The sequence below is a fragment of the Beggiatoa leptomitoformis genome, assembly GCF_001305575.3.
Lineage (GTDB): Bacteria > Pseudomonadota > Gammaproteobacteria > Beggiatoales > Beggiatoaceae > Beggiatoa > Beggiatoa leptomitoformis.
This window is the reverse complement of sequence record NZ_CP012373.2, coordinates 2537547-2998919: the sequence shown is the minus strand read 5'-3', so window position 1 is coordinate 2998919 and position 461373 is coordinate 2537547. Positions and strand designations below refer to the sequence as shown.

At 40.3% G+C, this 461373-nt stretch carries 399 protein-coding genes, 8 tRNA genes and 1 pseudogene (1 of these 408 cut by a window edge); 227 read left to right on the top strand and 181 right to left on the bottom strand.

Going from position 1 to position 461373, the window contains the following annotated elements; all coding sequences use genetic code 11:
- Positions 1–86: 86 nt before the first annotated feature.
- The 11 genes from AL038_RS12605 to AL038_RS12555 all read left to right on the top strand — a co-directional run bounded on the left by AL038_RS12605 (position 87) and on the right by AL038_RS12555 (position 12926).
- Positions 87–863 (top strand): enoyl-CoA hydratase, encoded by a 777-nt coding sequence (locus tag AL038_RS12605; RefSeq protein WP_062153332.1) that lies wholly within the window; start codon positions 87–89, stop codon positions 861–863.
- Between the two features lie 108 nt (positions 864–971).
- Positions 972–2009 carry a tRNA preQ1(34) S-adenosylmethionine ribosyltransferase-isomerase QueA gene (gene queA / locus AL038_RS12600; protein WP_062155522.1) on the top strand — a complete coding sequence of 346 codons (1038 nt, stop codon included), beginning with the start codon at positions 972–974 and terminating at the stop codon, positions 2007–2009.
- A 188-nt stretch (positions 2010–2197) separates the two neighbouring features.
- A complete protein-coding gene (locus tag AL038_RS12595) occupies positions 2198–3289 on the top strand; it encodes a globin domain-containing protein (RefSeq protein WP_062153330.1) in 1092 nt (363 codons plus the stop codon).
- Positions 3290–3572: 283 nt separating this feature from the next.
- Complete coding sequence (locus AL038_RS12590) at positions 3573–5522, top strand: AMP-dependent synthetase/ligase (protein WP_062153328.1); 1950 nt, start codon at positions 3573–3575, stop codon at positions 5520–5522.
- A 14-nt stretch (positions 5523–5536) separates the two neighbouring features.
- On the top strand, positions 5537–6328 hold the full coding sequence (locus AL038_RS12585; RefSeq protein ID WP_062153326.1) for an ABC transporter ATP-binding protein: 792 nt from the start codon (positions 5537–5539) through the stop codon (positions 6326–6328).
- An 84-nt stretch (positions 6329–6412) separates the two neighbouring features.
- Positions 6413–7327 (top strand): branched-chain amino acid ABC transporter permease, encoded by a 915-nt coding sequence (locus tag AL038_RS12580; RefSeq protein ID WP_236839387.1) that lies wholly within the window; start codon positions 6413–6415, stop codon positions 7325–7327.
- A 12-nt stretch (positions 7328–7339) separates the two neighbouring features.
- On the top strand, positions 7340–8410 hold the full coding sequence (locus tag AL038_RS12575; protein WP_062153325.1) for a branched-chain amino acid ABC transporter permease: 1071 nt from the start codon (positions 7340–7342) through the stop codon (positions 8408–8410).
- An 86-nt stretch (positions 8411–8496) separates the two neighbouring features.
- On the top strand, positions 8497–9834 hold the full coding sequence (locus AL038_RS12570) for an ABC transporter substrate-binding protein (RefSeq protein WP_062153323.1): 1338 nt from the start codon (positions 8497–8499) through the stop codon (positions 9832–9834).
- Positions 9835–9894: 60 nt separating this feature from the next.
- Positions 9895–10713 (top strand): ABC transporter ATP-binding protein, encoded by an 819-nt coding sequence (locus AL038_RS12565; RefSeq protein WP_062153321.1) that lies wholly within the window; start codon positions 9895–9897, stop codon positions 10711–10713.
- A gap of 31 nt (positions 10714–10744) precedes the next feature.
- Entirely contained in the window at positions 10745–11998 is a 1254-nt protein-coding gene (locus AL038_RS12560) for a phenylacetate--CoA ligase family protein (RefSeq protein WP_062153319.1), read from the top strand.
- Between the two features lie 179 nt (positions 11999–12177).
- Positions 12178–12926, top strand: a protein-coding gene (locus AL038_RS12555) for an IS5 family transposase (RefSeq protein WP_201800085.1) whose coding sequence is annotated in 2 segments (ribosomal slippage) — positions 12178–12592 and positions 12592–12926 — 750 coding nt in all. Because the reading frame shifts where the segments join, the coding sequence is not laid out codon by codon here.
- Positions 12927–12997: 71 nt separating this feature from the next.
- Here AL038_RS12555 and AL038_RS12550 read toward each other — a convergent pair.
- Positions 12998–14143 (bottom strand): MORN repeat-containing protein, encoded by a 1146-nt coding sequence (locus tag AL038_RS12550; protein ID WP_062153317.1) that lies wholly within the window; start codon positions 14141–14143, stop codon positions 12998–13000.
- Between the two features lie 364 nt (positions 14144–14507).
- Between AL038_RS12550 and AL038_RS12545 the strand changes: the two genes are divergently transcribed.
- Both AL038_RS12545 and AL038_RS12540 read left to right on the top strand, forming a co-directional pair.
- The gene (locus AL038_RS12545) at positions 14508–15044 is read left to right on the top strand and encodes a carboxymuconolactone decarboxylase family protein (protein ID WP_062153315.1); all 537 of its coding nucleotides are present in this window, start codon (positions 14508–14510) and stop codon (positions 15042–15044) included.
- Between the two features lie 243 nt (positions 15045–15287).
- Positions 15288–19751: a WD40 domain-containing protein gene (locus tag AL038_RS12540; RefSeq protein WP_062153313.1), complete on the top strand. Its 4464-nt coding sequence runs from the start codon at positions 15288–15290 to the stop codon at positions 19749–19751.
- Positions 19752–19891: 140 nt separating this feature from the next.
- On the opposite strand, the gene AL038_RS12535 is transcribed toward AL038_RS12540, so the two are convergent.
- A complete protein-coding gene (locus AL038_RS12535) occupies positions 19892–20683 on the bottom strand; it encodes an SDR family NAD(P)-dependent oxidoreductase (protein ID WP_062153311.1) in 792 nt (263 codons plus the stop codon).
- 200 nt (positions 20684–20883) lie between these two features.
- Here AL038_RS12535 and uvrB point away from each other — a divergent pair, with 200 nt between their 5' ends.
- From uvrB to AL038_RS12515, 4 genes are all read left to right on the top strand, one after another.
- A complete protein-coding gene (uvrB, locus tag AL038_RS12530) occupies positions 20884–22896 on the top strand; it encodes an excinuclease ABC subunit UvrB (RefSeq protein WP_062153309.1) in 2013 nt (670 codons plus the stop codon).
- A 204-nt stretch (positions 22897–23100) separates the two neighbouring features.
- The gene (locus AL038_RS12525) at positions 23101–23895 is read left to right on the top strand and encodes a hypothetical protein (protein WP_062153307.1); all 795 of its coding nucleotides are present in this window, start codon (positions 23101–23103) and stop codon (positions 23893–23895) included.
- A 318-nt stretch (positions 23896–24213) separates the two neighbouring features.
- A complete protein-coding gene (locus AL038_RS12520; RefSeq protein WP_062153305.1) occupies positions 24214–32247 on the top strand; it encodes a choice-of-anchor D domain-containing protein in 8034 nt (2677 codons plus the stop codon).
- A 198-nt stretch (positions 32248–32445) separates the two neighbouring features.
- Entirely contained in the window at positions 32446–33432 is a 987-nt protein-coding gene (locus tag AL038_RS12515) for a DNA-methyltransferase (protein WP_236839385.1), read from the top strand.
- A 90-nt stretch (positions 33433–33522) separates the two neighbouring features.
- Here AL038_RS12515 and AL038_RS12510 read toward each other — a convergent pair whose 3' ends face one another.
- The gene (locus AL038_RS12510; RefSeq protein WP_062153303.1) at positions 33523–34875 is read right to left on the bottom strand and encodes a GGDEF domain-containing response regulator; all 1353 of its coding nucleotides are present in this window, start codon (positions 34873–34875) and stop codon (positions 33523–33525) included.
- A 345-nt stretch (positions 34876–35220) separates the two neighbouring features.
- Between AL038_RS12510 and AL038_RS12505 the strand changes: the two genes are divergently transcribed.
- Positions 35221–36243: an amino acid ABC transporter substrate-binding protein gene (locus tag AL038_RS12505; protein ID WP_062153301.1), complete on the top strand. Its 1023-nt coding sequence runs from the start codon at positions 35221–35223 to the stop codon at positions 36241–36243.
- Positions 36244–36435: 192 nt separating this feature from the next.
- Here AL038_RS12505 and AL038_RS12500 read toward each other — a convergent pair whose 3' ends face one another.
- Entirely contained in the window at positions 36436–37446 is a 1011-nt protein-coding gene (locus AL038_RS12500) for a DUF6352 family protein (RefSeq protein ID WP_062153298.1), read from the bottom strand.
- Between the two features lie 174 nt (positions 37447–37620).
- On the opposite strand from AL038_RS12500, the gene AL038_RS12495 reads away from it, so the two are divergent.
- The 9 genes from AL038_RS12495 (at position 37621) to AL038_RS12455 (ending at position 46701) form a co-directional block, all read left to right on the top strand.
- Complete coding sequence (locus tag AL038_RS12495; protein WP_062153296.1) at positions 37621–37905, top strand: accessory factor UbiK family protein; 285 nt, start codon at positions 37621–37623, stop codon at positions 37903–37905.
- Between the two features lie 6 nt (positions 37906–37911).
- Positions 37912–39417 carry a YifB family Mg chelatase-like AAA ATPase gene (locus tag AL038_RS12490; protein WP_062153294.1) on the top strand — a complete coding sequence of 502 codons (1506 nt, stop codon included), beginning with the start codon at positions 37912–37914 and terminating at the stop codon, positions 39415–39417.
- A gap of 26 nt (positions 39418–39443) precedes the next feature.
- Positions 39444–40226, top strand: coding sequence for an ADP-ribosylglycohydrolase family protein (locus AL038_RS12485; protein ID WP_062153292.1), 783 nt, complete (start codon positions 39444–39446; stop codon positions 40224–40226).
- Between the two features lie 292 nt (positions 40227–40518).
- Positions 40519–40944: a YjfI family protein gene (locus AL038_RS12480; protein ID WP_062153290.1), complete on the top strand. Its 426-nt coding sequence runs from the start codon at positions 40519–40521 to the stop codon at positions 40942–40944.
- Positions 40945–40955: 11 nt separating this feature from the next.
- The gene (locus tag AL038_RS12475; protein WP_062153288.1) at positions 40956–41720 is read left to right on the top strand and encodes a PspA/IM30 family protein; all 765 of its coding nucleotides are present in this window, start codon (positions 40956–40958) and stop codon (positions 41718–41720) included.
- A 135-nt stretch (positions 41721–41855) separates the two neighbouring features.
- The gene (locus AL038_RS12470; protein WP_062153286.1) at positions 41856–42188 is read left to right on the top strand and encodes a hypothetical protein; all 333 of its coding nucleotides are present in this window, start codon (positions 41856–41858) and stop codon (positions 42186–42188) included.
- A 184-nt stretch (positions 42189–42372) separates the two neighbouring features.
- Entirely contained in the window at positions 42373–43542 is a 1170-nt protein-coding gene (locus AL038_RS12465; protein ID WP_062153284.1) for a GTPase family protein, read from the top strand.
- A gap of 422 nt (positions 43543–43964) precedes the next feature.
- Positions 43965–44468: a YfiR family protein gene (locus AL038_RS12460; RefSeq protein WP_062153282.1), complete on the top strand. Its 504-nt coding sequence runs from the start codon at positions 43965–43967 to the stop codon at positions 44466–44468.
- A gap of 112 nt (positions 44469–44580) precedes the next feature.
- The gene (locus tag AL038_RS12455; protein WP_062153280.1) at positions 44581–46701 is read left to right on the top strand and encodes an EAL domain-containing protein; all 2121 of its coding nucleotides are present in this window, start codon (positions 44581–44583) and stop codon (positions 46699–46701) included.
- 352 nt (positions 46702–47053) lie between these two features.
- Here AL038_RS12455 and AL038_RS18815 read toward each other — a convergent pair whose 3' ends face one another.
- Genes AL038_RS18815 through AL038_RS12445 form a run of 3 tightly spaced genes read right to left on the bottom strand, consistent with a single transcriptional unit; the run spans position 47054 to position 47809 of the window.
- Positions 47054–47245 (bottom strand): transposase, encoded by a 192-nt coding sequence (locus AL038_RS18815; protein WP_272898052.1) that lies wholly within the window; start codon positions 47243–47245, stop codon positions 47054–47056.
- On the bottom strand, positions 47238–47462 hold the full coding sequence (locus AL038_RS18810; RefSeq protein ID WP_201800083.1) for a transposase: 225 nt from the start codon (positions 47460–47462) through the stop codon (positions 47238–47240). Before AL038_RS18810 ends, AL038_RS18815 begins: the two co-directional genes overlap by 8 nt.
- Positions 47459–47809, bottom strand: a complete 351-nt coding sequence (locus tag AL038_RS12445; RefSeq protein ID WP_062153278.1) for an IS630 transposase-related protein — start codon at positions 47807–47809, stop codon at positions 47459–47461. Before AL038_RS12445 ends, AL038_RS18810 begins: the two co-directional genes overlap by 4 nt.
- A 258-nt stretch (positions 47810–48067) precedes the next feature.
- On the opposite strand from AL038_RS12445, the gene AL038_RS12440 reads away from it, so the two are divergent.
- The gene (locus AL038_RS12440) at positions 48068–48709 is read left to right on the top strand and encodes a TetR/AcrR family transcriptional regulator (RefSeq protein WP_062153276.1); all 642 of its coding nucleotides are present in this window, start codon (positions 48068–48070) and stop codon (positions 48707–48709) included.
- 83 nt (positions 48710–48792) lie between these two features.
- On the opposite strand, the gene clpX is transcribed toward AL038_RS12440, so the two are convergent.
- From clpX to nifV, 8 genes are all read right to left on the bottom strand, one after another.
- Positions 48793–50073: an ATP-dependent Clp protease ATP-binding subunit ClpX gene (gene clpX, locus AL038_RS12435; protein ID WP_083991518.1), complete on the bottom strand. Its 1281-nt coding sequence runs from the start codon at positions 50071–50073 to the stop codon at positions 48793–48795.
- Positions 50070–50963: a nitrogen fixation protein NifM gene (gene nifM / locus AL038_RS12430; protein ID WP_062153272.1), complete on the bottom strand. Its 894-nt coding sequence runs from the start codon at positions 50961–50963 to the stop codon at positions 50070–50072. Before nifM ends, clpX begins: the two co-directional genes overlap by 4 nt.
- 120 nt (positions 50964–51083) lie before the next feature.
- Entirely contained in the window at positions 51084–51575 is a 492-nt protein-coding gene (locus AL038_RS12425) for a nitrogen fixation protein NifZ (protein WP_062153270.1), read from the bottom strand.
- 67 nt (positions 51576–51642) lie between these two features.
- Positions 51643–51963 (bottom strand): nitrogenase-stabilizing/protective protein NifW, encoded by a 321-nt coding sequence (nifW, locus tag AL038_RS12420; RefSeq protein ID WP_062153269.1) that lies wholly within the window; start codon positions 51961–51963, stop codon positions 51643–51645.
- Positions 51964–52027: 64 nt separating this feature from the next.
- Positions 52028–52219: a hypothetical protein gene (locus tag AL038_RS12415; RefSeq protein ID WP_062153268.1), complete on the bottom strand. Its 192-nt coding sequence runs from the start codon at positions 52217–52219 to the stop codon at positions 52028–52030.
- A gap of 164 nt (positions 52220–52383) precedes the next feature.
- Positions 52384–52887, bottom strand: coding sequence for a hypothetical protein (locus AL038_RS12410; protein ID WP_062153267.1), 504 nt, complete (start codon positions 52885–52887; stop codon positions 52384–52386).
- 102 nt (positions 52888–52989) lie between these two features.
- Positions 52990–53859: a serine O-acetyltransferase gene (cysE, locus tag AL038_RS12405; RefSeq protein WP_083991517.1), complete on the bottom strand. Its 870-nt coding sequence runs from the start codon at positions 53857–53859 to the stop codon at positions 52990–52992.
- Between the two features lie 78 nt (positions 53860–53937).
- Complete coding sequence (nifV, locus tag AL038_RS12400; protein WP_062153266.1) at positions 53938–55095, bottom strand: homocitrate synthase; 1158 nt, start codon at positions 55093–55095, stop codon at positions 53938–53940.
- A gap of 214 nt (positions 55096–55309) precedes the next feature.
- Between nifV and AL038_RS12395 the strand changes: the two genes are divergently transcribed.
- Positions 55310–56476: a glycosyltransferase gene (locus AL038_RS12395; RefSeq protein ID WP_062153265.1), complete on the top strand. Its 1167-nt coding sequence runs from the start codon at positions 55310–55312 to the stop codon at positions 56474–56476.
- 445 nt (positions 56477–56921) lie between these two features.
- On the opposite strand, the gene AL038_RS12390 is transcribed toward AL038_RS12395, so the two are convergent.
- The 3 genes from AL038_RS12390 to AL038_RS12380 all read right to left on the bottom strand — a co-directional run bounded on the left by AL038_RS12390 (position 56922) and on the right by AL038_RS12380 (position 59894).
- Positions 56922–57437, bottom strand: a complete 516-nt coding sequence (locus AL038_RS12390; RefSeq protein ID WP_062153264.1) for a c-type cytochrome — start codon at positions 57435–57437, stop codon at positions 56922–56924.
- A 211-nt stretch (positions 57438–57648) separates the two neighbouring features.
- Positions 57649–59085: a glutamate-cysteine ligase family protein gene (locus tag AL038_RS12385; RefSeq protein WP_062153262.1), complete on the bottom strand. Its 1437-nt coding sequence runs from the start codon at positions 59083–59085 to the stop codon at positions 57649–57651.
- The gene (locus tag AL038_RS12380) at positions 59082–59894 is read right to left on the bottom strand and encodes a lysophospholipid acyltransferase family protein (RefSeq protein ID WP_066246137.1); all 813 of its coding nucleotides are present in this window, start codon (positions 59892–59894) and stop codon (positions 59082–59084) included. The genes AL038_RS12385 and AL038_RS12380 overlap by 4 nt, the downstream gene beginning before the upstream one ends.
- Positions 59895–60550: 656 nt before the next feature.
- On the opposite strand from AL038_RS12380, the gene nikB reads away from it, so the two are divergent.
- The 4 genes from nikB to AL038_RS12360 are packed head-to-tail and all read left to right on the top strand — an operon-like array spanning position 60551 to position 63045.
- Positions 60551–61477: a nickel ABC transporter permease gene (gene nikB / locus AL038_RS12375; protein WP_062155514.1), complete on the top strand. Its 927-nt coding sequence runs from the start codon at positions 60551–60553 to the stop codon at positions 61475–61477.
- The gene (locus AL038_RS12370) at positions 61467–62285 is read left to right on the top strand and encodes an ABC transporter permease (RefSeq protein WP_336603599.1); all 819 of its coding nucleotides are present in this window, start codon (positions 61467–61469) and stop codon (positions 62283–62285) included. Before nikB ends, AL038_RS12370 begins: the two co-directional genes overlap by 11 nt.
- 5 nt (positions 62286–62290) lie before the next feature.
- The gene (crcB, locus tag AL038_RS12365) at positions 62291–62677 is read left to right on the top strand and encodes a fluoride efflux transporter CrcB (RefSeq protein WP_062153258.1); all 387 of its coding nucleotides are present in this window, start codon (positions 62291–62293) and stop codon (positions 62675–62677) included.
- Between the two features lie 14 nt (positions 62678–62691).
- A complete protein-coding gene (locus AL038_RS12360) occupies positions 62692–63045 on the top strand; it encodes a DUF190 domain-containing protein (protein ID WP_062153256.1) in 354 nt (117 codons plus the stop codon).
- Positions 63046–63116: 71 nt separating this feature from the next.
- Here AL038_RS12360 and AL038_RS12355 read toward each other — a convergent pair whose 3' ends face one another.
- Positions 63117–64061, bottom strand: a complete 945-nt coding sequence (locus tag AL038_RS12355) for a hypothetical protein (protein ID WP_062153254.1) — start codon at positions 64059–64061, stop codon at positions 63117–63119.
- A gap of 61 nt (positions 64062–64122) precedes the next feature.
- Positions 64123–64332: a DUF2788 domain-containing protein gene (locus tag AL038_RS12350; RefSeq protein ID WP_062153252.1), complete on the bottom strand. Its 210-nt coding sequence runs from the start codon at positions 64330–64332 to the stop codon at positions 64123–64125.
- Positions 64333–64613: 281 nt separating this feature from the next.
- Between AL038_RS12350 and AL038_RS12345 the strand changes: the two genes are divergently transcribed.
- The 4 genes from AL038_RS12345 (at position 64614) to AL038_RS12330 (ending at position 67663) form a co-directional block, all read left to right on the top strand.
- Positions 64614–65864, top strand: coding sequence for a SpoIIE family protein phosphatase (locus tag AL038_RS12345; protein ID WP_062153250.1), 1251 nt, complete (start codon positions 64614–64616; stop codon positions 65862–65864).
- 237 nt (positions 65865–66101) lie between these two features.
- Positions 66102–67022 carry a slr1658 family protein gene (locus AL038_RS12340; protein ID WP_236839381.1) on the top strand — a complete coding sequence of 307 codons (921 nt, stop codon included), beginning with the start codon at positions 66102–66104 and terminating at the stop codon, positions 67020–67022.
- Between the two features lie 28 nt (positions 67023–67050).
- Complete coding sequence (locus AL038_RS12335; protein WP_062153248.1) at positions 67051–67395, top strand: slr1659 superfamily regulator; 345 nt, start codon at positions 67051–67053, stop codon at positions 67393–67395.
- Positions 67396–67588: 193 nt separating this feature from the next.
- Positions 67589–67663 (top strand) — tRNA-Val (locus AL038_RS12330).
- 137 nt (positions 67664–67800) lie between these two features.
- On the opposite strand, the gene AL038_RS12325 is transcribed toward AL038_RS12330, so the two are convergent.
- From AL038_RS12325 to AL038_RS12305, 5 genes are all read right to left on the bottom strand, one after another.
- Positions 67801–68136, bottom strand: a complete 336-nt coding sequence (locus AL038_RS12325) for a type II toxin-antitoxin system PemK/MazF family toxin (RefSeq protein ID WP_062153247.1) — start codon at positions 68134–68136, stop codon at positions 67801–67803.
- Positions 68124–68387 (bottom strand): AbrB/MazE/SpoVT family DNA-binding domain-containing protein, encoded by a 264-nt coding sequence (locus AL038_RS12320; RefSeq protein WP_062153245.1) that lies wholly within the window; start codon positions 68385–68387, stop codon positions 68124–68126. The genes AL038_RS12325 and AL038_RS12320 overlap by 13 nt, the downstream gene beginning before the upstream one ends.
- Before the next feature lie 255 nt (positions 68388–68642).
- The gene (locus AL038_RS12315) at positions 68643–68924 is read right to left on the bottom strand and encodes a site-specific integrase (RefSeq protein ID WP_083991516.1); all 282 of its coding nucleotides are present in this window, start codon (positions 68922–68924) and stop codon (positions 68643–68645) included.
- Positions 68925–69011: 87 nt separating this feature from the next.
- Positions 69012–69176: a hypothetical protein gene (locus AL038_RS12310; RefSeq protein WP_161575465.1), complete on the bottom strand. Its 165-nt coding sequence runs from the start codon at positions 69174–69176 to the stop codon at positions 69012–69014.
- On the bottom strand, positions 69173–69316 hold the full coding sequence (locus tag AL038_RS12305) for a hypothetical protein (RefSeq protein WP_161575464.1): 144 nt from the start codon (positions 69314–69316) through the stop codon (positions 69173–69175). Before AL038_RS12305 ends, AL038_RS12310 begins: the two co-directional genes overlap by 4 nt.
- Positions 69317–69423: 107 nt before the next feature.
- Here AL038_RS12305 and AL038_RS12300 point away from each other — a divergent pair, with 107 nt between their 5' ends.
- From AL038_RS12300 to AL038_RS12285, 4 genes are all read left to right on the top strand, one after another.
- The gene (locus AL038_RS12300) at positions 69424–69801 is read left to right on the top strand and encodes a helix-turn-helix domain-containing protein (RefSeq protein WP_062153243.1); all 378 of its coding nucleotides are present in this window, start codon (positions 69424–69426) and stop codon (positions 69799–69801) included.
- Positions 69798–70124 carry a hypothetical protein gene (locus AL038_RS12295; RefSeq protein ID WP_101539184.1) on the top strand — a complete coding sequence of 109 codons (327 nt, stop codon included), beginning with the start codon at positions 69798–69800 and terminating at the stop codon, positions 70122–70124. Before AL038_RS12300 ends, AL038_RS12295 begins: the two co-directional genes overlap by 4 nt.
- A 180-nt stretch (positions 70125–70304) precedes the next feature.
- Positions 70305–71045, top strand: coding sequence for a hypothetical protein (locus tag AL038_RS12290; RefSeq protein ID WP_062153239.1), 741 nt, complete (start codon positions 70305–70307; stop codon positions 71043–71045).
- Between the two features lie 597 nt (positions 71046–71642).
- Positions 71643–77039 carry a DNA repair ATPase gene (locus AL038_RS12285; protein WP_062153238.1) on the top strand — a complete coding sequence of 1799 codons (5397 nt, stop codon included), beginning with the start codon at positions 71643–71645 and terminating at the stop codon, positions 77037–77039.
- A gap of 127 nt (positions 77040–77166) precedes the next feature.
- On the opposite strand, the gene AL038_RS12280 is transcribed toward AL038_RS12285, so the two are convergent.
- The 4 genes from AL038_RS12280 to dksA form a co-directional block, all read right to left on the bottom strand.
- On the bottom strand, positions 77167–77700 hold the full coding sequence (locus AL038_RS12280; protein ID WP_062153235.1) for an RNA pyrophosphohydrolase: 534 nt from the start codon (positions 77698–77700) through the stop codon (positions 77167–77169).
- A 159-nt stretch (positions 77701–77859) separates the two neighbouring features.
- Positions 77860–78372 carry a type 3 dihydrofolate reductase gene (gene folA, locus AL038_RS12275; RefSeq protein ID WP_062153233.1) on the bottom strand — a complete coding sequence of 171 codons (513 nt, stop codon included), beginning with the start codon at positions 78370–78372 and terminating at the stop codon, positions 77860–77862.
- Complete coding sequence (gene gluQRS, locus AL038_RS12270) at positions 78369–79253, bottom strand: tRNA glutamyl-Q(34) synthetase GluQRS (RefSeq protein ID WP_336603597.1); 885 nt, start codon at positions 79251–79253, stop codon at positions 78369–78371. Before gluQRS ends, folA begins: the two co-directional genes overlap by 4 nt.
- 45 nt (positions 79254–79298) lie before the next feature.
- Positions 79299–79721, bottom strand: a complete 423-nt coding sequence (gene dksA, locus AL038_RS12265) for an RNA polymerase-binding protein DksA (protein WP_062153231.1) — start codon at positions 79719–79721, stop codon at positions 79299–79301.
- A gap of 249 nt (positions 79722–79970) precedes the next feature.
- Here dksA and galE point away from each other — a divergent pair, with 249 nt between their 5' ends.
- From galE to AL038_RS12225, 8 genes are all read left to right on the top strand, one after another.
- Positions 79971–80963: a UDP-glucose 4-epimerase GalE gene (gene galE / locus AL038_RS12260; RefSeq protein WP_062153229.1), complete on the top strand. Its 993-nt coding sequence runs from the start codon at positions 79971–79973 to the stop codon at positions 80961–80963.
- Entirely contained in the window at positions 80960–81553 is a 594-nt protein-coding gene (locus tag AL038_RS12255; protein WP_474117478.1) for a phosphoheptose isomerase, read from the top strand. Before galE ends, AL038_RS12255 begins: the two co-directional genes overlap by 4 nt.
- Before the next feature lie 335 nt (positions 81554–81888).
- Complete coding sequence (locus AL038_RS12250; protein ID WP_062153226.1) at positions 81889–82848, top strand: coiled-coil domain-containing protein; 960 nt, start codon at positions 81889–81891, stop codon at positions 82846–82848.
- Between the two features lie 30 nt (positions 82849–82878).
- Positions 82879–83094: a hypothetical protein gene (locus AL038_RS12245; protein WP_062153224.1), complete on the top strand. Its 216-nt coding sequence runs from the start codon at positions 82879–82881 to the stop codon at positions 83092–83094.
- Positions 83095–83547: 453 nt separating this feature from the next.
- Entirely contained in the window at positions 83548–84633 is a 1086-nt protein-coding gene (gene cgtA / locus AL038_RS12240; protein ID WP_062153222.1) for an Obg family GTPase CgtA, read from the top strand.
- Positions 84634–84869: 236 nt separating this feature from the next.
- A complete protein-coding gene (locus AL038_RS12235) occupies positions 84870–85946 on the top strand; it encodes an adenylate/guanylate cyclase domain-containing protein (protein WP_062153220.1) in 1077 nt (358 codons plus the stop codon).
- Positions 85943–86932: a glycosyltransferase family 2 protein gene (locus tag AL038_RS12230; protein ID WP_062153218.1), complete on the top strand. Its 990-nt coding sequence runs from the start codon at positions 85943–85945 to the stop codon at positions 86930–86932. The genes AL038_RS12235 and AL038_RS12230 overlap by 4 nt, the downstream gene beginning before the upstream one ends.
- Positions 86933–87074: 142 nt before the next feature.
- Entirely contained in the window at positions 87075–88883 is a 1809-nt protein-coding gene (locus AL038_RS12225; RefSeq protein ID WP_062153217.1) for an AMP-dependent synthetase/ligase, read from the top strand.
- A 77-nt stretch (positions 88884–88960) separates the two neighbouring features.
- Here AL038_RS12225 and AL038_RS12220 read toward each other — a convergent pair whose 3' ends face one another.
- Positions 88961–89809, bottom strand: coding sequence for an SDR family oxidoreductase (locus AL038_RS12220; protein ID WP_062153215.1), 849 nt, complete (start codon positions 89807–89809; stop codon positions 88961–88963).
- A 92-nt stretch (positions 89810–89901) separates the two neighbouring features.
- Here AL038_RS12220 and AL038_RS12215 point away from each other — a divergent pair, with 92 nt between their 5' ends.
- Positions 89902–90276: a winged helix-turn-helix transcriptional regulator gene (locus tag AL038_RS12215; protein ID WP_062153213.1), complete on the top strand. Its 375-nt coding sequence runs from the start codon at positions 89902–89904 to the stop codon at positions 90274–90276.
- A gap of 44 nt (positions 90277–90320) precedes the next feature.
- On the opposite strand, the gene AL038_RS12210 is transcribed toward AL038_RS12215, so the two are convergent.
- The 6 genes from AL038_RS12210 to mepA form a co-directional block, all read right to left on the bottom strand.
- Positions 90321–93497, bottom strand: coding sequence for an ATP-binding protein (locus tag AL038_RS12210; RefSeq protein WP_145917104.1), 3177 nt, complete (start codon positions 93495–93497; stop codon positions 90321–90323).
- 148 nt (positions 93498–93645) lie between these two features.
- Positions 93646–95262: an AAA family ATPase gene (locus AL038_RS12205; RefSeq protein WP_062153209.1), complete on the bottom strand. Its 1617-nt coding sequence runs from the start codon at positions 95260–95262 to the stop codon at positions 93646–93648.
- A 403-nt stretch (positions 95263–95665) separates the two neighbouring features.
- Positions 95666–96196: a thermonuclease family protein gene (locus AL038_RS12200; RefSeq protein ID WP_062153207.1), complete on the bottom strand. Its 531-nt coding sequence runs from the start codon at positions 96194–96196 to the stop codon at positions 95666–95668.
- Entirely contained in the window at positions 96168–96692 is a 525-nt protein-coding gene (gene thpR / locus AL038_RS12195) for an RNA 2',3'-cyclic phosphodiesterase (protein ID WP_062153205.1), read from the bottom strand. The genes AL038_RS12200 and thpR overlap by 29 nt, the downstream gene beginning before the upstream one ends.
- 77 nt (positions 96693–96769) lie before the next feature.
- Positions 96770–98413 (bottom strand): Na+/H+ antiporter, encoded by a 1644-nt coding sequence (locus AL038_RS12190; RefSeq protein ID WP_062153204.1) that lies wholly within the window; start codon positions 98411–98413, stop codon positions 96770–96772.
- Between the two features lie 93 nt (positions 98414–98506).
- The gene (gene mepA / locus AL038_RS12185; RefSeq protein WP_062153201.1) at positions 98507–99310 is read right to left on the bottom strand and encodes a penicillin-insensitive murein endopeptidase; all 804 of its coding nucleotides are present in this window, start codon (positions 99308–99310) and stop codon (positions 98507–98509) included.
- 185 nt (positions 99311–99495) lie between these two features.
- On the opposite strand from mepA, the gene AL038_RS12180 reads away from it, so the two are divergent.
- The 4 genes from AL038_RS12180 (at position 99496) to AL038_RS12165 (ending at position 105059) form a co-directional block, all read left to right on the top strand.
- On the top strand, positions 99496–100155 hold the full coding sequence (locus tag AL038_RS12180; RefSeq protein WP_062153199.1) for a DUF302 domain-containing protein: 660 nt from the start codon (positions 99496–99498) through the stop codon (positions 100153–100155).
- Between the two features lie 40 nt (positions 100156–100195).
- Positions 100196–102055: a DUF6311 domain-containing protein gene (locus AL038_RS12175; protein ID WP_062153197.1), complete on the top strand. Its 1860-nt coding sequence runs from the start codon at positions 100196–100198 to the stop codon at positions 102053–102055.
- 209 nt (positions 102056–102264) lie between these two features.
- Positions 102265–103269 (top strand): extracellular solute-binding protein, encoded by a 1005-nt coding sequence (locus AL038_RS12170; protein ID WP_083991515.1) that lies wholly within the window; start codon positions 102265–102267, stop codon positions 103267–103269.
- A gap of 119 nt (positions 103270–103388) precedes the next feature.
- Entirely contained in the window at positions 103389–105059 is a 1671-nt protein-coding gene (locus AL038_RS12165) for an ABC transporter permease (protein ID WP_083991514.1), read from the top strand.
- A 3-nt stretch (positions 105060–105062) separates the two neighbouring features.
- Here the strand turns inward: AL038_RS12165 and AL038_RS12160 are convergent, their stop codons facing one another.
- Positions 105063–105881, bottom strand: coding sequence for an ABC transporter permease (locus AL038_RS12160; RefSeq protein WP_236839379.1), 819 nt, complete (start codon positions 105879–105881; stop codon positions 105063–105065).
- Positions 105882–105885: 4 nt separating this feature from the next.
- Between AL038_RS12160 and AL038_RS12155 the strand changes: the two genes are divergently transcribed.
- Positions 105886–107499: a S8 family serine peptidase gene (locus AL038_RS12155; protein ID WP_161575463.1), complete on the top strand. Its 1614-nt coding sequence runs from the start codon at positions 105886–105888 to the stop codon at positions 107497–107499.
- A gap of 306 nt (positions 107500–107805) precedes the next feature.
- Entirely contained in the window at positions 107806–110673 is a 2868-nt protein-coding gene (locus AL038_RS12150) for a hypothetical protein (RefSeq protein ID WP_062153191.1), read from the top strand.
- A 260-nt stretch (positions 110674–110933) separates the two neighbouring features.
- Here AL038_RS12150 and dacB read toward each other — a convergent pair whose 3' ends face one another.
- Positions 110934–112439, bottom strand: a complete 1506-nt coding sequence (dacB, locus tag AL038_RS12145) for a D-alanyl-D-alanine carboxypeptidase/D-alanyl-D-alanine endopeptidase (RefSeq protein ID WP_062153189.1) — start codon at positions 112437–112439, stop codon at positions 110934–110936.
- Positions 112440–112859: 420 nt separating this feature from the next.
- Here dacB and AL038_RS12140 point away from each other — a divergent pair, with 420 nt between their 5' ends.
- Complete coding sequence (locus AL038_RS12140) at positions 112860–113618, top strand: oxygen-binding di-iron domain-containing protein (protein WP_062153187.1); 759 nt, start codon at positions 112860–112862, stop codon at positions 113616–113618.
- A gap of 210 nt (positions 113619–113828) precedes the next feature.
- On the opposite strand, the gene AL038_RS12135 is transcribed toward AL038_RS12140, so the two are convergent.
- A complete protein-coding gene (locus AL038_RS12135) occupies positions 113829–114884 on the bottom strand; it encodes an NAD(P)-dependent alcohol dehydrogenase (RefSeq protein ID WP_062153185.1) in 1056 nt (351 codons plus the stop codon).
- Positions 114885–114936: 52 nt separating this feature from the next.
- On the bottom strand, positions 114937–115878 hold the full coding sequence (locus AL038_RS12130; RefSeq protein WP_083991513.1) for a DMT family transporter: 942 nt from the start codon (positions 115876–115878) through the stop codon (positions 114937–114939).
- Between the two features lie 102 nt (positions 115879–115980).
- Between AL038_RS12130 and AL038_RS12125 the strand changes: the two genes are divergently transcribed.
- Positions 115981–116874, top strand: coding sequence for a LysR family transcriptional regulator (locus tag AL038_RS12125; RefSeq protein WP_062153183.1), 894 nt, complete (start codon positions 115981–115983; stop codon positions 116872–116874).
- Between the two features lie 291 nt (positions 116875–117165).
- On the opposite strand, the gene AL038_RS12120 is transcribed toward AL038_RS12125, so the two are convergent.
- The 5 genes from AL038_RS12120 to AL038_RS12100 form a co-directional block, all read right to left on the bottom strand.
- A complete protein-coding gene (locus AL038_RS12120) occupies positions 117166–117474 on the bottom strand; it encodes an ArsR/SmtB family transcription factor (RefSeq protein WP_062153181.1) in 309 nt (102 codons plus the stop codon).
- Between the two features lie 220 nt (positions 117475–117694).
- Entirely contained in the window at positions 117695–118825 is a 1131-nt protein-coding gene (locus tag AL038_RS12115) for an NADH:flavin oxidoreductase (RefSeq protein WP_062153179.1), read from the bottom strand.
- Positions 118826–118998: 173 nt separating this feature from the next.
- The gene (locus tag AL038_RS12110) at positions 118999–119187 is read right to left on the bottom strand and encodes a PLDc N-terminal domain-containing protein (protein ID WP_062153177.1); all 189 of its coding nucleotides are present in this window, start codon (positions 119185–119187) and stop codon (positions 118999–119001) included.
- A 28-nt stretch (positions 119188–119215) separates the two neighbouring features.
- Positions 119216–119752, bottom strand: coding sequence for a hypothetical protein (locus tag AL038_RS12105; protein WP_062153175.1), 537 nt, complete (start codon positions 119750–119752; stop codon positions 119216–119218).
- Between the two features lie 34 nt (positions 119753–119786).
- Complete coding sequence (locus AL038_RS12100) at positions 119787–120848, bottom strand: extracellular catalytic domain type 2 short-chain-length polyhydroxyalkanoate depolymerase (protein WP_062153173.1); 1062 nt, start codon at positions 120846–120848, stop codon at positions 119787–119789.
- A 136-nt stretch (positions 120849–120984) separates the two neighbouring features.
- Between AL038_RS12100 and AL038_RS12095 the strand changes: the two genes are divergently transcribed.
- The 5 genes from AL038_RS12095 (at position 120985) to AL038_RS12075 (ending at position 126540) form a co-directional block, all read left to right on the top strand.
- Entirely contained in the window at positions 120985–121980 is a 996-nt protein-coding gene (locus AL038_RS12095; protein ID WP_062153171.1) for an ABC transporter ATP-binding protein, read from the top strand.
- Positions 121973–122410, top strand: coding sequence for a S26 family signal peptidase (locus AL038_RS12090; RefSeq protein WP_062153169.1), 438 nt, complete (start codon positions 121973–121975; stop codon positions 122408–122410). The genes AL038_RS12095 and AL038_RS12090 overlap by 8 nt, the downstream gene beginning before the upstream one ends.
- An 87-nt stretch (positions 122411–122497) precedes the next feature.
- Entirely contained in the window at positions 122498–125230 is a 2733-nt protein-coding gene (locus tag AL038_RS12085) for a C25 family cysteine peptidase (protein ID WP_062153167.1), read from the top strand.
- A 20-nt stretch (positions 125231–125250) separates the two neighbouring features.
- On the top strand, positions 125251–126381 hold the full coding sequence (locus tag AL038_RS12080) for a fibronectin type III domain-containing protein (protein ID WP_062153165.1): 1131 nt from the start codon (positions 125251–125253) through the stop codon (positions 126379–126381).
- A 9-nt stretch (positions 126382–126390) separates the two neighbouring features.
- A complete protein-coding gene (locus AL038_RS12075) occupies positions 126391–126540 on the top strand; it encodes a hypothetical protein (protein ID WP_161575462.1) in 150 nt (49 codons plus the stop codon).
- A 143-nt stretch (positions 126541–126683) separates the two neighbouring features.
- On the opposite strand, the gene AL038_RS12070 is transcribed toward AL038_RS12075, so the two are convergent.
- Both AL038_RS12070 and AL038_RS12065 read right to left on the bottom strand, forming a co-directional pair.
- Positions 126684–127238, bottom strand: coding sequence for an OmpA family protein (locus AL038_RS12070; RefSeq protein ID WP_062153163.1), 555 nt, complete (start codon positions 127236–127238; stop codon positions 126684–126686).
- 55 nt (positions 127239–127293) lie between these two features.
- Complete coding sequence (locus AL038_RS12065) at positions 127294–127815, bottom strand: hypothetical protein (RefSeq protein WP_062153160.1); 522 nt, start codon at positions 127813–127815, stop codon at positions 127294–127296.
- 232 nt (positions 127816–128047) lie between these two features.
- Between AL038_RS12065 and AL038_RS12060 the strand changes: the two genes are divergently transcribed.
- A complete protein-coding gene (locus tag AL038_RS12060) occupies positions 128048–130342 on the top strand; it encodes a penicillin acylase family protein (protein WP_062153158.1) in 2295 nt (764 codons plus the stop codon).
- Positions 130343–130524: 182 nt separating this feature from the next.
- Here AL038_RS12060 and queD read toward each other — a convergent pair whose 3' ends face one another.
- Together queD and AL038_RS12050 are read right to left on the bottom strand one after the other, a co-directional pair.
- A complete protein-coding gene (gene queD / locus AL038_RS12055) occupies positions 130525–130881 on the bottom strand; it encodes a 6-carboxytetrahydropterin synthase QueD (RefSeq protein WP_062153156.1) in 357 nt (118 codons plus the stop codon).
- A gap of 62 nt (positions 130882–130943) precedes the next feature.
- Positions 130944–131396: a YiiD C-terminal domain-containing protein gene (locus AL038_RS12050; protein ID WP_066246136.1), complete on the bottom strand. Its 453-nt coding sequence runs from the start codon at positions 131394–131396 to the stop codon at positions 130944–130946.
- 229 nt (positions 131397–131625) lie between these two features.
- On the opposite strand from AL038_RS12050, the gene AL038_RS12045 reads away from it, so the two are divergent.
- From AL038_RS12045 to AL038_RS12005, 9 genes are all read left to right on the top strand, one after another.
- Positions 131626–133701: a GGDEF/EAL domain-containing response regulator gene (locus tag AL038_RS12045; RefSeq protein WP_062153153.1), complete on the top strand. Its 2076-nt coding sequence runs from the start codon at positions 131626–131628 to the stop codon at positions 133699–133701.
- 260 nt (positions 133702–133961) lie between these two features.
- Complete coding sequence (locus tag AL038_RS12040; protein WP_062153150.1) at positions 133962–136358, top strand: Tex family protein; 2397 nt, start codon at positions 133962–133964, stop codon at positions 136356–136358.
- A 105-nt stretch (positions 136359–136463) separates the two neighbouring features.
- Positions 136464–136949, top strand: coding sequence for a YybH family protein (locus AL038_RS12035; protein ID WP_062153148.1), 486 nt, complete (start codon positions 136464–136466; stop codon positions 136947–136949).
- A 28-nt stretch (positions 136950–136977) separates the two neighbouring features.
- Positions 136978–137931, top strand: a complete 954-nt coding sequence (locus tag AL038_RS12030; RefSeq protein ID WP_062153146.1) for a biotin--[acetyl-CoA-carboxylase] ligase — start codon at positions 136978–136980, stop codon at positions 137929–137931.
- Positions 137928–138680, top strand: coding sequence for a type III pantothenate kinase (locus tag AL038_RS12025; protein WP_062153144.1), 753 nt, complete (start codon positions 137928–137930; stop codon positions 138678–138680). Before AL038_RS12030 ends, AL038_RS12025 begins: the two co-directional genes overlap by 4 nt.
- Positions 138677–139939, top strand: a complete 1263-nt coding sequence (locus AL038_RS12020; RefSeq protein WP_062153142.1) for a hypothetical protein — start codon at positions 138677–138679, stop codon at positions 139937–139939. Before AL038_RS12025 ends, AL038_RS12020 begins: the two co-directional genes overlap by 4 nt.
- Positions 139940–140215: 276 nt before the next feature.
- A complete protein-coding gene (locus AL038_RS12015; RefSeq protein ID WP_062153141.1) occupies positions 140216–140626 on the top strand; it encodes a response regulator in 411 nt (136 codons plus the stop codon).
- Complete coding sequence (locus AL038_RS12010; protein WP_062153139.1) at positions 140623–141546, top strand: MBL fold metallo-hydrolase; 924 nt, start codon at positions 140623–140625, stop codon at positions 141544–141546. Before AL038_RS12015 ends, AL038_RS12010 begins: the two co-directional genes overlap by 4 nt.
- 34 nt (positions 141547–141580) lie before the next feature.
- Entirely contained in the window at positions 141581–142639 is a 1059-nt protein-coding gene (locus AL038_RS12005) for an AbrB family transcriptional regulator (RefSeq protein ID WP_062153137.1), read from the top strand.
- A gap of 69 nt (positions 142640–142708) precedes the next feature.
- Here the strand turns inward: AL038_RS12005 and AL038_RS12000 are convergent, their stop codons facing one another.
- From AL038_RS12000 to AL038_RS11985, 4 genes are all read right to left on the bottom strand, one after another.
- Positions 142709–143395, bottom strand: coding sequence for a GltB/FmdC/FwdC-like GXGXG domain-containing protein (locus AL038_RS12000; RefSeq protein WP_062153135.1), 687 nt, complete (start codon positions 143393–143395; stop codon positions 142709–142711).
- 14 nt (positions 143396–143409) lie between these two features.
- On the bottom strand, positions 143410–144309 hold the full coding sequence (locus tag AL038_RS11995) for a class II glutamine amidotransferase (RefSeq protein ID WP_062153133.1): 900 nt from the start codon (positions 144307–144309) through the stop codon (positions 143410–143412).
- A 175-nt stretch (positions 144310–144484) separates the two neighbouring features.
- Complete coding sequence (locus AL038_RS11990; protein ID WP_066246135.1) at positions 144485–145594, bottom strand: histidine decarboxylase; 1110 nt, start codon at positions 145592–145594, stop codon at positions 144485–144487.
- A gap of 5 nt (positions 145595–145599) precedes the next feature.
- Positions 145600–146100 (bottom strand): hypothetical protein, encoded by a 501-nt coding sequence (locus AL038_RS11985; protein ID WP_062153129.1) that lies wholly within the window; start codon positions 146098–146100, stop codon positions 145600–145602.
- 168 nt (positions 146101–146268) lie between these two features.
- Here AL038_RS11985 and AL038_RS11980 point away from each other — a divergent pair, with 168 nt between their 5' ends.
- Positions 146269–146898 (top strand): NAD(P)-dependent oxidoreductase, encoded by a 630-nt coding sequence (locus AL038_RS11980; RefSeq protein ID WP_062153127.1) that lies wholly within the window; start codon positions 146269–146271, stop codon positions 146896–146898.
- Positions 146899–147154: 256 nt separating this feature from the next.
- Here AL038_RS11980 and AL038_RS11975 read toward each other — a convergent pair whose 3' ends face one another.
- A complete protein-coding gene (locus tag AL038_RS11975) occupies positions 147155–148033 on the bottom strand; it encodes an SDR family oxidoreductase (RefSeq protein ID WP_062153125.1) in 879 nt (292 codons plus the stop codon).
- Between the two features lie 71 nt (positions 148034–148104).
- Between AL038_RS11975 and AL038_RS11970 the strand changes: the two genes are divergently transcribed.
- Positions 148105–148725, top strand: a complete 621-nt coding sequence (locus tag AL038_RS11970; protein ID WP_062153123.1) for a LysE family transporter — start codon at positions 148105–148107, stop codon at positions 148723–148725.
- A gap of 254 nt (positions 148726–148979) precedes the next feature.
- Here AL038_RS11970 and AL038_RS11965 read toward each other — a convergent pair whose 3' ends face one another.
- Genes AL038_RS11965 through AL038_RS11955 form a run of 3 tightly spaced genes read right to left on the bottom strand, consistent with a single transcriptional unit; the run spans position 148980 to position 153076 of the window.
- Entirely contained in the window at positions 148980–149714 is a 735-nt protein-coding gene (locus tag AL038_RS11965) for a ProQ/FINO family protein (RefSeq protein WP_062153121.1), read from the bottom strand.
- A 2-nt stretch (positions 149715–149716) separates the two neighbouring features.
- Positions 149717–150715 (bottom strand): tRNA dihydrouridine(20/20a) synthase DusA, encoded by a 999-nt coding sequence (gene dusA / locus AL038_RS11960; RefSeq protein ID WP_062153119.1) that lies wholly within the window; start codon positions 150713–150715, stop codon positions 149717–149719.
- 45 nt (positions 150716–150760) lie between these two features.
- On the bottom strand, positions 150761–153076 hold the full coding sequence (locus AL038_RS11955) for a hypothetical protein (RefSeq protein ID WP_062153117.1): 2316 nt from the start codon (positions 153074–153076) through the stop codon (positions 150761–150763).
- 474 nt (positions 153077–153550) lie between these two features.
- Between AL038_RS11955 and AL038_RS19010 the strand changes: the two genes are divergently transcribed.
- The gene (locus AL038_RS19010) at positions 153551–156238 is read left to right on the top strand and encodes a dipeptide ABC transporter ATP-binding protein (protein WP_236839377.1); all 2688 of its coding nucleotides are present in this window, start codon (positions 153551–153553) and stop codon (positions 156236–156238) included.
- A 212-nt stretch (positions 156239–156450) separates the two neighbouring features.
- On the opposite strand, the gene AL038_RS11945 is transcribed toward AL038_RS19010, so the two are convergent.
- The 4 genes from AL038_RS11945 to gshB form a co-directional block, all read right to left on the bottom strand.
- Entirely contained in the window at positions 156451–159540 is a 3090-nt protein-coding gene (locus AL038_RS11945) for an efflux RND transporter permease subunit (RefSeq protein ID WP_062153115.1), read from the bottom strand.
- A gap of 8 nt (positions 159541–159548) precedes the next feature.
- Entirely contained in the window at positions 159549–160670 is a 1122-nt protein-coding gene (locus tag AL038_RS11940) for an efflux RND transporter periplasmic adaptor subunit (RefSeq protein WP_062153113.1), read from the bottom strand.
- Between the two features lie 17 nt (positions 160671–160687).
- A complete protein-coding gene (locus AL038_RS11935) occupies positions 160688–161260 on the bottom strand; it encodes a TetR/AcrR family transcriptional regulator (RefSeq protein ID WP_062153111.1) in 573 nt (190 codons plus the stop codon).
- Between the two features lie 176 nt (positions 161261–161436).
- Positions 161437–162387 carry a glutathione synthase gene (gshB, locus tag AL038_RS11930; RefSeq protein WP_062155496.1) on the bottom strand — a complete coding sequence of 317 codons (951 nt, stop codon included), beginning with the start codon at positions 162385–162387 and terminating at the stop codon, positions 161437–161439.
- Between the two features lie 218 nt (positions 162388–162605).
- On the opposite strand from gshB, the gene aptA reads away from it, so the two are divergent.
- The 3 genes from aptA to rfbD all read left to right on the top strand — a co-directional run bounded on the left by aptA (position 162606) and on the right by rfbD (position 166166).
- Positions 162606–163940, top strand: a complete 1335-nt coding sequence (gene aptA / locus AL038_RS11925; protein WP_062153109.1) for an omega-aminotransferase AptA — start codon at positions 162606–162608, stop codon at positions 163938–163940.
- 126 nt (positions 163941–164066) lie between these two features.
- Positions 164067–165179 carry an AmmeMemoRadiSam system radical SAM enzyme gene (amrS, locus tag AL038_RS11920; RefSeq protein ID WP_062153107.1) on the top strand — a complete coding sequence of 371 codons (1113 nt, stop codon included), beginning with the start codon at positions 164067–164069 and terminating at the stop codon, positions 165177–165179.
- Positions 165180–165263: 84 nt separating this feature from the next.
- A complete protein-coding gene (gene rfbD, locus AL038_RS11915; protein ID WP_062153105.1) occupies positions 165264–166166 on the top strand; it encodes a dTDP-4-dehydrorhamnose reductase in 903 nt (300 codons plus the stop codon).
- A gap of 587 nt (positions 166167–166753) precedes the next feature.
- Here rfbD and AL038_RS11910 read toward each other — a convergent pair.
- Positions 166754–166828, bottom strand: a tRNA-Asn gene (locus AL038_RS11910).
- A gap of 250 nt (positions 166829–167078) precedes the next feature.
- On the opposite strand from AL038_RS11910, the gene AL038_RS11905 reads away from it, so the two are divergent.
- The 4 genes from AL038_RS11905 to ccoG all read left to right on the top strand — a co-directional run bounded on the left by AL038_RS11905 (position 167079) and on the right by ccoG (position 172747).
- The gene (locus AL038_RS11905; RefSeq protein ID WP_062153103.1) at positions 167079–169544 is read left to right on the top strand and encodes a LamG-like jellyroll fold domain-containing protein; all 2466 of its coding nucleotides are present in this window, start codon (positions 167079–167081) and stop codon (positions 169542–169544) included.
- Between the two features lie 222 nt (positions 169545–169766).
- Positions 169767–170123: a slr1659 superfamily regulator gene (locus AL038_RS11900; RefSeq protein ID WP_062153098.1), complete on the top strand. Its 357-nt coding sequence runs from the start codon at positions 169767–169769 to the stop codon at positions 170121–170123.
- 83 nt (positions 170124–170206) lie between these two features.
- Positions 170207–171160: a respiratory chain complex I subunit 1 family protein gene (locus tag AL038_RS11895; RefSeq protein WP_062153096.1), complete on the top strand. Its 954-nt coding sequence runs from the start codon at positions 170207–170209 to the stop codon at positions 171158–171160.
- 162 nt (positions 171161–171322) lie between these two features.
- Positions 171323–172747 carry a cytochrome c oxidase accessory protein CcoG gene (gene ccoG, locus AL038_RS11890; protein WP_062153094.1) on the top strand — a complete coding sequence of 475 codons (1425 nt, stop codon included), beginning with the start codon at positions 171323–171325 and terminating at the stop codon, positions 172745–172747.
- A 160-nt stretch (positions 172748–172907) separates the two neighbouring features.
- Here the strand turns inward: ccoG and AL038_RS11885 are convergent, their stop codons facing one another.
- Positions 172908–173141: a hypothetical protein gene (locus AL038_RS11885; protein WP_062153092.1), complete on the bottom strand. Its 234-nt coding sequence runs from the start codon at positions 173139–173141 to the stop codon at positions 172908–172910.
- Positions 173142–173549: 408 nt separating this feature from the next.
- Here AL038_RS11885 and grxC point away from each other — a divergent pair, with 408 nt between their 5' ends.
- The 5 genes from grxC (at position 173550) to rfbC (ending at position 177831) form a co-directional block, all read left to right on the top strand.
- Positions 173550–173807 carry a glutaredoxin 3 gene (gene grxC, locus AL038_RS11880; RefSeq protein ID WP_062153090.1) on the top strand — a complete coding sequence of 86 codons (258 nt, stop codon included), beginning with the start codon at positions 173550–173552 and terminating at the stop codon, positions 173805–173807.
- A 459-nt stretch (positions 173808–174266) separates the two neighbouring features.
- The gene (locus AL038_RS11875; RefSeq protein WP_062153088.1) at positions 174267–175196 is read left to right on the top strand and encodes an OmpA family protein; all 930 of its coding nucleotides are present in this window, start codon (positions 174267–174269) and stop codon (positions 175194–175196) included.
- A gap of 122 nt (positions 175197–175318) precedes the next feature.
- Positions 175319–176371: a dTDP-glucose 4,6-dehydratase gene (gene rfbB, locus AL038_RS11870; RefSeq protein ID WP_062153086.1), complete on the top strand. Its 1053-nt coding sequence runs from the start codon at positions 175319–175321 to the stop codon at positions 176369–176371.
- Positions 176372–176425: 54 nt separating this feature from the next.
- Positions 176426–177301 (top strand): glucose-1-phosphate thymidylyltransferase RfbA, encoded by an 876-nt coding sequence (gene rfbA / locus AL038_RS11865; protein ID WP_062155494.1) that lies wholly within the window; start codon positions 176426–176428, stop codon positions 177299–177301.
- 2 nt (positions 177302–177303) lie between these two features.
- Positions 177304–177831, top strand: coding sequence for a dTDP-4-dehydrorhamnose 3,5-epimerase (gene rfbC / locus AL038_RS11860; RefSeq protein WP_062153084.1), 528 nt, complete (start codon positions 177304–177306; stop codon positions 177829–177831).
- A gap of 247 nt (positions 177832–178078) precedes the next feature.
- Here the strand turns inward: rfbC and AL038_RS11855 are convergent, their stop codons facing one another.
- Positions 178079–178405 (bottom strand): EF-hand domain-containing protein, encoded by a 327-nt coding sequence (locus tag AL038_RS11855; RefSeq protein ID WP_062153083.1) that lies wholly within the window; start codon positions 178403–178405, stop codon positions 178079–178081.
- Between the two features lie 397 nt (positions 178406–178802).
- Between AL038_RS11855 and AL038_RS11850 the strand changes: the two genes are divergently transcribed.
- The 5 genes from AL038_RS11850 (at position 178803) to AL038_RS11830 (ending at position 187962) form a co-directional block, all read left to right on the top strand.
- On the top strand, positions 178803–179693 hold the full coding sequence (locus AL038_RS11850; protein ID WP_062153081.1) for a transglutaminase family protein: 891 nt from the start codon (positions 178803–178805) through the stop codon (positions 179691–179693).
- A gap of 77 nt (positions 179694–179770) precedes the next feature.
- Positions 179771–181225, top strand: a complete 1455-nt coding sequence (locus tag AL038_RS11845; RefSeq protein ID WP_062153078.1) for a circularly permuted type 2 ATP-grasp protein — start codon at positions 179771–179773, stop codon at positions 181223–181225.
- Between the two features lie 2 nt (positions 181226–181227).
- Positions 181228–182208, top strand: coding sequence for an alpha-E domain-containing protein (locus AL038_RS11840; protein ID WP_062153076.1), 981 nt, complete (start codon positions 181228–181230; stop codon positions 182206–182208).
- A gap of 241 nt (positions 182209–182449) precedes the next feature.
- The gene (locus AL038_RS11835; protein WP_062153074.1) at positions 182450–184366 is read left to right on the top strand and encodes a two-partner secretion domain-containing protein; all 1917 of its coding nucleotides are present in this window, start codon (positions 182450–182452) and stop codon (positions 184364–184366) included.
- Positions 184367–185157: 791 nt separating this feature from the next.
- The gene (locus tag AL038_RS11830) at positions 185158–187962 is read left to right on the top strand and encodes a caspase family protein (RefSeq protein ID WP_062153072.1); all 2805 of its coding nucleotides are present in this window, start codon (positions 185158–185160) and stop codon (positions 187960–187962) included.
- Positions 187963–188086: 124 nt separating this feature from the next.
- On the opposite strand, the pseudogene AL038_RS11825 reads toward AL038_RS11830, so the two are convergent.
- Positions 188087–188993, bottom strand: a pseudogene (locus AL038_RS11825) (IS982 family transposase).
- A 348-nt stretch (positions 188994–189341) separates the two neighbouring features.
- Here AL038_RS11825 and AL038_RS11820 point away from each other — a divergent pair.
- The 9 genes from AL038_RS11820 to AL038_RS11780 all read left to right on the top strand — a co-directional run bounded on the left by AL038_RS11820 (position 189342) and on the right by AL038_RS11780 (position 206404).
- Complete coding sequence (locus AL038_RS11820) at positions 189342–191963, top strand: PP2C family protein-serine/threonine phosphatase (RefSeq protein ID WP_062153070.1); 2622 nt, start codon at positions 189342–189344, stop codon at positions 191961–191963.
- 238 nt (positions 191964–192201) lie between these two features.
- On the top strand, positions 192202–193071 hold the full coding sequence (locus tag AL038_RS11815; protein WP_062153068.1) for an NAD(+) kinase: 870 nt from the start codon (positions 192202–192204) through the stop codon (positions 193069–193071).
- A gap of 69 nt (positions 193072–193140) precedes the next feature.
- On the top strand, positions 193141–194628 hold the full coding sequence (locus AL038_RS11810; RefSeq protein ID WP_062153066.1) for a nicotinate phosphoribosyltransferase: 1488 nt from the start codon (positions 193141–193143) through the stop codon (positions 194626–194628).
- Positions 194629–194686: 58 nt separating this feature from the next.
- The gene (locus AL038_RS11805; protein ID WP_062153064.1) at positions 194687–195208 is read left to right on the top strand and encodes a glycine cleavage system transcriptional repressor; all 522 of its coding nucleotides are present in this window, start codon (positions 194687–194689) and stop codon (positions 195206–195208) included.
- 14 nt (positions 195209–195222) lie between these two features.
- Positions 195223–195690: a peroxiredoxin gene (locus AL038_RS11800; protein WP_062153062.1), complete on the top strand. Its 468-nt coding sequence runs from the start codon at positions 195223–195225 to the stop codon at positions 195688–195690.
- Between the two features lie 153 nt (positions 195691–195843).
- Positions 195844–199683, top strand: coding sequence for a phosphoribosylformylglycinamidine synthase (gene purL / locus AL038_RS11795; RefSeq protein ID WP_062153060.1), 3840 nt, complete (start codon positions 195844–195846; stop codon positions 199681–199683).
- A 592-nt stretch (positions 199684–200275) separates the two neighbouring features.
- A complete protein-coding gene (locus AL038_RS11790) occupies positions 200276–204481 on the top strand; it encodes a hypothetical protein (protein WP_062153058.1) in 4206 nt (1401 codons plus the stop codon).
- A 146-nt stretch (positions 204482–204627) separates the two neighbouring features.
- The gene (locus tag AL038_RS11785) at positions 204628–205446 is read left to right on the top strand and encodes a UDP-2,3-diacylglucosamine diphosphatase (RefSeq protein WP_062153056.1); all 819 of its coding nucleotides are present in this window, start codon (positions 204628–204630) and stop codon (positions 205444–205446) included.
- Entirely contained in the window at positions 205403–206404 is a 1002-nt protein-coding gene (locus tag AL038_RS11780) for a glycosyltransferase family 4 protein (protein ID WP_062153055.1), read from the top strand. Before AL038_RS11785 ends, AL038_RS11780 begins: the two co-directional genes overlap by 44 nt.
- 9 nt (positions 206405–206413) lie before the next feature.
- Here the strand turns inward: AL038_RS11780 and AL038_RS11775 are convergent, their stop codons facing one another.
- Complete coding sequence (locus AL038_RS11775) at positions 206414–207529, bottom strand: sensor histidine kinase (RefSeq protein ID WP_236839376.1); 1116 nt, start codon at positions 207527–207529, stop codon at positions 206414–206416.
- A 116-nt stretch (positions 207530–207645) separates the two neighbouring features.
- On the opposite strand from AL038_RS11775, the gene AL038_RS11770 reads away from it, so the two are divergent.
- Positions 207646–207921 carry a hypothetical protein gene (locus AL038_RS11770; protein ID WP_062153051.1) on the top strand — a complete coding sequence of 92 codons (276 nt, stop codon included), beginning with the start codon at positions 207646–207648 and terminating at the stop codon, positions 207919–207921.
- Positions 207922–208806: a lysophospholipid acyltransferase family protein gene (locus tag AL038_RS11765; RefSeq protein WP_062153049.1), complete on the top strand. Its 885-nt coding sequence runs from the start codon at positions 207922–207924 to the stop codon at positions 208804–208806.
- Between the two features lie 64 nt (positions 208807–208870).
- On the opposite strand, the gene AL038_RS11760 is transcribed toward AL038_RS11765, so the two are convergent.
- The gene (locus AL038_RS11760) at positions 208871–210232 is read right to left on the bottom strand and encodes an adenosylmethionine--8-amino-7-oxononanoate transaminase (RefSeq protein ID WP_062153047.1); all 1362 of its coding nucleotides are present in this window, start codon (positions 210230–210232) and stop codon (positions 208871–208873) included.
- Positions 210233–210732: 500 nt separating this feature from the next.
- Here AL038_RS11760 and AL038_RS11755 point away from each other — a divergent pair, with 500 nt between their 5' ends.
- From AL038_RS11755 to AL038_RS11725, 7 genes are all read left to right on the top strand, one after another.
- Positions 210733–211137 (top strand): response regulator, encoded by a 405-nt coding sequence (locus tag AL038_RS11755; RefSeq protein ID WP_062153045.1) that lies wholly within the window; start codon positions 210733–210735, stop codon positions 211135–211137.
- Positions 211138–211178: 41 nt separating this feature from the next.
- On the top strand, positions 211179–211541 hold the full coding sequence (locus AL038_RS11750; RefSeq protein ID WP_062153043.1) for a response regulator: 363 nt from the start codon (positions 211179–211181) through the stop codon (positions 211539–211541).
- 30 nt (positions 211542–211571) lie between these two features.
- Positions 211572–212222, top strand: coding sequence for a chemotaxis protein CheW (locus AL038_RS11745; protein ID WP_062153041.1), 651 nt, complete (start codon positions 211572–211574; stop codon positions 212220–212222).
- 124 nt (positions 212223–212346) lie between these two features.
- The gene (locus AL038_RS18570; protein ID WP_062153039.1) at positions 212347–214428 is read left to right on the top strand and encodes a methyl-accepting chemotaxis protein; all 2082 of its coding nucleotides are present in this window, start codon (positions 212347–212349) and stop codon (positions 214426–214428) included.
- A gap of 84 nt (positions 214429–214512) precedes the next feature.
- A complete protein-coding gene (locus tag AL038_RS11735) occupies positions 214513–216192 on the top strand; it encodes a FimL-related protein (protein WP_062153037.1) in 1680 nt (559 codons plus the stop codon).
- A 28-nt stretch (positions 216193–216220) separates the two neighbouring features.
- Positions 216221–220552 carry an Hpt domain-containing protein gene (locus tag AL038_RS11730; RefSeq protein ID WP_145917103.1) on the top strand — a complete coding sequence of 1444 codons (4332 nt, stop codon included), beginning with the start codon at positions 216221–216223 and terminating at the stop codon, positions 220550–220552.
- Between the two features lie 23 nt (positions 220553–220575).
- Positions 220576–221067, top strand: coding sequence for a chemotaxis protein CheW (locus AL038_RS11725; protein WP_062153034.1), 492 nt, complete (start codon positions 220576–220578; stop codon positions 221065–221067).
- Between the two features lie 25 nt (positions 221068–221092).
- Here the strand turns inward: AL038_RS11725 and AL038_RS18290 are convergent, their stop codons facing one another.
- Positions 221093–221659 carry a 7(1) septoil knot domain-containing protein gene (locus AL038_RS18290; RefSeq protein ID WP_201800081.1) on the bottom strand — a complete coding sequence of 189 codons (567 nt, stop codon included), beginning with the start codon at positions 221657–221659 and terminating at the stop codon, positions 221093–221095.
- Between the two features lie 154 nt (positions 221660–221813).
- Between AL038_RS18290 and AL038_RS11715 the strand changes: the two genes are divergently transcribed.
- The 6 genes from AL038_RS11715 to AL038_RS11690 all read left to right on the top strand — a co-directional run bounded on the left by AL038_RS11715 (position 221814) and on the right by AL038_RS11690 (position 226151).
- Complete coding sequence (locus tag AL038_RS11715) at positions 221814–223100, top strand: hypothetical protein (RefSeq protein ID WP_062153032.1); 1287 nt, start codon at positions 221814–221816, stop codon at positions 223098–223100.
- 17 nt (positions 223101–223117) lie between these two features.
- Positions 223118–223828 (top strand): AIM24 family protein, encoded by a 711-nt coding sequence (locus tag AL038_RS11710; protein WP_062153030.1) that lies wholly within the window; start codon positions 223118–223120, stop codon positions 223826–223828.
- A 145-nt stretch (positions 223829–223973) separates the two neighbouring features.
- Positions 223974–224351: a hypothetical protein gene (locus AL038_RS11705; protein WP_062153028.1), complete on the top strand. Its 378-nt coding sequence runs from the start codon at positions 223974–223976 to the stop codon at positions 224349–224351.
- A gap of 13 nt (positions 224352–224364) precedes the next feature.
- Complete coding sequence (locus AL038_RS11700; protein WP_062153026.1) at positions 224365–225162, top strand: hypothetical protein; 798 nt, start codon at positions 224365–224367, stop codon at positions 225160–225162.
- Between the two features lie 70 nt (positions 225163–225232).
- The gene (locus AL038_RS18955; protein ID WP_083991507.1) at positions 225233–225370 is read left to right on the top strand and encodes an IS1 family transposase; all 138 of its coding nucleotides are present in this window, start codon (positions 225233–225235) and stop codon (positions 225368–225370) included.
- Between the two features lie 32 nt (positions 225371–225402).
- Positions 225403–226151 (top strand): IS5 family transposase gene (locus tag AL038_RS11690; RefSeq protein WP_101539186.1). Its coding sequence is split into 2 segments (ribosomal slippage): positions 225403–225817 and positions 225817–226151, totalling 750 coding nucleotides; the frame shifts between segments, so codons are not numbered across the junction.
- Positions 226152–226255: 104 nt separating this feature from the next.
- Here AL038_RS11690 and AL038_RS11685 read toward each other — a convergent pair.
- A complete protein-coding gene (locus tag AL038_RS11685) occupies positions 226256–226795 on the bottom strand; it encodes an LPS-assembly lipoprotein LptE (RefSeq protein WP_062153024.1) in 540 nt (179 codons plus the stop codon).
- 36 nt (positions 226796–226831) lie between these two features.
- On the opposite strand from AL038_RS11685, the gene prmC reads away from it, so the two are divergent.
- Positions 226832–227677: a peptide chain release factor N(5)-glutamine methyltransferase gene (gene prmC / locus AL038_RS11680; RefSeq protein ID WP_062153022.1), complete on the top strand. Its 846-nt coding sequence runs from the start codon at positions 226832–226834 to the stop codon at positions 227675–227677.
- On the opposite strand, the gene AL038_RS11675 is transcribed toward prmC, so the two are convergent.
- The 5 genes from AL038_RS11675 to AL038_RS11655 form a co-directional block, all read right to left on the bottom strand.
- Positions 227678–228142, bottom strand: coding sequence for an LEA/WHy family protein (locus AL038_RS11675; RefSeq protein ID WP_062153020.1), 465 nt, complete (start codon positions 228140–228142; stop codon positions 227678–227680).
- Entirely contained in the window at positions 228142–228510 is a 369-nt protein-coding gene (locus AL038_RS11670; RefSeq protein ID WP_062153018.1) for a metalloregulator ArsR/SmtB family transcription factor, read from the bottom strand. Before AL038_RS11670 ends, AL038_RS11675 begins: the two co-directional genes overlap by 1 nt.
- Positions 228511–228546: 36 nt before the next feature.
- Positions 228547–229155 carry a DUF4389 domain-containing protein gene (locus tag AL038_RS11665; RefSeq protein ID WP_062153016.1) on the bottom strand — a complete coding sequence of 203 codons (609 nt, stop codon included), beginning with the start codon at positions 229153–229155 and terminating at the stop codon, positions 228547–228549.
- A gap of 67 nt (positions 229156–229222) precedes the next feature.
- Positions 229223–229645 (bottom strand): tellurite resistance TerB family protein, encoded by a 423-nt coding sequence (locus AL038_RS11660; RefSeq protein WP_145917102.1) that lies wholly within the window; start codon positions 229643–229645, stop codon positions 229223–229225.
- 136 nt (positions 229646–229781) lie between these two features.
- A complete protein-coding gene (locus AL038_RS11655) occupies positions 229782–230408 on the bottom strand; it encodes a protein rep (RefSeq protein ID WP_062153012.1) in 627 nt (208 codons plus the stop codon).
- Positions 230409–230530: 122 nt separating this feature from the next.
- Between AL038_RS11655 and AL038_RS11650 the strand changes: the two genes are divergently transcribed.
- Positions 230531–230713 (top strand): helix-turn-helix domain-containing protein, encoded by a 183-nt coding sequence (locus AL038_RS11650; protein WP_062153010.1) that lies wholly within the window; start codon positions 230531–230533, stop codon positions 230711–230713.
- A gap of 459 nt (positions 230714–231172) precedes the next feature.
- Here the strand turns inward: AL038_RS11650 and AL038_RS11645 are convergent, their stop codons facing one another.
- A complete protein-coding gene (locus AL038_RS11645; protein ID WP_145917101.1) occupies positions 231173–231808 on the bottom strand; it encodes a hypothetical protein in 636 nt (211 codons plus the stop codon).
- A gap of 570 nt (positions 231809–232378) precedes the next feature.
- Positions 232379–232777: a helix-turn-helix transcriptional regulator gene (locus AL038_RS11640; RefSeq protein WP_062153006.1), complete on the bottom strand. Its 399-nt coding sequence runs from the start codon at positions 232775–232777 to the stop codon at positions 232379–232381.
- Positions 232778–232869: 92 nt separating this feature from the next.
- Here AL038_RS11640 and AL038_RS11635 point away from each other — a divergent pair, with 92 nt between their 5' ends.
- The 8 genes from AL038_RS11635 (at position 232870) to AL038_RS11600 (ending at position 238109) form a co-directional block, all read left to right on the top strand.
- A complete protein-coding gene (locus AL038_RS11635; protein ID WP_062153005.1) occupies positions 232870–233091 on the top strand; it encodes a hypothetical protein in 222 nt (73 codons plus the stop codon).
- On the top strand, positions 233078–234052 hold the full coding sequence (locus AL038_RS11630) for a hypothetical protein (RefSeq protein WP_062153001.1): 975 nt from the start codon (positions 233078–233080) through the stop codon (positions 234050–234052). Before AL038_RS11635 ends, AL038_RS11630 begins: the two co-directional genes overlap by 14 nt.
- The gene (locus AL038_RS11625; RefSeq protein WP_062153000.1) at positions 234049–234258 is read left to right on the top strand and encodes a hypothetical protein; all 210 of its coding nucleotides are present in this window, start codon (positions 234049–234051) and stop codon (positions 234256–234258) included. Before AL038_RS11630 ends, AL038_RS11625 begins: the two co-directional genes overlap by 4 nt.
- A gap of 110 nt (positions 234259–234368) precedes the next feature.
- Positions 234369–234506 (top strand): hypothetical protein, encoded by a 138-nt coding sequence (locus tag AL038_RS11620; RefSeq protein ID WP_161575461.1) that lies wholly within the window; start codon positions 234369–234371, stop codon positions 234504–234506.
- Between the two features lie 148 nt (positions 234507–234654).
- Positions 234655–235956, top strand: a complete 1302-nt coding sequence (locus tag AL038_RS11615; RefSeq protein WP_062152998.1) for a hypothetical protein — start codon at positions 234655–234657, stop codon at positions 235954–235956.
- A gap of 41 nt (positions 235957–235997) precedes the next feature.
- Positions 235998–236270 (top strand): hypothetical protein, encoded by a 273-nt coding sequence (locus AL038_RS11610; RefSeq protein ID WP_062152996.1) that lies wholly within the window; start codon positions 235998–236000, stop codon positions 236268–236270.
- Positions 236254–237078, top strand: coding sequence for a hypothetical protein (locus AL038_RS18565; RefSeq protein WP_062152994.1), 825 nt, complete (start codon positions 236254–236256; stop codon positions 237076–237078). Before AL038_RS11610 ends, AL038_RS18565 begins: the two co-directional genes overlap by 17 nt.
- Positions 237078–238109 carry a tyrosine-type recombinase/integrase gene (locus tag AL038_RS11600; RefSeq protein ID WP_066246134.1) on the top strand — a complete coding sequence of 344 codons (1032 nt, stop codon included), beginning with the start codon at positions 237078–237080 and terminating at the stop codon, positions 238107–238109. The genes AL038_RS18565 and AL038_RS11600 overlap by 1 nt, the downstream gene beginning before the upstream one ends.
- A 19-nt stretch (positions 238110–238128) precedes the next feature.
- Here the strand turns inward: AL038_RS11600 and AL038_RS11595 are convergent.
- The 5 genes from AL038_RS11595 to pheA all read right to left on the bottom strand — a co-directional run bounded on the left by AL038_RS11595 (position 238129) and on the right by pheA (position 240681).
- Positions 238129–238204: transfer RNA gene (locus AL038_RS11595), tRNA-His, on the bottom strand.
- 28 nt (positions 238205–238232) lie between these two features.
- A tRNA-Arg gene (locus AL038_RS11590) sits at positions 238233–238309 on the bottom strand.
- Positions 238310–238322: 13 nt separating this feature from the next.
- Positions 238323–238399: transfer RNA gene (locus AL038_RS11585), tRNA-Pro, on the bottom strand.
- A gap of 41 nt (positions 238400–238440) precedes the next feature.
- On the bottom strand, positions 238441–239547 hold the full coding sequence (hisC, locus tag AL038_RS11580; protein WP_062152992.1) for a histidinol-phosphate transaminase: 1107 nt from the start codon (positions 239545–239547) through the stop codon (positions 238441–238443).
- Positions 239548–239598: 51 nt separating this feature from the next.
- Positions 239599–240681, bottom strand: coding sequence for a prephenate dehydratase (pheA, locus tag AL038_RS11575; protein ID WP_062152990.1), 1083 nt, complete (start codon positions 240679–240681; stop codon positions 239599–239601).
- A gap of 539 nt (positions 240682–241220) precedes the next feature.
- Here pheA and AL038_RS11570 point away from each other — a divergent pair.
- A complete protein-coding gene (locus tag AL038_RS11570) occupies positions 241221–241376 on the top strand; it encodes a hypothetical protein (protein ID WP_161575460.1) in 156 nt (51 codons plus the stop codon).
- 286 nt (positions 241377–241662) lie between these two features.
- Positions 241663–242187, top strand: a complete 525-nt coding sequence (locus AL038_RS11565) for a hypothetical protein (protein WP_062152988.1) — start codon at positions 241663–241665, stop codon at positions 242185–242187.
- A 365-nt stretch (positions 242188–242552) separates the two neighbouring features.
- Here the strand turns inward: AL038_RS11565 and galU are convergent, their stop codons facing one another.
- From galU to AL038_RS11535, 6 genes are all read right to left on the bottom strand, one after another.
- The gene (gene galU, locus AL038_RS11560; RefSeq protein WP_062152986.1) at positions 242553–243449 is read right to left on the bottom strand and encodes a UTP--glucose-1-phosphate uridylyltransferase GalU; all 897 of its coding nucleotides are present in this window, start codon (positions 243447–243449) and stop codon (positions 242553–242555) included.
- A gap of 103 nt (positions 243450–243552) precedes the next feature.
- On the bottom strand, positions 243553–244215 hold the full coding sequence (locus AL038_RS11555) for an alpha/beta hydrolase (RefSeq protein ID WP_062155490.1): 663 nt from the start codon (positions 244213–244215) through the stop codon (positions 243553–243555).
- 99 nt (positions 244216–244314) lie between these two features.
- Positions 244315–244962 carry a YqiA/YcfP family alpha/beta fold hydrolase gene (locus AL038_RS11550; RefSeq protein ID WP_062152984.1) on the bottom strand — a complete coding sequence of 216 codons (648 nt, stop codon included), beginning with the start codon at positions 244960–244962 and terminating at the stop codon, positions 244315–244317.
- Positions 244963–244972: 10 nt separating this feature from the next.
- Complete coding sequence (locus tag AL038_RS11545; protein ID WP_062152982.1) at positions 244973–245350, bottom strand: hypothetical protein; 378 nt, start codon at positions 245348–245350, stop codon at positions 244973–244975.
- Between the two features lie 24 nt (positions 245351–245374).
- Entirely contained in the window at positions 245375–245743 is a 369-nt protein-coding gene (locus tag AL038_RS11540) for a hypothetical protein (RefSeq protein WP_062152980.1), read from the bottom strand.
- 12 nt (positions 245744–245755) lie between these two features.
- The gene (locus AL038_RS11535) at positions 245756–246631 is read right to left on the bottom strand and encodes a hypothetical protein (RefSeq protein ID WP_062152978.1); all 876 of its coding nucleotides are present in this window, start codon (positions 246629–246631) and stop codon (positions 245756–245758) included.
- Between the two features lie 518 nt (positions 246632–247149).
- Between AL038_RS11535 and exaC the strand changes: the two genes are divergently transcribed.
- Both exaC and AL038_RS11525 read left to right on the top strand, forming a co-directional pair.
- Complete coding sequence (gene exaC / locus AL038_RS11530; protein ID WP_062152976.1) at positions 247150–248670, top strand: acetaldehyde dehydrogenase ExaC; 1521 nt, start codon at positions 247150–247152, stop codon at positions 248668–248670.
- Positions 248671–248895: 225 nt separating this feature from the next.
- Entirely contained in the window at positions 248896–249285 is a 390-nt protein-coding gene (locus tag AL038_RS11525) for a DUF779 domain-containing protein (RefSeq protein ID WP_062152974.1), read from the top strand.
- Positions 249286–249460: 175 nt separating this feature from the next.
- Here the strand turns inward: AL038_RS11525 and AL038_RS11520 are convergent, their stop codons facing one another.
- On the bottom strand, positions 249461–250045 hold the full coding sequence (locus AL038_RS11520) for a hypothetical protein (protein ID WP_062152972.1): 585 nt from the start codon (positions 250043–250045) through the stop codon (positions 249461–249463).
- Positions 250046–250259: 214 nt separating this feature from the next.
- On the bottom strand, positions 250260–254597 hold the full coding sequence (locus AL038_RS11515; RefSeq protein WP_062152970.1) for an nSTAND1 domain-containing NTPase: 4338 nt from the start codon (positions 254595–254597) through the stop codon (positions 250260–250262).
- Between the two features lie 651 nt (positions 254598–255248).
- Between AL038_RS11515 and AL038_RS11510 the strand changes: the two genes are divergently transcribed.
- The 11 genes from AL038_RS11510 to rpmG all read left to right on the top strand — a co-directional run bounded on the left by AL038_RS11510 (position 255249) and on the right by rpmG (position 262129).
- Positions 255249–255770, top strand: a complete 522-nt coding sequence (locus AL038_RS11510; protein ID WP_145917100.1) for a hypothetical protein — start codon at positions 255249–255251, stop codon at positions 255768–255770.
- A 251-nt stretch (positions 255771–256021) separates the two neighbouring features.
- Positions 256022–256246: a hypothetical protein gene (locus AL038_RS11505; protein ID WP_062152964.1), complete on the top strand. Its 225-nt coding sequence runs from the start codon at positions 256022–256024 to the stop codon at positions 256244–256246.
- Positions 256247–256389: 143 nt separating this feature from the next.
- Complete coding sequence (locus AL038_RS11500) at positions 256390–256614, top strand: hypothetical protein (RefSeq protein ID WP_062152962.1); 225 nt, start codon at positions 256390–256392, stop codon at positions 256612–256614.
- A 544-nt stretch (positions 256615–257158) separates the two neighbouring features.
- On the top strand, positions 257159–257440 hold the full coding sequence (locus AL038_RS11495) for a hypothetical protein (protein ID WP_066246133.1): 282 nt from the start codon (positions 257159–257161) through the stop codon (positions 257438–257440).
- Positions 257441–257498: 58 nt separating this feature from the next.
- Positions 257499–258202 (top strand): IS1 family transposase gene (locus tag AL038_RS11490; protein WP_414635091.1). Its coding sequence is split into 2 segments (ribosomal slippage): positions 257499–257778 and positions 257778–258202, totalling 705 coding nucleotides; the frame shifts between segments, so codons are not numbered across the junction.
- A gap of 351 nt (positions 258203–258553) precedes the next feature.
- Positions 258554–259081 carry a hypothetical protein gene (locus tag AL038_RS11485; protein ID WP_062152958.1) on the top strand — a complete coding sequence of 176 codons (528 nt, stop codon included), beginning with the start codon at positions 258554–258556 and terminating at the stop codon, positions 259079–259081.
- 223 nt (positions 259082–259304) lie between these two features.
- Positions 259305–259709 (top strand): hypothetical protein, encoded by a 405-nt coding sequence (locus tag AL038_RS11480; protein ID WP_062152955.1) that lies wholly within the window; start codon positions 259305–259307, stop codon positions 259707–259709.
- A 263-nt stretch (positions 259710–259972) separates the two neighbouring features.
- Positions 259973–260245 (top strand): hypothetical protein, encoded by a 273-nt coding sequence (locus AL038_RS11475; RefSeq protein ID WP_062152954.1) that lies wholly within the window; start codon positions 259973–259975, stop codon positions 260243–260245.
- A gap of 189 nt (positions 260246–260434) precedes the next feature.
- Complete coding sequence (locus AL038_RS11470) at positions 260435–261523, top strand: DUF4279 domain-containing protein (RefSeq protein ID WP_062152951.1); 1089 nt, start codon at positions 260435–260437, stop codon at positions 261521–261523.
- 186 nt (positions 261524–261709) lie between these two features.
- On the top strand, positions 261710–261946 hold the full coding sequence (gene rpmB, locus AL038_RS11465; protein ID WP_062152949.1) for a 50S ribosomal protein L28: 237 nt from the start codon (positions 261710–261712) through the stop codon (positions 261944–261946).
- Between the two features lie 27 nt (positions 261947–261973).
- The gene (gene rpmG, locus AL038_RS11460) at positions 261974–262129 is read left to right on the top strand and encodes a 50S ribosomal protein L33 (RefSeq protein WP_062152947.1); all 156 of its coding nucleotides are present in this window, start codon (positions 261974–261976) and stop codon (positions 262127–262129) included.
- Between the two features lie 60 nt (positions 262130–262189).
- Here the strand turns inward: rpmG and AL038_RS11455 are convergent, their stop codons facing one another.
- Entirely contained in the window at positions 262190–262792 is a 603-nt protein-coding gene (locus AL038_RS11455; protein ID WP_062152945.1) for a nitroreductase family protein, read from the bottom strand.
- A 37-nt stretch (positions 262793–262829) separates the two neighbouring features.
- Positions 262830–263528: a pirin family protein gene (locus AL038_RS11450; protein WP_062152943.1), complete on the bottom strand. Its 699-nt coding sequence runs from the start codon at positions 263526–263528 to the stop codon at positions 262830–262832.
- Positions 263529–263801: 273 nt separating this feature from the next.
- On the opposite strand from AL038_RS11450, the gene ygiD reads away from it, so the two are divergent.
- A complete protein-coding gene (gene ygiD / locus AL038_RS11445; protein ID WP_062152941.1) occupies positions 263802–264575 on the top strand; it encodes a 4,5-DOPA-extradiol-dioxygenase in 774 nt (257 codons plus the stop codon).
- Here the strand turns inward: ygiD and recJ are convergent.
- The gene (gene recJ, locus AL038_RS11440) at positions 264564–266300 is read right to left on the bottom strand and encodes a single-stranded-DNA-specific exonuclease RecJ (RefSeq protein ID WP_062152939.1); all 1737 of its coding nucleotides are present in this window, start codon (positions 266298–266300) and stop codon (positions 264564–264566) included. The two genes, ygiD and recJ, sit on opposite strands and share 12 nt — an antisense overlap.
- A 173-nt stretch (positions 266301–266473) precedes the next feature.
- Positions 266474–267274, bottom strand: a complete 801-nt coding sequence (locus AL038_RS11435; RefSeq protein ID WP_062152937.1) for a hypothetical protein — start codon at positions 267272–267274, stop codon at positions 266474–266476.
- A 76-nt stretch (positions 267275–267350) separates the two neighbouring features.
- Here AL038_RS11435 and AL038_RS11430 point away from each other — a divergent pair, with 76 nt between their 5' ends.
- Positions 267351–268256, top strand: a complete 906-nt coding sequence (locus AL038_RS11430; protein ID WP_062152935.1) for a DUF72 domain-containing protein — start codon at positions 267351–267353, stop codon at positions 268254–268256.
- Between the two features lie 249 nt (positions 268257–268505).
- Here the strand turns inward: AL038_RS11430 and gspM are convergent, their stop codons facing one another.
- The 4 genes from gspM to AL038_RS11410 all read right to left on the bottom strand — a co-directional run bounded on the left by gspM (position 268506) and on the right by AL038_RS11410 (position 273520).
- Positions 268506–268985 carry a type II secretion system protein GspM gene (gspM, locus tag AL038_RS11425; RefSeq protein WP_062152933.1) on the bottom strand — a complete coding sequence of 160 codons (480 nt, stop codon included), beginning with the start codon at positions 268983–268985 and terminating at the stop codon, positions 268506–268508.
- A gap of 4 nt (positions 268986–268989) precedes the next feature.
- A complete protein-coding gene (locus tag AL038_RS11420; protein ID WP_062152931.1) occupies positions 268990–270090 on the bottom strand; it encodes an endonuclease/exonuclease/phosphatase family protein in 1101 nt (366 codons plus the stop codon).
- A 4-nt stretch (positions 270091–270094) separates the two neighbouring features.
- The gene (locus AL038_RS11415) at positions 270095–271888 is read right to left on the bottom strand and encodes an extracellular solute-binding protein (RefSeq protein WP_062152929.1); all 1794 of its coding nucleotides are present in this window, start codon (positions 271886–271888) and stop codon (positions 270095–270097) included.
- A gap of 108 nt (positions 271889–271996) precedes the next feature.
- Positions 271997–273520, bottom strand: a complete 1524-nt coding sequence (locus tag AL038_RS11410; protein ID WP_062152927.1) for a DUF2357 domain-containing protein — start codon at positions 273518–273520, stop codon at positions 271997–271999.
- Positions 273521–273599: 79 nt separating this feature from the next.
- Between AL038_RS11410 and AL038_RS11405 the strand changes: the two genes are divergently transcribed.
- Together AL038_RS11405 and AL038_RS11400 are read left to right on the top strand one after the other, a co-directional pair.
- Positions 273600–275627, top strand: a complete 2028-nt coding sequence (locus AL038_RS11405) for a hypothetical protein (protein WP_062152925.1) — start codon at positions 273600–273602, stop codon at positions 275625–275627.
- Between the two features lie 53 nt (positions 275628–275680).
- Positions 275681–277702, top strand: coding sequence for a hypothetical protein (locus AL038_RS11400; protein WP_062152923.1), 2022 nt, complete (start codon positions 275681–275683; stop codon positions 277700–277702).
- A gap of 205 nt (positions 277703–277907) precedes the next feature.
- On the opposite strand, the gene nudB is transcribed toward AL038_RS11400, so the two are convergent.
- Positions 277908–278345, bottom strand: a complete 438-nt coding sequence (gene nudB, locus AL038_RS11395; RefSeq protein ID WP_062152921.1) for a dihydroneopterin triphosphate diphosphatase — start codon at positions 278343–278345, stop codon at positions 277908–277910.
- A gap of 37 nt (positions 278346–278382) precedes the next feature.
- Here nudB and AL038_RS11390 point away from each other — a divergent pair, with 37 nt between their 5' ends.
- The 6 genes from AL038_RS11390 to cutA all read left to right on the top strand — a co-directional run bounded on the left by AL038_RS11390 (position 278383) and on the right by cutA (position 283529).
- Positions 278383–279363, top strand: coding sequence for a stage II sporulation protein M (locus AL038_RS11390; protein ID WP_062152919.1), 981 nt, complete (start codon positions 278383–278385; stop codon positions 279361–279363).
- Complete coding sequence (locus AL038_RS11385) at positions 279353–280918, top strand: DUF4129 domain-containing protein (protein WP_062152917.1); 1566 nt, start codon at positions 279353–279355, stop codon at positions 280916–280918. Before AL038_RS11390 ends, AL038_RS11385 begins: the two co-directional genes overlap by 11 nt.
- A gap of 123 nt (positions 280919–281041) precedes the next feature.
- Complete coding sequence (minC, locus tag AL038_RS11380) at positions 281042–281803, top strand: septum site-determining protein MinC (RefSeq protein WP_062152915.1); 762 nt, start codon at positions 281042–281044, stop codon at positions 281801–281803.
- A gap of 128 nt (positions 281804–281931) precedes the next feature.
- Positions 281932–282741 carry a septum site-determining protein MinD gene (minD, locus tag AL038_RS11375; RefSeq protein ID WP_062152913.1) on the top strand — a complete coding sequence of 270 codons (810 nt, stop codon included), beginning with the start codon at positions 281932–281934 and terminating at the stop codon, positions 282739–282741.
- Between the two features lie 2 nt (positions 282742–282743).
- Positions 282744–283019 (top strand): cell division topological specificity factor MinE, encoded by a 276-nt coding sequence (minE, locus tag AL038_RS11370; RefSeq protein WP_201800080.1) that lies wholly within the window; start codon positions 282744–282746, stop codon positions 283017–283019.
- A gap of 165 nt (positions 283020–283184) precedes the next feature.
- Positions 283185–283529: a divalent-cation tolerance protein CutA gene (gene cutA / locus AL038_RS11365; RefSeq protein ID WP_062152909.1), complete on the top strand. Its 345-nt coding sequence runs from the start codon at positions 283185–283187 to the stop codon at positions 283527–283529.
- Here cutA and AL038_RS11360 read toward each other — a convergent pair.
- Positions 283512–284471 carry a PDC sensor domain-containing protein gene (locus tag AL038_RS11360; protein ID WP_062152907.1) on the bottom strand — a complete coding sequence of 320 codons (960 nt, stop codon included), beginning with the start codon at positions 284469–284471 and terminating at the stop codon, positions 283512–283514. The genes cutA and AL038_RS11360 overlap by 18 nt on opposite strands.
- Before the next feature lie 359 nt (positions 284472–284830).
- Complete coding sequence (locus AL038_RS11355; RefSeq protein WP_062152905.1) at positions 284831–287038, bottom strand: RelA/SpoT family protein; 2208 nt, start codon at positions 287036–287038, stop codon at positions 284831–284833.
- Positions 287039–287706: 668 nt separating this feature from the next.
- Between AL038_RS11355 and AL038_RS11350 the strand changes: the two genes are divergently transcribed.
- From AL038_RS11350 to AL038_RS11335, 4 genes are all read left to right on the top strand, one after another.
- Positions 287707–289401, top strand: a complete 1695-nt coding sequence (locus AL038_RS11350) for an NB-ARC domain-containing protein (protein WP_062152903.1) — start codon at positions 287707–287709, stop codon at positions 289399–289401.
- A gap of 98 nt (positions 289402–289499) precedes the next feature.
- Positions 289500–290642: a hypothetical protein gene (locus AL038_RS11345; protein ID WP_062152902.1), complete on the top strand. Its 1143-nt coding sequence runs from the start codon at positions 289500–289502 to the stop codon at positions 290640–290642.
- Positions 290643–290669: 27 nt separating this feature from the next.
- Positions 290670–291227: a flavodoxin domain-containing protein gene (locus AL038_RS11340; protein ID WP_062152900.1), complete on the top strand. Its 558-nt coding sequence runs from the start codon at positions 290670–290672 to the stop codon at positions 291225–291227.
- A 365-nt stretch (positions 291228–291592) separates the two neighbouring features.
- Positions 291593–292372 (top strand): BamJ family beta-barrel-assembly machinery protein, encoded by a 780-nt coding sequence (locus AL038_RS11335; protein ID WP_062152898.1) that lies wholly within the window; start codon positions 291593–291595, stop codon positions 292370–292372.
- Between the two features lie 113 nt (positions 292373–292485).
- On the opposite strand, the gene AL038_RS11330 is transcribed toward AL038_RS11335, so the two are convergent.
- Both AL038_RS11330 and dapF read right to left on the bottom strand, forming a co-directional pair.
- Entirely contained in the window at positions 292486–293178 is a 693-nt protein-coding gene (locus AL038_RS11330; protein WP_062152896.1) for a DUF484 family protein, read from the bottom strand.
- Complete coding sequence (gene dapF / locus AL038_RS11325; RefSeq protein ID WP_062152894.1) at positions 293175–294014, bottom strand: diaminopimelate epimerase; 840 nt, start codon at positions 294012–294014, stop codon at positions 293175–293177. Before dapF ends, AL038_RS11330 begins: the two co-directional genes overlap by 4 nt.
- Before the next feature lie 278 nt (positions 294015–294292).
- On the opposite strand from dapF, the gene AL038_RS11320 reads away from it, so the two are divergent.
- Genes AL038_RS11320 through lptG form a run of 3 tightly spaced genes read left to right on the top strand, consistent with a single transcriptional unit; the run spans position 294293 to position 296004 of the window.
- Positions 294293–294505: a DUF465 domain-containing protein gene (locus AL038_RS11320; protein WP_083991505.1), complete on the top strand. Its 213-nt coding sequence runs from the start codon at positions 294293–294295 to the stop codon at positions 294503–294505.
- Positions 294506–294534: 29 nt separating this feature from the next.
- Positions 294535–294912 (top strand): PilZ domain-containing protein, encoded by a 378-nt coding sequence (locus tag AL038_RS11315; RefSeq protein WP_062152892.1) that lies wholly within the window; start codon positions 294535–294537, stop codon positions 294910–294912.
- Between the two features lie 21 nt (positions 294913–294933).
- Positions 294934–296004: an LPS export ABC transporter permease LptG gene (gene lptG, locus AL038_RS11310; RefSeq protein ID WP_062152890.1), complete on the top strand. Its 1071-nt coding sequence runs from the start codon at positions 294934–294936 to the stop codon at positions 296002–296004.
- Here lptG and AL038_RS11305 read toward each other — a convergent pair.
- From AL038_RS11305 to hemW, 3 genes are all read right to left on the bottom strand, one after another.
- Positions 295997–297070 (bottom strand): type II secretion system minor pseudopilin, encoded by a 1074-nt coding sequence (locus AL038_RS11305; protein ID WP_062152887.1) that lies wholly within the window; start codon positions 297068–297070, stop codon positions 295997–295999. The two genes, lptG and AL038_RS11305, sit on opposite strands and share 8 nt — an antisense overlap.
- A gap of 69 nt (positions 297071–297139) precedes the next feature.
- Positions 297140–298354, bottom strand: a complete 1215-nt coding sequence (locus tag AL038_RS11300; protein ID WP_062152885.1) for an SPFH domain-containing protein — start codon at positions 298352–298354, stop codon at positions 297140–297142.
- Between the two features lie 179 nt (positions 298355–298533).
- Positions 298534–299691 (bottom strand): radical SAM family heme chaperone HemW, encoded by a 1158-nt coding sequence (hemW, locus tag AL038_RS11295; protein ID WP_062152884.1) that lies wholly within the window; start codon positions 299689–299691, stop codon positions 298534–298536.
- A gap of 107 nt (positions 299692–299798) precedes the next feature.
- Between hemW and AL038_RS11290 the strand changes: the two genes are divergently transcribed.
- Positions 299799–300002, top strand: coding sequence for a hypothetical protein (locus AL038_RS11290; RefSeq protein WP_145917099.1), 204 nt, complete (start codon positions 299799–299801; stop codon positions 300000–300002).
- 201 nt (positions 300003–300203) lie between these two features.
- Here AL038_RS11290 and AL038_RS11285 read toward each other — a convergent pair whose 3' ends face one another.
- From AL038_RS11285 to AL038_RS11270, 4 genes are all read right to left on the bottom strand, one after another.
- Positions 300204–301988, bottom strand: coding sequence for an InlB B-repeat-containing protein (locus AL038_RS11285; RefSeq protein WP_145917098.1), 1785 nt, complete (start codon positions 301986–301988; stop codon positions 300204–300206).
- Between the two features lie 546 nt (positions 301989–302534).
- On the bottom strand, positions 302535–304337 hold the full coding sequence (locus AL038_RS11280; RefSeq protein WP_062152878.1) for a hypothetical protein: 1803 nt from the start codon (positions 304335–304337) through the stop codon (positions 302535–302537).
- Between the two features lie 343 nt (positions 304338–304680).
- Complete coding sequence (locus tag AL038_RS11275) at positions 304681–305661, bottom strand: Rpn family recombination-promoting nuclease/putative transposase (protein ID WP_062152876.1); 981 nt, start codon at positions 305659–305661, stop codon at positions 304681–304683.
- Positions 305662–307746: a glycosyltransferase gene (locus AL038_RS11270; protein ID WP_062152874.1), complete on the bottom strand. Its 2085-nt coding sequence runs from the start codon at positions 307744–307746 to the stop codon at positions 305662–305664.
- Positions 307747–307893: 147 nt separating this feature from the next.
- Between AL038_RS11270 and AL038_RS11265 the strand changes: the two genes are divergently transcribed.
- Positions 307894–308481, top strand: a complete 588-nt coding sequence (locus AL038_RS11265; RefSeq protein WP_062152872.1) for a thermonuclease family protein — start codon at positions 307894–307896, stop codon at positions 308479–308481.
- 94 nt (positions 308482–308575) lie between these two features.
- Here the strand turns inward: AL038_RS11265 and AL038_RS11260 are convergent, their stop codons facing one another.
- Entirely contained in the window at positions 308576–309928 is a 1353-nt protein-coding gene (locus AL038_RS11260; protein ID WP_062152870.1) for an NfeD family protein, read from the bottom strand.
- Positions 309929–310220: 292 nt separating this feature from the next.
- Here AL038_RS11260 and AL038_RS11255 point away from each other — a divergent pair, with 292 nt between their 5' ends.
- The 5 genes from AL038_RS11255 (at position 310221) to AL038_RS11235 (ending at position 317920) form a co-directional block, all read left to right on the top strand.
- Positions 310221–312422 carry a sensor histidine kinase, YfiR-like protein-associated gene (locus AL038_RS11255; RefSeq protein WP_062152868.1) on the top strand — a complete coding sequence of 734 codons (2202 nt, stop codon included), beginning with the start codon at positions 310221–310223 and terminating at the stop codon, positions 312420–312422.
- Positions 312415–313965: a response regulator gene (locus AL038_RS11250; RefSeq protein ID WP_062152866.1), complete on the top strand. Its 1551-nt coding sequence runs from the start codon at positions 312415–312417 to the stop codon at positions 313963–313965. Before AL038_RS11255 ends, AL038_RS11250 begins: the two co-directional genes overlap by 8 nt.
- Before the next feature lie 335 nt (positions 313966–314300).
- Positions 314301–314792: a CvpA family protein gene (locus tag AL038_RS11245; RefSeq protein WP_062152864.1), complete on the top strand. Its 492-nt coding sequence runs from the start codon at positions 314301–314303 to the stop codon at positions 314790–314792.
- A gap of 109 nt (positions 314793–314901) precedes the next feature.
- Complete coding sequence (gene purF / locus AL038_RS11240) at positions 314902–316416, top strand: amidophosphoribosyltransferase (RefSeq protein ID WP_062152862.1); 1515 nt, start codon at positions 314902–314904, stop codon at positions 316414–316416.
- 160 nt (positions 316417–316576) lie between these two features.
- Positions 316577–317920: a YdgA family protein gene (locus AL038_RS11235; protein ID WP_062152860.1), complete on the top strand. Its 1344-nt coding sequence runs from the start codon at positions 316577–316579 to the stop codon at positions 317918–317920.
- A 100-nt stretch (positions 317921–318020) separates the two neighbouring features.
- Here the strand turns inward: AL038_RS11235 and AL038_RS11230 are convergent, their stop codons facing one another.
- Positions 318021–318893 carry a c-type cytochrome gene (locus AL038_RS11230; RefSeq protein ID WP_062152858.1) on the bottom strand — a complete coding sequence of 291 codons (873 nt, stop codon included), beginning with the start codon at positions 318891–318893 and terminating at the stop codon, positions 318021–318023.
- Positions 318894–319033: 140 nt separating this feature from the next.
- Here AL038_RS11230 and AL038_RS11225 point away from each other — a divergent pair.
- Positions 319034–319111 (top strand) — tRNA-Arg (locus tag AL038_RS11225).
- A 29-nt stretch (positions 319112–319140) separates the two neighbouring features.
- On the opposite strand, the gene dnaQ is transcribed toward AL038_RS11225, so the two are convergent.
- The 6 genes from dnaQ to AL038_RS11195 form a co-directional block, all read right to left on the bottom strand.
- Entirely contained in the window at positions 319141–319890 is a 750-nt protein-coding gene (dnaQ, locus tag AL038_RS11220) for a DNA polymerase III subunit epsilon (RefSeq protein ID WP_062152857.1), read from the bottom strand.
- 39 nt (positions 319891–319929) lie between these two features.
- Complete coding sequence (mpl, locus tag AL038_RS11215) at positions 319930–321288, bottom strand: UDP-N-acetylmuramate:L-alanyl-gamma-D-glutamyl-meso-diaminopimelate ligase (protein ID WP_062152855.1); 1359 nt, start codon at positions 321286–321288, stop codon at positions 319930–319932.
- Between the two features lie 3 nt (positions 321289–321291).
- Positions 321292–321816 (bottom strand): hypothetical protein, encoded by a 525-nt coding sequence (locus tag AL038_RS11210; protein WP_145917097.1) that lies wholly within the window; start codon positions 321814–321816, stop codon positions 321292–321294.
- Positions 321817–321866: 50 nt separating this feature from the next.
- Positions 321867–322615, bottom strand: a protein-coding gene (locus tag AL038_RS11205; RefSeq protein ID WP_201800079.1) for an IS5 family transposase whose coding sequence is annotated in 2 segments (ribosomal slippage) — positions 321867–322201 and positions 322201–322615 — 750 coding nt in all. Because the reading frame shifts where the segments join, the coding sequence is not laid out codon by codon here.
- Between the two features lie 153 nt (positions 322616–322768).
- Positions 322769–323302: a hypothetical protein gene (locus tag AL038_RS11200; protein ID WP_062152851.1), complete on the bottom strand. Its 534-nt coding sequence runs from the start codon at positions 323300–323302 to the stop codon at positions 322769–322771.
- Positions 323281–324852, bottom strand: coding sequence for an OpgD/OpgG family glucan biosynthesis protein (locus AL038_RS11195; RefSeq protein ID WP_062152849.1), 1572 nt, complete (start codon positions 324850–324852; stop codon positions 323281–323283). Before AL038_RS11195 ends, AL038_RS11200 begins: the two co-directional genes overlap by 22 nt.
- 443 nt (positions 324853–325295) lie before the next feature.
- On the opposite strand from AL038_RS11195, the gene AL038_RS11190 reads away from it, so the two are divergent.
- Positions 325296–326822, top strand: coding sequence for a DUF5691 domain-containing protein (locus AL038_RS11190; RefSeq protein ID WP_145917096.1), 1527 nt, complete (start codon positions 325296–325298; stop codon positions 326820–326822).
- Positions 326819–327895 carry an ATP-binding protein gene (locus tag AL038_RS11185; protein WP_062152845.1) on the top strand — a complete coding sequence of 359 codons (1077 nt, stop codon included), beginning with the start codon at positions 326819–326821 and terminating at the stop codon, positions 327893–327895. The genes AL038_RS11190 and AL038_RS11185 overlap by 4 nt, the downstream gene beginning before the upstream one ends.
- A gap of 203 nt (positions 327896–328098) precedes the next feature.
- Here the strand turns inward: AL038_RS11185 and AL038_RS11180 are convergent, their stop codons facing one another.
- Complete coding sequence (locus tag AL038_RS11180; RefSeq protein ID WP_062152843.1) at positions 328099–329199, bottom strand: efflux RND transporter periplasmic adaptor subunit; 1101 nt, start codon at positions 329197–329199, stop codon at positions 328099–328101.
- Between the two features lie 369 nt (positions 329200–329568).
- On the opposite strand from AL038_RS11180, the gene soxA reads away from it, so the two are divergent.
- The 5 genes from soxA (at position 329569) to AL038_RS11155 (ending at position 334969) form a co-directional block, all read left to right on the top strand.
- Positions 329569–330792, top strand: coding sequence for a sulfur oxidation c-type cytochrome SoxA (soxA, locus tag AL038_RS11175; RefSeq protein WP_062152841.1), 1224 nt, complete (start codon positions 329569–329571; stop codon positions 330790–330792).
- A gap of 432 nt (positions 330793–331224) precedes the next feature.
- Entirely contained in the window at positions 331225–332139 is a 915-nt protein-coding gene (locus AL038_RS11170) for an ABC transporter permease subunit (protein WP_062152839.1), read from the top strand.
- Complete coding sequence (livM, locus tag AL038_RS11165; RefSeq protein ID WP_062152836.1) at positions 332139–333452, top strand: high-affinity branched-chain amino acid ABC transporter permease LivM; 1314 nt, start codon at positions 332139–332141, stop codon at positions 333450–333452. Before AL038_RS11170 ends, livM begins: the two co-directional genes overlap by 1 nt.
- A 3-nt stretch (positions 333453–333455) precedes the next feature.
- Positions 333456–334265: an ABC transporter ATP-binding protein gene (locus AL038_RS11160; protein WP_145917095.1), complete on the top strand. Its 810-nt coding sequence runs from the start codon at positions 333456–333458 to the stop codon at positions 334263–334265.
- Positions 334262–334969 (top strand): ABC transporter ATP-binding protein, encoded by a 708-nt coding sequence (locus tag AL038_RS11155; RefSeq protein WP_062152834.1) that lies wholly within the window; start codon positions 334262–334264, stop codon positions 334967–334969. The genes AL038_RS11160 and AL038_RS11155 overlap by 4 nt, the downstream gene beginning before the upstream one ends.
- A 42-nt stretch (positions 334970–335011) precedes the next feature.
- On the opposite strand, the gene queF is transcribed toward AL038_RS11155, so the two are convergent.
- Both queF and AL038_RS11145 read right to left on the bottom strand, forming a co-directional pair.
- Positions 335012–335401, bottom strand: coding sequence for a preQ(1) synthase (queF, locus tag AL038_RS11150; RefSeq protein ID WP_062152833.1), 390 nt, complete (start codon positions 335399–335401; stop codon positions 335012–335014).
- An 84-nt stretch (positions 335402–335485) separates the two neighbouring features.
- Positions 335486–336667 carry an ATP-binding response regulator gene (locus tag AL038_RS11145; RefSeq protein ID WP_062152831.1) on the bottom strand — a complete coding sequence of 394 codons (1182 nt, stop codon included), beginning with the start codon at positions 336665–336667 and terminating at the stop codon, positions 335486–335488.
- A gap of 684 nt (positions 336668–337351) precedes the next feature.
- Between AL038_RS11145 and AL038_RS11140 the strand changes: the two genes are divergently transcribed.
- From AL038_RS11140 to AL038_RS11100, 9 genes are all read left to right on the top strand, one after another.
- Entirely contained in the window at positions 337352–338320 is a 969-nt protein-coding gene (locus AL038_RS11140) for a LysR family transcriptional regulator (RefSeq protein WP_062152829.1), read from the top strand.
- A gap of 119 nt (positions 338321–338439) precedes the next feature.
- Positions 338440–341073: a sialidase family protein gene (locus tag AL038_RS11135; protein WP_062152821.1), complete on the top strand. Its 2634-nt coding sequence runs from the start codon at positions 338440–338442 to the stop codon at positions 341071–341073.
- Between the two features lie 267 nt (positions 341074–341340).
- Positions 341341–341796 carry a transcription antitermination factor NusB gene (gene nusB / locus AL038_RS11130; RefSeq protein ID WP_062152819.1) on the top strand — a complete coding sequence of 152 codons (456 nt, stop codon included), beginning with the start codon at positions 341341–341343 and terminating at the stop codon, positions 341794–341796.
- A 10-nt stretch (positions 341797–341806) separates the two neighbouring features.
- The gene (locus tag AL038_RS11125) at positions 341807–342082 is read left to right on the top strand and encodes a hypothetical protein (RefSeq protein WP_062152817.1); all 276 of its coding nucleotides are present in this window, start codon (positions 341807–341809) and stop codon (positions 342080–342082) included.
- Positions 342083–342155: 73 nt separating this feature from the next.
- Entirely contained in the window at positions 342156–343949 is a 1794-nt protein-coding gene (locus AL038_RS11120) for a cytochrome c peroxidase (RefSeq protein WP_062152814.1), read from the top strand.
- A 41-nt stretch (positions 343950–343990) separates the two neighbouring features.
- Positions 343991–344248, top strand: coding sequence for a heavy-metal-associated domain-containing protein (locus tag AL038_RS11115; RefSeq protein WP_062152812.1), 258 nt, complete (start codon positions 343991–343993; stop codon positions 344246–344248).
- Between the two features lie 321 nt (positions 344249–344569).
- Positions 344570–348508, top strand: a complete 3939-nt coding sequence (hrpA, locus tag AL038_RS11110) for an ATP-dependent RNA helicase HrpA (RefSeq protein ID WP_201800078.1) — start codon at positions 344570–344572, stop codon at positions 348506–348508.
- 144 nt (positions 348509–348652) lie between these two features.
- The gene (locus AL038_RS11105) at positions 348653–349798 is read left to right on the top strand and encodes a response regulator (RefSeq protein ID WP_336603593.1); all 1146 of its coding nucleotides are present in this window, start codon (positions 348653–348655) and stop codon (positions 349796–349798) included.
- Positions 349799–349811: 13 nt separating this feature from the next.
- A complete protein-coding gene (locus tag AL038_RS11100) occupies positions 349812–350852 on the top strand; it encodes a quinone-dependent dihydroorotate dehydrogenase (protein ID WP_062155480.1) in 1041 nt (346 codons plus the stop codon).
- 158 nt (positions 350853–351010) lie between these two features.
- On the opposite strand, the gene AL038_RS11095 is transcribed toward AL038_RS11100, so the two are convergent.
- Positions 351011–352078 carry an ADP-ribosylglycohydrolase family protein gene (locus AL038_RS11095; protein ID WP_062152810.1) on the bottom strand — a complete coding sequence of 356 codons (1068 nt, stop codon included), beginning with the start codon at positions 352076–352078 and terminating at the stop codon, positions 351011–351013.
- Here AL038_RS11095 and trmL point away from each other — a divergent pair.
- Positions 352070–352525, top strand: a complete 456-nt coding sequence (gene trmL, locus AL038_RS11090) for a tRNA (uridine(34)/cytosine(34)/5-carboxymethylaminomethyluridine(34)-2'-O)-methyltransferase TrmL (RefSeq protein WP_062152808.1) — start codon at positions 352070–352072, stop codon at positions 352523–352525. The genes AL038_RS11095 and trmL overlap by 9 nt on opposite strands.
- 19 nt (positions 352526–352544) lie before the next feature.
- On the opposite strand, the gene AL038_RS11085 is transcribed toward trmL, so the two are convergent.
- From AL038_RS11085 to AL038_RS11070, 4 genes are all read right to left on the bottom strand, one after another.
- Complete coding sequence (locus AL038_RS11085) at positions 352545–352913, bottom strand: hypothetical protein (protein ID WP_062152806.1); 369 nt, start codon at positions 352911–352913, stop codon at positions 352545–352547.
- Positions 352903–353301, bottom strand: coding sequence for a P-II family nitrogen regulator (locus AL038_RS11080; protein WP_062152804.1), 399 nt, complete (start codon positions 353299–353301; stop codon positions 352903–352905). Before AL038_RS11080 ends, AL038_RS11085 begins: the two co-directional genes overlap by 11 nt.
- 3 nt (positions 353302–353304) lie before the next feature.
- Positions 353305–355101: a DUF1538 domain-containing protein gene (locus tag AL038_RS11075; protein WP_062152802.1), complete on the bottom strand. Its 1797-nt coding sequence runs from the start codon at positions 355099–355101 to the stop codon at positions 353305–353307.
- A 217-nt stretch (positions 355102–355318) separates the two neighbouring features.
- Positions 355319–355753 (bottom strand): hypothetical protein, encoded by a 435-nt coding sequence (locus tag AL038_RS11070; protein ID WP_062152800.1) that lies wholly within the window; start codon positions 355751–355753, stop codon positions 355319–355321.
- A gap of 110 nt (positions 355754–355863) precedes the next feature.
- On the opposite strand from AL038_RS11070, the gene AL038_RS11065 reads away from it, so the two are divergent.
- Both AL038_RS11065 and AL038_RS11060 read left to right on the top strand, forming a co-directional pair.
- On the top strand, positions 355864–357258 hold the full coding sequence (locus AL038_RS11065; RefSeq protein ID WP_062152798.1) for a radical SAM/SPASM domain-containing protein: 1395 nt from the start codon (positions 355864–355866) through the stop codon (positions 357256–357258).
- Between the two features lie 513 nt (positions 357259–357771).
- Entirely contained in the window at positions 357772–358551 is a 780-nt protein-coding gene (locus AL038_RS11060) for a tetratricopeptide repeat protein (protein ID WP_062152796.1), read from the top strand.
- A 57-nt stretch (positions 358552–358608) separates the two neighbouring features.
- Here the strand turns inward: AL038_RS11060 and AL038_RS11055 are convergent, their stop codons facing one another.
- The 4 genes from AL038_RS11055 to AL038_RS11040 all read right to left on the bottom strand — a co-directional run bounded on the left by AL038_RS11055 (position 358609) and on the right by AL038_RS11040 (position 362879).
- The gene (locus AL038_RS11055) at positions 358609–358971 is read right to left on the bottom strand and encodes a Rieske (2Fe-2S) protein (protein WP_062152794.1); all 363 of its coding nucleotides are present in this window, start codon (positions 358969–358971) and stop codon (positions 358609–358611) included.
- Positions 358972–359167: 196 nt separating this feature from the next.
- The gene (locus tag AL038_RS11050; RefSeq protein ID WP_062152791.1) at positions 359168–360022 is read right to left on the bottom strand and encodes a class I SAM-dependent methyltransferase; all 855 of its coding nucleotides are present in this window, start codon (positions 360020–360022) and stop codon (positions 359168–359170) included.
- Positions 360023–360109: 87 nt separating this feature from the next.
- On the bottom strand, positions 360110–361963 hold the full coding sequence (locus AL038_RS11045; protein WP_062152789.1) for a hypothetical protein: 1854 nt from the start codon (positions 361961–361963) through the stop codon (positions 360110–360112).
- Between the two features lie 121 nt (positions 361964–362084).
- Positions 362085–362879, bottom strand: a complete 795-nt coding sequence (locus AL038_RS11040; protein ID WP_062152787.1) for a M48 family metallopeptidase — start codon at positions 362877–362879, stop codon at positions 362085–362087.
- A 345-nt stretch (positions 362880–363224) separates the two neighbouring features.
- On the opposite strand from AL038_RS11040, the gene AL038_RS11035 reads away from it, so the two are divergent.
- Positions 363225–364547, top strand: coding sequence for a porin (locus tag AL038_RS11035; RefSeq protein ID WP_062152784.1), 1323 nt, complete (start codon positions 363225–363227; stop codon positions 364545–364547).
- Between the two features lie 110 nt (positions 364548–364657).
- On the opposite strand, the gene AL038_RS11030 is transcribed toward AL038_RS11035, so the two are convergent.
- From AL038_RS11030 to AL038_RS11000, 7 genes are all read right to left on the bottom strand, one after another.
- Entirely contained in the window at positions 364658–365386 is a 729-nt protein-coding gene (locus tag AL038_RS11030) for an RDD family protein (RefSeq protein ID WP_066246131.1), read from the bottom strand.
- Positions 365383–366669: a nucleotide sugar dehydrogenase gene (locus AL038_RS11025; RefSeq protein ID WP_062152780.1), complete on the bottom strand. Its 1287-nt coding sequence runs from the start codon at positions 366667–366669 to the stop codon at positions 365383–365385. The genes AL038_RS11030 and AL038_RS11025 overlap by 4 nt, the downstream gene beginning before the upstream one ends.
- Positions 366670–366698: 29 nt before the next feature.
- Positions 366699–367688, bottom strand: a complete 990-nt coding sequence (gene pip, locus AL038_RS11020) for a prolyl aminopeptidase (protein WP_062152778.1) — start codon at positions 367686–367688, stop codon at positions 366699–366701.
- Between the two features lie 37 nt (positions 367689–367725).
- Entirely contained in the window at positions 367726–368448 is a 723-nt protein-coding gene (locus AL038_RS11015; RefSeq protein ID WP_145917094.1) for a hypothetical protein, read from the bottom strand.
- An 85-nt stretch (positions 368449–368533) separates the two neighbouring features.
- Complete coding sequence (locus AL038_RS11010; protein ID WP_062152775.1) at positions 368534–369514, bottom strand: S49 family peptidase; 981 nt, start codon at positions 369512–369514, stop codon at positions 368534–368536.
- A gap of 40 nt (positions 369515–369554) precedes the next feature.
- Positions 369555–369968, bottom strand: coding sequence for a cyclic nucleotide-binding domain-containing protein (locus tag AL038_RS11005; RefSeq protein ID WP_062152773.1), 414 nt, complete (start codon positions 369966–369968; stop codon positions 369555–369557).
- Positions 369969–369986: 18 nt separating this feature from the next.
- Positions 369987–370721 carry a nuclease-related domain-containing protein gene (locus AL038_RS11000; RefSeq protein ID WP_101539242.1) on the bottom strand — a complete coding sequence of 245 codons (735 nt, stop codon included), beginning with the start codon at positions 370719–370721 and terminating at the stop codon, positions 369987–369989.
- 264 nt (positions 370722–370985) lie between these two features.
- Between AL038_RS11000 and AL038_RS10995 the strand changes: the two genes are divergently transcribed.
- Both AL038_RS10995 and AL038_RS10990 read left to right on the top strand, forming a co-directional pair.
- Complete coding sequence (locus AL038_RS10995; protein WP_062152769.1) at positions 370986–371342, top strand: response regulator transcription factor; 357 nt, start codon at positions 370986–370988, stop codon at positions 371340–371342.
- Positions 371343–371344: 2 nt separating this feature from the next.
- Entirely contained in the window at positions 371345–371959 is a 615-nt protein-coding gene (locus AL038_RS10990) for a chemotaxis protein CheC (protein ID WP_062152767.1), read from the top strand.
- Positions 371960–372251: 292 nt separating this feature from the next.
- On the opposite strand, the gene rplT is transcribed toward AL038_RS10990, so the two are convergent.
- The 7 genes from rplT to AL038_RS10955 all read right to left on the bottom strand — a co-directional run bounded on the left by rplT (position 372252) and on the right by AL038_RS10955 (position 378753).
- Positions 372252–372611, bottom strand: a complete 360-nt coding sequence (gene rplT / locus AL038_RS10985; protein WP_062152765.1) for a 50S ribosomal protein L20 — start codon at positions 372609–372611, stop codon at positions 372252–372254.
- 13 nt (positions 372612–372624) lie between these two features.
- A complete protein-coding gene (rpmI, locus tag AL038_RS10980) occupies positions 372625–372822 on the bottom strand; it encodes a 50S ribosomal protein L35 (protein WP_062152762.1) in 198 nt (65 codons plus the stop codon).
- A 17-nt stretch (positions 372823–372839) separates the two neighbouring features.
- The gene (infC, locus tag AL038_RS10975) at positions 372840–373400 is read right to left on the bottom strand and encodes a translation initiation factor IF-3 (RefSeq protein ID WP_062152760.1); all 561 of its coding nucleotides are present in this window, start codon (positions 373398–373400) and stop codon (positions 372840–372842) included.
- Between the two features lie 144 nt (positions 373401–373544).
- A complete protein-coding gene (gene thrS / locus AL038_RS10970; RefSeq protein ID WP_062152758.1) occupies positions 373545–375452 on the bottom strand; it encodes a threonine--tRNA ligase in 1908 nt (635 codons plus the stop codon).
- Between the two features lie 154 nt (positions 375453–375606).
- A tRNA-Val gene (locus AL038_RS10965) sits at positions 375607–375681 on the bottom strand.
- Positions 375682–375810: 129 nt separating this feature from the next.
- The gene (locus AL038_RS10960; protein WP_062152756.1) at positions 375811–378060 is read right to left on the bottom strand and encodes a CHAT domain-containing protein; all 2250 of its coding nucleotides are present in this window, start codon (positions 378058–378060) and stop codon (positions 375811–375813) included.
- Between the two features lie 30 nt (positions 378061–378090).
- The gene (locus AL038_RS10955; protein ID WP_062152754.1) at positions 378091–378753 is read right to left on the bottom strand and encodes an energy-coupling factor ABC transporter permease; all 663 of its coding nucleotides are present in this window, start codon (positions 378751–378753) and stop codon (positions 378091–378093) included.
- 374 nt (positions 378754–379127) lie between these two features.
- On the opposite strand from AL038_RS10955, the gene AL038_RS10950 reads away from it, so the two are divergent.
- The 4 genes from AL038_RS10950 (at position 379128) to ftsX (ending at position 382474) form a co-directional block, all read left to right on the top strand.
- Entirely contained in the window at positions 379128–380009 is an 882-nt protein-coding gene (locus tag AL038_RS10950; RefSeq protein WP_062152752.1) for an HpcH/HpaI aldolase/citrate lyase family protein, read from the top strand.
- A gap of 248 nt (positions 380010–380257) precedes the next feature.
- Complete coding sequence (gene radC, locus AL038_RS10945; RefSeq protein WP_062152750.1) at positions 380258–380932, top strand: RadC family protein; 675 nt, start codon at positions 380258–380260, stop codon at positions 380930–380932.
- Positions 380932–381360 carry a hypothetical protein gene (locus tag AL038_RS10940; protein WP_062152748.1) on the top strand — a complete coding sequence of 143 codons (429 nt, stop codon included), beginning with the start codon at positions 380932–380934 and terminating at the stop codon, positions 381358–381360. Before radC ends, AL038_RS10940 begins: the two co-directional genes overlap by 1 nt.
- Positions 381361–381451: 91 nt before the next feature.
- Positions 381452–382474, top strand: a complete 1023-nt coding sequence (gene ftsX / locus AL038_RS10935) for a permease-like cell division protein FtsX (RefSeq protein ID WP_083991502.1) — start codon at positions 381452–381454, stop codon at positions 382472–382474.
- A gap of 111 nt (positions 382475–382585) precedes the next feature.
- Here ftsX and AL038_RS10930 read toward each other — a convergent pair.
- Positions 382586–382661, bottom strand: a tRNA-Lys gene (locus AL038_RS10930).
- 416 nt (positions 382662–383077) lie between these two features.
- Between AL038_RS10930 and AL038_RS10925 the strand changes: the two genes are divergently transcribed.
- Positions 383078–383590, top strand: coding sequence for a cache domain-containing protein (locus tag AL038_RS10925; protein WP_062152747.1), 513 nt, complete (start codon positions 383078–383080; stop codon positions 383588–383590).
- Positions 383591–384016: 426 nt separating this feature from the next.
- On the opposite strand, the gene AL038_RS10920 is transcribed toward AL038_RS10925, so the two are convergent.
- Positions 384017–385225: an ABC transporter ATP-binding protein gene (locus AL038_RS10920; RefSeq protein ID WP_062152744.1), complete on the bottom strand. Its 1209-nt coding sequence runs from the start codon at positions 385223–385225 to the stop codon at positions 384017–384019.
- A gap of 268 nt (positions 385226–385493) precedes the next feature.
- Between AL038_RS10920 and AL038_RS10915 the strand changes: the two genes are divergently transcribed.
- The 3 genes from AL038_RS10915 (at position 385494) to AL038_RS10905 (ending at position 387923) form a co-directional block, all read left to right on the top strand.
- Positions 385494–386960, top strand: coding sequence for a hypothetical protein (locus tag AL038_RS10915; RefSeq protein ID WP_062152740.1), 1467 nt, complete (start codon positions 385494–385496; stop codon positions 386958–386960).
- Between the two features lie 71 nt (positions 386961–387031).
- Complete coding sequence (locus AL038_RS10910; RefSeq protein ID WP_062152738.1) at positions 387032–387424, top strand: hypothetical protein; 393 nt, start codon at positions 387032–387034, stop codon at positions 387422–387424.
- A 166-nt stretch (positions 387425–387590) separates the two neighbouring features.
- Complete coding sequence (locus AL038_RS10905) at positions 387591–387923, top strand: low molecular weight protein tyrosine phosphatase family protein (RefSeq protein ID WP_062152736.1); 333 nt, start codon at positions 387591–387593, stop codon at positions 387921–387923.
- Positions 387924–388003: 80 nt separating this feature from the next.
- On the opposite strand, the gene AL038_RS10900 is transcribed toward AL038_RS10905, so the two are convergent.
- Together AL038_RS10900 and AL038_RS10895 are read right to left on the bottom strand one after the other, a co-directional pair.
- The gene (locus AL038_RS10900; protein WP_062152734.1) at positions 388004–388801 is read right to left on the bottom strand and encodes an enoyl-CoA hydratase; all 798 of its coding nucleotides are present in this window, start codon (positions 388799–388801) and stop codon (positions 388004–388006) included.
- 110 nt (positions 388802–388911) lie between these two features.
- The gene (locus AL038_RS10895; protein ID WP_062152732.1) at positions 388912–390540 is read right to left on the bottom strand and encodes an acyl-CoA synthetase; all 1629 of its coding nucleotides are present in this window, start codon (positions 390538–390540) and stop codon (positions 388912–388914) included.
- 643 nt (positions 390541–391183) lie between these two features.
- Here AL038_RS10895 and AL038_RS10890 point away from each other — a divergent pair.
- From AL038_RS10890 to secF, 5 genes are all read left to right on the top strand, one after another.
- Entirely contained in the window at positions 391184–392383 is a 1200-nt protein-coding gene (locus AL038_RS10890; protein WP_062152731.1) for a porin, read from the top strand.
- 125 nt (positions 392384–392508) lie between these two features.
- The gene (locus tag AL038_RS10885; protein WP_062152729.1) at positions 392509–393501 is read left to right on the top strand and encodes an SHOCT domain-containing protein; all 993 of its coding nucleotides are present in this window, start codon (positions 392509–392511) and stop codon (positions 393499–393501) included.
- 177 nt (positions 393502–393678) lie between these two features.
- Positions 393679–394008 (top strand): preprotein translocase subunit YajC, encoded by a 330-nt coding sequence (yajC, locus tag AL038_RS10880; protein WP_062152727.1) that lies wholly within the window; start codon positions 393679–393681, stop codon positions 394006–394008.
- Positions 394009–394040: 32 nt separating this feature from the next.
- Positions 394041–395906 (top strand): protein translocase subunit SecD, encoded by a 1866-nt coding sequence (gene secD / locus AL038_RS10875; RefSeq protein WP_062152725.1) that lies wholly within the window; start codon positions 394041–394043, stop codon positions 395904–395906.
- 22 nt (positions 395907–395928) lie between these two features.
- Complete coding sequence (gene secF / locus AL038_RS10870) at positions 395929–396873, top strand: protein translocase subunit SecF (RefSeq protein WP_062152723.1); 945 nt, start codon at positions 395929–395931, stop codon at positions 396871–396873.
- Between the two features lie 131 nt (positions 396874–397004).
- Here the strand turns inward: secF and AL038_RS10865 are convergent, their stop codons facing one another.
- The 5 genes from AL038_RS10865 to AL038_RS10845 all read right to left on the bottom strand — a co-directional run bounded on the left by AL038_RS10865 (position 397005) and on the right by AL038_RS10845 (position 400393).
- On the bottom strand, positions 397005–397763 hold the full coding sequence (locus AL038_RS10865) for an ABC transporter permease (protein WP_062152721.1): 759 nt from the start codon (positions 397761–397763) through the stop codon (positions 397005–397007).
- Positions 397760–398686 (bottom strand): ABC transporter ATP-binding protein, encoded by a 927-nt coding sequence (locus AL038_RS10860; protein ID WP_062152719.1) that lies wholly within the window; start codon positions 398684–398686, stop codon positions 397760–397762. Before AL038_RS10860 ends, AL038_RS10865 begins: the two co-directional genes overlap by 4 nt.
- Before the next feature lie 22 nt (positions 398687–398708).
- Positions 398709–399008: an STAS domain-containing protein gene (locus AL038_RS10855; RefSeq protein ID WP_062152717.1), complete on the bottom strand. Its 300-nt coding sequence runs from the start codon at positions 399006–399008 to the stop codon at positions 398709–398711.
- Positions 399009–399110: 102 nt separating this feature from the next.
- Positions 399111–399743, bottom strand: a complete 633-nt coding sequence (locus tag AL038_RS10850) for an MlaC/ttg2D family ABC transporter substrate-binding protein (RefSeq protein ID WP_062152715.1) — start codon at positions 399741–399743, stop codon at positions 399111–399113.
- A 107-nt stretch (positions 399744–399850) separates the two neighbouring features.
- The gene (locus AL038_RS10845) at positions 399851–400393 is read right to left on the bottom strand and encodes a gamma carbonic anhydrase family protein (protein ID WP_062152713.1); all 543 of its coding nucleotides are present in this window, start codon (positions 400391–400393) and stop codon (positions 399851–399853) included.
- 150 nt (positions 400394–400543) lie between these two features.
- Here AL038_RS10845 and AL038_RS10840 point away from each other — a divergent pair, with 150 nt between their 5' ends.
- Complete coding sequence (locus AL038_RS10840) at positions 400544–401794, top strand: lipoprotein-releasing ABC transporter permease subunit (RefSeq protein ID WP_062152711.1); 1251 nt, start codon at positions 400544–400546, stop codon at positions 401792–401794.
- Positions 401787–402482 carry a lipoprotein-releasing ABC transporter ATP-binding protein LolD gene (gene lolD, locus AL038_RS10835; protein WP_062152708.1) on the top strand — a complete coding sequence of 232 codons (696 nt, stop codon included), beginning with the start codon at positions 401787–401789 and terminating at the stop codon, positions 402480–402482. The genes AL038_RS10840 and lolD overlap by 8 nt, the downstream gene beginning before the upstream one ends.
- A 656-nt stretch (positions 402483–403138) precedes the next feature.
- Here lolD and AL038_RS10830 read toward each other — a convergent pair.
- From AL038_RS10830 to AL038_RS18185, 3 genes are all read right to left on the bottom strand, one after another.
- Positions 403139–403657 carry a BLUF domain-containing protein gene (locus AL038_RS10830; RefSeq protein WP_062152706.1) on the bottom strand — a complete coding sequence of 173 codons (519 nt, stop codon included), beginning with the start codon at positions 403655–403657 and terminating at the stop codon, positions 403139–403141.
- Positions 403658–403757: 100 nt separating this feature from the next.
- Entirely contained in the window at positions 403758–404258 is a 501-nt protein-coding gene (locus AL038_RS10825; RefSeq protein WP_062152704.1) for a BLUF domain-containing protein, read from the bottom strand.
- 92 nt (positions 404259–404350) lie between these two features.
- On the bottom strand, positions 404351–405004 hold the full coding sequence (locus AL038_RS18185; RefSeq protein ID WP_062152702.1) for an FmdB family zinc ribbon protein: 654 nt from the start codon (positions 405002–405004) through the stop codon (positions 404351–404353).
- 369 nt (positions 405005–405373) lie between these two features.
- Between AL038_RS18185 and AL038_RS18805 the strand changes: the two genes are divergently transcribed.
- Both AL038_RS18805 and AL038_RS10820 read left to right on the top strand, forming a co-directional pair.
- Positions 405374–405505, top strand: coding sequence for a hypothetical protein (locus tag AL038_RS18805; RefSeq protein WP_272898023.1), 132 nt, complete (start codon positions 405374–405376; stop codon positions 405503–405505).
- A 436-nt stretch (positions 405506–405941) separates the two neighbouring features.
- The gene (locus AL038_RS10820; protein ID WP_062152701.1) at positions 405942–407492 is read left to right on the top strand and encodes a 2-isopropylmalate synthase; all 1551 of its coding nucleotides are present in this window, start codon (positions 405942–405944) and stop codon (positions 407490–407492) included.
- A gap of 82 nt (positions 407493–407574) precedes the next feature.
- Here AL038_RS10820 and AL038_RS10815 read toward each other — a convergent pair whose 3' ends face one another.
- Positions 407575–408708, bottom strand: a complete 1134-nt coding sequence (locus AL038_RS10815; protein WP_062152699.1) for a serine hydrolase domain-containing protein — start codon at positions 408706–408708, stop codon at positions 407575–407577.
- A gap of 434 nt (positions 408709–409142) precedes the next feature.
- On the opposite strand from AL038_RS10815, the gene AL038_RS10810 reads away from it, so the two are divergent.
- Positions 409143–411059, top strand: a complete 1917-nt coding sequence (locus tag AL038_RS10810) for a DEAD/DEAH box helicase (RefSeq protein WP_062155476.1) — start codon at positions 409143–409145, stop codon at positions 411057–411059.
- A gap of 543 nt (positions 411060–411602) precedes the next feature.
- Here AL038_RS10810 and AL038_RS10805 read toward each other — a convergent pair.
- The 4 genes from AL038_RS10805 to AL038_RS10790 all read right to left on the bottom strand — a co-directional run bounded on the left by AL038_RS10805 (position 411603) and on the right by AL038_RS10790 (position 417096).
- Positions 411603–411854, bottom strand: a complete 252-nt coding sequence (locus AL038_RS10805) for a hypothetical protein (RefSeq protein ID WP_062152697.1) — start codon at positions 411852–411854, stop codon at positions 411603–411605.
- Complete coding sequence (locus tag AL038_RS10800) at positions 411851–412396, bottom strand: nucleotidyl transferase AbiEii/AbiGii toxin family protein (protein WP_062152695.1); 546 nt, start codon at positions 412394–412396, stop codon at positions 411851–411853. The genes AL038_RS10805 and AL038_RS10800 overlap by 4 nt, the downstream gene beginning before the upstream one ends.
- A gap of 27 nt (positions 412397–412423) precedes the next feature.
- Positions 412424–412627 carry a hypothetical protein gene (locus AL038_RS10795; protein ID WP_062152693.1) on the bottom strand — a complete coding sequence of 68 codons (204 nt, stop codon included), beginning with the start codon at positions 412625–412627 and terminating at the stop codon, positions 412424–412426.
- Between the two features lie 221 nt (positions 412628–412848).
- Positions 412849–417096, bottom strand: coding sequence for a leucine-rich repeat domain-containing protein (locus AL038_RS10790; protein ID WP_161575459.1), 4248 nt, complete (start codon positions 417094–417096; stop codon positions 412849–412851).
- Between the two features lie 303 nt (positions 417097–417399).
- On the opposite strand from AL038_RS10790, the gene AL038_RS10785 reads away from it, so the two are divergent.
- Positions 417400–418353: a hypothetical protein gene (locus AL038_RS10785; RefSeq protein ID WP_145917093.1), complete on the top strand. Its 954-nt coding sequence runs from the start codon at positions 417400–417402 to the stop codon at positions 418351–418353.
- 1 nt (position 418354) lies between these two features.
- Here AL038_RS10785 and AL038_RS18950 read toward each other — a convergent pair whose 3' ends face one another.
- From AL038_RS18950 to AL038_RS10770, 3 genes are read right to left on the bottom strand one after another with little or no spacing between them, the layout of a single operon-like run.
- Entirely contained in the window at positions 418355–418459 is a 105-nt protein-coding gene (locus tag AL038_RS18950; protein ID WP_414635090.1) for a transposase, read from the bottom strand.
- 60 nt (positions 418460–418519) lie between these two features.
- Positions 418520–419179: a PulJ/GspJ family protein gene (locus tag AL038_RS10775; protein WP_062152687.1), complete on the bottom strand. Its 660-nt coding sequence runs from the start codon at positions 419177–419179 to the stop codon at positions 418520–418522.
- 9 nt (positions 419180–419188) lie between these two features.
- Positions 419189–419563 carry a prepilin-type N-terminal cleavage/methylation domain-containing protein gene (locus AL038_RS10770; RefSeq protein WP_062152685.1) on the bottom strand — a complete coding sequence of 125 codons (375 nt, stop codon included), beginning with the start codon at positions 419561–419563 and terminating at the stop codon, positions 419189–419191.
- A 145-nt stretch (positions 419564–419708) separates the two neighbouring features.
- Here AL038_RS10770 and AL038_RS10765 point away from each other — a divergent pair, with 145 nt between their 5' ends.
- The gene (locus AL038_RS10765; RefSeq protein WP_236839374.1) at positions 419709–420974 is read left to right on the top strand and encodes a vWA domain-containing protein; all 1266 of its coding nucleotides are present in this window, start codon (positions 419709–419711) and stop codon (positions 420972–420974) included.
- A 98-nt stretch (positions 420975–421072) separates the two neighbouring features.
- A complete protein-coding gene (locus tag AL038_RS10760; protein WP_062152681.1) occupies positions 421073–421543 on the top strand; it encodes a hypothetical protein in 471 nt (156 codons plus the stop codon).
- A gap of 330 nt (positions 421544–421873) precedes the next feature.
- Here the strand turns inward: AL038_RS10760 and AL038_RS10755 are convergent, their stop codons facing one another.
- The 5 genes from AL038_RS10755 to AL038_RS10735 all read right to left on the bottom strand — a co-directional run bounded on the left by AL038_RS10755 (position 421874) and on the right by AL038_RS10735 (position 425421).
- Entirely contained in the window at positions 421874–422686 is an 813-nt protein-coding gene (locus AL038_RS10755) for a formylmethanofuran dehydrogenase subunit C (protein WP_062152679.1), read from the bottom strand.
- Entirely contained in the window at positions 422683–423579 is an 897-nt protein-coding gene (gene fhcD, locus AL038_RS10750; protein ID WP_062152677.1) for a formylmethanofuran--tetrahydromethanopterin N-formyltransferase, read from the bottom strand. Before fhcD ends, AL038_RS10755 begins: the two co-directional genes overlap by 4 nt.
- A 104-nt stretch (positions 423580–423683) precedes the next feature.
- The gene (locus AL038_RS10745; protein ID WP_062152675.1) at positions 423684–424550 is read right to left on the bottom strand and encodes a DNA adenine methylase; all 867 of its coding nucleotides are present in this window, start codon (positions 424548–424550) and stop codon (positions 423684–423686) included.
- A gap of 65 nt (positions 424551–424615) precedes the next feature.
- Complete coding sequence (locus AL038_RS10740) at positions 424616–424828, bottom strand: hypothetical protein (protein WP_062152665.1); 213 nt, start codon at positions 424826–424828, stop codon at positions 424616–424618.
- 269 nt (positions 424829–425097) lie between these two features.
- Complete coding sequence (locus AL038_RS10735; RefSeq protein ID WP_062152663.1) at positions 425098–425421, bottom strand: (2Fe-2S) ferredoxin domain-containing protein; 324 nt, start codon at positions 425419–425421, stop codon at positions 425098–425100.
- A gap of 215 nt (positions 425422–425636) precedes the next feature.
- Between AL038_RS10735 and AL038_RS10730 the strand changes: the two genes are divergently transcribed.
- Positions 425637–426929, top strand: a complete 1293-nt coding sequence (locus AL038_RS10730; protein ID WP_062152661.1) for an MFS transporter — start codon at positions 425637–425639, stop codon at positions 426927–426929.
- Positions 426930–427066: 137 nt separating this feature from the next.
- On the top strand, positions 427067–427927 hold the full coding sequence (locus tag AL038_RS10725) for a hypothetical protein (protein WP_062152659.1): 861 nt from the start codon (positions 427067–427069) through the stop codon (positions 427925–427927).
- Between the two features lie 117 nt (positions 427928–428044).
- Here AL038_RS10725 and AL038_RS10720 read toward each other — a convergent pair whose 3' ends face one another.
- A complete protein-coding gene (locus AL038_RS10720; protein ID WP_062152657.1) occupies positions 428045–429157 on the bottom strand; it encodes a dioxygenase family protein in 1113 nt (370 codons plus the stop codon).
- Between the two features lie 304 nt (positions 429158–429461).
- Between AL038_RS10720 and AL038_RS10715 the strand changes: the two genes are divergently transcribed.
- Entirely contained in the window at positions 429462–432089 is a 2628-nt protein-coding gene (locus AL038_RS10715; protein ID WP_062152656.1) for an AAA family ATPase, read from the top strand.
- 111 nt (positions 432090–432200) lie between these two features.
- Here the strand turns inward: AL038_RS10715 and folD are convergent, their stop codons facing one another.
- Positions 432201–433055, bottom strand: a complete 855-nt coding sequence (folD, locus tag AL038_RS10710) for a bifunctional methylenetetrahydrofolate dehydrogenase/methenyltetrahydrofolate cyclohydrolase FolD (RefSeq protein WP_062152654.1) — start codon at positions 433053–433055, stop codon at positions 432201–432203.
- A 357-nt stretch (positions 433056–433412) separates the two neighbouring features.
- Here folD and AL038_RS10705 point away from each other — a divergent pair, with 357 nt between their 5' ends.
- Complete coding sequence (locus AL038_RS10705; protein WP_083991499.1) at positions 433413–434075, top strand: response regulator; 663 nt, start codon at positions 433413–433415, stop codon at positions 434073–434075.
- 72 nt (positions 434076–434147) lie between these two features.
- Here AL038_RS10705 and rlmH read toward each other — a convergent pair whose 3' ends face one another.
- Genes rlmH through AL038_RS10685 form a run of 4 tightly spaced genes read right to left on the bottom strand, consistent with a single transcriptional unit; the run spans position 434148 to position 437192 of the window.
- The gene (gene rlmH, locus AL038_RS10700; protein ID WP_062152650.1) at positions 434148–434618 is read right to left on the bottom strand and encodes a 23S rRNA (pseudouridine(1915)-N(3))-methyltransferase RlmH; all 471 of its coding nucleotides are present in this window, start codon (positions 434616–434618) and stop codon (positions 434148–434150) included.
- A gap of 6 nt (positions 434619–434624) precedes the next feature.
- Positions 434625–435395 carry a TatD family hydrolase gene (locus AL038_RS10695; RefSeq protein WP_062152648.1) on the bottom strand — a complete coding sequence of 257 codons (771 nt, stop codon included), beginning with the start codon at positions 435393–435395 and terminating at the stop codon, positions 434625–434627.
- 6 nt (positions 435396–435401) lie between these two features.
- A complete protein-coding gene (locus tag AL038_RS10690) occupies positions 435402–435755 on the bottom strand; it encodes a PilZ domain-containing protein (protein ID WP_062152646.1) in 354 nt (117 codons plus the stop codon).
- Positions 435756–435767: 12 nt separating this feature from the next.
- Positions 435768–437192, bottom strand: coding sequence for a hypothetical protein (locus tag AL038_RS10685; protein WP_062152644.1), 1425 nt, complete (start codon positions 437190–437192; stop codon positions 435768–435770).
- 206 nt (positions 437193–437398) lie between these two features.
- Between AL038_RS10685 and AL038_RS10680 the strand changes: the two genes are divergently transcribed.
- A complete protein-coding gene (locus AL038_RS10680; RefSeq protein WP_201800077.1) occupies positions 437399–439363 on the top strand; it encodes a potassium transporter Kup in 1965 nt (654 codons plus the stop codon).
- Positions 439364–439384: 21 nt separating this feature from the next.
- Here AL038_RS10680 and AL038_RS10675 read toward each other — a convergent pair whose 3' ends face one another.
- Positions 439385–439855, bottom strand: a complete 471-nt coding sequence (locus AL038_RS10675) for a DUF302 domain-containing protein (RefSeq protein WP_062152642.1) — start codon at positions 439853–439855, stop codon at positions 439385–439387.
- 168 nt (positions 439856–440023) lie between these two features.
- Positions 440024–440608, bottom strand: a complete 585-nt coding sequence (locus AL038_RS10670) for an SRPBCC family protein (RefSeq protein WP_062152640.1) — start codon at positions 440606–440608, stop codon at positions 440024–440026.
- A 659-nt stretch (positions 440609–441267) separates the two neighbouring features.
- Here AL038_RS10670 and AL038_RS10665 point away from each other — a divergent pair.
- From AL038_RS10665 to AL038_RS10645, 5 genes are all read left to right on the top strand, one after another.
- Entirely contained in the window at positions 441268–441750 is a 483-nt protein-coding gene (locus tag AL038_RS10665; protein ID WP_236839373.1) for a formate dehydrogenase subunit gamma, read from the top strand.
- Positions 441751–441759: 9 nt separating this feature from the next.
- Positions 441760–443316 carry a formate dehydrogenase beta subunit gene (locus AL038_RS10660; protein WP_062152636.1) on the top strand — a complete coding sequence of 519 codons (1557 nt, stop codon included), beginning with the start codon at positions 441760–441762 and terminating at the stop codon, positions 443314–443316.
- Between the two features lie 12 nt (positions 443317–443328).
- Positions 443329–446178, top strand: a complete 2850-nt coding sequence (gene fdhF / locus AL038_RS10655) for a formate dehydrogenase subunit alpha (protein WP_062152634.1) — start codon at positions 443329–443331, stop codon at positions 446176–446178.
- 293 nt (positions 446179–446471) lie between these two features.
- A complete protein-coding gene (gene fdhD / locus AL038_RS10650) occupies positions 446472–447296 on the top strand; it encodes a formate dehydrogenase accessory sulfurtransferase FdhD (RefSeq protein ID WP_066246129.1) in 825 nt (274 codons plus the stop codon).
- Entirely contained in the window at positions 447283–447489 is a 207-nt protein-coding gene (locus AL038_RS10645) for a formate dehydrogenase subunit delta (protein WP_062152631.1), read from the top strand. The genes fdhD and AL038_RS10645 overlap by 14 nt, the downstream gene beginning before the upstream one ends.
- Before the next feature lie 101 nt (positions 447490–447590).
- Here the strand turns inward: AL038_RS10645 and ppsA are convergent, their stop codons facing one another.
- Positions 447591–449963: a phosphoenolpyruvate synthase gene (gene ppsA / locus AL038_RS10640; protein WP_062155472.1), complete on the bottom strand. Its 2373-nt coding sequence runs from the start codon at positions 449961–449963 to the stop codon at positions 447591–447593.
- A gap of 247 nt (positions 449964–450210) precedes the next feature.
- Here ppsA and ppsR point away from each other — a divergent pair, with 247 nt between their 5' ends.
- From ppsR to AL038_RS10620, 5 genes are all read left to right on the top strand, one after another.
- Positions 450211–451041: a posphoenolpyruvate synthetase regulatory kinase/phosphorylase PpsR gene (ppsR, locus tag AL038_RS10635; protein WP_062152629.1), complete on the top strand. Its 831-nt coding sequence runs from the start codon at positions 450211–450213 to the stop codon at positions 451039–451041.
- Positions 451042–451539: 498 nt separating this feature from the next.
- Positions 451540–451755: a type II toxin-antitoxin system HicB family antitoxin gene (locus AL038_RS10630; protein ID WP_002685204.1), complete on the top strand. Its 216-nt coding sequence runs from the start codon at positions 451540–451542 to the stop codon at positions 451753–451755.
- Positions 451756–451908 (top strand): type II toxin-antitoxin system HicA family toxin, encoded by a 153-nt coding sequence (locus tag AL038_RS18945; RefSeq protein WP_201800076.1) that lies wholly within the window; start codon positions 451756–451758, stop codon positions 451906–451908. It begins immediately after the preceding gene.
- Positions 451847–451981 (top strand): type II toxin-antitoxin system HicA family toxin, encoded by a 135-nt coding sequence (locus tag AL038_RS18285; RefSeq protein WP_201800186.1) that lies wholly within the window; start codon positions 451847–451849, stop codon positions 451979–451981. The genes AL038_RS18945 and AL038_RS18285 overlap by 62 nt, the downstream gene beginning before the upstream one ends.
- 130 nt (positions 451982–452111) lie before the next feature.
- Positions 452112–453014, top strand: a complete 903-nt coding sequence (locus AL038_RS10620; protein WP_062152624.1) for a hypothetical protein — start codon at positions 452112–452114, stop codon at positions 453012–453014.
- A gap of 438 nt (positions 453015–453452) precedes the next feature.
- Here AL038_RS10620 and AL038_RS10615 read toward each other — a convergent pair whose 3' ends face one another.
- The 4 genes from AL038_RS10615 to AL038_RS10600 all read right to left on the bottom strand — a co-directional run bounded on the left by AL038_RS10615 (position 453453) and on the right by AL038_RS10600 (position 458771).
- Entirely contained in the window at positions 453453–453770 is a 318-nt protein-coding gene (locus AL038_RS10615) for a hypothetical protein (protein ID WP_062152622.1), read from the bottom strand.
- The gene (locus tag AL038_RS10610; protein ID WP_062152621.1) at positions 453745–456864 is read right to left on the bottom strand and encodes a type ISP restriction/modification enzyme; all 3120 of its coding nucleotides are present in this window, start codon (positions 456862–456864) and stop codon (positions 453745–453747) included. The genes AL038_RS10615 and AL038_RS10610 overlap by 26 nt, the downstream gene beginning before the upstream one ends.
- Before the next feature lie 103 nt (positions 456865–456967).
- Positions 456968–458341, bottom strand: coding sequence for a bifunctional UDP-N-acetylglucosamine diphosphorylase/glucosamine-1-phosphate N-acetyltransferase GlmU (gene glmU / locus AL038_RS10605; RefSeq protein WP_062155470.1), 1374 nt, complete (start codon positions 458339–458341; stop codon positions 456968–456970).
- A gap of 49 nt (positions 458342–458390) precedes the next feature.
- On the bottom strand, positions 458391–458771 hold the full coding sequence (locus AL038_RS10600) for a hypothetical protein (RefSeq protein ID WP_062152619.1): 381 nt from the start codon (positions 458769–458771) through the stop codon (positions 458391–458393).
- An 88-nt stretch (positions 458772–458859) separates the two neighbouring features.
- Here AL038_RS10600 and AL038_RS10595 point away from each other — a divergent pair, with 88 nt between their 5' ends.
- Positions 458860–459513, top strand: a complete 654-nt coding sequence (locus AL038_RS10595) for a glutathione S-transferase family protein (protein WP_062152616.1) — start codon at positions 458860–458862, stop codon at positions 459511–459513.
- A 311-nt stretch (positions 459514–459824) separates the two neighbouring features.
- On the top strand, positions 459825–461373 hold the 5' portion of the coding sequence (locus AL038_RS10590) for a peptide chain release factor 3 (RefSeq protein ID WP_062152614.1). Its footprint extends 35 nt past the window's final position; the window shows 1549 of its 1584 coding nt (coding positions 1–1549); the start codon lies at positions 459825–459827; its stop codon lies off the right edge, out of view.

Here is a 461373-nt window from a genome sequence, read left to right as displayed (position 1 = left end):
TCTTATCCCGAACTCAGGTTATTACTAACAAAAGGCTAATCCTAAAAATCGCCTTCAGACAAACAATAACCACCAAAGGAAACCCAATGGACTACAACAATATTTTATTGGAAATTCATGATAATATCGCACTTATCAAACTAAATCGTCCTAAAGCCTTAAATGCACTCTCGCCTGAGCTAATGCAAGAACTCACGGATGTATTGGATAGATGTGAAGCAGACCCTGCGATTCATGTGATGGTATTAACAGGAAACGAAAAAGCCTTTGCCGCAGGTGCTGATATTAAGGCAATGAAAGACTTCAGCTATATGGATGCCTACAAACAAAACTTTATTACCCGTGATTGGGAACGTTTGACACGCTGCCGTAAACCTGTGATTGCTGCAGTTGCAGGTTACGCGCTAGGCGGTGGTTGTGAAGTAGCAATGATGTGCGATTTTATTATCGCCGCAGAAAATGCAAAATTCGGACAACCCGAAATTAATTTAGGTATTATCCCCGGTGCAGGCGGAACACAACGGCTCACGCGTTTGATTGGTAAATCTAAAGCCATGGAAATGTGCTTAACAGGACGCTTAATGGATGCACAAGAAGCCGAGCGGGCGGGTTTAGTCAGTCGGATTGTTCCCACTGATAAATTATTAGCCGAAGTCATGAACACCGCCGCCCAAATGGCGAAACTGTCACAACCGGTGGTCATGATGGCGAAAGAATGCGTTAATCGAGCGTATGAAAGCAGTTTAACAGAAGGATTATTATTTGAACGGCGTGTATTTCATGCAACATTTGCCCTAGAAGACCAAAAAGAAGGGATGTCCGCCTTTATAGAAAAACGCACTCCAAACTTTAATCATCAATAATTTCAAGATGATTTACGCTTAAAATGTCAGGATTGGTAATCCTCAACAGATTACCCGTCCTGATTTATTTGGCTCTATGCCACAATCCAACCACTTATATTTAATATGATGCGCCGTTCCGATTTCTACTACGATTTACCCCCACATCTTATCGCTCAAAAACCCAGCCTCACACGCACAAGTAGCCGTTTGCTCCATATAGATACACAGACGCAACGCCTAACAAACCATATTTTCAAAGATTTTCCCCACTGTTTAGAACCCAATGACCTATTGGTTTTTAACAATACTAAAGTTATTCCCGCCCGCTTATTTGGACAAAAAGCCACAGGCGGACGGGTAGAAATCTTAGTAGAACGAATTTTAGATGACCATCGGATTTTAGGACAAATGCGGGCAAGTAAACCGCCAAAACCAAACACCCCCATCTTATTAGAAGGCGGTATTACCGTTGTTGTATTGGGAAAAATTGATAACTTTTTTGAATTACGTTTTGCAGATGAACGCTCGGTTTACGACATTTTACAAGCCATAGGACACATTCCACTACCGCCCTATATAGTCCGTGACGATGACAACATAGACCAAGAACGCTATCAAACCGTTTATGCCCAAAATTTAGGCGCAGTCGCTGCACCAACAGCAGGACTACATTTTGATAAACAACTGCTTGCTGAAATCAGTGCCAAAGGAATTCAACAAACATTTGTTACACTACACGTTGGTGCTGGCACATTTTCCCCCATTAGAGAAGAAGATTTGAGCCTACATGTCATGCACAGCGAATGGGTATCCGTTTCAACAGAGGTTTGCGAACAAATACGTGCAACACGCGCACGGGGGGGACGTGTTATTGCAATAGGCACAACAGCCGTCCGTGCCTTAGAAACGGCTTCACAATCAGGTGAAATTCAACCTTATCAGGGTGAAACACGTTTATTTATCACACCGGGTTATGTGTTTAAAAGCGTTGATGCCTTACTAACCAATTTTCATTTACCCGAATCAACCCTACTCATGTTAGTGTCTGCCTTTGCAGGCACAGACCTGACATTACAAGCCTATCGCTATGCAGTACAACAACAATATCGTTTTTTCAGTTATGGCGATGCCATGTGGATTAATCATAAAGTCACTACAATTTAAATAAATCATTATCATCGCACGTACAGATTTTTCAGCATTGTAGCGTTATATACAAAACTATATAACGCCAATATAATTAACCGACAAAAAACAAGTACCACAAGTTTTTTTATATATATTTCAAACCAATAAATAAAGGCATTATTTTTGCCTATGGTTAAGATGGCTCATTCCGCTGAGGTTTTAACATGTCATCTGAACCAATGTTATCTACACTTGAAATAGATTCAACGCCTGATATTACCCGCTGTCCTTTACATGGAATTGATGGGTCTGCACTGCCTGAAGTTGTACCACCTTCTGAACACATCCTAAAAACCGTTGGGGAAGCAAGATTACGGGCATTAGTGTTTCATCATCACGCGCTTTTACTAAAAAGTCCGATTGCCTACTTATTTACACAAGAAGATGAACATTTTTGGACAGTTGTGACAAAAATTGCCGATTTTTTTGTTGAAGCCTGTGGCGGCAAAAATTACTATTCTGGCGTTTATGGTCGTCCACAACTACGCCGTCGACATATTCCTTTCATGATTGACGAAGCAGGGCGAGAGATTTGGTTAACGCTATACAAACAAGCCCTACGTGATGTAGATTTTCCAAGCTCGGTATTAGAAGCCTATTGGACATGGATAGAAGCACTTTCCATTCGCTTGGTTAATCAACGCAATAACAATATTCCAATCAAACGAGTCAGTTTTGAAAGCATTAAATCTTTTTTTGTCAGCCCCTATGCCGTACAACAAACAGATTTATCCCAAGAATTACAACTATTACCGACAGAAACCACCTTTGAAAGCATCACCACTACCGACGTGTTAAGCCAACAAGAACGAACCACATTAAGTATTTTTGGAGAAGTAAAAAAACCTTCAACTTTACACTTGATTGATTTATTTGACTTACCCACCGCAAGCATTCTTGTCCCTCCTGTTATCTGTGCTATGACCTATAAACAACTCGACACAGAACATCTGTATAAAGGCGTGTTATTAAAAAACTTATTAAACCTAGCCATTATTAAAAGTGACAAACCGTTATACCGTACACCCTTATATATTGTTGTAACGGCTTATGATGGCTATCAAAGTATTTTTTCATGGCACGAAGTTTTTAACGCAATTGCAGGCGATTCTATTCTACTGGCCTATAGCAAAAATAATCGTTTACTAGAAGACAAAGCAGGCTCTATGTGTTTACTAACAACATCAGATATTTATATTGCACCACGATTAGTTAAAGGTGTAAAAAGCATAGAAGTACGACGGATTTATGATTAAACCCCAAATTGTGCAAAATTTATCAATTTTGCACAGCTTGTAATGTAATTATAACCAGATGAAACCCATGATAAATTATCAACACAATTTCTACCCACTTCCCAATAAATCACCAACCATCGCTTAAAAATTCTCCTATTTTTTGTTGCTATGCAACGTAAATTATTCATAAATAGATGCTTGCATTGTTAGATGATATTGATAACATAATAAAGAGAAAATCACACCTATAAATAAAACTAATAAATTGCTGTACCACCATTGAAGGAGAAAAAGATCAGCTATGTCTGAGTTAGACACCTTCCCCAAACTATTAGTCAACCACGCAAAACAGCGTCCTCATAAAGTTGCAATTCGTGAAAAAGATTTTGGCATTTGGCAATCATGGACTTGGTCACAAGTTTATGAACAAGTGCGCGAATTGGTTTGTGGTTTGTCTGCTATGGGTCTGCAACAAGGCGATAAAGTTGCAATCATTGGCGATAATCGCCCGCGTTTATACTGGGCAATGATAGCGACCCAAACACTAGGCGCAATACCTGTTCCCCTCTATCAAGACGCAGCAGCCGAGGAAATGCAATATGTGCTAGAACATGCTGAAGCCCGTTTTGCTTTTGCTGAAGACCAAGAACAAGTTGACAAATTACTGGATATTAAAGACCGTTGTCCGCATTTAGAACAAATCATTTATGATGAACCACGCGGAATGCGATTTCATGAAATGTATGAAAAAGCTTTTTTACACAGCTACACACATATTCAAGAACGCGGCAAACACTATCAATTTGATAATACGGGGTTATTTTCTACTGCCGTTGAAGAAACCCAAGCCAGCAATACAGCTATTATCGTCTATACCTCAGGTACAACGGGTCGTCCTAAAGGGGTCATGTTATCGCATGACAATCTCATTATTACGGCACGTAATGCCATTGAACGTGATGGTTTAAGCGACAAAGAAGAAGTATTAGCGTACTTACCGATGGCATGGGTAGGCGATAATTTATTTTCTTATGCGCAATACTATACGGCTGGTTTTTGCGTCAACTGTCCTGAAAGTAGCGATACAGTACTCACTGATTTACGCGAATTAGGACCAACCTATTTTTTTGCTCCCCCCCGTATTTATGAAAGCCTGCTTACCCAAGTAATGATACGCATGGAAGATGCAAGTTACTTAAAACGTCAGCTCTTTCATTATTTTATGGCGTTTGCTAAACAAGTTGGTATTAACGTACTAGATGGGCAAGAAATCTCCTTAGCTGACCAACTCCGCTATAAATTGGGTAATTTCTTACTCTATGAACCGCTTAAAAACGTTTTAGGATTAAGCCGCATTCGGCTTGCCTATACGGCAGGGGAAGCAATAGGACCTGAAATTTTTCAGTTCTATCGCTCCTTAGGCATTAATGTAAAACAATTATATGGCATGACAGAAGGGTCAGTTTTTGTATGTACACAACTGAATGGACAAGTCAAACCCGATACCGTTGGCGTGCCATCGCCCCAAGTAGAAATGAAAATTTCAGACACAGGAGAAGTCGTTTTCCGTAGTCCCGGTGTTTTTCAAGGATATTTTAAAAATCCACAAGCGACAGCCGAAACTAAAGATGCAGAAGGTTGGTTTCATACAGGTGATGCAGGCTTTTTTGACGAGTCGGGACAACTCAAAATCATCGACCGCGCTAAAGATGTTGGTAAACTCACTGATGGCGCAATGTTCGCCCCTAAGTATATTGAAAACAAGCTAAAGTTTTTTCCGCATATCAAAGAAGCCGTTGCCTTTGGCGATGAGCGTGACTATGCTACCGCCTTTATTAACATTGATTTAGGCTCGGTCGGTAACTGGGCGGAACGTCGCAACCTCGCCTATACCGGTTATAACGACTTAGCAGGACAATCGGCTGTTTATGACTTGATTGAAAAATGTATCGAACAAGTTAATTTTGACCTCTCTAAAGAACCACATCTAGCGGGTTCGCAAATTAAACGCTTTTTAATCCTACACAAAGAGTTGGATGCCGATGATGGGGAGCTAACCCGCACAGGCAAAGTACGCCGTCGTCCCTTAGCAGAAAAATACGCGACCCTCATCAACGCGCTGTATTCTGAACAAGACACCATCAATGTCGAGGCGGCGGTTAAATTTGAAGACGGACGGGAAGGGATGATTCGCGCAACCGTAAAAATTCGTCACACCAAAACCTTTACCCCCGTTGCGAAAGCCAGTTAAGAGGATGCGACACTATGGCAGTTACAGGCAGAAGAGTTGGCGAAACAATTTTAAGTGTTGAAAATATTAGCTTAAGTTTTGGTGGTGTTAACGCATTAACTAATATTAGTTTTTCAGTAAAAGAACACGAGATTCTGGCTATCATTGGGCCTAATGGGGCGGGCAAAAGCTCCATGCTCAATGTTATTAACGGTGTTTATCATCCACAACAGGGCAAAATTACCTACAAAGGGCAAACACGCGCAAAAATGAAAGCACATGAAGCTGCTCAACAAGGTATCGCCCGCACCTTTCAAAATATTGCCTTATTCAAAGGGATGACGGTTCTCGACAATATTATGACGGGACGCTGTTTGAAAATGAAAAGCAATTTTCTTTGGCAAGCCCTGTATTTAGGCCCTGCCCGCCGTGAAGAAGTAGAACACCGTCGCAAAGTAGAAGAAATCATTGATTTTTTACGCATTGAATCAATTCGTAAAACCCCCGTTGGTCGCCTACCCTATGGCTTACAAAAACGGGTAGAACTCGCCCGCGCATTGGCCGCAGAACCAGAGTTATTATTACTAGATGAACCCATGGCGGGCATGAATGTAGAGGAAAAAGAAGATATGTGCCGTTTTATTCTCGATTTAAACGATGAATTCGGCACAACCGTTGTGCTTATCGAGCATGACATGGGCGTAGTTATGGATATTTCCGACAGAATCGTAGTGCTAGATTACGGGCGTAAAATTGGTGATGGCACACCCGAAGAAGTACGGACAAATCCTGAAGTCATTGAAGCCTATCTAGGTAATTCACATTGACAATAACATCAAAAATATAAAGATAAATATCGCGCAATACATAACATAATCATCTAAAAAGCGCGTATCCACCCAATAAGGAGAATGTCGATTGTGGCAGGCGAAATAGCGTTTTTCTTTGAAGTCCTCATTTCAGGTTTACTCTCGGGTGTTATGTACGCCCTCGTTGCGCTAGGATTTGTCTTAATTTACAAAGCCTCTGGTGTTCTCAATTTTGCACAAGGTGCAATGGTCTTTTTTGCAGCCTTAACTTATGTCGGCTTGCTAGAAAAAGGGTTTAGCGCGTGGTCAGCAATCGCATTAACCTTAGTTGTTATGCTCTTAGTCGCTGTTTTAACCGAGCGTCTGGTCTTACGTCCTTTAGTCAATCAACCGCCGATTACCCTTTTTATGGCAACCATTGGACTTGCCTTCTTTCTTGACGGCTTTGCCCAATTACTTTGGGGGTCTGAAGTGCGTGGGTTAGATTTAGGTATTTCCGAATCACCCGTTGAAACATTGGTAAATTACACAGGCATATACATTAGTATTTTTGACTTAGTAGCGGCGGCTATTGCAGGCACATTAGTGATTTTACTGGTTTTATTTTTTAATAAAACCCGTATTGGTCGTGCTTTGCGCGCAGTTGCGGACGACCATCAAGCAGCTTTATCGGTTGGGATTCCCCTACAACATATTTGGGTTATTGTCTGGTCAGTAGCGGGTCTTGTTGCACTGGTCACGGGATTATTATGGGGTTCTCGATTGGGCGTGCAATACAGCCTGACACAAGTCGCATTAAAAGCCCTACCTGTGCTGATTTTGGGCGGATTTACCTCTATACCCGGTGCAATTGTTGGCGGTTTAATTATTGGTGCAACTGAAAAACTTGCCGAAGTTTATCTTGGTTCTTATGTGGGTGGCGGTATTCAAGAATGGTTTCCCTACATGTTGGCCATGCTCTTCTTACTCATCCGTCCTGAAGGCTTGTTTGGTGAACGACACATAGACCGCGTATAGGAGAATTTGAAAATGTTGTACCGTGAAACAGGACAATTTAAATCCAGTTATGAACAAGATGCTGCCATTTTTCCTATTCAACAAGACCGCATCGCCCTCTATATCCTACTGGCAGTTGCATTTATCGCCGTACCTTTATTAGCAACAGAGTATTGGATGGGGTCAATTCTCACCCCCTTTTTAATTCTTGCCCTTGCCGCCATTGGGTTAAATATATTAACAGGTTATGCAGGACAACTATCGTTGGGCAGTGCTGCATTTATGGCAGTGGGCGCATTTGCCGCTTACAACTTCGCATTACGCATTCCCTCTTTACCCCTCATTGTTGATTTTATGCTAGCGGGTTTAGTCGCCGCACTGGTTGGCGTGTTATTTGGGTTGCCTAGTTTACGAATTAAAGGCTTTTATCTTGCGGTTGCAACACTTGCTGCGCAATTTTTTATCATTTGGCTATTAAATCGGGTGAGCTGGTTTTCTAACAATGATGCATCAGGGGTGATTAATGCACCTGAAATTATTATGTTTGGACATGTTTTTAGCAGCGTAACCGAACGGTATTTACTCACCTTAATCATTGTGGTTGTCATGGCATTACTCGCTAAAAACATGGTGCGGTGTAATATTGGGCGAGCATGGATGGCGATTCGAGATATGGACGTTGCCGCCGAAGTTATTGGCATTAAAATGTTACAAACCAAACTATTAGCCTTCGCCGTGAGTTCTTTTTATTGTGGTGTCGCGGGTGCATTATGGGCATTTTTATACTTACGCACATTAGATGCACAATCAGATGCGTTTTCACTGGCGGGTTCGTTTCAAATTCTTTTCATGATTATTATTGGCGGAGTAGGTAGCATTTTAGGCGCATTTTTAGGCGCAGGTTTCATTGTGCTACTCCCCATTTTCCTTAATATTCTAGCGGGCTTATTTGGGAGTAGTTTACATGCAGATATGGTGGCTCATTTAGAAGTGATGATTTTCGGCATTCTAATCATTTTTTTCTTAATTGTAGAACCACATGGTTTAGCGCGTTTATGGGTCATTGGTAAAGAAAAACTGCGTTTATGGCCGTTTCCACATTAATACCCTAGACGATTTAAAGCTGTTTTTTACACAATAACAAGGGGAATTATCCCCGCTTTTTATACCTATTGGAGGATTCACACGTTATGCGTATGCACAAAAAAATAATTGCAGGTTTATTAGCCAGCATCGTCATGAGTAGTTTCAGTCATCTTGCTTTTACCGCTGACGAACAATTTATGCCGATTCCTATTTATCGTACAGGTCCTTATGCTGCTGGCGGAATTGCCGTTTTTGGTGGTTTTATGGACTACATGGAAATGCTAAACGACCGTGATGGTGGCGTTAATGGCGTAAAACTGGTGTGGGAGGAATGCGAAACCGCATATAAAGCCGACCGTGCAATTGAATGTTATGAACGCTTGAAAAAACAAGGGTCAACTGGTGCAGCGGCTTTTAACTTTTTAGGCACACCCCAAATTTACGCCGTCATGGACAGAGCAGCCGTTGATAAAATACCTTTAGTCTCTATTGGTTATGGTCGTGCTGATACATTGGATGGCAGCGTGTTTGAATACGTATTCCCGCTAACCACCACTTATTGGAATCAATCCACCGCAAAAATCAAATTTATCGGACAACAAGAAGGCGGCATGGATAAACTAAAGGGCAAGAAAATTGCCAATGTTTATCATGACTCTGGTTATGGTAAAGAAACCATTCCCGTCCTTGAAGCGCAAGCTAAAAAATATGGTTTTATCTTAGAAAACTTCCCTGTTGCACATCCGGGATTAGAACAAAAAGCCACATGGTTACAAGTCCGTCGTATGGCACCCGATTGGGTTATTTTGCGGGGTTGGGGGGTGATGAATCCAACGGCATTAAAAGAAGCCAAACAAATTGGTTTCCCACGAGAAAAAATGGTTGGCGTATGGTGGAGCGGTTCAGAAGAAGATGTGATTCCTGCAGGTGATGCAGCAAAAGGCTTTATTGCCGCAGGCTTTCATCCAGCAGGCACTGACTACCCTGTGATTCAAGATGTTATTAAACATGTTTATGACAAGGGTAAAGGCATGGTTGATAAAAATCGGGTGGGTTCAATTTACTACAATCGCGGCATTATTCATGGCATCCTCAATGTTGAAGCCATCCGCGTTGCACAAGGCAAATTTGGCAACAAACCATTGACGGGCGAACAAATTCGTTGGGGCTTGGAAAATCTTAATTTAACAGAAGCACGGGTTAAAGAACTCGGTGCAGAAGGGTTTTTATCCCCTATGAAAACCTCATGCGCAAACCACGAAGGTGGCGGAAAAGTGCGCTTTATGCAATGGGATGGTACGAAATGGGTTAATGTTGGCGACTGGATTGAACCCGATTATGAATTAACCAACCAATTGGTGAAAGAGTCAGCGGCAAAATATGCAGCCGAAAAGGGCATTAAACCGCGTGATTGTAAAGCGGAAGATGGTAGCTCTTTATAATTTTCATACTCTGCCTGTAGATGCGAATTTATTCGCATCTACTCTATAAGCAAGCAAATCATGAACGATACCAATTCCTCTCTTTTTCTTTCGGTGAATAATATTGAAGTCATTTATGACCACGTCATTCTTGTCCTCAAAGGTGTATCACTAGATGTGCCTGAAGGCAGTATTGTTGCCTTATTAGGTGCAAACGGTGCGGGAAAAAGCACGACATTAAAAGCCATTTCTAATTTACTCGGTGTGGAACGAGGCGAAGTAACAAAAGGCTCTATTTCTTTTCATCACGAGCAAGTGGATAAACTCAACCCTGCTGAATTAGTCAAACGTGGCGTGATTCAAGTAATGGAAGGTCGTCGCTGTTTTGCACATCTAACGGTTGAAGAAAATCTGCTCACAGGTGCTTATATTCGTAACGATGGTCGCACGGCTATTCGAGACAGTTTAGAAAAAGTTTATCATTATTTTCCACGCCTTAAAGTACGCCGTCTCAGTCAAGCAGGATATACCTCTGGCGGAGAACAACAAATGGTCGCCATTGGTCGAGCATTAATGTCAAACCCCAAAATGATTTTGCTTGATGAGCCATCAATGGGGCTTGCACCACAACTGGTAGAAGAAATTTTTACGATTGTTAAAAACCTAAATCAACAAGAAAAAGTCAGCTTCTTACTGGCAGAACAAAATACAATCATTGCCCTGCGTTATGCCGATTATGGCTACATTTTAGAAAATGGGCGCGTTGTGATGGATGGTGATGCAAAAACACTGAGTGAAAATGAAGATGTCAAAGAATTCTACTTAGGCTTAAGTACCAGTGGACGCAAGAGTTTTCGTGATGTAAAACATTATCGTCGCCGTAAACGTTGGTTAGCCTAACCGCCCTCACCACTACGGAGCAAGGAATGCCATGCAACAACATCATTCCGTTTTTTATGATGATTTAGAAACCTTAGACCCGCATGTCCGCGAGTTGACATTATTTGCGAGCCTGCCACGTCAAATCCATCATGCCCAACAAAATTCTGCCAGTTTTGCCAAAATTCTTGCGGGCGTGAACAGTGCGGAAATTACCAACCGTCAAGCCCTTGCCCAACTGCCGATTACCCGCAAAAGTCATCTTATTGGCCTACAAGGAAAAAACCCACCATTTGGTGGATTAGCTGCATTATTTCCACGCCAAATGCGCCGTATTTTCGCCTCACCTGGTCCTATATATGAACCAGAAGCCCGTCGTACAGATTTCTGGCGAATGGCGCGGGCATTATACGCCGCAGGATTTCGCGGTGGGGATATTGTACATAATTGTTTATCCTACCACTTTACACCGGGAGGATGGATGTTTGACGATGGTGCGCAAGCACTAGATTGTGCTGTTTTTCCCGCAGGGACAGGACAAACGGAACAACAAGTACAAAGCATCATCGATATTCGCCCTAATGCTTATACGGGAACACCCTCGTTTTTAAAAATTATTTTAGAAAAAGCAAAAGAGATGAATGCCGATGTTTCTTGCCTACGTAAAGCCCTCGTTTCTGGTGAAGCATTGCCCAATAGTTTACGCAAAGAAATTAATGCCGTTGGCATTGATATTCACCAATGTTACGCAACGGCTGATTTAGGCATGATTGCTTATGAATCATCAGCAAGAGAAGGATTAATTTTAGACGAGGCCCTTATCTTAGAAATCGTCCGACCCGGTACGGGCGAACCAGTTGCTGAAGGCGAAATTGGCGAAGTTATTATTACCAGCCTCTGCCCAGAATACCCATTAATTCGTTTTGCAACAGGGGATTTATCAGCGGTATTGCTTGGACAAAGTCCCTGTGGGCGCACCAATGTACGGATTAAAGGTTGGTTAGGACGAGCTGACCAAACAACAAAAGTAAAAGGCATGTTTGTTCATCCTGAACAAGTAGATGCTGTTATTAAACGTCACCCCGAAGTCAACTATGCACGACTAGTGGTTGCACGCAATACCGTCAACGATATGATGACATTACAATGTGAAGTTGCAGAAAGTGCGCACAGTCCAGAACTCATTACTGCACTAGAAAACAGCTTACAAACCGTTTGTAAATTAAAGGGTAACGTTCAACTCGTTGCTGTGAATAGTTTAGCTCGGGATGGCAAAATCATTGAAGATATACGGACATATAATTAATTTTGAATAACAACAACATCACGGATAACGCCCTAAACAGGGTTATCCGTAATGTTCTTAAATATACTATTAAGAAATAAAATTTTAAAAATATCTTTTTGATTGATTAGAGCGTGTCATCAAATAGTAAAAAGTGTTATATTATAGGTATATACCCAGATATCGCCAAGGATAAAACAATGAGTCGTCGCTATGCCTTAACCGATGAACAATGGTCAAAACTAGAACCGCTACTCCCTGGGCGTAAAGGACATGTCGGGATGACGGCTAAAGATAACCGCTTGTTTATTGATGCTGTTCTATTCCGTTATCGCAGTGGCATTCCTTGGCGCGACCTCCCCGAACGCTTTGGTGATTTCCGTGTCGTCCATACCCGCTTCAGTCGTTGGTCTAAGAAAGGTGTCTGGGAACGTGTTTTCAAGATACTAAGTGCCGATGCCGATAATGAATATGCCATGATAGACAGCACAATAGTTAGAGCGCATCAACATAGTAGTGGTGGTGGCGCAGATGAAGCCATTGGACGTAGCGCAGGGGGTTTAAGTACCAAGATTAACTCCGTTGTTGACGCACTGGGCAATCCGACCCTTTTTTTTTGACTGCGGGACAGGCAAGCGACCTTGAAGGGGCTGATGCTCTTATTCCTCAGATAAAGGCAAACGCTTTATTGGCTGATAAGGCTTATGATGCTGATGAACGGGTTAGAGATGTTTTAAAACAGAAAAGCATAGAACCTGTGATTCCGTACAGGAAAAATCGTTTAAATCCACCTGATTATGATAAAGCTCTTTATAAGGCACGTTATTTAATCGAGCATTTCTTTGGTAAATTAAAGCAATATCGTGCAATAGCTACACGATATGATAAACGCGCTAGGAATTTCTTAAGTGGGGTTTATTTGGCTTCTACCTTGATTCTTTTAGCTTGAACCTTTAACCCTTCTTATTTGATGACAGGCTCTAACAATTTAATTAACACTGGCTCAGATAACGATACACCTTACGACTCTTCCCCAATAAATTGATTATGCTGCCAAACGCCCGCTTGTTGCTTACCATTCGTATAAATTAACACCCCACGCCCATCAAATTTTCCTTCTTTAAACTCACCTTCATAACGACTGCCATTCGCAAAATACAAGACACCTTTACCATTATATTTTCCCTGACGAAAACCGCCTTGATAACGGCTACCACTGGCATAAATTAACGTACCCCGCCCATGTTGTTTATCATGACGAAAATCCCCCTCATAATAGTAACCATTATCACGCTGTAAAATTCCCCGTCCATTATATTTCCCCTCCCAAAACTCACCCTCATAATGCTCACCATTAGGAAAGTGCATCACACCATAACCATGCGGTTGATTATTATATATTTCACCCTCATAGCGTTTACCATCCAAAAACAGCAAAACAGCTTTTCCTGTAGTTTCATCAAAAACACCCCGCACAAATTCACCTTCATAACAATCGCCATTAGGAAAACTTAATACCCCATTACCATGTCGTTGGTCAAGATGAAATTCCCCCTTATAACACTCACCATTTTGTTTGATTTCTATACCATTTCCCTGTCGTTGTCCCTGATAAAATTCGCCTTCATAACGGTCACCGTTAGCAAGTAACAAGATGCCATAGCCATCGGGTTGTCCGTCATACATCTCTCCCTGATAACGACTATTATTTTCTAACATCTTAAATATAAAATTATTATCTTCAGTCTGTGGGATTTTTTCTGGCTGTAGGCTTATACCGTCTCTAGTTAATATACTGTCTCTGAGCGCGTGACGAATTACTTTTTTAGGGGAGGGAATAATACGCTGATTTTCATCAAAAAGAAGACTAACCTTTATCCAACTTTGTACTGCCCAAAGGGCTAAATTTTTATCAAAACCCAAATTATCAAACAATTTTTGTGTTAAGCGTGCGACTAAAACCGTTGAAGGCGTACTCAAATTTGAATGAAAGACTTCTCGGGCAATTCCTTGTTTTAACGCATGAATCAGCACGAATATTTCACGTTGATATTCACCAACACAAGCATCACGCAACAAAGATTCTAACTGTTTAGCATTATTGCAGAGGTTTGTACCGTATTGCTGTAATAATTCACCAAGTTTTTGGCGGGGTAAGTCGTGCATGAATGGCGGGGTAATAACCTATATTGACTTATAAAACGGTTTAGCGATGCTAAATGAGAGTTTATTGTTTAGTGTGGCTTCTGTATTAGTTATCTTTAAAATTCTACACAAGATTTCAAATGGGTTCTATAGAAATCACAGCCGTCATGTAGGGTAAAAAATCAATCTTATTATAATCGTCAAAATGATGTAATTTTATTTTGCGGGGGTCTAATATCGTCCGAATCAACATTACAGAATATCCAATTCAAACAACCCATTTATTTATCGAGTTATATTTTTTGCACTATCACTTGACTGTTTAGTCAAATTTTAGGTAAACTTTTTCTTGACTACTTGGTCAATACCTAAAAGGACAGCTAACATGCCACTCATCAGAACCATCAGCCCAGAAGAAGCTACGGGTGAAATTGCTGAATTATACAAACAGATTATTGCTTTAAGAGGCAGAGTGCCCAATTCCTCCCAAGTGTGGAGTATCAGCCCAGAGCTTTATAAACAACAGCTTAGTTTTATTGATTACTACATCACGCACAAAACGCTGTCCGCCCCCTTACTGGCTAGTCTGCGTTTACTGGTTTCTAACGCAACTAACTGTCAATATTGCATCGACTTTAACACTTCGTTGTTGGTCAATATGATGGGCTGGCAAATGGATGATATTGTTGCGCTTAAACAAGCAAAGCAAAGTACGAAATTGAGCGAAAAAGAAAATAAAATGCTCGCTTTTGTTCTAAAATCAGTCAAGAATTGTAAAAAAGCAGATACCAGCGATTTAAACGAGTTAAGAGCATTAGGCTGGGATGATGCGGACATATTGGACGCGGTGCAACACGGCGCGAGAATGTCGGCTATTGATGTGATTTTGAATACGTTTGATGTGGAAAGCGATAGTTTGTAAACCGTCTGAACCGCAATTTACATGATTAAAATAGTGTTTGAATTCAGTAAATTGTGGTTCGGATTTATTTTCTTAATTCTTTATTTCTAATTCTACCAAAAGCTAATCAAGTGTAACCCCTTCTCCTTGTTGATAACCGCTTATTTCTATCAATTAATACACTCTCTTTTTTATAGGTTTCATATAGTTCATAATACCCAATAAAATAACCTGTTAGCGTTTTATTTTGTATTGGGGGGATTTATGAGTGGTAGGGATGAAATTATCAAACTACAAGAAGAAAAGTTAGTTGCTTTAGAAAAGGCGTTATTTTTAGAAACGGATGCCAGCCGAAAATTTGCATTAAAAAAACAGATTGAAGAATTAAAAAACCCTTTTGATGATAGTCACCAACATGATGACTTTCTCGCCCGTGTTGCGCAGGCTTGTAAAATGCGGGAAGGTGAGCAGGTAAAAATTAAACGGATTAATAAAGACTTTCCTTATCTTGATGTTGTAACTGAAAAAGAAGGCTTGCCATACCACTATCCCATTGGGGTTTGTGAACAATCAATAACGATTGAAGTCGTAAAAGCTTTTGAAACGCAGGTATTAGCCGAATATCGTGCAGAAAATCCCTATGTTGATTCGTATTTAATTTATCGCGGTGATTTTGCAGATAATTCATTAATCGAATATGCAAAAAAACAACGCATCCGTTTATGGCATTTTGCTGAATATCAAAATTTACTCCTCAACCTTGTGCCTTATGTGCAACGGCAAACCTTAGAATTAGCAAATAATCGTATTTATCCCCCTGCTTTATATATAGAACAGCGTGTTCAGCAGGAAAAAAACGAGACTCAAAATAAATTAGATGCCTTGTCCACCTTGCAACAATGGGTAGCCGAGCCTAATCCACGCTTTATTGTGGTATTGGGTGAGTTTGGTACAGGAAAAACATTTTTATTACGTGAGTTAGCGCGACGGATGGGGGAAACTCTAAATGCAGAAAAAAATGCACAGACGGCGTTATTACCTTTATTGCTGGAAATGCGCCAATTAGAGAAAACTAACGATTTAGATAAATTAGTCGCGCAACAGTTGGCAAAAGAAGCGGGCTATGATGCGAAAAAATTCCGCTATATGTTGGCACAAGGCAAAATTGTGCTGTTGTTTGATGGGTTTGATGAATTAGCTTTGCGGGTTTCTTATGACCGTGTGTTAGAACATTTTGAGACTTTATTAGAAGCTGCGCGGGGAGATTATGCAAAAGTAATTGTTAGCTCGCGCAAAGAGCATTTTATCAATGAAAAGCAAATAAAATTGAAATTGCTAGAAGCCGTTGAACGGGTGAGAGGACAGGAAATTTTATATTTGCAGAAGTTTGATAATGCGCAAATTGATAAATTTTTGCATAGAAAATTTGAAGATGTACAAAAAGCCCGCAGTTTTTACAGATTATTAAATGATATAAAAGATTTAATGGGCTTATCCGAAAATCCTCGAATGTTAAGTTTTATTGTGGAATTGCCTGAAGCTGATTTGCGTCAAGCTCAACAACAAGATGGCGAAATTACCGCTGCAAAAGTGTACGAAATGATATTAACCCGTTGGCTAGAAGGAGAACAAAAACGGGTTAAAACAGGTTATCACGATGATTTAAAAATTGAGCAACGTTGGCAGGCAGTAGAAAAATTAGCCTTGCATTTGTGGGAACGTACCGCTAAAACCGTAGATATCCATGAACTTGACGGTGTTACGCAACAAATCCATGAGGAACTGGGTTTGTTATTAGAGTTTGGGATTGCTAAACAACAATTGTGTTCAGGCACTTTGTTAATTCGAGACAATGAAGGGCAATTCGGTTTTATTCATCAGTCAGTCATGGAGTGGCTGGTGGCTAAAATAGCAGTGAGACAATTAAGCGAGCAAACACAAGAAACCGTTTCTCTATGGCAAAAAATTTTAACTTTAGGGAACCCCACCGTTAAAGCAATTCCTTTGTTAGAAAAACGGCAAATGTCGGCATTGATGAGCCAGTTTTTTGTAGATTTAGCAGGACATGACCAAGCCAGAAAGTGGGCAAGCAGAATCATCAAACAGCGCGGAGTTGCGTCAATAATACAAAATAATGCCGATAGCACTCTAAAACAATTAAAGAATAATCAACGTAATAGCCTTGACCGTCGCGGGCAAAATTTACGCGGACAAGATTTTTCAGGGCAAGATTTACGTTATGCTGATTTTAGTGGCGCGGATTTAACTGATGCTTTGTTTAAAAATGCAATTTTGTATCACGTTAATTTCAGCAATGCCACGCTAAAAAACGCCGATTTCACTAAAACCGATTTAAGCAACGCCAATTTTAGTGATGCGGATTTAACCGATGCCTTGTTTAAAAATGCCATTCTTCAACATGCTAATTTTAGCGATGCTACGTTAAAAAACGCCGATTTCACTAAAACCGATTTAAGCAACGCCAATTTTAGTGATGCGGATTTAACCGATGCCTTGTTTAAAAATGCCATTCTTCAACATGCTAATTTTAGCGATGCTACGTTAAAAAACGCCGATTTCACCAAAACCGATTTAAGCAACGCCAATTTTACCAATGCAATATGCGATGAGGTCAGCTTATTAGGCGCGACGGTGCATCAAGTCAATTTCTCTGCTAAATCATGGCGACGGGCAAAACTGCTATTTGTTAACCCGCCAGAATTACCCCCCTTAAATTCTCCCTTTGGTGTTGCTCTACCCTCGCCTCATCCCGATGAACTAAAACCCGAACCCATGTTTGTGACGGGTGGTATGTATCAATCTGTTTGCTTTAGTCCTGATGACTCCCTCATTGCTGTTGCTGTCAACAATGTCATTCAAATCTGGGCGGCAGACAGTGGGCAGTGTCTGCGCATCCTTGAAGGACATAAAGAAGCTGTATGGAGTGTGGCGTGGCGAGGAGACGGAGCGCAGGTGCTCAGTGGCTCGGAAGACAAAAGCGTGCGGGTGTGGGACGTGGGCAGTGGGCAGTGTCTGCGTATCCTTGCGGGGCATGAAAGTTGGGTAACGAGTGTGGCGTGGCGAGGAGACGGAGCGCAGGTGCTCAGTGGCTCGGAAGACAAAAGCGTGCGGGTGTGGGACGTGGGCAGTGGGCAGTGTCTGCGCATCCTTGCGGGGCATACGGATAGAGTATGGAGTGTGGCGTGGCGAGGAGACGGAGCGCAGGTGCTCAGTGGCTCGTCTGACTACAGCGTGCGGGTGTGGGACGTGGGCAGTGGGCAGTGTCTGCGCATCCTTGCGGGGCATGAAAGTTGGGTAACGAGTGTGGCGTGGCGAGGAGACGGAGCGCAGGTGCTCAGTGGCTCGGAAGACAAAAGCGTGCGGGTGTGGGACGTGGGCAGTGGGCAGTGTCTGCGCATCCTTGCGGGGCATGAAAGTTGGGTAACGAGTGTGGCGTGGCGAGGAGACGGAGCGCAGGTGCTCAGTGGCTCGGAAGACAAAAGCGTGCGGGTGTGGGACGTGGGCAGTGGGCAGTGTCTGCGCATCCTTGTGGGGCATACGGATAGAGTATGGAGTGTGGCGTGGCGAGGAGACGGAGCGCAGGTGCTCAGTGGCTCGTCTGACTACAGCGTGCGGGTGTGGGACGTGGGCAGTGGGCAGTTTCTGCGCATCCTGAAGGGGCATGAAAAAGCTGTAACCAGTGTGGCGTGGCGAGGAGACGGAGCGCAGGTGCTCAGTGGCTCGTCTGACAAAAGCGTGCGGGTGTGGGACGTGGGCAGTGGGCAGTTTCTGCGCATCCTGAAGGGGCATGAAAAAGCTGTAACCAGTGTGGCGTGGCGAGGAGGCGGAGCGCAGGTGCTCAGTGGCTCTTGGGACAACAGCGTGCGGGTGTGGGACGTGGGCAGTGGGCAGTGTCTGCACATCCTTGCGGGGCATACAAGAGAAGTAATGAGTGTGGCGTGGCGAGGAGACGGAGCGCAGGTGCTCAGTGGCTCGTCTGACAAAAGCGTGCGGGTGTGGGACGTGGGCAGTGGACAGTGTCTGCGCATCCTTGCGGGGCATGAAAGCAGTGTAAATAATGTGGCGTGGCGAGGAGACGGAGCGCAGGTGCTCAGTGGCTCGTCTGACAAAAGCGTGCGGGTGTGGGACGTGGGCAGTGGGCAGTGTCTGCGCATCCTGAAGGGGCATACGGATACTGTATGGAGTGTGGCGTGGCGAGGAGACGGTGCGCAGGTGCTCAGTGGCTCAGAAGACAACAGCGTGCGGGTATGGGACGTGAGCAGTGGGCGGTGTCTGCGCATCCTTGCGGGGCATGAAAGTTGGGTAACGAGTGTGGCGTGGCGAGGAGACGGAGCGCAGGTGCTCAGTGGCTCGTCTGACAAAAGCGTGCGGGTGTGGGACGTAGGCAGTGGGCAGTGTCTGCGCATCCTTTGGCATGAAAGAGAAATAACCAGTGTGGCATGGCGCAATGATGATAAGCAGATTATCAGTGGTTCAGAAGACGGCACAATTCGCTTGTGGGATGCGGAAACAGGGGAGTGTTTAGCGGTGTTTATTGGTTTGCCTGATGGGTGGGTAAGTTATTCGCCGAAAACAGGGCGTTATAATTACAGTGGCAATGTACAAGGTTTATTTTGGTATGCTGTGGGCTTATGCCGTTTTGAATTAAGTGAATTAGACGAGTTTATGCCTGAGTTGCGACTTAAAGCGGGGGAAAAGTTATTTTAATTATCGGACACCAAAACGCTCAAAATTAACGAACAAGCAGAATTTAAAACCCTGCTATCCAGTGTAAGGTGCGTCAGCATTACGTAACGCACCGCTAATTTAAATCATTTTTTAAAAAATAACCCTTTGTATTACAACTATTAAAATGCGCTTTTCACTATTCCACCCTCTACTCGCAACGCCGCGCCCGTGGTGGCAGAAGCCAATGGGCTAACAACATAAGCGACTAAGGATGCAACTTCTTCAGGTGTTGCAAATCGTTTGATTAATGAGGTAGGGCGCATTTTTTGGAAAAATACCTGTTCAAACTCAGAAAAAGACATGTTTTCTTGTTCTGCTAACTTGCCTATAAAATCGTCAACCCCGCGTGATTTTGTCGGACCGGGTAAAATACTATTAACGGTAATTTGAGTGCCTGCCAATGATTCTGCTAAACCGCGTGCGACGGCTATTTGTGCGGTTTTGCTCATGCCGTAATGCACCATTTCTGCGGGAATTTGAAGCGCGCTTTCGCTAGAAATAAAGACAATTCTGCCCCAATTTTGTTGTTTCATCCCAGAGAGATATAAACGACTTAAGCGGACACCACTTAATACATTCACGTCAAAAAAACGTTGCCAATCGGCATCGCTAATCTCTTCAAATGGTACGGCTTCAAAAATACCTAAATTATTGACTAGTATGTCAACTTTTGGATATTGTTGTAGCAGTTGTTGTGCAACTTCCGCGCTAGAAAGGTCGCCCGCAAAACCCAATAATTTGCCTGACACAGTGGGGGCAATTTCGGCAATTGCTTTTTCTACTGCCGCTTGGGTACGTCCATTGAGGATAACCGTTGCACCCTCAGCCGCAATTGTCGCCGCAATGGCGCGACCAATGCCCGCCGTGCTACCTGTTACTAGGGCGATTTTGTCTTTTAGTTGTAAATCCATGTTTGTTTCCTGTTAGGTATTTATTCAACCATCGGTTGGTATTTAATTGATGCATAGAAATTATTTATCAATTGGGATGGATTAAAGAAGTGTGATTTCTTTTTTTGGGGAATGTTATTTAAACAAGACTGGTAACTCGGGCGTTCTATGTTTATATTTACAGTATCCAATTGATGATTTATCTTGCTTGTTAGAAAACTATGTCTAATCCCTTTAAATTACAAACAACTTATACCCCTAGCGGTGACCAGCCAACGGCAATTCGCCAGTTAATTGCAGGATTGCAACAGGCGCATCGACATCAGGTGTTACTCGGTGTGACGGGGTCGGGTAAGACGTTTACGGTTGCTAATGTTATTCAATCTTTACAGCGTCCTACTTTGATTCTTGCTCCTAATAAAACGCTTGCTGCTCAGTTGTATAGCGAAATGCGCGATTTTTTTCCGCATAACGCGGTTGAGTATTTTGTGTCTTATTATGATTATTATCAGCCTGAGGCTTATGTGCCGTCTTCTGATACTTATATTGAGAAAGATGCGTCTATTAATGAACACATTGAGCAAATGCGTTTATCCGCAACTAAGGCGATGTTAGAGCGACCTGATGCGATTATCGTTGCGTCTGTATCGGCTATTTATGGGTTAGGTGACCCAGAATGGTATATGCAGATGGTTTTACATTTGATTCAGGGAGAAAAAGCTGAACAGCGGTTTATTTTGCGACGTTTGACGGAATTGCAATATACGCGTAATGACATGGTGTTAGAGCGGGGAATGTATCGTGTGCGTGGGGATATTATTGATATTTATCCTGCGGAATCGGAGCGCGATGCTATCCGTGTAGAGTTGTTTGATGATGAAGTAGAACGTTTAAGTTATTTTGACCCATTGACGGGTAAAGTTTCGCGGCTAGTCTCACGGTTGACGATTTATCCTAAAACGCATTATGTGACACCGCGCCACGTGTTGCTTGAGGCGATTGATAAGATAAAAGCGGAGTTAAAAGAACGCTTAATATTTTTACGGGATAAGGGAAAATTAGTAGAGGCGCAACGTTTAGAACAGCGAACAATTTATGATTTAGAAATGATTATTGAGCTAGGTTATTGTTCGGGTATAGAAAATTATTCGCGCTATTTGTCGCAGCGTGATATCGGCGAACCGCCACCCACTTTGTTTGATTATTTGCCAGAAAATGGTTTGTTAATCATTGATGAAAGTCATGTGACTGTGCCACAAATTGGTGGTATGTATCGGGGCGACCGCGCACGAAAAGAAACTTTAGTTGAATATGGTTTTCGCTTGCCTTCAGCGTTAGATAATCGCCCTTTAAGATTTGAGGAATTTGAGAAACTTGCACCACAGACTATTTATGTGTCCGCTACGCCTAGCCAATATGAGCTAGAACATGCGCAACAAGTGGTTGAGCAAGTGGTGCGTCCAACGGGGTTGATTGACCCATTGGTTGAGGTGCGTCCTGTTGCGATTCAGGTGGATGATATTTTATCCGAGATTAAACAGCGGGTTGTTGTGCAAGAACGGGTGTTGATTACGACGTTAACCAAGCGGATGGCGGAGGATTTAACGGATTATTTAGCCGATAATGGCGTGAAAGTACGGTATTTACATTCGGATATAGAAACCGTAGAGCGGGTTGAAATTATTCGTGATTTGCGTTTAGGAGTGTTTGATGTTTTAGTGGGTATCAATTTATTGCGCGAAGGCTTGGATATGCCCGAAGTGTCTTTAGTCGCTATTTTTGACGCGGATAAAGAGGGATTTTTACGTTCAGATAAGTCATTAATTCAAACTGTTGGACGTGCCGCACGGCATTTGAATGGGAAAGCCATTTTATACGCGGATAAAATCACAGGTTCTATGCAGCGCGCAATGGCAGAAATGGACAGACGACGTGCGAAGCAGCTTGAACATAATCAGGAAAATGGCATAACACCCCGTCAGGTAGATAAGGCGATTCGAGATATTATCGATGGTGTACATGCCGCAATACCAACGGCAGATAATAACGCACGGGGATATTCTATTGCTGAAGAAACCAGTGCTTATTTACGCCTAACACCCGCACAGATTACCAAGCAGATTAAGCAGTTACAAAAGGAAATGTATAAACAGGCGGAAAATCTGGCCTTCGAACAGGCTGCAGCAATTCGTGACCAGATTAAACAGTTACAACGCAGTCAGATTGAATTGTAACCGCAGTGCTTGTCTATCTTTCATGCTGCTTTAAGATAGCTATCATCGCTTAAAGCAGTATCATCCGTGTTTTTCTTATTTATATTCTGATAATTACAACAGATTTAACAAAATCGTCATTTTCACTCGCTAGAATAGTTGCACGTCAAATTAAAAGAAGTAATTAGTTGATAAAAAACATCTTCTTTCTCTGGAATCTGTGCAATGTTATATTTACTCGGTTTTATCATGGTGACTGTAGCGGGTTTTTACGGATTTTTGTTTTTCAATCAACAATCTCGCTATCAGAAAATCAGCATTCTGCAAAAAGATATTATTAAGCAATATCAGCCAACTTTTTCTTATCCTACTGAAGCCTTACCTTCTTTTGAACAACGTGTTGCGCAAATTCCTTGTTTTTTACCCGATTCGTTGTTTAATCAATTGCGTGATGTAGCTATTCGTTCACTTTATACCGAGCGTTCTTATTTACCGACGCATAAAAAAGGTGGCACGGTCTCGTATGAAGCCTTACACCAGTTAGCCCCTGAATTAGTTGCTTTTTATCATTCCCCGCTGTTGCAACATATTTGTTCGGCATTAGTGGGTGATTTTGTCGTTCCTACGCCTTTAAATGACCAGAGTTCTTGCTCTTTATTGGTTTATGAGCAGGTTGGCGACCATATTAATTGGCACTATGACCATAATTTTTATACGGGTAAACATTTTACGGTTTTACTGTCTTTGGTAAATGAAAATTATATAAAAAAGGAGTTATCTTCCGCGCAATTATGGATTAAACAGCAGGAGCAGGCGATAATGATTCCAACGCCGCCTAATACTTTGGTGATTTTTGAGGGGGCGACGGTATTACACAAAGCAACAAAATTGGCTGAAAATGAACGGCGCGTTTTGTTAAGCATGACGTTTTGTACAAATCCTCACGCGCCGGTGTTAAAAAGCGTTGTGCGACGGATAAAGGACACGGCATTTTTTGGTATTCGCGCTTTGTGGACGTAATTTATTGTATTGGTAGGGTAAAATTGTTAGTGCCGCGTAGGTAATTATCGTAAGGTGATGATTGCTTGAAAAAACGCTACCATTGAGACAGTTAATAGTAGCGTTGTAATAGCTGTTTGCAGTCGGCGGATGTTCGTGGCTGATTGTATAACAAGGTTTTTACGGGGCAATGACAATTTTATGAAGCAAGAATGACGATTGCATTCTGTTTTAATAATCAGGTTGTTGACCACATGCTATTTTTGTTTCTTTCTTGCAGTGCGTTAAACTTGCAACATCGCCACTATTTTTTGTTTCTTCCTGCTCGGACACAGAATTATGTTATTGCACCATTTATTACGCTTGAGTGTTTTAGTATTTCTACTTTTTTCCACCGTTGTTTATGCTCAATATAATGAGCATCGTTTCCCCAGCCCCTTCCTGATTGACACACCAATACAAGATAATGATAAACCTATAGAAATTAAGGCAGATATTATCATTGTCAATGCTGCATTAAGCTCTACGCAAGCCATCCATTTATTAGCAAAACAAAAATTAGTGATTAATGCACCTTTACGTAGTCCTGCTATTTATTTGCAATCGGAACAAATTTTAGAAATTAATAGCGAAATTAATGCAACGACTTCTGTCGCATTGGGCGGAACAATTCAAGTTTTATCGCAATATATTGATGTTTCTGAATTTGCCTTGTTGGATGCGTCGGGATTTATGCAGGGTGGAAGTATTTTGATTGGCGGTGATTTTAAGGGTTTGGGCAAATTAAACACGGCACAGCAAACCCATGTTCATCCCGCCGCTAGAATTCGGAATAATGGTGCAGAACAAGGGGGAAAGGTCATTATTTGGTCGGATAATATCACGCAGTTTGCGGGCAGTATTCAGGCAATTGGTGATAAACAAGGCGGGTTTGTTGAAGTCTCTAGTCAGGATAAATTGACCTTTCAAGGAAATATTGATGTTAGTGCGTTATCTGCGACAGGTCAGCAAGGAACACTTTTATTAGACCCCACTGATTTAACGATTGGTTCTGTTGATTCGCCAGCGGGAACACTGGCAGATAATAAAATCCTATTCGCGGATACGCCAACTACGATGACTATCAGCGCGACAACACTGGGTAGTTTATCTGGCACAATTATTTTACAAGCATCAAATAATATTATTTTTAATCAGGCAGTTAATTTTACTAATCCCAATACTGTTTTGCAGGTTGAAGCGGGTAATGAAATTCGTCTCAATAATCCCATTAGCACGAGTAGCAGTGTTGCTGTTACGTTTACGGCGGGTATGGGGATTCTTGGGGATAGTCACATTACCACGAAAGGCGGCGCGATTAAGCTCACTAGTGAAAATGGCAATATTTCATTAGGCAATTTAGATAGTTCTACCGATAGTTCGACGGTTTTAGCAAACGCAGGTGATATTAGTATTCTTGCAAGTAATGGCAGTGTTACGTTGGCTAATCTATTTGCGGATAGCTCTTTTAGCAGTGGTGTTGCTGGAAATGGGGGGAACATTACGCTAGAAGCGAATAATGATGTTACGGTTGACATACTAAGCGGACAAATAAATAGCGCATCGGTTTGCAATACGTCTTGTTCAACAGTGGGTATGGGGGGAAATGTTCGCATTGTTACGACGGCAGGAAATTTAAGTTTACCTGATGTTGTTAGTCGTTCTTTTGTCGTGGGTTCAACTATAAGCGTAAATAAAGCGGGCGATATTACCTTAGAGGCTTTTAGTCATAACATAAGCGCGGGCAATATTGATGCGACTTCGCGAACAACCTCGACTGGGTCTGCGAATGAGGGAGGTAACGTTGTTATCAATGTCGGTGGAAATGTATTAGCGGGGTATATTACAACCTCTTCTCTTTCATCCACAAATACCCAGCAAGCGGGGAATGTCACGATAAATGCGCTCAGTGGCGCGGTGTCGCTGTCTAGTATTGAAGCACAAAGTGCTATGGGTACAGGCATTGGGGGTGAAATTCAAGTTATTGTAAAAAGCTTAGCTATTTCAGGTTCTACTACAAATCCTGTATTGAGTATTGATGCAACGGGTGGGGCAAGTTCTGGGGTTGTACAAATTACGCTTAAAGATAAACCGTTTATTGTGGGTGATGGCAGTGTCAATGGTACTTATCGAGATATTAAATCAGGGCTTGATTTGATTGATAATTCAGTCCCTCCTAATAATTTTTCTGTGTCTTATAACATCGGCAATATTTTTATTAATTTTGAGTCCATTGTAACGACTGCGGCGGATAGTGGTGTGGGGTCTTTACGCCAAGCCATTTTGGATACGAATGCAACTGCTGGTAAAGATTTAATTTCTTTTAATATTTCTCCAACCACGAATTGTCCTCATACCATTGCGCTAACGGCTTCGTTACCCGCGATTTCAGACCCTCTTATCATTGATGGCTACGCGCAACCAAGTGCAACGGAAAATACGCTTACCACAGGGAATAACGCGAATTTATGCGTGGTATTAGAGGGGTCGGGGATTGTTGGCCCGAGTGATGGACTGAGTTTTTCACCCAGTGCAACGGGAAGTCTGGTTCAAGGCTTGGTGATTAATAATTTTAATACGGCAGGCATTAGTAGCCTTGCTGACTATCTTGATATACAAGGTAATTTTATCGGGATTAATCAAGCAGGCACGGCGGCTGCACCAAATGGTAAGGGTATTTCTCTGGATGCTAATTATATCGACATCGGGGGCGCATATCCTGCCTCAAGCAATATTATTTCTGGCAATACAAACGATGGTATTTATTTAATTAGCCGAAAATTTTTTAATATTCAAGGTAATTATATTGGCACAGATAGAAGTGTTACCAATGCTGTTGCAAATGGCGGAAATGGCATTGTTTTATCTAGTGTTAAAAACTTTTTAATTGGTGGTAATTATCCTTCCGCAGGCAATGTCATTGCGGGTAATGGTGGATTGGCGATTCTGTCAGAAGTGACGACCAATACGGGTATAATTCAATATAATCAAATTGGTACTAGCACTATTGCGAATGGTGCAGCGATTCAGTTAAATGCTCAAGGGTTTGTCACGGTCACAGATAACATTATCCAAAACAATAATAGTGATGGAATTAATATTGCCGATAGTGACAATAATATTGTTTATAATGATATTTTTAATAATGCCGATTTTGGGATTGTTCTGCAAACCAGTGCGAATAATAACTTACTATCGGAAAATCAAATTTATGCGAATGGCGGATTAGGGATTGATTTATCGAGTGATGGCGTAAGTCCAAACGATAGCCCTGAAATACCTGTTGTCGGTGGAAATCAACTCCAAAACTATCCTGTTTTAACCCTCGCAGATGGGTCTAATATCAGTGGAACATTAACTAGTTATGCAAGCGAAAGTTTTACCTTGGAATTTTTTGCCAGTAGCACCGCCGATGGAACAGGCTATGGTGAAGGTGAAGTTTTTTTAGGTTCAACGACCGCCACGACAGATGCCAGTGGTAATGCAAGTTTTAGCTTTCCTTATACATCACAAGGGAGTAAGCCATTTATTACCGCGACAGCAACCCGTAGCAATAATAATACGTCGGAATTTTCTCAGGCAATTTCCGAATGTAGCTTTAGCGATATTAATCTAACCAGTGCTGCTGACAGTGGCGCAGGTTCATTACGCAATGCAGTCAGCACGATTTGTCCTAATTACACCATCTTTTTAAATGGTAATAATCCTGTCTTAAGCAGCGAGATAGTGATTGATAAGGTCTTAAAAATTCAAGGGGCTGGCATAATTAGCGGTGGCAATATAACCCGACTTTTTCAGGTCACAACAAACGGGGAATTAACTTTAGAAAATCTTAAATTAATTCAAGGTTCTGTTGCTGGTGATGGCGGGGCAATTAATAATGCAAATCTTACAAATTTAAAAGGCGTAACGCTCAGTAATAACACCAGCATATCAGGCTTAGGGGGAGCAGTTTGGACTTGTTCTACTTGCACGTTAAACGTGTTAGACAGTGTTTTTAATAATAATAATGCGACAGGTGTTTTTTATGGTGGGGCGATTTATGCGGATGGATTAAGTAACATCGCTAACAGTACCTTTGCACAAAATAGTGCAGAAAAAGGCGGGGCGATTTATGTACCTGCCAGTGCGACATTGAACGCCAGTAATAACACCATCAGCACAAACACAACGACTGTTAATGGTGGGGGAATTTATAACAGTGGGGGAAATGTGAATTTACGTAATACCCTCATCGCAGATAACAGTAGTAGCGGTACAAGCCCTGATGTATTTGGCGTATTCAATAGCAGTGATAACAATTTAATTCAAACGATTACAGGTAGTAGTGGGTGGATAGCCAATGATATAACCGGCAATGCGGCTACGCTGGGTACACTTTCAGGTTCACCGTTACGTCTGCCTTTATTAGCAGGTAGCCTCGCGATTAATGCAGGAAATCCTAGCAGTTGTACGTTTATCAGTACAGGAACTAATCCGCTTTTTACCAACAGCGCAACGATTAATACAGACCAAGTTGGCACAACGCGCCCACAAGTATCAACGCCCGCACTTGCTGCTCGGTGTGACATTGGTTCGTTTGAATTTAATGGCACATTCTGCCAAGCACAATCCCAGATTTCTGAAACAGAATGTTTAGTGCTTTTAGATATTTATGCCAATAATAACGGTGCAGGTTGGATAGATAGCGCGACAAATAACTGGGGAGCAACACTAACCCCTTGCACAACATGGACGGGGGTAACGTGTAGTGCTGGCAAAGTTATTAGTATTATTCGTAATGCACAGAATTTAACAGGGACAATTCCAACGCTTAGTAGTTTAACAGCCTTAACCAAATTAGATTTGGGTAGCAATACGTTAACTGGCAGTATCCCAACAACCTTACCGAATACATTACAAGATTTGTTGCTATCGCATAATAGCTTATCGGGGACAATTCCAAGTTTACCTACAGGCTTGATAAGTTTAAATGTGAGTGATAATCAGCTAATTGGTACAGTCCCTGCTTTACCCAGTGGCTTGCTCACGCTTAATCTGGGTGTCAATCAACTCACCGCGTTGACACTACCCTTGCCAAGCCTTACTACTTTGATTATCAATGATAATAAGTTTTCAGGCACCGTCCCGACGCTACCTAACAGTTTGGTTACTTTTTATGCACAAGGGAATGCTTTTGCTGGTATATTTCCAAGCATTGCGGGATTAACTGCCTTAACAGCATTGGATATTGGTTATAACGCGATTGTGGCAACCCAAGCGGGTGAACAAGCGTTAGTGGAAAGTAAACAAACAGGCTGGGGAAATACGCAAACAGTTCCGCCGCAAAATCTAACCGCAACCGCGTTATCAAGCACAGAAATCAAGCTGACATGGACAGCAATCCCCTACATAGCAGATGGCGGTGGTTATAAAATTTACTACTCGACATTGCCCATCGCAGGCGGTGGCAGTTATATACAAATTGCGACAACCGCAGATAAAACCACAAATAGTTTTATCGTTACAGGGTTAACGCCTGCAACCAGTTATTACTTCGCCTTAGTAACAGCAACGCCAATACATGCCAATAATATTAATAGCTTACTTAGTGGGTATAGTACAGAAGCGTCCGCAACTACCCTCTCGGTTGCTGTTACAAATGCACGTTATGCTTCTATGCCGATTGTGAACAGTTTGATTGATTTCGGCACGGTTGATATTGGTGGCACGCTGACAACGGATATTGTGATTAGTGAAGTTGGTGATGCTATGTTATCTGTTGATTTTTCAGGGCTTACGGGTGCGAATGCAAGTGATTTTAGTCTTGTTTCTCCCGTTTTTCCGTTTACTATTGCTGACGGTGCTGCTCCGCAAACTGTCACGATAAAATGTACGCCTAGCACGGCGGGAATAAAAAACGCAACGTTGACCTTAATCAGCAATGATACTTCTCTGCCTAGCCCTGTTTATACCTTGCAATGTGTGGGAAATGCACCTGTTGTGAGTACGCCTGTTTATAGCAGTACACCGCTCCCAAATAGCGTTATTCAATTTGGTACACAATTAATTGGTACAACGGCTGTGCAAACATTCAGCATTGCTGAAGCAGGTAATGCGGATTTAGTTTTAAATAGCTATACGTTGACGGGTGTAAATGCCAGCGATTTTAGCCTAGTCAATCCAACTTTTCCGCTAACGCTGATTGATGGCAGCCCTACACAAAACGTAACGTTACACTGTCAGCCGTCTGCTGATGGTCTGCGTGAAGCCGTTTTAACATTCTTAACCAATGACCTAACCCAACCAACACCCAGCTACACATTACATTGCACTGGTTCAACAACCCCTGTTGCAGGCTATAGCTCGTTGCCGTTAGTGGGGAATGTTATTAATGTTGGAAGCGTCCTGCTTGGAAAAACAACCAGTAGTCATTTAACTATTAGCGAAATAGGGACAGCAACCTTAACAGTCAGCACTGCCACAATAACCGGTGTGGATAGCAATGTTTTTTCCATAGAGACCCTAAATTTACCGTTAAATATTGCAGATGGTGCATCTGCACAATCGTTGATGATGAGTTGCACGCCTGAAAGTATTGGCGAAAAAACAGCAACGTTAAGTCTTAATACAAATGACCCAACCCAAACAACGGTTAGTTACCCCTTAACTTGCACAGGGCTTGCGCCTACGCAGACGAATCAAGCCCCTAGCGATATTTTCTTATCCTCAAATAGCGTTATGGAATCGCAACCCGCAAGCACAGCCGTTGGTAATCTCAGCACGCTTGATGCGGATAGTGACGATACGCATAGCTATCGCTTATTAGACAATGCGAATGGTTTATTTACCCTGATAGGCAATACGCTATATACCACTACCGTTTTAAGCGCGAGCAATACGCCCAGTCTTACCATCCGCGTAATCAGCACAGACAGTGGGGGTTTATCTGTTACGAAAACCTTTGTTATCAGTGTAACCGCTAAAGTTATTGTTGATGATACACCGACAATGCAAGGCGAAATCGTTACGGGGAGCGGCGCACGTGGTAACAATCTGATTGTTGATGCCCCTGAAAATCTTGTTCTCACAGGACGTTTACTTGTTCCACCAGCCCTTATTGGGCAATTAGCTGATATTTTAGTCGTCTATAGTTGGCATGACATCACGAATACCTTGCAACACAGTGTAAGCATTAATCTTGCGCAAAATACGCCTTTACAAGCAGATACTCAGTGGCAATTATTTGCAGGAAATCTGGCTTTTTTAACAGGTTACTACGATGTTGAATTTGGTTATCGTCTGAACAATCAAGCAGTTAAAACGCGGATTATTCAACTACAAGTAAATACCAATCGCGCCCCTACTGCAATTCAACTGAGTAATACACAAGTAGAAGAGTTTAGCGTTCCAAATCAAGTGATTGGTGTATTAAGTAGTCATGACCTTGATAAAGAAGACCATTTTCATTACAGCTTGTTAGATACAGTAGATGGACGCTTTGCAATTGAGGGAAATCAATTGGTTGTGAAAAATGGGGCATTAATTAATTATAGCCAACAACAAACCCATCAAATTACGATACGCAGTACGGATGTAGCAGGAGCGTCCTACGAACAAAGCTTCATTTTATCCGTAGAAGATTTACAGTTACCTGCTGATGCGGTGGTGATTACCCATAATAATGTGTTAGAAAACAGTGTTAATGGCGTACCTGTTGGTCGTCTGCTCACCCATCAGCATGAAGGAGAACAGTATCGTTATACCTTGCTAAATGATGCAAATGGCGTATTTATGCTGGTGAATGATGTACTCTATGTTGCCGATAGCGAAGCCCTAGATTATGAAAGTACGGTACGAGAATTCACGCTTAAAGTACGCAGTGAGTCTTTAAAAACCGACGAAACCTTAGAAGCCAATATAACGCTTTATGTGCAAAATATGATTGATGCACAAACGATTGGACAACTATGGGCGGGTGTAGAAACAACAACCGCTATCGCCTCACCGATTAAAAATACGGATGTGATAAGCGTTACCCTGCAAACCGTGATAGACCGCACGCATAGAGGACAAGCAGGTGATTACTTTATTGCCGCCTTCCTCATTCATCCTGATGGTATCGTGACAACCGATTACTTACTCACACCAACAGGATGGAAAGGATGGGATGGACGATTGAGCAACCTAGAAGGAACACCAAAAGCAAACTTTGCGACTTACTACAAAGATATTATTTGGCAAGGCGCGTTAACAGGCTTTGTTGGTTACGTTGCAATTTATTCAGGTTATCGCGTGGCGAATAGTGACGCATTAGTCGTCGGTAAACCCATGGTTTTCAAGGTAGAAAACTAAGAGGTAAATTAAGCATAAAGACCTAGTCCGTTTTAAAAATTGACTAGGTCTGCGTTTTATTGTTCAGACAATAAGGGATAACATCACGTCAAGCCGTGATATCCGCGTTATGTGCCACCGTTGCAAACGCTCTAATCCATGAGCTTTGAGTTTAACAAAAATGTGCATTTTTAACTGATTACCCTAGAAAGCAACTGCATGATGTTTACGTTGACCCATTCCAAACCCTATAAAATATTTAATCAATCGTGTTATGGCTTATCTGTGTTAGACGACAACACCATAGACGCGCTTATTACCGACCCACCGTATGGTATTTCATACCAAAATCATTATTGGGACAAGGATTTACCTGATAAACAAATTTGGGCAGATACTTTAAGGGTGTTAAAACAGGGGGCATTTGGTTTGGTGTTTTCTTCCGTTCGGCTGATGCACCGTTTAATGGTGGATTTAGAAGATAATGGCTTTATTATCAAAGATGTGATTTTTTGGGGTTATTTGAATGGTATGCCCAAAAGTCGGGATGTTGCGTTAGATATTGATAAAGAATTGGGGGTAGAAAGCCATGTCGTGGGGGAGTATGACTATGTACAAGGCTATAAAAAAGGGGGCGCGGAGAATTATTATGCAACCAAGAAAAAACTAAAACGCACGCCTTGCTCTACCTTAGGGATGAAATATAAAGGGGCGGGCTTGGGTATAAAACCTGCCTATGAACCCATTATTTTGGTACAAAAACCCTTAGAAATAGGCTTAACGGTTGCAAAAAATGTCGTTAAGTATGGGACGGGCGTATTAAATTTGGAGCAAACCCGAATTCCTTATGCGCAAGGGGAAGGCAAAGTAGGACACAATCCTCATCCACAAGGGCGCGTAACGGCTAATATTTTACGGGTTGAAGAATGGGGCGATGGTTATGATAAGTTTTTTGTCGTGCCAAAAGTCCGTCAATCCGTGGACACGTTTAATAAACACCCAACCGTAAAACCCATAGAATTGATGCACCATCTAGTTAATTTAGTCAGTTTTGACGGGCAACTTATCTTAGACCCTTTTATGGGCAGTGGTAGCACAGGCGTTGCGAGTGTGCAGTTAAAACGTCGCTTTGTGGGATTTGAACTAGACAATGACTATTTTAAAATATGTCAAAAACGGTTGCGCGTTTCAAAGCCGTCGCTTTGAAGACGCATTGTCTAAATCAGCACCTTTTCTCAGGAGGGCGTTATTATTGATAAATTCTGATTCAGACAATTCACTGGGTATGAATAAGCGTTATGCTGCCGTAATATTTTTATGGGTGACACACAAGCAAGTGCGATTATAGCCCTGAATTTGGGCGGTATGTAACGCGCTGTCGGCATCAGAAATTAAGGTTGCTAACGTGGTTTCTGCAACGCCTTCAGAAGACGTTAAACCCACGCTAACGGTAATATCAATACTTTCTGGCTTTAATTCCAGCATTTTTAAGCGCAAATTTTCCGCAATAACTTTTCCTTTATCCAGCCCCGCATTTGGAATAAGTGCGGTAAATTTTTTACCCGCAAAGCGCACAAGCATCACGTCATCAGCGAAATAACTTAGTAAAAACCGTCCAATAACGTGCAAAATATGGTCGCCAATAATATGACCTTGTACGTCGTTAATGATTTCAAAATGGTCTATATCTATCATCATTAAACATATTTGCTTATGTTGATGAATAAACGCAGGCCCCTCATCCATCAAAAAACGTTTATTGCGTACCCCCGTTAAACTATCGGTCGTTGCCAATTGATACATGTCTTTAGAATACCGTTTAAGCACATTGTATTGATGTTTAACCAACAGCAGGGATTTTAAACGGGCAATTAAAACCTCTTCAATCACAGGTTTGGTAATAAAATCATTTGCGCCTGCATGAAAGATTTCCGCCTGACATTTTTGATTATCTTCAATCGTAATAACTAATAAAGGCATTTCTTGGCGGGAATAGTGCAGTTGTGTACGTATTGCGTAGAGTAAATCCCCCCCCGTCATTTGCCCTTCTAAAAAGAAGTCGGTAAAGACGATATCGTATTGTTCAACATCGGGTGAATCGGGTGAATTTTGTGCCTTTTTTAACAGGCGTAAGGCATCTTCACCACTGGTGACATGGGTAATGTATAAGCCATGTTTTTCCATGAGGGTAATGGTACTTTGCGCAGTACTGGGGCTGTCTTCTATGTACAACACGCGCCCAACTAACCCCGCATGACGTTGACAAACATCTTTAATAAATTCTACTAATCTTTTATAACCTAATGATTTATTAAAGTAGTCTGTTACCCCTGCTGAAAATCCTTCGCGCAATAAACGTGTATCCGCATCACTAGAGACCACAATGACAGGGGTTAAGTGTTGCTTATCACTTTTGCGGACTTCATGACATAAATCTAAACCGTCTAATCCGGGTAAGAGCAAAGCTGTCGTGATTAAATCAAATTTCTCACGATGCAAATATTCTAGGGCTTCTTCAGCACTGCCAGAAGTAACAATATACGCATCGGGCATTTCTTTTTGTAAAATATGAGAAATAATTGACCGCGCCACTTCTGAACGGTCAACAATCATGATGCGACTGGTTCTTTCAGGGTATAAAATGGTCATTAGAGGATGCCGTGAGTCATAGAAATTAAAAGGAAAATATTATTATACGTTTTAGTTGGTAACCATTTTCTTAAATCTGTACTAATCACTTAGTCGCATAATTATTATGAGGGGGTAAATTATGATATTCCATTGAGTATGTCAAAATAAATTCTAATATTTTGATTTAAATAAGATAAAAATGTGTGTGTAAACTGGATAAATATAGATATTTAGTTGTATTCATAAAATAAATGGTTGAAATATGCGTAAAGAATACGCAGTATAAAAGTGTTGCGTTTTAGTAACAGCCGTAACAGAACTGTTTTTTCACCTGTACCGTTCAGTTAATCACAAGGAATTTTCATGAAAGTACGACAATTATTAGCAGTTGGGGCGGCGTTTGCTTTGCTAATATCAGGCAGTATTGCTCATGCAGGCACAACGTTTGACGCGGTTAAAAAGAAAGGTTTTGTGCAATGTGGTGTTAATACAGGACTACCGGGGTTTTCTAGCCCTGATGATAAAGGGAATTGGACAGGTTTAGATGTCGATTTTTGTCGGGCTGTCGCGGCGACGGTGTTTGGTGACGCGAGCAAAGTAAAATTTACCCCGTTGAATGCTAAAGAACGGTTTACTGCATTGCAATCGGGTGAAGTTGATATTTTGTCCCGTAATACGACTTGGATTTTAACCCGCGACACCTCTTTAGGCTTAAATTTTGTGGGAACGATTTATTATGATGGTCAAGGGTTTTTAGTGAGTAAAAAATTAGAGGTGAAAAGTGCCTTAGAGTTAGACGGCGCAACGGTTTGCATTCAAGCAGGGACAACAACGGAATTAAATCTAGCGGATTATTTTCGTGAGAAAGGCATGAAATACACGCCGATTACTTTTGATAATTCTGACCAAACCGCACAAGGTTTTGAAACAGGACGTTGTGATGTGTTGACAAGTGACCAATCGCAATTATATGCCTTGCGTATAAAACTCAAGGACCCTAGTGCTGCAGTTGTTTTACCTGAAGTTATTTCTAAAGAACCTTTAGGCCCTTCAGTGCGTCAAGGGGATAGTGAATGGTTTAATGTGGTGAAATGGACATTGTTTGGGTTAATTAATGCAGAAGAAGCAGGCATCAGTAGCACTAATATTGATGTGCTAAAGAAAAATGCTAATCCCGCCCTTGCGCGTTTGTTAGGGATGGAAGGCAATATGGGTGAATTATTAGGTGTGCCAAATGATTGGGTTTATAAAATGGTTAAACAAGTCGGTAACTATGGAGAAATCTTTGAACGCAATGTTGGTCAAGGCTCACCATTAAAAATCGCGCGTGGTTTAAATTCATTATGGACAACAGGCGGTATTCAATACGCGCCACCCATTCGTTAGCCACACCTGTTCAGGGGTGGATCTATTCGCCCCTGATTGTTGATTTCATGCGCTAAATTTTCTTTCCGATATAAAATATATAACCGTAATATGCTTTGTATTTGTAATATAACGCTGCTTCATACCGCTGGTAGCCTATAAATTCTTCTAATGCTAGGGATGAATATCTTGATTTTAAATGATATTTCATTATCAACTTGCAGCGGCTAATGGCAAATTAACCAGTAAATTTTGGGGCTTGATTTGCACACATTGTTCTTTATCCATTGCGATGGCTAAATAAATAGGACGATCAGCAATCTTTGGGTCAACCATAGAGACATCTAAAAATTCTAATTTAAACAAGGCTAACAATTGTTGAATCCGTCGGTCAGAAACCGTTTTTTGTTGATACAAATCATTTAACAACTGCATACTGTCTATATCTAATCCAATATGCCATGCCCATTGTTCCTCTTTAATGGCTTTAAGCGGTGTGATGCGAGTGACTATCCCGTAAAAGTGATTAATCCATTTTTCCAATACACGGCATAACGCAGTTAACCCACTAGATTCGGCACTAATATTTAACACCGTGTCATATTGCTCATCACGTTCCCAATAAATACTGGCATTTTCCGTTGTTAATACTGCTAATTCGATAGAACTCGCCATCGCTTTTGCGCCAACAACAAGATGGCTGACTGAACCATAACCGTCTAATGTCGCACGCATCTCTACAATTTCTTCATCTGCGAGCAAGATATTCTGTTCAGTGCTTACTTTTTGTGTCCGAAAAAATAACTCTGCCGCCCGTATTTCCAATGGATTTTGTGTATTTGCTAAAATATGGCGCAAAATAACATGCACCAGTTGGTCAACAAAAAGCGGCGGAACTTGACTGTCTGGTTGACGAAATAAACTCAAATAACACGCTTCAATACTATTGTATTGCAATAATAAATCCCGAAAATATAAGACATAACCATAATTTTCCCGCGCAACAGCATCCACAATCGTAGCGATTTGCACAGGGTCTATGATTAAACGCGGATTATCTAACAGCCGTTGATGTAAGGTTTTTTCTGCCTCACAGGCCTCTGCTAAAGGACGCATTTCAGGACGCAACAAATAGGCACGTAAAAAATCATCCGTCACCACTAACTGTCCGTCTGAATTGACCGTTAATAAATGAATCCCTGAAGATTGCCAAAAATCGGGCATAATGGTTTCCTATGACAAGTCAGCGATATATACATAAAATAGCAAAATAATAATCCGCCTTTCAAACAACAAAATATTCGTTACAATGGGTTGATTCTATCGCATGTTTTGTGAATAACCCATGAAAATGGCAAAAATTCTTTTGTTCCACTTGACGTATGAGGAGTTTTAAAAATGTTAAACCCCAATCATTTTGAAGCCTTATTTAAAGAGTTTGTCACAGCATTGCCCAAAGGGGCCATTCAACTGCAACAAGACGCAGAAAAAAATTTACGGTTAGCGATGGAAGCAACTTTTCGTCGGATGAATCTGGTGACACGTGAAGAGTTTGACGTACAAACCGCTGTGTTAGCCCGCACACGCGCCAAACTAGAAGCCTTAGAAGCAACTGTCGCCCAGCTAGAAGCACGACAAGCGAGCGAAACACATACGCCCTTTCCACCTGCTGCAATGGAGTAACCAACCCTGTACGCTCTATCCGTTGTTCATAGTCGCGCACAAGTCGGCATACAAGCAATTCCTGTGACGATTGAAGTCCATTTAACAGGTGGTTTACCCAGTTTATCGATTGTGGGCTTGCCCGAAGCCGCCGTAAAGGAAAGCAAAGACAGAGTCAGGAGCGCGTTGTTAAATACCCAGTTTGATTTTCCATTACAGCGCGTTACCATCAATCTTGCCCCTGCCGATTTACCCAAAGAAGGCGGGCGTTTTGATTTAGCAATTGCTATCGGTATTCTTGCTGCTTCGGGACAAATTCCCAGCCAACAACTGAGTGAATATGAATTTATTGGTGAACTTGCCCTCAGTGGTGAATTACGTCCTATACGTGGAGTGCTTCCTGTCGCAATGGCTGTGCGTGATAAACAACGCAAATTAGTTGTCCCCGCAGACAACGCACATGAAGCTTCAATGGTTAGAAATACGCCCATTCTCCCTATCAAACATTTGTTGGATATCTGCGCCCATTTACACGGTACAACCCCCATTACACCCCACTGTATGGATAACGTTCCACACCCCACTTATACCCATCATCCAATTGATTTAAATGAAGTCCGTGGACAACATCACGCAAAGCGGGCGTTAGAAGTTGCCGCTGCTGGGGGACATAATCTTTTAATGCTCGGTCCACCCGGAACAGGTAAAACCATGTTAGCCAGCCGTATGGCAACCATTTTACCGCCAATGACCGAAGAAGAAGCCTTAGAAACCGCTGCAATTGCCTCCATTGCCAATCAAGGATTTAATCCGCAAACATGGGGACATAGACCGTTTCGCGCGCCACACCATACCGCCTCTGCTATTGCGCTCGTCGGTGGCGGCAGTCAACCACGACCCGGTGAAATTTCTCTAGCACATCATGGCATTTTATTTCTGGATGAATTACCCGAGTTTGATAAAAAAGTCTTAGAAGTGCTACGTGAACCGCTAGAATCTGGGCGTATTGTCATTTCACGCGCTGCCAGACAAGCAGAATTTCCTGCCCATTTTCAACTAATTGCTGCCATGAATCCCTGTCCTTGCGGTTATTTAGGCGACCCCCGCTGTCATTGCTCAGTAGAACAAATTCGTCGTTATCGCGGTCGCTTGTCAGGCCCTTTACTAGACCGTATAGACCTACATATTGAAGTGCCAAATTTACCCCGCACCGAATTACGCACCGAAACCATACGCGAAAGCAGTACAGAGGTTCAACAACGAGTGGTTACTGCACGTCAACGTCAACTACAACGCTGTAGCAGACCCAATAGCTATATGAATAATCGTGAGATTGAACAATATTGTCGTCTTACTGAAAACGATGAACGACTGCTTGATGCGGCCATTGCACAATTAGGCTTATCCGCGCGAGCATGGCATCGGATTTTAAAAGTTGCGCGCACCATTGCAGATTTAGGCGATAGTGAACAGATTCGTACACAACATTTAACCGAAGCGATTACGTATCGACGTATGGAACGGATGAAATAAACAACCATAGTCAGTCGGAGGATAGGATGTTAGGTGCAATCACAGGCGATATTGTTGGCTCAATTTATGAGTGGAACAATATTAAAACCACCACATTTCCGCTTTTTCAACGACACTGCCATTTCACTGATGACAGCGTATTAACGATTGCTTTAGCCGACGCGATTTTACAACAAAAAGACGCGGCAGAAACGCTAAAGGATTACTATCATCGTTACCCTAATGCGGGCTATGGGGCAAGATTTTGTGCTTGGGCGGAAAAGGCTGAAAGCAATCCCTATAATAGCTGGGGAAATGGGGCAGCAATGCGTATCAGTGCCGTTGCTTATGCGTTTGATACCTTAGATACCGTATTAGCAAAAGCGACGGAATACACCGCAATAACACATAATCACCCTGAAGGCATTCGTGGTGCGTTAGCGACCGCAACCGCAATTTACCTTGCACGGACAGGACATAGCAAAGCTGAGATTAAAGCACATATAACACAAGAATTTGGCTATGATTTACAACGAACTTGTGACGAAATCCGTCCTCACTACTGTTTTGATGTTTCCTGTGGCGGTACAGTACCCGAAGCAATCATTGCTTTTTTAGAATCGACAGACTTTGAAAATGCCCTGCGTCTCGCCGTTTCTCTAGGGGGAGATTGCGATACGCTAACATCTATTACGGGTGGCATTGCTCAAGCATTTTATGGCGGTGTACCTGACGATATTGCCAAAACAACGCTCGCTTTTTTAGATGAACCTTTACAGACAGTAACACTAACCTTCATGAATCAATATAGAATGCCTGTGAATAGGTAAAGAAGAGAATATCGTCAGTCACAAAAGCACTTTACAATAATATTTATTACCCATCCTGTAATTTACTTGATTTTTCTGTTTAACAGGATTATCTCTGTTGGCAAATCTTAACCGTGATTTTACCGTAATAAAATCTTGATTCAGGTTGCGTGATGTCATTGCTTTTGCCTATTCCAATACAAAAAGTGCTAGATTTGACAGCCTTTTTTATAAAAAGATTTTTATACTCACTTGACATATTATGTCTTAAGACATATTATGTCACTAATCCAATCGTAATTCAGGAGGAAACATGACCCCCCAAGAAAAACTGAATCAACTGGCAGTCGCTCTTAATGGCGCGACGGGATTTAGCGGTTTAGTTTTCAGTACGGAATTAATGCCCGGTGAAGTGGATGTATTGATTGTATCGTTAGAACACAGAGAAGAACTCCCTGTTTATATTACGGTAGATGAAAGCCAAATTCTGTGTATTACCCATTTATGGACAGAGGCAGAAGTTGAGCCAACCAAAAAAATGGACTTATTGGATGCACTGCTCACGCTCAATATTCCAATACCACTTTCATCTTTTTCAAAGATAGGGCAACAATATGTTATTTTTGGGGCGTTATCTGTCAACTCTTCATCAGACCAACTCATTGAGGAAATTGACACATTGAGTGATAACACGCTCACCGCGATTGAAGAACTCAGTGCCTATTTGATTAAAAAGTAAGGAGAAGTATCATGGGTGTATTTGGCAAATTATTTACCGCCTTCCGTGGCGCAGCAACCGAAACAGGCGAAGCCATTGTCGACACGCAGGCACTACGAATTCTGGATCAAGAAATGCGTGATGCAAAGGTTAATTTAGACGAAGCCAAAGAAAATCTGGCGAAAGTCATCGCTGAACAAATGAGTGTAGAACGCTCCGTCAAAAAATATTCCGATCGCGTCAAGGAATATGAAGGCTACGCCATGCAAGCAATGGATAAAGGCGACGAAAAACTTGCGGGTGAATTAGCCGATGAAGTGGCAAGAGCCGAGAATGAATTGACTGCACAACAAGCCGTGTTAGATGGTTATAATAACAATATTAATAACCTGAAAACTATCATTCGGAATACCGAGCGCAATATCACCTCAATGGAACGTGAAATCAGCGTGATTAAAACCACAGAAAGCGTGCAAAAAGCCAGCGCGGCTGCTTCAACTAAGTTTTCTGGGATAAATTCTTCCATGAGTTCTGCAACAGAATCACTAGAACGCATCAAGCAGAAACAGCAACAACGCACTGACCAAATGAATGCAGCCATTCAACTGCAACAAGACGAATCAGGCGATAATTTGCAAAGTAAACTGGCACAAGCTGGCATTATTCCTGAAAAAGGTACAAACAGTAATGCCGTATTAGAACGCTTGAAAGCGAAACGGGCAGGCGTTAGCAGCAGCCCAAGCACGCCGCCTACGCATATTTCTGCGGGTAGTGTTGAGATTAAAATCAATTCATAACCAATGGTTTTATCCTTGTTGTAACAACCATTAGTAACAAACATAAGGGGCAAACATGGCAGGAATGTTGTGTTTGTCCTTTGTTTTTTATAATCTAACACTTTATTTACGTTTCGTGGGATTGTGATAGGAATTATGGCTGATTTACCTAATAAGTGGACAAAATCTGAACAAAGTGTGCGGGCTGTGCAGTTAGCATTTGAATTTAGCAAGACTGTTTCCGATGTTATTCGACAAGAAGCCAGTAAACAAGGTGTCAGCCCGTCGGACCAAATCCGCATGGTTATCGGCTTAGAGTCTAAAAAACCAAAACGTCCACGCTTAACCGTTTCCCTATCAGAAGTAGATTACGACAAACTTGCACAGCGTTATGGCCTATCTGCGGACAATAAAGTAGGCATTCGAGATGCTATAGCGAGTGAACTTGTTGAATATTCTTTGCTTATCGCGAAAAAAGAAACAGAGTAAGTTATTATGCAATATGTTATCTATTCGATTCTAGGGGTTTTTGGGTTGTACCTTATTTACCTAATATCCACCAGTATCATTTGGTTTTTTATGCAAGTGATTATTTATGGTGTACTGTTATTAGCGGTTATTTGGTTGCTGTACAAATTGGGGTTTTTTAAACTACTAAAAAAAGGCTAAGTTTATGAGTATCTGGAATACGATTCTGTCGCCGAAAATAGATGAACAAACCATAAAAGAAGAAATAGAAAAGCTCAAGAAAACCCTACCTACCCCTGTTTTTTGGCTGTTGGGTAAAACGCAATCAGGTAAAACATCGATTGTGCAAGCATTAACCGAAAGAACCGATACAGAAATTGGTAACGGGTTTCAAGCCTGCACAAAAACAGCGCATTTCTATGATTTTCCAAATAATGAAATGCCCTTAATTCGTTTTTTAGATACCCGTGGGTTAGGTGAGACCAATTATGACCCAACGGAAGACATGAACCAGTTTCAGCAACAAGCGCATGTGCTGATAGTGGTGATGAAAGCGATGGATCAAGCGCAAACAGCTATTCTCCAAGCAGTACAAACGATTTTAGCGCAACAACCCGATTGGCATATTATTGTTGTACAAACGCATTTACATGAAGGCTATCCAAACGCGCAATTTTCTCATATTCAACCTTATCCCTATCACGAAGTACCTTTTCCTGCTCACATTCCGCACGAATTAAGTCGCGCATTACGCTATCAACGCAATTTATTTGCAGGATTACCCGCACAGTTTGTTCCCCTAGATTTTACACAAGCTGATGAAGGATATGAGGATATTCATTATGGATTGGACGCATTATGGCAAGCATTAGAAAAGGCGCTATGTATTAGCCTACGGGAACTAATCACCCACTACGACAGCGATATTACCAACATTCACGCACAAGCAGCACACCAACATATTATTGCTTATTCCTTACTAGCAGGCAGTGCAGGCGCGATTCCCGTTCCACTATTAGGTACACCGTTAGTCTTAGCAATTCAAGTAAAAATGGCGCAAGCCATTGCCTCACTTTACAACCAACCCATGAATGCAGCCTTGCTTGCGGAATTATCCAGCACCTTAGGGCTTAGTTATTTACTCCGCATGGGAGGACGCGAGCTACTTAAAATAATACCTGTTTACGGTTCGGCTGTAGGGGCAGTTTATACCAGTGCGACAACTTACGCGCTAGGACAAACATTAGCTTTATATTTTAGTCGTTTAAAAGAAGGACATATTCCAGATGTATCGATTTTTGCTGAATTATTCACACAAGAATTTGAACGTGGTAAAGTTATTTTAAAATCAATGCTAGAAAAAAAGACAGCGTGACAAAAGACAGACAGCACCACCGCTTAACGCGGTGGTATCTGCGCTATCACTGCTCCACTTATCCACTTAATTTTTACCAATCGCATTTAACCCACCCCTCATTCAGACCTAATTAACCCACGCCCAAAAATAAACGCAAAGTTTTTTAACACTTCTTTCTTCCTTACAAATACAATAACAATCATCATCCCAAGAGAAAGATGGAAAAGCATGTTAGTATGCTGTCAATTACCATGCTTACAATCTGTATTTAAACGAATTGACATAAAACCACACAACATTTTTACACTATTCATATCTATATGTATTACAAATATCTTATACCTTTATAACGACTGTTAACGCAGTTGGTAGGATGTTGTCATCAGACTCTGACAACCTGATCACGGATTCATAGACCCAATTAAGTGACCATTAATTTCATGATACGTGTTTCTGCTGTGATAATTCGTAAGGTGCAATCCTTACTGCTAGCATCATTACTAATACTAGCGTTTTCCGTTCATTGTTATGCGGACGACTACGCCTCTCAGGCAAAAAATTTGTCGAGAGCGGTAGAATACGTCACATGGGCAGGTGAAGGAGAACTCTTGTTTTGCGTAGTAGGACGCAATCCATTCGGCGAAACACTCGACAAAATATTAGCAGGCAAAAAACTTAAAGCGCGTCCCATCAAGTTACGATATGAGGGAGGAACTAGCGGCTGTGATTTAATCTATAGCACCAGCAATGCAAAAGGGATTATCACAAAGGCTAAAAATGTATTAACCGTCAGTGATGCAGAAGGGTTTGCTGACGAGGGTGGAATCATCCAATTAACAAACAATGGCGATATCCATTCTATTAACGAGAAAGCAGCAAAAGCCGCAGGCTTAAAAATCAGTGCCGATTTGCTGGAAACTGCTAAAAAAAAGGTTATTAGATAAACCATAACCCTTTCTCGCCTAATACACGTTCCCTTTATATTTATTGCGTTAACATTAAGTGCCTGCTGATAAGAGGACACACGAGATTGGGTTTATCATAGGAATTGACAACATGCTTAAATTCAAAGAATTATCTATCCGCTATAAACTCACACTGATTATGTTACTCAGTAGTAGTATTGTTTTATTGTTTTCTAGTACCGCTTTTATGATTAACGACTTAATCTCTATCCAACGGGCAATGGAAAACGATATAGAAGTTCAAACCAACATGACCGCAGTGAGTATTTCCTTTCGCGTTCATTTTGATGATGTAGAACAAACAACCAACTTACTCAATGCCCTATCAGAACATAATAGTATTGTTCTTGCTCAAGTTTATAAATACCCAGAAACCACTGTTTTTGCGAGCTATCAACGACCCTCTGCAACCACCTTACAACTCATAGCCCCCCACCAAGAACATAACCTAGTTAGCTCTGTTAAATATTTACAATTCTCCAAACCGCTTTACTCCCCAAATCAAGACTACCTAGGCGATTTAGTTCTACTTGCTGACCGACAACCGTTTTATGACCGCATAAAAATTTATACCAGCATAGCACTCATCATCATCATCATCTCTGCCTTTATGGCTTTTTTACTTTCTTCGCGTTTACAACATATTATCACCGCGCCAATTCTCAAACTAGCAAAAATGGCACAACGTGTTTCCATAGAAAAAAACTACGCCTTACGAATAGACCCCTCACCCAGTAAAGACGAAATTACCTTTCTTTTTAATGGGTTTAATGACATGTTAAGCGCGATTCAAGAACGTGACAAAAAACTGGCACAACACAACGAACATTTAGAAAGAACCGTTACCAACCGCACAGCCGAATTAAAAAAACTCAATCTCAAACTGACTTATCAAGCCTACCATGATGCACTGACTAATCTGCCTAATCGCGCGCTATTTATCAAACGAGCCGAACAAGCAATTAATCATGCCGAACAAAATAACGAAATTCTTGCCATGTTATTCATTGACTTAGACCGTTTTAAATTCATCAATGATACATTAGGACATGCCGCAGGAGACCGATTACTACAAGAAGTTTCTAAACGCCTGCTTGCCTGCACTCGTCTGCCCGAAGACACAGTTGCACGTCTTGGCGGTGATGAGTTCACCCTACTACTTCGTGATATAAAAGAACCCAGCAATGCGGCTATTGTTGCAGAATACATTATAAAATCATTAACTAATCCCCTATGCTTCCATGACCAAGAGCTATACATCACCCCCAGCATCGGCATTAGCATTTTTCCTAAAGACGGGCGCGACGTAGGCACCCTGATGAAAAACGCTGATGCAGGCATGTACATGGCAAAACGCCAAGGGCGCAATAACTACCGCTTTTATGTTCACAGTGCTAATGCCGCCTCTGCTGCACGCCTGAATATGGAAAATAAACTCCGTCAAGCCTTAGAATTTGAAGAATTTGAAGTATGGTATCAACCCCGTTTTGACATTCGTAAAGGCATTGTTGTCGGTGCAGAAGCCCTTGTCCGTTGGCGCAGTCCTGAATTTAGTCTTGTACCACCTGCCCAATTTATCCCACTTGCAGAAGACACCGGTTTAATCATTCCAATCGGGGAATGGGTATTACGCACAGCCTGCCAAGAAAATCAACGCTGGCAACGCGCAGGCGAACCACCATTACATGTTTCAGTGAATTTATCCGCCCGACAATTTATTCAAGAAGACTTATTAATTACGATTGAACAAATAGTGAGTGATTTAAACATGGACCCGCACCGCCTAGAGCTAGAATTAACGGAAAGTTTAATCATGCCCAATGCGGAAGATACCTTAGAAACCTTAAAAGCCTTAAAACGCTTAGGAATGCAACTATCAGTGGACGATTTTGGAACGGGTTACTCTTCCCTGAGCTATTTAAAACGATTTCCAATTGATACATTAAAAATTGACCAATCGTTTATCCGTGATTTAAATCATGATAGTGATGACAGTACCTTAGTAACGGCAATTATTGCAATGGCGCAAAAACTCCGCTTAACCGTTGTTGCAGAAGGTGTAGAAACTCGAGAACAATTATCCTTACTAAGCCGTTATGAATGTGATTATGCGCAAGGTTATTTATGTGGCAAACCTATGCCTGCAACAGAGTTTCGTCAATTTTTAGAAAAACCATTAAATTTAAAAAGTTTAATGGAGGATGTCCGTTGAAATGGGAGCGGTTTTTAGCGGTGAGTGTAAGGTATATTCCCGCTGAAAATAATGGTAGTGATATTAAAACAAGAAAACTGAAGAAATAGAAGGACTAATAAGATGCTAAATTGTCATAACTGCAAAATTACACACATCACGAAATACGGAAAAACCTGCACAGGGACACAAAACTATAAATGTCGCGAACACAGATGACGATTTGTAGAACAGCCCACCAAGAAATATATAAGCTAAGAGACTTGGGCGCAGGTAGATAAGCTGTTAAAAGAAAAACTATTGCTGAAAAATAGCCTGTGTCACAGGAATCTCAGGCACATGGCTACAATATAGTAACCGTACTATAAAAAGATTAAATATAATGGTATGAAAAAAGCGCATCGATAGAACAATGTTGTCGTTTACGAAAAGCTTTCACCTGAACCCATTTATGTTCAATGGGATTCAAATCGGGCGAATAAAGGGGTAAATACTCCAAAATATGCTCAGTCGCGCTAATCGCCTGTTGAATGTCGCTTCGTTTATGAAAAGTTGCATTATCCATCACAATGACAGAATTCTGGAGAAACTAAAGAGACGGTTAATAAACAAAAGTTGAGCAAAGCCCCGATGACATTAGTACGGCCCTTTGCATTCCAGTCTTGCGTGCCAAAGCAACGTTTGCCGATAGGGGCATAACCAAAACGGCGTGGCATATCATGAGCAAAACCACTTTCATCGATGAAAACAATTTGCCTATCAAATTGTTTATAACGGTTCATTTTGTCTTGGAAGACTTGCTTCGGGGTTGGCTTTGGGATGTTTGAGGGGTTTTTTTACGGCTAATCCCTAGACGTTTTAATGCATGGCGAATCCCGCCTTCCGTAATCCCAAAACGGGCTGCGCGTTCATAATGGTAAGCATCAGGATATAATGCAACATCTTGTTTTAGGGCTTCCATGTCTATTTTAGTTGGTCTGTTACGTGTCCCTTTGGCTTCCAATACTTTGCTCCACCTGACGACGCTTGCGATGGCTATTTGAAAGCGTTTCGCTACCGCTGCTAGGGTCAGATTTTCTTCTTGTTTCACTTTTAATACTTTTCTACGGAAATCTATTGAATAGGTCATTTCTTATCCTCTTTTTAAAATACGGTTACTATATATGTCTTTTAAGCGTTAAGTAGTCCTAGCCCTGATGAGCTTAACAGGGAGAGTAAAAGATGGGAAAATGTGATTTGGTGTAAAACAACGTACTTTATGTGGAATTTTGAAAAAAAGAGGGGTTTTAAGAGAGCAGCCCTTTTAGGGTCAAGCCTCAAGAATTCTCAATAATGCACGTGCTGAGTCTGTGGGATATTTATGACCCTATTCTCAGTGGTCTAAAGTATGTTTGCTTACATCTATAATTTTAATGGCAAAATTTGTGAGGGTTATGTGGAAGCAACGCTAACACAGAAAAAGAAACAAGCGATAGTGGACGCGGCAGCGGCGTTGTTTTTAAATAAAGGCTATGGCAATGTGAGTATGGACGAAATTGCCGCGCAGGCGGGCGTATCAAAACGGACGGTGTATAACCATTTTCCGTCTAAAGAAGTGCTGTTTTCCGAAATTGTTAGAACAACATGGTCGTTGTTTGATATTCCTGTTATGGTCTATCATGAAGGTTCTGATATTAGGCAAGATTTAATTGTTTTTTCGAATAAGTTTTTAATCATGTTACGTTCAGAACAGTTTTCGAAATTATTACGCTTAGTTATGGGAGAATCGGGGCGTTTTCCTGAATTAACCGCGCTTTATTCTGAAAGTGGTATCCGTTCATTAGTGCGAACATTAGCCGATTATTTGCAATCGACGGGAAAAGATATTGATGATATTCAACTGGCTTCTATGCACTATTTGGGCATGGTAAAAGAAGCCTTGTTCTGGCCTGTGATGCTTGGCATTGTTCCTATGCCATCCCCTGAGCGGGATAAGGAGATTATTGAAAAATCTACGGATATGTTTATCAAACTGTATCAATTAGCTTGAGTTATGTAACCTATCACGGATAACACCGTTGAACGTGGCATTATCCGTGTGTCAAAACAGGGGGGGCAATGACAATAACCAATTTAAGCCCCTGCACTGGCTACTTTTTTCTCGGCTTCTTCTTCGATAATATTAATCTCGCCTGTTCCATTAACTGCATCTTCGTCCACAACACAACGCAAAACTTCTTTACGGGAAGGTAATTCGAACATGCAACGGCGTAAAACGTGTTCCATGATACTACGCAACCCTCGCGCCCCTGTGCCGCGTGCTAAGGCTTTTTGGGCTAGTGCGGTTAGTGCTGCTGGGGTAAATTCTAGGGTGACGTTTTCGTAAGTAAACAGTTTTTTGTACTGTTTTGTCAGTGCATTACGTGGCTCGGTTAGGATGCGGATTAATGCGGCTTCGTCTAAGTCTTCTAACACGGCAATGATGGGCAAACGTCCGATAAATTCGGGAATCATACCAAACCGTTTTAAATCAGCGGGCTGAATTTCTGCCAGTAATCGATTGGTAGATAATTTTTGCTCAGTTTCAACTTGTACATGAAAGCCAATATCTTTACGGTTGGGTTTTACCCGTTTTGCAACATGCTCTTCTAAGCCTGCGAATGCACCGCCTGCGATGAATAGAATATTGCGAGTATCCATCGTAATATCTTCATTATTTTCACGTCTCCGTCCTTTTTGTGGGACTTTGACTTGTGTACCTTCTATCAGCTTTAACAAGGCTTGTTGTACGCCTTCGCCTGACACATCGCGCACAATGGTGGCACTTTCAGAAGCTCGTGCGAGTTTATCTACTTCATCTAAATAGACAATCCCCCATTCAGCACGTTTCACATTGCCTTCAGCGACATCGAGTAAACGGGTTAAAATCGTTTCTACATCATCTCCCACATAGCCCGCTTGGGTGAGTGTGGTTGCATCTGCGACCGCAAAAGGAACGCCAACGATTTTTGCTAAGGTACTGGCAATAAGCGTTTTACCAGTACCCGAAGGGCCTAACAGTAGAACATTGGATTTTTCAATGTCAATCGCGTCGCTTTTATCACTAATATTGGCTTGTTCACTTTCATGTTTTAAGCGTTTGTAATGATTGTAAACGGCAACGGAGAGAATTTCTTTAGCGGAGTCTTGCCCGATAACATATTCATCTAAACGGGTTTTAATGGCGGCAGGTGTGGGTAAAGGACCATGTAAATCCGCTAAAGAGCGTTTATGTCCCCAGCTAGTGACAACTTGATTCGCCAAACGAACACAGGCTTCACAAATATAGCCTTCAGCACCTGCAATCAGGGGGGTAGTAGGCGTTTTTTCTGTACCACAAAAGGAACAGTGCGCAATAGGGGTTGTTGTCATCATGCGTTCTCCAAGTTTGCTGTCGCTTGTTGTTGAAGTTGTCTAATCCAACTTTTTTGACAAATTTGTCGACGGCGTTTTTGTAACAGGTCTAAAATTTTCGGGCGGGCTTCAACTAAAGGTACAGCTCCTGCGGGATGAATTTTTTCACAGTAAAGCAGGTGAAAACCTAGTTCAGATTCAACAGGCGCACTCAGTTGGCTTTCTTTCATGGAAAACAGGGTTTCATCTAAACTGGAATAAAGTTGTCCTCTGGGTAATTTACCAAGTAACCCACCTTGTAAGGCTGAGGGACATTCTGAGTATTTTTGTGCTAATTCCCCAAAGCGTTTTAAATTGCGATGTAAGCGGGTTGCAAGGTTGAGCAGGCGTTCACGCGCCGCGCTGTATGTATTTTCTGGGTAATCTGGGTTAACGGTGATAAGAATATGGCGCACGGTGCGGGTTTCAGGCACATTAAACTTCTCGGGGTGCATGTAGTAGTAGATGTCGACATCAATTTCGTTAATGTTCGCTGCGCGCGCCCCGACTCTTTCTAAAACAGTATCGATGTAAAGTTCGCGTTGTAAAGCACGTTGAAAGTCTTGGATATTCATTCCATTACGGGCAATATCTTCTTGAAAGGTGCTTTCGTCTTCGTAGCGGGTTTGTACTTCTTGTAACGCGGCTTCTAAGCGGTTTCCCGGTACAATCACACCATGTGCTTCGGGGGCATTAAGAATGAGGTTTTCTAGGCGGTATTGTCGCCGTGCTTCATTGAGTATAACTTTCAATTCTTCGGCACTCAGCTCTGCCGTTGATTTTTGATAACGGTTGAGTGCGCTCCGTAGGCTTAGGTAAGCCAGTTCGTTAGGTACGCTTGACAGATTGTTGTCTGGAATAACGGCATTCATTGTAAGTTATACTCCTACTGCTTAATTTTCTTTAGAATTTACACAACATAAAGACGTTGTAGGCGGTCTTTTCTCGCCTGCGCACTCTGTACTAATAATGTGTTGTGTTTTCTATCAGTTCTATTCTTCTGAAGTGGATTCATCGTTGGTATATTTGAGTTTACGCTCGACAACGGGGGCAAAATCTAAGGCGGTTTCGGGAATCATGAATAAACGACCATCGCCAAAGTGAACGTGATACATCACGCCGCCGGGCATATCCCGAATAATTTTAAGCACTTGTCCTTCAGAGCCTTTTTCTGCAATTATTTCACCTTTTGCAGATAATGGAATGAGGGTAATAACCTTGTCGCGAAATTCATATTTGCTAGGAACCCAAGGGTCATCACCGCTAATCAATTCTTCTTCTCGACAACCAACAACGATGTTTTCATCTAAGAAATGAACAGAATAAATAATTTCATCTTGGAGAAAAGAACCCACGTTTTGCACATAACCAATACTGCCACGACGGACTAAAAAGTCTCCCATTACTTTGCCAGGAAAAGTGCCATCATCACGCACATTGCGGATAACCCGCACTCGGTCGCCATAATCATATTTTGGTAGCATGAATTAACCTCATCGGTTATTGAACATCTATGCGTGAGTTTAGTTGTCTCACGCATGTTGATGAGGATTATTTAAACACGTCGTTTAAGGGAACGAAGGTTTCTTGTGGTTCGTGCATGTGAAAGACTTTAAAAACTTTTTCTGTCAATGCATCGGATTCTACAAAGTCGTTATAAGCCCGCGTTAGCAGACGGAAGTAAACTTCACGTTTGGCTTCGTCAGTGTTGGGCATGGATTCTTGGGCTTGACTTAAATAGTCATGAAAGCGTTGTAGAATATGTAAGCGGTTGACCTGAACGGTTTTTGCGTCATAGTCAACCTTGAAATATTCTAAAAAATCTTCAGCGGAACTGAGTTCTTCTAAATCGTCTTCAAATAGCGTTGTCATGGTTAAAACACCTTTATGTTAGATAGTTTGCTTAGTCGTATGAAAGGTAGGTTGAAGCCTACTTCTAATTAGAAACAATCAAACGCATTACATCGTCAGTTGTTGTTTCATTCTCTGTGTTTATGGGCGTTAAATAGGCAATGCCTTGCATAGCGAGTGAGTAAATATCTGTCGTTGAATGGTGTGGCTCAAGCGTTGCAGCAAAAAACTCATCAATACTTACTTCGCTTAATTCATCTAGCAGGGCAGAACACATGTTTAATACTCCAAAATTTAATAAACACCTTAAGTTGTATAAAGGGCAACTTTTTTCATATCGCAACGAAAAAAGCATTTATCCTTAATTCTATTTAGCACTACCACATTTAAAGAGCCAGATTAGTAAGGATTTACTGATAGCTTACTTTCTTTAATTAAAGACTATTTTACAATCCGAAACCGTGTTGCCGTATCCAATACATCTTTTAAAACCTTAGCTCCTAATCTATCTGCTGGGTCTAACGCTAGTATTTTTTTAAGAATATCCCCGCCTTCTTCCAAATTACCAAGCCGTAAATTGACATACGCCGCCCCTTTAAGGGCAAAAAGGTAAAATCGTACTGAACTAATCGACATATCAGGGGTGATATGTGCGGGGGTTAATGCACGCCAATCATCAGGAAAATTCAGCCGTGTTCCTAACAATTTCATTGCGCGCTGAGCAATAACGAGGGTTTCGGGTAATCGATGTTGATAATAAAAAAAACGATATAACGCGACTAACACACTTAAATTTTCAGGTTCGAATAAATAGGCTTGTAATAAAGGTAGTTCGGCTGTTCCTTCACCATAATTCTGTGCCGCCTTGTCTAATAAGGCTTGTACCGCTTCGCCTACGGGTTCATCAAAATAGAGTTCTTGTGTCTCAAATGCTAACAAATCCATGTTTTCCCCTTTAGTGAAATCGATTTTGTGTCAGTTAAGAAGCACAAATCCTTTTTATGCTTCCTCAATCAAGCGTTATGTTGCTGCTTGTATTATTTTTAGTTAATGCGCAGCGGATTTATCCTTTTTATCCATTTCGCACACGCAAACATCTAGGGCTTCACAGGCAGGACAGGGGTCATCACTGGCTTTAAGCGTTTTTAGCGATTTGCCGCCATTTGCTTGTTTTTCCAGCTCAGCAATTCGCTCTAACATACATGCCATTGCTCGCCCGATGGGGTCTGGAATTAAATGATGGTCTAAATCAATGCCTTGATTAGGTTTATCACAGGATTTGGTTTTATCTTTGACAATCCGTCCGGGAATCCCGACCACACTACAATTTGCAGGGGTATTTTTTACTACCACAGAATTTGCGCCGATACGCACGTTATCGCCGATGCTAATTGCCCCCAATACTTTCGCGCCCGCACCAACTAATACGTTATTACCCAGTTGAGGATGGCGACGACCTTTATTCCACGACGTACCCCCTAAAGTAACACCGTGATAGAGCGTTACATCATTCCCCACAACGGCGGTTTCACCAATCACAACGCCAATACCGTGGTCAATAAAAAAACGTCTCCCAATTTTTGCACCGGGATGAATATCAATATTTGTAAATACCCGACTGAGAAAAGAGAGAAAACGCGCAGCATAACGCCAGTTTTTATGCCATAGTTTGTGAGAAATCCGATGTAAAATAATGGCGTGTACACCAGGATAAGTGGTTAAGACTTCAATGGTTGTCCGTGCAGCGGGGTCACGGTCAAACACACAGGCGACATCTTCGCGCAATTGCGCAAAAAACCCTAATGGCTTGTTATTTTCTGTAATAACAACCGTTTCATCCGCTGATTCCACGGGTGTTGGAACAGACTTTGTGTAAAGCACCATAAATTCATTCCCCTTTTTAGCATGGTCTGGCATGATTAATTTTCCTTGATTATGCGCCACACACTGCTTGAGTTAGTAATCAATAATTGATAAACATCAACAGTTAATTATTTAATGTGTTGTGACATTACTATTGGGTGACTGATTTTGTAAACAGAGATATAACGACTCTAAATAATGGGGGCTAGGTTGTTGTTTTGTAGTTGTGACGTAAGAACGAATTTGCGCCAAAATTAAATGGGCTTGTTCTGTGTTTAGGAGGAAACCTAATCGCTGATAAATCTCTATAACAGCTTGTGTTCCTGAATGTTTACCTAAAACCAGCTCGTGTTGTCTGCCAATTTCCGCAGGGTCTATCCCCTGATAATTCAAGGGGTCTTTTAACAAGCCATCAACATGAATGCCTGCTTCATGCGTGAATACACCGGGGCCAACTAAACTCTTTTGCCATGCTAAGGGTCTGCCAGAGGCTTTTGCAACCCGTTGAGAAACGGTAGTAAAACGAGGCATATCAATTTCAATTTCATAGCCATACAAGCGTTTTAGCCCTAGAACCACTTCTTCTAATGCCGCATTACCTGCCCGCTCACCTAAGCCATTAACCGTCGTATTAACATGCGTTGCTCCACCCAAGACAGCCGCTAATGTATTTGCTGTTGCCAATCCTAAATCGTCATGAGCGTGCATTTCAATTTCAATGTCAATATGCGCCCGCAATTGGCGGATTCGCTCTAGCACACCAAAAGGTTCCATAATGCCAACGGTATCAGCGAAACGAATACGACGCGCCCCAGCCGCTTGTGCAGTTTCTGCAACTAATAGCAAGAAATCAGTATCCGCACGTGAGGCATCTTCCCCACCGATACCAACATCTAAGCCCATATCTAATGCTCGTTGCGTGTATTCTGCTATTGTTTGTAACACCCATGCTCTATCACGGTGCAATTTTCTTTCAATTTGTTGGTCAGATACACCAATCGACAAATCAACCATATTAATGCCTAAGTGCCGACAGGCTTCTAAGTCGGCTTTATTCATCCGACTCCATACTAACAAACGCGATTTTAATCCTAGATTTGCAACAGCCCGAATGCTTGCACATTCTTCTGCACCCATTGCAGGAATACCAATTTCTAATTCAGGCACACCGAGCGCGTCTAAATCTCGCGCAATGGCAAGTTTCTCTTCTAAAGAGAAAGCAACACCCGCAGACTGTTCACCGTCACGTAGCGTTGTATCATCAATTACAACCGTTTTCTTGTTTGTCATTATCGACACCCTTGCAATAAAGTGCTTTTCGCAACTTTTTTCAAAATTTGTGCAAGGGGTATGCCATTTAATTTTTTTAAATATAAACAGTATATTATATAGAGTTAATACTCACAAAAATGGGGCAAGTCTGCTGTTTGTAGGGGTCTGTGTAGTAAAAATTACATTAAAATGCTAGGGTATTTGCTGATTTTCACCCCTTTTTCGCTACGCTATGCCCAGAATTCTCCATATTGGAAAGTATTTTCCCCCTTTTCACGGTGGAATTGAGAACTTTCTTGCTGATTTAATGCCTGCTCAAGCCCAATTAGGTGATACGGTTGCCGCACTTGTGCATGACCATCAAGCCTTATTTACTCGTTTTTTTGCGCCTGTCACCGCAGAAAAAACGCAACATCATCAATGTCTTTATCGCGTTCCTTGTTATGGACGTTTACTTTATGCACCTATCAGCCCACAATTTCCGCTGTGGTTAGATAAAGTTATTAATATATATCAACCTGATATATTGCATTTTCATCTACCCAATACCTCTGTATTTTGGGCATTATGCTCAAAACGTGCTTGTCAATTGCCTTGGGTTGTTCATTGGCATTCCGATGTTATTTCTAACTTTCATCCTCTATTAAGTACGGCGTACCGCTTTTATCGTCCTTTAGAACAACGTTTCTTACGTCATGCACAAGCGATTATTGTGACCTCTCCGCCCTATTTGAGTGCAAGCCCCGCACTGAGTGCGTGGCAAAAAAAATGTCATGTTATTCCATTGGGTATCGCGCCTTATCGTCTGCCATTAGCGAATGACGAAGCTTTAGCTTTGGCAAATCAACACTGGCAAATAGGGAAAACGCGGTTATTGAGTGTAGGGAGATTAACTTATTATAAAGGCTATGAAATTTTAATTCGTGCTATGCAATCGCTTCCTCAAGCACAATTATGTATTGTGGGTGAGGGAGAATTAAAACCACGTTTAGCCGCTTTAATTACTGCGTTAAATTTGCATGAGCGCGTCAAATTATTGGGACGTTGTGATGCAAACCAATTAGCAGGTTTATTCAGCAGTTGCGATATTTATTGCCTGTCTTCATTAGAGCGTACAGAAGCCTTTGGAATGGTGTTGTTAGAAGCGATGTATTATCGCAAGCCCATTGTTGCTAGCCGTATTCAAGGCGCGGGTGTCGTTTGGGTGGTAGAAGAGGGGGAAACAGGATTGTTAGTTGAGCCGAATCATCCAATGGCATTAGCTAATGGTTTGCAAGAATTGATAAATAACAAAAGTTACTGCCAACAATTTGCAGAAAAAGGTTATCAACGCTTTCAGGATTTATTTACAATTGAAGCAGTTGCAAAAAAAATACAGTCGGTATATTCATTCATCTAGTGGTCTGGCAGAATCTTCAAGAATTGACGGGATTAAAAAATGAATTAACACGTTAATTTTAATTTAGTTATAGTAACCGTATTTTAAAAAGAGAATAAGAAATGACCTATTCAACAGATTTCCGTAAAAAAGTATTGCTCGTTACCAAGTTTCACTTGGTAATGCCTATTCGCCAAGCTCTGCTTGGCTAATACTTGAACGCCCCACGCTTAAGTCTGCTTGTACTCGGCAAGCGGAGCTTGCAAGGCAGGCATTACCAAGCAGAGCTTGGTAACGAGCAATTGATGGGATTAAAAAATGAATTAACACGTTAATTTAGTTAATTATAGAAGCCTTGTGAACGCTGATTTAAACAGGTATTCAATATCTGAATTTAAGCCCATAAAAAAAGCCTGTCCGTAACAAATGACAGGCTTTTAGTATTAAAAACTAACACAAATTATGTTTAATCTTTGTGTTTGTAGTCATCATGGCAGCTTTTACAGGTTTTGCCTGTTTCAGCAAACACGGGTTTAATGGCTGCTAAATCACCTTGTTTAGAGACTTCTGCCAATTTTACAGAAGCATCTTCTAATGCTTTCATTTTACTTGTAAAGTCGTCAAATTTTGTCCAAATTTCGGTTTTAGCAGCGGTGTCCATTTTCGTCTTGCCAGAAGCAGATTCAGGCATATCTTTAAAGCCTTCAATGGGAAGGTGGCTTACTAACTGAATGGTGTTGGCGCGTTGGGTAAATTCTTCAGCATTGTAAGGGGTTTCACCTTTAACCATTGCCGCCATCCGTCCAAAGTTCCAGCCCATGATGATGAAAGCACCTTGACGATATTCCACCGCATCATGTAACCGCTCGCTCATCGCATGGTCACTCGCGTGGTCATGTGCGTCAGCGGCTAAAACGTTTACGCTGATACCTAATCCAACAGCAAACAATCCTGCAATACCCATTTTGACTAATTTCAACATTGATATCTCCTTATAAAACAAGTTTATATTACTTTCCGCGAATAATTGGGCTTAACCTATTATTCATAAAAAGTGAAGTAACAACCCGTTACTATGGGCAATCTTTGGCTTTTAAAGTGTCATTTTAGGCTAAAACAATTAGGAAAGCCTTAAAAAATGGCTAACTTTAATACTTAATTAGAGGCGTTAAGCCCGCAATCATGCAAGCGTTTTATGTTATTTGCCATTGATGAACAGCTAATCCTGTTGCTTGTTGGGATAAATAGGCTTGGGTGAGGGCGTGCATGTCGTGTCCATATTTTGCGACAAATGCGCGTTGCCAGCCTGCGCCATTTTGTCGCGTGCTGACACGTTCAGCAATAATTCGCAAATAGGCCTCGCTGTCAGATTTATCAATGCCTAATGCGTTTAATCCTTGTTGAGCGACAGGTAAGAATTGTTCTAAAATCAAACGATGTAGCGCGATGCGTTTGCCATTTAGCCAAGTTACTTGGGTATTTAGCCCATAACGGGCGGCAGAGTAAAAATTGTTTCGGGCAATATTAAACGATAATTGTTCTTCTAGTGCGTCTGGTGCGTGTAGCCACGCATGAACCAAGCCGACAAAAAAGGCAACATTTGCAATAACATCTAAAACGCTTGTTCCGCTTGCCATCGTGCGATGTTCTAAACGTAAATGTGGTTTTCCATCAGCAAAGCCAATGAGAGGACGATTCCATCGCCAGATTGTGCCGTTATGTAGTCGCAAATGGGGGAATTCACCCGTTATATTTGTCGCACCGAGTGGCAATAAAACAGGGTAGTTTTCCGCATTTTCTATAAATAGTTCTTCAATAGACTGTTGAATATAGCCCGAACCAAAGGTGACGCGTTTTAGACTGCCCTCAGCAAGTCCTGAGACACCGCCTAATTCAACCGATTTTTCAAATAAGGGTATCCGTGTTTCATCCCATAAATCTTTCCCTAAAAAATAGGGGGAGTTAGCCGCAACGGCAACCATCGGGGCAGATGCTATCATCGCCGCATTAAATAAACGTCGGCTATGTGCGGGAGCAACTTGTAAATGCACTTGTAACGCCATGGTCGCCGCTTCTAATAATACATCATAATGCTTTAGCTGTAGGTATTCATGTCCTTGAATATCCACTGATAAAGGTCTTTCACGCCTGACTTGTAAAACTTGTGCATTCAGTGGGTAGTAGCGGTGTGTTGGTGTCATGTTCGCTAAACTTAACGCACTTTCTGGCAGGGTTGGCAGAATACCAATGAGTAATAAATGGCTGTTTAAGGCTCGCGCGGCTGTTTGGCAAATCGTCCATGTTGCTTGTAGCTCTCTGTGCATGGTTCGTAGTGCTGAACCTGTGAGTAAGCGTGGCGTGTTGTTGAGTTCGACATTAAATGTCGCAACTTCAGGGACAACTTGTGGATTATTTAAATGGGTTAAAAAGGTTTGATTAATACAAGCAGGTTCGAGTGTTGGACGGACTAAACAGGCTTCTAATTCTAAACCGCCAATATTTTCCACATCATCAAATGCACCTGCCCGCAATCGCTCGACTAAAACAGCCGTTTCTTCTCGCAAATGGGATTGAAAATCGATGTAATCTTGCCCTGTTACTACAGGCACAGCGGACGACTGAGCGGTCATTGCAATTTGACACCTTCAACAGAATGAGTAGATAAGGCTTTTTCTAAACCTTGTGCGACTTGTAACTGGCAATATTCAGCTAATGCTTTACGGCTGGCAAAGTTGCTTCCTTTTACCGCAGGATGGAGCATGATTTGTATGCTGACACTGCGCATTCCTGCCATGCGGAAAAAATGGGTTAATAATGGAGTATCGTCATACCATGCGTAATAGTCGCGTAAGGCTTGCGTCATCACGATATTATCGCAATGGGTGTAAGCAACAGTAACGGGTTGCACTAGCGGCGCATTATCGCTCTCAGTTTCTACAACTCGAAATAAAGCACTTTTGAAAGGTAAAACATGGTTGCCATTACCACTCGTGCCTTCAGGAAATAATATTAAATTGCGTTGTGTATTGAGTGCATTTTGCATCAGTGAGAGGTGATTTTTAACTTGTAAACTCACGCGCTCAATGAATAAGGTATCTTGTAATTTGGCTAATCCACCGAGTAAAGGCCATTTTGCAACTTCTGCCTTTGCGACAAATGAACCCGATAAAACCCCACCCAGTATAATAACATCTACGTAAGAAATATGATTAGAAACAAATAGTACAGTTTTTTGTTCGGTTAGTTCGCCAGTCACTTGAATATGGAAACCTAAAATTCGACAGCAACCCCGATGAAAAATCATTGGTAACCACAGTTTATTTTTAAAGCGAAAAAATAAGAATAGCGTTTGTAAACTAGCAAGCAATATGCACCAAGCTATAAAGAGGAATATGCGAATGCTGGCGCGAATAGTGGACGACTGAGGTTGTTGAGACAAGGGCGTTTCCTTATAAAAAGTAAAAAATGAGAGAATTGGTTGTTAATTTAACCTGAGTTCGGGATAAGAAATAGGGAAAAATTAATAAATTTAATTGGTTTATCTCGTTCCCACGCTCCAGCGTGGGAATGCCTACCGCGTCGCTCTAGCGGCGCGTTTGCTTAGGCTGGTTAAACATTGAGGCGGATTTAACTCAATGGTTTTTATCTTAAATAAGTGATTAAAGTCCTCGCCGCTGGAGCGACGCGGTAGGCATTCCCACGCTGGAGCGTGGGAACGAGAATTTCTTATCCCGAACTCAGGTTAATTTAATAGAATAGTGTTTTTTCTATGCACTTTATCCGCATAAAAACGCTTAGAACAGCATATATTTTTCAATGTCACCTAGATTAACCTGTTAAATCCTGAGTCGAACAAGGTTTTATATTTGTATAATGCGTAGGTTCTGCCTAAACCGCTTTGCAAACGTAGCTTAAATATTACTGTTGCAGGTCGTGTTATTTGTTTAAAAATGGTCTGAATCAAGATTTTCAGAATTACGCCTGTATTCAGAATGTAATGACAGAAAAAATAGCCTTTTTATGTCTGAACATTTGATAATTACTGATTCAGATAATTTGTTAATCACCCTTTTTATATTACCTATCTGTGATGTTATGCTCACATTACTTTTTTCTCGTTTATTCAGTGCATTAGTTGTTATGTTTGGTGTGGTAACCTTAGTTTTTTTACTGATTCATCTTGTCCCCGGTGACCCTGTGCAGGTAATGTTGGGCGAATCGGCAACGACCACCGACCAAGAAGCTTTACGCCAAGCATTAGGGTTAGACCAGCCGTTATTAACGCAATGGTTTAATTATATGACGCGTTTGGCTCATGGGGATTTAGGTACTTCTTTAACCACTAAAACCCCCGTTAATCAGTTATTGTGGCAACGGCTACCGATAACTATTTTATTAGCTATTAGTGGGTTAAGTGTTGCCATTTTAATTGCATTTCCGTTAGGCAGTATTGCTGCCTTATATCCCAATACCATGATTGACCATAGTGCAATGGTGTTTTCCCTGTTGGGTGTTTCTGTACCGAATTTTTTAGCAGGACCATTGTTAATTTTGTTGTTTTCGCTAACGTTAGAGTGGTTACCTGTCAGCGGATTTGAAAGTGCGTCATCTCTCGTATTGCCTGCATTGACGATGGGAACAGCACTGGCGGCGATTTTAGCACGGATGGTAAGAGCGACTTTATTAGAAGTATTAAATGAAGATTATATTCGCACAGCAAAAGCTAAAGGCTTGAATAAGTATAATATTATTGTTCATCACGCGCTACGAAATGCAGCATTACCACTATTGACCATTTTGGGTTTACAACTGGGCGCACTATTGGGGGGGGCTGTGATTACAGAAACCATTTTTGCGTTACCGGGCATTGGGTTATTAACCATAGAGGCCATTCAACAGCGGGATTATCCTGTGGTACAAGCTTGTGTGTTGCTCATCAGTTTAACCTATGTATTTGTCAATATGGCTACTGATGTTATTTATGCGTGGCTAGACCCTCGGGTGCATTATCGTGCGATTTAATCAATGGTCTGTTTTTCTACCCGCTAGTTTTTTAATGATATGGTTTAGCCTTGCATTGTTGAGTGATTGGCTACCGCTTGTACCAAATCATATTCAACTTGAACATATTTTACAGCCGCCTTCTGCGCAAGCGTGGTTAGGCTATGACGATTTAGGCAGACCTTTATTAGATAGATTATTGAAAGGTGCGCAAACATCGCTATTAGTTGCCTTATTGGTGGTTATTATCTCGCTATCGATAGGCACAGCTATTGGCATGATAAGCGCGTGGGTTGGGGGGTGGGTGGATTTATTCATCGTGCGGGTTATTGATATTTTTCTCGCCTTTCCCGGTATTTTATTGGCTATTGCTTTATCTGGATTATTAGCCCCCGGTATTAACAATGTTGTTTTAGCATTATCTATTGTTGGCTGGGTTGGTTTTGCCCGTTTAGCCCGTGCGCAAACACTTTCGTTAAAACACCGTGAGCATGTGTTAGCCGCCCAAGCATTAGGCGCGACCCATCCGCGTATTTTATTGCATCATATTCTTCCCTTATTAACCGCACCGCTGATTATTGAAGCAACGTTTGGCATTGCTTCAGTGGTCATTGCAGAAGCGGGTTTATCTTTTTTAGGCTTGGGTGTGCAACCACCTACCGCATCGTGGGGGAGCATGATACGCGATGGCACAAACTATATGTTAGTCGCCCCGCATACGGTGCTAGTTCCTGGTATCGCCTTATTATTAATCGTTTTATCTGTCAATCTATTGGGGGATAGAGTACGCGATTATTTGGACGTAAAAAGCCATTATCGACAGGAATAAATAGGATGCACGTACCTCTTAGCTTTTATTTATGGGTTGGATTGGGGGGATTTGTTGGTTCTGTCGCGCGATATGCCGTAGCGTTATGGATGGCGCGTTTTACCACAGGTTTTCCACTAGGCACGTTGTTGGTAAATATTACAGGTTGTTTTCTTATCGCGTTAATTGCAGGATTAGCAAGTAAAACTCACTTGATTTCGCCAGAAATGCGCTTGTTGTTGGCAACGGGTTTTTGTGGGGGGTTTACGACGTTTTCTTCATTGATGTATGAGGTGATGACGTTACTTGAAGAGGGACAATGGTTTTATGTGAGTATTTATGTGGGCGGTAGTGTTATTGGCGGGTTTCTCGCGGTGTATATGGGATTGTGGCTGGTTGAGAAATGGGTGTAACAGGAGAAATTGGGATGGAACTGATAGGTGAGTCGACGTTGTTACGGATTTTTATCGGCGAAATGGACAAGTTAAAACATCGCCCTTTGTATGAAGTTATTACCGAAATGGCAAAAACACAGGGATTAGCAGGCGCAACGGTTTTACGCGGTTTGTTGGGGTATGGCGCGTCGAGTCAAGTGCATACGTTTAAATTATTGGAATTGTCGACCGATTTACCAATAATCATTGAAATAATTGATAAAACAGAAAAAATAAATCAATTTTTACCCTCATTAAAGGCATTATTTACAACAGCGAATGTTGGCGGATTGGTGACATTGGAAAAGGTGAACGTCATTCATTATATTGCCGTGCAAAAAGAATGATGATTTTTATTTTATGGCTAGGCTGAAGTAAGATTTCAAAATATATAGAATTTTTATCATTAAAACCGTCTTTAATATTGCGATGGTGCAATCATATCACCCGTAAAGGGGTTATAACTGGGGACAACATTACTGTTGGGAATAACGACTAACCGCGTATTCGGCAAGGAAAATTGTTCTTGTTGATTGTCATAAAACGGGGGTAGCGGATAAGTGGGGGTTAATGTGCCTTGATAGGGTGAAGGCTGATAAAGTGGGTTATCAAGCGGTGTTTGAGCAGGATTATAGCCTGATGATTCTAGCGATTGCCCATAAAATGGGCTGGTCATGTAAGCGGGCAATGCGGGCATATAATAAGTGCTTGCCGAAGATTGCGGGTAAGTTGTTGGGTAATTGTAAGCTGTTGGATTATAGCGATTGTTATTTGTTGAATATAAATAGGGATTATCTGCTTGTTTGTCAGTGATAAACGGATAGCCATTAGTTGGATACGATGCGAGGTATGTATCATCATTTACAGTGGGGTTATAACCGCTGTTACTGGCTGAATTCAATACCGTATTGTCTAATTGTCTGTTATTAGCAGGTGGATATCCATTGCCTGCCATTGAAGGATAGTAATCGTTCACTGCTGAGGTGTCTGATGTGCTGGGAATGGGTTGATAAGTACGATAATCAGATGTAGCAATAGCCGTATTTGCAGGTGTTCGATAGCGATTTTCTTCTGTTGGATTGACGCTTGCAATCTCTTCTTGCGTTTGTAAGGGACGATAACGCGGTTCTTCTGTCCGTTGTGCTTGCCAAGGATTATAAAGCGGTGGCGGATTGTTGTTTGTAACGACAGGCGTTTGCCAAGTGGTTGGCTTGGATTCGTTGAGATAGTGAGTATTAGATGCGTTTTGCCAAACACTGGGTGGTACGGCGTGATTGTCCGCGAACAACAATCCACCCCAGAAAGCAAGTGATAAGCTGATGACACAACGAAGATGTAATTTTAACCAAGCCAAGGGTTTCATAAGCGTCAGTTCACGGTTATTTTATAGGTAAATAATAGAAATATTATAGGGAAAGTAAGCCTTATTGTTTCATTAATTCGACTATAACCGCTTTGGCAATAAACCCGACCATCCCTAAACCCAATGCCAAAAATAAGGTGATATATCCCCATTTTCCTGCATTAGAATCTTTTGCAAGGCGATAAATGATAAACATCATATACGCCATTAGCCCCCCCACACAGGCGGTTAAAATAACGTCTTCATACTGCATCCAAAGTTGTGAATCCATACAAAAAAACCTTAGTGAAAAATGAAATGAATGCTAACCAACTGAACCATTGTTAGCTAGAAAAAAGTCAATTTTGTGAAACTTTTGTTATTTTTTTGAAAATAGCACTTATTTAATCTAGTTATTCAGGGCTAAAGCCATGTTACATACGGTTAGAGGTGAATAACAAAACACTATTCTATACATCTGACATTATTCTGTCACATCGCTAGTGCTAAAATTAGCCCAAATAAGCAATAACTTATAAAGTGTTAGCAGTACTTTTAATGAGGGTAATTTTTATGTTGGAATATGCGGTAACTGATGATTTATCACACATTGATGCGCCATTTATAATGCTGGAAAATACGGTTGCGAGCATTGTTAAAGCACGTGTTTATCTTGAACCCGATTCAACAATTGAGCAAGCAGGGAATATTTTTGCATCCAATAAAGATTTACATGCAATTGCCGTAGTTGATGCGACAAAACCCATTGGTATTATTCATCGCCATCAAATTATGGATATTTTTGTTCAACCCTTTGGACGCGATTTGTATGGAAAAAAAAACGTGTCACGCTTTATGGACACACAACCCCTCGTTGTTGAACACACCACCTCGTTTAAAGAAGCAAGCCAGTATATTACTAAAAATAGTGGTACAACATTTATTCAAGATTTTATTATCGCCAAACAAGGGCGATATAGTGGAATGGGCAATATATTGTCTTTGTTAGAAAGTATTACAACCTTACAAATTAACCAACTCAAAGCAGAAAACACCCGATTATCTACCGAACTAGATGTTACACGACGCTTGCAACAAATGTTGCTCCCTAAAGAATGCGAATTAAGCCAAATTAGTGGGCTAGAAATTGCGGGATTTATGGAGCCTGCGGATGAAGTTGGTGGTGATTATTACGATGTTTTAAAACACGGTGGGCGCGTTAAAATCGGCATTGGCGATGTAACAGGACATGGCTTAGAAAGCGGTGTGCTAATGCTCATGGTGCAAACAGCCGTCAGAACGCTTCTTGCGGTCAACGAAACTGACCCCGTTAAATTCCTCAATGCAGTCAACAGCACGATTTACAGTAACACACAACGCATGGATGCTGATAAAACCATGAGTTTGATTTTATTAGACTACGTGCCAGATGACAAAAGCATTGGTGATGGTGGAACTGTTTTACTCAGTGGACAACATGAAGAAGTATTAGTTGTGCGCGTAGGGGGAGAAGTTGAACGGGTACGTACAGATATGCTCGGTTTTCCCATTGGTTTAGAAGAAAATATTAGCGAATTCGTCGCCCAAGTAAAAATTCATTTAAACACAGGCGATAGCATTGTGTTATATACAGATGGAATTACAGAAGCCCAAAATGATGCAAAAATCCTGTATGGTGTAAAACGTCTCTGTGAAGTATTAGAAAAAAATTGGCACAAATCCGCCAACGAAATTCGTGAAATCCTCATTGAAGACTTACGGAGTCATATAGGCAAGAAAAAATTGCAAGATGACATTACCTTATTAGTCCTGCAACAAACCTAACCGCACCATACGACAATCATCCAATTCACAAATAAATGCACAGACATATTGTAATTGGCATTTTATTTGAATACGCTTCTCAAGGAATAGCATGTTTGCTATCAGGTAGTGCCCGTATGGACAGAAGGTGCTGTTTCCTCTTTGCGCATATAGATAACAATCGTTACCGATGCCCGTCACTTTTCAGCATACAAACCGATTGAGACTATAATTGCATACCCTAATGTATAACATACCATGCCATTCACCATAAAATATCCAACATTGGTTATCCGTCAGTTGTATCACCAAATGATGATAGATAGCGCAACACAGCGAGGAGGCAAGGGTAAACTCGTGAAGAATAAAAATGATGATTTAACAGAACGACTCAATAAACACCCTGAGCTTAAAACGCAATTCCTTGATATTTTGAATTTGATAGAAAATAAGATGTCGAGTGATACATTACTCGACGACGCAATACATAGCGCATTAACCCTAATGCAACACACCCTAAGGGAGGAATATTCCCTACGCATGGTTGACAGTATGACGAGTGATGAACAACTACCTATTCTACATGCCCCCAGCAAAGCCTACCGAATATTTGGCGACTTCACCTTTGAACCGACGGCTGACCGCGAATATTTAGAACTGGGTTTCTCTCCTAGCTCCGTTCCCCTACGTCAACGCTGGCGCAACAACGGCTTATCCGCAAGCTTTCTAGGTGACTACCTCACCACCTTTTTCCCCATTGATGATGCAAACCCAAGCAGCATAAAACGGCGAAAAAAAATTAAAGGCGCAGTAACCTACATTGCCAACGAACTGCTAGAAAATGCGATGAAATTTAGCATTGAAGGCTCACATCTTCCTGTTAGCATTCATCTCCAGTTGCATTCAGACCGCATAATCTTTTATGTTACAAACAGCGTAGTACCGGGAACAACCGACAAATTCTATCGTTTTATTGAAGAACTCAGAAACAGCGATCCTCAAGAACTCTATATTCAACAAGTAGAAAAAAATATGGAAGACGAAGAAGGAAGCTCCTCAGGTTTAGGATTACTCACCATGATGAATGACTACGGCGCAAGTGTCGCATGGCGATTCGATACAATACAGATAGAACCTGAAGAAACGATGGTAACAACAATGGTTCAATTAATTGTTTAGTTGCATTTTGTGTAGGAGCTTAGGAACAGTGAACATAGAAACAGAAGATTACAAAGTCATGTATGATGAAAGTTTATCAACTGTTACCTTTCAGGGATTTTTGCAACTGAATGGCATGACAGAATACGCGCCCATCACAGACTTATTAAATGGTATCGCCGACAAAAACCCGCCTCATATTAAATTAGACCTCCGTCAATTAGAACTGCTAAACAGCTCAGGCATCAATATGATTTCTAAATTTGTACTAAAAATTCGTAAAATAGAAACTATTAACATGAGCGTGTTAGGGTCTGAAGATGTTGAATGGCAAGATAAATCGCTGAATAACTTAAAAAGGCTAATGCCCAGTTTACAACTAGAATGGGAATAATCCCCAAACGGATTAATCCGTAACCATCTTAAACAACACAAATATTACCTATTCCCGTGTCCCAACATGGGAATATTTTAATAATACAAGCGCGCAATAAGAGACACTTCCGCGTTTTAAAATACCAAAAGTCCACCGACAACTACTTGACGCAATCTAAATTTAACTATAATATCTCCCACTCTTTCTAAAAGGGCGATTAGCTCAGCGGTAGAGCACTGCCTTCACACGGCAGGGGTCACTGGTTCAATCCCAGTATCGCCCACCACTTACAAACATCTATCTCTAAAAACGTACTTTTGTCCAAAATAGATGTAGGTGGCTTTTTTTTATCTATTTGCAAATGCATATTTTGTGGGACGGGAAAATAAAAATTATCTTAGGTTTCCAAAAAAGCACTTGGACTTATAACGCAAAAAGCGATTGCAAAACATCAATGACTACTTGCTGTTCTGCTTTTTGAATACATCCCAACTGTTTAACCAACCGTTTTTTATCGACTGTGCGTATTTGGTCCAACACTATCTGCCCACTTTTTCCATTAAAAGAACAATCAACACGGGTAGGATAACCAACTCGAGTAACTGTAGTCATGGGAGCGATAATAACAGTTGAAATAGATTGATTCATCTCATCAGGAGAAATAATCAAACAAGGACGCGTTTTTTGAATTTCTGCCCCCACAGTTGGATCAAGATTCACTAAAAAAATATCAAACCGCTTAACATTTACCACTGCCATTCGCTATCCCATTCAGTTGTTAATCCTGATTCATCTAATAATGTATCATCGCCATTGTTTGCCATCTTTTGAAACTGCACATCCCAACCTTGCCGTGCTACACGTAATGGACGGATAATCAATTCATTATCAGTGAGTTCCATTTCAATTTTACCATCAATAATTCCCAATTGTTGCAATGAGGACTTAGGAATGCGCACCCCACGGGAATTACCTATTTTAACCAAGCTAGTTTGTAAAATAGTTGCCATTTATATCACCAATACGGTAAGATAAGTACATTGTAATTACATTATATATCTATTTAAAGAAGTATCAAAGAAGAACTTGAAGATTTCACACGGCAGGGGTCACTGGTTCAATCCCAGTATCGCCCACCACTTACAACCCCCCTATCTAAAAACGTGTCAAAAACGTGATGAATCGGTAATTCTTAATATTCATTTTATTTATTATTTTACATATAGATATATACGTCTTGACCGTGTTAAAAACGTGCTAATTGTCTAATGTAAGCGTCGGTATATTATTTGTAAATGCACATATCTTTTATGTGTTAATTTTATATCCGAATGCCCTAAAAGATGTGCAATTTCTACCATTGATACGCCACGTTGTGCCAACCAGCTCGCACATGTATGACGTAAATCATGGATGTGAAAATCTTCAATGCCCGCTTTTTTTGTTGCTGTGTTAAAAGCGCGGTCTATGTCGCCAAATCGTTCCCCCGTATTCTTTGTAAACACATGTATTGCCTTAATACCCTGTGTGTGTTGCCATGTTTGCATAGCATTGATAGCAAGTAATGCTGTGTTATTTAGATATAGCAACAGTACTATAAAAAGATTAAACAGAATATCCGTAAAAAGAGCGCATCAATAGAACAATTTGCTCGTTACCAAGCTCCGCTTGCCGAGTACAAGCGGACTTAAGCGTGTGGCGTTCAAGTACCCGCCAAGCAGCGCTTGGCAAATAGGCATTACCAAGTGAAACTTGGTAACGAGCAATACTTTTTTACGGCAATCTGTTGAATAGGTCATTTCTTATCCGATTCTTGAATATCTTCCTGTTCCTGTTCTCTAATACATTGCAGTGCTATATCGACACGCGCGCGTCGAATCTCGCTATTTCTAACAATTTCTTCCCAAGAATAGGGTGTGGTTTGTGCAGTGTTATTCATTTCTGTATCCTATAGTTTTGTGTGTAATCGTGATTGATTACAGTTACAGAATACTCGCATTTTGCGAATATGTAAACGCAATTTGCAAATATTTTTTAGGTGAAAATATGAGCGAAGCCATAGATGTATTAAACCGATTAGCAACTGTATTACAGGCTAAACATGACGCTGACCTAGCACGAAAATTAGAAGTAAGTACAAGTACAATAGCAACATGGAAAGCAAGAGACACAATTCCTTACAAGATTTGTGTTGATATTGCTAGACGTGAAAAAGTCTCGCTTGACTGGTTATTGAACGGGGAAGAATTCGCAATTGCGAATACATCACCAAAAATGCAGGCAATCATGAAACTGATTGCTGATTTAGATGAAGGGCAACAAGGGAAAATTTTTTCACTCATTCAAGATGAGAAACGTTACACAGAGATGAGAGAACAAATAAACCAACTCAATCAACTGATAAAAGAGAGTAAAACTGCATGAAAAAAATAACCCTACTGTTAATCATGCTGTCTCAAGCCGTATTTGCCGCTGATGAATTTTGTTGTCGTTATTGCACACCTGAGAGCAAGCCTTGTGGAGCCGCTTGTATTCCGTTGAATTACGAGTGCAAAAAAGGTGAAGGATGTGCTTGCTCATCAGCTAATAAACGCTCAGGACAAGGCTCTATTTATCAGAACGGCTTTAATATGGGACGTGATATTGGCTTAAGAGAATGTAAACAAGTAATAGAAAAATGCGCGGATAAAAATGATTGTTTAACCTTATTAGATGCCTTAGCAACACCAAAAACAGCACAAAACTAGCTATTAATTTTTATGTTATTCACATTGATTACACCTTGTCGTAATTTAAATTATTTTTAACGTTTAAAATCAAACAGATAACGGGAAGCTACCAATATAACCCACTGATTTTGATTACAGATTTTTATATAAAAAAAATGTTAAAAAATACCCTTTCAAACACATAATGAAGGGTAAAAAATGAACTTAATTACGCCATTTAACGGCATTAATATTGTCGCGCTACGCAATAACGCGCAAGGTACAGGTACATTAAGATATACGCCTGAAGTTGGAACGAAACAGATTACTACCGTTGCGGTTATTGGCGGGCGTAATGGCGGTGTTAATTCTGACTATTTTTTAATGAAATTAAACGGTGTACCTGTATCAATTCCTAATGTTTTTAGTATTCAGACATTACGCACTAGTATGTTGTCCACAACGGCAATTACTGACGCTTTTGATATTGGTGGATTGAATGGCTCAAGTTTCACACTAACCACTAAAAACGGTTATCCGATTACAATCACACCCGATTATGATGATGGAACTGGAAATTTAACCTATACCGCATTACAAAACGCCAACATCTTAGATATTGGATTTACCGTTACACAAGCGGGCATTCCCCCCACTGGTTATAAAGGCGTGCTTACTTGGCAATCGCCCAATGATACCGTTGGCGCAAGCGTTAGCGTAAAAACTGGTATTCAAACAGTAATCAGTGGCAATGGCACAAGTGAAATTGTTGTTAATATCACCCCTCAATTACTACCTGATACACCCACAATAGCCGATATTAATATCCCAACAAGCCAAATTATTACCGCTTCACGTTGGGCGTTTAAGCACTCGGTTAATGCCTCAACTAATCCCAATTTTGACGCTTTAAAAGTTGGTTTCGACACGACTATTGTCGTTACTTTCACAAATACATAAGCTAATTTGTAGAAAAAACGCACGCGGTGAAATAGACAAAACGGCTTTATTTAATGCACTGATAGCACGCTCGCCTTATAAAAACAAGCCTGTAACCCGTATTATTAATTTCCGTCTGATTTTTACGACACCCCTTTACGTTTCGCTCCAAAATCACCTAATACACTCCAAACCATACTAATACTTAGAATAATAAGTAAATTATTGTCTAGCACCCTCTATAGAACCCACTTAGAATCTTGTGTAAAATGTAATAAATAAACAATATTATTATCCAATTAATTGCATATATTACAAATTATCACGGGCTACGAGTATCATCAATAAACTAATAACCCAGTTACAAATTATTAAATACCCGCGTTCACCCTAAACTGCTCAGGAACAAACCAAAAAAACGTTACCCTAAAATCAGAGATGAAACCCAGCTTACGCTTTCTCCTCAAAAATACTAAACATCATTTTGAAAATGCTAACTAAAAAAACGTAATCTGTGTTTTATTAGACAAATAACTATACCGACGGCTTCTTTTTAAAAGATTTAAAATAAGTTCTACAAGCCACTATTGTCGATAAACAGCACGGAAGGGGGTTCTGATGACAAATAACACCATAACAGATAACACAAACCTTGAAACAGGCGGCGCGTATGAAATTATCCGTCAACGCTTAAACCAACAAGGCGAATTACTAGGGACAAAATTAAACGCACTCAATCAACGGCGTATCGACGTTTTCGGCAGTACCCAAATGAGCATCATCGGTCAAACACGAGTGCGCACCGAGAATAACTGCGTCCCGCGCGATATTCTCAACATGGGCAACCACTTATTGTTTGGTTACAATGTTTTCATGGGATTAAAATCAGAAACCAAAGTAAGCGACGTTTTCAGCCTGCACAGCATAGAAGAAACCGCTGACGGTTACGAATTCGCTCCCCTCCCGCTTGAAAACTGCCTTTTATCGGATAACCGTTTTACCAACGATTTTCAAGAACTCTATCGCTATTACAAAGAAGCCAAACTCAGCCAATTACGCAATGCACAAGGCAAAAAACTCGCTGTTTTTCAAGTAGGTAAAACCTTGCAAGATGCAAAAGTTTTTCGCTGGTCAGTCGATGCTGATGGCAATGTTAGCTATATCGACAATCGTGGCGAACGCGATAATATCTATCCTGCTTCCCATGATTTCGATTGGCGCATGACCAGCCGCGAAAGTCATATCATGGGACGACACCCACATGTTTCTATTTTAGATGAAATTTTTGTTGAAACGGTTGGAGGAACACTCACCGTTAAAGTAGAAAACAACACCGAAGATGGCTTAGGGATTTACAACGAGCCTGTTGATGATGTCAATCAATCACTCGCTGATGCACAAATTTATTTTGCTAAACTAGGCGAACTCATTTTATTAAAAATGCGCCCTTATCGAGAAGAAAAGTTCCGTTACTTGGTTTTTAACAAATTAACACAAAAAGTAATGCGAATTGACGCGATAGGACAAGCCTGTGTACAGCTACCTGAAGACCACGGCATTATTTTTCCGGGCGGATATTATTTAAAAAATGGGGAAAGTAAGTTGTTTGAAGGGGATGATTTAAGCAATATGCGCTATAAGCGTATGATTCGCTCCCCAAATGGAGAAGATGTATTATTTATCTTTCATCAAGCAGAAATTGGTAAATTAGTCCTATTTTCCTATAACTTAATTCGTAAAGAAGTACAAAATCCAATTATTTGTCATGGCTATTCTATTTTTAAAGATGGTCGAATGGTCGTGTTCCGCGCGGATGATAATACCCCTGTGCGCGTGCATCCCATGCAAATCTGGCAAACACCCTATATGAGCGATGAATATGCTGCTCAAGTGCCGAAAGATGGCTCATTTATTGGTAAAATTGGTAATCCTGAATTAGTTCGTGGTATTTCTGATAGTTATAGCATTAAACGCATGATTGATGAGCAAAGCCCCAATATGGCAATTTATGAACAACTGCTCACGAATGTGCAAAAAGCCATTGATGCTTATCATTGGTTAGGACATGCAGATGTAGGCAATTTATTGGCTATTTTAAAAGAAATTCAAACAAATACAAATCTTATTCGTGCAGAATTTGAAAAAGTTCAAACGCTACAACGCGAAGCAGAAAAGTCTATTAATGATGCGGAAAATTTACAAAATTCATTAATCAATGCTATTCAACAAGCCAGTCGCTGGCAAACAATTGAAGAATACGTAAAATATCTAACAGAATTACGCACACAACGTGGACGCTTGATTAGCTTGCGGGATGTACGTTATGTTGATGTAGAACGGCTAAATCACTTAGAAGCAAGCGTTATTGAAGGATTTAATCAGTTAAGTCAAAAAACGGTTACTTTTTTATTACAAGACAGTGCGTTACAACCTTATCATCAAACATTAGAAAGCTATTTAACCACAATTCCCACCTTAAAAAACACCTTAGAAATAAAACCATTACAAGAATCTTTAGATAACACGGCGGTTGGTTTAGCGTTATTGAATACGGTTTTAAATGATTTAAGTATTGAAGACCCCAATGTTCGCACAAAGATTATTGAAGAAATTTCTGATGTTTACGCTAAATTAAATCGTGTGCGGGCTGAACTGACGTTACACCGTAAAAGTTTGTCTTCAACAGAAGCCGTTGCTGCTTTTGCCGCGCAGTTTAAACTTTTTTCGCAAAACGTCGCGGGGGCAATGGCGCAAGCAGACACGCCCGACAAAGCGGATGAACAATTAACCCGTTTATTAGTGCAGTTAGAGGATTTAGATAGCCGTTTTAGTGATTTTGAGGAATTTTTAAGTCAAATTGCAGACAAGCGCGATGAAGTTTATGCCAGTTTTGAAGCCCGTAAACAAGCCTTAGTTGAAGAACGTCAACGCCGTGCTTTACATCTTAGTCAAACCGCAGAACGGATTTTACAAGGCGTTATTCGCCGTGCGGCTAGTTTTCAAACAGCCGATGAACAAAATGCCTATTTTGTAGCAGATGCAATGGTTTTAAAAATCCGTGAGTTAATAAAGCAGTTATATGATTTAGGCGATAGCGTAAAAGCAGGGGATGTTGAATCGCGTTTAAAATCCGCCCGTGACCAAGCTGTCCGAGAATTACGCGATAAACAAGATATTTTTGTTGATAATGGCGCGGTTATTTTACTGGGAAAACATCGTTTTAGTGTTAATACCCAAGTTTTAGATTTAACCCTTGTCCCCCATGAAAAAGATGGGGAAAAGCGTTTAGTCGTCCATTTAACAGGAACAGATTATTTTCAGCCCTTAGAAGATGCAACGTTAAATGCAAGTCAAGCCTATTGGGAGCGGGCGTTAATCTCTGAATCAGAAAGTGTTTATCGGGGGGAATATTTGGCGTATCAATTATTAAGAGAAAACCAACTATCATCCTCTTTTGAACCTGATAATTTATTGACGTCTATTCGCCGTTATGCGACAGACCATTATGAAGAGGGCTATGAACGCGGTGTGCATGATGTTGATGCCAGTCTTATTTTAGCGAAGTTGTATGATTTGCAGAAAAATGTCGGTTTACTGCGTTTTAGCCCTACTTGTCGCGCATTAGCACAGTTATTCTGGAGTTTTTATCCACATCGTGAACAGTGTGTGTTATGGGAACGAAGCGCGAAAAGTTTACAGCAATTGCAAACTTTATTCGGCACAGGCTGGGAAACTTTTACGAATACGTTAGCCGCCGAGTTGCATCAGGCTATTCATCATTTTTTATCGCAACAAGATATTGTTTTTGAAGAAAAAGATATTGCGCTGGCAGGGCAGTATTTAATTGCAGAATTAAAACAAGAAACTTTGCGTTTTACCGTAACAGGTGCAGCATTACAACAAGCAGCCACATTTTTAAAAGTCTTGGATACACGTCAACAGCGGGTTGAATTTGAAGCTGATGTAAAATCTTTACGTGGTTATTTGGTTAAACAGTGTGCTTTATTAAATGCTTGGATAGTAGGTGTTTTTCAGCCAACCGTTATGCCTACAGAACAGGTGTTAGAAATCACGGCTATTTTATTAGCGCAAGCAGAAGGATTAAGTCAGCAGGCAAATACGGCGCAAACACAGGTTATTTTAACAGGTTTATTGGGACAACATCCCCGTATTCGGGAGAGAAATCTTGTTGTACAACTGGATGATTTTTTAGAGCGATTACAACAGCATTGCACTGTTGAAATACCTGCATATAAAACTTTTCGACGCTTACGCCAACAAGTGATTGAACGTGAACGGAAAAATTTACGCTTGCATGAGTTAAAGCCACAACCTTTAACTTCATTTGTGCGCAATCGTTTGATTAATGAGGTTTATTTACCATTGATTGGCGATAATTTTGCCAAACAATTGGGTACGGTTGGTGAGCAAAAGCGCACGGATTTGATGGGGTTACTGTTGTTAATTTCCCCACCCGGTTATGGCAAAACAACGTTATTGGAATATATTGCCCAACGCTTGGGCTTGATTTTTGTGAAAATTAATTGTCCAACCATTGGACATCAGGTCGTTTCTGTTGACCCGACAGAAGCACGCAGTGCAACCGCGCGACAGGAGTTGTTAAAGTTAAATCTGGCGTTAGAAATGGGCAATAATATCATGTTGTATTTAGATGATATTCAGCATAGTAACCCTGAGTTTTTACAAAAATTTATTTCTTTAGCGGATGGGCAGCGAAAAATTGAAGGGGTATGGCAAGGTGTGTCGAAAACCTATGATTTTCGGGGGAAACGTTTTTGTATTGCGATGGCGGGCAATCCTTATACAGAATCGGGGGAAACATTTAAAATTCCTGATATGTTGGCAAATCGGGCAGATATTTACAATTTAGGCGATGTTTTGGGTGGAAAAGAAGCTTTATTTGCGTTGAGTTATTTAGAAAATTGTTTAACCTCTAATGCCGTATTAGCCCCTTTGGCAAATCGGGAGCGTGAAGACTTGTATCGTTTGGTTCGTTTAGCGCAAGGGGAAACGGTCAACGCGAGTGAGTTTATTCATGCCTATTCAGCAACAGAGTTGCGTGAAATGACGGATATTTTCCATAAATTATTCCAAGTGCAAACGGTTTTATTAAAGGTTAATCAACAGTATATTGCTTCTGCCGCACAACAAGAGGCGTACAGAACCGAACCACCCTTTAAGCTACAGGGTAGTTACCGCAACATGAATAAGTTAGCAGAAAAAGTGGTTGCGGTGATGAATGCGACGGAGTTGCAAAATTTAATAACTGACCATTATCAAGGAGAAGCACAAACGCTGACGACAGGAGCGGAAGAAAATTTATTAAAACTTGCTGAGTTACGGGATTGTTTAAGTCCTGAGCAACAGGCACGTTGGGAACAAATTAAAAGCACTTATCATCGTTTAAAAACCAGTAGTGACCCTGATGCTGACCCTGCGATACAAGTTGTCAGTCAATTGGCGAATTTAGCCACACAGTTAGAGAATATTCGTTTAACTATGTTGAAGGCGGTACAAACACAAGCGGTTCAGCAAGACCGTTTGACAAAAATAATCCCACCCGCTGCCTCACCGTTCGCGCCTGAGCAGGTAATACAAGTGCTTAATTATTTGTCAGCATTACCCAAATTGTTGCAGGCGTTAAATACGGAAAAACCCGTTAGCCCTGTTGTACCGACGGCGCAAATTGAGCAATTGGTTAAACATTTATCGGTTTTGCCCGCTTTGAGTAAAGCCTTAGGGGATGCGAAAGTTGATGTTAATGTTGTGAATCAGTTACCACAAGGGATGGAAGTCGTTTTACAACAATTAGTTGATATGGTTGAGGCAACATTAATGCCGTTAGTACGTGGCTTTGAGCGGAAATCGCGGTTAGATTTGGTTATTTGGAATCGTTTAAAAGATGTTTCTGAAACCTTGCGCGAAATTTATCCTGAGGCATTTAAAAAAGCGCGCGCGCAAAAACATACGCCTTTTTTGGGCAATGAGGAATAATATTTAGTTATGTTTTTGATTGGCTATTAGATGCGTTATAAGACTTTCAAAAGTCTTAATATTGCGTATAAGAAAAGTATATTTGTCTGTAGGCGAGCTGTTAGAGATTGCCAGCGGATTATGCGGTTTATCTGACGATGACGGCAGATTGTCCAACGGTTGTTAAAGAGACTTTAACCACTTTTTTACTAACAGGGAGAAAACGTTGTAGTTCTTCCAACGCATTTTCATAGACATTGCGTTTAAAATAGACAACTTCTTCAAGTGGATACCAGTAATCAACCCATTTCCATCTGTCAAACTCTGGGGCGTTGGTACTGGTTAGGGAAACATGACTATCATCACAAGCCAGTTGTAGCATAAACCACATTTGCTTTTGCCCAATACACAGGGGTTTTTGGTGATAGCGGATAAGATTTTTTGGGAGGTTGTAGCGTAGCCATTGTTTGGTACAGCCAACGACTTTTACGTGTTTACTGGTTAAACCGACTTCTTCATATAGTTCACGATAAACCGCTTGTTCGGGTTTTTCGTGGGCTTTAATGCCACCTTGTGGAAACTGCCACGCATTTTGTCCTACTCTTTTTGCCCAGAAAACGCGCCCTTCCCGATTAACGAGAATGATACCGACATTTAATCTGTAACCGTCTGTATCTATCATGGTTGTCACCGTTAGTGCGTCATTTAAGAGAAAGTTGAAAAGTCAATGGGTTGTGTATCCATCATCGGTCGTTCACGTTCACGCCAACGCTTACCACTATTATCCAAACAAGTGCCAGATTCGTAAATGTGATTGTTTTTAACTATAGCAAAGAGACAGTCAATTTACACGCTCTAAAACCAAAAATGTATAATTAAATGGATTTTTTGCATCTGCAGCATGTGTTTCGCGTTGCGTTACTTGCCAATTTTCGGGTTTGTAGTCGGGGAAATAAGTATCTCCTACAAACTCGCCTTCGATAATGGTAAGGTAAAGTCGTTGCGCATAAGGCAGTAATGTTGCGTAAACACTGCCCCCACCAATTACCATAAGCTCTGGATAGTCGTGAAGAACATGCAATACTTCTGCCAAGCTGTGTATTACTTGACAGCCTTCAACGTGCAAATCAAGTTGATGAGAGAGAATAATTGTCTGTCGTCCCGGTAGGGGTTTACCAATGGATTCATAGGTTTTACGTCCCATAACCATGGGTTTTCCCATAGTGATACGTCGAAAATAACTTAAATCAGCGGGTAAGTGCCAAGGCATTTTGTTATTAAATCCAATTATCCGTTGGGGATTCATGGCAACAATAACGCTAATTATGCCCTGTTTTGTAGCAGGTGTTTTCATACGGTCATCGGGTTTAAGGTTTGAGTGGGTGGGATTTTTCGCGTATCCCAATGGGCAATTGCCCATTCCCAAAAAGTGGGTAACGTGCTGTTATATAAAAAAAGCGGCGGTTGTTGACCTAACAATTTGAGTACCTGATATAACAGGGGGATGGGGTGCGTAGGATTAATGGGGGGTGCGTGGTTTTGTTTGCTCAGTTTGCGCCCTGTTGTGTCCACAATTAGGGGTAAGTGGGCGTAGTATGGGGTTGGGTATTGTAGCAGGGTTTGTAAGTAGCATTGGCGGGGGGTGTTATCGAGCAAATCAACGCCGCGCACAATGTGTGTAATACCTTGCGCGGCATCATCAACAACAACCGCGAGTTGATATGCAAAAATGCCATCACGTCGTTTTAAAACAAAATCGCCTACACTGTCGGCAAGATTTTGGCGGATTTCCCCTTGAATCTCATCGTTAATGCGGATGATGTCTGTATTAGTTTTTAACCGAATAGCATGTGCTAGAAACGACGCAGGGGGATGTGTACGACAGTATCCTGAATAAATCATGCCCGTTGTTAAACGGCGAGGACAAATACAAGGATAGGTTAGTTGACGGGTGTTAAGACATGCTAGCGCGGTTTGATAATGCGTAAGCCGTTGGCTTTGATACCATACTTCTCCATCCCAATACATTCCCAGTTGTATTAGGGTATCTAGTATGGCAGCACTCGCCCCTTGCACATTACGCGGGATGTCTAAATCTTCAATCCGAACTAGCCACTCACCTTGATGATGGCGGGCATGTAAAAAACTACCAACTGCTGTCAGCAAAGAGCCAAAATGTAAATAGCCCGTTGGTGAAGGCGCGAAACGCCCTCGATAAAGAGGTGTTGTAATCAATGGCTGTTAATAACCCTGCCCGCTTTTTAATTTATCGGCTAGGCATTAGGCGTGTTGTTTTTCACGAAATTCATCTAACGTTTTGCAATCAATACATTTTGTTGCAGTAGGTCGCGCTTCTAAACGGCGCACACCAACTTCTACGCCGCAGGCTTCGCAATAACCATAATCACCTGTTTTAATCAGTTGTAAAGATTCGTCAATCTTCTTAATTAATTTACGTTCTCTGTCACGAGTGCGTAATTCCAGCGTGAATTCTTCCTCTTGCGTTGCGCGGTCATTCGGGTCAGGAAAGTTCGCTGCATCATCTTGCATGTGATGTACGGTGCGATCAACTTCTTCCATCAAACTCTTTTTCCATTCGAGTAAGATTTCTTCGAAGTGTTTCAACTGATTATCATTCATGTATTCTTCGCCTTCTACTAACTCGTAGGGCTTAAATACGGGGTCTTTGCTTTTATCTAACATGGGGATTGCCTCCTCATTATTTTTAAAAAAAGTGTTGCCTTATACCAAAAAAAAGAGCAGAACACAAGAAAAATAACTTAGTAGTATAGTCTATGTGCAGATAGATTGATAAAACATCAGTCATTCTATTTATCCGCAGTCTGTTTGGTTTTACGTAAAATCAATTAGCCAACGGATTTAATTTTTGAGAGAACATCCCGCTTCGGTTAAAATGTTTCATCTATTTACCCTTATAAATTATGAAGTCTTATGAAAACAATTTTGGTCGTGGGTGGTGCGGGTTATATTGGTTCACATATCGTTAAGCTATTGTTAAAAGAAAAATATCGTGTTATTACTTTTGATAATTTATCCACAGGTTATCGCCATGCGGTTTTAGGCGGCGAGTTTTTTCTTGGCGACTTAGCCAATCGTGATGATTTACGACGTGTTTTTCAACATTATCCGATTGATGGGGTTATGCACTTCGCATCATTTATTCAAGTTGGCGAATCCGTTACCCATCCTGACAAATACTATCAAAATAATTTTGTTAATACGCTAAATTTATTAGATATTATGCTAGAGCAAGGGGTGAAAGCCTGCCTTTTTTCCTCAACAGCCGCTATTTTTGGCGAACCGCTCTACGTACCGATTGATGAAAAACATCCAAAAAACCCTGCAAATCCTTATGGACGCACCAAATGGATGGTTGAACAACTCTTGAATGACTATGATAGGGCATACGGGTTGCGCGCTATTTGTTTACGTTATTTCAATGCGGCAGGGGCTGACCCAGAATGTCAGCTAGGGGAATGTCATGAACCTGAAACACATTTAATTCCGCTAGTATTACAGACAGCTTCTGGGCGACGCAAAAGTATCACGGTTTTTGGTCAAGAATATGACACCCCTGATGGCACTTGCATTCGGGATTATGTCCATATACAAGACTTATGCCAAGCGCATTTACTCGCCTTAGAACAGCTATTACACGGCGCGCCTAGCGATGTTTACAACTTAGGCAATGGTGCAGGGTTTTCAGTTCGTGAAGTGATTACAAGTGCGCAACAAGTCACACAGCGAAATATTACGGTTATTTATGGTGCAAGCCGTGCGGGCGATACCGCGCGATTAGTCGCTGATGCAACCAAAGCCCGCCAACAATTGGGTTGGAATCCACAATTTGCTGATTTATCAACTATTATTCAACATGCGTGGCAATGGGAATTGCAACAATTACAACAAAAGGGAAGAGGATGATGGACTTATTAGCACGAGTACAGCACTTATTTATGGCTAGCATCACATTGAAAACCCAAGCGTTGCCACTCCTTGCGCCTGTTATTGTTCGCGCCGCAGAAATGCTTGTTATGGGCTTTCATCAACAAAAGAAAGTTCTCAGTTGTGGCAATGGCGGTTCAGCAGGTGATGCGCAACATTTTTCCTCAGAAATGTTAAATCGCTTTGAACGGGAGCGTGTAGGCTTGCCCGCCGTTGCCTTGACAACCGATAGCTCGACTATTACCTCTATTGCTAATGATTATGCTTACGAACAAGTTTTTGCTAAACAGATTTATGCACTTGGACAAGATGGGGATATTCTCCTTGCCATCAGCACCAGTGGTAATTCTGCCAATGTGATTCAAGCCATTCATGCTGCACATGAAAAACAAATGCGTGTCATCTGCTTAACGGGAAAAGACGGGGGCAAAATGGCCGAATTATTGTCTCCTGAAGATATAGAAATTCGTGTATCCAGCATGTCAACGGCGCGTATTCAAGAAGTTCATTTATTAATTATCCATTGTTTATGTGATTTAATTGACAGACAGTTATTAGGAGCAGAATAGTTTTTAGTTAGGCTAATTAACTTAAATAAATTATTGATTAATAATGAAATAGCTATTCTAAAAACCCCGTGTACCTGACAATTTTGATGCAGACAAGCGGTTAATTTATTTTAATCCTGAAAGACTTGATTAAATATATCTGCTTTAATTTACTGTATTTTTAATAATTAGCTAACATAACAAAAGCGAGACGCGGTTATTCTTTAACGAAAATATCGAGTATTATGATGATGACGATTCCAAACATCTTTATTGGTCTTTAACCCTTTAAAGATACTGCTAAACTCAATGGTAAATCCTTTATTCTCCCCTCATACTGTGTAAAGTAATACTTTATGTCTGATAAAAAAATTAGCTTATCCTTAATCGAAGAAACGCCTATAAAAGTGCCTGATGAGATTCAACGCATTGGCAGTGAAGCCGTGCAAGCAGTCTGGCAAGTGGCACAATCTATTGCATATACCGAAATTTGCAAAATTCGCGATGCCTCAGCATTGGTTGAAAAAGAGGTTTTAGCGCAAAAACAAGATGCCTTGCAACAAGTAGAGAAGATTAATATAGAATTGCAACAAGCATTGTCACGGATAGACAATATCACTAAAGAAAATAAGTCATTACAAATTGACTTGGATCGTGAAATTGGTGAACTGAATACAGCACACAGTCAACTTGCTATTTTACAAGAAAAAGTAGATAAGCAAGAACATGAGATTAAAAACTTATGTGAAGAGCTAGGCCGAGCGCGCGAAACTATCGAAGTCTCGCAAAAACGTCTGCATGAGGTTGTTTATCAAAGTCAACAAGACCAAACAGATTTACGTAATCTGCGCGAGGAAGTGACCGTACAACAACGTAATCGGGAACGGTTAGAAAAAACGTTAAATACCGCTACGTTAGAAGCTGAACAAAGTTGGAAACAACTGAAACTTGAGCAAACTAAATCCGCTGTTGCAGAGGCATTAACGCAAGAATTACGTGAAACCACACGCAAATTAGAAAGCGATGTTAAAGTCTTGAAAGAAGACAAACAAGAGTTTCGTGAAGCACGCAATACTGAAGAAAAAGCACGCATTGAAACAGAAAAGAAACTCATTGCAGTGACAACACGCGCCGAAACACAAGAAAAAGTTTACAGAGAAACGATTGCAAAATTAGAACAAGAGAATACCTTTATTAAAGGTGAAGCAAATACCTTACGTACACGTATTATCAAGGCGGAGGGAGCATTGGAACGGGAGAAAAAAGCAATCGAGCGGTTGGAAACAAAATTGGTAGCAACCTCTGGAAATAAATGAATTTCATTCCACAATTATCGGGAATAAAATATGTATCGTTCATTCGTGATGTTAGCGTTACTAAGCGGTTTATTGGCCGCTTGTTCAGACTCTTCCACCAATAACAACGCAACGAGTAGCAAAGAAAAATCGTCTTCTTTGCCTGCTACGATAACAGAAGATGTCAAACGTCCCATAGACAAAGCCAAAGCCGTAGAAGGGATTATACAAGAACATAGCAAACAGCAAGAACAGGAAAATCAATAAAATAACCTGTTTATTTTTCCACATCTCATTATAAATACTTGCGCCCTTCTGTTAAAATGGGAAAAGTTCGACAGGTGTTTACGCCTGTTTGCGTTTAAATTCTGTTGAGGTTTTCTCGTCTTTTGTCACTAACTCTCCTAAGAAGACATTATGTCAGCCGTATTTTAATGCTTCTTTAGGAGGGCTTTAGCTATGATAAACATCAAATGAATCTATTTAATGCAAGGTTTTTATAGCGAACTCGCGTTAAAATAGTCAAGACAATAATACATCAGCCTATCTATTAGACATTTGGAAAGTGGAATGAATACTTATACTCTCCATTAAATAATAACTGATGTGTAACTAATGACTTTACTCTTAACGATATACCTTCCTTTTTTATTAATAACTGTTGTCATATCAAGTTATTTCTCATGCGATGTGAATCGCACTTATTTGGTTTAAAGTATTATGAAATTTGTTGATGAAGCCACAATTGAAGTACTCGCTGGTAAAGGGGGCGATGGTTGTCTTAGTTTTCGCCGTGAAAAATTTATTCCCAAAGGGGGGCCTGATGGCGGAGATGGCGGACAAGGGGGAAGCGTCTATCTTATTGCGTCTATTGAGTTTAATACCTTAGTTGATTTTCGTTATAGACGACATTTTCGGGCTAAAAATGGTCAGCCGGGAATGGGTAGCCAGTGTTATGGCAAAGGTGGGGAGGATTTATATATCACCGTCCCTATTGGAACTACCGTTTATGATTGTGATACCGATGAGTTATTGGGCGACTTAGTCCGTGCTGACCAAACCTTGTTAGTTGCAAAAGGGGGGTTGGGCGGTTTAGGCAATATTCATTTTAAAAGTAGCGTTAATCGCGCGCCACGCAAAACCACCGATGGCACGATTGGTGAGGAACGTACACTGCGTTTAGAACTGCAAGTATTAGCTGATGTAGGATTGTTAGGAATGCCTAACGCGGGTAAATCCACCTTTATTCGGGCGGTTTCCGCAGCACGTCCTAAAGTTGCAGATTATCCATTTACAACCTTGCATCCCCATTTAGGGGTTGTCAAAATTGAAGAACATCGCAGTTTTGTAATGGCAGACATCCCCGGTTTAATTGAAGGGGCGGCAGAAGGAATTGGTTTAGGTATCAAGTTTTTAAAACATTTATCGCGTACAGGCTTACTGTTGCATGTTGTTGATGTCGCACCGCTAGAAGAAGACCCTGTTGATGCGGTACATATTATCGAACAAGAGTTGGGAAAATACAGCGACGCATTAGCAGAAAAAAAACGCTGGTTAGTGTTGAATAAAGTTGATTTATTAGCCCCTGAGGTGCAAGCACAACACTGTCAAGCGATTATTGACCGTTTGCAGTGGCAAGAGCCTGTCTTTCAAGTTTCAGCAGTGACAGGACAAGGTTGTCAAGAATTGTGCTATCAAATCATGCAATACCTAGAAGCGGCTAAAGCTGAATATGCAGAGCGTGAAAAAAATAATCTGCTGATAGACCCTCTCTTGATGGATGACGAAATATCATCCCCTGAATAAATCGTTGCACAAACGACACCCCAGTGAATGGCGAATGTACGCATTCGCCAACTGTACAACATCAGGATTACTTCGGTAATATCCTAGAAACTGAATGATGTTTCCATGCTTTCTTTAGATTAAAAAATGGCTGGAAACAACGGGTAATATTTATCGTATCGATAATCGTACTACAGCGATAATAAATCCCTATTCATCTCTTTCCCATTATAAACGACTGAGACAAAGGACAAGAAATGCTGGTTGAGTTCTGTCGAAAAATTGAACGTACTAAAGAATTTCAAAACTTTATTATTGGTACTATCTTTTTTTCCGTTTTTCTTGTCTGCTTAGAAGGTTATCCCGAGCTGCTTAACAGTTACGGGCATCTTTTTTATTGGTTAGACCATATTATTTTTATCATTTTTTTAATAGAAATTATCATTCGTATCGGGACGTATGGACGACAATTTGGACAGTTTTTTCTAGACAAATGGAATGTTTTTGATTTTTTACTCGTTGCCGTTTACCTATTACCCAGTACCCATTTTGCTATTTTTCTTCGTTTTGTCCGTATATTACGACTATTTCGGCTACTGGCTATTGTGCAACAACGAGAAATAGAACATTTACAAAATATTCAATTATCAGAAAAAAATCATGAATTAGTCGCTGCTTATCGTGCTTTAGCGGCGGAAAAAGCCAAGTCAGAACGATTATTGCTTAATATTTTGCCCCATCTTGTGGCGCAACGCCTAAAAGAAGGCACGAATATCATTGCCGATAGTTATCCCAATGCAACCGTATTATTTGCTGATTTAGTTGGTTTTACCAAACTTTCCGCCAGCATCTCACCTGAAGGATTAGTTGGCTTATTAGATAATATTTTCTGTCGTTTTGACCGTTTAGTAGAAAAATATGATTTAGAAAAAATTAAAACGATTGGTGATGCCTATATGGTTGTGGGAGGAATTCCTCATGCGTTGCCACATCATTCTGTGAATATGGCAGAAATGGCATTGGAAATGTTGCATGAAATTCATTTATTTAACCAAGAAACAGGACGCAGTTTACAGTTACGTATAGGCTTCCATTCGGGAGCGGTTGTTGCGGGCGTGATTGGACAGAAAAAATTTATCTACGATTTATGGGGCGATACCGTTAATACCGCCAGTCGCATGGAATCGCACAGTTTGCCAGATAAAATCCACGTATCCGATGCAATTTATCAAGAACTGCACACCCAATTTACATTTGAATCACGTGGAACATTAGACATAAAAGGCAAAGGAGAAATGCAAACCTATTTTTTACTCGGACGGCAAACAACATGAAAACCGTTAGCCTTTTAATCCCTGTCTATAACGAAGCATCGTTTCTTCCCCTGCTTTTTCAATCTATTCAACAACAAGATTATCCACAAGCGGCAATAGATATTATCGCGGTGGATGGGCATTCCACCGATACTTCTTTCAGCCTACTAAAAGCGTATCAACAACAAATACCTAAATTAACCGTTTTGAGCAATCCACGCCGCAGCGCGCCTAGCAGTTTGAACATGGCGATTCAAATAGCACAAGGGGATTACTTAATTCGTATGGATAGTCATACAGAATATGCGCCTGATTATATAAGACAATGTGTTGCTGCCTTAGACAAAACAGGGGCAGACAATGTTGGTGGTCATATTCGTATTAAAGCGACAAACCGCGTTGCACAAGCCATTGCACTTGCGACAACATCCCTATTTGGCGTGGGAAATTCACAATTTCATTACACCGACCAAGAAGGCTATGTCGACACCGTTTATTTAGGTGCATATCGTCGCCAAGTATTTACTACGATTGGTTATTATGATGAAAATTTGATTGGTGCAGAAGATGATGAATTAAATTATCGCCTTATAAAACAAGGAGGGAAAATTTATCTAACGGCTGCAATTCAATCTTATTACTATCCACGAGATTCTTTAAAAAAACTGTGGCGACAATACTTTCAATACGGCTATGGGAAATTTGGCGTGATTCGCAAACACACCCTACCAACATCGATTCGTCACCTGATTCCCGCATTATTCGTTCTCAGTTTATTAATAGGCATACTAAGCAGCTTTTATCATGGCTTGGGGTTATACCTATTATTACCTGTTATTGTTAGCTATCTATTCGCGCTCACTATTTTTACCCTGCAAACAACGTATAAAACAACCCTATCATTGTTTGGCTTAGTCGCCTTGGTTTTTATCACATTGCACCTGAGTTATGGCATTGGATTTTTAACAGCAAGTGCTACACAATTATCAAAACACTTAAGACATTAGACGTGCATAAGCGTAGCAAACGCGACTACACTTATTTTTCGTAATATCAAAATACCAGCAACCTGCTCTTAAACAGGTCACTTACGTTATAATTCCATTCCCCGCACTGATATCGCCATTTTTCCCCATAGTGAGTATCCGCATGACACAGGTAATAACTATTCCCGCGCTTTTTCGTCAACGGGTTAGCCAAAACCCGCGCCAAGTTGCCTATCAGGCTTTTGATAAAGAAAGAAAAGTTTGGCATATTTACACGTGGGCTGCGATTGCGGAACAAGTTGCTCGTTGGCAAGTTGCTTTTGCACAAACAGGATTACAGGCAGGCGACAGAGTTGCGATTTTGCTACATAACTGCCCAGAATGGGTCATATTTGACCAAGCGGCACTGGGATTAGGCTTGATTGTTGTCCCCCTACACCTAGATGACCGCCCAGAAAATATTTCACATATTATTGAAGAAGTAGGCGCGAAATTTTTACTCTTAGAAGGCTCTTTACAATGGAAACGCTTATATCCACTGCGTCAACATTTCCGCACAGTACAACAAATCGTAACCACACAAGCCCTGACAACATCCGCCTTTAGTGATGCCCGTTTAGTAACGCTAACCAACTGGTTACCCTTAGAAAAAAATAATGCCTTGTATTCATTACAAGCCTCAGAATCCGCACCAGACCAATTAGCGACCATTGTCTATACCGCAGGCACAACAGGCAAACCCAAAGGGGTTATGTTGAGCCATCAAAATTTATTAACCAATGTTCGCCTGCTGGTAGAAACGGCAACACAAAGCCACGTCGGTTTTACAACAGATGATTTATTCTTATCTTTCCTACCATTATCTAATTTATTGGAACGTAACGCGGGTTACTATTTACCCTTATATACCGCAACACCTGTTGCTTTTGCGCGTTCAATTCCACAACTAGGGATTGATTTAGCTGTTTTACGTCCTACCGTATTAATTTCTGTACCACGTATTTACGAACAAATTTATCAACGTATTTACAACAATTTAGATAAATGTAATTGGTTTCAACGCCGACTATTTGACCTCACATTAAATATAGGGTGGCGACAATTTTGTTATGAACAAAAACGCACCGCATGGCATCCTAGCCTATTACTAGGCGGTTTTTTACGTAAATACATTGCAATGCCCATTTTGCGGAGTTTGGGGGGACGTTTACGCCTTGCCGTTTGTGGGGGGACAGCATTACCGTTGCCCGTTTCACGCTTTTTTATTGGTTTAGGACTAAATTTATTACAAGGCTATGGATTAATTGAAAATAGTACGGTTGTAACTGTCAATCGTCCTGAAAACAATGTTCCCGAAAGTGTCGGAATACCATTGCCTACCATAGAAATGAAACTCGCTGAAAATGGAGAATTATTAACCCGCAGTGCCTGTGTAATGCTGGGTTATTGGAATAATCCGAGTTTAACGGAAAATACCATTGATGCAGACGGATGGTTACACACAGGAGATTTAGCGCGGCAAGATGCGCTAGGGCATTGGTATATTACAGGCTATTTAAAAGAAGTCATCGTATTACAACATGGACACAGCGTATCACCAACCGATATAGAAAATCTTATTTTACATGACGCGCTTTTTCAACAAGTGTTAGTGATTGGTGATGGACAACCTTGCTTAAGTGCATTAGTTGTTTTAAATCAAAGTCTTTGGCAAACCATTGCACCAACATTAGGCATTACAACAGATGACACAACCCACCTACAAAACCCCCTTGTTAAAAATCGGATATTACACCGTATAAATAGCTACTTATATCAATTACCAGCGCATCACCATATTCATCATGTCGCCCTATTTTTAGATGCTTGGTGTATTGAAGATGATTTACTCACGGCAACACTCAGGGTAAAACGACGCAATATTATGCAACACCACGCGGCAGAAATAGCCCTGTTATATCAAGAAAAATAAATAGCTTTAGACAACACAACTCACTTATTGTAGGGCAGGCATCCTGCCCACCCCACTATTCAGCCTCACCTGCAACACTATAAAACGGTCGCGACCGCCACACTTAATGGCGTTGTAACGCTACCAATTAACTGACTTAACTGATGCCCCTCATCAAACAATGCCCCTTGCGATGCACCCGTATCTGAATCCGCTAACAAATGTGCAAACCCCTCGGGCAAGCCCGCCTTGACTAACACCGCTTGATAATCACCCTGCGACAAATTCACATAATTAATAGATTTCCCTGTTTGCCGTGACACCTCAGCAGCCAAAGCTGACAACGTATAAGCACTATCGCCCGCTAACTCGTACACCTTCCCCGCCTGATTCGCACTTGTCAACACTACCGCATCCGCTTTGGCATAATCCGCCCGTGTTGCCGACGCAATCAACCCCTCGCCTGCACATCCATAAATAGCCCCATGCGCAATAGCACTGCCTAGCGATACGGTATAGTTTTCTGTGTACCAACCATGACGCAAAATCACAAAAGGCACACCAGAAGCACGCAAATATTTTTCCGTTTCCTGATGCTCGGTTGCTAAACCCAACGGCGACGTATCTGCATGTAATAAGCTGGTATAAGCCAACAACTTAACACCTGCCTGCTTTGCCGCATCGATAACGGTACGATGTTGCTGAGTCCGCTGACCCACTTCACTAGAAGAAATTAACAACAGTTTCTCCGCCCCCACTAATGCACTTTTCCACGTTGCGGGCTGATTATAATCGGCATAGCGCACGGCTATCCCCAGCGCGACCAAATCCTGTGCTTTCTCCACATTACGTACAACCGCCACAATACTGCTTGCAGGTACTTTTTGCAGTAATGAAGCAATGACTAAACGACCTAATTGACCTGTTGCCCCTGTCACGATAATCATAAACAACCCTCTTTGTATGATTTAAAAATGGTAGGAACAGATAATAATTGCTATGCTTACTTTTTGTAAGTACGTACTAAAAGGTAAGTGTCATGAATACAGTTGATGCCAGCACCCTATCCACCCGTATGATGCGCGGAGAAGTTTTTTCAAAAGACTGTCCTTCTCGTGAAATTTTAAAACACGTTACCAACCGCTGGGGCTGTTTAACGCTAGTTGCGTTATTACAAGGCACGCATCGCTTTAGTGATTTACGTCGCAAATTAAATGGCGTAAGCGAAAAAATGCTTGCTCAAACCCTGCAAACCTTAGAAGCCGACGGCTTCATTTTGCGTACTGCCTACCCTGTTATTCCACCCCATGTAGAATATTCCCTAACAGAATTAGGCGTAGAATTAGCCAAACAGGTAGAATTACTGGTTGATTGGATTGAGATTAATTTATCAAGGATTTTGAGGGAGAAATAAAATGATAGGGTGGGCAACACGGTAAAAAACATCATTAAATCAGATTATTGTGGATAGCGTTCTCTAACCTGTTGGGGTGGATGTCGCCATTTTATCCAACGGCGATAAAGCGGGACGACAAAACCATAGGTTAATTCTGTTCGTTGCAAAATTTCTTCATTCGTTAAATCATCCAAAATATCTGCTAATTCATGGCGTTGTAAGGAGAGTTTATGAGCTTTAATGGCTCTGTCTAACACCTCAATATCTAAAAAAGGGTGGTTTTCCTCATCACTTTCTACAGCAAACACAGCTAAAACAGATTGTGTTACAAGGCTGATTTTGTCCCAATGTTCGGTAAATGCCTTGTTTTCTTTTGCGTTAGCAACTTTATCCGCAGCTTGTTGAATGTCGTTGTAATCTACGTAAATGCTACGAGTTTGGTTGGATTCAAGACAATCGTTGAATTGCTCAATAATTTGATTACCAAGCATTTGTAATAACAAAGGTTGCCCATGTGTCAATTGATAGGCAACTTCTAAGCTAAGTTGACTGAATTCTAAATAATTTTGTGCGTTTTTAGTCAGTAGCTCGCTGGTTTCATGGGAATTCATATAACTAATAGTAAATTCTTGTGTGGTATTAAAAAACACAGAATCTTTTTGTTTAGCAATGGCTTTTAGTTTATGCGCACCGGAGAAAAGTAATAAAAGCGGATATTCATGACCTTGCATCATACTTCGTAAATAGCCAACTAATGAACCGTAGTATTTTTGCGCAGAAAATAAATCTTCTGTTTCATCAACCATGAGTAAAATCCGTTGATGTGCTAAGGGGATATGAATGGTATGCGTAATAAAATAAGAGAAGGTAGCGCGATAGTCATTGTCAGGTAAAGTAATACATGGAATTTTAAGTTTTTTTGCAAGACGATCTATAACAGCCATTAAAAACTCGCGTTCAGTTTGCCATGCTTGTGCATCAATTTTAATAGGCAGTAACTGGCATTCTTCTAAACTCATACGTTCTAATTGATTCAACAATGAAGTTTTACCAATACGGCGTTGTCCTAATAATAAAATAGCAGGTTTATCATCTGTTTGTTGCCACGCCTCTTTTAGGGTTTGAATCAGCTTTTTACGTCCGATAAAGCGTTCGCTTGAACCAATGCTCGAACCGATGATATAGAGCGCGTGAGTTGGTCTTATATAAGGTTTGCCAAATACACCAACATGTAAACGGGTATTAAATCGGATTCGATACAACGTATTATCCAAGGCTTCGGCGATAACTTCACCCTGTAATTCATAATCGCCCGATTGATGACAGATAAAAGTAAATGTAAGCGTTTGGGTAGCTTGGCGTTCTAAGATAAGTGGAAAGGTTTGATGTTCAGTTGTACAGTGAATACCATCACTACAAGTTAAAATATTTAAAATTAATCGTTTAGCAATAACGTTGCTAGTATTACTAATACGCAGTTGTAGCGTTTGTTGTTGTCCATTAGCGAGAAAAGTTTGTTCTGGAATGGTCACGTTAATACTGAGATAATCGCGGTCTTCCTCTATAGCTGTTTCTAAAATTTCCATCCATTGTTCATAGATTTCCCTGCCTATATCTGCCCAATAAGAGGCAATATCTGATAGTCGTGGTGTGTTTCTGTTTTTTATTTTTTTAATTAAATGTCTCAGTAAATCCCGACGCGATTTTGCGTTATTAAATTGGCGATAAGGCGTAAGTTCATTAATAGTATTTTGAAATATCGGGAAAAGTTGCCAGCCTTGATTCAACCAGTCTGTTGTTGTTTGGCTGTTTTGTGGGTGATAACGTAACTCATCAAATTCTATGATGTTTTTAATATTTGCGTAGTGGTGCAGGGCTGAAAGTAATGCTTTAAATTCTTTTGCTTGCTCATAATGTAAGCAGGATTCTAGTTGTTCTAGTGCGTAAGTAAGGCGATGAGATATTGAGGTTTTACTCACCTGTTCAAATGAATTTATAACAAGTTTATTATCATTTGGCTGTTTCAAAAAAGTAGATAAAAAATTATTTTTCTGCCATGGTTTTGCAAGAAATAGTGTGTATTTATCGGGTTGTGAATTTTCATGATGAGTTTCCCCATCCTCTTTTTTTGGGATTAATACGGCAATAGCTTGCCCCAATGGATTAATAAACGCTAATTGTAAAATGGTATCAGAATTGGTTTTTGTTGTTATTTTTGCACAAATCGCAATAGCTAACTCTGGGCTATTAATCAATTTTCGCATAGCACGCGCCATTGTTGACTGTTGCAAGCACTTTTGCTGTGCATTAGCCATAAATTTTAATAAGGTTTCTATATCATAGAGCTGAATAATATGGCGAAATAACTGCTCAAAAGCGGGCAAGGGATAGGCAAAAGATTGCCATTGAAACATCAATAAATTATCTAGTTGAGATAATTTAAAAATGTGTAATTGTGTTTGATATCGATGCCAAAAGGCTACTAGGGGGTAGAATGGTAACCCACTGAGAATAAATGGAGTTACTGTTAGGTAATAAACTAAAATGATAATTTTTTCTTTTAGTTGATAAGTGGCTACTGTAAAAGTAATCACCCATAAAAAAGAAGCTAATATGGCAAAAAATATGCTTAATTTAGTTAAAAATTCAGATTGTTTATAACAGTGTTCTATTCCTGCTAAAAAACCAACTCCCACTGAAATAGTTAATATATTTATAAAGTTAGTTGCTTCTGCTAACGGGTAATGCACAAAAGATGCAAAAGTAACTATCTGAAGTCCTATTAACCAAGTAGTTACGAAAAAAATAACTACCCATTTCGGATAATCTTTAATATGTATCCTAAACAATATCCACGAACCAAATATTAGAATAATACTACCTGTCAGGATGCTAATTGTTTGAATCCAAACTAAGGGAAATAATAAACCTGCAAAAATGCCAATTATCCATATACCTATAGATGCACCAGCTCCTAAGCTTATACTCGCAAAAATCCCTACGAAAACACCAGTGAATGCACTCATAAATACTCCTGTAAATACTCCTATGAATGCACTTATTCCTGCACCTACGACCATGAAGGCAAATGTACCTTTAGTTACAAATGTGAACATAAATGTAAATGCAGTTGCCACTGTAATTGCAGTAATCCAAATAGAGTGTAAATTATCCGTTTGTAACCAGAAAATACTCCCTAAAACTCCCCCCCATAACAAACCACTTAAAAGTGCAGTCAAGAATGTAACCCACCCGTTTTGTCTCATCTGCCCCTGTATTTCCAATGGACGCAACCAAAATCGTATCCACCATAATGGCGCGTTTTTTAAAATTAATAATATTGACTGAACAGGAGACATTTTTAACATTATCCAAATAAAATAGATTTTAAAGGGGTTTTAGCATTAATGTTTTTAAAGGCATTGGTATATCAAAAAATACGGAAGTGGTTAAAAAAACACAACTTGTTATAAATAAAAGTAAAATAAACCAAATAAAAACGTTTTTAGCCTTTGCTGGAATTGTATCGCCTAACTTGGCAAATAAAAACAAAAAACCCATAAAAATCAACATTAGCATAACGCTTATTAAAGCAATACGTAAATCTTTTAGAAACAATTGAATAATTGCAACTGCTGCGGCAATGCCTACAATCCCTAATGCATACTTAACAGCAGGTACTTGAGTAATAGCTTCATGTAATACAGTAAGTGCCGTTTTCATGGTTTTCTCCTTCTCCTTGCTTATCTCAACTTCAGTTTCTTTTTGCATTGTTTGTGTCGCTTCAGGCTGTTCTAAGATGAATATACTAAATTGGCTACTAAATAATTGATTGTTTAGTAATAATAAGCCACGCTGTTGAAGTTCTCCTATTAAATAAGAATTTCCCGATTTTTCTCTCCGTGCAATTAAAATCAGTAAGTTTTTTTCTGCTTCTGTCCGTCGCTCCCATAAGCCTTTAAAAATCTCATTACATTGTATTTTTAATTGATTCTCGTTAGTTGCACTCTCCGCATCAGCATCTTGCCATAATTGCCGTAAAATTAATTGCAATAATAAGGGGTGTTCTCCTGCATATTGTTGGATGTTTACTTCATTAGGCAATGGCTTATCCGTGCTATGTTGCCAAATTGTTTGTGTGAGAATTTGCACATTTTGTGTTTTTAATAGACTAATAACTTGAGAATAAAAAACATTATGAAAAGAAGAAGATTCTGTTTTATGCTGTGTTGCTAAATCACTTAGACTGACTTTACTACTTAATAAATAGCCTAGTTTGTAATCATCATTTTCTGATAATGCACGTAATTTCCCTAAAAACTGCGCATTGACAAAAGTGTTTTCACAAAATGCTTCAAATTCATCAATAACTAATAAAAATTGATAGCCATGTTTTGCTTTTTCGTTTAAGAAATTGCTAAAACATGGTTGGGAATTGTTTTCTTTAAAATTAGAGTATAAACAGCGTTGTAATCCTGCAAAGAAATCGTTTTCTGTGTTAGGTTTCCATGCTTGGGCTGAAAAAGAGATTAAGACTAATTTTTCTAATCGGCTTAAATAATGAATAATTTGATTGAGTAAGGAGGTTTTACCAATTCGTCTTTCTCCAATGATACTAATACAAGCGGGTTTATCTGCCTTGTTATATCGGGCGTAAATATTGGTAATTTCCTCATCTCGTCCTACAAAAACAGGGGATTGTACGGGCAAGGCGTTATAAGAAGAAGGGTAAGGATTTTGTCCTTTTCTAAGAGTGTCTAAGCGTGCTTTTTTATCTGCTTCAATCTGTTGCTTTATAGGGCGGGTATCTGCTGTGCCAATGGTGATTTTTATATCAATTGAAGGGTTGTCGTCGATAGCAGAATTTAATTCTAAAAGCTGTTGTTTACACCCTTTAATTTGATGGTTTAATTTAAATCGCTCAGCAGGGTCTGTTTCTAGAATAAGTGCTTTTTCTAACGAGACAATTTTTTCCAATAGCAGACGTTTATTATCCTCGTTCATCGCATTCCCCCAATTTTTTTAAGTTTTTGTATTATAAGCGACCGTTGTCAATGGGGAAATGGGCTATACGTGCTATTTTCTTTCTAATAACCTTGTTGTAGTAAATCTAGGAAGTAATAGATATTTTCTCTATTCAATAAATGCTTAAAGAATTCATTTGAGAAATTTGAATGATTGGGTTGTTACATCACTCCTCACAGCAAGGAAGCCAAACAACTGTTCTTACTGTTATTGATGGGATACGTAAACCTGAATCAGTTCACGCATTTATTCTAATCAATCTATAAGGTTGCTTATTTAAAGTTAAAGTAAGCATGGGGTGTTAGGTGCATTCTTTCGTGTCATAACGCATTCTGTACTGGCTACATAGACTAAAACCTCTGAAAATTCAGATTCTAACAAACTAACGTTTTTTCCCCGCTCGATATTCCCACGGTGGAATGGGGTTTGCGGCTGCCCATAATCCCAGTTTTTTTGAACGCGCGGTTTTTTCTAACGTTTGTAGGTTTTTATCGGTTGATGTGGTGAGAACCCATGCTAATCCTTTTTTAACCTGTTCTGTACTCAGGTCTGTTTTGTTGACGTAAATTCTTGCAATGACTTGGCGAGCTTCGGTTTTTTCAATAATCACTTGTACTGTTTTGTCAAAGGTGAGATTGAATAGGTTTTGTTTTGCTGCCATGCCTAATGCTTGTGCGTTTTCTGGTGCGTCTATTTCGGCTAAACGAGCGGTTAGTAGTTTGTTTTTGCTGTCTAGTAGTGTGAGTGTGTCACCGCTTTCTATGGTAAAAACCCGCGCGCTAATCCCTGTTGCTGTGCCGCTGCTTTTAACCGCGCTGCTTTGGCAGGCAGAGAAAACTAGACAACTGGTTAAAAGTGTTAGTTTTAGTAGGATGTTTTGTTGATTAAAATAGCCAACGTTGAATAATTTCATAACGATTTTCTTGTGAGTGTGGTATTGACCGCGCTAGACAAAATGCGTCAACTGTCCATGCGAGCGGGGGAATTGGCGGGTAGGTTGTGAGTGGGGAGGCTTTACGTAATAGGCTAATGTGTGCTTGATAAGGGCGTAATTCCGCTTGATAACCGCAAGTGCTTAGTTGTTGTGTGAGTTGGTTTACTAGTTGGTGTAAGTCGGGTGAGGGTTGCGGTGCAAGCCAGAGTATGCGGGGCTTTTCCCAGTAGCCAAGGGTTTCTAGTGTTAAGGTGAACGGGGTTGCACGAATGCCATCGGCTATTTGTGTTATACAGGATTTGTGTTGGGTTTCTGTTTCGCCAATAAAAATCAGGGTGATATGTAAATCAGTGGCTTGCAGTTCTATGCCTGTGTTGGGTTGGATAAGGGGGCGCGTTAGTTTAACAATTTGGTCACGGATTTCAGGCGGTGGAAATAGGGCAAAAAATAGGCGTTCTTTTGGTGTGTCAGGCATAAGGTGTTTTCTCGGGTAGAAAAAACGTAGGGGCTTGTCTTAGCAGTTAAGCGGGTAGAATCGCCCCTACAAACGCATCAAGATTCTTTCAGTTGTAAAGAGTGTTCTAACGCGACAATATCATGGTGAATATGTGATTCTACAAGGTCTAATTGGTGTTGAATCTTGCGTAGTCCTTCGTCACTTAGTTTGTCTTGATTCCGTAATTCAATAATGGTACGTCGTGTTGATTTTAAAGCCTCTTGTTGTAGGGTGGCAACGGCTTTATCTATTTGACTTTGCTTTTCATTATGGTTGCCTTCTAGGTGTGCTGTGTAGCGGTTAATGCGGTCTTCATACCAGTGGCGAACATAGGCAATTTTTTCATAGGGTACATGTGTCATTTCCATGGCAACGAGTTCGTCAATGCGTGCAATCCCTGCTTGTAAGCCTTTGATACGTGCGTGCATTTCTTCTTTTGTTGCTTCTCCATCATCGGTTACACCTAGCCAGCGGATTAAAGCGGGTAGGGTTAGCCCTTGTAGTACGAGGGTTGAGAAAATAACGCAAAAGGTGAGAAAAATAATTAAATCGCGGGCAGGAAAAAGTTGGTTATCTATTGTGTAGAGGGGAATAGCCAGTGCCGCACCTAGCGATACAATGCCACGCATCCCTGACCAGCCAACCATGAGGACGGCTTCCCAAGGCGGTGGTGGGGTATCTTTACGTAGGCAGGGGATAAAATGACCTAGTAGTTGTGGGAAGTAGGCGGAGGGGAAAACCCAAAGTAGGCGTATGGCGATAACGGCAATGCTAATTAAACTTGCTTGCCATAGTAGGGTGCTGAGGGATTTTTCTTTGAGGATGTTTTCTAAAATAAAGGGGAGTTGTAAGCCAATAATAATAAAAACAAATCCATTTAAAACAAAAATAACAGTTTGCCAGACGGCAACCAGTTGTAAGCGGGTGACGGGCGAGAGAAATTCTGAGGAGTGTCTGCCTATGTACATACCTGTCGCAACGGTCGCTAACACGCCTGAGAGGTGTAGTTCTTCCGCGCCTAAGTAAACAATAAAGGGGGTGAGCAGGGAGAGTGTGATTTGTACAGGGGGGTCGTTTAGACGTTTTTGAATATTTGCTAATATCCAACCCATGCCTAACCCGAGTAGGATGCCACCAACACTGACGGTTATAAATTGTAAACTGGCTGACCAAAAGGAAAATGTTCCTGTAACAACGGCTGCAACAGCAAAGCGATAGGCAATTAAACCGCTTGCATCATTGATTAGGCTTTCTCCTTCTAAAATAGCGACTAAACGTGGGTGGACATTAAGCCGTTGTGTAATGCTGGTAGCGGCAACTGCATCGGGTGGGGAAACAATGGCCCCAAGTACTAGCGCGGCTGTCCATGTTAATTCGGGTATGGTGTAGTGTGCGATAAAGGCAACGCCAAAGGTGGTCGCAAAGACTAATCCGAATGCAAGTGAGCTGATGTGGTGAATATCGGCTTTAAATTCACGCCATGAGGTGAATAAGGCGGCTGAATATAGTAGGGGGGGGAGGAAGCAGAGAAAAACAAAGTGTGGGTCTAGTTCTAGTTTTGGTAAAACGGGGACTAATCCAAGCACTAAGCCACCAATGACGAGTAGGATAGGGTAGGGTGTCGTTAGGTATTTGCCAAATATCGCGATGAGTATCACGATGGCTAAAAGCAGGAGAATAATAACTTCGATGAGGAGCATACAAGTTAATTAAGTTAGGTAAAACATGAGCATTATAGTAAATACTATTCGCTCGTTGGATTTTGCGTATTATATCGGAATTATGGGCAGTTTTTACTGCACACTACATTCCGTAGGTAAAACGCGGGGTTTTTTGGGTTTGGATTTATCATATTTTTGTTGGGCGGATTTGTTAGCATCCGCACTAAACCACCAGTCTAGTTCTGTTCCACATCCATTATTGGCGGGCAACGGGGTTGCCATAACGCAGTGCGGACTATCAGACGGACAGCGAAGGCGGACGTGAAAATGTCCATCATGTCCCCACCAAGGGCGAATTTTTGCTTGCCATGCGGCTTGTGGGTATTGTGTGCATAGGTATTTTTTAATCACGGGATTAACAAAAATCCGTTCTACAGGCGAATTTTCTGCGGCAAGTTGTAACATGCTGTCATGCACAGGTCGCCAACGTTTTGTGTCTATTTCTGTTTGATTATTGGTGAGCATAGAAATGGGGTTGATTTTTTCTCTTTCAGCAACGCTTAGCAGGTGTGAATTGGCGGGTTGTAAAAAGAGGATATCGACATCTAAACCAATTTGATGGCTTCCATGTCCAGACATTGCCCCGCCTCCTTCTTGTCCAATATCGCCAATGAATAAGGTGCTATTTTGTTGTCGTGCCATTTGCTTTCCCAGTGTTTGAATGAAATAAATTAAGCTTGGGTGTGCATAATTGCGCTGGCGACTTAAGCGAATGGCTTGATAACCTTCGCCTTCTGGCGGGAGAATACGGGCGTTTTTAATACATCCTGCGGCATGTGTTCCATAAATTTGTGTAGGGGCTGTATTGTCCGCCCAAAGGTTTGGGTGATAACACAAAAAACTGAGGCATAAACTATGGAGTATGATGCGTATCATTGAAAAGTATCCTATTTGAAACTTGTGTCGTTATCTTTATGATTAAACGATAATTTATGGATAAATAAAATCGAATAACTGTGCGCTGTTTAATGTGTCCTGATTTATACTATGTCGCCGTCAAATGGCAGTTAATTTAAAAATAATAAATGTCACTTTTCACCACCTTCTGCTTATAAGTCATCATGACCCAAGAAAAAATAATTTACCCACAACAACCTGTTATAAATAAAAATTTTAGTATTATTCGCCCTTTTCGTTTTGTCTTTAATCTGTTTAGAAATTTCTTAACCTTTGTTGGATTAGTGGTTGTCAGTATGAGCCTGTTTTTTTATATTCAAGGACAATATATTACAGGGCATTTTGATGAGCGGTTTATTACCTTTTTTAGTCAATTTGTCGAGCAGTTATTCGTTTCGGACATGGTGAGTGCCATTCTTGTTAAAACACCTGTTGAACAAGGGGTTAAAATTCAGGAAGCCATTCGTGCAATTCAATCTGCAGCCGAACAAAATCATATCAAACTGGTTGCACGGTATGCGTTGCATAAAGAGCTTAGTGAATTATTGGGGAAAGAATCTCGTTTTTTAGAGGTGTTTGAGCTGGGGGATTTAAAAAATACGTTGAATTTGGTTGATTATAATCCTGATTATGCAGTGCTAATTCCTTATCGAATTATTTTATATGAGGACCAAAATAATCAGTTATGGCTCGCAACGGTTAATTTAGATTTATTTATTCATAGTGCGCACAATCTTGACGAAACCACCCGTTTACAAATCAGTAGTACGCAAGAAAGTTTATTAAAAATAATTGGTGCGGGTGCAAGTGGTACATTACGTTAATTATCAGTAGTGTGATTTAACCATATTAGGGAAAATTATAATGGTTTTAAGCATGTTAGGGCAACAGCGGCAAGTGTTACAACAAGGATTTATCTTATTGGTTGCTTATCTTCTAAGCCTCATTTGGCTGACTGTTACACCCTATCAGCAAATATCTCCCAATGTTTATTTTATTTTGAGTCATCAGCTTAATTATGTATTGATAAGCTTATTATTTTTGATTTTAAGTATTGCCCTTATCCGTCCATTGTCTCATCCGCTGTTAAGTTCATTATTAGGTGCGATGATTGGTTTTATTTTGTTTAATCATACCTTGGGCTTAGCGTATTTAGACCCGCGCCAAATTGGTTGGGTGATGCACAACGATTGGCAGTTTAATTTTTTGGCGTGGCAGTTTTTTCGGGCGGAAGAGTGGCAATTTCCGATAGGTAAAATCAGTCATTATATTTATCCAACGGGTTCATCCATTGGTTACGCGGATACCGTGCCACTGATGGCGTTATTATTTAAGCCTTTTAATCATTGGTTGCCTTATCATTTTCAGTATTTGGGTTTTTGGTTATGTCTTTGTTTTTGCTTGCAGGGTGTTTTGGGTACATTGTTAATTCGTCGTTTTACCCAGAATATTTTTTTGCAAGTTCTTGGCGCAACACTGTTTGTATTGAGTCCTGTGCTACTCATGCGTATGGGACACGTTGCCCTTTGTGCGCATTGGTTATTACTCGCGGGTATTTATTTTTATATTCAGCCGACAAATAGTTATTCAAACAATGCTTGGTTAGGTTGGTGGTTATTATTAGCGGTCATCAGTGCCTTAATTCATCCGTATTTAGCGGTAATGGTGCTTGGAATGATGGTTGCGTTTTATGCGCGTTTATTACTTGAGCGTTATCAGTCTATATTACAAGTCATTATGCAATTAGGCTTTATTGGGGGGGTTGTATTATTAACATGGTGGCAAGCGGGGTTTTTCTTAATCCATAATACGCAAAGCGTTGTTACTCAAGTTGCTTTAGGCTATTTCTCTATGAATCTGCTTGCACCATTAGATTCAATGGGCTTATTTTTAATATTACCTGCCATCAAACAGGCAACAACGGGACAATACGAAGGTTTTAATTATTTTGGAGTAGGCGGAATATTATTGAGTGTTTGGGCAATTTATGCCCTTATTCGTTTTCCTATAAAATCTGTTACTAGACGCTTTTTCCTGCCTTTTTTCCTCTTAAGCATTGGTTTTACACTGTTTGCACTGAGTAATAAAGCAACCATGAGCGATGTGGTGTTATGGGAATGGAATAATCAATTCCTTTTTTTGTTAAACGTGTTTCAATCGTCAGGACGGTTTTTCTGGGTTGTTAATTACTTTATTTTATTGTCCTCTATTGGTTTACTCCTCCGTCGTTATTCCACTACAAAAGCAGGTGTGTTGCTGGGTTTTATCGTAGTCATTCAACTAGTTGACTTTTTGCCTTTTCATGAAAAATATATTATACGCCAAGCAGATAATGCAACATTTGTGTGGGAAAATCCGCTGAGTAATCCAATATGGGAAAAAGCGGCACCCTATTATCAACATATTGTTATGGTTGGTGCGCCTGATGTTTGTGGCGAATCCGCTGGTGATTACGCACCATTTGCTTATTTAGCGGCTAAAAATGGTTTAACGCTCAATGCAGGGCGTGCCGCTCGTGTTGATATTAAAAATACATTGCTAGCTTGTGAGCAGCAACGTCTTGAAATTGAACAAGGACATGTGGAAAACGATAGTATTTATATCCTCCACCCCACGTATGCTGGCATATTACAAGCCAACACAACAACGCCTTTACTGTGTAAAACAATTGATACGATGTACGCTTGCGTGACCCAACAAAGCAGTCAAGCATGGCTTAATTAGTCATTATCCATAAATCTATCATGCCATTGGTGCAAATAAATTTGCACCAGCGACACATTCATCTTATGTAAATCGGGCTACTTTCCGCTAAAACACCTTCAAATTAAATGAAAATTCATGGTTTAGGTTGTCTTTACAAATAATAACGATTATCATTTACACAGAAACCTGTTGGATGTTCAACCCTTTCAAAAGGAGTTACTTTGATAATGTTATTGAAAAAAATTAAAAAACTCAGCATGGTGTTCACTGTTGCCTGTTTGGGTTTAAGCCCTGTTGTTTGGTCAGCAGATGAAATTATTGTGTATTCTGCACGTAACGATAGTTTAATCAAACCGTTATTTGACCTTTATACCAAAGAAACAGGGGTTACAATTAAGTTTACAACCGCTGAAGAAGCTGCATTATTAGAGCGATTACAAGCAGAAGGGGAAAATACGCCTGCGGATATGCTTATCACGGTGGATGCTGGCAATTTGTGGCAAGCAACAGAACGTGATGTTTTAGCCTCTGTGGATTCAAGCATTATCCAGAAAAATATTCCTGCCTATTTACGCGACCCGAAAAACCGCTGGACGGGGTTATCTATCCGTTCCCGCACTATTATGTATAGTACACAGCGGGTTAAGCCTGAAGAACTCAGCACTTATGCTGCGTTAGCAGATAAACAATGGAAAGGACGTTTATGTTTACGGACATCAAAGAAAGTTTATAACCAATCAATGGTTGGCATGATGATTAGCCAATTGGGCGAAGAAAAAACGGAAATCATTGTCAACGGTTGGGTGGCTAATTTAGCCACAGATGTATTTTCTAACGATACCAAATTAATTGAGGCGATTGCTGCGGGACAATGTGATGTTGGTATTGCTAACACTTATTATCTAGGCAGATTACAAGCAGAAAAACCTGATTTGCCTGTGGCTATTTTTTGGAGTCAAGATGGCGCGCATGTGAATATTTCGGGCGCGGGTATCACCAAATATGCGAAACACCGCGAGGCGGCAATTAAACTTTTAGAATGGTTGACTACGCCCGACGCACAAAAAGTGTTTGCCGAATTAAATTATGAATATCCTGCAAATCCTAGCGTTTCTGCCAGCGAATTGGTAAAAAAATGGGGTGAATTTAAGCCAAATACCATTGATGTTGTTGAAGCAGGACGTTTACAGGTTGAAGCGGTCAAACTGATGGATAGAGCGGGTTATAAATAAGATAAACGAATAGGGCTTAGAGCATCCCTAGCGTTAGCCTTTACTCAGTGCAACATAGTGCATTTATCTGCCGTGTTGCATTATATTTTATTGGATGAAGTCGTTAGCTGTCTCGTGCTATGAACACACTCACTGAAGCATTTCCCCCCATGTTACCCATACAAACATCTGCATTGAATAATTTTTTTGCGCGGGGCGGTGGTTGGAAATTGATTAGTTTAGGTCTCGCCGCTTTGGTGTTAATGCCATTGCTTGTCCTCGGTTCTACTTGGCTATCGAGTGAAACAGAAATTTGGCAACACTTATTACAAACAGTCCTCCCCGAATTACTGAGAAATACCGTTGTGTTACTGGTTGGAGTTGGGATTGGGGTTAGCGTGATTGGGGTGGGGTTGGCATGGTTAACCGCGATGTGCGAATTTCCGGGCAGACGCTTTTTTGATTGGGGATTGATGCTTCCCTTAGCCATTCCTGCTTATGTGTTGGCTTTTGTGGTGGTTGGTTTATTTGATTATAGCGGTATTGTACAAACTTTATTGCGTCAATGGTTTGGTTCAAGCCTGTGGTTTCCTGCCGTGCGTTCAGAAAAGGGGGTGATTCTCGTGATGGTTCTCGCCTTATACCCCTATATTTACATGCTCACCCGTGTTGCTTTTCTAGGACAAGGACAACGGATGATGGAAGCCGCCCGTTCATTGGGAGCAAGTCCATTACAAGCGTTTTATCATGTCGCTTTGCCAATGGCGCGTCCAGCTATCGCGGCGGGGGTTTCGCTGGCACTGATGGAAACCTTGGCAGATTTTGGCACAGTTACGGTTTTTAATTACAATACATTTACAACGGCTATTTATAAGGCATGGATTAGCCTATTTAATCTTCATGCCGCCGCTCAATTAGCAACATTACTGTTACTGTTTGTTATTATTGCATTATTAATGGAGCGGTATTTTCGGGGGCGCGCCCGTTATCATACTGATTCCCGTCGTCAACATCGTTATCAATTGCGCGGTTGGAAAGCCTTTGGTGCAACAGCCTTTGCAAGTGTTATTTTTGCTTGCGCATTTTTAATTCCCATGTTGCAACTAATTGTATGGGTTTGGAAAACAGCCGCCCGCGATTTAGATTATCGTTATGTTGATTTGTTGATAAATACCATCTCATTGGGAGGAATAGCCGCATTTCTAACAGTGTTGGGTGCATTATTATTAGGATTTAGCCAACGAATTCAACGTAAAAGTCGGAGTATTCGTTTTGCCGTCTCTGTTGCAACGATGGGTTATGCATTACCCGGCTCTGTTTTAGCCGTGGGAGTGATGTTAAGTTTTGTTTGGATAGATAACCAATTACAAACATTTTTCATCAGCATTGGTTTGGGGTCTTATCGCTTGTTAACGGGGGGAATTATTGCCCTAGTATTGGCATATATAGTGCGGTTTATGGCCGTTGCCTTTGGCTCAGTTGATAGTGGATTGCATCAAATTCGTCCCTCTTTACAAGATGCTGCGCGTAGTTTGGGCGCGACACATCGGGATATTTTGCAACACTTATATTTTCCGCTCTTGCGTCCCGGTTTATTTGCAGGGTTTTTATTGGTATTAGTTGATGTAATGAAGGAAATGCCTGCAACTTTACTGTTACGTCCGTTTGGTTGGGATACGTTAGCTGTGCGTATTTATGAGATGACGGCTGAAGGTGAATGGGAACGGGCAGCATTGCCAGCATTAACGCTAGTGCTAGTAGGGTTACTACCCGTTATTTTTTTGGTAAAACGTTCAGCACGGCTGTGTTAAACGTTACAACATTTCACGCACATGCGGTTCTGCCCGATGAAATAACACCCATGCAGGTCCTAATAGTAATAACCATAAACAAACAGGGCGAATAATGTTGAAATAATCCCATGATAGACCTTGAATACTGGCGTGTATCAGTCTCATTACATCGGCAACTGGGTTTATCACTAATATCCATTGTAATGGTTCAGGCATTAAATCAGGCATGTACATAATGGGGGTTAAATACATTGTAATTGTAATAAGAAAAGGAAAAAACTGACTAATATCTTTTAAAAACAATCCAATTATCGCCAATAAATAGCACATAGGCATTAGCCAAATAGCTAATATAAAAATACTGAATATACCTGTTGGGATTGCGCTCCATCCTTGCATTAGTCCTGCAATAATTGCCATAACAATCGCATACAGAACGGAGGATAAAATTAAAGGCAGTAAAGGCAAAATAATAATAGGAAAAACAGCCCGCCGATATAACCCTCCAAATTCGCTTAAGACATTTAAGCTACGATTCAACACCTCCGCAATAAATAGCCAAGGTAACATGCTTAATAAAAAGTAAGTTACAAACGCAACGCCACTCGGAAATTTGACTTTTAGAACCACGTCTAATAAAAACCAAAAGCCCACAATTTGCAATGCAGGTTGTAATAACAGCCACGCATCACCTAACCAAGTGCCTGATGTGCGCGTAATAACATCCCGTTTTAATAGCAAAAAAACTAAATGCTTATGTTGATAAACGGCTTGAAAGGGGGATAACAACCCTTTTTTTGTGGTAAAAATGTAACGCTTCAGAAAGTTAAGTATTACCATGCTCATGAATCTAGTTTGTGACAAAAAAGTAACAGTGCGTCGAAAGATTACTACAATTGTGCAAATTAATCCGCTACAATACAAAATCCATTGCGTTCATCCCCTAATTCAAATGCCTTATTTTTCTTATAAAGTCATTGTTATTGCCATCTTGCTGTCGGTATTTATCTTACCTGTACAAGCAAGACAGGTATTAATCCATTTAGATACGCAAACAAATTCCGCAGAATTAGCCACACTCTATCAACAAGGACGTGTGGTAAAAGATTTATCCCCACTGCCTTGGTTGGTTGTGGACATCGCTGAAACAAACGCCCGTCTAAGACAAGCAAACAATCTCGCTATTTATGAAGACATACGCGGTCATTTTGCCAGTACTCCCACCGACCCGCTGTATGCTCAACAATGGCATCTCGATGAAATAGGGGTCCCTGACTACTGGAATATAACGCGAGGTGAAGGTGTCACGATTGCATTATTAGACTCAGGGGTTGACCCAAATCATCCTGATTTAAAAGATAATATTTTGTTTACACAAGGATATGATTTTGGAGATGCCGACGCAGATGCCTACGATGCGAACGGACATGGCACCGCAATGGCAGGCTTAATGGTAGCACAGTGTGATAATGCGATTGGTGGTTGTGGTGTTGCACCACAGGCAAAAATAATTCCCTACAAGTTAAATCAGACAGATAGTGGTAGCTTTAGCTCAGCAACATTGGCAACAGCCATTTTAGCTGCCGCCGATAGTGATGCACAAATTATCTCAATGAGTCTTGTATTAGATGAGTCAGCACCTTGGGTAGAGGACGCATTGCGTTATGCACAAGGTAAAAACAAACTATTGGTTGCCGCAGCAGGTAACGATAATTTACCAACGGTTGCTTTTCCTGCTAATTTGCCGTTTGTTGTGGGTGTTGGCGCGTTTACTAAAGATCATGAACGATTTGGCAACTATGGTGAGGGGCTCAAAATTATCGCCCCCGGTGTAAGCCTATGGACCACACAACCGGGTAAAGAATACGTTAATTTTTACACAGGAACATCCCCAGCAACCGCATTAGTTAGTGCAACACTAGCCTTATTAATCGCAAGCCATCCCACTTATACTGCGCCAGAATTAATTGTAAGCCTTATTACCGCCAGCCAAGACCCCGCTCCCGCAGGATGGGATGAACAATCTGGATTTGGTCAACTCCATTTGTCATCCGTACAAACAACAGACCCTCATCTGCAATTCTCAGCCTTCGGCAAAATGGTTTATCATCCTAACGAACAATTAAATTTAGACCTTTTTTTGACTGACTTAAGGGGGCAATCGGCAGATTTATATTTACGCATTAATTTACCCATAGACACTCAAAGAATAAGCCTCTACCAGCTTTTTAATGCTGAGCCAACACTAGATTCAATTCCATTTAATCAAACAATTATTAGCCCATTTCCTTTCACGGATGACCTGCAACTATCCCTTTTTGGAGAAAATGGCTTACTGATACGTGGTGCGCTAATCGCTGGATTAACCGAAGGAATTTACGAAGTAGATGCAACCCTAATAACAGATGCAAAACAACTCGCGTATCAGCGACAAATTTTATGGATTAGTGCTGACTAAATGAATAGATAGTTTATTAACCTGTTGAAATTCTAAATATAAAAAAGACATTTTATACATAAACATATTGAGAAACCAAATAAAACAAAGCTATTCGTGATGATGGAATGACAGATTAAAGTCGTAAAATAACTTGAAAATTGTTTGTTTTATGTGCAATATAAGTAGTAACCTGATGTATAAGTTGGGTGTGCGTGGTCGTGTAGAATCTATACAAAATAGTGTTAAAATATTGACACCTCAGGCTGTATATATTCCGAATCACAGCCCTACCCATCTCAAGATTAACCACGGAGATTAGTGAACATGAACTTAAAGAAAACAGCTTTAGCCTCAGCTATCGCGCTGACTTTGGCAACGGGTTCTGTAATGGCAGTTACCACCACAGTTGGTGGTGAATTTATCCTTGATAAATCAACTGTCACAGCAGGCGGTGTCGTTAATTTAGCTTTACTTGGCTTAGACAAGTCTGGTGCGGTTGACCGTTTTGGTGAACAACAAGGCTCTGTTATTATTGCTGTTGTAAACACGATCAAGGGCGAAATTATTGGTGGTTCCACTTATCCCGGTGCAACTCCTGATGATGCAAGACCTTTATCTGGTCAATTCAGCTCTCAAGTCAGATATTTCAGATTGAATCAAGGTAATGGTCAGGTTAGCATCAACTACCCAGCCAATGTAACAGGCACTGACACCATTACCATTACTCTGCAAGAAAGAGTCCCAACCACAGGTGGTGGTGTAGAATTCCACACAATTGCCACTGCTGACCGTGTTGTAACTGTCAATCCTCCCTCATCCGATCCTAAAGCATTAGGCATTACTGGATTCAAGGCTTCTGATCTTGACCCAGAAAAACCATTAGGCACAACAGATGATGTGAACGATGTTGATGGCATCACTGGGAAAATGACAGCGGGTGTTGCTGGCGCGCAAATCTTCATTGAAGCTGAAAATGCTTCAGCCGCTGGGGAAGTAACCGTTACCCTGAGAAAGAAAGGTAGCACCACAGGTACTGCTTATACGGCTCAAATGCAAAAGGGTGAAGCCATTGTTACTATTGATGATAAAGTAACAAGTGCTGGTTCATACTACATTGAAGCAACCTTTAAAGGGTTTACAGGCAATAGCGTTGATTTACTCTATGCCGATACCGTTGAGGTATTATCCACAGGTGTACCCCATAGCGTTACTTTAACAGCTAATAAACAACGTATTAATGTCGGTGCAGGACAAGGCGCGACAATTAAAGCAACCCTGAAAGATGCGTTTGGTAACACAACAACCAGCAGAGCAGGTACTGCGATTACTGTGGAAGTGAAAGATGCTAACACAGTCACAACCAGCGTTGGTACGTTTGATATTCCTATCGTAGTTGGTGCTTCATCAAATAGCTACATGTTAGGTGTTGCGGGTAATTCTGCTTTTGCTAAGGCAAGTACAGCCGCTTTAACAGGAACACCCTTAGGTGCGAATAGAACCGTTATTTCTGGTATTGCATCATCTCAATCACTCGCAATTAGTGCCGTTGATAAAAGTCTGATTGTGACACCGCTGTTTGTGGGTATGCCTCAAATGGCAGGTACAGAGTTTAATGCTTTCACCGTTAATACCAGTGACAGCAACATCAATTTAGGTTCTGTCAACATTCTCAATGTCACCTCTGGTGAGTCCTTAACTGTCAATCGTGATCCTAACACGAATATAGCACAAGGATTTTTCAAAACAGCAACCGACGGTGCAATGTACTTACTGTCTGATAGCACAGGGGTTTATGCGCAAGAGTTAGTCACTGCCGCTGGAATCACTCGTGCAGCAGCAACCAGTGTTCAATTGCGTAATGCCCATAACCAAGTCGTGACATCTGTCAATACCGAAGTCGTGAGCAGCACATCAACAGATCGCGTTGCAAAAATCCCTGAATATTCACTGAAGATGTTTGACACTTTCGGTAACTCCGTAACACCTGGCTCTCCTGGTGGTACAGGCACATTTACTGCTAGCAGCAGTAACGCAGTCAGTGTGCAATATGTCAATACAACCACAGCCTCTTCAGGTATTCCTAGCTTACCTTCTAGTGGTATGGTCGAAGTTACCTATGCAACGGCGGGTGCTAAGGCATTTAATGGTACAGATAATATCGCATTAGCGTTTGACAAACCTGGTTTAGGTACAAACACGCTTACGGTAACCACTAATGTTAGCGCACCATCTACATTAGCGACTATCAATGCCTACATCACTCAAGAGAAGATTCCTACCAATAGTGAAGTTGCATTAACCGTTGAAATTGTTGACCAATATGGCAATCCTTTCCCAACAACAGATGTTATCGTTTTATTCAATGATGGGTTAGCCGTCAGTGATAGCCTGATTCAAACACCTGATGTGAGAGACTTAAGTGGTAATGTTATTGCTACAGGTCAAAAACTCTTCACAACCGCAGGTTCTAGAAAAGTATTAGTGGTTGGCGCAGGTCCTGTTGAAGGCACATTCAAATTAACCTTCAAAAATCCTGATGGAACTATCAAAACAGAACGTACCTTTACCGTTGCTTCTGCCTTTGAAGGTCAATGCTCATCTTCTAACTTGTCTGCCTGCACCACTGAAGCGACTTGTGTGGAATCACTCGGTTTCTATGCGGGTGATAAATGTTCTGTCCGTCCTGAATTGACCAGCACAGGTTCTGTGTTTGATCCGATAACAGGCGAAGTTGTTGAAGGCACATTAAACTTCTTTGGTGGTATTTACCAAGCACAAAAACCCGAAGATGGCTTCAATAAAACAGCCGTTATTCCTTGCTTCGGTCCTAATAACCCAGTTAGTATTCAAGTTGCCTTCCAAGTTGATTCTGCTGACGTAGGCAAGGCTGGTGAAGTTCTCTTCATTGGTTTATTGACGATTGGTGAGTTTAACTTCAGCGGTTGGTACATGATGGATGCGTCCAATATTGTGACATGGGACGGCATGAGCTTAGCGGGTTTAACTGCTGCAAAAAATGTTGGTGAATTACCTGCACTGTACTCCAGCACCTTATACCAAGATCAGTTCTACAGCAGTGGTTTATTGAACCTTTATGTTGGCTACCGTAATACAGCTGGCAAGGTTGTGTTCTCTAGCTCTGCAATTCAAGCAAATATTGTTAATAGCGATACTTGCCCCACAACACCCTAAATAAAAAATAGACATGTTTCTGATTGAGACATGTCTTTAACTTAGGGTTTTTGGTAAGAATAAAAACGGTGATTATGAAAATAATCACCGTTTTTTATTTGGAGTCTGTCTGAATCAGTATTTACCGAGTTATCCGCATTGAAAAGTATTCAGCAAATCACTTTCCATTCCCAATCGTGTAATAAACCGTTATCTCGGGCAGTTGCTAATCGTCTTTTCAGTGAACAGTGAGGATTCATAACATACTCTGATAGAAATAACTATTGTGTAACAGGTAGTTGGGAACTGCTTACTAAGGGTAATTCGTCCCCTTGTAGAAATAACGCATTTACAATTTGGTCTTCCACATCATCTGCTCCCTTATAACCACATCCATTATTGTTGAGTAATAAGCTAAAAGCATACAATTGTCGTCCCGTATTGCTAGGAACATAACCTGTGAGAGTACTTACACCATTTAGTGTGCCTGTTTTTGCGCGCACATGTGCATGTGCTGGGGAGTTTTTAAACCGATTAGAATGCAAACCAAATGCGCCCATCACCCGCATAGAAGTCATAAAATCAGGACCTATATCAAAACGATTGTGCATCATGACTAATAAATCCGTCATCATTTTCGCAGTAATTTGATTTTGTTTAGATAAACCTGAGCCATCAGCTAACATCACCCCTTGCGTACTAACGCCACTGGTTTGAAGAAAATCAGCAACTTGTTTTAGCCCATTTAAATGTGTTGCAGGCTTGCCCACTTTTTCAACCGCAATGGTTTTAACCAGTTGTTCTGCCATAAAATTGCTAGAATAAGTATTCATTTCTTTGATAATTAATGAAAGGGGCGGGGATTCATGTTCTAACACTTCACGTGCATTATTGGGAGAAATATTAACAATTTCTGTCGCGCCACGAACTGTAATACCTGCTTTACCCAAATAATCACGAAATGATTCAATGGTATAGCGACTAGGATTGTCAACATTAACCAATACTGTTCGGTCGTAATCCCCCTGTGGTAAATTACCTGTCACCACAATTCTCACTCCACCTTGCGCATCATCCACGCGTCGCACACCTGCGGTGCCATTTCCTTTAGCTGCCGTTGTGCTTTGATTATCAATGCGCATGTAAGCGGGTGAAGGTTCTAACCAAATAACTAATGGGTCACCCACGTTTGCACCGGGACGTAAATTAACCGCAACAGTGTTCAAATTGAGTGACAATGCACCAATTTTCGCGTCAAAAGGACGCTGACTGCGGTCAACATCCCATGTTGGGGCGCGGTCATAATTGTCAAATAATGAAACATCTGCAATTAACTTACCCTCAATAAAATTCAATCCACTGGCTTTAAGTTGTTGAGCCATTTGCCATAAATCGGTATGAACCAATTTCGCATCGCCACTTCCCATCAGAATTAAATCACCTTGTAGGGTGTCACCAATTCGTCTGCCTGTTTGTAACAGTTTGGTTTTATAACGATACTCAGGACCTAAATAATGCAATGCTGCGGCTGTCGTGACTAACTTCATAATAGAGGCAGGCAACAACGGCGTTTGTGGGTTACGACTATAAATCGTGCGCCCTGTGGATAAAGAAACAATATTTACTGCCGTACGTTCTTTATTTAAACATCGCGCGGTTAATGCGTTATCAATTGTTTGTGTGAGTGTCGGGGCAGCAAAAGCAGTGTTTGAAATTAATAAACAAACTGCACCGAAATGTGCATACCAATTGCTGAGAGTACGAATAGAATTGACTGAAATGAACATAAGCGTACCAACTATAAACAAATGAAAAGAAAATCACCATTGACTAATAAAAAATAGATTTAAATAGCATATTCAAACCCATATTTTACGCTTTCTACGCAGATTTATCTGCTTAAGCCCTGTAAAAATGGCTGTTTTTTGCCGTGATAACTAAACACAAGATAGACAAAATAACCTGTTGCAGTACATCATGCCTGTTATCTATCATACAGGTTTAAGCGTAGGGTATATCACAGCAGTTAATTTATACACGCTTGCTAACTATTGTTATAAAGCACTTACTGATACACTGTTTAACTTGATTTTTAACTAAACAACGTATTTTCAAATTGAATTTTAGTGAGTTCAGGTTAAAATTGCAGATTTTTATGGTAAAAGGATGCGGAAAGCCTGATGGGTTGTGTGAGGAGAATGAAGTAAATGCCTGTCGAATTGTACAATGATGGTACACATAAATGCATTGCTTTTTATGACTTAGTGTCAGGCGAAGGCGTGCAAGCAAATCAATTTTTAATCGTGAATGGCAGTCATTCTGCACTCATCGATCCGGGAGGAGATTTAATTTATAACGATTTATTTATGAAGTCGTATAAGTATGTTTTTACTAAAAATTTAGAGTATGTTATCGGTTCACATCAAGACCCCGATATTATTTCTTCTTTGAATAAATGGTTAGTTGGGAGTGAATGTAAAGTTATTGTCCCCGGTATATGGGAACGATTTATTCCGCATTTTGCCCCTCCAGGAAAGTCAAAAGATCGAATTATTGGCATTCCTGATAAAGGTATGGATATTTACTTAGGTAATACCATTCTAAAAGCAATTCCCGCACATTTCTTACACTCAGAAGGTAATTTTCAATTTTACGACCCACTGAGTAAGATATTATTTTCTGGTGACTTAGGCGCGTCAATGGTGCATTCAAAAGAAGACCAGCCAGTTGACGACTTTGAGGCGCACATTAAATACATGAAACCGTTTCATCAACGGTATATGTCAAGCAACAAAGTTTGTCGCTATTGGGTTAACATGATCAAAGAATTAGATATTGAATGGATTGTTCCACAACATGGGCGGTCTTTTAAAGGAAAAGAAATGATTGCACAATTTTTAGCGTGGATTGAAACGCTAGAATGTGGGGTTGACCTAGTAACACAGGATTTTTATAAAATCCCGTGATACCTATATGATATAACAGCAGATTACCGCTTTATTTGACCGCTAAAATAAATATAATCCGTTTTTTGCAAACCTTCCTAGATTTCAGCGGCACATTCATTGCCACTAAATTCGCTGAGGGAGACTTTAAGATAAATTGCTTCTTGAGTCTCCTTTAGGGGATTCATATTTTATTTAACCAATAAATCGGCAAATAAATTACTTATCATCTTATGCCTTCAACGATTTCATATCGATCACAAAGCGGTATTTGACATCACTTTTTAACATGCGTTGATAAGCGGTATTAATCTCTTGAATCTTAATCACTTCAACGTCTGACGTAATATTGTGTTCAGCACAAAAGTCTAATAATTCTTGTGTTTCAGCAATACCACCAATGAGTGAACCTGCAATCGATTTACGACCTAATACCATCGGTGCAGTATTTAACATTGGCTCTAAAGGTCCTAAGTAGCCAACCAGCACTAATGTACCACTAATAGCTAATGTTGGGATATATTGATTTAAATCATGTATATATGGCACAGTATCAAGAATGAAATCAAAATGGCCTTGTACTGCTGCCATTTGTGTTTCATCGCTAGATAAGACTATATTATCTGCACCTAAGCGACGTGCATCTGCTTCTTTACCCTCAGAACGGGTAAATAAAGTTACTTCTGCTCCTAACGCTTTGGCTAATTTCAACGCCATATGCCCTAAGCCGCCCAAACCAACCACCGCCACACGGCTGCCTTTGCCTACCTTCCAGTGTCGCAACGGCGACCAAGTAGTAATGCCTGCGCACAGCAGTGGTGCTGTACCTGCTAACTCAAGGTTTTCTGGCACTTTTAATGTGAATTTTTCAGTAACAACGATTTTTTCTGAATAGCCGCCATAGGTTGGCATCTGATCATGACGGTTAACTGAGTTGTAGGTGAGGGTTGGAAACTCAACGCAATACTGTTCTTCACCATGTTCACAAGGTTCACAGTGTTGGCAGGAATCAACCATGCAGCCAACAGCGGCTAAATCACCGACTTTAAAACGGGTCACAGCCGCGCCAACTTCCGTCACACGCCCTACAATTTCATGTCCCGGCACTAAGGGATAATTGCTGTTATGCCAGTCGTTGTGGGCTTGATGTAAATCTGAGTGACATACGCCACAATATAAAATTTCAATTACCACATCGTCTGCACGTGGTTCACGCCGTTCAAAATGGTAAGGGGCTAAGTTATCCGTTGGTGAATGGGTTGCATAACCAAGTATATTCATAGTCATAAGAGGTTTTCCAGTGATTGATTTTGATAGGAAGCCGTTTTGCTTATGTTCATTACGCCAGATCAGTTGACGCAGTTTGTAAGCGGGGTAAGCGAGATTTCAGCACGACCAATACGCCAGAAGCTGCCACAACTGTCATACCCAACAGACTGAGTTGATCTGGTATATGTTGAAACACTAACCAGCCAAGTAACCCTGCCCACAAAAGTTGTACATAATTCATGGGTGCGAGTACCGAGGCAGGCGCGTGCTGGTATGCGGCGGTAAACAAAAAATGTCCTAAACCACCATAAATACCAATGCTGATAAACAGCAGGTAATCTTGCCAACTTGGTTGAATGCCCTGCCAAAACCACGGCAATGATAAGCCAAAGCTAAACGCGCCAATTAACGCCGCGTAAAATAACAAGCTGATGGTATGCTCACTGCTAGCAAGCATCCGCGATAATAGTTGGTACACAACGGTTGCCACAGCTGCGCCCAGTGCATAGATGACACCTAATGTGTCTAAACCACTGGTAGGGCGCACAATCAGTAATGTGCCGATTAATCCCATAATGACAGCTACCCAACCTAATGCACCAATATGTTCACCCAATAGTGGGCGGGCAAGTAACACGACTATCAATGGTGATAAAAAGATAATGCTTGTAGTTTCTGCAATCGGCATCCGTTGTAGGGCAAGCCCGATAAAGAGCGTAGCGATTACTAAGGAAGCACCGCGTACTATAACCCAGCCTGTACGTTGGGTTTTTATCAAGCGTTTGCCTTGACTGGGGGCTAGTATGATAATCATGAGTGAACAATGTACGATATAGCGCATGGCAGCAATCATTGGGACATCATACTGAGTGGTAAGAAACTTAGTTGTCGCATCCATGCAAGCCAACAACAAAACGGCCGCTAACAGCAGAGAGATACCACGCCATGGCTGCTGTGTCTCTGCTAAATGAGGTGCAGTGGTAGGCAACGGTTTGCCTATGGGGTTACGCATGGGTTTCATCTCCTCAGTAATCATAACGAGATTATTCTAATGCTTGAGTGTGTTAATGATAAGATAGGATAATCTGCATAGACTTATGAGAATAATTCATAAATGTCACGAGAGCGTTTTGACGATTTGATTGCCTTTTTAACCATTGCTCGTGCAGGCAGTTTTACCCGTGCCGCTGCACAATTGGGCGTGTCACAGTCGGCATTAAGCCATACCTTACGTAATTTAGAAAACCGTTTAGGTGTGCGTTTGCTGACACGCACTACTCGTAGTGTTTCGCCAACTAGAGCAGGCGAACATTTGTTACAAACGGTGGCACCGCGAATGAAGGAAATTGAAGCGGAATTAGCTGCGTTGAGTGCCTATCGGGATAAACCCGCAGGCAATATTTGCATTAATACGGCAGGTCATGCCGCTGATACAATACTTTGGCCTAAGTTAGAGCCGTTATTGCATGAGTATCCTGATATCAAGGTCGAAGTCATTATTGATTATGGCATGATTGATATTGTTGCTCAGCGTTGTGATGCTGGGATACGAATTGGTGATCAAGTAGAAAAAGATATGATTGCGGTGCGTATTGGACCAGATTGGCGCATGAGCGTGGTCGGTTCGCCCCATTATTTTGCCTCACATAGTTTGCCCCAAGTACCACAGGATTTAACCGAGCATATTGGTATTAATTTGCGCTTACCCACTTACGGCGAATTGTTGACATGGGAATTTTCACAAGATGGGCATGAGGTAAAGGTGCATGTGGAGGGGCAATTAATTTTTAACAGCGGTCTGCCCATTTTGCGAGCAGCATTAGCTGGTTTTGGCTTGGCGTACTTGCCAGAAGATATGGTTAAAGAACATATCACGGCAGGTCATTTGGTGTCAGTGCTTGAAAATTGGTGTCAGCCATTTTCTGGCTATCATTTATATTATCCCAGCCGTCAACAATCGTTACCCGTATTTAAATTGGTAGTGGAGGCGTTGCGATATCGGGGGTAAATCACTGTATTAAACCTTATAGCCGAGTACATAACGGGTTCGGTGGAATTATAATGAAAAATGACATAAAAACAGGGTAATGACGTGACTTTCTATCTTCTTGAAGAAAAGTAAGGTTTTCCTTATTAAACAACAGACACACTGTTTTAAAATTAGCCAGTTCCATAAATCCTTGTCCACATTCGCGACAGTTATAGCTTTTCGTATTTCATGATGTATGTAGCTTCACAGTGAGGACAACTCAGTGCCTCTCTTCAGTTTGTGAAGAAGGGTAGAAATGAATAAATCTATTTACAATTCATTTTTCAGATATTCTAAAAAAGCTAATATCACCGATTCATTACGTTTATAAAAAACCCATTGTCCAACCCGTTGAGAAGTCACTAAACCCGCACGTTGTAAAATGGCAAGATAAGCAGAAATGGTAGATTGCGATAATCCTGCACGTTCATAAATACGTCCAACACATACGCCATTTTCTAATGTATGCTCTTGTGATTGAAAGTGTTTTTCAGGTTCTTTTAACCATGTCAATATCTCACGGCGCACAGGGTTAGACAGTGCTTTGATAATGCCATCAATATCCAATTCATTACTCACGTGCTACATACCTCAGTTTTGCACAACTACCGCAATTTATAAGCCATTTCTTTATACTTCAGCCATTATGCTGAAAACGTTAGATTTAATAATTAAAATTAAATAGCAACCAACATCAATTACGCCAAACAAAGCAGGGCGCAAAAATATCCCTTCCTTGTTTAGCGCGACAGCATCAAGTTCACGGGGGGTTCATCACCGCCATTTTACCGTGTTATGTCTAAACCACCAGTGTTGTAAGGGCTTCATGACTGAAATTTTTAATCGTTTCATAATGCCCTGAGCGTACTTTATTCGCCCATTCTGGTTCTGAAAGTAATGCCCGTCCGACAGCGACTAAATCAAATTTATTTTGTTCTAGCTGGTCTGCCAAAGTTCTAAGTTGTTCAAATTGAATACTTGGGTAATCCCGACCTTGAAATTGTTCTAATGAAAAGGCTTTATCTAAACCGACACTACCAACGGTAATCACGGGTTTATTCGTTAATCGATGTGTCCATGTAGCAAGATTGTCAGGAGAATCGGCAAATTCTGCTTCCCAAAAACGGCGCGTGCTGGCATGAAACACATCAACACCCGCATCCGCTAGCGGTTGTAAAATTCGTTTTAATTCATCTGGTGTATTGGCTAAGCGAGCAGCATAGTCGCGTTGTTTCCACTGGGAGAAACGGAAGACAATAGGAAAGTCTTTGCTGACAACCGCGCGCACCGCTTTGACAATTTCAACAGGAAAACGAACACGGTTTTCAATTGAACCGCCATATTTATCTTCGCGCTGGTTTGTACCTTCCCAAAGAAAGTTATCTAATAAGTATTCATGCGCACCGTGTAGTTCTATGCCGTCAAAACCAATCCGTTCAGCATCTTTTGCAGCTTGGGCAAAGGCTTCAATAATAGCGTTTATATCCGCTTGAGTCATGGCACGAACAACGACTTTACCCTCTTCTTGAATTTCCATAGGACCTACCCCAGGAATACTGGGGTCTGGTTCTGTACCGGGGCGACGAATTAATCCAACATGCCAAAGTTGAGGAATAATTTTTCCGCCTGCCGCATGAACTTCATCAACAACGTGTTTCCAACCTGCAAGGGCTTTTTCACCATAAAAAGCGGGTACATTGGGATAACCATTGGCAGAAGGATGATTAATATAAGTACCTTCGGTAATAATTAAACCAATACCGCCTTCTGCGCGTCGCCGATAGTAGGTCGCAACTTCTTCTGTCGGAATACCATCAGGTGAATGATTGCGAGTCATGGGTGCCATGACCAGACGATTAGGTAACTGTTGACCACCAAAAGAAAAAGGTTGGAAAAGGGTTGCGGTAAGACGTTCAGTAAGTGCTTGCATGAGCTGTTCCTTGTAATGGTTTATCTGTAAATTTGCTTACGTATATATTTATATATCTATAATAACAAATATTCAAGTGCCAGCTCATAAAATAATTAAGGGTGAATAAATTCACCCTTAATTTTTAGCAAATATTGGAACAATGATTATAAAAATAAATTAATCAGGAATGGCTAATTCCCCAGTCGTAAAGTTTTATCACCAGGTCCTGCTACGTACCACGCAATCACACCAATCAATGGTAAAAGCAGAACGATGACGACCCAAACAACTTTTTGTTCAACAGGAACAGAGGTTTGGATAATTTTTAAAATCGCAAAAACATCTGCAATCAGTATAAATACACTTAAAATAAGTTGCATAAAAATTACCCTCAACGCTAGAAAGCGTTTATTTCTTCGATACACTGTTTAATGTGGTTTCTGCCCACGCATTCAAGCCTGTTTTTACAGAACCCAATAATTCTAGGGTTTGTTCTGTGTTGGTTTTTAACTTGTCTTGTAACTCGGCAAATAACGCAGTTTGTGCCGCAATAACATCTTCTGCGGTTTTTGCTTTTTTCAGCTCTTCTAAATAATGTGCGGTACTTTCCATATAAATAACCAGCGTTGCGGTTTGGCTTTGTACGAAACCACTGACGGCTGCTTGGCTAATTTCGCCTAAACTTTTCACGGCAGTTGCCGAGCTTTGTAGATCAACAATGCTGAGTTGCTTTTGTAGCAGGGTGTTAAACGCATTACTATTGAATTCACGCAAATCACGTGTGCTGGCAAGTGCCATTTTCATAAATTCGGCAAAATTAGCGGGAACTGCTTGCGCGTTAAAAAGACCATTGCTCGCCTCAGTATTACCACTGGCGAGTTTTTTAAATGCGTCTAAAGAGGCTTGATTCATGTCTTGCCATTGTTTAATAAAAGTATTTTCCATGCTAATGTCTCCTAATTGATACTTGTGTAAAAGATTAATGTTGTGCGCGTGAACTGGCTAAGCGTTCAACCATTTTCATAACGGCTGAAATTTGTGGGGCTGTGTGACTGTAAAAATTGGGGTTTTGAGCATTGGTACTGGTATATCCCCAAAAATCCCAACAACCTTTTGGGTTATAGGGAATATTTGAGGGTTCTACCTGTGGGTAAAGAACAATAATGTTATTGGTATCCGCTAATTCGTTGTAGCCTGTACCTGAATAGTAATCGTTGCCGATTTTCTTCGCGCCTTGTTCGCAACCATGAAAAACAACATGAACGCGACAATGCTCTGTATTACAACTATTTGGAATATAAGCAAATCCTGTTTGACTCATGCTAGAGCGATTACTATCAATAAATTCAAACTGATTAAAACTGACAAAATCACCGCTTAAGTGATAAGGCTTCGCAGGTGGGTTTAAATCATTGCCATAAATATGCCGAAGGATGTCATGTGATTGCATAAAGTTACAATCATTAATGTAAGGGGGCGCGGTTAAAGAGCAGGTAACATCATTATCATTATTAGTAATAATGGCATGTCCTGCATTAACGGTAGTTACATATTTAATATTCTCTTCAGGTACATTGAGTTGTTTGTAAAATTGATACGTTGTATCCACAACTAGCGGAATAACGGTTCTATCTGCTTGTCCAGAGAAAATATAAATCTTCTCTTTTTGTAAGTTATCTAAAGCATCCACTTCATTGTTGCTGGCGAATTCTTGCGCTTTTTTTATTAATACATCAGGTTGTGGCGCGACACTGGCTGTCAGTGGGTGCATACAAGTGTTCATTGCATTTTCTAAAAATGTGTTAAATGAATAGCTTCCCGCACAATAAAAAGGCCCACCCGCGATAATACCAGCACCGATTATCTTGCTAGAATTAGCGACCTGAAATTGTGCCGCCATAAATGCGCCCGATGACAATCCAGAAACTGAGGTTTGCGTAATATCTGCATCGTAAGCGGGCAAACTAACCGTTTCTGCCACACTGACAATGGGTAACGACAGTAGTGTTATGCTTGCGAGAATATTCAATGAATATGACATATAGCAAAATCCTTTCATAAGCAGTGTATTATTTTCTGTTTTAACCCCGTTGTTAAAACTAAGTTAGTTTAACTCAATAACACTATAAAATAGTAAGTATTTTTGCATAATTCTCTCTAAATTGACGATATAGTTAATGAATCAAGCTGTTGAAGTAATAGATGTTTGTAAAAAATTCCCCATGGTTTCGGGCTATAGCGATTTTTTTTTACAACCGTTACAAAAAAAATACATGATGGCACTTCAAGATGTCAATTTAGTTATCCCAAACAATGAACTATTTTGTATATTAGGCGCAAATGGAGCGGGAAAAACAACATTATTAAAAATTTTATGCACACTGATGTTACCCAATAGCGGCACTGTGTTAATTCAAGGTTTAGATGTTGTACAACACGCATCCCAAATTAAACGCTTAATTGGGTATGTATTAAGTGATGAACGCAGTTTTTACTGGCGATTGACAGGACGACAGAACTTGCAATTTTTCGCTCGTTTGCAAAACCTTTCCCCCACAAAAACACAGCAAAAAATTCAAGCATTAAGCCAAAGTTTTGAATTAAGCCGTCAATTAGATGCCCCTTTTCAAACGTATTCTACGGGGATGCGACGTAAATTATCGTTTATACGTGGTTTATTGACTGACCCGCCATTAATTCTGATGGATGAACCTAGCAATGCACTAGACAGTTTGTCAGCAGAGCAGGTGTGGCAATATATTCGTGAAGTCTTGATTAATCAGCAAGGAAAAACCGTTATTATCACAGAGCATAATTTGAGCAAAGTCGAACGCTTTGCAGATAGATTTGCTATTTTGAAAAATGGGGAAATTAAAGCAGTAGCAACCCCACACGAACTACGCCAGCAATTAACCCCTAAAAATTGTTATCAATTAGTACTTCAACAGCCAACAATGGGGTTATTGCACTGGCTAGCAACAAGCTGTGAGATTCAGCAACAAACCGTGCAAAATGATGGTAATCTATTGTTAGAAATCGTATTTACTTCTCCACAAATTAATTATTCTGCATGGTTAGCCGATTTATTAGCGGTAGGGGGGCGTGTGTTAAGTTTTAGCCCTGTATCGCATTCATTAGAAAATATTTTTTCAGCTTATTATCAAGATGTTTGAACCCGTCGCCCGTCCTTTTTGGTTGACTACTACGTCTCATAGCATGATGCCGTTAATGCCACCAAATTCACGAATATTTATTCAACCTATCGCCCCTGCATTGCTTCGTGTTGGGGATATAGCAGTTTTTATTGCGGATAATAAACTCATTGCACATCGGGTATTAATCATAAAAACAGATGTCTTTTTGCAAAGCGGCGATGCGATGTTATCCGCGCATACAATTTCATTTTCCCAGTTGCTTGGAAAAGTGCTTCAGATTGAAACGACAGATAAAATCTTTGTATTATCGCGTAAAAATTGGTTACAAAAAATAATTGCCCGTAGTAGCCATTTTATTATTCGCCTACATCCGCAATACCCGCGTTTAAGTCATTATTTACATCGTTTTAAATTCCACTGTATTAGGCTAATAATTAAAATTGCCTGAATCAGGGTTCGGATAATCTTTACGTCCTAATTTGTTTAACACTATTCTTGTATTCAAATACACAATTTAATTAAGTGAGATATTCGTTTGAAAACTATTTATCTTCTTGCCAGTTTTTGGCTGTGTTTTGCCATCAATTCGCCGCTGTTTGCCAGTGTTGAAATACAAATAACAGAGAATAATGAACAATCTGTTACGCTAACGTTGATAAGTGACGGGCTACAATTAACGCCACAACTGAGTGAAAACGGGCAACTTATCCAAACGGTACAATTAGCAGGTGCAAGCTATCGTCACGACGCACCGTTACCGTTACGTGGCACGTTGTTGGCTGTGCCACAAGGGGCGCGACCAACCGTAGAAATTGTCGATAGTGTTGTGCAAACCATGTCCGCACAATTGATAACTGTTGATAAATCAAGTTTACCGCTGAGTCCTGTCACCTTGGGATTAACAGGGAAAATCCGTGAGCAATCCGTCGCACAACTGATTTTTTACCCTGTGTTATACGATGCAGATAAACAGCTAATCTCTTTTTATCAAAAACTAACAGTCCGTGTAAATTTTAACGCGCCAACAACACGCAGCGCGCAAAATCGTACAGAAACACAGCCTGTTTTTAATCAACTATTTCAACAGTTACTCCCCAATTACAGCCCTACAAACTATCCGACAACTCGCGCACTAACGACAACCACCACTTGTCCAACAGGCAATATTCGTTTGCAACTGATGCTGGATACGGATGGTATTTATTTCTTAACTAAACAAGACTTTCTGAATATTGGGCTAGATATTAGTCAATTTGACCCCCGTTGGATAGAAATGAGCCGTCAAGGGCAAGCAATTCCCTTATATGTTTTGGGGGAAGAGGATGGTGTATTTGATGAGAGTGATGCGATTTTTTTCTACGCACAAGCCATGACTGGCGATTATACCCGCACAAATGTTTATGATTTAACGCTCAAATTTGACGGCTCAACCCGTATGAACATTGCAGATGGGAAACCTCATGCAGACCTAAGCCCTTTAACCCAATTTCGCGCCAGTAAGCATGTAGAAGTCGATAAGGAATATTGGGGCGGTGTCCCGACAGCGGGGAGTGATGGTTGGTTTTGGGCAAGATTAACGGCAGGTGGGTCGCAGGCAATGCCTGTCAGTTTGCTCAATGTTATTAATGATGTAACAGAAACAGCAACGTTACGGGTAACATTACAAGGGCGTGCGGGTGATGTGTATTACACGCCAGACCATCACACCTTAGTATTTCTTAATCAAGACAATATACAAGATGCTTATTGGGATGAACAAGATGTGTTTGTTCATACGGTAAATGTGACGCAAGATAAGCTAATTCGTGGAACGAATACGATTACGCTGTCTTCCTTAGGTAAAACGGGCGCAAGTGTGGATGAATTGTATGTCGACGCGCTAGAAGTCGACTACACCGCAAGTTATACCGCAGAAAATAATCAATTAACCTTCACCACAGCAGAAACAGGTGATATTAATATTCAACTAGATGGATTCACGTCTGATTTTATTGTGTTAGTGGATATTACTGACCCTAAAAATGTTATTCCTTACATCAACACGGTTATTACTCAACAAGCCAATGGACGCTATAGCCTCTTATTTGGTGATACGCTCAGCACACCAAAAAAATGGCTCGCATTAGGATTGGATGTGGCTTTATTACACAAACCCAGCGCAATGACGTTAGAAATTCCACCAGAAACGCCATTACAATCTAGTTGCCAACAAGCGGATTATATTCTGATTTATCATGAAAGTTTTGATGTGAGTCGTTTGGTGAAACACCTAGAATCAACAGGATTCAATGTATTAAGCGTTACAACGCAAGATATTTATGATGAGTTCAACAATGGTGTAATGAGTCCGCAAGCCATTAAAGATTTTCTCACCTATGCCTATAACAATTATCAAACGCCAAGCCCTGCGTATGTATTGTTTATGGGCGACGCGAATCAGGATTATTTAAACCGTTTGCAAGGGGGAATTAATTATGTGCCAACTTACATTTTAAAAACCCCGCGTTTAGGTGATACCGCCTCAGATAATTGGTTTGTTAGCATCAGCGGTGATGACCAACTTCCTGATTTAATAGCTGGTAGAATGCCTGTGCGGACACAAGCACAAGTGGATGCAGTCACTGATAAAATTATCAACTATCTTCAACCCAGCACAAGCACAGACGGTTGGCAAAAATATGTTTTATTTGCCGCTGATAATGAAGAAGAATTTCAAGCGATTTCTGATTATTTAATTGGTTATAGAATTCCTAACCAAATAGCACATGCGGTTTATTTGAGTGGATATGATAACAGTGGCGTGTTAGCAAAAGCGGATATTATCAAGTATTTAAATGAAGGCGCGTTAGTCACCACTTACAATGGACATGGTGGGGTAGAAAATTGGGCGGGCGAGTTTATGTTTGAATCTAGTGATGTTGCTGCCTTAACCAATCAAGACCGTTTAACATTTGCTGTTATACTAAGTTGTATTAATGGACGATTTGCAAATTATCGTGAGGAAAATCCATTAGCGGAAGCATTATTAAATACGGCAGACAAGGGGGCAATTGCTGTATTTGCACCAACAGGCTTAGGTGCAAGTATTGAACATGCAGCAATCTCTGAAGAGTTATTTAAATCTTTATTTATCAATCGACAAACAGAGGTTGGCGCGTTAGTCACCAGTGCAAAAATCAAAGCGGTTACGGATTATGGCATTTCCACTGATAATTTAGAGATTTATACTTTATTTGGCGAACCGAGTTTACGGTTACAGTTACAATGAATTTTTAGGGAGTTTATAAGATGCAACATCGTTTAAAACAGAGTTTACCGCTATTTTTCACGCTGGGATTAACAGCGGGAGCGCAGTTTGATGTGTGGGCAGCAACAAACACCACTTTAATAGGGTGTAATGTTGTTAATCCTAATGGCGTAACGGGAATTTCTGGCTCATCGACAGCCGTATTTCATACAAACTTACCCTCTTCTCCAGCAGGTTTAGTAGCATGTACTAGGAAATACTGGCAGTTCGCATCTACTGGTTGCACTAATCAAAATATCACCATTGATTTAGGCTCTGGTGGTATTCCAACCCCCAACTTTTTTGTTCCTAATACCTATAAGTTGGTGTGCAGTACGAACGAGCCTGCTGGAACAACATCAGCCGATTATTTTACCTCTGGTGGAGTAAACTCTTTTAGCGCAGGTTTAACTACTGGTGCAGCCGCCAATTTTGTCGGTGGAGCAGCAGGTTTTGCAAAAATTATTTTTAATAGTGTCACTTTTAGCGCGACAACTCGTTACTGCGTTTTATGTACAACTCAAAGTGACCAAAATGGCGGTAATGACCTTCTTGTCACGCTGTCTAGTTTCAACGCCATCAGTTTACCAAACAGCGTCAAACTCACTTGGAAAACAGCGTTTGAATTGGACAATGCAGGCTTTCATATTTGGCGCAGTGAAACCCGTGATGGAACATATCAACGCTTAACAACGGAATTGATTCTTGCTGATGGCGTTGGTAGCTCTTATGGATTTATGGACAATAGCGCGGTTGCTGGTCAACGTTATTATTATAAATTAGAAGATATTGATTTACATGGAGTTAGTACCTTTCATGACCCAATTACCGCTGAACCCAATGCGATTACGCTACTCAGTCCTGCTGATAATGTAACGTTGGATAAAAACCATACGCCTGCGTTAGCTTGGTCTGCGGATGCTTACACCAGTTTCAAATTGCAATACTCGCTAGATGACGGGCAAACTGTTTATGAAATCCCGACAAGCAATGTTTTTACGCCATCAATGCCTGATTGGCAATTATTGGTAGAACAATTACCCAAACCGACAACGCTCATCTGGCGGGTTATTGGACAAGATGAACAGGGTAATCAAGCCTATAGCACCATACAACACATTATTATTCAGTAGAGGTTATTTATGAACGATACACAAGACAATCTCCCCAATGAGCGCGTTGCAGCGCATGAAGAACGTCCTGAATATGAACCGCCTATGATTAAAGTTTTTCAACAAGATGAGTTGTTAAAAAACGTTGCTGTTCACGGATGTAGCCCGTTTGATGAATAGGCTCATGGCAAAAATAGCACGGATGCCACTGTTTTAAATGATGTTATCCATGCCTGTTTAGCATTACTCGATTTTAATGAATAAAAAAGGGATAACACGGTTTTATAGTGTGTTATCCCTTTTAAATTGTCTGTATAAACAAATTAGCGCACCGCTAAACCTTCGTTTAAAACCGTAATTTCAATCCGTCGATTTTGCCGACGACCGCTTTGAGTTTTATTATCTGTGATAGGACGTACTTCGCCAATTCCTTTCGCAACAATCCGTTTGGATGCAATCCCTCGTGAAATCAACGCATATTTTACAGCATCGGCTCGGCGTTGTGACAATCCTAAATTGTAATCATGACTGCCTGTATTATCCGTATGTCCTTCAATTAACACATTACGGCTTGGGTTTTGATGTAAATAACTGGCGATTTTATCAATACTGATTGCTGAGGTACTGAGCAGTTCCGCTTTACCTGTTTCAAATAAACCATCACTGAGTGTTAGCAATAACCCTTTTGCCGTTTGTTGCGAGCGAACACTATCAAGTGCTGCACTGGCGGTTTCATCCGTTGTGTTGCTTGTATTATCAGGGGATACTTCAGGTTGTTGCGCATCTTGTTCGGATACAGTAGAACAAGCATTGAGTAAGCTACAAACCATTACGCATAATGCCATTTTTTTTAATAAGGCATGGGTATTTATTAACATATCTCTTAATCAACCTATTCTAATTTGTTTATTTGAGAGGATAATGGCTCGCCGATTAAGGCATTTTAACCACCAGTTTTTTATCCAAAAATTGATAAAAAATTTGTTTGGTTACGCCTACAGGTTCGATGGGAAATGTACGAACAATTTGTCCGTCTTCAACCGTAAAATTATCATGTCCTTGATAGTGAGCTTTTTCTTCTTCGGTTAATATCGGCACGGTTTGAGATGGGGAAAAAGTTGTGCCTGATAATTCGGTTAAGCTGATATTTTCTTCAGCCGTTTTGCTCACGGTGATTGTTTGTAAAATGATTTCTGGATTACCATCGCCATCCATATCTGTTACCCACGCATTATTTAAGCGATTACCTTCCCCTTTTAGTTGTGTAAATGGTTTTCCTTCATTTGTTACTTGAATTTCCCATTGATGGACATCACAACCCGTTCCTTGAATAACAAATTCAAGTGATTCATAACTATGTGTTTGTTCAAATGTACAATTTTCCGCTGCGCTACTAACGACAGGAAGCATTAATGCTGATAAAATACAAGGAATACAAATGATTAACTTACGCATAATCTTCTCCAGTTGATGAATGATAATGAAATGGAAACAGATATTCTAAACCAGCTAATAGGATTGGTGTTAATCTACGCCATCCGATTTGAAGCTCAAAACCGATTAGATTTTTCTATCTAGCTAGTGTCAATAGATTTTTTTGATGCCCAACTGTGAGAGAAAATCTTTATAATAGGTATTAAGAATGAACAGCTTCACTCTCTATCTAATTAATTTTTGAGGTTTTATTGTGTTAAAGTGGATAAAACGTCTTGTGCTTGGGTTTTTTAGTATAACGCTATTGGTTGTTATAGGTAGTTATTGGTTTTTGCAAACAACATTACCAACAGTAACGGGAGAATTGCATTTTAAAGGCTTGCTTGCACCTGTCACTATTAGTCGTGAACCGTCTGGTGTTGTACATATTCAAGCAGAGAATGAAACAGATTTATTTTATGCCCAAGGGGTTGCACATGCACAAGACCGTTTATGGCAAATGGAGTTCCAACGACGAATCGGTGCGGGACGCTTGGCTGAAATCTTGGGCAATAAAGCGATAGACCAAGATAAATTTTTACGGACATGGGGATTTTATCGCGCGGCAGAACAAGCCTATCTTGCTTTAGATAGTGAAGGTAAAGCGGTGATTAATGCGTATGTTGCAGGTATTAATGGTTATTTAGAAAGTGACCCAACATTACCTATAGAGTTTTATTTATTGGGGGTTAAACCCGCTAAATGGACACCTGCAGATGTATTAGTTTGGTCAAAAATGATGAGTTTTAATTTGGCGGGTAATCGTCGGACAGAATTGCGCCGTTATGCGTTATTAGCCAAAGGGTTAACGGAAGAGCGTATTGCAGAATTGATGCCTTTGTATGCTAATCAGGTACAACCAGCAGATGCAGCCCCCATTCATCCGACTACCCGCGATTATCAGTTAATAGAAGCCTTGTTTAAAGCGGATAAATTTACGCCCGTAACCAGTGAAGTATCAAATAATTGGGTGATTAGTGGGCAACATACAGCAAGCGGTCAGCCTTTATTAGCAAATGACCCGCATTTAGCCATTAGTAATCCTTCCTTATGGTATTTAGTACATTTGTCAGCACCTCATTACAATGCTATTGGCGCGTCTTTACCGGGCTTGCCTTGCGTTGTCATTGGTCATAATCAAGATATTGCGTGGGGTGTAACCAATGTTGAGGCTGATGTTGAGGATATTTACGTTTTAGATGAAACCGCTGATGGTAAGGGTTATCTTTATCAAAATGTGGTAACGCCTTACACAATTCGCACAGAAACGATTAAAGTGAAAGGAGAAGCTGACCAATCTATCACGATTAAAGAAAGTCTTTATGGTGTTGTCATTAGTGATTTAGTCGCAGACGTGCCACACACCAAACCACTCGCCCTGCGTTGGACAGGGCATGACGCTGATGATACGACATTCAGCACCTATTACTGGATTAATAAAGCGCGGGATTGGACAGATTTTAATGCTGCAATGCGTTTTTATATCGCGCCAAGTCAAAACTTTATTTATGCGGATAAAGTAGGCAATATCGGTCATATTGTTCCCGGTCGCTTACCCATTCGCAAAACAGGGCATTCAGGTTTATATCCTGTTGCAGGGAATGGTGATTGGGATTGGCAAGGTTTTATCCCCTTTGAAGCATTACCGCGTACATATAATCCACCCGCTGGCTATATCGCAACGGCAAATAATGATATTAGCCCACCAAATTATCCCTACCATATTTCTTTAGAATGGGGTGGTGAACCCTATCGTTTTCAACGTATTAATCAACTTATTACAGCAACAGATAAGCATGATTTAGCCAGTGTGCGAGCGATTCAGCAAGACCAACATAGTTTGTTATATGATGATTTTCGTCCTTATCTACAAAATTTACCCGTTACCTCACCGACAGCCCAAGCCGCATTAAAACGGTTATTAGTTTGGCGTGGTGATATGTCACGTCATTCATCAGAAGCGACATTATTTATGGCGTGGTATATGGGATTTGCACGATTACCCAATGCAGAAACGGGAGAATCTTGGTATTTTTACCCCCGTTATTTATTAAATGCCCTAAAATCGGGCGACAGTGCTTGCGCGACGCAAAAACGTAGTTGCTTAGAAATTGCCGCTCAAGTATTTGAAACTGTTGTTGAACAATGGAAAACAGACATTCCACAATGGGGATTTATTCATCAAGCTGAATTTAATCACGCCATTTTAACGCATACGCCTCTCGCGCCCTTATTTGATCGACGGGTTGATTTTGGTGGCGAGCGGTTCACTATTAACACAGGCTGGGTTGATCCTGATACGTTTAAAACAACTCATCTACCCAGTTATCGCCAATTAATTGATTTTAGCCAGCTAGATAATTCTGAATACATCCATACCGTTGGACAATCTGGTAATGTAATGTCTGCACATTTTGATGATTTATTACCCTTATGGCAGAAAGGTGAATATTTATCTATGAAAACGACGGGATATGTAGAGGCGGAAAAGCTGGTGTTAAAACCTTAAAGGGTTAATAAAAATTATCGGTAGTGCTAAATATAAAAGGATAAATGCCATCATTGTTTAAGTCAGTGTTTTCAACATTGACGGTGATAAAAATGATTGCATTGATAATCTCAGACAGTCGCTACGGGGCAAATGACTTATCCTTACTGCTTTAGCACTACCAAAACTGCGTGGATTCTGACTTAATCCCCTGTATAAACACAGCCACTCGTGCATGTTTCTTCAATAACAATTTTTGATAACGCGGGTAAAACGGGTTTTAAATGCAGCCAAATCCAACGGGCAATATTTTCACTGGTTGGGTTATCTAACCCCTCAATTTCATTTAAATAATAATGGTCTAAACGCGCATAAATCGGTTGAAACGCGCTTTTAATATCGCCAAAATCCATTATCCATCCTGTGTGTGGCGCGACTGTACCACTCACATAAATCGTTATCTGAAATGAATGCCCATGTAATCGCGCGCATTTATGCCCTTCTGGCACGTTTGGCAAGCGGTGAGCGGCTTCAATACTAAATTTTTTGTAAATTTCCATACAATCATCATCTCGACTAAAGAAAACATTTGCACCAGTTTATGGCACTTAATACACGATTCCTAGTTTGTTTTTAGGGCGACATAGCCACCCGTCAATTGCACAGCAACCGTATTTTCTACAGTCAATACTTGAACTTGTAATTCCCAACGGGCTTTTCCCCGTTGAAAGAAATGGTCTAAAAAGAGGTCAACAATAGCCTTGTCAGGTAATTGGCACCATGCATAAATATCCTGTGTTACAGGATTTAAATAAGTTATTTGTGTTTGATAAACCAGTGTGTTAGCTGTTGCACCTGCTTGTTGAATGAGCGCGTGGGTTAGCCCCCAACCCGTAACGGTCATAATAGCGGCTAAACTTCCGCCAAATGCCGTATATTTATCGTTAATATTGAGAGCGAGTGGCGCGCTTATTCCTAACCCTTGTGCATCTAAGCGAGTGACTTGAATGCCCATTGCTTGCGTAATGGGTATCTTTATATGGAGATACTGCTGTAGGTCTTTAGGGAGATACATAATGTCTATGGTCTAAAATATGCAATTGCCGTTTAAACAAGCGTCTTCAGGGCAATTTTAACAGGTTTATTTCTTAAATATCGTCAAAAACATCATTCTATTGAAGTAATATATTGTAAAAATTTGCTAAACGCTATAATTGCTCACAGTAAACTTTTCGTGCTAGTCACGTGAGAACGCTGTTTATCTCATGTAAAATAAACAAGAAGTATATAGGGAGATATGAACAGTGATACCGATTGATATTATCCGGTTAATTGTTGTGGAAGAATCAGCAAACGATGCTGAAATGATTTTAAATAGTTTACGTAAAGCACGTTTTCCTATTCGTCCACGTCATGTAGAAGATGATGAGGATTTGCAAAATGCGTTAACCGAACAAGAATGGGATTTATTAATTTCTGTTCCACAAGTAGGTGATTTTACCGTTGCACAAGCCTGTGAAATGGTTGCTTCTTCACGCCAAGATATTCCAATTATTGTCTTGATGGAAAAATTAGAAGGGCAAGCAATGGGGGCATTATTAAGTGCAGGCGCGCGGCATGTTATTCCCAGAGATAATGAAAATTGTTTACAAATCATCGTTGGACGCGAGCTACAAGAATTAGCCAGCCGTCGCCAACATAAACATTTAGACCAGTTATATCGTGAAAGCCAGCGACAAAATAGTATTTTGCTAGAAACCTCAAGAGATGCCATTGCCTATGTGCATGATGGAATGCATGTTCATGCAAATCCAAGCTACTTAGAAATGTTTGGGTATAAGAGCATGGAAGTGCTAGAAGGCTTACCCGTCATGGACTTAGTGTCACTAGAGGACCAGTCAAAATTTAAAGATTTTATGCGCGATTTTATGACACATGAAGCGGAAGGGGATAGAAATATTCAATTACGCGGTATTCGTGCAGATAGAAAAGCCTTTAAAGTAGAAATGGAAGTAAGTCAGGCTATTTATTCTAGTGAACGTTGCATTCAAGTGATTGTCCGTGATCAATCTCAGGATGAGGAAAAAGAAAAATTACAACGACAATTAAAAGAAGCAAATATTCGTGACCATGTAACAGGATTATATAATCGTACACATTTTATTGCCTTATTAGAAAAAGCCTTAGCAAAAGCAATGGAAAGTACGGTACGTAGCACCGTCTTATATATCACGTTAGATAATGTCAGTGTTGGCAGTATCGATTTGGTTATTAAGAATATTGGTAAAGTGATTGGTGGACTGACTGAAACAGGGGTTTTAGCGCGATTTGGTGACAATATCTTTACTATCCTAATGATAGATAAAGACATTACTTATGCCAGTGAATTAGCTGGCAAACTTTGTAAAGCAGTAGAGGCAACCGTCACGGATTTAGGGATTGGTGAATCGATTATTACGACTTGCAGTATTGGTATTGCGCTAGTACTTGCCTCAGCAGCAACCCCGCAAAATGTGTTAAGCGATGCACACGCTGCTTGTTTAGAAGCCCATAAACGCGGGGGAAATACCTTTGAAGTGTATAAAGCGGTTATTAAAACCCCTGAACAAGGTGGTTTAAAAAACAGCGATATTGCAAAAATGATAGAAACTGCGATAGAAGAATCCCGTTTATCTTTGCGTTATCAACCTATTGTTAGTTTACATGGTGAATCGCAAGAGATTTATGAAGTCTTTTTACGCATGGTTGATTCTGAAGGAAAGCCCATTCCCTCAGGCAGTTTATTCAGTGCCGCAGAACAAGCCAACTTAAGCATTAAGTTAGATAAATGGGTTTTACAAGAATCATTTAAGGTACTGATGAAGCAAGAAAAATCTGGGCATCAAACCTTCTTTTTTATCAAACTGGCTGACCAAGCCATTAAAGATGAAAACATCCCCCTATTCATCCGTAAATTATTAAAAGCCACTGGATTACCGGGAGAACGTTTAATCTTTGAAATTAATGAAACCATTGCAATTAGCCAAGTTAATTTAGCAAAAGCGTTCATTAGTACTTTAAACAAAATGGGCTGCAAAACAGCCTTAGAACATTTTGGGACAGGATTAAACTCAGCAACAACGTTAAAACATATACCCGTTGATTACGTCAAAATCCACTACTCCTATGCAAAAGGGCTATCAACCAACACAGAAAACCAAAAAGCGGTACAAGACATTGTGAAACTAGCGCATGAGCAAGGCAAAATTACCATTGCAGAAGCCGTTGAAGATGCCAACAGCCTAACCGTTTTGTGGCAATGTGAAGTCGATTTTGCACAAGGACATTATGTACAAGAACCCAGTGATGATTTGTCTTATGAGTTTACTGAAGAAGAATAACTCGATATAGATAGCGGGCTTGTTTTCCAGCAGGACGGACATTTTACAGTCATGGAAATAACTGTTAAAACGTGCGTCCTTTTCCATTTCTACGCTTTACAGTTTGCGAACTTGCAAATATAGTGAGAATTATTGGATTTCTCCCCAGTATGCTTTGATTATTGTATAATCCGCCCTTTCTACATTTCCCCATTCACAGCTAACCTTAAAACCATTGGGGAAATTAATTTGCTTGTCCGTATAGAGGTTACTCTCCGTTTATGAAGACTATTGCCGAACGTATTGCCGAAGAACTCGGTGTGCAAGAACGTCAAGTACAAGCGGCTATCGCTTTATTAGATGACGGCGCGACCGTGCCGTTTATCTCCCGTTACCGTAAAGAATTAACGGGTGGCTTGGATGATACTCAATTACGCACCCTAGAGGAACGGTTACGGTATCTGCGTGAAATGGATGAACGCCGTACTGCGATACTCAATAGTATTCGTGAACAAGACAAGCTCACACCTGAATTAGAACAAGCCATTTTAGAAGCTGATACCAAAACCCGTTTAGAAGACTTGTATTTACCTTACAAGCCCAAACGTCGCACCAAAGCCCAAATTGCTAAAGAAGCAGGACTTGAACCCCTCGCGCATACGCTTTGGCAAAATCCAACGCAAGACCCCGAAATCATCGCCGCAACTTTTATCAATGCTGAAAAAGGTATTAACGATACCAAACAAGCCCTAGATGGCGCGCGACAAATCTTGATGGAACAATTTTCCGAAGATGCCGAATTATTGGGTAAACTGCGGATATTCATGTGGGAAAATATCAAGCTAACCTCCAAAGTTATAGAAGGCAAGCAGACGGAAGGGGCAAAATTTTCTGATTATTTTGATTATCGTGAACCCCTCAAAGAAATCCCCTCTCACCGTGCCTTAGCCCTATTTCGTGGACGCAACGAAGGCTTTTTACAACTAACCCTCCCCTTAACTGAAGAGGAAGAAGCGACCACGCCCGCTAGTCGTCAATTAAATGCGTGTGAAGCGATGATTGCCCAACATTACCAAATTGCTGACCAAAGCCGTATGGCAGACAAATGGTTACAAGAAACTGTACGTTGGACATGGCGATTTAAAGTTCGTTTAAGTTTAGATGTCGAGCTGTTGATGCGGCTACGTGAAACGGCTGAAACAGAAGCGATTAAGGTTTTTTCACAAAATTTAAATGACCTATTACTTGCTGCACCCGCAGGACAACGCGCAACAATGGGGCTAGACCCCGGATTACGGACAGGGGTAAAAGTTGCCATTGTTGATAACACAGGTAAATTAGTTGACCACACAGCAATTTATCCCCATCCGCCAAAAAATCAATGGACGGAATCACTGGCAATTCTTGCTAAACTAGCAGAAAAATATAATGTTGAATTAATCAGCATCGGCAATGGTACTGCCTCACGTGAAACTGACCGTTTAGCGATGGATTTAATCAAAGCACATCCTGAATTGCGCTTGACTAAAATTGTTGTGTCTGAAGCGGGTGCTTCCGTTTATTCCGCGTCCGAATTAGCGGCTAATGAATTTCCTGATTTAGATGTCACCATTCGCGGTGCAGTTTCTATTGCGCGTCGCTTACAAGACCCATTAGCCGAATTGGTAAAAATTGAGCCGAAATCCATCGGCGTTGGTCAATACCAACATGATGTTAATCAAACACAACTTGCCCGCACCCTAGATGCAGTGGTCGAGGATTGCGTAAATGCTGTAGGCGTTGATGTGAATACCGCATCCGTGCCGTTACTCAGTCGGGTATCTGGCTTAAACGCAGGTTTAGCAAAAAATATTGTGGCGTTCCGTGATGAACACGGTTCATTCACCAATCGGGACATGTTACGCAAAATTCCCCGTTTTGGTGAAAAAACATTTGAACAAGCTGCAGGCTTTTTGCGGGTGATGAATGGTGAAAATCCTTTAGATGCATCCACTGTTCACCCTGAAGCCTATCCTGTAATTGAACGCATTGTGGCAAAAACGAGTCGTCCCGTTAAAAATTTAATCGGTGATGTGCCGTTTATTCGTCATCTAAAACCACAGGACTTCACAGATGATAAATTTGGTATTCCAACAATTACCGATATATTACACGAGCTAGAAAAACCGGGACGTGACCCACGTCCAGAATTTAAAACCGCTGAATTTAAAGAAGGTGTGGAAACTCTTGCCGATTTAAAAGTTGATATGGTACTAGAAGGCGTGGTAACAAATGTAACGAATTTTGGTGCATTTGTTGACATTGGCGTGCATCAAGATGGATTAGTGCATATTTCAGCACTGTCTAATAACTTTATCAAAGACCCGCGCGAAGTGGTTAAAGCGGGTGATGTGGTTAAAGTGAAAGTCTTAGAAATTGATTTAGCACGTAAACGGGTGGCTTTAACCATGCGTTTGAATGATTCAGGACGAGATTCCGCTATTAGTGCATCCTTACCCAAGGATGAAAAACCCAAAAGTGCGAACAGCGATTCGCGGACTAAGCCTACAGCACCCGCTCATAAACCTGTTCAAAAAGACAGTAAACCCGCAAAACCTGCTAAACAAGCCGTTGCACAGCCACCCACTGCGTTGGGTACTGCCTTAGCAGAGGCAATGGCAAACGCTCGAAAACGTTAAAGCCATTGATTGGGGGGTAAAACCTGTTTGTTTATATACAGCAATTTTTATGTACCGCCGTCTATAATACATTTAAAGCCTTTAAAGAACGTTTAGGAATTTGTTATGCCCGTTTATACAACCCCTGAAGAAGCAGAATTAGCCTTTTATGAGGCTTTTGAAACCGCTAACCTTGCAGACATGGCACGGGTTTGGGCAGAGTCTGACGATATTACTTGCGTCCATCCTATGGGTAATTGTCTAAAAGGGCGTGCATTAGTCATGAGTGGTTGGCGTGAGGTTTTTAGCAGTGGTACACGTTTAGCCTTTGAATTAACGCCTATTCAGCAAAATATTAATCGGGATATTGCCATCCATACCTTGTATGAAAATATCTCTTTAGTGGGGAGTAATCGCCCTTCTACTTCTATGATTGCCACTAATATTTATCAATTAATTAACGGCAGTTGGCAAATTATTCTGCATCATTCTTCACTCATGTCGGTTGAAAATGATATAGACCTCGATATGTATGATGAGGACGATGATGAAGACACTGATTTTATAGAAGATACAGGGTTATCTGCCTTGCCGAAGCGGGTTGTTCATTAATACAACGGATGAATTAATTAGGTGAACTATGCTTAATTCGCTATTACAACAACTTGCTGATGGAAAAATCCATTCGTTGCAACAACTAGCCCTGTTTTTACAAAAAACACCTAGTCAAGTCCAAGAGATGTTGAATGCGCTACAAACGTATGGTTTACCATTGCAACAATCGGCAGATGATTATCAATGGCTTGTACCTACCGTTCTATTAGAGCGGGCGCAATTATGGACGGCGTTATCCCCAATGATTCGCCAACATATTCAACTGTTACAAGTTTTTGCTGTGATTGATTCGACCAGTCGTCATTTACATGCCCAAACTGGCGACCCACACAAAATTGCTATCTGTTTGGCAGACTATCAAACTGATGGCTATGGGCGACAAGGGAAATCATGGATTTCGCCGTTTGGAAGTGGTATTTGTTTGTCATTTAAACAGCGTTATCCAAGCGTAAGTCATTTGATTGGCTTAAACCTTGCGGTAGCGGTTGTCATAGTCCGCGCACTACAACAACAAGGCGCGACAGGACTGCGGATTAAATGGCCTAATGATATTCTGTGGGGCGGGCGTAAATTAGCAGGCATTCTATTAGAAAGCCGTCCCTTACCAACAGGACACTGTGAAATGGTATTAGGTATAGGACTGAATGTATGCTTGCCCTCATCCTTACCAATTATTGACCAGTCCCCAGTTGATTTACAAACTATCATGGGACACGCTGTTGACCGACAGCATTTAGCAATTACCCTGATTGAAACGATTACCCCACTTTTGTTAGGGTATGCACAGACAGGTTTATCGCCCCTGTTAGCCGATTGGCAAACCTTTGATTTACTGGCGGGACAACAAGTTACCCTCACCACACCACAAACACAGATACAAGGGTTAGCCTGTGGTATAGATGCCCAAGGCGCGTTATTACTAGAAATCAACCATCAGCGACAACGCTATGTATATGGAGATGTTAGCGTTAGATTATGAACTTGCTTATAGATATTGGAAATAGCTGTATAAAGTGGGCAAGTTTAGAGCATCACCAGCTAATGACTCAACAACGTTGTGTTTATCATAAACAAAATATTACAACTGCCTTCTACCAAGCATGGCATACGCTTAATCCGCCTACGGCTGTTTGGGTGTCAAACGTTGCGGGTGAAGAAATGGCTGAAGCATTGCAACAGTGGACACAACACGAATGGGGACTCATTCCACATTTTGTTAAAAGCACTGCTATGGCACAAGGTGTGAAAAATGCCTATCAACATCCTGAGAAATTAGGTGTTGACCGATGGTTAGGACTAATAGGTGCGCACCATCTTATTATGGGCAATTTATGCGTGGTTGATTGTGGAACTGCCATCACGGTGGACATGATAAATCATGAAGGACAACATCTAGGTGGCATTATTGTTCCCGGTGTTACAACCATGCACCAAGCCCTTGCCAAAAATGCCAACGCACTTGCACCTTATATTTCCCTGTCATCACAGTTGCAAAGTGATAAATTAGCAACAGATACACACGAGGGAATTACACTCGGAACGCTTTATGCTGTATTGGGCTTGATTGACTATGTTATGAATCGCTTTGAACCTACACTAGGCACATTAAGCCTTGTGCTAACAGGTGGTAGTTTACCCAGTTTACTCCCCTTGCTTCAGCGACCTTATCAACATATCCCTGATTTGGTCTTACAAGGGCTAACCATGATGGTCATGCAAAACAAATGAGAGTCTTCGCCTTATTACTCCTGCTGTTAAATCTCGCCTTTTTTGTTTGGCTACAAGAATATGATTGGATGACTTGGTTGCCTTGGCAACCACAACAATTCAAGACTGATGCTACACCGCCAGAAAATAATAGCTTACCTAAATTGGTATTACTGAGTGAGTATCAGGCAGGAACAGCGAATATTAAAGGGAAAACCAAACCAACTATTGTTGCTACCGTCACGGACGCCCCCCCCGCGATGACAACCAATATGCCACCAACCCCTGTAACGCCCCCATCCGAAAAACCGTTACAACAAGCAACCGCAACCCCAATATTAGACAATGCAGTAAAAACAAATCCACAACCCACAGAAACAAAACCCGACGATAAAGCGACAAGCGTTGTTGATGCAAGTCAACCCAATTTACCCGCCGTGCCTTTGCCACCAACACCGCAAGCAAACAATGTAGCTACCGCAGAAACGACACCTACAACGGTTGTCGCATTAAGCCATACAGCCCCAACATTACTGGCTGAAACCGTAACACCACCTGATACAGCGAAAACCTCGCCTGCTGTACCCGTTGTTGCAGAAAAAACAACCGTAGAAAAAAATACAGCCGTTGCACCTGTTTCCCCAACACCAGACACATCCAAAATAGCCAAACCAAATAAGCCTGTTAATACCGAACAACCACCCATGCCTGAAAAAAACCCCGAAAAATTGCCTGAAAAAACGCCTGAGAAAACAATAAAACCAATTGTTGCAGACACCAAGAAAAATATCCCTGTAGAAAATGCATCATTAAATAGTCAGCATTGCTATCAAGTCGGACCCGACACGGATGGAAATAAACTAAGAATGGCAGCAAGCTGGTTTAACCAACAAGAAAAAAACAGTGCGCGGATAACCCGACAAGCGGATAACAAAGCGGTGTCGACGTGGGTTTTTCTCCCACCGCAAAAAAATCGCCAAATGGCACTTGATGAACTGAAACGCTTAGAACAACGCGGTATCATTGATTTTTCTCTCATGACCGAAGGAAAATATAATAACGCGATTTCATTTGGAATTTTTCGAGAAGAAAACAGCGCAAAACAACGGCTTAGTGAATTGAAAAACAAAGGTTATACAAGTGCAAAACTAGAAAAGCGTTATGAAACAGATACACGTTATTGGTTAAATGTTAGAATACCGCAAGGACATAGTGATTTAACTAAAGAATTTAATCTTGCCTTCAAAGGGATTAAGCTAAACACCATTCCGTGTCAATAACGGGTTACATCATAAATGCCGTAAAGATTTACCCCTAAATAAATAACAGCTCAACATAACAGGGTTAAACAATGGTGAGTGAAGAAATATATACATTAACCAATGGGTAACATTGTATAAACGATAGAGTAGAATTCTCCACAATTGACGATATTCAAATGCAACCAACACCTTATTTATAAGAGATTGCGTTAATGATGCGTACTGATTGCCAGCTAATTCGATTCATCTGTGATAACTGACGCACCAAAATTAATAGTTGATAGGTTTAACTTCATGACAGAAAAAAGACCAACTATTGTGGTAGTGGACGATAGCGCAACCTCCATTTCCCTTTACCAATTCAGCATTGACCCTCTTGCGATAAATTTTATGGGGTTCAAATCGCCTGATGAAGCAATGCCTTATTTACAAGAGCATACACCTGATTTATTGTTTTTAGATATTATTATGCCTGGTATGGATGGGCTGACTTTTCTCCGTCGTTTACGTACCCAAGAAAATCAAAAAAATACCCTTGTTATCATGGTAACTTCCAAAGATTATGCGCAAGACCGCTATATCGCTAAACAATTGGGTGCATTAGATTTTGTGATTAAACCCTTACGGTTTAAGGAAATTCGTGATTTGGTTTGTAAATATGTTGACATTACCCCCCCGACAAAAACGGAAGCTACTAATAAATGAGTAACTCACTCAACTACATTCGCTTTTGGGGCGTGAGGGGTTCATACCCCGCACCTTTTGGCAGTCATTTGCGGGTTGGTGGCAATACATCCTGTGTAGAATTGCGCGTTGACAATCACTTACTCATTTGTGATGGGGGTACAGGCATTATACCGCTGGGTAATGCCCTGATGGGACAGCAAGATATTCGTGAAGTAACGATTATTTTAACCCACTACCACTGGGACCATATTTCTGGATTACCGTTTTTTGTACCCGCATTTGTACCTGGCTGGAAAGTGAACTTTTTTGGACCGGGAGATAATCGTAAAGAAATTGAAAAACGGATTTCAGGGCAAATGGTTGACCCCTATTTTCCTGTAGAAGTAGAAATGTGGTTAGCCAATATTAACTATATTGATATGGAAAATAATGAATTAAATTATGGTCCTTATAAAATCACTAGCTTTAACGTACATCATCCCGGTAGTACATTTGGTTATCGCATTGAAGTGAAAGGTAAAACCATTATTTATGCTTCAGACAACGAACTGTCTTTTATTGACCAAAATATAGAAACACGCAAAGAAGAAATGAATGAGCAAGAACACGCGCTCATTATGGCGATGCAAGCCGAAGAACGGGCAAAGGCACAAGAATATATTCGTGAGGCAAATATTTTTATTCACGACGCACAATATACCCCTGAAGATTATAATAAAAAACGCGGTTGGGGACATTCTTGCTATATTGATACTGTCAATTTTGCAGCGGATGCCGATGTGAAACAACTTTATCTTTTCCACGTTGACCCAAACTATAACGATGACAAAATAGAAACCCTACACCGTTCAGCCGTTAAGATTTTACATGAACGTCAATCGCTTATGAACTGTCATATCGCCCGTGAAGGATTAATTGTTGATTTTGACAGCCTTTAAAATAATTGTTTCATAAAAAGTAGTTGTATTTTCCTTGATAGCACAATTTTCGCGGTTATTTCTCACCTTAACGCTGGGTTTAGCGGGCGGTTTACTCTTTAACCATTTCACGATTCCAGCCCCTTGGTTGCTTGGCTCGCTTACACTTACCTTACTGCTTAGCATGGCAGGATTGCCACTGCTCATATTCAGAAGATTAAACAGCATAACCTTTGCAGTTATAGGCGTTATGCTGGGTAGTAGTTTTTCACTACAACTATTACAACAAGCCGAACAATGGTTATTAACCTTAAGTTGTATCGTGCTTTACCTCATTGTTATCATTTTTTCCGCGATGTATTACTGTCAACGTATCGCAAAACTGGATACGCTTTCTGCATGGTTTGCGAGTGTCCCCGGTGGACTGAGCGAAATGGTTTTACTCAGTGACCAACTTCGTGCCGATGTAAGAGCCGTCGCATTGTTCCATGCACTGAGGGTGATTGTTATCCTCCTAAGCCTACCGCTACTACTCTGGTTTACACAGACTGATTTTGTACCCACACAATACCTTTCCGTAAAAACCAACATAATGGGGTTGTATGACGCATTTCTATTGGTTTCTTGTGGGGTATTAGGTTTTTTATTGGCTCTGCGCTTTCAAGCCCCTGCGGCAATGCTCTTTTATCCGCTTGTTCTCAGCGCGCTTGTTCACATCAGTTTATTAACAACCGCAAAACCGCCCAGTGGTTTAATGATTATTACCCAACTGGTTATCGGCTCATCTATCGGTTGTCGTTTTGCAGGGTTTGCGTGGCTAAAGGCATTACATTTATTAAAAATGGGATTAGGGATGGTGTTTATTTCTATGGGGATTACGTTAATTTTTGCGGGGGTTTTACACCTGATAACAGGAATTGCATTTATTAGCCTCGTCTTTGCTTTTGCACCGGGAGGTGGTACTGAATTAATGCTGATTGCATTATGGTTACAATTAGACCCTGCTTTTGTCTCTGTACATCAACTGCTTCGTTTAATGCTGGTGATGATGATTATCCCTTTAATAATTGCTGTCTGGCGACGTAAAAACCCAGTGATTATTGATAAATCATAAATTATGGTGCTAATCGTCGCGTAGCAAATATTATCGATAACAACTTAACACCTGAAGTATATTAATAATTTAACCTGATACCGTTTCTTTAAGGTGCATACTATGAAAGTAATAATGTTCACGTGTAGAACCATAACGGCGAAAGGTCATTGGGTCAGCACTGATGCCTGCTTGTTTTAGTAACGTATCTACTTGTGTAATATGCTGAGTTTTCATTTCTTTTTCCACACACCCTGCACCTAAACTACTCACTGTACCACGCACGTAAATAACCGCTTCGTATAAAGAATCACCTAAATTATCACCCGCATCTCCGCAAATGACTAAACAGCCTTTCTGCGCTAAAAAGGCACTCATGTGTCCTACAGAGCCACCCACAACAATATTAACCCCTTTCATAGAGATACCACAGCGTGAACTAGCATCGCCTTCAATCACGACCAAGCCACCCTGTCCAGATGCGGCCGCATATTGAGAAGCACTGCCTTTAACCTGTATCCGTCCCGACATAATATTTTCTGCAACACCAGAACCCGCATTTCCATTAATTTGTAATGTCGCTAATTGATTCATTCCCCCGCAATAATAGCCCACATGCCCATCAATCTGAATAGTCGCAGGGGTCATCATACCAACCGCAATATTATGTTTACCGCGTGGATTTTTAATTTGCCAAGACTCATTAGCGGCGGTTGGCTGATGTAATTGTTGGTTCAATTGACGAATGCTACTTTCATCTAAATCAATCAATAACATAATTATTTTTCTCTTTAGGTTCTATGCCAACTATAAATAGTTGCGGGAGCAGGTTCCCAAATGCGCGCATTTTCTGCATTGGGTAAATGGGCGATTGTTCGAAATTCTGAGGCGACAGCAACCCAATCATCGGTTTCCGCCATCACCGCAGGTTTACACGCAATCGGGTCACGCAATACCGCAAAGCCATCTCGAGTACCAATTGCAAACGTATAAAAACCATCAATATCTTTTAAAGCAGATTCTAAGGCTTGGTCTAAGGTTGCACCTTGTGACAATTGCCACGTTAAATAGCCTGCGGCAACTTCGCTATCATTATCTGTTTCAAACTCAATCCCTTTACGCTGTAATTGTTGGCGCAACCGATTATGATTAGATAATGAACCATTATGTACCAGACACAAATCCAATCCCGTAGAAAACGGATGTGCATGTTCTGTGGTGACAGCACTTTCAGTTGCCATCCGTGTGTGTCCCAGTGCATGAGTGCCATGTAATTCATGTAGATTAAAATGTTCCACAAAATCAGCGGCAGTACCAATTTCTTTATAAATTTCTATCGTATCGCCCGCACTCATCAAACGGACATCAGGAAATTGTTGATGCATCCACCGCTTTATCACATCTAATTGTTCCATCACAGTAATAATCGCATGGTTAGTACGGATAGACAGATTTACTTTACCGCCAAAATTTTTGGTAACAATTTCGCCTAATCGAGTCCAATCATAATTTGTTGCAGGATGAAAGAGGGTTAATTTCATCGCAGGTTGTGAAACTTGGTCTTTATAAATAGCCACTCCCGTACTATCCGAACCACGCTCACCCATATCGACGAGCATCGCAGAGAGTAAAGCACCAAGTTGTGGTTCAAGCCGTGCATTTTTCGTAAATAAGCCAACAATGCCACACATGCGTTTTAGATGCTCCCATAGCGTTAAACTGTCATCATATTAAGACATGATGTCACACAATTACGTTGATATAACCTTAATAAGCAAGAGTTACACCGTTTATGCACGAGATAAGCTATTTGAATAATAATTAAGCGTATTTCTAACGGGTTAATGAATACTGACAATTTGGATGTTATCCCGCACCCAATAAATCTTGTAAAAAAGCATCAATGACGGTACTTGTCACTTGTTGCATTACCACTACATGCGCCCAGTCGCCCTCAACAGCAAGTTGCCATTTATCAATAATTGCTTTTGCAGGTTTTTTAAATAACACAATAATAGAATGGGGATTACGTAAAAAAGGATAGGAAAAGGCTTGCAACTGTCGTTCTAAATAAAGGGCGTTTGCTAAACACTGTTGAACCTCTGCTTGTAAACCCGCATGACCTTTTGTATGCAAGGCATACCATAAAATCAAAGGCGTATGTCCATTACGACAACCTGATAATGTACTATCTAACGTGTCTATATAAGCAATTGGTTGTGCTATTCTCGCAGTCGCCTTTGCCCGACATAATACAATCCCACAGGGCATGGGCGACCCTAAAAATTTATGTCCAGAAATAGATAAGCTATCAATTGGCTGTGTGAATAAGGGGTAAGTCGCGTGTGGAATAAAGGGCAATATCATGCCAAATAAAGCAGCATCACAATGTATATAAAAATGTTGAATCTTTTTTTCCTGTAAAACGACCAACACTTTTTCTATATCATCAATTGCCCCCTTCATCGTTGTACCAATATTAAGCACGATAATGGCAGGATGTTCAGCGGATAAACACGCCGCCAACGCTTTATAGTCCAATTCACCCTGTGCTTGAGAGGGAACAACACAAGACGGTAATTTTAACAAGCGCGCGCTTTTGCTGATGGAATAATGACTGTCAGCAGAATAATACAAAATGCCATCAGGATAAGCCTCTCGCCCCATGTACAACCCATATAAATTTCCCTCTGTTCCCCCCGATGTCACATAACCTGATAAGGTCTCTGTGGTAGGAAACTGATAAATATCCGCAATAAAACGCAATACTTCCCGCTCAAACTCATGACTAGGATGCCTACGACTGTGGTCTGACCACGGGTCACCAACATTATGTAAAGGCAAGGTCAACAAGGCTTGTAACGGGGTAATATCCAATTGCGAATTTAATGGATAACCCAATGGGGTTGGTGACGCTATCACTTGCTCAACAAATGCTTGTAAACGACGTGTCACCATTAAATCAGAGAAAGACATACAAATTAATCAGTTGTCGTAAAACTGGCGGCGACATCCCGCAATACAGAACTCCCTACTTGGTCTAAGGGGTCTAATTCTTGCAACTTGGTTAATACCTGCTCTGCACCCTCAAGATTAAGCTGACGTAAACGGATAAAACTCAAGGCTTTTAACGTATATAAATAAATACGTTCCGCGCCCTCTGGATTAGACCAATCGGCTGAATTAATAGTTAATTGCGTCCAATCGGCTTCAAATCCACCTACTTTTGCGCACATCTCAAGGGATAATTCTGCAACGCGCTGTGCATCAGCCAGACGGTATTTATAAAAATAGAATTTATACAGGGCGATATATACTTCAAGCTGTTCAGGGTCTAGGGCTTGTGCTTGCCACAATAATTTCTCAGATTCCTCTGTATTATCATAGGCTTTAACGGCTTGTTGTAATAATAAATCGATTTCAGGGGGAATGTTCTGACCGAATAAAACCGTGTCGTCAGGAAAAAGGTAAGAAACGCTCATGATGATGGATAATTAGATAGAAAAGAGAGATATAACCTTGAAACAAGAAGGATTCGTTATATTATACCTTAGTCCTTCACAAAATTGACTTTTTTCAGGTTAGTTAAATAATTTATCTTCGGTTTAGTTAGTTGAAAAGCGATTAGACCAATCGTAAAGGAAATAGTGATGAATATTGTAATTTTTGGGGCAAGTGGTGGAACAGGAAGATGTTTGGTTGCCCAAGCAGTAACAGCAGGGCATCATGTCACGGTGCTACAACACCATGCAAAAATCCATAAGTCAAACAGTAATATCCGCATTTTAGAAGGTGACGTGCTGAACTATTTTGATGTTGAAAATGCAGTGCGCGGACAAGATGCTGTTTTATGCACTTTAGGGACAAAAAACATAAAGGGAACAAGCGTTTTATCCAGAGGCACACACAATATTTGCGCGGCAATGAAACGCTTTGCACTAAGCCGTCTTATTTGTGAATCATCATTAGGGGTTGGCGATAGCCTGCCACAAACAGGTTTTTTCTTTCGCAACCTTATATTGCCATTATTCATCCGCCATGCTTATGCCGATAAAGTGCTACAAGAACAAGAAATTAAAGACAGTGGATTAAAAAAATGGGTGATTATTCGCCCTGCCAGATTAACCAATGGTAAACAAACAGGACAATATCATATTGGTTTTAGCGAAGATAAAAACTTTTCAGGCAAGGCTATTGCCCGCGCAGATGTCGCTGCCTTTATGTTACAACAACTGAAGGAAGATACTTATATACAAAAGGTTATCGGATTATCTGCTTAAGTAAATAAGGTGTCAGAAAATAGACTGATTTGTAAAATTATAGTAAGGACAGTCTGGGTCGGGACTCTTGGCGTATAAAGACAGGAAAAACAACACTTGCATGAGTCGCACGGATACCACCATGTCAACCAGTGTTATCCGTTTAAAGACTGTCTGAATCAATATTTTCAGAATGACCAGAATGTAACGGCAGAAAAATAAATGCTTTTATGTCCCGCTATCTGTAAGTTTTGACGCGACTAAATCGAATAGTTACTTACATTTCTTCCAGACATTGTTGTAAACCGCTCTTTAAATCAGGATAAAACAACTCAACTTCTAAAACAGTCCGCATTTTCTCATTACTAATCCGTTTAGATTCGGCTAAATAACTCAACATTTCTGTGCTGAGTTCAGTTTGTGCCGCTGCTTTATCTACAACAGGAGGACGCGGTAATTTCAACGCATCAGCAACATGATTAAAATAATCGGTCATTGTGGTTGGATTTCCGTCAGTCACGTTAAAAATCCCTGTTACATCACTATCCCCCGCTATCAAACAGACTTCTACTAAATCATCAACATGTATTCGATTGCTAAATGGGGATAACGCCTCCGCTAATACAGGCGTTTTTTGTTTTAAACGTTCAATGGGCAACCGTCCTGCGCCATAAATACCCGCAACCCGCAAAATAACCAGCGGTATTTTTTGCTTATCACACCACTGTGTTAATGTATTTTCTGCATCTACTCGACGACGAGCGCGGTCGGTTTGTGGATTGGTTGGACGTGCTTCAGTAACCCAATCCCCCCCACAATCTCCATAAACCCCTGTTGTGCTGATATAAACAATTTTTGCAGGTAATTCAGTGGGACTAAAGGCATTTAATAAATGCGTAATACGCGGGTCAGTTATTCCTGTCGCAGGGGGCGGGGCGAAATAATACAGAATGGTTTGTTCAGTGGGTAATTCCGTTAAAAAGCTAGGACGGTCTAAATCACCGGGAACTGTCATAATATCCGCTTCTTGCAAACGTCGATTGCTCTCCGTTGAACGGACTAACGCCATTACCGCACATTCCTCATCTTCCGCTAATACCGTTTGTGCGAGACGTAATCCGACATAGCCACAACCCACAATAAATATATCTTGCATTTATAAATCCCTTGTTGTTTACATAATGTCCCATATTACAGAGTTTTTTTCGCACTGATGGAGTCAATAATATGGCGTTAGAAATATGGGTAGCATACTTTCTTGCGTGTTTGGTGTTAAGTCTATCACCCGGTGCAGGTGTCGTCTTTGTGATGAGTAGTGCTATGAGTTACGGTGTTCGTAATACGCTTTATGGTATTGTGGGTATGGAGTTAAGTCTATTGATTTATTTGCTATTAGTTGCCTTTGGTATTGGCGCAATTATGGCAGCCTCAGCAAATATGTTTAGCGTTATTAAATGGAGCGGGGTTATTTATCTACTTTATTTAGGAATACAAAAATGGTGTGAACCCGTACATATTCAAATGGATACAGTGCTAACTGCGAATAGTCGGCCCCTAAAGATTTTTTTACAAGGATTGTTTGTAAATTTGACCAATCCGAAATCAATCGTTTTTTTAGCCGCATTATTACCACAATTTGTCGATTTACACCGCTCACAACTATTACAATTCAGTATATTAGGTATCACAATGGTTGTATTAGATAGCATTATTATGTTTGCTTACGTTTTGATGGCAAACACCTTGCGCCATTTATTACATGACCCACGTTTTATAAAACTACAAAATCGTTTATTTGGTGGCGTATTAATCGGTGCGGGTTTATTAATGACACAAATCAATCGTTAATAACTTTTTTAAAATGGCTTCATGTCGCGCACAAATTGCGAATTGAGATGAAATAGCGTAGCGGGTACAGTAAATTATTGGATAGCTCTAAAGAAGTACAGATAAATAATGATAGGCTTTATCTTTTTTTTGTTTGACACTACCCATTATTTTTTAAAAATTAAAATGGTAGCGGTTTCAGCGAAGCGGTGCATCATCGTGCGAAAGATGCACCGAATTCCCCTACGATGGCTGAACAAAATATTCCTCTTAAATTAACCTGTTTGTCCTTTCTCTTTTTTCTCCACAACTAATAACTGGGGTGCTTTAAGCACGTGATTACTCAGTAAGGTAGCCTGCAACAATATCCAAGCTTCTTTCCCACTGGTTTCGTAATCTTGTACGGTTTTTAACATACGCTGATGCGCTTTACTGGTGGTTTGTGCCGTAATGGTCAACGGCGCGCCCTTTGGATTGGCTAATTCAATTTTCCAGTTTGTTTCTGGCGTTTTACTGGGTAAACGTAAATTATGCGGTAAATTGGACGATAAAATGGGAATTGTCACTTTCACACTACGCACAGGAATAACTGCCATGTACTTTTTTGCATTGAGAGGTTCATTAAGCAGATTAGCGTGTGTCGTTTGCGGTTTTGCGTTGCGACGGTCTTTAAACGATTGAGCCTGCTCTTCAGTCACTTCCCCGATGATATTTCCATTTAAATCAACTCGCTTTACCCCTGCTGTTTTAATCAAGATTTGGTAATCAGGATGATGACAATACAAACAAATGGCCGCACTGATGCGTTTAAAACTGAGGTTTTCGGGCAAATCATTAGTACCATCAGGATGTTTTAAACAAGCATTAATCTCTTGACGAATGCCAACGGCAAGGGCGTATTTTATTTGTCCTATGGGAAAAAAAGTATTAGGGAAACGGTTTCGTAAAAAATCTAAGGCTGCTAGGGTTTTATCTTTGGTTAATAAACTTGATTGTGTTGATTCTTCCATTTTCAGCAACCTGCCTCTTGTAAAGTTGTACGAATTTTTTCCACAGCGATAAGGGCTTGACGCACAACATGGGCATCCGCTGGTCGTTTGGGGGCGTGTTCGCTTAAATAACGTCGCCACTGTTTTGCGCCACATTCACCTTGAAATAAGCCAAATAGATGACGTGTAATATTTGATAAATATGCCCGCCCGCTGTCTAATTCATCTGTAATATAAGGAATCATTTGTTCCACAATGGTGTAGCGCGTGGGTTTACGATAAGCGGAATTAAAAAAGCGTTGTTCTATCTCGGCTAATAAATAAGGATTTTGATAGGCTTCACGTCCTATCATGACCCCATTAACAACTTGCAATTGTTGTTCAATATCTGCAATAGTTTTTAGTCCACCATTGATAATAATCGTCAAATGGGGAAAATCAGCTTTTAAGCGGTGGACAATATCGTAACGTAAAGGGGGAATATCCCGATTTTCTTTAGGGCTTAAACCCGTCAGCCATGCTTTACGAGCATGAACAATAAAGGTGTCACAACCTGCTTTTGCAACGACTTGAATAAAATTGGTTAAGTGTTCATAACTGTCTAAGTCGTCAATACCTATACGCGATTTAACCGTAACAGGAATTTTAACCGCTGAGCGCATACTAGCAACGCAATCGGCAACCAATGCGGGCGTAGCCATTAAACACGCGCCAAATTGTCCTGATTGTACACGGTCACTAGGACAGCCAACATTTAAATTAATTTCTGCATAACCATAGGCTTCAGCAATTTTTGCACATTCCGCCAGTGCATGAGGGTCGCTCCCACCCAGTTGTAATGCAACGGGATATTCTGCGGGATGAAAGCGAAGAAAGCGGTCACGGTCGCCATATAGAATCGCGCCAGTTGTTACCATTTCGCTGTATAACAAGACAGAGGGAGAAATCAGACGTAAAAAGTAGCGGTCATGCCTGTCTGTCCAATCTAACATTGGGGCAACGGCAACAAGACGATTTAGCATAGCGATTTTTTAATGAGGTCAAAGAGTATGGGGATAAATTTGCACTTACGTAGGCGATTTTTGTAACGCATTTTGTATGGTTTGTAAAATTTTTTTATGTGTCAAAACTTCATAATAACGTTGTTTGGTGAGTGGATAATCCGTATTTTCTTCTTGCCATAATCGCACCCAGCCTTCTCTGACAACCACATCTAAGGTTTGTCCTTGCATATTTTTGTAATATCCCGCATAAAACGTGGTTTTATAATTATCGCCCGGTAATTGAATATTAAACTTACGTAATGCAATTTCTGTTTGTAATTTTTTAAAGCCTTCGATATCCAATTCAATCCCATTTAAATTATAGCGAAAGGTGGTCATGCCTTTTTCGCCTTTAAACTTATCAGTTTCAGGTTGTTGAAAGACCAAGACCCGCGTTAATAAATTGAGTCGTCCGTAACGTTGGCGTAATTTCCACGAGCAAGAAGAGAGTCTATCTGCATCTCCAATAGCGGGGGAAATCATAATTCGTTGTTCACCATCGTATAAAAAATCGGGTGCGTCTTCTGCGTAACAAATCCCAATACCCAGTTCTAAAATAGGTAGCCCGTGTTGTCGACAAAATTGGTTTTGTTCATCAACCACAGCCAACATACTGCGCGCTAACCCACAAGCACGTGCGACAGAGAACCAACTGGCTGGTTTATTGTGATAATCAAATAAACTGAGAATAATCGCATCGCCTTCGATAAAAACCTTTTCCGCACCGTATTCTTCTAATAATTGCCGAATTGGATTAAAAAAAGTTCGACTAAAATGCGTAGCAGGATTTAAACCGCGCTTGCGTAATTCGCTGGTAATCGTGGTTGAACCGCGCAAATCGGCTTTAAGGATAACATGACATTTAATAACATCTTCTTCATCAGTTAGTTCAGCTTGTTCAAAAAATGAATGTAAAATACCATTGGTCTTTGATAAGTGTAAGTCATTAGGGTTACTAATAAAATTAACTTGTTCCATTGCTTGTTGCAATAGATGACGATACTTTAAGTCGCGTCGATAAGTGCAAAAATCTTTAACAAAGCGGTATAAAACGGCAGGGGGTGGGTTTTTTGCCATTTTACGAATATTTTTCTGGGTTTCTACCAGCGCATTAACTGATAATGGTTTATCACCCAGACGACGTAAAGGACGTACTTTTTCACTGAGTTTGAGTTTATACCAAACCTCGTCAATAGACGCATCGCCACAAATTGCTTGGTAGAGCAAATAAGGCTTAATCAGGTGTGCATAATGTTCATATAACCGTAGGGTTTCATAAGCCGCTAAAATATGTGGAATAATATGATACTGATTCAGTATATCGATTAATAATTGCAAGGATTTTTCTTGTAATCGTAAACAATTTTTTAAATAAAGTTTTTCTGCGGGTTCTAGCTGACTATCGGTTAAACTTTGGTGAGTATGCTCGCTATCAAATAATAAACGAATATTATCAGGTACATCACGCCATGAAAAAGTTAAGGTAAGGTCATTATCTAAGTGGGAGGGAATCGCAGAACCCGTTACATGGTCATTGGTGCTGACTTCATCAAAGCGGAATAATTGTGCAATTTTATCGAGGGTTGTATCTAATATTTCACTTAATCGATTAAATCCATAAATACTATCTGTATCTTGCGAGAGTAAAACGTAATAATCCATTAACATTTCTAAATCATGTGCATCAGGACTTTGTAGTAAAGGATTCGACAACATATCAGGTGGAATTGACCACGTAATACCAAGTAACGAAATTTTTAATTGTTGTCCGTTTCCTGTTTCAGCGCGTTGAATTTGTTCTATAACTTCTGATGTTACTTTTTGTAATAAGCGATTATAGTTTTTTGACATCCATACGGTTCTATCATACGTATCGGTTGCACTACTTTGTCCGTTGCTGCTGAGTAATACATTTTTCATTTCTTGCATGACTTGTTCAGCTTTATCCGCAACTTGTTTTATAATGAATTTAATAACGGCAACTTCAAATAATTGTAATAAATCTAATTGTTTATGCTGTTTACAACGATGGATAGTGATTTGCAAAATATCGGCATAACTATCATGCAAAGCAGATAATTTACGGCGGGCAGTTTCAGAAGGTTTGTCAGTAAAACGACGTTTTGTATTGGTACGTTCTAATAACAGGGTGTAAATAGAATCTTGACAAATAGCAACAAAATTTGCGCCTAGTTGCACATCAATATGAACGTTATCAATACCTTTTGGCAGGCGAGCAAAACTAATCGGCGAAAAACGCAACGGTTGCAGCGAGAACTGCGCGGTTGACGCGCTCGACGAGGTGAAATATTTATTAAAAAAACGAGTGGAATTGAGCATTCCTGAATGGTGGCGGACAGGCAATTATTTGTCGCTCATTCTAAAGCAAATTTAATACCACTTGGTAGGGTTATTTTGTTAGGGTAAGGTCTATTTAAACTGATAAAAATGGTTAGAATAAGACAGATGGCGGTGCTAAACAGGAAAGAATAAACATAATTGTTATGTAAATCGGGCGTTTCAGTGTTAGTTGGTATAAAAGTGATGACCTTGATAATTCTGAAAATCCTGATTCAGGCAGTCTCTCATCAGAAAAATGACTTATTCTGACTCATTTAGCACTAAGATAATGGTTAGTACCGTCCTTAACGCACTGATAAACGGCATTACCGTTGCATCAATTAGCCAGTTATTTGATGTGTTTTAAAACAATGGGACTACTTAAAAAGCGATTGAATTAAAACATCTTTTTTATTGAGTTATCCCCTCAGAAAAATAAACCAAATCTTATAGACCAAAGCAACTATGGCACTTATGCAACTATCTCCGCTAAATCAACGTCGTTTACGTAATTTTTTCGCAAATCGTCGCGGAGTGTGGTCATTATGGCTGTTCCTGCTCCTATTTTTTGTTACCCTATTTGCTGAATTAATCGCTAACGATAAACCACTGATTATAAAATATAACGAGGCTTGGTATTTTCCACAACTATATGATTATACTGAAGAACAATTCGGTGGTGATTTACCCCTGCCTGCAAATTATCGCGACCCTACAGTGCAAGCCCTTATTAATGCACATGGCTGGATGCTAAATACTTTAATTCCTTATAGTTACGATACCATCAATTATAATTTACCCACCCCCGCCCCTTCCGCGCCTAGCCAAGAAAATTGGTTAGGCACAGACGACCAAGGACGCGATGTTTTAGCGCGCTTAATTTATGGATTTCGGATTTCCGTTTTATTTGGCTTAATTTTAACGGTTCTTAGCTCGGTTATAGGAATTGCAGCAGGCGCAGTGCAAGGCTATTTCGGTGGTTGGATAGATTTATTGTCACAACGATTTATCGAAATTTGGTCGAGTATGCCAACTTTATACATTTTAATTATTCTCGCTAGCGTGATAGAGCCTAATTTCTGGTGGCTATTAATTATTATGTTATTATTCAGTTGGATGTCTTTAGTGGGTGTGGTACGGGCAGAATTTTTACGGGCGCGAAATTTTGATTATATTCGAGCAGCAAAAGCATTAGGGGTAGGCAATACCACGATTATGCTTCGTCATACCCTGCCTAATGCGATGGTTGCAACGTTGACGATGCTTCCATTTATTATGAGCGGTTCAGTAACAACCTTAACCGCATTAGATTTTTTGGGCTTTGGCTTACCTGTTGGCTCACCTTCTTTAGGGGAGCTTTTGTTGCAAGGACGGAATAATTTACAAGCACCATGGTTGGGAATTACTGCGTTTGTTGTTTTAGCCCTCATGTTGAGCTTGTTAATTTTTGTAGGGGAAGCCGTGCGTGATGCCTTTGACCCTCGTAAAAACACCACCAAACTGCCTTCCCTTCCTAACGGTGAACAAGCGCATCTGCATCAAGATAGCTTGATTAATAATGATAACTTATTAGCGGTCCATGATTTATCCGTTGCATTTCATCAATCGGGTGTAGCTCATCTTGCCGTAAAGGGGGTAAGTTTTCACTTGAATAAAGGCGAAACATTGGCGATTGTTGGTGAAAGTGGTTCGGGGAAATCTGTCACTGCATTATCGATTTTGCAACTGCTTCCCTATCCGCTCGCCTCGCATCCAACGGGCAATATTTACTTTCGGCAACAAGCACTATTAGGTGCATCTCCTGCCATGATTCGGAATATTCGTGGTAATCGTATCAGTATTATTTTTCAAGAACCGATGACTTCATTAAATCCCCTGCATACCATTCGCCAGCAAATTGGGGAAGTGTTGTTTTTACACAAAAAAATGAGTGTGGCTCAGGCACATACCCGCATTTTAGAGTTGCTCGCGTTGGTTGGTTTGCCTGATGCTGAAAAACGGTTAAATGCTTATCCGCATCAATTATCGGGTGGACAACGGCAACGGGTGATGATTGCGATGGCCTTAGCGAATGAACCCGATATTTTAATCGCGGATGAACCAACGACTGCGCTAGATGTGACGATTCAAGCACAAATTCTTCAGTTACTTAAGCAGTTACAGCAGAATTTGCAGATGGCAATGCTGTTTATCACCCATGATTTGAGCATTGTGCGCAAATTTGCCGACCGCGTCTGTGTGATGCAACAGGGTGAATTAGTAGAAGCCGCTGAAACAGAAAATTTTTTTGCTAATCCCCAACATCCTTATTCACAACGCTTGTTGAATGCAAAACCCAGTGGCAAAGCCATTGCGATGTTACCTAATGCACCAGAAATTCTGAGTGCAGAACAAATAAAAGTCTGGTTTCCGCTCAAACAAGGCATCTTACAACGCACAACTGATTATATTAAAGCGGTGGATGGTGTTTCGCTACGGGTTAAAGCAGGGCAAACGTTGGGCATTGTTGGCGAAAGTGGTTCGGGTAAAACAACGTTAGGGTTGGCATTATTACGCTTAGAAAAAAGTCAGGGCATTATCCGCTTTCAAAATAATGAAATTCAAGGATTATCTACCGCTGAGTTGCGTCCCTTACGCTGTGCCATGCAAATTGTTTTTCAAGACCCCTTTAGTAGTTTAAGCCCGCGTTTATCCATAGGACAAATCATTGGCGAGGGGTTGGAAGTTCACCAAATTGGTGGCAATGTCGCAGAACGTGAGCAGTTGATTATTAAAGTATTACAAGAGGTTGGTTTAGACCCTGATACACGTCACCGTTATCCGCATGAGTTTTCGGGTGGCCAACGTCAACGGGTTGCAATTGCGCGGGCAATGGTTTTAAAACCCAAATTAGTGATTTTAGACGAGCCGACTTCAGCATTAGACCGCTCGGTGCAAGCACAGATTATTGATTTGTTGCGTGATTTACAGGCGCGTTATCAATTGGCTTATATTTTTATCAGCCATGATTTAGCGGTGATTCGAGCGTTAAGTGATGAAATTATGGTTATGAAAGCAGGGCAAGTCGTTGAACAAGGTGCGACAAATACTATTTTTACCCATCCACAACAACCTTACACCAAGGCTCTGATTGCTGCTGCTTTTGATTTGGAAGCCGTTTGAGATTGATGGTCTGCATTAAGATTGGAAAAATTGACAGCAATGGCGTAGCGGGGAAAAATTCCCCCGCTTTAGGAATAGGGGGAAGTTTGCTGTTTAGTCGTGGATATTTAAAAGAATAAATACTTAGTTTTTAGCACTATGGTTACTATATATCTGACTAGCGTATTTAAGACTTGCTAGACTCTTGAAATCTAACAAGTCTGATGTGGATGTTATATTGTCGAAACGGTTACTTCTTCTTTATCTAAGCTAACAGGTTCTTTATAAATGGGTAATGGTTTATGCGTTTCACCCAAAAAGCTATAAACGGTGGGTAATACGAATAAAGTAAATAATGTTCCTATTGATAAACCAGAGAAAATGACAATCCCAATGCTAAAACGTGCTGCTGCACCGGGACCTGCTGCATAAAGTAAGGGAATAACGCCAGAAACCATCGCAATAACAGTCATTAAAATAGGACGTAAGCGAATTCGGGCGGCGTGTTGAATCGCATCCATTTTGCTTTCTTGTAAATATAGTTGTCTTTCTTTCGCCACTTCACACATTAAAATCCCATGTTTGGTAATTAAGCCAATCAGGGTAATTAAACCAATCTGGGTGTAGATATTTAAACTTGCAACACCCCAAGCCATCACCAATAACGCGCCACATAAAGCCAGTGGCACAGAAACCATAATGACTAAAGGGTCGCGCCAGCTTTCAAATTGTATGGCTAAGACAAGGAAAATAATCGCTAATGCAAGGATAAACGTGATATACAGGGATGAACCCTCTTGCATGTATTGGCGGGAAGGGCCTTTAAAATCATAGCTAAAACCGGATGGTAAAATTTTATCGGCTTCGGTGGTTAAAAAGGTGAGTACATTGCCAACGGTGGTTGTGGGCATGGGAACACCCCCTAAAGTAATGGCGTTGGCTTGGTCCATTTGAATCAGTGATGAGGGTTCACCCCGTACTTTCAGGCTAACCAGTTCTGATAATGGAATTTGTTGTCCTGATGCTGTGCGTAGGTAATATGAGCCTAATGCTTCAGGGGTTAGGCGGTCGGTGCGTATGACTTGGGGAACTACTTCATAACTGCGTCCATCCCGATTGATGTAATTAACACGCCCATCGCCTACAAGGGTGGATAAGGTGTTGGCGATTTCTGCCATCGTAATACCATAACTACCTGCTTTGTCACGATTAATGTGCATTTTAATCGTCGCGGTATCAAATTTAATATCCAAGTCGTTAAAAATGAATAAATGGCTGGCATTGGCTTTTTCTTGCAGTTCTAGCGCGACTTTCATCATCGTTTCATAATCAGCAGTGCTTTTAATCACCATTTGAATAGGCAATCCACTACCACCACCGGGTAAGGCGGGCAGGGGAAATGCTGCCATATTCACGCCTGCAATATCTTTAACCTTATCAGTGAGTAACGCTATCATTTGTTTTTCACTGTTTTCCCGTTGTTCCCATGGCGCGCTGAGCATAACGGCTAATCCATTATTAGTACTCGGCATACCTGATAGACTTAAGGTATTACGAATACCATTGATTTGATTGGCGCGTTTGCCAATTTCGGTTAAATTCGCATCGATAAAGTCTAAATTTGCACTACTAGGTGCTGTTGCAATCCCTAAAAATGCACCTTTTTCCTCGTTGGGTGCAAGCTCTGAGGGAATAATGGGAAAGAGGAAGATTAACGAACCCATCACGATGAAGGCAAAGAGCAGAATGGCTGAACGATGCGCGAGTGTTCTGTCCAATAGGTATCCGTAACCGCGTTCAACACGCCCCATTGTGGATTGCACGCCCAGTTCAAAACGACTGGCATGTTCGCTATGTTTTAAAATCAGTGAACACATTGCAGGCGATAAGGTGAGCGCGACCATGCCAGACACAACCACCGCACCCGCTAGGGTTAAGGCAAATTCTTTGAAGAGTGTGCCAGTTACCCCGTCGAGTAAGGCGATGGGTGAATAAACTGCGGCGAGCGCAATTGTCATACTGATAACAGGAACTGCAATTTCACGTGTGCCAACGATTGCAGCAGCAAAAGGGGTTTTGCCCATTTGTAAATGACGTTCTACGTTTTCCACCACTACAATAGCATCATCAACAACTAATCCAATGGCTAAGACCATTGCTAGTAATGTGAGTAGGTTAATGGAAAAACCCAGCATTTGCATGGCAAGACAAACGCCAATCAAGGAAAAGGGGATGGTAACGATGGGAATTAACATCGCACGGAATGACCCCATGAATAAGAAAATTACCAAAATAACAATCAGACCTGCTTCGCCAATCGTGCGCAAGACTTCATAAATCGAGGCTTCAATATATTCCGTTGCATCGTAGCTGATTTCCATCTTGATGCCCGCTGCTAAATTGCGTTCAATTTCTGCGAGTTTTTTGGTCACTCGTTTGGCAACATCTAATGGATTGGCGGTTGGCGTGGATTCAATCGCAATCACGACGGCATTAATGCCACCTATCCGTGATTTAACCGCCTCGCGGACAGAAGATAATTCAACCTTTGCAATATCACGTAGCCGAATAACCCCTTCTGTCCGTTGTGCAACAATCATCTGTTTAAAGGCTTCAATATCATTTAAATCGGTATCAACTTGAATAGTATATTGAAAATAACGACTTTTGACTTGACCCGGTGCAGAACGGTAATTATTGTTAGCGAGGATAGTATTAATTTCATTGGTCGTTAAATTGTGCGTTGCCATTGCTTTAGGGTCTAACCAAATACGAATAGACAGCGCGGGGGCGAGAACATTAGCCGTTGAAACCCCTTCTACAGAGAGCAGTTGGTTTTGCACATTCCGTTTTAAATAATCCCCAATGTGCGCGGTGGATAGGCGTTCACTAAAAAAACTAAGGTACATCAAAGCCGTATTTGACCCTGTTTTGCTAGAAATCGAGGGGTTTTCTGCTTCTTGAGGCAATTGTGAATTAACACTATTCACCTTCGCCATGATTTCTGCTAAGGCTGCATTCGGGTCAGTTCCCACTTTCATGTGGGCAGTAATTGTACTGCTTCCCAGTCGACTGCTAGATTCTAAAAAGTCGATTTTGTCCGCTTCAGCAACCGCTTGTTGCAATGGTTGGGTGATAAAACCTTGAATTACCTCTGCAGGCGCACCGTAATAGCTCGTAGAAACGATAATGTCGGTATTCGTCATTTCAGGATATTCGCGAACTTGTAATTTAAAAACCGCTTGTAATCCTAAAATTAAGACTAAAAAACTCAAGGCTATCGCCATGATAGGACGTTGAATAAAAGGGTCTGTAAAAGTCATGACATCACTCACTCAACAGGAATAGGCTGATTTTTTTTAACAAAATCATTGGTTACGATTTTAACCTTTGCGCCATTATCCAAACGCACTTGTCCAGAGGTAACGAGTAAATCCCCCGTTTGTAACCCTGTTAAAATCACGGCATCGTCACCGCGCCGTTCTCCGACAGTCACCTCTTTCTGATTAACACGTAAAACGGTTTTATTGTCCGCTTCTTGTTTTTTAGTCACCACATAGACCATTTCGCCATATAAGGTAAAATTAATTGCTTGCTGGGGGACAACGATGCTATTCGCTTGTGTTGTTTGCCAAATGGTAATGGTGGCATACATCCCACTGCGTAATTTTTGCTCAGGATTGGGGAGTTTAGCTTGTAATTGAATGATGCCGCTTTCTTTATCTACAGAGGGTTCAATGGCGTTTAATGTGCCACTAAAAGCTTGTTCTGGATAAACATCGGTGCGTAATTCAATCAGCATATTAAGGCGGATTTCTGGTAGATATTTTTGTGGAATAATAAACCGCACCCGCATTTCATCATTGCTTTCTAAATTGGCGATAACATTTCCCGGTTGTAAATATTGCCCTAATTGCACTTGGCGAATGCCCATTTGTCCTGAAAAGGGTGCTTTAACTTCTAAGCGTTCAATGGTCGCTTGTAAACTGGCAACCTCAGCCACGGCAACTTTATAAGCAGATTCAACTTCTTCCACCGCTTCAGAGGAAATCAATTTGCGTTCATAAACTTTCTGATTTCGTGACCATGTATTTTTAGCAGCGGACAAGCGTGCTTCTGCCGCGTTTAAATTTGCCCGTTCAACGCTAGAATCCAGTGAAACCAGTAATTGACCTTTTTTTACCTTATCCCCTGATTCAAAATGGATTTCTTTAACCATTCCTGCGACTGAGGTGGTAACATTAACCCCTTCATAAGGTTCTATATAACCAATGGATTGAATAGCAGGTTGCCATGTTTGAGAACTCACTTCTAACACTTCAACGGGCAATTCGGGTTCGGGCATGTTCGCCATAAATTCGGCAATTTTTTGATTCTTAAACGTATTGAAACCAAAAATTGAACCAAATAGTAAAATTGATAAAATAATTACCGCAAAAAACCAACGTATCATATTAATAATCCTTAGTTTTAACGTTTATCTTCTAAAGTCATTGCGTCCCAACAGGCTTGAATAAACAGGGCGCGTTGTTTTGGGGTTAATCCGTGCAAATTACGTTTATGTACATGAAAATGCCACTCAACAGGACCTAATCCTAAACTCAATAACACATCTACAGGCAAAGGCTTAAATACACCTTGTTCGATACCGCGTAATGCAAAGCTCAAAACGGGCTGAAAAATTTTCTCAAGTAGGGCTTTTTCCTCATCTTCAGGTCTAGGCACCATGTCTAAGATGGCTTTAGTCAAAAAACGGTCGGGATAAACTTCATTACAATCAATAATGTTATTAATTAACTGCTCTAATTGTTGACGGAGCGATTCCGTCTCATTTAGCCCTTTACAAATCACTTTAGCGATATGACCAATTAATTCTCGGTGCAATTCATTAATTAACGTCTCTTTATCTTTAAAGTAACGATAAATTGTTCCCATGGGTACACCAGAGGCTTTTACTATCATATTCATGCTAGTCCCATGTAACCCATGATTAACAATCAATTGACGGGTAGCATCTAAAATTAAACAGCGTTTATCATCCATGTGATTCCTTGTAAAACAGAGTGAGCGTTCACTCTAGTTTATGCGTTTTAAAAAAAATTACCAATTTAAATTACTAATAGTGACTATCATGATTCAAATAATATTGAAACGAACAAAAGTTTTTTACGGATACCACCGATTCACAGGGTTGTATCCGCTATATATTTGTAATAATACTATCCAAGCTGTGTCATTATTGCGTCCATTAGCTGCCCTGCTATATCTAATCCATAGGCATTATTTAATTCACGTATCCCTGTCGGACTTGTCACATTAATCTCGGTTAAATAATCGCCAATAACATCTAACCCCACAAATAAAAACCCTTTTTCTCGTAGTGTTGAACCTACTTGCTGACAAATCCAACGGTCGCGTGCGGTTAGCGGTTGTGCAACCCCTGTTGCGCCTGCGGCTAAATTACCACGGCTTTCCCCTTGTGCAGGAATGCGTGCTAGGGCATACGGCACGGGTTCACCATTAATTAATAAAATGCGTTTATCTCCTTGTGTAATCTCAGGGATAAATCGTTGCACCATGCAATAACGGCTTTCACGCGCGGTTAATGTCTCAATAATGACCGATAAATTCATATCACCTTGTGCAACCCGAAAAATAGACATTCCCCCCATACCATCTAACGGTTTTAAAATAATTTCGCCATGTTCTTGCAAAAACTCGCGAATTTTCGCTGCACTGCGTGTCATTAAAGTGGGTGGACAACAGTGTGGAAACCATGCGGTATAAGCCTTCTCATTCGCATCGCGCAGCCCTTGTGGACGATTGACAATTAGCGTACCACGTTGTTCTGCTTGTTCTAAAATGTACGTTGCAACGATATATTCCAAATCAAATGGCGGGTCTTTTCGCATTAAGATTGCAGATAAGCTGTGCAACGGGCGGGTTTCAGCCGTTTCTAAGCTGAACCAATCGGTTTTATTGTCGCGGACTTGCACACGACGCATGGTTGCGTAAGCAATACCATCACGTAACCATAAATCCTGCATTTCCATGTACCAAAGTGTCCAACCCCGTTGTTGGGCAGCGAGTAACATGGCAAAACTACTGTCTTTATACGTTTTAATACTGGCAATCGGGTCCATCACAATGCCAAGATTGAATGCGGACATGGTTTGTTTTCCTTTTGTTGTGTAAACGATTAACTGGTTTTTCATTAAATTTTTCAGCTAGTTAAGCTATGCTATTGTTAATGTATTGATTTGAATTCTATCCATCGTCAACCGTGGGTAAATACAGGCAAGTACGGTGTTATCCCAAACACCAGCTACACTGTAAACAAGCCTTATAGTTATGGTTGACGTTTACTATTCACAACAGGAATAACTGAATGAAACAAGAGATACCACCCACAAATAAACCTATCACCCTTGATAATCATTGGATGCCCTTTACGCCTAATCGGGATTTTAAAGCGAACCCGCGTTTAATGGTTAAAGCCTCGGGAATGTATTATTGGAGTCAAGCAGGACAACCGATTTTAGATGCTTCTGCGGGCTTGTTTTGTTGTGCTGCGGGGCATTGTCGTCCAGAGATTGCTGCGGCAATTAGCCAACAGGCGCAAACCCTAGATTATGTGCCACATTTTCAGTCAGCACACCCCACATCGTTTACGCTAGCGGAAAAGTTAGCCACGATTTTACCCAGTGGATTGGATAGAATTTTTTTTACTAATTCGGGGTCAGAATCTATAGATACCGCGATTAAAATAGCCATCGCCTATTTTCAGGCTAAAGGACAAGGCACACGTCAACGGTTTATTAGTCGGGAACGGGCTTATCATGGCGTGAATATTGGGGGAACCGCATTAGGTGGAATGACAAACAATCGGCGAATTTATGGCGGGGTTGGTTTAGCACAAGTTGCCCACTTACGACATACTTGGTTAGCCGACAATAAATTTACGCTAGGACAACCCGAACAGGGCAAAGAACTGGCTGAAGACTTGCAACGCTTTGTAACGTTATACGGTGCAGAAAATATTGCCGCTTGCGTGGTTGAACCGATTGCAGGTTCTACAGGCACATTAGTGCCACCCAAAGGATATTTGGAACGGTTGCGCGAAATTTGCGACCAACACAGCATTTTATTAATTTTTGATGAAGTGATTACAGGATTTGGACGCACAGGCAACGCTTTTGGCACGGATAGCTTTGGGGTAAAACCCGATATGATGACCTTAGCTAAAGCCCTGACAAATGGCGCAGTGCCAATGGGGGCGGTTGCGGTGAAGCGAGAGATTCACGACACGATTATTAATCATGCGCCTGCAGGGGCAATGGAGTTTTTTCATGGCTACACCTATTCAGGACATCCCTTAGCCTGTGCTGCTGCTCATGCAGCCCTAGATATTTATCAACAAGAAAATTTATTTGAACGGGCGGGCAATCTATCAGCCTATTTTTTAACAACTGTCTTTAATAGTTTGCGAGACTTACCCATTATTACGGATATTCGCGGGTATGGCATGATGGCGAGTTTTGACCTTGCACCTGCGGAAAGTGTGGGTCTGCGTGGAGCAGAATTACAAAAACGCCTATTTTGGGCAGGTATGCACCTCAAAACTACAGGTGATGCGGGTATTATCGCCCCTGCTTTAATTGCGGAAAAATCGCATATTGATGAAATATGTCAACGACTACGCGACGTTATTCAACAGTTTTAATCATACATTAAGTATTTTTTAGGAAAGTATTAAATCTGTGTTATCACAACATAAAAAGCTAACTATGATGATAAACAAAAGCTAAATGTTGTCCCTAAATGAGGAAGACTGTGAGGAGTCCCTATAATGAATACGATGAATATTCCAAGCATCGTTCCTACAAGATACTGGCATACGCTAGAAGATGGGCGCGTACAATGTGATGTGTGTCCACGCGCCTGTAAACTAAAAGCGGGACAACAAGGATTATGTTTTGTCAGAGCAAATAAAGACCATCAAATTGTCCTGACAACCTATGGACGCTCTAGCGGTTATTGCATAGACCCCATAGAAAAAAAACCGCTAAATCACTTTTTACCCGGTACGCCAATTTTATCTTTTGGGACAGCAGGTTGTAATCTTGCCTGCAAATTTTGCCAAAACTGGGATATTACCAAATCCAGAGAAGTTGACACCCTTGCAGATTATGCCTCTCCAACCACGATTGCCCAAGTTGCCAAACAACTGGGCTGTAGTAGTGTTGCGTTTACGTATAATGACCCCGTGATTTTTATGGAATATGCCATAGACGTGGCACAAGCGTGTCATGCAGAGGGTTTAAAAACGGTTGCTGTTACTGCGGGTTATATGAATGATGAACCTCGTCGCGAATTTTACCGTTACATTGACGCGGCCAATATAGACTTAAAAGCCTTTAGTGAAGATTTTTACCACAAAATTGTAGGCGGACATTTACAACCAGTACTTGATACCTTGTGCTATCTCAAACACGAAACCCAAGTATGGTTTGAAATAACCAATTTACTCATTCCTGAAGAAAATGATTCACCTGCCGAAATTGCCGCAATGTGCCATTGGATTGTGGATAATTTAGGGGTGGATGTTCCCTTACATTTCACTGCATTTCATCCTAGCTGGAAAATGTTAGATAAACCCTATACACCCAGTAGCACCCTAACCACTGCTAGACAAATTGCAAAAGAAGCGGGTATTCGCCACGTTTACACAGGTAACGTGCATGACCACACAGGCGGGAGTACTTACTGTCATCATTGCGGACAAGAATTAATTGGACGCGATTGGTTTGTCCTGACTGCATGGGGACTGACTGCAGATGGACACTGTGCGACTTGCGGAACACGCTGTGCGGGTGTATTCACAGACAAAATGGGTAAATGGGGTGCGAAACGAGTACCTGTTCACCTACACGATTTTACTGCCTGTAAAAATGCATCCTAGAAAATTCGCTGTCTGAATGTTCCAAGCTATAAATAAGTTTTACAATGAAACACTACCGTATTACTTACTATAAAGGATGGTTTCATGTCAGACACTCGTCGGATTTTACTCATTGCACCAGAAGGACAAGTCGGTTGGGAATTATTACGTTGCGCCCAATCACTGGGCAAAGTCACAACAGCAAAACGTGTACACGAAAATCCCCAATTGTGCATAGACTTAGCCAATACGGATTCAATTCGTCGTGTTGTAGAAACGGTTAAACCCCACATCATTCTTAATGCTGCCGCCTACACGGCTGTTGATAAAGCGGAATCAGAACCAGAACTCGCCGAACAAATCAACAGCACGGCCCCCGCAGTATTAGCAGAAACGGCCAAACGTTTAAATGCCCTATTTGTACATTACTCTACAGACTACGTTTTTGATGGTACAAATAAATATCCTTATAAAGAAACAGATACCACCAATCCCGTCAGTGTTTACGGTGCAACCAAACTAAAAGGTGAACAAGCCATTCAAGCCATAGGCGGACACTATTTTATTTTTCGGACAGCATGGGTTTATGGAATGCGGGGCAAAAATTTTTTATTAACCATGCAACGCCTTGCTGGTGAAAGAGATTTACTGCGTGTTGTTGATGACCAACGTGGCGCGCCAACATGGAGCCGTTCTATTGCCGAAGCAAGCACCCAAATATTAGCCCAAAGCCTATCCCCTCGCTTACAACTAGATTTAACCGAATTAGCGGGTATTTATCACATGACATGTGGTGGAAATACAACATGGTACCGCTTCGCCCAAGCCATTTTAGCCCATGCAGAAAAACAACCCACGCTAGAACCCATACCGACCAGTGCCTACCCTACGCCCGCCAAACGTCCTACCTACTCAACCTTATGTAATTCCAAACTTGCACAAACGTTTGGCATTCGCTTACCCGATTGGGAAAACGCGCTAACCTTATGCTTAGATGCAGGGAAATAATCGGTAATAACATGGCGATACAATTCGCCATTTTTTTATTAACATCGTTTCAGCCATGACGAGCTTAGAAATAAGATAATGCGCAACTGTCTGAATCAGAAGCATCACTACAAAGACCGTTACCCGCAAAAACGCATATCTACTGCGAGCTTAAATGAACATCTCGTCTTTTCACGGACAGTAATTTATCAATGCTTAGATAAAATTAACGCGTCTATCAAAATATGGGGATATATATGCAGAACAAAGAGTAAGAGCTATTGCAAAGAATTAGCATGGGCGAAAAACAGTATATTAAATACAATCACCCAATTTGTGAAAGACAGCCCAGAGTTGCGGTATATTAGAAATTTACGTTAAACGTTTATTGCAACAGGTGGAAACGTCAGACATGACAAAGTCATCAGCGATTCATCCTAAAAATTAAGGAATAAAGGACGAAAACCTTACTTGAGCAAATACAGTTTTATTGATGTTTCTGACAGGAATTGAAATTGAAAATAACTACAGGCTTCAAACTAAAACCGCTTTTTAATACAAGCGATTACAAATTGTTTTGTAGTCTATCTGAGGTACTTAAGGAGAATTGGCTCCCCGGGACGGGTTCGAACCGCCGACCCAGTGGTTAACAGCCACTTGCTCTGCCGCTGAGCTACCGGGGAATTTTTTAAACTGTGAACTAAATCGACATTAATCAACTGCTATAAAGCACGCTATTCTATAGACACAAATTAACCCTGTCAATATTTTTTTCTAAAATAGAAAAACCACATTAAAGTAACATTCTTTCTGCTAAGAGACCTGCTGTTATTGCTGAATTTGCAGTATTATTAACCCGTCTTTACCTACAATGATACTGATATAACATTAAGTTAGTAAGTTTTTTATTTTCTTTTGAGTTAGGAGGTTGCTATGTTTTACAAAGCAGCAGTATTAAGTTTCTTGATGCTTTCAAATATGGTGCAAGCAATTTGTCCAGAATTAGATAATTTGCCACGTCCTGATAACAACTTAGTGCCAAAATTGGCGTGGGGTTCGGATGTGGATCGTAATACATTAAAACAAGTTGCGTGTTTGAACACAACCGAGAATTTTATTGGAACAAGCACAGCAACTATTAATAGTCGGGTGATTTCTAGCTTTAATGATATTTTTGAGCAATTTGTCGTGAAAGGAGAAGCAAATGCTTCTTATTTTGTCTTCACCGCAAAAGCCAATGCGTCGTATGAAAAGGTGTTTAGAGAAACCCAATTTTCACAATCGTTTGTTTTAGAATACGACGTTTCTTTTGGTACAGCCGATGCGACTTTAGATTCAGTGAATCCTTTGAATGCAACAGGGTTAAGATACCGTAATGATGCTTGTGGTTTCAAACGTTATTGTGGAAACCAGTATGTTTGCCAAACAACTAAAGGAGCAAATATCTCAGTTAAAATGGATTTTGACTTTACTTCTGAATACCATAAGAACGAGTTCAAAGCGGGTGCATCGTTGGGGATTGCCAATTTGAAGATTTGTTGCAAACCGTTCTCGGGTGGTTTTAGTGCGGAAGTGAGCAAACTCTCTGAAACAACCCGTAAGAATGGAACATTACGCATTGAAGCCATTCAAAAGGGAGGAAATGTCGAGCAACTGGGTCGAATTTTAGGCGGAACGGTCTTTAGTTGTTCTTTAGATAATTTAGCGGCGTGCACAGCGGCGTTAGATGGTGTGGCGAATTATGTGGCGAGTGATGATTTCATTACAGGCGTTAGGGAAAACCCCACCGTTACTGATTATAAAAATTGTCCGTATGAATACATTCCTGATGTACCGAGTTTGCCAAATGAAGTCACGCCTGAAATAGAAGCCTTGCGTGTGAAATTATCTAACACATACAAAGAATTATTAGCTGATAGGCAAAACGCCTTAAATTTGTTGAATTTATCGTTATCAACGGCTCGACAACAGCAAATAAAAGATTTGTCTGTGGCATTAGAAATGGAGGCTGAAAGTATTCGTCAAATCGGTGAATTGTGTTGGAATGATTTGAGCAATTGTTCTCAAAAAGCTCATCAAGCACTCCTTAATTTACAGGCTTACGATAAAAACGTTTTGTTACCTAATCCCGCCGATGGGTTAGTCGCGTATTATCCATTTAATGCAAATGCGTTAGATGAAAGTGGAAAAGGGAATGATGGAGTAATGTATGGGGTAACACCAATTGAAGATAGATTTAATAATAAAAATTCTGCATTTTCATTTGATGGTTCTACAAGTTATATTCGAGTAAATAGCAAACCTGAGTTGAGTGGATTTAACGATATGAGTATATCTGTTTGGATATATAAAGATAGTCTTAAACCCATTTCTTCAAATTTAGAAAATATAGAAAGTATTGTAACAAAATGGTTTTTTAATTGTCCAAATAGCACTAATCCAATAAATCAAGACACTTATGCACTTGCTTTAGGTAGTAATAATACCATTGCTGGAGCAACGAATCGATATTGTAATACCGACGTTCCAAATACACCAACAGTATTAACAACAAATAAGTGGGTTAATACAATATTTAGTCATTCCTCAAATGGAGGAGGAAAATTATATATTAATGGAAAATTAGTTAGTTATGATTCTAGGGGAGGGAGTATTGTACAATCTACTAATCCACTAATTATTGGTGCAGATAATAAACAAGGTAATTTATGGAGATTTTTTAACGGTTCAATAGATGACATTCGCATTTACAATCGAGCATTAACCGATGCAGAAATAAAGCAACTTTACGAAACCACAGAAACTAAAATAAACCAACCGCCCGTTGCAATCTTTAGCAGTTCAAATTCAAACCCATCAACGGTGAATGTTGATGCGAGTTCTTCTAATGATCCAGATGGAACAATCCAACGTTATGAATGGCTAAGTTCAGATGGACAAATGAAGAGTGGAAAAACCGCGACTTTTACCTTTGAAAAAGCGGGCGATTATGCGATTACCTTAACCGTCACCGACGACAAAGGTGCAACTTCTCAATCCGTAAAAAACATTTATATTCAAGGAAATAACGCGCTAGCAAGTTGTACTAATTCAACCATCACAAATTGCCAAGCCAGTTTCTCACTTGAAACAGGTCAATTATGCGTTCCCTGCGTGAGCGTTCCAACCCCCTTAGGTTCTCAAATTTACGCGGTAGAATTGACACAATTAAACCCCTTACAATTAGGTTTTGAACTCAATCCGTTAACCTTGAAACCGCATAATTTCAAAGACAGTTGTTTAGCAACTTACACTGGCATATTAAATGTCCCGTGTACCAAAGTCGGAACAACCACTTACAACGTTGACTTCACCCAACGTTCAAATTCTTTAATCTTTGACGTGTACGACGCACGTTAAAACAACAAACTGCTAAGTTTTCAAAACCTAGCAGGTTGTTGTTATAGAAAATGATTTATCCACTCTCGCTGTTCTGTAGAACACAAATTAACTCTGTCAATATTTTTTTCTAAAATAGAAAAACCACATTAAAGTAACATTCTTTCTGCTAAGAGACCTGCTGTTATTGCTGAATTTGCAGTATTATTAACCCGTCTTTACCTACAATGATACTGATATAACATGGAAATTAAAGCAAAAGACTATTGCATTCGCTACGAGGTAGATAGCGCGACCATTGTATTTCAAGGTATTTTGATGCTGGGTGGCTCAAAAGAATATGAAGGCGTTTTGCATCTATTAAGGGCAGTTGCGGATAATACAGAACAGTTGACGTTAGATTTACGCGAGCTGAAAATGCTAAATAGCTCTGGTATTAATACGTTAACCCGTTTCATCATAGAAACCCGTGATAAAAAAACCCCGCGCTTATGTATGTTAGGTTATGAGGATGTGACGTGGCATGAAATGTTATTTAATAACTTACAACGCTTAATGCCTAATTTAGAGGGGCAACTTGTGCCTGCCGTTTCCAGTTGAAGTTCCTCCTTTTTTAAATACGAATCATCATTTTTGTTGGTAGCGTGCTACTCGCTTGTCTATTTAACCATTACAGGAAATATATGTTTGATGTCCTCACTTGGTTTATTGCAGGTTTACAAACCCTTTTGTTTATTGCGTTTGCTCCTTTATTATTAGGCTGGATTAAGGCAAATAAGTGTTTGTTACAAAACCGTAAACCACCTGTTTTATGGCAACCTTATCGTGATTTATATAAATTGTTTCGCAAAGAATCGATTGTTGCTGAACAAGCCTCATGGATATTTCGTGCCGCACCTTATATTGTGTTTGGAACGACGGTTTTAGCCGCAGGCGTTGTTCCCTTGTTGGCAACGGATTTACCTACAGCAGCACTGGCTGATGTTATTGTTCTAGTTGGTTTTTTTGCGCTGGCCCGTTTTTTTATGGCATTGGCCGCGATGGATATTGGCACCGCTTTTGGCGGCATGGGCGCGTCACGGGAAATGACATTATCTTCACTCACAGAACCTGCAATGCTGATGGCTGTCTTTACCTTAGCAATGACAGCTTCTACAACAAATATTTCTACAACCATAGATTTTATTCTGTCCGATGGGTTAGTGTTGCGTCCATCTTTCTTTTTTGTATTATTGGGTTTGATGATGGTCGCCATTGCAGAAACGGGGAGAATTCCAATTGATAATCCTGCAACACACTTGGAATTAACAATGGTGCATGAAGCCATGATTTTAGAATACAGTGGTCGACATTTAGCCTTGATTGAATGGGCGCATCAAACAAAACTAATGATTTATATGGTATTAATTGCTAACCTGTTTTTCCCTTGGGGAATTGCACGTGAATTTAGTTTGCAGGCATTTTTGTGGAGTGGATTAACCATCACCTTAAAACTTGCCACATTAGGTGCAGTACTCGCTATTTCTGAAACGTTATTGGCCAAATTACGCTTATTTCGCGCGCCTGATTATCTCAGTTTTGCCTTCCTCCTTTGTCTGCTTGGTATGTTAAGTCACGTTATTGTCGAAGTGGGCTAAACTACTCACGAAATATCATAACTATCACGATATTTCGTGACTTGAAAAAGTAAATAACGCATTTTTAATGCCTAACCTATTGTTTATTTTTTATAAAATTGATTGGTATTGTATTTGCTTGACTGGTATTGTTACGACTTTTGGCAATAAGCAGGAATAACCATGAATGCAGAAAACAAGATTAAAAACACCCAAGCTATCCCCCTTGATGAAGTACAGCAAGGCTTATATGCCAAACGGCAGAAGATTTATCCTCGTCAAGTGCATGGCTTATTTGCGAGTCTTCGCATCACCAGTGTTTTAGCATTATTAGGAATTTATTACATATTTCCTTGGCTACAGTGGGATGGACGGCAAGCAGTTCTTTTTGACTTACCCGCACGTCAATTTTATATTTTTGGTTGGGTTTTTTGGCCACAAGATTTTATTTATCTTGCCTTTCTTCTTATTATTGCTGGCTTTAGTTTATTTTTCTTTACCACATTAGCAGGACGGCTTTGGTGTGGATATGCTTGTCCGCAAACGGTTTGGACAGAAACTTTTTTGTGGATAGAACATCTCGTTGAAGGCGACCGTGCAAAACAAATGAAGTTGGATAAAGAGCCTTTTTCTCTGCATAAATTACGGGTAAAAGCGAGCAAACACGGATTATGGATAGTCTTTTCTTTAATAACGGGTTTCACCTTTGTTGGTTATTTTACCCCTATTCGAGAACTTACCAACAATATGATTCCATTTAACTTATCAGGATGGGAAACATTTTGGTTTTTCTTTTATAGCTTTGCAACTTATGGTAATGCAGGGTTTATGCGTGAGCAGGTCTGTATTTACATGTGTCCCTATGCACGGTTTCAAAGTGCTATGTTTGACAAAGATACATTGATTATTGCTTATGATAACCAACGCGGCGAACCACGTGGCGCGCGGAGAAAAGGTGAGGATTATCAAACAAAGAATTTAGGTGAATGTATTAATTGCACTATGTGCGTGCAGGTCTGTCCGACAGGAATAGATATTCGGGATGGGTTGCAATATCAATGTATTGGCTGTTCGGCCTGTATAGACGTTTGTGATGATGTAATGGAAAAAATGGATTATCCCAAAGGGTTAATCCGTTACACGACCGACAACGCAATTAACGGAAAACCTTCGCGTATTCTCAGACCACGTATCTTTGTATATGGCACGCTGTTAATGATTTTATTTGGGTTATTGATTTACTCGATTTCTATCCGTCAACCCTTACAATTAGATGTGTTGCGTGACCGTAATGTTCTGTATCGAGAAAATAATGAAGGGCTCATACAAAACGTTTATATGCTGAAACTCATCAATAAAGATGTACATCCGCATATTTATACAATTACTGTCAGTGGGTTAGAAGGTGCGCAATTTGAGACCGACAAGAAAGTGATTGAAGTAGAAAGTGGTTCGGTTTTAGATTTACCTGTACGGGTGAATGTCGCTCGAGAAAATATTCCCTTACAAAGTAATACAATAGAGTTTACTATGACAACTCAAGACCATGCAGATTGGACTGTAACAGAAGATGCACGGTTTTTAGGTCCATTGGTTGTAAAACACTAGTCTATAAAGCTTGCAAAGACTGTGTGTAAAGTAGCGTAGGTGTGAACACATTCACACCTACGCGCTTGTGAAGGGAATAAATTGAAATATCTTTAATTTATCTGAGGAGGTCAATTTCAAAAACTGACAATCTCTTTAAAAGATATTCAACAAGAATGTGTTAGTGCAAGCGTTCTATCACTTGTGGTGTCCAAAAAACTTCACCATTCACCAGCATTCCAAATTGTCGTCCCTTATCGGTGACGATTTCCCGTGGTTTTCCTGATTCATCTCGACAACTGTGCAAAAAGCCTTCAACTTTTAAAACAGCGCGCATTGTGATATGCGGCTTACCTGCTCTTTGTGCCAATTCCGATAAACTTAACAGGGGTTTGTTGCGTTTTGTTTGTATCATAACAAGCCTCCATAATAGCTTGATTAATTCTTGACTAACTCTCTATTAGAAAATAGTATAGCGTATTTTTGTTGCAGCGCAACATTTATAAGTGTAAATACTTATAGCAGTTAGTCATGAATAAATTTAATGGATAACATTGTTCTTGATAATCTTGGTAAGCCGTTTTATCGTCTTTTTGTAAGAGGTTCAAAAAATATTGCATTGCAATGTAAGGATTAAGAATTATAAAAAGCTATTTATGTAACAAATGTTTCTTACACGTTAGACTCCCATAAAAACGCTTGCAATCTGATGAATACCTGTCTAACCTTGAACGCAAAAGCACTTTAGAACACGCGCTTTTATTGTTTTTGCAGAAAAATATTGTCATTATTTATCGTTGTTTAATAGGTTTGGAGTTATAAAATGCCCGCGGTTCGTATGTATAGTACCCGTATTTGTCCTTATTGCATGATGGCAGAGCGTTTATTAAATCAAAAAGGGGTGCAAGTAGAAAAAATCCTGATTGATCATGATCGCGAGCAAATGCAAAAAATGATAGAACTCACGCAACGGCGTACTGTGCCACAAATTTTTATTGGTGAATATCATGTGGGTGGCTACGATGACCTCGTCGCATTAGAAGTTGCTGGTAAACTAGACGAATTATTAAAAGCAGATTAAAACTTTATTATATACCTACCGTTACCAAATTTTTCACGCAAAATAATGTACCTATTACTCACCTTGTCTATTCTCGTGGTGAGAATAATAGCTTTTGTTAATGCTAGACTCTATACTGGCTTGTTGTTAGAATTCCACATGTTGTAATATCTACTGCTAGTGTAGCGAAAAGTCATACTAAAGTGCGCAAAATTACAACAACTCTCTGCCTAAACAGTTGTTTTTAGCAAAGGCTAAATTAACTGTAGAAAGCATTACACACAAAATCACGGGCGCGCCGTCTTGTTGTGTTGTTTAATTGCTACAACAAACTGTAGTGTAAAGTTGCTATCTTTAGTAGGCTTACTTCGCATGACAGTGAGAAATACTGGCTGATTAAATGAAATAGTCTGGTGGTGTTTGGTTGCTCAACGTTTTTTTATATTTTTTGTTATCTCGTAACAGTAAGGGAAATTATCCATGGTAGATATCTCTGCTCGTAAAGTCTTAGTCGGAATGGTGGCAGGGGCGTTGTTGTCCTCCGCATTTTCCACTCAAGCCGCTGAAGATGAAAGAACTTATCGTTTGATGAGTGGTCAAGGTACACCCGTTATGTCAGGGACAGGGGATTGTGTGATTACACCCAATTCACCCAATGTGCCTAACCTCAACGCCAAAGAATGCGGTGACAAACTGCAATCTACACAATGTCCTCACCTTTATATTTATCCAGGTAATGTGACATTAGTGGTTGAAAGCCTGACCCCTGAGCAAAAAGCTAAGGGTGTGGATGCAAAAGGATGTCCTTTAGATACAGACCGCGACACTGTGCCTGACTTTATGGACTTATGCCCCACTAACACCTCAGCAGAAATTGCCGAAGGTGTCTGGGGTGATGCGAAGAATCCTCCTCAAGAACAAGGGGATAGAATCGGGTGTCCGATTGATTCCGACCATGACGGCGTGCCAGATTATCGTGACAAATGTCCCGGTACTCCACGCGGTACTTCTGTTGACGCAGACGGATGTCCCGCTGTTTCTGGCAGAACGGTTGAAATCTTAGGTGGTGATGTTACCTTCGCGTTCAATAAAGCCGACTTAACCCCTCAAGGTAAAGCAACCTTAGACAAGATTGCTGCCAATATCGTCAAAGACATTACTTATGTCTATGATATCGGTGTCACAGGTCATACTGACAGCGTTGGTTCTGACAAGTACAACCAAACCTTATCTGAACGTCGTGCCAAGTCTGCGGCAGACTACTTAGTGAGCAAAGGCGTACCTGCTGCTAAAGTGAAGATGAAGGGTGAAGGCGAGCTCAAGCCAATTGCTGACAATAAGACAGCAGAAGGTCGTGCGAAGAACCGTCGTGTGGAAATCGAAATTAGAACCACACACTCAACAAACTAAGTTAGTTTGATGATGGTTTACCAGTAACTAACTGGTTATATGCGGTGTTTCCTTTGGGAAACATCGCATTTTTCGTTTTTAGTGGGCGTAATTTTTCTAACCGAAATCAGTGAGGCAGGCGCATGAAACTCATCATCACTGGCGGTGCGGGCTTTATCGGCTCTGCGGTTATCCGCCACCTTATTCATAACACCCAACACCATGTTTTAAACTTAGATAAACTGACTTATGCAGGCAATTTAGACTCCCTCGTGAGCATTGCTGACAATCCACGTTATCAATTTGTGCAACTGGATATTTGTGACCATGCAGGTCTGCAAACCCTCTTAGCACAATATCAACCTGATGCCATCATGCACTTAGCGGCAGAATCGCATGTTGACCGCTCTATTGATGGTCCTGCTGATTTTATTCAAACAAATATTGTTGGCACTTACACTTTATTAGAAGCGACACGACAATATTGGAACAGTTTAGAAAGTGATAAAAAAGCGCGTTTTCGCTTCCATCATGTATCCACCGATGAAGTCTATGGTAGCTTAGGAGAAGCGGGATTATTTACTGAAACCACTGCCTACCAGCCTAATTCCCCCTACTCTGCCAGTAAAGCCTCTTCCGACCATTTGGTGCGTGCATGGCATCATACTTTTGGCTTACCTGTTGTGACCACGAATTGTTCAAACAACTACGGGGGTTATCAATTCCCTGAAAAACTTATCCCGTTAATGATACTCAATGGATTGGAAGGTAAACCCCTACCCGTTTATGGTAAGGGCGAGAATATTCGCGATTGGCTTTATGTTGATGACCACGCTCGCGCGCTCTGCTTGGTTCTAACCGATGGCAAAATTGGTGAAACCTATAATATTGGGGGGCATAATGAGCAAAAAAATATCGATGTTGTTCTCCTCATTTGTGCCTTACTCGACGAATTATGCCCTAACTCCCCTCATAAACCCCACAAACAACTGATTAAATACGTTACTGACCGCCCGGGTCATGATTTACGTTACGCCATTGATGCCAATAAAATTAAAGAGACACTGGGCTGGATACCAGCAGAAACCTTCGCAACAGGGCTACGCAAAACCGTTCAATGGTATTTAGACAATCCAGACTGGTGGCAACGGGTGCGCGATGGTAGCTATCGCGGAGAACGTCTAGGACTTGGCTAAATCTGCTAAAATAGAGGCAATTCTATCCTTCAATAAAAGATATAAATAACCATGATGAAAGGTATCATTCTCGCGGGTGGGTCTGGCACACGCTTACATCCCATTACCCAAGCTGTTTCAAAACAATTGTTACCAATTTATGATAAACCAATGGTTTATTACCCACTAACAACCTTGATGTTAGCGGGCGTTCGCGACATATTATTAATTTCTACCCCGCAAGACACACCCCGTTTTGAACAACTGTTAGGTGACGGCTCACAATGGGGCATACATATCAACTATGCAGTGCAACCTTCGCCTGACGGACTCGCCCAAGCTTTTATCATTGGTAAATCTTTTATTGGACAAGATAATTGCGCATTAGTATTAGGCGATAATATTTTTTACGGACACGATTTTCAAAAACAAATCACCAACGCAGCCCAACAAACACAGGGCGCAACCGTATTTGCTTATCCCGTACATGACCCTGAACGTTATGGTGTGGTTGAATTTGACAAACATGGCAACGCCATTAGCTTGGAAGAAAAACCCAAACAGCCTAAATCCCGCTACGCTGTCACAGGTTTATATTTTTATGACAACCAAGTTGTCGATATTGCTGCCACATTAAAACCTTCGCCACGTGGTGAGTTAGAAATTACCGATGTCAACAATATCTATTTACAACGTAATACGCTAAAAGTAGAACGATTTGGACGTGGTATGGCTTGGCTGGACACGGGAACACATGAATCTTTATTAGAAGCAGCAACGTTTGTACAAACCTTAGAAAAACGTCAAGGGTTAAAAATCGCTTGTCCTGAAGAAATTGCGTGGCGTAAAGGATACATTACCGCAGAACAATTGGCGGAATTGGCAAAACCACTGAGCAAAAGCAGTTACGGACAATATTTAAACTTTATTCTTCAACATGAAATTGCTTAATTATGAAAGTGATAAAAACCGCTATTCCTGAAGTGTTATTAATAGAACCGCGCGTATTTGGCGATGAACGGGGCTTTTTTTTAGAAAGCTACAATCAACAACGTTACATAGACGCAGGCGTAACAGAACGTTTTGTGCAAGATAATCACTCGCATTCTGCAAAAAACGTTTTACGTGGGCTACATTTTCAACGTGAACATCCACAAGGAAAATTAGTTTATGTTACAAAAGGTATTGTGTTTGATGTAGCCGTTGATATCCGCAAAGACTCACCGACATATAAAAAATGGGTTGGGGCAATTTTAACCGCAGATAATCACCATCAATTTTATGTTCCCGCAGGCTTTGCGCATGGGTTTTGTGTGTTGTCAGACACTGCAGATTTTCATTATAAATGCACGGAATACTATCATCCTAAAGATGAAGCTAGCTTACGTTGGGATGACCCAGACATTGGGATTACATGGCCTATTTCCAAACCAATATTATCTCAAAAAGATGCGGACGCGCCGTATTTAAACGGGTTATAACGTGCTTTGGTGCGAAGTCATTTGCACCAATTAGCATATAAAGCTTTGTTAAGTACCCTCTTCGTTTTTAATAAAAAGGGGTTTGGCTTATCTTTCTGTTTGGTCTCTTTGCGTTATTTTTGCTCATAATCTGTTTTTTAGCATTTACGCCGTTAAGGAAAAAGCAATAGAAATAGGTGTGGATAAATCCACACCTATCGTTTTACACCAAGTTTGTCATCCATGACATAATACGGGTAAATGTTCCTTACATGGGTTTTTTGGGGTGTTCTGCCGCCAAAAATTCTTCTAAAGAAATGGAACCGTCACTGTTGGTATCCAATTTTTCAAACGCCATTTCGCGGCGTTTTTCCACCTTCTGTTCATCTGCATGTTTAGGTATAGGTGCGGCTTCTAATTCCTCTTTAGAAATAGAGCCATCACTATTGCTGTCTATCTTTTTGAACATAGCCGTCTTCATCTCTTTTATTTTTTCAGGAGAAGGGGGGGTACGTTCAGGACGGTCACCTGCAAAAGCGACATTGGCGGTTAAGACAGTCATAACAGCAACAGCGGATAAAATGGTGCGTTTCATGGAAACTCCTTATTCAAAGTGAATGTATGAGAATACATAACAGGGTATTCTCTAGCTTATACGTCACGCCATTTAAAAAACCGTTGCATTAAATTTTTTTGATACGATTAAAACGAAAAAGACCAGTAAACAGTAAAGATTTGTTGTGAGGAACATGATTAAATAGGGGGAATCTTTTCTATTCTTACGGTTTTATCACTATCTCCCATTTAATTTAAGAGTAAATCCAGTCGCCTCTTAGAGATTCTGAGCAAGTTTCATGTTTTAAGAATATTGTTACTTAGCATTCAAATTATTTACTTTAATGTTTTATTCAAAAAAGTACATTCAAACTTAGCAAGGCTTAAGGTAATATTCTCTCATCTACACGCTTTCGCTGTTTTGCAAGGAATCGCCAATGAAGTATCGCGTCACGCATAAAACACTTTATAGTTACAACGCGCCTGTGTCTTTATGCCACAACGAAGCCCATCTTGCCCCGCGTAGCTCGCTTTATCAAACCTGCTCTAAAAGTAAGCTGTCAGTAAAACCAACGCCTGCTGTTCAGTATGAGCATGTTGATTACTTTGGAAATTCTGTTAGCTACTTTGCGATTCAATCACCTCATAAAGTCTTAACTGTAACGGCGGTGAGTGAAATAGACATTAATCAACAGCCTTTTGAACTTGAAACCGCACGCAACTCGCCACCATGGGAAACAGTGCGTGATTTATTACAAGACCGCCAAATATTACAAGCCGCTACCATTGAAGCACGTGAGTATTTATTAGATTCCCCTTTTGTAACTGTACACCACTTGTTAAAAGCGTTTGCTGAGGTGTCTTTTTTCCCCAATCGCCCCATTTTAGAAGCCTGTTTAGATTTAATGCATCGCGTTTTTACCGAATTCAAATATGACCCCAATTTTACAACCATTGTGACACCTATTTTAGAGGTGTTAGAGCATAAACGTGGTGTTTGTCAGGATTTTGCACATCTGATGATTGGTTGTTTACGCTCATTAGGACTGGCTGCCCGTTATGTCAGTGGCTACCTAGAAACCCTTCCTCCCCCCGGACAAGTAAAGTTACAAGGGAGTGATGCGTCTCATGCGTGGTTAGCTGTTTATGTGCCTGAATTAGGTTGGATTGATTTTGATCCAACCAATGATCAAATCCCAATCAATCAACATATCACCACAGCTTGGGGACGTGATTATAGTGATGTTACACCCTTAAAGGGGGTTATTTTTGGGGGAGGGGATCACATGCTAACGGTTGCTGTAGATGTGGAAAAAATAGAAGCGTAGTGTTTAAACAAATCGCTTAAAGCACATGGAATGGTTGAGTTGGGCAATACTACGCAACATGACAGGAGATAAATACAATGTCTATTAATTGGGACACTTATCAAACTCAGCACTTTTATGATGAGTTAATTGACAATCAAGGCGTGCCTCGTTCTGCAGCAGCAGAGCTATGTAAATATTTAAGTAGCTTGACAGAAGACGACATTAAGGAACGTAAAAATGCCGCAGAGTTGGCAATTGTCGTGATGGGCATTACATTTACGGTGTATTTTGAAGGCACGACAATAGATCGTGCATGGCCATTTGATTTAATCCCCCGTATTATTCCTAAACAAGAGTGGGATAAAACAGAAGCAGGTTTAAAACAACGGGTTACTGCGTTAAATATGTTTATTGATGATTTATATCATGAACAAAAAATTATCAAAGACAAACGTTTTCCTGCCGAATTATTAAAAAACTCAAAGAATTTTCGGGAACAATGCGTCGGTGTATCGCCCCCTTTAAACGTGTGGGCGCACATCTGTGGGAGCGATTTAGTCCGCGATAAAGATGGCACTATGTATGTGTTAGAAGACAATTTGCGCGTTCCATCTGGTGTGTCTTATATGCTAGAAAATCGCTCTGTTATGAAGCGCATCCTGCCAGAGTTATTTGAAAATCAAACAATTCTGCCCGTAGATGACTACCCGTCAAAACTTTATGACATGCTTGCATCGATTTCTCCACGCCCCTTAGATTATCCACAAGTTGTCGTGTTAACCCCCGGTATGTATAACTCCGCCTACTTTGAACATGCCTATCTCGCGCAAAACATGGGGGCTGAATTAGTCGAGGGTACGGATTTAGTGGTCGGTGATGATGACTGTGTTTACATGCGCAACATTGAAGGTTTAAAACGTGTTGATGTCATTTATCGTCGGATTGATGACCTATTTTTAGACCCAGAAGCCTTTAGCCCTGACTCTATTCTTGGTGTAAAAGGACTGTTACGTGCTTGGAAAAAAGGCAATGTCGCACTGGCAAATGCACCCGGTGCAGGGGTTGCGGATGATAAAGTGGTGTATTCCTACGTTCCAGACATTATTAAATACTACTTGGATGAAGAGGCCATTATTCCCAACGTAGAAACTTATCGTTGTATGGAAACCAAACAACTGAGTTATGTTCTAGCGAACTTAGAAAAACTAGTTGTCAAACCTGCAAATGAATCAGGTGGTTATGGAATGTTAGTAGGGCCACATTCTACCGCCAAAGAACGTAAACAATTTGCTGAATACGTTAAAAAAGACCCCCGCAACTACATTGCCCAGCCCGCCCTTAGTTTATCCACCACACCAACATTATGTGGTGATAACCAAGTTGAACCCCGTCATGTGGACTTGCGCCCTTTTATTCTTTCCAGCACTTCAACCTACGTCACAACGGGCGGATTAACACGGGTTGCCCTGCGTAAAGGTTCGCTAGTTGTCAACTCCTCCCAAGGGGGTGGCAGTAAAGATACTTGGATTGTTGATATGGAGGGTAAATAAACATGTTATCCAGAGTCGCAAATACCGTATATTGGTCAGGGCGTTATATTGAACGGGTTGAAGACACGGCTCGCCTTGTCATTGTCACCAGTAATTTATTACTCGATTTACCTAAAAATATGACCACTGGCTGGCATCCTTTATTGACCATTACAGGCAGTGAAAGCCTGTTTTATGAACAATATAAAGAAGCCAACGAGCGTAATGTCAGCAAGTTTTTAATCAGTGATACCCATAACCCTAGCTCCATTCTCAGCAGTCTTAACTCCGCGCGTGAAAATATGCGTACAACCCGCGATGTCGTACCAAACGACTTATGGGAACATCTCAATAATCTGTACTTGTCTATAAAAATGCGGGTAGAAAAAGGGGTTACAAAAAATAATCGTTTTGAAGTACTAAAAGAAGTAATTACAGGTTGTCAACTGCTAACAGGACTTTCCACAGGGACGATGAGTCGTGGCGAAGCCTACAGTTTTTTACGCACAGGCTTATATTTAGAACGTGCCGACATGACCACACGCATTTTAGATGTGCGCGCCGCCAATCTACTGCCTAAACAAGGCGATGATTCTAATCTCAACCTAACCCCTTTTCAAAATATCCAGTGGGTCAGTGTGTTAAAATCCTTAACCGCTTACCAAATGTATCGCCAACATGTCCGTTTAGGTGTAAAAGGCTCAGATGTGTTGAAATTCCTCTTACAAGATGAAGAATTTCCTCGTGCAGTGCGTTACTGCTTGCGCATGGTAGAAGGCTATCTCAACAATTTACCCAAAAATGACATGCCCTTACGCACACTCGCACGCATTCAACGTCAAATACAATCCGCTGATGTTTACACGCTTGCCCATTCAGGCTTACACGAATTTATTGATGAACTACAAATTGGTTTAGCAGGCGTTCACGACCAAATTTCAGCCACTTATTTCGGTCTTAATGCGAGCGCAACACAAAGCCAAAGCCAAACCCAAGTTGCTTAGTTCGCCTTCATAAACCTATCAGGTTTTTAATACCTGATGGGTTTTACCGCAATAATCATGGAATCATTTTTGCGTATGATTCCCCCTAATCATCTCGTTCACTTGACGACAGACTAAAACACTCACTAACATGACAAGCCTTTTTTAACCAACAGAATCTTTACAAGCTCCACAACTTTCTGGCAGTAGTCTGTAATAGCCAAGCATAAAATAATAACGCCTATCAACGATAACCTGCCTCATGACAATTCATTATTTTTTCAATGGCCTGTCTTTTAGCCTATTCCTTTTACTAAAAACGGTCGTTCATGCTGAAGTGATTTTAGACGGCTCTTTAGGACGTAACGATACCCTTACAGGCACAAATATAGAAATCTCTGCTGATATGGGGCAACAAGTAGGACACAACCTTTTTCACAGCTTTGATACATTTAATTTAAATAAAGAAGAAAGCGTACATTTCACAGGCAATGCGTCTATTGAAAACGTCATTACCCGCATCACAGGTGGCGAACGCTCCTCTATTGACGGCACAATTTACAACAATATCCCCAATGCCAATTTATTTCTCCTCAACGATAGCGGGTTTATCTTTGGTCCTAATGCAGTTTTAAATACCACGGGCGATGTCGTTATCAGCACAGCCAGTGAACTATATCTTGGGGAAAATGGCGTATTTTATAGTAGCCTACAATATGACAGCATTCTTTCTAGTGCAAACCCTAGCGCGTTTGGTTTTCTCAATACCCGCCAACCCGCAGTGATTGATTTACAAAATAGCCTATTAGATACCGCTGATGGTAAAACCCTTTACCTATCCGCACACGCCATTAACCTCAATGCTACACAACTATCTGCACCTTCTGGAACACTTATATTACAATCCGTTGCATTCAATAACCAACTCATTCCCACCGCCGATGAATTAATCGCCGCAGGCACTATCCGCTTGCTCAACAACTCTACCCTTGACGTTGGCACAGAAGGCGGGGGCAGTATTTACATTCGCAGTGAACAATTTGAATTAACAGACAGCGATATTATTGCCAACGTCTCTAAACAAGATGGCGGTGTCGTTTCGATAGAAACAAATACCTTAACCATGACCAATGCCAACATAGACAGTCGCACCTTAGACACCGCCCAAGGTGGCAACGTCAACATACAAGTTAAACAACAAGCCACACTTTCTAACAGCAATATATTCACCACCTCTCGCAGCACCAATGCACAAGCAGGCGATGCAGGCAATATCAGCCTATGGGCAGACTGTTTAGACATGAGTAACAGCACTATCAGCACCACCACCTATGGTGCGGGACAAGGCGGCGATATTACCCTAACCATTGCAAAAAACTTTAATCTCACCAGCGTAGCGGGATTACTCTCACCAACCAGCAGTATTCAAGCACGCTCGGAACAAGCCGATGGATTAGCGGGAGATGCAGGACGGGTTATTGTCAACGCCCGTAATTTAACCTTAACAGGACGCAACACACGGATTGATAACAGTACCCTAGGGACAGGACAAGGCGGCAATATTACACTCAATGTCACAGACCGACTGCAATTAGACAGTGATACTTCCATCTTGGCGGACAGTCGTGGCACAGGCAATGCGGGTTCGATAAACATCAATACCAACCAACTGAGCTTACAAAACAGCACCATTTCCAGTAAAGCCGAACAAGCAAATGGTGGCAATATTATTCTTAATGTTCGTCAAACAGTAACCATGAATACCAGCGAAATCAGCGCGACGGTGAGCGGGGGAACGGGCAATGGCGGAAATTTAGCCATCAGCAACCCACATTTATTCTATCTTACAGACAGTAAAATCATCGCAAACGCCAAAGCGGGGAATGGAGGATCAATCCTCATTATCACTGATTTACCCTTAGAATCATTAGGAAGTGAAATTACAGCCAGCTCAGAAGCGGGTACAAATGGGCGCGTACAAATTGACATCCCGACAGTCACTATCACAACATTACCAGTTACTTTTTTAGATGCCGTTGACCTTATTCAACAACGTTGTGCTGCCCGCTCAGATGACCAAGTAAGCAGTTTTGTCTTAGTTGGACGGGGTGGTTTACCCAACTCCCCTGAAGACTTACAAAGTTACTTACCCGTATTACTACAATCACCCAAGTACTGAAGAGTGAATTGCTTGTAACAATGGGTTAAGAGAAAAATGGTTTTTGCAATAAATTGATTATATCGCCTTTAAATTCCAGTAATTATCCTGATTCAGATAATTTTTAAAAACGGATAACATCGCTTAAAAATAGGGTAGTGCTAAATATTAGCCACCGTGTTGGGCATGATTTCCACAGAAGTTGTCATGACTTTGGTTATTTCTATGATAACCATTTTATAAATTACATTTACGCGAGTACGACGAAAAAGGGCTTAAATAAAAACAGGTTGAGAAGGATTTAACAAATGAAAGCTCTCATCAAGTTTAGGATTGAGCAGAACAGGATTGTTATCATATCCATGGTTGTACCTTTGGAAAGGGGGGTGGACGTTTGGTGATGTTCCATTATTCCTTCTTTTCCTTTAGGTACAACTTTTTATTTCTTCCATTCCGCTTTTATTCAACTTTTATCATTAATCCTCTGTTTTATACCAGTTATCTCGCCGTACTCGCGTTAGTAGGTCTTTTTTTGTCTGAATCAGAATTCACAGAATTTTCAGAATTAGCAGAATTAAAAAGCGTGATTTGCATTAGTTTCTTGGTTTAAGGGTTTTAAATCCTGTTAATTCTGAAAATTCTGATTCAAACAAGCTGTTGTCTTTTTTAAAAGAAACTCGCCGAACGAACTCAGATTAGTAGGTCTCTGCTCTAATCAACCCTTTTGCAATATCCCCATTAATCTTTTAATGCTTTTAAATTATGATAATCCCGTCAACTATATAACTTAAAATCAGACAAGGAATTTTCCTATGCGCTTATTTGCCTTTCTCTTACTGTTATTCAGCATTGCCAGCCATGCCGCACCACCCAGCGAGCCAATACTCCGCCCCAATCTCACCCTACACAGCGCGCCGATAATACGCATCGACATCGATGCACAAGAACGCTTTGCAGTTACGGCTTCTGATGATAAAACCGTGCGGGTGTGGCAATTACCCGCTTTAACCCTAGAGCGGGTTTTACGTCCCCCGATAGGTGAGGGCAATGAAGGGAAATTATATGCAGTGGCGATTTCCCCCGATGGGCAACAAGTGGCAACAGGGGGATGGAGTAAAGATAATGATATCTACCTCTTCAACCGCGCAACAGGCAAATTATTAACCCGCCTCACAGGGTTACCCAATGTGATTGCTCATCTGGCTTTTTCCGCTGATGGGCAATATTTAGCGGTTGCTTTAGTGGCTGGAGGCATACGGGTGTATCAACTCACCACACCCAGCCCGCAATTGATAGCCGAAGATAATGATTATGGGGCAAATAGCTACTGGGTAGAATTTGACCCTACAGGACGGTTACTGAGTAGTTGTTGGGATGGCTACCTCCGCTTATACGATACTGATTATCACTTGCGACACAAGCAAGCCATCACAGGCGGAAAAGAACCTATTAGCGCACGTTTCAGCCCTGATGGACAACGGATTGCGGTGGGGTTTAATGATTCCACCGCCGTCACTGTGGTGTCAGGACGGGATTTAAGTCTTATACATTCAGTGGATACTGCGGGGATTTATAACGGGGATTTAAATAAAACTGCATGGTCAAGCGATGGACAAACGCTGTATGCAGGGGGGCTTTATCAGTCTCAAGGGCAATACCCCTTCATCCAGTGGCAACAAGGCGGAACAGGCAAACGGCAAATCGTCTCAATAGATGTATTTGATACCCTCACGGATTTACGCAGTTTATCCGATAACCGCTTGCTGGTGGGGTCAGCAGACCCTGCTTTAGTGCTCTTAGATAAAAAAGGCAAATCCCTCGCCCGCCAAGACAACGAGCTGGCAGATTTTCGGGATATAGGAACACAATTCCGTGTCGCGCCTGATGGTTTACAAGTGGGTTTTGCTTATAAATATGGTGGCGTATCCCCCTCAGCATTTTCCCTCCGTGATTTCACCTTAAGCGAAACTGTCAGCAAGACGCTTAAAGCACCAAATACGGACAGCAAAAGCCTAAACATTGAAAACTGGTTCAATCAAACCAATCCCACCCTCAATGGTAAAGCCTTGTCTTTAAGAGAATATGAAAGGTCTCGCAGTCTTGCCATTGCACCCAATGCGCAACATTTTTTATTAGGGACAAGTTGGTACTTGCGGTATTTTGACGCACAAGGCGAGCAAATTTGGGCAAAATCTGCCCCCAGCATAACATGGGGCGTTAACATAACCGACAATGGTTTAGCGGTTGCGGCGTTTGCTGATGGAACAATACGCTGGTATCGTCTCAGCGATGGTAAGGAATTACTGGCTTTTTTTCCTCATGCAGATAAAAAACGCTGGGTTGTTTGGACACCACAAGGCTATTATGCCGCTTCCGCAGGCGGAGAAAGTTTAGTCGGTTGGCATGTAAATAAAGGCGCAGACCAAGAAGCTGATTTTTTTGAGATGGGACAGTTTAGAGAGAAGTATTATCGACCTGAACTCATTACAACGTTATCCAAAACCTTAGATATTGAAAAAGCCTTAGCCCAAACCCCTGAAAAACAGAAACCTATTGAAAAAACACTGGAGCAAAGCCTTCCACCTGTTGTCGAGTTACTCTACCCCAATACTGGCGATAGTTTTCGTGAAACAGACTTAGAAATTCATTACCGTATTCGTTCAACAACAGCCGATACACCGACAGCTGTTATTGCTTATATAGATGGCATCAAAACAGATACCAGTCTCGCTAATGAGCTTAATAGTGAACATCAACAAACTATAAAATTACCACCTCACGACGTGACTTTATCTCTTTTAGCAAGTAATAAAAATGGTAAATCTCTGCCTGCATCAGTCTCCTTAAAATGGTCAGGAGAAACAAGACAAGATTTATTAAAACCAGATTTATATGTGCTAGTTGTAGGGGTTAATCAATACCAAGATACAAATCTCACCTCATTAAGATTTGCAGATAATGATGCTAACGCATTTGCACAAGCAATACAGGCACAAGAAGGAAAGTTATATAAAAAGGTCAATGTTAAGTTACTAATAAATCCATTACGGGATGAGATTACACAGGGTTTAACATGGATTGAAACCCAAACGACCTCGCGCGATACAGCAATCATATTCTTGTCAGGACATGGGATTAAAGATACAAACGGACGTTATTACTTCCTTCCTCAAAATGCACAACTAACGGATTTAAAAACAACAGGTATCACAAGAAATGATATCCGCGACACACTGTCCACAACAGCAGGTAAACGTATTTTATTCTTAGATTCTTGTCATGCAGGACAGGTCATGAGTAATAAGGGAATAAAGGCTGGAGATGTTAATCAGTTAAGTAATGAACTTGCTGATGCAGAAAATGGTATCGTCGTTTTTACCGCATCTACAGGCAGACAAACTTCTGTAGAAATTGAAGAGTTAGGACATGGTGTTTTTACAAAAGCGATATTAGACGGTTTGCAAGGACTAGCTGATTATGATGGCGACAGAAAAATATCCCTCAGTGAACTAGATATGTATATTACACAACGGGTTAAAAAACTGAGTGACGGAACACAAACGCCTATTATGGTAAAACCTGAAGCAGTACCAAACTTTTTTATTGCTCAACCTTAAAGGATTAAACCTAAGCTCGGTAATACCTTATAAATAAAGTAAAAACCTGCTGGATTTTTAAAATCTAGCAGGTTTTTTTGTCTAAATCCTAATTTAAACTAACGCGAGTACGACGAAAAAGGGCTTAAATAAAAAGAGGTTGAGAAGGGTTTAGCAAAGGGAAGCTCTCATCAAGTTTAGGATTGATACGAAACATCAAAGAAGGCTTATGGAGCTTCCAAGTATAGGCAATAAGCCCCGCAACGACATTAACCATAAACCCCAAAACACTGCGATGTTGGGTATGTTCAATCTGAGTGAATGATTTAAGCTGACCGATGACGGTTTCTATCAAGGAACGTTTTTTTAGCATTATCGTATCAAATTCACTGAGCGGCTCTTTCTTCATGTTTTTGCGGACACCTGTGATTAATTCAATGCCTTGCGTTTTCAAAGTAGCCTTTAATGCCTTAGAAATATAGCCCTTGTCGCCATATAACTTACCTTGAATAAATTGCGTCATCGCCCTTAAGCCCTTGCGGTCATCAAAATTCGCGGCGGTGAGAAAAAATAGATTAATTCCCCTTTATCATCAATGACTAAATGCAATTTAAACCCAAAATACCAGCCAATGGAGTTCTTCCCCCGTTGTGCGAGGTTTGCAAAGGTTTTATGTTGTGAAATTCGCCGATTGTGGCAAACTTTCAAGGGTGTAGAGTCAATGAAGGCAATCCCGCGAGCGTTTACCCGCCGACTGTGCAAGTAAGCACTGAGCGTGACTGGGCTAACTCAACAAATCGTTGATAACTGACCCGTTTCGGAAACGCTCCCCCGAGAACATGCGGAACATAGTGGGTATAAAATCCTTTGAAATGACGTTGATTAGATTGATGAAACAACACGAGTAAGGTCATCACTTCCGACGCTGACATTGTCCCATCTCGCTGACTTTTCTTGGGGTTTCCTTCTTCTAACAACTGTTGTTCCCATAACGGCATAAACCATTTACAAAAGTCGTCGATTGAGCAGAACAGGATTGTTATCATATACATGGTTGTACCTTTGGAAAGGGGTGGTAGGCGTTTGGTGATGTTCCATTATTCCTACTTTTCCTTTAGGTACAACTTTTTATTTCTTCCATTCCGCTTTTATTCAACTTTTATCATTAATCCTCTGTTTTATACCAGTTATCTCGCCGTACTCGCGTTAGCACTACCAAAAATAGGTTAAGAAAAAAATGACACCTAATCCCTGTCTATAAATCAGTTTAAAAAAATATATTGTATTTAAGTTTTTGATAAAATAGTTTTTATTGCTGATAGTTTATCAATCCTGTACACTGCACTGCAATAAAACCGACTAATTTACTAACCTATTAAAATAACGTTGTCATGTTCAACATGAAAATTAAAAAGAAACTGATTTTAACGTTTATTGTTTTAAAGGTCGTTCCTTTAATTATCATTGCGTTTATTGCAACCTACTCCACGTATCAACTGGGTGAGACATTTAAACAAAATGGACAAGCCTTATTAACTAAAACAGAATCCATTATTAAAGAAACGGCCAATATTGCCGTTGAAGATAGCATTATCGCTTTAGACCATAAATCACAAGTCGCACTTGAACAAATGACGGTTAAAATAGCCCAAGAAGTTGCACAATTTCTTTATGAACGCGACAATGACTTATTAACCCTCGCAAGCCTACCCCTTAATCAAACTGTCCTAGAACAATTTCAACAGCTTAATACCCGCAATATCACCACGCATGAATCCTACCATTTTGATACAACGACTAAAAAATGGGTAAGTGACGCACCTGTTGAAACCAGTGTTAGCCCCCCCACCACCATTTTAGACGAAAATAAACGCGAATTTAGCAAAAAAACTATTCCACCCTATAAAAAACAACGAATTCCATTGTATAAAGAAATTACTTTCTATGATTTACAAGGGCAAGAACAGTACAAAGTTTCTACCATAGACAAGACATTAAAAAATATTGCCCATTCTGAACAAACCTACTGTAAAGCAGAAACCTATTTCAACGACGCACAAGCCTTAAAACAGGGTGAAATTTACGTATCTGATGTTATTGGTGAATACCGTCCGTCACCCGTTATCGGTACATTCAGCCCAGAAGCGGCACAAAAAGCGGGTATTCCGTTTGAACCTGAAAAATTTGCTTATGCAGGAATAGAAAACCCTGTTGGTAAACCTTTTGAAGGCATTATTCGCTTTGTTACCCCTGTTTATCATGCAACTGAAAAAATAGGCTATATAACCTTAGCCTTAGACCATCGTCATTTAAGTGAATTTACCGATTACATCATGCCAGATGAGCATTTTATGCGTAATATTTCAGATGCGAGTACTGGTAACTATGCGTTTATGTGGGACTATTTAGGGCGGTGTATCTCTCATGCACGTGATTATTTTATTGTCGGCTTTAACCCGCAAACAGGCAAACGTGTACCACCATGGATAACGCAAGAAACAATGCTGGAGTGGCAACACTCAGGAATTACCTCGCTTGATGATTTTTTAGCCCACTATCCCACGTTTAATAATCAGCATACGCACAATGAACTGAGCATTGAACAACGACAACGGGGGGAAGTTGCCTTAGATTGTCGCTACTTGAATAAAGCACCACAATGTCATGGCTGGTTTCAAAGTATTAACGAAGGCGGATATGGGTCTTTTGTGATTTTTTGGGCGGGTGTTTGGAAATTAACCACAGCAGCAGCAATTCCTTATTTTACAGGACAATATGGTAAAACAAAGCGCGGCTTTGGTCTTGTGTCGTTTGGAGCTAATTGGGATGAGTTTCATGATGCAACATATCAAACGAAACACAGCATTGATACCATGTTAGCGCAACAGAATCAGACCATGCACGAATTTATCGAAACACGCGAAGAACAAGCGTTAGCACAAGTGCATCGAACCGCTATTGAGGTTGGGCTAATTGCCGTAATTTTGTTAGGAATGGTCATTATTGTTGCGGTGTTGATTGCAAATAATTTCACTCGCAAAATCTACGCGCTTATTGGTGGGACACAAGCCTTTACTAACAACCATTTAGGCTATCGAATTTATATTGAAGAAGATGATGAATTTGGGCAGTTAGCCTTTGCCTTTAATAATATGTCGGAACAAATACAAGACTTAGTGCTTGAACTAGAAACAAAAATTGAAGAGCGTACTATTGCACTAACCGCTGCAAATGCAGAAATCACTACCTTAAATAAACAATTACAAAGTGAAAATACACGTATGGGTGCAGAACTTGCCGTTACACAAAAATTGCAAGCGATGCTCACGCCAAAACTACTTGAATTAGCACAGATTCCTGATTTAGACGTTGCAGGATTTATGGAACCTTGTCAAGAAGTTGGCGGGGATTACTACGATGTGTTGCTCCATAAAGAGGGTTTAAAAATTGGGGTGGGTGATGTAACGGGGCATGGTTTAGAAAGCGGTGTCGTCATGTTAATGTTACAAACCGCCATCCGAACATTAGTGGAACATCAAGAATTAGACCCCATCAAATTTTTAAATACCATTAATCGCACGATTTATCATAATGTAAAACGCATGGGGTCAGAACAAATGTCGACCCTCTTATTAGCGGATTATAAACAAGGGGTTTTAACTATTTCTGGGCAACATGAAGAAGTAATTATTGTTCGTGCGGATGGTACGTTAGAAACAATAGATACATTAGATTTAGGCTTTCCCATTGGATTAGAAGAGAATATTGAATCTTTTGTAGAAAAACATCCTGTTACATTATTTAAAGATGATATTGTTGTTTTTTATACGGATGGTGTTACAGAAGCAGAAAATGTTGCAGGCGAACTTTACGGTACGGCTCGCTTAGCAATGTTAATCAAAAACATTAGACAATTAAACGCGACAGAAATCTGTCAACAGATTGTTGCTGATGTAAAACAACACATAGCAACACATCGTGTATTTGACGATATTACGCTACTCGTTATGAAGCATAAATAACTATATTTAATAAGATATTCATGGTGCAATCAATAAATACCATCCCTAGAAATTGCATGAATACCCTATAATTGTACGGAAAACCATGATGTACATTCCAAGAAATGGCTATGCCAGATTGAATATATTATTTATTACATAAACCTTAGCCCCTAAACCTCTGTTTTAACACTGGGATTTAGGGGCTAAGGTTTGATTAATAAATGATATGCCTAAGCACTTAAACAACAGGATACTTATGTTTAACAGTATAGGACTTATCGCCAAACGGGGTGATACGCGAGTTAAAGATACACTTGAAAGATTAATAAGTTATCTCACCGCTCGTTCATTAGAAATCGTTATCGACGCACCTAGCGCGCGTTTATTATCCAGTGGTGACTTTAGCATTGCCGCCAATACAGAAGCACTAGGAATTCGTTGTGATTTGATTATTGTCATCGGTGGTGATGGCACACTACTACAAGCGGCGCGATTACTAGCCAAACATGATGTGTCTATTCTTGGGATTAATTTAGGCCGTTTAGGCTTTCTTACAGATATATCACCCGACCAGATGGAACACTATTTGGATGAAATTCTAGGCGGTGCGTTTTTAGAAGAAGATCGCTTCTTAATTTATGCAGAAGTTTATCGAGAAGGACGCTGTCTGTCACACTCTAATGCACTGAATGACATGGTTATTCACCGCTGGAATATGACCCACATGCTGACCTTTGAAACCACCATCAATGGGCATTTTATGAGTCGACAACGCTCTGACGGCCTAGTCGTTTCCACCCCAACAGGCTCAACGGCTTATGCACTATCGGGCGGAGGACCTATTGTTCATCCTTCTTTAAACGCACTACTACTCGTGTCTATTTGCCCGCATACCCTGAGCAATCGCCCCCTAGTAATTGATGGCGATAGTTGTATCGCGATTACCATTGCAGACAATCAAACAGGACAAGCCCAACTTTCTTGCGACGGCGTATTATGTCAACAAGTTATTCCTGGTGATTTAATTGTCATTGAAAAACGCCAATCAATCCGCCTGATTCACCCACAAGGGCATGACCACTATTCAACATTACGTGAGAAACTGGATTGGGGAAAAGCCGTATAGTACTCATCGCCTTTACTAAAGATAGGAACTATCAACATTGTGTAAGTTCTAATCACCACAGGTAATACTATGAATCATCTGCAACAACTCTATGGACACTCGCTAGCCTTACTCACAGACTTATACCAATTAACCATGGCGTATGGCTATTGGAAAACGGGGCGACAAGACCAAGAAGTTGTTTTTAGCCTATTCTTTCGTAAACCACCCTATCAAGGGGGCTACACCGTTAGTGCAGGCTTAAACAACGCGCTAGAATTGATTGAACAACTACACTTTACCGCAGATGATATTACCTACCTTGCAAGCATTACAGGTAATGACGGCAAACCCCTATTTGAAAAAGATTTTTTAGACTACTTACACCAACTACGTTTTACCTGCAACATTGATGCAATTCCTGAAGGGACACTCGTTTTTCCCCATCAACCCCTATTGCGCGTACAAGGTTCACTGATTCAATGCCAACTGCTAGAAACAGCACTACTAACCATTGTCAACTATCAAACACTGATTGCAACCAAAGCCGCGCGGGTCTGCCAAGCAGCAGCAGGCGATATAGTGCTAGAATTCGGTTTACGTCGCGCACAAGGCATTGACGGCGGTATCAGTGCCAGCCGTGCTGCCTATATTGGCGGATGTGTTGGCACATCCAACGTATTAGCAGGAAAACTCTACAATATTCCCGTTAAAGGCACACATGCCCACAGTTGGGTAATGGTATTTCCTGAAGAACTAGAAGCCTTTCAAACCTACGCCGATGTGTTACCTAACAACTGCATTTTTCTCGTCGACACCTACGACACCCTACAAGGAGTACAAAATGCCATCCAAATTGGCATAAAATTACGCCAACAAGGACATGAAATGGCAGGTATTCGCCTTGATTCAGGTGATTTACTCAGCCTAAGCCAACATGCCCGCCGTTTACTTGACCAAGCAGGCTTTCCCGATGCACTCATTGTGGCAAGCAACGACCTAGACGAATACACCATTCAAGACCTAAAAAATCGCGGCGCGGCAATCAACGCATGGGGAGTTGGTACAAAACTAGTGACCAGCTACGACGAACCCGCACTCGGTGGCGTTTACAAACTCACCGCCATCAAAACCCCGCAAGGAATCTGGGATTATCGAATTAAAGTTTCCGAACAAACGATAAAAACCACCAATCCCGCCATTCTACAAGTACGACGGTTTTACAATGACCAAGGTTTTTTTCTAGGCGATATGCTGTACGATATCCTACAACCACCCACCCAAACCCCCGTTCTTGTCAACATCAATGATACCCAAAAATTACTAAAAATCAGTCCAGAAGTCGCTTATGAAGACCTACTCGTACCCGTCATGCGTCACGGGAAAGCAACCATAACGGATAACACCCTTGAGCAAATTCGCCAACATTTACAACAACAATTGCAACGCTATCCTGAAAACTTTAAACGCCTAAACAACCCAGACAGCTACCCCGTCAGCCTAGAAGGGGGCGTATTTCTACTCAAGGAACATTTGATTAACCAAATCAAACAATCCAAAACCCGTTATCAAATGTAATTTTGCCAGTAGATACTAAGCAACACTTTTTTCTAACCTAACCAAAAAATAGACCTTCATGCAACTTGTGATTTGTGCCATCGCGCCACATAAACCCCAGATTGTTAAGCAACTCACTCGAGCCCTTGTCGACAGTGGTGGCGGTATTGAAGAAGTACGCCTATCTGCACTTGGCGATAAAATCAGCCTACTACTCTCTATTTCAGGCACATGGAATGCCATTGCAAAAATAGAAAACCAACTCCCTCGCCTACAAGAACAACTTGGATTTACTTTTCTAGTTCAACGCTCAGAAACACTTCCAAAATCAACCAACCACCTCCCCTACATGATTGAAGTTATTTCAATTTATAACCCAGAAATTTTGCCCAATATAGTGCGCTTCTTTTCTGATGCAGAGGTGAGTATTGAAGACATCAACAGCCACACCTACACCATCGCCCAACTAGATACACTCATGTTATCTCTCACACTACGTATTCACGTACCGAATACAATTATTATCAGTAATCTACGCGGTGATTTTTTTGATTTAGCGGATGAAATGAACCTAGACGCTGTAATGGAACCTATTAAATAACATAAGGAAATACCATGCCACTCGTGATTGGAGAGAGCCTACCCCCTGTAAGCCTACCTGCGACAGGTGATAAAACTATTCATTTACCCGACTGTCGCGGACAAGTGCTGGTTTTATATTTTTATCCCCGTGATGACACACCCGGTTGCACACAAGAAGGGCAAGATTTCCGCGACCATTTTGCCGCGTTTCAAGCCAAAAACGCATTAATTTTGGGTGTTTCCCGCGACAGTGTTAAAAAACACGAGAAATTCAAATCAAAGTACGAATTCCCATTTGATTTACTGGCGGATGAAGAAGAAACTTTATGTAATGTCTTTGATATTGTAAAACCCAAAAACATGTATGGAAAACAAGTGCGTGGTATTGAGCGTAGCACCTTTATCTTTGATAAAGAAGGTATTTTACGTTACGAATGGCGCAAAGTAAAAGTACCCGACCATGTACAAACCGTACTAGCCGCTTTAGATAAACTCGCTTAAAAAAAACCTACTAGGTTTTCAAAGCCTAGTAGGTTCATCTCCTACTACATTCTCCACAACCCCTAATCCACACAACGCGCGATTCAAACCCAAGAAACCGCCTAGCCAATTCTGCTAAAATACCCTATTTACACGCTAAACCAAGAGGCGACCATGTTTTATACGGGTGATTCCGCGCTTTCTCCTTTCCGCTGCGAAAAATTACGGCATACCGCACGTGCTTTTCTCCCCACGTTACAAACCATTCAAGCAAATTACCTGTACTTGCTCGACTGCTCTCGTTCCTTAACCAACGATGAAACCCAGCATTTACAACAACTGTTACACGGACAACCTAAAACACGGCCCATATTGCCAACAGGTCAACAACTTATTGTTATTCCTCGTTTAGGCACTATTTCACCTTGGTCTAGTAAAGCCACTGAAATCATGGCTATTTGTGGTTTATCGTGTATTAAACGCATTGAGCGCGGGTTAGTTTGGACAGTCAACGCAAGCGATGCGCTAACGCATGAACAGCTTGAACAACTCATGCCTTTACTACATGACCGCATGACAGAAACCGTTATATTTACACTGAATGAGGCAGAACAACTGTTTAAAACTGCTGAACCGCGTCATTTGCGCGTCATTCCCCTACTAACCGAAGGGCGGAGCGCGTTAGCGACAGCAAATAAAACGCAAGGTTTAGCCCTGTCCGAAGACGAAATAGATTATTTATACACCAGTTTTAATAGTTTAAAGCGCAATCCTACCGATGTTGAATTGATGATGTTCGCACAAGCGAATTCAGAACACTGTCGCCACAAAATTTTTAATGCTGACTGGGTTATCGACGGACAAACTCAAACCCAGACACTATTCAAGATGATACGCTACACACATCAACAACATCCCGGAAAAGTATTATCCGCATACAGTGATAACGCTGCGGTGTTAGCAGGGTTTACGATACCGCGTTTTTTTAGCAATGCACAAACACATGAGTATGGCTATACAACTGAAGAAACAGGGATTTTAATGAAGGTGGAAACCCATAACCACCCAACAGCAATCTCTCCTTTTCCCGGTGCTGCGACAGGGTCGGGCGGAGAAATTCGTGATGAAGGCGCAACAGGGCGTGGTTCAAAACCAAAAGCAGGACTTACAGGTTTTTCTGTTTCACACCTACATATTCCCGATGCGCCACAAATTTACGAAACCGAATACGGCACACCGCAACGACTCGCTACCGCGTTGCAAATCATGCTAGAAGCCCCATTAGGGGCGAGTGCGTTTAATAACGAATTCGGCAGACCTGCTATTTGCGGCTATTTCCGCAGTTTTGAACAAACCGTCAACGGTAAACGACGCGGTTATCACAAACCAATTATGATAGCGGGTGGAGTGGGTAGTATTCGTGCGGAACACGTGCAAAAACATGAAATTCCTGCGGATAGCTTACTGATTGCGCTCGGCGGTGCTGCCATGCTCATCGGTTTAGGCGGGGGCGCGGCTTCTTCCGTGTCGTCAGGACACAGCAGCGCGGATTTAGATTTTGCCTCCGTACAACGGGGTAATCCTGAAATGCAACGCCGCTGTCAAGAAGTGATTGATGCCTGTTGGAGTTTAGGCGCGCAAAATCCCATTATTTCCATTCACGATGTTGGCGCGGGTGGTCTCTCAAATGCCTTTCCTGAGCTAGTCAATGACAGCGAAAAAGGGGCAATTTTTGATTTAAATGCCATACCTACTGCCGACCCGTCATTATCACCCATGGAATTATGGAGTAATGAAGCACAAGAACGCTATGTGTTAGCCATCGCCCCCGAACAACTAGCCCTATTTACACAGTTTTGCGAGCGGGAACGTTGTCCTTTTGCCGTATTAGGCAAGGCAACGACACAACGACAATTACAATTGTTAAAAGCGCAAGAAGCCATTATCGACATGCCTTTATCCGTTTTACTGGGTAAACCGCCAAAAATGCGTCGGGATGTCCAGCGTGTGCAACCTGTGGGTAGCCCTTTTAAAATTGATGACCCTTATTTTACCTTAGAAACAGCCGCATTGCGGGTGCTACGTCATCCTACCGTAGCCAATAAAAACTTTTTAATTACCATTGGTGACCGCTCGGTTGGCGGATTGGTCACCCGTGACCAAATGGTTGGCGCGTGGCAAGTCCCTGTTGCTGACTGCGCAGTGACTGCCAGCAGTTTTCAAGGGATTACAGGCGAAGCGATGGCAATGGGCGAGCGCACACCATTAGCGGTATTAGACGCGCCCGCATCAGGACGCATGGCCGTGGGCGAAGCTATCACCAATCTTGCCGCTGCTGCAATTGCCGATTTTAGCGATATTGTCTTATCCGCCAACTGGATGGCTGCTTGTGGACAAGCGGGGGAAGATGCCGCATTGTTCGACACAGTACAATCCGTTGCCTTAGATTTATGTCCCGCTTTAGGGCTAGCAATCCCTGTAGGCAAAGATTCATTGTCTATGCACACCGTGTGGGATGACAAAGCAGTTACCGCTCCCTTGTCCCTTATCGTTTCTGCATTTGCCCGCGTGAATAATATTCACAAAACCCTCACGCCTGTTTTACGTGCTGAAAATAGTTTTTTGCTATACATAGACTTAGGTCAAGGAAAAAACCGTTTAGGCGGTTCTATCTTAACTCAAGTTTACCAACAACTTGGCGATGTCGTGCCAACGCTAGATAACCCCAAAGATTTAAAAGATTTTTTCTATGCTATTCAAATATTAAACCAACAAAATAAATTACTGGCTTATCACGACCGCTCTGATGGTGGCCTGCTAACAACCTTGTGCGAAATGATGTTTGCTAGCCATAAAGGGATTGATATTCAACTAGATGGATTAAGTCCTGATGTTTTAGCCGTTTTATTTAGCGAGGAATTAGGCGCGGTAATAGAAGTTGCACAAAACTATATTGACGAAGTACAACACTGGTTTGCTCAATATACGCAATTGCCTGTACACATTATAGGCACAGTCAACCACAGCGATTGTTTAAATATTTATCAACAAGATACATTGCTGTTAAGCCTGCCTCGCACCACGTTACAACACGCATGGAACGAAACCACGTATCAATTGCAAAAACGCCGTGATAATCCTGACTGTGTCGAGGAAGAATTTGCAGAAAATCCACAAGATTCAGGTTTATTCTTAACGACAACCTTTACATTACAAGCACCTGCAATTTTATCACAACGTCCACGTATAGCGATTTTACGCGAGCAAGGCGTAAATGGTCAGCTAGAAATGGCGGCAGCCTTTGATAAAGCAGGTTTTACCAGTGTTGACGTACACTTAAGCGATATTCTGGCAGGGCGGATGCGGTTGAAAGATTTTCAAGGTTTTGCCGCATGTGGTGGATTTTCTTATGGGGACGTGTTGGGTGCAGGCGGTGGTTGGGCAAAATCGATACTTTTCAATTCACAGGCTTATGATGAGTTTTCTGCTTTTTTCCAACGCACGGATAGCTTCGCGCTAGGGATTTGTAACGGTTGCCAAATGATGGCGCAGTTGCGCGGTATGATAGACGGTGCAGAACACTGGGCGCAGTTTGTGCGGAATAAATCGGAACAATTTGAAGCCCGTTTTGTCATGACGGAAGTGTTAGATTCGCCGTCTTTATTTTTGCAAGGCATGGCGGGGTCTTACATTCCTGTTGTTGTCTCTCATGGTGAAGGACGCGCCCAATTTGATGAACCTGCACATGTCAACCGTGCCTTACGCGATGGTTTGATTGCCTTACGTTACGTGGACAATCGTGGACAAGTCAGTGAACATTACCCTGCTAATCCTAACGGCTCGCCTCAAGGAATCACAGGGTTAACGACACCTGATGGACGTTTCACCATTATGATGCCGCATCCTGAACGGGTCTTTTTAACCAGTCGTTGGTCATGGAAGCCCGACAACTGGCAAACTGAAGAAAGCCCATGGATGCAGATGTTTTATAATGCAAGACGGTGGGTAGGATAAGGAAATATTTAATATTGTCTGTGTGTTAGAAATCTAGTTTACAGTGTGCGTTATGGTGCGGAAAAATGCACCTGACGCATTTTGTGTTTATACGGTGTATGGATACTAGCTCATCAAACCGACGACAAGGCGTAAATAGTAACGGATAAAAAACTAGCATAATGTCAGTAGTACCGTAAAAAAGTAGTGATAGTAACGCATAATATTCCTCTTAGTCCTTGATTGTTGAGGGTAGTCATAACGCGCATAACATTTTTATTTTTATAGCTATAATAGTAACGCATTATTTTTTAATGTAAAGATTTTTACAATTGTTTTTATTAATGTTTCTCTCACTACCACCGTCTTGGTGAGAATAAAAGCAATTTTTGCAAGCCGTCTATTGTGTAAGCGCAATACATTTACATCTACCATCTATAGGTGTTTTAAATTATGGAAAAAATATATTTCATATTACATAGTTAGTTTTAAAATTAAATTAACCTTAAATATTTAATCCTTGTATTGTTAAAGGGTTGTTGTGTGGGTCTTAAACACTATATAGTATTGAAATAATACACCTTCTTTTTTCCTTCATGCGAGAAACCGTTATATGGATAAACGCATTTTTCATCTATTCCTCCTTTATTGTCTCAGTATTTATTGCACGGTTGTCAGTGCGGTAGTGCCTTTAAATCCTGATGCTGTTCCTAAACCGTTACAATCTTGGGTTAATTGGGTATTGCATGATAATCCTGAAAAAACATGCCCTTATTTTTATAATACAGAAGAAAAGTTGTGTCGTTGGTCGACTCAATTGGTTATTAGTGTTGAAGGACAAACGGCTCGTTTTAAACAATCGTGGCAAGCCTTTGCTGCGGGGGATGTAGCATTACCGGGTGATGCAACTTTATGGGCGCAAGCGGTACAGCTAAATGGGCAACCCGCTACGGTAATGGATATAAATGGCGTACCAATGATTTACTTGCCCGCTGGGGAATCAACCATCACGGGTATGTTGCAATGGCAACGAATGCCCGAGTCGATACCTGTTCCTGCTAACACAGGCTTAGTTAGTTTATTTATTGAAGGTAAACAGGTCGCTATTCCTGAATTAGATGGTGAAGGGCATTTGTGGTTGCGTCAGGGAACGCATACGGACGAAGTTGTTGAAGAAAATCGCTTAGATATTCGTGTGTATCGGCATATTATTGATGATATTCCTTTGCAGATGATAACCCAGATAGAAATTGATGTGGCGGGACAAACACGAGAGGCTTTGTTAGGTAATTTATTGTTAGCTGGGCAGATGCCTATGTCATTGACCAGTCCGTTGCCTGCCCGTTTAGAAACCGATGGACGGTTACGTTTACAGGTTCGCCCGGGGTCTTATACGGTGATTTTGCAAACGCGACAGATGGGAGATGTGAAGTCGTTGACTTTGCCCGTTATTGATGGCTTACCTGAAGAAGAAATTTGGGTATTTGAAGCACGTAATGCGTTGCGTTTAGTTGATATTACTGACGTAACCGCGATTGACCCGCAACAAACGACATTACCGAGCGAATGGCGACAATTTCCTGCTTATCATGTTAAGGCAGGTGATACGTTGCAGTTAGTTGAAAAGCGACGCGGTGACCCTGAATCTGCACCTGCACAGTTGTCGTTACAACGGCAGTTTTGGCTAGATTTTGATGGTCGCGGATACAGTGTGCAAGACCATATTGGTGGCACAATGACGCGCGGTTGGCGGTTGGAAATGTTGGATTCTGCACCACAAACCGATAAGGCTCAACAAGCGCAGTTAGGACGTTTAAGTGTTAATGGACAAGACCAATTTATTACGCGGTTAAGTGCGGATGCAAATACTGGGGTAGAAATACGACAGGGACAAATTAATGTTGTTGCCGATAGTCGTTTAGAAAATGCAGTGGATACATTGCCCGCTGTTGGATGGGTAACAGGGGATAAAACGGCTAATAATCCTAGTTTTCAAGAAGTCAGTGCTATTTTGCATTTACCACCGGGATGGAGTGTATTTCATGTAGAGGGTGTTGATAAGGTGCAGACTACATGGTTACAACAGTGGACTTTATTAGATTTGTTTGTTGTGTTGGTGTTGTCTTTGGCGGTGGGTAAATTGTGGCGGTGGTATTGGGGAGTAATGATGTTATTTACGCTTGTTTTAACATGGCAACAGGCGGATGCACCGCTGTTTGTTTGGTTAAGTATTCTTGTTAGTATGGCATTATTGAAGGTATTGCCGACTTTGAATTTATTCACTAAAACCATTCAGTTGTACCGTAATTTAAGTTTATTAACTTTATTGATTATTGCAATTCCCTTTATGGTGCAAGAAGCACGACAAGCCATTTTTCCGCAGTTGGAATATCAATGGAATACGTTGGGAACGACTTCACCAAGCAGTAGTTATTATCCTCAAACGAGCAATGCTATTGAGGTACAACAACAGCCTATGGCAGAAGAAGCCGCGCCAAGTACTGAAAATGATTACCTCCAATCACAGCAACAGATGCGCAATGTTCGGGATTACCCGCTGAAATCCAAAGCGTCAACTAAAAAACAACTTGCCCAAATAGACCCAAATGCGCAAGTACAAACGGGGCAGGGCTTGCCTGCGTGGCAATGGCAACAAATTATGCTCACTTGGTCAGGCCCTGTGGCGGCAAATCAGACTATTCATTTACAACTTATTTCACCATCATTAAATTTTGCTCTTGGTTTTGCACGGGTTTTTTTGTTAAGTATCATGCTTAGCTTTTTCTTATGGGCGGCATGGCAAGCTAACGCACGGCGATTATTTAGCACTTTGCCAAGTACGGCGACAGTGAGTAGTTTTATTGCATTGTTGTTTTTAGCGGGATTATTGAGCAGTGTCTCTAATACGGTTTACGCAACCGAAGAACCTGCACCCGACACAGCGAGCAAAACGGCTGAACTTGTTTATCCACCACAATATTTGCTTGAGCAGTTGCAAACCCGTTTACTTGCGCCACCTGTTTGTTTACCTAATTGTGCAAGTAGTCCCCGTATGTTGGTTGAAATTGAACAGAATATTTTGTCGATACGGGTAGAAATTCATGCTCAAACGGCGGTTATCGTACCACTGCCCGGTACTACGCAAGAATGGTTACCGCAACAAGTCTGGGTGGATGAAAAACCTGCAATGGTTGTACAACGTGATGAAAATGGACAGTTATGGCTGTTCTTAAGTGCAGGAATTCATCAGATACAATTGCAGGGAATATTACCCAATCGACAAGCAGTACAACTTCCGCTCCCGCTAAAACCCCATTTTGTTTCGGTTGCGATACAGGGATGGCGTGTAGATGGTGTGCATGAAAATGGTTTGGCCGATGACCGTTTGCAATTTACCCGTGAGGCTCAAGCAACGGATGAAAGTGGCAGTACACGTCCTTTAGAAATGGGAAATTTACCGCCGTTTGTGCAAATTGAACGAACACTATTGTTGGGCTTGGATTGGCAAGTAGAAACGAAAGTAACTCGTTTAACGCCAACAGGGTCGGCAATTGTGTTAGAAGTTCCCTTGTTAGCGGGTGAATCGGTCACGAGTGAGGCAATTCGCGTTAATGCAGGTAAGGCATTAATTAATCTTGCACCAGACCAAACCGATATTACTTGGCTGTCAGTTTTTGATAAAAGCGAGAGTATTCAGCTAATTGCTAATAGTAGTTTACATTATAGCGAGGTGTGGCGACTCAACGCCAGTGCCATTTGGCATGTGGAAACAACAGGTATTCCTACGATTTATCAGCAAAGTAGCGGGCAGTGGCTACCTGAATGGCGACCTTATCCATTGGAAACCGTTACGCTTGCGATTACCCGTCCAAGTGGGGTGGGTGGGCAGGTGATGACGATAGACCGTAGCGTATTATTGGTAAAACCGGGACAACGGGCAACGGATACGACATTAACTTTTACGTTGCGTAGCAGTCGTGGTGGGCAACATACTATTACATTGCCTGAAAACGCACAGTTACAATCGGTTACGATTAATGGAATATCTCAACCCATTCGTCAGGAAGGGCAACAGGTCATTTTGCCAATTATTCCCGGTACACAAAGTGTTGAACTGCATTTATTGGAAAATACAGGGATTTTTGATAGTTATCAAACGGTACCGTTGGACATAGGCATTAGCAGTGTTAATCATCAAATTCAATTAATTATGCCTGAAAAACGCTGGATTTTATTGGTGGGTGGAGAGGCGATTGGTGCGGCGGTATTGATTTGGGGATTATTATTTGTCTTTATTTTATTATCCATAGGCTTAGGGCGAACAAATTTAACACCTGTAAAAACCTATCAGTGGATATTGTTAAGCCTTGTGTTAAGTCAAATTCCTGTGGAGATGGCACTGTGTGTGATTGGTTGGTTATTTGCGTTGGGTTGGCGTGCAACAATTAGCGTGGATACTTATCGTCCTTGGCAATTTGCACTGATTCAGATTGGCTTGGTTTTATTGAGTATTGCGGCTTTTAGTTCTTTATTGTTTGCGATTCAAAAAGGGTTATTAGGTGACCCTGATATGCACATTATGGGTAATGGTTCTTACGGACATCATTTAAATTGGTATCAAGACCAAGTCAATGCCTTATTACCCAGTGTTTGGGTTTGGTCGCTTCCCATGTGGATTTATCAGGTTTTGATGTTAATGTGGGCATTATGGTTGGCTGCTGTCCTTTTAAACTGGTTACGTTGGGCTTGGATGTGCTTTAGCCACGAAGGTTTGTGGCGTAAGGTATGGCAACGTAAAACATCTGTGCAAAAAACGTAGTCAGGTCTTTACTTCATTCCTCTCCTCTGAATCGGGATTTACGCCCGATTCAGTCAATAATACATGTCATACTGTTGAAATACATGACTGTCATGATACTCGCCCGATAAGACTGTTAAGGTTTCTCGCCAAAAAGGGTCAGTGCTGTGACACCGCCAATTAAACATTATCGTACAATTTGGTTATCAGATATTCATCTGGGAACACGCGGGTGTAAGGCTGATTTTCTCTTAGATTTCTTAAAGAATCATGAATCTGAATATCTTTATTTGGTCGGCGATATTATTGATGGCTGGCGATTAAAGAAATCATGGTATTGGTCGCAATCGCATAACGATGTGATACAGAAAGTCTTACGGAAGGCACGCAAAGGGACGAAGGTCTTTTTTATTCCAGGGAATCATGATGAAGCCGCACGACATTTTTTAAATATTACTTTTGGCGATATTCATGTGGTTGATGAAATGGTGCATACCACGGCAGATGGTCGCCGTTTGTTGGTTATTCATGGTGATCAGTTTGATGGGGTCATTCAATATGCACGCTGGTTGGCATTGTTAGGCGATTGGGCATACGAAATGGTCTTGAGTTTGAACCATTTTTATAATATTTGCCGTCGTAAACTGGGTTATCCTTATTGGTCGTTATCCGCTTATTTAAAACATAAAGTTAAAAATGCCGTGAATTTTATTACTGCATTTGAACAGGTGTTGGCGGAAGAAGCCCGTCGGCGGGAGTTGGATGGTGTTGTGTGTGGACATATTCATAAAGCCGAAATTCGGATGATTGATGATGTTTTATATTGTAATGATGGCGATTGGGTAGAGAGTTGTACCGCCTTAATAGAAGATTGGGATGGTGATTTGTTTATTGTTGAATGGACAGATGATAATCAGCATCCACACCGCGAGAAGCAAACGCATGAAAATTCTGATTGTGTCAGACGCATGGTTACCCCAGATTAATGGGGTTGTGCGGACGCTTCTTACTACTAAACAAATTTTAGAGTCGATGGGACATCAGGTTTTAATGGTAACACCTGATTTATTCAAAACTATTCCGTGTCCGACTTATCCTGAAATCCGTTTAGCCTTACGTCCGACTCCTAGGGTTGCAGAGCTGATACGTGTGTTTGATCCTGACACGATTCATATAGCAACGGAAGGTCCATTAGGGTTGTCCGCCCGCTCGTTTTGTTACAAACAGCAAAAACGGTTTACAACGTCTTTTCACACCAAGTTCCCTGAATATGTCAATGCACGTTTTGGTATCCCCATTCGTTGGAGCTATCATTTATTACGTTGGTTTCATGGCTTATCGAGCCGCGTTATGGTAGCAACACAAAGTTTGCGGCAGGAATTGGAAGTGCAAGGGTTTAAAAATTTGGCCTTTTGGTCGCGTGGTGTAGATATTGAGTTGTTTCGCCCGCAAGCTAAGCGTTTTTTGTTGGATGCGCGCCCTATTTCGTTGTATGTAGGACGTGTTGCAGTAGAGAAAAATATTGAGGCTTTTTTGAAGTTAAACTTGGCAGGCACAAAATATGTGGTTGGACAAGGTCCGCAATTAGAGTCTTTAAAACAGCAGTATCCGACAGTGCGTTTTGTGGGGGCGAAGACGGGGGAAGAATTATCGCGTTATTATGCAGCAGCGGATGTCTTTGTTTTTCCAAGTCGTACTGATACTTTTGGCTTGGTTTTACTGGAGTCGCTTGCGTCAGGAACGCCTGTTGCCGCTTATCCTGTTTCTGGTCCTTTAGATGTGATAGGTAAATCAGGCGCGGGTTGTTTGGATGAGAATTTAGAAACTGCTGTGCAACAGGCTTTAACGATTCCTGCGGAACATTGCCGTCATCATGCGGAGCAATATTCGTGGCAAACATGTACACAGCAGTTTTTAAGTAATTTGTGCCCTATTGAAAAGTAGTTTTTTGTTTCATTTTGCGATGATAACATGCGTTGGCATACGTATAGTGAAGATACTGCCTTTGTTTAACGTGCTTTCTACCATCACATTTCCCCCCATCATTTCTGCAAAGCGTTTTGTAATCGCTAGTCCTAGCCCTGTTCCGCCATATTTGCGGGTAGTAGAGCTGTCTGCTTGTGTAAAGGGTTGAAATAGTTTATCTACTTGTTCAGTTGTCATGCCAATACCTTGATCGGCTACTTTAAAAACCACCCATTCTTTGCCTTCATTATCTAATGCACGTGTCACACTGAGGGTTATGTTACCCTTCTCGGTAAATTTAGCCGCGTTACTGAGTAAGTTAAGCAACATCTGCCGTACTTTTGTGAGGTCGGCAAAAATTTCGCCTAGTTCATTAGGATGTTGCTCGACAACAAGAAGATTTTCTTTATGTTGGACAATGGGTAAAACTGTTTCGGATACATCTTGAATAACGGCTGTCAGGTTAAAAGATTCATTGTGTACGTCCATTTTACCTGCTTCAATTTTGGTAATGTCCAGTACATCATTAATCAATCCTAATAGATGTTTGCCTGCACCTTGAATTCTTTGTAAATCGGGAAGTAATTCTTCGCAGCCTAAATCGGCAATATCTTCTTGTAACATTTCACTGTAGCCAATAATTGCGTTTAATGGTGTACGTAATTCATGGCTCATATTTGCAAGAAAAGAGGATTTTGCACGACTGGCTTGTTCTGCAACATCACGAGAATGCCGTAATTCTGCCTCAATTTTAGTCCGTTCGTAAATTTCTCGTTGCAAATGAATGTTTTTTTCCGCTAACTCTTGGGTACGGCGATCTACTTCGCTTTCTAGAGAATCGCGTGCTTTTGTCAACTGACGTTCAAATGCGTCAGCATGTTCTGTTGTGGTCACTAATAAGAGTTCTAAATCAGCTTTTTCCTGTTCTAGGTCACTTATTTGTCGGTACAACTGTTCCATTTTGACATTGGTATCATCAGGCAACATGTCTTGTAACTTTATTGGTAGAGGGTGCGACATTACCGCGCATAATGCTTTAGTGGAAAACCCGTTCATAACGTTTGCTGTTTGGTGGTGTGAATAAGAATGAGAGCGTGACCACATTTTGCAAAAGCCTAATGCAAATATATGACAATTTATCAAACAGTGTTAAGTATTCCATTTATCAAATGTGATAAAACGGACATAATTCTCGTTTTTATTTTTGACAGGGGCATTTTATGTTACGTTGGCTAAATAGATTACCTTGGTTATTTCTAGTTGTTTTATGTTTGACCTTAGGGCTTGCACCATTTACACCAGAGCCTCATGTTGTTGAAAAATTAAGGATGTTGTGGTTAGGCACATTGATAAAACCCATCGATATTGTTGACCTATTTATGCACATAACCCCATTTCTATTGTTGTTTTTTAAATTGGGTTATACCGTATGGTTAATTAAATTTGCGCCAATAACAAGCACTCTCTCTTCATCAAAAGTGACAGAACGAAAGTAAATGCGTGACTTAATAATTAAATTTTTTTTATATGTGTTTGCCTTACTTCCCCTCAGCAAAGTACATGCCATTGCCTCTTTTATTGGACGGATTTTGCGATATCTGCCGAATTCTTCTATCACTTATGTGACACGTAAAAATATCGCGCTTTGTTATCCTGATTTATCTGCTGAAGAGCAACAACAACTTGTACAGAGTAGTTTGATTGAAACTTGTAAAACAATGAGTGAGTTGGGTGCTATTTGGCTCTGGTCACCCAAGCGAGTTATGTCATTAGTCCGTCAAGTAAGTGGGGAAACCTATCTAAAACAGGCTATTCAGCAAGGTAGAGGTGTAATTTTATTGACACCACATTTGGGTTCTTGGGAGATGGCAGGCTTATATGCTTCTGCACATTATGTAATTACCAGTTTGTATCGCCCACCCAAAAGAGCAGGGTTGAATAGCTTAATTAAACGCGGACGGGAGCAGATTGGCGCACGTTTAGTGCCGACAGATAAAGCGGGTATTCGGGCGTTATATCAAACGTTAAAACAGGGTGATATTGCAGGCATTTTGCCAGACCAAGTGCCTCATCAAGACGGTACGGGAGAATTTGCGCCTTTTTTTAAACATCCCGCTTACACGATGACATTGGTCTCTCGTTTTGCGCGCAAAAATCATTCTCCCGTTATTTTTACGTATGCCGAGCGTTTGCCAAAAGGAGCGGGGTTTCACATTCATTTTCTACCCGCACCTGTCAATATTGCTTCAGAAGATTTATCTTTGGCTGTTAATGCGTTGAATCAGGGGGTTGAGTCCTGTATTCGCGCCTGCCCTAGTCAATATCAATGGGGCTATAAACGGTTTAAACGCTTGCCCGATGGTATGGAAAGTGTTTATTAATCAAAGTAAAAAATACAAATGCGCAATAACCATTATTGGTGTGTATTGCACATTGATATTAGGCTCAATCACGGGTTGCAAAATCAATACTGGCATAAGCAACCGTTGCTAACCATTCAATTTCGGCGGGTGTAATAACATAAGGTGGCATAAAGTAAACAACGTTTCCTAAAGGACGCAATAATGCACCTTGTTCCAGAGCATGACGATAGACTGCAATGCCGCGTCGTTCTCGCCAGTCATAAGATTCGCGGCTTGCTTTGTTTTTACATAGCTCAATGGCTAAAATCATACCTTGTTGACGGACTTCACTAACATGTGGGTGGTCATGTAATGGCTTGGTTGCTTCGCACATAACCGCCGCTAGTTTTTGATTATTTTCCAAAACATTGTCTGTTTCAAAAATATCTAAGGTAGCCAGTGCCGCTTGACAAGCTAATGGATTCCCCGTGTAGCTGTGTGAGTGTAAAAATGCACTGAGCTTATGATAATCATCATAAAAAGCTTGATAAATTGAATCATGGGTTAATACAACAGATAGGGGTAAGTAACCCCCTGTTAATCCTTTAGATAGACAGAGAAAATCAGGACTGATAGCAGCTTGCTCACAGGCGAATAATGTTCCTGTTCGTCCAAAACCAACGGCAATTTCATCGGCAATTAAATGTATCTGGTATTGGTCGCAAATAGCACGTAAGCGACTTAAATAATGAGGATGATGCATCCGCATTCCGCCCGCGCATTGAACTAACGGTTCAATAATGACAGCACAAACTTCATCAGCATGTTGTGCAACAATTTTCTCCAGTGCTTGCGCTTGACGCTCTGCATAATCAAAATATGATTCTCCCGCTTCAGCATAACAGCCCGCAGGGGAGGGAGCGGTTATTGTTTGCATGAGTAACGGGGCATAAATCTGTTTATAGAGTGCGACATCGCCCACCGCTAACGCGCCCAATGTTTCGCCATGATAACCATCTTGTATCACTAAAAATTTTGTTTTTTGAGCTTGACCTTGATTAAGCCAATAATGAAAGCTCATTTTAATCGCAACCTCAATACCAGAAGAGCCATTATCCGCATAAAAACAGCGTGTCAAACCATCAGGGGTTAAGGCAATCAAACGCTCTGATAGCGTTACAACGGGTTCATGCGTAAAACCTGCGAGAATAACATGTTCTAATTGAGTAAGTTGTGCTTGAATTGCTTGATTAATGCGAGGGTTAGCATGACCAAATAAATTGACCCACCAAGAACTAATCGCATCCAAATATCGCTTTCCTGTAAAATCTTCTAACCAAACCCCCGATCCACATTTAATCGGAATCAATGGTAAAATGTCCTCGTGATCTTTCATCTGTGTGCAAGGATGCCACAACACTTTTAAATCACGTTGCATAAAAGCTGTATTTGCTGAATGACGCATAATTATGTTTATATATCCAATAGATAAATAAAAAATTGTAAAAATAGACTCATATTTACAGACAAACTAAGATACAATGAATCGCTTACAATTGGTTTCTTTGCAGGCATAATCAATCTCGTATAGCTTGACGATAAACCATAAAGTGAGTAGATTTCCAATTGTTTACGTGGGAATGAGACTGTTGACAGTAACAGTTAACTCAACTAGATAACGGCTAAAAGCAAGGGATTAATCCCATAATTTTAAACACTCATAACAATATACTTTAAGAGTTTTAACAAGACCATTGAAATTAGTGTTAAATTCTATATTTTGTGATATGCTTTAAGTCGAGTAGAAAGTTGTTATTGCTGTATGCTTTCAGTTGAGTAAATTCCCTGATAGTTTTTCCAGTTTACCCCCATTAATTTCAAGACCTAACTATATACGTTTAGAAAGGTATCAGGTAGAGTGAATGGGGAAGTTGAATGTTCTCGTCTAGCATGGGCAAGTAACCAGTGAGCACTGAAAACGAATTCGAAGGTATCAAGGTTGTCGTTATAGATGACAGTAAGACAATTCGGCGTACCGCTGAAACTTTACTAAAAAAAGCGGGTTGCGAGGTGTTTACCGCAACAGACGGTTTCGAATCTTTATCTAAGGTAATGGAATGTCAACCTAATATCATCTTTGTTGATATTATGATGCCACGCCTTGATGGGTATCAAACCTGTGCCTTGATAAAGAATAATCCCGTCTTTAAAAAAATACCGATAGTCATGCTATCTAGTAAAGATGGATTGTTTGAACGCGCGCGCAGTAGGATTGTGGGTGCAGACCACTACATGACTAAGCCGTTTACACGTGAGGAACTACTAAGTACGATTAAATCGTATGTGGTGGATGCCAAAACACAATCTTAAGACTTGATGGTTATTCGTGAAAGCTCAAGAGACTAAAAGGTATGGCACATATACTTATTGTGGATGATTCACCTACAGATGCCTACCTCGTCAAGAATATTCTGGAATCGCAGGGGTATCAAACATCCGAAGCCTCTAATGGTGAAGAAGGCATACAGAAAGCGAAAGAGATTAAGCCTAACTTAATCATCATGGATGTAGTCATGCCGGGACTGAATGGTTTTCAGGCAACCCGCAAGATTACTAAAAGCGAAGAGACAAAATCTATACCCGTTATTATCGTTTCTTCTAAGGATATGGAAAGTGACCGTGCATGGGGACTAATGCAGGGGGCGAAAGAATTTTTAGTAAAACCTGTCAAACAGGCGGAACTGCTCGCAACCGTAAAAAAACTCATCGGTTAATTAACCAAGGCTTAACGTGAACGGAGTATTATGCTCCAATTACATGCCATCCATGATAAAAACCGTTTTAATCCACGCTGGCGACGCTGGCAAACAGAAAAACAATCGTTACCTGTGAGCAAGGTCTTTAGTATGCCGAATACGATGGCGCAAACCCCTTTTCAGTGGTTGCAGGAATTAGAAAGGCGAGCAAAGCAAAAAGCACGCGGCATACCACGCCAAGAAAAAGTGCAACAAATCTGGCGCGGTATTGCTTTTCGCGTGGGTAACACCCCTCTTGTTACACCACTAAGTGAAATTCGTGAAATACTTCCTTATCCAACTTATCTAGCAAAAGTACCTGGTGCAAAAGGCTGGGTAAAAGGATTAGCAAATATTCGCGGACTGCTCTTACCTATTGTTGACTTACAGGCTTGTTTAGATGGTAAGGCGACACCGATAGAAAATTGTACTCGCCTTGTCATTATCAATCAGGCTGGCATTTCTGCAGGCTTGGTGGTTGACGAAGTGCTAGGGATCAAGCATTTTCCAGAAGAAATCAAAGATACAGACACACCTTGTAAAGATGCTTGGCTTACTCCTTTTGCCAAAGGTATGTTTACCGAAGAAGACAGTATCTGGACAATTTTTGACATGCACGCTCTCGCAGAAAGCGAAGTGTTTTTAAGGGCGGCTCTCTAAAAATGAGTACAAACCAGTTTACAAATGACTTCAAAAGTATTGGATATGCCATTATGCCTCGTAACTATCCTAACCGTTCTCTTCCCACACCCGTTTCCCTGTCCAGCGGAGGTAAAATATAGCCATGAAATTCTCACTGAATACAATCGCTAATACGAATGCGTGGCTATTTGCCCTAATTGGCATTTTAATGGTGTCGTTTGTTCTAATGGCGGCAACATTCACGCGGGTTGCTATTGATAATAAATATGATGAAGAATACTTGGGACACGTTACCCAACTACGGCTTCTTTCCCAACAATTAACCCAAAACGCTGCATTTGCCGCGCGTGGAGATGATGTTGGTTTTGTTACCGTAGAAAAAGTCCGTGCAGAATTACAACATCACATAAAACTTCTAACGGATGGCAATACTGAAACAGGTATGCCTGCTACACCTGAAGAAGCCATTGTAACACTCAATAACCTCAGCAAATTTTGGCAAGGAATTGATAGCAGCGTCTCACAACTCTTGTTGACCCGTGAAGCTGTTACACGATTGTATCTACAATTTGGTGAATTAACCCAAGTTACGACTAACCTAGTTAGTGAAACTGAAGAAATGCTCAATGCAATGAGTGCTGCGGGCGCGACACCGAACCAAATGTATCGTGCTACCCGCTTACTCATGCTGTTAGAACGTATTTCAAACAGCATTCGAGTCGCTTTTAGAGGAGATGCGGATGCCATCAACGCTGATTTACAACTAGGCGATGATATCAGTGCATTCAGTGATACCTTATCTGCACTGCTAGAAGGGAATGACGAAGTGCAAGCGATGACTGACCCTATTGCACGCAAAGCAATAGAAGTGTTATCCACATCATTCACAACAAACATTGGAAAAATTGAAGACTTCTTAGATAACTCAGACAAATTGTTTGATGCCAAAGATGCGCAACAAGCCATCATGGATGCTAATCCTGCATTATTAACCAGTGTTGAACAATTATCCTCAGATTACAACAAGGTCATTGAATCTCGTTTTGTCTCTTCCCGTTTAGGTATCGTCTTAGCAATTATAGTCTTTATCATGCTGATGTTGCTTGGAACACTTATTATTCTTAGTAATAAAGTGCGAGCATTAGAAACCAAACAACGCTTGGAAGAAAGCCAACGTACAAACCAACGTAACCAAGAAGCAATCCTACGTTTGCTTAGTGAAATTGCCGACCTTGCTGATGGCGACCTAACCATTAACGCAACAGTGACCGAAGATTTTACAGGTGCAATTGCTGATGCAATTAACTACTCAATTGAAGCATTGCGTGAGTTAATCGTTAAAATTAACAAAACAGCTATGCAAGTTAATGCAGCCGCCCAAAGTACTCGGGGCATTGCCGCACAACTCATACAAGCCAGTGAACGCCAAGCACAACAAATTGCCAAAGCAGGACAAGCCATTATTGGAATGGCAAACTCAGTAAAGAAAGTCTCTGCCAACGCAGTAGAATCAGCCGAAGTTGCTAAAAAATCAGTAGAAATTGCCAGTAAAGGCGCGAAAGCCGTACAAGATACCATCACAGGCATGGACGCGATTCGCGAACAAATTCAAGAAACGTCCAAACGCATTAAACGGCTGGGTGAAAGCTCACAAGAAATTGGTGAAATCGTTGGTTTGATTGACGACATTGCAGACCAGACCAATATTCTGGCACTCAATGCTGCTATTCAAGCCGCAATGGCAGGTGAAGCAGGGCGTGGATTTGCTGTTGTTGCTGATGAAGTACAACGCTTAGCAGAACGCTCAGGCAATGCTACCAAACAGATTGATGCCTTAGTTAAAACTATTCAAGGTGATACAAACGAAGCTGTCAGTTCAATGGAACAAAGCACCTCAGGTGTTGTTGCAGGTGCAAAAATTGCGGAACGAGCGGGCGAATCACTTACCGAAATTGAAAAAGTATCGGTTCAATTGGCCAATCAGATTGAAAATATTTCACAAACGTCGCGTACACAAGCAGCTGTTGCATCTAATATTTCTGGCACAATGACAATTATCCAAGAAATTACAACCCAAGCATCACAAGGGACAAACGAAACAGCGGCAGCTATTGAACGATTGGCAAAACTGGCTAATGAATTACGTAATTCTGTGGCTGGTTTCAAACTACCTGACCAAGCAATGCAAGAAATCATGGAAATGAGCGAACTGCTGAACCAATAATCATTAATGGCTGTGATTATCAGGTTTTATGAATAAATATAACCACATTGTTCACTATTCTCTCAACATTAACTGGTAACTGAAATGAGACATTCCGCCCTCACTTGGGTGAAAGTAACGATTGACGAAAGCCTGAAACAAACACGTCAGGCATTAGAACAATTCGTTGAAAACCCCAACGACAAAGCCCCTTTACAACAATGTATTGTGTGGCTGCACGAAATTCGTGGGGTACTCAATATGTTAGAACTTCAGACTGCTGGTTTATTGGTTCAGGATTTAGAACTTACAATCAAAACGTTGCTTATTGGTAAAATCGAAAACAGCGAAAAAACCTACGATATTTTGATGCGTGGGTTAGTTCAATTACCCAATTATTTAGACCATCTCGCAATTATCCAACGAGATATGCCGCTTGCTTTATTGCCATTACTTAATGAACTACGGGTGTTGCGACAACAACCTGTTTTGTCCGCATTAACACTGTTTACACCTGATGTTTCTGTTACGCTACCTCCTGTTGCTAACACGCCAAAATTGGCTGATGATAAATTTAAGCCATATATCAATCAAATGCGCGCAACTTATCAAAAAGCATTAATGGTACTGCTAAAAACACCGCAAGAACCTGCTGATGCCCTAAAATTGCTATACAGCGTTATGCAAAAAATGCAACAAATAACAGGAAATGCACCACTAAACAAAGTGTGGTGGATAACCGAGGGCGTATTGGAAGCACTGTTGCAAAAAGGGCTGGCATTAAATAACAACCTAATTACTGCGTTTAAACAAATGGATGGTTTATTGAAACAGATGGTTGACCATGGCAATGCCTCACTGCGTCTCATTCCACCTAAACCATTGATGATAAACCTGCTCTATTTTGCAGCACAAGCACGCTCTACAGGCAAACAAATCACCGCAGTAAAAAGCACATTCAACTTAGCTGATTATCTTCCTACCGAGAACGTGTTACAAACAACACGTCTTATCTTTTCAGGTCCAGATATTGAGTTAATTAAAATCGTTGTTAAATTAATTAAAGATGACTTTGCACGCATAGAAGAAACGTTGGATATTTTTAATCGTGCGGATAATCCTTCGGTTTCCGAGTTAGCCCCATTAGTTGGTATGTTGCGTGATATGGCAAATACTTTGGGACTTTTAGGATTGATGATGCAACGGAAATCCATGTTGACCCAAGCAGCACTCATTCAAGAAATTTGTGAAGAACGTCGCCCAGCTAATTTGACCACCATGTTGGAAATCGCAAATGCACTGTTGAAAACGGATTCCGCGCTGGATATTTTAGCCGTACAAGGTGTACACGCACGTCAACGTTTACAACAAAGTCCAGATACAGAATTTGCAGAAACACCCCAATTTGGTATCGTATTGAGCGTTGCTGTCAACGAGGCAAAAACAGATTTAAATCAGGTTATTCATCCTATAGTCACTTTTATAGACAACAAAACACAAGATGAAACACTGATGGATGTCCCTGAGCGTTTAAAACAGGTACAAGGTTTCCTTGCGCTCATGTCACATGAGCGTGCTGCGAAACTACTTGCGTACTGTAACAACTATATTGTGAAAACCTTTATAAAAGACGGTATTGTTCCACCTGAAGAACAGTTGAAAGCACTAGCCGACGCGCTTTTGAGTATAGAGTTGTATTTAGACACACTCGCGGGTAATCCAATGGACGCGAAGCATATTCTGGACTTGACGCAACAACGCCTCAGTGTGCTGGTAAAACAATGAATCACGTAAGGGGGCAGCAAATATCCCCTTGTTTACGTGTACGGCACAGCGTATTCCTCCCATTGCTAACTGGTTACTGACTGACATGAAACTGATTGAGATTCCAGAACAAACGCCATCAACTGAAGTCGATGAAGAAATTCTTGAGATTTTTGTTGAAGAAGTAGGCGAGGTGCTTGGGGAAATTGAGACCAGCTTTGATGCGTGGCGTTCAGATCCTGCGGATACAGAGTCATTAAAAACGCTAAGACGCAATTTCCATACACTAAAAGGTAGTGGACGTTTAGTTGGAGCAACTGTTATCGGCGAATTAGGTTGGCGATTTGAGAATATGATGAATCGTCTGCTTGATAATTCGTTTTCACCTAATCAAAGGGTTTTTAGCTTAATCGAGCAAGCAAAAACTATTATACCTGATTTAATAGAACAGTTTAGCAATGGTGATTCCTCTTCTCATGACGCGCTAGTACTCATTTCTCAAGCGGACTACCTTACTCAAACTAAAGGGAAAAGTATAGGTGAATTTGGTGATGTTACTGAATCTGAACCTATTGAAAAATCCGCTGAAAATGTGTCATCTGCAACAGACAACAAATCACCTATTGCAAACACCGATTCAGAAGACTTTAGTGAAGAACCAGAAGAACTTGCCGATTTAGATGCAATAGGCGAAGACTATCTGACTTCTGCTGAAGAATCCGCCGAACTACCTGATTTAGAAGCTCTTAATGAAGAACCAGAAGAACTTGCCGATTTAGATGCAATAGGCGAAGACTATCTGGCTTCTGCTGAAGAACCCACTGAATTACCTGATTTAGAAGCTATTAGTGAAGAACCAGAAGAACTTGCCGATTTAGATGCAATAGGCGAAGACTATCTGGCTTCTGCGGAAGAACCCACTGAATTACCTGATTTAGAAGCTATTAGTGAAGAACCAGAAGAACTTGCCGATTTAGATGCAATAGGTGAAGACTATCTGGCTTCTACTGAAGAATCCGCTGAATTACCTGATTTAGAAGCTCTTAATGAAGAACCAGAAGAACTTGCCGATTTAGATGCAATAGGCGAAGACTATCTGGCTTCTGCTGAAGAATCTACTGAATTACCTGATTTAGAAGCTCTTAATGAAGAACCAGAAGAACTTGCCGATTTAGATGCAATAGGCGAAGACTATCTGGCCTCTGCTGAAGAATCCGCTGAATTACCTGATTTAGAAGTTATTAGTGAAGAACCAGAAGAATTTGCCGATTTAGATGCAATAGGCGAAGACTATCTGGCTTCTGCTGAAGAATCCGCTGAATTGCCTGATTTAGAAGCTATTAGTGAAGAACCAGAAGAATTTGCCGATTTAGATGCAATAGGCGAAGACTATCTGGCTTCTGCTGAAGAGCCTAATGATGAATTAGGTGAATTGCCAAATTTAGACGCATTTTCTGAAGATGTCATGCAGGAAGATGATAGGCTTGCTGAACAAGCATTACTTGCAGGACGTATTGCTAATAAAACATTAATAGAAAATACGGATACACAAGAAACGGATGAGATTGACCCGATTCTGTTCACCATTTTTAAGAATGAAGCCGTTACACACCTAGAAACGCTCAAACAATCGATTACCTTTCACAAAACCAATTTAAATGCACCTATTGAACAAGATATTATCCGTGCATTTCATACGCTTAATGGTAGTTCACGTAGCGTAGATATTATCAATATTTCTGATGTTGCTGCCCCAATGGAAAGTTACGCGCGTGCCTTAGCCGAACGGAAACTACCCTTATCTATTGAAACTATTAAACTTTTTGAAGAGGCTGCCCAACTGATTGAAAATTTAGTTGAAAATGGTGTTATGGATGTCGCCCAACAAAAAGCCGTATTGCATAAAATTCAAATTGCGCAAAAAACACTTCCTTCACAAATGGCTGTAGAACCAACTACAAATTCAGCTACAGGGTTTGTACCCGACACGGCAGAAGCTGCCGATGAATTTATGGCCATATTTCTTGAAGAAGCCGAAGAAATATTAGAAAACACACAAGCACTGATTGAACGTTGGAAAAACGCGCCAAATAACATGCAGTTGTTAAAAGAATTGCAACGTGAACTGCATACATTGAAAGGTGGCGCGCGCATGGTTGGTATTGTACCCATGGGAGACTTGAGCCATCACTTAGAATCTGTTTTAACACGGATTGTTGAAGGCAATGCACAGTCAAGTTCGCGTTTACAAGATATTGTACAAAATAGTGTTGACGAACTAGCTGCTATGTTAGAAGCGGTACGTTCAGGTGTTGCTTTAGATATGCCTGTGGATTTGATTACTCAAATCAAGGAAACCGTTGGTGCGGATGAAGAAGAACATAACGTGCCAATGGCAACAACCACACCAACAGTAACAACACCTTCCATACCTGACATAAATGCAGCCCAAAAAGCCGAGATTAACGAAGAAGAAGAGGCAAAAGCTGAACGAGCAGAACGTGAAGCAGAGATGACAGAAAACGGTGAAGACCGTATTCGTGTTCGTGTAACGCTCATTGATAAACTGACTAATTTAGCGGGAGAATTGTCTATTTCTCGCGCACACATGGAGCAACAACAGGGGTCTGTTAAAAATAACCTGTCTGAAATGGAACAAACCGTTGCCCGTTTGCGTGACCAATTACGACGCTTAGAAATTGAAACTGAAGCACAAATTATCTCGCATTATTCTGATGAAATGGAAGACAACGGGGAATTTGACCCGTTAGAGTTAGACCGTTTTTCTGTTTTACAACAATTATCACGTAGCTTGATGGAAACCATTAATGACTTATTTAATATCCAAGATGCGTTAAAAATCCTTGCTCGCCAAAGTGACGCACTGTTAATTCAACAAAGTCGGATTGGCGCAGAATTACAAGAAGGGATTCTACGCACACGGATGGTACCGTTTTCTCGAATTTCTCCGCGATTACAACGGATTTCCCGTCTCACCGCGCGTGAGTTGCGAAAACAGGTTGAATTTATTGTTAAAGGTGAATCTATAGAGTTTGAAAGAACCGTATTGAATCGGGTTGTCGCGCCTTTAGAACACATGTTACGCAACGCGATTGGACACGGAGTAGAAGAACCACAAATCCGTCAACAACAAGGAAAACCACCAGCGGCAACAGTGACGATTGATATATCTCGTGAAGGTGCTGAGTTAATCGTTAAAGTATCTGATGATGGAGCAGGATTGAATCTATCCGCTATTCGCAAAAAAGCAGAAGAGCGCAAAATGATTCAACCGGGGGCGGTTGTCAGTGATCAAGAATTGATGCAGTTTATCCTTGAACCCTCTTTCAGTACAGCAACTAAGATTACCCAAGTTTCTGGGCGTGGAGTGGGAATGGATGTTGTGAGTACCGAAATTAAACAGCTCGGTGGTAGCCTACAAATTCATTCCAAAATGGGAGAGGGAACACTATTTGAGGTGCGTCTGCCACTTTCCTTAACCATCACACAAGCACTTATGGTACATGTTGGTGAAGAAACAATGGCCGTGCCATTAAACCATGTTGATGCTGTGATGCGTGCACCTCGACAAGAGGTTGTATTTCACAACACGGATGAACCTCATCACTATAAGTATATGGATAATAGTTATCGTATTTTCCATTTAGGTGAATTGTTGGGTGTGGGCAGAAATGCCACTATCGACTCAAACCTTGTGCCCATGTTATTGGTTCGAACAGGTGACCGTCGAATTGCATTATTAGTTGATGGTATTGAAGGTAGCAAAGAAATTGTTGTTAAATCTGTTGGTATTCAGATTGGTACAATCCGTTGGATTGCTGGAGCAACTATCTTAGGTGATGGGCGTGTCGTGTTAATTTTGGATATTCCTACAATCACCCGTGCAGATACCACCCCTCAATACGAACAACAACGACAAAAATCTATTCTGCATGAAACGATTGTTGAAGAAAAACCCTTAGCGATTAAAACTATTATGGTGGTTGATGACTCAATCACCGTGCGTAAAGTCACCGCGCGGCTACTAAAACGACAAGGAATGGAAGTTTTAACAGCAAAAGACGGTGTTGATGCAATCGCACAATTACAAGAACATACACCAGACCTAATGTTATTAGACGTAGAAATGCCGCGTATGGATGGTTATGAACTTGCAACGCAAGTGCGTAATAATCCAACGTGGAAACATATACCCATTATCATGATTACCTCACGCACAGGCACAAAACACCGCGACCGTGCAGAAAAAATTGGGATTAATCGTTATTTGGGTAAGCCTTTTAATGAAACAGAATTGTTGGACAATATTAATACCTTACTTGCAGAATCCGCTAGTACCTCTGCTAATGTGTCGCACTAATTTGTAAACTGGAGAACAACCGAATGTCTGTTAATGAAAATGTTGTACGCAGTTTACTTGTGCCCATCAGCAGCGGCTGTTTTTTACTGCCAAGCACGTTAGTTGCCGAAGTTACACCTTATACATCACCGACACCTGTTGCGGATACACAGCCAGAATGGCTATTAGGAACAATACAATGGCGTGAGCAGAAAGTGCCTGTTTTATCTATTAATACAGCCTTATCATTGCCTACGGTTAATATTTCTAATAATTACCGCATTGTTGTGCTTTATGGTTTAGAAGCCCCACAAATGTTGCCTTTTTACGCATTTTTAGCAACGGATATACCGCAAGCACTATCGGTTAAGCCTGAAGACTTGCTTAATCCGTATGAAGAAAAACGCAAGGGTTTGATTTTTGGTGTGCAATTAGCAGAAAAAGACCACTTAAAAAATGCGTGGCTACCTGATTTTACTTATTTAGAAGGGTTAATTAAAAAATCACTCCCTTTATTGCTCACACGAAACACTTAAAATAACAAGCTACTAATTTTCTTAATTAAGGATTACCGGGAAAAGCAGTAACGAATTGGATTTTTAATTGTGGAAAGCTCGTGACAAACTGTACCGTAAAATCAGGAAAGCTTTCAACCCATTGCCATTTACCACAACTATCAGGAAAGGCTTCTACAAACTGCACACGCAAATCAGGAAATGCAGTGACTTCTTGAACGGTAATATCTGGAAAACTATCTACTTTTTTCACTTTCCCATATAGTAATTTGCCGTTATACATACAATTAACATCATCCAGCTTTATCTCTCCTGTATAACGAATTTTTATATCAGGAAAACTATCAACAAACTGTACAGTAAAATCAGCCGACCCCGTCACCCACTGCCATTCGCCACAATGATTAGGGGAATTATTGACGATATTGACATCTAAATCGGCAAAACTGTTTACTAACTGCACTTTAATATCCGCAAAACTCTCCACTTTTTTCGCCTTACCATAAAGCGTTTTTTCACCATGACGACAAGTCGTGGTGTTAAATTGTTCTGTCGCCCCTGTTGTTGGTATTACGCTGAAAAAGATGAGAATACTAAGTAGTTTTTTTAACATAAAAAATGCTATCCTATTGAAGTTATGCTATTAAAATCAATGCGTAGTAGTATTTGTAAATTAAAGCAGATACTTAAAAAGCCACAAAAATATTTATATTATTGATACAATCACTTATTCTGCATGAGTTTAGGTTATTTTAAGGTTCTGAATCATGAAATTGATTACTGATATTCTTGCTTGGTTAATATATAAAAGCTTTATTATTATTTTTATTTCTATTCTATTTTTTTCAATGACTTTTCTTTATCAACAGGCAAACAATATAATCTATTCGCAAGATTTGCCAACACTGTCAGCACAAATTGTACAGATTAATGAGCCAATCACCGTAACGCTAAATCATACAGGGATTTCATTCCTCAAAGGTGCGTGTGCCACCGCTTCTGATATTGCTCATCGTTTAGACCAAACGACAAAACAATTCTTGCAACAAATAGAACCACCAAATCCTTTTTTACATCCTATTGATTACTTTTTATGGAAAAAAGGGGAACAAATTTTTGTTACGAAACAAAATGAACTTATTTCAAGCTTTAATCAGCAAACAGATGAATGTAATAAAATATTATCCCAACAGCAAAAAGTTAATCAAGAAAAAGTACAGTTAATTAACGTACAAATTGAAGTGTTAACTGAAAAAATTAAAAATATACGTGTAAGCATTAATAGCTCGGGTGATTCAAACGGACAACGGGTTAAAACATTGGAGGCATTACGTACCGAACGTCAAGCATTAGCCAACGAGAAAGTAAAACATGAGATTATTATTGCCAATACTTCTCAGGAAAATGAGCAACATCACGAAACTTTAAAAGCATGGGAAAAAGAAATTGCCTATTTAGCTAATAAAATTGAAGGGTCTAATAACGAGATAAATAAGGTTAAAAGAATAGAACCGCATTCAATACTTGAGTTTCTTGAGCATCGCCGTTGGGAAAGAACCCTTAATACAATGAGCATGGAGTTAAATACGATGCGTCAGCAGTATGGTGATTTGATTAATGCCAAGATACGACTTGAGCAAACTAGCGCAACAATTATTTCCGAGAACGAAAAACGTAAAACAGTTTTTCCCCTAATTGACACACAAATCGCCGAACTAACAGAAAAAATAAAACAACTTCGTAGCGAGTTAAAGGGACAAAACGCATTGATTGCAGAATTAGACATGTTACGGGAACAACGCCAGAAATTAGCAAAAGAAGAAAGTATGCTTGAACAAACTGTTAGTGAAGGCTCACAACAACTCTTAAAAATCATTAATCCATTAAATAATAATGATTTATTTTGGAAAACATACCAAATATTTACCAGTAGTATTTTTATGCTTGTGTTTATTATTATGTTTGGTAATTATCTGCAAAAAGCTTTTTGGTATTTTATTGTTGCGAAGTTAGCCAGTCATACACGTCCCATACAAGTATTACAAAACTACTAAAAACAAGAGGTGTTAAATTGCAAGGTGGTCACACAGTAAACGTTAGTTTAAAACCGACAGAAACCTTATTTATCCATTTAGGTTGGTTACAATATTGTCCACTTGAGGTTACTAAAAGAACACGTTTTTTATGGTCTTATCGTTACCCATTATTGAGCTATGTTGCTAATTTAAAGGAAATGCAGGCATTAAATTTACCTGCTGAAGTAGCAGAAGCTTGTATTACATTAGGTTCTAAACAAGACTCTCATAAACATATCATTAGTATAGAGTTGAGTGAGCATAAAGCCGTTGTTTTACATCCTAAGTATATTATTGCTACGCGTGGCGATGTTCATATAAAAACCCGCTGGATATTAAATCGCTTGCATAGTTGGGTAACAGGCAGATTACGTTATATTATTTTTTACGGGACGGGAACAATTTATGTTTATGGTCAAGGAGGAATTAGCTTGGAGAGGGTTGAACCCCAAAAAAGAGTTCGTGTTGACCAACACGCATTAATAGGAAGTCAGGCTAATTTAACTTTCACCACGATTCGTAACGAAACATTTTGGGGCTATTATCGTGAGAAAGAAGCCTTGTTTGATTATCACTTTATGGGTGATGGCATTGTCATTCGTCAAGCAACGGTGTCTAACGAACTCATCGCATTAGCAAATGCTAATCCATTCATGCGTATAGTTAATAACTTTATGACAATTATTGGAAAAGTATTAGGTTTTTAATAGCTTATGGTCAATATTAGAATTTACAGATTCATGCTTCATTGCCCCACCTTTCTAAAGGTGGATAGGCTATTTATCTAAAAAATAAACATTTATTGTGGTAGCATTTTGCCACATAAAAATAGGCGACAATGGATTTCACACTATGCAGCTCATTTTCGATATTCTTGGTTGGATTATTTATAAAGTCTTTGCGTTTCTTGCCATATCTCTTGCTTTTGTTATTGTAACTGCTTTTTGTCAATGGGTTATAACACTAGACATACAAAATTTACCACCACTTACCGTGCAAACCCAACAAATTCTCGAAAAAATTCCCGCTATTGCCTTTAATGACCCACAGTTGCAAGTTGTCTGCACCGAAATGTCAATCGCAGGACAACAGTTACAGCAATCCAGCCAAGATTTTTTACAACGCCAACAAGCCCCTAATCCCTTTCTAAGTCCTATAGATTATTACTTGTGGAAAACGGCAGAACACACCTTTGTAAAAAAAACAAAATCAATTAATTACCGAATTTGATGAAAGTGTTGCAATGTGTAATCAACACTTAGCTGATGAACATAATATGCAGGAACAATGGATAAAAGATGATTTAGCCAACAGATTACATAAAGCAGAAGAAGCACAAAAAGCAACACAACAGGCTTTAAATGCAAAAAACGAACAAATTAAAGTAGTTGATGCCAAATTAACACGACTGAAGGAATCACGCCCTAACCCCGCTAATCCGCTAAATACAGTTGCTTACTACCATTGGCATAACGAGAAAACGAGGGTAGATGATAGGTTTAATGCCTTAAAAAACGAAAAAGAAGAACTACTTCTTACACAAGTCCTACAAGCAACTGTTATACAACACTTACAAAATGAGTTGACCTATTCCAATGACAGCACCAAACTGCAACAAAAAATAGCGGCTCTTGACACACGACTAACCCTGTTAAAAAACAATGCTAAAACGGTTGATCGTGAACTTATTGAGCTTAAAAAAACAGAACCATATTGGATAAAAAACCCGTTTAGCCGTGATTGGCTCGATAAACATCAACAACTGACTGCGACAAAAAACACATTAACAATACAAGAGCAACAAACTATTAATGAAAAAAATCGACTAGAAAAACTAAAAACAGGTGGCATTGCTCAATTCTCACCTTTAAACACACTCGTCAATATTAATGATGTATTATGGAATACCTTCAAAAGCTATCAATTCAGCATTATTTTCTTAGCGTTAGCCATTATTTTTGGTAACTTATTGCAAAAAGGGTTTTGGTATTTTGTGATTGCAAAATTTGCCAGTCGAGCCATGCCCATTAGAATTGATTAATACGACTAAGAAAAATGGCCGTGCTAAAAAAGCAGTACTATTAAACTGAAGAAATAGAAAAACTACTAAAATGCTAAATTGTCCTAGCTGCAAGCAACGCATTGAGCGATTTAATAACATGTTAAGACCGTGTGTTAGTCGCTTAGTGAGGAAAACCTTGTCTTTCTCTAGGGCGTGTCATCAAATAGTAAAAAATGTTATATTATAATCATATACCCAGATATCGCCAAGGATAAAACAATGAGTCGTCGCTATGCCTTAACCGATGAACAATGGTCAAAACTAGAACCGCTACTCCCTGGGCGTAAAGGACATGTCGGGATGACGGCTAAAGATAACCGCTTGTTTATTGATGCTGTTCTATTCCGTTATCGCAGTGGCATTCCTTGGCGCGACCTCCCCGAACGCTTTGGTGATTTCCGTGTCGTCCATACCCGCTTCAGTCGTTGGTCTAAGAAAGGTGTCTGGGAACGTGTTTTCAAGATACTAAGTGCCGATGCCGATAATGAATATGCCATGATAGACAGCACAATAGTTAGAGCGCATCAACATAGTAGTGGTGGTGGCGCAGATGAAGCCATTGGACGTAGCGCAGGGGGTTTAAGTACCAAGATTAACTCCGTTGTTGACGCACTGGGCAATCCGACCCTTTTTTTTTGACTGCGGGACAGGCAAGCGACCTTGAAGGGGCTGATGCTCTTATTCCTCAGATAAAGGCAAACGCTTTATTGGCTGATAAGGCTTATGATGCTGATGAACGGGTTAGAGATGTTTTAAAACAGAAAAGCATAGAACCTGTGATTCCGTTCAGGAAAAATCGTTTAAATCCACCTGATTATGATAAAGCTCTTTATAAGGCACGTTATTTAATCGAGCATTTCTTTGGTAAATTAAAGCAATATCGTGCAATAGCTACACGATATGATAAACGCGCTAGGAATTTCTTAAGTGGGGTTTATTTGGCTTCTACCTTGATTCTTTTAGCTTGAACCTTTAACCCTTCTTATTTGATGACAGGCTCTAGGAAAATAGAAAATTACAGGGGTTATTATCTATTTCATTAGATAAATCCCCACTTCTTTAGCATGACGCTTTATTTTTCTTTATTTGATACTGCCGACAGTTTTAGCATCTGTAGCCGCCGTAAAACTTGCGCAGTTGCATCACGAAACATATCTTCTTTTATTACCTGTTCCTCAGTATCTTTCGCTAATACAGCCGTCTCATCAAAACTATAATCCCTTAATAAACTAATGACTTGCTTATCTTGCAAAATGCTTCTGTCTTTAGGGTTTTGTACTTCTAATTCCACCCGAAAGTTTAGTTCCACCTCTTCTAAACGCCCCGTTACTGCGGAAACAGATAACACTCGTCGTTCAATGATTTCATTACGCAAAATAACCAGCATTTGTGCTTCTTCAGGTTTTGCGGTGATAGTGACTTGACTATCTTGTAATAAGCGCATCACCTCCGCAGTAATACGATTAGCATTTTCTGATTGTAAATAAGTGGTTGTCATCGGATAACCGATTGTACCGCGCAATTGAAAGCCGCAAGCTGTCAGGAAAAGACCAAGACAAACTATTGTTAATAAATTAAATAATTGACGATATAACGTGAAAGACTTTAACATGATGTCGTTATTTCAGAATTTATTTGAGGAATTATTTTGCATTATACCATTCAGCAAGCCTTGCAGGCGGCAATACCCCTATTGCAACAGGCAGGAATAGAAAGCCCCCGCTTAGAAGCCGATATTCTATTGACGCAAGTATTAGGCGTGCAACGAAGTTATTTAATTGCATGGTCAAATCGCCAACTGTCAACAACACAATATGACTATTTTCACCAGTTAATCAGTCGTCGCCAACAGGGCGAACCGATTGCTTATTTAACGGGGCATCGAGAATTTTGGAGTTTAGACTTGCTTGTTTCTCCTGCGGTGTTAATTCCGCGTCCCGCAACGGAATCATTGGTTGAACAAGCCTTAAAACATCTCGTAACAATAACGACACCGATGATTGCTGATTTAGGCACGGGTAGTGGTGCAATCGCTTTAGCACTCGCCCGTGAATGTCCTGCTGCGCAAGTATTTGCAATAGACCGTGAACCCATCGCGTTAGCTGTTGCCCAAGCAAATGCGCACCGATTAAAAATTGATAACGTTTTTTTTATCTGTGCCTCATGGTTACAAGCCTTATTGCCGCATTCTATGGACATGCTGGTTTCCAATCCGCCTTATATTGCAGAAAACGATGTACATTTAACACAAGGAGATATTCGTTTTGAACCAATCACTGCTTTAACGGCTGGAATTGACGGGCTAGTTGATATTCGTCACCTCGTCCAATATGGTCAACAATACTTAAAACCAAAGGGCTGGCTATTACTAGAACATGGGTATAATCAAGGACAAGCTGTGCGCGAATTGATGCAACAAAACGGTTTTTGTGGTGTAACGACAATCGTTGATTTAGAAGAACAAGAACGGGTAACGCTAGGACAAACAGCGTGATTACCGCTTAATAGTTAATGGCACTTGTCCTGCGCGTTCAAAAGGCAATAACGGCATCCAGTCTGACAAGCGTATGCCCCCCGAAAGACGATAATCTACGGTTTGCGATAGTCCCTTACTCCAATCTTTGATTTGGGCAACAATTTGATTTAAATTGCTGACCACTTCAACCGTCATGAGTTTACTGCCTAAAGAAGGAATTAACGTACTCGTTCCACTGTTGCCAGTTGCAAACTCACTGCCATTAATTTCTAATTTATATTGTAACCCTGTTATTGGTAAGGGGAAATCATTCGGATTTTTTACTTGCAACTGTAATGCAAAGGTTTGCTCGAAAAAGCCTAATTGTGTAACTTTAATGTCCATCAAACTAATTTCTGGCGTAAGGGGTTCTAATGACAGTGTCGCACAAGCACTTAAACACAAACTTAGGCCCAAACAAAAAATATAGCGCATATATTTCATTATGTTATCTTCTTATCAGTACAACATAGTGATGCAATCGTAGGACGATTAGGCATATCACATAAATTCTGCCTATCCTGCTGATAAGGCTGTTGCGTTTCTAATGCGCAAAGCGTTTCAAACAATACATTTTTTGCCCATATTGGCAGTTTTTCATGCAGCTTGTAATGTATCCACACCCCAGCTCTTCTATCTTGCAACACATTTGTTGCTCTTAAAATAGCCAAGTGCCGCGAAATTTTTGGTTGTGCTAATCCAAGTGCGTAAGTTAATTCACAAACACACAACTCACCATATTGATGCAACAACGCAACGCAACGCAAACGGGTTTCATCAGATAAGGCATGAAAAAACGCTTCAGGTAACATAATCTATGTCCTGTAACTAGGCGATAATGATGTGCATTATAATGCAGGTAAACGGCTAAAAGGAAAAGGTTTTTCATCACTATTAAAAGTTAAATAACTAATAATCTGATAAATATAAGCACATAAGCTTTTTGCCAATTGTTTTAATGCCTCATTTGCTGTTGCAACAAATAGTACAGAACCAAATTGAAAAAAGATAATTCCGTACATAATGTATTCTAAAACAAAAAAATGAATTAAAGCAAATACTAACATAAAACACCCGCGTAACCAAAAGCGGTAATTACGGATAAATTGTTGAGCATTACTAAAATCCAGCGTTGCATTTGCGTACATAACAGACGAGGGCAATTCCATTTTAGGAAAACTTGAAAAAGGAAATGGTCGCTCTTCTGTCGCGTAAATAAGATAATTAATTATCTGATAAACATAAGCATTAAGTCGTTGGCTAAAGCTTAATAATGTTGAATGGGGTGTGCCTGCTGTCAACAGCAAAACAAACTGTACGATAGCAAGTAAGCCAATCACAAAAGCCGCTATTTCATAAACAATAATAAAAAGTAGCATCCACGCGCCACGAATCCAAGTATTTGCATTATGCAAATTTTCTTTCAATGTCGAGCGATTAATCGGTAGTTCATTCATAGAGATAGGAAACCATTAAGCAGTGGAAAAAGAAAGCCTGATAGACGAGCTATCAGGTTATTGAGACCTACTTCATCGCATCCAACAACAACTTAATATACTCACCTTCAGCGTCAGAAACTATTCCATCACTTTGAACAATGCGAGTACACATTTTCTTTAATGCCGATCTTACATTCTCGTTTTTAATCTCTCTACCCACTTCATCACCAATGAGTAAAATTCTCAGGTTCGTATCATAACCCTTTAACTCAGGAAGAAAAGCGTTGATTTTATCTAAGGCTTCTTTAACCGACACATTGGTTAAGGTTGTGCTGATGGTTTTCGCTATTTCGGCAATTTCCGCAGAACTCAATTCTCCATCGCCCGCTAATGCCGCACCAATCCCGCCTTTTATAAACGCATCAACTTGTTTTTGCGTTAATTTATCTTGCACTACATCTGCCACGTTTCTAAACGTATCTTTCAAACTATCAAAAAAAGACATCATTTTCTCCTTTCTGGTATAAAGCCCACATTAAAAAATAATTTACCCTTGTTTAGTTAGCACAACTTAATCTGTCTGTTGACATAATATGGGGTAAAAAGCTTATTTACAATATTCTAAAAGGGATATAGTACGGTTACTATAGAAAATAAACCGCGCGTGCGGGAACGTGATAACGTCGCTCTTCTTCATCATAGCCAAGCCCTGATAAATCGCCGTACAGACGGGAATAGCCTTTTTCGATAAAAAATAATTCGTGTGTGTGGACGTGCCAGCCGTTTTGTCCGTATGTCACTTCTAACACTTTTACCGTGCCTTTAACGCCGACTTTTGCAATTAATTGTCTGTAGGCTGTCGTTTCTTTTAATATTTTTTCTGCTTTTAAAAATGAAGTGAGAAAAGTTTTTAAATCATGTGCAAATTCGTGGGGAACGGTGCGCGTAATCATGACCAACTCCCCCCCTTGAGCGCGATGTGTTACTAACAGGTGTTCAAGTTCTGCTTTTCGTCGTTCTGAAATCTTGGCAGAACACACAGGACAGACCCACACCGAACCGCAGACATCAAGCCCCGTGAAAAACGTCTTTTTATGCTGAACAGACTGTTTTACTTTCACAAAAGATAAATACAACGGGGTTTTTTTGTTAGGATATTGTGAGAGACGACGCAAACAGCTTGAAACCCTAGTGTCTGGTAATAAACGACGCACCGCTGACTGCAAGGCGAATTGCTGAAAGCGACGTTGATAATCGTTAAGGGTAAGCATGTTAGTATCCATGCAACTGATGATAACCAAAATAATGGTTATAAAACTAGAGGTTAGAGACTCAAAAAGTAGATAAATGAGCCTCAAAAAGTAGATATTTTTGTTGTAAGAGGTTTTTTAAAATGGGTGATGACGTGAACTTTAAAGAAATTATCTTAGAAATTCAGCAACAAAAGAAATTAAGCTACGAAAAGATAGGGCGGTTAGTCGGAATGAGTCGGGCAGGGATTAACCGAATTTGTAATGACGGAACAATGCCCCGTTGGGACGTAGGGCAAAAACTAATATCCTTGATGAACCAGTAATAATAAAGAGCGTATTTAACCCCACAAGTTAAATGCGCTTTTTTATTGCTATTCAACTGCTTATATTAAATTGGTTCAAAAGCGCGTTTTTTTTCAGAAAAAAGATTAAAAATAAGTAATAAAGGGGGATTTAAAAACGTCCAAATGACACAGAATTTTTAACTGCTTGATAAATAAAAAAACGGTTAAGAATGGCTAAAGGAGCGGCGGGAGAAAGTAAAAAAAGCGGTTTTTCCTTATAAATCAAACTTACAGGTAATTTCGTTATAGTATCAAGGCTTACAGCCTGACAGCCTAGCACGGTTTGGCTAACCTGAAAAGATGACCCACCCCTTGTAATCTTTTCTGCAAACCTGCTGAACAGTTTCGCCTCAGTCAGCCCCGCCCGCATCAGCGCACCGCGCTCGATTGCGGGCGGGGCTTTTTTCAGCTTCTCTTGTCTCCAATTGGAGTCAATACTTACTTATCAATCTTATGCCTGTATAACTTGGTAAGATATCCCCTCGGACAAGCACTATTAGAGAAAAAATAAACAATCTTGTCTTTTTCACATTGAAATAAATAAGGATTTCCTTGCGGTAATCTGCCAATAAACGGAATCTTATTTGCTAAATCATAGTAACTATTTGAGCCTTCAATACTAATTGAGCTTTCTAATTCTTCTTTTCCGTTCTCTGTTTCTACATAGATAGTATTAGGTTTCATTTTAACAGAACTTTCCTGCTTAACTGGATTCTCTTGTTTAACTGAGCTTTCCTGTCTTTTAGTAGCGACTTCATTCACATTGCTTTTTCTCAACTGAACAATTGAACCCTCTTGTTCTTTAAGCATTGCTTTCTGTTCACTGACAACGGCTCTTAATTGTCCTAACTCGTTAAAGGTGGGTTGCAACATTGCTTCTACTCGCTCAACCTGCGTCTTAACTTTCTCATGAGTACTCAATAAACTATCTCTTTCTTTTGTTAAAACAGCTATTTGTAATCTCTGTTTATCTATTTGTTGTTGGCGAGTGTCGAGAGCTTCTTTTAACCCCTTATCAATAACTAAAGCTCCCATCAAAGCTATTGCCATAAAAATAATAGCGAATGTTTTCAACAGTTTTCCCCGTGGCAATTTTAAAACATTCCCCAATATTCCCGTTACCTCAAATTGAACCCCTGCACAAGCCTTGAAATGATTTTTCTTTTAACTTTGATAGGTTTGAACAGGTTAATAATGATTACATGAATTTAACGTTAATTCAAGCTGTAACCTATTAGAAATAACGGATTGTTGTCCTAAAAAGGTTTTACCCTAAAAATCGGGTTTTTCTTTTAATCGCGGTTCTCTGTAACGTTCTCCATTGGGAACAGCGGACGGGTTTTGTCTTTTCCCTACCAAACTTGTTTTGACTTTAAGAGGCTATGCGTAGCATTCCTTTTAGGTTATTCAGTCTTTCAAGCAGGTTGTGCGTAGCACTCCTTTTTGTATATCCCAACAGTGAACAAAGAACCATATAGCGAAAATCACACACGGTTTTGTTGTGTGTGTGTTTTTCAGTAATAAGTCAAAAGATAGTATTTAGTTATATTAGTTATTAGTAGTCTGTGTTTAGCCGCATTCGGAAAAGCTACATCTTGATAAAACCAGCATGGATTTTTCACCATATGGAGAGGCAAAATTTTTTTAAGCCGTTTTCCTGTCATGTTCTACTAGCCTTTCTAGTTCTACCATTCTCCGCAGTAACTCCTCCATGCTTTTCTTTTCACGAAGAATCGACAAAATCTCATGTCGACGTTCCATTGATAACGCACGATAAAGCTCTAAAACAGTTTGTTCTTCCTTAACTGAATCAATAGAGTAATCAACTTTGTAAATACTGCCTTTACCTGTTAAAAGCCAATCAATAGAAATTCCATCACGTTCTGAGATTTTCAAACAGGCATCATATGGAATAGTGTCTCGACTTCTCCATGTACTAATATTGCTGGAAGAAATACCAACATAATCAGCCAATTCCTTATCAGTTTTAGAATTAGCTAATTTTGCCAATCTATCCAAAACATCTTTAGCTGAAATAGACATATTGCATTCCTATCTCATTTGAGCTTATCATAAGCGCAAATGAGATTAACTTAACCAAAAATGAGATTGTTTCTATCTCAATTATAAATGATATGGCAAGCAAAGAAGAAATAAACAGCGCAATTAAGAATAAAGGCATGACTCAAGGCTCTTGGGCAAGAGTAAAAGGCTTTAACGAAAGTAATGTAAGAAATTTTATTGCACGGTATGCAGATAAGGAGATAAAGCCGAGAAGTATTAGTTATGCACAAATAGATGAAGCCTTTAAAGCCGACTTCGGATTTAGCATAAGAAAAGATCATGAAAACGACTAACGAGATGCAAGGAATAATCCGCTTAGCGTCAAAAGATACAACGAAAACAGAACCACGAACAATCATGAAAACGACTAAAGAAAAGAGACTCGGAATAATTCGAGTAGCAAAAGAAAAAAACTACACACGTGTAGATAACAGAATCCTAAACGATTTAAGGCTATCAATGGCTGCGACAGGGCTAGCGTGTCGGTTACTTGAAAAGCGCAACGACTGGGACATCAACGTTGCGTACTTAGTCAATAACTATCAAGAAGGTGAATATAAGATACGGAAAATAATTAAAGAATTGATTTCATTTGGATATATGCAAGTTGAAAGTTTACGCAACGAAAAAGGCCAATTCATAGGCAACCAATACACCCTATACGAACACCCAAGCCTTAACCCTGATTATGAATCATCAGAAATTATTGAAACAGAAGAAATTGAAGCGATTGAAAAACCCCGACCGTTAATGACAGAAGAACCTGAAACAATTGAAGAACCCGAAAAATTAATTTTTGACTATGCCTTAAAAGACTACACCGAACAGATGCAACAGGAAGCCTGCAAAGTCTTGCAAGGTGTGCCAAACCCCCAAGCGGTTTTAGATGAACTCAATGAAAACCTATCAAAAGGAACAATCAAAAACCCCAGTGGATTTTTAATAAGTTTGGCACAACGGGCAAAGAATGGGAATTTCATTGCAACAAATCAATTGGCAGAGAAGCGACGCAAAAGAGCAGAACGGGAAAAATGGGAAGCCACACAACAGCCCGAGATTTCCGCAGAGGAGCAAGCGAAAAAGAAAGCAGAAGGGATTAAAGCCAGAGAGGAATTAAAGGAAATGAACAAGCGAATGAAGGGTATAAAGCCCACGATTTCCGCAGAGGAGCAAGAGAAAAATACGAATCGAATCAGAGAGGAATTAAGGCAAATGCAAATAGAGAAAATGAAGAGTATGGGAATGCAACCATGAAAAAGCAATTCAAGGCATTAACGCAAGAAGAATACAAGTTATGGTGGCGGTTTTACCGAGTGGCAGAAAAAGCCAGCACAAGACAAGTACACGGATATCCAAGTGATATATCAGCAAATTTAAAAGGGATATATCTGAAAAGACGGCATGAATACTGGAGCAAGACCATGTTGTATAAACGCTCGATTGCAGGGAGACCGTTTTAAATGAAAATATTTTTGCTAATGGCGGGAATAGTTTTTATCGGTTGGCTGTTAGAGAAAGGACTGAAGTTTTTACGTGAACGGGGAATCATTCCCATAGACAGGAGAAGAGCATGAGTAACCAAAATGCGGAAATAGCACGTCTTAATGAACAATTAAAATCAGCGACAACAGCAATAGAAAAAGGAAGAAAAGTAGTAGCAGAGTGTTTAGAACTAACCGAAGCAATAAAAAATGCGAAATCCAAATAACGCTACAAAAAACTAAACCCGCTTTTTAAGCAAATAACCCTAAGCGATGTACAGCGCATTGCTTAGGGCAACTCAATAAATGAGGTTTTTAACATGTTTTCGACATCAATGTTAATCCATACAGTGCAAGCATTCAATGGGGAACACGATGAATAATCACAACCCCGCCCAATCTTCAATCGCACCCGCTTTAAATGTTATCGGTATCTGCATGTTATTAGTGGGTATTTTAACCGCAGTTTACCTATACCAATCTTTTGCTGTCACACTCTTAGAAAAAGTTATTTACGGCTTATTCGGTTTTTTCTTTTCGCTACTCAGTGGTGTTTTACCCGTTGCGAGTCATCACTTAGGGCGTGCAGGTCACGGCTCACTTGCAATTGTCGCTTGGCTTATTTGGTTTACAGTGTGTTTTGCTATTGGCACTCAAACACATTTAGGCTTTATGGCGAATTCACAAGCGCATTACGAACAGGAAACTGCTAGAAATAGCCTAGCTTCTCAGGTTGCCAAAAGCGATTTAGAACAAGCGAGTAAGCGCATTGAATCCCTTGCGATTGATGAAAGTCTGGTTAATGAGTCTAAGGCTCAAATTGAACAGATTGAACAAGCCATTAACGCTGTTGTGGGTAGTTATAGCGGTTATATGACTTATAGCAATGGGGTATGCACGCCAAAAGCTGATAGTAGAGGGGTGCAATTTAAATCGCGGGCTAGTGAAGCGTGCGCTCAAATACAGCCCTTGCTTGCTGATTTGGACAAGCATAATGCCGTTGTCACTCAGTTTAATCAATATCAAACCGCTTTAACCGCTAAACAGCAAGCCTTAAGTGCTATGCAGTCTGCTAGTGTCATCAGCAACACAAATGAGACTGTACACCCCTTATTCATCACCCAAGCGCGCTTAATGTCTTTCAATCCCTCACTGATGCAATCTTTTTTTCTCGCTTTTTCTGCGGTTGCTTATGAAGTTTTAACTGCATTCGTTCTGCTATTGGGTTCTAAGTTGTCAGTTGCAACCTATCAAAACACCCGCGCGGGTTATCAGGTCAATACACAACCTCAATATCAACAATTGCCACGTCATGAAGACAATGACGAAGTAGAGTTGTCTCTACCCGTTGATGAAAAAAAAAGTAATGCAAATGCAGAAGCGCGCGTAGAAGCGGGCGTAAAAGATTACGCGAGCGTAGAAGCGAGCGTAAAAGATTACGCGGGCGTAGAAGCGGGCGTAAAAGAATACACACGAACCATCGTAGAAGGCGTTGAGTTTGTACCTTCAGAACTGAGTGGCATTGCCAGCAAGGGACGTGTTGGGAAAAAAGATCATTGTGTCGAATGTGACGATGAGTTTTTAGTAAAGGCTCACAATCAAGTACGTTGCCCAACGTGTAGCGAAAAAGCACGGGTGAGTTATCGCGGTACGTTAAAGCGTAAAGATTCTATTTAAATCAACCGCGCCCCATTGGGCGCATTTTTTTGGAGAAGAACATGATTATTGCGGAACGTGTAGCAAATGAAATAGATGACGTAATCTCTTGTCATCTAAATAATGAAGATGAGTTTGACCCACTCGAAGCGTTAAAAATAGTCGTTGTAACAAGTTTAGCCTGCAATTTGTCATTTAATGACATGACGCTGAAAGAAATGAAGGATTATTTATCTTCTCTTGAAAAAAGTGTGTTCGAAAGTCTAAAAATAACGGGAAATTTTAATAGTGTCATGAGAAGAGCGAATGGAGAACAACATGTTAGAACAGATTGACTGGGTAGGTGGAGTAGCGATTAAAACGGAAATGGATAGCCGTTTAGAGGAGTTGGAAACAACGATAGCCAAAGAGTTGAAGGCGTTTTATCGGGTAGGGAACGCATTAGCGGAAATTCGGGATAATCGTTTATATCGGTTGAAGGGATACAAGAGTTTTGAGGCGTATTGTGTTGAAGAGTGGGAGATGCACCGCCAACATGCGCACCGTTTGATTAATGCTAGTGCAGTTGTAAAGAATCTGTATCCAGTTGGTGACAAGTTACCTGAGAACGAGGCACAGATAAGACCGTTAGTCGGTTTGTCTCCTGAGAAACAGCGGGAAGTGTGGCAAGCGGTTTGTGAGTCTGATAAGCCTGTTACAGCTAAGGCGGTGCAGGCAGTAATTGCTGAGGAGCGTATAGACCCCACAGTGAAAGCTCAAGCGGTGGAGCTAGCGATAAATAAGGGAGAATGGCTTGGAGCCGTTAATGGGTTAAATCTTATCTTAAGAACTAGAAGTTTACAACATACTCAACAGGATGCACTAGATAATATTCATTTAAAAATGAATGCAATTAGTGAGCAAGTAGAAGCGTTGAAAGCGTATATAGAGCAGGTATCGATGGAGAAGGTCAAAACTAAGGGCGGATTCCACGTAGACCGAATGTATGACTTCATAGATAAGAATAACCATATATGTAAATGTTGTTGGATTGAAGAGTTTACAGATAACGGGGTAATTATCAGTTATACGCTGGATGGTAATGGTAATAAGTACTACAAAGAGGAAATTGCGTTGAGTCGTTTAAGAGAGCGGGAATTTTAATGCAGTTATACACATTGGATGAGGTTGCACAGTTGTTGAAGGTTTCACGGCGAACCTTGAATCGTTTGGTTCAGAAAGGGGCTTTAGCAGTGGTTTATATCGGCCGCTTGCCTCGTATTGGGGATGAGGAGTTAGCGCGGTTTTTGGCTTGTGCTGTTCCACTGGGAACGGTGACGCTTGAAAGGGTGTTGTCTTTCTTTTTGTCGGTGAAGGCGGACAAGCGCAGTGCTGAGGATGACCAGTTACGGGCTAGGACTTTGTTGGAGGGTTTAGGGCATCAGTTGGATATGGTGACTTTTCGGAGTCGGCAACTTCGCGCTTTTATGAGTACGCGCTTAACGGCGGTTTCTGCTAGTTCGGTTAATCGTGAGCTGTCTTTGTTAAGTGCGGCAATTAATTTGTATAACGCGGAGATGGATATGCAGTTACCTAATCCGACTAAAGGCAAAATGTTGCGTGAGCCTGAGGGGCGGGTACGGTGGTTGAAGCCTGAGGAAGCGGAGCGGTTAATTGTGTCTGCTCGCTTGAGTTTAACGCCTTATTTGGCGGATTTTATCGTGTTGGCTTTATATACAGGCGCACGGCGGGGGGAACTGTTGGGCTTGACTTGGGATAGGGTGGATTTTGAGCGGGCTTTTTTGGTGTTGGAGGCGGTGCATACCAAAGGGCAGAAACGGCGGTGTATTCCTTTGCATCCACGGGCTTTAGCAACTTTAGTTCAGTTACACAAGTTACGGTTAGGTGAATTTGTCTTTTGTGATAAGCACGGGCAGAAAGTAGGAAATTTGCGGAAGTCTTTCTTAAAAGCGTGTGAACGGGCGAATATTCGCAATTTTCGCGTTCATGATTTACGCCATACCTGCGCGGCTTGGTTAGTTATGGAGGGTGTGGCTTTAGTGGTTATTCGTGATTTACTGGGTCATCAGAGTGTGAAAACAACGGAGATTTATGCACACCTAGACCTTGCCTCTGTGAGACTGGGCTTGTCTGCACTGGACTGGACAGGACAGTTTAAGCAGGATGTCCCTTGATTTTAAAGGCTTGTTTAGATGGGGTGAACGATGGGACTCGAACCCACGACAACCGGAATCACAATCCGGGGCTCTACCAGCTGAGCTACGCTCACCATTGATACATATAAGATAACAGATTTATGGCGCGCCCGGCAGGACTCGAACCTGCTACCCTCAGCTTAGAAGGCTGATGCTCTATCCAGATGAGCTACGGGCGCAGATTGAAACTGCTGGTCGGGGTAGAGGGATTCGAACCCCCGACACCCTGCTCCCAAAGCAGGTGCGCTACCAGACTGCGCTATACCCCGCACTTTTAATCTGCGTCAAGAACAGGAATTCTATTTGTTAATTAGGGTTTCGTCAAGACTTTTTTTAGTGATTGAAGGAATCTTTCGTTTTCTTCGGGTAGTCCTACGGTTACACGCAGGTGATTAGGCATTCCATAACTGCCTATAGGGCGCACGATGACACCTTCGCGCAGTAGTGCTTCATAAACAGGTAACGCGGGCTTGCCTAAATCAAAGGTGATAAAGTTGGCACGGGAAGGAATATAGTTTATTCCCATTTTTTCAAACCCTTGTGTTAGTTTGGCGAGACCGACTTTATTTAAGGCAATAGCATTCATGACATAGGCGCGGTCTTGCAGGGCAACTTCTGCGGCGATTAATGCCAAGCTATTGACATTAAAAGGTTGGCGGACGCGATTGAGGAGGTTGATTATGTCAGGGTGTGCGAGCGCGTAACCGATGCGTAGTGCTGCAAGTCCGTAGGCTTTGGAGAATGTGCGTGCTACAACTAAATTGGGGTAACGGTCAAGCCATAAGCTACTGTCTGGGTAGTCTGGTGCATCCATGTAGTCGAAGTAGGCTTCGTCAAGTACGATGATGATGGTTTCAGGAACGCTATCTAAAAAAGCTTGTAGTTCGGTTTTGCTAACCCATGTGCCTGTTGGATTGTTTGGATTAGCAATGAAGATTAGTTTTGTGTTTGGTTCTATTGCTTGGCGCATGGCAATGAGATCGTGTCCCCAGTTTTTTGCGGGGGTAATGATCATTTTTGCACCAATAGCTTGGGTAACAATAGGATAAACAGCAAAGGCATGGGCAGAGAATAAAACAGAATCTTGGGCGGTAACGAACGCGCGGGCGACTAAATCCAGAATGTCATTTGAGCCATTTCCCAGAACAACATTATTAATTGTACGGCTGTGATAAGCGGCAAGGGCTTGTTTGAGGCGAAAGCCATTACCATCAGGATAGCGAGGGAGTTCTTGTAAATGGGCTTGAATCGCGGTTACAACCAGTGGGCTAATACCTGTTGGGTTTTCGTTTGAAGCCAATTTAATCGCGTTTTTAATGCCATATTCGCGCTCTAATTCTTCTATGGGTTTACCGGGTTGATAGGGTTGTAGTGCTTGTGCACCTTTGGTTGCTAGTTTAAAAAAATCGCAGGTCATGATAAGTATTCTATGAATAATGTCGAAAAGTAAGGATTTTGTAGGGTGCAATTAGCGTAATACGCGCGGATACGAGCCTAAGTGTTTGACTACTGCCGTTTGCGCTTGTAGTTCTTGAATTGCTTTACTAACCGTTGTATCTTGAATATGTCCTTCTATATCAACAAATAAAACATAGTCCCATGCTGTTTGACGGGAAGGACGTGATTCGATTTTGCTCATATTAATTGCGTTTTTTACGAAACATTCTAATAAGTGATAAAGCGAACCCATTTTATTGGGTAAGGAAAGGTAGAGTGATGTTTTATCTTGCCCTGTTGCGGGGATATCTTGTTTGCCTAACACAACGAAACGGGTAGTATTGTGGACATGGTCTTCTATGTGGGCAGATAACACATGTAAGTGGTAAATTTCCGCAGCGGTTTCCCCTGCAATTGCGGCTGTGCCTATTTCATTTGACGCGCGTCTAGCAGCCTCTGCATTGCTGTTGACAGTGATGCGTTCAATACTGGGCATGTTGGCATTAAGCCATGCACGGCATTGGGCGAAGGATTGTTGATGGGCATAGATGCGTGTAATGCTGCTACGGTCTTGTGTCATTGCCAATAGACAATGATGAATAGGTAAATCTATTTCGCCACAAACCTTTAATGTTGTTTTTACAAAACAATCTAGGGTTTGATTCACCCCGCCTTCAGTGGAGTTTTCTATAGGAACAACGCCATATTCGGCATTGCCAATTTCTACCTCATGAAATACATCTTCTATCGTTTGAGCTGCGATGGTTTGAATGGAGTGTCCAAAATGTTTAAAAACCGCTGTTTGTGAATAAGTTCCTGCTGGGCCTAAAAACGCAACAACGATAGGTTTTTGTACAGCACGACATGCTGACATAATTTCTTGAAAAATCAGTGTTAGCGTTTCATCTGGTAAAACGCCCTGATTCCGCTGGATAACTTGACGTAGAATTTCTGCTTCTCGTTCAGGGCGATAAAAATTCGGCTGTTTCTCTTCGGCATATTTTGCTTGTGCGACTTCTTTAGCTAAATTGGCTCGCTGAGTGATTAACGTTTGAATTTGAGTATCAACGTCGTCTATTTTGGCGCGAATGGCGGTGAGATCAAGTTTGGACATACTTATTCAAGTAAAGAGAGTGAATTGGCTAGTAAGGAGTGATGTTATGTGAATAGTAGCTGTTACGCAACTTGAATATTCAGCATTCTGCAATCTACAGAACTTTTTTAGCGTATTCAATAAATTCACATTATTCTAAAGCCGAATAGCTTTTGTTAGTAAGTGGTTAATATATAAAATATTACTAGGAAAGCGTTTTGAAACAGAGATAGTACTCTTAAATTAAAATCGGAATAGTCAAGAGATTAAATCATTAAATCAAGAAAAATTAAGTAGGCTATTCTATTATAAAAATTATAGAAAATAAAAGAAAAAGGCTCAATAAATCATGGATATGATAAAGTAATTCTAGTAAACTGACTCCTACATTTATTGTTAAGTAACCCTTGTAAATATGATTTAACAAAAAAGTTACTTTTTCATTTTTATAAAAAAATAAAATTATCATTGTTCTCAGTATGTAATCGTCGTTTTATGAGAAATAATGGTGGGGTAATTCCACATAAGTTGTAATATCTGTTTATTAAAGGAAAATTGAGATGAAAACGGAAAAAGAGATAGAAGAGCGAATAAAAAAATTGGAGGAAGAACAAACTCGCCAAGAATATGAACTGCACAATTTAGAAGTACAATTTATTCAAACCATTCAAATGCCAATTTGTTTGCGAGAACAGTCTAATACGCTTTCTCGTTGACTAGCATCGTATTCTCTCTTTTGAATTTGTAGATTAACCCTCATATTCTATTGATACTTTAAATTAAGCACATGACTAGATTGATTTATATAACTATATTTTTATAGTTGTATAATTGTACTCGTAACAAGTTGGGCTACAATGGCTTGTAATTTGCTTGGGAATATAATTTATAGAATATACAATAAATCTGCAAAGCAGAATAATGCCTTTAAGTGTTATATCATCACAACGCTATGTGATAGATTGTATGTTCTTAGGTATGAATTCTAAAAGGAAAATAGCGATGAAAACGGAAAAAGAAATAGAAGACCGAATAAGAAAACTGGAAGACGAGCAGAGCCGTCAGGAGTTTGACTTGCGCGATTTGGAAGAAATCGCACGGTTAGAAGAAAATCTGAAGCGTGTTAATGAAAGTGCAGTCACGGCTGCGAAAAAACCTGTAACGCAGAATAAAGAAGGCGTGGAAATTGAACGCTTAGAGCATGATTTAGAGGTTATTAATCAAACACCTGTCGCTAGCATTCCGTTAGCGCAAAAAAAAACGATAGAGCCGCAATCGTTTGATGATGATCAATTTACCATTGATTTGCCTAAAACCACAGAAAGTACAGGTGCAAAAGTAGGCTATATCATTTGTTTGATGTTTAATGTGCAAAAACCAACCGAATGGACTGAAGATGGCGGTGGTGGCTGGCGAGAGTCTGGTAAAGGCTTTTGCTACGCCACATTAGAACAAGCGAAAACCCGTTTAGAATTTCTGAGAGCAAAGTGGCCTGACTATCCTATTGAATTACGCAAACGTTTATAATGAGGCTTGTTTAACATGGGATTTTTGGTAGGAAACCTTTATTTGTCTCAGTCAATACTAAAATAGCGCATAAAATAAACGCATAGCTGACCCGCTCACTGTGTTCTTTTATGTAGAATTGTTAAAACGATACTGAATAAAAACAAATCAGTTTCTGCCCTTCATAGTGTATTAAGTCGCTCACTCCCCTAAATTTTAAGTTGATAATATTACGTTAGAAAATTTTTTGTATTTCTCTCAATTTTAATTGTTTGTGACACTGAAACAGTATAAGGACGTGTCATCAATGTTAACTAAATATTATATAAATTAATTAATGACATGTCCTAGTCAGTCTTAAGAAAAATTGTACTATAACAAAAAAATTATCCTAAATGGATTCGTGCGGCTTTGGTAAGATAATCTTTGAATGCTTCACGTAAGTTAGGATGTTGTAAAGCATATTCTACCGTTGCCATTAAATAACCTAATTTACTGCCACAATCATAGCGAATACCTTGAAACTGATAGGCAAGGGCTTGTTCTTCGTTCAATAAAGCCGCAATACCATCGGTTAATTGAATTTCTCCACCAGCTCCTCGTTTAGTGTTTTCTAAGTGATGGAAAATACGTGGATTTAAAATATATCGTCCAACAACGGCTAAATTGGAGGGGGCTTTTTCGGGGGATGGTTTTTCTACAATGCTGGCAATGCGGGAAAGTCCTTCATATAAGGCTTCAGGTGAAATAATGCCGTATTTGTTCGTTTCTGAGCGGGCAACTTCTTCAACAGCAATAACACTACATTGTTGTTTTTCGTAAATATCTACCATTTGGGATAGGCAAGGAGTTTCTTTGCCGTCGATTAAATCGTCTGCCAGAATAACGGCAAAGGGTTCATCACCAACAACTGGTTTTGCACATAAGACCGCGTGTCCTAATCCTAATGCTTCGGGCTGACGAACATAAATACATGATACACCAGAGGGAACAACGTTTTTGGTTAATGCCAACAAATCATATTTGCCTAACCGCTCTAGTTGGTCTTCTAGTTCTGGATTTTTATCAAAATGGTCTTCAATAGCACGTTTACTGCCGCTGGTAACAAAAATGAGTTGTTCAATGCCCGCAGCCACAGCCTCTTCAGCGGCATATTGAATAAGGGGTTTATCAACAATGGGTAACATCTCTTTGGGGCTAGCTTTTGTTGCAGGTAAAAAGCGTGTACCTAAACCCGCAACAGGGAAAACAGCTTTACGAACAATTTTTTTTAGTTTGGACATGATAAATCCTTTTAGAGAAACAACAGGGATACTGACGGGAAAAATGAATAGGGATTCAATGCTTCATTTGCAAAAATATTAAGTATTGAATCACAATTCATTATTAGGGCAGGTATTTATTTAACCATTGTCCAATATCTTGGATTTCTTCCATATTCACACTATGTTCCATATTGTAAATGTGCCACGCAACTGTATAACCCAAACTTTTAAGTTGCATATAACTAGACTCTGCTTGTTTGAGCATAATCACACTGTCAAATTGTCCGTGTCCATAAAAGATAGGTGTGGTGTTGTTTTTCTCGTGTCGTTCGCTTTCTAAGGTATGCGCTAAGGGAATGTAGGTGGATAACGCCATGATACCTGCCAATTTTTCGGGATAACGTAATCCTGTCTGCAATGCGATAGCACCCCCTTGAGAAAACCCTGCTAATACAATACGTTCTGCGGCAATACCGCGTTGTATTTCTTCTGCGATATAGGTTTGTAATAGGCGTTCTGAATCGCGCACACCTTCTTCATCTTGGTTAGCGGTTAAATCCATCGCAATAATGTCGTACCAAGCTGGCATGACCATGCCCATATTGATAGTGATTTCACGATTGGGTGCTTGTGGAAAGATAAAACGGGTGTGTTTTAAAACGGCTTTGGGTAAATGGGGGATGATGGGTTCAAAATCTCGCGCGCTTGCACCCAAGCCATGTAGCCAAATCACGCTGGCAGTCGCTTTTTCATCAGGTTCAATAATAATATCTCTGGGATTCATGGTCGTTTGGGCAAAGGTAGTAGCGGAATAGCAAATTATACAGAGTAAGTAGAAAAAACAATAAGGGCGATTACGCGCTAACATATAAGATATTATTCACTATTGATTTTGATGTGGGGATAATTGGCAAAAGGTTTGTATTTCTTGCCAGATAATATCCAATTTGTTCATTAAGCTATGGTCACTTTCTAATTCGATGAGTTGTATCCAAGGACGTTGTTGGACAAAGTGTCGAGAGGTTTGCACGGGAATGGTCTCGTCGTGTTGTCCATGTAAAATTAAGCTTGGGAGTTGTCGTTGTAACAACGCATCAGGATAGTTGAGGCAATCGCTAATAAACGTATAGCTTAATGGAATTTCTTTTTCCCACGCATAGTGAAAAATAGGCATTTCTCCCATTGTTTTCCATTGATGTAAATTTTCTGCTCCGATAATGCGTTGACATTGCGTTGGAAAATCCAGCGCGGGGGCTAATAAGACAAGACGTTCAATTTGTGGATATTGTTTCGCCAACCACAGCGCAGTTAATCCACCTAAACTTGAACCAATCAGTGTACAGGGGGTTTTTGGTAACAGTTGCCCTACTTGTTGCAGTTGACGACTGAGTGTTAGGTGATAAAAGTTGGGTTGGTTGAGGTCTGGGGTATTTAGGAAATACCCTAATTCAGCGAAACGTTGTTTAAAAAATAAAGCCTTGCTTGACTGTGGGCTAGATGCCCAACCGTGTAAGTAGAAAAAAGACATCATTATAATAGAATTATTTATTTGTAAGTGATTGGTACTCTTCCAATTTTTTACGGATAAAGGAACGAACCAATGTATCGATACATTGGCTTGCTAATTGGAAATGTGCGGGAAGGGCAAGAGGAATGGCAAGGTTACAACGAATAAAAACAGGGGTCATATTTTTGTGAGGAGAGGTTTCGCCATCGTCAATGCCTTGATGCTCAAAACCTCGATATTGCTCCCAACTAATCACACGCTCTGTTCCTGCGCGGTCATAACACAGTTGAAAAGAGGTTATTTCTCCTGTTTGGGTATCTTGCCAAACAAATAAATCGAAATAGCTATCCTCAAACCAACGCTTGCGTTTATCTGGCGTATCTTGCTGAATGATAAGCAGTTCTCTTAACATAGTTTTGGGCGATTTTCTGCCATATTACAAGACGATTTTAGCAATAAATTTTAAAACATTACCAACATATCGAGCCGCTTGTTGTCCTCGCGACGCGGCTGTAATTGCTTCATTGAGGTTGCGCACAGCAGATTCAATTTGCATCGGTGTTAAATTATTACTAACAGCACCCATGCTATTTGCTGTGCGTTGAATTGAAGTAATTAATGCGTTAGTACTCGCCGTGTTTGCACGGGTCATTGCATCTAATTGTGATTGTAGGTTAATTAGCTGTTTAGATTGTACTGTAATGATTTTGACTAATTGCCCTGTGATTAGCCAATTAGGATCATGTACAGGCGCGGGCCCTTTCATTGCGTCTTCAAATTGTTTTATCTGTTCATCGGTTAGCATCGTTTTAGTTCCTTAGAGTTTTTCAATAAGACTTGCTAATTTACCCGTTAAAAATTCAACGGCTGCCGCTTTAACGGTTGGATGCTGTAAATATTTTGAGCTAACAGTGTCGAGTACACTCATGAGTTGATCATTATTCAGCTCGCCAACGAGGGAGCTTGTTGTGATCGTTGCATCAATTTTACTGTCCCCCAATGTTAAAAATGCCTGTCCGTGAATACCTGCCGTTGTCAACTCTCCCATCAGCTCTTGTTTTAAGCCGTTCACAATAACTTCCGCGCCTTTAATTGCTTGACGTTTCAGTTGTAAAGAAGGGTCATAAGGACTGAGTTGTAATTCAACTTGCGTGTAATAGTTAGCATCATCATTACCCGCATTTTGGCGTAATGTACTCAAGGCTTTTAAAATATCGTGTACCCGTTGAGGGGTAAAATTTGCGTCGATGACTGTTTGATAAATCCAACCCTCGCGGTATTTAAGCCGTTCTAAATCCGTTGTTGCATTCACATCATAGGCTGAACGGACAAAACGATAACGCTCTATGTATTTATCACGATTTCCCACTGCCGTATTAGAAGCCCGTTCAAATAAAACCTGCCACGTTTCTTCTTCTGTTGGGGGTGACAAAAAAGGCGAACCAACCACCGCTATCATTTCCTGCTCAGTTTTCGCAAGACTCTGATACATAAGTGCATCGCCTGCTGCGGCTAATAAGGGCTGATACAAGGTTAGCAACGTGCTAATATTTTTATTTAATGCTTGAATATTCTGTTGATTTTGCTGCGCAATGGGTTTAATTGCTTCGCTAGGTGCAGTACATCCCTGCAGTAAGCCAAACCAACATAAACTCATTAAAAAAATCACGCTAAAACGGGAAAAGTATGTCATCTTGCTTGTCCTCATCTCCATAAAATACATCTTTTAAAATGGCTGTAGATTGTATTACATCTGCACTATATGAGCAGTGATTATCCCCCCTCTTCACGGGAATAAATTCGCCTTGCTATGTAAACACAAAAATCGGATACGCTACAGATAGATAGTTGATTTTGAATAAAGGCTTTTGTGACATGCGGGATAAAATTTACTTGTTCCAAATTGATACACTCTGTCACCACCCATTAAAAATCATTATTTTATTAATTTATTCAAATAATAAACATTAAAAAATAATTTTTTTTACCCGTAACAAACTGTCACACGATAACCCCTTTATTTTAACCCAGTATTTCTTAGCCCTTCTGATTTTCCCAAAAAAAGGTTTTATAATTAACATATTAATTATTAATAATATGAGCTGGCATTAAACTTGATATACCATAGCGTTGCTAATAACGGTTAGCACGATTTCACATAATTAATTAACTAATAAAAATACTTGTTTAAAGCCAAGTGAGGTAATAGCGATGTTATACGCACAACCTAACCAACCATCTGCCAAAGTGAACCTAAAATCCCGTTACGCCAACTACATTGGTGGCGAATGGATAGCCCCTGTAAAAGGCGAATATTTTGAAAATGTCTCCCCTATTACAGGCAAAGTATTCTGCGAAATCCCTCGCTCACAAGCAGAAGACGTTGAGTTAGCCCTTGATGCAGCACATGCAGCAAAAACGGCATGGGGTAAAACACCTGCGGCACAAAGAGCGTTGGTTCTCAACCGTATTGCTGACCGTATGGAAGCCAATTTAGAAACCTTAGCGGTTGCTGAATCATGGGACAACGGCAAACCAGTTCGCGAAACATTAGCCGCAGATATTCCCTTAGCTATTGACCACTTCCGTTACTTTGCCTCATGCATTCGTGCGCAAGAAGGCGCGTTAAGCGAAATCAATCACGATTTAGTTGCTTACCATTTTCACGAACCACTCGGTGTTGTTGGGCAAATCATTCCTTGGAATTTCCCCATTCTCATGGCGGCATGGAAAATTGCCCCTGCATTAGCAGCGGGTAACTGCATTGTTTTAAAACCCGCCGAACAAACCCCCTTCTCCATCCTGATTCTGATGGAAGTCATTGGCGATTTATTACCCAAAGGCATATTAAACATCGTCAACGGCTTTGGTGTAGAAGCAGGCAAACCCTTAGCCTCCAACAAGCGCATTGCAAAAATTGCCTTTACAGGTGAAACCACCACAGGGCGTTTGATTATGCAATATGCGTCACAGAACATCATTCCTGTGACCTTAGAATTAGGTGGCAAATCACCTAACATCTTCTTTGACGATGTGATGGATAAAGACGACGCATTCTTAGACAAAGCCTTAGAAGGCTTCGTTATGTTCGCGCTCAATCAAGGCGAAGTATGTACATGCCCCTCTCGTGCCTTAGTGCATGAGTCCATTTACGACCGCTTTATTGAAAAAGCCATTGCCCGCGTGCAAAAAATTCGCCAAGGCGACCCATTAGACACCGATACAATGATGGGTGCGCAAGCCTCCTCAGAGCAAATGGAAAAAATCCTAAGCTATATTGACATCGGCAAACAAGAAGGTGCGCAATTATTAACAGGCGGCGGTCGTAAAGCCCTTAGCTCAGGATTTGAAGCAGGCTATTATGTAGAGCCTACCGTCTTCAAGGGCAATAATAACATGCGGATTTTCCAAGAAGAAATTTTTGGACCCGTCTTATCCGTTGCAACCTTTAAAGACGAAGAAGAAGTTCTACACCTTGCTAACGACACCCTATACGGCTTAGGTGCTGGTGTATGGACACGTGATGGCAACCGTGCTTACCGCATGGGACGCGAAATTCAAGCAGGACGGGTGTGGACAAATTGCTACCACATCTACCCCGCTCATGCTGCTTTTGGTGGTTACAAACAATCAGGTATTGGTCGTGAAAATCACAAAATGATGTTAGACCATTATCAACAAACCAAAAACTTATTAGTTAGCTACAATCCTAATGCGTTAGGTTTCTTCTAAAAATAGTTAGACGAGTCAATCGTCTATACTAAACTGTAAATCGGTAAGCCCTTAATCACTAAAGGGGAGTAAAGTGAAATTAATGATTTCTTCACTGTACTCTCCTTTTTTATTGAGTAAACCGTCGCTATAACTAAACAACGCACCCAGTAACAACGCTTAAAATAACGTCAATCCATATTTACTCACAACTGCATCACATCGACTATCTCGGAGTGCATTACAATGTCAACCACCGCTATTCCGCCCAGAGTCACTGCTACCCCCGCAACGCTAGCGCTTATTCAACAACTAAAACAAAAACATGGCGAATTAATGTTTCACCAATCTGGCGGTTGCTGTGATGGTAGCGCACCTATGTGTTATTCACGAGGCGAACTGATTATTGGTGACCAAGATGTTTTATTAGGCATTATTGGCGACAGCCCTTTTTATATCAGCGCGTCACAATACGAATATTGGAAACACACCCAATTAATTATTGATGTTGTACAAGGACGTGGGGGTATGTTTTCACTAGAAGGTGTAGAAGGTGTACGGTTTTTAACCCGTTCACGCCTATTCACGGATGAAGAATGGCAAAGTTTAGTCGACAACCACATCGTAAAAGACTAATCAAATAAATAATGAATCACCTTGTTTTAAATAGAATGACTAATTTTTTAAGAACTGTCTGAATCAGAATTACTTGCATTTTAGGTATTACAAAAATCGGAAAAATAATGCGGATTAATTCTGATTCAGACACACAAAACCACACGACAACAGATTGTTTTTACAAGAAAGCTATTTAATTAAACAATGTTTCAATTTTACTGGCAACCCGATTTTTAGAGGATGCGGCTTTCATAAAAATAACGACGGATTCTAATTCCCCAATCGCAGCACGCGGTTCTATGCCACGTTCTAATAAAATTTTCTTGACCATATCCCCGCAAAATTGAATTAAAAAACTATCATCTCGCGCAATACCAACGGCTAAACCAATTAAATGTGGGATATTCTCATCACCGCGTTTCATGCCGATTTTCATTGCATACTCTTGCCACGCTTGTATCCAACGGTTGCGTTCAGTGTCGCTGATGCGTTCGATATCTGTTCGCAGAAACAGTATTAACGAATTCATGTTTCTATTTAAAGTGTCCTCATCCACATGACCTAGTTTCTGAATGACCTTTGCATGATGTTCAATGCAATGTTCGCATTGATAGTATTTGGCTAAACCCAGCGCAACACATTCTTTCTCTTCTAAGGTTAAATACGTCGTCCAACGCTCTTCCCCATCTGTCCCTTCAAATACAATCATGTGCATTAAACTCATTAAATCAGATACATGACGTGGAAAAACATTATCTCTAAAGACTTTGCTACTCATTTTAAAAACACTCCGCAATTAGGGTTAGTAATTTGTGTAATAGTAGCATTTTAGACTATTCTAATTAACTTATGTTTATTTTTACTCGTTAATAGAACTGGTTAACGCGAACTTCAGCAGTATGTTATATAAAGCAGCCTATTATGGTTATTTTCGTAAAAAATTATTAATTTAACCTTTAATAACAATCTGTTATGTAATTAATTCATTTCCCTCAATAAACCCACCCCATTCCATATAACAACAACTCCCCACGTGTTAGTGGCACGGCTAACCAGCAATTACGCGTGGAGCATTGAAAATCCATGTCCCAAACGGGAATGGGGTAACTGCTGTTCGTGGGTAAGCGAAGGCTGAATAATTCGCTGTTGTGGGGTATGTCCCAAAAGCGGACGGTAGCATCACTGCTGAGGGTGATTAATTGTTGAGGGTCGGGGGTAAAGAGTGCTTTTAATATGCTGTTTTCATGCCCGATTAAGCGGTGTTCCAATTGTTGATTGGCGGTGTTGTATAAATACGCGCTGGCACTGTCGCCAACCGTGACGACAGATTGTCCTGTGGGGCTAAAAATTGCGTCGTAAATAGCGGTTTGTTGATTATTGGGAAATTCATTCAGTAAAAAAGGCTTATCTGCTTTTAATGTCCATAAGCGCGTACTGCCTTCTTTATCGCCACTTAATAGTTGTTGTCCATCGGGATGAAAAGCGAGTGTTGTCACAATGCTTTGCTGGGCTTGCCAGTGATATTTAAGCGTCGCTTGGTTTGTATCGATATTAATTAGGCGAACTTCTCCATCATAATGCCCTGTTGCAATTTGTTTTTGTTGTGGATTTATCGCCAGTGCATACACCGCTTTTTTGGTTTGTTCGTCAAAGATGGTTTGTTGCAATTGCAGTCCTTGCGCGTTCCTGTTCCATAGTCGTACAAAACCATCGCCCAACCCTGCGGTTGCTATCCATTGTTCATCAGGGGAACGGGTGATTTGTTGAATACGTCCAATATGTGCTTTTTCTATAGAACTGAGTAGATTGCCAGTCACTATGTCGTAAAGTTGTAGTAGTCCTGTCGCAAAGCCAATGAGTAGTTGTTGACGGTCGGTAAGCAGTAACACGGCAGAAGGTTCGGCAATTAAATGTATTGTTTGTAAACTGGGTTTGTCTTGTAATTGCCAGCGTTGAATTATGCCATCACGTCCACCACTAAAAACAAGATTATTTTGTAATACAAGAGTTTCTACGCTGTCGTTATGCCCTTGCCACACTTGTAAACTAACGCCACTGTGTGTATCCCATAACCGTAAGGTTCTATCTCGACTGGCCGATAATAGGGTTTGTCCATCAGGCAGAAATGCGACATTAAAAATGCTGTTTTGGTGTCCTGATAATACATTGAGCGATTGTTCATGTTTAACATGCCATAAACGCAGGGTTTTATCATCACTGGCGGTCACAATGGTTTGTCCATCTGGGCTAAACCGTATTGCCTCTACTTCTTGCGTATGTCCTTGATAAATAATAAGCTGTTTGCCTGTTTGTACGTCCCACAGTCGTGCAGTTTTATCAAAAGACGCGCTAGCGAGTTGCGTTCCATCAGGGCTAAAAGCTAATCCAGCAGGGGGAATGTGTCCTGTATGCCCTTTAAAACGGCGTAGTTCTGCGGCATTTTCTACAGACCAGAGGCTAATGGCATGTTCTGCTTCGCGTCCTGCACTGGCAAGGTATTTACCATCGGGACTCACTGCCAGTGCATTGATTTTATAGTCTGTTTCCCAATTACGTTGTAAGTGCCATGTGGTGGTGTTGTCAGCGTTATGTTGCGGTGTCCACAATCTTATTTGTTGGTCGTGTCCTGCACTGGCAAGCCACTCGCCGTGAGGCTCAAAAACGATGGCTTGTACATCATTCTGAGGCGCGTTAAGTGTTTGTAATAGTTGTCCTGTTTTGGCATCTAGCAGGATTAGAACCCCTTTTGTCTCTGCAACGGCAAGCCAACGTCCATCAGGGCTTAATGCGATGGCATTGATGGGATTATTTAAGACGAATTGCGCTTGTGGGAGATTGCTTTGTTGTTGTACAAACCAGTTGAGCAGGGTAAGCAGATGGCGACGGCTGGTTGCAATACTGCCGTTGAGATGGCTGGCTTCAGTCAGCACTTGGCGTGCGGTTTGATAGTCTTCTACCTGTGCAAGTAGGGCTGCATGGGTTAAGTGGGATTCAAATAAATCGACGGTGCGTGCTTGTTCTAAGGCTTCAATTGCTTGTTTAGATTGTAGGGCGCGTTCTTCAGAAACTTGGGCTTGGGTTTTGGCAATTAATGCCATTTGTTCCGATTTTTCAGTTTGTTGTAAAGCAAGTTTAGCTTGTTGTTCAGACGATTCGGCGCGTTGTTTGGCTAGTTCGGCGGTTTGGGCTTGTGAGGTTGCAAGACGGGCTTGGTAGTAGCCAAAAATACCCCCAACGAGGGTTAAAAAGGCTAAACAGGCGAATAAAATAGCTAAGTGGTGACTGCGTTGTAGGCGTTTACGTGATTGTTCGGCTTGTTGAATATGGCGTTGTTTGAGTGCGAGGCTGGAGGCTTGAATATAGGTGATAGTATCGGGTAAGAGTGCATCGCGCCAACGGGTTAATAAATCTTCAGCTTCTATCAGTGGTTTGCCTTCGGGTAGGAGTAAATCGGGTAATTTTCCTTCGGCTTGCCAGTGTGCCGCTGCATCTTTAACCCGTGCGCGAACTTGTAGTAGGTGGCGGTCTTCATGCCACCATGCCAGTAAACGCGGCCAATGACGCAATAAGGCCTCATGCGCGAGGCGGGCAAATGCTGTTTTGTTTTCAGTCTCACCCGTTACTAATAAACGGGCTTGTGTTAAGGCTTCGAGTAATTCTTTTAGGGGGTCGGGAGTGGTTTTGTCTTCATATAAAAACCGTTGTCCTAAAACAGGAACATCTCCATTTTTGGCAACGGTGACTAAGGTTCGCATTAAATTAGGAAAACTGGCTTGTGCAGCAGTACTCACGCGATTAAAAACGGCTTCAGCATGTTGGGCTAACGCACCTTCTAAGCCACCAATGCGTTGATAGGCTTCATAGGTTAAATAGCCTTGTGCATCGCGTTGTTCGTATAAACGTTCTAGTGTGAATTCCAATAAGGCTAAATTTTCAGGGTTGTCGCCAATGGCTTCGAGTAAAACTTCGTCTAAACTAATGGTTTTTTCTGGGAGTGTTGCGAAGTGTAACCCCGCAGCGAGGGCAGGCAGGCGAATAATTTGGCTTAATTCATTCAGTGTGGGGGGGGTTAATAAGTAGTGTCCGTGTCCTTCCATTAGATTGACTAATAAGGGTAATTCTGCGCAACGGTGGTAAAAATCGCTGCGCATGGTTGTAATAATCCATATCCGTTCATTACTTGCTAGAAGATTTAAGAGTTGAATAAAGGCATTACGGTCAGCCATGCTAATGGCTTCTAAGGTGAAAATTTCTTCAAATTGGTCAACAAAGAGCAGTAAATTAATTTGTGTTGGTGCAAGACGTTGTAATTTTGCCGCATGGGTTAAGCGGTCAAGAATAAATTTTAAAACCGCTTCTTGTTCAGCCAAGCGTAGTAAGTTTAATAATGTTTGTGTGTCGTAAGGGGTTAATGTTGGTAACGCACCATTCACTAATAATTCAATGGCCATACCTAGCATTAAATCGTTGCTAAAATCACTAGGACGTAAAATGGCTTTACACCATGCACTTACGCCTTCAATAACATTGGGTTGTGTTAATAATGGAATTACGCCTGCCCGAATTAATGATGATTTACCGCTGCCACTCATGCCTAAGAGCATAATAAATGAGTGTTGTTCTTGTGTTTGTTTACGTAAATATTGAATAACTTCGCCAATGACTTTTGTGCGTCCAAAAAAGATTGGAGCGTGTTGTTCTTCAAATAAATGTAACCCCCGAAAGGGTGAACCCTGCGTCCAACGGTTGGGTTGTATGGTTTTATCTTTTTTTGGGATGGCGCGTTGTAAGAGTAAACGGCGTAAATAGTTTTCTAAATGTTGTTCAAATTCGGCTAAATTATCCACAGGATGAAAAAACGCTTGTAACGATGGGCTGTAATGTCGTGACCAATAATTACAAAAATTATCAACCCGTTCTTTTTGCGCCATTTTATTGGTGAAATCGTTAGATTTTGAATTTTGTAAAAATGGGGGTTCGCTCATTTTCCGATAGATAATCATCTCGGGCTTATTCAGTGTTTGAAAATTAGCGAGTGCTGTTTCAAACTCGTATTCGACGGTCGTTGCGTATTGGCTACCATCAGCCCGAAAATGAATAGATTTTGGTCTATCGCCTAATTGCGACCACAATACACAGATAAAGACATCGACGCATGTTGGTAAAATTTCACTCACGGTAATATCAGGGGTTAGTGAAAAATAGCTCACTAATTTAACCTGTTGTGTGTATTCCTCTGTTAGTCGTTGAATCATTCGTTCAATGATAACGCGCTCTTCGCTGACATCACTTGGTGTGGTAATAAATAGCGTTAAATGCGGTAGTTTCATTGCGATAACCTTTTTTAAAAATAGGGTAGTAATAAAGTCGTAAGGATAAGTTTTTTTCTTAATGCAAGATTATTTGAATCAGAGTTTATAAACGCGTTACTTTTCATTCTGTTTAATGTTAAAAGGACTGGTTTAGACGATTATTATGGTTATCTTTTTTTGTTTAGCCCTACTTAAAATATACACAAAATGGCGAGTTACTAACTAATTCGTCCAAATGGACTTGATTTAAAATGTTAAGTAATAATGAACAATGATGAGTAATAAAACTTTCTTTGCTATGGTTATTCTTGCATTATTAATATTTTCAATATTGTGGTTCAGTACATTGATTCAGGTTGATAAATGCTTAGATGCTGGCGGGAGTTGGAATGATAAAGAGAAAAAATGTATTTTCTTATTGAAGTCCAACTCCCCAATAAAACCATTGAATACATCATTGATGCCAAAAACCGCCGAGTCAGTAAAAAAGTCCATGGCGTATTAACATAAGACTTTATCTATCAAGGCAATTTAGTTGCTCGTTTTGTTTATACCTCAAAAGCGAATATCCCTGATTACATCCTCAAAACTTCCAACTACTTAGGCAGTCCACGCTTAATCATCGATGTACAAACAGGCATAATCGCCCATTGAAAAGGAATCATTATTGTGACACTCTTAATGTTTTTTGCATTATTCTGTATATACTTGTTTTTCACTCTTATTTTTTATGTTCGATATTCATGGTGCAAAAGTGATCTTCCTGATGGCGAGCAAGATATTCTCTCTATTTCTTTAACTAGAGCATGGGTATATCTTGTTGCTTTTATGTGTTCTTGTGCTTATATGTTCCTTGTTTATATCGGTTATATACAATGTGTTCAATCGTCCAAAAAGGTTGTGCCATTCGGCGAATTTCTGTTCAATGTATTTTTCATCGCTGTTCCTCTTACTGGCACACCAGTAATGTTACTTGTTATCTATTTTTTAATTCTTGGAAAAACGCCCGAAGATTGGTTATCAGGTCTGGGCTTTATCGCACTTGGCGTAATTATTCATTTTTATGTAGCTGCCTTCCCTGGTCATAATGTTCCCGCAATAGTACATGTACCTATACAACTAACAGAATTCATTTTATTCGCGGGACTTGTCATCTATTGGCAAAAAACAGTGCGTAACAAAAAAAAGTAAAGTGCGTTAGATGCGTATTTTCATTGCGTAACGCACCAAACAACTGTAAAACGGTTGCTGTAAAAGCAGCTTGTGGTGGAATATGCAACTCTAGTTCTAGTGCTACTCCAACCGGACCTTAAAGTATTATGAAATTAGATTTATATCTTGGCACACTAATAATGCTTTGTATTATCTCTTTTAGTTTGAATATTACATTGTTGTATAGCAAAAGAACGGTTACGGATAACCTTATTCGTTTAAAGGAGAACATGGTATTTAAAGATGAACAGCTAGAAACTTGCAAAGTTTTTATAACTGCCGTTCATCAAATAATGGATTACCCGAGCTTTTTTAATGTAATTCAAAATACTGAATTAGAAATACTTCAAAAAGGTGATACAGGAATGGGAATAAACAACAATGATGTATATATTGGCGACATTCTGTTTACATATTCTCAAAAGGGTAAATTACTACATATAGATTTACCATAATCTTTTAAATATTAAGGATAAATGGTTATCTTAGTGAAAATTAAAGTTTTTTATAATTCACTAAGTTTCATCTTTATCCTTAAATTTGTTGTTGAGTACAGTGGAAAATATGATGCTCTATTTTCAAGAATAGGTGAGATTATATGTTATTACTTTTAAAAAAGAATATATTGTTAGTATCATTCACTTTCTTTTTTTGTATAAACATTTTACTGCTTTATAAAAACCTTGATGATGCCGTCACAATAGATTATCACTCACAAGCAATAGAGGATAAAAATAGAAAACTTTCAACTTGTAAAGTGATTTTTACCTCTTTTTATCAAAAATTCATAAATATGGAAGTTGGTGGGGGCAATGAATTATGATGAGCATATCAGGGGGAAAACCCCCAATGAAGGATGGCAAAGTAAACTTAGTTTGGTTAGTACTATGGTTAATGTTCTCCACTAGCATAATGAGTTTTTTTGTTTGGATATTTGCACGTAATGGCTTCATCGTTTTAATTGGTGCTATTATTTGGATGATTTTAGTACTAAAAGCAAAATATGATTAATCTAGTCAGTGTAGGGCGTATTAGGTAGGGTAGGCATTGCCCGCCTTTAAGTCCAACAACCCAGCAAAACCATCGAATACGTTATCGATGCCAAAAACCGCCGAGTCGGCAAAAAAGTCAATGGTGTATTAACATAAGACTTTATCTATCAAGGTAATTTAGCCGCTCGCTTCGTTTATACCTCAAAAGCAAATATCCCTGATTACATCCTCAAAATTTCCAACTACTTAGGCAGTCCGCACCGCTCGCTTTAGATTCATTGACAACAACATGTCAACAATATCCATTCTTTTGCGCGGAACAGATACCTTGGGTGTATGAACGTTTACAATGTGAAAACCAATAAAGGGGATTATATGCAACCAAAATTTGATAAGGCGTATTTCGTTAAAATGATGCGTTTTCCGAACGAGTGGGTCACATGGGGTATGTATCCAAATGAACTATTTAAAATACAACTTATAGATTATGAACCTGGTTCTGAAAGTGCTTCTGAGCATTATCGTTATGGTGCATTTCAATGGTGGCTTCATCAAAAGCTGACTTTGGATACTATACGTAAATATGTTGACTTGACGCACCTAGATCCAGACCCTCTAATGGGAGAGTCAGCAAGACGGGATTTAGAAAAAAGGTAGTGCTAAAGAGAAAGTGATATTAAAATAAGAAAACAGAAGAAAGAGAAGAGTCCCTAAAATGCTAACCTGCCCAAGCTGTAAAGCGACACACATCGTGAAATACGGAAAAACCCGCACAGGGACACAAAACTACAAATGTCGCGAATGCGGACGGAGATTTGTAGAACAACCCACCAAGAAATACATAAGCCAAGAGACGTGGGCACAGGTGGACAAGCTATTAAAAGAAAAACTCTCGTTAAGAGGAATAGCCCGTGTTACGGGAATCTCAGGCACATGGCTACAACATTATGTCAATGGTTTGTATGCGCAACAAAGACTAGAACAAGCGGTTAAAAAAAAGGACAGTTGCGCTTAGAATGCGATGAGATGTGGTCATTTGTTGGGCAGCGTCGCCAGAAAGTGTGGGTATGGTTAGCGTTAGATAGAGACTCACGAGAGGTTGTCGGGATTGCCTTTGGAAAGCGAGATGCGGAGGGAGCGCAAGCACTCTGGGACTCACTCCCAGCGGTATATCGGCAATGTGCAGTCTGTTACACCGACTTCTGGGAAGCGTACCAGAAAGTTCTACCGAGTAAACGGCATAAAGCGGTAGGGAAGGAGACGGGGCTGACCAATCATATAGAGCGATTTAATAATACGTTAAGACAGCGTGTCAGTCGTTTAGTGAGGAAAACCTTATCTTTCTCCAAGAAGATAGAAAATCACATCGGGGCTACTATTTTTTTCATTAATGATTATAACAAATCACTGCTTCTTTAGCACTACCAGAAAAAAAAGTAGGAATAATTTAAAGTCTTATATTATTATTTATTTCTAATCATTTAGGCAGTCCGTGCTTAATCATCGATGTGCAAACAGGCACAATCCGCAACGTTTAAATTACGATATGTTTGGCAATATCCTTGAAAATACAAACCCAGAGTTTCAACCGTTTGGATTTGCGGGTGGTACGTGTTAGGAAATTCTCGAAATGACCCAACGACTTTTTATAAACGAATAACAGCTTCCTATAAAGGAACTAGTTGTCCTATCCCTTAGAATTTTTCTTGGTAAAGAAGAGACTGACGTTTAGTCTTTCTTTATCATAAACATCTGCTTAGAGAAACCGTAATGAAATATTATATAAAGAAGTTTATTTTATATGGTTTTATTTTATTTATTGCTTATTTAACTTTGGCTTATTTGATGCTTCATAAAGATTATGCGTATAAACAAGCTCAACAGAATTATTCTAATGGTCAGGTATCAGTTACTTTTTTAGGTCATGATACATATTCAGCACATGAGCGTAAGAGAGGCTCACCCTATAAGTTATTGTTATCTATTGAACAAAACATGACAACGGATTACCTAGTAATACTAAAAACAGTTATATTACGCAAAATGTATAGTAAAGAGGTTTCTTTTGAAAATAAACAAGAAATCTTAAAAACGCCAACTACAGAATATAATAAAACGTATCCTACATATTTTTCTTTTAAAGGGTTATATTTGGAATATACACCTTATGTGTTATATCTAGAGTTTTCGGTAAAAATAGGAGAAAACACGCAAATGGAAAAAGTTGAAATTCCCATTTATCCAAATTATCAAGAATATTATAGTAATACGCTATTGGATATGATTATGAGTGTTTAACAAACTTATAGCTAAGTAGGTTGGACATTGCCCCCACATTCGAGAGTATAACCACCTAACAAAGATTTTATCTATCAAAGCAAACTCATTGCTCGCTTCGTTTATGCCTCAAAAACCAATATCCCTGATTATATCCTCAAAATTTCTAACTACTTAGGCAGTCCGCGTTTAATCATCGATGTGCAAACAGGCATAATCATTTAATGCTTAGAGGATATCAAGAGTGGAATCATCTCATTTAAAACAATCTGTTCTGGAGAAACTTGCTCGTTCAGACTCAGATTTAGAAACATTTGAAGTAAGTTCCGATCTTTCACAGATTACTTTAGTATTTTCTTATCAAGGTATTCCAGAAAGTCGAATTGCGATTTTACTAACGGAGGTAGTTCACCTAAACATATCTAGAGATATATATGATAAGGGTGAATTTGCATTTGTTATTATGGAGGCAGTTTTAAGTAAATTAGAAAATGGAAAAGAGCCCGTTTTTAGTGAAATAGCTTATCCCTTTTTACCACAAAACGATAAATTAGAATTCCCTACAAATTTGTATCATTTACACATTGAAGGCGAAATTTATGCTGATATTATTTTTCATTCCTTTCATATATTAACTCCACTCATATAATAAACGTAGGGTACGTTAGGTGCGTCTTTTCGCACCATAACGCAGGATTATTCCAACGTTTTTTAACTGACTTTTTGGCGAACTCAATGCAGAAACCGCAAGTTATGCCAATAATCCCCTGTATCAAGTTTATTACAGCCGCAATAAAGCGGGACGGATTACCCAGAAATTAGAAACTATTGAAGGTATTACTCACACAATTGACTACAGCTACGACCTTGCAGAATGCTTAATTGAAGTTAAACAAGATGGAGTCATCACCGATGGAAACCGCCTACAAAGATTTAGAAGTTTGCATATTGGGTATTCTCCAACGGGCAATCACTGAAACTCGAACAATGGTTCTAATGGGACAAACAGAAAAAGCCGCTGATTTACTAGATGCTTTGGATAATATACCTAGACATTTGGCTAATTGGCAAGAGTCTTCAAAATTTGAAATTCAAGCACAACTCAGTTATTTTATGGAAAAATATCCAAATCATCTTACGAATTATGTAGAAGTCTTTGAAACAAAAAGGTCTCTTATATGGTAATTTTTTAACTATCTGATGAACGAACAGACAAAGGCAATGCCTATTCCACCAAAAGCAGATGACTATGGCATACGTTAGAGTTTTTTATTTGGTGACAATACTGATGATAACCTTATCGCTCAATAATTCTGCTAGTGCTGTAGATTATTATGTTCTTTAAAATACTCCGCTTGTAGAAGGACAATGTGAATGACAGCGAATAGAACACTTTCACAAAATATGGCGAGTGACAATCTAATACTCGGCACATGGATAGATACTTGTGAGTATGGTCCTGAAATGAGATACACAATCGGGCTACAAGGCAGTGAAATCATCATTACTGCTGTAGATACTCGTGATACTGAAGATGAAGAAGGCGATGTATCCAATATACATTGGGATGCAGATAAAGGGCGTTTATATTGTTGCGTTCATTGGGGGTCAACAGGTTTTTTAACAAAGTGCAACTTTTATCTAATTTCGTCAAACCAAATGGACTTCACATACACGAACACGGAAACAATTCTCTTTGTTCGTAAACAACCGGGCGATAATATAATCCCTCTTAATATTCACTCCATGATGGGAATATGGGTAAATTCCTGTGAGTACTTTGCTGATATTGAATACCATATAACATTGAAAAATGACATAACAATTGTGTCCATGATAGATAACTATGATGGTGAACAGATGGAAATATATGATACTCACTGGGAGAAGGAGATATTATTTTTATCTACTTATACCCCTTCGACGGGGCGTTTTCGGAAGTGCCAATTTCAGCTACTGTCACCTAATCAGGCGTTACTCACGCACACCTATACAGAAACTTGTATGTTAATTCGTGAACGAAATGAGTTAAAAACTAAAAAGGTTCACACAATGCGTTATAAGGTTGTATTGCTGATTGAACATCCATCTATTGACCCAGCAATAATAACTGAGCAATTAGGTTTATTACCTTTCAGACATCAGCGTTTTGGAGAACCTCGTATGACACCAACAGGAACTCCATTAGCTGGCTTGTGGAAAAACAGTTCTTGGTCTTGTCGACTTGAATGTGATGGTAAAAGAGCGTTTTTTAAAAATATTGATGAATTTGTTACTAAGTTAGATACACATCGTAAATTTCTATCTAACTTGGTACTTAGTGGAGGGAGTGTTTACTTAGGTATAAGTTTCTTAGGCAGGAATAATATTGGGGATGTACTAAGTTGGCAATCAATGGAAAAAATGGTCAAATTGAAAATAGACCTCGGAATAGAGGTTTTTCCTGATGAACGTGAGCATTAAAAACTAACCCGAGTAGGGTGCATCTTTTGAACTTCAAACGCTAGTATAAAGAAAGATGGATAACACTGTTTTAGGTCGCAATGTCTGTAATGTCGATATGTTGCACTTGCTTTATTAGGGAAAATCTGCTAAAAAGACGGGTTTCATTTACCACCTGTTTTTGAACAGCAGGAAGGAAAACTTATTATGTCCAGAGTATGTCAAGTTACAGGGAAACGTCCTATTTCAGGCAATAAAGTTTCTCATGCAAACAATAAGAGCCGTCGCCGTTTTCTGCCTAATTTACACGTACATCGTTTTTGGGTTGCGAGCGAAAATCGTTGGGTGCGTTTACGTTTAACCACTAATGCTATGCGTACCATTGATAAACAAGGTATTGATGTAGTATTGGCGGATTTGCGCAGTCGCGGAATGAAAATCTAATCTTTTTTATATGAGCCGAGGCGTATTATGCGCGATAAAATTAAATTGGTTTCCAGTGCGGGAACAGGTCATTTTTATACAACGACCAAAAATAAACGGACTATGCCTGAAAAAATGTCTATTAAAAAATATGACCCCGTTGTCCGTAAGCATGTTGAATACAAAGAAGCGAAAATTAAATAATATTGTCGCTCAGTAACTCACGCACCACGTTATCTCAGGCGTGCGTGAGTTTTAGCCTACCTATATAATCCCTTTCCCCCAAACCCCATCAAAAAATTGCTTTTCTAACGCGATCCGTTGACGTGGTGCAGCTTCACGCTCTTTCAGGTCGTTTGTCAATGTTTCTTCAGCGGCTTGATACCCAACAGCAATCATTGCCATACAAGTAATCCCTTCGGGAATGTCAAACACCGTTTTGGCTTTAGTAGGGTCAAATCCCCCCATTTGATGCGCCATTAGCCCTAATGCAACGGCTTGTAAACAAAGGTTTTCGCTAGCAGCCCCTGTGTCATATTGTGCCCAACGGTTTGTTTGCCCATTGTGTTTAAACGTATCGCTTGCCATCGCCAACAAAATAACGGGGACATTTTTCACCCAAGTTTGATTCCCTTCAGCTAAACAACTAAAAGCTTGTTCCCACGCGCTTGGATTGGATGTTTTGTCACAAACGATAAATCGCCAAGGTTCATCACCAAAACAAGAGGGCGACCAGCGAGCTGCTTCTAATAACGATAAAATCTGTTCACGGCTCACGGGTTTATTCGCATCATAAGCACGCGGACTCCAACGTGTTGCGATTAAGTCATGTACGGGGCTAACAGTAACGGCATGTTTTGCTTTCATCTTTATTTCCTTGTGAGGAGGATACAACGTGAATAAACTAAGCCAAATCAAACAATAAAATTTCGCTGTGCGCGTTTGCAACGAGTTGCAAGGCGGTTTCTGCTTCTATCATCAGAGCATCACCACTTTGTAATAAATGACCATTAGCGGTTAGCTCACCTTGTGCAATATGCAAGTAAAATCGGCGGTTAGGTGTGAGGGCAATTTGAATTTTTTGGGTTGCATCCAAACACGCCGCATATAACAATACATCCTGATGAATCGTGACTGACCCCATACGCCCATCAGGTGAACCGACTAAGACTAATTCGCCTGCTTGATTAGCAACAGAAAATACTTTTTGTTCATAACTTGGGGTTAAATTAAGCTGATTAGGTTTAATCCAAATTTGTAGCAAATGGACGGGGTCTTGTTGAGAAGCGTTATACTCGCTATGGGTTATCCCTGTACCCGCGCTCATGCGTTGCACTTCACCTTTGCGAATAACGGCGGTATTCCCCATGCTGTCACGATGTGCTAATTCGCCCGCTAAAATGTAAGTAATAATTTCCATATTACTGTGTCCATGCGTTGGAAAACCCGCCGCAGGTGTTACCGTGTCTTCATTAATCACACGCAATGCACCAAACTGCATGTGTTGCGTATCATAATAATCAGCAAAGGAAAAACTGTGATAAGTATCTAACCATCCATGGTTGGCGTGTCCTCGTTCATGCGCAGGGCGTAAACTTAACATGATAATATCCTCATCGTGTTTAACGACATCATCAAAAGAATAAGGCTGTTTCTTGATAAAAAAATCAGGGATACAATCTTTTTCTACTGTTTTGAATTAAATTGTATTTAATGCTAAGGCGAGTAACGTCTGCACACAGACAATCGATTCATTTCCTTGCCTAACACTGCCCATTATTATAATCAATTTTTCTTGAATTAGTACTAATTAGTAATATAATAATTAAAACAGTCTTTGCAAGTAGTATTAAACATTAATGAGGACACCCCCACGATGACGCAACCATTGCCCGCCCTATTTATTGCACATGGCAATCCAATGAATGCCTTAGCTGATAATTCCTACACGCAAACCCTAACCCGTTTAGGGCAACAGTTGCCAACGCCAACAGCAATTTTAATGATTTCTGCACATTGGCAAACAGACGGAACACAAGTTGCGAGTAGCGCGCAACCTCGCACCATTCACGACTTTGGTGGATTTCCACCAGAATTATTTGCACAACAATATCCCGCACGGGGCGCGCCGACCTTGGCTAAAACCATTCGACAGCTACTCCCAAAGGTGACAGAAAATGCGGATATGGGCTTAGATCATGGCGCGTGGACCGTACTAAAATTCTTGTATCCACAAGCAAATATCCCCGTTTTACAATTGAGTTTAGATTATCGCCTATCCCCCGCAGCGCATTACGCGCTCGCGCAAGCGTTGCAACCGCTACGAGAACAAGGCGTATTGATTATCGGGAGTGGGAATATAGTGCATAACCTGCGAGCGATTCGCTGGGAAAATGCCGAGATTGCGCCCTATTCATGGGCAATTGCGTTTGACAAACAAGTGCAGCAGTGGCTGTTAAATCGTGACCATGCCGCACTGATAAATTATCAACAATTGGGAGAGGCTGCGCGCTTGTCCGTACCAACACAGGAACATTACTTACCCCTGTTGTATATCACAGCACTACAGCGCGTAACGGAAAAAGCACACCTATTTCATACAGGATTTGAATATGCAAGCATTAGCATGTTAAGTTGTTCAATGGCTTAACTCTTCCAAATAATCAACCATTAATTGCAAACTCTTTAATCCTTTATAAAAATTAACCTCTAAACGAAACGCCATTTTTACGGTTGGAGCGTTCGCACTTAATGGCACGTCTGCCATATTAAACGCAATAGCATCAACAGGTAATCCTGCGGGAAGCGGGCGGACAACCATTTTTAAATGACTATTTTTTAAAATGCGTTTATCCAAAATTTCAAAAATACCTTCAAAAATCGGTTCGGGAACATCCTGCCCCCAAGGAAGCAAATGGCGCAACTGTTCAGCAAACGGTAAAGTAAAATCGCTAGGACTTAATTCACCATCAGTATAAATTTTACCCTGAATATCCTCAGGTGGCAGATAGTGGCGAACTGCCTCATCAAATAACTGGCAAAACGTGGCATAATCCTCACGTGCTAAACTCAACCCCGCTGCCATCGCATGTCCACCAAACCGACTTAATAATTGCGGGTGTTGCATGGCAATATTTTCTAACACATCTCGAATATGCACACCCGCCACAGACCGCGCAGACCCTTTGATTTCATTATTATTACTCACTGTAAATACAATAACAGGACGATGCAAACGGTCTTTAATCCGCGATGCTAAAATACCAATAACCCCCTGATGCCATTTCTCGTCAAATAAACACAATCCTACGGGTAAATTTTCATTCAATTGCAATTGCACATCGGCAAGCTGTGCTAGCGCTTCTTGGTGCATTTCAGCTTCAACCACACGCCTTTCTTGATTCAACATATCCAAATTTTGCGCATGTTCCCATGCTTCAGCATCGTTTTCACTTAACAAGCAAGCAATGCCATAACTCATATCATCCATACGTCCTGCTGCGTTTAAACGCGGCCCTAATGCAAATCCCAAATCACCCGCAACCAATTCACTTTGTTCGCGTTGAGCAACTTTAATCAATGCACGAATCCCAGCCGAACAACTGTTTGCTCGCATCCGTGCTAACCCTTGCGCGACCAAAATACGATTGTTATAGTCCAACTTCACCACATCAGCAACCGTGCCTAATGCCACTAAATCTAATAATTCCGCTAAATTAGGTTCGGGTAAAGCCTGCTGTGTAAACCAATCTGCCTCTCGCAATGCCGCGCGCAAGGCTAACATAACGTAAAAAATCACCCCAACCCCTGCCAGATTTTTACTAGGAAAAACATCATCGGATTGATTAGGATTGACAATCGCATCTGCGGCGGGCAATTGTGGTGGTGGTAAATGATGGTCTGTAATTAATACTTTAATATTACACGCTTTTGCTCGTGCTACCCCCGCAATGCTAGAAATTCCATTATCAACCGTAACCAACAAATCCGCACAAAAAGGCATTGCAAGGTCAATAATTTCAGGGGTCAAACCATAACCATGTTTTTCCCGATTGGGGACTAAATACGCAACATGTTTTGCCCCCATCAGGCGCAGGGCTTTAACCGCAACGCTACAACTAGTCGCGCCATCCGCATCATAATCAGCAACAATCAAAATACGCTGTTGTTGGCTCAATGCCTCTTTAAGCAAGGCAACTGCGGGTTGAATCCCATTGAGCTGATGATAAGGCAGTAAATATTTTAAGGTATGGTTTAGCTGGGTATCAGGGTTAATCTGGCGTGAGGCTAAAATACGTTGAATAATTGGATTTATATCTGTCTGCTGTAGCGTAAAATTGGGGGGGAGAGGGCGACGGTAGAGAGCTTTTTGCATGGATTATGACGCGAGTGAAGTAAAGGGCGATAAACATAGCATAGGGGGTTTCATCAAATAACGTAAATATCAGATAGAGCAAAAAAGATTTCCTCCACAATCTCCGTAAACAAAAACCGTTTTATCACTGTTTTAGCTCACGGAAAAGTTAAACTCGATCTTTATTCTTACGACTACTTTTTCCAAAAACCGAGAACTTTTTTTAATAATCCCTGATTTTCAGCTCCAGCACTCACCTTTCCATCAATACTATTTAACCAATCATCAAACTCGGCAATGTCTTTTTCTTGAATTTGCCGTTTTATTTCTTGGCGATATTTATTAGGCAAAACATAACGTGGCGGTAATTCCACTTGATGCGCTTCACGTAACAAGTATTTTGCAAATTCATCTAAAAAAACACCCGTGATAGACTCAGGCGGCAATGAATACTCTTTTCTCCCCAATTCTTCAAAATTGACAACATCAATATCAATTTTATTTGTTTTGGCATTAGCTGTGAACTTAAACTCTATAATAACCAATGGTGTTATTGTAAATAAAACACGGCTGAATTTATGTTTTTCCATCTGTTCAACACATTTAAATGTCAACTTGTGTTTCCACAAATAATCCTTTAATAACAACATATCGCGCTCATTTTCTTTTTGCAAGATAATGGGAAAGCTACCTTCACATTCAAAGCGCAAGAAAAAATCATCACCCTCTTCTTTTTCAACAGAAACGCTATAATTGCTCTGCTTAAAGTTCAAAAACTTGCCATTATCTTTAGGCAGATGATAAGTATGCTTAATGTCAGGATTTAAGTAATTAAGCTGCTGAATTAAATCATAAACGTACAACAACATTTTACGATAAGCAGGTTTAACCGATTGATTAAAAAAACTTTGTTTATCTGTTAATTCTCGTTGTACTTGTTGTTCCTGCTCTTTTTTCTGTGCAGCTTGTTGTTTTAACGTTTCTAAATATTTCATAATAATAACCCTAGTGGTAAATCTATATTATCTTTTTAATATACTTGATATTTTACCGTAAAAAATGGAATAACCAATGGATTTTGGCAAAGTAAAAACCCTACAACACCTTGATTTTACGTTACCCCCTACGCCATTACTGACACGACACCTGTTAAATGCGACCCCCCCCACAAAACCAATAGTCTATGTAGGCTGTCCTGTATGGGCGCATAAAGCATGGGTTGGACGTTTATATCCCGCAACAGCAAAAGATAAAGACTTTTTAAGCTATTATGCGAAACAATTCAATGCGATTGAGTTGAATAGTACACATTATCACGTTCCCGATAAACAAACCATTAGCCGTTGGCAAACAAGCGTATCTACCACTTTTCGTTTTTGCCCCAAATTACCGCAAGAAATTAGCCATCGTCAGCTATTAACAGGAGATGCGCGTGTTTTAACACAAGAATTTTGCCAGAGAATACAAGAATTAAAAACCGTCTTGGGTGTCTGTTTTTTACAATTACCGCCCACATTTACCCCCGTACAGCTACCTTTACTGCAAAAGTTTTTTGAGTATTTTCCGATGGATATATCATTAGCGGTAGAGTTTCGTCATCCTGCATGGTTTCAACAAAATACATTTGCCAATGTTGTTGCAATGTTATCGCACTGGAACAAAACAACGGTAATCACCGATGTTGCAGGACGGCGTGATGTGTTGCATCAATATTTATCAACACCGACGGCTTTTATTCGATTTGTGGGTAATGCTTTAGATACAACAGATTATCAACGGATTGATGCGTGGGTGTCTTGTCTTCAAGACTGGTTTATGCAGGGGTTAAAAACGTTATACTTTTTTGTACATGAGCCAGATAACACATTATCACCAGAATTAGCTGAATATTTGATAAAACAATTAAATCAACGCTGTGATTTACAACTACAAGTCCCTATATTACAAAAAATAAGTACACAAGGTGATTTATTTTAAAACGATGCAAAATAGAAAAAAACTGTTTGCAACAGCAGACGCAGATAGCATCGTGTTATCCATCTTTAGGCAAGGAAAAATTAAAGCCATTCCTAACCAAAATTCTCAGTATTCACAAAATACTCAGAATGACTAATGCGGTTATTTTTTATCCTCTTCAAGTTTAAAAACCAGCAATTATAACAATCTATCCTTACCTGATTTAGCACTACTAATATTTAGACCATTGCTATTTGTATCAACATGTTATCAATACAGCAATAAACGGGCTTTTACACGGTCGGCTGAACGTTGACGTTCAATTGTACTGGTCGCAACCTGTATGCCGTAACGATTATATAAATCAGCTAACCATTGATTTAACGCAGTAAAATTTACTTCATCAAAATTGACCCGCACACTATCCTCGCCTTGTGGTTCAATGCGTTTTGGTACTTTTGCTAATGCACCTTGATTCAATGCCGTATCAATCATGCTTAATAATGATTGATTTCCCGTCGTGCTGGTTTTGGGGTTAGCTTGCTGGCGCAATTGTTGAATTTCTGCAGCCGTCTGTCGCATCCATGCTAATGTTGCTTGTTGGGCGATAATACTACTTTCAACATCTTGTTTACTCGTGATAAAAGGCTGCCATGCTAACACATAAACTAATAAAATAAGGCTAAGCATTGCACCCGCGATTAAAATATAACGCTCGCGTCCATTTAATTGATTAAACCATTGAATCATAAAATTAACCTATATCTGCCCAAACTAATAAATGGTCAGAACACTGTGCTTTTATTAAATAGTGTAAAGGGTCATCAACGGGTGGAAAAAATAACCCCGTTTTTTGTACCCATAATGCGCGCGAAGGCAAAATATAATCCACGCGCAAGCCCCACAATGCCGTGTGTGATAATGCCCCACGCACCATTGGCGTTGTTATCTCATTGTTTATCGCTTGATATTCCCGTTTAGGCACATGAATGCCCAAACTCGTGGTTGGATTAATGCGGGGATGATGTAGCAACTGCATGATTGCCCGTTGAAAACTATTACCTGTAAATGGGTCTGCATTCATATCCCCCAGAATAACAAACTTTTCCGTTGCGGCTAATCCGCCTATTTTAGCTTTATCATCATATAAATACATAGCACTGTCCCCACCCGTTATATAATCCGCCCACAAGCGAATTTCATCATGATTTCGCCGACGATTACGTTGTTCTTTACCATCAGCGATAGGGGGCGCGGGATGTGCAACCAGTAAATGCACCACACCCGTAGGGAGTTCTACAGAAATATCTACATGATTTTTAGAAGATAAACGAAAAATATCTAAGGCTTCTGTCGAAAAGTATGCCGCCCCATCAGTATTTTTTGGCAACTTTGCCTCGGGCATATCACGCCATAAAAAATGCTGAAAACTACGTATTTCTTCATAATACAAAGGATATTTTGATAACACTGCAAACGCATATTGTCCCGCAAATACCCCAAACCCAAAAGCATCTTGCGGGCTGTCAGTGCGTCCATCGCCATTTAAATCTAATCCACTCGGAATACCTGTATTAGAAGGTACTGCATACGTATAAGGATAATAAACAGGAATACTACCGTTATGACTGATAGTTAAATAATTTTCCTGAAAATAAAATAATCCCTGATTTTTACTATCATAATCAAACTCTTGTAAAATAAGAATATCAGGATTAACCCGTTGAATAATTTCCGCAACAATCTTTATTTGTGGATGGTTTTTTTCGCTTAAATCGATGAGCAATTGTCCCGCTGTGTTGCGATATAACGAGGCATTAAAAGTGGCAAAACGAATGGAGCGAGCCGTTCGCATCTTGTTATTTTACCCACCATGTAGCTAACATCCAGTCAGACACTTGATAATACAAAGGAGGTTTTTCTGGTTTACCAAACTTATTCCAATACGCCACCCGATGAACATTGGTGTACCAATTGGGTAAAACATAATCACCTTGCAATAAAACACGGTCTAACGCATGAGTTGCTGTTACCAATTCAGCACGGTCTGGCGCGTAGATAATTTTATATAACAAGGCATCAACCACAGGATTTTTTAGCCCTATCCAGTTATTTGTACCATTTTTATCAGCCGAACTAGAATGCCATAAATTCATTAATTCATTACCCGGTGATTGGCTTTGCGGAAAAATGGTTACAATCATGTCATAACTAAAGGTTTCCACCAACTGTTGATAAACGGCTAAATCAACTTTGCGATAAACTGGTTTTATCCCTAAGCGTTCTAAGTTTCTGGCAAATGGGGTAAAAATTCTATCAAATCCATCTTGTACGACTAAAAATTCAAATTCTAAACGTAACCCTTCTTTTTGTAAGATACCTTCTTTTAATATCCAACCCGCTTCTGTTAATAACTGACTGGCCTGTTGTAAATTATTTCGTAATGAATTGGGCGGTGTGGTATTTACATTTTGCCAAACATGCGTTAACACATTATTAGGAAAATCTTTTGGATACTGCGCTTGTAATGTTTGTAACAAGGCTAACTCGGCATCTGTTGGCAGGGCTTGTGGGGCAGCCAGTTCACTATTGGTAAAATAACTATAACAACGTTCATACTGATTAAAAAATAAATTTGTATTTTCCCACTCAAAATCAAACGCTAAATTAATGGCTTGACGAACACGCTGGTCTTGAAAAACGGGTTTACGCAAATTAAAGACAAATCCCTGCATACCTGCATTATTACTATGTGGCAATTCCTCTTTAAGAATGTCTCCATCATCAAAAGGCTTACCAACATAACTTCTCGCCCATTCTTTTGAGTTATAAACAGCAATAAAATCAAATTCTTTTGCCTTAAATGCCTCCATAGCAATACTTAAATCTTTATAATACTTTACGGTAATGGTGTCCATATTGAACATACCACGCCGTGTGTTTAGCTCTTTTGCCCAATAGTTTGGATTCCTTTTATAAACAATAAAATTCCCCACTTGAAAATCCGCAACCGTATAAGCACCACTTCCGAGTAAAGGGCTAGTAACAAGGGTGTCAAAATGCTGATCACCAACCGCCTTTTTTGAGAAAATAGGAATCATATATGCGACAATTAAATGTAATTCTGGGTTTTCTTTTGAAAAACTGAATTTAACCGTTAATTTATCAATAACATCTGCTTTAACAATGTCACTCCAAAAAATCCGATATCGTGGATGGGCTTTATCACTTTTTAAGGTTTCAAAAGAAAACTTCACATCTTCTGCTGTTACCGCCGACCCATCGCTAAAACGGGCATCAGGATTAAGATGGAACGTAACAGATAATTTGTCCGCAGATAACTGCATGTCTTTAGCCAATAAACTATAAACACTATAGGGTTCATCTTCACTTTTTACCATTAACGTATCAAATAATAACTGTGTCGTTCCCAGTGCTTCAATCCCTTTGAGTAAAAAGGGATTTAGGCTATTAAACGTACCAAAACCCGAAATGATAATATCCCCTTGTTTTGGTGCATTTGGATTCACATAATCAAAGTTTTTAAAATCGGCTGGATATTTTGGTGTATAACCTAATGCAGCAGAGGAGGCTGAGAGTGCAGTTTGTCCATAAAAACAGCAAAGTAAGAAAAAAAAGTAACTGATACGCATTTGTGAGAATCCTTATTGTTAGTGCGTGTCGGATAGGTCGTGGATAGTGTAAATATATTCCCCAGAATAAAGCGTTTTTTTGACGCAGACACCTTTTTTATGACTATTTTACACGTTATGATTATTATCAGCGATTAACGGTATTTTTAACGCCTGCCGTAAACAGGTTTGTACCTGTGTTTGCAAGGCTTCTGCTTGACTGGGTATCGCCATGAATGCCGCTATCTCTGCGGTAAATTGTTGAGTGGTTGCGGGGTATAAAATCGCTGCATAACGGACTACATGTTTTCCCCGCTGGCGAATGGCATCACGATAAGCGTGCATTTTATCAATATCTACTTTTTGTGGTTTATCTTGATGACTGTCTAATTTATATTTAGGGTCAAATAAATATACTTGTAACTCACCCACCGAATTTTCTATTTCTATGGCAATATCAGGGCGTTGCTGAAAACCTGCACCCAATTGTTGATAAGTGCGTTCGGGGATAAAACTAACTGTTGTGTGATGTATGGGATGTTGTAACACTAACGCAGGTTTACCATTGGGTAAAATATTCACTAACCATCCTAATTTATCAGGTACGCATAACGCTTGTTTAATAACCTGATATCCTTCACTTTCTCCTACTGTTAATAATGCCTGCAATATTTGCAATGTTCCCCATAATTGATATAAAACGGGTAAATTTTCTAAAGGTAATTCTAAAGATTTATTATATAAATTTATGCTTATATTTTCTTGAAATAATTTATAATTTAACATTACAGCTTGATATAATGGTACATGCTGAAAAACCGTTGTTTCCCGTTGTGGTAGATGCGTAAGTAAACGCACGGACTGCAAAAATGGTGCTTGATGTTCCGCATATAACAAGGCTTGCCACAAAGCGTCCACTTCTACACGACAACGGGCTATACCACGTAACCGACATAAGGCTTGACGGACTTGATGTAAATAGGTTTTGACTAACTGATTTTCATACACATCTACAGTTAGTTCACTGCGTTGGTCTAACACCCGTTTAATGGATTGTTGTGCATCTAAATTATGTGCTTGTAAGGCATAGATGAGTTGTGCAGGATGCGGACGGCGGGCAGATTGCGCCGTTTGCCACTGATTTTCTGTACAAATATGCTGATGAGGGGCATGTTGTAAGGCGGGCAATAAATCGCATAAACCACGATACGCACTTGTACCTTTGATTGCATTACGTAACCGATTTATTTCACTGGTAATAGTGAGTTGTGTTGCCTCAATAACTTTTCCACCCACTAACACATTTGCACGTTGTAAACTCAGGGCAATACTGGCGGGTAAATGATAGTGCAAATCAATTAATAACTGTTCAATTTCATTAGGATTTAATTTAGATGATTGTACTGTAAAGACATATATCTGTCCGTTCAATCCCAAATGATACCCGCCCACGCCCAAACGGGGTAAAGATGCAACCAATCGCCACGTCCCTTGTATGCGTCTTTTTTGTAGTTCCAGCCTTTTTCCTTGTAAAGTGACCACTGTCGTATCGTCTAATGCCGTTGCTAATACAAGTAAACATGGTGACCATTCGAGTGGTGCATCCAATAAATCGCCTTGTTCAGTATAAAAAAGCGGGGGGGTATCACACATGATTTTTTATTGAAAATATTGAGTTAGACTGTGGTAACATTTTAAAAAACGCGTTAAATAACATGGATTATGTCACCTTATGAAAAAAAACATTCAAGTGCTTGCCTACCTTATTGTATTTGTTACTTTACTGATTAGCGGTATTGTTTTGGTATTTAATACAACTCAACCTATTGAAAAAATTAGTTTTATGCGTCAAATAGCAAGTGCTGTATTTGATAGTTCTGGACAACGTTTCGCGCACCAAATAGCCTTAATTACTTTATTATTAAGCAGTTTATTAGGTATGGTATTATTGCGTTCTGCCCGTATTTGTCAAATCCTGCATTTATTCGCTCATAACGTTAATAATCCAACACTACTGGGGGTTTTTATTGCGATTGCATGCATCCCCAGTTTATTACTGAGGACAACAACACTACCTCTATTTATCATCATTGGGGCAGTTGTTGGGAGTGGGTTATTCGTTTTTATGTTTACTCGCCTTATTCAGGCAAAAATAACTTATTTAGGTCAAATAGGGATTATTAGTCTATTTATTTTTTTCTTTGTTGTCTTGGGTATGTTTTATACACCTACTTATCCTACAGTTATAGACTTTGTTTATTCTTTATCACATTACGAGGTCATTTTTTTAGGTGATAGTAGTCGTCTTGCATCGGGGCAAATTTTATTTGAAACCGTTAAAAACTACTATGGTATTTTAGTTCCTAGTTTTCTTGCTGCTATACAATATGATATGGGGTATTTTTTTGATTTTGGACAATATATTAAGATTGTGCAATTTTCACAGTTATTGTTTCTTGCATTGGCGTTGATTAATTTTTATCTTTGGAAACCAAATAATTTTATTTTTCTTCTGTTTACCGTTTTATTTGTTGCTTGCTATCATCTCAGCACAAATAATATTGCAATGCACATTATTTTCCCAAATCACAGTGGGTTAAGGTATTTAGGTTTTCCCATTGCTATTCTTTTTCTTCTACTGAGTCGTACATTTTCTTTATCACGCACCGCTTTATTACTGGGTTTTGTCTCAGGTTATTTGATTTTGCTTAATCCTGAAACAGCTATTTGTATTGTTGTCGGTTATATCGTGTTTTTTCTCTCTCGTTTGCCAGCAAAACCAATTTATTATTTATTCATTATTGTTAGCTTGTTTATAAGCAGTTTATTACTTGCCATTATTAGTTTTATCGGCATTTTCTTTGTGATTTTTAATTATTATCCCATTCCAGCAAATCTCTGGGATTTTTTAGGAATCAGTGTTGATGCCGCGCAAAATGGTTATATTGGGCTACCACTGTATTTTGATATTGTTATGTTTACCATTGGCTTTCATAGTTTATGGACAGTTGCACGTTTAAGCTTGCGTTGGTCGTACGCTTTTTTTAGTGTTAGAGATAGCCATAAATTAGCGATTGCAGTTATTTTGTTAGTTTGGTTTGCTTATTATATGAATCGTCCTGACCCATTAGGTTTATTGGGTTATTTGTTTTTATATACGTTTTTAGTCGCCGATTTTTTTAATTTGCGCTTTATACAACGTTTTCGGAAAAAAGGGGCGTTTTTCCTATTCAGTCGCCCACACATTGCATTGTTAAGTTTTATTTTTATTCCTTTTATTAGCGTGAATTGTGTGACAACGCTGGCATTACACAAACGTTCGCTATTGTCCAACATTCAAGCAGAGGAAAATACCTCGCCGTTGGGCGGGATTTTATTACCAAAAGCGTTAACCCCTATTTTAGAGATGAAAGCCCATTTTTTACGGCAACAGACAGAGAAGGTATTAACCCTTTCTTTATATAATGGTTTTATATCTATTTTATCAAAGCAATATATGCCATTGCCTTATTCTAATGTGGACACTGTTGTGAAGGGGGAAAAAGAGCATCAGCAGTTAAGTTCGTATATTTTGGCATATCATCCAAAACGCATTGTATTTGATGCTTTATCTGATTATGAACAGCACGTTTTGGAAAAAACAGAGATGCCATTCGCCAGTGATTATGCGGTTTTTTATCAATCTGTCACGCGCTTACTGGTCAATCAGTATCATTTGGTGGGTGAGCAGGCGGGTTGGGTGGTGTGGGAGCAGAATTAGTGCGAGTGGGACGCGTTATAATAACCTTACTATAACATGGATTATGTCACCTTATGAAAAAAAACATTCAAGTGCTTGCCTACCTTATTGTATTTGTTACTTTACTGATTAGCGGTATTGTTTTGGTATTTAATACAACTCAACCTATTGAAAAAATTGATTTTATGCGTCAAACAGCAAGTACTTTATTTGACAGTTCTGGACAACGTTTCGCGCACCAAATAGCCTTAATCACTTTATTATTAAGCAGTTTATTAGGTATGGTATTATTGCGTTCTGCCCGTATTTGTCAAATCCTGCATTTATTCGTTCATAACGTTAATAATCCAACACTACTAGGGGTTTTTATTGCGATTACAGGCATCCCCAGTTTATTACTGGGGACAACACCACTGCTGTTTATTACTGGGGCAGTTATTGGAAGTGGGTTATTTATTTTTATGTTTATTCGCCTTATTCAGGCAAAAATAACTTATTTAGGTCAAATAGGGATTATTAGTCTATTTATTTTTTTCTTTGTTGTCTTGGGTATGTTTTATACACCTACTTATCCTACGGTTATAGACCTTGTTTATTCTTTACCACATTACGAGAGCGTTTTTTTAGGTGATAGTAGTCGTCTTGCATCGGGACAAATTTTATTTGAAACTGTTAAAAACTACTATGGTATTTTAATTCCTAGTTTTCTTGCTGCTATACAATATGATATGGGGTATTTTTTTGATTTTGGACAATATATTAAGATTGTGCAATTTTCACAGTTATTGTTTCTTGCATTGGCGTTGATTAATTTTTATCTTTGGAAACCAAATAATTTTATTTTTCTTCTGTTTACCGTTTTATTTGTTGCTTGCTATCATCTCAGCACAAATAATATTGCAGCGCACATTCTTTTCCCAAATCTCAGTGGGTTAAGGTATTTAGATTTTCCCATCGCTATTTTTTTTCTTCTACTGAGTCGCACATTTTCTTTATCACGCACCGCTTTATTACTGGGTTTTGTCTCAGGTTATTTGATTTTGCTTAATCCTGAAACAGCTATTTGTATTGTTGTCGGTTATATCGTGTTTTTTCTCTCTCGGTTGCCAGCAAAACCAATTTATTATTTATTCATTATTATTAGCTTGTTTATAAGCAGTTTATTACTTGCCATTGTTAGTTTTATCGGCATTTTCTTTGTGATTTTTAATTATTATCCCATTCCAGCAAATCTCTGGGATTTTTTAGGGAGCAGTGTTGGTGCTGCACAAAATGGTTATATTGGGCTACCGCTGTATTTTGATATTGTTATGTTTACCATTGGTTTTCATAGTTTATGGACAGTTGCACGCTTAAGCTTGTGCTGGTCGTATGCTTCTCTTAGTGTTAGGGACAGCCATAAATTAGCGATTGCAGTTATTTTATTAATTTGGTTTGCTTATTATATAAATCGTCCCTACCCAGCAGGTTTATTGGGTTATTTGTTTTTATATACGTTTTTAATCGCTGATTTTTTTAATTTGCGCTTTATACGACGTTTTCGGAAAAAAGGGGCGTTTTTTCTATTCAGTCGCCCACACATTGCATTGTTAAGTTTTATTTTTATTCCCTTTATTAGCTTAAATTGTTTGGTAACACTGGTATTACACAATAATTCGCTATTGCTCAATATTCAAGCAGAGAAAAACACCTTGCCGTTAGGCGGGATTTTATTACCAAAAGCGTTAACCCCTATTTTAGAGATGAAAGCCCATTTTTTACGGCAACAGACAGAGAAGGTATTAACCCTTTCTTTATATAATGGTTTTATATCTATTTTATCAAAGCAATATATGCCATTGCCTTATTCTAATGTGTACGCTGTTGTGACGGGGGAAGAAGGACATCAGCAGTTAAATTCGTATATTTTGGTATATCATCCAAAACGCATTGTATTTGATGCTTTATCTGATTATGAGCAGCATTTTTTGGAAAAAACAGAGATGCCATTAGCCAGTGATTATGCGGTTTTTTATCAATCTGTCACGCGCTTACTGGTCAATCAGTATCATTTGGTGGGTGAGCAGGCGGGTTGGGTGGTGTGGGAGCAGAATTAGTGCGAGTGGGACGCGTTAAATCGTCCCTGTTTGATGTCTGGTTAATTTCTGTGAGGAATAGCAAATCGTTTTCAATCGTAGTTGTGCATTTTCACCTTATTTGTCTTAAAGCTACGCGCCTATGAGGATGATGCGGTTTAAAATTAAGAAAGTTAAGTTTTTAGCATTCGGTGCGTTATTTTAGAATTAGCAGTCTTTTTTATGTTTATGTAATCTTAACCCGTTGTTCTATTGCTAATCGATTGGTTGATGAGCTGACTTTTTGTAGGGCTTGGTCGCGGGTGAACCAGCCGTAAGTAAGGTGTTCTTGTGGATTGAGTTGAATTGGACAAGTTTTGGTTAAACAAAGGGTAAAGACATGTTCTATATTGTGGGTGTCTGTCGGGGCGTAACGGCTACGCCATGGGGGGATAATGGGGTAGCGGTTGGTGTGGTGACAGTTGTGTAGTTGAGCGATGTCAACGTGTAAGCCTGTTTCTTCAGCAAGTTCGCGTTGTGCGGTTTGTATTGGTATTTCATCAGCTTGTAAACTGCCCGTGACGGATTGCCAGAAGTGGGCAATGTCTGCACGTTCTAAAAGTAAAACTTTTCCTGCAATTGTGTGTATAACCAGTAAGATGGATTCAGGACGCTTATAAAACATGTCTTCTCTCGATTAATAAAAATGAAAGTAATTGATTATGAAACAATATCAATTTGAGCAGTGTCATGAGGCTTTATGGCAACAGTTAGAGGCTGATTTAGATAAGCATGAAAAATGGTTTAAAAGTGGAAAACTTGCGCAGCCTGTGCATATTGATTTTCCTAAGCAATATCGTGAAGTTTGTCATCATTTAGCGTTGGCGAAAGACCGGCATTACACGCCGTATTTAATTGAGCGGTTGAATAGTTTGGTGTTGCGCGGACATCAGCAACTATATAGTAGTCGGGGACATTTTTTGAGTGAGTTGATGCAGTTTGTTGGGCGTGATTTTCCGTGTTTGGTGCGTCAAGAATATCGTTTTGTTTGGATGGGTATTATTTTATTATTTGGATTTATGTTATTAGTCACTTTATTAACGATTTGGCGACCGGAGTTTGTTTATTATGTGTTAAGCCCTGAGCAGGTGTTGCAAATGGAGTGGATGTATGACCCGCAGGCCGAGCGATTGGGGAGCGAGCGAAATGCTGAGGGTAGTTTTGCGATGTTTGCATTTTATATTTGGAATAATATAGGAATAGGTTTTAAAACATTTGCCAGTGGGATTTTTTTTGGGATTGGTTCTATTGTTCCGTTGGTGTTTAATGGGGTGTTTTTTGGGGTAGTGACGGGACATTTAATTAATATTGGTTATACGGTTACGTTTTTTTCCTTTGTTGCAGGGCATAGTGCTTTAGAATTAACGGCCATCGCGTTGTCAGGTGGGGCAGGGCTTAAGTTGGGGTTTTCGTTATTAGCACCGCAACGGTATAGTCGTTTGCAGGCGTTGAAACGGGCGGCAGCGGTGAGTGTGCGCTTGATGTATGGGGCGGGAGGAATGTTGTTATTGGCGGCTTTTGTGGAGGCGTTTTGGTCGTCGCTTAATTTGTTAGACCCGTTGCTTAAGTATGGTGTTGGGGTGTTTTTGTGGGGTGTGGTGATTGCTTATTTTTCTTTAGTGGGTCGACATCATGCAAGTTGAGCGCGTTACAACGGTTATTCGCTTGCGTAATCAGTGGGAAGCGATTGATTTGGGTTTTAGTTTGGTTCGTCAGAATGCGTTACGTTTTTATCCGCTTTGGTTTGCAATTTTTTTGCCGATTTCGTTGGCTGTTTATGGGTTGGTTTATTGGTTGTTACCGTCGTATTTATGGGTTGCTACTTTGTTGATTTGGTGGTTAAAGCCGTTGTATGACCCGTTTATTTTGTATTTTTTTAGTCGGGCAGTGTTTGGTGAATATCCAACGGTTTGGCAGGCATTGCGAGAGATTAAATCTATTTTAAAAGTACGCTTGGTTATTTATTTATTGTTTTTAAACCGTTTTAGTGTGTATCGAGCGTTAAAATTGCCTGTGTGGCAGTTGGAAGGATTGCGCGGTAAGGAGGCGAGAAAACGGGGTGCTTTGTTGGGTGGGCAAAAAACATCGGCTCGTGCGACTTGGCTTATTTTTGTTTGTGTGCATTTTGAATGGATTTTTTATCTTGCGCCGTTTGTGTTAGTCAGCATGTTGTTTCCAACTAGTGATTCTTTGGTGTTAAAACTATTTGCGTTTGATGACCAGTCTGATTCTTTGTGGTTTTTTAGCCTGAAATTTTCCAGTTATTTATTGGCAATTAGTATTATAGAGCCGTTGTATGTGGTGGCTGGATTTACGTTATATTTAAATCGGCGCACGCAGTTGGAGGCGTGGGATATTGAGTTGATGTTTCATCGGATTGCAAGTCGTTTAGCCCATGTAACGCATTTGCCAGTAATGCTTTTGTTATTGGTTTTGGGTTGTGTGTTGTTTGGTGCTTATCCTGTTGTGAGTTATGCGGATGGTGACACGGCTGTTTCGGTAAAAATTGATGTTGATAAGTTGCACACAAAACGGGTTATTAATGAGGTATTTACTGCACCAGAATTTCAAACGGTAGAGGAATTCTATGCTTGGGAACGTACGACAAAAGTCGTGCCTCCTTCTGGTGATACTGTTGATAAATATATAAATTTTGATTTAAGCATTAGTCTTTCTGAAATTATTCGTTATCTTTTGTGGGGATGCGTCGGCATTGCTCTTGCAGTTATTGTGTTAAGTATTGTTGATTGGTTAAAAAAGCAGTCTTTTTTTGAAAATAGTCGTCGTAAAAAGCGGGCGGTAAACCTTCATACTTTGCACCAACCGTTAGTAGAAACGATAGAATTACCTGATGATATTGCAGATGTTGCATGGCAGTTGTGGCAACAGGGAAAGCAGCACGAAGCGGTCAGTTTGCTCTATCGTGGAACGGTTAGACGGTTGTGTCAGCAGTATCAGTTGGCGTTATATGATAGTGCAACAGAGGGGGAGTGTTTGCGGGTTGTGCGACAATATGCTGTGTCAGAATTGACAGCATATTTTTTAACTTTAACCCGAACGTGGCAAACCATCGCTTACGCGCAAGAAATACCTGCAACATCGACGGTGCAAACGCTTTGCCATGAGTGGCAGAATTTTTTTAATGTAGAAAAGATGGTTAAAATACAGGCGATAAAACCAAATACAATTCATCAATAACATTGTATTCTGCACAGGAAACAGGTTTTTTCTCAAGATATAGGCTTAACAAACGGTTTAACTTCTTATTACAATATGCGACCACAAACCGCGTAAATAATTACTAATTACGGTAACTTAGGCATGTTCAGCAACTCATCCGAAACACAAAGCCCTGCTATTGAACTTAAGGGCAACTTATTAACCGTGATGGTTCTGCGTTTATTAGATACAAATCAGGTACGGATTACTGAACAATTAATCGATAAAGTATCTCAAGCCCCTAGTTTTTTTCAAAACGCACCCGTTATTGTAGATTTGAGTACCCTTAATCATGAAGATGATACCTTATTAAATCTTAAAGAGTTAATTTTGTTGTTGCGTCAACAGGGACTTGTACCTGTTGCTGTGCGTGGTGGCGTTTTGCAATATCACGAGGTTGCACTTCAGTTATCATTGGGTGTTTTGCCAGAGAGTCAGCGAGCAATTAGACCAAAGCGCGAGCCTTTAACCGTTGTTGCACCGGCTAATTTAAGCCCGCCACCTATGCCTAAAGTACCTTTTAAGGTGGTCACACAGCCTATTCGTTCAGGGCAACAAGTTGTTGCACCACAAGGGGATTTGATTGTTTTAGCAACCGTGAGTCCCGGTGCAGAAATTCTTGCTCAACGGCATATTCACGTTTATGGCGCGTTACGTGGACGGGCGTTAGCGGGGGTTAATGGTGATACGGATGCACGTATTTTCTGCCAACATTTAGATGCAGAACTCGTTTCTGTAGCAGGTCATTATCAAATAAATGAAGAGCTTAAAGAGCATGTTCGGGGTAAACCAGCTCAGATTTATTTGGAAAATGATAAATTGAAAATTCATGTATTAGATATTTTTAGTAAGAATCTACCTTAATAACTTGTGTACTAATACAGATTTAAATGACGAATGCAGAAATTCACGCCATAATTTCCCCATAGACGTATGCTAATGTTATCTACACTACGGGATAGTTATTCATAACAATTTTGAGGAGAAGTCGTTTGGCTAAGATTGTGGTTGTCGCCTCTGGTAAAGGCGGAGTTGGTAAAACAACGACGAGTGCCGCCTTTGCGACAGGGTTGGCCCTGCGTGGGCATCAAACAGTGGTCATTGATTTCGACGTTGGGTTACGTAACCTAGATTTAATCATGGGCTGTGAACGTCGTGTTGTTTATGACTTTGTTAATGTTATCAACGGAGAAGGGTCACTCAATCAAGCCCTGATTAAAGATAAACGTATTGAAAGTCTTTATATTTTGCCTGCTTCACAAACCCGTGATAAAGATGCACTGACGATGAGTGGTGTAGAACGTATTCTTGGTGAACTCTCACAACGATTTGAATATATTGTGTGTGATTCTCCCGCAGGGATTGAGCATGGGGCAATCATGGCGATGTATTTTGCGGATGAGGCCATTATTGTTACGAATCCTGAAGTGTCTTCTGTGCGAGATTCTGACCGTATTATTGGTATGTTAGCCAGTAAAACCCGTCGTTCTATTCAAAACCTTACGCCAATTAAAGAGCATCTACTGGTTACTCGTTATTCACCTAAACGGGTTATTAGTGGTGATATGTTAAGTGCGGAAGATGTGCAAGAAATTCTTGCTATTCCGTTGCTTGGTGTGATTCCTGAGTCACAAACGGTACTGCAAGCCTCGAATGCAGGCATTCCCGTTACTTTAGATGGTAACAGTGATGCGGGACAAGCCTATCTTGATGTTGTTGCACGTTTTTTAGGTGAGGAACGTCCGCACCGCTTTTTAAAAACAGATAAAAAAGGCTTTTTAACCCGTTTATTTGGAAATTGATTATGAGTGTGTTCGATTATTTTCGTGCTTCGCGCAAGAATACAGCGGCACTGGCAAAAGAACGCTTGCAGATTATTGTGGCACATGAGCGGGGACGACGTAGTACGCCTAATGTCGACTATTTACCGCTATTACAACGAGAAATTTTAGAAGTTGTACGTAAGTATGTGTTGGTTGAGGATGAGAGCATCAAAATCAATATTGAAAAAAATGGCGATTTTGAGGTGTTGGAGGTCAATATTGCATTGCCTGAGGGTGAAGGTCGTCAATTACGTTAAGTGACCATCGCTTATTGATGCAACGGTTTAAGCCGTTGCATTTGCATGGATATTTTTAAGTTGGCTTTTATGTTGTTTAGTTTTTGTATATTCCACTTAGTTCTTCACTAGCGGTATGATTAAAGCGCGATGATGTATCAAATTCGGCGTATTAGGAGAAACAAGATGGAAACGATTGAACATGTGGTATTGCTAAATACTTGCCCTTCACTTGACATTGCCCAAACAATTGCAAAAACATTGGTTGAAGAACATCTAGTTGCTTGTGTTAGTATCTTACCCGCGTTGCAGTCAGTTTATTTGTGGGAGGGTACAGTACAGCAAGAGATGGAGGTTTTGTTAATGATGAAAACCCGTCGTTTGTTATATGCACAAATTGAACAGGTGTTACAAGCATTACATCCTTATGAAATTCCTGAGTTAATAATGATTCCTGTGGTTGCTGGATTGCCAAGTTATTTGCAGTGGATTAATGAGGTAACACAACCGTTATCATTCATTAACAACTGATTGCCCAAACCAAAAAGATAAATCTTTGCTTAAAAATACATCTACAGGCAGGTATTGTGAGCCTTCTGTAGAGAAGCTTAAGCCTACCATCCCATTCATAATATTCAGTGAGCCTGAGCGTAAGTAAATCCGTTCGTCCGCTAATCGTAGGGTGCGAAATTGGTCTAGCACTGCGCGCACATTTTTTTGTGGTAAGACTGCTTGTGGTGGATAGGGACTGTGGGGGTAATTCATAATAGTTTCTGAATCAAATAATTGTTCTATGGTAAATAGGCGGTATTGGTAAGGGTCATAGACATGCCAAAGCATTACTTGCGCGCTGGAATAATGCAGGGTGCAGTGGAATATACCGTATTGTTTAATCAGTCGTTCTAATACTTCGTTTATTTCATGAATATGTTGGTCTAGGGGGCTGTTGATACGTGGTTGTATCAAGCGTGTGGTTTGGTTTGTTAGGGAGGGGGTACGAATTTCTTTGGGTACAAGCGGGGCTGTTTGAGAAGATGCCATTGAAACGGGAATTTCTGCAATGTCAAAATCAGCAACAAGAAATCCTAAAAATTGTTGTTCATCAATAATGGGTTGTACGGCACTGATGCAGGGGCGACCGGTGGTATTGCTGATATAAACGGAAGATAACATGAAATGCCGTTTAGGGTATAAGCTCACAGAGTAAGGACGGCGGGAGAGGTCTTGCCCGCGAAAATCCATGTCAATCTGTTGATTGGCGCGTACATTGGAGCTAATTTGTTTTCCCATTTTGTCGATGACGTAAATCAGATGACAGTGTGGGACAGTCGTAAATTGACTGTTGAGTAATTGGTCCAATGCATTCACATCTGTCCACGTGGAGACACACAGTTTGGACAAGTTCAGCATCGGTGGTTCAAGCAAGGATGTGAGAACTTTGCGTTGTTCACCAATAGTCTGTTTAATCCACATGATGACTACCCTCCCCATAGATGGTGTTAGACAAAAAAAATACTTCGTCAGGTTTGTAACAGTAGGGTTTGCATGTTACAAGGTCTAGGTGGATTGTACCAGATTCTACTTTAGCAAATGCGAGTGCTAGATAAGTAGGAATAATTTGTTATCTTCTGTCAGGACGGTCTATATCAGGCATTGCAGTATTTTCAGCATCAAAAAATTGGGTAGTGATGAATAAGTCGTTATCCTGCTTTCTTTTTTCATCTTGAATTTTTTATTTATCACGACCCAAAACATTGGTATATGACTAATTCTATTAGTCCTGAAGTAGTTGAAAATTCTGATGCAGATAAGATTTTGGTTATCCTGATTTGCTATATTTTGCGATAGGCTTCAACCACATTAGGCAAGGTATCGATACGTGCTAGAATATTACTTAGCTCTTCTAAGTTACTAACTTCTAATGTAAATTGCATTTTTGCCATGTGTTCTGCTTTATTGCTAATCGTATTGACGGCGATAATATTAATATTTTCATTGGCAGCAATGGCGGTAATATCACGTAGTAACCCTGTACGGTCATAGGCATGGATTTGAATATCGACAGGAAAGACGGGTTTATATTGCGCATCGCCTCTGCTCCATGCTACTTCAATCAGGCGTTCATTTTCTTCATCTTGCCAATGAACCGCATGTGGGCAATCACGACGGTGAATGGCAACGCCGCGCCCTTTAGTAATGTATCCAATAATTGCTTCATAAGGCACAGGGTTACAACAGCGGGCGGTATAACTCAATAACCCTTCCACGCCTTTGATAATAATCCCTTCTGCTTTATGAGGTTGTGCAGTAACAGGATAAACAGGAGGGGTATTAGGAAAAACCTGTTCATTTAGCGCGTTTGCAATTTGCGGCAGTGTAATATCGCCACGCCCTAACGCTAACATAAGCTGTTCCGCGCTCTCCAGTTTAAAACGTGTAGCAATTTTATCGTAATTGACTTCGTGTAAATTAAGCCGTCTTAATTCTCGTTCTAATAAAGTGCGTCCATCTCGTAAATGTTGCTGTTCATCTTGTTTCTTCAGCCATTGTTTAACTTTAGCGCGCGCGCGCGAGGTTTTTAAATAGCTAAAATGCGGCACGAGCCAATCACGGCTAGGACGTTCATCTTTACCTGTCAGAATTTCAATTTGGTCACCGCTTTTGAGGACATAATTCAGGGATACAATGCGGTTGTTGACTTTTGAACCACGACAACGATGTCCAAGACTGGTATGAATATGATAGGCAAAATCCAGTGGGGTTGAACCTGTGGGTAGGTCTAGAACTTTACCTTGTGGCGACATTACATAAACGCGGTCGTCTAAAATTTCGGATTTGAACTGGTCGATAAAATCGCCATCACCTTCATTGCTTTCCTCATCTTTCATTTTGAGGACTTTACGCAACCAGCCTATTTTTTGTTCAAAACTTTTGTCATAGCCTAAACTATTCTCTTTATACCGCCAATGTGAGGCCACCCCTAGTTCTGCATGATGGTGCATTGCTTCTGTACGAATTTGTACTTCAAACACTTTATCTTCAGGACCATAAACGGCGGTGTGTAACGATTGATAATTATTGGGTTTAGGATTGCTAATATAATCATCAAACTCGCTAGGTAAATGTTTCCATTTACTATGAATTAATCCTAAGACTAAGTAACAATCATGAACGTTATGCACTAAAACACGTACTGCACGAATATCATAGATTTTGTCAAAATCTAAGCCTTTCTTTTGCATTTTGCGCCAAATACTATAAATATGCTTAGGACGACCCATTACTTCGCCTGTTACACCGGTCTGGCGCAATTCTTCTTTTAAGATATTGATAATATTGTTAATATAGCATTCACGATCGACACGTTTTTCGTCTAGTTTCCGTGCGATTTCTTGGTATTCGTCAGCGTGAATATAACGGAGAGCAAGGTCTTCTAATTCCCATTTAATTTGCCAAATGCCTAAACGGTTAGCAAGTGGCACGAAAATATCAAGGGTATCTTGCGCAAAACGTTTTTGTACATCAACGGGTAAATGTTTGAGAGTACGAATATTGTGTAAACGGTCAGCGAGTTTTATCAGAACAACGCGCACATCTTCGACCATTGCTAATAACATTTTTCGCAAGCCTTCAGCTTCTTGCGATTCTTCGGAGAATTTTTGATATTCGATGAGATTGTCAATAAAACGCATTTTATTAACGCCATCTAATAGATTTGCAACCACTTTTCCGAAGCGGTTTTGTAGGGCTTCTAAGGTAATATGTTGGTCTAGTGATTCGTGCAGAATCGCTGCAACCAAAACATCTGCATCCATCCCTAAATCGGCCAGAATATCTGCAACGGTGAGGACGTGAATTAAGTAGGGTTCACCAGAGGGACGGATTTGATCTTGGTAGATTTCGCAGACAAATTGGTAAGCCTGTTGGATGGCTTGTTGTTCAGTCGCAGAGCGACCTTTCATGATTAAGGTCAACCAACTGTTGACATTTAGTGTGTTGCCCACTACGGGCATTAATAGTGGGTCTTTAACGCTTACCATTGTTGGAACTCGGTGTAGGAAAAAACACGGAAAACATTAAGCCAGACGGGGATAGCACACGTACAAGGAAGTTACATAGAACAATAAGGGCAGATTATTAATTGAAAAGGGTTGGACATACATTTGCTTGTTCCTGCCATATCTATTTGAAAGTTATTGAATCCAGTTATTCAATGACATGTTGTATTATGTAATAAGTTGATAAGTATCATATAATTACTGTATTTAACAATACCATGCCAATATGATACCAAAAGCAGTATATGGATTACAGTAATCATGCCAACATTTCTCTGCATGATTTTAGACTAGGGCAATAAACAAAATACTTATTGAGGCGTGTTAGTTTTAAAATTCAAGCTATTAATTTGTTAAGACAGGATAAAAAACGGTGCATAATATTATCCTAATCATAGAATAATCAATTTATTATAAATTTTTATATATTTATTTGTAGGTATATGTTAAAAAAACTTTTAGAATACGCTAGACCTATCAAGTATCTAAGCAATAAAGTTCAAGTATTCTCTATTATTTATTGCCGTTGAATAGCAACTTAGTCCGACATCATGCACCATTCGCCGTTAAAACATTAGCGTTAGGCTGTCATTATGTCGTTTTCGCATAGATTAACCGTTAGCATAGCGTGTGCTGATAAGGAGTTAAAAATGACTAATGAATTTACCGTAGAACAAGAAATTACTTTACTTAAACAAGATAGTACATTATTAAATGAGGCATTAGATGAGCTAAAACAAAAATTAGCACAAGAAAAAAATGTAGCTCAACAACAAGTTTTGCAAGAAAAAATCAAGGATATGCAAATTGAGTTGAGTGAAGCACAAAAAAAATTAGCCTCGTTAAAACAAGCTATTAACGTGGAGACAGAAGGTGAGCAAAAATTAGGCGCGCCTGCAAAACTTTATGCCGTTCCTACATTGCCCTCTTATATTTTATCGTCTCCTATCTTTAATGAGTTAAAAGCAAAATTAGTTGTTAAACCTACCTTAGCGGAAGGTGCTGACGGACAAAAAAACCCTATATTACTCTTAGCTCCCAGTGGTAGCGGTAAATCCTTACAAGCTATTGCATTAGCAAATGATATTTCTGTACGGCGTGCCTTTTCTGAGGGGATTTTTTGGCTAAATATGGGGTCACAACCTGATATTGTTGGACAACAAATCGCATTAATTCGGGCATTTAATATTCCTGCCGTTGGGACACCTGAATTTATTAGTGCAGAGGAAGGCTTAACTTTATTACGCGGGATTGGTAAAGGGCGTTCGTGTCTGTTTATTCTGGACGATGTTTATGATGTGCGTGATGTTATGGCTTTTGCGGGATTAGGCAAAGGTTGTCAATTACTTATTACCTCATGTTACCCAGAAATTGCAGATGATTTAAAACATTTCATGTCTAGTTTGCAAACCTACGCATTAGATGCTTTAACCCAAGAACAAGCAGTTGATTTATTTTCTAATTGTTCTGGAAAGGCTTTATCAGAACCATTACCTGCTGATTTATTATCGTTATTCAATGCATGTGAATATTCACCAACAACATTGCGTCTAGTTGCACAACTAACACAAACCATGTCAAGCCCTGACTGGACAGCCTTATTAAGCAAAATTCAAAATAAAGTTTTAGATTTTCCTGAAGCCCATGCATCCTCCCTTTCACAAGCCTTGCATCTTAATATTGAAGCCTTAGGCGATAATGGCGAATATTATTTAACACTGGGCATGTTTGCAGACTATACCAACATCCCACAAGCGGCCATCGTTTTGTTATGGCGTTATCTTTATCATTTACCTGATGAAACAGCCTATAGTTTCATTCAACAATTAGCGGCGCAAGGGTTACTCTATTTTAATAACGACTCCACGCGAGGTAATATCCACTTACATCCTTATCAACATGATTATTTATGTGAATTTGCCGATTTAGACAAGTTACATACGCACTTGTTGGCCGCTTATCGACGGTATTGTCAACCACATGGTTGGGCTAAAGGACCAAATGACGGATATTTCTTTGAATATCTTTGCTTGCATCTGCTAGCCGCCGAGCGAAATCGTGAATTAAAAACCCTGCTCATGGATTTTGATTGGCTTAATAACAAACTACAAGCAACCTCATTACATAATGTAATCCAAGATTTTGATTTATTGGAAGATGATGTAGATATTGCGACCGTAAAACAAGCTTTGCAACGTTCAGCACCAATATTAGTGAAAGATAAAAGCAAATTGGCGGACAAATTGCTTGAGCAACTTTGGGGTAAACCCTCATCAGATATCCAATCCCTGTTAAATCAGGCAAAAGAAATGTCCCCAGACTGGCTTCCTCCCCCTAATCGCTAATAAAAACGATAGTGTTGGAAGAAGGTGCTTGTCTAAAAAAACAAAAGCCTATTAAGGCTACTTAAAGCTATATACACCATAGAGGTGTTGAGGGTGCTATGGCTGATAGCAAATCAACCAATAAAAAACAATCGCAAGCTATTCCTAAAGCGCGGAATAATAACGCTCATACCTCCATGCTGAATTATTTTGACCGAATTTTTCACAGCTTGGAAGAACGTCTTTATGAATACATGAACATGCGTAAATACATGCGCTTATATGAAGAGTCGCAAAAATTACTCAGCATAGAACGCACCATGAATCTGGCCGCCGCGAGTATTTACGAAATCAACATGGAGAACAAACTAGATTGCAAAGCCATTCATCAATCTATGGTCATGTTGAACCAATACAGTAAACGCTTAAAACTCGAACAAACCAAAACAATCCCCCCATTACAACGCAAATTGTTGACAGGGCTTACACAAGATATAGATAAAATTATCTTTAGCGTATTACAAATAACCCGAAACATTGCACGAATTAACGTTTTAACCCCCGTCATTAAAGTTTTGTTAAAAACAAAAGATAAGGACGAAGACGATTACAATAACGACTTGGTGTTAATTGAAATCAGCAATGCCCTACTAGCCAAACTAGAAGAACCACAGCTAGCAGAAATTGTTCGCGCCCTAGAAAGAAGTAATGCACACCCAAAAAACATGGACGCAAAACTGCATTTTGAGCAAATTAATGATGTCAGTGATAAACTAATCGGCCTACTCAATGACAAACTGCTTATTGTAATTGGTATTTCTGAATCGCTCATTGACGGCACGGAAGGTGATGATGTTGGCGATATTCCCGCAGATAAACGCATACCCGACGAATTAAAAGTGCTATTTTTAGCCTCTAGCGTTTTAAATATACTGCAAAAACTTAAAGAGATACGCGAAGGAATTAAAACGCTCTACCGATGTGTGAAAAACTACCTACAACTGATAGAACATGAAAAATTAGAAACTAAATACAGAGCATTATTAAAAAACGGTGAACATAATCCACACGAACTCATTATTAGTTCCACTCAAAAATTAAATCGAATTAAAACGACTATTATAGAATTATCCCCAGGTATTGATGCATTTGAACTAAAACTACGCTTAGACACATTAGACCTACAAACCGTCATAAATATGACATACAGTCTTATTTACGAAAAATCGCGGCGAACGTGGATTAATCCCTATTATCATTAAAATAAATAATTATCTCATCTTAATATTATGAAAAAGAAAGTCTTAATTACCTATGCTAGCCGAGCAGGTTCTACGCAAGGCATCGCACAAGCTATTGGTGAGGTCTTTGTTCGTCATGAGGCTGATGTCGAAGTTCGTTTTATACTCGATATTAAAGACATACAAACCTATGACATTGTTATTATCGGTAGTCCAATTCGTGATATGGCATGGCTACCTGAAGCAATTCGTTTTATTAATATTCAGCAACAAGCACTTAAACATAAAAAAGTTGCCTATTTTATTGTCGGTATGACACTCCGAGAAAACACGCCAGAAAATTGTGAAACAGCATTGCATGTCCTAGACCCCATTAAACAAATTCTACAGCCCATTGATATAGGTTTATTTGCAGGCGCACTACTACGTGACAAACGCCTTAAATTCATTTGGTGGTTTATTGCAAAAATCACAGGCTTACCTGATGGCGACTTTCGTAACTTTCATCTTGTGCGAGAATGGGCAGATCAACTAGCCAAACGCTTATTACAAGAAGAATCCGTCCCAAATATCGCAGAAGTAAGCACGCTACAAACTGAAAAATAATATTAATGATGTGCCAAATCGTTAAATTTTTTTAATGTAATACAGATAAACCGTGAAAAATAGAAATAAATCTTGATTTTTGTAAAATCGTCGCTAATTTTGCTTAAAATGATTTACATCACTCTTGATGAACACTATAATTACTTGTTCTCATTAACTGTCCTATTATTATGATTCATAAATAAAAACTGATATAACAAGGCAAAGATGACCACCTGTACAACTTGCTGATATAATCAATTTTATTTAAATATCAAGGATGACAATCATTAGCGTTGTATGCCTTATTATCCCGTTATCAACGCAATGTATAGTGACATAAAATCCGTTATTAATCCCCAAAACCTCATTTTTAGAGAAGCTCAATGAAATTACGTTATCTTTCCGTTTTAACTGCTAGTTTATTAAGTACACAACTTGTTCTTGCTGAAGACGCTCAAAAAGCACCTAGCACGCCTGAAGAGAAATTAAGCTACACCATCGGACACCAAGTCGGTAGTAACATTAAAAAACAAGACCTTAAAGTCATGTTAAATTCCGTTATGCAAGGGATGACCGATGCTTACGAAGGCAAAACTGCGGCGTTAACAGAAGAACAAATGCAGGAAACCATCACAACGTTCCAAAAAGAACGCATGGCGAAATTAGAATCCGAGCGTAAAGCAACTGCCGACAAAAACGGTGCTGAAGGTGACAAGTTCTTAGAAGAGAACAAGAAAAAAGAAGGTGTTGTGACACTAGCCAGTGGGTTACAGTACAAAATTATCACCGAAGGCACAGGTAAAACCCCTAAGTTGACTGACACTGTTACCACCCATTACAAAGGGACGTTAATCAATGGTAAAGAGTTTGATAGCTCTTATACACGTGGTCAACCTGCAACATTCCCTGTCAATGGTGTGATTGCTGGCTGGACAGAAGCCTTACAATTAATGAAAGAAGGGGCTAAATGGCAATTATTCATTCCCGCTAAATTAGCCTATGGTGATCGGGCTATGGGTGAAGTTATCGAGCCTAATTCTACATTATTGTTTGAAATTGAATTATTGTCTGTTGGCGAAGAGAAGAAAGAAGACGCAGCCGCTGCGAAACCTGAAGTTGAATTGAAAGTCGAAGAAAAAAGCGAAGGCGTTAAACCACAATAAGTAGGCGATAGGTTTAACTATTATTAAACCATTGCGGACTTAAAAAAACCTAGTAGCATGTAATCTACTAGGTTTTTTCTTTTTTAATCGCCTGAATGGTAAAAAATTTGTGTTTATACGCCGCGTAACCAAGGCTTTAATAAATGGCTGATTAAATCCCCCATGTATTTCAATAAATCCGTTCCCATTCCTGCATGAAAGCGTGATACCTCATTACTACCCATTGCTAGAATGCCATTTGCTTTAGGTACGCCCAATGGAATTAAAACAGCCGATGCAATACGACTTTGGGGAAATAAATAATCTGTTTGCGCATGAGATAATCGCCCACAACTGGGATGATTAGTGCCTAATAAGGTTTCAAAAAGGGTGAATACTTGCGCATCATACTCGACAAACTCTTGTCGCCCGGCCAAAACAGGATTAGGCATATCAAATAATTTTACAACCACGGCATCTGTCCCAAATTCTTTATGCAACGTACTGTATAACATGTTAAAAAACTCGTCCGCACTGGCGGCGGCGGCCAAGACAGAAATCAATCGTTGAATACGTTGATTTAGTAATTCATTTTGTTTGGCTATGGCGATAAGATTATCTAGTTTACGTTGTAACTGTTGATTTTCTTCACGCAAAACCATGAGTTGTCGTTCTACTAGTGAAACAGCCGAGCCTTTTTGTTGATGCGGAATTTCTAAAACGGCGAGTAAATTTTCATGTCGTGAGAAAAACTTAGGGTGGCGTTTTAGATACTCAACGATAGCATCTTCTTCTGGCATTTCATCGATTAGGGTTTGTGTACTCATAATTCAATTGTTCCTTCAAAAACACAGGTTGCAGGACCACTCATGCTAACCGTTGCGGTATCGTTGACTGCCCATTCAATATGCAATTGTCCATAATGCAACTGTACAATTACAGATGTATTGAGTAATCCCGCCCGTTGTCCTGCGACGACAGCCGCACACGCACCTGTACCACAGGCAAATGTTTCGCCAACCCCCCGTTCAAAAACCCGCAGACGGATTTGATGTTTATCTAAAATTTGCATAAAACCGACATTAACACGTTCAGGAAAACGTGGATGTTGCTCGATTTTTGCACCTAGGGTTTGTACAGGGGCATCACGAACATTATCAACAATCAAAATAGCATGAGGGTTTCCCATAGAAACAACGCTGATTTGATAAACTCGATCATCAACTTCTAAGGGATAAAATAAGGCGGTTTCTTCTGCTTGAAACGGGATTTCTGTGGGCAAGAAACGGGGTTTGCCCATATTAACGGTGACATTACCGTCTGGGCGTAAATGTAAATGAATAATACCTGCCATCGTTTCGACATGCAGCAAGTTTTTAGTGGTTAAGTTTTTATCTCGTACATATTTAGCAAAACAGCGCGCACCATTTCCACATTGTTGCACTTCCGAGCCATCGGCATTAAAAATTCGATACCGAAAATCAACCATTGGCTGGGTGGGCGGTTCGACAACCAATAATTGGTCACAGCCAATGCCAGTATGTCGATTAGCGAGATAACGAATTTGTAATGGGGTCAGTGAAAATGGCTTGGTCAGCGCATTAATAACGATAAAATCGTTGCCCAATCCGTGCATTTTAGTAAAGGGAAGCAAAGTGCGCATTGTATGATTAGTGTAATTTATTCGCATGAGAAAACGGACTAGAGTATCACACCGATTTTATGAGATTTACACAGAGAACACAAAATATCATTCTGGTAAACGAGGGTTTTATGCCTACATAAATATAAAAAAAAGCATATAAGCACATTTTTATTTTAAATCTCGGTTAATATTTGTCATCACTTTCAAAAATACGTAATGGTGAATATCCTATTTACCCCATGTGAAAGTCAATTATTGTGTTGGCCTTTTATTAACCTAAGATGAGAGACAGTAAGATGGTTTTGACGGAAGAAGAGTCTCGTATGGTGAGCGCGCATATTGATGCGTTAAAACTAGAACATCATGATTTAGATGATATTATTCATCGCTTGTCACAAGACAAATCAATGGATCAACTACGTTTGCAACGGTTAAAAAAACGTAAACTATTGTTAAAAGATACGATTAACCGACTAAATAGCCAGTTAATTCCTGATCTTAATGCCTGATGGTTACTAAAATAGGGAAGAAAATTGTCATGTCAGAAAGAAATAGCATACGGAAACATCTTTTTTTATATTTGGATGTTTTTGATAAAACAAATAATCAGTTGTTAGGATATTTAGGCGATATTTCTGAACAGGGATTAATGTTTATTTCTCAAACACAAATAATGCCCGATCAGTTGTTGAATATTCGGATTGAGTTGCCTGAAAACTTGCAAGAGATGAATAAAATGTGTATTGATGCACAAGTGAAAACCCGTTGGACAGAACCGAATATTAACCCACAATTAAATTGTATTGGTTGTCAGTTTATCGACTTAGATGCAGAATATATTCCTGTCATTCAACAAATCACAGAATTACTTACGTTTGATGAAGATTTTGAAATTAAACGTGTTCGCCGTCCCTAATTTTGCAACTGACTTTATAATATGTCCAAAATTGACAAATATATTGGTTATAACGTATTCGTAGGCATTGTTATTGTTTTATTTGTCTTGGTTGGATTATTTATCTTCTTTGATTTTGTGGATGAAGTTGATGATATTGGCAAGCAAAACTATGGACTGTGGCAAGCTATTTTGTTTGTCAGTTTGCAAATTCCGCAACATATCTACGAATTATTCCCCACATCGGTTCTGCTCGGTAGTTTGCTGGGGTTGGGCGCGATGGCGAATAATAGTGAATTAACCGTTATTCGCGCCAGTGGCGTTTCTATTTTACGAATTGCCCGTGCAGTATTGCAGGTGTGTTTACCGCTGACGCTTATCGTGATGATAATTGGAGAAACGCTAGCCCCTCAAGGCGAACAATACGCATACACAATGCGTTCTACCGCCCAAGCGGATAAGGAATATATTTCGTTTCAAAGTCGTTATGGTTTTTGGGCGCGTGATGGAAACAATTTTATTAATATTCGTACCATTCAACATGATGGCGGTTTTGGTGCTATCACACTATATCAATTAGATGAGGCATTACGGTTAAAATCACTCACCCTTGCACAATCTGCTTATTATGAACAAGGGATGTGGCAATTGCGGAATGTGCATAAAGATATTGTTGAAGCCGATCAAGTGCGGTCAGAAGTGTCAGATAAACTCGCATGGAATGCGGTATTAAACCCCAATTTAATTAAATCGGTTATTGTCAGCCCCGAAAAACTATCTATTTTTGGTTTATATACTTACATTCAATACATGCGCGAAAGTGGGCAGCGTGAAGAACCCTATCAACTGGCTTTTTGGCAACGCATCACTTATCCATTGATTAGTATTGCCATGATATTTATTGCGATTCCTTTCGTGTTTGGCTCGTTACGCACGGTCGCCATTGGGCAAAGAATCCTAGTTGGTTCACTTATTGGGATTGGTTTTCACATCCTGAATCAAACCACAGGCAATATTGGCTTGGTTTATAACATGAATATTATCGCCAGCGCGCTCTTTTCTCCCATTCTGTTTGTTTTTATCGCCGTTATTTTGATGCGACGGCTTATTTAGTAACAACAACCGTTTCATGTTGCATATCAGGAACCATTCCATAAGGTAACACCATTAAGACTTTAGGCTGTTGACTTGTCCCAACGGCTTGCACGATAACTTGATAGGCTTGTTGGTTATGTAACGTTACCTCTTCGGTTGTTTCTTTTGTTTGCTCATCGTAACTGGATTTTGTTTCTGCGGGTTGCGTTTTTGGGACATCACGATTTTTAGGTTCAATAACAATTGTATAGTAATTGCTAGAAGCAAAATTAATCCAAGGTAAAAACTCCGCCAACTGATTAGGCTCTAAAAAGTCATTAAAATCCTGTTGTGTTTTAAACTCTTTCTCTTTCCGTTTTGCCAAAATATTATCTACGGCTAACGCATCTAATCCGGGAATTAATAATAAGGCTTCGCGCGTTGCTAAATTCGGATTTACCCCAGATGAACTACCATACATTGTAAATGCAGAATACATAGAAACATCTTTAAAAACATCTTTAAATCCTTTAATTAATAATAATTCTTCTACTGTTTCCAACGCAGAATTACGCGGTTCATACGGTGGGGTCAAATCCGCATAAAAATCTTTTTCCGCACCACTTAGCCGTTTCATATCATCCGCGTCAATCCAATCTTGCCACGCATCATCTAACTTGGATAATTCTTCAGGTTTATCCCCGATAATTTTTTTCAATAATTGTCGCATTTGTTGCGTGGTTAAACGCTGTATATTAATTTTGCCTGCTTCATCATAAATCCGCACTCTAACCGTGTCAGGTTGTGGATAAGACAGGGTTAACACTTGCCCATTAAATTGGTACGCAGGGTTTTTACGTTCAGCCGGTGATAACTTACTTTCAGGATCATCAGGCGACAATGGCATCCGCGCCAACATAATCTCCATTTCTGCCATGTTCAAGGTTTTTACCGTATCGCTCCACAACTGCAAGCCTTCCTGATTATGAAAAACCGTTTTCGCAGATAAGCGTGTTTCACTGGCTAATACCGCAACCAGTACTGAAGCCATTGCCACAAACCATAAAATAGCAATTAAAATAAACCCATTTTGCGTTTTACGCATAAGAACCACTAGAATCCTTGAACAGACCTATCAATATTTATATCGATAGGTCTAAACAATTAACACACTTTATTGTTGAACCGGCGCAGTTGCTTCTGCTTGAGGCTCTTCAACCCCTGTTCGTCCCATCATATTTTCAATCGCATCCATAAAGTTACTTCCTAATGTGTAAATACTCATATCATTAGGTAAATAACCCTTAACATTTTGATGTGCCGTTGCAAATGCTTTTGCAACTTCTACTTTTACATAGGCATCTGCCCCAGCAACCGCAAAAGCACTCAAGCGTAATCGTTGTGCTTCTGCCTCCGATTTCCCTATGGCTAATGTTCCTTCTGCTTCTAATAACCGCGCATCACGTGTTCCCGTCGCTTCTAACACAAATTTTTGCTGTTGCGCTTCTGCGTTTAAAACAACTTGGCGTTTAGAAGCCTCTGCCGCTAACATGGATTGTTGTGATTCCTTCTCTGCGTTCAAAATCCCAACTTGTTTATCCCGCTCTGCCTCAACCACGCGCCGTTTTAAATCTGCTTGAGCCTCCGCTTCGGCTCGCAATGCCTCTGCTTGAGCGGCTTTTGTTTGCTCATCCGCTTTTAACCGCCGTTGAACGGCAACTTGTCTTTCGGTAATTTCACCAATATATTTAGGGTCTAAGCGAATTCCTTCAATTACAAAGTTTTCAACCAAAATTCCGCGTGTCCGCAGCTCGCTATTTGGGTCTGTCAACGCGATAAAAATATCCGTTTGTAGCTTGACCAAACCCTCTCCTGAATACGCCTCGATGGCTGTCCGTTTTGTCGCTTGGTCTTTTACCACCCGCATAACCACAGGGCGCAACATTTTTTCCTCAATGTTATCGCGGACTGTCCGATGAATATCAACGATTTTACTTGAATCAATCCGCCATTGAACATTCAAAGAAATGTGCATATCCTGCCCTTCAGAAGACTGCACCAGATAAGCATCTTTTTCACGTCCTTCAGCAAATTCTTGGTTATAAGCTTTATCATTCATGACAAATACTTGTAATGATAAAGGATAAGTAAACATTGTTTGTGAAAAACCGGGAAACAAAAAATAAGTACGTGCAGGATACGGCTCAGATTGCACCCCACCTGTCCATGTTTCCAAGACACCCACTTGATTACCATTAACGGTTGCAATTTTTAATAATAATGGCATTAAAATGAAAATAGCGACTAAAGAAAGAACTAACCCAAACAACCAACTGCTACCCGTTTTAATCCGCGACAAAATGGCTTGGGAATCACTATTATTACTCATATTTGACCTCCTTTTGCTGAAAAAAACGTAATGTTAGAATTTGCACCACAAACAGGAATAGATTTTCTTATAAATAACAGGGGCTATTTTGTAAATGGTCTAATTAATCTAAATAGTGTTGTGCTAATGACTGATTATATAAATACATAAGTAGATTATCTAATGACTAACGTCAAAAATTATGCCATGAACAAACTCAAGACTTCATTGAGAAACTGCTGACCAATGGTCGTTGTTTTAATCTGCTCGCCTTCTTTAATCAACCAACCACGTTGATATCCTTCTGTTAAGGCTTCTGTAACGGACGTAATGGGTAAGCCCGTATGTAATGCAAATAAATCTGTAGAAAAACCACTATTTAAACGTAACGCATTTAGCATAAACTCAAAACTAACGGCTGTCGCTACTAAAGTTTCTTCTGACGCTAATACGGCTGGTGTTTGCGCCGTTTCTATATAAGTTTTTGGATGCCGTTGTTTGCTATAGCGTTTAATTTCCCCTGTTGATGCATCAGAAATTTTTGCATGTGCGCCTGCTCCAATACCCAAATAATCACCGTATAACCAATAGTTTATATTATGCTGACATTGTTTATTCTGTCGTGCATAGGCGGATACCTCATATTGTGGATAACCTTGCTCCGCTAATAATAACTGTCCTGCTATTTGTATATCCCAACACGCATCATCATCAGGTAAAATGGGCGGGTGACGATAAAATAAAGTATTCGGCTCTAAGGTTAATTGATACCAAGACAAATGCGTCGGCTGATATGCCATAGCTGTTTTTAAATCTAATAAAGCTTGTTCAACGGTTTGTTGTGGCAAACCGAACATCAAATCTATATTAAAATTTACAAATCCTGCCTGTCGAATCGCTTCTATTGCCTGCAACGCCGTGTTTTTATCATGAATACGTCCTAATGCTTGCAATGCTACATCAGAAAAACTTTGTACCCCTAACGACAAGCGATTAATACCCGCCTGATAAAACCCTTGAAAACGCCCAATGTCCACTGTACTGGGATTTGCTTCAAGCGTAATTTCTGCTTGTGGTAATACCCGAATACGACTGCGTATCGCCATTAATAAGCGGTCAATTGCATCGGGGGAAAAAATGCTCGGCGTACCGCCTCCAAAAAAAATACTAGACACCGCTCGCCCCCAAACTTTGGGTAAATCCTGTTCTAAATCGGCAATTAACGCGTCGATATATGCCTGTTCTGGTACAGACTCTTTAACTTCATGCGAATTAAAATCACAATAAGGACATTTACGTACACAATAAGGAATGTGAATATATAAGCTGAGCGGTGGTAAGGTTGTAAAATGAAACATAGCAAGTCATTAGCTCTGAGAGAGTGTTATACTAAAGAAGTGTAGCTTAAGGCTAATTTGGTGAAAGTATTATGGTTATTAACCAAACGATTCAAGGAATAGAAAGTATGAAAACCATTCAAATTAATTTACCCGATGATGTTGCTGCCCGTTTTGAAAAAGTCGCTCAACAACGCGGAGAAGATTACAGTAGCGTTAATTCTGATGAAGTGAAGGGTAAAGACGCGCTGTTTACGGATTTAGTGGTATTAGGTTTAGATGATTTAGCCGCAGGGGAAGAATTATATCCTGATGATGTAGAAACAGAATAAGATATATAAAGGGCGAATTTATTTGCCCTTTATGTAAAATCTTGTCATGGCACGTGTCATCAAGTCGTAAAAAAGGATATATCCATTATGGGTATTTTTTTGACTGAGGAACGGGCAAATGACCTTGAGGGGGCTGATGATAAAAAGACCTGCTAGATTTTATAAAAATCTAACAGGTCTGTCTTTTTAAGGATTAGCTACTTACTTGATAGTAACGCTGATAGTATTAAATTGACCACCATCACCGTCCACTTCAACAACAAAAGATGAGCCAACAACAGCATTTTTACCAATAGTAATAGTACAACCATCTAATGTTACAAGTGTATTTGTTGGGTTATTTAATGTGCAAGATTTTATTTTCACACTAGAACCCTCTTTAACCGAAATGGTTAGCACATTGCTAGGAGACATTTGTAATGTTGTCTTATCAACAAACTGCTCGCTTTCCGCCATTTCTACCACCAACGGTTCGCCCAGAATGTAAGTGCCATTTGTTTTGTAAGCAACAAAGAAATAAAGGTCTTTTACGACAAAACCACTGGGTAAACGGAATGAGGAGAGTTGTCCTGAGCCAACATGAACACGAACACCATTATCTTGCGCCAGTGTTTGCAAAGCAGGTAGGGCATCAAACTTTAAATCGTCTATCGTTGGTGGGTTTGTCCAAGGTTGCCATACTGATGTTTCTTGAGTAGTTGTTCCTGTACTATCTGTAACCAGCGAATATTCATTCGCTTTTTGTAACCAGACGGTATTTGTGTCTAGTAAATTGGTGGAGTTTTCACCCATGAGTCCCATGAACACAAAAATATTATCAATCGGAAATGTTGTGGTTGGAACTACCAGTGCGTCTAGGAAAATAAAATCGCCAGCTTTGGCTGATAGCGTTTTATTACCATTTTGAGTAGTTACCAGCGTATTAATAGATTTTATCGACGCAGTACTACTGCCAAGTAATCCAGAGAATCCCATTTGAACATCTTGAGGAATACTAATATTGCTAAGTGGGTACTTTTCACCAGTTTTACTGAATTGGTAAATACTATCCAATTTTAATGGGGTTAGCGTGAGAGAGGGTAACGTACTGCTGGTGAATCTTGCTATACACGTTTTATTCTCGCTGAGAACCACTTTACCATCTGTACAATTTTCCCATCCTGCGAAAACTGAATTGGTTGCAGCTGTTGCATTCAATGTGATACTGGTATTAATATCAAAGCTAGCCGTACACAACGAGGTGCTTGTACCACAGCTGATTCTGCTATCTGGGAATATAGACTGTACCGTACCTGTACCTGTTCCCGATTTTTGGACAGTTAGGGTTTTCTGAGCAATTGTAGTAAGTGTAAAGTTAGCCGTACAAATCACGGTTTGTGAAAGCGTTACTGTTATACTGTTACCAACAGTTGTACCTACACAATTCGTACCTGTCCAACTTTGAAACTGATAGCCTGTTTGAGGTGTTGCAAGTAATGTCACTTGTGTGTTCTGTGAGTAGCTTGATTGACAAATATTACTCGAATCACTGCTACAACTGATAGTACCCGCACCGCTAGGACTTGCCCCAAGACTCAGTGTTTGGTTGGTAGACGAAGAATCATTTACACCATCATAATTACCTGTTCCTCCTGTACCTGCCCATGGACGGGCATTAATCCATGCGGTATAGGCGACTGTGTCAATGATAGAAATACTAATGACTGGGACAGTGGAAAAACTAAGCGTCCCTCCTGATTGAGAAGTCAACCAAAAAATAAAATACCGATATATTGGTTCAGTAGGTACACCAAAAGAAGTCGCATTCCAAATGGATACACTTAACGCACCAGGTGTTCCACCTAAATCTAGTTTAGAAACATCGCACAACTGTGTGGATTCGTTGCATGGATCTGTGCTTGTAACACCAACTCGACCACTAGTTAATAAGGCTTCTGAACCCTGTGCCACGATACTGGAGAAATAAGTACCTGGTGGGATAAGCACCTTTATTCGCACAACCTCATTAGATTTGATCGGACCTATTGACGCAGGTATTTGAAACGGTGTTCCTGATGTAAAAGATAGAGGATAGTTTGTTGTGTTTAAAGAAATGGTTTTCAAAATATCAGCTTGTACTGTTGCCAGCAACAGCGTATACAAACAAATACTATAAGTAACAACTCTAATTAGCATTGTAAAATCTCATTGTAAAGAACATCGAACTCGTCTAAATGTAGCACAAAATTCTATCAAGAAAAGAAAATCATCATATTCTTATAACTATATATATCAATTTAATGGTTGATTATACATTTTTTATGCGTATTACGCATTTTTCAAACTCCAGTTATACTTTACATAACCTATTATATTCAAAATAATTTATTTAAAAATCTGAAACTATTTCGACAAAGTTTTCCGCGTCAGCTTTTTACCAAAAAGAGAATAATTATGTAGTAGTAACGGCAAATAAAAACAGCCCTTTCACCAAGCGAAACTCGCTTAACGAATGGGCTGTCTAAAAGTAAACTTATACTACTGCAACACTAATCAATACATCCAGAAGTAATCGCAATTTCCATTTAAACATGTATTACGATTTGGCTTGTGTGATGTGGGAACTAATGTTGAGTTTCTCAGTTGACCACTAACTAAGTCATACTTGTGTGTCACTGACAGTGTTGGTACACCAGGATAAGGACATCCAGATTCCACACCTAAAGAAACATCATACCAACCTTGTTGATAGTTTGGCCATGCTGGTAAGAAGTAGTTAACTTCTTGTAATTTTTCAACAGTGACAACATTCGCACCACCTGAGTAGGGAATACCCAGAATTGTGGTAGATTGCTCAAAGTCATTGTACGCCAACATGCTATATGTTATGGCACCATCAGTTGCAAAAGGAGGTGTGTAAATCAGAGTAGTGCCTGAAACTCTTGCACCACCTGTACAAACGTTACGTCCATAATGGTTATAACGTGTGGGGAAAGTTACTAACAGTTTAGTTTCACGTGTTCCACCAAACGCAATGTCGTTTTCATAGGTTTGTTGTAAATTGGTTGCTGCTAATGCACGTTCAATTTCAATATCTTTATCAGCATTATATTCAGCGGCAACCAGAGTACCTGCAACACCTAATCTTTGACCAAATCTTACGCCAACAGCTGACTGAGGTGCATTTTCCCCTGCTTTTACATCATAAACAGGGTTGGCAATCACTAAACCATCAAAGTCTGCAATTTTATAGTTTTGGCTAATAATAACAGCTGGTTCAAAGTAACGCTTTTGAGAATATCCACTATTAGTTGTTGACCAAACAGTGTTTGTATAAACAGGAAAGCCATACTTCGTAGGAGCAGCAACACCTTCATCATCAGTGCTAACTAATAATGCATGATCGCCAATCGCACCTGTTAAAGCAGGTAAGCGATAAGCTGTTCTATCACCTGTAGTACCAATTAATTCAGCATTACCTATCAAACTAATCCAGCTGGGATCGGTAGAACGGATTTTGCTGTTAACAAGAGGACCATACCCTGTAACAATGTCAGGCACTGCACTTTCAGCAGCTCTTTCTGAACTTTCGGTGGGTAAATTTTCATCTTTATCTAAATAAAGAGCACCACCACGAGCAGGTGCGCGATAGAAAGACTCTTGACCGATTGCTTCAGCAGAGGTTCTTGGTGAATCAAATATCTGTGCTAAAGAAAACTTTGACATTCCTGGTGTAACTTCAACAAAGGTTTTTTGTCCTGTGGCATTATAGCCCATGACAGTCCCTTTAACTGCGTAAGCACCAATAACTTCTATATGCCCCATTTGAACCGTATCGCCTGTACCCAATCTATCCATAAATACTGGATAATAGGCAGGAACAATAGATGCGAATGTTGCATTAGTATTTTCTAATGAATTAACTGTTGGTGTGCCTGCTGGTACTGTGTAAGGAGAATCAGCATGTACAGGGATAGGCGATTTGACAGAGTCATCATCAGAATAGAAATACGCCATCGGACGACCTTTTGAGTCTAACTTTGATGAATAGCGAATTTCAAAACGACATACGTCACTGGGAGTTAGGTAGCACAGGAAGTCGAACACTTCGGTTGATGCCACAGCAGAACGCAACACAACCTTTGCCTTAACAGCAGTGGTTGTACTGGTATTAACAATACTCATCTTTGTAACATAACCAACTTGAGCATAATACCAAGGTCCTAATAATACTTGCCCAATTCCATCTTCTGCCAAATGAATAGCATTTGCACTACCACTAAAGGCAAACCCTGCAACCAGCGCAGTTGCCATTGCGGAAGGCAGAAGTTTTTTTCGTAAGGAAAAACTCTTCATTAATTTACACTCCTTAAACAACACATTGTTTAACATAAAAAACGACAAAACAGAGTTTACTACTTTATTTAGTGTACAAGCATACAAAATTTATCAGTACTGCACAAGGCGATAATCATACACTTGTTGCAAACCCATTCTCATTTCAGATACCCTTAATCGGACACAACTATACTAAAGATTACTATATAACTGCAACACTTTTTTCTTAAATACAACAGATTTCTATTTTTGTGGTATGTTTACGACACTTGGTTAAGTATATTACTTAGGGCAATAAATATACCACATCTTATAAAAGACTGTCTGAATAAGAATTTGATTTAATCAAAGTGTTTGCTCATCAATGTGTATCAATTTCCTGCCAGAAATCGCTTAATGTCATTATGTGCAGTAAAGAAAGCTTTAAAAGCAAATGACTGAGTTTTGCATCTGGTAGTTGTAATAGCCGTTCTTTTTCTTCGGGCATTAATTGACCAAACCGTACTTCTAGGATGATGATGAGTGCTTCAGCTTTGCCTTCAGCCTTGCCTTCAGCCTTGCCTTCCGTTTTTCCCAGTAGAAAAAAACGTTGTCGTTCTTGCTCCATTGCTGTTTCTAACACGGCTGTTGCCTCCATTTTATTGTGATAAATCGTTTCTAACGCTTCGCTGTCTTCTATCTGGCGTTTGTTATGGATGACGAGTAACTTAAACCAGTTCAGTAACAGTGATACTGCATTTTTTTCTTCCTCATTGTCAAACAACATTAGGATTTGTTCTGTGAGGAGATTTATGTTTTCAGGATGTGTTTCTGCAAGAAACAAGGTGGAAACTAAGTTGCGTATCTGTAGCAGTTGTTCTTGCGAGTATTCGTTTTCAGCAATCTTAAAATAACGGAATTGTGGTGTATAAGAGGCTAATAATTCAGGTTGTTCTAGGATGTCTTGTATGTCAGTTGCTGCTGTCCATCGGTTGCTTCCACTGTAAAGAACTATGGGAAATATCGGTGGAAGTTTTTTTCGTTTCGGACGACTTTCTGCATAATCTAACCAGAAGCTACACATATAGTGTAGAACGCGTAAAGCCATAAACCAAACAACGGATGATTGAAATTCTAATAGGATGTAAACATAGGCTTCTTGTTGTTTGAATTTTACTTTGTAGATTAAGTCGCTTTCGGTTTCTTTGTAGTGGTCGCTAATGAATGATTTATCTAGGCGTTCGCAGCTATCAAAATCAATGTGTTGTACCCAAGGTTCTGGCACAAAAGATTCTAGCAGTTGGCGAAAAAATACTTTGTTTGAAAAAAGCCTTTTATAGCCTTTATCGTAAAGCGTGGTCATTTATTGTTCACCAAATAAAACCTTAAGAATTCGATAGGCTGATTTTTCAGGGTAAAATTTTGCAATATCTTGTGGTGCTTGTTTCATCAGTGTGTTGCGTAATGTATTGTCTGTAATTAATTGTTTTAGTGCAGCGTAACAATCTGTTGTTTTTGATGTATCAATCATTAACGCATTTTTTTGATGAACGGCAAAACTGTCGCTACCGCCAATCGTTGGCACGATTACCGCAGCACCCGATGCCATCGCTTCCATCGCGGTTAGCCCCATTGCTTGAAAGTTGGAAAAATCAACAAAAATATCAATTTGTGCGAGCAAAATGGCAAGTTGTTCAGGTGTTTGTAACCCTAAGTTTTGATAGGCAAAGTCTCTAGGAAGGGCTTGAAATGCTGGGTTGTCTTCAGCAACGCCAAATAAAATAATCTCTATTTGATTGGTAAATTCTTGGTATATGCGTTGTAGGATTTGCATGGTACGTAACGCGCCACGCCGACTGCTAGAAGGGCGAATCATCGCGCTAATCCGTAAGCGGTCAGTTTTTTCTGTACGATTCAAACGTGGGACAAATAGATCGGCGTTGTAACTCGCGCCAACAAGCTGGCTTTCTTTACCCAGTTGATAGTGTAGTTCTTTTTTATTCCAGTGTGTTTTTGTAAATAGTTTGCAATTTGGAATTTGTAAGTAAGAGAGCCACGCAAGGCGAAAATCGGCATTACGACGAAAATAATAAGAGGCTAAACGACGACGTATCCATGCAGAACGCCAGAACCAGCGATAACGAATGGCTTTTTCTATGGGAAAATAAGGTTCAAAATCTTGTATGTAATAGCCGATAATGGGTGGATTGGGTTGGGTTGCAAGGGGAGCTATCCATTGAATGGAGTAGTTTGCAGTTGCAATAACTGCATCATATCCTTCGCAATAACGTGGTAGGTCAAAATCGGTTGGGGTGTAAATAACGGGAATGTCTAATTGTGGGTAGCTTTTTTCGAAGGTGGTTTTATGATGGAGAAAGTTGAGAATAACTGCGTCCACGCCCATGCGACGCATCGCACGTACTTCACTGATAACCACATTGCTACCCCCCCCTGCTTCTAACACAGGTAGCATAAAAATAACCCGTTTTCCTCGCCAGTGATATTGTCCTTGCGCGACAATGTTCCAGCGTTCTAGTAGGTATTTTGCGCGTGTTCGGATACCTTCTATAACTTTATCATGTCGACAAATGGTCACACCTGTATCAATAGTGGTTTGCCCATGTTTTTCAGTTAAGGCAATACCTGCACGTTCAGCCAGTTGTTTACGCCGTTCATGCGAATAGCTTTTGGATTGTGCATGATAAATGTAAACATCATCAGCAATGGCTAATTGCCACCCTGCTTGTCTGGCACGGATGCAATAATCATTTTCTTCGCCATAGCCTTGCCCAAAGCGTGCCTCATCAAAATAGCCAATTTGTGTAATGACAGCACGTTTAATCAGTAAGCAAAAGCCATTTAGGAAGGGAATGCGCGGATATAGTCTGTTAGAAAGTGCGGCCACTCGATTGGCAAATTGTGGCACGCTCATATCTGTGGGGAGTGGGTTTTCTGCCCAATCACCTTTAGATTCAATGGCAGGGATGGATTGCCATGAGGCGGTGTTACTAAGCGGACCCACTAAGCCAATTTCTGGCGCGGAATTAGCACAAGCAACTAATCGTTCTAACCAATGAGCAGATACAATCGTATCGCTGTTTAACAATAGGCTGTAAGGATTTTGACTGGCATGTAGTCCTTGATTAGCCGCACAGGTATAACCCCGAGCTTGTTCATTGCGTAACAATGTAGCCATTTCACCTTTGGCGTAATCAGCTAGATAATCATGTGTTTCCGTTGCACTGCCATCATCAACAAGAATTAAATGATAGGGTGCAGTACTATACGTTTTGATAGATTCTAAACAGCGTTGTACATCAGCTAACGCATTATGTACGCAAACAATAATGTCAACTGTTTGAGTATGTGGAGGAATATCTAGTGTATTTAATTGCCATGAAGGAAAATGAATGGGTAAGGAAGAAAGCATAGCGGCTTGGCTATCCATAAATGCGGTCAGGTTGAGAGAGAAGATTGAGTCTGTTTAATGTCGTGCGCAACAATGATGACAACTTGTTATTATTAAAGGATGACATTATAAACCTGACTGCTCATGTTACACAAACGCACAATTAATGATTCTTAAGGAAATATCATGGCACGCAAAAAAAGTACGCAACCACTGATTATTGTTATTATTACCTTAATTTTATCCGCTATCATGGGCGAGCAATGGCTAAGCTCTGGTAATAAAACACCTAATCCCCCTCAAAGCCCAGATGTAACCAGCCCTTCAGGTGAGACAGAAAACGTTGATTTTAATCAATGTTCAGTGGTTAATGTTACTGATGGAGATACCTTACGTTTGCGATGTGTGGGTGCAAATGAAGATATTCGTGTCCGTTTATATTGCATAGATGCGCCAGAATCCAAGCAAACTCCATGGGGAACAAGTTCTAAAGAATATCTCCGTTCTATCGCAGGAAATACGGTTCGGGTTGTTAAGATTAATATAGACCGTTATCAACGAGTTGTTGGCGAAATTTATAATGGTAATGCCAACTTAAATTTAGCCATGGTTAAAGCAGGTAAAGCGGCTGTTTATCGACAATATTGTAAAAAACGTGAACCTTACGAAGCGGCTGAAGAACAAGCCCAACATGCGAAAGAAGGTATTTGGAAAACCGAAGGGTTGCATCAAACCCCTTGGGAATGGCGTAAACAACAGCGCGAAATGGATTAATTATAACTAATGGTCTAAATCAGGATTTAGAAGTCAATAATTCTTTGTTATGTTGATAATATTAAAAATCCTGATTTAGATAAATCATCTAGCATCATTTATTATCAGTAATATTAATGGGTTCAACAGTTAATAATAATCCTTTGCGCGCAATGACACGCACAGCTTGCCCTTGTTGAATGGGTTGGGTTGCTTGTGCGTTCCACATCTCACTGTGAACAAAAACCCTTAATTGCTCTTGTTGATGACTGATACATTCACCTATCGCACCTATCATGGCTTCTTGTCCAGTAATAATGGGTTGTGTACGAATTTGTAAACTCATTTTAATAACCCAAATAAAAAATAATGTACTGACTAACGCAAGCCCCCCAATCAGCGCGGGGGAAATAGCAAAATAAGGTAAATCCGTATCCATTAACATAATAGAACCCATAACAAAGGCAACCACGCCACCCAATCCTAAAATAAAACTGGGAAAAAACGCTTCTGCTGCCATAAAAGCAATACCCAGTAAAATTAAGCCCATACCTGCATAATTAATAGGTAATACTTGAAAAGCAAACAGGGCTAATAAAATAGCAATACCGCCTAAAACACCGGGCAATACACTACCTGGACTGGATAATTCAAAAAACACCCCATAAATCCCTAGCAACATCAGTAAATAAGCAATATTTGGGTTTGTTACAATGCTCAGTAATTGATTACGCCAATTTGGGTCTATGATTTTTATCGGATGCTGTTCCGTCTCTAATTTTTTGACTTCACCTAAAACCTTAACTTCTCGTCCCTGAAGTTTTTTTAGTAAATCGTTAATATCTGTTGCCATTAAATCGATGACATTTTCTTTTAATGCCTCTTCTGCTGATAAACTGGCCGATTCTCGTACGGCTTTACTTGCCCATATAGCATTGCGCTCGCGTAATGCGGCTAAAGATTGCAAATAAGCATCTGCGTCGTTTACCATTTTGTCATGTAACGTATCCGCGTTAGATTTAGTCGTTGTTGGGGTTGCTGTTGTATCGATAACAACCTGTTTCGTCTTATTATCCAGCTCGCCCAACTGCACGGGCGTTGCTGCCCCCAGATTCGTTGCGGGTGACATTGCCGCAATATGACTTGCATATAAAATGTAAGTGCCTGCACTAGCTGCACGTGCGCCAGCAGGATGCACATAACTAACGACAGGAATAGCCGATACAAGAATCGCTTGTATAATTTCACGCATCGCTAAATCCAAGCCACCCGGTGTATCAATAGTGAGTACAACCAACGCAACATTTTCTGTTTGCGCCTTGGTTAATGCTTGTACGATATAATCAGCGGTTGCTGGGGTAATTGCACTATCTATAGTTAATAACCAGATGGCAGATTGTTCTTCTGCTTCACTTATAGGAAGTAAGAAGAAGAAACTGAAAATAATTGCAAGAAAACGATTATACATAATGCGTTATTCCTATAAAAAACAGCCATTTTTTAATTTTTTATATATTGTGCATAAAACAATAAGGTATTATTACAACTTCTTTATTTCATTTTTTGTGCAGAGAAAATATTTATTCACCGAGAATATTTCTAGCTTAAACCAAAGAATCTCGGATAAATAGTAAAATGGTAAATTCGTCTGAATAAAAACCAAGTTAAATGATGGTTGGTTTTAACAACTAAAGGCGATGCGCCATTCTTAAACTAACGCATTGAACACTAATAATTTTTCTAAAATGCAGGTGGGGAAAATGTTATTACTACGTGATATATCTATTAAAAGTAAGCTGCGTTTTATTATTTTACTCACCAGTGGGTTTGTTTTATTGCTGGCATCAACAGCATTCATCGTAAATGAGATGTTGACTTTTCGTCGTAGCATGGTGCAAGACCTATTCACACTCGCTGATTTAGTGGGTCTTAACAGCTCTGCTGGACTTTTGTTTAACGACTCCTCAGTTGCCAAAGAAACCCTTAATTCCCTAAAAGTAAATAAGCATATTGTTGGTGCTTATATTTTTACGGCAAACCAAGGTGTTTTTGCACAATACGCCAGAGAAAAAACGATTGCTGGAGAACCTGATTTAAGTGTTTTACGCCGTTTGGCAAAAGAAGTAGATAACTCGGAAATTTATTTTTTTAAAGATGATTATGTAGAAGTTTATAAAGATATTTACTATGAAAAAGACCATGTTGGAACAACTTATTTACGCTCTGACCTACTAGAACTCAATGAGCGTATTAGTTGGATTGCGATGATTACGGCGGTAGTTTTATTAGTATCTTTACTATTTGCTTTTCTCTTAGCATCAAGATTACAACGTGTTGTGACTAAACCCATCGATAACCTATTGCATACCATGCAAAATGTATCAGAACAAAATGATTACACCTTGCGTGGGCGGAAAATTAGCAATGATGAATTAGGCGAATTAGTCGATGGATTTAACCGAATGTTGCAACAAATTGAGGGGCGCAATAAAGAGTTAGCAAAATATCGTGAACATTTAGAAGACATGGTAATAGACCGTACAACAGAACTAGCCGAAGCACGCGACCAAGCATTAGCCGCCAATCGTGCAAAAAGTATTTTCCTAGCCAATATGTCGCACGAAATCCGTACCCCCATGAATGCCATGTTAGGCTATACACAAATTTTACAAAGAGATACTAAACTCACTGAAGAACAAAGACAGTTTTTACAAACGATACTCAATAGTGGCAATCACCTATTAGGTTTGATTAACGATATTTTAGACATTTCTAAAATTGAAGCAGGGGCAATGGAATTACGCGAGGAGAATTTTTTCCTCAATGATTTTATTAATGATATTGCCACTATGTTTAAAATGCGTTGTGAACAAAAACGCTTGGGTTGGCGAGTAGAAAACCCTGTCAGTATAGAAACCATGGTTTATGCTGACCAAGGCAAACTGCGGCAAGTCATGATTAATTTACTGGGCAATGCGGTTAAATTTACAGACCATGGCGAAGTTGTTTTACGCATTCACACCCTAGATGAAGATAATTTTTACTGTTTTGATGTGATTGATACAGGTGCTGGCATTGACAGCAGCGCGTTAGAAAATATCTTTGAGCCTTTCCAACAAGATACTGCAGGGCTAGAAAAAGGAGGGACAGGCTTAGGATTAGCGATTACAAAACGTCAAATTGATCTTATGAACGGTAAAATTAGCGTAGTATCCGAACAAGGCAAAGGTTCTACCTTTTCTGTTTATCTCCCACTTCCTGAAGGGGTGGGTGACGTGTTAAAAGAAGTTGAAGAACAACGTATTAATCACCTTGCTGAAGGATATAATGTTGTTGCATTAGTTGTTGATGATATTAAAGAAAATAGAGATATTTTAAGTTATTTTTTAACTGAGATTGGTGTTGAAGTTCACGAAGCAGTAAATGGACAAGATGCATTAGATAAAATACAGGCAAAAATGCCTGATATTGTCCTGATGGATATTCGTATGCCTGTGATGGACGGCATGATTGCTATTCAACACATACTAGAACGCTACGCGGAAAAAATGCCTATTTGTATCGCCATTTCTGCCTCGACCTTACGCCACCAAACACAACCCTTGCTAGATGCGGGCTTTCACGACTTTATTTCTAAACCCTTTCGCTTTCAAGCAATTTGCACTTGTTTAGTGCGATTTTTACAAGTTGAGTTTGAATATAAAGAGGTAGTGCAAGAACCTGAACCGTTATCCGTTGTTGCAGAAACTGATTTTAGCCAGTTTACGCTACCTCACGCTTTACATAATCGCTTGCGAGAGGCTGCTGAATTAAATGACTTAACTGATTTAGAAGTTGTCTTACAAGAGCTTAATCAAGGAGATGATACGCAACGGCAACTTGCACAAGCCTTTCAACCGTTGTTAGCCAATTATGATATCGATGGCATTCTGGAACGCTTAGGAAATATTCAATATGTTTGATCAACCTGTCGATTTAACCAGCGCAAGAGTGCTTATGGTAGATGATACTCCTGCTAATATTGACGTACTCCGCAAAGTTTTAACGCCCGAAGGGTATAAATTATATTTCGCAAATAATGGTGAAAAAGCCCTACAAATTGCTGAAAAAGCAATGCCTGATCTCATTTTACTAGATGTGATGATGCCAGGCGGCATTGATGGTTTTACAACATGCACCTATTTAAAACAAAACGCATTAACCGCAACTATTCCTGTCATTTTTATTACCGCAAAAACTGACACACAAGACATGATAGAAGGGTTTCGAGTCGGTGCTGTGGATTACATCACTAAACCTTTTCGCCAAGAAGAAGTATGTGTTCGGGTACGTACCCACTTACAAACCCGCATTTTAATGCACCAACGCGATAAGCTAATTCAAGACCTTAAAACCAGTGAAGAACGTTTCCGTCTCTTAGCAATGTGGTCGCCCGCTGGGATTTTTCAAACCGACCTTGCAGGTAATTTCACCTACACCAATCAACGCTGGCAAGCTATTTTTGCCGTTAATAATCATATTACAGATGATTGGTTAAAAGTCTTATCTGCGGAAGATAAAGAAACGATTAAAACCACATGGCAGACTTTTTTAAACAATCCTGAACGGACAAAGAAATTTTCCTATAAATGTCAGCTACATATTTCTGAAGGGGTACGCTGGGTACAAATTGTTGCTACCCCTTTAGTTGAACAAAATGGGAAGCTAGCAGGCTATGTTGGGTCAGTAGAAGATATTACCGATTTTAAATATCGTGAAGAACAAATGCTGTTAGCAAAAGAATCTGCGGAAGAAAAAGCCCAAGCCCGTGCTGAATTTTTGGCGGGAATGACTCACGAATTACGTACCCCCCTCAATGCTATCATTGGTTACAGTGAAATGTTATTAGAAGAGGCTGGCACAGAAGAAGATGGTGAAGATTTAGAAAAAATTACGTCGGCAAGTAAATATCTACTAAATCTGATTAATAATGTTTTAGACCTTTCGAAACTTGAAGCCAATAAAATGACAGCAAATCTTTCAACTGTAGGGATTACTCCTCTAGTGAAAGAAGTTGTCTCAATGATCAGTCCCTTAGTAGCAAAAAATGGTAATGAGTTACTTGTTGAAATTCATGTTGATATAGAAACAATTTATGCTGATGACACTAAGTTGCGACAAGTACTATATAACCTACTGAGTAATGCATGTAAATTTACTACAGCGGGTACAATTCGTCTGCATGTGTATCCTAAAACCGTAGAAAACACACTTAATATTTGTTTTGCCGTTGCTGATACAGGCATAGGAATGACAGAAGAACAATTGAAAAAACTCTTCAACAAATATGCACAAGCAACTGAAGCAACAGCTAGCCAATACGGCGGTACAGGACTTGGATTAGTCTTAAGTCAACAGTTTTGCCGTTTATTAGGCGGAGAAATTACTGTCAGCAGTGAACTAAATAAAGGTAGTGTTTTTACTGCCGTTATTCCCAGTCATAGCGCGCCTACTTTGCCATCTTAATATTATATCTAGTAAATTTCTTCAATAACATGGATACCACCGCTGCAAGCAGTGGTATCTGTTGTTCATCGCTATACTTGCACTTTTACAAGAAATTTATTTAGACAAGAAGACTTTTTTATTTTTAAATGACGCTTTAAAAAATGAGTCCTACACCTTGAAAGCTAACAGGTCTTCATTTTCCCCACAGAAAAACCGTTTTTATTTCACGAATAAGACGTGAAGAAGCCCCGCGAATCATTTAAAATTGCCCATCATTCTGCCAAACCATCAGCCCGTTAAATCACTATTTTTGATACACATAACGTGCTGACCTGCTGTATTTGCTGTAAATTATGAACTGGGCTGACGCAACAATTCTTGCTGTATTCTCTTTATCAACAATCATTGGTCTATTACAAGGCTTCATTAAAGAAGTATTGTCTCTGCTTGCATGGCTGATAGCCGTGAGTATTGCTATCAGTTTTCTGGGCATTTTTAGCGAAATACTTTATAAATCCATCTCATATAGCGACCTACGACTAGGTATCGCATTCAGTGGTTTATTGCTAATGAGTCTTGCACTATTGCATTGGATAAATGACCTTATTATACAATCTGTTGGTGACGTTCTACCAACACTCTTCGAACGCTTTCTAGGCGGTATCTTGGGATTAGCGCGTGCTAACATTATTATTCTAATGCTTGTCTTGTTAGCAGGACTGACCCAAATGCCTAATTGGCTAAGTTGGAAACAATCCATTCTATTGCCTTTTTTTCAAACAACCGCGTTAATTTTACGCAATCAACTACCTATCGCCATAGCATCACAATTCAGTTTTGGGTAGTCCTCTTAAGGACAGTTTGGAATAACCTTCTAGACTTAATTTAACAACTGCCTAGTTTGAACCCTTGTCTGCTTACAGACCTTATGTACCTTAGTGGAGCCTTTGAAGTATGTGCGGAATCATCGGAATTGTTGGTAAATCCAGTGTTAATCAGGCACTGTATGACGGACTCACCATGTTACAACATCGTGGACAGGATGCTGCGGGTATTGTGACGTGTGAAAATAACCGTTTTTTTCTACGTAAAAGTAATGGGTTAGTGCAAAATGTATTTCATACCCGTCACATGTTAGACCTTCGTGGCAATGTTGGTATTGGACATGTTCGCTACCCGACAGCAGGATGCGCATCTACCGCAGAAGCCCAACCATTTTATGTAAACACGCCTTATGGAATTGCATTGGCACACAATGGCAATTTAACTAATGCAGATGTCCTTAAAAAAGAACTATTTCACGAAGACTTACGCCATATCAATACCGATTCAGACTCTGAAGTATTACTGAATATTTTTGCCCATGAATTGCACCGCTCAGGTCGGTTTGCACTGACTGACGAAGATATTTTTGCGGCTGTGCGAGGAGTGCATCGCCGTTGTCGTGGCGGGTATGCAGTCGTTGCCCTCATTATGGGGTATGGTATCGTTGCATTTCGTGACCCTAACGGCATTCGTCCTTTAGTTTATGGCAAAGCTGAAACAGAAAAAGGCACTGAATACATGGTTGCTTCTGAAAGTGCTGCCTTAAGTGTGTTAGGGTTTAATTTAATCCGTGATGTTGCACCGGGTGAAGCTGTTTTTATTGATATAGAAGGGCATCTTTCTACACGCCAATGTGCAGACAATCCCGGCTATAGTCCGTGTATTTTTGAACTGGTTTATATGGCTCGTCCTGATTCCATCATGGATGGCATTTCTGTTTATAAAGCCCGCTTACGGATGGGGAAAGCCCTAGCGAAAAAAATTGAACGTGTATATCCAGACCATGATATTGATGTTGTTATTCCTATTCCTGATACCAGCCGCACAGCCGCTCTCCCGTTATCCTACCATCTCAATTTGAAATACCGCGAAGGGTTTGTAAAAAATCGTTATATTCCCCGTACATTCATTATGCCCGGACAAAGCCAGCGGAAAAAGTCGGTTAAACAAAAGTTAAACGTTATTGATCTGGAATTTAAAGACAAAAACGTTTTGTTGGTGGATGATTCCATTGTTCGCGGTACAACCGCGCAACAAATCATAGAAATGGCACGTCAAGCGGGTGCGCGCAAGGTCTATTTCGCCTCTGCCGCGCCACCTGTGCGTTACCCTAATGTGTATGGCATAGACATGCCCTCAGTACAAGAACTGCTTGCACATAATCGCAACGAAGAGCAAATTGCGCGTAAAATTGGTGCAGATTGGGTGATTTATCAAGATTTAGAAGACTTAATTGCTTGCGCGCGCAAGGGCAATAAAAATGTCCCTCGTTTTGATACTTCTTGTTTTGATGGCGATTATGTAACAGGTGATGTCAATCAACGCTATTTAGAAAATTTAGAACGGACACGGAATGATTCTGCTAAAAATCAACAGATGAATAAAGAATCCGCAGAAGTAATTGACTTACATAATGTTGCTTAATTCCCAACAGGCTTAAAATAGCCTATAAATACTGTGTAGGGTGCTTAATGACGGTTGACACACTCTACACAATCCGCCAATTCGGTATAGAATAAATTGGCATTATTTGTGATTAGTCAATTACATATTCTAATGTCGTTTCTCACTTCCCATTTGTGTTATGAAAAAGCAGACGCTGTTTATTTTTTCTTTAACCACCCTAGGGCTGGTTATTTTATTAATTCCCTATATCACAGGGATGAAAGCAGAAGAACAATTTAGCTTTTTTACTAAACAATTACCTGATAATATCCAATTTATTACGCATGATTATCAGCGTGGTTGGTTAGGTTCTACAGCGGATTCAACCCTGTCAATCTATCAAGATGCCAATACACCTGCACAAACTATCCAACTACAACAAGAGATGGACCACGGTTTTTTACCGCTAAAACCCGCTATTATTTACACCACCATACGAACTACATTACCAACAGCCTCAACAGGTAATCAAATAACGGGGGAAACCAGTCCATTACGCATTCGGACAGAGTTACAAGCAAATGGTGATGTGAGTAATACTCTCAACATAGCGCAATCGCACTTACAACAACAAGAAAATACCGTGCAATGGCAAGATTTAACTGGCGAATTCAATCTGACACAATCAGGACATCTTGCAACCACAACCCTACATATTCCACAATTAAAAAGCCAGTTTCCCTTTGGTGAATTCACCGTTCATGATGGGCTGATACAAGCGAATATAGAAGAAAATATTGCTAATTTATTGATAGGGCAAGGTAATCTTCATATTGCCCAAATCCGTTTTGATAGCCCAACAGGGCTAACAGCCAGCCTCTCCAATCTTCACATTAACACCTATAATATTCCCAGCGAGTCGTTTTTAACCTTACGCATTGTTGCAACAGCGCAAGAATTACATATTATCGATAAAACGTATCGTGATATCCGTATTGTGATGGAGTTTAATCAACTTCATCAGCCCAGTTTACAAAATATTGTTTTACAATTAAATGAATTACGTCAATTACATCCTACTTCACAATTACAATTGAACTTTTGGCTTTTGGGCATTTTAATGCGCGATGGTATGACCTTACTTAACCATCATCCCTCTTTTGCTATTACTGAACTATCCCTAAACAGCGATGAGGGGAAAGTAAATGGCACGCTTTCTGTGCAGGTGGACACCGTCCCATCACAACCCTTTTTTAATTTGCAAGCACTACAAAATAGTATTATTTGCGAAGTTACCCTAGAAACACCAAAAACTTTATTAAACCAATGGCTAAAAGCGATATTATTTCAACCAGATTTGTCGAGCCAAGCGGCGGCACAAACAATAATGAATACCCGCTTACAACAACTAGAAACACAAGGTATTTTACTATCTAGTGCGGATAATCAAGTATATAAAACCGCTTTGCTGTGGAAGAATGGCAAACTGATGGCAAATGGACAATCTATTGTTTACCCAGAAATTAGAGTGCAATTGCAATAGCTCAGTTTCGACTTTTTATTCTCAGTCGTGCCTAATCTATAGACGAAAAAAAAACCACTGTCGCACACAGGCAAACAGTGGTTTTTTACAAACTGTATTTTTATTGTGCTTTAGACACCATAAAAGCAACAGCGGCTTTAATATCTTCATCACTTGTGGTTACTGCACCCCCTTTTGGAGGCATAATCCCTACTTTACCTTGAAAACCATTGGTTGCATGTGTAAATAATAGTTCTAAGCCTTGAGCAATACGGTCTTGCCAAGCACTTGCATCGGCAAATTTGGGCGCGCCCATGACACCCGTGCCATGACAGGCAAAACAGGTACTATTATAAACGGCTTCCCCTTTGGCTAAATCATAAGCACTTAAATCAAGTTTTTTAGTAGCACTTGCTGTTTCAGCGGGTTTTGCTGCTTCAGGTTGTGGTGCAGTTGTAGCACTAGCAACAGGAGCGGGTGTTGTTTCAGCAGGTTTAGCTTCTGGTGCAGGTGTTGTCGTTGTTGCACTGCCTGTTTTGCCTTCCGCATTGTTCACCATGAAACGGATAGCTTCTTTAACTTCATCATCGCTTAACTGTGCTTGTCCCCCTTTTGCAGGCATGGCTTTAAATCCTTCAAGCGCATGTTTTTCTAGTATATCTAAGCCCTGCGCAATACGGGGAGCCCAATCTTCTTTATTGCCAAAACGAGGTGCATTGAGAACACCTGTACCATGGCAAGCGGTACAAACTGCCTTATAGGTTTTTTCACCAGGGGCTAAATTGCTCGCCTCTGCGGAAGCCGTTGCTGTTTCAGGTACTGCCCCAACATTAACTGCACCTATACGCTTAACACGTAATTCTATTGCACCAGCAGGTTCTTGAGGGGATGCTAAATAATAGTTGACACCCCAAATCAAGCTAATCGCAATAATAATCAATAATACTAATAGTAAAGCAAAGTTTCTCATGGAAACATCATCTTGATGGCTCACACTAATTCCCCTTCTAAATAGACAATGCTTGGTTTAAAAGCCGACATAATTTAAGGCTATCAGTATAACATAAGGCTTTTATTTAAGCAGATAGACGACCATGATTAAATCATGTACAATTTACGACTTAATTTCGTTACGCGCCCGTAGCTCAGCCCGGATAGAGCGTTGGCCTCCGGAGCCAAAGGTCACAGGTTCGAATCCTGTCGGGCGCGCCATCATTACTAAGCCCTGTATAGCCGCTTCCTCATTGTATTTCCTTATTACGCTCTAATTTCTCCGCCATTTTTTGCCATAAGCATTTACCGCCGCTAGCTTTATCAATGGCTATGAGCCGTTTTTGATGTGCTTCCATTTCTAACGCGGTCGCCGCAAGCACAACCAATGGTGGACGGTCAGCAGATAACCGCTTAATGACAACAGCAGCTTGTTGATTGGTTACGTTTTGTTGTTGCGTCCCCCCGCCTAATAAACTAGTTTGTCCCCCAGTCATCGCTAAATAAACGTCAGCCAACAATTCCGCATCTAACAATGCGCCATGCACTTCACGATGAGAATTATCAATACCGTATCGTTTACACAACGCATCTAAATTGGCTTTTTGTCCCGGAAACAACGTGCGAGCCATTTTAAGCGTGTCTGTGACCTTGCAATAGTCTTTCAGCGGCTGCCAATTTTGTTTTAAGGCTTGCAACTCATGATTAATAAAGCCTATATCAAAATCTGCGTTATGAATAATCAATTCCGCATCACGGATAAAGTGCATAAAATCTTGTACAATTTCAACAAATTTTGGCTTGTCTTGAAGAAACTCCGCAGTAATACCGTGAATCGCTATAGAATCTTCAGGCACATCACGCTCAGGATTAAGATAGCAATGAAAATGGTTTTTAGTCGGGCGACGATTAACGATTTCAATACAACCAATTTCAATGATTTTATGTCCCTCTTTGGGACTTAATCCCGTCGTTTCTGTATCCAATACAATTTGACGCATCACTTCTCCCCATTGCTACACGCACCACACAATATCTATTTATATTTTCTCTTTTAATGCATCTAATAAGCGTTGATGTACATTATCAAATCCGCCATTACTCATAATAATAATATGGTCATTTGGACGACCAATAAGACTAAGTTGTTGCACAATCGCTTCCGTATCGCCAAATAAATCGGCGTGTGGCAACGCACTGACCATTTTAGCAAGCGACCAACCCAACTGTGGTGATTGATAAAATAAAACAATATCCGCTTGTTGTAATGCTGGCGCGAGTTCATCCTGAAAACAGCCCATTTTCATCGTATTCGAGCGGGGTTCTAACACCGCAATAATTCGTGCTGTACCAACCCGTTTACGTAATGCATCTAAGGTGACACGAATTGCTGTCGGATGATGAGCAAAATCATCATAAACACTAATCTGGTTGACCGTCCCCCGTAATTCTAAACGACGCTTTACACTCTTAAAATAGCTTAAAGATTCACAAGCTTGCTGAGGTATAATACCAACATGTCGGCTCGCAATAATTGCGGCTAATGCATTATTTACATTATGTTCCCCGCAAAGTTCCCAATTGACTACGCCTTGTCGTTTGCCACGATGATAAACTTCAAAGGCACTGCCATCTATTGTTAATAATTTAGCTTGCCACTCAGCATTTACATGATTAAAAGAATCAGTTGGTGTCCAACACCCTTGTTGTAACACTTGATTCAAACTGGCTTCTTGTCCGTTATAAATAATTAAACCATTATTGGGAACGGTGCGGACTAAGTGATGAAATTGGCGTTGAATTGACGCTAAATCGGGATAAATATCCGCATGGTCAAATTCTAAATTATTTAAAATAAGGGTATGCGGGCAATAATGGACAAATTTGGCTCGTTTATCAAAAAAAGCCGTGTCATATTCATCCGCCTCCACAACAAAAAAAGGAACATCACCCAATCGTGCGGACACACCAAAATTTTCAGGCAATCCCCCAATTAAAAAACCACAGGCTAAACCTGCATCCGCTAAAATCCACGCGACCATACTACTGGTTGTCGTTTTTCCATGTGTACCTGCAATAGCAACAACCCAACGCGCTTGCAATACCTCTTCGGCTAACCACTGCGCACCAGAAATATAGGGAATACCCTGATTTAATACAGCTTCAACGGCGGGATTTCCCCGTGATAAAGCGTTACCAATAATGACGCAATCAGGACGGGGTGTTAAATGCTCAGCCAGATAGCCTTGTTTACATTCAATCCCTTGTGCGGCTAACTGGGTACTCATGGGCGGGTAAACTGCTGCATCAGAACCTACAACCGTATGTCCTAATTGTTTGGCAAGTACTGCAAGCCCCGCCATGAATGTGCCACAAATGCCTAAAATATGTATGTGCATAATTTATTGTAATAATATGGTTATTTGACCCAATATAGTTGCGACCAAACTCAGGGCAATAAAAGTCACGATAACCGCAGAAAAAATAGTTAAATCTAATGCTTGCCGTAAAATATGAACATAAACAGCTAATTGCCAAATTACAATAGCAATTAATAAAATAGCTGAAAAATCTATTGTTTCATCATTTATTTGCTGAGAATAAAGCCACAGACCAACAGGCATACTCAATAAGCCAAATAAACTACCTGTACCTGCAACAGCACTTAATGTTTGTAAAATACGGCTAGAAAAATTAACTATATACAATAGACTAGCGATAACAAGGCAAATTAGCGCAATTTCTATCACACTGAGCAATAACGCAGTCGGAAAATCATTTTGGGTTAGTAATAAAGGGACATTCATGACAACATACGCAATCATGCTTCCCCAAAGCAAGATAGGCGAATAGGGTAAATGTTGCGGGGCAGACTTGAAACGACAGATATTAAAAAATAATATCCCTAAGTTGAGAAAAATATTCATAATAAGTGGGATTGATTAGAGCCTGTCATCAAATAAGAAGGGTTAAAGGTTCAAGCTAAAAGAATCAAGGTAGAAGCCAAATAAACCCCACTTAAGAAATTCCTAGCGCGTTTATCATATCGTGTAGCTATTGCACGATATTGCTTTAATTTACCAAAGAAATGCTCGATTAAATAACGTGCCTTATAAAGAGCTTTATCATAATCAGGTGGATTTAAACGATTTTTCCTGTACGGAATCACAGGTTCTATGCTTTTCTGTTTTAAAACATCTCTAACCCGTTCATCAGCATCATAAGCCTTATCAGCCAATAAAGCGTTTGCCTTTATCTGAGGAATAAGAGCATCAGCCCCTTCAAGGTCGCTTGCCTGTCCCGCAGTCAAAAAAAAAGGGTCGGATTGCCCAGTGCGTCAACAACGGAGTTAATCTTGGTACTTAAACCCCCTGCGCTACGTCCAATGGCTTCATCCGCGCCACCACCACTACTATGTTGATGCGCTCTAACTATAGTGCTGTCTATCATGGCATATTCGTTATCAGCATCGGCACTTAGTATCTTGAAAACACGTTCCCAGACACCTTTCTGAGACCAACGACTGAAGCGGGTATGGACAACACGGAAATCACCAAAGCGTTCGGGAAGGTCGCGCCAAGGAATGCCACTGCGATAACGGAATAGAACAGCATCAATAAACAAGCGGTTATCTTTAGCCGTCATCCCGACATGTCCTTTACGCCCAGGGAGTAGCGGTTCTAGTTTTGACCATTGTTCATCGGTTAAGGCATAGCGACGACTCATTGTTTTATCCTTGGCGATATCTGGGTATATACCTATAATATAACACTTTTTACTATTTGATGACACGCTCTAAGCAGTTTTTTGGTGAGGTAGAAAGATAACACAATCTTCCATTATATGAGGAAGATTGTGTGTGCCGTATTCAAGGCGTTTTTAAGACTGTTTTTGCGAAAAAAACGATTTAGTAAAAAAGAAAATATTCACAATTAACTGCTTACCCCAACCCCATAATGACCAAAATTCAAAAGGACGAATCTCAACCTTATTTTCTAGCACGGCGGGGACTGCCCGTAGCGGAGATTCTATGGGTTTACCAGCCTGTCCGCGATGAATTTGCAGATTAGTCCGCACTAGCCATTCAGTGTAAACTCTTAATAAGGTATCATGCTGATGTGTCTGCGTTATTTCGGTTGAAATTGGCGTTTCAGTTGAGGGACGATAGTTAGACAACATAAACCATTCATCCATCGCAAATTGGGCTTCTTCTATCGCTAAACGTAATGATAAACCTTGTTGTGGGTTCATAGTAATTCGTGCTGATACCCGTTCTAAAACTTGTTTCGTCACCAACGCATGTTCTGCGGTTTGCAAATGGTACGTATTTAAATACTGTTGAATACGCGCAGTTATGTGTGGAGGAACAGGGTATTCTTTTTGAGAAACAGCTATTTCTTCGTGGGATTCCATTGATAACTCCATGTTTCGGTCAATACATCGTTACCACGTTTAAGAAATGCACGTAACTCCACAGAATTTTGCTCTTCCGTTTCTAACTCAAAAAATAACCGATAGCCTTTGCTAAAAACATTTCTCTGTACAACTTTATTGATAATTTTACCCTTAGAAGCAGAAACAACCCCCTCTAATGAGGTTTCAGGGGGTAAAGCATCAAATGCTGACCCACTAAAATCAACAACAAACTTGCGTAGTTTTTCATCACGGCTATCACTTCCCCCCCGCCCAATGCGCGTAGCAATAACACGTCCACCAGATTGTAATTGCTCATCTTTACCAATGAAACGAATACTATATTCAAAATTGAGTTCGCCACCTTTTTCCACAGGGGTTTCAGGAATCCAGAATAAAACGATATTATCATTACGTTCAGCATCTGTAGGAATTTCAACTAATTGAAATACCCCTTTTCCCCACGCGCCCAGCGGTTCAACCCACGCGCTAGGGCGTTGATGATAGAAAGATTCTAAATCTTGGTAATTGTTAAAGTCTTGGTCACGTTGCATTAAACCAAATCCTTTCGGATTTTCATCAGAAAAGGAACTAAGACGCAATTCTGGTGGATTATTTAAGGGTCGCCAAATCCATTCGCCTGTTCCATTTGCCATGAGTAACCCGTCAGAATCATGTACTTCTGGACGGAAATCATCTTGAAAACGGTCAGTATTTTCACCGTGGTAGAACATGCTGGTAAGTGGTGCAATCCCTAATTTTTCAACTTTCTCACGCGGAAAAATACTGGCTTTCACCGTAATCACCGTATCGATACCGGGTGATAAAATAAAACGATAGGCACCTGTGACACTTTTACTGTCTAACAAGGCATAAATTGTTAATGTTGTTGCATCTTTATCTGGTTTTTCTAACCAAAATTCGCGGAAATAGGGAAATTCTTCTCCCGTTACCGCACCTGTATTAATGGCTAAACCCCGAGCAGACAGTCCCCAATGTTGATTTTTTCCAACCGCCCGAAAATAACTTGCTCCCAGAAAAACCGCAAATTCGTTAAAATTTTGGTCGTCTGACAAAGGGTAAAATAATTGAAACCCAGCAAAACCTAATGATGCAGGAATATCAGGCGGTAGTTGGGTTTTACCAAAGTTGAATAACTCACGATTGTATTCAATCGGGGTTACAATACCCTGATCAATAATATTCAGTTTTACTTGTTTGTTATACAAAAAACCACGATGAAAAAAGCGTGAGATGAAGGGTAATTTATCCTTTATCCATAAAGATTTATCTTGACGAAAACGAATTTCCCGAAATTGATCATAATCGAGCGTGGCTAAATAATCAGGTAGGATTGCTGTACTGTCTTCTTTATAAGGCTGTAACGCTAATTCGGCTGCTCGGCGGTGAATATTGGCGAAATTAAAATTATCCGTGACTTGAATTTTTTCCAGTGGAATTTCAGGCGTTGCATTCACTACCGTGAGAAAACAAGGCGCGCAATATAATGTACTAATTAAGGAAAGTAAAAAAAGGGGTCGTTTCACCATTGTGCTAACTCATTAGAAAAGGTTTATAGGAAGGACAAATCATTATATTTTTACCCAATATCATTTAGGTTTTTTTGACACAAAAATAGCTGCTTCCTTTCACTATTCCAGTGTTTATAAAGTATATTGTGCTTATCTTTAATGGGGTTACTGTTAGATAATTTATGCGGGAATTTGATAGTGTTCACAGAATGGAAAATCAAGATAAGACACATTGCGCCATTATATAGGATGTATAAAGAGGCTGTAGTGTATTAAAAATAATAATGCTAGATAAATTTTTAGTTATGCAATCAAGCGAGGATAAAATATTTGGTCGTAATTAAAGTATGTAGGATGAAAAAAATCTTTCTTTTTAGAATGTCGATTTATTATTTTCCCTTTGAAAAAGATGTAAAGGACGATTAAATTAACCATCTACTCTATTATTTTCAGGATTGTCTATGATGCACCCACAGTGGCAAACGTTACTCAAACACGCCATTTTAGGGACTGACCAACAACCTTATGTCCCGCCTACGACAGAAGATGCGCTAACGCCCTTATGTCAACAATTAGCCGATAGACCTTCCGAAGCACAGTTATTAGCAACCGCTGCTTTACTACAGGTATATCAACAGGTTGGTAAAACACCTTCAAAAACTGAACAAGTCCCCATTATTGCGTGTGAGCCAGAACTGCTACCCGTTTGTAGCCCCAAAGCAATACAACATTTAGATTTGATTTTGTTAAAAACGCGATATTGGGAAGACTTATTAATTGAATGGTCAGACCTTGTTTACCATGCTCACCAAATAGTCCCTGCGCGCTATTTACTCGCTTTATTCAGTATATTAGAAAGTAATGTTGCATTACGTCAACGACTGCCTAGTGCTATTTTTGGCAAGCGCGGCGCGTGGCTAAGCCAGTTTAATCCGACGTGGCGCAATGTTTTTATTCCCGATGAGTTAAACGAAGAAAACTGGACCAGTGCATTATCCACTGGACGTGCAAAGTGGCTGGAAAAAATTCGAGCAACAGACCCTACAAAAGTTCGTCAGTTATTAGAAAGCACATGGGCAACAGAATCAGCCAAAGAAAAACAACTCTTTTTACCCTTGTTCCGTCAACACTTAAGTCTTGATGACGAAGCCTTTTTAATGAAGTGTCAAGGTGATAGAAGTCAATTAGTAAGCCTAATCGCGACACAACTTTTAGGCGAAATTGAATCGTCTTTTTCACAAATCATTTTAACGTGCATAGACAACTATTTAAGTTTTAATACAAAGAAAAAACTGCAAGTTACACTGCCAGAAACTTTTGATAACGAATGGAAAAAATGGGGTATTTCTGAAAAAAATACACCTTATGGCATGGGAGAAAAAATGGGGTGGCTATACCATTTATTAACCTTGATAAGCCCAACGATGCTTTTACGTCATTGGAATATAAATATCGAGACGTTATTTAAAGCCATGAAGCAAAACGAGTTTGCTGACGCATTATATCAAGCACTGGAAGAATCCGTGATAGCGCATCAGGATAAAGCAGGCGCTATCTTCTTTATTCATAACAGCAAACGAAATTTTTTTGGTCAATTTACAAAGCTTGCCGATGCCGTTAATTTAACCGATAGTGAACGGGAAACGTTATTATTGACCTATCTGGAAAAGCAAAAAGATAAAAAAGGGCTGCTTGATCAAGCAACATTTCTGCAAGTTGCTGATGCTATTAAAGGTAGTTTTTCGCTATCGCTTAGCCGATATGTTTTACACAACCTGTTAGAAGAATGGTTAAAAGAGCAAACATTCTATTACACCGCTTCTATTTTAGAAAAAGCGGCTTGTAAACTTGCGCCTGAAACCTACCCTGAAATACCTGCCCACTTGCACCAAATACTGGTTGAAAAAATGCCTAATATTTCAGGCATTGAACTATTTTTAAAGCATTATGAATCGCGTTTTCATAACCTACAGGAATTTACGTCATGAATGCATTAAGGGAACATGCTGAACAGCAATTCGCGGAAGAGTTAGAAAATCTGAAAAAAGTCGATAAACGTCCGCGTCCACCTAATTGGCATTTATCCCCATGGGCGGTTGCCACTTATTTATTAGGGGGAAAATTAGAAAATAAATTTGAAATTACGCCTAAATACATTGGTAATCGCCGTTTAATAGAAATCGCCATTGCAACCTTAACAACCGACCGTGCTTTATTACTCTATGGTGTTCCCGGAACGGCAAAATCCTATGTATCTGAACAGTTAAGCGCGGCAATTTGTGGCGATTCCACTTTTCTGATTCAAGGAACAGCAGGCACTAGTGAAGAATCTATCCGTTATGGTTGGAACTATGCTGAATTATTAGCAAAAGGGCCATCAAGCCGTGCATTGGTTGCAAGCCCCATGATGCGCGGGATGGAATTAGGAAAGATTGTTCGCCTTGAAGAATTAACCCGTATTCCTGCCGATGTGCAAGATACATTAATTACTATTTTATCTGAAAAAGTTCTACCTATTCCTGAGTTAAGTAGCGAAGTACAAGCACAACGCGGTTTTAACATTATCGCTACTGCAAATAACCGTGATAAAGGCGTAAATGAACCCTCAAGCGCGTTAAAACGTCGGTTTAATACAGTCATACTACCGCTACCCGCTACCTTAGAAGAGGAAGTAACTATCGTACAAAAACGGGTCATGGAATTAGGGCGAGCATTAACCCTACCCGCTGAACCACCCGCACTGGCTGAAATTCGTCGTGTGGTTACTATTTTCCGCGAGCTACGTAATGGCGTTACCGAAAATGGCAAAACCAAGCTAAAATCCCCTACCAGCACCTTAAGCACAGCAGAAGCTATTTCTGTGATGAATAACGGATGGAGTTTGGCTGCTCACTTTGGTGATGGCACGATTGACGCGAATGATTTAGCGTCTAGTCTGGTTGGTGCGGTGGTGAAAGACCCTGTGCAAGACAGCGTAATATGGCGAGAATATTTAGAAACGGTTGTAAAAGAGCGCAATGACTGGAAAGATTTATACCGTCATTGTCGGGAGTTGAGCTAATAAGTTAAGGGTTATCTGAATCAAAATTCTCAGAACTCCCAGAATTTAAAGACAAGAAAAATGTCTTTTTCAGATAGCCTCTTATTTTTAGGCAAAAAAAAACGACGCACTATCTCTCTATAATGCGTCGCATTCCCTTTCTAGGCTTGCTGGGAAAAAAAGTTGCTCAGGAGTTTACGAGCTTACTACGGTCTAACTATCTACTACAAAGCGGTTAATAATTTTACTTTTTGTCCTGCGTGCAATTTATGCGTTCCCGCAGTAACAACCCATTGTCCATCTTCCAAACCAGTTACAACGGTGACCTGATTATTGTGATAATTACCGAGTTTTACAAGAACCTGCTTAACAGTTTGACTTTTTTGGTCAACAACCCAGACACTGGCTTGTTCCCCTTGTGCATACAGTGCGGACAATGGCAATAACGCCACATTTTCAGTCCCGGCTTTTTGTAAAGCAACCGTTGCAGTCATCCCGAGATGAATAGTCTCATCCGCATCAAGAATGCTAACGCGCACTGCATAAGTCCGAGTACTGGCATCTGCACTGGGAGAAATTTCACGAATAGTGCCATGCCATTGTTTTTCAGGATAAGCCCACAACGCAATCACGACATTATTCGCAGATTTAAGCTGTGCTAATTGATTTTCAGGCACACTGATTTCTACTTCTTTTTCCTGTGGGCGGGCAATACTCACTACACTTTGTCCTGCATTCACCACTTCGCCTGCTTCCGCAGAAACCTGCATGACAACACCCTCTTTATCTGCGTATAAATCAGTATAAACAGTTTGATTTTCTTGCACTTCTAAGCTGGCTTTTACCTGTTTTAAACGGGCGGCTGCAGTATTGTGTTTATTAAGGACCGCATCATAATCATTACGGCTAATAACCCCTTTTTCGACAAGACTCGCATAACGTTTTAAATCCGCTTGCGCTTTGACTAAATCGGCTTGAGCAGAATTAACTTCTGCACGACTACTTAAAACGGTCAATTGATAATCAGTAGGGTCTATACGCGCCAGTAATTGTCCTTTTTTTACCCTATCACCAACATCTACCTTACGTTCAATGATTTTACCACCAACGCGAAACCCTAAATCAGTGATATAACGCGCTTTAACTTCACCCGCATAATGATTGGTTTCATCCACAGGATTAAAAACAACCTGCTCCGCACGGACAGGGCGAACTTCTTCAACCGCCGTTACTTTTTCTTCTGCTTGGAGATCACAACCAGCAACACCGATAACAGCAAGCACTAATACCGTTGGTTTAAGTAAAGGGGATTTGAAGGTAAACATTGCATTTCTCCGCACAAATTAACTGGGGACAAGACAATAAAGAAACTTTCTGTTAATTTTTGACTAATAGTCAAATTTTAGCTGTAAGTATTTTTTTGTCAAGATGTGCGATAAAGAAATATCAGACCATTTGCAAAAGTGGCACAGAAAAACGCCACTGTAACCTATAGAGTTTATATATTTTAATGATTTTAATTAAAATTTTTAACATCACATGCCTCACTAAAAAGGCTATTAAAAAACTAAGTGTAGATTCTGCTAGTCTTGATTCAGGTGATTTCACTTATACCCCTAGAAAAAAATCATCTATAACATTGCAAGAAAACACTTATACAATCGTGCGTTTGTTACATATCAATAGGAGGAATAATGCGTTTTTTCACACTAATCTTAAGCCTCTTCACCTTCATTACGCCACTCTTAGCGGCTGAATTTTCTCCCGATATTCCATTAGATATTACCAAACCTTCTTATGCAAACCCTTGGAAGCGTTATAAAGATTGGGCAAAAGAAGACTGGAAAACCTTTAATACCCTAACCGAATCGACCTCGCCCGCTGTCGGTGGTCTAAAAAAAATAGATAAGCCCATTGAAGGTAACGCCGACAATGGTAAAAAACTGGTTGCTGACCGTTCACGGGGGGGCGGTTGTTATGCGTGTCATGTGATGCCGGGTGCAACACTACCGGGCAATGTCGCGCCTGATTTATCAACCGTTGCGACATGGGGACGAACAGATGAGCATCTCTTTAATTATATTGATGACCCGCGTCGTTATAACCCTACAACCGTGATGCCTCCTTGGGGGGCGCACCAAGTATTTACTGAAGCGGAAATCATGGATATTGTCAGCTATTTAAAAACTTTAAAAACGCCCAGTAAATTTGCTGATAATAAAGAAAATCCACAAACGCGCCCTGTTCCTGTGGAAGATAGAGATAATTTAGACCCCTTTGAAAATCCGGGTATGTTTGGTACAGAATTAGGAACAAGCTTATTTAATAAAGTTGGTGCAACAGGTAAATCCTGTGCATCGTGCCATGAAAATGCGACTAAAACATTTCAACAATGGGCTGTAACTATGCCTAAATATGAGCCGCGATTGAAGAAAATCATGGGCGTTGAAGAGTTTATTACCCGTCATGCACGCGCGACAACAGGGGAAGAATATCTTGCACAATCCACAGAAAATCTAGGGTTAGCGATTTATTTGCGTTACCTAGCCAATGGACAAACCATTCAAATTAAAGCAGAGGATGCCAACACCAAGGCGGCTTTACAACGTGCTGAACAACTTATGAAGCGCAAGATTGGACAACTGAATTTTTCCTGCAATGATTGCCATGATTTTGGTGCAAATCATTGGATTCGTGGGCAATATTTATCTGGTTTAACGGGCATGATAGACCATTTTCCCACCTATCGCACCAGCCGTGCGGAGATTTGGGATATTCGAAAACGCCTACAATGGTGTGGTGTCGCTATTCGAGCCAATGAATTACCGCCTGATGCAGCCGTATATGGTGATATTGAGTTATATTTAATGCAAGTTAATAATGGTAAAGTGTTTTCTGTCCCCGGTATTCGGCATTAATAAACCCGCCTTCATCACAGTAACACGGATAGCATGGCTTTAATCCGTGTTATTTGTAAAAACTAAAGTAACCCGAGAGTGCGTTAGGTCTCTATTTTTACACCATAACGTACTATCGGACTGTAACCCGCCTCTTTTCAAAATAATCGCCATGATGTTTTAAAACCCTGTTGGTTTTCAAGATTTACGAGATTTTTTGTTTAATTTATTGTTTTTATATAAAATATCATACTTATACATCATAAAATTTGCTAATTAATACACATTGCACGAGCGGTGTGTTCATGCGATTATCCCTTGTGTTCTCTCATTTCCTCTTTTCCCATGATATTTCATGAGAATTGGCAGGAATTTCACATAAATTCAAGTTATTAAAACTTCATAGTGGTTTAATAAACTCGCTAACATACAACCGTCATAGAGGGGCTTGCGATGGAGTATTTTTTACAGCAACTTATCAATGGTGTAACACTGGGCGCGATTTATGGCTTAATTGCTATTGGTTATTCAATGGTTTATGGCATTATCGGCATGATTAATTTTGCGCACGGTGACATTTTTATGATAGGTGCGTTTACAGGATTAATTGCCTTATTGGTGCTAGGGGCGACGGGCATTACATGGATACCGCTAGCATTATTACTGACGTTAGTCATCGCGATGTTACTCACCGCCGTATATGGCTGGACCATTGAACGCTTGGCTTATCGACCATTACGGGGTTCGTTTCGGCTTGCGCCCCTTATTTCTGCAATAGGCATGTCCATTTTTTTACAAAACTATGTGCAATTGTTTCAAGGGGCGCGAGTGCGTCCATTACCTCCTTTTATAGAAGGCGGCTTTACGCTTGTTGAAACAAATGGTTATAGTGTTGTATTAAGCTACATGCAAATTATTATCATCGTCACAACCCTTGTATTAATGACAGGGTTTACGGTGTTAATTCATCATACAAATATTGGCCGTGCGCAACGGGCTTGTGAACAGGATATAACTATGGCGGCATTATTAGGCATTAATGTTGACCGCACTATATCCCTCACGTTTGTAATAGGCGCGGCACTTGCGGCTGTCGCAGGCGTGATGTTTTTATTATTTTATGGTGTGATTGATTTTTTTATCGGTTTTTCCGCAGGGATTAAAGCCTTTACCGCTGCTGTTTTAGGCGGCATTGGTTCGTTACCGGGTGCAATGTTAGGCGGGCTGTTAATTGGTTTAATTGAAGTATTATGGTCTGCGTATTTTTCGGTTGAATATAAAGATGTTGCAGCATTTACCATCTTAGTATTAGTGCTGATATTTCGTCCTACAGGCTTATTGGGTAAACCTGAAGTGGAGAAAGTATAATGTCAAGTGTCACTGATACGCCTATTTTTTTTTGGAAAGCCGTTATTAAAGAAGCCAGTGTGGCTGCTCTGATTGCCTTAGGGCTGAGTTTATTAATGATAGGTGTGCGTCCCATAGACCAAGCAGGTGGATTAGGTCTAAGTACGCGCTGGGATTGGGTGGTTATTGCGGTTCTTTCTGTCTTTACAGGACGTTTTCTCCTTGCTAGCTATTGGCAATTGCGTCGTCAACAGTATTTTTCTTTCCCCAGTGTTTCTTTAAATATTCCCCGCCCTTTATTTCGTATCGCAAATTTATTCATTGCACTGATGTTTATCGTGCTTGCTTTTGCATTGCCGTTTTTTAGCTTTGTTGACCGTTATGTATTAGATATTGCAACCCTAGTTTTAACCTACATTATGTTGGGTTGGGGATTAAATATTGTTGTTGGCTTAGCGGGATTGCTCGATTTGGGTTATGTCGGATTTTATGCTGTTGGTGCATATTCTTTTGCCTTGCTTTCTACCCATTTTGGGTTAAGTTTTTGGATGTGTTTACCTTTAGCGGGCATTTTTGGGGGTTTATTTGGTATTTTACTGGGTTATCCTGTCCTCCGCTTACGGGGCGACTATCTCGCCATTGTTACGCTAGGATTTGGGGAAATTATCCGCGTCGTTCTGCTTAACTGGTATCAATTCACGGGCGGCCCTAACGGAGTTTCGGATATTCCACGACCGAGTTTTTTCGGTTTAGAATTTACGCGCACGCCTGAAGAAGGAATGTATGCGTTTCACACCTTTTTTAATCTTGAGTTTTCACCGCTCCATCGAATTATTTTCCTTTATTACGTTATTTTGTGCATGGCATTATTGACCAATTTTTTTACCTTACGTACTCGTAAACTCCCTATTGGGCGGGCGTGGGAAGCGTTGCGCGAAGATGAAATTGCCTGTCGTTCATTGGGGATGAATCCAACCAATATTAAACTAACGGCGTTTGGAATTGGTGCAATGTTTGGCGGGTTTGCAGGAGCATTTTTTGCGACACGTCAAGGTTTTATCAGTCCTGAAAGTTTCAGCTTTGTCGAATCTGCCTTGATTTTAGCCATTGTCGTTTTAGGTGGCATGGGGCGACAAATGGGTGTAGTCATTGCGGCGATTATCTTAATTGGCTTGACTGAGTTTTTCCGCGAATTACAAGAATATCGGATGTTAGCCTTTGGTGGGGGAATGGTGTTAATTATGGTCTGGCGACCGCGTGGTTTGCTTTCACACCGCGACCCAACCATCTTGTTACACGGACGCTATACCAACACGCAAACAGAACAGGGCTAAACGATGATGAATACGTTACTCAGCGTTGAACATCTGACCATGCGTTTTAGTGGTTTGATTGCCATTGATGATGTCTCTTTTCGTGCGCAGCCGCAACAAATCACCGCAATCATTGGTCCAAATGGTGCGGGTAAAACGACGCTGTTCAATTGCTTAACAGGTTTTTATAGCCCAACGGCTGGACAACTAAAACTTTGTTATGAAGAAAAATCCTTTCTACTAGAACGCCTGCGTGGATTTGAAATCACACGGGATGCGAGAGTTGTGCGCACGTTTCAAAATATCCGCTTGTTTCCTGCTATGTCAGTGTTAGAAAATTTGATTGTTGCGCAACATAATCAACTGATGCGTGCATCGGGGTTTACTTTTAAAGGCTTATTTGGATTTCGCAGCTATCAACAGGCTGAACGGGCTGCGTTAGACCTTGCTTGTTACTGGTTAGAACGGATTGACTTATTAAATTATGCGGATACGCCTGCGGGGAGTTTGCCTTATGGGGCGCAACGTAAGTTAGAAATTGCCCGTGCAATGTGTACTTGTCCTAAATTACTCTGTTTAGACGAACCCGCCGCTGGTTTAAACCCGTCAGAATCTCTGGCCTTGAGTGAGTTATTACTGTTTATCAAGCAACAACATGATGTTGGTATCTTATTGATTGAGCATGATATGCAGGTCGTAATGGATATTTCTGACCATATTATTGTATTGGACTACGGACGCAAAATTGCACAAGGCACGCCCGCAGAAATTCGCGTAAATCCCGTTGTTATCGCTGCTTATTTAGGCGAAGAAGTGGTAGGAGGACAAGCATGAGTTTATTGAGCGTTGCGGGTGTACATACTTATTACGGCAATATTCACGCGCTACATGGAATTCATTTAGACGTGCAGGCGGGAGAAATTGTTACTTTAATCGGCGCAAATGGTGCGGGTAAATCCACGTTATTAATGACTATTTGTGGCAATCCGCGTGCGGCTGCAGGAACGATAAAATTTAAAGAGCAAGATATTACTTATTTGCCTACCCATGAAATTATTCGTTTAGGCATTGCGCACGCACCTGAAGGCCGGCGAATTTTCTCCCGCATGACGGTGATGGAGAATCTACAATTGGGCGCGCAAGAATCTCCTTATTTTGATAGCGATTTAGAGCGGATTTTTAGCCTTTTTCCACGCCTAAAAGAACGACAGTTTCAACGAGGTGGCACAATGTCGGGTGGAGAACAGCAAATGTTAGCCATTGCCCGCGCCTTAATGAGTCGTCCACAATTATTGTTATTGGATGAACCCTCATTAGGACTTGCACCGCTGATTGTAAAGCAGATTTTTGAAGTGATTAAAGAAATTAATGAAAAAGAAAATGTGACGGTTTTTTTAATTGAACAAAACGCCTATCACGCGCTAAAACTGGCACATCGGGGCTATGTTTTGGTTAACGGACACATCACGCTAACAGGGACGGGACAGGAATTATTAGCGCATCCTGAAATTCGGACAGCGTATTTAGGCGGACAGTGATTTGATAAATCGGGGCGAATTTATTTGCCCCGATACACTCGTTTACGGTAAATGAACAGGGGTTGGAGGTGTCCAATGAGGGGCGCGGTGTTCCACAACAACGTCCGTATAAATTCCACCGCGAACATTAAATTCTGCACGCAAGCGCATAAAACGAGGTTGGCAAGCAGTTACTAAATCCGTCAAAATTTGGTTTGTCACGGCTTCGTGAAATGCGCCTGTGTCTCGATAAGACCAAATGTAGCCTTTTAACGATTTAAGTTCTACACATAATTGGTCAGGTATATATTCTAAGAACAATGTTGCAAAATCGGGCTGTCCTGTTTTAGGACATAAACAGGTAAATTCTGGCATCCGCATGTGAATGACGTAGTCACGGTCAGTCGTTGGATTAGGAAATGTTTCTAGGATTTTACTGGCTTTAATAGACATGAAAAACAATCTCTACACGAAATTTTTTATTCTACCATAGGGATGGTAGGGGAGGCATAGCAAGACGGCTCGGTATTGATGAATCTAGCTAGAAACAACAGGTAAGCGCACGATAAATAAACTCCCTTTACCCACGTCACTGTCCACTTCTATCGTTCCATTCATCATCGTACAAAAATGGCGACAAATCGTTAAGCCTAACCCTGTTCCCCCATATTGTCGCGTTGGGCTACTGTCAATTTGGGTAAAGGGTTTAAAAATATGTTCATATTGTTCTTTCGCAATGCCAATGCCTGAATCTTTAACTGTAAACGTTATCCATTCTGTGTCACGGTCAGCGGTTAGGGTGATTTTTCCATGATGAGTAAACTTAGCGGCGTTACTTAGCAAATTGAGTAAAATCTGTTGTGTCTTGCTTTCATCCGCATATAAACTGCCGATATCCGTAGCGCATTCAATGTATAACTCATTATCATCTAACGAGGGTTGAATAATCGTTGCTGCATCGTTGACTAATTTGGCAATATCAAACCAACTGGCTTTAACTTCAATTTTTTCAGCTTCAATTTTAGCAATATCAAGGACATCACTGACTAAGCCCAATAGCTGCTGGGCAGCGGTTTGGATTTTTTCTAAATCGGGAACTAAGTCTTGATGTCCCATATCTTCCGCATCATCACGGAGCATATCGGTATAACCAATAATCGCATTTAACGGTGTCCGTAGTTCATGGCTCATGTTGGCAAGAAACGCACTTTTAGCACGATTAGCCGCTTCTGCGGCGGCACGCGCTTGTTCGTTTTCAATACTACGCCGTTCCAACTCTTTGGTTCTAGCTTGTAATTGTTGTTGTAAACGACGGAAATTTAAATGATTATTGACACGCGCCAACACTTCTTCATGTTGAAATGGTTTGGTAATGTAATCTGATGCTCCTAAAGAAAACCCTTTCACCTTATCAACCGTATCAGCTAACGCTGTCATGAAAATAATTGGAATATCTTGAGTATTTTTTTGTGATTTGAGAATTTTACAGGCTTCAAAACCATCCATGCCCGGCATCATCACATCCAGTAATATTAAGTCTGGCTTAGCGTATTCAGCCCGTTGAATACCCCCTTTACCATCCTTTGCAACCAAGACTTTGAATCCCTCAGCACTCAGAAAACTGAACAACACGCTCACATTTGCAGGCGTATCGTCCACAATAAGCAATGTTCCCTTTTCAGAGGTTTCAATGTGTTGAGCTTCTGCATTCGCATTCATGCACGCATTATCCATTTTCTTAAGACTGATAAAAACAGCATCCAGTGATTAAATGAGTAGGGTTAGTTTATTACGTATTATAGATGGTTTATGTTGCATAGAACGACATAATTCAAGGATAACGTAATAAAGCATCGACAGTTTTATAACTATTTGATTTCTTGAAAGCCGTGATTCAAAAAAACAAATTAATACTTTTTTATTTAAACCATTATTTAAGATAAACATTTTATGACAAAACGGCGTTGTAGCTGAATATTATATCAATAAGCAACAAACCGTGAATGAATAATACGGTGATTTGAACCAACTTTGCAATTACTCTTTTAATATAAAGAGGTTGTTCATTATCATCTATGTAATATTGTCTATAAAACAAGTATTTCATTCAGATTATGAATGTAAAACACTATGCTTTTTTTATCAACAAATGAATAAATCCCTATGATTTATCTGGTTACTAATACCATCATCATATTTATGTTAAGAGTACTTATTTTTTAACTCAATATCTTTTATTTATCGATGAATTTTGCTTTCTTTATGTAAATAATTTTTATACGATATATCAATTAGTTTTATGTATAATTAAAAACTCATAAAAAAAGCTGGATAAATGGAGGATTACATGCATACCCTGTTTTTTTGCTACAACACAAATAATGGAATAGTGATAGTCATTTTATGAACATGACACTACGCCAACTCACACTGTTTAAATCTGTTGCTGAACATCTGAGTTTTACTCGTGCAGCAGTAGAAATGTGTTTAACACAACCAGCCGTTTCTATCCAAATAAAGCAATTAGAGGGCCATGTTGGAATGCCTTTATTTGAACAAATTGGGAAACGCATTTTTTTAACTGATGCAGGACGCGAATTATACGCTGCCTGTCAAGATATTTTCTCGCGTATTGAAACGCTTGATATGTCGCTAAATGAATTGCAAGGTAGTATAAAAGGTCGATTAAAACTAGCTGTGGTGACAACAGCAACATATTTCACCCCTCACCTGTTTAATCGCTTTTTGCGTCAATATCCAGAAGTTAATATTCGTTTAAATGTAACAAACCGTAATAGTATTTTAGAACGGCTAGCAAATAATGAAGATGATTTGGTTATTATGGGGCAAGTGCCTGAACATTTGAATGTCCAATCACATCAATTTTTAGAAAACCCGCTAGTTGTGCTTGCACCCGCTAATCATCCTTTAGTAAACGAGAAAAATATCCCGATTTCGCGCATCCTTCAAGAAACCTTTCTAGTTCGCGAGTTGGGGTCAGGTACTCGTTTAGCAATGGAACGTTATTTTGAAGGCGTGGAACTGGGGTTAAAAGTGGGTATGGAATTAGGCAGTAGTGAAGCGATTAAACAAGGCGTTATTGCAGGCTTGGGTATCTCTGTTTTATCACGACATACGCTTACTTTAGAATTAGCAACAGGAATTATTAAACTCCTCGATGTGGAAGGTTTCCCACAAATGCGTTACTGGTACATTGTGCATTTAAGTGAGAAAAAACTTTCTTTAGTCGCCCGAACTTTTTTAGATTTCCTGATTACACGGACACGCGATGTGTTAACCGAAGCAGAAAAAACGCTGATTGAAGCAGGAATGCACATCGCCGAGACACCACCAATCATCGTCACAAAATAGCACATAATTTTTTGTTTTTAAAGGCAGATAATCGTAGATAATTATCTGCCTTTTTTATTGTAAAAAATTCATTATAGTATATAGTTACTCCTAACTATATAACTTCATGAGAGTATTTTATGCGATTTTATCTAAGTGTTTTATCGCTACTTGGCACATTCTGCCTAGTGGTACCGTCTAGTTGGGCGGGGGAAAATGAGTGGACCACGCCCAAACTACCTGATGGGGGGACTGGTATTCTGGAGATTGATGCCAGCTCAACACCTGTTAAACTAATTTTATCAAGTAGTTATAAAAGTATTGATAAAGGGGAAAGTTGGCTACCTTATCATGGTTTTATACAAACAATGGCATCCACTAAAAAAGACCCAACAGCCGATGTTTGGTATGGTATGAATCCTCAAACAGACGAATCGTTTTACAAACAGGTTGGTCCAGATGGTGAATGGGTTAAAGTGGTTGCTGATGAAGGTTTCGTTTTACCTCCAATCAGCCCAAATATACCTGTATTTGGGAAAAAAAGCGGGGAAATTCTGGCAATTGCACCAACTCAGCCTGCAACCATTTATGTTCGCATTTACGATGCTATGTATCGTTCACAAGATGGTGGAAAACGGTGGTATAAGATTTATTCACTAACAGAACCCAAAACCGACAGTATTTTTATGTTTAAAACCTTACTGGTTGACCCTAGCTCACCAAATACTTTGTATATTTTAGGACAACAAAATACTGATCTCACTATGAGTAAACTCTACACCAGTAGTAATGCTGGGGAAGAATGGACAGAAACAGCACATTCTGCATTCAAAGCAGAATGGTATCCAAGCTTGTCTAATGATGGATTTCAAGCGGTAGCCACAACGCCAACAACGTTTTATATCAACATAGGTGATCCAGTATCGCCTAAATTACTCAAAACAACCGCAACAGGGAATACATGGGAAACACTCCCCATTCCGCCACTCAAGACAGATAGAAGCGATTTCAGACAGAACTATAGATTGATCACACTGGTTCCTGGTACAAAGCTACTCTATGCCATTGTCAGATATCAATATGACGCTTCAACGAATGGTGCACCTCTTGATGAGGATAAACTTTATAAAACCACCGACAGTGGTGCACATTGGACAGAATTGACCAGCGATTTATTCCCACCTGGTCGCTATCAATTACTTATAGACCCCGAAGACGAAAATATTCTCTATGTCGCAACTGGTTTCTATGGCGTAACTGGACAGAATATTTTAAAAAGTGTTGATGGTGGGGAACACTGGCAAGTTAGTAAAAATGGCTTAGGATTAAATCATGTAGTAGGACTATTTAGCTCTCCAACAACAACGTATGCACAGATGGCAAGTGGCGAACTATTCCAAATTACGGATAAAGGAGAAACATGGACTAAGACGGATTTGCTTTATCCTGCCATTCGTTTTCAAGCCATAAACACGACTCAAGAAGCTACCAAAGTTTATGGATACACCACAGATTGCAAATCATTATATGTTAAACAACAGGGACAAGATGCTGTTTTTTATCCATTACCTGCTATTTTTTACCAATGCGGTACTGATAAACAGGTGATATTACAAACAGTTCCTTACGACACTAAAACTTTGTATGCAATTGTTCCAACAGGGAGTGGGAATAACTCCAGCGTAGATGCACAATCCACTAATCCTTTTGGTTCGCTTCCCGAACAAGTGGATAAACGCACAACACCACAAATTTTAAAAAGCACAGACGATGGTGCAACATGGACAACACTTTACACACTGCTTAAACAGCGCGAGTTTTACTTAGTTCCCGACCCCATCACACCGAAGACACTCTATGCGGGTGTTTACGGATTGGGCATTATGCAAAGTGTCGATGATGGCACAACATGGGAATTGCTGACGAATCAATTTAGCTTTCTTAAATTTAAAGTATTACCCACAACACCGCGTACCTTCTTTCTCGGACTCGGAGACGCATTTAGTGATGATAATTCAATCAATCCCCTTAAAAGCACTGATGGGGGAATGAATTGGGTTGCAAACAATCATGGATTAAATACATATATTACAAATTATGACTGGCTAACTACTCAAGAGAATTCTCGTACTCTCTACATTAATACAGGTACTACGATTTATAAAACTGATGATGTGGGAGAACTTTGGTGTCCTGCCACATCTCCAATAGGATCATACGGTCCAAGTTTTTTTGCAAAAGACTTAACAGACACCAACACATTCTATGCGATAGGATATGTGACTGGGTTTGCAAGCTACACAGCAACAACAAACGTGCCCACAAATCAGTTGGGTTCTTACAACTGGACAACGGACACCGTTAGCGGCGCAGTAATAACGGGGAAAATACAATTTGATGGTTGCGAAACTGCAGGGGCGGGTGTCCGATTGCCTTTATCCACAACGGTAGAGATACAAGGTAGCATTGAGCCGCTACCTGAACATGTTGGACAAACGGCAGATATTGTTGTTTACGCGAGGTATTGGGGAGAAGAGTCCATATATTTTATGTTGGGAGAAAATACCATTCAGGTTTGGGACGAACAAGCAACCAATGCTTTATCGACACTGATACCCTTTAAACAAGGTATTACGTTACAGGCTAAAAATGACATCAACTTGTATCAAGGGCAATTTATCGCAGCAGGCGGATTATCTATTTTCTTTGGCTATCGTTTAGCAGATGGAACGGTTATTACTAATCAAACATCTCTTGATGTTTTTCTTTATTAAATTTTAAATTCAAACAGCGTTTAACAAACAAGTTTTGTTAAACGCCTTTTTTATTCGAGAAGAAAGTATATTCCCAACCCTCTTTTGTGAGACCAACCCAATTTTTTTCGTCCATACATTGAATTATTACCCATAACTATCGTACACTACGCCGTTTTACATTGACAATTCACTGACGAAGAATAAGGGATTTTGTCGCGCTTGTTCGCACAAAATAATGATTCTTTTCTTTTTGGAATTTGTGTTCTTTAATAGAGTCCTCTCACCATGTTCGAAAATAAACCAAAGATTTCCCCTCAAGCTCGTCGCGCAGCGCGTGAACGTGTGTTACAAGCCTTATACCAATGGCTATTTACGGGGCAACCAGTCTTAAGCATCGAAGAACAATTTCTCGTTGACCAAGACATGAGTAAAGTTGATGTGCCTTATTTTCGTAAACTACTCCATGAAGTGCCGTTACATACCAATGACCTGAACGAAAAATTCAGTGCCTTTCTTGACCGTCCCGTCGTGCAATTAGACCCTATAGAACAAGTCATCCTATGGATTGGGAGCTATGAATTAACCCACTGCCCAGATATCCCTTGGCGTGTCGCCATTAATGAATCGGTAGAACTGGCGAAACGCTTCGGCGCAGATAAAAGTCACAAATATATCAATGGTGTGTTAGATAAATTGGCTCACCGCCTACAAGTTGAAAATCCCATACGTCAATCTGCGTAACCTGATACTTATGGGTTTACTTCGTTTTCTTATTTACTCTGCGATTGCAGCTTTTCTTTGGTTTTTGATTCGGCGGTATATCGCCCGTGTCAAACACCAGATTGCAACCCAAAAAACACCCCCTCAAGCGACGGTTAAACAACAAGGTCTGATGTTACGCTGTCGTTACTGTCAATTACATTTACCAGAAGCCGAAATTCGACAGAAAACGGCAGAAAATGAATTTACACCTATCATTCAACAGAATAAATGTGTGCATTGCGGTAAGCAAATTGAACATAATTAAATAAGTAATAGAATAAAAAAGGACGGCAAAGACCGTCCTTTTTTATTGCTATCCATCTCATTAGAGGGAATTTATGTCTTTACACCCTTATCATTTATCCCGTTGCTTGCTCTGCTTATATTTTATTATAACATCAAGTTATGCAACAGAATTAACCTACCCACTGCCGACACCTGCAAGCTATCATCTCCCCACAATAAAGCCCGCACAAGATGGCAATGTATTGACCGCATCAGGGGACACGATACGATTACAAAATTTATTAGCAGGAAAAATTGTATTACTCAGTTTTATCTACACATTATGTAATGATGTGAATGGTTGCCCCCTTGCCTTTGCAACCCTGCATAAAATCAATGCTAAAATGAATCAAGACCCTGAGTTAGCTAAAAATTTACGCCTACTTACCTTAAGTTTTGACCCCGTACATGATACCCCCGAGGTTATGCGCTTATACGCAGGGGCTGAGGTAGCAAGCGATGCAAATTGGCAATTTTTAACGACAGATTCACTTAATACATTACAACCCATTTTAACGGGTTATGGACAAACTGTTGCACAAGACTATGATGAGAAAGGTTATTTTTTAGGCACTTATACCCATGTTTTAAAAGTATTTTTAATTGACCGTCACCAACAAATCCGCAATATTTATAGCGTTTCCTTTTTAAACCCTGATTTATTAATTAATGATGTTAAAACCCTATTATTAGAAGAACAACAAATTGTTGCTAATACGCAAGATAATCGCTATGTTTCAGCAACAAACATAAAAAATAATAGTCCATTAACCCTATTAAAACTCGCACAATCCCCCCCTTTGGGTTTACCACCGTTACCAGTGCCTGCGGATAATCCGCTCACAACGGCAAAAATAGAACTCGGACGAAAACTATTTTATGACAGACGATTATCACTTAATAATACAATGTCTTGCGGCATGTGTCATATTCCAGAACAAGGATTTACTTCAAACGAATTAAAAACCGCCGTTGGCGTAGAAGGGCGTACTGTACGACGCAATTCACCAACCCTCTACAATGTCGCGTATTTGCACACATTATTCCATGATGGGCGGGAAACCCAACTAGAAACACAAGCCTTTTCACCTTTACTAGCCCAGAATGAAATGGCAAATCCTGCCATTGGATTTTTACTAGATAAAATAAACCAATTACCTGAATACAAAATATTATTTCAACAAGCTTTTGCGGATAAAATTGCAACGATGGAAACCGTAGGACAAGCACTTGCCAGTTATCAACGCACCCTATTATCCGCAAACTCCCCCTTTGACCGCTGGTATTTTATCAAACAAAGCAATGCATTATCTACAACGGCACAACAAGGATTTACCTTATTTACAGGTAAAGCAGGCTGTGCGACTTGCCATTTAATAGCCCACGACTATGCATTATTTACTGACCAACAATTGCATGATACGGGATTAGGTTGGTATAACAGTATGCATAAATCCGCTAAAAAACAGACTGTGCAAATTGCACCCTCTATTTTTATTGAAGTAGAACAAAGCGTTTTACAAGCCGTGAGCGAAAAACCACAAAATGATTTAGGTCGCTACGAAGTCACACAAAACCCCGCTGACCGTTGGCACTATCGCACCCCATCCCTGCGCAATATCGCACTAACCGCACCCTATATGCACGATGGCTCATTCAGTACCCTAGCAGAAGTTATTGCATACTATAATCAAGGCGGTTATCCACATGAATTTAGTAGCCCACTGATACACCCCCTACAACTGACGGCGGAAGAACAACACGCATTAGTTGCCTTTTTAGAAAGTTTAACAGGTGATAATGTGGACGCATTGGTACAAGATGGAATGCACGCACCTAGAGAGTAATTGATTGAAATAGTTTTTAATTTTAAAAGAGGATATTCAAAATGGAACAAATTATTTCTGCTAGCAACATTAAATGCAGTGGTTGTGCAAAAACAATTCAAGAAGGACTTGCGCCGCTCACAGGCGTACAAACCGTTACGGTAGATGTCGCTGAAGGTACAGTAACTGTAACAGGCGACACCTTACAACGGACAGCATTAACGCAAAAACTAGCCGAATTAGGCTATCCCGAAAAAAATGCAAGCAGTGGTTTAATCAATATCATGCAGAAAGCTAAAGAATTATTTAGCAGTAAATAAGTCCGCATAGCGTGTGTTAGGTGCATTCACACCATAACACACCCGATTCTAACGTTAATCAAAAAGTTAGCGAATACGTTTACCCCTCACGCCTTAATTCAGTTATCTTTTTGATGGGGCTAGACAGGAATTGTCTAAATCAAAAGGTTTAAATGTGAAGGGGATAAAAACAATCGCATTGATAATACTAAAAATTTTGTCAACTCTGAGAATTTTGCTACGGAGAAAAATACGCAATACTCACGAAAAAAGCACGAATAAAATCGCCCCTACAAGCTATAATCCCTTTCATTATTCAGCCTTATCTTTATTAGTTACCTCATGAATTCCCAACAGTTACAAAGCCTCTGGACAATATCCAATGATGTGATGCGTTGCGACCAACATCGCCTACAACAACGCATCAAAACCCTACAAGCACAATTAAAACAAGGTAAACAACTAGATACCAAAGAGCTAGAAAAATTAATCCGCGAGTTAGAAACCTCATTACAACGTCGTCAACACCGTGCGACCCAACTACCACGCCCGCAATTTCCTGAAGAATTACCCATTACCGCCAAGCAAGCAGACATTGCTCAAGCCATTTTAGATAATCAAGTTATTATTATTGCAGGAGAAACAGGCTCAGGCAAAACCACACAAATTCCAAAAATTTGCTTAAGTGTTGGGCGTGGCGTTGCAGGATTGATTGGTTGCACCCAACCGCGTCGGATTGCCGCACGGACTATCGCGCAACGGGTAGCAAATGAGCTAAATTGTGAGTTAGGGCAAGCTGTTGGCTATCAAGTGCGTTTTCATGACCGCGTTAGCCCTCAAAGTTATATTAAGTTCATGACCGACGGCATCTTACTTGCTGAAACCCAAAATGACCGTTTTTTAGATGCTTACGACACCATTATCATCGACGAAGCCCATGAACGCAGTTTAAATATTGACTTTTTACTCGGTTATTTACGCCAACTACTGCCAAAACGTCCTGATTTAAAAGTTATTATCACCTCAGCAACCATAGATACGGCGCGTTTTTCACACTATTTTCACCAAGCACCCGTTATTGAAGTGTCAGGGCGAACCTTTCCTGTAGAACTGCGATATCGTCCCCTCATCAGTGACGACGAAGATGAGCAAGACCATGATATACAACAAGCCATTATTAATGCCGTAGAAGAAATCACCCTTGTTGACCGACAAGCGGATATTTTAGTATTTTTAGCAGGTGAGCGCGAAATTCGCGAAACCACTGAAGCCCTGCATAAACACAAATTTCCACACACCGACATTTTACCCCTATACGCCCGTTTATCCGCAGAAGAACAAAATCGCGTTTTTAATCCTGCGGAAAAACGTCGTATCGTCCTAACCACCAACGTTGCAGAAACCTCGCTCACCGTACCACGCATTCGTGCCGTGATTGATACAGGATTTGCACGCATCAGCCGCTACAGTGTACGCAGTAAAGTCCAACGTTTGCCCATAGAACCCATTTCACAAGCCAGTGCAAACCAACGCAAAGGACGATGCGGACGAATTAGTGCGGGGATTTGTATCCGTTTGTATGCAGAAGAAGATTTTAATAATCGTCCTGCGTTTACCGACCCTGAAATTTTACGCACCTCATTAGCAGCGGTCATTTTGCAAATGTTGGCGTTAAAACTAGGTGATGTAAATCAATATCCTTTTATTGAGCCACCCGATGGGCGGGCGATTAATGACGGTTTTCAGTTATTGCACGAATTAGGCGCGGTAGATAATCAGCGACAATTGACACAAACAGGGCGCACATTAGCAAAAATGCCCATAGACCCGCGTTTAGGACGCATGATTATTGCTGCCCAACAAAGAAGTTGTTTAGAAGAAGTTTTAATTATTGCCAGTGCATTAAGCATTCAAGACCCGCGAGAACGTCCACTAGACGCACAACAAGCTGCTGACCAAGCACAAGCTAAATTTGCAGATGAACGCTCAGACTTTCTCAGTTTTTTAAAATTATGGCGATTTTTTACTGAACAAGCGCGCCATTTATCCAATGCAAAATTTCGTAAATTGTGTCACGAACACTTTGTATCTTATCTACGTTGGCGTGAATGGCAAGAAATTCACTCGCAATTATTGGCAATGGTGAATGAAAATAAATGGCAGTTAAATCAAGTAGAAGCTGATTACATTGCGATTCATCAAGCATTATTAACAGGTTTATTAGGCAATATTGCTACAAAAAGTACAGAAGAACACTTTTTAGGAGCGCGTGGGATTAAACTTTACCTTTTTCCCGGCTCACATTTATATAAAAAACAACCTAAATGGTTAATGGCAGCAGAACTGGTAGAAACAACCCGTTTATATGCCCGTTGTGTTGCGAAAATTGAACCTGAATGGCTGGAAAGTTTAGCAGGGCATTTATGTCAACGGAGCTATTTTGAACCGCATTGGGAAAAACGCCCCGCAACCGTTGCCGCGTTTGAGCGAGTGACTTTATACGGTTTGCCTATTGTACTGAAACGACGGATTAATTATGGCAATATCGACCCGCAAATGTCCCGAGAAATTTTTATCCGTCATGCACTTGCACAAGGGGATTATTATTGTAATGCGAAGTTTTTTATCCACAATCAAGATTTAATTCAAGATATTGAAAAACTGGAGCAAAAATCAAGGCGACTTGATATTTTAGTGGATGAAGAACAGCTTTTTCGTTTTTATGACGCAAAAATTCCCGCGACGGTACATAACGGGGTATTATTTGAACAATGGCGAAAACAAGCCGAGCGTCAAGACCCTGCATTATTGTTTTTAAGCCGTGATGATGTGATGTTACACAGTGGCGAGCGTGCGAACGCACAAAACTTTCCTAATACATTATATATCAATGGGATTAGCTTACCCTTACAATATTATTTTGCACCGGGTGATGAACGTGATGGCGTGACAATTACCGTACCGAGTACGATTTTAAATCAACTGCCTGTTGAGCCTTTTGAGTGGTTAGTACCGGGGTTATTAGAAGAAAAAGTAATTGCGTTAATTCGTAATTTACCTAAAGCCTTACGAAAGCATTTTGTCCCTGTGCCTGATGTTGCCCGTGCGTTTATGCAGCGCTTGACTGTGTTACAACCTGCAAGTACGCCAGAAATTCCGCCTAAAGGTTATCCATCGTTATATCGCACGCTAACAACTTTTTTGCGTCAGCAATTAAGTAAACCACCAGAAATTGAAGAATTTATTTGGGAAAGTGCCGATGTTCCTGCCCATTTGCAAATGAATGTTTCATTGGTCAATATGCAAAATAAAGTGCTGGATATGTCGCGGGATGTTGTCGCCCTAAAAAAACGCTGGGGTGAACATGTGAGTGGGGAATCACGCCAAGCCGTCGCGAATGCAAGCGGTATTGAGCGCGCAGGCTTAACCAGTTGGGATTTTGACCAATTGCCCGAGCAGGTAACATTGCGTTTAAATGGGATTGAGGTTTTAGGTTTTCCGACCTTGATAGACCAGCAAACCCATGTTGATTTACACGTGTTAGACCATCCTGATAAAGCAAAACAGGCTTTTTATCATGGCTTACAACGCTTGTTTTTATTGGTTTTACCGACGAAAAAGTTGTTAAAACAGTTGCCTATAGACCAAAAATTGTGCTTACAGTATTTAAAAATTGGTCATTGTGAACAACTTAAAGAAGATATTTTATTAACCGTTATCGAAACGGTGTTTTTACATGCGCCATTACCGCGCACCCGTGTTGCCTTCGAAGAGCGGTTACAAACAGGTAATCGGCAGTTGTTGCAAGTAGTGCATGATTATGCCAGTTGTTTATTGCAAGTCTTGATTGAATATAATGTATTGTCGCAAAAAATCGCTAAATTATCACAAGGCGGTGACAGTATCCCAGAAATTAAACAGCATTTAAATCATCTGGTTTACCCCAGTTTTGTGCGTGCAGTGTCTTTTGCACAATTGCAACAATTTCCCCGTTATTTAAAAGCCGTTGCCATTCGCTTAGACCGATTGGATAGTGCGCCCCATAAAGATGTGAAAAAAGCCATACAACTTGCACCGTTATGGCAAGCGTATTGGCAACAACAGGCGCAATATGGTAAACAGACGGAGCATTATTCTGTTTTACAGGAATTTCGCTGGTTATTAGAGGAGTTGCGTGTGTCACTGTTTGCGCAGGAATTAAAAACGGCATGTCCTGTTTCTATCGAGCGGGCGCGTGAGCGGTGGGAAGAAATTACCAGTAAAGTGTTGGTACGGAAATAGTTGTCGCGGGCGAATTTTTCGCCCCTATTTTAAGACAGTGAATATGGACAAAAAAACCACATGAATAACGTAGAATCGTCTTACAGAAACTATTGTTTAATGTGGCGCAGGGCTTTAATATGGCATTGTTCCTGTTAAAACAATATGCAGGCGTTATTTTGTAACTTTATTGACACCACCATGAATGCGCATATCAAGATACATAAAGGTTCTTTGTTAATTGTGGATGATTTAATGGATAACATTAAATTATTAATGCACTTTTTAGCAGAGGAAGGATTTAAGGTTTTAATCGCCCGCGATGGAGAACAGGGCATTAGAACCGCACAATATGCTAAACCCGACTTGATTTTATTAGATGTCATGATGCCCGGTATGGATGGCTTTGAAGCCTGTCGTCACTTAAAAAATGAGGAGGAAACAAAAGATATTCCCATTATTTTTATGAGTGCATTAACCGATACGATAGATAAAGTAAAAGGATTTCAATCAGGTGCGGCGGATTATATTACTAAACCATTTCAACATGATGAGGTTTTAGCGCGGGTTAATACGCATTTAAATATTGTGCGCTTGCAACAGCAGTTGCAAAAACGAAATATGGAGTTACAAGCCTTTGCAACAACAGTTGCACACGATTTAAAAAATCCACTGAGCGGCATTATTGGTTTAATTGACATTTTAGATGATAAATTTACTGAAGATTGTCTTATTGATGCAGATTCTGTAGAAAATTTGCAAATGGTTAGTCAATCAGCAAGACAAATGTTGGATTTAATTTCTGCTTTATTATTGTTGGCAGGCGTGTCTAGTGCCTCAGAAGTAATTCTACTTCCCTTAGATATGCCCGAAATTATTAAAACCGTCGTGCATCGCATAGAGCATACACGCAAAGAATTTCAGGGGGTTATTGAATATCCCGCAGATTTACCGTTAGCAGTTGGCTACGCGCCGTGGGTAGAAGAGATTTGGATAAATTATTTAATCAACGGGTTAAAATATGGGGGTTGTCCACCGCATTTAAAAATTTCTGCTTGCGTACAATCTGATAATTATATTAAATTTTCTGTAAAAGATAATGGCGATGGTTTAAGTCCTGAAGACCAGAAAAAGCTCTTTATCCCTTTTGCCCGATTAAATAAGGACACAACAGGACATGGATTGGGTTTATCCATCGTGCAACAAATTGTTGAAAAATTAAACGGTAAGGCAGGGGTTGAAAGTCAATTGGGCGATGGTTGCCTATTTTATTTTACCTTGCCTATTTTTCATGAAACGGATTTTTTATAAATTTTACTCACTTATGCACTTTTATCCTTTATATCGTCCTGTATTATTTAGCCTTCCGCCTGAAACCGCGCATCATTTCACCTTATCCGTCTTGCAACGCTTATCTACTTTAAAACTCAGTTCCCTACTGTTTCCCACGCTACCTGCTAAACCCTGTCAAGTGATGGGCTTAAATTTTCCTAATCCTGTCGGTTTAGCAGCGGGATTAGATAAAAATGGCGAGTATATCGATGGTTTAGCCAGTTTAGGCTTTGGTTTTGTTGAAATTGGGACGATAACCCCTCGCCCACAAGCAGGTAATCCACAACCGCGTTTATTTCGTTTACCGCAAGCCCGAGCGTTGATTAATCGTTTAGGATTTAATAATGCGGGCGTTGATGCCTTAATTGCCAACGTGGAAAAGGCCAAATTTACGGGCATTTTAGGCATTAACATTGGGAAAAATGCCACGACACCGCTAGAAAATGCTGTGGATGACTATTTATTCTGTTTGCGTAAAGTGTATGCGTATGCGGATTATGTCACGGTAAATATTTCCTCTCCAAATACAGCCAATTTGCGCCAGTTACAACATGGTGATGAATTAGACCGTTTATTAAGCACTTTAAAACAAGCGCAGCGTGAATTAGCCGATAGTCAGCAAAAATATGTCCCGTTGGTCGTTAAAATTGCCCCTGATTTAACCCGCGAAGAATTGCAAACGATTGCAGAAAAATTGCTTTATCATCAAATTGATGGTGTGATTGCGACTAACACAACGTTAGCCCGTCAAACGGTAGAAGATTTACCTTATGCAAGCGAAGCAGGTGGATTAAGTGGACAACCCCTAACCCAGCGCGCGACTGCAGTTGTCGCGGATTTATACCCGATTTTACAGGATAAAATTCCCATTATTGCAGTGGGTGGCATTATGTCAGCAGAGGATGCACAAGCGAAATTCCAAGCAGGTGCAAAGTTAGTCCAACTTTACACGGGCTTAATTTATGAGGGAGCAGGATTAGTGCAAGCCGTGGTTTGTCATTCAACCGCATCATCAACACTGAAAAACCGTTAAAAATAGGGCTAAAGCGCGACACGCCCTACGCTCGCTTTTAGATTTAAAAGGAATAATTGCATTGATAATTCAGGAAATTCGGTTAATCCTGAGAATACTGATTTAGACAATCGCTTATTAGGAAAGTAACTTAATCCTGCATTTTATGGTTACTACGGTTAATAAGGTGGGAATAAACGCCTTAAACCATGACCTAACACAATAATAGTAAATAATATATTGCGTATGATTAACGGAAGGAAAAAAAGGCGATAAGGGCGTGTTGCGCCTTGTAAACTATCCGCTAATCGTTCGCTCAGTCCTTCTAACCACTGAACTGAGCGCGGGTAATCCCATAAATTTTCTAGCCATAAATTTGGAATCCCTGTTTTACCAACCCTTGCACCCACAATTGCGCCAACAATAGCGGCAGTTGTATCTGTATCACCACCGCAACGAATTAAGTTTTGTACCGCACCCGCATAATCTTGCTGATGACTTAGCCATGCGTGAATGACCAGTGGGACGGTATCATATACATAACCGCTAATGCCTTTAGTCAAGCCTAATTGCGCTGCGAAATCGAGCGTTGTTTGTTGCGTGTTGACGCTGTCAACGGCGCGTTGTATGCGATACAAAAAAGCAGGTTCTGCGTGAGGTAGGTAATTTGCAAGGATATTTAAATAAACTTGAGGAGATATATCTTCTTGCAAACTAGCAAGATAAGCCGCCAGTGCTATTGCGAATGCACCCCATTCGGCTTTGGGGTCTGTGTGAGTGATGCGTGTGGTTATTCTTACAAATGTTTGTAATTTCTCAGGTTCATTTCCAAAGCAAACGCCAATTAATGCGATACGCATTGCTGCACCATTACCCGCAGAGAAAACGCCACTGTATTGCGGGGACACGCCCAACCATAATTTTATAATCGCGCGCAAAGTCGCAAAGCCAATGCCTGCAGGCATTCCCAATAACCAAATACGCAATTTCCAAGCAAGTGCATGAATAAATTGTTGTTCATCTCCTTGGGCAATAATCAAGGCTTGAGCCACTAAACTGCTGTGTTCGGTATCGTCAGACATCATGCCTTTAGTAAAAAAGAAATGATAGCGATTCAAATCGGGGTATAATTTCGCAATGCGTCGCCTGCTCAAGCCTTCACAACTTAAGCCTAGCGCGTCCCCCACTGCTGTTCCTAATAAACAGCCCACTATTGCTTGTCGTTGATTGTGAGTCGTATGTTTCATTGTGTGCTTCATCAGCCTGAAATTCCGCCCAATACGGGAAATGTCATTCGTCTATGTGCCAATACGCAGGTACAACTGCATTTAATTCATCCTTTGGGGTTTAGTTTAGATGATAAACGTATGCGTCGTGCGGGCTTGGATTATCACGAGTGGGTTAACGTTAAAGAATATCAGTCGTTAGATGAATTTCTGGCACAAGTAAAACCCAATCGTTTATTTGTTTGCGAAACTTGTGGCGAACAGTATTACACTGATTGCCAATATCAAGCGGGGGATGCGTTTTTATTTGGTTCTGAAACCAAAGGTTTACCAGACGCTGTGCTGGCACAGTTTTCTGTCGCACAGATGATTAGAATCCCTATGCGGACAGGAAATCGTAGTTTAAATTTATCTAATTCTGTCGCAGTGGTGATTTATGAAGCATGGCGACAATTAGGCTTTGTTTAATTTTTAACCACTTGCAACTTTATGTGGACTCAGCAGATTTAACCACAGGTTCGGGAAGCATATAGTCGGTAGCACGGGCGACACGTTCTACATAAATAATGCCACTGTGGGGCTTATCGATTTGTGCTTCGTAGTATAAAAAGTTAAAGATTTCAGTCGCTCGACGACGCGAGACTAAAACTGTAAGCATATCTTTTTCTAGCTCAATTGCAAAACGGGTGCGATATAAGCTACTGCTACCTGTTCCTCTGGCTCTGTAGATATTTGCTGTTGTTATCCCTTTTTCTAACCGTAGCTTTTCTAAGACGATACGCGCCTCACCTTGTGGCAAAATACAGGTGATTAGTCGGTAAGGATAGCTTAATGTATTGTTAGTTTTAGAGTTCATCTTGTGTATCAACGTCATCGTAGCGTTGTTCGCCTTTATGCAAACGTCCAATGACTTCTGGCGGAACATAAGTTGCTGCTTTTTCTAGGGGTGTCATATACATAAACCCCATTCCCGGCGTGTCTAACTTAGCGGTTACAAAAATTCTTTCAAAGATATGATCCGCTAAATCGCTAGAAACGACCATTTTGATGATTTCTTTTTCTGAATCAATGGTAATACTTAACAAACCCAATCGTTCCGCAAGCCCTACGCCCCGCGCAAAAAAGATAGTTGCGCCCTGCGCACCCGCTTCACGAGCGGCATGGACAACCGCATCAGCAACGCCTCTTTGAACAATACAGGTAATTAGTACAACATCGGTTAATACAACGATTTCTTTACTCATAATTTAATTTTTAGTCGCTAAAATAAGGCTTTGCGTAGTAAGCGGTTTTGTGGGTTTATTTTTTTTAGTTTCTTCAAGCAGAAGGTGATATTGCTTGGTTTTATGGCTGGCATGAACTTGCCATTCTATCCATATCCCTGTAATTAACACCGTTAAAACAGGGCCTATGGAGGCGAGCGCGAGAATACCAAATCCTTCTACTGCATTTAGGGTTTTACCCAATCCTAACCCCAGTGCTAAGACTAATGGCACTGTCACAGGCCCCGTTGTGACACCTGCGCTATCCCATGCAATATTCACGTATTCTTCTTTGCAAATAATAGTTAGTATCATGGCGATGATGTAGCCGGGGATGAGTAAATAGGCGAGCGGTATTTTATAAATAAACATGAGAACGCCGCCACCAATTCCAAAAGCAACGCCAAAAGACACGGCGTATATCAGTAGATTTTTCTTATACGCGCCCTGTGTTAAGGTTTCAACGGTTAAACCGACGGCGTGTAAAGCGGGTTCTGCGAGTGTCGCGCCAAAACCGAGAAACCATGCAAAGCTAAAAATAACCATTACACCCATAAAATAAATGCTGAATCGGTCGAAAACACTAGGAACTAGTTCACCTGTTTGTGTGCCTAATTTTGTCAACCCGTGAGTTAATCCTAAGTTAAAGATTATCATGCCAATTGTTGCCAAGATAATGCCGTAAATAACAAATTTTTGTTTGGGTATTTTTTCTTTTAAAATAAAAACCATCACGAAAAAAAGAAATATTACTAAAGGGACGATGGCTTGCAGTCCGCCAATAATTTCCGTAAAGGGGGTTATCCCATACCAAGGTTTATTACTGACAATAAGTACTTGCTGGGTAAGTGCTATGATAGTTTCGTGTGGAATAGTCGCTTTAATATAAACACCCAGTAGTAACACGCCCAATGCAGGGAAAATGGAAGCCAGTGTTACGATACCAAATCCCGCCAGTGCATTGTCACTGCGTCCTGTCGCGGCGGCAATGCCTATTCCTAATGATAAAACCAAGGGAACAGTGACAGGCCCTGTTGTAACTGCCCCACAGTCCCATGCTAATCCGATAATATTTTTTAAATCATTATCGTTTTGCATGTAAAAACTGAGTAGGAGAGTCGGGGCTAGCGTTAGGTAAATCAGTGGTTTTAAGCTCCATAATTTAATCAAACGCAGGGTTGCAACAATGGCAGCTAACCCAACGCCTATGCCAACCACTAGGACTAATGCGTTACTCCGATGATTTAAAATAAAATATAAGTATGGTGCTTTCTGTGGGTCAACAATAGACCCTGCGGCTTTTAATGCACCAATTGCGGGTTCGGCAAGCGTAACGCCAATCCCTAATAAGAACACGATAAATAGCACACTTTTTAGACCCAATTTGCGCGGGAGAACATCGCCAATATTTTCTCCAAACGGCATTAGCCCATATTTTAAGCCTTCCATAAACAGCATTAAACCAATGACAACCGCGAATAAACCAAGAAGAATAGTTTGTAATTCACTAATGTTGGCAAGCAGTATGTATTCTTGAAAAAGGTATAAATAGAGTGCAATTGGCAGAATTGCCTTTAATTGGTCAAATAAGCGAACTTGAATATAGGGTTGTAATAAGCGATAAACATCTAACCAACGTAACCGAATTTTTGGCGGGGTGTAATGTACATGATGTCCCGTTGTGTCTTGTTCAGGTTTATGTGTAATCCGATTATAACTAATAAGTTTTTGCTGAGTAGCCGCCGCACTGACGACATCACCATAACGAAATTTTTTGTACATATTGTTTTACAAGTTGGGTTTTAAGAAAAAACGGTTAAATAGGGATTAAATAGGGACAGCAAGAAGTATTCCTGCTCATGAAGCCCCATCGGACTTTACAAAATCTGATGGGGCTATGTAGGCAATGCGTTAATCAGACGGTGTTAGTTTCGCTTATTTGTTATGGTGCATTTATTAAATGCGAACTCAGAATGTTATCTCAATAATACCGCTAAAATCAGGGCGATTCATGCACGGTTAATCCCGCTTCTTTAACAATTCCATCGCCTTGTAATTTGCCTTGTAATAATACAATACATGACTTGCCTTCTGCCTTGAGTGCATCAATTTTATGCAAAGTGCGACGATAATTTGTTGGGCTAAAAGGGACCGTTAAATAAAGTGTTTGTTCTGCTTCTTGTGGAACAGCAAGCGTCAGAATAACTTTGATTTTAGAACTATTTTCTACCCCAATTGCAGGGCAAATTTCAGCGGAGATGCTTTCTGCGGGCAAGACTACGGAAATTTTCATCGTTTCCAGATGAATCGTGCTTGTTGAGATGGTTTTTTTCACGGGTCGTGTTTGCGCAACCGCAGTTCGTGTAACCGATGCTTGCGGTGCTACATTGTCAGAACTGACGGGTACTTTTTTCTTTAATGATAATGTTGCCATACGACACACCCTAGTTTTACGGAAAAATAAACTGTTTGTGTAACCTATATTAAGTGATAGGTAAACTGATTTTAAAAATATCCTATTTTACGGTGGAAAACGTATTTATCATGAGTCAAACTGCAAAAAACGATGCTGATATCGTACTTTCTCCCGCAATTCTCAAAGAAATTTATATTATTCCATTAGAAAAAGAACACTATCTTATTTATGCACCATTACATCGTTTTGCTTTTATTACCAATACGCAAATTGCGCATTATTTAACGGCCTTACAAGCGGGCATACACCCTGTTGTTGCAGAGGATATTAGTTCTTTACTGCCTTATTTATCTACTTTAAAAACAAATTTTAATGGTAAAGCGCAGCTCCAACAAGGCAATCCTTTTCCAACGGCTTTAACCCTTTTTCTGACGACTGCTTGTAATTTACGTTGTAGCTATTGTTATGCCAACGCAGGCGATACGGCAATAGAAAAGATGTCAATTGCCACAGCAACACGCGGAATTGATTATATCCTCAGTAATATTGCTAAGAAAAATTTTATTGCTGATAACTGTCAACAACCGCGTCTTGAATATTTACAACTATCTTATCATGGTGGTGGTGAACCAACGGCTAATTGGCAGGTTTTACACGATTCTTTTCACTACGCGCAACAACAAGCACATCATCAAGGTGTTATGGTCAATGCCTCGCTTGCAACCAATGGGGTTTTAAAAGATGCTCAGATTGATTGGATTGCGCAACATATTGGTCGTGTAGGCGTTTCTTTTGGTGGTTTACCTGAGTTGCATGATAAGCACCGTTTTATGGCAAACGGTGCAGGGTCTAGTCAACGTGTAATGCACACTTTGCAACGCTTTGATGAATTGGGTGTTATTTATACATTGCGTCTCACCCTTACCACAGACCAATTAAATCAACTACCTGATGCTGTTCGTTTTATTTGTGCGCATTATCGCCCGCATAAAATTCATATTGAGCCTGCGCATAGTGTCGGACGGGGTGCAACACAATCGCCTTTAGATGTTGAACATTTTCTAGCCGCTTATCGTCAAGCACAACATATTGCTCAAGCGACTGGACATACACTTTATTATGCAACGGCAGATATTAAAAAATTAACTACGCATTATTGTGGAATTAGCCAAGATACTTTTGCACTGTCACCACAAGGTAACGTTTCTGCGTGTTATGCCAGTTTTTCTGAAGCAGAAACCTTAGCCGATGTGTTTTTTTATGGCAAACCTGAAGAGAAAGGAAAAGGGTATAGTTTTGATTTAAATAAATTAAATGTATTACGGCAACAAACGGTTACGCATAAACCTGCGTGTCAATCTTGTTATGCTAAATGGCATTGTGCGGGTGATTGTCATCATGAAGCCCGTATTGCGCAAACTGACGTGGCAAGTCTTGATCGTTGTCAAATTACCCGTGCGTTAGTAAAAGACCAACTGGTTGAAAAAATTAATGAAAACAATGAAAAAGATTGGATGGCATAAGTTAGCTTAAAAATTTCTTTAAAAATAGCTTGTTTGCCCCTTGATAATTTGCTGTATTATGCCTATTTTCAAACTTAAACGTCCCACCAAAAATAAGAATAAAAGTAATGTATTACACAGCATAATTGTTGCTTAGTTTATTCTTTCGTAAAATCTCTTCTAACGCTGAAGAGTTCATTTAAACGAGATAACACATTGCATTATTCTTTTCTCTGTTCTTAGCTTTTATCATAATAATAAACATGAGTTTCTTACTCACTTGATATTATTAGCTGACAATGATGTAGGTTGATTTCTTTTTTGAGACTAAAAAATGAATAATCGCTTACTAGAAACAGTATATTAAAACAAAAGCGAATCTTCCAAGAAAAATACAGATTAAGTCATTTTTTGCCTGCTTTTAGCAAAACAAGTAGCACTTGGCAGAATGTTCAAGTTCTGTTGACCTGACTGTTATCACGCATATTCTCGGATTATCTTTCGTTTCCCTACTGTTTTTAGTTGGAGGTTATTATGAAACTACCTCGCTTCCTTTGTCGCTTTTTAACGACACAGCCAAACCAACAATCCTATCAACAGGTATTACAAGAGCAACGACAAGCTGAAAAATATTGTAAACAAGGTTTTAGCTACTTAGAAGGTGAAGAAACAGGGTATATTGCTACAAAAGAAGCCATTGATTGTTTTAAACAAGCTTCCAGATACAACAATGTAGAGGCATTACTCGCACTGGGTAGATTGTACACGCAAGGTGTTGCTGGTAATGGAGAAACTGCCTTTTATTGGTATGGACGTGCTTATCAGTTGGGTAGTGCAGAAGCGAGTTATCATATCGGTTTATGCTATTTGGGCGGTGAGGGGGTTGATGTTAATTATAAAAAGGCAGCGACCTATTTTCGCGAAGCCGCAGAACAGGGATATGCAGACGCTCAATATCAACTGGGAATGATGTGCAATCGCCCGTATGGTTTATCTCATGACAATTACACCTATGCGATTGGTGTGTTACATGATAAAGACAGCGCGTATTATTGGTTAGAACGAGCGGCTCAACAAGCGCATAAACAAGCGCAACTTGCGCTCGGAATGTGGCATGAAAGAGAAGCAAAACACGGAGAACACTATTTTAACTATACCAAAGCGTCGTATTGGTACACACAAGCAATCAGTAATGGTTGTCACACTGCAGAATTGCAATTGAAATATTTACAGCAACAATTAGCCAAACAGAAAGGTAATAGTGTTAATATCACTAAACCAGTTGTTATTAATGAGGAATTTATTAATTGTTAGACCCGCTTTTCACAACAAACAACGGGGATTGATTCCCCGTTTATCGCTTGTGTTTGTTCATGCTGATACGCGCTTGTCACTAAGGTAAATCATATTTTCTATTTCCGTTACTTTAACCGCTTTTAGTTGTTCGCCATGACACATGGTACTTTGTGATGTGCCTGTTTCAGGGGTATAAATAATCCCGTGCATAGAGCAACGTAAAAATTGCCCTGTGATATCAAAAATCAAATCGTGTTCACAATTGAGTCGTTTAGGCATGTGTACACAACGATTAATATAAGCGTAACAATGTCCTTTAAAGCGGCAAATGATGATAGATTCAAGCACGCCTTCATAATGTGCTTCTCGAATAACATGCCGACCTTCTTTTAATTTGTCACTTGTACAGACCTTAACCCATTCTTCTTGTGTTTTCATGAGCGTATTTACCTAAATTTTTTAATCCTAATCTGATTGAGTAGGATTGAATATGGTGAAACTTCTACTATTTATTTTGAGTAACATTTAGATTTAAATCAGGATTTTTAGAGTTCTAGCGGATTATAAATTTTGTTCTATCCCCTATATTTATAATGAAAGAATCCTGCCATAGCTTATCAACGAAGTCCAACCGTTAGAAACGCCCTGCCATTGCAAACATCGTTGCAGGCAGCCATACATTAAAACGACTTATCTTGTGTGGAAGGGGGATATGTAATTTTTTCGCAATCATTCCCAGCGGGTAGGCTTGTGAGTAAGTGATTAGACGCGTTTCTAATGCACCATTGCGCTCAAATAATTGTCGTAACGTTTGTGAGTCATAATAAACAACGTGTTCAGGAATTTTAAACGATGCCCAGTTTTTGCCTTGTAATTTTAACCAGAAACTATTCATCGGTGGCGCGGCGAGAATAATCCAGCCAGTGGGATTTATATGTTGCGTCAGTTGCTGTAAAAATTGATGGGGTGCGTAAATATGTTCGATAACCCCTGTAGAAATAATCGTGTCAAATCGTGCCGCCTGCGGTATGGCATCCACCCCGCCCAAATAGACTTTTGCCCCTATTTGGCGCACTTGTTGAACGGCTGCCGCCTCAAAATCAGTCGCGCTTAAAGTGTGGCAATATTGCCGTGCTTCTTCTAATAAAAAACCATAACCGCATCCAATTTCTAATAAATCCGCGCCAAGTAGCCCTTGTGCCGCAATTTTTTTTAATAGGTGACGAAAGGTTAAACGCAAGCCTTCGGCTTGTTCTAAATAAGAGCCTTGTGTGTGTGCATAGCCATGTTCTCCGCCACCCATAAAATAGTCAGGATTAGCATAAATCTTTAGTATTTCAGATTCTTGTAATCGTGGCGATAAATACCATAAACCACACGCACCACATTGTACAACCTGATAGGGCAGAAATTGATACGGACTATTTGGTAAGGCTTGATTCGCTTCACATAAAGGACAATGTGGATACTCGAGTAATTCTGATGACATAGCGGTAATTGTTTGGGATTGTAACAATGGTTTGAAGTAGAATTATCAAAGTGAGCGCATTTAATACTCTGATAATTCTGATGTAAATTATGCTTGTAATGACTGTGTTTGTGGTTTGGGAATTATCAAACAGCCTAAATATAAACAAACTAGCAGGAGTAAAGCACCCCAAACCAACCATTCACTACGTTGTAATAGTCTTTCTGCCCATAAAGACACACCACCAACAGCGCGTGGCATGGCAAAGCCTAACCATGCTTGTTGGCTATTATCAATGACAACTAAGTGAAAAAGTGTCGTTGAATTAGGTAAATAAACCATAGTCCATTGGTTTGGCGTGAGTTTGGGGGCGGAGAGTTCAGCGAATACCTGCTGATGGTTATCTACTAATTGTAAACTGATACCTTGCGTATTTTCTGAGCCAATCAGGGGAATACCAATATAGCTGGTTTCTTCTTGCAGAGGAGCACTGATGTATTTGCCCGTTGCGTGTTCTTTTTGTTCTGTATATGAACCTAATGCTATTTCATCTTGATATGCAGGAACAGAAGGGGGCAGATGTGTGGGGGTAAAAATATTATCTTGCGTGTTCAAGGCAGGAACAACGGCAGGATATTGTAAACTAACGGGTAATTTCTTTAGAACCAAAGGTTCATTAAATAAAGCGGGTACAATCATTGGCGAATATCCCGGAATAAATGCCCCCATTTTATCTAAATACTGCTTTACGTTTCCTGTTCGTAATAATGTCCGCATATTTGTTGCGCGTGCTTGTGTCACAACTTGCTCTGCAGCAATATCAAGTAATGAATCTTTAAGGGTTAAATGAATAAATCCGCCCAAAACTAAAGTCATCCATGCCAGTGCATAGGCACGAACAGCAATATTAAGGCGTTGTGTTGTTTGTCGTAGCGCATAAAGTAGTAAAAATCCATTTACAATCAAGCCAATTGCTAATGTTTCTAAATAGCGAGAATGCGCCCATGCCCCAAAGCGTCCACGTCCATAAGCCAGCGCGATGGCTTGTAATAATACCCATCCGCCTAATGCCAGCACAAGTAAATCCATTTTATTTAATGGCTTACCTTGTTTAATTATCCAAGCAAGATACAGAAAAAAAGGCAAATAGAAAAACGGGGCAAACCAACCTATTTGAATAAAGGGAAACGCTAAATTTCGACTGAGTGACAAGCCAAATTCGCTTAAATTATCGGCTTTAAAATAATCCAGATGCGGTGTAGCTACCCATAAAAACCAAGATAAGGTTATGAGCAGAATACAGACAACTAATGTTGGGAGGTATTCAAAACGATGTTCTTTTTCTATAACTAGTTGATAAATAGTAATTATAGCAATAACGACTGGCATTAAAAGCCCCGTTGATTGGGTAAAAAAAACTAAGAAACCAGCAACTGCACCAAGCCACCATTGGCGGGTTAGTGGCGGATGTAATAATAATCCCCATAACGTTATAAAACTCGTTAATATCAATAAATACCATGCACTTTGAAATCCCCAGAGTATATTTTCCCAACCAAAGGGCAAACTCCATAATAAACAAGTTCCTCCTAAAAATAAGAGTAACGCACGGCGAGTTGTTAAATAAGGAATAAATAATAAACTGAGAAAAACCGCACTGATACTTTGCAGTAGTGCGTTAAATAACATAGAAACTTGGGGATTCCATTGTTGATTAAGCACTAGCCAATAAATATCAACTAGCCGTTTTAATGCGTGTCTATGCCCATTGTGTGGTGCAATCAATGTGTCTAGTGAATATTCTGCCTTGAGCCAAGGGAGAAAATCTGTAGCCATCTGTACCCATTCATCGGCAATAGGTACATCACTACCATAGAGATGAATATAGAACGTGCGCAAGCTGAAAATGCTAAAACCAACAGCCAATAGGCATAAATAAATTAAAGGCTTGGGAACAGTCATGAAGTTTTCTGTCTATAAAATGGGCGAAGATAGCGTTATCAAGCGTTGTAAGCACAATACTAATCTTTCTCTTTTTTCATAAAGATGAGAAAAAACAACGTTCAATAACGCTATTTGTTAATTACAAATGACAATTCGGGTTTTGACCTTGTCGTTTGGCATTCTCATACAGTTTTAATGCTTGAGGCATCGCATTTGATAAACCTTGAATACGATTTTCGTGTGATGGATGCGTTGATAAAAATTCGGGCGGTTGTCCTTGGCTGGCAGCGGCCATGTTCTGCCATAAAGGAATACTCTGACGCGGGTCAAAACCTGCACTTGCCATCAATTGCAAACCAATAACATCCGCTTCACTTTCCTGAGTACGTCCATACGGCAATAAAATCCCATATTGTGCGCCGACCCCTAACGCAGCCATTGCCATCTGTGCCGTTTGCGATTGTGGGTCTGATATTAATGCTTGCGTCACACTCATGCCAAGTTGTACGGCCGTTTGTTGCGATGTTCGTTCATTACCATGCTGCGCTAAAACATGACCTACTTCATGTCCAATAACGGCAGCCAGTTGATGTTGGTTATTTGCAACAGGTAAAAGCCCTGTATAAACCCCGATTTTTCCCCCCGGTAATGCAAAGGCATTCACTGCCGCATCGTCAAAAACGGCAATTTCCCAATTTTTTACATTACTGTTGCTAACACGCACAATAGCATTCGCAATACAAGTGACATAAGCCTGTTTCCGCTTATCGGTTGAAAGCGGAGTATCTTGTTTTATATTGTCAAATGCCTGTACACCCATTTTGTCCATTTCATCTGTTGGCATAAATGCCAATTGACTACGCCCTGTTGGAGATGTGACACAACTACTCAATAAAAAAGCACTACACAACAGTAAAAACGGTTTTTTATTCATATTAATCATCCTCTTACTTAATCAACAAAAAGAACTATAAATATTGTATAATGACCCAACCTATAGTATTACTATAAAATAGTATGCGTATAGTAAATATAGTTGTGCATGTGGTATTAATCATACATTTATGACCTCAGTTTGCCTGTTAAAAAACATCACAAAAAGTGCATTTCCTACAAATAGTGCGCAATAGCGGTGCATTATCCAGAAAAAAAGAGCCAATAGAATTTGTTGTATTAAATACTCACTGTGTTGTATTGACTACGCATATCAAAAGTATTACCTTCAAACATTGTAAATGAAGTTTTTATTAACCTTTGTCTTTTGTGAGGAATAATAGACATGTCCTTTAGCAAACATTTACAAGTGGGTTGCGCAAGCGCACTTGTAGCACTCGCTCCTTTTGCAATGGCTGATGACGCGGCAGATATGAAACGCCAACTTCAGCAATTACAACAACGTTTAGATACATTAGAATCTAATCCAGGTATGAGTCTGGGTGCAAAACCCAAGTTCTCGTTACAACTGTCTGGTCAAGTCAACCGCGCGGTTATGTATGGCGATGATGGCACAGATTCCGACACCTTCTTCGTTGATGGCGATACTGATGCCTCCCGCGTAGAAATTTTAGGCAAACACTCTTTGAGTGACGATGTTACCTTAGGAACTAACATCGAAGTAGAATACTTGTCTAACAGTAGCTCAGAAGTTGACATTAACCAAACCAAATCTGTTGACCACAATGGATTTAGTGAGCGTACCTTAGAGTTCTATGCTGAAAGTGCCACACTGGGTCGTTTAAGTTTAGGTCAAGGCTCTATGGCCAGTAATGATACTGCTGAGTATGACCTCAACAGTAGTTCATTAGCAGGCATGTATTCTTTTGGAGCAGATTTTGGGGCAAATCTTTCTTTCCGTGATGCGGATACAAAAGCAAAGATTGCAACCATTGGTCAAGTGCATAGCAACTTTGACGGTTTAGACAGAGATGACCGTATCCGTTATGACACACCTAGCTTTGGTGGTTTAACCTTAAGTGTTGCTGCTAGCACCGCTGAAAAATGGGACGCAGGCATTACATTCCAACGTACTTTTGGACCTATTGACCTTGCTTTAGGCTTAGGTTATGGCAACGTGGGTGATTCTGAAGCCTATTTATATGAAGATGATGAAGGTAACACCTATCAACTTTACAAGCATGTTTATAGCGCATCATTTTCTATTCTGCACACGCCATCAGGCTTAAGCATGACCCTCGCGGGTGGTGGTTTAAGTAATGATAGCTTAACCACAACGATTAAAGACTTACCTAGCAATGTGTCTGATACACTGGGTGATAATCGTGAAGACACAGACCCCTTTAGCTGGTCTGCTAAGTTAGGTTATGCAATTGATGCAACTAGCATCGGTAAAACTTCTTTCGGTTTATCTTATAACCGTACTGAAGACTACAGAACTTGCTTAGGCTATGATTCCGTCAACAATACAGATGTATTCTTAAGTTGTGGCGATAAGTACTCAAGCTATGGCTTTGGTTTAGTCCAAGCCATCGACAAAGCCTCTACCGAAATATATTTTGGTGCGCGTAACCATCAGCTCGAATCTGCTGGACTCAATCCTGACGACATCCTCACCATCTATAGTGGTGCACGTGTCAAGTTCTAATTAGCCATTGCTAGTTTGCGTAAAAACCTCGTAACACTCAGTGCTTACGAGGTTTTTTTATGTCTATAACACGAGTGATTTAAATACACTTTTTAATTCTGTCAATTCAGTTAATTCTGATTCAAATCATCTTTATCCCTGACATACCGCTTATTGACACCCACCAACCCATTGGCAAATTGATAAAGCATTTGTGTGGTTTCTCTTTCTGCGATAACGGGTTTAATAATATTAGCTAACTCTGCTGTACGCGCTGCCGAGAGAATTTGCACCCTCTCAGCAAAACTAATCAAGGCTTGTTGTTCTTCTAAAGTCAACGGATACGGTAAATCACAGGCGGGTACATCGGGTAGGGGTAAATGTTTAATCGGTACCTCTTTGTAAACAACGATGGTTTGTGCAGCAATATCGCCTAAGCGTTGAAAATTTTTACTTATAATCATGCTGATTAATCCTAACGCATTAAATATAGGTAAAAAATCTACCACCCGTAACAAATTCCGAATCATGGAGGAAGACCAACCAATAGGCGCGCCAGAATCTCGCAATACTTTAATTCCAAACAGCCATTTACCCACTGTTGCGCCCTGATGATAAATTTCAAACAAGACGTGATAAAACCATTCACCCAGAAAAATAATGAGCAAAAAAAATCCTATCCCTAATTCTCCCAGATTAAAAATGAACTGTGATATTAAAAAATAAAAACCCAGACGAATAAAGCTATCAACCAGCCAAGCCAACGCACGCACCACAGGACCTGCAACATGCAAGGTAAGTTCTACGCCTTCGGGCGTTTCTATGGATTGAATCGTATCTAATAAAGAGACGGACATCATAACCGCCACAATTGAATATGGGACGGGATGCTATCGCGCGGTAATGTTCCTTTGACATCAATAACTAAACTACGTTTATCTTCTAATAAACCAGCCAACCATGCCCAACCTTGTTCAATAAATGCACGATGCGAAACCGCGAGAATAACACAAGCTGCTTTTTGTAAATTTTCGGCAGTACAAAGGGTTATCCCTAACTCTTGTTCAGCTTCTTGCGCGTCAACAAAGGGGTCATAAACTTGAACGCTTACACCATGCTTTTGTAAAGTATGAATAATATCGACAACACGGGTGTTACGTAAATCAGGCACGTTTTCTTTAAACGATAGACCTAAAACGGTTACAACACTGGCTTGCACAATACTGCCTAACCGTTCTAAATGTTGTAAGGCTTGTTCGGCAATAAATACGCCCATGCCGTCATTAAGTAAACGACTGGCAGGAATAATTTGTGGTTTATAACCTACTTGGCGAGCTTTGTGGTCTAAATAGTAAGGGTCAACACCGATACAGTGTCCGCCAACTAACCCCGGTGTGAAGGGAAGAAAATTCCACTTTGTCCCTGCCGCCTGTAATACATCATGTGTATCGATACCTAAGCGATTAAAAATCATGGCGAGTTCGTTAATTAATGCAATATTAACATCACGTTGAGTGTTTTCCACCACTTTTGCGGCTTCTGCAATTTTAATACTGGTCGCCCGATAAACGCCCGCTGTCACCACCGTACTATAGACTTGTGCAACAATTTCTAATGTTTGGGCATCAAAACCAGAGACAACTTTCATAATATTATTAAAAGTATGTACTTTATCACCGGGATTAATCCGTTCAGGCGAATACCCAACGCTAAAATCTATCCCACATTGTAAACCTGATTCCCGTTCTAAAACGGGTACGCAAGTTTCTTCCGTCGCACCGGGATAGACAGTGGATTCATAAACAACAATATCACCGCGTTTAAGTTGCTTGCCCACCGTTTTTGAAGCCCGCAAAACAGGCAACAAATCAGGATGTTTTTGTTCATCAACAGGGGTAGGAACGGCAATAATATGAAAATCTGCTTGTTGTAAATGTGTCGGATTAGAAGTAAAGAAAACATCTGCACTTTTCAATGCATCGCTTTCCACTTCATGCGTGTGGTCATGTCCTGCTTGTAAGGCCTGAATCCGCTGCTGATTAATGTCAAAGCCAATAACACACCCGTATTTGGCAAAAGCGACCGCTGCGGGTAACCCTACATAACCCAAGCCAACAATAGAAACTTTGCGATTGTGTGACATTTTCTTCTACTTTTAAATGAGAGAGAGTATTACAGGAGTCTTTGTGAAAACTCATCTGTGGCTTGTACTAAGGCACTGAGCATAGCGGGCGTGCTGGATAGGTGTCCACTCTGGGGTAAAACCGTGAGTTGGCTGTTAGGCAAAACCTGATGTAATTGATAGGCACTTTCTAAAGGACAAACTAAATCTTGTTGCCCATGAATTAGAATGGCAGGTATTGTTGTTAATGCGTTGAGATTGTTTAAAATATGCTCATCTTCAATAAAGCATAAGTTATTCATGTAGTAACATTCTATCCGTGCAGATTGAAGTATTTCAGGGCTTGATTCTGTTAGGGCAGGAAATTGCCCCATACTAATGACAGTACCCGCCCAGTTTGACCAAGCAAGCGCGGCTTGATGTGCTTTAGGGGAATTATCCTGCATGAAATAATTATAACATGCTAATAAATCGTACATATTTACTTTACTGATGAGGGAGCTATCAGGTATTTTGGGTAAAAAATCGCAATGAGCAAAGATATTCCATGCTTCAGGAAACAGACGTGCAACGCCATCATGATGATAAAACCAGTATAAATCACGTAATCGCGCGAGAAATGTCCCACGTAAAATCAGACCTAACACACGTTTAGGTTGTTCAATCGCATAAAGCAAGCCTAACGTTGCACCCCACGACCCACCAAAAATAAGCCATTGTTCAATACGAAAATATTGACGGAGAACTTCCATGTCAGCCAACAAATGTTGTGTTGTATTGGCTCTAACGTTACCTGTCGGTGTGGAACGTCCCGCACCCCGTTGGTCAAAAAGAATAATATGATAATGTTGCGGATTAAAAAAAGAGCGGTGTTGCGCCTTACAGTAAGACCCCGGACCACCATGCAAAAACACCACAGGAATCCCCTGCGGGTTGCCACATTCCTCAACATAAAGCGTATGTCCCTCCCCCACAGCAACATGATGTATCGCAAAAGGTTCTAGGGGAGGATAGAGTTCAGAAGGGGATGTATTATCCATTTATATTTATTATCCTTTTAACCAGTGGTGAGCAATTTTAGAATCGATACGACAACCCCGCTCGTAATGACAAGATTTGTTCAGAAATATCAGAATCAATTTTCTCAAAATCTTTGTAGCGATAATCGTGACGAATCAAAGAGAAATCATAAAAAAAATTTTCCGTTAGTGGTGCTTTCCATTTTATGCTCAAACTCGTCCCCCTCGCGTTGCCATCAACAACATCAACGGTTAAATCACGATAGGTGCTGTCAAGCTGTGCATAAGCGGCACTAAAAGAAATAAAACCCCAATTACGTACAGACCAACCTCCACCCGCTCCAATAAATGCACCGTATCCTGTGAGGCTAATTTCCTCTCCTGCAAAAGGGGAGTTAGGACGTGCAGTAATCGTTGATTTTCCGTATTTGTAGCCGATAAAAGTGCTTATTGAATCATTTATTGCGTAACCGAGTGATAAGGCTACATCATTACGGTCAAAGTCAACCGTGTTGGTAAAAAGTAAATTATTCGTTTCTTCTTCACTGGCATTAGGATTTTCTTCGCCTGCAATATCGACGTAAAACTGTTGATAAATAGCGGTAACTCCCAACCCAACGGAATTAATCGACCCTTCTACACCACCCGCTCCGCCCACCGAATACTCAAAATTGCGGTAAGAATAAAAAACAGTAGGCACAATGGATACCGTTTCGGCCATGCTGACTAGCGGGACATTTAATAGAAATAACCATAAAAAAGAATATCTAAATATAACCATATCTGTCATATCGCGAAAAGTGTTTTTCTTACTTATGAGGATATTATTATAGGTACGCTTGGCATCGCCCCTATAATAATTCATCTTATTTTAAGTTCATATTTTGTAGGCTTTCCCAAACAGCCCCGCCTGCACTTGCACCAAACCGCTCTGCAAACCGCTCAACCAGCGTGTTATGTGGCGTAAAATTTACCAGTTTCTCCGCTTTAAAAATATCACGGGCGACATAACTGCTACTTCCTAACGCATCCACTAAACCCAGTTCAATACCCTGTTCCCCTGTCCAGATTAATCCCGAAAATAACTCAGGATGTTCTTGATATTTTAAACGTTCCCCTCGTCCTTGTTTAACCATATTAATGAATTGCTCATGTACTTGACTTAGGGTTTTCTTAATATGTTCAACTTCCACAGGGTTTTCAGGAGAAAATGGGTCTAAAAAGCCTTTATGGTCACCTGCGGTATATAAACGACGCTCCACCCCTAACTTATCTAGGGTATTTACAAATCCAAAGCCATTGAGGACGACACCAATAGAACCCACTAAACTGGCTTTATCCGCATAAATTTTGTCCGCCGCAGAAGCGATGTAATAACCACCCGATGCACATAAATCTACAACGACAGCATATAACGGAATCTCAGGGTATTTTTTGCGTAATCGCTTAATTTCATCATAGATATAGCCAGATTGGACAGGACTACCACCGGGGCTATTGATGCGTAAAATAACCCCCACGGTCTTTTTATCTTTAAAGGCATTTCGTAACCCTGTGATAATATTATCCGCATTAGTTTTACTGTCTGCCGTAATCGCCCCTTCAATTTCAATCAGTGCCGTGTGTTTATCACCACCAACAATAATATCTTCATCTTCAGCAATCCAAGTATCTAAAATATGCGGATTGACTAAAAAAGTAACCGAAATAGCATATAGAAAGAACAAAAAAGTAAAAAAAATCCGCCAGCGACGAGCGCGACGTTGTTCATTAACTGCCGCAAATGCCAAACGGGTTAAGGCATCACGTTCCCAATTATCGGGTTTAGAGTCGTTTTCAGTTGCCATATTATGAACCCTTAATAAATAAAAAAAATAAAACAACAAACTAACCTGAAGTTGTCCGCAACCTCTGACAAAGCACACGAATAATACCGCGTGCAACTTCTGTTCGTTCTGTAATTAATTCATATAACATACTTTCATTGACACGAAATAAAGTAGTGTCCTCTAGGGCGGTGACTGTTGCAGAGCGCGGTTCTGGGTCTAGTGCCGCTAATTCGCCAAATACCTCTCGGTCAGCTAACATCGTAATTTCTTTATCACCATCATGAATACGAACTTTTCCCGCAACGATGATGTACATAGATGAGCCTAAATCGCCCTTTTTAAAAATAATTTCATCTGCTTTAACCCGAATTTGTTCAACACTGGAAGCAAGCTCGACCAAATATTCTTCAGGAATTTCTGAAAATATATTAACGGTTTTCAGAATAATAACTTTTTCTAAAGTTAATAACATAATGACTATCCACTACATTCAAGAAATATTGACGATGGTTTTACAGGTTGGAAAGTGGGAACATCCCCAAAATTGTTTACCTTGGGCTTTTCCTTGCTGTGTTGTGCGTAATATCATGATATTACCACAGATTGGACAATTCATTGCTGTTGGTTTTTCTGTTTTTAAAGCGTCAATATTTTTTATATGATTGCGGTGTGTTTTTAGAGAAGGGCTTAACCGACTGTTTTCAATCCGATGCAAAATATCGGTTATTTCAGTATCCGTAAAACAGCGCGTTTTTTTACGTCTAATAAAGTCAATAAATGCAATACCTTGCGTTACATTTTTTGGCATAGGTGTTTTAAAGGTACTTTTCCCAATAAATACAATTAAAGAGTGTAGTTTCTTAATATCAATATCAAGTAATGTTTCTAAGGTTTTTACGTGTTTATAATTTTGATGAAGCGGGTTTTGAAAGGTGTAGTGTGTTTTATTAAGCTGTTGTGTCCACAGTTTATCTTCTTCTTTGCCATAAATATTGCCACGCATATTTTTAGTTTCAATCACAAATATGCCAAAAGGTGACACGATAAGATGGTCTATTTGAGTGGTTCGACTATCGATGGGTAAGGTAATATTTTTTATTAAAAAATAGCTTTTTTTATCAAGATGACATCTAATTGCAGAATTGACTTGTGCCTCACCTGTGATGCCTTTAAAAAAAGCGGATTTTAAAAAGTTGATTACGGCGAATAGAAGAAAAAAAGCCATAAGCAAGACACCCAAAAGAATAAACCCATTCATGCTGTCATCCTTAACAATACATTTATTTTGAATATTTTTCAGTTAGTTAGGAAAAAAATTTATCATGGTAACAGGTATTATACGCATTTTACGTTCTTTTCAGCAGGTCGGGTATGTTGTTTTTCTTTTACAAATACAATTTTATTAACAAAAATACCAAAAATAACCCTGCTACTTTATACTATCTATTATTTTCAGTTTTTACTAAGTCTTAAAAGTTAGGATTTTAAAATGACATCACAAACGATCTTAGTAGTAGATGACAGTCGCGTTTCCAGAATGTTAATTCGTGCCATTATCAATCAAGCAAATCCACAAGCAGAGATTATTGAAGCGAGCAATGGGGATGAAGCCTTAAGCAAAACGGAATCACATCCTGTTGATATTGCTACTTTAGATTTAAATATGCCCGGTATGGATGGTTTATTATTAGCATCTAAATTACTTGAAAAATACCCGCAGGCAAAAATTGGTTTGTTAACCGCAAATATTCAGGAAATGGTCAGACAAAAAGCCCATTTAATGGGTATTCAGTTTATTTCTAAACCCATTACGGAAGAAAAAATTCTAAATTTTTTACAAAATTGAAAATGATTCAACTCTCTGAATTAGAAATTGATGTTATTACAGAACTGCTCAATATTGGAATGGGACAAGCGGCCGCCTCTTTAAGTGCGATGGTGGATGCTGAAGTAAAATTGTCCGTTCCTAATATTGAGCTAGTCTCACGTCAATCTGCAGCCCATAGCATTAATAGCACGCCCGAGCAGCAAATTACGGCCATTAAACAGCGGTTTCATGGTTCGTTCTGGGGGGAGGCTATTTTGTTATTTCCTCAGGAAAAAAGTATTGATTTAACCCTTGCTATTATTAAACAAGCGTTGCCTTTAGAGACTTTACGGGAGTTGGAACAGGATGCGATGATGGAAGTGGGAAATATTATTCTTAATTCTTGTCTTGGGAGTTTTGCCAATATTTTAGGGCATGAGTTAATTAATGAATTACCTACTTTTTCTATTGGTTCTGCTGTTGATGTGTTACACAGTAGTATCCCTGTAGAGCAGGATATTATTATGTTATTAAAGATAGATTTTACTTTACAAACCAAAGATATTATTGGTTATGTAGCATTTATCTTGGATATATCATCCATTGAAGAGCTAAAGACAAAAGTAAATGTTTATTTGCAACAATTTATAAGTTAGTCGCTGAGAAACGAAAAACGCAGTAGTAGGATAAACTAGACTTGTAGAATCCGCTTAAAATCTTGAGTTAGACGCTTATAACGGGAAATAAAAACGGTGGCGGGGATAAAATGGTTTTAGCTATTTATGTGTTATCCAATAGCTGAGGCGATTGAATACGCACGGCGGACATTGTATTTAAATGCTTAAAAACTAGATATATCGTTATTTTTAGAGATTTTAAATGGGTTTTATATGGATTAAAGACCCTCTTTAGCTAAGAAATCGCTGTAGAGAGTCTTTACAAAACGGTTTATGCGGCTAAACAACCTTTTACTTTCTCAGCAATTGCTTTGAAAGCGTCTTTATTAAAGACGGCTAATTCTGCCAACATTTTACGATCAACCTCAATCCCCGCCTTGTGTAAGCCATTGATGAAACGGCTATAGGACAATCCTAACTCACGGGCAGCCGCGTTGATACGCGCAATCCACAATGCACGGAACTGACGTTTACGTTGCCGACGGTCACGGTACGCATATTGCCCAGCTTTGGTAACAGCTTGTTTCGCAACGCGATAAACATTTTTACGAAAACCACGATAACCTTTAGCGGCGTTTAAAACCTTTTTGTGTCTTGCACGGGCAGTAACACCACGTTTAACTCTTGCCATGTTGTTCTACTCCTTATGCGAAAGGTAATAAACGATTTAACATTGGTACATCTGACTCGTGTACCAGTGTAGGATGACGTAATTGACGCTTACGTTTAGTAGTTTTTTTCGTCAGGATATGACGACGATGACTTTGACCATGTTTAAAGCCACCTGAAGCAGTGCGTTTAAACCGTTTAGACGCGCCACTGTGAGATTTTAGTTTAGGCATACTCTACTACTCCGCATTCATGAGGAAGTTTGTTGTGCTTTTTTGGGAGCGACAATCATCACCATCTGCTTACCTTCCATTTTCGCGTGTTGTTCAACAATTCCTAGTTCTGTTAGGTCTTGTTCTACACGTTTTAGCAGTTTCATTCCCAATTCCTGATGGGAAAGTTCACGCCCACGAAACCGCAGGGTGACTTTGGCTTTGTCGCCATCTTCTAGGAAACGTATCAGGTTGCGTAGTTTTACCTGATAATCCCCTTCGTCAGTGCCGGGACGGAATTTTATTTCCTTAATCTGCACCTGTTTTTGTTTTTTCTTCGCAGTATGACGTTTCTTATTTTGTTCAAATAAGAACTTGCCATAATCCATAACGCGACAAACGGGTGGTTTAGCATTGGGAACAATTTCCACCAAATCCAATTCCGCGTCAGTTGCGAGTTGTTGCGCGTCCCGAATCGAAACGATTCCGACTTGATTACCTTCTGCGTCAATTAAACGTACTTTTGGAGCAGTAATCTGCTCGTTTAAGCGCGTTTGTTTATCCTTTTCCGTTGCGATGAAACAACCCTCCGAAGTCATTAAACACTTTATTCGTTCTTAAAACGGCTCAGTAAATGAGACGTAAAGACTCTATAGCATAGCGTAAATTTAATAAATACGCGAGTGACATGCACAAAATTAACATTGCATTGTCACTCGCCTACTGCTTATAAGTGTTCACTATTACCGATATTGTGCAACCTCTGCCGCGAGCAGTTGTGTAAAACTGGCTAACGACATCGCGCCTTTATCTTCACCTTTCAGGGTCCGCATAGCAACTTGTTGATTTTCCATTTCCCGATTGCCAACAACTAAGAGGTAAGGAACGCGATGTAGCGTATTTTCACGGATTTTGAGGTTAATCTTTTCGTTACGGGTATCGCTAATTGCGCGGAAACCTTGTTGATTTAACTGTTCTGTTATTTGGAGAACATATTCTGCTTGCTGGTCTGTAATACTCATGACAGCAACTTGTGTGGGGGCGAGCCATAAGGGGAAAATACCCGCATGTTCTTCAATCAGAATACCGATAAAGCGTTCAAATGAACCGAGAATTGCACGATGTAGCATCACAGGAACTTGACGACTACCATCCGCAGCAACGTATTCAGCACTTAAGCGACCGGGCATGGAGAAATCTACTTGAATCGTGCCACATTGCCAAACGCGTCCAATACAGTCTTTAAGTGAAAACTCAATTTTAGGACCATAAAACGCGCCTTCCCCCGGTTGTAAATCAAAGGCTAAGCCTTTATTTTGCAGGGCAATGGCTAAGGCATTTTCAGCTTTATCCCAATCGGCATCACTACCCACCCGTTGTGCAGGACGGGTAGAGAGTTTGATGATAATGTCGTTAAAACCAAAATCAGCATAAACTTTATAAACTAAATCAATGAAGTTTGATACTTCGCTCTGAATTTGTTCATCGGTACAGAAAATGTGTGCATCATCTTGTACAAAGTTACGTATCCGCATCAAACCATGTAATGTTCCAGAGGGTTCATTACGGTGGCAAGAGCCAAATTCGGCAAGACGTAGGGGTAAATCGCGGTAACTTTTTAAGCCTTGATTAAAAATCTGAATATGACACGGGCAGTTCATAGGCTTGATGGCATAATCCCGATTTTCGGAATGGGTGGTAAACATGCCTTCCCGAAATTTTTCCCAGTGTCCAGAACGTTCCCATAAAGAACGGTCGACAATTTGGGGGGTATGGACTTCTTGATAACCGTTTTTTCGCAACACCCGACGAATATATTGTTGCACTTCTAAATATAAGGTCCAGCCTTTATCGTGCCAAAAAATCATACCGGGGGCTTCTTCTTGGATATGGAATAAACCCAGTTGTTTCCCTAGTTTACGATGGTCGCGCTTTTCGGCTTCTTCTAAACGGTGTAAATAGTCATCTAAGTCTTTCTTCTTCGCCCATGCCGTCCCATAAACCCGTTGGAGCATTTCATTATTCGAATCGCCACGCCAATAAGCTCCTGCTAATTTCATGAGTTTAAAGGCTTTTAGTTTACCTGTGCTTGGCACATGTGGACCACGACATAAATCAATGAAATCCCCTTGACGATACAAAGAGATAGGTTCATTAGAGGGGATAGACGCAATGATTTCTGCTTTATATGCCTCACCCATGTCACGGAAAAACTGTACCGCTTCGTCACGGGGCATTAATGAGCGGATGAGCGGGTAATCTTTTTCTACAATTTCTTCCATTTTTGCCTGAATTTTATCTAAATCTTCAGGCGTGAAACGTTTTTCTCTTGCAAAATCATAATAAAAGCCATCATCAATCACAGGACCAATGGTAACTTGTGTTTCTGGATATAATTGTTTTACCGCTTGCGCCATAAGATGTGAACAAGAATGGCGAATAATTTCTAACCCTTCTGGGTCACGCTCGGTAATAATCGCAACGTCTGCATCGGTCTCGACTGTTGTAGTAGTGTCCACTAAGCGTCCGTTTACTTTGCCAGCAAGCGCAGCTTTCGCAAGTCCTGCACCAATATTGGCGGCTATTTCTGCCACCGTCACAGGGCGGTCAAATTGACGTTGACTACCATCAGGTAAGGTAATGTTGAGCATAGTGTGAGCACATGTGTAGGATAATTGAACAACAGTCAAACGATAATAACAATATTAGTAAGTTGTCATTACGTTATGGGATATTGGAATTAATTATAGCGATAGTATCGGATAAGTAAATTATCTTAAACTATAAATTGTGGGGGATAAAAATTGGTAGGCACGAGTGGGTTCGAACCACCGACCACCACCATGTCAAGGTGATGCTCTACCACTGAGCTACGCGCCTACTGTTTGAAGCCGATATAGTAGTAAACTAATCTGCCTTCGTCAAGAAAATTTTAACAATATTAGAATATTTTTTTGGCTTGATGTAATTGGCTGAAAAGTGTGGGGCGAGTTGCATCGCCCTTGGTTGTTATAGCCAGCTACCAATTAATAAAAAAGCTGCCCAGTAAGCGGGATGTTGTGATGCACCTTGTTTTAAGAGCTTTTGTTGTGCATATTGCAACGCTTTTGCACGGGACATTTTGCCCGATTGTAATTGTTGATAAAAGGTAACCATTAAATCGGCTGTTGCACGGTCATCTACAAACCATAAACTGGCTAACGCACTTCTTGCACCTGCTTTAATAGCAATCCCTGCTAAGCCTAGCGCGGCACGGTCATCACCGACTGCCGTTTGACAGGCACTTAAGGTTAATAATTCAACAGGTTCTTTACGCCATTGGCTTAAACGCATCAGTTGTTCTAGGCGGTCTATGGTTAGTTTTCCGTCAAATGTGAGTAAAAAAGTTTTTTGTGGGTCTGCGTCGAATTGTCCGTGTGAGGCGATATGTATGACAGAATAAGGTGTGTTTTTGAGTTTATCGCTTAATGAGCCTAATAAAAATGCGTCATCTTCTAATACTTGGTCTGTGCTTAATACCTGTTTTAATTTGTTAATTTCTTCAGGTACATTAGGCAAGGGGGAAAAATCTTGCACGCTCTTAGACAAGCCATTGAGCAATACATTAGGTTTTTGCCAATTGATTTGTTTTGGGTCAGTTAAATTAATCCCCGGTGTGGTTGCGAGTGCATAGCGTTCGATTAAAAACTGTTTACCATCAAATAATGGTGCTAGTGGAATAGTGCGTAAAATACCGTCAGGAACGACAACAATGGTATCAATATTCGCTGCCTGTAAATTGGCTTCTATTGGACGAATTAGCCAATCATAAAGCTGTTGAGCTTGCACAAAAAAACGCCGATTGGTACGTGTAACAAGATTTGTCCGAAAGTTATTTACTTCTTCTCCTAAACGGGCTTCAGTCACATCAACCGTGGTTTGTTTCAAGCTATTTGGCAGTGTGACTAATAAAACTAAACGTTCTGGTAAAACAATGGGATATAAAATAGCTGTTCTGCTGGTTAGGGGTTTACTTTCGGTAATATTAGTTTTCGCGTTGGTTACACAATCGTCTTGAAAATAATCTTGTAATTCCGCTGCTTTTAATAACTCAACGGTATCTCTGGCATGGGTTAAATAGGCAGTGTGTGGTTTTTCATCTGTCGTGGTATCGGCTTTTTGTAAGAGTAAATCGGCTAATTCAAAATACATTAAGCGCACACTTTGGCGTGAGGCTTCGCTATGTGTACGATAACCACTATTTAATGCGGCACGAATAGGTTGTACGGTTTCAATGGCTTGTTGATAAATAGCGATGGCTTCTTCAGTGCGCCCTTGCCTTTTTAATAAACGCGCTTTCTGCCATTGCCAGTAATAGAGTAAATCGGGCGCGCTCTGCTTTTGTGCGAGAAAAATTGCTTGATTAAATAATTGTTCTGCCTCTGAATAACGCGCTTCTTGTACGTAAAGCTCGCCCATATAGCCTTGTGCGTATGCAGAAATACGGTTATTGCTCAATTTATTAGCAAGCGTAAGGGCTTCTGTATAACGTTGATAAGCAAGCAGACGTTCATTGCTAGATTGCGCTAGTTGTCCTAAGGTAATTAAATTAAATGCTTTATCATAATTATCAGGCAGTGATGCATTAATTTTTAAGGCTTTTTCAAATAACACTTGTGCATCATTAAAGTTTTTCTGCTCAATGTACAACTGAATTTGATTATTTAAAACATTTGCTAATAATAAATTATCGCCACTTCGCTCTGCTAGTAATGCACTTTCCTGATAAATTTCTAACGCATGTAAATAATCTTGTTGTAGTGCAAAGACATTACCCAAATTGTTTAATAATTCTGCCAATAATGCAGGGTTATTTAAAGGGCGGGCAAGATTAACGCTTTCAGTTACTAATTCACTGGCTTGAGAAATTTCACGATTAGCGAGATATAACATTCCTAATTGATTTAATACTAAGGCATAACGTTCAGCGTCATTACTTTGTTTGGCTAAATCCAACACTTTATGCAAAGTATCATTTGCCGTTTGGTATAACCCTAAAGCTTGATAGGCATAATTCAATTGTAATGCTGTATCAATGGCCGCTAATGTTTGTTTTTCTTGTAATAACGCAGATAATGCTAATTCCCACTGTTGTACTGCCTCTTCAAACTGTCCTGCTTGAAAAGCCGTTTGCCCATTTTCTTGCCAATCTTCAGCAAGTGCATAACTATTTGTCCAAAATCCAAAGCTTAAAAGTAAAATATATAGAAAACGGCACATAATAAATCCTTTGTGAATGCAAGCAGTTAATTATTTTCCGCGTAAATACACATCGTCATTAAAACTACCTATCCATTGTGGGCGAAAAGTAACCAATAATGTAACAACAGCACCATTAAGAAAGGCTTCAGGAAACAACATAACAATAATAAATAAGGGTTGTTCACCTAAGTCTGTCATCGTGTAAGTTTGGCTGAGTAATAAAATACCTAACCCTGATAATCGACTGAATAACATGGCTAATGCCCCACCTGCAAAAGCACAAACATAAATATAGACAAAAAAATGCTTGGGAAATAAATAATAGGTTATCCAGTAAATGAGATAAGTCGCTAACGCAGGAATTACGCCATTGCATAAAACATTTAGCGAAAAACTCCCCCATTCAGCTTGTCCCATCAGGGTAACACCTAACTGAGCAATACTGGCGCAGATAACTGCAAATTGCCAACCAAACATTAAAGTAACCGTTGTGACCAGCAAAAAATGAAATTCCATTCCCGGTGTAATGCCTGCACGCATTAGCCATAAAAGCCATAAAATTAAACAACTCGCAAATAAAACATGGGTATCCTTGTTGTCCCATAAATGCCACCAAGCTGCCTGCCAACAGGCTCGAATCAAGATGACAAAATACACAATATGCCCCAGCCATAACCACTCTAAAGGCATTAATTCTACAGAAAAATTCATAAATGCAGTCCTTAAAATAATAACTTTGCAAAAATAGCACGGATGCGACTACTTCAAGCGGTTTTATCCATTTTCTTACACAAAATTAAAACGTGTCTGAATTAGGATTTTCAAGATTGTTGGTGTCCGAAAACGCTGGCTCAGACACACATCACTAAAATAACAGCCTCTTGGTAAAGGGGGCGAACAATATTCCCTGATAGCCGTGTTATCTCCCTTTTATCTTAACGCCCATTCATTTTTGCAAAAAAACGGTTAATAATAAAATTTACTATAAATATATATAGTTACTATCAAATGCTAACGCAAAAATCATACAGGGGTTAAAATGCGCGCTTACAAGATGTCGTATCACCCTCAAAGGAGATTAACTCATGCACTTTCCCTTACGCCCTCGTCGTTCCATGTTATATATGCCGGGTGCTAATGCGCGCGCATTGGAAAAAGCCCGTATGTTACCCGCAGATAGCTTAATTTTAGACATGGAGGATGCTGTAGCCCCTGATGCTAAAGCACAAGCCCGTGAACAGATTGTTACAGCGGTGAACGAAGGCGGTTATGGTAAACGAGAAATCATTGTTAGAGTAAATGGCTTAGATACGGCATGGGGCAAAGATGATTTATATGCAATTGCTAAATTACCCATAGATGGCATTTTATTACCCAAAATTGATAATCTACAACAGATTAATGATTCTATTGACCAATTGAACGCAGCAGGTGCATCAGAACAACTCCCTATTTGGATAATGGCAGAAACGGCAGCCTGTATGTTGAATATTGCCAGTATTGCCACGCACCCACGGTTAGCAGGCATTGTCATGGGAACATCTGATTTAGCTAAAGAAATACGGGCAAAACATACGGCTGACCGTATTGGCATGTTAGTGCCACTAAGTTTATGTGTGTTAGCCGCCCGAGCGAATGGCTTAGAAATTTTAGACGGGGTTTATCTAAATTTAGATGATGAAGCAGGATTTTGTGTTGCTTGTGAACAAGGACGTAATATGGGATTTGATGGTAAGACATTGATTCATCCCAAACAAGTTGATATTGCTAATCAAATTTTCTCCCCCAGTGGCGCAGAAATTAATCATGCTCAAGAAGTGATACACGCATGGGAAGAAGCCCGTCAAGCAAGCAAAGGCGTGGTGGTGGTTAATGGCAAGTTGGTTGAAAATCTACACTATGAAGAATCACAAAGAATTCTCGCTTTAGCTGGGGCAATCAAAGAACGGCATGGTCAAACCATATAATCGTTGATATTGCTAAAAAATAGCTTATAAAACAACCAGTAATTAAGCACGAATTCATTCGCAAGGTCGTTGTGATGAAACACATCACGGCATTAATTAAACACCGTCATCAACCTGTTATTTTGTTAGTTTTTATAAAGTACGTAGAAAAAATCATAAAATCTCTGATGAATTAAGCGATAATATAACGAGTTTTGAGAATAACAATTTAAAAAATTCAGCCTGTTTTCTCTACGAGAACTCTAAAAATGAGCATTAAAGATTGGGATGAGGAAAACCGTCCGCGTGAAAAACTGTTACAAAAAGGGGCACAAGCCCTAACAGATGCGGAACTGCTTGCCATTTTTTTGCGCACAGGTGTTAAAGGAAAAAGTGCTTTAGACTTAGCCCAAGCCCTGCTTAAAGAGTTTGGTGATTTGCGCAGTTTATTAGGCGCGAAAATTGGGCGTTTTTGCCAAGCAAATGGATTAGGAACAGTCAAATACGTACAATTACAAGCCTGTTTAGAACTAAGTAAGCGTTATCTTAGCCAGTGCTTGCAAAGAGGAGATGTTATGTCTGATCCAGAAATAACCCGCAATTACTTATTAACTGCAATTGGTGGCAATCCTCAAGAAGTATTTGCTTGTTTATTTTTAGACAGTAAAAACCGAGTGATTAGATTTGATGAAATGTTTTTTGGAACGGTTGACAGTGCAAATATTTATCCGCGTGAAGTCATGAGAAAAGCCTTAGAACATAATGCAGCAGCGGTTATTTTTGCCCATAATCACCCATCAGGGGTAGCTGAACCAAGTCACGCAGATATAACAATTACACACCGCTTGAAAGAAGTTTTGGAGTTTATTGATGTTAGAGTATTAGATCATATCGTGATTGGCGATGGTTATAGTGTATCTCTAGCAGAACGAGGATTAATGTAATGTCTGGATTCAGTGTCGTATATGTACGCTTGAATAATGGAGAACAAGATTTAGCATGGCTACAAAAAGAATATGGGGGAGAAATACCAACCGACCTCGATTATAAATACGCCCGTGCAACAAAAGGTAAAGAGGCAAATGTTGTTCCCACCAATTTAAAAAGGCTTTCCAACGAACTCAAAACCAATGCGCAATATTTTGGTTTAGAACCAGATAAAGAACAGCTATTTTATGAACATTGGAAAGAAGGGAATCTGGTTCGTGCCCTGACCTATAACGTTACGGTTGGCTGGGAGAAAGTAGAAGGCACACCTGAACTGTGGGAAGCCGATTTTTTCTCTGAACCGCTAAAACAAGGTGCGCAACCACCTGATTTTTCAGCAGAGGATTTTTACTACCAGTTAAAAGTGTATTTTGGATTCCCATAACTAACAATGAAGAAGGTTCAAAAACAATTTGAATCTTCTTTATTGATAGCAACCACTTTTTTAAGTTATCTTTTAGAATCAACCCTTCCCAATGAAACGTCCTACTTCCGCCACCCGCACAACCCGCCAGCCTTCTCCCCCGATAACCACCCGTCCTAAAAAAGCAAAACCGACAGAACCAGAGATTCATAATGCATGGTTAGCTAATCATTTATATGTACTTTTTTCCAGTTTAGGACAACTTGCCCGCACACCGTTAGCAAGCTTAATGACCGCTGCCGTCTTAGGCATCGCATTAGCCCTCCCGACTGGCTTATATTTGCTACTCGAAAATGCACGACATATTAGTCAAGAATGGGGTGGTACAGCACAGATTTCCCTATTTTTAAAACCCGAAATTGACGACACCCGCGCCCAAGCCCTTGCAGAAGAAATTTATCAACGCGAAGGTGTACAAAATTTACGCTTTATCAGTCGTGCAGAAGCCCTTAATGAATACCGCGAGTTATCAGGCTTTGCGGATGCTATTAACGCCTTAGATTCAAATCCATTACCCGCAGTGATTGTGGTGCAAACGACACCACAAATAAACGCAAATACCGAACTATCAGCCAATGATGATAATTTACTGAATAGCTTACGGGCATTACCTGAAGTTGATATAGCGCAATATGACATGCAATGGCTAGCACGCCTATTTGCAATGATGGCAATAGTTCAACGTAGCGTCTGGGTTTTAGGCAGCTTGTTGGCGTTGACCGTTTTATTAGTTATTGGCAACACCATTCGTTTATCAATTGAAAACCGACGTGATGAAATTGAAATTAATAAACTATTTGGTGCAACGGATGCTTTTATTCGTCGTCCCTTTTTATATGGTGGATTTTGGTATGGACTAGCAGGTGGGATTATCGCATGGTTATTGATTACAATAGCATTTGCTTTTTTACAAGCCCCTGTAAAATCACTGGTTAGCTTATATCACAGCGAATTTCAACTGATTACATTAGACCTATTCACAACCTTCAAATTGTGGTTAGTCAGTATTTTTTTGGGTTTAATGGGTGCATGGCTAGCTGTTGGACGACATTTACGGGAGATACAACCGCATTGAAATATCAATGGCGGCACTTTACACCATTACTTTTTCTTAACGTTATTCTTGGATAATAGGCAAAAAAAAAGACCAAATTTCAATGAAACTTGGTCTTTTTTGGTATTCTGTTGGTGGGTCGTCCGCGATTCGAACGCGGGACCAACGGATTAAAAGTCCGCTGCTCTACCGACTGAGCTAACGACCCTAAGAAGCTAGCTATTATAGGACGTTTTTAGAAAATAGCAAGTCTAAAATAAATTATTTCTAACAAATAGATTCTAAAGAACCGCTTAAAATGGACTCGACTGAATCGGCTATCATTCGGATTTTTTGAAAAAATAATACTTAGCACTTTATAAAAAAAACGACTGTATTTTTATATTAATTTTTAAAAAATTGATAAATATCAATGCGAATAATGGCTAAAAAATCATTACCATGCAAATAAGCAAAGTCTAATATTAAAGTCAAGGATATTTCAGATAAAAAAAACTTATGTGAAACATTGTTATAAGCCTATTTCTTTTCTGGAAATTTATCCGTACAATAAAACCCACTTATCGTATTGATAAGCGTTGTTCACAATTACAATCAATAATAAGCATCTCAAAGGAGAATTTTATGAAGTTGACCAAAATTGCCGCTTTAACTGCTGGTGTTGTGTTCAGTTTCGGTGTGAGCACTGTTTTTGCTGCTGACGTTGCAACATCTGATGAAGTGGTTGCCAAAGTCAAAGAAGCTGCTGCTGAATTAGCCAAAGATGCAACCGCAGGTTTAGCCGAGTTAAACAAGAAAGACGGCAAGTTTGTATGGAAAGACACCTATGTCTTTGCTTACGATTGTAAAGGCGACAAGATGGTTGCTCATCCAATGGCCCCTGCATTAGTCGGTCAACCCGTTTTAGCAATGAAAGATAAAGCGAAAGAAAACGCCAAAGAACTGTTCAAAGAACTGTGTGCTGCTGGCGAAGGTGCTAAAGGTGGTTGGGTTGAATATCAATGGACCAAACCGGGTGTAGAAGGCGTTTTCAAGAAGTTCTCTTATGCTCACGCGATTGAAGGCTCTACCATTCAAGTCGGCGCGGGTATTTATGATGACGCGGCAACCGTTGATGGTTTAAATGGCAAACTCTAATTTTTAAACCAAATTAGCTTTTGCAAATAAATAGGCTAGCTGTTTTAAACAGTTAGCCTATTTTTTATTCGACTATTCTTTATTCAATGATAAAAATTTAGGTATAGCTAACGCAACTTAAAAAGCAGCTTAATGTAGGGTGGAATAGCGTAGCGTATTCCACCATAAAACGCCAAAAATAGCTGAGTTTATGCAGAAAGCTTGCACTGTTGTGGAATACGGCTTGCGCCTATTCCACCCTACAATAATCATTTTAAAGTGCGTTAGCTATAGTGCTAAACAAATTAAGCGTTAATGAGAACGCTTGCAAAAATAGTATAAAGACTACTGCTTTCAGTGGTGTTACTCATGGTTTAATGTTTGTCTGAATCAAGAAAATGACTCATCCTTACGATTTGTAGCACGACCTAAAAACTTATCATCGCGCTAAATCTGCGCCCATTGTCTTGGTAAACTCACAACCCCTTGTTCTAAACCTTGTTGACGCACATTTAATGTCGCAACCGCGCTGGCGTGGTCATAGACGTGAATTGCATTTTCACAAAGTAAAAACACATCTATCCAGTATTCCCCTTTTAACAATGCCAATTTGGGGAAAGTAACCCGCACAGTTGCATTGCCTTTGGCATCGCGTTGAATTTGTAATCCATCATGTTGTGTGCCTGCACTGGTGATAAAGCGTCCGTCTGCATTAATCACTAAAACCCCCACGGTGGGCGATGCTAGGCTAATATCTGAAGTAAATTTGACAGTGACACATAACTCACTGTGTAAGCTGAATATATCCAATTTTTTCTCAGTCACACCATCTGCCATAACGCTTACTTCTTTGATTTTGGCAGTTCCTTCAACAAAAGTGCTAGTTGTCGCGTTTTCTACTGGTGTGGTTGCTGTATTTAGTTGGGCATTAACATTTTGCGATAAGGATTCTGTGTAAGCACTGACTACACTGCTTGGAACACCATCCATTTTTATTTGTCCTTGTTCTAACCATATCACGCGGTCGCAAATTGCCTCAATTTGATACATGGAGTGAGAACAAAATAAAATCGTTTTACCTGCTTGTTTAAATTGCATAATCCGATTAAACGATTTGCGCGCAAATCCACCATCTCCCACAGATAAGGCTTCATCAACAATTAAAATATCGGGTTCGGTACAGGTTGCAACGGCAAAAGCAAGACGAACAAACATCCCTGATGAATACGTTTTAACAGGGTGATCCATAAATTCTTGAATACCTGCAAACTCGACAATAGCATGATATAGCTTGTCAATTTCAGGAATGGTTAATCCCATCATCGTACCGTTAAGATAGACATTTTCTCGACCTGTCATGTCAGGGTGAAACCCACCACCTAGCTCTAACAGGGCAGAAACTCGCCCAAGCACATGGCTTGTGCCTTTGTCAGGGCTTAGCGTGCCTGCAATAATTTTTAATAAGGTACTTTTTCCTGCGCCATTATTTCCTATAACGCCGATGACTTGACCATGCTCTATCGTCAAATTTAATGGGTGTAATGCAACAAATTCTTCATGATGTCGTCGTTTGGTTAGAATTTCTAGTAATCTATCAACGCCATGTGCATAATAACTATATGTTTTATTAACATTTTCTAATCGGATAACTTGCATGTTTTCGCGTCAATTAAGGGAGAGAAAAGAAGGCGGGTTGTCATTATACGCTTTCCGTTTTAGATTTCGCGCTAGGATGGAAAAGTTGGGCAATCAGTTTATTATTTCTGTGTTAAATTCGGATAAACAAATTTTAGTTGTGTTAAACAATGTAATCACTGCCTCAATCAAGGTTTTTAATATTAACAGGTACGAAAATTTATCTTAATCTTTTGAATACGTGCTAAGTAATAACCATTTTTCTTTTTTAAACAGATGACATAAAACCATGACAACTATAAAGAATGATTTAACGAGTGTAGAAATATTTGCGATTGTCTTAACTATTTTTACTGCTCGTTTATGGCTTATTGCTTGGCTAGGTAGTCCTATGCCTTTTTGGGATGAATGGGACAATCAAGCGGGTCTTGTTCAGGCTTTCGCACATAATGACTTAACCATAAAATCTTTTTTTGCGCCAAATAATGAACATTATGTGTTATGGGCGCATGTCTTAACCCTTGCAATTGTGCAACTCACAGGGGTGTGGAATACCTTATTAGAAATGATAATAAGTGCTTGTATTGCGAGTATGACAGCGGTTGCATTATTCCGTTTAGTACAGCCTTTTTTAACACCTGTATGGCAATTATTTATTTTTTGTAGTTTAGCCGTGTTATGGAGTCTGCCTTTAGGCTGGATGAATACTGTATGGGGGTTTCAGTCTGCATGGTTTGTTTTATTTTTACTGAGTATTTTTACAGTTAATGGTTTATTAGTGCATCAACCTTTTACATGGCAATGGTGGTTTGGGGCGGTGTGTGGTTTTTTAGCTTTTTTTAGCGTCTCATCAGGTTTTTTTATGTTATTAGTCATTGTATTGTTAAAAATATATCTTGCCATTGTAGATAAAACACAACGTCGTTCACATTTATTAACCCTCTTAATCAGTGTTGTTTTTATCTTACCTTCGCTCATCTTTATCTTACAAATTCCACAAACTGAATTAATGTGGGGAAAAGTAAATACGCTAGAAGAATTTATGCTTGCATTAGGCAAAGCCCTTGCTTTTCCTTGGGTAGGCAGACCATTGTTTAGCCTGATTTTTTACTTTCCTTTTTGCATTTTTATGGTTCGTATTTTTTGGCAACGGCGTGTACCAACTACCTTAGAACAAATCATTCTTGTGTTAGGTGGATGGGGCATATTACAAGCGATTGCGCTAGCGTATGGGCGGGGCAATGCAGTTCCTTATCCTTCTGCAAGACAAATGGATATTTTCTTATTTGGGGTATTGGCAAATATATTAGCATTTTATAGCCTTAGCCGTGTTGAGGAACTGCCCACCCGTTTTATTTTCTGGGTAAAAAGTTATTTTGCGGTATGGTTATTTTTATTCGTGTCGGGATTGGGTTTATTGATGTTGATAAATTTTCCCGTGATGGAAAGAAAGGCGGGTTATAAAATTACGTATGAACAAGTTGTAAAAAACTATGTGTTGACAAATAACCTACAAGTTTTTCAACGGGTTCATTCGCAGTTTGATATTCCACACAATGACCCCGCATTATTGATGCACTACTTGGATGACCCCGTTTTTCGTCAGGTATTGCCCCTATTTTCGCCTGCTACTTTATCAATGGGATTGACAAAAGAATTATTAAATAACAGTTTTATGTTGTTTTGCAGTAGTTTATTGCTGTTTTTTGGGGTAATAACTGGGTGGGGAAGACGTTTAGTGTCACTTGATAAATGAGGTTAGACCTTGATTTTTCACCTCAATGAATCTGGTGCAAATACACACTCAACTGGAGAATATATTAAAAAATGAAGGGTATTTATGACACTCTTAACTTCATTGCTAACATTGATTTAGAAGAACTACTTTTTATTCAAGAACTTTCATCTGTAAAAATAATACTTTCATATCAATGTATTCCAGAAAGTCGGATTGTGTTTTCACTTGATGATGTGCTTCATGTATCGATTTCAAGAGACCCAGAACACAAAGGGTTTGTATTCTTTCTCTGCGAGGTAAGCTTAGCAAAATTAGATACTGGAAGAAATATTTTTTCTAAATTAAATCATGGATATTTGAACTATAAAGGTGAAACATATACATATTCTGAGTTAAAAAATTTGTTTCATTTTCATGCAGAAGGGGAAATAGGGATTGATATTATCTGTCAAACAGTAACTGATTTGCGTGAATTTACTTAACTGTACGACAAACAAACATAAAGTGAGTTAGGTGAATGTTTTCGCACTATAACGCACTTTATTCTGGCAAAAATGTTGTAGGCAACCTCGTCCTCCTGCTCAATAAAACCATTCAAGTGTATGAAAGCTATATTTCATACACACTACAAAAAACAATTTTACCAACATGACTATCAAAATTCTCTTTATTTGCAGTCAAAATAAGTGGCGTAGCCCCACGGCGGAGCAAATTTTCTCGGAAAATAGTGCCGTAGAATGTTTGTCTGCGGGGTTAAATCATGATGCGGAAAATCCACTGACACCTGAATTAGTGAGTTGGGCAGAAATTATTTTTGTGATGGAACGCAAGCATAAAGAAAAACTTTCGACAAACTATCAAGCGCAGTTATTAAATACCCGCATTATTTGTTTAAATATTAAAGATAATTATAAATTTATGCAGCCTGAGTTAATAAAATTGCTCAAGTCGAAAGTCACTCCATTTTTGCCACCAATTTAAGTGCATAACCGTTAATCTTTACGCGTCCAATAAAAAAAGCCTCATCAATAATTTGATGGGGCTTTATCATTCTAATAGAACTACTTTTTCCACACAGGTTGACGTTTTTGTATAAACGCATCAATCCCTTCTTTTGCATCATCATCCATGATATTGCACACCATCACCTCTGCTGCATAGCGGTAAGCATCAATCAGTGGCATTTCTAATTGTTTATAAAATAGCTGCTTACCCATACGGATGGCGGTTGTGGATTTTGCCGCAATGGATTCTGCGAGGACTTGTACGCTGCTAACTAATTGTTCAGCAGGCACAACACGATTGATTAAACCATATTGTAAAGCCGTTGATGCGTCGATAAAGTCACCTGTGAGGAGTAATTCCATCGCTTGTTTACGGGGAAGGTTGCGACTGAGTGGCACTGCGGGGGTGCTACAAAATAATCCTACATTAATGCCTGATGTCGCAAATTTGGCTGTGTCCACGCTGACGGCTAAATCGCACGCGGCAACCAGTTGGCAACCTGCGGCTGTTGCAATTCCTTGCACTTGCGCAATAACGGGTTGAGGCAGTTGGTTAATGGTCTGCATCACTTTGCCACATTGTTGGAATAGGGTGTGACAAAAGGCTTCGTCGTGTTGGCTACGAATTTCTTTTAAATCATGTCCTGCACAAAAGGCTTTGCCTTCGGCGGCAATAATCACGACGTTGATGTGTTCCTCTTTGGCAATAAGGTCTAATTCTGTTTGTAACGCATGAAGCATTGCTTGGGAAAGGGCATTGTATTGTTTGGGACGATTTAACGTTAAGGTGGTGATACCTTGTGCATCTTGGCGGTGTAAATAAGGTTGTTGTTCGAGGTCTAAAACGGCACTCATGTGTTATGTTCTCCTTTGGATTAATAATTTCTGCCTGTCTTTAATGTTCAAAAGGACTGCTAGTCTTTTAAAGATTAGCAGTCCTTATTACTTAATGAAAAGGCAATGGATTAAACGACTTTTGCTTTATCGCGTAAAACAAATTTTTGAATTTTTCCTGTAGAAGTTTTAGGCAGTTGTCCAAAAACAATGTGTCTAGGCACTTTGTAATGTGCCATTTGAGTACGGCAAAACTCAATAATTTCGTTGGCAGTAACGGGGGCTGCATCTTCACGGAGTGTGATAAATGCGCAAGGTGTTTCCCCCCATTTTGCGTCAGGACGCGCGACGACAGCCGCTTCTAAAATTGCGGGATGACGATATAAAACATCTTCTACTTCAATCGTGGAAATATTTTCACCGCCAGAAATAATAATGTCTTTAGAACGGTCTTTGATTTCAATATAGCCATCAGGGTGCATCACGCCTAAATCGCCACTGTGAAACCAACCGCCACTGAAGGATTCATCCGTTGCTTTGGGATTTTTGAGATAGCCCATCATAACGTTATTTCCCCGCATGAAGATTTCTCCCAAGGTCTTCCCATCGGCGGGTACTGGCTCTAATGTCGTTGGGTCAGCAACCATTAGTCCTTCTAAGACGTGGGAACGGACACCTTGACGAGCGTTAAGGCGGGCGCGGTCTTCAATTGGTAAGGCATCCCATTCATTGTGCCATTCGCAAACAACGGAAGGGCCATAAGTCTCTGTTAAGCCATAAACATGGGTGATTTTAAAACCGTTTTTCTCCATCCCTTCTAATACGGCAGCAGGTGGAGCAGCGGCGGCAATCATCCCTTTAACGATATGATGCTTTTTCTCCCGCACGGCACGCGGTGCGTTGAGGAGCATGTTATGAACAATGGGCGCACCACAATAGTGAGTAACTTGTTCATTAGCAACTAATTCATAAATTAAATCGGCTTCAATACGACGTAAACAAACATTTGTTCCTGCAACTGCCGCCATTGTCCAAGGGAAACACCAGCCATTGCAATGGAACATGGGCAATGTCCATAGGTAAACTGCATGTTTTGGCAGTTCCCATGAAATGATGTTGCTCATCGCATTGAGGTAAGCTCCGCGATGATGATAAACCACACCTTTAGGATTCCCTGTTGTGCCAGAAGTGTAGTTGAGGCTGATGGCTTGCCATTCATCTTCAGGTGGTTGCCAGACAAACTCGGGGTCACCTTCAGCTAAAAAGGCTTCATAATCTTTTTCACCCAGTAAAGAACCGCTTTTTGCTTGTTCATCATTAATATCAATAATGATGGGTGGTTTTTCTAAGAAGTGTAATGCACGGCTGATAATGGGGGAAAATTCTTTATCTGTGATGAGAATTTTTGCTTCACCATGTTGTAACATGAAAGCAATCATTTCGGGGTCTAAACGAGTGTTAAGGGTATTTAACACCGCGCCTATCATCGGCACGCCAAAGCTGGCTTCGAAAATAGCAGGCACATTAGGTGCCATAACGGCGACAGTATCACCCTTTTTAATTCCGCGTCTTTGTAAGGCAGAGGCAAGGCGACGACAACGTGTGTATGTTTCTGCCCATGTGTAACGTGCATCACCATGTATAACAGCGACATGGGTCGGATGGACATAGGCAGCACGTTCTATAAAGGTCAGTGGCGATAAGGGAACATAATTGGCATCGTTTTTATCTAGCCCCAAACTATACGGATTCGTGGACATTTTCACCTCCTAAGTGATGTGTAAAAGCATTATTATAAGTTTTTCTTATGAAAAGAAATAATCTTTTTTAAGAAAAAATGAATAAATTCTAGTTATGCGTCAATGAATACCCTGTTTGAATTTAATCGCTTGAAAATAAAAAATCTATTTTAATATTTGCGCATTATAAAAAATTAATACTCACATTTAATTTAAAATTAAAACTAATTTTAATTTCTTTACCGATTTTTATTCTGAACCTCTTGTCATGAGTCGTTACACCGTTTTTTAATGGCACAAACTGTGTAATTGTATTGTCGCAAATTTATGACAGCGACTTGATAAGTGTTACTATATTTTTTCATACAATGGCTATTTTTTAACAAGTGATAAATTTAACTTATTAAGTATATTTAATTTTTTATTTAATGCAAAAAAATATATTTAATGGCGTATTTTTTGCCTTAGTAACTGCTATTTGTCACATCTGTTGTATTTTAATCATAACTAAAAGCAGATGTTGTATTTAAGCCGACTTTTGTTATACATTTCATTTGGCTTGCATGGAGTGATGTTTAACAGTTGTGCTGTCCGTTAGTAGAAACATCCAAAGGATAGTAAAAACAATACTAAATTATTACAATTAATTGCTGAGGAGATAATAATGATGAAAAATAATAAATTAACAACAACGACATTACGTGTTTTAACGGCTTCCTGTTTATTAGCATTGGCAAATGTGAGCCATGCTGAAATCGCCTTGGGTGGTAATAACGGCTGGGAATTCAGTTCTGATGGTAGTATCAATGGCTTTTTAGTCAATGAAAGCTCTGATTCAGTACCTGATAATACGGTTGGCGGTAATATTTCTGGCGAAGACTCTACCCGTGTACGGACAGGGTTATTACCGGCTGTTTTAGGATTTAATATCCGTTCTCCTATGATTGATGGCATTCGTGGTAATGCGCGTATCGGATTGTATCCACAAATCCAAAATGCAGGCACTAAAAACCAGTTTGGTTCACAAATTGACTTGCGTGAAGCCTTTTTTAAAGTAGAAGGTAACTTTGGGGAAGTGTTGGTTGGTCGTGCTTTAAACCTGTTTCAAGGGAAAAATTTACTCACTGACATGACATTATTTGGTGTTGGTGTGCAAGGGGGGGTTAATGGTGGCGGTACAACCTTGGGGCGGATTGGCTATGGTTATATCTATGCCAACTTTAACGCACAAATGCGTTACACCACACCAAATATGAATGGTTTACAATTCTCTGGTTCTATCGTTGACCCTAGCCAAATTAAAGGGGATGTTGCCGCTACCGAAACAGACATGCCTGCTTTTGAAGGCGAGTTATCTTACGCATCCACCATTGGCACCAACAAAATACAAGGCTGGGTGAATGGTTTATGGCAAGAAGCCAGCTTTGCGACAGGTGGCGATGTGAGTGCAAGAGGTCTTGCATTAGGTGGACAATTGGTCATGGATAACGGACTAGAATTTTTAGTCTCTGGTTATACAGGACAAGCACTGGGTTCAACCTTAATGTTAGACACTGATTCGTTAGACAGTGCAGGGGAAGAACGGGATAACGACGGCTTTATTGCGCAAGCTGCTTACACCATGGGTTCTACAAAATTTGGTTTGAGTTATGGTGAAAGTAATGCCGATGAAACTGATGCGGATAGAGCCTCAGGTAAACGCCATATTTCTAAACAAAGCTCTACAACAGCAGGCGTATATCACGATATGAATAAGTGGTTGAAACTTGTTGGTGAATACACCCGCGCAGAAAATGAATGGTATGGTGATGGCAGTAATCAAAAAGCCGACGTAATCAGTGTCGGTGCTTTCTTCCTTTGGTAAACTGTTAGCAGGGAGCGCAGGCAACCACTATACGCTTTTTATTATGAATCTTAGAAATACATAATAGGCGTATAGATTGCCACTCCCAAATAATAACTTTTTCCCCTACCAAAGAACCTCATGCCATGCAAGTCTTCAAACGCTCGATTACCACTATAGCCTTATTCTCCCTGCTTTTTTCCACCATAACTGCGACGGCATTCACCTTATTTAATCAAGATGATACTTATCTTTGGCGATTTAAAGATGAACAATATGTCCGTCTTGAAACCAATGAAGGCGCGAGTGCTAATCAACATCCTGTCAACTTTACCACTGAGCAACTACGGCAGATTCTCGCGTCCTTAAAAGTAGAACGCGACAACGTCACGATTCCCATTTTTGAAGAAAAAGAATTAGCTATTCTCAATCCCGCGATAACAACGGGTTTAAGTCGCGCCAACCCAATGCAAGATGTGACGTTTGCTGTTATTGGAATGCACACGGGTTTAATTACCAATGAAAATCGGGTAACGACAGGACGCGTGTTTTATCAAGAGGGTCAATTACACCTTATTTTTGGATTACTCCACGGTGAAATTGATTATACCCAAGACCGTCGCCTATACCCCTTTCTAGCAGGCAGTCGTCAACATGCACCAACACATGCTTGGCGAATTGTCCCACAAACAGGGTTAAACATTGCGGCTAATGCCTCGCACACGGTAGCCATTGATGTTAATGGTTTTATAAAAAACATTCAGCAACAAGCCTTAAACCGTGCAATGCCTGAAAAATTAGCAACAGAAACCCAAAAAGTCAGTGTAGAAACAGCCCGTTTAACCGAAGAAGTTTCCCAACTGAAAGAAGAAGTACAAACCCTAAAACAACAACCGAGCGGAAAAAAACCAGTCTCCGTTGAACCAGAAGCACATCAACTAAAACAAGCCGTTTCGCAACTACAACAAGAAGTCAAAACCCTCAAACAAACACCTGTTACACCCGTAACAACTTCAAGCAATCTCTCCGCAACCCAAATTGAAACCCGTTTGCAAACCTTAAAAACCCTACGTGAAAAAAATTTAATTACCGAAGCGGAATATCAACAAAAACGCAAACAGATTTTAGATGCTTTATAAGCTATCTCCAACCTAATAATTTTCCTAAAAACTAGCCGATTTTTACAAAAACTCGGCTAGCTCCCCTCATCAAGTGTAAATGTCTGAGAATGACTGATACACAATGATTTCTGATCCGAAATAACCATGATTATGGCATACTATATGATTTAAGTTATTTTGCCATGAGGTAATACAATGGATTTCTTAATTCAAAACGCTTGGGCTGAAGGTGCGGCAACTCCTGCAGGGAGTGGTTTTGCAAGCCTAATTCCGTTAGTTATTTTATTTGTGGTGTTTTACTTCTTATTAATTCGTCCACAAACAAAACGTGTTAAAGAACATAAAACAATGGTAGATTCTTTAGCAAAAGGCGATGAAATCGTGACACAAGGCGGCTTATTAGGCAAAGTCACCAATTTGGGAGATAACTTCATCGCCGTCGAAATTGCCCCTAATCTTGAAGTCAAGATACAACGTCAATCCGTTGCGGCGGTCATGCCTAAAGGCACGATTAAAACCTTATAACTTTCCCATAACTCACTGATTAAAGAATCTGCATGAACCAATACCCACTTTGGAAATATATCCTAATTGGCGTAGTTATTTTTATTGGGAGTTTGTTCGCTTTACCGAATTTATTCGGCGAAGACCCTGCCATTCAAATTTCCCCACCTTACGCCCGTAACGTTACCTTAGACGATACTATCAAACAAAATGCTGAGACCGCCTTAAAAGGCGCAAACCTCAGTTATTTTGGTGTCGAGTTGACACCTGAACGGCTGTTAATTCGTTTTGCGAACACTGACACCCAATTAAAAGCCTACTCCGTCTTAACTGACACCATGAAAGGCTATATTGTCGCCCAAAATCTTGCACCTGCAACCCCTGCTTGGTTATCTGCATTAGGCGCAAAACCTATGTATTTAGGCTTAGATTTACGCGGTGGTGTGCATTTTTTAATGCAAGTGGATATGAAAGCGGCTATTCAGCAAGATGAAGAAATTGCTACCAATGATATGCGGACACTCTTTCGTGGTGAAAAACTGCGCTATCAAAGCCTTAGTCGGATTGCAACGGGTGGTATTGAAGTTGTTTTTCCTGATACCGATACCCGCGATAAAGCACGCCAGCTCATTCAAAAAGACTTTACCGATTTAATTATTACAGAAAAAGATACTGTGGATAGTTTTGGCTTACGCATGAATTTCAACGAAAAAGCCATCAAAACCCGTCAAGGTTCTGCTGTTGAGCAAAATATCACCACATTACGTAATCGGATTAATGAATTAGGCGTTGCAGAACCCGTTATTCAACAACAAGGAACAGAACGCATTGTTGTGCAACTACCGGGAGTACAAGATACGGCGCGCGCTAAAGAAATCTTAGGGGCAACCGCAACATTAGAATTCCGTTTAGTTGAGGGAACACCCAGTGAATGGGCAGAAGCGCAACGCTCGAATAAAATCCCACTCAATGCCCGTTTATACGACCGTCGTGATGGTTCACCTATTCTTTTAAAACGTAATGTGATTGTTACAGGTGACCAAATCAGTGGCGCGGCAGCAACTATTGACCAACGCAGTGGTAGCCCTGCAGCCAGCGTTAAACTCAACAGCAAGGGTGCAGATCGGATGTTTGAAACCACTCGTGAAAACGTGGGCAAACCCATGGCGGTGGTATTTATTGAATATAAAACGGAATCTACTAAAGGAGCGGATGGGCAAGAGATTAAAACCCGCCGTAAAGTAGAAGAAGTGATTAACGTTGCAACGATTCAAGAAGCCTTTGGGAAAAGTTTTCAAATTACAGGCTTAGGTTCTGGCGAAGCACATAATCTTGCTTTACTTCTCCGTGCAGGTGCATTAAAAGCCCCTATGGAAATTGTTGAAGAACGCACCGTAGGGCCTAGTTTAGGACAAGAAAATATTACACAAGGCTTTTTATCCATTACGATTGCCTTTATTGGTGTGTTGATATTTATGGCTGTGCGTTATCACATCTTTGGTATTGTCGCTAATGTTGCGTTGTTAATGAACGTGGTGTTACTGATTGCATTACTTTCGATGATTCAAGCAACGTTAACCTTACCGGGATTGGCGGGTATTGTGTTGACATTAGGGATGGCTGTTGATGCAAACGTCTTAATTTACGAAAGAATTCGTGAAGAACTGCACAATGGAAACTCACCACAAGCCAGTATTCATGCAGGTTTTGATAAAGCCTTTGCGACAATTGCCGACTCGAACATCACGACATTAATTGCAGGCATCGTACTCTTTAGTTTTGGAACAGGTCCGATTAAAGGATTTGCCGTTGTGCTGTGTTTAGGCATTCTGACTTCCATGTTTACAGCCATCATGATAAGTCGCGCAGTGATTAACTATTTCTATGGCGGCAAAAAATTGACCACATTGCCTGTGTAAACACGCAAAGGACTGACTTAAAATGCGTTTGATAAATAGATTTGATTATAACTATGACTTTTTGAGTGAGAAAAAACGCCGCATTGCGTTGGCTGTCTCTATCGTTATTATTGTTGGGTCATTGCTAACCATTGCTATTCGTGGGCTTAACTTGGGATTGGATTTTACAGGTGGAACACTGATAGAAGTTGGCTATCAAGAATCCATGGAATTATCCACGGCACGGGATAACCTGCATAATAATGGTTTTCCTGATGCGGTCGTCCAGTATTTTGGTACAACACGCGATGTTTTAATTCGTTTAGGTGTTCATTCAGACTTAGATAATAAAAATCTCAGTGAAACCGTTTTGAATTTACTGAAAAAAGACAATGCTAGCGTTGAAATTCGCCGCGTGGAGTTTGTCGGACCACAAGTAGGGGGGGAACTGATAGAAGCGGGGTTACTCTCTATTTTAATTACAATGTTGTGCATGTTGGTCTATGTTGCTTTACGCTTTGAATGGCGATTTGCTGTTGGTGCGGTGTTGTCGTTGTTACATGACCCTGTTTTGATTTTTGGTATTTTTGCACTATTCCAATTAGAGTTTGATTTAACGGTATTAGCCGCTGTCCTCGCTGTTGTGGGTTATTCTATTAACGATACTATCGTGGTTTTTGACCGTATTCGGGATAATTTTATTAAACTGCGTAAAGTTTCTTCCGAAGAAGTAATGAATATCTCTGTTAATCAAACTTTAAGCCGCACAATCATGACATCTACAACCACCTTAATTGTGGTCGTGATTTTATTCTTCTTTGGCGGTAGCTTGATTCACAACTTCGCGTTGGCATTAATTATTGGCATTATGATTGGAACTTACTCCTCTATTTATATTGCTAGCGCGATTACCTTGCTATTAGGGATTAGTAAAGCCGATTTAATGCCCGTGAAAAAAGAAGGTGAAGAACTGGATAAACTGCCTTAGTTTTTGGTCATAGAAATAAGCGTTTATAATATTTATCTCCATTTTACGCCCTATTAGACCTGCTAGATTTTTAAAATCTAGCAGGTTTTTATCAAACCAGAACAGGCTGTGTTAGCGGTACATCCGATGCGTCAACTCCGCAATTTATAGCCGATGTGTAGTAACCAAATACAAAACCCGCTCACGCTGATAAAAAATAAGCTAACGATAATTAAGCTAATACTAACAGACGCATCAGCAACCCCAAAAAACCCATAGCGAAAACCATCAATCATGTAAAAAAATGGGTTGTAATGGGAAATGGTTTGCCATAACGAAGGTAAGTCATTAACGGAATAAAAGACTCCACTAAGAAAAGACAGTGGTAAAATCACGAAGTTTTGAAATGCAGAAACATGGTCCCATTTTTCTGCCCATAATGCCGCAATTAATCCTAAAGCCCCTAATACACCGCTTCCCAAAATCGCAAAACTCAGTAATGTCGCTAAGTTATGAACAGGTAACACGACAAACCACAAAGCGGCAATCCATACGCCAATGCCAACAAATAGCCCCCGAACTATCGCCGCGCCAACAAACGCTAAATAAATTTCCCAAGCTGACAAGGGCGCAAGCAACATAAAAACAACGTTACCATTCATTTTTGCTTGAAATAGACTGGATGAACTATTAGAAAACGCATTTTGAATCAATGACATCATCATTAATCCCGGCACGAGAAAAGCGGTATAGCTTAAGCCATGTACTTGTACATGCGATTCTAAAACTGAAGAAAAAACCAATAAATAGAGTAGATTCGTTACAACAGGCGTTAGAATAGTTTGCATGGTGACTTTGAGAAATCGCCAGACTTCTTTGGCAAACAGGGTATAAAGTCCGCGCCAATTCATACTAGATGTCTCCCCGTCAAGCCCAAAAAAACATCTTCTAAACTGGGTTCTGTGGTTTTTAGGTCGGCAAAATGAATACCTGCTAAACGAATCGTATCTAATACATCGCTGACACGGTCATGTTCGCGATGTAATTGTATAACCAGTTCTGTTCCCTCTAGGGATAAAACCTTGTCATGTAAGGTCTGTGGCAAATTATTAATAGAAATAAGTGGCGTTGTAAGCGTGAGTGCTATTTGTTTGTAAGGATGGCGTGATAGTAAAACTTGCGTATCATCTAGGGCTATCAATTGTCCTTGATTCAGAATGGCGATGCGTTCACACAAGGCTTCTGCTTCTTCTAAATAATGCGTGGTTAAAACAATCGTATGTCCTTTTTGATGCAATAGTTTTGTAAACGCCCACAACATTTGACGCAATTCTACGTCAACCCCTGCCGTAGGTTCATCCAATATGACGACGGGCGGTTTATGTACTAGGGCTTGCGCAATGAGTACGCGCCGCTTCATACCCCCTGAAAGATATTGTAAGTTGGTATCTGCTTTATCCGTTAAACTCAAAATATCCAGTAGTTCATCAATCCACGCATAATTCTCTTTGCCATAACCAAAATAGCCCGATTGTAAGCGCAACATTTCTATGATGGAAAAAAAAGGGTCATAGACTAATTCTTGTGGAACAACGCCAATGATTTGGCGCGCTTTACGCCATTCTTGACGTACATCGTGTCCCAAAATGGCAACTGTGCCACTCGTTGCCTGAACCAATCCACCAATGATATTAATCAATGTGGATTTACCCGCCCCATTTGGACCTAATAAACCAAAAAAACTACCTTGTGGAATGTCAAATTCAACATTGTTTAAGGCAGTTATTTGACGATACTTTTTACGCACCTGTGAAATATGCACAGCCGCTGTCATGATAAAACCTCGTTAAATGCGCTCATATTGGGTTAACGGATGTCAAAAAATCTTGCACGTTGCTAACTTGGGCAAGACTGAGCAATTGGGTGGGTAGATGACGAAATTCGACGGGTTGGTGCGGGGTTAGTTTGCGTAATTCAATTAATAAAGCCAAGCCTGCACTGTCCGCATACGTAATTTTTTCTAATTCAATAGTCTGTGGGAATTGGCTTTGTTTAGCTTGTGCAATACAGTCTGTTAATAAAGCGGGAACTGTGTTAAAAGTCAGCTCGCCTGTAAACCGCCATAAGGTAGGGTTTTCAATCAATAATTGACTCATGATAGATGTCTGCGATAGGGGAAAATAAGTAACGGCTTTAGTCGGATATCTCCATAGAGGAGCAACTAAAGCCGTTAATCTAATAATTGTGTCTTAAATAACTTAGGAATTGGGTTTATTTTCTTGATTGCGACTTGCAATCTTATCAATCAACTTATCAATGCCAATGGTATTAATATCTGTCTCAAATTCAGAACGATAATTCGTTACCAAACTAACCCCTTCAGCACTAACGTTATAGACTTTCCACTCGTTGTTATAAATGAACATGTCATAATCTAAAGAAACAGGTGCTTTACCGCCATAATTAACCTTTGTACGAATGGTTAATCGTTTTGCTTCATCTTCTGCACGCACAGGTAAATAATTAACATCGACAGAAGTAGCTGCTGCTTCTATTAAAGCCGCAGAATAAGTACGCACTAGTAAAGCGCGAAACTCGCTCGTAAAGCGTTTTTGTTGCGCTTCACTCATATTCTGCCAGTTTTTACCCAATACCAATCGAGACATTCTCTCAAAGTCAAAAATGGGTAAAACAATTTCATTCACCAAGGGATAAACCGCCGCAGGATTAGACTTTAACGTGTCTTTATTCGCTTTTAACGCGGTGAGCATTTTTTCAGTGGTTTGTTGGACAAGGGTTTGTGCATCACTGGTTGCATCCGCCCAGACAACGGCTTGAGGTGCGAAAGCTAAAGAAAAAAATAAACTTGCAAAGGCTAGTAACTTTTTCATGCGTTATATCCTATAAAGTAAAATGTTGTTGCATACGATAGGGATAAATGAGCTATTTATCAAGCAAGCATAAGACTTTATAATTGATAATTAAGCTGTTTTTATCCTCACGATATTATCAAGCTACGTGCATGACGTTGTGCTAAAGCAACATATTGTTGAGCTGAATACGCTAAATACTCTAATTCCTCATCACTCAACGGACGAATTTTCTGCACAGGGCGACCATGCCATAAATATTTACCCGTTAGCACCTTATTCGGTGGCACTAAACTACCAGCACCTAACAAGGTATAAGGCTCTAAAATCGCATCATCCATCACAATAGACCCCATACCAATCAAACTAAAATCGCCAATTGTACAAGCATGAAGTATCACTTGATGTCCAACAGTTACCGACTCCCCAATTGTCAACGCACGACCACCCACGGAATAACGTCCATCATGGGTTACATGTAAAATTGTGCCATCTTGCACATTACTGCTTGCACCTATCCTAATTGCTTGCACATCCCCCCGTGCGACCACCATCGGAAATAATGATGCATATTCCCCAACAGTAACTCGTCCAATCACCACGGCTAAAGGGTCAATATACGCAGTAGATGCAATCTGAGGGCTTTCATTTTCAAAGGAACGTATAGGCATAACATGCTTTCCTTAATAAATTGAATAATAAAATATTCATTAGAATACTAACAAAAACGCAACATTCTTATACAAAAATATCAGCTATAATAAGCCGTTTCCTCATTTCCTGATTTCTTCCCATTGCTGACAGTAGGTTGACACCTTTTCATGTTCAAACCACTTCCCCTTTTTATCGGCTTTCGTTACACCCGTGCTAAACGTCGTAACCACTTTATTTCTTTTATCTCACTCACTTCCATGTTAGGTATTGCCCTTGGCGTTACCGCATTGATTACCGTTTTATCTGTGATGAACGGGTTTGAAAAAGAACTCCGCGAGCGAATGCTTGGCATGGCGGCACACGTTGTGGTTACCACTTTTGATACAGGCTGGAACGAATGGCGCGAATGGCGCGACAAACTTAAAACCTACCCGCATATCACAGGTGTAGCCCCCTTTATTCAAGGACAAGGGATGATTACCTACAATCGCGCCGTTTATGGCACGTATTTTCAGGGGATAGACCCTAGCATTGAACCTGAAATTTCCCAAGTCACTGACAAAATGCAAGAAGGCAGTTTAAGCGCGTTAAAAGCGGGGGAATTTGGCGTTGTCATTGGGCGAGAATTACAAAAATCTTTACAAGCCAAAATTGGTGACAAAATCACCCTTGTTGTACCAGAAACCACCGTTACCCCTGTGGGGGTTTTACCCCGTATGAAGCGGCTTACGCTTGTTGGCGTGTTTGAAGTGGGAATGCACGAATACGACAGTGCGTATATTTTAATGCACATCGACGATGCAGCGAAATTAATGCGCATTCCTGATGGCGAAGTACACGGTTTAAATGTGAAATTAGACGATTTATTTTTAGCAAAAAGTGTGAGTTACGACCTACGTGAAAAACTACCTTTTGGGGTAAGTGCGTATGATTGGACATACCGTCATGCAAACTTTTTCAAAGCCATTCAAATGGAAAAGCGCGTTATGTTCGTGATTCTCGCATTAATTGTCGCTGTTGCCGCGTTCAATATCGTCTCAACACTCGTAATGGTTGTAACGGATAAACAAGCAGACATTGCAATTTTACGCACTTTAGGTGCAACGCCACTGACAATTATGGCAATTTTTATCGTACAAGGCACATTAATTGGTATTTTTGGCACATTACTGGGGCTTGCAGGCGGTATTAGTCTTGCGCTTAATGTAGAAACCATCGTGCCTTTTATAGAACACACGTTTAATGTCCAATTCCTCCCCGGTGATGTTTACTACATCAGTGATTTACCCTCAGACCTACAATGGTTTGATGTCTATAGAATTACAGGCATGTCCTTACTGATTAGCCTACTAGCAACCCTTTATCCCGCTTGGCGAGCATCCCGCACCCAACCTGCGGAGGCATTACGCTATGAATAACACACCCTCTACAGACGCAGTTTTACTATGCAACAACCTCTCTAAAAGTTTTAAAGAAGCGGGTTTATTCGTAGATGTCTTAAAACGAGTCAGTTTGCAAATTAATAAAGGTGAACAAGTTGCTATTGTTGGCACATCAGGCTCAGGCAAAAGCACTTTATTGCATTTATTAGGCGGGCTAGATAATCCTAGCGAGGGAGAAGTCTGGGTAGCAGGGCAACAAATCAACTTATTAAGCCCCGCAAAACGGGGAAAATGGCGCAACAAATACCTAGGTTTTGTCTATCAATTCCACCATTTACTCCCCGAATTCACCGCCGTAGAAAACGTATCCATGCCCTTATTAATTCGAGGCTTATCGGTTAAAGAGGCGATGGAAAAAGCAGGCTATTTACTCAACGAAGTTGGTTTAGGACACCGTTTAAAACACAAACCCTCAGAGCTATCAGGCGGAGAACGTCAACGCACGGCGATTGCCCGCGCGTTAGTTACCGAACCACATTGTATTTTAGCGGATGAACCAACCGGTAATTTAGACAAACGCACGGCTGACCATGTTTACGAAAAAATGCTAATGCTAAACAAAACAATCGGCACAAGCTTAGTATTAGTTACACATGATGCAACCTTAGCCGCAAAAATGGACAGAACCCTACATTTAACCGATGGGGAATTGATGACGGAATAAATATAAAAATTATTGGAATTAAAAATTCTGCGCCAGACGGTGGATAAGATGAGCAACGGATAACACTGCTTAACATGGTGGTATCCGTTTAATAAATTTTTTTAAAAGAGACTTTTAGAAAATAGCGTGGTTTTTTAAAAATTGTCTTCAATCAATTGGATTTCTTCGGCGGTTAAACCATAGCGCACGTAAACCAGTTGGTCAATGATTTTATCCGTTTGTTCAATCTCGTGTTTGAGTGCTAAAGCTTAAAGATTAGACAAGCGGTTAAAAAAGACCGTTGCAGACAGCCATAAGATGCGGTCATTCGTTGGGTTGTGTCAACGTGCAGTTTGGATGCCTTGAAGACAGACAGCCGTAAAGTTGTCAGGATTGCCTTTGGAAGGCGAGATGCTGAGGCAAGCATTATGAGACCCACTCCCAATAGTGTATTGGCAGGGAAGGAGACGAAACTGAGTGATTTAACAATATCTTAAGACAGCATGTTGGTCGTTTAGTGAGGAAAACCTTATCTTTCATCAAGAAAATAGAAAATTACACTGGGCTATCATCTATTTCATTAATGATGACAATAAATCACGGCTTCTTTAGCACTACTGACTTTATTATTGTGCTACTTCTATTTGAGTCCATACGCCTTAAAAACGATAATTTTATTACGAACTATGTTTTCCGAACATTTTCAGAATATCCAAATTCCCCTTTTTCTTAACGACAAGTTCAGATTTGTGATTGAATGTACTGTTAGGCACATCTGGTTCTAAATGATTACGAAAAGCGTCAGCCATCGCGTGTAACGAAAAGGTATCCAGTAAATAAGGATTAAACTCTCTCATCTTAGTTTCCCTCATGATTTTAGCCATCACTGAAGGTGAACGGACATGCTTCATCGACCATTCTTCAAAAGAACGGCTACCGATTTCTCTGAATTCTAAAACTTGAACATTTGTGTGCCTGTCATCAGCAACAATATGCCTAAATAAAAGATTTATATTAATTCGAGACCCTTCTAAAAATTGTAAAAAATAATTATTCCCCAAAAACAATGCGCCCGTAATATTCAATTGAGCATTATTTTGAATAGCTTTTTCTAAAATAAAACCTATTTCAGGTGAAGAGCATTTTGCCGTTGCAGTACTGGCATACGACAGACATGATAAATTATGTTCGGACATTTTATTCAATCCTATAGTTAATATAAAATTAAGCTAATTTAATGGGTTATATCATACATAACCCCAGATAAAGAGAAATTCTGTTCTGAGATAAGAAACATCAAGAGCGTTTCTTAAATATGTCGAAAATACCAAATCCCACCGCTTTTTTTGGATTAGCGACATTTTCAGTGATGCTTTCAGGAATACTGTAGCTACGAAAAACATCAGCCATCGCATTCAACGTGTAACTATCTAGTAAGTAAGGATTAAATTGTTTTAATCCCGTTTCCTTCAAAATTTTAGCAATCACACTCGCTGCGGGCACATATTTCATTGACCACTCATCAAAATAGCGGTAACTCACTTCTTTAAATTCCAACAACTGCACATCCGTATGTCGAACATCTAAAGCAATTTTTCGATAGAGCAAATTAATATTTGCACGTTCTCCTTCTAAACATTGTAAAAAATAACCATCACCAAAAAACAAGACCCCTGTAACATCTAGGTTAGGATTATTTTTACGGCAGGGCATCAAAATATTGCCTATTTCAAGTGGTGAATACCGTTCAGTTGCTGTGCTTGCATAATACAAGCGTGAAAGATTCATCTCAGACATAATGCTCCCCATATACAATTGAGGTAAATCAAAATAAGTTCTTCGCCGTCTGTTATCACTATTTAATCGAAAGGGACACTGCGAAAACATCACTAACGATAAGGATAATATCTCTGCATCGGCTCGTTTTTGTTGGAAAGAACTTTTAGTTGCTCCTGCACTTGAACAAGATTGCCGCTCAACTCTTTCACCTGTTCTTGTACTGTTCCTACTGACGTTACCAGTTCTTTTTGAAACGGTGTATTAGTTGCCATAACCGTATTCAAGTCATTTGTCATCGTCTTTACTCGCCCATTAACAGCAATAGATTGCTCATAAAGATTTTTAGTGTGTTCTGTAAATTGAAAAATCATAAACAGCATCATAGCGGTAAGCACGAGGAAACCCACTATTCCTAAACGGCTTATCCACTGCATTCGTAATTCTGAACGAGCCGTTAGCATGTCGCGCCGTTTTGTGGCTTCATTAAACTCACTCATTGCAATCCGATGTTCTCTAAAAATCTTTGTTAGCCCTTGAGTCAGCTCTTCATCTTGCGCTTGCGCTGACTGACTGGTAACAAATTGTTTTAGTTCATCTAATTCAGTTTTAAAATCCGACATTTTCTCGGAAACAGCCGTTAGCAATGCAATGGTGTCATAGACCTTTGCCGCCTGTCCGCAAGCAGGACATTTCACCAGTTTATCCGCATATTGAGCAGGAACTTCCTTGGAATGTTCACAATGTGGACATTTTAAGATGGCCATCTTAATCTCCTCAAAAATGTGGTTTTATTATGAATTGATAGTTTTTTATAATAATTTAGTTGTAGAACATTGCATTAATTACAACCATAACAGCAAAAGTGACACATAGATAAACCCGTTATTTAGCATATTTAGTGCCTGATTAAGCCATTTTCGAGCAGCGTATCAAGATATTTTTTCTCTATCCCCATGTATTACAGAAACGAGAACTTACCCCTCTACATTTTAAAAAAAACGCTCGCTCCAAAATGCTGTTTGGGAACAAGGAAAGAGAATTATTTTAATTGGTAATCCTTAAAGAATATAAGTTACAACGGTTTAGATAATTGGTTAGAAAACAAGACAGTTGTGCTTAGAATGTGGTGATATATGGTCATTCGTTGGGTCGCATCAACGCAAGGTTTGGATGCCTTGACAGATAGCCGTAAAGTTATCGGGATTGCCTTTGGAAACAGAGATGCTGAGGCGAGCATTATGAGACTCACTAATTCTGTTGGTTAATTTAACAACAGGTTAAGATAGCAAGTCAGTCATTTAGAGAGGAACTCCTTATCTTTCACCAAGAAGATAGAGAATCACACCAGAGCTACCTTATATTTTATGAGTGATTACAATAACTCATGGTTTATTTAGCACTATCCGTTTTTAAGAATACTTGGCAAACTTTAAAAATCTAGCTATCATTCAGACTCATTTGTTTACTTTTCCTCTTATCGCTAATGACTATCACTATAGCCGACAATTTTTGTCTTTATGCTCGCTCCGAGCAGGCAGTGTTACGTCCTTCTTCTCTGCTGGTTCTGTCTCTCCTGCTGCTGCCCTAGTTCAGGGCTAAATAGATAACACTCGCCCTTGTCGTTGGGGCAAACTTAATACGCGACAGTTTTCATCTTTTTATTTCAATCAAAACAATCATTCTATTTTTTGGAGCAGAACCATGAGCCAAGATAAACTCATTATTTTCGATACGACATTGCGCGATGGGGAGCAAAGCCCCGGTGCATCCATGACAAAAGAGGAAAAAGTACGGATTGCGAAAGCCTTAGAAAAATTACGGGTTGATGTGATTGAAGCGGGTTTTGCAATCGCAAGCGTTGGTGATTTTGAGGCAGTACGCGCCGTTGCACAGGTGGTGAAAGATTCTACGGTGTGTAGTTTAGCCCGTGCATTAGATGCCGATATAGACCGCGCTGCTGAAGCATTAAAAGGGGCAGTTTCTCCCCGTATTCATACGTTTATTTCAACGTCTGCGTTGCACATGGCGCATAAGCTCCAAATGTCGCCCGAAATGGTGTTGGAACAAGCGATTAGAGCCGTAAAGCGGGCGCGTCAATATACTGATAATGTAGAGTTTTCTCCTGAAGATGCGGCACGTTCCGATGTTGATTTTCTCTGTCGGGTAGTTGAGGCGGCAATTGAGGCGGGGGCTACAACGATTAATATTCCCGATACAGTGGGTTATAAAATTCCGCATTTGTTTGGGCAGTTAATTCGTACTGTGCGGGAACGTGTGCCTAATTCGGATAAGGCGATTTTTTCTGTGCATTGTCATAATGATTTAGGCTTAGCAGTGGCTAATTCGCTTTCTGCGGTGATGAATGGTGCGCGTCAGGTAGAGTGTACTATCAATGGCTTAGGTGAGCGGGCGGGTAATGCAGCCTTAGAAGAAGTGGTGATGGCAGTACGGACACGACAGGATATTTTCCCTTGTCAAACAACGATTGATACAACACAAATTCTTAATTGTTCTCGGTTAGTTTCGAATATTACGGGTTTTCCTGTGCAGCCGAATAAGGCTATCGTCGGTACGAATGCGTTTGCACATGAATCAGGTATTCATCAGGACGGGGTATTAAAAAACCGTGAAACTTACGAAATTATGCGGGCGGAAGATGTGGGTTGGACAACCAATCGTATGGTGTTGGGGAAACATTCGGGACGGAATGCGTTTAAAACCCATTTGAAACAGCTCAATATTGAGTTTAAGACAGAAGAAGAGTTGAATGCGGCATTTACCCGTTTTAAAGCACTCGCGGATAAAAAACACGAGATTTATGATGAGGATTTGCAGGCACTTATGACGGATGTTTCTACGGGTGAAAATGAGCGGATTAAGTTGGTGACAATGCGCGTCGTTTCCGAGATGGGGGAGATGCCTCAAGCACAGATTACCTTGAATATTGCAGGGGATGAGTTGACGTGTGAAGCCAAGGGTAGTGGCCCTGTGGATGCAACTTTCAAGGCAATCGAGCAGTTGGCAAATAGCCAAGTAAAATTGTTAGTCTATTCTGTGAGTAACGTGACTAATGGCACGGATGCGCAGGGTGAAGTAAGTGTGCGCTTGGAGAAAGAAGGGCGAATAGTGAATGGACAAGGGGCGGATACGGATATTTTAATCGCTTCTGCTAAAGCCTATCTCAACGCATTAAATCGGATACTTGCCCCTAGCGAGCGACAACATCCGCAAGCAACGGCATCAATTATCTAACACTATAATATTGTCTGAATCAGGGGTTATAAGCACAAGGGCTTTAATTAGCATGTGTTTAGATTCCTGATTCAGATAGTTTTTATCCCAATCCTGCGCCTATCATTGCTTTAAACATCTGTTCAAATATTTGATAGGGGTCTGCTTCTCCGCCCGCATTGATAAGAATCACGATGGTTATATCGGCATCAGGAATATAACGCATTTCTGTTAAAAATCCTGTATTTCGCCCGCTGTGTCCCCAGACGTGATAGCCTTCAAGAAAGAAGGATTCTAACCCTAAGCCATATTCTTCATCAACATCGCTATCTTCTACCAAGCTCGTCATTTCTTGCATCATTTCATGTGATAACAAGCGTTTTTTGGCTAATAGGGCTTGAATGAAGTGCATTAAATCTTCTGCGGAGGAAACTAATCCACCATCTGCAAAGCCATAGCCACTATCGACAGGGGGCGTGGTGACATTATCAATTTGTCCGTCGCCGTCCCAATCTTCATAACCTTGCACAAAATTAACTTTTTCCTGTATTTCTAAAAAAGTATTTTGTAAATGTAATGGGGTAGAAATAAACCGACGAATTAATTTAGCCAGTGGTTCGTCAGATATTTGGTTTAAAATCAGTTCTAATAATAAATAGTTAGTATTGGAGTAGTAAGAAACAGTACCAATTCTGTCTGTATAAGGGGGTAATGTGTAAACATATTCTAAAATTTCCTCAATCGTCCATTGTCGATAAGGGTCTTCTTGCATAATACTGACGAGTTTTTCGCTCTCTAAATAGTCAGGAATAGCACTGGTATGGTTTAGCAATTGGCGCAAGGTGATTTCTTCACTGTGCAACAAACGCCGACTTACTCTAGGCGGTAACCAGCGTCTAATCGGTTCATCTAATTGTAATAAACCTTGCTCTACAAATCTAAGAACAACCACAGCAACAAAGGTTTTTGTAACGCTTGCAACCCGAAATCGGTCGGTGATGCGCATAGGGATGCGTCGTTCTTTATCTGCTAATCCAATGGCTTCAATCCAATCGCCTTGTGGTGTTGAGACAGCAACAACTGCACCGGGAATTCCTTGTTTTTTAACTTCTTCTTTAAGAATCTGTCGTAATTGGCGCGTGATATTTTTATCTAACAGCATTGGTGCTGCCATCACACTGGGCAACAATAATAGTAAGATAATGCCAATACTGACTGAAAACCTTTTTAGTAACATGGAATGAACTCTTTTCTTGCTAAATATTGACGAGGACTGTCCATTGATAGATGGCGAGCGATTTAAATGAAAAGCAGTATAGGCAAGCATTTTTATTCCGATTGATGCCAATAAGAGAAAGGAAAAGAACGAATTATTATAAGGATTTTTAAATTTAAAAAGTCTTTTTATCAAAGAAAAAAATGGCATTGTCGAAATAATGATTGCTTGCAAATCACCACTTGATAAGTTATATAATTAACCCCATTATGAACAAGTTGTTATGTAATATTATTGAAACAATAAGCCGTAATTATAAAAATCACATAACGTATTTTCTTAAAATCAGGTAAAATTCAATCCTTAAGATGTTGGTAGTAGAAATTCACAAGTCCCGACTAGATAACGACACACTCAATTTTAAGGGGCTTAATATTATTCATTCAGGTTCGGTCATGCCCACAGAAATTATTAGCCATTTTTCGCAACTGGCACTTGCACCCGCTGTTCTTAAAGCTGTTGATGAAATCGGTTACGAAACCCCCTCACCGATTCAAGCAGAAAGTATCCCCCCGTTGCTCGCAGGTCGTGATTTGTTAGGTCAAGCCCAGACAGGTACAGGCAAAACGGCCGCCTTTGCCTTGCCTCTCTTGAGTCGTCTGAACCTTGAATTGAATACACCACAAGTTTTGGTGTTGACACCAACCCGCGAATTAGCTATCCAAGTCGCTGAGGCGATGCAAAAATACGCCCGCCACTTACCCGATTTTCATGTGTTACCTATCTATGGTGGGCAAGACATGGGGTCACAATTACGCCAATTAAAGCGTGGGGTGCATATCGTTGTTGGTACACCCGGTCGTATATTAGATCATTTGGGACGTGGAACACTTCGTTTAAACCAAATTGCTACCCTTGTGTTGGATGAAGCAGACGAAATGTTGCGTATGGGCTTTATTGATGATGTGGAAGAAATTCTTAACCACACACCTAAAGAACGTCAAGTTGCGCTGTTTTCTGCCACCATGCCAGATGCAATTCGTCAGGTTGCCCGTCGTCATTTAAAAGACCCCGTAGAAATCCGAATTCAAACAAAAACCGTAACGGTTTCTAGTATTTCTCAACGTTATTGGCAAGTATCTGGTGTACACAAACTGGATGCATTAACTCGGATTTTAGAAGTAGAAGAGTTTGATGCAATTATTATTTTTGTTCGCACTAAAACAGCAACCGTTGAATTAGCTGAAAAATTAGAAGCGCGTGGCTACGCTAGCTCTCCATTAAATGGAGATATGAATCAATCTTTACGTGAAAAAACTGTTGAACGTTTAAAAAATGGTGCGTTAGACATTGTAATTGCTACAGACGTTGCCGCTCGCGGTTTAAACGTTGAACGTATTACACATGTTATTAATTATGATATTCCGACTGACACAGAAGCCTATGTACATCGGATTGGGCGCACGGGACGTGCGGGACGTAAAGGCGAAGCCATTTTATTCGTTTCCCCTCGTGAACAACGCATGTTACGCGACATTGAACGGGCAACACGTCAACCTATCACACAGATGCAATTGCCCAGTCATGAAGACATTACTGATAAACGTATTAGTCAATTTAAACAATCTATTACTGATGCAATGGCTTCTGAAGATTTAAGTTTCTTCGAAAATATTATTAATGGCTATCAACAAGATCATGACACGGGCTTAAATGAAATTGCTGCCGCCCTTGCGTTTCTTGTACAACGAGAACGTCCATTACTCTTACCCAAAAAAGAAGAAAAACCTTTTAAAGAAGAAGCGAATGAAGAGGGTCGTAGAACCCGCAGCCCTCGCAACCGTAATGAACGAGAACAACGCCCTGAACGTGCAGAACGCTCAGAACGTGCGCCTGCTAAACCGCGCGCAGAACGCCCAGAAAGAGCCGAACGGACAGAAAGAGGTGATGCACCCAGTGGGGCTATGATGCGTTATCGCATTGAAGTTGGTCGGACACATGGTGCGCAACCTAAACATATTGTTGGCGCGATTGCTAACGAAGCAGGTTTAGACAGCAACAATATCGGACAAATCAAACTGTATGACACTTACAGCACAGTCGATTTGCCCGAAGGAATGCCAAAAGACGTATTTCAACATCTGCAAAAAGTTTGGGTATGTGGACAGCAATTACGTGTATCCGTAGACACAGACGGCGCAGCACCTGCCCCCGCGCCTAGCAGAGCAAGAAGCAGCGAACCTCGGACGACAAAACCGCGCGCTGATAAACCTCGCACAAGAACAACCAGCCTAACAAGTAGCACCGACAAACCCCGTAGCAAAACGGGTGGTGATACGTTAAGAATTAAGCGTACAAAGAAAGTAGATTAGTTTCGCTCAGAGATGTTTCAAGCCCTCGGTTAAAGAGGACTCGAAACATCTTTTTTTTTAATTAAAGACGGTCTGAATTTGCGTTTTCAGCCTTATCAAGGCAGTGATTTTTATCCTGCGCAAATCTGAAAATCTTAGGGTTGACTCTTTCTGTTTAATATTGCCAACAGATATATAGCAAACGAGCCATAAAGTGATTTAAATTTAGGATTAGCAGTCCTGACAGGACTGCTAATCCTTCGTATCGTTTCATAGTGCGTTTACTACAGGTTATTTTTTATCCTCTTTTTAGAATACGGTTACTATATAGTAAACGCACTATAAAAAATACAGAGGGTTAGCAGTCCTCACAGGACTGCTAATCCTAAATTTAAATCACTTTATGGCACGTTTACTATGTTTTAATATCACTGCTTCTTTTGCACTACCAAAGTTTTTAAGAAACATTCGAGTAGCGTGGGGCGTGTGACTTATTAGGCTCGTTGTGCTCTATCCAATGTGAGTGAAAGGCTAAAAACTTATTGCATAAAGGTGTCCTGTGGACTAAAAAGACGAATTTTCTATTTTCTCACAGATTTTATCGAGCATTTCATCGGAAAAGTCATTCCGATAGGTACGTAAAAAAATTTGTTTTTTTAATTCTACGCCTGTATAGCCTTGAGCTTGTAAGTTGCTCAGCATTAATTGTCTAGCAAAGTCAAACATTTCTAAACACATCATCATGCGTTCTTCGCCTGAGCGTTGCATGTAGAGTGCCTGAATTTTGGCTGCCATTTCGGGAGATGTGTCGTTCATGGGTGTATCCCTTTCAGTAGGTGCTGAATGCCTAAGTGTTGTGCCCAATCGTGTATATATGCCCAGTCTAGTGTAGGTACAGACGTAATTAGGTTGGCGATGTCTTTGAATTGCATTTCAGAACGTGAATCTTTGAGCCAATCTAGTTTAGAGAGTAGTAAATCTTCTGGACTGACTATCCAAAGAGAAAGATTATTAAAAGTAACGTGTTGTCTGCGTAAAAACTCTTGTTGGCGATAGTGATGATTTTTTCGCACAATACAGTCAATTTTAATCATGCTGTCTTGATGTAATATATTGAACAGGCTTTCGTGAGCAATGGCAGCGTGTGCCATGTCTTCATCAAAATAGTACGTCTCACCCAGTTGTTGCGCGAGTTTGATGACATCGTCATTTTGAATTTCTATCACTAAATCAATGTCGCGCGTCATACGTGGCTGTGCATAATAGCTTAGTGCGACTGAACCGCTGAGCATGTAGGCAATGTTTGCTTGTTCAAGGCATTGGGTGATGTGGGCAAGAACTTGATATTGGGAGTGCATGTTGAACTCAATAATTGTTGGGTTGATTTACACCAAACCCACTACAGCAGGAAATTCAGGGATTGCACCTGCAAAACGGGCTAGAAACTCTTGGGTCGTCAGTTGTTTTTTGTGCAGGGTTTCTACAGGTAAAATGATAATTTCTACCGAGTCATACTGTGTGAAACTTTCGGGAAGTTGAATTGTCACAAAGTTATGTTGGGTTGAATGAATTTGTCTTAGGGCTAACATTAGAGGTTTTCCATTGAAGTAGGTAACAATGAGGATTCATAGGCTTGATTTTAGCAGAAAAAAAGCCCCGCACGAGGCGAGGCTTAAGGATTTGGAAACGTAAAAATAACTTACTGATTTATCATATCTATCGATATGGAATTCACAACGACGATACCGTCTCTGTTCAGCGAAATGTAGGGTGTATAAGCATTACGATACACCCTACGCTTGCTAAATAGTTAATTTCCAGGGACAACTACCACAGCACTTGGAACATTACCATCGCTACGTAAAGTTACTCGACCGTAGTACATTTTATCACCCGCTTTAGCAGCAACCATCCAAGCACCACAGTAGGTTGGGTACGTAATACTGAAATCAAGCTCATCAGTGACTGAATGTTCAGGATATTCCCAAACACCTGCATTTTTAGTAAGTGTCACAGGATGCTTTTTGCGCTCGTCAAGTGTGACTACCTGAAGTTTTGTTGTAACCCCATCACCATAGATTAGCCTGAGTGGAAATAATTGAACTTCCTCAATATTTTCAGTTAGGTCTCTATCAAAGGGCCACCAACTAACATCTTCGTATATTGAGAGTCTGACTTTACCTACTTGGAAAGCGCAAGACTTTTCATTAAGTACTTTATCCACTTGTTCGATTTGTTGAGTGATAGGGTCAATCAATTTATGAGAGTCTAAAAACTTATTTAAGGGCGTTTTATCAAAGATGTAACTTAGCACATACAGTCCTTTGATACTTTCACTTAGACCATCCTGATCAGCCTGTTCCATCTTTACGGCTAATTCTCGCAAGGAAATAATAGCGTTAATTATATCTAACGTATTATCCGTTGTTTCTTCAAGTTTCAGGAGAAACTTCATGGTATTATCCATACCAATATGGAGAGCCATCATGTTGAGAACTAAGCTAACCGTCTCACTTTTGATATTACTGGGTGTAAAGTCACTGGGTAATAATGGACTTTTATCGAGTTCAATCAAAGCTTTTTCAAGATCATCCATGGGGAAATTCGCCCGCAAAGAACTGGAGGTCGATTTTAATTTGCGATTAAGAAAATCTGTTAAAGGATCGATATTGACTAATTTTCTGCTCTTTGCATCTAAACCTAAATCAGGAAAGTCCGCTGTTTGATAACTGTTATTCTTAATACCTTCATAAACAGTGATTCGTTCGTTTGAAAAAGCAGAAATATCCACAGGCGGCAAAGTCAAACTATCTTTATGAATTGTTGTAATTTCTTTTGGTAAAGAAGCCTCAAAGTTGTTTGCTACAGACTGCTCTGTATTGACCCAAAGCCACTGATTACCAAATGAAACAACAACCGCTTTATCTGTTTTCCCTTGTGACGTTTTAAAAATGTAATTGCGGAAAGAGGCAATTTCATAAGTGTCTTTTTGCTGCGGATAGCTATAAAGCCATTCATCCGCACCTGATTTGAGGGCAACATAATGAATAGGATTTGTGCTGAACAGCAGTGGTGATGGGACAGATAATGTCTTACTCGTCGATTGCACCTCGCTCAAATCATCATTAACATACCAAGCATAGCCTTCATTGTAGTCATTCTCAGGGTCAATATACTCAAATACCAGTTGATCCCCGTTTTGATAAGAAACAATGTTGCCATTGAAAGTAGATGCAACTGCGCCATCTGAAAGACGTTTGCTGATGATAATAGGACCTGCATAAGCATGATACTCATTTTCGGAGGACTCAAAGCGGGCAAAGTACATTTTGGGATAATTTGGAAATTTATCATTATCCACTGCATCAAAAGTTACTTCAAAGTCACCTTTGCTAACAGTTTTTCTTGCGCGTTCTGCACCGTAAGTTTCAAAACTGCCCACTTTCAAGTACATTGTACCGTTTTGTGAGAATGCTGAACCGTCTGTTTTCTTGACCGTAAAAATAACCGAGTTATTGACTAAATTGCCTGACAGCGTGAGGGGCGTTTCTGTCTTTTTATGGTCAAAACCAAAATTTACTTCACTTGTATTAAGTGAGTAACGGGGATCGCAGGGAGTGTTGGTTTGTTGTTTCCAATTGCTATCCTTACTAGTTAGAAAATCTGCTACGTTGGAGTTGGTTGTACAAAGATGATTGTTCGTTAGTCCTAATCCACTAATTGCTCCAACATTTACAATTCCATCAGGAATTGTTCCAGTCAACTGGTTATCGTTCAGCCATAACTCTGTTAGATTTGTGAGATTGCCAATAGAAGTAGGAATATTTCCAGTCAACTGGTTATTGCCCAGCGATAAACGTGTTAGCTTTGTGAGATTGCCAATATCGCTAGGAATACTTCCAGTCAACTGGTTATCGCTCAGCCATAACTCTGTTAGATTTGTGAGATTGCCAATAGAAGGAATACTTCCCTTCAACTGGTTATGGCCCAGCGATAACTCTGTTAGATTTGTGAGATTGCCAATAGAAGGAATATTTCCCTCCAACTTGTTATTGAACAGCGATAAACGTGTTAGATTTGTGAGATTGCCAATATCGCTGGGAATCTCTCCCTCCAACTGGTTCAAGTACAGCGATAAACTTGTTAGCTTTGTGAGATTGCTAATAGAAGGAATCTTTCCCTCCAACTTGTTATTGCCCAGTTCTAAACTTGTTAGATTTGTGAGATTGCCAATATCGCTAGGAATACTTCCAGTCAACTTGTTATCGCTCAGCCATAAACGTGTTAGATTTGTGAGATTGCCAATATCGCCAGGAATATTTCCCTCCAACTTGTTATTGAACAGCGATAAATATGTTAGATTTGTGAGCTTGCCAATATCGCTAGGAATACTTCCAGTCAACTGGTTATCGCTCAGCGATAAAGTTGTTAGATTTGTGAGATTGCCAATATCGCTGGGAATCTCTCCCTCCAACTGGTTCTTGCTCAGTTCTAAACTTGTTAAGCTTGTGAGCTTGCCAATATCGCTAGGAATACTTCCAGTTAACCCATTAGAATATAAATTCAAACTAGTCACTAAACCGTTTTGGCATATAACATTTTCCCAAGTACAGAAGTCTTTGTTTTGTCCTCCCCAGCCGTTTTTGCGTGTCCAGGTATTGGTATTGCCGCCCGTTGCATTAAAAAATTTCATCAATACCTCATATTGAGCGGCTACTAAAACAGCTTGAGCAGCTTGTTCTTCACAATCGGGCAGTTTAATGCCACTCTTTTCTTCTACAAAACTGCTCAATTTAGGAGTATCAACACATAATTTTGTACCTGCTATTTGAAGCGGTAAAACCCCATTAGAAAGTAATTTTGTAAGGTTTGTAATACTATTTGGCACAGAACCCGACAGTTTATCATTCCCACTCAGGTCAAGAAGAACTAAGTTACTTAATTGACTTATTTCACCTGGTAAAGTGCCACTTAATCCACTATTTGAGAGCTTAAGCTCTACAACACTTCCACCTCCACATGTTACACCAGTCCAACTACAAATTTCCTTGCCTTGTCCCCAGCCATAAGGATTATTTGACCAATTACGATATAATACCATTAACGCATCATATTCAGACTCAATAATCGTATTGCAAGTTTGAGATTCTTTACCCCAGTCATAACCCCGATTATAAAGTTCATTTAATGCCTCCAATACTTTAGCGTCTAAAGTCGAATAACAAATGTTATTTTGAGACAGATTTATTGTAGAGTTTTTTGTTATTAAATCTACGAAATCAGTTGGCAATGTTGTAATTTTATTGTTACTTACGTTAAATTCAACGAGATTTGCCATCCCTTTTACTTCTGCTGGAAGAGATGAAAAATTATCATAAGAAATATCAAGGTTCTTAAGATTTTCCAAACTGCCCATAGAACTAGGTAAAGCACCACCTAACTTATCGTTGTTTGATAAGTTAAGAGTAACCAAACGTGACAAATTCCCAATAGAACTAGGTAGTTCCTTTATCATATTATTATTTGGTAAATTCAACTCTATAACATTACCCTCATCATCACAAACAATGCCAGACCAATGACAAACATCTTTGTTGTTTTCGTAGTCTTTCCAGCCGTCTTGGTTGTTCCAACTGGTACCACCAGTTTCCGTATACAATTTAACTAATTCATCGTATTCACTAGTACTCACTGTTTTTTCGGGACAACTGACAAGTGATACACTCCAGCTTGATGGGCTTACAAGACCTTCAAGTGATGAATCACAATTAGGAGTAACCTCGACAGTTAACGTACTGTTACTACTAACGGAGTAACCTGTTGCTTGCTTCTCTTTTTTGCCGTCAACACAATCTGTGGTAAAAATTTGACCATCCAACTTAATTTCTATTTTATCCAATATAGTCTGCATGTCATAAGTAACGTAAAGCTTACCACTAGTCAATGGTAACTCTTCTACTGTATAAGAAGTTGGTTTGTTACTGGTTTCACCTTTTCGTAGTAACTCCGTGCACATATCAGGATTAAATGCTGCCATTGAGGTTGCAGGTAATCCCATAGAAAGTAACGTGAGTAAAAAAACTTGACAAATAAAAAATAAACTTCTCAGTCTATTTTTTGAGGCTTGAGGTTTTTGCGTCCTCTTCCTCGCCCATCGATACAGATTCATAATGAATCTCCTACTTAAATTGTGTTGTTAGAAAGATGAGCATATTAATTTCGACACTATTAAGTAAAGGCTTGTTTTTATACTTTAATACAGTTTTTGTACTAAAATTAGTTGGTTGTTATCACTTATAATTTTGCAGTATTTCATTTATCATAGTGTTACCTGTATTTTTTAGAGAGAAATATGCTTGTCATGAGTACCGAAAAAAACAAAATTAAAGCACTTTTTGATGCAAAAAAACGTGAGGGTAAATCTGGAGAATTTACCTACAAAACTGTGGCAGACAAAATGAATGAACAATTCAAACAAGCGGGGGTAAAAGAGAGTATTTCTGAACAACAACTCAAATACATTGTGAATGGACAAACTGACTTGGGTGTTGCCAAAGGACTGGCATTAGCTACAGTTTTGGGTTGTTCTTTTGTGGATTTTTTGCCTGATGAAATAAAAGAATTGGCAAGTTTTGAGACAGAATTAATATTCGATTCTCCAGAAGATGCGAATGATTATTTTCTGGAACACGAAAAAACAGGGCGTGTCATGATTTACTCACACTTTCCCAGTTATATTTACCTAGACCCTTTAGAAAATTTTCAACAGTGCAATGCGGGTGAAAAAGCCAATCACAAGCAACGAATCAAACAACTTAAATCAACCAGTACATTTACCACCGAATACTATGAAATTCAGGTAATTCTTAATTTCATTTTCTCACCTTTTTATTCAACTATTGATAAGCAGGGTAAGTTACTAATTATCAATAATTATCTAAAAATGTTTTCAGTAAAAAGTAGAAAAAATCAGCTCTATTTTTTCAGTTCAAACATGCAATATAGACGCTTTTCGAGTTATCACCTAAATCATATAAAACATACGATTACAATGACCACCCCTTTGGGGAATGATTGTTTTCTACAAATTAAAAACAAGAATTTTTTCGATAAAATCAGTCATTTTATTGAGCTGAGCAAAGATATTAACTTACTCAAACCTGAAGAATCGGTTCTCTTATTACAACGCATCAAGCAACTCTTAATTTCCCATGAAAAACTTGATTGTCAGGCAATTATCGACTTCTACGAAGCAAGCGACGAAAAGCTGCAAAGTATGATTTATGGCAATGTAAAACACCTACTCGAAAAATAACTCATGTGTGAGGACAGGTAAGCTTTTTCTTCGGCAATAACGCATTTAAGAGGGGTTCAACCACTGCCCATTCTGCATCAGTTAGGCTACTTGAGTAAGGACTCATTTTGTTCTGTTTTTTCCTCTTTTACATTTTATCTTAGACTTCAAATCAGTTCTATAAGGCTTAAGGTGGTTTTGTCCGCGTTAAGTTACTATTCTCAAATGCGGGAATACTCGCAATAATTTCTAAATCATTTTCACCGACGGCCTTATCATTCTTCTTCTCTAATACAATCCGTATGGCGTTTGGCAAGCCCTGAAAATCTTTTGCTGACCACTCGTCGAACCATTCTGTTTGGTCTTCATGTGCTGGGTCTGTGTATAAATATTCAAATCGAACGGCATAACCCGCAAAAACAGTAACTGCCTCCGCTTTCTCCAAGTTTTCTTCTGGATTTCCTGCAAAAACAGGTATAATCCGAATGTCTATTCCACCCTCTTTAGATTCGCTGGGCAATAATTGCCATGCGGACAAACCTGCTTGATGCGCTGGCGAAACTGTAGAAATCCATGTCAGCTTTTCACTCTCTCCTTCAAAATAAATATAACTTTTATTTTCTTTCTGATTAATATAAGTATGTGGAAAAGCACCATTCACTGCTCTTTCTAATTGTAATAAAATCAAAACTGCATCTAAACTATCATCTAAGGTATGTGTGGTGCGTTGCCAGTCTTGCATCACAATATACATACCACTGGCTAATGTTGTCATAATAGCCGCAGAAATAACCAGAGCGATTAAAATTTCTAACAGAGTAAAACCTGTTTGACGAACACGCGACATAATGAACTCTTATTGTGCAGAAGTTAATTTTTTCCAACGAATACCGCTGACTAATATCCCTTTTTTCTTATCTGTCCATTGATAAGGTTCTAGTCCTAACATAATTTTTTGCGTTTGGCGTTTTGGCGGTTCAAGTACATCCTCTGTTTCCAATTCCATATTATCCACCTGCTCGGCAGGTAGTTTTGGATATTCAGGTTTTTCTAGCACTTGGGCAACATTTAAAGCAGAACGTAACAGAATAACTTCGTTAATATTCGCTTGTGCTTTAAACGCTAATTGTTTGCTACTGCCTAAAAGGCTTAATAAACTGCCTAATGCTATTGCTACAATTGCCATGGCAATAATGGCTTCTAAGAGAGTAAACCCTTGTTGTGTACGCATAATAAATAACCTACAGTGCTAAACTAACGATTCATCATAACGGAAACAACCCTTAGGGTTAATTAATTTTAGGAAACCTAACAATACCTACTGAGACATTATCATGCGTTATTTTTTCATCTGCTTAATCATTTGGGGGTGTTCTATGTCAACAGTACAGGCGTTACAAATTAAACTAGAGAGTACATTGGCAAATCCCCTATTACTAACCGAACAAAAACAAACTACTTATTTACGCGTTGCTGTTACAGGTTTTCGCTTACAAAAAGAAAATACGAGCCCTGTTAATGTTGCCCTCGTTATTGACAAATCAGGCTCAATGCAAGGGCAAAAAATCCAACAAGCCAAAGCCGCCGCTAAAATCGCTGTTGAACGCTTACGTAAAGACGATATTATTTCTATCGTAAGCTATGACCATCAGGTTGATGTGCTGTTACCAGCAACCAAAGCCACAGATAAACAAATGATTTACGCCGCTATTGATAAAATTGTAGCCGATGGCAACACCGCGCTGTATGACGGCGTGCAAAAGGGAGCGGATGAACTGCGTAAATTTCTCACCCGTAACCAAATCAACCGCCTTGTACTGGTATCTGACGGACTTGCCAATGTAGGCCCTGACACCCCTCAAGCATTGGGTGAATTGGGTGCAAAACTCAGTCAAGCAGGCATCAGTGTAACAACCATTGGATTAGGATTGGGCTATAACGAAGATTTAATGACCCAACTCGCCAAACAAAGCGAAGGTAGCCACAGTTTTGTAGAAAATGCGACCGATTTAACGCGGATTTTTGACCATGAATTTGGCGATTTACTCTCTGTCGTTGCTCAAGAAGTTATCATTACTATTCAATGTGCTGAAGGTGTGCGCCCTGTCAAAATATTAGGCCGCGAAGCCAACATTAACGGGCAACAAATCCATATTCCACTCAACCAACTCTATAGCGAACAAGAGAAATACGTTCTTTTAGAAATAGAAATATCGCCCCCCGCTGCTGACCAACTGCTAACGGTTGCGACAGTCACCGTTGACTACCGCAACATGAGTACCAACACCCTAGACCAACTCACTAGCCAAATCAATGCGCGCTTTACCAATAATCGCCAACAAGTAAAAGACCAAACAAATGCGGCTGTAATGGCTAACGTGGTCGAACAATTAGCGATAGAAAAAAATAAACGCGCTGTTACCCTACGTGATGAAGGCAAAGTAGATGAAGCCAAAGAATTACTACTAGAAAATGCCCAACAGCTTGAACAAGGTGCATCTCAATACAATGCGCCCAGTTTAAGCATCATGAAAGAAAAGAACGAACAAGATGCGGACAATTTGGACGAAAAAAACTGGAACAAACAGCGTAAATTGATGCGTGAAGAACAATACAAACGCAGTACCCAACAAAAATATTAAAAAGCGATACGGATAACACAGTTCTAAGCGATGTTATCCGTTTTAAAACAAACAATTTATTATCGCATAAATACTATAAACCCGAGATAACACCAAGAATGACCACCATCCGCGAACAAATCATTCAACGTATTTTAACGCAATTAGAAACCATCAGCACCGCGAACGGCTATGAAAATACAATTGGTTTAGGTAATGTCTATCGTCAAGAAGCGGTGATTAAACAAGCTAATCCACCCGCTGCCGCTGTGTGGGAATTGGAAGAAGAACGTAAACGCAATGCTTATGGTGGTACAGTTCGCGTGTTAAAAGTTCGCATAGAAGCTATTGTTAGCGCGCCCGTTGATAAACATCCCGCGATGGTTAGCAATGCGTTACTTGGAGATATTGAAAAAGCCCTGATTATTGCGGATGTCTCTTTAGATATATTAATTGATGATATTCAAGATGTGGCTGCGGAAATTGCCCATTTTCCGCAAAATAAAGGACTTGCTGGTGCTGCCATTGATTTTGAAATTAAATATACAACCGAATGGGGCGACCCCTATTCACAAGGTTATTCTTCGTAAAATATAGCTAAATCAGCATGATAACTGTTTTTAAAATTAACAATAAAGAAATAGTTATTTAAAAATAAATGGTTAGCTAAATTGGCACGAATACCACTGCCTGAAGCAGTAGTATAGCTAACGCACTTTAAAATGATTATTGTAGGGTGGAATAGGCGCAAGCCGTATTCCACAACAGTGCAAGCTTTCTGTATAAACTCAGCTATTTTTGGCGTTTTATGGTGGAATACGCTACGCTATTCCACCCTACATTAAGCTGCTTTTTAAGTTGCGTTAGCTATATCCGCCATCTTTCATCCTGCTAAAAACAAAAATCTACATTAGGCAACATCATCCTGCTACTAAAATTTCACCTTTGCCTATGGTTGCTAAATCGCCTGCAAAGCGTTGTACAGGTGCGGAAAATAACGTGGACGGAATACGACAATTCGGGTATTGCAATGATTTTCCTAATAACCGTAAGAACAATAATTCATGTTTACCACAATCGTTGAACGTTGCAGGTAAATGCGCAGGCGGGCGAGATAAAACCACCGTTCCCCGTTGCATTCCATACCCTAAATAACGACCCGCTTGCCCAAACACAGCAATCGTGCCTGCAATCATGCGAGAGGCACAATAATCCCCTGCATCGCCCTCAATCACAATAATCCCCCGCCGTAATTGGTCGCCTACACGGTGTCCTGCATTGCCTGTGACTATTACCCGCCCCCCCCGCATTCCTTGCCGTTCACTCGCGCGCGCAGCACCCAGAAAATCGCCTGCATTACCCTGAATAAATATCTCTCCGCCTCTCATTCCTGCTGCGGCATAAACATCCGTATTTCCAAAGACTTTTATTGTGCCTTGACGCATATCACGCCCTAAGTACGCACCAACAGACCCCTGAATTTCAATCGTACCACCCGTTAATCCTGCACCAATGTGGTCTAATTTATTACAATCAGCATTAAAAATAATCTGTTGTGCATCATCACCCACGACATCAAAAACCGCATCGACACGTAAAAGACGATTCCCATAAGGCAATTCTAATGCGTTGATGTCACTCAGACTTTTATCTTGTAACGTGCTAGGAGTTAATGCAGATAAATCAAGCCGTTGTTGTAGGCTGGTTTTTAAAGTAAAGGTTAATGGATTCATTGCATAATCTCCCGCAAGTGGAAATGATAAGGGCCTAATTTACCACCATAATTTCCCGCACTGATGCGTAACACACCATTTGCCTTACCTAAATCGCATACGGCTTGTATGCCTGCACGGGTAGCATTACTGATTGCAGCATCCGTTAGACCATCAATCACGATTTCTAACACGGAGCCAACCGCGCTATCTAGTTCACTTTTTACTTGTCCTTTGAGCGTCGGGCAAAATGCCTGATTGCTGGATGCAATTAAGCCTTTGTATTTAGAGCCGACTTTAGAGCCAGAGCGCACAACGCCTCCCGGAAAAGGCATAATCACGCCTTCAACCTTGCGCATTGCCTCAATCGCGTGTTCACTCGCTGTAAGGGCTTGTACAGGACTAGCCGCGAGAATTAGAAAGTTCCCCCCTCCGATAGCAGGTGCAATACCTGTGGTTTCTTCGCAGAGAAATTCGCCTTCCATCACGGGAATGCGCCAATAGCGTTTACCACCGATAACTTTGGAGATTTGCCAGCCATCACCAAAATAACGCAGGTTTTTTCCTAATGGCGCGCGTTTATCCGTGTAAATCCCTGCAAAACAGGCAGTGCTAGGACACGTTAAAATACATTGTCCAACCCGATTTTGAATTTGTTTAATCAGTTTGTCGGATGACATGGTAAACAGCAGAATCGACACACCAACACGCCCATCAGGGGTTTCGTCCGCGCTCAATTCGCACTCGATACCAGCTTCACATCCGCAAGCAATCACCGAAGTTGCAAAGCCTGTCATTGCTTGGGCGGCGGTGTAAGCCCATTTGAGGTTATGCGCTGTTACGATTAAGCGGGTAGCTTTCATGGGAAAAGCCTCCGCAAAAGTTTCATCTATTTGTACGCCATTAATTTCCATTCACGTTCCTTTAGTGTTTTTTATTTAACGCACTACCTAGTTTTAGCTATCCCCTTTCGTTAAGGTGTTTCACTTGAATAGCTAAATTAATTAGTACGTTAATATTATTGATAATTTCTAATTATCACTTCGTTAATCTTGCCCCGTCCTTCTTTTTTACTATTAATAAAACGGTGCATTTGCACTGTGTCAGTGTAGTAAATTTTATAGAGTTCTCGCATAAAAGGGGTATCTGAATTAGAATGCATTAAGAGACAATCGCTATTATCTAATTGTTTAAAAAGGTTAAAAAGCTGTTTTTGTTGTTCGTCTAAAAAGAGATGTTGATTATACGCGGTGAAATTTGAGGTTGTGCTGAGCGGGTAATAAGGGGGGTCAAAATAAATAAAATCGTTTTTTTTTGCTAATTGTGCGACATGTGAATAGTCTGCGTGCAAAACCGTTACGCCTATTAATGCTTGGTGAGCAGAGAGGAGTAATTCAGCGTCACAAATGGCAGGTTTTGCATAGTTACCCATAGGGACATTGTAAAAACCTTGTTTGTTGACGCGATAAAGTCCATTAAAACAGGTTTTATTGAGGTAAATAAAACGTGCAGCGCGCATTTCTGTTGTAAGGCTTGCAAATGTAGATTGTCGGTCTAATGCACGGATATCGCTGTAGAATTCGGCTGAATGTTGTTCTTGAAAGTGTTGTAATTGGGTTATCAGCGCGTCAGGATTTTGTTGTACGGTTTGATAAGCGTTAATTAACTCTGCGTTTTTATCAAAAAGATAAGTATTTTTTCCCGTCAAAACGCCGCGTTTACGCAATTCGAAAAACAACGCGCCTCCCCCGACAAAGGGTTCAAAATAATGATTGAAGTGTTGGGGTAATCTTTTTAAAAGCTCGTCAAGCAACCCTCTTTTTCCACCAACCCATTTAATAAATGGCTTAATGTGGCTAGCGGTCGCGCTGTGTTTGTTTGTCATGAAGGTGATGGAATCCACAGCAGACCTTGCAGGGCAAAAGCTAACAAGGTCTTAATACACGGTTTTTAGTCGTGTGGTGTTAAAAGTTGGGCGGGTTCATTCAGTGTTGCATCTGTATTTTCTGCGTGGAAAATAGCAACGGCTGGACGTGCTTGATTAGATGTGGCGATGGAATCTTTAGATTGGTTAGAACTCATCATCCACCATTGTCTAAGACGATTTTGTTGGCTTAGGCGTTGGTTGGTCAGTTGACGAGCGGGAGAATAGCGGTGTTTCACAGAATATTAACCTATTATCTTGAATAACTAATAAAAAAACCTGTCGTAATAACAGGTTTTATGTTGGCTTATTATAGTATGAGGATAGAAACAATGCATTCGTTATATCAACGTTGACAAGGGTACTTTGCTATCATTGATAAACAGAAGAAGAATAGTCGGTTAGTGCTAAAATGATAAGGATAATAATGCGGTTATTGAATAATGACGCATCATAAATCCTGATGAGTTTCGCACTACCACAAATTGAACTGACAGGGTATTAATGCTTACCAAGCGTCAGCAGGGGCGACTAAGCGTTCAACGACTTCATCACCAATGAGATGTTTTTCAAAAATTTCGCTAACATCATCAATAGTTACATTGCCATACATTACCCCTTCAGGATAAACCACAACGCTTGTGCCTAGATGGCAAGGGCCTAAACAGCTTGATTGGGCAATAGAAACCGTTGTGAATAAATTGCGGGCTTGCCATTGACGAAAAAACTCATCAATCACGGGCTTACAGCCACGCTCGGTGCAGGAACCGCGAGGATGTCCCGCAGGACGGCTTTGGGCGCAAACAAATACATGTTTTTGTGGTCTTGGCATAACAATTCTCCAAAAAATAAAAATAGCTCTGACGCTGAATCCTTCATTCAGTTGGCGTTATCGTTATAAACCCCCGTCACCTTTTTCTGATGAAGTCCTGCATAATGTTACGCAAAGCAGAAATTGATTACCACTGTTTTTATAAGTCAATCTTTTAGCGCAGTTATTAAAATAAAGATGATAAATAGGCTATTCCATCAAGGAGAAATACAAATATGCTGTTTTTGGGGGATTCTTTGTCTTTTAATCAACGTCGTTGGTTGATTTACAGTATTTTAGCCTTTGCCTATATGTTGGTTTTTTTTCAACGTATTGCACCTGCTGTTGTTGCCTCTGATTTAATGCAAACCTTTAATACAACAGGGGTTGCTTTGGGGTCACTGGCGGCGATGTATTATTACATTTATACCGCTATGCAGATTCCTTCTGGCGTATTGGCTGATACGTTAGGCACGCGGTTAACGGTGAGTATGGGCGGGCTGGTGGCGGGGCTTGGTTCTATTTTATTTGGACTTGCACCATCGTTTGAAATTGCAAGCATTGGACGGTTTTTAGTGGGGCTAGGCGTATCGGTTATTTTTATCGGGATGATGAAAAATAATAGTGTGTGGTTTAGTGAGCGATATTATGCAACGATTAGCGGTTTAACCTTATTTTTAGGGAATGTAGGCGCGATTTTAGGCGCGTATCCGCTGGCTTATGTGTTGAATTGGTTTTCATGGCGCATGGTATTTGTAGCAATTGGTGGGTTTTCTCTGTTATTAGCGTTTTTATCTTTAGTATGGATTCGCAATCGCCCACAAGATGCGGGCTTTTTATCCATTCGTGAGCAAGAAGGCAAGCTCCCTCATGCCGCTATTCAACGCCATTGGTTTGATGAATTGAAAAAAGTATTAGTCATTCGTGAATTATGGACAGGGTTTTGGATGCATTTGGGATTAACAGGGAGTTTTTTTGCATTTATCGGATTATGGGCAATTCCATTTTTAAGTCATGTTCATCATTTTTCGCGTGATGTTGCATCACATTACACGACAACCGCATTAATTGCATTTGCGCTAGTTGCTTTAGGTGGCGGATGGCTTTCTGACAAGATTAAACAACGTAAACCCCTCTTATTATTTGGTGGATTTTTATACTTATTCGTTTGGCTGTGTTTTTGGATATATCCGACAATAACAGGGCCTTATTTATATTTATTATTTTTACTACTGGGCATTTGTGCAGGCTGTTTTGTTTTAGTTTTCACGGTTGCAAAAGAGCTTGTTCCTCCTGCATTAGCAGGCATGGGAATTAGTTTGGTCAATACGGGTTTATTTTTAGGCGCGGCGATTACCCAACCCTTATTTGGCTGGTTGTTAGATTTCCAGTGGAATGGTGCGATGAATGGCGATGCCCGCATTTATACCATTGATAACTATCAAATAGCTATGTCGTTAATGTTAGGATTTGCAAGCATTGCGTTAATCAGTGCGATGAGAGTCGTAGAAACCTATCGGAAAATATAACGTTTATATGGTTGACATTGTTCTGTCACTGCTTGCCGTTACTATAACCCCGTGTGGTTTAGTCTTAGGCTAAATCGCTAATAGTAATTTTATTATATAGTTACAATTAGGCTATTACTTTTTAGGATATTGACAGAATGACATCAATTGTTAAAGGTATTGTTACCGCTGGTTTATTGTCTGTTAGTGCGACAGCAATGGCGATTCCAGACATCGGTTCGCGTGAATATAAGCTATTATTAAACCCCACGTTATTTAATGGCACCACGCCTGAAGTAGCGGTAACTGCATATTGGACGGATTTACGCGCACTGATTCAATCTAGCATTAACCGCAGTTATAGCGGTAATTTCACGGTGGATAAAGTTCGCACCGTGAAATTTTACGATACGCCAAATACGTGCCGATTACGTACTAATGACCTAATTTTTCGTGAACGGGTGGAAAATGGACAACGGGAAGTAACTTTAAAATACCGTTCCCCTGACCGTTACGTCGCTGGTTATCAAGACATGCACGGCAGTAGCAGCAGTGCAGAAACCAAGTTTGAAGAAGATATAGGCGCGCCATACGTTGTCAGTTATTCTCATTCCACCACACAAGGGATTAGTAGCAGTAAGAACTTGAATAATATGGATGACCCTATCGGTTTATTTCCCGGTATTAGCAGTTATCAATTTGACCCTAACGAAGCGATGGTATTAGTGGGGGGATTGAGCATTAGCGAGGTTGTTTATAGTGGTGCAACAGTGGACCTAGGGGCAAAAGTCGCTACGTTTGATTTAACCTTGTGGTATTTGTCTAGTGCTAGCACAACACCTGTTGCGGCAGAAATTTCTTATAAATACGCGGATGCAAACGGGGATTATTCACAAAATGTGGTGACACGGGCAAAAGTGTTATTTGAAGCGATGCAAACCATGACAACATGGCAAGCAACAAATGCAATGACAAAAACTAACTTTGTTTATACCTACAACCCAACCTTTTGTAATTAAATTTCTCGTCGTAACACGTCCTATATTTGCTGGTTCAAATAAATAAGAACCCATTATCTTGAAAGGATAACGGGTTCTGCGGTGACTAACCTTCAGGATTAACAACGAATTAAATGATTACTGACAAACGGTATAAACTTTTTTATACTGGTTTTTTTGCAACATATCTTGTACGTTTTGACCATATCCCGCATAAATAGCCGCACCACATAAAGCCGCCGCATTAATACCCGACAAAATATTAAGTGCGTGAGTGCTGGCTAATGTGCCACTAGAATACGCAGGAAAATCATCTGTGTAAGGAACCCAGCTTGTCTTATCGTGGACATACCAAACGTCTCCTACTTGTGCCGCAACATAAATACTGCCATAAGTTCCAACATCTTTACTTGGCACTTGCAATGTTCCCGTTAGGCTTAAACTGTTGGTTGTACCCGTCGCGCTGGTAGTCACATCAAACACATCACTAACTACACTATCAGGTAAGCCAGATAAACCGACGGATGCAACGCCAGCATATCCATCACTGGTTTTTTCTAAAGATAATAGTAAGTTGGAACTATCTCCATCCAAATAATGCATATCAGTTGCGTTGCGGGTGTCGCGTGTACCGCGCGTGTTATAAGGTGCGTTAGCATAAACAACATCCGTTACCGCATCATCAAAAAAGAGTTGCGTTGTAAAGTTATAAGTTGTGTTACCACTGGCATCAAAAACCCGCGCACGAACATGAATATGTGGCGTTCTACCACGATACCAGCCGGGATAAATGCTTTTAAACGTGACTAAACCACTGGCATCCGTTACTTGATAACCCCGTAAAAAGGTTTGTCCAACTGTGCTGGTTTGCCCATTCCCAGAAACATCAGAGTATTCGCCCGCTGCGTCCGCGTGCCATACGTCAATTTGCACATTTTGTGCGACTGAACAGCTACTAGAACTAGCGTTAATAACATTAATTGCCAAGGTAAAAGGTAAACCCTGCAAAACAGAGGCGCGTGTTGTATCTGTGGTTAAATCAGCACGATTTAAATGCTCATCAATCCAATAAGGACCTTCCGTTTTTGTTGGGGACAAGATACATAAAGAATTAATATCAGCCGCTTGCGATGCTGTCAGTAAATTGCGTAATCCATACCCCGTCAAGGGTAATGCCCCTAATACACCAAGAGTGCGTAACAGTGTACGACGGGTCAGGCTGGCTGATTCGGTTCTAAGTGCATCAAACATGATATATTCCTCACTATTACAGACGATTAGGGTAACTGTGGCAACATAAACTGTTTCTACCCTTGTTTGATACAAATAATGATGTACAAATGTGGGGAAAATTTGAGGAAAATGTGAAAGATTTTTGGTGATGCTAAACAGACAAGCAGGATGTTTGTTCTTGGTTTATATTTTTAATAAAATTAAATATTTATTTCTATTAAAAAATTGCATGATATAGCGACTATGCACGGCGGGCATTAAAATCTTTGGCAGTGTCCAATAAAAATCGATTAAAAGCTGAATTCAAGCAAGGATATTTTTTATGTCAAACCCGATAACGCCCAGCTATTTTCATAATGCTTACGAACGGTTTTTCTTTCTCCATGGGCATACTGATGATGAATTTTGTCCACCACAGCTAGGGATATATACCCTAGAAGAAATGCTGTTTTATCACCTACAACAACTAGAATATAAAAGAATTATTTTTTATAACGGACGACAAAAAATTTACTTTCATGATTTTCAATCGCGTCATGCCAGTAGTCCCCATGCCACCGCAGAAAAAACCGCAACACCCAATGCCCCTCGTCCCCGCCAACCCAGCAAACTATGCGCAGGACCCATTGGCTTGCAACGCTTACATACCCGCACCAGTGACGAGCAAGAACCCATATCAAACCCCGCATTACCCCCAATGAAACAAACAATTACTTACAGCTCCTTACAACTAGGACGCATGTCAGATACCGATGTAGTCGGTTTTATCTCCCACTGTATGCAAGAGGAACAACCAAAAACAGCTATTATTTTTACCGATGGCATTGATTTCATCGTCCATTTTGACGTAACCGCCCAGCGCACAATGGCGGCAATGCTCACCCGTTTCGGACAACTGCCCTCAACCAATCATAACCTGTGCCTTTTCATCCTGCCTGATACCAATCCACAAAATATCCGCATGGTTTTGGAACAAAACGAATGGCATTTTTTACTTAACCAATTCTTTGATAAAGATAATACCCCCTCAAAGCGCGTGATTTCGCTAGGCTCACCGCGCCAAGATGAAGTATTGAATTTACTCCACTATTGGCGACTAAAACGGCAACTATTCACCGATTGGCAACTGCTTCCTGCTGCTGTATTAGCCATTACGCGCCAACTTTGCACCAAAGGACAATCGTTAAAATCATTAAGTTATCAACTTTCTACTGCCGAAGATTTAAGCGCGAAAAGTTTAAAACAACTTGCCAAACAAACCGCACAAAAGCCCGCCATTGAACGGCTGCGGCAAATGCACGGACTAGAAATTGTGTTACAAAAAATGGAACGACTACTAGCCCGCGAGCAAGAACGCCTAAATACACAAGAAATTCATGAAGAAAGCAATCTTAAATCTGGTGTCACCCGACTCTTGCCCGTTGTCGCGCTATCTGAAAAAACGGCTATGTTACACGTTGTATTAAAAGGTAATCCCGGAACAGGAAAAACCACCGTTGCCTACCTCATTGCAGAAATTTACCGCGAAGCGGGTTTATTAGAACTGGGGCATGTTGTCAAAGCCTCACGAGAAGATTTAGTCGCAGGCTATGTTGGACAAACCGCCATTCAAACTGCGCAAAAAATCGCTGACGCGATGGGGGGAGTCTTATTTGTTGATGAAGCTTATCGGCTTGTAGAAGGGGGAGAACATGATTTTGGGCGAGAAGCCATTGAAACAATTATGGAAGCAATGTCTAACCATGTGGGTAAATTTGCCGTCATTATCGCGGGCTATCCACAACGAATAGAACAGTTTTTAAACACAAATCCCGGACTACGCCGACGTTTTGGAGAGGGCAATATGCTCACCATTCCCGACTATTCGCCCGAGACATTACAAACTATTTTTACTCAACAGGTTGCTCGAGAACATCGTTACTTAGCCCCTGAATTACAAGAAAAACTGCCGCTTTTATTTCATAACTGGTATCAAGCCCGCAATCCCGAAAATTTTGGCAATGCAGGTGATGTATTAAATTTTTACCAAATGTTAGACGAACAACGCATTATGCGTGTACGAACAGAAAATGATAAACAACAACGGTTTACCCTAAGCCTTGCCGATATTCCTGAGAATATGCGTGCTTATTTAGATGCACAAGATGGACATAATATTAAAACCTTACTGGCTGAACTTGATAAACTTATTGGACTACAACAAGTTAAACAAACTATACGGGGTTTAATCAACGCGATTAAAGTCCAACAACTGCGTGGAGAAGCTGCGCATATTGTCGCGGGACATTACGTATTTAGCGGTAATCCCGGCACTGGTAAGACCATGATGGCGCGATATATGGGACGTGTATTCAAAGCCTTAGGTATTTTAAAACAAGGGCAATTAATTGAAGCGACACGCGCCGATTTAGTTGGCTCTTATTTAGGCGAAACGGCGTTAAAAACTCGACGTGTGATTGAAAACAGTTTAGACGGGGTATTGTTTATCGATGAAGTTTATCAACTTATTGAAAGTAACGAAGACGAATTTGGCAAAGAGGCAGTACAAACCTTAGTTGCAGACATGGAAAATTATCGTCATCGTTTATGCGTTATTGTCGCAGGCTATCCTGAAAGCATTAAAACCTTTTTAAACAGCAACCCCGGTTTACCTTCCCGCTTTATAGGGCATGTATTTTTTGAAAATTATACCGCGACAGAAATGCTGGCAATTTTTCAAGCAATGGCAACAGAAAAACATTTAACGATTGCAACTGACTTATTAACGCAGTTACAAAATATATTTAAACAATGGCAAACCAATACGAGTGAAACTTTTGGTAATGCCCGCGATGTGCGGAATTTATTGGAGGATATGATAGTAAATCAAAACAATCGCTTAGTAGAAAATCACATTATGGATAAAACCTTATTGTATCAATTAGAGCGGGTAGATTTACCAGAAAAATAATAATTATATCAATAAATTACAAGCTATTATTTGTTTTTCATTCAGTGAGTTGAGTTTGATGCGCGGTGCGCTACAGTGCGAAAATACGCACCTAACGCACCCTACATTTGCCTAGGTCTTGCTTAACTCGGCAACTTCTAAGGTATTCTCTAACAAACTTGCAATTGTCATCGGCCCTACCCCACCGGGGACGGGTGTAATCCAACTGGCATGAGCTTGGCATGTGGCAAACGCAACATCGCCAACTAGTTTGCCATTGTCTAAACGGTTCATGCCAACATCAATCACAATAGCATCAGGTTTAATCCAATCCCCTTTTACCAATTCCGCCTGCCCAACAGCAACCACTAAAACATCTGCTTGGCGTGTTTGATTAATAAGGTCACGTGTACGACTGTGGCAAATGGTTACTGTGCAACGGGCGGCGAGCAGTTCTAATGCCATTGGACGACCAACAATATTAGATTGTCCAATGACAACAGCATGTAAACCCGCTAATTCTACGCCTGTTTTTGCCAATAGCGTCATTACGCCTTTAGGTGTGCAGGGGCGTAGCAGTGGCATTTTAAGTGCGAGTCGTCCAATGTTATAAGGATGGAAACCATCGACATCTTTATGCGGTGCAATGTGTTCAATAATAACATTTGGGTCTATATGGGCAGGTAATGGCAATTGAACAAGAATGCCATCAATATTTGAGTCAGCATTTAAGCTGTCTAAAATAGTTAGCAATTCTGTTTGTGTGGTCGTCGCAGGTAAATCGTAATCTTTGGTTACAAAGCCTAATTGTTCGCAGGCTTTACGCTTATTACGAACATAGACTAAAGAGGCGGGGTTTTGCCCTACTAAGACAACGGCCAAACCGGGGGCGCGCAGTCCTTGGGCTAAACGCTGTTGAACGCGCTGGGCAATGTGTTCGCGTAACTCAGCAGCTACGGCTTTACCATCAAGAATTTTTGCAGTCATTTTTTTAAGTTAGGGAACGAGGATTTTAATTGAAGGGTAAACAAGAAGTCATCAAAAACGCTATTCTGTGATTTTAGCATTGATTAGGACGTGAGAACCCATTTGAAAGCGTTAGACAGGCATTTACAAGGAGAAAATAAACAAAAATTGCTGATGAAATAAAATGGCTTGCGCTATTTATAGATTTATTCAATCGCTAACGTGATTGGACTTCAACACAAAATAAGCACGACCACACTATAATTTCTTTGGCACTCGCATCACATTTTCAGAATTAACCAAATTAAAAGATAACAGAATTTAAGTTTTATGATAACAATGGATAAACCGCTAAGTATTTAACAGGTATCACAGCAAATGCTAAACACGATGAAAACCGATAATAAAGAACAAACAACCATTTTACTTGTCGATGATATAGCGGAAAATCTCGCTTTATTATCTGAATGTTTTGAAGGTGCTGGCATGGAAATCATGGCAGCATTAACAGGTGAAGAAGCGTTAGAATTAGTGCGTTATATGAGTAAACCCGACATTATTATGTTAGATGTCATGATGCCCCGTATGGATGGTTTTGAAACGTGTCGCCAGTTAAAATCTTATGCTGAAACGGCTGATATTCCTGTTATTTTTATTACTGCGTTAGCGGATACAGAAAGTAAAGTCAAAAGTTTTGCAGTGGGTGCTGTTGATTATGTGTGTAAGCCTATTCAACGGGATGAGGTTTTATCGCGGGTTAATACACATCTGCATATCAGTCGGTTACAAAAGCAATTATTAGAAAAAAATAAACAGCTCCATCAACGTAATCAATTATTACATTTGTTTCGCAACACGGCGGCTAATGAATTATTTCCGCATTTACAACGGGTAACTGATACAGCGAAATATCTTGCCAGTCATAATCATGTTATTTCACCCGCTGAAATTTATGAAAATGCGGCTCAGATAGAAGATGCAGGGACGAAAATGATACGGGTGATTTTAGATAATTTGTTGAATGAGGATTTATTTCATTAGATTTCTAGGCGCAACAGGGACACCAGCAGTTTAAATAATTTTATTCATCTAAATCAATGTAATATTACTTATTTATGCCCGATGATAAGGATGATTTTGTAACATGCTCCATGCCCGATAAATCTGTTCAGCAACCACTATCCGTACTAAAGGATGTGGGAGGGTTAGGGCAGATAAAGACCAGCGTTGTTGCGCACGTTGTAGGCAAGCAGGCGCGAGTCCTTCAGGCGAACCAACAAGCAGGGCAACTGTTCGCGCTGTTTGCATCCAATGGGCAAGGTGTTCTGATAGTTGTGGGGTGTTCCATGCCTGCCCCCGTTCATCTAGGGCGACAACATGGGCTTGCGGTGCGATAGCTAACAGGGTTTTTTCGCCTTCTTCTCGTTGAAAACGGGCAATATCTGCGTTTTTACCCCGTTTTAATAAGGGAATTTCTATCAGTTGCAAGCTACAACTTGCGGGCAGACGTTTGGCATACTCTTGATAACCCACATTTACCCAATCGGGCATTTTTTGCCCTACGCAGATGAGTTGAATTTGCATCGGCGTTTAATGTGTTATCTGTTTATTGAATAAGCGGAAAAAATTTTCAGTTGTCACACTGGCAATTTTCACAAAGGATTCGCCTTTTAAATCAGCAATATGTTCAGCAACTTGTTTTACATAGGCGGGCTGGTTTAATTTGCCCCGAAAGGGTACGGGCGCAAGATAGGGCGCGTCGGTTTCAACTAACAGATAATCTAGGGGCATTTGGCGGGCAACGGCTTTTAAATCCATTGCCGTTTTAAACGTGACGATGCCCGAAAAAGAAATGTAAAAATTCATATCCATTGCTTGTCTTGCTGTTTCCCAATCTTCTACAAAACAGTGCATGATACCGCCAACTTCATGTGCTTTTTCTTCGCGCAAAATTTGCAATGTATCTGCTTTTGCTTCGCGACAGTGAATAATGAGGGGTTTACCTGTCGCTTTTGCGGCAGCAATGTGGGTACGAAAGCGTTGTTTTTGCCAGCTTAAATCGCCTTCACTGCGATAATAATCTAAGCCTGTTTCTCCAATAGCAATCACTTTAGGATGTTGGGCAAGTTGTATTAACCGCTCGACATCAGGTTCATTGTCGCGCGCGCTATTAGGATGAATCCCGACAGAGGCATAAACCGTTGCATGTTGTTCTGCAACTTGAATCACGGCAGGAATATTGTGTAAATCTACCGCGACACAAAGAAAATGGCTAACGCCCGCTTGTTGGGCGTTTGCAATTAAAACATCGGGCGATATTTTTTCAACTAAATCTAAATGGCAATGGGAGTCAACGAGCATTTTTTATTACATGGTATAAGTGGGTTTTTCAGACTTTAACATTCCGACTAAGGCTTGTTCAATCCGCTCACGGGTTTTGCCGTTGTCCATTTCGTTAAAATGCACACCGATACCCGCAGGACGACCGCCGGGTGAGCCTTTTGGATTAATCCATGCAACCTTACCTGCAACAGGGGTTGTGCCGTCATCATTTAATAAGGTGAGTTTTAAAAATACTTCTTCACCTAATTCATACTTTTTGTCTGTTGAAAAAAATAAACCGCCGCGCTTTAAGAAAGGTAAGTATGAGTTGTATAACATCATTTCATCTTTTACATGCAGTGTTAGCATGTTTTTTGCGCCAAGTGTAGGTTTTTTCATGCTTTTATCCTTTTATTGTGCCCAATAACGATAACCTTGTTTAACCGATTCAAACAAACTATTTTTCGCTTTCAACAACATTGCGTTTTGTCCTTCTGCACCGTCCCACGTGAGTATTAAATGCAATGTTTGTGGGGATTGAAACACGCTATAAACATGAAATCCACCGGGATCAAACTTGCAACCGTCATCAATACGCCAGCAACTAGACTGATTATAGTTGGCTAAATAATCTTGAAAAACCAATTCTGTCGGGCTGATATACACAATACTAGCTAACATCTCATTATTTTGCCGTTGAAATTCGGCAACGACAATTTGTCCATTTTTACCGACATTGGCTAAATGCCAGCATTGATTAATCGCCCGTTGCCGTTGTTGGGTTAGACGTTGGGTTACTGTGCGTTCACAGTTGGCATAGACTCCCATCATTAACGGCTGTTGTGTGCCTAACGCGGCTTTATCTGCATCTGTGAGGAGTAAACAGGTCGTATCCGCACGGGTATTGCCCTCAGCAATTAGAAATAAATCCCCGCGTTGATTATTAAAATTTTGGGCAGTGTCACGCAAACTATTACGATTATTACCGGGTTGTAGCTGTACATAACTAACGGATAATAAACGATTCCCTTCGCACAGTGCTGTCGTGATTTTTTCAGGCGCGCTTAGTTCGTCTAAGGTGAGTAAACGTGAACCGGTGGTATCAGCAAAGGCAAAGCCACTGTTTTCAAATGAGCTATTTAGCGTAGATGGGGTAGTTCCATTGGGGAAAATCCGATATTGCACACGACTATTGTCTGCAATAAACGCATCATTTTGTGCAAGTCCTTGACTAATTAATTGATTTCTTAAAGTAACCGCTTGGTTTTTATTTTGTGCGGTGATTGCAACAATATTTAAGTTATTAGTTCCCCAATAAACCCCCGCATCAAATCCCTTGCTGGTTAAACGTTGTGCATTATCTATGGCGTTAGTTTGGGATTGCATTGAATACAATATGACTAAAATATTAGGTAATTTAGCAGGTTCTATGGTTTTAGAGGTAACGGAGTTATTAATAGGTTCAACCGTAGTTTGCGCACTAGGGCTTAATTGGGTTTGAATTTGTTGGCGTAATTCATCTGCTTTTGCCAAAATATCGCCGCGATTATCAGCAACAACCACAACATTAACAATGCCTGCTTTGGTAAAACATCGAACTAAGGCTTTAAATCCGTAATTTTTTGCATCGCGGACACTGGCAAAAATAGTGGGGCTACCACTGGCTCGATTGATTTGTGCAAAGCCATTTTTTTGTAGTACGTTTTCCGCCACATTTAAACAGGTTTCCTCTGTAAATGTGAGGTCTTCTGCAACGCTAATGCTCATGTAAGGGGCAGCGGCATAACTGCTAAACGATGACAGCAATAATACCGTCAAACAAGCGATAATTTTCATTGTTTATCCCTGTTGTATCAATGATTCATTATTTAGACGGCAAACTATAGCATAGTGTTTGCGCGGGTTGAGGAGAAAATTTAACCATTGTAAAAATCCGCCGTATTTTATGCGTTTTATATAATATGAATAGATATTACAGCTAAATTATTTTTTATTTGTATGGGTTACATGTTTTCTTTCGCATACTGACCATAGAGTCTTGTATGATTTATGAACAATCATTGCGCAATGCAACATTTCATCCGACCACTATGCACACAGAACAGACTCATTCAAAGCAATATTTTCTTAAATTGACCATAGGCGCGCTGGGCGTGGTCTATGGCGATATTGGTACAAGTCCCTTATACGCACTCAAAGAATGTTTTTCTGCAACTAATGGTATCTCCGTAACACCAGATAATGTTTTCGGCATATTGTCGTTGATATTCTGGTCGCTTATGCTGGTTGTTTCTCTCAAATATGTCACTTTCATTATGCGTGCGGATAATAACGGCGAAGGGGGGATTCTCGCGCTAACCGCACTCACGCTACACTCCAGAAAAAAAGACCCACGTAAAGCATGGACTATGATTATTTTGGGCATGATAGGCGCGTCTTTATTTTATGGTGATGGAATTATTACCCCCGCCATCTCGGTCTTAAGTGCAGTAGAAGGCTTAGAAATTGCCAGCGATGCGTTAAAATCTTACGTTGTCCCCGTTACCATTGCTGTCCTTATTGTTCTTTTTGCTTTTCAACGCTTAGGAACAGCATCTGTTGGTGCATTTTTTGGCCCTATTATGTGCGTTTGGTTTAGCGTATTGGCTTTATTAGGGGTCATTTCTATCGCACAACACCCTAGTATTTTATTGGCTTTTTTACCGTTTTATGCAATTGAGTTTGTTGTTAATAATGGAATGCAGGCTTTTTTTATTCTAGGGTCTGTGGTGTTAGTAATGACGGGCGCGGAAGCCCTTTATGCAGATATGGGTCATTTTGGAAAAAAACCTATTCAAAAAGCATGGTTTTATTTTGTTTGTCCTGCGTTATTGTTAAATTATTTTGGACAAGGTGCGTTACTCATTACCAATCCACAAAGTGTAGTCAATCCGTTTTATCTGCTTGCACCCAGTTGGGCAACTTATCCTTTGGTTGCCTTAGCAACGTTGGCAACAGTGATTGCATCGCAAGCGGTTATTTCTGGCGTTTTTTCTCTCACGCGCCAAGCGATACAACTGGATATTTGTCCCCGAATGGAAATTGCCCACACGTCAGAGGCAGAAGTAGGACAAATTTACGTTCCACGAATTAATAGTTTATTACTCATTGCCATTATTATTTTGGTACTGGGGTTTGAATCTTCTTCTAATTTAGCGGCTGCTTATGGTATCGCCGTGACAGGCACAATGGTCATTACCACTCTCCTTGCTTTTATCGCCCTGCGTAAAATGTGGCACTGGAAACCGTGGTTAAGTATGACGGCAATTATCGTCTTTTTAGGCATAGACCTACTCTTTTTTACTGCCAATATTGTCAAAATTCCACAAGGCGGATGGTTTCCAATTATTGTGAGCATCGCCATTTTTGGGCTGATGTTCACATGGAAACAAGGACGCGCATTATTAGCCGAACGCCTAAAAGCGGAAACACTCCCCATTAAAGATTTTTTAAGTATGATAGACCCTCAAAATCCCTATGATAGTGGTGTGTTACGAGTACAAGGCACGGCTATTTTTATGGCGAGTCATCAATTGGGTATTCCGCCTGCACTACTGCATAACCTCAAACATAATAAAGTGATACATGAGCGGGTTGTATTATTGACGCTGGTTGTAGAAGATATTCCTTACATCAAAGACAGTGAACGAGTACGGGTACAAGCATTAGGACAAAATTTTTATCGAGTGGTTGCGCAATGCGGATTTAAAGAAATCCCAAATATGCAACATATTTTAGACCTTTGCCAACCTTACTGTTTATCCTTTGAAGAGTTAGACACCACCTTTTTCTTAGGACGCGAAACACTCATTCCCGCTCAGAAAACCACAAATTCATCATGGATTGCTTTAACAGGATGGCGACAACGTTTATTTATTCGGATGTTGCGGAATTCGCGCAGTGCGACTGATTTTTTTAAAATCCCCTCTAATCGCGTGATTGAAATTGGTACACAAATTCAACTGTAATCAGCAACTGTTTGATAAAAACTACTCTGCCCCAGCACGCACGATTGCCTGTAAAATGTGGTTAATTTCATCAACGACTAACTGTAATTTAGCTTGTGTGCTAGGAGGCAATTGCGGTGTGCTGATAATCACCGTTTGCTTATCTTGATAAATCGCAATCCGACAAGGCATCGCTAACAATAAATCGGGGTTTATGGTGAGTAATGTTTCAGCATATTGCAGATTACAAAAGTGAATAATGAGTGTTGCGGGAAAATCCGTTGTACCTCGTTCACGAATTGCCCTGCCTATATCATTACGTGCAGTAATCCGAAAATTTTGTGCTTCAATTGCATATTCAACATCTTGTACAACATCCGCAAATGGCTTTTGGGTGGATTGGCGAAAAAGTAACGCCTCCGCATAAACATTGCGAAGCGTTAGCGTACAACTGCAAAAGACGATGATGCTTAATAAATTTAACCCATTTTTCATGATGTTTATGTTGGTCATTATTTAATATCTTATGAAAATCATACGGTATCATCGTTTTGATTTAAAAAATTCCCGCTTAAAAATACAAAACCCCTACTGAATAATTGTAGGGGTTTAATGTAAACAAGGGGTAACCTAGTGTTTTTTCTAACCAGATACCACCGCTTTGAGCAATAGCATCACGCCTTATTTAACCCCTCTACCCGTTTCGCGTTCTGGTAATACCTTGCCGTCAGATGTTGTGTTTAACATCTCTTTTAAATTCACTAATCCTGCTGAATACACACCCTCTACCGCCTTCTTTGCATCTTCAGCCGTTGCCGTTGGTAGTGGTAAAAAACTGCCTTCCCATGTTACTAATGATTTATCTTTTTCCGCCGCACTGACTGACAATGTAGCCGTGTAGTTTTTAACGGGTAGAATGGCGGGTTCAGTCTTCGTAAGCGTGTAACTATACGTCATTGCAACAGGGTCTTGACTGATGAGCTGTTCTATCAGCACGGGAGCATTGGGTGCGTTTAACGTCAACACGCGCGAGGTAATTCCACCAGCAGTCGCATCGCCACTGATATCTAATTTACTATTTGCAACAGCAGGATGCCATTTTGGCAAATCATTAAATCCGCCAATAACCGCCCACACTTTCTCAGGCGTACCACGAACCATCATTTCTGATTTAACCGTCAACATACCAACTGTTTCCGCAGCAAAGCTTATTGTGCTATTCACACCTAAAACCGCAACGCCTAATAAGGCTAACCATTTTTTCATGTCATACTCCTCGCTTTTTTAAATGATGGGGAATGTCGCTCGCTCACCGCTTTTATGAAGGCAACACATCTATTTCTATCTGCCCTACGGCTATTCGTGCTTGCACAGCAGGCAAACTTAAAATTTTTTCCTATAGGCTCGCTCTACTGCATCTAGTTGTACCGCATAACCATAAAAACGTAAAGCGATAGTAAGCATAGGTTATGTGAGATGGCTTTTTTCGCACCATAACACATCATTATTAGATTTAAACAACGGTATAAAAAGAGAATGGATAACACCATTTGAAGCAAGTATCCGTGTCATCTCGTCAAAATTGATACCATAAAGAAGTCCGCTATTAAAGCTTAATATGTCCTCAATTTCTGGTAAATTCCAAATTTTGTTAGAATTCCCTTAAATAAAATCCGTTTTTTAAAGAAACACTATAAATTTTGATGATACCTTTCGCTTTTTCTATCGTATTTTTCAATAAAGCCCATCAGTTTTTTGTCTTATGAATCCTTAAGCCCATACAGATAATTTAAATAATTACAATAATATGAACAATTACACTTACTGAGAATCATAATTTTTGCTTATTCTTTACTATAAATTATTTTATCGCATAAATTTGTAAAATTAATGCGTGGTTTGCTATATTTGTAAATGGATTCTTTATGAAGATTCTTACTGAGGATAGCATGACAACCACCAATCAAGAACAAATTATTACAATAATAAATGAGTTAAAACATCAGGATGGGGCTTTGTTACCTGTTTTACACAAAATTCAGGATACACTAGGCTATGTTCCGCCCGAAGCCATCCCACTCATTGCCAGTGAATTGAATTTATCGCGTGCAGATGTGCATGGCGTGATTAGTTTTTATCATTACTTCCGCGATACCCCCGCAGGAAAACATACAATTCATGTTTGCCGTGCGGAGTCCTGTCAGGCCATGAATTCAACGGCTTTAGAGCAACATATCAAGCAAACCTTAAATCTGGATTATCACCAAACCAGCACAGACCAACGGTATAGCCTAGAACCTGTGTATTGTTTGGGGAATTGTGCTTGCTCGCCTGCAATTATGATTAATCAGGAAGTTTACGGACGGGTAACGCCTGAGCGGTTTGATGAGATTTTACAAGAATTATAAGGGGATGGTATGACGATTAAAGTATTTGTGCCGTGTGATTCTAGTGCGTTGTCGTTAGGCGCGGAACAGGTCGCGCAGGCTATTTTAGCCGAAGCACAACGGCGGAATGAAGATATTCAACTCATTCGTAACGGTTCACGTGGCATGTTTTGGTTAGAACCCTTAGTTGAGGTTAAAACCACGTTAGGACGTGTTGCCTACGGCGCGGTGCAGGTAAAAGATGTGCCATCACTGTTCGATGCAAATTTTTTACACGGCGCACCCCATCGTTTGTCACTAGGACGAACAAAAGAAATTCCCTTTTTGAAAAAGCAAGAACGGCTAACTTTTGCACGGGTTGGGATTACCGACCCTGTGGATGTGGCTGATTATATTGACCATGCAGGTTTTCGCGGTTTAGAGCGCGCGTTGCAGATGTCGGGGCATGACATTGTTGAAGAAGTGATACATTCAGGTTTACGCGGTCGCGGTGGTGCAGCATTTCCAACGGGGGTTAAATGGAAAACCGTTTTACACGCAAAAGCCGAACAAAAATATATTGTGTGTAATGCTGATGAAGGCGATTCGGGTACATTTTCCGACAGAATGATTATGGAAGGTGACCCATTCGTGCTGATTGAAGGCATGACAATTGTCGGCTTAGCCGTTGGTGCAACTAAAGGCTATATTTATCTGCGGGTTGAATATCCTCATGCAAATAGAATGTTACAAACCGCTATCCAACGTGCTTATGCAGCGGGTTATTTAGGGGAAAATATTCGCGGGAGTGGTAAAACGTTTCATTTGGAAGTTCGTATCGGTGCGGGTGCGTACATTTGCGGGGAAGAAACCGCTTTAATGGAAAGCATCGAAGGCAAGCGTGGAATGGTACGTTTTAAACCACCCTTGCCCGCTATTAAAGGCTTATTTGGACAACCTACCGTTGTAAATAACGTTATTTCCCTTGCTTCTGTACCGATTATTTTGGACAAAGGCGGGGCATTTTATCGAGATTTTGGGATGGGACGTTCTCATGGCACATTACCGATTCAATTAGCAGGTAATTTACAACAAACAGGCTTGGTTGAAAAAGCGTTTGGCGTGACTTTACGCGAAATTCTATACGATTTTGGTGGGGGTTCTGCATCAGGTCGTCCGATTCGTGCTGTACAAGTTGGCGGACCATTAGGGGCTTATTTGCCCGAATCTTTATTCGATACGCCGTTAGATTATGAAGCCTTCAGCGCAGTTCAAGCCGTTTTAGGACACGGTGGCGTGGTGGCATTTGATGACACGGTTAATATGGCAGCGATGGCTCGCTATGCAATGGAATTCTGCGCCATAGAATCCTGTGGGAAATGTACACCGTGTCGTATTGGGTCGACGCGCGGTGTAGAAATTTTAGATAAGGTTATGCACCATGAGGATCATACGCAACAAATCGCCCTACTCCGCGATTTATGCGACACCTTATTAAATACCACACTGTGTGCGTTAGGTGGCATGACACCTTTTCCTGTATTAAGTGCGTTAAACCATTTTCCTGAAGATTTTGGTGCGCAACAACTTGATAAACAGGCTGCTTAAAGAGAGTTTACCATGTCCACATTGAATGAAAAAGATTTTGGCACCCCAGCCAGTACAGCCCATAAGCTCATCAGCTTAGAAATTGATGGGTTTAAAGTAACCGTGCCAGAAGGCACCTCGGTTATGCGAGCAGCGGCAAGTATCGGCATTGAAATTCCGCGTTTATGTGCAACAGACAGCCTTGAGCCATTTGGCTCATGTCGGTTATGTGTCGTACAAATTGAAGGGGCGCGTGGTTATCCTGCCTCATGTACAACCCCCGTGCATCAAGATATGAAAGTCGTTACCCAAAATGAAAAACTGGGAAGTTTACGACGCAATGTGATGGAATTATACATTTCTGACCATCCATTAGATTGTTTAACCTGTTCTGCGAATGGGAATTGTGAATTACAAGACATGGCGGGCAAGGTCGGTTTGCGTGAAGTCCGCTATGGTTATGCAGGGGAAAATCATCTACATTCGCTAAAAGATACCAGTAATCCATATTTTAGCTTTGACCCCAGCAAGTGCATTGTCTGCTCACGGTGTGTGCGCGCCTGTCAGGAAGTACAAGGTACATTTGCCCTAACGATTTCAGGACGTGGCTTTGATTCTGTTGTATCGCCCAGTCAGCAAGAGAGCTTTTTAGCGTCCGAATGTGTGTCTTGTGGCGCGTGTGTCCAAGCTTGTCCAACAGCAACACTCATGGAAAAATCCGTGCTTGCTAAAGGTCAGCCTGAACATGGTATCGTTACAACCTGCGCTTATTGCGGGGTTGGTTGCTCCTTTACCGCTGAAATGAAAGGCAGCGAAGTGATTCGCATGGTGCCAACCAAATCGGGCAAGGCAAATCATGGGCATTCTTGTGTCAAAGGACGATTTGCCTTTGGCTATGCGACACATCCAGACCGCATTAAAAAACCCATGATACGCGAGAAAATCAGCGACCCATGGCGTGAAGTCAGTTGGGATGAAGCCGTTACCTTCGCAGCAGGACGTTTTAAAGCCTTACAAAGCAAATACGGACGTTATTCCATAGGCGGAATTACCTCCTCGCGTTGTACCAATGAAGAAACCTATCTAGTACAAAAACTTATTCGCGCAGCATTTGGTAATAACAATGTCGACACTTGTGCGCGTGTGTGTCATTCCCCCACGGGTTACGGTTTAAAACGTACATTGGGTGAGTCAGCAGGCACACAAGACTTTGATTCTGTGATGCAATCAGATGTCATCATGGTCATCGGTGCTAATCCTACCGATGGACATCCTGTTTTTGGTTCATTAATGCGTAAACGCCTACGCCAAGGGGCGAAACTCATCGTTGTTGACCCCCGTCGCATCGATTTAATCAAATCTCCCCATGTACAAGCCGATTACCATTTGCAATTACAACCGGGAACAAACGTTGCGTTGCTTAATGCCTTAGCGTATGTCATTGTTACCGAAGGCTTAGCAAATGAACATTTTATCGACAAACGGTGTGATTTACATGCTTACGCAAAGTGGAAAACCTTCATCAGCCACCACCGCCACGCACCCGAAGCGGTAGAAAAAGCCATCGGTGTTCCCGCAGAAACTATCCGCAGTGCCGCTAGACTATACGCAACGGGCGGTAATGCCGCGATTTATTACGGTTTAGGCGTAACAGAACACAGTCAAGGTTCAACAACCGTCATGGGCATTGCCAATCTTGCCATGTTGACAGGGAATATTGGACGCGAAGGCGTAGGCGTAAACCCTTTACGCGGACAAAACAACGTGCAAGGCTCTTGCGACATGGGTTCATTCCCGCATGAGTTTCCCGGTTATCGTAGCGTTGCCGACCATGCCACTCGTGAACTATTCGAACAAGCATGGGGGGTAAGTCTTGAAGCAGAACCCGGATTACGTATTCCTAACATGTTTTCTGCCGCGTTAGATGGCAGTTTTAAAGGCTTGTATGTAGAAGGTGAAGATATTGCCCAATCTGACCCTGATATTCAACATGTTCACGCGGCACTGTCAGCGATGGAATGCGTGGTGGTGCAAGACTTATTTTTAAACGAAACCGCCAAATTTGCCCATGTGTTTTTCCCCGGCTCTTCCTTCCTAGAAAAAAATGGCACTTTCACCAACGCAGAACGGCGTATTTCCCCCGTGCGTAAAGTTATGCCGCCACTCGCGGGTAAAGAAGATTGGGAAGTTACCCAATTATTAGCCAATGCACTGGGTTATCCAATGAACTACAGCCATCCATCGGAAATCATGGATGAAATTGCACGTTTAACGCCTACCTTTACAGGCGTAAGCTACGCTAAATTAGAAGAAATGGGGAGTATTCAATGGCCCTGCAATGCTGATGCGCCAGATGGCACACCCCTAATGCACACCAAACACTTTGTGCGTGGTCAAGGCTTATTTGTCCTGACGGAATACGTACCAACGCCTGAACGGACAACCGCAAAATACCCGCTTATTCTCACCACAGGACGGATTTTGTCCCAATATAATGTTGGCGCGCAAACTCGCCGCACTGAAAATGTAGCATGGCACGATGAAGATAGATTAGAAATTCATCCCAGCGATGCAGAATTACGCGGCATTAAAGCGGGGGATTGGGTTGGAATTAAGAGCCGTGCGGGAGAAACCGTATTGCGGGCGTTAATCAGCGAGCGGATGCAACCCGGTGTTGTTTATACAACTTTTCATTTCCCCCAATCGGGTGCGAATGTTATCACAACGGATAATTCCGACTGGGCAACCAACTGCCCTGAATACAAAGTGACCGCAGTACAAGTCATGCCCGTTTCTGTCAGCCAACGTTCCGCATGGCAACAGCAATATGAATCTTTCAGCGAAGAACAATTGCAGTTGTTAGAACAACGCGTCACCATGTAGTCGCATAAAGACCGTTATCTGAACCAGAATTAGCAGAATTTTAAAAACACTGTATTGTCTTTAGATTCTGAATATTCTGTTAATCCTGAACATGCTGATTCAGATAGATTTTTAAAATTGTCTGAATCCGCATTCACCCAATTTCCAGAATTAATAAGATTAATTAATAATTCTATTAACCTAATTTAAACAGCTTGTTAAATCAGAATTAGCTGATGGTTAAAAATATTATTTTTTATCTTTAAATCCTAGAAATTCTATTAATCCTGAAAATCCTGATTCAGACCATTTTTATGCAATCCTATACCCTACATCCCGTTGACCGTTGGCGCGAGAAACAACACGATACATTAAGCGATACAATTGCCGAAGAAACACCGATTGCATTTTTTTACAATGGCTCGCCTTATGTCGTCATGTTAGCAACCCCGCAAGATTTGGCCGATTTCGCGCTGGGTTTTAGCCTCAGCGAGCGGATTATTTATCAAGCCGAAGAACTTAAAGATTTATATCTTTTACCGCAAACTGATGGCATTGAAATACATGTAGAAATACCCCAAGCACGCTATGCCGAATTAACAGATAAACAACGTAATTTAACCGCCAATACAAGCTGTGGACTATGTGGCACTAAAACGCTACTCCAAGTCATTCGTCACCCCGCGCCGATTGGAATAGGTTGCACAATCACCGATACAAATTTACAAATTGCCTTAAATCAGTTAAAACAACATCAACCGCTTAATTTACTCACCGGTGCGATTCATGCCGCCGCGTGGGTTAGCGTTACAGGCGACATTTTACTGCTAAAAGAAGATGTAGGCAGGCATAACGCGCTGGATAAATTAATTGGTGCAATAATCAAAAATCAGATTGATATTAATCAAGGTTTTTTATTAATTACCAGTCGCGCCAGCTATGAAATGGTACAAAAAGCGGCCATGGTTGGCATGAGCATCATTGTGGCGATTTCTGCCCCTACCGCACTCGCTGTTCGTTTAGCGGAAGAAAGCCAAATAACTTTAATTGGTTTTGCGCGGGGAACAAACCATATTATTTACACCCATGCACAACGACTAATACATACAACAACGGAGGAGAACTATGCAAACGGATAACTTGATCAAAATGGCAAATAATATCGGTGATTTTTTCAGTGCTGAACCTGAGCGGGAACACGCTATTTTAGGCATTGCTGACCATATTCAAAAATCATGGGAATTACGAATGCGCCAAAAAATTATTGAACATTATAAAAATGGCGGAGAAGGACTAAACGAGTTAGTTAAAGAAGCCATCGGACGGTTGTAGCGTCTTGTAAAACAAAAAACCCTGTTTTGATTAACTAAAACAGGGTTAGTATAAAACCACTATAACAAATAAATTTTAATATTCAGCAAGTTGATAAATCTCTAATTCTGCCCCGCCAAATACAACCACGTAGAAACCACTGTGTCAGGATTTAACGACACACTTTCAATGCCCTCATCCATTAACCAACGGGCTAAATCAGGGTGGTCTGAAGGGCCTTGTCCACAAATACCAACATATTTACCCGCCTTACGACAAGCCTGAATAGCTAGATGCAACAAAGCCTTAACCGCAGGATTACGCTCGTCAAACAAATGCGCGATTAAACCAGAATCACGGTCTAGTCCTAAGGTCAATTGCGTCATGTCATTTGAACCGATGGAAAAACCATCAAAATATTGCAAGAAATCATCGGCTAATAAAGCGTTAGAAGGTAATTCACACATCATAATCAAGCGTAAACCATTCTTACCCCGTTCTAACCCATTTTTCGCCAAAATGTCCACAACCTTCCGCGCCCCTTCAACAGTACGGACAAAAGGAATCATCAGCTCAACGTTGGTTAATCCCATTTCATCACGCACTTTCCGCATCGCCCGACATTCTAATTCAAAACAATCTTGAAAAGACTCAGCAATATAACGAGAAGCCCCACGGAAGCCAATCATCGGATTTTCTTCATGCGGTTCATAATGTTCACCGCCGATGAGATTAGCGTATTCATTTGATTTAAAATCAGATAAACGCACAATAACGGGTTGGGGGTAAAACGCGGCGGCTAAGGTTGATACGCCTTCGGCTAATTTTTCCACGTAGAAACTAACGGGGTCGGCATATCCACCAATGCGTTCTCTAACGACTTTTTTAAGGTCTTCAGGTTGTTGGTCAAAGTTTAACAATACTTTAGGATGTATCCCTATCATATTATTGATAATAAACTCTAAACGCGCTAAACCAACGCCTGCATTAGGAATTTGGGCAAAATCAAACGCACGATCAGGATTACCAACGTTCATCATAATTTTGAACGGTAATTTAGGCATCACAGCCGTATCAGAGCGTTTTACTTCAAAGGCTAACAGCCCCGCATAAATTAAGCCTGTATCTCCTTCTGCGCATGATACAGTCACTTCTTGCCCATCTTTTAAAATTTGGGTCGCATCGCCACAACCGACTACCGCAGGAATACCCAATTCACGCGCAATAATGGCTGCATGACAAGTCCGACCACCGCGATTAGTCACAATTGCCGCTGCACGCTTCATCACAGGTTCCCAATCGGGGTCTGTCATATCGGTAACTAATACGTCACCTGTTTGCACTTGCGACATTTCTTTAACGTTTTTAATCACACGGACTTTACCCGCGCCAATTTTTTGCCCAATACTGCGACCTGTGACTAATACATTACTTGTTTGTTTTAGTTCATAACGCTCTAAAACATTGCTCTTAACTTGGCGACTTTTTACCGTTTCTGGACGGGCTTGCACAATATAGACTTTGCCATCTTGTCCATCTTTTGCCCATTCAATATCCATGTGACGTTGATAATGCTTTTCAATGATTAAGGCTTGACGCGCCAGCTCTTCTACTTCCGCATCCGTTAGAGAAAAAGTAAAACGTTGGGTTTCATCCACATCAACGGTTTTTGTCGCTTTACCGTAACCCTTTTCATCGCTATAAATCATCTTAATCAATTTACTACCGCGATTGCGACGTAAAATAGCAGGTTTATTCGCCTGTAAAGTAGATTTATGTACATAAAATTCATCAGGATTCACCGCACCTTGCACAACGGTTTCACCTAAACCATAAGCGGATGTAATAAAGACAACATCAGGAAAACCTGATTCTGTATCTAAGGTAAACATCACACCGCTTGCGCCGATGTCGCTGCGCACCATGCGCTGAATCCCTGCGGATAAAGCAACATCACTATGCGCAAAGCCCTGATGTACCCGATAAGCAATGGCACGGTCATTAAATAAAGAAGCAAAAACGTGTTTAACCGCGAGTAACACATCCGCTAAGCCACGCACATTTAAAAAGGTTTCCTGTTGTCCCGCAAAGGATGCGTCGGGTAAATCTTCAGCAGTCGCAGAGGAGCGCACAGCAACGGAAATTTCACCACCTGCATCAGCAACCATTTGATGATAAGCGGTTGTAATTGCTTCTTCTAATGGTTTAGTTAATGGGGTATCTATCACCTGCTGACGAATTTCTGCACCCACTTTAGCGAGTGTATCAACATCATCAATATTCAGATTTTGTAACCGTTCATTAATCTGTTGACGCAAGCCGCTTTGTTCTAAAAAATCAACAAACGCCGTCGCCGTTGTGGCAAAACCACCCGGCACCCGCACGCCGAGTTTTGCGAGATGTTTAACCATTTCACCAAGAGAGGCATTTTTGCCACCAACTCGATTAACATCGTGCATACCTAACGATTCAAACCCGATAACGTACTCTTGCACTTGCACTGCTGAACTCCCTCTGCAACCAGCCGTTGCGAATAATGTAGAAAAAAAACGATAAGTTTATACTGAAAGCGTGTTTCCATCACTACATTGGTTATTATTTATAGTTTTTTTATGGTTTTATGTATTACTGCACAAATTATCATTTTTAGGAACGTAACGACAGTCTTGTGTTTGCTCAATCCGTGAATGACAAATATGTTACTATCCGAGTTTCTTCACTTTATCACGTTACTAATGATTTATGAGCAAACCCAAACGCTATGTATTTTTTGTATCTGACAGCACAGGCATTACGGTCAGCACTTTAGGCAACAGCCTATTAGCCCAATTTGAAGATAATGTTGAATTTGAATTTACCACCATTACATTCATTCAATCAGTTGAACAAGCTGAAGACGCTGTAAAACAAATCAATGAATATGCCAAAACTGCGGAATATCGCCCCATTATTTTTGCAACACTCATTGAATTACCTTATCGCCACATTTTAACCAAAGCAAACGCTTTATTATTTGATATTTTTGGTCGTTTTATCGAACCGTTAGAATTAGAACTAGGGCTTAAATCTTCGCACGCAATTGGACGCACGCACAATAAGGGTGAGGAGACCTTGTCTTATTATAACCGTATTGAAGCGATTAATTTTGCCTTGCAACATGATGATGGTGCAAGTGTTAAACGGTATGAAGAGGCGGAAATTATTTTATTGGGTGTATCACGCTCGGGTAAAACACCAACGTGTTTATATTTAGCGATGAATTTTGCAGTGACAGCGGCAAATTATCCATTGATTGCTGAAGAATTGGGCGATGGTTTACCGTCTATTTTACAGCCGCATCAACACAAATTATTTGGGCTAACGATTGCACCTGAAAATTTGCAACGCATTCGTCAACAGCGTTATCCAAACAGTGATTATGCGTCATTAAAAACTTGTCAGATAGAAGTACAAAAAATTGAAGCATTGTTTCGACAGTTAAAAATTCCCTATATCAATGCAACGCACACCTCTATTGAGGAGATTTCTGCAATGATTTTAAAACAGACGGGATTGAAAAAGCGATTTAAGTAAGTTTATGGATTACAATGGTTTTTCACGGATAATGCGGCTGTGGTCAGCGTTATCCGTCACTGTGTAAAAAGCTTATCATTGTTTTTTACGGTAAAACTGAGGGTTACTTTATTTGATAGTGCAAAAGAAGTGGTGGTATTAAAATAAGAAAACTAAAAGAAACATTAGCGTTCACCGATTAAAAGACAAAAGCGAATTTTTAAGGGTAAAACCTTTTAAGCCCAAAATATCGCCGTCCTTAAATGGAGACGTTCAAGTATGAAAGAAAAGACGTTATTTATCATTATGCTGATATTACTTACTGTTTTGAGTACTTTTGTTGTACAGTTATATTTAGAGAACAAAGAGTTAAAGAAAGATGTTGTAGAGAAGCAAGCGTTTATAGACAAAACAAATAAAGAAATTGAGAACATAGAAAGAGTCTTCGAAAAATTTAGAAGCGAAGTGACATGTATTAAGAACCCGTTTAAATAGAAGCAGTCCCCAATTGGAAATATCATGGAAACACTTATCAGGCTACATATCGAAAAACTTCCCGAAGGCTATTACCTTGCTACTTCAAAAGACGTGCAAGGTTTAGTTGCTCAAGGTGAAACTTTAGAGGAAACAATCTCCATTGCTCAGGATGTCGCAAAGTGTTTATTGCTGGCACAAGCCCAAAATGTCCGCAAAATTCCAGACTCCTTTGATTGCGCTTTAGTGATTGGGGTTTAAATGGGGCGGTTATCAGGGTTTAAATATCGTGAGATAGTTAGCCGTCTAAGGGCTTTAGGCTTTGAACTTTACCGACAAGCCGCTGGCAGTCATGAGATTTGGTATAACGCTACAACAAACTGTTACACAACAATCCCCCAATCATTCAGGTGATATGCCTGAAGGCACATTAAAAGCTGTTCTGACGCAAGCAGGTATTAGTACTGAGGAGTTTTTGAGGAAGTAAGTGGGTTTTTTAAGTCAAAGATAAAACTCTTTTAAGCTTTATGTCCGTTATTCTCGTGCAAGGCTTGTGCGGTGGGGCAATTAAGGGTAGTGAGAATAATTAAGAAGCTTTCACTTTTAGGAAATTAATCATGTCAAATATAAAATTATCAGACCAAGCGTTGTCCATTTTAAAACAAATGAAAAGTGAAAGAATTCCATCTTTTATTACGTTGTGTACCTTAAGTGATGATTTAGTACTAAGCGAAGAAATCTCTATTTCTGAGCCAAGGTTTTTAAATGATGATTTAAATACTCTTGTAGCAAATGGTTTTTTAACTAAGTTACCTTCTACACATATAGATTCTTTCGTTTATTCAATTACTCGTCAGGGGTTGGCATTAGAAAAAGAAGGTTTTGATGCGTTGAGTTTTGGTACAGTCACTGGGAACGTAGAAATCCAACAAGCAGGAAACAATATATATAATTTATCTCTTAATAATTTAGCGATACAACAAGACATCAATACAACCTTTTCGCTGTTAAATGGGTCCTATAAAAATAGTAAGGCTCAATGCAACTTATCGTGGGTAAATGTTTCCAGTTTTTTAGAAATTTTATATAAACAAAAATATCATCTATCCCCAAATTCTCATAAAGATGATTTTTTAGGTTTTTTAGCCTTTTTCTTTAAAAAAGAAAATTTTAAAGTAACCTCTCATCTTTCTATTATAAAAAATGTAATTACGTATATACCTTCTACCTCGGAAAATCGTTCTATATTCTTACGCACTATACAATTACAATTATCAGCAGCAGAATTGTTTTTTTTATTTTTCTATAGTATTTACCTAAATTTTTATTTGAAAGATAACTCTCTATTTAAAATTTGTAATGATGAAATCATGTTTTTTCCGTTTTTTACTTCTAATAGTTTTGAACTAAAATTTTTTCTTGTGTCTTCATTTTTGTCTGATGTTAATAGTGATGATATGCAAAGAATTGAAGAGTTAACTATTTTTTTTGAAAAATTATTGAGTTATGCAAAGACCTAAATATTTAGGTATTCTTAAACTGTCCTCAAAAGGAGATAAGAGAAGCCGAAAAAACCCCCGCCCGCAATCGAGCGCGGTGTGCTGATGCGGGCGGGGCTGACTGAGGTAAAACTGTTCAAAGTGAAAAGAATGTGATATTTCTCTAGGCTGTAAGCCTTGATACCATAACCAAAAATATTGAGATTATTAATTTACAAGGAAAATTAGTTTTTGCCCAATGTCCCAACGGGGAATTTTTCCGCAGTTACAAATACGGTCAATAATTGTCTGTGTATATCGCATAAAAAGACTCCTACCAAACTACGCCAAACAAAAATAACCCAGAATTGAGCGAAAATAGCCCCCTGCGGAGGGGAGTGCAGGCGAGAAAATGAAATAAGGCTTTGTTTTGACTTTTTCGGGAGTCTGAACAAAGCCTTTTGATGGCGGGATTTTCAATTAATTGATGAGCGTTTCTGTATTGTCTTTTGCGCCAAAACTGAGGGTTACTTTATTTTTACTCATTCTTTTTAGACCATCTTGCAACATAAGTTTTACAAAATCATACACTTCATCAGCATTTTGTTTGGCTAAAACATCCGTTATATACTTTTCGTTTAAATTCCCTGCCATATCACCTAAGCAATAACGGGTCTCGTAACATAAGGTATCCCATTCCAGGATTAAAACACCTGATGTCTTAGGGTTTGATGTTTCAGTAGTTTCAGTAGTTTCTGTCGGGGCTGGGGTGTCAAAGAGGGAAGCCTGAAATTGCATCAATCTGCTCCATTAAGTCTTGAGTCTTTTCTATTGCGGATAAAATATAAAGGTACTGCACACAGTCATTATAGCTTAATGTTCTGCCTTTTCTATCTTTGAGCCATTTTTGACAAACTTGATAACCGCCAATGTAAAAGTGCCAAATCGCGGGGCTAATATCTTCAAAATACTGGGTTTTGTTGATGTAAACCTTGTCGTCTTTGTATTCGATTTTCTCAACAAGATTATTACCTTCAATGGGAAAACTGCTGTCGTTTTCGATATCCGCTTCCATGAGGTGAATTTTAACCAGTTGTTCGCCTAACTCGGTGAGTTGTTTAAATTTAGCTTTATCTTTGGTTAAGGGCAAACGGGGAAAATCTATCTTTAGAAATTCGGCATAACGTGTTCTATAACTTGGGCTGTGAAAAACGGCATACATGTAGTAGAAAACATCTAACGCGCTAATGCTTGTTTTAAAATCGCCTCGTTCTTCAGGGATAAATTGTAGGGTTAAGCGAGTTTCTAAATCTTGGATGAATTCGGGGGAAAAGTTGGGTTTGCGGGTGATTTGTGGCTCTGATAGTCCTATATAGGAGAGTAAGCCTTTTTCTTCTTGGTAGAGATAGAGGGGAAATACATTAACTCCACCCCTTCTAAATACATTGGTGTCTAACATATAGTTAGTACATGTTACTAAATGCCAAATGTCATCATTTACGGCTATTCCTTGTCTTCCCAAACCAATGGATAAGTTATCCATATTATCAATATGTTGCATAACATCTTGACGAGAACGATCAACAAGGTTTTCGTTATGATAATAACTGCGTATATCAAATGGGCGATATAAAACATGTGTAAAAAAACATTGCCAATTTTTATCATCACGTAAATGTGTACGGCTTATATTTAAATTAAAGCTATCCGTCTCTTTCAAATCATACAATTCAGCAATTTTTGCATCAGATAATGCAAGATTTCTAAAATCATCAATCCGTTTCTGCAATTCTGTTTTATCAAAAGCGATAACAAAATGGTCGCGGTGTGTTTTTACACCTGTTGAATTTAGCGGCATTATTTCTGTAATTTTCCATCCGCGTTCGTATTCAGGCAATAAATCGGTATTTTGTGGAACAAATAAATAAAAAGGCGATTGCGGTTTTAAGCTTGTCCATTCTGTCAAATTAATATCTTTCTCAGCTAAATACTGATATTTAAAAGCCCGTTCACCGTGTAAATGTGCATGATAAACTTGAGCATATTCTGCTTTTTTCTCACGATGTTTGATAAAAATCCCAATCGCAACGCCTTGTTGAATATCAAACACGTTTTTATCCACACTGCCATCAGGTGATTGCTCTTTTTTCTTTGCATTACCGTGTAAATCTAAAATATAGATTTCATCAAAATCTTGCATCAAAGCCTGACGCATTCCCCTAAAGGTTGGATTATCTAAATAGCCGTGATTTGTGACAAAGCCTAAAACGCCGTAGCCTGTTTGCTTAATTCGCCACTGGGCAAAACGAATGAATTTAACATAATCATCTTGTAAGCCTTTTGGATTGCTTTCGTTCAAAGAACTACCATCAACTTGATAATAATCACGGATTAGTTCACTAATCCACTTCCCTTTATTCATTGAATCATAGGAATAAGGCGGATTCCCTAAAACCACCATCACAGGCGATGTTGATTTAACACTGTTTGCCTCATTGGCTTCATTCGACAACCACCGCGCCAGCAAGGTTTCTTCACTTTGATGTGCTTCATCTAAAGTATTGGTTAAAAATACCCTTAATCGCTCATCACTTTTAAAATCATAGCCATAATCTTTCAACTGCAAACTTAATTTCATGTGAGCGACAGTATAAGCCGCCATTAACAACTCGAAACCATGCACACGCGGCAATAAATGTTTAGAAACATAATCCGACCACATGCCCTTATTTTTACGGAATTTCTCAAAAATCGTCGCAAAAACAGAATATAAAAATGTCCCTGTTCCTGTTGCAGGGTCAAGAATCTGCACTTTATGCACGCCATTTTCTAACAAAGAACTATCCGCTAAACCTTGTTTTAACTTAAATTTATCTTTAAGCACTAAATCCACAGAGCGCACGATATAAGACACAACAGGTTCAGGCGTGTAATAAACCCCCCGCACCTCTCGCAATTTAGGGTTATATTGCGCCAAAAAAGTTTCATAAAAATGCACGACAGGGTCTTCTTGCCGTGTTCTCCGTCCAAAGTTTTCTAAAATCGCCGCAATATCTGCCCGATTCAACACCGCACATAAATGGTCAACCATCCACACTAAACGGTCATCTAATTCAATCCCTGCAATTTGATTAAATAAATTTCTTAAAAACGGATTGGTTTTAGGAACAAAATGACTCGCGGTTAAACGATTAAAAGGCTGACTTAAATCTGCGCTACACTTTGCGGCGAATAGCCCATAACAAACGGTTTGCGCGACCATGTCGGTAAAATCTTCAACTTTTAACGTATCTAATAAGGTGATTCTAAAACTATTTAACTGCTCATGTAACTTGCCTCTGTCCCCTTCCTGTTCATACGCAAGTAGCATATTACGATCAATATCTCGCGCAATAAGTGCCATTTTTTTGGCTAACTCTTCAGGACTACGTAGCGTGACAATCTGCGTATTGACAAAGGTCTGCAACAAAGTTTCTAAGTGTGAAAACGATTCGGGAATCGGTTTTAAATTCCCTTTTTTATCTCGTTCCGCTAAACGCACCGTCATTTCAGGTCGATATTCCTGCTCAACAAACCAACGGAATTCAACATAATCCGTCAACAACAAATTATTTAATAACGGCAAATAACGCTCTAATTGCTCAGACTGTTGTACTTTGTTCAAATCAATGCCGATGTCTTTCGCCTCAATATGTCCCACAGGAATATCATTTTTTGCCACTTCAAAATCGGGCGAACCGCAGGCAATACGGCGGGGTTCATTGGTTATTCGATAGTCAGGTAAAATCGCACATAGCAAATTCTTTAAAGCAGGGCGGTGAGTATGTTCTGTTGCATTCCCTGCACTGACAGCAGCTTGCAACTCGTTTAAATACGTTTGTATAGGGTTCATTTTGTTCTTTTAATCGAGAGAATGTAAAAATCTGTTCTATATTAATTATCTCACAGTACTCGGATTAGTATTGCTAACGCCAACAACCGCCGTGCGAGAAAAGTTACTTCTTCACAGGTTTCTGCCACTGTTCTATCGTGATTTGTTGCGCCCGACTCAAGGTTAATTTTTCCGCAGGTGTATCATGTACGATGGTTGAACCTGCGCCAATTGTCGCCCCTTTGCCGACTGTCACAGGAGCAACTAATTGTGTGTCAGAGCCGATAAATGCGCCGTCTTCAATGATGGTTTTAAATTTATTCACACCGTCATAGTTACAAGTAATTGTTCCTGCGCCAATATTTACGCCTGCGCCAATTTCGCTATCACCAATATAGCTTAAGTGATTGATTTTTGAGCCTATGCCAACAGTGGTTTTTTTCACTTCGACAAAATTACCAATATGAACTTGTTCCGCCAAAACGGTATCAGGACGCAAGCGGGCAAAAGGACCGATAATGCTGTTTGCGCCAACGGTGCAGGATTCCAGCACGCAGTGGGAGCGAATTTCTACATCGTCAGCAATTTCTACATCTTTCAATATGCAATTTGCCCCAATCGTGACGCGGTTGCCTAGTTTTATCACGCCTTCAAAAATCACGTTAATATCCACGCAAACATCTCGCCCAATGCTCACTTGTCCGCGAATATCTAAACGTGCAGGGTCGCGCACGCTTAAGCCTTGTTGCATCAGGGTTATAATTTGTTGTTGTTGGTAATAACGTTCTAGGGTAGCGAGTTGTAAGCGGTCGTTTACGCCTAGCACATCATATTCGTGTCGGGGGGAGTGTGTGGTGATGTTGATTCCATCGCGCACTGCGAGTGCAATAATATCCGTTAGATAGTATTCACCTTGCGCATTATGATTGGTTAATTGTTGCAACCAAGTGCGTAATGCGTTGACGGGGATTAACATAATTCCTGTGTTGATTTCATGAATGGCTTTTGTCGTGCTATCAGCTTCTTTTTCTTCAATAATCTGTATAACTTGACCCGAGTCATTGCGCACAATACGCCCGTAACCTGTTGGGTTATCTATGGTCATTGTGAGAATGCCAACTTGATTGCTCGGCGTTTGGGCGCACAGGGTTTTTAAGGTTTCGGCTGGTATCAGTGGCACATCACCATAGAGGACTAAAATTTGTTGATTATCTGTGAGATAAGGTAATACTTGCGCGACTGCATGACCTGTTCCAAGCTGTTGTGCTTGTTGTACCCATGTTGCGTTTGTTTGTGCAAATACCGTTTGGAGTTGCGCACCGCCATGACCATGAACAATATACAGTTGCGTGGGGTTTATCTGATAAGCGGTGTCTAATACATGTTGTAATAATGGCTTATCGGCTAAACGGTGTAAGACTTTAGGTAAATCGGAATACATCCGTTTGCCCTGTCCAGCCGCAAGGATAACGATGGCAAGTGAGGTGTTTATTGTCATGGTGCGTGGTGTGGATGAGTGCGCGAGAAAAGGTGACGCAAGCAGGAATTTATTCTGCTTGTCCATAAATGCCAACGAAACCTAATTCTTTAAGTTCGTCAACTGTCCAGATTTTTGTGGCTTGTGGCTCGCCTAATATCTTGTCTTTTAACCATTCTTGCTGTTGATGATACACATCAACTTTGCTCATGCTGGCGTGTGGCGGGATTTTATCTAATACATCGGGTAATTCGGGGTTGTAAATATTGCGTAAAAACACCAATGTTTGAGCAGAATTAGGAAGCAGCGCATTGATTTTTTCTAACAATGTTTGTTCTACCGTGTCACTCGTTGTTTTTACCTGTTGCGCTTGTAAATACGCATGTACTGCTTTGAGTGAGTCTTTTTCAACTAGCAAGGCTAATAATTTTTCTAACAAAATTGTGTCCATCTGTGACATATCACCTTAAATCAGTTAATTTCCATTTATTGTAACTTTCCTGCCATCACCAACATATTACAGACAACGAGCTATTACTATGTCATCTACATGCTTAATTATTGGTAATAAGAAATACTCTAGTTGGTCTTTACGCCCTTGGCTGTTTGCCCGTTATTTTAACATTCCTTTTGAGGAAATCCGCTTATCTCTTTATGTCCCTTCTTTTTATACGCAAATCTTGCAATATTCTCCTTCGGGCAGAGTCCCTGTATTACATGATGCAGGGCGGATTATTTGGGATTCTCTGGCAATTTGTGAGTATTTAAATGAAACCCATTTAGCGGGGAAAGGCTTACCTAGCGATGGCGATGCACGGGCGGTGGCGCGTTCTGTCAGTGCCGAAATGCACGCGGGGTTTGCTGAATTGCGTAAAGAATTACCTTTAAATTGTGCTTACGATAAGGGCGCGGTTAGCATTTCTGATTCGGCACAGCAAGAAGTCCATCGTATTTGTGAAATCTGGCGCACTTGTCGAATGAAATATGGGCAAAATGGCCATTTTCTATTCGGTGATTTTAGTATTGCAGATGCGATGTACGCGCCAGTGGTTTTACGTTTTGCCAGTTATGCCGTCAAACTGGAAACTATCGAGCAGACGTATCTGGAGACAATTTTAGCATTACCTGCTCTACAGGCTTGGATAAGTGCAGGAAAAGCAGAAACAGAGGTGTTGCTTTCTCAGGAAAGATAAGAAAATGCTAGAGTGCATTAATAGACTGCTAAATAGGTTAAGCATTTTCTTGTCTTTAAATTCTGGTAATTCTGTTAATCCTGAAAATTCTGATTCAGACAATCTTTAAAAATGGATAACACCGCTTAAAGCTGTGTTATCCATGTTATATTTTGCAATAAATCTATTGTTTTTAAATTCTGTCAATTCTGTTAATCCTGAAAATTCTGATTCAGACAATCTTTACTACTTTTAAAATCCTGATTCAGACCCTGCAAATACGATACAATTCCTCTTTTCTCTGCTGTCGCAACTAACCGAATAGATTTAGCATGTCAACCTTGATTGAAGAAACGGCGAAACGCCGCACATTTGCCATTATCTCCCACCCTGATGCGGGTAAAACTACGGTAACGGAAAAACTATTGTTATTTGGTGGTGCAATCCAAATGGCAGGCACGGTGAAAGGACGTAAAGCCGCTCGCCATGCAACATCCGATTGGATGGAACTGGAAAAACAACGCGGTATTTCTGTGACTTCCTCCGTGATGCAGTTTCCTTATAAAAACATCATTATTAATCTGCTTGATACACCGGGACATGAAGACTTTTCCGAAGATACTTATCGCACCTTAACCGCCGTCGATTCTGCTTTGATGGTGATAGATTGCGCTAAAGGGGTGGAAGAACGCACGATTAAATTATTAGATGTTTGTCGCCTACGTGATACGCCGATTATTACATTTATCAATAAATTAGACCGTGAAGGTCGCCCGCCGATTGAGTTATTAGACGAAATTGAAAGCGTGTTAAAAATTCAATGCGCCCCTATCACTTGGCCCATCGGCATGGGAAAACGCTTTAAGGGGGTTTATCATCTCTTAGACCACAGCGTCACGTTGTTTGAACATGGTAAAAATGCCATTGCAAGCGAAGGACAACGTTTTGCACGCTTAGATGACCCCGCATTAGCCGCTATCATTGGTCAGGATATGATTGATGAGCTACAGGAAGAATTAGAGCTGGTACAAGGAGCAAGTCATCCATTTGAATTAGAACCCTATTTATCAGGAAAGCTCACGCCTGTTTTTTTTGGCTCAGCAATTAATAATTTTGGCATTCAAAGTTTATTGGATAGTTTTGCCGAATACGCACCTGTGCCACAACCCTGCCCAACAACGAGCCGTATTGTTGAAGCAACCGAAGATAAATTTTCTGGTTTTGTCTTTAAAATCCAAGCAAATATGGACCCTGCACACCGTGACCGTATTGCTTTTTTACGGGTTTGTTCAGGTCAATACAGTAAGGGTATGAAAGTGCGTCATGTGCGTCTTGCCCGTGATGTACAAATTGCAACGGCCTTAACTTTTATGGCAGGGGAACGGGAACATGTAGAAGAAGCCTTTCCCGGTGATATTATCGGTTTACACAATCATGGCACGATTCAAATTGGCGATACCTTTACGCAAGGTGAAACCCTAAAATTCACGGGTATTCCCTACTTTGCCCCTGAGATATTCCGCCGCGCTCGCCTGCGTGACCCATTGAGGATGAAAGCCTTGTTAAAAGGATTGATGCAACTGAGCGAAGAAGGGGCAACCCAAGTTTTTCGCCCGCTAAGCAATAACGATTTGATATTAGGGGCTGTTGGCGTGTTGCAATTTGATGTGGTCAGTTGGCGATTAAAAAATGAATATGGGGTGGAATGTAGTTTTGAAAATGTACAAGTTGCGACTGCGCGTTGGATAAAATGCGACGACGCGAAAAAACTGGAAGAGTTGCAAAAAAGAGCATTTGAAAACTTGGCATTAGACAATGCTGACCAATTGGTTTATATCGCCCCAACGAAGATTAATCTCAGTCTTGCCCAAGAAAAATGGC

Coding starts and splice junctions, on each gene's coding strand:
- AL038_RS11945 (WP_062153115.1), bottom strand. CDS start 159,540: ATGACTTTTACAGACCCTTTTATTCAACGTCCTATCATGGCGATAGCC.
- AL038_RS12560 (WP_062153319.1), top strand. CDS start 10,745: ATGCAACAACATCATTCCGTTTTTTATGATGATTTAGAAACCTTAGAC.
- AL038_RS10785 (WP_145917093.1), top strand. CDS start 417,400: ATGAGTACCGAAAAAAACAAAATTAAAGCACTTTTTGATGCAAAAAAA.
- AL038_RS11290 (WP_145917099.1), top strand. CDS start 299,799: ATGAAAACCATTCAAATTAATTTACCCGATGATGTTGCTGCCCGTTTT.
- AL038_RS12495 (WP_062153296.1), top strand. CDS start 37,621: ATGTTAAACCCCAATCATTTTGAAGCCTTATTTAAAGAGTTTGTCACA.
- AL038_RS11545 (WP_062152982.1), bottom strand. CDS start 245,350: ATGTTAAGAGAACTGCTTATCATTCAGCAAGATACGCCAGATAAACGC.
- AL038_RS12515 (WP_236839385.1), top strand. CDS start 32,446: ATGATGTTTACGTTGACCCATTCCAAACCCTATAAAATATTTAATCAA.
- AL038_RS12525 (WP_062153307.1), top strand. CDS start 23,101: ATGTTATATTTACTCGGTTTTATCATGGTGACTGTAGCGGGTTTTTAC.
- AL038_RS11300 (WP_062152885.1), bottom strand. CDS start 298,354: ATGAGTAATAATAGTGATTCCCAAGCCATTTTGTCGCGGATTAAAACG.
- AL038_RS11610 (WP_062152996.1), top strand. CDS start 235,998: ATGATTATTGCGGAACGTGTAGCAAATGAAATAGATGACGTAATCTCT.
- dnaQ (WP_062152857.1), bottom strand. CDS start 319,890: ATGCGTCAAATTGTATTGGATACAGAAACGACGGGATTAAGTCCCAAA.
- AL038_RS12355 (WP_062153254.1), bottom strand. CDS start 64,061: ATGAAACCCTTGGCTTGGTTAAAATTACATCTTCGTTGTGTCATCAGC.
- pip (WP_062152778.1), bottom strand. CDS start 367,688: ATGGATAATACATCCCCTTCTGAACTCTATCCTCCCCTAGAACCTTTT.
- AL038_RS11900 (WP_062153098.1), top strand. CDS start 169,767: ATGGAAATTAAAGCAAAAGACTATTGCATTCGCTACGAGGTAGATAGC.
- minC (WP_062152915.1), top strand. CDS start 281,042: ATGTTCAGCAACTCATCCGAAACACAAAGCCCTGCTATTGAACTTAAG.
- AL038_RS10850 (WP_062152715.1), bottom strand. CDS start 399,743: ATGAAAAAGTTACTAGCCTTTGCAAGTTTATTTTTTTCTTTAGCTTTC.
- cutA (WP_062152909.1), top strand. CDS start 283,185: ATGGAAACGATTGAACATGTGGTATTGCTAAATACTTGCCCTTCACTT.
- AL038_RS10715 (WP_062152656.1), top strand. CDS start 429,462: ATGTCAAACCCGATAACGCCCAGCTATTTTCATAATGCTTACGAACGG.
- AL038_RS10695 (WP_062152648.1), bottom strand. CDS start 435,395: ATGCTCGTTGACTCCCATTGCCATTTAGATTTAGTTGAAAAAATATCG.
- AL038_RS11190 (WP_145917096.1), top strand. CDS start 325,296: ATGATGCACCCACAGTGGCAAACGTTACTCAAACACGCCATTTTAGGG.
- AL038_RS12575 (WP_062153325.1), top strand. CDS start 7,340: ATGTTGTACCGTGAAACAGGACAATTTAAATCCAGTTATGAACAAGAT.
- dacB (WP_062153189.1), bottom strand. CDS start 112,439: ATGTTCATTTCAGTCAATTCTATTCGTACTCTCAGCAATTGGTATGCA.
- AL038_RS12225 (WP_062153217.1), top strand. CDS start 87,075: ATGACACAGGTAATAACTATTCCCGCGCTTTTTCGTCAACGGGTTAGC.
- AL038_RS10915 (WP_062152740.1), top strand. CDS start 385,494: ATGACAACTATAAAGAATGATTTAACGAGTGTAGAAATATTTGCGATT.
- AL038_RS11400 (WP_062152923.1), top strand. CDS start 275,681: ATGAAAAAAAACATTCAAGTGCTTGCCTACCTTATTGTATTTGTTACT.
- ppsR (WP_062152629.1), top strand. CDS start 450,211: ATGAGCAAACCCAAACGCTATGTATTTTTTGTATCTGACAGCACAGGC.
- AL038_RS12520 (WP_062153305.1), top strand. CDS start 24,214: ATGTTATTGCACCATTTATTACGCTTGAGTGTTTTAGTATTTCTACTT.
- AL038_RS11475 (WP_062152954.1), top strand. CDS start 259,973: ATGGAAACCGCCTACAAAGATTTAGAAGTTTGCATATTGGGTATTCTC.
- AL038_RS12110 (WP_062153177.1), bottom strand. CDS start 119,187: ATGCAACTTATTTTAAGTGTATTTATACTGATTGCAGATGTTTTTGCG.
- AL038_RS11775 (WP_236839376.1), bottom strand. CDS start 207,529: ATGTGGTCACGCTCTCATTCTTATTCACACCACCAAACAGCAAACGTT.
- AL038_RS12540 (WP_062153313.1), top strand. CDS start 15,288: ATGAGTGGTAGGGATGAAATTATCAAACTACAAGAAGAAAAGTTAGTT.
- rpmB (WP_062152949.1), top strand. CDS start 261,710: ATGTCCAGAGTATGTCAAGTTACAGGGAAACGTCCTATTTCAGGCAAT.
- AL038_RS11885 (WP_062153092.1), bottom strand. CDS start 173,141: ATGATACAAACAAAACGCAACAAACCCCTGTTAAGTTTATCGGAATTG.
- AL038_RS12200 (WP_062153207.1), bottom strand. CDS start 96,196: ATGAAATTATTCAACGTTGGCTATTTTAATCAACAAAACATCCTACTA.
- AL038_RS10910 (WP_062152738.1), top strand. CDS start 387,032: ATGAAGGGTATTTATGACACTCTTAACTTCATTGCTAACATTGATTTA.
- AL038_RS10595 (WP_062152616.1), top strand. CDS start 458,860: ATGTCATCTACATGCTTAATTATTGGTAATAAGAAATACTCTAGTTGG.
- AL038_RS11855 (WP_062153083.1), bottom strand. CDS start 178,405: ATGAAACGCACCATTTTATCCGCTGTTGCTGTTATGACTGTCTTAACC.
- AL038_RS11180 (WP_062152843.1), bottom strand. CDS start 329,199: ATGTTTACCTTCAAATCCCCTTTACTTAAACCAACGGTATTAGTGCTT.
- AL038_RS12130 (WP_083991513.1), bottom strand. CDS start 115,878: ATGCGTAACCCCATAGGCAAACCGTTGCCTACCACTGCACCTCATTTA.
- AL038_RS11620 (WP_161575461.1), top strand. CDS start 234,369: ATGAGTAACCAAAATGCGGAAATAGCACGTCTTAATGAACAATTAAAA.
- AL038_RS11895 (WP_062153096.1), top strand. CDS start 170,207: ATGTTTGATGTCCTCACTTGGTTTATTGCAGGTTTACAAACCCTTTTG.
- AL038_RS11305 (WP_062152887.1), bottom strand. CDS start 297,070: ATGCGTAAAACGCAAAATGGGTTTATTTTAATTGCTATTTTATGGTTT.
- yajC (WP_062152727.1), top strand. CDS start 393,679: ATGGATTTCTTAATTCAAAACGCTTGGGCTGAAGGTGCGGCAACTCCT.
- AL038_RS11320 (WP_083991505.1), top strand. CDS start 294,293: ATGGTTTTGACGGAAGAAGAGTCTCGTATGGTGAGCGCGCATATTGAT.
- AL038_RS12050 (WP_066246136.1), bottom strand. CDS start 131,396: ATGTATCTCCCTAAAGACCTACAGCAGTATCTCCATATAAAGATACCC.
- AL038_RS11790 (WP_062153058.1), top strand. CDS start 200,276: ATGGATAAACGCATTTTTCATCTATTCCTCCTTTATTGTCTCAGTATT.
- AL038_RS12175 (WP_062153197.1), top strand. CDS start 100,196: ATGGTTTTAAGCATGTTAGGGCAACAGCGGCAAGTGTTACAACAAGGA.
- AL038_RS11705 (WP_062153028.1), top strand. CDS start 223,974: ATGCAGCTCATTTTCGATATTCTTGGTTGGATTATTTATAAAGTCTTT.
- AL038_RS11430 (WP_062152935.1), top strand. CDS start 267,351: ATGGATTTTGGCAAAGTAAAAACCCTACAACACCTTGATTTTACGTTA.
- AL038_RS11935 (WP_062153111.1), bottom strand. CDS start 161,260: ATGGATGATAAACGCTGTTTAATTTTAGATGCTACCCGTCAATTGATT.
- AL038_RS11390 (WP_062152919.1), top strand. CDS start 278,383: ATGAAACAATATCAATTTGAGCAGTGTCATGAGGCTTTATGGCAACAG.
- AL038_RS11735 (WP_062153037.1), top strand. CDS start 214,513: ATGAGACATTCCGCCCTCACTTGGGTGAAAGTAACGATTGACGAAAGC.
- AL038_RS12580 (WP_236839387.1), top strand. CDS start 6,413: ATGTCGATTGTGGCAGGCGAAATAGCGTTTTTCTTTGAAGTCCTCATT.
- AL038_RS11455 (WP_062152945.1), bottom strand. CDS start 262,792: ATGAAAGCAAAACATGCCGTTACTGTTAGCCCCGTACATGACTTAATC.
- AL038_RS11525 (WP_062152974.1), top strand. CDS start 248,896: ATGTCAACCACCGCTATTCCGCCCAGAGTCACTGCTACCCCCGCAACG.
- AL038_RS11685 (WP_062153024.1), bottom strand. CDS start 226,795: ATGTTAAAGTCTTTCACGTTATATCGTCAATTATTTAATTTATTAACA.
- AL038_RS11045 (WP_062152789.1), bottom strand. CDS start 361,963: ATGACTGTTCCCAAGCCTTTAATTTATTTATGCCTATTGGCTGTTGGT.
- AL038_RS11335 (WP_062152898.1), top strand. CDS start 291,593: ATGAAATTACGTTATCTTTCCGTTTTAACTGCTAGTTTATTAAGTACA.
- AL038_RS10955 (WP_062152754.1), bottom strand. CDS start 378,753: ATGAATTTTTCTGTAGAATTAATGCCTTTAGAGTGGTTATGGCTGGGG.
- fdhF (WP_062152634.1), top strand. CDS start 443,329: ATGTCCACATTGAATGAAAAAGATTTTGGCACCCCAGCCAGTACAGCC.
- glmU (WP_062155470.1), bottom strand. CDS start 458,341: ATGACAATAAACACCTCACTTGCCATCGTTATCCTTGCGGCTGGACAG.
- lptG (WP_062152890.1), top strand. CDS start 294,934: ATGTCCAAAATTGACAAATATATTGGTTATAACGTATTCGTAGGCATT.
- AL038_RS11170 (WP_062152839.1), top strand. CDS start 331,225: ATGGAGTATTTTTTACAGCAACTTATCAATGGTGTAACACTGGGCGCG.
- AL038_RS10790 (WP_161575459.1), bottom strand. CDS start 417,096: ATGGGATTACCTGCAACCTCAATGGCAGCATTTAATCCTGATATGTGC.
- AL038_RS11625 (WP_062153000.1), top strand. CDS start 234,049: ATGAAAAAGCAATTCAAGGCATTAACGCAAGAAGAATACAAGTTATGG.
- AL038_RS11470 (WP_062152951.1), top strand. CDS start 260,435: ATGACAGCGAATAGAACACTTTCACAAAATATGGCGAGTGACAATCTA.
- AL038_RS10645 (WP_062152631.1), top strand. CDS start 447,283: ATGCAAACGGATAACTTGATCAAAATGGCAAATAATATCGGTGATTTT.
- rpmI (WP_062152762.1), bottom strand. CDS start 372,822: ATGCCTAAACTAAAATCTCACAGTGGCGCGTCTAAACGGTTTAAACGC.
- AL038_RS18810 (WP_201800083.1), bottom strand. CDS start 47,462: ATGAACCGTTATAAACAATTTGATAGGCAAATTGTTTTCATCGATGAA.
- AL038_RS11185 (WP_062152845.1), top strand. CDS start 326,819: ATGAATGCATTAAGGGAACATGCTGAACAGCAATTCGCGGAAGAGTTA.
- queF (WP_062152833.1), bottom strand. CDS start 335,401: ATGTCTATTAAAGCCAGTAAAATCCTAGAAACATTTCCTAATCCAACG.
- AL038_RS11140 (WP_062152829.1), top strand. CDS start 337,352: ATGAACATGACACTACGCCAACTCACACTGTTTAAATCTGTTGCTGAA.
- AL038_RS10845 (WP_062152713.1), bottom strand. CDS start 400,393: ATGCCTATACGTTCCTTTGAAAATGAAAGCCCTCAGATTGCATCTACT.
- AL038_RS12285 (WP_062153238.1), top strand. CDS start 71,643: ATGACAAATAACACCATAACAGATAACACAAACCTTGAAACAGGCGGC.
- nudB (WP_062152921.1), bottom strand. CDS start 278,345: ATGTTTTATAAGCGTCCTGAATCCATCTTACTGGTTATACACACAATT.
- AL038_RS12440 (WP_062153276.1), top strand. CDS start 48,068: ATGTTTGCTTACATCTATAATTTTAATGGCAAAATTTGTGAGGGTTAT.
- rfbD (WP_062153105.1), top strand. CDS start 165,264: ATGTCAGACACTCGTCGGATTTTACTCATTGCACCAGAAGGACAAGTC.
- AL038_RS12350 (WP_062153252.1), bottom strand. CDS start 64,332: ATGGATTCACAACTTTGGATGCAGTATGAAGACGTTATTTTAACCGCC.
- AL038_RS11600 (WP_066246134.1), top strand. CDS start 237,078: ATGCAGTTATACACATTGGATGAGGTTGCACAGTTGTTGAAGGTTTCA.
- AL038_RS10925 (WP_062152747.1), top strand. CDS start 383,078: ATGAAGTTGACCAAAATTGCCGCTTTAACTGCTGGTGTTGTGTTCAGT.
- AL038_RS11270 (WP_062152874.1), bottom strand. CDS start 307,746: ATGGATAGCCAAGCCGCTATGCTTTCTTCCTTACCCATTCATTTTCCT.
- AL038_RS12255 (WP_474117478.1), top strand. CDS start 80,960: ATGATGGACTTATTAGCACGAGTACAGCACTTATTTATGGCTAGCATC.
- AL038_RS12310 (WP_161575465.1), bottom strand. CDS start 69,176: ATGACCTATTCAACAGATTGCCGTAAAAAAGTATTGCTCGTTACCAAG.
- AL038_RS11195 (WP_062152849.1), bottom strand. CDS start 324,852: ATGGTGAAACGACCCCTTTTTTTACTTTCCTTAATTAGTACATTATAT.
- nifV (WP_062153266.1), bottom strand. CDS start 55,095: ATGACAAACAAGAAAACGGTTGTAATTGATGATACAACGCTACGTGAC.
- AL038_RS11050 (WP_062152791.1), bottom strand. CDS start 360,022: ATGTCATCAGAATTACTCGAGTATCCACATTGTCCTTTATGTGAAGCG.
- AL038_RS10600 (WP_062152619.1), bottom strand. CDS start 458,771: ATGGACACAATTTTGTTAGAAAAATTATTAGCCTTGCTAGTTGAAAAA.
- AL038_RS18945 (WP_201800076.1), top strand. CDS start 451,756: ATGGGGCGGTTATCAGGGTTTAAATATCGTGAGATAGTTAGCCGTCTA.
- AL038_RS11805 (WP_062153064.1), top strand. CDS start 194,687: ATGCAACTTGTGATTTGTGCCATCGCGCCACATAAACCCCAGATTGTT.
- AL038_RS10755 (WP_062152679.1), bottom strand. CDS start 422,686: ATGAATCCATTAACCTTTACTTTAAAAACCAGCCTACAACAACGGCTT.
- AL038_RS11815 (WP_062153068.1), top strand. CDS start 192,202: ATGTTTAACAGTATAGGACTTATCGCCAAACGGGGTGATACGCGAGTT.
- AL038_RS10610 (WP_062152621.1), bottom strand. CDS start 456,864: ATGAACCCTATACAAACGTATTTAAACGAGTTGCAAGCTGCTGTCAGT.
- AL038_RS10665 (WP_236839373.1), top strand. CDS start 441,268: ATGAAGATTCTTACTGAGGATAGCATGACAACCACCAATCAAGAACAA.
- aptA (WP_062153109.1), top strand. CDS start 162,606: ATGAAACAAGAGATACCACCCACAAATAAACCTATCACCCTTGATAAT.
- AL038_RS10680 (WP_201800077.1), top strand. CDS start 437,399: ATGATTTATGAACAATCATTGCGCAATGCAACATTTCATCCGACCACT.
- AL038_RS12245 (WP_062153224.1), top strand. CDS start 82,879: ATGTATCGTTCATTCGTGATGTTAGCGTTACTAAGCGGTTTATTGGCC.
- AL038_RS12475 (WP_062153288.1), top strand. CDS start 40,956: ATGGGTGTATTTGGCAAATTATTTACCGCCTTCCGTGGCGCAGCAACC.
- AL038_RS10995 (WP_062152769.1), top strand. CDS start 370,986: ATGACATCACAAACGATCTTAGTAGTAGATGACAGTCGCGTTTCCAGA.
- AL038_RS18290 (WP_201800081.1), bottom strand. CDS start 221,659: ATGTTAAAAAAACTACTTAGTATTCTCATCTTTTTCAGCGTAATACCA.
- AL038_RS11495 (WP_066246133.1), top strand. CDS start 257,159: ATGCAACCAAAATTTGATAAGGCGTATTTCGTTAAAATGATGCGTTTT.
- AL038_RS12230 (WP_062153218.1), top strand. CDS start 85,943: ATGAAAACCGTTAGCCTTTTAATCCCTGTCTATAACGAAGCATCGTTT.
- AL038_RS11125 (WP_062152817.1), top strand. CDS start 341,807: ATGGGTTTACTTCGTTTTCTTATTTACTCTGCGATTGCAGCTTTTCTT.
- AL038_RS10800 (WP_062152695.1), bottom strand. CDS start 412,396: ATGCACTCCCAATATCAAGTTCTTGCCCACATCACCCAATGCCTTGAA.
- AL038_RS12605 (WP_062153332.1), top strand. CDS start 87: ATGGACTACAACAATATTTTATTGGAAATTCATGATAATATCGCACTT.
- AL038_RS10855 (WP_062152717.1), bottom strand. CDS start 399,008: ATGAGTCAATTATTGATTGAAAACCCTACCTTATGGCGGTTTACAGGC.
- AL038_RS12445 (WP_062153278.1), bottom strand. CDS start 47,809: ATGACCTATTCAATAGATTTCCGTAGAAAAGTATTAAAAGTGAAACAA.
- AL038_RS11505 (WP_062152964.1), top strand. CDS start 256,022: ATGGTATTTAAAGATGAACAGCTAGAAACTTGCAAAGTTTTTATAACT.
- dapF (WP_062152894.1), bottom strand. CDS start 294,014: ATGCGCACTTTGCTTCCCTTTACTAAAATGCACGGATTGGGCAACGAT.
- AL038_RS11145 (WP_062152831.1), bottom strand. CDS start 336,667: ATGAATGCGAATGCAGAAGCTCAACACATTGAAACCTCTGAAAAGGGA.
- AL038_RS11420 (WP_062152931.1), bottom strand. CDS start 270,090: ATGCGAACGGCTCGCTCCATTCGTTTTGCCACTTTTAATGCCTCGTTA.
- AL038_RS12020 (WP_062153142.1), top strand. CDS start 138,677: ATGAGAGTCTTCGCCTTATTACTCCTGCTGTTAAATCTCGCCTTTTTT.
- AL038_RS19010 (WP_236839377.1), top strand. CDS start 153,551: ATGCAACTATCTCCGCTAAATCAACGTCGTTTACGTAATTTTTTCGCA.
- secF (WP_062152723.1), top strand. CDS start 395,929: ATGCGTTTGATAAATAGATTTGATTATAACTATGACTTTTTGAGTGAG.
- AL038_RS11200 (WP_062152851.1), bottom strand. CDS start 323,302: ATGGAATCCCACGAAGAAATAGCTGTTTCTCAAAAAGAATACCCTGTT.
- amrS (WP_062153107.1), top strand. CDS start 164,067: ATGAATACGATGAATATTCCAAGCATCGTTCCTACAAGATACTGGCAT.
- AL038_RS10630 (WP_002685204.1), top strand. CDS start 451,540: ATGGAAACACTTATCAGGCTACATATCGAAAAACTTCCCGAAGGCTAT.
- dusA (WP_062153119.1), bottom strand. CDS start 150,715: ATGCTAAATCGTCTTGTTGCCGTTGCCCCAATGTTAGATTGGACAGAC.
- AL038_RS12090 (WP_062153169.1), top strand. CDS start 121,973: ATGTTTGAACCCGTCGCCCGTCCTTTTTGGTTGACTACTACGTCTCAT.
- AL038_RS11535 (WP_062152978.1), bottom strand. CDS start 246,631: ATGACATACTTTTCCCGTTTTAGCGTGATTTTTTTAATGAGTTTATGT.
- exaC (WP_062152976.1), top strand. CDS start 247,150: ATGTTATACGCACAACCTAACCAACCATCTGCCAAAGTGAACCTAAAA.
- cysE (WP_083991517.1), bottom strand. CDS start 53,859: ATGCCAGACCATGCTAAAAAGGGGAATGAATTTATGGTGCTTTACACA.
- AL038_RS10760 (WP_062152681.1), top strand. CDS start 421,073: ATGACCACCATCCGCGAACAAATCATTCAACGTATTTTAACGCAATTA.
- AL038_RS11995 (WP_062153133.1), bottom strand. CDS start 144,309: ATGTGTGGCATTGTTGGCTTATTTACGAAAAATGCACGGCTTGAACCA.
- AL038_RS11435 (WP_062152937.1), bottom strand. CDS start 267,274: ATGAAATATTTAGAAACGTTAAAACAACAAGCTGCACAGAAAAAAGAG.
- clpX (WP_083991518.1), bottom strand. CDS start 50,073: ATGATGACAACAACCCCTATTGCGCACTGTTCCTTTTGTGGTACAGAA.
- AL038_RS11015 (WP_145917094.1), bottom strand. CDS start 368,448: ATGGTTATATTTAGATATTCTTTTTTATGGTTATTTCTATTAAATGTC.
- AL038_RS11010 (WP_062152775.1), bottom strand. CDS start 369,514: ATGGCAACTGAAAACGACTCTAAACCCGATAATTGGGAACGTGATGCC.
- AL038_RS12500 (WP_062153298.1), bottom strand. CDS start 37,446: ATGCCCGATTTTTGGCAATCTTCAGGGATTCATTTATTAACGGTCAAT.
- AL038_RS11615 (WP_062152998.1), top strand. CDS start 234,655: ATGAATAATCACAACCCCGCCCAATCTTCAATCGCACCCGCTTTAAAT.
- AL038_RS11650 (WP_062153010.1), top strand. CDS start 230,531: ATGGGTGATGACGTGAACTTTAAAGAAATTATCTTAGAAATTCAGCAA.
- AL038_RS12320 (WP_062153245.1), bottom strand. CDS start 68,387: ATGGCAACTATTTTACAAACTAGCTTGGTTAAAATAGGTAATTCCCGT.
- AL038_RS12250 (WP_062153226.1), top strand. CDS start 81,889: ATGTCTGATAAAAAAATTAGCTTATCCTTAATCGAAGAAACGCCTATA.
- AL038_RS11715 (WP_062153032.1), top strand. CDS start 221,814: ATGAAATTGATTACTGATATTCTTGCTTGGTTAATATATAAAAGCTTT.
- AL038_RS11655 (WP_062153012.1), bottom strand. CDS start 230,408: ATGCTTACCCTTAACGATTATCAACGTCGCTTTCAGCAATTCGCCTTG.
- AL038_RS10735 (WP_062152663.1), bottom strand. CDS start 425,421: ATGCCAAGACCACAAAAACATGTATTTGTTTGCGCCCAAAGCCGTCCT.
- AL038_RS12325 (WP_062153247.1), bottom strand. CDS start 68,136: ATGGCAGTGGTAAATGTTAAGCGGTTTGATATTTTTTTAGTGAATCTT.
- AL038_RS12075 (WP_161575462.1), top strand. CDS start 126,391: ATGAACGATACACAAGACAATCTCCCCAATGAGCGCGTTGCAGCGCAT.
- AL038_RS11630 (WP_062153001.1), top strand. CDS start 233,078: ATGAAAACGACTAACGAGATGCAAGGAATAATCCGCTTAGCGTCAAAA.
- AL038_RS11670 (WP_062153018.1), bottom strand. CDS start 228,510: ATGTTACCTGAAGCGTTTTTTCATGCCTTATCTGATGAAACCCGTTTG.
- AL038_RS10905 (WP_062152736.1), top strand. CDS start 387,591: ATGACTATCAAAATTCTCTTTATTTGCAGTCAAAATAAGTGGCGTAGC.
- AL038_RS10725 (WP_062152659.1), top strand. CDS start 427,067: ATGACATCAATTGTTAAAGGTATTGTTACCGCTGGTTTATTGTCTGTT.
- AL038_RS12460 (WP_062153282.1), top strand. CDS start 43,965: ATGATACGTGTTTCTGCTGTGATAATTCGTAAGGTGCAATCCTTACTG.
- AL038_RS11940 (WP_062153113.1), bottom strand. CDS start 160,670: ATGATACGTTGGTTTTTTGCGGTAATTATTTTATCAATTTTACTATTT.
- AL038_RS12135 (WP_062153185.1), bottom strand. CDS start 114,884: ATGACTATGAATATACTTGGTTATGCAACCCATTCACCAACGGATAAC.
- AL038_RS10720 (WP_062152657.1), bottom strand. CDS start 429,157: ATGTTTGATGCACTTAGAACCGAATCAGCCAGCCTGACCCGTCGTACA.
- AL038_RS12030 (WP_062153146.1), top strand. CDS start 136,978: ATGCTTAATTCGCTATTACAACAACTTGCTGATGGAAAAATCCATTCG.
- AL038_RS12215 (WP_062153213.1), top strand. CDS start 89,902: ATGAATACAGTTGATGCCAGCACCCTATCCACCCGTATGATGCGCGGA.
- AL038_RS18805 (WP_272898023.1), top strand. CDS start 405,374: ATGGTCATTCGTTGGGTCGCATCAACGCAAGGTTTGGATGCCTTGACA.
- AL038_RS11800 (WP_062153062.1), top strand. CDS start 195,223: ATGCCACTCGTGATTGGAGAGAGCCTACCCCCTGTAAGCCTACCTGCG.
- AL038_RS11905 (WP_062153103.1), top strand. CDS start 167,079: ATGTTTTACAAAGCAGCAGTATTAAGTTTCTTGATGCTTTCAAATATG.
- AL038_RS12315 (WP_083991516.1), bottom strand. CDS start 68,924: ATGCAAACATGGCAACACACACAGGGTATTAAGGCAATACATGTGTTT.
- AL038_RS11350 (WP_062152903.1), top strand. CDS start 287,707: ATGACTAATGAATTTACCGTAGAACAAGAAATTACTTTACTTAAACAA.
- AL038_RS11345 (WP_062152902.1), top strand. CDS start 289,500: ATGGCTGATAGCAAATCAACCAATAAAAAACAATCGCAAGCTATTCCT.
- AL038_RS11340 (WP_062152900.1), top strand. CDS start 290,670: ATGAAAAAGAAAGTCTTAATTACCTATGCTAGCCGAGCAGGTTCTACG.
- AL038_RS11000 (WP_101539242.1), bottom strand. CDS start 370,721: ATGGCTTTTTTTCTTCTATTCGCCGTAATCAACTTTTTAAAATCCGCT.
- AL038_RS12345 (WP_062153250.1), top strand. CDS start 64,614: ATGTTGGAATATGCGGTAACTGATGATTTATCACACATTGATGCGCCA.
- secD (WP_062152725.1), top strand. CDS start 394,041: ATGAACCAATACCCACTTTGGAAATATATCCTAATTGGCGTAGTTATT.
- AL038_RS10620 (WP_062152624.1), top strand. CDS start 452,112: ATGTCAAATATAAAATTATCAGACCAAGCGTTGTCCATTTTAAAACAA.
- AL038_RS18285 (WP_201800186.1), top strand. CDS start 451,847: ATGAGATTTGGTATAACGCTACAACAAACTGTTACACAACAATCCCCC.
- AL038_RS11260 (WP_062152870.1), bottom strand. CDS start 309,928: ATGTATAATCGTTTTCTTGCAATTATTTTCAGTTTCTTCTTCTTACTT.
- AL038_RS10860 (WP_062152719.1), bottom strand. CDS start 398,686: ATGACAGCGGCTGTGCATATTTCACAGGTGCGTAAAAAGTATCGTCAA.
- AL038_RS11810 (WP_062153066.1), top strand. CDS start 193,141: ATGAATCATCTGCAACAACTCTATGGACACTCGCTAGCCTTACTCACA.
- AL038_RS12535 (WP_062153311.1), bottom strand. CDS start 20,683: ATGGATTTACAACTAAAAGACAAAATCGCCCTAGTAACAGGTAGCACG.
- AL038_RS11355 (WP_062152905.1), bottom strand. CDS start 287,038: ATGGTAAGCGTTAAAGACCCACTATTAATGCCCGTAGTGGGCAACACA.
- gshB (WP_062155496.1), bottom strand. CDS start 162,387: ATGTCCGCATTCAATCTTGGCATTGTGATGGACCCGATTGCCAGTATT.
- AL038_RS11675 (WP_062153020.1), bottom strand. CDS start 228,142: ATGAAATATATGCGCTATATTTTTTGTTTGGGCCTAAGTTTGTGTTTA.
- AL038_RS11725 (WP_062153034.1), top strand. CDS start 220,576: ATGTCTGTTAATGAAAATGTTGTACGCAGTTTACTTGTGCCCATCAGC.
- AL038_RS11280 (WP_062152878.1), bottom strand. CDS start 304,337: ATGAAGAGTTTTTCCTTACGAAAAAAACTTCTGCCTTCCGCAATGGCA.
- AL038_RS11520 (WP_062152972.1), bottom strand. CDS start 250,045: ATGAGTAGCAAAGTCTTTAGAGATAATGTTTTTCCACGTCATGTATCT.
- folD (WP_062152654.1), bottom strand. CDS start 433,055: ATGACTGCAAAAATTCTTGATGGTAAAGCCGTAGCTGCTGAGTTACGC.
- AL038_RS11235 (WP_062152860.1), top strand. CDS start 316,577: ATGAAAAAGCAGACGCTGTTTATTTTTTCTTTAACCACCCTAGGGCTG.
- AL038_RS11750 (WP_062153043.1), top strand. CDS start 211,179: ATGGCACATATACTTATTGTGGATGATTCACCTACAGATGCCTACCTC.
- AL038_RS11005 (WP_062152773.1), bottom strand. CDS start 369,968: ATGTTATTAACTTTAGAAAAAGTTATTATTCTGAAAACCGTTAATATA.
- AL038_RS10950 (WP_062152752.1), top strand. CDS start 379,128: ATGCACTTTCCCTTACGCCCTCGTCGTTCCATGTTATATATGCCGGGT.
- AL038_RS10825 (WP_062152704.1), bottom strand. CDS start 404,258: ATGTCTGAGATGAATCTTTCACGCTTGTATTATGCAAGCACAGCAACT.
- purF (WP_062152862.1), top strand. CDS start 314,902: ATGTGCGGAATCATCGGAATTGTTGGTAAATCCAGTGTTAATCAGGCA.
- AL038_RS10865 (WP_062152721.1), bottom strand. CDS start 397,763: ATGAATTGGCGCGGACTTTATACCCTGTTTGCCAAAGAAGTCTGGCGA.
- AL038_RS11075 (WP_062152802.1), bottom strand. CDS start 355,101: ATGTACAAAAAATTTCGTTATGGTGATGTCGTCAGTGCGGCGGCTACT.
- AL038_RS11980 (WP_062153127.1), top strand. CDS start 146,269: ATGAATATTGTAATTTTTGGGGCAAGTGGTGGAACAGGAAGATGTTTG.
- AL038_RS11135 (WP_062152821.1), top strand. CDS start 338,440: ATGCGATTTTATCTAAGTGTTTTATCGCTACTTGGCACATTCTGCCTA.
- recJ (WP_062152939.1), bottom strand. CDS start 266,300: ATGCAAAAAGCTCTCTACCGTCGCCCTCTCCCCCCCAATTTTACGCTA.
- AL038_RS12590 (WP_062153328.1), top strand. CDS start 3,573: ATGTCTGAGTTAGACACCTTCCCCAAACTATTAGTCAACCACGCAAAA.
- ftsX (WP_083991502.1), top strand. CDS start 381,452: ATGAAACGTCCTACTTCCGCCACCCGCACAACCCGCCAGCCTTCTCCC.
- AL038_RS11030 (WP_066246131.1), bottom strand. CDS start 365,386: ATGATGTCCGTCTCTTTATTAGATACGATTCAATCCATAGAAACGCCC.
- rfbB (WP_062153086.1), top strand. CDS start 175,319: ATGAAACTCATCATCACTGGCGGTGCGGGCTTTATCGGCTCTGCGGTT.
- AL038_RS12070 (WP_062153163.1), bottom strand. CDS start 127,238: ATGTTAATAAATACCCATGCCTTATTAAAAAAAATGGCATTATGCGTA.
- AL038_RS12385 (WP_062153262.1), bottom strand. CDS start 59,085: ATGACCGCTCAGTCGTCCGCTGTGCCTGTAGTAACAGGGCAAGATTAC.
- rfbA (WP_062155494.1), top strand. CDS start 176,426: ATGAAAGGTATCATTCTCGCGGGTGGGTCTGGCACACGCTTACATCCC.
- AL038_RS11955 (WP_062153117.1), bottom strand. CDS start 153,076: ATGCTCAATTCCACTCGTTTTTTTAATAAATATTTCACCTCGTCGAGC.
- nifM (WP_062153272.1), bottom strand. CDS start 50,963: ATGAATGCCGTTATTCCAGACAACAATCTGTCAAGCGTACCTAACGAA.
- AL038_RS12010 (WP_062153139.1), top strand. CDS start 140,623: ATGAGTAACTCACTCAACTACATTCGCTTTTGGGGCGTGAGGGGTTCA.
- nusB (WP_062152819.1), top strand. CDS start 341,341: ATGTTCGAAAATAAACCAAAGATTTCCCCTCAAGCTCGTCGCGCAGCG.
- livM (WP_062152836.1), top strand. CDS start 332,139: ATGTCAAGTGTCACTGATACGCCTATTTTTTTTTGGAAAGCCGTTATT.
- AL038_RS12550 (WP_062153317.1), bottom strand. CDS start 14,143: ATGCACGACTTACCCCGCCAAAAACTTGGTGAATTATTACAGCAATAC.
- lolD (WP_062152708.1), top strand. CDS start 401,787: ATGAATAACACACCCTCTACAGACGCAGTTTTACTATGCAACAACCTC.
- AL038_RS12480 (WP_062153290.1), top strand. CDS start 40,519: ATGACCCCCCAAGAAAAACTGAATCAACTGGCAGTCGCTCTTAATGGC.
- AL038_RS12105 (WP_062153175.1), bottom strand. CDS start 119,752: ATGGAAAATACTTTTATTAAACAATGGCAAGACATGAATCAAGCCTCT.
- dksA (WP_062153231.1), bottom strand. CDS start 79,721: ATGTTAGATAAAAGCAAAGACCCCGTATTTAAGCCCTACGAGTTAGTA.
- AL038_RS18185 (WP_062152702.1), bottom strand. CDS start 405,004: ATGGCCATCTTAAAATGTCCACATTGTGAACATTCCAAGGAAGTTCCT.
- AL038_RS11840 (WP_062153076.1), top strand. CDS start 181,228: ATGTTATCCAGAGTCGCAAATACCGTATATTGGTCAGGGCGTTATATT.
- AL038_RS11085 (WP_062152806.1), bottom strand. CDS start 352,913: ATGAACTCTAAAACTAACAATACATTAAGCTATCCTTACCGACTAATC.
- AL038_RS11555 (WP_062155490.1), bottom strand. CDS start 244,215: ATGAATCCCAGAGATATTATTATTGAACCTGATGAAAAAGCGACTGCC.
- AL038_RS10920 (WP_062152744.1), bottom strand. CDS start 385,225: ATGCAAGTTATCCGATTAGAAAATGTTAATAAAACATATAGTTATTAT.
- AL038_RS10690 (WP_062152646.1), bottom strand. CDS start 435,755: ATGAAAAAACCTACACTTGGCGCAAAAAACATGCTAACACTGCATGTA.
- AL038_RS11120 (WP_062152814.1), top strand. CDS start 342,156: ATGTCTTTACACCCTTATCATTTATCCCGTTGCTTGCTCTGCTTATAT.
- AL038_RS11770 (WP_062153051.1), top strand. CDS start 207,646: ATGTTACGTTGGCTAAATAGATTACCTTGGTTATTTCTAGTTGTTTTA.
- galE (WP_062153229.1), top strand. CDS start 79,971: ATGAAAACAATTTTGGTCGTGGGTGGTGCGGGTTATATTGGTTCACAT.
- AL038_RS11875 (WP_062153088.1), top strand. CDS start 174,267: ATGGTAGATATCTCTGCTCGTAAAGTCTTAGTCGGAATGGTGGCAGGG.
- AL038_RS12505 (WP_062153301.1), top strand. CDS start 35,221: ATGAAAGTACGACAATTATTAGCAGTTGGGGCGGCGTTTGCTTTGCTA.
- AL038_RS11095 (WP_062152810.1), bottom strand. CDS start 352,078: ATGAAACATACGACTCACAATCAACGACAAGCAATAGTGGGCTGTTTA.
- AL038_RS10660 (WP_062152636.1), top strand. CDS start 441,760: ATGACGATTAAAGTATTTGTGCCGTGTGATTCTAGTGCGTTGTCGTTA.
- AL038_RS11410 (WP_062152927.1), bottom strand. CDS start 273,520: ATGTGTGATACCCCCCCGCTTTTTTATACTGAACAAGGCGATTTATTG.
- AL038_RS10885 (WP_062152729.1), top strand. CDS start 392,509: ATGCAAGTCTTCAAACGCTCGATTACCACTATAGCCTTATTCTCCCTG.
- AL038_RS12295 (WP_101539184.1), top strand. CDS start 69,798: ATGAAAAAAATAACCCTACTGTTAATCATGCTGTCTCAAGCCGTATTT.
- AL038_RS11055 (WP_062152794.1), bottom strand. CDS start 358,971: ATGAAAACACAAGAAGAATGGGTTAAGGTCTGTACAAGTGACAAATTA.
- AL038_RS12205 (WP_062153209.1), bottom strand. CDS start 95,262: ATGAACGAGGATAATAAACGTCTGCTATTGGAAAAAATTGTCTCGTTA.
- AL038_RS12125 (WP_062153183.1), top strand. CDS start 115,981: ATGTCACGAGAGCGTTTTGACGATTTGATTGCCTTTTTAACCATTGCT.
- AL038_RS11250 (WP_062152866.1), top strand. CDS start 312,415: ATGTTTGATCAACCTGTCGATTTAACCAGCGCAAGAGTGCTTATGGTA.
- AL038_RS11660 (WP_145917102.1), bottom strand. CDS start 229,645: ATGATGTCTTTTTTTGATAGTTTGAAAGATACGTTTAGAAACGTGGCA.
- AL038_RS10705 (WP_083991499.1), top strand. CDS start 433,413: ATGCTAAACACGATGAAAACCGATAATAAAGAACAAACAACCATTTTA.
- AL038_RS12170 (WP_083991515.1), top strand. CDS start 102,265: ATGTTATTGAAAAAAATTAAAAAACTCAGCATGGTGTTCACTGTTGCC.
- AL038_RS12025 (WP_062153144.1), top strand. CDS start 137,928: ATGAACTTGCTTATAGATATTGGAAATAGCTGTATAAAGTGGGCAAGT.
- AL038_RS11415 (WP_062152929.1), bottom strand. CDS start 271,888: ATGCGTATCAGTTACTTTTTTTTCTTACTTTGCTGTTTTTATGGACAA.
- AL038_RS11160 (WP_145917095.1), top strand. CDS start 333,456: ATGATGAATACGTTACTCAGCGTTGAACATCTGACCATGCGTTTTAGT.
- AL038_RS10895 (WP_062152732.1), bottom strand. CDS start 390,540: ATGTCCACGAATCCGTATAGTTTGGGGCTAGATAAAAACGATGCCAAT.
- AL038_RS12470 (WP_062153286.1), top strand. CDS start 41,856: ATGGCTGATTTACCTAATAAGTGGACAAAATCTGAACAAAGTGTGCGG.
- ygiD (WP_062152941.1), top strand. CDS start 263,802: ATGACGCAACCATTGCCCGCCCTATTTATTGCACATGGCAATCCAATG.
- gspM (WP_062152933.1), bottom strand. CDS start 268,985: ATGATTCAATGGTTTAATCAATTAAATGGACGCGAGCGTTATATTTTA.
- fdhD (WP_066246129.1), top strand. CDS start 446,472: ATGCAATCCTATACCCTACATCCCGTTGACCGTTGGCGCGAGAAACAA.
- AL038_RS11360 (WP_062152907.1), bottom strand. CDS start 284,471: ATGTGGATTAAACAGACTATTGGTGAACAACGCAAAGTTCTCACATCC.
- AL038_RS11760 (WP_062153047.1), bottom strand. CDS start 210,232: ATGCGTCATTCAGCAAATACAGCTTTTATGCAACGTGATTTAAAAGTG.
- rfbC (WP_062153084.1), top strand. CDS start 177,304: ATGAAAGTGATAAAAACCGCTATTCCTGAAGTGTTATTAATAGAACCG.
- folA (WP_062153233.1), bottom strand. CDS start 78,372: ATGAAAACACCTGCTACAAAACAGGGCATAATTAGCGTTATTGTTGCC.
- trmL (WP_062152808.1), top strand. CDS start 352,070: ATGTTTCATTGTGTGCTTCATCAGCCTGAAATTCCGCCCAATACGGGA.
- AL038_RS12510 (WP_062153303.1), bottom strand. CDS start 34,875: ATGACCATTTTATACCCTGAAAGAACCAGTCGCATCATGATTGTTGAC.
- AL038_RS12595 (WP_062153330.1), top strand. CDS start 2,198: ATGTCATCTGAACCAATGTTATCTACACTTGAAATAGATTCAACGCCT.
- AL038_RS10730 (WP_062152661.1), top strand. CDS start 425,637: ATGCTGTTTTTGGGGGATTCTTTGTCTTTTAATCAACGTCGTTGGTTG.
- AL038_RS12545 (WP_062153315.1), top strand. CDS start 14,508: ATGCCACTCATCAGAACCATCAGCCCAGAAGAAGCTACGGGTGAAATT.
- AL038_RS10775 (WP_062152687.1), bottom strand. CDS start 419,179: ATGTCGCGTGTTCGTCAAACAGGTTTTACTCTGTTAGAAATTTTAATC.
- AL038_RS11700 (WP_062153026.1), top strand. CDS start 224,365: ATGTGTAATCAACACTTAGCTGATGAACATAATATGCAGGAACAATGG.
- AL038_RS12220 (WP_062153215.1), bottom strand. CDS start 89,809: ATGATTATCGTGACAGGGGCAACAGGTCAATTAGGTCGTTTAGTCATT.
- AL038_RS11405 (WP_062152925.1), top strand. CDS start 273,600: ATGAAAAAAAACATTCAAGTGCTTGCCTACCTTATTGTATTTGTTACT.
- AL038_RS11550 (WP_062152984.1), bottom strand. CDS start 244,962: ATGATGTCTTTTTTCTACTTACACGGTTGGGCATCTAGCCCACAGTCA.
- thpR (WP_062153205.1), bottom strand. CDS start 96,692: ATGCCTGACACACCAAAAGAACGCCTATTTTTTGCCCTATTTCCACCG.
- AL038_RS10745 (WP_062152675.1), bottom strand. CDS start 424,550: ATGACAAACAAACACAGCGCGACCGCTAGCCACATTAAGCCATTTATT.
- AL038_RS12340 (WP_236839381.1), top strand. CDS start 66,102: ATGCCATTCACCATAAAATATCCAACATTGGTTATCCGTCAGTTGTAT.
- AL038_RS11565 (WP_062152988.1), top strand. CDS start 241,663: ATGAAAACGGAAAAAGAAATAGAAGACCGAATAAGAAAACTGGAAGAC.
- AL038_RS12015 (WP_062153141.1), top strand. CDS start 140,216: ATGACAGAAAAAAGACCAACTATTGTGGTAGTGGACGATAGCGCAACC.
- AL038_RS11080 (WP_062152804.1), bottom strand. CDS start 353,301: ATGAGTAAAGAAATCGTTGTATTAACCGATGTTGTACTAATTACCTGT.
- rlmH (WP_062152650.1), bottom strand. CDS start 434,618: ATGCAAATTCAACTCATCTGCGTAGGGCAAAAAATGCCCGATTGGGTA.
- AL038_RS11990 (WP_066246135.1), bottom strand. CDS start 145,594: ATGTCTTTCTCTGATTTAATGGTGACACGTCGTTTACAAGCATTTGTT.
- AL038_RS12000 (WP_062153135.1), bottom strand. CDS start 143,395: ATGTTATTGATTGATTTAGATGAAAGTAGCATTCGTCAATTGAACCAA.
- AL038_RS12040 (WP_062153150.1), top strand. CDS start 133,962: ATGAAGACTATTGCCGAACGTATTGCCGAAGAACTCGGTGTGCAAGAA.
- AL038_RS11060 (WP_062152796.1), top strand. CDS start 357,772: ATGAAACTACCTCGCTTCCTTTGTCGCTTTTTAACGACACAGCCAAAC.
- mpl (WP_062152855.1), bottom strand. CDS start 321,288: ATGCACATACATATTTTAGGCATTTGTGGCACATTCATGGCGGGGCTT.
- AL038_RS12390 (WP_062153264.1), bottom strand. CDS start 57,437: ATGTTGAAATTAGTCAAAATGGGTATTGCAGGATTGTTTGCTGTTGGA.
- AL038_RS11210 (WP_145917097.1), bottom strand. CDS start 321,816: ATGAATATTTTTCTCAACTTAGGGATATTATTTTTTAATATCTGTCGT.
- AL038_RS12150 (WP_062153191.1), top strand. CDS start 107,806: ATGAACTTAAAGAAAACAGCTTTAGCCTCAGCTATCGCGCTGACTTTG.
- galU (WP_062152986.1), bottom strand. CDS start 243,449: ATGTCCAAACTAAAAAAAATTGTTCGTAAAGCTGTTTTCCCTGTTGCG.
- AL038_RS12100 (WP_062153173.1), bottom strand. CDS start 120,848: ATGTCATATTCATTGAATATTCTCGCAAGCATAACACTACTGTCGTTA.
- AL038_RS11330 (WP_062152896.1), bottom strand. CDS start 293,178: ATGAGTACACAAACCCTAATCGATGAAATGCCAGAAGAAGATGCTATC.
- AL038_RS12565 (WP_062153321.1), top strand. CDS start 9,895: ATGAACGATACCAATTCCTCTCTTTTTCTTTCGGTGAATAATATTGAA.
- AL038_RS11745 (WP_062153041.1), top strand. CDS start 211,572: ATGCTCCAATTACATGCCATCCATGATAAAAACCGTTTTAATCCACGC.
- AL038_RS11485 (WP_062152958.1), top strand. CDS start 258,554: ATGAAATATTATATAAAGAAGTTTATTTTATATGGTTTTATTTTATTT.
- rpmG (WP_062152947.1), top strand. CDS start 261,974: ATGCGCGATAAAATTAAATTGGTTTCCAGTGCGGGAACAGGTCATTTT.
- AL038_RS11500 (WP_062152962.1), top strand. CDS start 256,390: ATGTTATTACTTTTAAAAAAGAATATATTGTTAGTATCATTCACTTTC.
- AL038_RS12080 (WP_062153165.1), top strand. CDS start 125,251: ATGCAACATCGTTTAAAACAGAGTTTACCGCTATTTTTCACGCTGGGA.
- ccoG (WP_062153094.1), top strand. CDS start 171,323: ATGAATGCAGAAAACAAGATTAAAAACACCCAAGCTATCCCCCTTGAT.
- AL038_RS12485 (WP_062153292.1), top strand. CDS start 39,444: ATGTTAGGTGCAATCACAGGCGATATTGTTGGCTCAATTTATGAGTGG.
- AL038_RS11830 (WP_062153072.1), top strand. CDS start 185,158: ATGCGCTTATTTGCCTTTCTCTTACTGTTATTCAGCATTGCCAGCCAT.
- AL038_RS10805 (WP_062152697.1), bottom strand. CDS start 411,854: ATGAACGACACATCTCCCGAAATGGCAGCCAAAATTCAGGCACTCTAC.
- AL038_RS10940 (WP_062152748.1), top strand. CDS start 380,932: ATGTCTGGATTCAGTGTCGTATATGTACGCTTGAATAATGGAGAACAA.
- AL038_RS11665 (WP_062153016.1), bottom strand. CDS start 229,155: ATGAATGAACTACCGATTAATCGCTCGACATTGAAAGAAAATTTGCAT.
- AL038_RS10820 (WP_062152701.1), top strand. CDS start 405,942: ATGAGCCAAGATAAACTCATTATTTTCGATACGACATTGCGCGATGGG.
- cgtA (WP_062153222.1), top strand. CDS start 83,548: ATGAAATTTGTTGATGAAGCCACAATTGAAGTACTCGCTGGTAAAGGG.
- AL038_RS12410 (WP_062153267.1), bottom strand. CDS start 52,887: ATGGATTTGTTAGCATTTGAGACACAAGAACTCTATTTTGATGAACCC.
- AL038_RS12095 (WP_062153171.1), top strand. CDS start 120,985: ATGAATCAAGCTGTTGAAGTAATAGATGTTTGTAAAAAATTCCCCATG.
- AL038_RS10840 (WP_062152711.1), top strand. CDS start 400,544: ATGTTCAAACCACTTCCCCTTTTTATCGGCTTTCGTTACACCCGTGCT.
- AL038_RS12160 (WP_236839379.1), bottom strand. CDS start 105,881: ATGGTAATACTTAACTTTCTGAAGCGTTACATTTTTACCACAAAAAAA.
- AL038_RS12425 (WP_062153270.1), bottom strand. CDS start 51,575: ATGCTACCAAAATATGATTATGGCGACCGAGTGCGGGTTATCCGCAAT.
- soxA (WP_062152841.1), top strand. CDS start 329,569: ATGCGTTTTTTCACACTAATCTTAAGCCTCTTCACCTTCATTACGCCA.
- AL038_RS11975 (WP_062153125.1), bottom strand. CDS start 148,033: ATGCAAGATATATTTATTGTGGGTTGTGGCTATGTCGGATTACGTCTC.
- AL038_RS18950 (WP_414635090.1), bottom strand. CDS start 418,459: ATGAGTCCTTACTCAAGTAGCCTAACTGATGCAGAATGGGCAGTGGTT.
- mepA (WP_062153201.1), bottom strand. CDS start 99,310: ATGATACGCATCATACTCCATAGTTTATGCCTCAGTTTTTTGTGTTAT.
- nikB (WP_062155514.1), top strand. CDS start 60,551: ATGCTCACATTACTTTTTTCTCGTTTATTCAGTGCATTAGTTGTTATG.
- AL038_RS11245 (WP_062152864.1), top strand. CDS start 314,301: ATGAACTGGGCTGACGCAACAATTCTTGCTGTATTCTCTTTATCAACA.
- AL038_RS12115 (WP_062153179.1), bottom strand. CDS start 118,825: ATGCAAGCACTTACTGAACGTCTTACCGCAACCCTTTTCCAACCTTTT.
- AL038_RS11100 (WP_062155480.1), top strand. CDS start 349,812: ATGCACTTTTATCCTTTATATCGTCCTGTATTATTTAGCCTTCCGCCT.
- queA (WP_062155522.1), top strand. CDS start 972: ATGCGCCGTTCCGATTTCTACTACGATTTACCCCCACATCTTATCGCT.
- AL038_RS12305 (WP_161575464.1), bottom strand. CDS start 69,316: ATGAATAACACTGCACAAACCACACCCTATTCTTGGGAAGAAATTGTT.
- AL038_RS11265 (WP_062152872.1), top strand. CDS start 307,894: ATGGCACGCAAAAAAAGTACGCAACCACTGATTATTGTTATTATTACC.
- AL038_RS12280 (WP_062153235.1), bottom strand. CDS start 77,700: ATGATAGATACAGACGGTTACAGATTAAATGTCGGTATCATTCTCGTT.
- AL038_RS11040 (WP_062152787.1), bottom strand. CDS start 362,879: ATGAATAAAAAACCGTTTTTACTGTTGTGTAGTGCTTTTTTATTGAGT.
- AL038_RS11065 (WP_062152798.1), top strand. CDS start 355,864: ATGAGTCAAACTGCAAAAAACGATGCTGATATCGTACTTTCTCCCGCA.
- AL038_RS11515 (WP_062152970.1), bottom strand. CDS start 254,597: ATGAAACTACCGCATTTAACGCTATTTATTACCACACCAAGTGATGTC.
- AL038_RS12455 (WP_062153280.1), top strand. CDS start 44,581: ATGCTTAAATTCAAAGAATTATCTATCCGCTATAAACTCACACTGATT.
- AL038_RS12165 (WP_083991514.1), top strand. CDS start 103,389: ATGAACACACTCACTGAAGCATTTCCCCCCATGTTACCCATACAAACA.
- AL038_RS12300 (WP_062153243.1), top strand. CDS start 69,424: ATGAGCGAAGCCATAGATGTATTAAACCGATTAGCAACTGTATTACAG.
- AL038_RS11850 (WP_062153081.1), top strand. CDS start 178,803: ATGAAGTATCGCGTCACGCATAAAACACTTTATAGTTACAACGCGCCT.
- AL038_RS18565 (WP_062152994.1), top strand. CDS start 236,254: ATGTTAGAACAGATTGACTGGGTAGGTGGAGTAGCGATTAAAACGGAA.
- AL038_RS10815 (WP_062152699.1), bottom strand. CDS start 408,708: ATGTTACTAAAAAGGTTTTCAGTCAGTATTGGCATTATCTTACTATTA.
- AL038_RS12570 (WP_062153323.1), top strand. CDS start 8,497: ATGCGTATGCACAAAAAAATAATTGCAGGTTTATTAGCCAGCATCGTC.
- AL038_RS12290 (WP_062153239.1), top strand. CDS start 70,305: ATGAACTTAATTACGCCATTTAACGGCATTAATATTGTCGCGCTACGC.
- thrS (WP_062152758.1), bottom strand. CDS start 375,452: ATGCTCAACATTACCTTACCTGATGGTAGTCAACGTCAATTTGACCGC.
- AL038_RS12360 (WP_062153256.1), top strand. CDS start 62,692: ATGGAACTGATAGGTGAGTCGACGTTGTTACGGATTTTTATCGGCGAA.
- hisC (WP_062152992.1), bottom strand. CDS start 239,547: ATGACCTGCGATTTTTTTAAACTAGCAACCAAAGGTGCACAAGCACTA.
- hrpA (WP_201800078.1), top strand. CDS start 344,570: ATGAATTCCCAACAGTTACAAAGCCTCTGGACAATATCCAATGATGTG.
- AL038_RS12155 (WP_161575463.1), top strand. CDS start 105,886: ATGAATCTAGTTTGTGACAAAAAAGTAACAGTGCGTCGAAAGATTACT.
- AL038_RS11640 (WP_062153006.1), bottom strand. CDS start 232,777: ATGTCTATTTCAGCTAAAGATGTTTTGGATAGATTGGCAAAATTAGCT.
- AL038_RS12035 (WP_062153148.1), top strand. CDS start 136,464: ATGCCCGTTTATACAACCCCTGAAGAAGCAGAATTAGCCTTTTATGAG.
- AL038_RS11385 (WP_062152917.1), top strand. CDS start 279,353: ATGCAAGTTGAGCGCGTTACAACGGTTATTCGCTTGCGTAATCAGTGG.
- AL038_RS11635 (WP_062153005.1), top strand. CDS start 232,870: ATGGCAAGCAAAGAAGAAATAAACAGCGCAATTAAGAATAAAGGCATG.
- AL038_RS10830 (WP_062152706.1), bottom strand. CDS start 403,657: ATGTCCGAACATAATTTATCATGTCTGTCGTATGCCAGTACTGCAACG.
- AL038_RS10990 (WP_062152767.1), top strand. CDS start 371,345: ATGATTCAACTCTCTGAATTAGAAATTGATGTTATTACAGAACTGCTC.
- uvrB (WP_062153309.1), top strand. CDS start 20,884: ATGTCTAATCCCTTTAAATTACAAACAACTTATACCCCTAGCGGTGAC.
- grxC (WP_062153090.1), top strand. CDS start 173,550: ATGCCCGCGGTTCGTATGTATAGTACCCGTATTTGTCCTTATTGCATG.
- infC (WP_062152760.1), bottom strand. CDS start 373,400: ATGACTTCGGAGGGTTGTTTCATCGCAACGGAAAAGGATAAACAAACG.
- AL038_RS11780 (WP_062153055.1), top strand. CDS start 205,403: ATGAAAATTCTGATTGTGTCAGACGCATGGTTACCCCAGATTAATGGG.
- AL038_RS12415 (WP_062153268.1), bottom strand. CDS start 52,219: ATGTGTTCTGCCCTGCTAGATGAATTAAGCGAAGTAAGTATTGATGAG.
- AL038_RS10890 (WP_062152731.1), top strand. CDS start 391,184: ATGATGAAAAATAATAAATTAACAACAACGACATTACGTGTTTTAACG.
- AL038_RS18570 (WP_062153039.1), top strand. CDS start 212,347: ATGAAATTCTCACTGAATACAATCGCTAATACGAATGCGTGGCTATTT.
- AL038_RS11970 (WP_062153123.1), top strand. CDS start 148,105: ATGGCGTTAGAAATATGGGTAGCATACTTTCTTGCGTGTTTGGTGTTA.
- AL038_RS10810 (WP_062155476.1), top strand. CDS start 409,143: ATGCCCACAGAAATTATTAGCCATTTTTCGCAACTGGCACTTGCACCC.
- AL038_RS11255 (WP_062152868.1), top strand. CDS start 310,221: ATGTTATTACTACGTGATATATCTATTAAAAGTAAGCTGCGTTTTATT.
- nifW (WP_062153269.1), bottom strand. CDS start 51,963: ATGACAACGCTATTTGAAGACGATTTAGAAGAACTCAGTTCCGCTGAA.
- AL038_RS11835 (WP_062153074.1), top strand. CDS start 182,450: ATGACAATTCATTATTTTTTCAATGGCCTGTCTTTTAGCCTATTCCTT.
- AL038_RS11450 (WP_062152943.1), bottom strand. CDS start 263,528: ATGTTAAGTTTACGCCCTGCGCATGAACGAGGACACGCCAACCATGGA.
- AL038_RS11985 (WP_062153129.1), bottom strand. CDS start 146,100: ATGAGCGTTTCTTACCTTTTTCCTGACGACACGGTTTTATTCGGTCAG.
- AL038_RS12395 (WP_062153265.1), top strand. CDS start 55,310: ATGCCCAGAATTCTCCATATTGGAAAGTATTTTCCCCCTTTTCACGGT.
- queD (WP_062153156.1), bottom strand. CDS start 130,881: ATGGAAATTTACAAAAAATTTAGTATTGAAGCCGCTCACCGCTTGCCA.
- AL038_RS11570 (WP_161575460.1), top strand. CDS start 241,221: ATGAAAACGGAAAAAGAGATAGAAGAGCGAATAAAAAAATTGGAGGAA.
- crcB (WP_062153258.1), top strand. CDS start 62,291: ATGCACGTACCTCTTAGCTTTTATTTATGGGTTGGATTGGGGGGATTT.
- AL038_RS11315 (WP_062152892.1), top strand. CDS start 294,535: ATGTCAGAAAGAAATAGCATACGGAAACATCTTTTTTTATATTTGGAT.
- AL038_RS12465 (WP_062153284.1), top strand. CDS start 42,373: ATGAGTATCTGGAATACGATTCTGTCGCCGAAAATAGATGAACAAACC.
- AL038_RS10795 (WP_062152693.1), bottom strand. CDS start 412,627: ATGTTAGCCCTAAGACAAATTCATTCAACCCAACATAACTTTGTGACA.
- AL038_RS11820 (WP_062153070.1), top strand. CDS start 189,342: ATGAAAATTAAAAAGAAACTGATTTTAACGTTTATTGTTTTAAAGGTC.
- AL038_RS10670 (WP_062152640.1), bottom strand. CDS start 440,608: ATGAAAAAATGGTTAGCCTTATTAGGCGTTGCGGTTTTAGGTGTGAAT.
- AL038_RS10615 (WP_062152622.1), bottom strand. CDS start 453,770: ATGCAATTTCAGGCTTCCCTCTTTGACACCCCAGCCCCGACAGAAACT.
- AL038_RS10685 (WP_062152644.1), bottom strand. CDS start 437,192: ATGAAAATTATCGCTTGTTTGACGGTATTATTGCTGTCATCGTTTAGC.
- AL038_RS11025 (WP_062152780.1), bottom strand. CDS start 366,669: ATGTCACACAATCGCAAAGTTTCTATTGTTGGCTTGGGTTATGTAGGG.
- pheA (WP_062152990.1), bottom strand. CDS start 240,681: ATGTCCAAACTTGATCTCACCGCCATTCGCGCCAAAATAGACGACGTT.
- AL038_RS11105 (WP_336603593.1), top strand. CDS start 348,653: ATGCAGGCGTTATTTTGTAACTTTATTGACACCACCATGAATGCGCAT.
- AL038_RS10770 (WP_062152685.1), bottom strand. CDS start 419,563: ATGCGTACACAACAAGGGTTTACTCTCTTAGAAGCCATTATTGCCATG.
- AL038_RS12065 (WP_062153160.1), bottom strand. CDS start 127,815: ATGCGTAAGTTAATCATTTGTATTCCTTGTATTTTATCAGCATTAATG.
- AL038_RS12140 (WP_062153187.1), top strand. CDS start 112,860: ATGCCTGTCGAATTGTACAATGATGGTACACATAAATGCATTGCTTTT.
- AL038_RS11540 (WP_062152980.1), bottom strand. CDS start 245,743: ATGCTAACCGATGAACAGATAAAACAATTTGAAGACGCAATGAAAGGG.
- minE (WP_201800080.1), top strand. CDS start 282,744: ATGAGTGTGTTCGATTATTTTCGTGCTTCGCGCAAGAATACAGCGGCA.
- AL038_RS11275 (WP_062152876.1), bottom strand. CDS start 305,661: ATGACCACGCTTTACGATAAAGGCTATAAAAGGCTTTTTTCAAACAAA.
- AL038_RS12235 (WP_062153220.1), top strand. CDS start 84,870: ATGCTGGTTGAGTTCTGTCGAAAAATTGAACGTACTAAAGAATTTCAA.
- AL038_RS11070 (WP_062152800.1), bottom strand. CDS start 355,753: ATGGCAACATTATCATTAAAGAAAAAAGTACCCGTCAGTTCTGACAAT.
- AL038_RS12180 (WP_062153199.1), top strand. CDS start 99,496: ATGACCCAAGAAAAAATAATTTACCCACAACAACCTGTTATAAATAAA.
- AL038_RS10675 (WP_062152642.1), bottom strand. CDS start 439,855: ATGACCAACATAAACATCATGAAAAATGGGTTAAATTTATTAAGCATC.
- AL038_RS11115 (WP_062152812.1), top strand. CDS start 343,991: ATGGAACAAATTATTTCTGCTAGCAACATTAAATGCAGTGGTTGTGCA.
- AL038_RS11155 (WP_062152834.1), top strand. CDS start 334,262: ATGAGTTTATTGAGCGTTGCGGGTGTACATACTTATTACGGCAATATT.
- fhcD (WP_062152677.1), bottom strand. CDS start 423,579: ATGGAAATTAATGGCGTACAAATAGATGAAACTTTTGCGGAGGCTTTT.
- rplT (WP_062152765.1), bottom strand. CDS start 372,611: ATGGCAAGAGTTAAACGTGGTGTTACTGCCCGTGCAAGACACAAAAAG.
- AL038_RS10900 (WP_062152734.1), bottom strand. CDS start 388,801: ATGAGTGCCGTTTTAGACCTCGAACAACAACCTTATTTACACCGCCAA.
- AL038_RS12190 (WP_062153204.1), bottom strand. CDS start 98,413: ATGCTCCTCATCGAAGTTATTATTCTCCTGCTTTTAGCCATCGTGATA.
- AL038_RS18955 (WP_083991507.1), top strand. CDS start 225,233: ATGCTAAATTGTCCTAGCTGCAAGCAACGCATTGAGCGATTTAATAAC.
- radC (WP_062152750.1), top strand. CDS start 380,258: ATGAGCATTAAAGATTGGGATGAGGAAAACCGTCCGCGTGAAAAACTG.
- AL038_RS18815 (WP_272898052.1), bottom strand. CDS start 47,245: ATGGATAATGCAACTTTTCATAAACGAAGCGACATTCAACAGGCGATT.
- AL038_RS11965 (WP_062153121.1), bottom strand. CDS start 149,714: ATGGAAGAATCAACACAATCAAGTTTATTAACCAAAGATAAAACCCTA.
- AL038_RS10765 (WP_236839374.1), top strand. CDS start 419,709: ATGTCAACAGTACAGGCGTTACAAATTAAACTAGAGAGTACATTGGCA.
- AL038_RS10960 (WP_062152756.1), bottom strand. CDS start 378,060: ATGTGCCGTTTTCTATATATTTTACTTTTAAGCTTTGGATTTTGGACA.
- AL038_RS11765 (WP_062153049.1), top strand. CDS start 207,922: ATGCGTGACTTAATAATTAAATTTTTTTTATATGTGTTTGCCTTACTT.
- AL038_RS11035 (WP_062152784.1), top strand. CDS start 363,225: ATGTCCTTTAGCAAACATTTACAAGTGGGTTGCGCAAGCGCACTTGTA.
- AL038_RS12585 (WP_062153326.1), top strand. CDS start 5,537: ATGGCAGTTACAGGCAGAAGAGTTGGCGAAACAATTTTAAGTGTTGAA.
- hemW (WP_062152884.1), bottom strand. CDS start 299,691: ATGTTTCATTTTACAACCTTACCACCGCTCAGCTTATATATTCACATT.
- purL (WP_062153060.1), top strand. CDS start 195,844: ATGTTTTATACGGGTGATTCCGCGCTTTCTCCTTTCCGCTGCGAAAAA.
- AL038_RS11845 (WP_062153078.1), top strand. CDS start 179,771: ATGTCTATTAATTGGGACACTTATCAAACTCAGCACTTTTATGATGAG.